We start from the raw sequence: 461373 nt of genomic DNA, 5'->3' as shown, positions 1-461373 counted from the left end.
TCGCCGCCGCTGCCGGTGCCTTTTGCGATGGCTCGATCGATCGCGTCGCGCGTGACACTGGCCTTGCGGGCTTTCTCAAGCACGGCAAAGAGGCGCGCGTTGCCGGCGGGATCACCGCCGCCAAGTTTCGCGGCCACGGTGATTTCTTTCACCAGTTTGCCGACGGTCTGACCTTTCTTGAGGTTAACAATAGCGCGTTTCGCGTGAAGCCACTGACGTCCCATAAGGCGGAAAGGTGTAACGTGTCCCCACTTCGCGCGGCAATTCTTAAAACGCAGGCCCGCGCGCCACTGGTTTCTTGCGTGGATGTTCGCCGGCGGTCACAGCTCAACGTTGCATGCATTGGATCGTCGCCAGTCTGGTTTCTGCGCTATTCCTCGGTTTCTACGAGTTGAACACGAAGCACGCCGTGCGCGACAATGCGGTGTTGCCGGTTTTGTTTTTTGCGAACGTCTGCAGTGCCACCGTGTGGTGCGTGCTCATGGCCGTGGTCGTGGTTTCACCAGGCACGCTACCAACGACGCTGCACGTCGCACCGCTCGCATGGTTTCAACACCTGCAACTGCTCGCCAAGTCCGCGCTCGTGGCGGCCTCGTGGGTGTGCAGTTATTTCGCGATTAAACACATGCCGGTGTCGCTCGCGTCGCCCATCCGTGCGACGGGCCCGATGTGGACGCTCCTCGGCGCGGTGCTCGTGCTCGGCGAACGCCCGTCGTGGCTCGAAGGGGTGGGCATTCTCGTGACGCTCGCGTCATTCGTCGGCTTGTCGCTGGTCGGGCAGCGCGAAGGCATTCATTTTCACCGCAACAAATGGTTCGGCTTTCTGATGGCGGGCACGTTGCTCGGCGCGATGAGCGGGCTCTACGATAAATTCCTGCTCGGGCGTGCAGGGTTCGACGCGGCCACGGTGCAATGTTGGTTCTCCATCTACCTCGCTGCGCTGTTCCTGCCGCTCGCGTTGGGCTGGAAGTTCCGGCTTTGGCCACGGCACGAATTTCACTGGCGCTGGAGTATCCTCGGCGTGTCGTTCGCGCTATTGCTGGCGGACTTCGTTTATTTCGACGCGTTGCGAAACCCCGATGCGCTCGTGTCGATGGTCTCGAGCTTGCGACGCGGCAGCACGCTCGTGGCCTTTGCGGGCGGGTTGCTGTTATTCGGCGAGAAAAACGGCTGGGCAAAATTGCCGGCCGTCATCGGCGTGGTCATCGGAATCGTGCTGACGATTCTCGGGTAAAATAAAAAACAGCGAAACCACAGATGGACACAAATGAACACAGATACTCGGAAAATTGAGTCGCTCGAACCATCTGTGTTAATCCGTGTTTATCTGTGGTTAACTTCCGAAAGAAGGGCCCTACCGCGTCAACCGGTAGATCAGCACGGCGGCGCGTTTGACTAATTCCGGCGCGCTCTCGAGATCGGCGCTTTCGGCCGGTGCGTGCGCGCCGTTGCCGCGCAACCCAAGTCCATCAATCGCAGGCAACGGCGGCGAAATAAACGCCACATCTCCCGCGCCGCGTGACTTCGGATCGTAGGCGGTGATTTCACCGAAACCTAGATCGCGACTCACGGTATCGAGCTGCGCGAGCAATTCACGGTTTGCCGGCGTATCGGGCATTGCGGGATAACCTTCGTTGAAAGTGATTTTGGCCGACGTGCGCGGCAGATTCCGCGCGACGATCTCGCGCATCTTCGCCTGGGCTTGCGCGAGTTGTTCGGCGCTAAGTGTGCGGAGGTCGCCGCGAATGAGCGTGCGCTGCGCCGTGATGTTGGTTTTGCCGGTCGTCGTTCCGCCGGTGCGATCGAGCGCGACCTCGGTGCCACCGACAATGAGCGCCGGATTCGAGGTCAACCCGTCGAACTTGCGCAGCTCTTGATAAAATTCGCTCACGATCCGCGCTGCTTCGTAAACCGAGCCGGCGCCCATCGAGGCGGAAAAAATCCCAGATGAATGCCCCGTCGCGCCCTGCACTTCGATTTCCCACGACATACTTCCGCGGCGCGCGACCGTGGCCGTGTTGCCAATGGCGGTTTCAAACGAGAGCGCCACATCGCTGCGTTTCGCGGCGTCCCAGAGATCCTTGCGCGCGAGTTCTTGTGGCGAGCCCACCGCTTCCTCGTCCCCGGTCATCATCACGATGATTTGGGTGTCGTTCAGCACGCCCGCGCCGTGCAACGCGCGCAACGCATGCGTCAGCACCAGATCGCCGCCTTTGATATCGTTCACACCGGAGCCAAATGCCTTGTTGCCCTCGCGGCGGAAATTTCCACCCGGCAACACCGTGTCGAGGTGACCGATGAGCAACACGCGTTTGCCTTTCATGCCTGTGCGTTCGGCAAAAAGATGCCCGGCACGCCCCGTGGTCGCGCCGAGATCGATAAATTTACTTTTGAAACCCGCCGCCTCGAGCTGCGCGCCGAAAAGTTCACCGACTTTACGCACGCCCACGTGGTTTTCCGTCGCGCTGTCGAGGTTGACCGCCGTTTCGAGATCGCGGGCGAAATCCGCCGCATGCGCGTCGACGTAAGCGACGATTTTTTGTTCTTCCGGGCTCAACGGCGCAGAAAACAGCAGCGCAGGAATGAAAAACAGCGAGGCCAGGCAACGCGAGGGAGGCATCAGCCGGTTCCAACAGAAAGTGCGGGCAACGTCGAGCCGCGCCTCATTTTGCCCACGCTCGCGAACGCAATTAGGGAGGTCGCGCCGCTTTCCTTTTTGTGAAACCCCACTACACTCACCACCAGATGTTCGCCAACACCACCCGTTTTAATCGCGATCCCGAGGACGCCCCGCTGGTCGAGGAAGTTCACGTGACCAAACCGGTGCCGGCGAACCCGCGCGTGGAACGGTTTATTTTGATCGGCTGGATTCTCATCGCGATCAAACACGTCCTCGTGATCTGGGCGGTGCAACGTTACCCGGTGCCGTTTCACCAGCTCTGGATAAATTTTCCGACGTTCCTCCTCGGGCTGATGGCGACCTGGGCTTACTACACGCACGAGTGATTTTCTGCGTCTTGAAAGGTAGGGCCTGACCTCCGGGCAGGCCGTTGCCCAGCGCGCATTTTGCGGCCCGCTGGGAGATCGGGCCCTACCTGAATTCTACCACGAGTTCCTTCTGGATTCTCCGCTGTGAATGCGGAAGTCTTCGCGCACCATGGCTCACGTTCCCGGACTGCGCAGCAATTACGATAAAGTCGGCGGCCTCGTTTATTTCGGGCGCATGCTCGATAAGATCCGCCTGCACGCCGCCGGCACGTTGCCCGCCGACTACCAAAGTAACCTCGGCATCGGTTTTGACGGCCGCATCCTGAGTTTTTTGCGCGTGGATTATGCGGCGTTGCGCGAACGGGTGCTCGCAGGCGGCGGTGATGATGAAGACGTGCTCGCGTGGTGTTACGAAAAAGGCGGCGCGCGCCACGCCGACGAAATCATGTGGTTTAATAATTTCCTCTCGAAACGCGGCTGGCGCGACGAAGCCTCCGAGGTCGTGCAAAAGCGCATCGTGGAGTTCGGGCTCGTCGGCAAACCCATCGAAACCATTTTCGATCTCAACGAATACGACGAAGGCCGCGATCCTGTCGCCGCCCAAGCGTGGACCAAATAACATGAAACCCGCTCTCCGCAAACGCCTCCAATACCTCGCCTCCGCCCTCACTGTCCTGCTCGCGGTCGCGTTACTGGCCGGTGTCTGGATTTGGTGGCAAGTGCGCGGCAGCTTGCCGCAAATCGACGGTTCTCGCGTCCTGGCCGACGTCTCCGCTCCGGTGACAATCGCGCGCGACGCCCTTGGCGTGCCGACGATCATCGGTGAAACGCGCGCGGACGTCGCTCGCGCCACGGGTTTCGTGCACGCGCAGGATCGTTTCTTTCAAATGGATCTGCTGCGGCGTCGCGCGGCGGGCGAGTTGTCGGAGCTGTTTGGGAGAATGGCGCTCGAAGTCGATCAGAGCGCACGGTTACACGGGTTTCGTCGTCTCGCGAAAAAAGTTATCGAACAAGCCACGCCCACCGAACGCGAAATTCTCAAAGCCTACGTCGACGGCGTGAACGCCGGCCTCGATTCGCTCGGCAAAAAGCCGTGGGAATACCTCGCACTGCGCCTCGATCCGCAACCGTGGGCCGAGGAAGATTCCATCCTCTGCATTTATGCGATGTGGTTCGACCTGCAGGATCACCACGCGAAGTTTGAATTGAACCGCGATGCCTTGCGCCGCGCGCTCGGCCAGAGCGCGGTGGATTTTCTCGCGCCGGCCGGCACCTCGTGGGACGCGGCGTTGGACGACAGCACGTTCGCGCCTGCGGCGTTGCCGAAATTTCGCTTCAAGCCCGCGAGCGAAGAAACCAAAGCCGCTTTGGCGTCCGCCCCGGAAGCGCCTTTCAAACGTGTGGTCGGATCCAACGCATTTGCCGTCAGTGGTGCGCACACCGCGACCGGGGCCGCCCTCGTCGCGAACGACATGCACCTCGATTTCAGCGTGCCGCACATCTGGTATCGCGCCTCGCTCCAGTGGAAAGATCACGGCAAGGCGCGCAGCATGACCGGAGTTTCGTTGCCCGGCGTGCCGTTTGTGGTGGTCGGCAGCAACGGGCGCGTCGCGTGGGGCTTCACCGTCGCCTACGTCGACACGACCGACCTCGTGATCACCGAACTCGATACGACCGCGGAGGCTTATTACCGCTCCACCGAAAGCAAGTGGCTCAAAGTCGACGTGCGCAACGAAGAGATTAAAGTGAAAGGCGAGGCACCGGTGCCGTTCGTCGCGCGTTGGACAGAATGGGGCCCGGTGATCGGCAAAGCTGAAGATGGTCGCTTCCACGCGTTGCGCTGGACGGCGCACGACGCCGAAGCGACCAACCTGCACTTGATGGAATTGGAAACCGCCACGACGGTCGCGGAAGGCCTTACCGCGCTGCATCGCTCCGGCATCCCCAATGAAAATGCGATCATCGGCGACGCCGCCGGCGCAGTCGCGTGGACGGTCATTGGAAAAATTCCGCGTCGCGTCGGTTACGATGGCAGCCGCGCCGCGATCTGGTCCTACGGCGACCGCCGCTGGGACGGTTTTTTGAACGCCGACGAAATTCCGGTCGTCACTTCGCAAACCAGCACCAGCACGGTCGTGTTGCCCGCGAAAGACGGCGTGGTCTGGACGGGCAACAATCGTCCGCTGGGTGGCGAGTTTCTCAAAAAACTCGGCGACGGCGGTTACGATGACGGCCAGCGCGGTCGCCAGGTGCGCGACGGTCTGCTCGCGCTCGTCGGCTCGGGTAAAAAATCTGCGCCCGTGGATTTGTTCGCCGTGCAACTCGACGATCGCGCCTTGTTCCTCGAACGCTGGCAGAAATTTTTGCTCGAAGTCCTCACCGACGATGCTGTCGCGCAAAAGAAAAACCGCGCGGAAATCCGCGACCTCGTGCGCCAGTGGAATGGCCATGCCAGCACCGATTCAATCGCGTATCGGCTGGTGCGTGCGTTTCGCGCTCACGTCGCCGAGCGCACGTTTGCGCCGTTCGTCGAACAAGCCAGCGCCTACTACGACAGCTTTAATTTCCGCGAGCTCGCCTACGAAGACGCGCTATGGCAACTCGCGCACGAGCAACCGATCCAGTTGCTGAATCCTGCGCATCGTTCGTGGGAATCGCTGCTGCTCGCCGCCGTCGATGACCTCCAGGCCGACGCCAAGAAAGCAAATCTCCCGTTCGACCGTTTCACGTGGGGCGCGCGCAACACGCTGCGCATGGAACATCCGATCGCGAGCAGCTTACCGGGCCCGCTTGCGAAATTGTTTAACATGCCCGCGCAACCGCTCGCCGGTGATTCGGACATGCCCCGCGTGCAAGGGCCGCTCTTCGGTCAGTCGCAACGCATGGTCGTCTCGCCAGGCCACGAAGCCGAAGGTATCTTCGATATGCCCGGCGGCCAGAGCGGACACCCCTTTTCCAAATTTTACCGCGCCGGCCATGACGCCTGGGTGAAAGCAGAGCCCACCCCGTTTCTCCCCGGCCCGGCACAACACACGCTTACGCTTACGCCAAACTAATCTCGTCCCACACCCACCATGCCACTCCACGTTTTAAATCACCCGCTCGGGGCCCACGTGCTCACGCACCTGCGCGACAAGACCACGAAACCTGCGCTCTTTCGCACATTGAGCTACCAAATCGGTTTGCTGCTCGCACTCGAAGCAACCCGCGACCTCGCCACCGAAGACAAATCAATCGAAACCCCGCTCGAGACGATGACCGGCCGCGTGCTCGCCAAACCCCTCGCCGTGGTGCCGATTTTGCGCGCGGGCTTGGGCATGTTGCAGCCCTTCCACGATATTTTTCCCGATGTCGCCGTGGGTTACGTCGGTCTCGAACGTGACCACACGACCGCGGTCGCGCGCAACTATTACTGCAAACTCCCCCCGCTCGCCGGCACGCGCGTGGTCATCGTCGATCCGATGCTCGCGACTGGTGGATCTGCCGCCCACGCGATCAAAGTGATCAAGGAAGCGGGCGGCACGGAGATTGTTTTCGTTTGCATCGTGGCGTCGCCCGAAGGTGTCGCCGTCGTGCACCAAGAGCACCCCGAGATCGCCATCTACACGGGCTCGCTCGACCGCCAACTGAACGACAAGAAATATATTCTCCCCGGCCTCGGTGATTTCGGCGATCGTCTTTACGGCACGTAAGCCATGGATTTTTCAAAAATTTCCGAGCGTGCCGTCGAAGTGCGCGCAGCGTTTGCGACGGCCGAACGCCGCAAATCCGGCCGCGAATGGACGCGTGAAGAGCTCATGCAAGGCTTCGTCGGCGACGTGGGCGACCTCATGAAACTCGTGATGGCGAAAGCCGGCGCGCGGCACATCGACGACATGGACAAGAAACTCGCCCACGAGCTGAGCGACTGCCTGTGGAGCGTCCTCGTGCTCGCGAAGGCTTACGACATCGACCTCGAAAAAGAATTTCTGAAGACGATGGACGAATTGGAAACGAAACTGCGCTGAGCGGAACGGAGACACGAATTTCACAGATTACACGAATCCGAGATTGGCTAGACGCAGAGTCTGTCCGGAGATCGTTTCCGTCTTCGTGCATTTGTGAAATTCGCGTCTCCGCCTTGATACCATCGTCGTGATTTTTTCGTGTTCATCCCGGAATTTCGTGGGCAAGGTGCGCACTACATGACGACTATTGAACGTCCCGGACTCATTGTTGCTGACGGCTGGAAAGACTACCAGCTGATCGATTGCGGCATGGGCATGAAGCAGGAAAAATGGGGACCTTACGCCTTGGTGCGCCCGGATCCGCAGATCATCTGGCCCCGCACGGGGGGCAACGGGCGTTGGGAAAATTGGGACGGCTTCTACCACCGCAGTGAAACCGGCGGCGGCAAATGGGAATATCGCCAGCAACTCCCCGATCACTGGACGATCAGCTACGGCGAACTGAAATTCAAAATCCATCCCACGAGTTTCAAGCACACCGGTCTTTTCCCCGAGCAGGCGGTAAACTGGGATTGGTTTACGCAGAAGATCAAAGCCGCGCGCGCCTCGGGCCGCGAAGTCAGCGTCCTCAATCTTTTCGGTTATACCGGCGCAGCATCAGTCGCTGCCGCCGCGGCGGGTGCGAGCGTGTGTCACGTCGATGCTTCGGAAGGCATGGTTAAATGGTGCCGTGAAAACGCCGCTCTCTCCGGCTTGGCCGAGGCCCCGATTCGTTACATCACGGACGATTGCTTGAAATTCGTGCGCCGCGAAATCAAACGCGGGCGCAAATACGACGCGATCATCATGGATCCGCCGACTTACGGGCGCGGCAGCACGGGTGAGATGTGGAAACTCGAAGATCACCTCTGGGCCTTGCTCAACGAGTGTAAGCAGATCCTCACCGACCAGCCGGTGTTCGTGCTCATCAACGCCTACACGGCGCGCCTCTCACCGACCGTCGTCGTCAACTTGCTCGCCGGCCTGATGGCAGGCGCGGGCGGACGCATCACCGGTGGCGAAATCGGCCTGCCGATTCAGCGCGACAAAAAAGTGCTCCCCTGCGGCATCTTCGGTCGCTGGGAATCAGGTGCCTGAGGCCGGCGCGAGGTGTTTCGCGAGGAACGTTTCGATTTCGCGAAATAGTTTAACGCGGTTTTTCGCGTGTTTGAAACCGTGGCCTTCGTCTGAGAAATAAAGTGTCTGCGGCGGGCGGCCCGCTTTCTCCAACGCGGCCACCATCTTGCGCGCCTGTTTTGGCGGCACGACGCGATCCTCTTTGCCTTGGATAATGAAAAGCGGCGCTTTGATTTTCTCGGCAAAGTTCACTGGCGAGATCGACGCCAGCATCGCGGCATCATCCTTCGGATCACCGATCCAATCCTGGAAATGCTGGTAGGAGAATTTGTATTCCTCACCTTTGCGGCTCTTGAAAATTTCCGCCCAGTCTGTGACGCCGCAGATCGAAATCCCGCAACGATACAGCGCCGGACTTTGGCCCAACGCGTAGAGCGCCGAGTAGCCGCCGTAACTCCCGCCGAGAATCGCCACGCGTTGCGGATCGGCGTAGCCTTTTTCGATGGCCCACTTGGTGCCGTCGTCGATGTCGGTCTGGATGCCGTGGCCGATCTCGCGTTTTCCTTTGCTGTAAAACTCCGTGCCGTAGCCGGGCGAGCCCCGATAGTTCATCTGCAACACCGCGTAGCCACGGTTCGCGAGAAACTGCACCGTGACATCAAACTCCCACACATCGCGGACATTGGGCCCGCCGTGCGGCATCACGACGAGCGGCAAGTTTTTATCCTTTCCGACCGGTAACGTCAGATAGCCTTCGATGAGTTCGCCATCCCGAGCCTTATATCTGATGGGATAGACCGGGGCCATTTTATCGACGGGGAAGTCCGGCATGCGCGCACCCAAACGCGTCAGCGCCGAACTTTGATCCTTCATATCCAGCAGATAATATTTGCCGGGATCGCGATCGGAGAATGAAAGAATCAGGAAACGTTTCTCGTCGCGCGAACGACTCGTGATTAAGTTCACGGTGTCCGGCAAAAGTTTGTCCACGCCTTCCTGAATCGCGATGAACTTGGAGTTGAACCAGAAGCTTTTCGGTCCCTCGGTCATGAAACGCACTCCGACCAACGTGCCCGTCAATTCCGAACTGATTGGCGCCGCCAGCGACACTCCGTCGACACTGGGCGCACCCATTTCAGGGATAATGTCGTAGTGCGGATGCGACGCGATCACCTCACCCAGCTCGCCTTTTTCCGGATCGTAGTAATGCACCGCGCGACGCTTTGAGTCATTCGTCACGGCCACCACGAGACGTTTTCCATCGGCATCGAAACCGAGTGGTTCGATTCGGCCCAAGGCTTCATTGAAAAGCGACAGCGTGCGCCACGGCGCTTTTTCGTTTTCACGATAAATCGTTCCATAGCGCCGGCCATCGCGCGTGATGCCTAAACGCACGGCCCCGTCGCGATCCACCACCCAACCCACGACGTTGCCGGGATTTTTTGCCGCCGTCGTCACCCGAGCGGTGTGAGTGCTCACTTTGATGACGTCTTGAAAAAGCAGATCGCTCCCGGTGTTCGAGCCGCGATCCAGCATCAGCACATTCGCATCTTCATCCCCGAAACTGTAGATAATCTGCGTCGCGAGCAGCGGATACTCGTTCATCGGGCTCGCGTCCGGACCGGTGAAGGCTTTCCAGCGGCGTCCATCGCGATCGACCGCACTCACGCCGGTGAAATAAGCCCCATCCCACACCGTGGACAAAAACGCGATGCGGCTATCGCTGACCCAGCGATAAGTGCCCACTTCCCGAGAGAAACCAGAATACGTGTGCCCCGGATCGATGCGCGCGGCCTTCTTGGTTTCGAGGTCACGCATCATCAACCACTGCTTGCCCTCGGTCTCGTGGATAAACGCCAACGTTTTCCCGTCCGGCGAGAGCCGGGCGCGCGAAAAGGCGATATCGGCGGCAAATTTTTCAATCGGCACGAGTTCCGTGGCACCTAGCACCGAACGAAGAATGAGAAACACAACTAACAGCCTGCGAACAGACATAAAAGAAGGGAGGAAGTGGGTGGCCCGTCCGCGCGACTACACGAGGTGCTTATATTTTGGTCAACGCGGAAGCCGGCACGAGGGAGCGACTGATATTTGCGCAGCGGCCCTGAGGGATAAACGGCGAGCAGGTCTCGCCGTTTTCAATTTCGTCTCTCCGATTAAGCGGAGCCTTTTCTTCTGCCGCTACTTCGTGTTCTTTGTGCCGTAACCCATGAGCTTTAAAATCGGAGTCGATGGTGGTGGCACGAAGACGGAGTTGATTCTTGTCGATGCCTCGGGCGCGATCGTCGCGCGGCAACTCGCGGCGGGTTGCAACCCAAGCCAACTCGGGCCGGAAAAAGCCCGCGAGATTCTCGAAACGGCCCTGCGCGAAATTACCACGAAGGCGGAAGGCGGCGTTACGCACACGTTGCTCTGCATGGCGGGCAATCGTTCCTTTTGGAAAGAAACCGCCGATGCACTCAGCGGAAGCGATTTCGGCGCGGTGAGTGCCGTCGACGACTCGCGGCCAGTGCTCGAACTCGCGACCGATGGCGCGCCAGGCCTCGTGCTGCATGCGGGCACGGGATCTTTTATAGCGGCGCGGGCACCGGATAATTCGGTGCATTACGCGGGCGGACTCGGTTGGAAACTCGGCGATCCGGGCAGCGGTTTCGATCTGGGCCGTCGTGCGATTGCGGTCGCATTGCTGGAATTACAGGCGGCGATGTGGTCGAAAAACATCGCGCTCTCGCCCTTGGCCAACGCGTTGTGCGCGCACACGGGCATCGCCGATTACACGAATAACTCGCGCTATTTCTACAACGACGCAGCCGCCAACGCGCAAATCGCCGCGTTCGCGCCACGCGTGCTCGAACTCGCCGCGCACGATTGCGGCGCGGCGCAACAAGTCGTCGCGGATTCCATCACAGATTTCGCCCGCCAGGCCGACGCGGTCATTCAGCGCCTTTTCCCGAATCAAACCACGCGGGTGCCGTGCGGAGTCAGCGGGCGCATCCTTAACAGCGAGCCGGCGGCTTTCGTGCTTCGTTCACTCGCGAACAAACTCAAGTGGCCGGTCGTGCTACAGTTTATCGAGACCGCTCCGATCGAAGGCGTGCGTCGGTTGCTGGCGAAAGTGTAAGCAGCGATTATTTGGTTTCGTTAAGCTTTCCAAGTGAACACTAACTTCCCTCGACTCGAAACTGCCTTGCCTGAATCCGTGTGGTTCGCGCGAAGGCAGGCGCATGAGACGCGCGTGCGCGTGTGGACGGATCCGCATCAGGCGCGCACGTCACGCGGGGAAAAACATCCGGTGCTCGATTTCCTTTTTGAATATTACCAGTTCCGCGCGAGCTGGCTGAAACGCTGGCACCCGGGCCCGGATGTGGTGTTGCAAGGTGACGCGGCGCGCGAATTTTTGCGCTGGCCCGAGTATCACGCAGTCGACGGCGGCGTGGCGCTGAATGTCGGCGCACTCGAACCGCGGCGGCGCGAGACCGTCGCGTGGCTGCTCGCGCTCATGCGCCAAACCACGGAGCGAGCGCCGCATTTCGGCTGCTTCGGATTGCATGAGTGGGCGATGGTTTACCGGCAAACGCCCGAGCAAATCCGCCATAACGCGTGGCCGCTGCGGTTTCCGCCGGAGGAACTCGCACGTATTGTCGAGGCGCAACCCGTGCGCTGCACGCATTTCGACGCGTTTCGTTTTTTCACGGAGCCCGCGCGTCCGCTGAATCGCTTGCAACCGACGCGCGCGACGACGCCGGAGTTCGAGCAACGCGGTTGTCTGCACGCGAACATGGATCTCTACAAATGGGCGTTCAAACTCGCGCCGTTCACGCCGAGTGAGTTGATCGCCGATTGTTTCGCTCTCGCGCGCGACATTCGTGAAATCGACATGCGCGCCAGTCCTTACGATTTCGAAAAACTCGGCTTTGCGCCGATCAAAATCGAAACACCTGCCGGACGCCTCGATTACGAAGCTCACCAACGCGACTTCGCCGAACGCAGCCAGCCGTTGCGCGCGCGGCTCGCAGCGCTGTGCGAACGCTTGCTCGCGTCATAGTTGGCGGCGCGCGCAGGCGAAACTTGCGCCAACGCGCACGACCGGCGAATCTCAAAAAAATCCCCATGCTCAAAACCGGCATCCTCAATCCCGCGTTGCTCAACCTCCTCGCACGCGTGCGCCACACGAACACGCTCGTTATTGCTGATCGCGGATTTCCGTTTTGGCCGCAGATCGAAACCGTGGATCTCGCGCTCGTTGATGGTGTGCCGACGGTCGCGCAAGTGCTCGAATCATTGCGTCCGAATTTCGTGATCGGTCGCGTGTGGGCCGCGAATGAATTTAAGAAAGTGAACTCTGCCGCCGTGCAAAACGCGCTCGTCGAGCGCCTCGCCGGCGTGCCGATCGTGTTCGAGCCGCATGTGAAATTTAAATTGCGCGTGCCGCACGCCATCGGGCTCATTCGCACGGGCGACACCACGCAATACGCCAACCTGATTCTCGAGTCCGCTTAATCCGTATGCATTACCGCCAGCTCGGCCGCACCGGCCTGAATGTTTCCGTGATCAGCTACGGCGCGTCGCCGCTCGGCAACGCGTTTCGCACGATCGATGAGGGCGAAGGCATTCGCACGGTGCGCACGGCGCTGGATCTCGGCATCAACTTTATCGACACGTCACCGCACTATGGCGAAACGCGTTCGGAGACGGTGCTCGGCCGCGCATTGCAGGGGGTGCCGCGTGAGAGCTACATTCTCGCCACTAAAGTTGGCCAGTATGGCGAAGGGAAATTTAACTTCTCCGCGGAGCACGTCACCCAAGGTTTCGACGAAAGCTGCCGCCGTCTCGGCACGGAACGCGTCGATGTGCTGCACATCCACGACATCGAATTCGCCGACCTGAATCAGATCGTGAACGAATCGTTGCCCGCGCTCGTGAAACTCAAGGAAGCGGGGCGCGTCGGACACATCGGCATCACGGGTTTGTCGCTAAAAATTTTCCCCGCCGTGCTGGATCGCACCGCGCCGGGCGTGGTGGAAGCGGTGCTGTCGTTTTGCCGGTATTGCCTCAACGACACGGCGCTCGATCCGCTCATCCCTTATTTTGAGCGCAAAGGCGTCGGCGTAATCAACGCGTCGGCGACTGGCATGGGCTTGCTGACGGATCGCGGCGGCCCCGCGTGGCATCCCGCTTCGCCGGAAATCAAGGAAGGCTGCCGTCGCGCGGTTGAACAAGCCAAGGCGATCGGCATCGATATCACGAAGCTCGCAATTCAGTTTGCGGTGCACGATCCGCGCATCGCCACGACGCTCGTCGGCACCGCGAATCCGGAAAACATCCGCAAAAACGTCGAATATGCGGGCGCACCGATCGATTTCGAAGCGATGGCCCGAGTGCTCGAATTCCTGAAACCGATTAAAAACCACAATTTCACGCGCGGTCGTCCCGAGAATCGCGACCCGCTTTATCCCTGAGTGCCTGATTTTTCGGAATTTTTGCCGGTATCCTCGGTTGCGGGTGAGTCGGGCTTTACGCTTCTCGCGCCGAGAGTTTGAACCGTTAGCTGTTACTCTATCCCTGCTTTCCCATGCTGCATATCACCCTCGACGAGCCCGGTAAATTTTCCGCCCGCGAAGGCCCCGCACCGACGCCTGCTCCCGGCGAGGCGCTCGTGCGCGTGCACCGCATCGGCGTGTGCGGCACCGATCTGCACGCGTTCGCCGGCAAACAACCCTTTTTCAACTACCCGCGCATCCTCGGCCATGAACTCGGCGTGGAAGTCGTCGATCCTGGCAGTGAGCCGCACGGGTTGAAAGCCGGCGACCGTTGCTCCGTGGAGCCGTATATGAATTGCGGCAAATGCATCTCGTGCCGCCGCGGCAAACCGAATTGCTGCACGGAACTTCGCGTGCTCGGCGTGCACACGGATGGCGGCATGCGCCCGCTGATTTCCGTCCCGGCGCGCAAGCTGCACAAGTCCGATACCCTTTCCTACGACCAACTCGCACTCGTCGAGACACTCGGCATCGGTGCGCACGCGGTCGAGCGCGCTGACGTGCAGGCGGATGATTTCGTGCTCGTGATCGGCGCCGGGCCCATCGGGTTGAGCGTGATTCAATTTGTCCAGGTGCGCGGCGCGAAACTCGCCGTGATGGACATGAGCGACACCCGCCTGCAGTTCTGCCGCAAACAGCTCGGCGTCGCCCACACGCTCGCACCCGGCGCGGAAGCGGCGGCACAACTCAAGGCGATCGGCGGCGGTGATTTACCGACGGTCGTGATTGATGCGACGGGCAATCCGAAATCGATGGCGGGCACCTTCGACCTACCCGCGCACGGCGGGAAAATCGTTTTCGTGGGACTCTTCCAAGGCGACGTGACGTTCAACGACCCGAATTTCCACCGCCGCGAGCTCACTTTGCTCGCCAGTCGCAACGCCTTGCCCGGCACATTTCGTGAAATCATCAGCCTGATCGAGGCAGGGCGCGTCGACACGACCCCATGGATCACGCACCGGTTTTCGCTTACTGATACGCCGGTGCGCTTTCCGGAATTCGCCGGGAACCCTGCGGTCATCAAAACGCTCATAGAAGTCGCCCATTAACCTCCCTCAAAAGAGGTGTGGCGTCGCGCGTCGCCCGACTCTATCGCTTTAAATCCCCCTCACGCCCCGACCGTTACCCAACTCCCGCTCAATGAAACTGATCTGGCTGAAAATGCTGGTGCTTCTTTCCTCCTTCCTCGCGATGTGCGCGACGGCCGCGGAAAACTACACAATCGCGGTCATCCCGAAGGGCACGACTCACGAATTTTGGAAATCCATCAACGCCGGCGCCGAAAAAGCGAAGCAGGAATTCGCGAAAGAAGGCGTCAACGTGCGCATCATTTGGAAAGGCCCGCTCAAGGAAGATGACCGTGAGCAACAGATGCAGGTCGTGGAGAATTTTGTCGGCCAGCGCGTCAGCGGAATCGTGCTCGCGCCGCTCGATGATCGCGCCCTCGTCGGCCCGGTCGAAACCGCCGCGCGCGGAAAAATTCCCGTCGTCATCATCGACTCGGGGCTGAAAACCGACGCTTACAAGAGTTTCGTCTCCACCGACAATCGCGAAGGCGGTCGCATCGCCGCGCGCAACCTCGGCCAGCTGCTCGGCGGCAAAGGCAATGTTATCATGCTGCGCCTCCACGTGGGCTCGAACAGCACCGAGGAACGCGAAGCCGGTTTCCTCGAAGTCATGCAAAAGGATTTTCCGGCGATCAAACTCGTGTCGACCGACCAGCACGGTGGCGCCAGCCGCGACACCGCCAAGCGCGCGGCGGAAAATTTGCTGAACCGCTACGGACGCAATCTACAGGGCATTTATACTGTAAACGAATCGACCACTGCCGGCATGCTCCTCGCGCTGCGTGACGCCGGACTCGCGGGCAAAGTTAAGTTTATCGGATTCGATTCGGGCGACACGCTCAACGCCGGGCTTAAAGCCGGCGACATCAACGGACTCGTCGTCCAGAATCCGTTCAACATGGGTTACCTCGGCGTGAAGACCGTCGTCGCGGTGCTGCAAGGCAAGTCCGTCCCCGCACGCATCGACACGGGCGTGGGTTTCGTAACCAAGGAAAATTTTAACGATCCGGCCCTCGCCGACATTGTCACCCCGCCTCTCGACAAATACCTCAAATGAAAAAACTAATCGGTTCGCTTCTCCTTACCGCCGCATTCGCCGCGAATAGTTTCGCCGCAGATAGCTACACCATCGCCGTCGTTCCAAAAGGCACGACGCACGAATATTGGAAAGCCGTGCAAGCCGGCACCGTCAAAGCCGAGCGCGAACTCAACGCCGCCGGCGTGAACGTTAAGGTAATCTATAAGGGCCCGCTCAAAGAAGACGACCGCGAGCAGCAAGTGCAGGTCGTGGAAAATTTCATCGGTCGTCGCGTCAACGCGATCGTCATTTCCCCGCTTGATCGCAACGCACTCATCGCCCCGCTGCAGACTGCCGTGCAGGGAAAAATCCCGGTCGTCACCATCGATTCCGCGCTGAACTCGGATTTGCCCGTCAGCTACATCGCCACCGATAACCGCGAAGGCGGCCGCGTTGCGGCCCGCACGCTCGCCGGCCTCGTTGGCCCGAACGGTCGCGTGATCATGCTGCGCTATTCGGTGGGCTCCGCCAGCACCGAGGATCGCGAGGAAGGTTTCATCGAGGTGATGAAAAAAGATTTCCCGGGCATCAAACTCGTGTCCGTCGACCAACATGGCGGCGTCACGCGCGACACTTGCTATCGCACCGCGCAGAATTTGCTGAATCGTTTCGGCAAAAATATTGATGGCGTGTTCGCCTGCAACCAGCCGACGACCGCCGGCATGCTGCTCGCGTTGCGCGATCTCGGTCTCGCGGGTAAAACCAAATTTGTCGGTTTTGATACCGGCACCGAACTCGTCAGCGCACTCCGCGCCGGCGATATCACCGCACTGCTGGTGCAAGATCCGTTTCGCATGGGCTACCAAGGCGTGAAGAATGCCGTCGCCGCCGTGCGCGGGGAAAAGGTTGAGAAGTTCGTCGACACCGGCGTCACCGTCGCGACGAAAGCCAACGTCAATGATCCCGCGGTGAAAGACCTCATCAACCCGCCACTCGACCAGTATTTGAAATAATGTCCGACGTTCGCCTCCGCCTCGCCGGCATTCAAAAAAGTTTCGGTGCGACGCGCGCGCTCAAAAGTGTGTCGCTTAACATCGCGCCCGGCGAGGTGCATGCGCTCATCGGCGAAAACGGCGCCGGTAAAAGCACCTTGATGAAAGTGCTCAGCGGCGCGCACACCGCCGACGCCGGCACGATGGAACTCGGGGGCAAACCGTATCTCCCGGAAAACCCACACGACGCGCGCCTCAAGGGCGTGGCGATGATTTACCAGGAGCTGAATCTCGCGCTGCATTTGAGCGCGCAGGAAAATATTCTGCTCGGCGCGGAATCGGCGAGCGCAGGATGGATTAATCAAAAAAACTCCCGCGAACGCGCGCGCGCCGCCCTCGCGTTGCTCGGGCACGAAAATCTCGACCTCAGCAAGCGCGCCGGAGACTTCTCCATCGCCGAACAGCAAATCATCGAGATCGCGCGCGCACTGCTCATTCAGCCGCAGGTGCTGATCATGGACGAGCCGACGAGCAGTCTCACGCAAGCCGACACAGAAAAATTATTCGGGACCATTGGCCGACTGCGCGCGCAGGGCGTGAGCGTGATCTATATCTCTCATTTTCTCGAAGAGTGCCGCCAGCTTTGCGATCGCTACACTGTTTTGAAAGACGGCGAGACGGTGGGCACCGGCGACATGAAGTCCGTGAGCCTCGATCACATCGTTACCCTCATGACCGGGCGCGAGGTAAAAGACCTTTACCCGCGCACCGAGCACACCCCGGGCGACGTGGTGTTGTCTGTGAAAACCGCGGCCAGCGCCCCGCGCCTCAAACGCGCGAGCCTGGAATTGCGCGCCGGAGAAATTTTTGGCCTCGCCGGATTGATTGGCGCAGGCCGCACGGATTTATTGCGCACGATTTTCAGTCTCGATCCCTGCGATACTGGCGAGGTGTGCATCGTCAGCGCGTCGAACGGCACACACGCGCCACGTGATCGCTGGCAACAAGGCGTCGGCTTCCTGAGCGAGAATCGCAAAGAGGAAGGCCTGATGCTCAACCAGTCCATCGCCGACAACCTCACGCTGACGAAGATGGAAACATTCGGGCGTTTCGGCTGGGTCAACCGCACGCGCCAACTCGCCACGGCGCAACGCTGGGTGGACGATCTGCGCGTGAAATGCCGCGACGCGTCGCAATCCATCGGCCAGCTTTCCGGCGGCAATCAACAGAAAGTTGCGATCGCGCGCCTGCTCGAGCATCCCGCGCGCATTTTTCTTCTCGATGAACCGACGCGCGGCATCGACGTCGGCAGCAAGGCACAGATTTATCAGCTCATCAGCGAACTGGCGGCGTCGGGCAAAGCGGTCGTGGTCGTGAGTTCTTATCTCCCTGAGTTGCTCGGCATGTGCGACACGATCGGCGTGATGTGTCGCGGCGAACTCGCGGCCGTGCGCCCGCGCGCGCAATGGAACGAAGCCGAAATCATGCGCGTGGCGACCGGTAGTGCGTAACCAGAAAATTTCCCGAACTCGAATCAATGGACACGTTTAAAAAAATCCTGGCGAAAGCCGGCCCGTTTATCGGACTTATTCTCGTCATCGTGCTTTTCTCGCTGCCGGCAGAGACGCGCGAATATTTCCTCACCTATAATAATTTCAAAATCATCCTCACGCAGACCGTGATCGTCGCCATCGGCGCGCTCGGCATGACGATGATCATCGTGAGCGGCGGCATCGATTTGTCGGTGGGGTCGAGCATTGCGTTCACGAGCGTGGTCGGCGCGTTGTTGATTCAAAAAGGCTACGGGCCGGTGCCGGCTTTATGCGCCGTGGTGCTGGCGGGTGGATTGATTGGTTTGCTCAACGGCGCGCTCATCGCCGGTCTGCGGGTCGTGCCATTCATCATCACCCTTGGCATGCTTGGGGTGGTGCGCGGCACGGCGAAGTGGCTCGGCGATAATCAAACGGTCAACTACGACGCTTCGCCGATCAACAGCTGGATGACTACGAAAGATCCTTTTAGCTACGCGTTGCCCACGGGCGTGTGGGTGGCGCTCGGACTCGCGATTCTCACTTCGCTGCTCCTGCGCAATACCGTCTTCGGGCGCCACGTGTTCGCGATTGGTTCGAACGAAGCGACCGCTCGCCTGTGCGGTATTCCGACGACGCGCTTGAAAATCCTGATCTACACGATTGCCGGTCTGTTTTTTGGCCTTGCCGGACTTTTCCAACTTTCCCGCCTTCGCCAAGGCGATCCCACGGTCGCCGTTGGTCTCGAACTCGACATCATCGCCGCGGTCATTATCGGCGGCGCGAGTCTGAATGGCGGCGTCGGCACGATTCTCGGATCCATGATCGGCGCGCTGATCATGGCGGTGTTGCGTAACGGTTCGCAGCAGATGGGCTGGCCCACGTATTTTCAGGAAATCATCATTGGCCTCGTGATCATCGTCGCCGTGTTCCTCGACCGCGTGCGGCAGGGCAAAACGGCGGCGTGATTTTTCGACACGGCGCGAGATTGCCAAGCGGCGTCTCGCGCGGTTAGTTTGGTCGCACCAGTGGAAGACAACGATTCCGCGCCCGTGCGCACCAAAAAGAAACCGAGTTATCCCATCGGCGAAAAACTGCGCGGGTATTTGAAAAAATTCCGCCGCGAGCGCGAACTGCCGATCACTTACGAGCGGTTGCGCGGGTTCAATGATTCGGTGCCGCTGATGGATCGCGAGGGCCGCAACACGTTGTGGGAAACCGTCGTTTATCACGCGGAAGAATTGGAAGCGCTGAAGGAAGGCCTGAAACGCATCTACGCGTTGCTCAAGGTCGACGGCGATTCGTCGGTGATGCAGCACTTGTATATCGACCGCGTGGATTTCTGCAGCTTCGGCAACTCCACCCCGTTTCGCATCCGCATCGTCAATGCGATCAACGACAATCCGGACTATTTTTACGTCAAGAAGGCCGACGCGTCGCGCGTGTATGGGCTCGAACTCGAGCATCTGCTTTCCCCGAATCGACTCAATTTTATCACCTATGGGAATACGCTCGTGGAAGAGCATATCGTGGGTTTGCCGGGTGACGTATTTATCAACAGTTGGCTGCACAGCAAAGAACTGCGCCCGATTCGTATCGCGAAGGAGTTGGTGAAGTTCAACGAGCGCTGCTTCGTGCGCCTGCTCGGCGATATGCGCAGCTACAATTTCGTGGTGGTGCTCGCGCCGGATTTCGAGGGCTGGCAGATCCGCATCCGGGCGATGGATTTCGACCAGCAAAGCTACAACGGGCGCCCGCGTTTTTATTTGCCGCAATATTTTAAAGACAACACGCCGCTCGCGCTCTTTTGCGCGCAACATTTGCATTTGAAAACCGCGCGCCAGTATCAGCGCGAAGAGCAGACACTCATTTTGCAACGGGCCGAACTCGCCAGCGTGCGACTATCGCAATTACTCGAAGCCATGGATGGAGACCCGATTGCGCCGCACGAAAATGTCGTGTCTTTGCGCGAAGGCCTCGCGAAACACTTTAGATCCGACACCTATTTGCATTGCGAAAGCATGGGCGCGCTCGTGCGCAAAAACTTAGAATCATTGCGGAAAAATATCGGAAAAGATAACGACCCTTTAACGACGACGCCCTTGATAATGTGAGCCGACCTGCTCTTGTTCAGCAGGCCGTTTACTCACCCCATGTGGCTTTTTCTAAAAAATCTCATCTATAACGCCGTTGTGTTGGGGTTTTTGCTTGGTTGGGTGCCGTGGGCGTTTCTCGTCCGACGGGCAACGATACCCACGGATTGGTCGCTGCAACATTTCGCGGCCGTGCCGTTTGCACTCCTCGGAGCCCTAGTCTACTTAGCCAGCTCGTGGCAAATCATCCGCAAAGGCCGCGGCACGCCGATGCCTTTTGATCCGCCCCAAAAAGTGCTGACGCGCGGGCTGTATGCGTGGCTGCGCAACCCGATGTATGTCGGCGTGCTTTTAATCGTGGTGGCGGAGGCCATTTTTGTCGGCGGGGTCGTGCTCTGGCTTTATTTCGTTTTCCTGGCGTCGGTTTTCCAACTCGTGGTGCGGACGATCGAGGAAAACGAACTGCGCATGCGCTTCGGCGCGCTTTATTCCGATTATTGCAATCAAGTGCAGTCGCGCTGGATTCCCCGCAAACCGAAGCCCCGCAACGAAACCATCGCGCCGTTTGGTTCCGGGAAAAATTGAGCTCGGTCAGTCGATTCGACCTTCGTCGAATTCGATCAGGTCAACCACGCTGGCGATTTGCTCGACGCGGTCCGCGCAACCCATGTTGGTCAGCGCTTCCTTGAGAAAATCACGCCCGCTCGGCGTCATGCCTTTTTGCACGTAATCACGATTCCATTTGGCCACGCGCAAATCCGCCGGAAAAAGGCTTTTTAGCCTGGCGTCGATTTCTTCGTCCGTCGCGGATTCGAACACGATTTTCTCGACTGCGCTTGGATCGATGCCGAGGTGCAGGCTGAGGAATCGATCCATGCCTCGCTTGTAATTCTTCGCGTAACTCGGCGGGAGCGAACCGTGCGTTTTCGTATAATGGCATTTCGCCAGAAACCGCGGCAAATGCAGCAACCCCGTAGCGCCGTGCGGCAAATAAGCCGACGGCAACGTCGTGAGCACATCGCCAGAGGATCCGGGAATGGGTTTCGAAAGCATTGGCGGCAGCGCAACGTAACGTGCGCAAAGTGGCAAGCGCGCTCCTTGGCCAAATCCGGGCGCAAAAAAAGCCGGACTTGTTGAAAGTCCGGCTTCAGGAAACTTGTTTTGCTTCTCTCTTAGAAGAAACGCACCGGCTTGCTGGAAGCGGCGGCTTGCGCGGCTTGGCGCTCGTGCTCTTCGGCAGAGCAGCCGGCGTTGGTGTTCACATCCACGCGCGCGTTGGTCGCTTTGACGAGATTGTTGGCGAGCATGTAGTTTTCGACTTCTTCGCCGGAGATGTCGGCGAGCATCACGCCGTCGATTTCCACGCACGGCGAAAGCGGCTGGCCGGACTTGCGGACCATTTCCTCGTAGTTGGAGCGGTTATTGATGATGTCGATGTCCTCAAACGGGAGGGCGTGCTTGCGCATGATGGCGCGAACGCCGTTGGACCAGCCGCAATGCGGTTTGAGATATGCCTTAATTTTCATTGGTGTGGTTGGAAATCTTGAGTCGGCACAACTTATGCGGCAGGTTCGCTTCTTCAACTGAAACTTTCAGCCGCACGCGCTGAACCACCGTGTCCACCGCTTTCCCCACTCTCTCCCTCGCCCAAGCCTCCGAATTTGCCCGACTTGGCCTTGCCAACGTCCGCCGGGAATATCCGCATCTCCTCCAGCACCAGCTTAACGGCGCTGCCGATGTCCGGGCGCCGCGCGAATTGCATCCGGCGTTTTATGGCAGCTACGACTGGCATTCCTGCGTGCATCAATACTGCATCCTCGCCCGGCTCGCGCGGCTTTTCCCGGATTTGCCAGAGAAGGCGGAAATTGATCGGGCGCTCGCAGAAAACCTCACGCCCGCCAACCTGATCGCGGAAGCGGCTTATTTAAAAGAACCCGGACGCGGATTTTTCGAACGACCCTATGGGTGGGCGTGGTTGTTGAAACTCGCAGAAGAACTCACCCGCTATCAACCGGCGCTCGCGGCCAATCTCGCGCCGCTCGTGGCCGTGGTGCGCTCAGGCCTGCTCGCGTATTTGCCCTCATTGACGCATGCAGTGCGGCACGGCGTGCATAATAACACTGCCTTTGCGGTGAAGCTGGCGATCGATTACACGCGGGTGGTCGACGATCAGGAACTCAAACTCATGTGCACGAGCCGCATGGCGTTTTGGTTCGGGCGTGACGCTAATTATTCCGCGGAATGGGAACCGTCGGGCGAAGATTTTCTTTCGCCCGCGTTGACCGAAGCCGAAGTGATGGCGGCGGTGTTACCCGCGGAAAATTTTAGCCGCTGGCTCAGCCGTTTTTTGCCGAATCTGCACACTGGAGATCCCGAGAAGATTTTCACGCCGGTGCGCGTGAGCAATCCGGCCGATCCGAAAATTGCGCATCTTATCGGGCTGAATTTAAATCGTGCGTGGTGCTGGCGGCGCATCGCTTCCGCCTTGCCGGAATCCGATCCACGGCATGAACGTGCGCGCCGCGCCGCGGTGCGGCACTTGGACGCCGCGATGCCGTTGTTAAGCGCCGAGGATTTTAATCGCGCCCACTGGCTGGCTTCGTTCGCGGTGTATGCGATGACCGAATAATTTTTCGAGTAGCCGGCAACTCGCGTCTGGTCATTCTTACGCCATGGATTGGAAAACCTGGGTCGCGCTCTTTATCATCGTTGGCACGCTGGTCGGCGTCGCGATCGGCCGCTGGCCGTGGTTGCGAATGAATCGCGCGACCATCGCGTTGGTCGGCGCGACGGCGTTGATCGCGCTCGGCACGATTCCACTGGAGAAGGCGTATCACGCCATCGATTGGAACACCATCGTGCTGCTGCTCGCGATGATGGTGCTCAACGTGAATCTGCGCCTCGCGGGTTTCTTTCATTTGGTGACGTCGCAGGTGATCCATTACGCGCGCACGCCGCGACGCTTGCTGGCGTTGATCGTGGTGATCTCTGGCGTGCTTTCGGCGCTGTTTCTTAATGACACGATTGCGCTGATGCTCACGCCGCTGGTGTTGGACGTCACACTATCACTGAAGCGCAACCCCATCCCCTACCTCGTCGCGTTGGTGACCGCGGCCAATGTCGGTTCGGTGGCGACGGTGATGGGCAATCCGCAAAACATGCTCGTCGGCATGGCGTCGGGGATTTCGTTCATCGATTTTTTCGTTTCACTCGCACCAATCGCCGCGATCGGACTCGTGATCATCTGGGTCGTGATTGCGTTGGTGTATCGCCGCGAGTTTGCCGCGACCACTTTTGCCGAAACGTATGCGTTGCCCGGCCGTCAGTATCGGCCGCTCTTAAACAAGTGCCTGGTGGCGACGGTGCTGATGCTCGTCGCCATGGTGATGGGAACGCCCATTCCGCTGGCCGCGTTAATGGCGGCGGCGCTCGTGTTGCTAACGCGCCGCTTGAAACCCGAGCGCGTGTTCAAAGAGATCGATTGGGGCCTGCTCGTGTTTTTCGCGTCGTTGTTTGTGGTGACTGGAGCGATCGAGGTGTCGGGCTTGGGCGCGCATTTGTTTGCGGCGTTGCGCCCGTGGTCGGACGGCGGCCCGGCGAGTTTGACCGGCGTCGCGGTGGTGTTGAGTAATCTCGTTTCGAATGTGCCAGCGGTGATGCTATTCCGTCCGGTAGTGCCGACGCTCGCGGAACCGACGACAGCTTGGCTCACACTTGCGATGGCGACGACTCTCGCCGGCAATCTCACGCTCCTCGGTTCCGTGGCGAATTTGATCGTCGCGGAAATCGCACGGCATCGCGGCGTAAAACTTTCCTTTGTGGAATACCTCAAAGCCGGCACGCCGATCGCCGTGCTGACCCTGCTCACCGGGATTGCGTGGCTGGCGCGGTGACGAACGCGTCCTATTTTCAGGCGCTTTTTTATCCACTCCACACTTGCACGTGCAGACAGCCGGTTAAAAGTCTCCTGACATAACGTTGTCACACCCCGTGATATACTGCCCGCTTTTCCCTTAACACGATATTACAATGTCCAAAGCCGATAAACCCACGAAAGCCGATTCCAAGTCCGCCGCCGTCGCCACGACGACTCACGCGCGCGAAAAAAACATCGATCTCGCTCTCTCGAGCATCACCAAACAATTCGGCGAAGGCTCGATCATGCGCCTCGGCTCGAATGCCAAGATGAAGGTCGAAACGCTTTCGACTGGCTCGCTCGCCATCGATCTCATGCTCGGCGTCGGCGGTTTGCCGAAGGGCCGCATCGTGGAAATCTACGGACCGGAATCGTCCGGTAAAACGACGTTCTGCTTGAGCGTCATCGCCGAAGCGCAACGCCAGGGCGGCCTCGCGGCGTTCATCGACGTCGAGCACGCGCTCGACCCGAAATACGCGAAAGTCGTCGGCGTTAACCTCGACGATCTTCTCGTTTCCCAGCCCGACTCCGGCGAAGACGCGCTGAACATCATGGAGACGCTCATTCGCTCGAACTCCATCGACGTCATCATCCTCGACTCCGTTGCTGCGCTCACCACGAAAGCGGAACTCGATGGCCAGATGGGCGACGCCACCGTCGGCGCGCAAGCCCGCCTCATGTCGCAAGCGATGCGTCGCCTCACCGCCGTCGTCAGCAAGACGAACTGCGTGTGTATCTTCACCAATCAGATTCGTGAAAAAATCGGCGTCATGTTTGGCAGCCCCGAGACGACTTCCGGCGGTCGCGCGCTGAAGTTTTTCGCTTCCATTCGTCTCGATATCCGTCGCAAAGACCAACTCAAGACGCCGGACGGCAAAATCATCGGCAATCGCACGAAGCTCAAAGCCGTTAAAAACAAAGTCGCCCCGCCCTTCACCGAAGTCGAATTCGACATCATGTATGATGAAGGCATTTCTGCGAACGGCTCGCTCATCGATCTCGGTATCGACCACAAAGTGCTCGAAAAGAAAGGCGCTTGGATCGCGTTTAACGGCGATCTCGTCGGCCAAGGTCGCGAAGCCGCCAAGCAAGCGCTCAAGGATAGTCCTGAACTCGCGGCCAAAGTGAAGGCAGGCATCCTCGAGAAAGTCGCCGCCAAAGCCAACGGCACCGACAAAGACGCAGATAAGGAATAAATTTTTTCTGCCTCTCTCGTTAACTTCAGCCCGACGCCACCAGCGCCGGGCTTTTTGTTGGGCTCGAATCGAACTGTAAGCCGGAATCGTCGCGCGCGGCGTGAGTTCGCACAAAAGATCAGCTCTGCTTTCATTTTGCGTTCATGGGGCGCTTTGCTTGCGTGAGGTCGATGTCAGTTTTCACAGACACCATTGCCGCTCTCGCGACGCCCGTTGGCACTTCAGCCATCGCGGTCGTGCGCGCCAGTGGCCCGCAAGTCCCGGAGGTTGTCCGCGCAATTTTTGGTGAACTGCCCTCGCCTCGCCTCGCCCGGCATGCGGATTACCGCGATGTGCGCGGCACGTTGGTCGACGATACCCTTTTCACTTACTTTGCCGCGCCGAGTTCCTTCACGGGCGAAGACACCGTCGAAATCTCATCGCACGGAAATCCCTTCATCGCGCAAAAAATCCTCGAAGACTTGATCGCGCGTGGATGTCGACCGGCTGAAGCCGGCGAATTTAGTAAACGGGCATTTTTAAACGGTCGTTTGGATTTAAGCCAAACTGAGGCGATCATGGACTTGATCCATGCCCGGAGCGAACGGGCTTTGGCTGCTGCTACTCAGCAACTTAAAGGTGCCCTGGGTCGGCACATGGATGAACTCATTTCTTCCCTGCTTAACATCGTCGCTCACATCGAAGCCTACATCGATTTCCCCGAGGAAGACCTACCCCCAGAAAATCGACAAACAATTCTCAGTCAGCTCGATAGCTTGCTCTCCAACACGAGTCGCTTGCTTGCAACCAGTCATTACGGCGCCATTCTTCGTGACGGCATCAAAACAGTCATCGTAGGCGAACCCAACGCGGGCAAAAGCAGTTTACTGAACCGCTTAGTCGGTCACGAACGCGCTTTGGTGAGCCCGGAGCCAGGCACAACTCGCGACTATCTCGAAGAACGCATTGTCATCGGCCCGCACTGGCTGCGGCTGATCGATACCGCTGGATTAAACCCCGCACCCTCTGCCCTCGAAAAGCGCGGGATGGAAAAATCAATCGAGCAAGCGGGCGAAGCCGACCTGTTTCTTTGGGTGCTCGATTCGACCCGCCCAACTCCCGAGTTGCCCACGGAACTCTCCGCCCGCATGACGCCCCAGAACACAGTCGTAGTTTTTAATAAGATCGATCTCGCGGAAGCTCAGTTTGCCCCCCTTTCGCAAAACTTCCCTGACATAAAGATCTCCGCGCTACAGGGCGCTGGATTGGAGGCGTTGAGCGCTGCAGTGACGAAATTAGCCGAAAAGTTCCACGTGGAAGTGGGCAGCGAACTCATCGCGATCAATGCACGACACGCGAGCGCACTTACCGAGGCAGGCGAAGCATTGACTTCGGCCCGCTCAAAGTTAATGAAAAACGACCCTACTGAATTGATGGCCAGCGATTTACGTGGGGCTCTCGATGCTTTTGGCAAAATTTCGGGAAAAATTGATAACGAAAGAATGCTCGATCGGCTCTTTGCTTCGTTCTGCATCGGAAAATAATACGACATCAAAATAATGATTTATCGCGAAGAGCCTTTTGATGTAATCGTGTGCGGCGCAGGCCATGCGGGCGTTGAAGCCTGTCTAGCCGCAGCGCGGATGGGCGCATCCTCCCTACTTCTTTCCGGCAACATCGATACGATTGCCCAGATGAGCTGTAACCCGGCGATCGGTGGCCAAGCCAAAGGCCAAATGGTCCGCGAGATTGACGCGCTTGGCGGCGAAATGGGAATTAACACCGACGTAACGGGAATTCAGTTTCGTTTGCTCAATGAGTCCAAAGGCGCCGCCGTGCAGTCGCCTCGTGCGCAATGCGACAAAAAAGCTTATCAATTCCGACTAAAGCACACCCTCGAGCTGCAACCGAACCTCCAGATATTCCAGGCGACCGTCACGGGCCTGATTTTTAAAGACGGCAAAGTTGTCGGCTGCCGCACGAATCTGGATATCGATTTCTTAGGCCGCAGCGTGATCATCACGACGGGAACTTTTCTCCGCGGCTTGATGCACGTCGGTCAGAATAAGAACGAAGGCGGCCGTCTGGGCGATTTTAGCGCGAAAACACTTTCTAGCAGCCTGTTGGAAGCAGGCATCGAACTCCAGCGGCTAAAAACCGGCACTCCGCCGCGCATCCTTGGCCGAAGCATCAATTTCACCGGACTTCAAGAGCAGCGCGGGGATAGTGAGCCAACCCTGTTTGCCTTTCATGACACTCGCGACGACGGCGACTTGTTCCACGTGGAACAGACTGGCGAAACTCGCATCGGTTGGAAACCCGGCACCGCGCAAGCGTCGTGCTGGATGACTTACACGACGCCCAAGTCTGAGCAGATCGTCCGAGAAAACCTGCACAAGTCCGCAATGTATTCCGGCGAGATCGAAGGCGTCGGCCCGCGCTATTGCCCGAGCATTGAAGATAAATTCGTGCGTTTTGCCGACAAGCCACGTCATTTGCTTTTCCTCGAGCCAGAAGGCCGCAACACCAATGAATACTATATCAACGGCCTCTCCACGAGTCTGCCATTTGATGTGCAACTGGATCTTGTGCATAGTATCCCAGGTCTCGAGCAGGCTCAATTGCTCAGGCCGGCCTACGCCGTAGAATACGATTTTGCGCCACCGACACAGATGCATCCGTCGCTGGAATCTCGGAAGGTCGAAAACCTATTTCTAGCGGGGCAAATTAATGGCACTTCCGGTTACGAAGAAGCAGCCTCCCAAGGTCTCGTCGCAGGGATCAACGCAGTCTTGAAGGTGCGCTCTGAGCCGCCGTTAATCATTAAGCGTCACGAAGGCTATATCGGCGTGCTGATTGATGACTTGGTCACCAAAGGCACAATCGAACCGTATCGCATGTTTACGAGTAGGGCAGAGCACCGGCTTTTCTTTAATCATGGCAGCGCCGAATTGAGATTACTCGAGCATGCATCTAATCATAAATTGCTGTCCAATAATAGATTGGACAATATTCGAGCAAAGCAGAAAACGATTCTGGACTGGATGGAGTTCTTGGAAAAGAACCGCACAACCGGCGGATTTTGGGCCGAAGGAATTCGTCGCCACAAGGAAGCTGCCGCGCTGCCTGAGGCGTTTGCGAAAGAATCCAAAGAAGTCCGCGATGAGGTTCTCTATCGCGTGACCTACCGCGGTTATCTGGAACGCGAACAGCGCCAAATCGACAAGCTCAAGGAAGTGGAAAAAATCCATCTACCACCCGATCTCGACTACTCCAAGATTCTAGGCCTCCGCAAAGAAAGCGCACTGAAGCTCCAGCAATTCCGACCGCACAACTTGGGCCAGGCCAGCCGCATCAGCGGAGTTAACCCGGCGGATATCAGCATTTTAATGGTGCTCATCGAATCACAACGGCGGGCCAAAAACGCCGGTAACAACTCGCCCGCGTAATTCGTCACACGCCGCGCAAAGTTCGTGTAACAATCGCGTGACGCCCTTTAAATCCACTGGAACGCCACCTCTCACCGCTCAAAGTGCCGCCATGGAGAAAAAGAAAATCCTAGTCGTCGATGATGAGCCCGATGTTACCGATTTGGTCGCGTATCATCTCAAAGCAAAGGGCTTCCACGTGGAAACATTGAACGACGCCACGTCCAGCATCGCGAAAGCCCGTAGCTATCAGCCCGATCTGATAATACTGGACATAATGATGCCGCACCTGAGCGGGATCCAGATCTGCCGCATTCTTCGCGCCGACCCTAAACTTGCGAAGGCTCCGATTGTTTTTCTCACCGCAAAAGCTGAACCGCATGATCGCATCGAGGGATTGGAATCGGGTGCAGATGACTACCTGGGAAAGCCGTTCAGTCCGAAGGAACTCGTTTTACGCGTGGAATCGATTTTGCGTCGCATCGCTGCACCGAAGGAACCGACCGCCGCTAAGATCAAGATCGGTGAAATCCTTTTGGACAGCGATACCCACAGCGTGACGGTGCGCGGCAACGTCCTCGATCTCACGGCCACTGAGTTTAAATTACTCCGCTTGATGATGGAGCGCCAGGGCCGCGTGCAAACGCGCGAGCATTTGCTGCTCAACGTGTGGAATTATTCTACGGAGATCGAAACGCGCACGGTCGATACCCACGTGCGTCGCTTGCGCGAAAAGCTCGGCGACGAAGCCGGCTGGGTGGAAACGATTCGCGGAGTAGGGTATCGAATCTCGGATAAGAAAATGCCCGCATGATTGGTCTCATCATTGCCGGTCTCGCGTTCGCGCTGCTTTTTTTATTCCGCATTTTGTGGAAGCAAAATCGCGCGCTCGCCGAACTGCGCGATGCCGTGAAATTAAACCAGCCGTATCTACGCGAAGAAAGCATCGCGAACTATCTTCCGAATTGGAACGGCCTCGTCGAAACGATCAACCTCCAGATCACGGAAAATTCCGCCCTGCAACAGCAGCACTCCGGGCAACTCACGCAGCTCGAAGCCACGCTCGGCAATTTGCGCGAAGCGGTGCTCATCGTTGATCAGGCGAATTATATTCACCTCGCGAATCGTGCGTTGCGCGAAATTTTTCCTGCGTCGCGCAATCTCGTTAACCTCCGCCTCGAACTCATCATTCGCAGCTCCGCGTTCCTCGATTACGTGCGCGCCACGCGCGCGGGCCAGCCGTTGTCGCGGCAGGAATTCGAAATCACCGACGGTGCTCACACCGTGTGGATCGAAGCGTCCGGCGCGCCGATCGCATCGCCCGATGGGAAAAATGCGTGGGCGCTTTTCGTCATCCACAATCTCACCACCGAGCGAAAACTCGAGCGCGTGCGCCGGGATTTCGTCGCGAATGCGTCCCACGAATTACGCACGCCACTCAGCATCATTAAAGGCTACGTCGAAACGCTGGTCGACGGGCACGACACGATGACGTTCGAAGAGCGCGATAAATTTTTAAAAACCATCCAGCGTCACAGCGATCGTTTGAAAGCGATCATCGACGATCTACTTTCGCTTTCGCGCCTCGAGTCCGCCACGCCGCAGCTGAATCTCGAAGCCGTAAACTTCGCAGAATTTTTTGGCGAACTCGCGGATGAATATCGCCATCGTGAAAGTGGCGCGGCTCACACGATCACGGTCGCAGTGCCGGCGGATTTCGGCGCCGTAAATGGCGACCGCGAAAAGTTAACTCACGTCTTCGGCAACTTAATCGAGAACGCGCTCAAATATACGCCGAAAGGTTCGCGGATCGAACTCGGCGCGCGCGCGCTCGGCGGCAACGAAGTGGAATTATGCGTGCGCGATAACGGCGCCGGCATTCCTGCGACAGATCTACCACACATCTTCGAACGTTTTTATCGCGTCGAAAAAGGCCGCTCACGCGAAACTGGCGGCACCGGTCTCGGACTCAGCATTGTGAAACACATCGTGCAGTTGCATCACGGCAAAGTGTGGGCCGAAAGCAGTGAAGGGCAGGGGCTCGCGATTTTTGTGAGCCTGCCGCGTTCGCAGAAAAGCTGACGCTTCGGAGTTGCGCCGCAGCGCACTCTTACGACAAACGAAAGCGTGGGCCTCACACCGGAATTCCTCGCACGCATCAACGACCGCCGCACCGCCTTGCGCGCGGAACTCGCGGCGCTTTTACCGCAAAAACAGGCCATCGTCTGGGAAATCGGCTCAGGCCACGGCCATTTTCTGACGCGTTACGCGCAGGAATTTCCCGAAAAAACGTGCGTAGGCGTCGATATCAACACCCTGCGCATCGGCCGGAGTCGGAAAAAAGCCACGCGCGGCAAGCTCGCAAACTGCCATTTCGTGCTCACGGAAGCGGGCGAATTTCTCCACGCGTTGCCCGACGAGATCACTTTTAGCGAAATCTGGGTGTTGTTTCCGGATCCGTGGCCGAAAAAGCGTCACCACAAAAACCGGATCATGCGCGCGGACTTTCTCGAATCAGCCGCCAGTCGGGTAAAAGAGGGCGGGAAACTGTATTTTCGCACGGATCATGCAGACTATTTTGCCGCCGTTAAGAACCTAATGCCCACCGTAAACACTTGGGCCATAGCCGAAAACGCAGATTGGCCACTGGAACACGAGACGGTTTTTCAAGCCCGCGCGCCCTCGTATCAGTCATTCGTGGCGATCAGGACATCACATCCAGCCACACCAACAGAAACAACTGACTCACGGCTGCCACCCCTAACAGGACCCAGGTAAGCTGCATAAATGGATTCGGATGGAGCGCGCGCTCGCCATTCGAACGCACCTTCGGGGCGGTCCGCGCCAGCAATGCTGAGTTATCGGAATCCATTAATTTTTAAAATGCGGCCTTGCTCACCCTGCGCAAGCTCAGGCTACATTAGATATGACAGTTCGCCGACCCCACGCGGCTAATTCCACCCCTTTCCCCACGACATAGTCATTTCAGGGGTTGACGCTCTGACGGGCCGAAACCTAATTATTAGACCTCTTTCTTCTGATAAAACAGCTTCCGCGCCACCACATGTTCACCACTAAAAAACTACTCGGACTCGCCGCCGGTCTCGGACTGGCCACCAGCGCGTTTGCCGAAGGTGTTGCCGCTCGGGCCTCAGTGCTGATTCCGCTCGGCCACGACAAACACGGCGTTTGGGGCATCACGAACAGCATGCTCACCAGCTGGACGATTTCGACGCTCGTAGTTTTGCTTATCCTGTGGGCCGTCGGTAAACCAAAAATTTTCCCGACCAAGAGTCAGGCCGTATTCGAATCCATCCTCGAAGCGCTCCGTGAACTCTTCGAACCCATCGTCGGTAAAAAAGCGTTCCCCGCTGCGTTCCCGCTGCTGGTCACGTTGTTCATCTTTATTTTAGTGCATAACTGGATGGGCCTGCTCCCAGGCGTCGGCACCTTCGGCTGGGGCCACACCGATGCCGCCGGTCACTTCCATCTGACGAATCCGTGGATTCGTCCGCACAACGCCGATTTCAACGGCACCATCGCGCTCGCGCTCGTTTCCTTCGGCGCGTGGATCATTCTTATCTTAAAATACGCCGGCCCGAAACTGATTCTCTGGGATCTCTTCGGCAACAAAGCTGAAAAGAGCGAAACCCCGGGTTGGCTCTATCCGATCCTCTCTTTGGTTTTCATCATCGTCGGTTTGATCGAAGTGTTCTCGATCGGCATTCGCCCATTCACGCTTTCGGTTCGTCTCTTCGGTAACGTCTTCGGCGGCGAAAACCTCCTGCACGGCACAAGCTTCTTCTTCGTATTCTATTTCATGGAACTGCTCGTCGGCTTGATTCAAGCGACGGTCTTCACGCTTCTCTCGGCCGTTTACCTCGGTTTGATCACGAATCACGGCGATGACCACGATCACGCCGAAGGTCACGGCGCCGGCCACGGTGCGGAGGCGCATCACTAATCCTTTTCTGCCGGGAGCGTGCCTTCAGATGCGCGCACGGCAGCAACCACAACCAACAAGATAAACATCACCATGCTCGACATCATCGCTCAAGTCACCGCTCCCGCCGGCATCACCGGTAACATCACCAGCGCGTTCGGCCTCCTCGGCGCCGCCATCGGCGTAGGCCTCATCGGCACCAAAGCCGCTGAATCCGTCGGTCGCAATCCCGGCGCTTCCGGCAAAATCCTCGTTCAAGCCATCATCGGTATGGCGCTCGCGGAAGGTCTCGGCATTCTCGCGCTGTTCCTCGCTTAATCAGTAAGTAATCCTTTGAACCGGCGGCGCGCCGGCCAACAACGCCCGCGCCGCCATTCCCTTTCCCTCCATGTTGCCTCTCCTGCTCGCAGTCACAGAAGCCGTCGAACACTCCACCGGCCAACCCGGTATGGTCGAAAAATTCGGCATCGAGCCGAAGTATATCGTGATGCAGGTGATCAGCTTCCTGATCCTCTTCGGCGTCCTCTATAAATTCGGCATCAAGCCCACCATCGCCACGATGGAAGAGCGCAACGCCAAGATCGCGACCGGCCTCAAAAACGCCGAAGAAACGCAAGCCCGCCTCGCCGCCGCCGCCGCGGAAAGCGCCGCCATCGTCAAGGCCGCGCAAGCCGAAGCCCAAAAATCCATCGAAGAGGCCCGCAAGGCCGCGAAGGAATTCGGCGACAAACAACAAGCCGAGGCCATCGCTCGCGCCGCCGACACCCTCGCCAAGGCGCAACAAGCCATCGAACTCGAGCACAAAAAAATGCTCGAACAAGCCCGCACCGAAATCGCCCGTCTCGTCGTCACGACCACGGAGCGCGTGCTCGCCAAGAAACTCACCGATGCCGACCGCGCCGCTTACAACGAAGCCGCCGCGAAGGAACTTTCGTTCCTCTAATCGAGTTTCCCGCTTCATCCTTTTTCACTCCTCACGCATCACCCAGTCATGGCCGCCGCCAAAAAAACCAAGCAACTCGCCAAACAGCTTTTCAAGCTGAGCGTGGTCAACGGCCAGGTTTCCGCCGAGCAAGTCAGCGGCGTCTTGGGCTGGGTCGAAAAAACCCGCCCGGCGCAATCACTCACGCTGCTCAAACTGTATCAGCGCCAGATCGCCGCCGAAATCGCGAAATCCGAAGCCGTCGTCACGCACGCCGGTCCGTTGGGTGAAAATGTGCTCGCGCAGGTCACCGCCGCGATGACCAAGAAATACAGTCGCCCCGTCACCGCGAAAGCGCAGCTCGATTCTTCCTTGCTCGCCGGTCTTCGTGTCCGCGTCGGCAACGATATTTACGAATCCTCCGTCGCCGGCCAACTCGCCACCCTTTCCGTCTAACCCCCGTCTTTAACTAAGCGTCCCACGCCATGAGCAACGTCATCGAACAAATCGAACAGCAGATCGCCAAGCTTTCCAGCAAGGCCGTCAAGAAGAACACCGGTCGCATTCGCACGGTCGCCGACGGCGTCGCCAAAATCGATGGCCTCTCCGACGTCATGTATAACGAGATGGTGCAATTCCCCGGTGGCACCATCGGCATCGCGCTCAATCTTGAAGAAGACGAAGTCGGCGTGGTCGTCCTCGGCGACGTCTCCCAACTCAAAGAAGGCGACGAAGTCACCACCACCGGCAAGCTCCTTTCGATTCCCGTCGGCAAGGCTCTCCTCGGTCGCGTCGTCGACGCCCTCGGCCGCCCGGTCGACGGCAAAGGCCCGATCGATTCCAAGGAATCCTATCCGGTCGAGAAAATCGCGCCCGGCATCATGGTGCGCAAATCGGTTAACCAACCGCTCTTCACCGGCATCATGGCGATCGACTCCATGATCCCGATCGGTCGCGGCCAGCGCGAACTCATCATCGGCGATCGCGGCACGGGCAAGACCACGATCTGTATCGACACGATCATCAATCAAGCCCGCATCAACAAAGTCGGCATCGCCTCCGGTAACAAAGATTTCCGTCCGGTTTATTCCATCTACGTCGCCGTCGGTCAGAAACAATCGAACGTCGTTCGCACCATCTCGGCCCTCGAAGCCGCCGGCGCCCTCGAATACACGGTCATCGTCGCCGCGACCGCCGCGGACAATCCGGCCAACCAATACATCGCTCCGTTCTCCGGCGCCGCCGTCGGCGAATGGTTCATGGAAAACGGCATGGATGCGCTCATCGTTTACGACGATCTCTCCAAGCACGCCGTCGCTTACCGCCAAATTTCGCTCATCCTGAAACGTCCGTCCGGTCGCGAAGCGTATCCTGGCGACGTGTTCTACCTCCACAGCCGCCTCCTCGAGCGCGCGGCCCGTCTCGACGGCAAAGGCTCGCTCACCGCGCTGCCGGTCATCGAAACGCAAGCGGGCGACGTGTCCGCTTACATCCCGACGAACGTCATCTCGATCACCGACGGCCAGATCTTCCTCGAAACCGATCTCTTCAATCAAGGCATTCGTCCTGCCGTTTCCGTCGGTCTCTCCGTGTCCCGCGTCGGTTCTTCCGCGCAGATCAAAGTCACAAAGCAAGTCGGTGGTAAGTTGAAGGGCGAGCTCGCGCAGTTCCGCGAACTTGCCGCCTTCGCGCAATTCGGCTCCGACCTCGATGCCAAAACGAAAGCCACGCTCGAACGCGGCGCGCGCATCGTCGAACTCTTCAAGCAAGCCCAACTCAACCCGCTCTCCATCGAAGTCCAGGCCTCGATCCTCTGGGCGTTGCAGAAGGGTTATTTCGACACCGTTGAAGTAAAGAACGTCGTGCAAGCCTCCGGCTCGCTCCGTGACTACCTCACGACCCGTCGTGACGCGCTGCTCACCAACATCCGCTCGAAAGCCGCGCTCTCGCCGGAAATCGAAGCCGACCTCAAGTCCGCGCTCGACGAGTGGAAGTCCACTTTCTCCGCTAAATAATTTTCGCAACCTAGCGCTCATCCGCAATGGCCTCACTCCGCGACATCCGCCGACGCATCAAGTCGGTTAAAAACACCCGCCAGATCACCAAGGCGATGGAGTTGGTCTCTGCGTCGAAAATGAAGAAGGCGCAGCAGTCCGCACTCGCGGGCCGCGCATACGCCAACCTCATGGCCGATATGCTCGCCGCGCTGGCGGGCCGCGTGGAAGACATCTTCGAGCATCCGTTTCTCGCGAAGCGCCCGGTCAACACCCGCGGCATTTTGCTCATCACTTCGGACAAAGGCCTCGCCGGCCCGCTCAACGCCAATCTTTTCAAACTCGTCACCGAGATCAAAGGTCAGGCGAAATACGTGGCCGTTGGTCGCAAGGGTGCGCAGTTCCTCGCCCGCACGAAGCGCGACCTCGTCGCCGATTTCACCGTCTCCGATCGCGTCGTCTTCTCGGAAGTGAAGACCGTCGTCGAGTTCATGGTGAAAATGTATCTCGAAGGCACGATCGACACCATCGAAGTCGTTTATCCGCGTTTCAAAAACACGCTCGTCCAAGAGCCGATGGTGCGTCCGTTGCTGCCGCTCACGAACGTCCGCGAGTTCATCGCCAAAAACCGCACCGGCGGCGACGGCGTAAAGTTCACCGATGATCGCGACATGCTGTTCGAGCCGAGCGTGAAATCCGTGCTCGAAGCGCTGCTGCCGTTCTACATCAACCGCTGGGTTTACCAAATGGTGCTCAGCGCGAAGGCGTCCGAACATTCTGCGCGCATGGTCGCGATGAAGACTGCGAAAGACAACGCCACCAAACTCGTCGGCGAACTCTCCCTCGAATACAACAAGGCCCGCCAAGCCGGCATCACCCAGGAAATCCTGGAAATCGCCGCTGCGTCGTTCGCCACCACTTAATCAATTTAACCAACCCCGCCCTCGTTTCAGTCATGAGCAATCAAGGCAAAATCGTCCAAGTCATCGGCGCCGTCGTCGACGTGCAGTTCTCTGAGAACGCCGTTCCCGCCATCTACCAAGCCCTCACGGTCGACTTCACCGTCGCTGGCCAGAAAGAACACCTGACTCTCGAAGTGCAGCAGCACCTCGGTGGCGGTCTCGTTCGCACCATCGCGATGTCTTCCTCCGAAGGCCTGGTGCGTGGCCACCCGGTGGTCGACACCGGTGCGCCGATTTCGGTGCCGGTCGGCGAAGGCATTCTCGGTCGCATTTTCAACGTCACCGGTGATCCGGTGGACGGCAAAGGCCCGGTTCCGCACACAAAGCGCTATCCGATTCACCGCGCCGCTCCGGCACTCGCGGATCAAGACACGAAGGCCGCGATCCTCGAGACCGGCATCAAGGTCATCGACTTGATCTGCCCGTTCATCAAGGGCGGTAAAGCCGGTGCGTTCGGTGGTGCCGGCGTCGGCAAGACCGTCGTCATTCTCGAGCTCATCAACAACATTGCCAAAGCGCACGGCGGTTACTCCGTGTTCGCCGGCGTCGGTGAACGTTCCCGTGAAGGTAACGATCTTTACCACGAAATGTCCGACGCGGGCGTCATCAAACAAGATGACCTCGGCAAGTCGAAGGTCGCACTCGTTTACGGCCAGATGAACGAACCGCCCGGTGCTCGTATGCGCGTCGCGCTCTCCGCGCTCGCGATGACGGAATATTTCCGCGACGAGAAAAACCAGGACGTGCTGCTCTTCGTCGATAACATCTTCCGTTTCTCGCAAGCCGGTTCCGAAGTGTCCGCGCTCCTCGGTCGCTCGCCGTCCGCGGTCGGTTACCAACCGACGCTCTCGAACGAGATGGGCATTCTTCAGGAACGCATCACGTCGACGAAGAAAGGTTCGATCACGTCCGTGCAGGCCGTTTACGTGCCCGCCGACGATTTGACCGATCCCGCTCCGGCGAACACCTTCGCTCACTTGGATTCCACGATCGTGTTGGAACGCTCCATCGCCGAACTCGGTATTTATCCGGCCGTCGATCCGCTCTCTTCCGTCTCGAAAGCGCTCCAGCCCGACATCGTCGGCGAAGAGCACTACAAGGTCGCCCGTGAAGTGCAGCGCGTTCTCCAACGCTACAAGGATCTCCAGGACATCATCGCGATTCTCGGTCTCGATGAACTTTCCCCGGAAGACAAACTCACCGTTTACCGCGCGCGTAAGATTCAACGTCTCCTTTCGCAACCGTTCGCGGTCGCTGAAGTGTTCACCGGCACACCGGGCAAATACGTCCCGGTTAAGGAAACCGTCCGCGGCTTCAAGATGCTGCTCGATGGCGAACTCGATCACATCGCCGAAACCGACTTCTACATGAAGGGCGGTATCGAAGAAGTCATCGCTGCTTCCAAGAAGGCCTAATCACCATGCCACTCACACTCGAAATCGTCACGCCCGAGGCGAAGGTGTATTCCGACACCATCGACTCCGTCGTCATTCCGACGGTCGAGGGCGAGATCGGCATTCTTCCCGGCCACATCCCGCTGCTCACGCAAATTGAGCACGGCGAACTCCGCGTCACCAAAGGCGCCGCCACCTCGTGGCTCGCCGTCGGTAACGGATTCGCGCAGATCGAAGGCGACACCGTCCGTGTGCTTGCCGAGACCGCAATCGCCGAGGAAAAGATCGACGAAAACGCCGTGGAAGCCGCGATGAAGCGCGCCGAAGCGGAGTTGAAAGAAGCCAAGAACATGGACCCGCAACAATACGAGCACCTGCAAAGTCTCGTGCGTTACAGCGGCGTCCAACTCGCGGTCAAACGTCGCCGCCGTTAATCGGCCTTCGCCAAAAAATTCAGCGCGACTTCGGTCGCGCTTTTTTTGCGCCCAATTTTGCCGCAGAGAACACCGAGTCTTCACCGAGCGCACAGAGAGATTTCTCCGTGAGCTCGGAGCCGGCTCCTTCCGACTCTGTGTCTAAACCTAAAATTCACCGCGTCTCGCGCTCGCGATACTCACTCGGCGTGCATCCCGCAAATTTACGAAACCGTTTCGCGAAATAAAATGGATCCGCAAACCCCGTTTCTCCCGCCACTTCGTTGATCCGCAGACTGCTATGCGCGAGCAATTGCTGCGCCTGTCGCAACCGCAACTCCTCGCTGTAACGCTGCGGCGTTTCACCGGTTTCTTCTTTGAAGAGATGGCTCAGTCGCGACTCCGACAAGCCGCAGTGCTTCGCGAGTGATTCCAAACGAAACGTTTCCGCCGAATGCGTGGCCAGATAGTCCATGGCTTTGCGCACGCGTTCATCCAACCGCGACAGCTGATTGCCTTCGGTCGTTTGTTGCGCCCAGAGCAAAGCTTCCTCCAAGGCGTTCAATGCAAACTCCACGGCATCGCCATGCGGCCTTTTCAGCGTCGCCACCGTGCGATTCAGCGATGCCTCGAAACCTTTTCGAGTTTTCCCCACAGGAAAATTCAAAACACCCGCACCGCTCGCAAATTCCGGCCAGCGAAGCCACGCGCGCCACATCGGACGCGGCTGAAAATGTGCCCACAACAAACGCCAGCGGCCGGCTCCTTCATCCGTGCGATAATCCTGCGGCGTCGACGGTGAATATAAAATTGCCTGCCCGGCCTTCAGCGTGAGCACCCTTTCACCCAGCACGATATGCCCGGCACCACTCACCGTATAAATCAGCAGCCAATCGCCGCTGCCCCGCGGCCGCCAGTTGGTGTAGCTCGACCCCTGGTTAAACTCGCTCGCGATAATGGTTTTTACCGGACGAAAAAGCGTTTCAGCACGACTCATACGCAGCAGGATATTCCAGCCATTTAAACGCGCAACCCATTCCTCATTTCGTATCCCCCGTGCTACATTGTCGGCATGGTCGCCCCTACCACCGCTTCATCTCCGCTCATTTCCCCCGAGCAAGTTGCCCAGTTCCACCGTGACGGCTACTGCGTCGTCGATGCGCTTTTCAGCTCCGAGGAAATCGCCGCCATCGAAGCGTTCTTCGAGGATTTTAAAACGCTCGGTCACAAAATCTACGACGTCGGTTATAATTTCGAAGAGATCGATCCCACAAAAACCCAGCTGCGTGCGGTGCACCCGCATCGCCACAGCGACCGCGTCAAGCAATGGGCGCTTCACCCGCGCGTCGCGAGCGTGCTGGCCACCCTCCTCGGTCACGATCCGTTGCTCGCACAGACGATGTATTATTTTAAACCCCCCGGCGCCAAAGGGCAGGGGATGCATCAGGATAATTTCTATCTCCTCGCCGCACCCGCGACCTGCATCGCGGCGTGGACGGCCATCGACGCCGCGACGATCGACAACGGTTGCCTCTACGTCGTGCCGGGCTCGAATCAAAAAGGCATCCACTGTCCCGCCGAGAGTTCGGAGACGTGGATGAGCTACGGCGACAGCCACATCAAACCGTTCCCGCGCGAAACCAAACCGATTCCCGTCGAAGTCCCGCGCGGCGCCACGATGTTTTTCGGTGGCCACCTGATTCACGGCTCCGGCCCAAATCGCACCAAGGATCGCAGCCGCCGCACGTTTATCGGCCACTACATGGACAGCGCCTCCGATCAGATCGCGACATTCTATCATCCCGTGCTCAACCTGCGCGGCGAAGTCGTCAGCACCATCAAAGCCCCCGAAGGCGGCGGCCCCTGCGGCGACGGCTGGCTCGGTGCAACGCACTGAGTTCAGCTAATTGGGAGGGCCCGACCTCCGGGCGGGCCGAGGGTAGGGACGGTTATTCCTAACCGCCCTGTTCGATGCTTCAAAGCCAAGGGGCCGTAAGAATAACGGCCCCCACCTTAAGGCATCAGCGCGCGACGCCCGCGCCTTTTAATGCCACGCCTGGGGACGCCCCGGTGTGTTCGCCTTCGCGCACCACGACCAGGCCGTTCACCACCACAAACGGAAATCCTTTCGCGTAGTGATGCGGCTCTTTGTAGCTCGCCGGATCGGAAACTTTCTCCGGATCGAACACCGCGATGTCGGCCCAGTTGCCCACCGCGAGTTCGCCCCGTTTTTCGAAACCAAAGGAACGCGCGGGCAAACTCGTCATTTTTCGCACGGCGTCTTCGAGAGTAATCACCTTCAACTCGCGCACGTAACGCGCAAGCACGCGCGCGTTGTTTCCATAGCCACGCGGGTGCGGCACGCCCTGGCCGAAATCGCGAATGCCACTGTCCGACGCAAACATCGTCGAGGAATGTTTCATGAAGCTCTGCAAATCTTCCTCCTGCATCCCGTGAAATACGCCCTGCGCGCCGCCGCGTTTTTCGATTTCCAGAATAACCTCCACTTGGTTCTCGAGTGAGTCTGAGCCGTAGAGTTTTTGCGCCGCCTCAACAATATTCATTCCGTTCAGCGACACATCGCCGCGAAATGACGCGATCACCGCATACGCATAATCGACCCGCCCGCGCGTTTTCACGTAAGCTTTCATCTTCTCCACCAGCTTCGCTTTCGCCACGGGATCATTCAGAATCGAAAGAAATTTTTCGCGGCCGCCATCAAACGCCTCGTCCGGAATCAGCGAGCGGATCGACGTGCTCGACGCCGTGTAGGTGTATTGATCCTGCGTCACGCGCACGCCGCTCGCGCGCGCCTGGTCGAGCATCGCGATTACTTTTGCCGACTGTCCCCACGACGGCTCACCGGACAATTTGATGTGCGACAATTCCGCGCGCACCTTCGCTTCGCGTGCAATCACCAACAGTTCGTCGATCGCCGCAAAAATTTTGCCGCTCTCCGAACGCATGTGGCTCGCGTAGATGCCATCGTAGGGCGTGATGACTTTCGTCAGCTCCACGAGCTCATCCGTCTTCGAATACGCGCCGGGCAGATAAATCAGCCCGGTCGAAAAACCGATCGCTCCCGCTTTCATCGCGGCATCCACCTGCGCTTTCATATCGGCCATCTCTTCTTTAGACGGCACGCGATCGAAAATCCCCTTCATCGCCTTTTCGCGAATCGTGTTGTGCCCGATAAACGTCGCGACGTTCGGCGACACACCTCGCGTTTCGACGTCATGGAAAAACTTCGCGATGTCCGGCTCCGATCCGCCGCAATTCCCGACCACGATGCTAGTCACGCCCATGCGCAGGAAATTTTCCGCTCGTGGTTTTTCCCACACATCGTCCGCATGCGTGTGCACGTCGATAAATCCCGGCGCAATCACCGCGCCTTTCACATCGATGCGTTCTTTCGCCGTGCCGATGACCGTGCCCATCTTGGCAATGCGACCGTCTTTTAGCGCCACATCGCCGACGAACGCCGGCTTGCCGGTGCCATCGACGACGCGTCCATTGGCGAGAATTAGATCATAATCCTCAGCCCATGCGCATGCGATCAACGCCAGCGCGAGACTTGCTCCGAAAATTTTGCGAACGGCTTTCATCGGTTGGATTGTTTCGGGGTGACCCCGTGACCACTCTTGAGGTGGGCGACTGAAAGATTTCCGCCGGTCGCAATGAAGCCGCCCTCAAACGGATTTTCCGACATGAACCACGGCGTATCCAAATCGGCGAACGTGAATCCACCCTGGCCCGCGGCGAGGCACGCCGAAACCGTCATCGCGAGAATCGATTCCACATTACCGCCGATCATCAGGCCGATGTTTCGCTCCTTCGCGACCTTCACAATCTCGAGCGCGGTGGAGAGCCCGGCCTTCATCAATTTGATGTTCACAAAATCCGCCGCGCGCTCGTCGGCGATCCTGGTGACATCAGCACCCGAGCACGCCGTTTCATCGGCTGCGACAGCCCAGCCACTTTCCTCACGTAACTCCCGCGCTCCCGCCAAATCCTCTTTCGCCAGCCACTGCTCGAGCAGCGCCGGTTTGATGCCTGCATCGCGGATTCCTCGCACCAGTTCGCTCGCATGGGCGCGACTGACGCCCGCGTTGCCGTCGAGAATCAGCGGAGAATCCGGCGCGGCAGCGTGAATCGCACGGATGCGCTCCAAGTCGTGGCCAGCGCCTTTCGCGCCGCCGACTTTCACTTTGATCGTGCGAATGCCCCGAGCGCGAATCGCGCGGGCATCTTCCGCGGCTTGCGCGGCGGTGCCGGTGGTCACGGTCATATCGGTTTCGAGTTCGGTGCCGAAGCCGCCGAAAAATTTCCACAACGGCACGCCCTGGCTTTTCGCGAGGGCATCGACGATGGCCATTTCGATCGCGCATTGCGCGGAGCCGCAGGTCGCGCCGCCCCACGCGCGAATTTCTTCGGCGAACGCACGCCAGTCGTTGACCTCGCGGCCGATGAGCTTCGGTTTAAAATTATTCAGCGTGCGCAGCGCGTCGGCTTGAGTCTCGCCATTGTAAGGCGGCAGCGGCGCAGCCTCGCCGTAACCGATTTGCCCGTTCGCCAGCGTGACGCTCACGAGCACGTTGTTCGCCATCGCCTGCGCGCCACCGGAAATTCCAAACGGCGTGTGCAGTGGAATATCGAGCGTGGAAATTTCAACGGCGCGAATCGAAGTCGGGGAGCTCACGCGGTGACTAGAACGAATGCACCCTCTTTAAGCAAGGTGGAGCCCGCGAGATTGCTTTACCGGAAAAATTTCTGCTTAGTCCGCGCGTGCGTTCTGTCATGAAGCTGGGAATTTCTCTGTGCCTGCTCGCGTTGTTTGCTCCAACGACGCGCGCCGCCGAAACGAAACCTGCGTGGTCGGACACTCTCTCGTCATTTTTTGCCGAACCACGTTTCGAAGGCGCGCTCTGGGGCGTGAAAGTTGTTTCGCTGGCCACGGGCGAAACTGTCTTCGAGCACGAACCTAATCTGCGCCTCAGCCCGGCGTCGAACTGCAAGCTCTACGTCGGCGCGCTCGCGCTGGATCGCCTCGGCGGCGATTACCGCATCGAGACGCCCATCCTCGCCACCGCGACGGTCGCGGCCGACGGCCACCTCGCCGGCGATCTCGTGATTGCGGGCCGGGGCGATCCGAGTTGGGCGGCGCGGTTTAAGAAAAAATCGTTCGCCAGCGCGTTCGAGCCGATCATCGCCGCGCTCACGCAAGCCGGCGTGAAACGCATTTCCGGCGACATCGTCGCCGACGCCACGTGGCTGCGCAGCCCGCCCCACGGGCCGGGCTGGGTCGTCGAGGACATGGGGGATTATTACAGTGCGGAAATTTCCGCGATCACGCTCGCCGACAACTACGTGGAATTCAACGTCACGCCGGGCGCCGCCATCGGCGAGCCATGCAAAATCGAATTTGCCGAGCCGCTCAGCGCACTCACTTTCGTGAATCGCACGCAGACGCTCCCGGCCGGAAAAGAAAATACGCTCAACACGCGGCGCCTGCCCGGCTCGCGCGAAGTTGAAATCACGGGCGGCGTCGCCCTCGGCGGAAAAATGGAAACGACGGAAAGCACCGTGCCACGCCCCGCCCAGTGGTTCGCAACGGCATTGCGCGATGCCTTGCAGCAAGCCGGCATCGTCGTCGACGGCACAGCGCGCAGCCTCGTCTGGCCGGAGAAAACGCCGCGCGCCGACGTGAAACTCGGCCGCATCGTTTCGCCACCGCTGCGCGAACTCGTCGCGGATTTCATGCAGCCGTCGCAGAATCTGGAAACGGATTTAATCTTCGCGCACCTCGGCGAAATCAGTCGCACCGCGGCGACACCTCCCGACACGCGCAGCGACGATCTCGCGCTCGATCGGCTCAACGAATTTTTGCGTGAAATCGGCATTCCGAAATCAGCCGTGATTTTCGACGAAGGCTCCGGCCTTTCGCGCAACAACCTCGCCACGGCCGACGCGACCGTGAAATTGCTCCGTCACTTGGCGACACACCGCGAGGCCGACGCGTTTGCGGCCGCGTTGCCGCTCGCGGGTCGCCCCGGCACACTTCGCAATCGCCTCAAAGGCACCCCGCTCGAAGGAAAAATGCAGGCGAAAACCGGCAGTCTCCGGTGGGCGACCGCGCTTTCCGGTTACTTGACCGACGCACACGGGGAGAAACTCGCGTTCAGTCTCATGCTCAACCGCTACGTCGCCCCCGCCGGTCGCAAGGCTTCGCAGGAAATCGACGAAGCCGCGCTGGCGCTCGCAGGCTATGCCGCCGGCAAAAAATAATCGGAGCCTTCGTTTCGTTTGGCTCTTCACCGCGACGCTGTTCGCGCACAGCGCGTTCGGTCAAACTGCAGCCATCGAATCCGGCGTGATCGATGAAACCACCGCCGCCGGCCCGATTCGCGGCCACTGGGCCAAGGTTCATCTCGATCAGCCGCGCGTGCACCTCACCGTGACCGCGCCCCTGGCCACCGAAGTTAAAGCGAAAGATCCCGCGAACACAGAAGCGCATTTGCGCACCGTGCCCGAGTGGGCGGAAAAAAATCAACTCACGCTCGCGGTGAACGCGAATTTCTTCAGCAAAGTAATCCAACGCGCGCCGGACGAAAAAGATCCCGGTTGGATTCCCTACCTGCCGGTGAATCTCAATGGCCTGAGTGTGAGCGACGGCCAGATCGTGTCGCCGGCGAACGATGCGCCATCACGCGAGCCGGCGTTGATGATCTTTCGCGGTGGGCGGGCGGTGATCGATTACGCGCCGGACAAAATTCCGACCGATTTGCTCTGCGCCGTCGCCGGACGCGGGCCCAGTATCGGCCCCAAAGGCCAGCCCGGCACGCTGCTCGTCACCGCCGGCAAAAACACCGGCGCCACGGCGCAAGTTGAGCCCACCGTCCGGCACCCGCGCACCGCGGCCGGCGTCACGGTGGACGGGCACACGTTAATTCTGCTCGTGATCGACGGGCGCCAGCCGGGACACAGTGTGGGGTGCACGTTGCCGGAACTGGCCGACGTGATGATTCGGCTCGGCGCGGAACAAGCGCTCAACCTCGATGGCGGCGGTTCATCGACGTTCTATTACCGTCAGCCCGACGGCACTGTGCTGCACAACAAAACTCCCGGTGGAAACTGGCGGCCGGTCGGCAATCATCTCGGCGTGAGCGTTTCCACCCCGTGACCACGACCACAAATCCGCCGCCCGCACGCCTGGGTTCGCTCGATGCGTTTCGCGGCGCGACGATTGCGGCGATGCTCCTCGTGAACAATCCCGGTTCGTGGAGCGCAATTTATCCGCCGCTCGCGCACGCCCCGTGGCACGGCTGGACGTTTACCGATCTCATTTTCCCCGCATTTCTGTGGATTGTCGGCGTGGCGATCACGCTGTCGTTCGCGAAACGTCAGGAACAAGGCGCCGATCGCGGCGAGTTGTTTCGGCATGTGCTGCGACGCTCGGCGATTATTTTTGCGCTCGGGCTTTTCCTCGCCGCGTTCCCGTTCGGGCTGCTGCCCGCGCATGAATTTTCATTGGCCCGGCTACGTATCCCCGGCGTGTTGCAGCGCATCGCAGTGGGTTACCTCGTGGCGTCGGCGATTTTTCTGCGCACGAGCTGGCGCGGGCAACTCGCGTGGGCACTGGCGTTGCTGACGGGGCATGCGCTCGCGCTGAAATTTATTCCGGTGCCGGGTTTCGGCGCGGGGGTGTTGGAACCGAAAGGCAATCTCGCGTGGTGGATCGATTCGCACCTCCTCGCCGGCCACACGTGGCGGGGCGCGCCGACGCCGGGTTTCGATCCCGAGGGGATTCTCTCCACCGTGCCCGCGATTTCGACCGTGTTGCTCGGAGTTTTGGCGGGCCACTGGCTCCGCAGAGCGAGCAGTGGCGCAAAAATCGCCGGCGGTTTAATCGGCGGCGGGCTCGTTCTGCTGATCGTGGGTGCCGCGCTCGGGCTTTGGTTGCCGATTAACAAGAATCTGTGGACGAGTTCCTACGCGGTTTTCACGGCGGGGTGGGCGCAGCTTTTATTCGGGCTGTTTTACTGGGCGATGGATGTGCGCGGCTGGAAAGGGTGGGCCGCACCGTTCACGTGGTTCGGCGTCAATGCACTCGCGCTCTTCGTGCTCTCCGGCCTGATCGCGCGCCTGCTCGGACTCATCCAGTGGATCGGCGCGGACGGCACGACCAAAGTCACGGCCAAGGGCTGGATCTACGCACACGGCTTCACGCCGTATTTTAGCCCAGTGAACGCGTCGCTCGCGTTCGCGATTTGTTTTGTGCTGCTGCACCTCGCATTAGCGTGGTGGCTTTGTCGTCGACACTATCTTTTCAAGGTCTGACGAAACCTGAGGCCTTTTCACAGACCTCGGGTCGACAGGATCAGACGCTATTCGATCGTGACGTAGAAACTTATGCTTTGGTCCGGATAGCCGGACCACCACATATGGTATTGAATCACCGCCACCAAATAACGACCCGGAGCGAGTCCCGTAGTATCGAAGTCCAAATTGACGCCAAAGGCGTCACCATCAAAACCGCTTAGCTTAATTGACCCGCTGACCCATGCATATTGAGGATAAAAATACACGTCAGTCGCATGCATGCGGCTTTCGATAAAACTATCCTCATTGCAGAATTCGTAACTCCCCGAGTCAGCCGACACGGGGTCGGGATAATCTACATCGTAAGCAAAAGCCGCCGTCGCGATTGCCGATGTAAAAAACAGCCCGAACACAGCTCGAGAAACTTTTCTTCTCAACCCGAAGTAGGCTTCATACAGGCAGCGCGGAACCACCGGCGTCGCGAAGAACAAACCAGAACGAACAGAGGCGAAGATCGCCCCGAGCATGGATAGTTTTGTTGAGTTCATTGGATTATTTTTTGGCCCGTCGAACGACAAATGAACCTCGATATTTTCGAAGTAAATGCCGGCGGTGTTAACAAACCATGAAACCATCCGCGCCCCTCTGCTGCTGAACGGAGTCGCTGCCCGCCCTCGCGCAACCAAGCCGAGCGAGCGCGGGCGGAAATTTCAGCAGCCCGCAAAGTTGGATGTGCAGCATCGACACATGGAACAAAAGCTGCTTTCAAAATCGGCAACAGATTCATCCAAGCATCTGACACTTGACGGGTAAGCGCACAACTTACCGCCAGGCACTACACACCAAACAACACCGGAGCCTTTGCGCGTTCATCGCGTGACGGCTCCAAACCCAGTCCCCAAACCGTATGAACGCACGTTCCCAGTGGAAACGACTGACCCTGCTCGCGTTGCTCACCGCAACCGGAGCAATTCCTGCCGCCGTGGCACAAACCGCCACCGCTTCAACCACCAGCCCGGCTCCGAACGAAGACCCCGTCAAACTCGAGAAATTCGTCGTCACCGGCTCGCTGATCAAGCGCGCTGCTGACGAAGGCGCACTGCCGCTCTCCGTGTTTACTAAGTTCGAAATGGAGCAGGAAGGCATCGCGAGCGCCGAGCAGCTCATCATGAACCTCAACATCAACGGCAACGGTTTCGATAACCTCGCGACCAACACCGATGTCGTTGGCGGTGAGGGCCCCCGCGGCAACAACGGGGCTTCTTCAGCAAATCTGCGCGGTCAGGGCGCCAACGCCACCCTCATCTTGCTCAACGGCCGTCGCATTGCCTCACACGGGCTGAACGGCGGCGTCGTTGACCTGAACTCTATTCCTTTCGCCGCAATTGAACGCGTGGAAGTCCTCAAGGACGGCGCTTCTGCCACCTACGGCACCGATGCGGTCGGCGGCGTGATCAACTTTATCACGAAACGCGATTTTCAAGGCCTCATTGCCAACGCGGCGACCGACATCACCGAGGACGGCGGCGGCAACATCTCCCGTTACTCGCTCGTCGGCGGCTGGGGTGACCTCAATAAAGACAAGTGGAACCTCATGGCCTCTGTGTCCCTCGCTGATCACAAAAAGCTGAACGGCGATCAACGTGACTTCGTTAACACTTTCCAGCCTAAACGTGGCATTTCGCCCGATACCCGTGGCACCCCAATCGCCACTCTCCAAACAATCGCCAACTTGCCGACCGCGCTCGGCTTGAGCACCGCGAATCCGATCGATCCCGCGAATCCCGCAATCCGCGTCAACCAGATCAACATACTGGATCTCCCAACGAACACTGCTGGTTACACAGGCTTCGATGGCATGGGGCCTTACGAAGAGCTGCTTTGGGCTGCCACCTCGGCAACAGGTAACGGTAAATACGGTTCTGCCTGGGATACCGGTCGGGCCGCTGTGCTCCAACAGCCCGTTAAAAACACCAACTTTGTGAGTCGCGGTTCGTTAAAATTGGGCGAGCACATCCTCACCCTTGAAGCCATCGTTGGTCGCTCTGAATCCACCAAGAGCTTCTCCCCCAATCAATGGAGCACCGCAGGCCTCACCGCCACCGGCGCCCAAACCACCACCACTTCCGCAAACGGCACCGTCATTCCCAATCCGCAATCCGGCATGGTTTACCCCAGCACGGGCGCTGACTACAATCGCGTGTTCAATGCGCTCGTCGCCTACTTCCCAGCGCTTGAAGCGAACCGCGGCCTGCCGCTCGGCTTTCGCTGGCGCGCACTGCCCGGCGGCAATCGCGAGATTGCCACCCAAAGCGACACCCGTCGTTTCCTCGTCGGCATGGAAGGACCGCTTCCAATTCCGATAGATTTCTTCTCCGAATGGGAATACCGCACCGGTGTTTCCCAGTCCGAGAGCAAATCGAAATCGAAGCTCTTGAACGGTTATTACTACACCTTGCCCTTCGCCAATTTGATCAAGACCGGTGTGTTGAGTCCATTCTCCTACGAGCAATCTCAAACCGCAATCGATGGCCTCAAGGCGGCGTCCGCCACTGGGGTTGAACTTTATGGCGGCACCTTCACCACGACCGGTGCCGATTTCACCACTTCGGGTCCGCTCTTTAAATTGCCCGCTGGCCAAATTCAGGCGGCCGCCGGTTTCGATTATCGCAAGGAAGAGTATTCCTTTGTTGGCGACACTCGCACCGATCTCAGCACCGTCGAATCGCACATTTTCGGCGCACCGTTTGACAACCTTCTCGCCACAGGCGGCACTCTGAGTCGCGACATCTACGCCTTCTTTGCCGAAGTCGAAATTCCTGTCATCAAAAATCTCGATCTCAACGTCGCTGCACGTCGTGACGACTACACCGGCTTTGGCAGCAGCACTAATCCGAAAGTCACCTTACGCTACGCGCCGATCGAGCAAGTGCTGCTACGTTCTTCCTACAGCACCGGCTTCCGAGTTCCCACCTTCAAACAGCAATTCGATCCGGCGGTCGAATCGATCTTCGCCGGCGCCGACCTTATCGATCCGGCCACAGGCCTCTCGATTCCTGCGAACAGCCTGAACATCATTTCCGGTGGAAAGCCGGACCTGCAGCCTGAGGAAGCTGAGATGAAATCTGTCGGTATTGTTCTCTCACCCGTCAAAAACATTACCTTTGGCGTCGATTGGTGGTCCATCGAACGCACAGGCACCATCCAGTCGCTCGGTGCTTCGGTCATCCTCGCCAACTCTTCGCTTTTTGAAGATCGCATCATCCGCGGCGCCGGCGGCACCGGCCCGATCACCAAGATCGACGTTCGTCCGCTCAATGCAGGCGAAACTCAAACGAAGGGTGTCGAATACACCGGTCGCGGCGAATTCGATCTCTTCGGTGGCAAAATCATCGGCGACGTCAACGTCAGCCAATTGCTCGAGAAGAAGTCCCGCTTGATTGCCAGTGCGCCCTTCGGTCGCAGCGAAGTGGGTCGTTTTACCCGTTATAGCGATATCGGTATCAAGTGGAAGTCCACGGCTTCCGTCTCTTACCGGAAAGGCAAATGGACGGGTCGCCTCAGCCAGCTCTATCGCTGCGGCTACCTGGATTATGTCCCCCCAGGCATCGCCAACGGCACCTTCTTACCGTTCGCTCCGGACTATAACCCGAAGGTCGGCGAATACATTACTTACAACGCCAGCCTGACCTACCGCCTGAACAAAGATCTTACGATCGTCGCCGGCATTAAGAACCTGCTGAACGAAGATCCGCCGTTCTCCATCGCTTACGACACCAACACCGGTGCCGGCAGCTCCTGGGAACCGCGTGTCGCCGATCCGCGTGGTCGCTCGTTCACGCTCTCGGTCGAATACAAGTTCTTCTAAGCGCTCACGGCTTAACCTCTTTCAAGGACGACCCATCGTGGTCGTCCTTTTTTTGGGCCGCCCTCAACGCGCGACTCGCCCCACGCAACGAAAAATCCATGTTCTAATCCAGTGCCCAATCCCGCCACCACGGAACTTCGCCGGCTCGTTGCCAAACTGCCGCAACCGAACTATCAACTGATCGGCCACGCTACCGCACCGCTTCCGTTGCCGACGCATGTGGTGTGCTTCCAACGTCAGACTGCAGACGAACTCAACAAACCCCGCAAAGGCCGCGCGTTTCACCACCGCTTCGTGCTCATCTGCGCGCTGGAAACCGCCGCCACTGTCTGCGTCGATAATCACAACCTCCGCCTCAACGCCGGCGATGCGTTACTGGTTTTTCCGTTTCAATTTCACCACTACATCGGTGCGAAACGCGATGCGATCTCGTGGCTGTTTGTGACCTTTGAGCTCAACGATTCCGAGCCACTTGCCGCGCTTCGTTATCAACCTTTCGCGCTCACCCGCCCGCTCCGCGCCATCGCCACCGACCTCGTCGAAGCCTACGAAACCGAAACCACGGAAGAACTGCCCGCCTTGTTGCTCGCGCTTCTCCTCGCCCGCATTCGCCGGCTGAAACCTAAAGCTCCGCAATTGGCGACGACGGAAACCGAATCTGAACTAGTGCTCAGCATCGATCAAATCGCCCAGCGCCCCGGTGCCCAACCCACCATCCGCGAAATGGCCAAAGCACTCGGCATCAGCTCAAGCCATCTCCGCGCACGCTTTCACGCATCATGTGGAGTGAGCATTGGTCGTCACCTGCGGCGGCTCCGGTTGGAAAAAGCCTGCGGCTTGCTCCGCCTTGGCCCGCAACGCGTCTCCGAAATCGCCGAGCAATGCGGTTTCAGCTCCATTCACAATTTCAGCCGGGCATTTCGTCAGGCGTATAAAATTTCCCCACTTGCTTACCGCCATAGCGGCAAGGCGGCACCAAAACTCCGGCGCAAACGCGCAGCTAAATCCTCGGCTAAAAAATAGCCGCAGCATCTCCCGATGCGCCCGGATGCATCGTTAGTTTTGTTTCGCTGCGGCATTTAATTTCACCACGACCAATTTTCAGGGTGAAAGCCCCATTGTCAGAAATGACGAACTTTTTAACAAAAATGCCAACCTTAGTTCATCGTTTCCCTCTGAGGAACTCACTCAACGCTGCTTCGATGAAATAATTCTGCTTGGAGGTATTCGCGCAGGAGATTAGCGAAAAGGCCACACCGAGCGACACGACCGAGCCATCGGAGTGTTGCTACATAACACCTACACACCGATGAGCATACTGACTGCGATGGTCGCTACGCATGTCCGGCTGTTGCGTTCCGCAATGAGCCTTTTGGTTGTCTTCTCCACCTTGGCCGTTTCCTCCCTCTCGGCCCAAACCGGCCGCATCGAAGGCACGGTAACCAGCCGGGCCACGAGCAACGCCCTACAGGGTGCTCGCGTGACTTTGGCGGACTCGAGCCAGTTCGTTCTGACCGACAGCTCCGGCCGCTTCGTGCTTTTTAACGTGCCCGCCGGCTCTGCGCAGATCACCGCATCCTACTCGGGCTTCGAGGATCTCACCCAAAGCGTCCAAGTCACCTCTGGAGCGCAGGCTGAGGCGTCCTTTATCCTCGCGTCCTCCGACACCCTTCAGCTCGAGAAATTTACCGTCAACAGCGTGAAGGAAGGCCAGGCCCTCGCGGTCACCGAACAACGCAACGCTTCCAACGTGAAGAATGTCGTCGCGATGGACGAGTGGGGCGTCCTTCCGACCCAGAATGTCGCTGAGCTACTGACTCGCATGCCCGGAGTCACTGCGTCGGTGGACGAGGACAACTTGATGAATTATGTCTCCATTCGCGGCCAGCCGAACACCTTCACCACGCTGAACATCGACGGCATGTCCTCGACCGGCGTCAGCGCCTTCGGCCGCGCGCCCTCATTTCACTCCTTCTCCGCTTCGACCATCGAGCAGATCGAACTCATCTTAGGCCAGACACCCGACCGCCGCGCAGACTCCCTCGGCGGCACAGTTAACCTCAAGACCCGCTCGCCGCTCGCCATGAGCGGGAAGCGGCGTATCGACTACACCCTCGCCGGATCGTGGGCGGCCTCCTGGGGCGACCGCAACGTGCCGCTGAAGGATCATCCCTTCGGGCCCGACCTCAGCGTCACTTACACGGAGGTTTTCGACGTGCTCGGCGGCAAGCGCAACCTCGGCATCACGGCCACCGCCTCGTATCAGGAAATCGTGCGCTCCTTCGACTTTGATCGCATGCTCTACGAGAACACGACCAACAGCCTGGCCCAGTTGCGCGATTATACCCGGGTCAGCGGCCTCAACCAGCGGTTCCTCGAAGCCTTCAGCATGCGCGCCGACTATCGCTGGCGCGATCACACCACCGTCTCCGCGCGCTTTCTCTACAACGCCGGCGACGAGCCCAACTTTAACTACACGTGGGTGAATCCATTTTTTGGCACGAACACCACGGTGTATGATCCGGTCACCAACCCCACGGGCGCGGTCATGCCTGGCTACACCACGAACCGCACCGAGGTTCGTCCCAGCGGCAACACGCAGATGCTCCTCACGCCCCAGCATTACGCATTCACCAGCCGCAACCCCACCGGAACTCTTGTGGCTGAACATAAGTTTGGCCGCCTGAAGATCGAAGAGGCCATCCGGTGGTCCAACACAATCTGGAATTCTACCGCTGGACGTGACCAAGAGGGCGGCATCCTCACCCTTCGCACCGCACCACTCGGATCCATCGGCTTCATTTTGGACACCACGGATCTCACCGGACAGGTGTTTACCCAAACCGCCGGCCCCAGCGTCTATAGCGCCGCGAACTACGCCTCGATCCTGTCCGCCGCCGCCAACACCACCACGCAGCCGGTCGCGCAGACCTCGACCAGCCTCGTCAAGCGCGACACCGAGAACCGCACCAACGAAGTCAGCGCCTACGTCAATCTCAGCTACACTTTCGGGACGAAGTTCCCTCTCACGCTGAAGACCGGCTTCGACACGCAGAACAAGCGCGTCAACCTCTTCAACAAGAACCCGCAGCGCTACTACGCCGTGGTTGGCACCGTTCTCTCCGGAGAACTCATGCCGCTCACCGAATTCGAACGGCAGAACGCGCCCGCCGGCTCCCGTCTACCAGTCTTCAATCCTGACAAGATCGATGTGACCAACACCGCCGTGTGGTATGAAGACACGAACTACACCGCCGTGCAGCGTTACACGACCCGCCGCCTCTTCGAGGAGGGCGTGGACGCCGCCTTCCTCATGGGTGATACCAAGCTCGGTCGGCTTCGTGTCGTCGGTGGCGTGCGCAGCGAGTGGGTGAAAACCGAAACCTTCACCTACTTCCGCGCCCGCAGCACCCCAATTGCCGTCGAGCCCGATCACTTTAAGCGCGCCGCCATGGACTTCCAGGCCCAGAGCGCGGATGGCGTCTACGACAAGCTCTTCCCGAGCATCCAATTTGCCTACGATATCTCGCGCAACCTCGTCGCGCGCGCCAGTTGGTCCACCAGCTACGGCCGTCCGACTTACCAGCAGTTGATCCCCGCCGTGACCGTCAACGACACGACGCAAACCGTGACGATCGGCAACGCCTCGATCAAACCGCAGTTCGCCAAGAACATCGACCTCAAGTTGGAATATTACTTCAAGAACACCGGCGCCTTCACTGTCTCTGTTTACCAGAAAGACATCAGCGACTTGATCGGTGGCAACGTGAACTCCGGTGAGACCGTGCCCCTTACGCCCGACAACGGCTTCGATGGCCTCTACGGCGGCTACGCCATTCTCCGTCCGTCCAACATCGGCAGCGCCGAAGTGCAAGGCATTGAATTCGATTACCGCCAGCGCCTCACTTTCCTGCCCGGTGCACTCAAGGGGCTTTCCGTGCGTGCCAACTACGCGAAACTGAAAGCCAAGGGCGTATATAACGGCGCCACTGAACTCACCACGGACCAAGTGGCCGGCTTCGTGCCTGAAAACGCCAACTTCGGGCTCCAATACGCCTACAAAAAACTCGGGCTCAGCTACGATCTCAGCTATCGATCCGGTTATCCCTCGGCCATCAGCCTGACGTCCCCGGGCAACGGCAATCTATTTTATCGCGCGCTCGTCACGCACAACGTCGGGGTTGAATACCGCCTGCGTCCAAACGTGACACTGTTCACCACGGCGAACAATTTCACTGGAAACGGCCCGGAGATCTACACGTATCTCTCCAACCGTCCGCGCCAGCTGTTGATCGCGCCAACGTTCGTTAAGTTTGGCGTGAGGGGCCAATTCTGAGTTAACCAACTTCATCACTTCACGGGGCGTTCCGAGTGGAACGCCCTTTTTCTTCCCGCTATGAAAACTTTTCTTCTCTTCGCCGCACTCGCGACTGCTGCATTGGCCGCATCACCTGCGCCCTCTCCCGACCTCGCCGCACTCCAGGCCAAGCCGCTCTACCAATTCAACGAGAGCGAAGTCGGCACTTACCTTAGCCATCTCCAACTCACCGAGCCCGAACTCCGCGCGCGCATCATCCACCTCGCGCGCAAAAACCTGAAGCAGCCCTACGAACTCTACCTGCTCGGCGAAGCCCCCTTCGAAACCTACGACCCGCAGCCGCTCTACAGTCTCACCAAAAGCGACTGCCTCGTGTTCACCGAACACACCTACGCGATGGCGCTCTCGCGCGACTGGTCGGGCTTCATGCGCCTGCTCCAACGCATCCGCTACCGCGAAGGCCGCATCGGGGTCGTCACGCGCAACCATTTCACCGAAACCGATTGGAATCCCTCCAACCGCTGGCTCGTGCGCGACATCACCACCGAAATCGGCGGCGATAAAATGCGTCGCTTCGACCAAAAAATCGACCGCAGCAAATTCCTCCTCGGTCGCTACAAACTCACCACGCCCATCCCCGTCGAACTGCACCGCGAAACCTACGTGCCCTACGCCGATGTCGACCTCGCCAAAGCGCACCTCACAGACGGCGACTGCATCGAAATCGTCCGTGGCATCGTGAAACCCGGCATGCCCGATAACGAAATCTTCGGCGGCTCCGCGTGGATCGGCCACGTCGGCCTCGCCGCGCGCGGCCCCGCCGGCGAACTCCACCTGATTCACTCCATCGCGCCCGAAGTGCGCGAAGAAACCATCGAACAATTCATCGCCCGCGAAACCGCCCACAACGCCGAAAAAGACGCCGCCGGCAAACCACGCCTCCTCGGTTTCAAATTTCTCCGCCTCGAAGCCGACCCGCTCGCCAAGCTCCGCCAACTCGACGGCCTCGACGCCCCGCGCGTGACACTGCCAAGCGGCGCGGTTCTGCCATAATAATCTTTCTCTTTCCTCTTTCTCTTAATCTTTCTCAAAACCAACGAGAGAAAGAGGAAAGATCCCTTGAAATGATTCCTTCGCGGCCTCCCGCGAAAAATTCCGTGTCTTGTGGCTGCATCCGTGTCATCTATGCAACCCGTGGTTAATTCAGCCAACATCCCCGCTTCCATCGCAGCCCTCCCGTCCCGCACCGCCGAATTCGGCGCGCTGCTCGAACGCTGGGCGAACCTCAATTCCGGCTCCGGCCACGGGGCCGGCCTCGCTCGCATGGCCGCAGTGTTGCGCGCCGAATTCGCTGCAAGTTTCCCGCAAGCCACCTTCGAGCAACTCTCCGCCGACGCGCCCGGCCACAATCCTCCCGGCGCCATCGCACTCCGCTTTCGCCTGCGCCCCGAAGCACCGCTGCAAGTATTTCTCTGCGGTCATTACGACACCGTTTACGAAGCTGCCGACGCCTTCCAAACCTGCCGCTGGCTCGACGCCGACACGCTCAACGGACCCGGCGTCACCGACATGAAAGGCGGCCTCATCACACTGCTCGCCGCGCTTCAAGCCTTCGAACAAACCCCGCACGCCGCCCAAGTTGGCTGGGAAATTCTGCTTACTCCCGACGAAGAAACCGGCACGCACGGCACGCGCGCCCTGTTCGAGGAAGCAGCGAAACGAAACCATTTCGGTTTCGTGTTCGAACCCGCGCGTCCGTCCGGCGATATCATTCACTCACGCAAAGGCACCGGCGGCGCCGTCGCCACCTGCCATGGCCGCGCCGCCCACGCCGCCAAAATTCCCAACGATGGCCGCAACGCCATCCTCGCACTCGCCGCCTTTTCCCTCGCCGCCGCCAAAATTCCCTCCGAGTTGCCCGGCGTGTTGCTCAACGTCGCCAACATCAAAGGCGGCACCCCCGCGACGAATGTCGTGCCCGATTTCGCGCAAGCCGAACTCGATCTGCGCGTCACGAAAATGTCCGACCGCGAACCGCTCTTCGCACGCCTCGAAGCGCTCGCCGCGGAAATCTCTGCATCGCACGACGTGAAGTTCGAACTGAAAATCTGGCTCAATCGTCCGCCCAAAGAAAATCACCCGACCGAAGCCGCGCTTTTCCCTGCGTTTCAAAAAGCCGGCGCCGATGTCGGCGTGAAACCCTTCAACTGGGTGCACGGCGGCGGCGCCTCCGACGGAAATTTCCTCGGGGCGGCTGGTCTGCCGTGTTTCGACGGCATCGGTCCCGAAGGTGATCACCTCCACAGCGCGCGCGAATACTGCCGCGTGCCCACCATCGCTCCGCGCGCCGCCAACGTCGCGCTTTTCCTGCACCGCCTCGCGAGCGGAGAAATTAAGATGCCGAAAGCCTAAATCGGCAGAAATAATCCGCCCAATACCGCGGGCCGCGATGCACCTGTAACCGCTGGCACGTTGCCCGGCGCATTGCGCGTGAACTGACGCGCCAGCCACGCGAATAACATCGCCTCCACCCAGCTGCCATCGACCCCCAGCGCATCGGTTTTATCCACGCGGCAATCCGGCAAACGCTCCGCGAGCATCCGCATCAACGTGGGATTTTTTGCGCCGCCACCGCACACAAAGACCTCTGGATTCTTTAATTTTTTCTGCTGCGTGATCGCGTCCGCGATACTCTGCGCCGTCAACGCACACAGCGTCGCCTGCACGTCAGCGTCAGCGATGCGTCGCTTCGGCAACACGCGCTGCAACCACGCCATCGAAAAATATTCCGGCCCCGTGCTCTTCGGCGCGCGTTGCGCAAAATACCGATCCGCTAACATCGCGGCCAACAAGTCGGCGTGCACCGTGCCTTTCGCCGCGAGTGCGCCGTTGCGATCCATCGGCTTGCCGAGCACGCGACGACACCACGCGTCCATCAACGTATTGCCCGGCCCGGTATCGAAGCCCGCGATCGACGACGCTGAATTTCCCGGTAACACGGTGAGATTCGCAATTCCGCCAATGTTCACGACCACGCGATCCCCCTGCGGCTCGCGAAAAATCGCTTCGTGAAACGCCGGCACGAGCGGCGCGCCTTGCCCGCCGAGCGCCATGTCTTTCCTCCGAAAATCCGCCACGACCGCGATACCCGTTTCCCGTGCGATGACATTCGGATCGCCAATCTGCAAAGTAAACGGCGCCGCCGCGCCCGGCCGATGCCGAATCGTCTGCCCGTGACTGCCAATCGCCCGCACTTGCTCCGGAGCGATCTTGGCTTTCTTCAACAAATCGCGCGCTGCCTTCGCAAACGCCCGGCCAAGCCGGACGTCGGCTTCGCCCAAACGATCAATTTCGTTTTTCCCGGGCACGCACAACGCACGCAGCTCCTGCTGTAACGCCGCTGGAAATTTCAACGTATGCGTCGCGACCAGTTCCACGCGTGGCTCGAAGCGCACCAACGCCGCATCGATCCCATCGACACTCGTGCCTGAAAGCAGACCAATGAAAAATTCCGAGGGCATTGAATCCGTGTTCATGACTTTGAGTAGGCGAAGAATTTATTAACCACGGATAACACGGATTACTACGGATAAATTCGGGATTTCTAATCCGCCTTTATCCGCGAAATCCGTGATAAGGAAAATGCGCGTTGAACCTTTCCCTTCACCCTAAGATTCTCACGTCATGCTGAACACGGAAACGCCCAGCCGCAGCCATCCCGATCTCGATCTCTACGCGCCGCTCGATTTGGTGCGCGCGTTCACGGAAGACCAGGTCACTGCCGCGCAAGTTGTCCACGCCGCCGCGCCGCAAATCGCGCGCGCCGTCGAAGCCGCTGCGCCCCGCATCGCTGCAGGTGGGCGCCTCATCTACGTCGGCGCGGGCACATCGGGTCGGCTCGGTTTGCTGGACAGCGTGGAACTCTGGCCGACGTTTACCTGGCCGAAGGATCGCGCGATCGCGCTCCTCGCCGGCGGGCGCGACGCACTGTTCGTCGCCGTCGAAGGCGCCGAAGACAACCACGCCCAAGGCGCGGCTGATGTGCACGCGGTAAATCCTACGCCGAACGATGTCGTCATCGGCCTCGCCGCGTCCGGTGCGACACCTTATGTGCTCGGCGCGCTGGAAGCCGCCCGCGCCGCCGGCGCTTTGACCATCGGTCAGGCCAACAACCCCAACTCCGCTGTCGCCACCGCGGCGGAAATCGGCGTCACGCTCGACACCGGAAGCGAACTCGTTTCCGGCAGCACGCGGCTCAAAGCCGGCACGTCGCAGAAAATTTTCCTCAACACCCTCTCGAGCGCGATCATGGTCCGGCTGCACAAAGTTTACGGCAACCTGATGGTCGATGTGTTGCCGACCAACGCGAAACTCTTCCGCCGCACCATCGCATTGACCGTGCGTGCGACCGGTGCCGACGAAGCCACCGCTCGCACCGCTCTCGAAACCTGCAACCACCGCGTGAAAGTCGCCATTGTCATGATCCGTCGCAAGCTCGACGCCGCTTCAGCCGAAGCCAAACTCACTGCCGTGCAAGGCAACTTGCGCGCCGCCCTGGGAGAAAACAAATCATGAAGCGGATCGAGGTAGGGCCTGACCTCCGGGCAGGCCGGTTGGATGCGCAAACCCTGACGGCCCGCCCGGAGGTCGGGCCCTACCACCGGAAAATCAGCAGCGTCATTCTTGGCTTAATCTCGCTGTTCATCGCCAGCTGTGCCTCCGACAAAAAACCCGCAACAAAATCCGCGGCCGCCATCGACGCTCCCGTCGCACCCGCCCCGAAAACCATTCCCGCCGTTAGCAACACTCCGCCCGCTGCACCGCGTGAATTTCGCGCGATGTGGATCGCGACGGTGAAGAATATTGATTGGCCAAGCCTGCCCGGCTTGCCCGTCGAACAACAGCGCACGGAAATGAACGCGATTCTGGATCGCGCCGTGGCGTTGAAGTTGAACGCCGTGATTTTCCAAATCCGTCCTTCGGCCGACGCGCTCTACCAATCGAAACTCGAACCGTGGTCCGAATACCTCACGGGCGTGCAAGGCAAGGATCCCGGTTACGATCCGTTGGAAGAGTGGGTGAGTGGCGCGCACCGCCGCGGACTCGAACTCCATGCGTGGTTCAACCCTTACCGCGCGCGCCATGCGGAGGCAAAATCCGCCAACGCCGCCAGTCACATCGCGCGGACGCATCCAAACTCCGTGAAAAGTTACGGCGGCTATCAGTGGATGGATCCCGGCGACGACTTCGCCCGTGAACGCACGCTCGCCGTCGTGCGTGATGTCGTGCAGCGCTACGACCTCGATGGCGTGCACATCGACGATTATTTTTATCCGTATCCCGTCGCGGATCCGAAATCGCCTGCAGGCGTCACGCCCGCGCGCGAACTCGATTTTCCCGACACGCCTTCCTGGAATCGTTACGTCGCCGCGCGTGGAAAATTAAACCGCGCCGACTGGCGCCGGGATAATGTCGACCGCCTCGTCGAGGAGATGAATCGCACCGTCCACAAAACCAAACCGTGGGTAAAGTTCGGCGTGAGCCCGTTCGGTCTCGGTCGCCCCGACCGCCGCCCGCCCGGCATCACCGGTTTCAGCCAATACGACAAACTCTACGCCGACGTGGAGCTTTGGCTCGCGAAAGGCTGGCTGGATTATCTCGTGCCGCAGCTTTACTGGCCGCGTGACCGCAAGGGTCAGGAATACGCCGTGTTGCTCGACTACTGGTTGCGGCAGCCGAATCCCGGCAACCGTTACGTGTGGCCCGGCCTCAACGTGAGCGGCATCAACGACACCGAAAAAAGCTGGCCCGCCGAGGAAATCATCCGCCAGGTCGATCTCACGCGCACCCGCCCCGCGGCCAACGGCCATGTGCATTACAGCGCCATCGCGCTCATGCAGAACCGCAAAGGCGTCACGTCGCGACTGCAGCAGGAAATGTATCTCCAACCCGCGCTCATTCCCGCCATGCCGTGGCTCAGCATTGCCAAACCTGAGGCGCCAAAAATTGCTTCCTCCGAAAGCGTGCTCCAACTCACGCCGGCACGTGACAAAAACCTCGCGCTCCACGCCGTGTGGCGCCGCTACGGCCCGCGCTGGGTCTTTAGCACGCAGCCAGCGAGCTTCAACCGTGTGACGCTCACGCCGCACATCGAATACGGTGCGATCGACGCCGTCGTCATCAGCGCCGTCGATCGTTTCGGGAACGAGAGTGAGCGGGTTACTTGGACGAAATCCAAACGGTGACCTTGATCGAGGTAGGGGCGGTTATCCTTAACCGCCCTTCGAACGTGGCATCATGGTCGCAGCTCAGGGCCGTTAGGGATAACGGCCCCTACCTAAGTAACCGGCTCAGATTTTTCAGTCCGCTTACTTCGCCGACGATGGCTTTGCTCCAACGGCTTCGCTCGCGCCGCCGATTAATTTTCGCACGCCTTTGATCAACTTCTCCCAATCGAACGCCGGGCCGGGGTCGGTTTTGTTGGTTTGGACGTGGTAGTGGCCGAGGACGCCTTGGTAATTCGCGAGTTGGTCGTCGGGGAGCTTGTGCGGGATTTCTTTGCCGGCGGTGTCGCGCGGGTAGTCGGCTTTGATTTGCGGGAAGACGGTGCAGAGCGCCGCAGTGAGTTTGATGAGCGCGGCGTATTGTTGCGGCGTGAGGTCGTATTGCACGAGTTCCTGGCCTTGGATCACCCCGCGCACGGGCTCGTCGCGGGCCGGACGGCCGACGAAATTTTTCGTGTGAATTAGGGGGTCGCCGAGCTTTTCAGGAATTTGGATGACCGGCTTGCCGTTCGCGTCGCGCTGATACCACGTGTCGAGCGTCTTGGTATCGTTGGGGCCGTAAGCGCCCATGTTGGCGATCTCGATGCCGATGGACCGGTGGTTGGAAATCGTGGCGTGATACGCGCGCTCTTTGAGATCGAGCGTCTGGTAAATCGTGCCGTCGAGATCCAACATGAAATGCACGCTGAGGTCGCGGTGGTCGTGCAGGATATTGAAACACTGTTTCGCGATGCCGCAGACATCGTAGTGAATCACGAATTGATCGACGGTGCGCTGGAGCAACGGCAAATCCCAACCGCCGCCGCGCACGCGCTCGATTTCCTCGGGCGAGAGTTTCGCGAAACGCAGCCCGTAACGATTCGGCGCGCCAAACTCAGGCTTCGCTTTGATGGTCTCGGCCCAGCTGCTCTGTTCGTAAGGCACAAAGCGACGCTCCACGCGATACGCGTCGTAACCGCCTGGATCCATCCACGTGACAATCTTCGTGCCCGTATGGAAAAGCTGGCCCGCCACGACGATCTCGTCGCCCTTGCGCGGCACAAATGTGCGCGGCGCGGCGCAGCTGGCGAAGAGGAGCGTGATGGCCGCGAAGAGCAGAAGTGAAATTTTTCTCATAACGATAGGGCTGAAATTTGATTTTCCATCAGTCATTGCGAGGAGCTTTGCTACGCGTTCCTCGCAATGATAAAGCAATTCTTAACCACGAACGGACACGAATTCACACGAATAATTCGTGCCGCGCAGTTTTCCATTCGTGTCCGTTCGTGGTTAACAAAAAAGACCGGATTTTCGTTTCAGCGCGAGCACGCGTTCGCACGAAGCGTCGATGCGTGATTCGGAAATGCGACCACTCTCGACGGCGCGGACGATGATGTCGGCGACACGACCGGAAATATCCGGATGATAACTGAGATTGTTGCCGAAGCAGAGGAGATCGACGCCGGCTTCGATCGCCAGCGGCACAGAGTTTTCCAGGCCGTAGTGGCTCGCGATGGCGCGCATCTCCATGTCGTCGCTGCTGATCACGCCCTGAAACCCGAGACGGTCGCGGAGAATCCCCGTCATCACGGCGCGCGAGAGTGTCGCGGGGTTTTCGGAATCGAGATTTTTGTTGAAGACGTGTGCGGTCATCACGACGTCGGCGAGACCGGCGGCAATAAGTTCTTGAAACGGCATCAATTCCTCCTCGCGCCAGCTTTGCGTGACGTCGACGAGGCCGTAATGGGTATCGCCTTTCGCGCTGCCGTGGCCGGGAAAATGTTTAAGGCAGGTGAGCACACCTTGCGCGCGATGCGCGCGAATGAACTCGGCAGCGTGTTGCGCCGCGATCGCCGGATCGGCGGAAAACGCGCGGCCTTTGCCTTTGATGATCGGATTGTCCGGCCCGAGATCAAGATCGACGACCGGCGCAAGATTCAGGTTCAAACCGACGGAGCGCAGCGTCTGCGCAGTGAGTTCCGCGTGGCGAAATGTTTCGGAAAGTTGGCCAAGTTTGCCGAGTTCTTCGTGCGAGATGCTTTCAGGAAAGCCGTAGGCAGGTTTGAGGCGATTCACGCGTCCGCCTTCCTGGTCGATTGCGGTGAGTAAAGGGATGCGCGCTTGGCTCTGCAGGTGAGCGAGCAGTTCCTTCACCTGTGCCGGCGACTCGATGTTACGGCGGCGATTGGCGGTGTCGACCGAGCCACCCGCCATGTCCTGGTCGAACAGGATGACCGCGCCGATGTGGTGCTCGCGGATGTCGCGCACAATGAGATCGCATTCCGCCGGCCGCGCGCCGCGAAACCCAATGAGCAACATCTGGCCGATTTTTTCGCGGAGAGTGAGAGTTGAAATGGAAACGGGCATCGCTGGGTGATCGGTCGGTTTCTTAACCACGGATTTCACAGATGTCACGGATTAGGAATGCTCTGATTTAAGGTAGGGCCTGACCTCCGGGCAGGCCGCGTGGAGTTTTCCGGCCCGCCCGGAGGTCGGGCCCTACCATCCGTCTATATCCGTGAAATCCGTGGTTAAAAAGCGCCTACGCTGACTCAGCGTTTAGCTGCACCGATTCCCGCTCCGTTCGTCGGAATAATTTTTCCGTCGGTGAATTTAGCGCCATCAAAGGGGTCGTCTTTGATTAACAATGCGCCGTCGAGGTCGGCCCAGTCGACGAGCGGCGAAAGCTGCGCGGCGGCGGAGATCGCGCACGAGGTTTCGGTCATGCAGCCGAGCATCACTTTCAAATTCAGTGCGCGGGCGAGCGTGATCATTTTGTGGGCCTCACGCAGGCCGGTGCATTTCATGAGCTTGAGGTTGATGCCGTCGAACACGCCTTGGAGTTTCGCGACATCGACGAGACGCTGGCAGCTTTCGTCCGCGATCAAGGGCAGGGGACTGCGTTCGCGGAGCCACGCGGTGTCGTCGAGCGCGGCTTTCGGCATCGGTTGCTCGATGAAATTCACGCGGCGCTCCGCGAGCCACTCGATCATTTTCAAGGCCGCTTCGCGATCAGCCCAGCCTTGGTTCGCATCGACGGTGATCGGGGTATCGGTGACTTCGCGAATGGTTTCAATGAGTTGGCGATCGGTTGCGGCGTCGCGGCCAAGTTTCACTTTGATGATGCGATAGATCGACGCGTCGCGCGTTTTCTCGCGCACGATTTCCGGCGTATCGATGCCGATAGTGAACGACGTGAGCGGCGCCTTCGCCACATCGAGGCCCCAAATGCGGTGCCACGGCGCGCCGAGTTTTTTTCCGACCCAATCGTGCAACGCGATATCGACAGCGGCCTTCGCGGCGGTGTTGCCCGGCGCGAGCGCGTCGATGGAGGGCAAAATTTCTTCCAGGCAAAACGGATCGCGAAACTGGCCCAGATTTACTTTCGCGAGAAACGCCGCAGCGGTCTCCTGCGATTCGCCGAGGTAAGGCGGCATCGCGGCTTCGCCATAGCCGGTCACGCCGTCGTGCTCGACTTCGACCAGCATGGCCGGAGTCGACGTGCGGGTGTTCGACGCGATGCCGAAGGCGTGGCGCAGGGCCAAGGTGTGAGGGACGAAACGGAGTTTCATGCGAAGAGTCTTTGAGCGAACTGGAGCAGAACCACGAATGGACACGAATTCACCCGAATAGGCATGCCTGTTTTATCAGTTACTTCACTTGTGGCGTCTTAGGGGTGGCGGCGGTTATCCCTAACCGCCCTTCGAGCGTGAGATCACAATCGCAGCCAAGGGCAGTTAAGGATAACTGCCCCGACCTTTTTTGATCTGATTTGCCCGCACCCATTGACATTGAAACTGAGTCTCATCAAGTTGCGTCTCCTTTCGCATGTCCGACTCGCCGATTCCACTTTCGCCGCTTTGCCAACTGCCTTCAGGCGGCACGGGGCGCGTGTGCAAGCTAACGGGCGACGAGAGTTTTTGCCAACGCGTGCGCGAGATGGGCTTCGGTGAAGCCGCCCTCGTGACCAAGATTTCCGGCACGACCACCAGCCTTTGCCTCGTCAATGGCACCCGGATCGCGCTCAACCACCGCGCCGCCATGAGTATCTTGGTGGAAGCGTTGCCCGCTGGCGCCCGTTGAGTCTCCCGGAGCACATCACTCCGCCGGCGCGCAAACGCGTTGCTCCCGCCTTCGACCGCGCACCGGTTTACGCGATGGTCGGCAATCCGAATTGCGGCAAAACCACCCTGTTTAACGCGCTCACCGGTCTTCGCCAAAAAGTGGGCAACTACCCCGGCGTCACCGTCGAAAAGAAAATCGGCACGACCTTCTCCCAGCACGGCAAGCCGATCCAGATCATCGATCTGCCCGGCGCCTATTCGCTCGCCGCACGTTCACCCGACGAAGCGGTCTTGCGCGACGTGCTCCTCGGCCGCCGCGAAGAAACTGCCGCCCCCGATCGCATCATCTGCGTGGTCGATGCCTCGAACCTCGAGCGCAACCTTTACCTTGTTCACCAAGTCCTCGACCTCGGCCGGCCCGTCATCATCGCACTAAACATGATGGATATGGCCGCCGCCGCCGGCATGAAAGTCGACGCCAACGCGCTCGAACACGCGCTGGGCGTGCCGGTGATTCCGTGCGAAGCCGTGCGCGGCAAAGGCCTCGTCGAACTCAAGCTCGCGCTCAGCCGCGCCGAGTTGCCGCTGGCGCGTCACCGTTGGGATGTGCCCGCGCCGATTGCGCCCGCCGTGGCGGAAATCCAAGCCTCGCTCACCGACAACGACGCGCGCTCGCCGCTCATCGCGCGCGCCGAGGCCTTGTTGCTGCTGACCGATTTCGATACCGTGCGCGTGGCCGGCTCGAAACCGCTCAGCGATCGCACGCACGATATTCTCGATCAATGGCGCCGCCGCTGGACCACCGGCAGCACGGATTGGTCGGCGGAACTGATTCGCAGCCGCTACGCCGCCATCGGCGAATTGTGCGGCAACGTCATCGTGAAGGCCCGTGATCAACGCCCGTCGACTTCCGACCGAATCGACGCCGTGCTCGTGCACTCGGTGTGGGGCTGGGCGGTGTTCGTGGCGATCATGGCGGCGATGTTCTTCTCCATTTTCTCGCTCGCGGAAGCGCCGATGAACTTCATCGACGAACACGTCGCTTCGCTCAGCGACACGGTAAAAGACGCGATGGCGCCGGGCGATCTACGCGACCTGATCACGGACGGTGTGATCGCCGGCGTGGGCGGCGTGGTGATTTTCCTGCCGCAGATTTTGATTCTGTTTTTCTTCGTCGGCCTGCTCGAAAGCACCGGCTACATGGCGCGCGCGGCGTTCATTATGGATCGTCCGATGAGTAAAGTCGGCCTCAACGGCCGCAGCTTTATCCCGTTGCTCAGCGGTTATGCGTGCGCGATTCCCGGCATCATGGCAACGCGCGCGATCGAAAACGCGAAAGACCGTCTCGTCACGATTTTGGTGACGCCGTTCATGAGCTGCTCGGCGCGACTGCCGGTGTATTTGCTCATGATCGCGATGCTTGTGCCCGGCGGCGAAGTGTCGGCGCTCAAAAAATCGGGCATCATGCTCACGATGTATGCGCTCGGCACGATCGGGGCGTTCGGTTTCGCGTGGATTTTCAAGAAGACGCTCTTCAAAGGCGAACAGCAGCACATGATCATGGAGCTGCCCGCGTATCAGCCGCCGCGTTTCCTCTCAATCCTGCGCAACATGCTGGAGCGCGGCTGGCTCTTCCTCAAAAACGCTGGCACGATCATCCTCGCGATCTCGATCATCCTGTGGGCGCTAACGACTTATCCGAAGCATCCGAATCCTGAGGCGACCTCGACCGAGCAAATCGCGCAAAGCTACGCCGGACGCGCCGGCCACGCGCTTGAGCCGCTGATCAAACCGCTCGGCTTCGACTGGCGCATCGGCATCGGCCTCATCACGTCGTTCGCCGCGCGCGAAGTGTTTGTCAGCTCGATGGGCGTCATCTTTGGCGCGGAAAGCGAGGACGAGGAAGACACCACGCCGTTGCGCGAAGCCCTCGGCCAAGCCAAGTGGCAATCGACCGGCGCGCCGCTGTTCACGCCGCTCGTGTGCGTGACGTTAATGGTGTTCTATGTGTTCGCGATGCAATGCATGGCGACGCTCGCCGTGGTGAAACGCGAAACGAATTCGTGGAAATGGCCGCTGTTCCAAGTCGGCTACATGACGGGCTTCGCGTGGCTGGTGTGCCTGATCGTTTATCAAGGCGGGCGGTTGCTCGGTTATTAATTTAACCACAGAGGCACAGAGTCCACTGAGCTAAACCTCGAATTTCTCCGTGTCTCTGTGATTCAAATAAAATGAGCTCTACTCTCCAAACCATCATCGCTCTCGCCATCGTCGCCGTGACCGTGACCGTGCTGCTTTGGTCGGCCTTGAAAAAACGGAAGCAACCTGGTTGTGGCTGCGGAGATGCATGCAGCGCGGTAACGCCTGAAATCAAAAAGCTTCAATCCAAGCGGAAGTCGTAGTTTAGTCCTCAGCATGGAAATTTTGATTCGCGACAACGCCGACGTTGGCTGCGTGCTCGGCGCAAAAATCATCGCCAAGACCATCCGCACCAAACCCAACTCAGTGCTCGGCCTGGCCACCGGCCGCACGCCGCTGCGGCTTTACCAAGAGCTCATTCGCATGCACCGCGAAGAGGGCTTGGATTTTAGCCAGGTCACGACCTTCAATCTCGACGAATACGTCGGCCTGCCCGGCACGCATGAGCAGTCGTATCGCTATTTCATGCAGGAAAATCTTTTCCGGCACATCAACATCGACGTCGCCAACACCCATGTGCCCGATGGCACCGCGGCGGAATTGCACAATGAGTGCCGCGCTTACGAAAAGAAAATTATCGCCGCGGGCGGCATCGACCTGCAACTCCTCGGCCTCGGCCGCAACGGCCACATCGGTTTCAACGAACCCACCGGCTCGCTCCGTTCGCGCACGTGGATTAAAATTCTTTCCGAACAAACGCTCCGCGACAACAGCGCCGTCTTCGGCTCTTTCGCCGACATGCCGAAACACGCGCTCACGATGGGCATCGGCACAATCATGGAAGCCCGCCGCTGCCTCCTCCTCGCCTTCGGGCCCGCCAAAACCCGGGCCGTCGAGCAAATGGTCGAAGGCCCGCTCTCCGCGATTTGCCCGGGCTCGGCCCTGCAGGAACACTTGCGCTGCACCGTGATTCTCGACGACTCCTCCGCCGCAGGCCTGCGCTTCGCCGATCACTACCGCTGGATCGATAAAAACAAACTCCCGTGGCAACGCCACGATTGAGCCCACCCTGATTTACGCGCGAGCGGTCTCGAGAGAGGCCGCTCTTTTTTTCCCGATCGGCAGCACTACGAGCGCGGCGATCACGCACAACGCACCCGCGCTGAAAAATGCCAGCGTGTAACTCCCCGTGACGGTGCGCAGCACGCCGGCCCCATACGCTGCGAATGCGGCCCCGACTTGGTGCGCCGCCACGATCCAGCCGAAGACAATGCTGGCTTTCTCCCGGCCGAACACTTCGCCCGTTAACTTTACGGTCGGCGGCACGGTGGCGATCCAATCGAGCCCATAAAACAGCGCAAAAATCGCGAGCCCCGAAGCCGGTCCAAGCAACGCGCTCGGCAAAAATAGCAGCGATAATCCGCGCAGCCCGTAATAAGCGAAGAGGAGGTAGCGCGAGTTGTAGCGATCACTTAACCAGCCCGACGCCGTCGTGCCGATGAGATCGAAAAGACCCATCGCCGCGAGCAGGCCCGCCGCGCGCACCTCGGGAATGTTGCAATCAAACGCTGCCGAAATCAGATGCGTGCCGATAAGTCCGTTCGTGCTCGCGCCGCACACGAAAAACGAACCCGCCAATAACCAGAAATCCCGCACGCGCATCGCTTCGAACAGGGTCGTGATCGCCCGCATCGCCGGATTTCCCGTGGCAACCGGCACCTTGTCCAACACAGGCCCCGTCTCGCCGTAAGGCCGTTGGCCGACATCGCGCGGATGATCGCGCATCAGCCACCAAATAAACGGAATCGCGAGCGCCGTCGCCGCCGCGACGACCAGGGGCGCGCCCCGCCAGCCATTATCCGTCACCACTCGCGCCAGCGCGGGAAGAAACACCAGTTGCCCGGTCGCGGTGCTCGCCGTGAGCACACCCATCACCAATCCACGCCGCTCGGTGAACCACCGGTTCGCCACCGCAGCACCCAACACCGTCGCCGCCATGCCGGAACCGAGGCCCACCACAAATCCCCACAGCACGATGAACTGCCAATACTGCGTCGCCAGCGTTGAGAGCCCGTAGCCCACGCTCAACAACAGCATCGCCGCGATCATACAGCGCCGCAGTCCGAAGCGTTGATACAACGCCGCTGCGAACGGCCCGACCAGTCCGTAGAGAAAAATATTAATCGAAACGATCGACGACACCGTCGCCCGGCTCCACTGAAACTCATTGCCCAGCGGCAACAGCAACACCCCCGGAGCCGCCCGTGCCCCCGCCGCCGCGAGTAACGCAACAAACGTGACGCCCGCGACAATCCACGCGTAGTGCAGCTTGCGCGAACTGGGTGTGATCGACATGGCGCGTGAGTTTTCTCGGTTTCGCCCAAGCGTCAAACGGCGGTGCGTAGATTTCGCGAATTCGCAGGGCACTGTGCAACTGTGCTGACCGCGCCGCTTGCCTCCCACCGCACGTCAACTACGGTTTCTTTCATGAACGCAGCCGTCTTCGTCGGAGTGAAACAACCGCTGGCTTATCAAACCGTTCCCGATCCGGTCGCCGCCCCCGCACAAGCTGTGGTGCGCCTCAAAGCCGCGGCGCTGAATCACCGCGATCTGTGGATTCAACTGGGGCAATACGCCGGGATTAAATTTCCCATGATCCTCGGCTCCGATGGAGCCGGCGTCGTCGAGTCGGTCGGCAGTGACGCGGACAAGGCGTGGATCGGGCGCGAAGTGATCATCAACGCGTCGCTCGACTGGGGCGACGATTTGCGCGCGCAGGGAAAAAATTTCCGCATCCTCGGTTTGCCCGACCACGGCACATTCGCGGAGAAAGTTGCGGTGCCCGTGGCCAATCTCGCCGCAAAACCCGCGCACCTCACCTGGGAACAGGCGGCCGCCATTCCACTCGCGGGCACGACGGCGTGGAGAACGGTGTTCACGCGGGCCGCGCTGAAATCCGGCGAGCGCGTGCTCATCACTGGCATCGGGGGAGGCGCGGCCTTGTTTGCATTGCAGTTCGCCGTCGCGGCGGGCGCAGACGTGTGGGTGACCTCAAGTTCGCCGGAAAAAATCGCTCGCGCCCGATCGCTCGGCGCAAACGGCGGCGTGAATTACCGCGACGCCGACTGGCCGGCTCAACTCCAGAAGGCCGCGGGCGGTTTATTCGACGTGATCATCGACAGCGCGGGCGGCGAAGGCTTCGCCAAACTCATCGAACTCAGCAAACCCGGCGGACGCATCGCCTTTTTCGGCGCGACGACCGGCAACCCGCCCGGCATCGATCTGCGAAAAATCTTTTTTCGGCAGCTCAACCTCTTCGGCAGCACGATGGGCTCGCCCGTGGATTTTGCGGGCATGGCTGCGATGGTCGAAAAACACCAAATCGTCCCCGTCGTCGAAAAAGTTTTCCCGCTCACTGAAGCCGACGCCGCGCTGCGCCTGATGGAGTCCGCGTCGCAGTTTGGAAAAATCGTCCTAAAGATCTGAGACTGATTTTAAAACCACAGATACACAGAGGACACGGAGAAAACGATCTCTGTGTCTCTGTGGTTTTTAGCCGCGCTCACTGCTTCCACCAATCGATCAGCGATTGCGTCGCTTGGTGCGCGACTTCGCCGAGGAAAACGAAATACAGCACCGCGATCGCCAGCGCCACGTAGCCGAGCACGATGAACAAACCATCGCGTTCCAGCAATCCGCACGCGGTCAAAAAAATCGCCCACGCCGGCAGCACGTTCGAAAACGGAATCGGCAGCGGCAATAGCAACACGAGCGCTGAAACCAGGATCACGATCGCATGCAGTTGATTAAGCAACGACGTCGCGGTCAGCGCCGCGATGCGCGGGCGCAGCACGGATTCCATAAAACGAATCAACCGTTCAGTAAATGTGATCAGCTTACCGAAGAATCCCGCGGGAAGTTTTAAGCGCTGGATTTTCTTCGGCAACCAGGGCCGTTGTCCCAACGACAAACGCAGCGCAATCAACACAATCGCCAGCCCCAGTGGCGTCGACAATCCCGGCAGCGGCACCGGTTGGATAAAAGGCAGCGCGAGCAAAATGATCAGCAGCATGTAGGCGCGCCCGCGCAGAAAATAAATCAGCTCGCGCAACGTCACCGCCCGCTCGCCGGCGCGATGATGCAACGCGGCGAGTTCTTCGGAAAGCTTGCGGGGTTTTACAGCCAGTCGAACCATCTTCTTTGCGACCCTCACGTGCCGCGCTTGTTGCCGTAAAGCTCGACGTGTAAGCGATGCGCGTAGCGGTAGCCGCGCGCTTTGCATAATTCTCCCAACCACGCCGCGCGATCGCGCAGTTTTTCCAGCGAAGTGCCTTCGGGCATGAGCAGCACTTTCGCGCTCGGAATAGGGCGTTCGAGTTCCGCCAACATCCGCTCGATCTCGGCGACGTCCGACTCCTGCGCGACGACAAACTTTAATTGAAAATCCTGCTGGGGCCGGTCAATCCACGCGCGCACGATCGCGGGTTGCCAGCGCAACGCCTCGTGCTTCTCGCGCCACGCGTCGGAAAGACGATCATCCGGCGCGGAATTACTCAGCTTCGGGCTCATCGATGCGAGATCGCACGCGATGCCGTCCGGGGCAATTGTCGCGGCCGTCTCGATGGTGAGGTGATAACCGAGTTTTTTTAATTCGCCCGCGAGCGCGGGCATTTCTTTCGCGAGCATCGGCTCGCCGCCGGTGAGCACGACGTGTTTCGCCGCGCCATACGCCCGCACCGCCGCGACGATTTCCGCCACGGTCATCTGCGTGCCTTCCGGTTTCCACGACGCATACGGCGTGTCGCACCAGTTACAGCGCAGGTTGCACCCGCTCGTGCGCACGAACACCGACGGCACGCCGGTGAGCTCACCTTCGCCTTGCAGCGAATAAAATATTTCCGAGATCAGCATCGCGCTCAGATTTGCGGCTCTTCCGGCAACGGCGGCCTTTCCGCATAAATCGTCGGATCGGGCACACCGGAAAGCTGGAAGGCTTCGCGACGTTCGACGCACGTGCCGCATTTGCCGCAATGGAGCGCGCCGCCTTTGTAGCACGACCACGTTTTTTCGAAATCGACCCCCAGTCGCATGCCTTCCGTCGCAATGTCGGCCTTGCTCATCGTGATGAACGGCCGCAGCAGTTCGATCCGCGCATAAGTGCCAAACTTCATGGCATTGGCCATCGCGCGCATGAAATCCTCACGACAATCCGGGTAAATCGCGTGGTCGCCGCCGTGGGCCGCGATCACCAGGCCTTCCGCTTCGACGCTTTCTGCAAATCCGCACGCGGCCGCCAGCATGATGCCATTACGAAACGGCACGACGGTGCGCTTCATATTTTCGTCGGCGTAATGTCCTTCCGGAATGTCGCCGCCGGATTTCAATAAATCCGAAGCAAAGAGTTTCCCGATAAAATCGAGCGGGATGGTGCGGTGCGGCACCCCGATCTGGGCGGCGTGTTCGATCGCGAGGGGAATTTCGCAATGGTTGTGCTTCGCCCCGTAATCGAAGCTGAGCACGGCATGCACGCTATGATGCGCCCGCGCCCAATGGAGCGCGGTCACCGAATCCATGCCACCGGAGCAAAGGACGACGACTTTCATGCGGGATGAATTGGTCATAAAAAGCGCAAAAAGACACAAAAATAAATACTCAGCGAACCGCTGATTTTTTAACCACGGAGAATACGGATCAGGCCAAACCGATCTCATTCGGGGTTAAACGGCTGGAGCCATCGCGCGGGCTTGGCCTCTGCGGATTTTGCGTTTCTGTCTTTCTTGTGACCAAACCCGTTCCCCAACGCCCCCTCGTCATCGCGCATCGCGGCGCTTCTGCGATCAAACCGGAAAATACGCTCGCCGCGTTTGAGCGCGCGCTGGCGCTTGGCGTCGATGGCATCGAGCTCGATGTCCAAACGACAAGCGACGACGTGCCGGTGGTTTTCCACGATTTCACGCTCCGCCGGCTCACGGGTCAGTCAGGACGTTTGCGCGGCAGCTCGCTCGCGGCACTCAAAACCCTGCGCGTGCGCGGAACGGACGAACCGATTCCCACGTTGAAAGAGGTCCTCGCGCTCGTGCGCGGGCGTTGCGTGGTGCAAATCGAACTCAAACGCGGTGTCGCCGTCGCTCCGGTGGTCAAAGCTGTAATCGCTGCCCGGGCTTCCAAATGGGTGATCCTCGCCTCGTTTGAACTCTCCCTCGTCGCCGAAGCCGCGAAACTCGCGCCCCGCATTCCGCGCATGCTGATCTCGGAAGGGAAGGGCGGCGCGAAAAAATTAATTCCGCAACTGCCCTCGCTCGACGCCGTCGGCCTGAGCGTGAATCACGCAGCGATCCGCGACCGCGCCTTCGTCGCTTCGATCCAAGCCACCGGCGCGACGTTGTGGACGTGGACGGTAAACGACACCGCACGCATGCGCGAACTCGCCCTGCTCGGCGTCGACGCAATTTTATCGGACAATCCAGCGTTGGCGAAGAAGACTCTTTCTCGTTCTCTTAATCGTTCTCGTTCTCTCGAGTCCTGATCGTCGAGAAAGAGTAAGAGAACCAAGAACGAGAACGATTAAAATGCTCATCCTCCACGATCCCCGTTGCGCCGACTACGGCTCGTCCATGCGCCCCGAACAACCGGCGCGCGTCTTGCGCAGCGCAGTTCACCTAAAAACAGCGCATCCCGCGTGGACGTGGCAGGTGCCGGACGCTCCGGTCGCCGAATCCGCGCTGCTCGCCGCGCACACGCCCGCGATGATCAAACGGATGGCCGTCCCACCCGACATCGACGGCGACACGCCGCACTTTCCCCACATCGCCGACCACGCCCGCCGGGGCGTGAGCGCCGCCCTGCAAGCAGCGTCACGCGCACTCGCGGGCCAAAAAGTATTTTCGCTGATGCGTCCGCCCGGCCACCACGCCACGCGCACGCAAGCCATGGGATTTTGTTACCTCAACCAGATCGCCATCGCCGCGCTCGACGCCGCGAAGTCCGGCCGCCGCGTCGCCGTCTGGGATTTCGACGCCCACCACGGCAACGGCACAGAAGATATCCTCGCCGGCCAGCCGAACCTGCTTTTTTCGTCCGTGCACCAGTTTCCCGGCTACCCCGGCACAGGCACGGAGTCCTTCGCGAATTGCCATAATTTCCCTGTCGCCCCGCACACGCCGCGCGCGGCCCACCTGGCAGAATTGGCGGGTTCTTGGGAGGTCGTCGTCGATTTTAAGCCCGACCTCGTGCTGGTTTCGGCCGGTTTCGACGCTTATTCCGGCGATCCGATTACTGCGATGACGCTTGAACGTGAAGACTTTGCCGAACTCGGCCGCTGGCTCCGGCAAGCCGGCTTGCCCGCCGCTGCGATTCTGGAAGGCGGTTATAGCCCCGACCTCGGATGGCTGATTGACGATTTCATTTCTGCGTGGGACAACTAACACCTCTTCCCGATTTGAGTCAGAATTTACATTACCAGTTCATTAACCAGCCCGCGCAACTGCAGCCGCTCTACGCCGCGCTCGACCGCTGCTCGGAAATCGCGCTCGATACCGAGGCGGACAACCTTTTCCGCTACCGGACGCAAGTTTGCCTGCTGCAAATCATGGCGTGCGACGAGATCTACCTTGTCGATCTACTCGCCGATTTGACCCTCGCGCCGCTTTGGGAGCGCCTTTCCGCGAAACCGCTCATCATGCACGGCAGCGATTTCGACCTGCGCCTGCTGTGGGAATTGTGCGAATTCAAGCCTCACAGCATTTTCGACACGATGTTCGCCGCGCAACTCCTCGCGATCCCGCGCTTCGGATTGGCCGCGCTCCTCGAACAAAATTTCGGCGTCAAACTCGACAAGGATCACCAAAAAGCGAACTGGTCCCAGCGTCCGCTCGACAAGGCGATGCTCGATTACGCCGCGATGGACGTCTACTACCTCCCGCGCCTGCGCGACATCCTGCGCGATGAACTCACCCGCCTCGGTCGCGTCGAGTGGATGGCGCAAAAATGTCAGTGGCAGATCGAGGTCGCGCGCGACGGCTTTGCCGAGGCCGACGAAAACGCGTGGCGCATCGGTGGCTCGGAAAAATTACGCGGACGCGGCCTGTCCGTCTTGCACGCACTCTGGTATTGGCGCGAAAGCTGGGCCGAGAAAATCAACACGCCGCCCTTCAAAGTCGTCGGCAACGAAATGTTGATGCGCATGGTCTGGGCCGCCGAAGAGGGCCGCCCGGCCGACGAAGTCCTCCGCATCAACCTCGGACGCCGCCACGATCGCCTTTTCCCGTCGCTCGCCGAGGCGGTCAACCAAGCCTACGGGACCGATCCGCAAACGCTGCCGCGCCGCGAACGTCGCCGTGAATTCAACCCGATGACGCCCGACGAACTCGCGCGCCAGGACCGCATCAAGGCCGACCGCGATCGTCTCGCGCAAACTCTCAAGCTCGACCCGACGCTCATCGCCACACGCTCGCAGCTCGTATTGATCGCCCGCCAGCCCGCCAGTATCGACGACGTCCTGCTCCCGTGGCAGGCGACCCTGTTAAAAGCCGAACCGTCACTGCGCAGTTGAGCCCACCCCGTGGCCGAATCCGCCAACATCGCGCGCCACCTGCCGCTCATGGCCGCGCGCCAGCCGAATACCGCCGCGATTAAAATCGCCCGCGGCCGCACCGACACCGGCGCCATCGATTACCTTACGCTCTCGTTCGCCGAACTCGACCGCGAAGTCGACACGTGGGTCGCAAAACTTTCCGCCAAAAGCGTCCAGCGCGGCGATCGCGTCCTTGTCATGGTGCGCCAAGGCCTGCCGCTCATCGCCGCCGCCTTCGCGCTCTTCAAGCTCGGCGCCGTGCCCGTCATCATCGACCCCGGCATGGGCCGCGAAAATTTTCTCAAGTGCGTCGCGCATTCGAAGCCACGTGCGCTCCTCGGCATCCCTGCCGCGCAATTCGTCAGTTACTTCAAACGCGCCGCGTTTGCCTCGGTTAAAATCCGCGTGTGGGCCAGCGGCCAAACCACCGCGCGCCTCTCCGCCGCTTCGCCGACTCAAAGCTCAGATTCAAAATCTGCAATCGTCGCGAGCGCCGCGACCGACCTCGCCGCGATTCTCTTCACCAGCGGCTCCACCGGCGCGCCGAAAGGCGTGTGCTACGAACACGGCATGTTCGACGCGCAAGTCCGCCTCGTGCGCGACACCTACGGCATCACCCCCGGCGAGATCGACCTGCCGATGCTACCGATCTTCGCGCTCTTCGGTCCCGCACTCGGCATGACGACCATCGTGCCCGAACTCGACCCGACGAAACCCGCTTCGCTCGATCCAGAGAAAATCGTCCGCGCGATTCAGCAGGAAAACGTCACCAACTCGTTCGGCTCACCGACGCTCTGGCGCAAAATCACGAGCCATTGTCTCGCGAATAAAATCACGCTGCCCTCGCTCAAACGCGTGCTCATGGCCGGCGCCCCCGTGCCGCCGGGCCTCTTTGCCGACCTGCAAAAAATTCTCCCCAACGGCACCGCGCACAGCCCATACGGCGCCACGGAATCTCTTCCTGTCGCGAGCATCAGCGCCCGCGAAGTCCTCGACGAAACCGCCGAAGCCACCGCCCGCGGCGCCGGCACCTGCGTGGGCCGCGCTATCTCCGGCATCGAAATCAAAATCATCGCCATCTCCGACGAACCCATCGCCACGCTCGGCGACGCCCGCGAACTCTCTCCCGGCGAAATCGGCGAAATCATCGTGCGCGGCCCTTCCGTCACCCGCGCCTACGATGGACTGCCGGCTGCCACTGCCGCCGCGAAAATCCTTCAACGTTCAGCTTCCAACTCTCCACTCGACGGCGAAGCCGTCGCCTGGCACCGCCTCGGCGACGTCGGTTATCTCGACGCGCAACACCGCCTCTGGTTCTGCGGACGCAAAGCCGAGCGCGTCGAAACCAAACGCGGCCCGCTCTACACCGAACAAGTCGAGCCGATCTACAACGCGCACCCGTCCGTCGCGCGCAGCGCGCTCGTCGGCGTCGGCCACGACGGCCACCGTCCCGCGATCGTCATCGAACCTGTTTCCCCCGAGGTCGTCGCGACGCCGTCCCTCCGTCGCAAACTCGTGCGCGAACTCCGCGCGCTCGGAGCCGTCTATCCGCACACCGATGACATCAGGCTGACTTATCTCCATCCGCGTTTTCCCGTCGACGTCCGCCACAACGCCAAGATTCATCGCCTCAAACTCGCCGAGTGGGCCACCCACGAAAACGGCTACGAATCCGATAAACGCGAAGTTTCCCGCGACGCCCTCAAGCTCTAAGTTATGGCCGATTTCAGCCCCGTCTTCATCACCGGTGCCAGCGGCTTCATCGGCGGAAAACTCGCCGAGCGTTTATTAAAAAACGGCGACCGCCCCGTGCGCCTACTCGCGCGTCGCCCGATGCCCGCGCTCGAACAACTCGGCGCGCAAATCATCCGCGGTGATCTCCACGATCTCGCGGCCCTGCGCCGCGGCTGCGCCGGTGCGGGCACCGTATTTCACGTTGCCGGCCGCGTCGGCGTGTGGGGCCCGGCCAAAGATTTTTTCCGCGTCAACGTGGAGGGCACGCGCCACCTGCTCGCCGCCGCCCGCGCAGCCGGCGTGCCGCGCTTCGTCTTCACGAGTTCGCCGAGCGTGGTCTTCAACGGCGGTGATCTCGCCGGCGTCGATGAATCCGCGCCGCTCTGCACGAGCGCCCCATCGCCGTATCCGGTCACGAAAGCCCAGGCCGAACGCGAAGTGCTCGCCGCCAACGCGCCGAACTTTTCCACTGTCGCACTCCGCCCGCACCTGGTGATCGGCCCGGGCGATCAAAACCTGATCCCCCGCGTCCTCGCCCAAGCCCGCCGTGGAAAACTCAAAATCATCGGCCCCGGAAAAAACCGCGTCGACCTCACGCACATCGACAACGTCGTCGACGCCCACCTCCTCGCCGAACGCGCCCTATCCGTTTGTCATATAATATATGACAAACCTTCGCCGACGCCGCTCGCGCTCTCTGCCGCTGGCAAAGCCTATTTCATTACGAATGGTGAACCCGTCGTGCTCTGGGATTGGATCAACGCACTGCTGCGCGGCATCGGCCTTCCTGAAGTGAAGCAACACGTCTCACTCAACACCGCCCTACTCGCCGGTCGCATTCTCGAAAGTGCGTGGAAAATTCTGCCGCTCACAGGCGAGCCCTCCATGACGCGTTTCGTCGCCAAGGAAATGTCCACCGACCACTGGTTCGACCTCTCCGCCGCCCGCCGCGACCTCGGCTACACGCCTCGCGTCTCCATGGCCGAAGCCACCGCGCAAATCATCGCCGAACAGAAACGCGCGTCGCGTTAACCCCGCTGCCGCACCGCTTCGAACAGCGTGATGATCGTCGCCATCGCGACGTTGAGCGAGTCGGCCTGGCCGGCCATCGGGATGCGCACGAGCACATCGGCGCCCTCCATCCAAAATTTGCTCAGGCCGTATTGTTCGCTGCCCATCACGATGGCGAGCGAGCCGCGTAGATCGGTCTGCGTGTAAAGGTTTGTCGTATGCGGCGTCGTCGCGGCAGTGCGAATGCCTTTTGCCTTCAGCCACGCGTGCACCGTTGCGCTGTCGGACACCACCACCGGCACGGAAAACAACACGCCGGTCGAGGCGCGCACCACGTTGGGATTAAAAATATCCGTCACCGCGTCGCACAAAATCACGCCATCGCAGCCGGCCGCGTCCGCGCTGCGCAGAATCGTGCCGAGGTTGCCCGGCTTCTCGATCGATTCGCACACGAGCAGAAAGGGCTGCGGCTTCAACGCCAGATCCTCGAGGGTGTTTTTCCATTGCGGCGCGACGGCCAGCAAGCCGTCGGGGCGCTCGCGATAAGCGACTTTGCCGAAGGCTTCTTTCGATAGCTCGAAAATCTGCGCGCCCGCCGCCTGGGCTTCGGCAATCAGCGCGGGTTCGTTTTCACCCAAAAACCAATCGCTGGAGAAATAAAGTTCTGCGAACGGGATCTTCTTATCCAGCGCGCGGCGCACTTCGCGGTAGCCCTCGACAAGGAACAAGCCGGCTTCATCGCGCTCACGGCGTTCGCGCAGCTTCACGAGTTGTTTCACACGCGGGTTTTGCAGGCTGGTGATTTTTTCGGCCATGAAAGACACGTCACCACGAAATACACGAAACACACGAAAGAAAATTCATTTCATTCCGTCCATTTCGTGTGTTTCGTATATTTCGTGGTTAAGAAAAAATTCAACGATCAGCCCTTTCCTTATCGCTCCGAAATCGAGCTCGAGATTTCCACGCTCACGAATCTCGGCGTCGGCCTCGGCCGCGTGACCGTGGGCGAGGGCAAGTGGGTCGTCATGGTGCCGTTTACCTTGCCCGGCGAAAAAGTCCGCGCGCGCGTTTACCGCAATCACAAGAATTTTTCCGAAGCCGACCTGCTGGAAATTTTAACGCCTTCACCGCACCGCATCACGCCGAAGTGTCCACTCTTTGGCACCTGCGGCGGCTGCCAATACCAGCATTTCACCTACAGCGAACAACTCATCTGGAAACGCCAGCAAGTCGAAGAGTTGCTCAAATACATGGCCGGCGTCGAATTTCCGGTGCAGCCCGTAATCGGCTCGCCGCGTGAGTTCGGCTACCGCTCGAAAATCACCCCGCATTTCCGCGTCGGCTATCGTCCGTTCGCGCACGCCGCCGATGAAACGGTAGGGCCCGACCTCCGGGCGGGCCGCGAAACGCCCATTGGGTTTCTCAAACAAGGCTCGCGCTTCGACCTCGTCGACGTGCCGCGCTGCGAAATCGCAACCGAGGAAATCAACGCCAAGCTCCCCGAAGTCCGCGCCAAAACCCGCGCGCGCCTCGCCGCTGGCGAATACAAACGCGACGCCACGCTGCTCCTCCGCCACGCGCAGGAAGGCGTCATCACCGACTACGACGCCGTCATCCACGAAAAGGTGGGCGACCTTCGCCTTCACTTCCTCGCGCGCGATTTTTTCCAGAACAACCCGTTCATCCTGCCGCAATTCACGAGCTACGCGCGCGACCAGGCCGCCGCGAGCGGCGCGCGTTTCCTCGTCGATGCTTACTGCGGCAGCGGCCTGTTCGCGCTGTCGTGCGCTTCTGCCTTCGAACGTGTCGCGGGCATCGAGCTCAGCGAAACCTCGATCAAGTTCGCTCGCGAAAATGCCGCGGCGAACGGCATCACCAACGCCACGTTTCAATCAGGAGACGCGTCGCAGATTTTCGCCGGCCTCACGTTCCCGGCGGCCGACACCGCCGTGCTGATCGATCCGCCGCGCAAAGGCTGCGATGAATCCTTCCTGAACCAGCTCTTCGCCTACGGCCCGCGCGCGGTGGTTTACGTGTCGTGCGATCCCGCCACACAAATGCGCGACCTAAAAAGCTTCATCGCCGCCGGTTATAAACTCACCGCCGTGCAACCGTTCGATCTTTTCCCGCAAACGCGCCACCTCGAGTGCGTGATTACGCTGGTGAAAAGCTGAACAACTTCACTCGTAATGACACGTAATACGTGCCATTTTCCGGAGCACATTATTCATACAATTTCGCGGTTGCTCGCACCGCAATGATAACCCGTGCGCGCAATTCTTTCGGCGCCAGCACCTCCACCTGCGCGCCCCAGCCGAGCACCCAACGCGTCACTTCCTCCAGCGAACCGAGTCGCAGGCTCAACTCCACGCTCCCGTCGGCGCGCTCCTTGATTTCCTGGCTCTCGTGCCAGAAGCGTTCGCGCACGCGTGACGCCGCTTCCGCCACGAATCGCAGTCGCACGGCGTGGTCGCCTTCGCCGGCAAACGCGCCGAAGGATTTCTCGAAATATTTTTCCGCGGAAAAATCCGCCGGACGCTCAAATTTTTTTTGCCGCAACTCCACTTTGGCAATGCGGCTCAGCGCGAATTGCCGCAAGCCGCCGCGCTTCGTGTCGTGCGCGAGCAAGTGCCACGAATTCTCGCGATTGCTCAAGTGATACGGCTGCACCACACGATGTTCCTTTTCCTTGTCCTGTGGCTTGCGGTAATCGAATTCCACTTCGCGACTCTCCGCGACGGCGCGACTGAGCACTTCAAACCCTGCCATGTCCGCCTGCGCCGGCCCCATGCTGTGAAACGAAATCTGCTCGGCACTCTGCGTCGGCGAAAAACTCACTTTGTCGCGCACGCCCGAGGCGAGCTTGTCGAACGCCGCGGAAAGTTGCGCGTGATACGGCGTGCCGCGGTATTGCTCGAGCGCCTTTTGCGCCACCACCAACGCGAGCATTTCACCGCCGCTCATCTGCACGGTCGGGAAATTTTCCACCGGATAACTGTAGCGAAACGCATGCAGCCGCCGATCGTAGTCCACGGGCAGCCCGAGCCGTTCGCGCATAAAGCTCACGTCGCGCATGATCGTTTTCGTCGAGACCTCCAGTTCCTCCGCGAGCTTTGTGCAGTTGGTGAATGCGCCGCGCTTCAACTCCCCGTGGATCGCCATCATCCGCTCCATCGGCGGACGCGATAATTGGGCCGGCGCGCGTGATTTCTCAGGCATGGGACACCCTTTGTCCCATGCCCCGTGCATAATGCGAGCGTTAATCAACGTTAACCCTCGACCCACTCTGCTCCATGAACACTGCCGTTTCCGCCCTGCGTTTCCCTTTCGCCGACTGGCTTGCTCCGGTCGAGACCGCGCGCCCGTCCTCGCGCCAGTTGCTCAACACGTTTTCGGCCTACGGCTATCGTTTCACGCCAGAGGGCGAGGAACTGGTGCACCGCGACAACGGGTTTGAGGCGCGCATCGCATTCAGCCCCGGACGCGACCGTCGCACCGTGGTCACGCTCGCGCTCGTCGTGCCGGAAAATCGCCTGCCCGCCGGGGCTTCCGGATTGCTCGACGAGATGATGATGGAAGGCCTGCCGGTCATTGGCATGGGCTACGGTCGCGGCTCGGCCACGTGGGAGTTTCGCTGGAATCACCTCGCCGGCTACTCGTGGCGCGAATCCTCGAATCGCTGCGTCGAACTCATCGACCGCCTCCGCGCGGTGTTAAATTAATTTTCGTCTTCCAGCTCACACCGAAGCTTGGTCCATCACACCTGACGCCGGGAAAATCCCCCGGCGTCAGGTTGTGGCGTTGGCAGGGCCGGTTATCATTAACCGCCCTTCGAACGTGATATTGTGAGCGCACAGGGCGGTTAGGGATAACCGCCCCTACCTTAATGCCTATCACAACAGGCCAATTCGCGATTGTCGCATGAGCCAAACGCGCCACCCTCAGGCGCATGCTCGTTCACTCCGTTTTCTTCTGGCTGAAACCTGAACTCACCGACGCCCAGCGCGCGGAATTTTTGCGTAATCTCGAAACGCTGAAAGGCATTCGCGCGATTAAACAGGCCTACATCGGCACGCCGGCCGACACCGGCAAACGTCCCGTCGTCGACGGCAGTTATTCTTACGCGCTCACGATCATCGTCGACGGCATCGCCGGTCACGACGCCTACCAAGTCGACCCACTGCACACTGCCTTCGTCCAAAACAGCAAACATTTCTGGACGCGCGTGCAAATCTACGACGCGCAGTAATCAGCGGCGTAACATCGCCGGCGTCACGGCGAACACGCGCTTCGGCGAAATCACCCACAACTGCTCGTCGTCGCCGAGCAGTTGATTCCACGGCGCACCGGCCGCCCACGGCGAAAACGCGGGCAAAATAATTTTGCGCGGCCCGAAGACGAGTCCCGGCAACTTCACGCGGCCGCCCGCGCCATCATACCAGCTGAACGCGGGATGATGATGCCCGATTACTTCGATTTGATTTGCCGCCACCTCGGTCACGCGGTCGCCGTGATGAAATAAATAGTCACCCCGCGCCACGCGCATCTCGGGATTTGGGCGCCACTTCCGATCATGGTTTCCCGGTAGCAACACCGTCGGCACCGCGCATTCGCTGAGAAATTTTTCCGCCGGCTCGCGCCCGCTCAACGCATGCAACGAATCGCCGATCCAGATCATTTCCTTCGGCACGTAGTCGGCGATCAGCCCGTTCAAATCACGCGCGATCTCCGCATCGCCCCACATCGGCAGCAAATTTCCCGCCGCCCGATGGCTCTGCGAATACCCCCAGTGCAAATCCGCGACCGCGAGCACACCCAGCATTTCAAAAAAAACCGCGCGCCGCGCATCGAGCCAGAGGCCGGGCTGGATTTGCGTTCGAATCATGACGCGTGAGACCCGAGCTGCACCAATTTCACGAAGCAATCAGGTTGGGTTACGTAACGGGTTCGATTTATTTCAATTCGTGGCATGCGTGAAATTCGTGTCTCAATTTTTAACTAAATCTGCGCCTTCGCCACGCGCACTGCGACCGATTTCTCGAGCGACGAAGCGCCCATTTCCGCCGCGGCGCCATACATGGCGTGATACAGTCGCTCGATCGTCGTCTCAGGATCTTCGAGCGTCATGGTTTCCTTGATCTTGGTGACATACATGCCGAATGAGAACGGGCTCACCTGCTCCTGCGTGAGCAACCTCCACGGCATCGTCGAAACTTTTTCCAAGAATTCCCGCGCCCGCGGCAAATCGAGAAACCGCAACGTCGCCTCCGCATACGCTTCCTCCAGCAACGGATGATCCGGCTCATATTGCCGCAGCACATTGAAAATAATTTCCGAGCTCCACTGTAGCGACCGCTTCCCGCGCTCCGCTCCGTGCACGCGCCGTGGCACCATCAAACCAGTCTGCGCCGCGACGCGAAATTGCCATTTCACCAACGACGCCTCCGTCAGCGCCTGCCGCAACGCTTCGTCCATGCCTTCCGGTGAAAACAGTGCGCGCCACTCCTCCTGCGCCATCTCCTGAAACGCCTGCAGCGTGAACATGAAGCCGTAGTCGTCGATCGTCACGAGCGCGTTGCCGCCTTTCGTCTGCTGCAACCGCTGCGCCACGACGCGCGACAACGCGTCGTTCGCCGAACGCCCGATCAGCGAATGGAAAAAATAATGCCGCAACTCGCCCTCGACCACGCGCTCGATCAGGAAAAAATCTTTCGTCGGAATCGCCGACTCCCGCGCCTGTAATTGGAAATGCCGCGTGATCGCCTCCGCATTGCCCTTCGAGAGCCCGTATTCGCTCTGCAACCACGCCATCGCGACCGCCTCATCCGCGAGTCGCGCCGCCAATTCCGTGCGCAGCCGCACCGTTTCCTCGGCCAGTCCGCTGGCGAGCGGCATCTTGTTCGCGTTCCAGCGCGGCACGGTCGGCAACGTGCTTTTCGCTTCCACCACTTTCGCCGTGAGCAATTCCGTGCTCACGAGCCGCACGCAACGACCGTTCAACACAAACACATCGCCGATGCGCAGGCGTTTCATGAACGACTCTTCCACCTGTCCAAGATTCCGTCGCTTCAATTTCACCTGAATCATCTGATCGGTCGAAATCGTGCCGACGTTTTGATAAAATTCGCGGGCTACTTTCGGCCGCGGCACGCACAGCACGCCGTCGCGCAAGATCACTTTGCCAAAGGTGTCGCGGTAATTGCGTTCGAGCGATTTGCCGCCGCCTTCGAGGTAACGCAGCACGCGATCGAACTTCTCGCGCGGCAAAGCGCGAAACGGGTAACTCCGCCGCACCAACGCAAACGCCTCGTCGGGCGTCACGGACTCAAAAATCGCGAGCCCCACCAAATGTTGTGCGAGCACGTCGAGCGGGTCGTCGTGGATTTTCACCGGCTCCAGCGCTCGCTGATCCATCATGCGCGCGGTCACGGCACACTCCACGAGATCGTTAATGTTGCTCGCCACCATCAGCCCGCGACTCGTCTCGCCCATCGAGTGACCCGAGCGCCCGATGCGTTGCAACGCACGGCTCACGCCTTTCGGCGCCGACACCATCACCACCAGATCGATCGAGCCGATATCGATGCCCATTTCGAGCGACGTCGAACACACCACGGCGCGCAATTCGCCGCGCTTCAACTTATCTTCGACTTCGATCCGCAACGCGCGATCCAACGACGCGTGGTGCACTTCGATCTGCGGCGCGAGGTCCGGCAAAATTTCCTTAAGTCGCAACCCGATCGTCTCCGCGCCGCTGCGGGTGTTGGTAAAAATCAACGTCGTGCGTTTCGTGCGGAGCACTTCACCGAGTTCGCGCAATACGCGCGTCGCCGTGTAGCCGGCGGGCGGATAAGGATTTTTCCGCAATGGCGAAAACACTTCCACGTGCGCCGCCTTGCGCTGGGTGACCTCCGCAATACGACACGCCCGGGTCGGCCCGACGAGAAATTCCGCCACCGTATCAAGCGGCGCAACGGTCGCGGAGAGCCCGATGCGCGTGAGCGGCGCCGGTTGAATTACCTCCTCCAACCGCTCCGCGGACACCATCAACATCGCCCCGCGTTTATTTTCCGCGAGCGCGTGGAGTTCGTCGATGATGAGAAAGCGCGCGGGTTTGAACGCCTGCACCCATGACAACTGGCTCAGCAACAACGTGAGGCTCTCCGGGGTCGTGACCAGGATGTGCGGCGGTTTCCGTTTCTGCGCCGCGCGTTCTTTCATGCTCGTGTCGCCCGAACGCAGCCCGACGCGGATAAAATCCCAACCGAGTTCCGCCAGCGGCGCGTTGAGGTTTTTTTGCAAATCATACGCCAGCGCGCGCAGCGGCGACACATACACCGCAACGATGCCTTTCGGGAGTTCGCCGCGATCGTGCGCCTTTGCGAGGTAATCGAACACGCCGAGAAAAGCCGCGAGCGTCTTGCCGCTGCCGGTCGGCGAAGAAAGCAGGGTAGACCGCTCCGCGAGAATCTCCGGCAACGTCGCTCGCTGCGCTGGCGAAAACGCTTTGAACCGCCCGCGAAACCACGCCGCGAGCTGCGGATGCAGTTCGCCAAACAATGCGGCATCGTTCGCCGCCGGAGGTTCAACGCGGGTAATCACGGAAGCAGCTCACTAGAATCAGGATACTCGTGAGCGCAAACCGGCGAATCCGTTCAAAATGAAGCGACGCAGACCGGTCTTTTATTTTTCAAATTACCCAGATGAGCGTCGACAGGGGCGCGGGCCGCGTCGACGCTCGCCCCGTGCAGAAAACCGGAACGGAGCTCATCCTGGCCACGAAGCCTTACGCGAAAGACAATGCGCTCCACAGCTGGTGGGCGATTATCTCGACGACGCTGCTGCTGCTGGCCGCACTCGGCGGCGCTTTGCTGAACGTGCACTGGCCCGCGCGCCTTGCGTGCAGCATCCTCGCCGGACTGCTCCTATTGCGCTTGTTCGTGATTTATCACGACCAGCAGCATCACGCGATTTTGCCGCGCTCGAAGCTCGCGGAAGGGTTTATGCGCGTGTTCGGCATCTACGCGCTCAGCGCGAGCAGCGTGTGGCGCAGCTCGCACAACCATCACCACCAGCACAACTCGAAGCTCCGCGGCGCGCACATCGGCTCGTTCCCGATCATGACCAAGGACCAATACCGCAAGAGCTCACGCGCAAAACGCTTTGGCTACCTTTTCATCCGCCATCCCGCGACGATTCTCTTCGGTTACTTTTTCATGTTCCTGTTCGGGATGTGCCTGAATCCGTTCCTGAACAATCCGCGCAAACACTACGACTGCCTCATCTCGCTGATCGTGCACGCGGGCATCACGGTCGCACTGTTTTACTTCGGCGGCTGGCAGGCGTGGCTGTTCGCACAGGCGATCCCGCACTTCATCACCTACGCGATCGGCACTTACTTTTTCTACGCGCAGCATAATTTCCCCGGCGTTTCCTTCACCGACAAAGACGGTTGGACCTATGAAAAAGCCGCGCTCGAGTCGTCGAGCTACATGCGGATGGGCCCGATCATGCGCTGGTTCTCGGCCAACATCGGCTACCACCACATTCACCACCTGAATCACAAGATTCCGTTTTATCGCCTGCCCGAAGTGCTCCGCGAGATCCCCGAACTGCAAGCCGCGAAGACCACCTCGCTCTGGCCCGCCGATATTTTCCGCTGCCTCCGCCTGAAAGTCTGGGACGTCGAAACCCAGCGCATGGTCGGCGTCCGCGGTCTGTAAGCCGCCCGCGGCTTTCACGCACTCGCACAATTTTCACCCCACCGGCCGCAATCCCCGCCCCGGTGAGGTCATCGGAGCGTAACCGCACACACCTCCATGACCACGTTTACCGCCGCTGAAATCGCGGCCCACCTCAAAGGCACCGTCATCGGCGACGGCTCTGTCCTCTTAACCGGTTTCACGTGCGCCGATCGCGCGCGCGCCGGCGACCTGACCTTCGCGGAAAAAGACACTTACTTCGCCGCCGCCGAAGCCAGCGCGGCCGCGGCGATTCTCGTGGCCGGCGATTTTCCCTCGGCCACGAAGACGCTTATCCGCGTGCCCAACGCCCGCATCGCCGCGGCGAAAGTATTGCCGCTTTTCTTTCCGTTCGTGCAACCCGTGGCCTGCTTGCACGGCAGCTCGTCCATTGCCGATTCCGCGAAAATCGATCCGACTGCGCACATCGGCCCGCATTGCGTCATCGGCGAGAACGTCGTGATCGGCGCGCGCACCGTGCTCACCGGCGGCAATCACCTCGCCGAAAACTGCCAGCTCGGCGACGACGTTTGCCTCAAACCCAACGTCGTGCTCTACGCCCGCACGCAGCTCGGCCACCGCGTGACGATTCACGCCGGCACCGTCATCGGTTCCGACGGCTACGGTTACGTCTTCGATCAGGGCCGTCACCTCAAGATGAACCAGGTCGGCCAGGTCATCATCCACGACGACGTCGAGATCGGCGCCAACACCGCGATCGACCGCGGCGCGCTCGGCCCGACCATCATCGGCGCCGGCACCAAAATCGACAACCTTGTCCACGTCGCGCACAACGTCGTCATGGGCAAACACTGCCTCGTCATGGGCCAGGTCGGTTTCGCCGGCAGCACCGAGTTAAAAGATTACTGCGTGATCGCCTCACAATCCGGCATCGCCGGCCACTTGAAGCTCGGCCCTCAAGCCACCGTCGGCGCCAAGTCCGGCGTCATGCGCGACGTCGCCCCGAAGGAAACCGTCCTCGGCATGCCCGCCATGCCCGACAAACAAGCGAAACGCCAGTGGATCGCCGTGCAAAAACTCCCCGAGCTCATGATGCGCATGCGCGAACTGGAAAAACAGCTCGCCGAAATCCGCGCCGCCGCCCTGGTTGCCCCAGCCGCAAAATCGTGAGCAAGCAGGGTTCTTTTTTTAAAAGAAGGTAACGAAGGAAACAACGTATCGGCCCGGCTGGATCCTGCCTTTCTTGGTTCTCTTCGTTACCTTCTGTGTAAAACAATTTTGGCAGATCACGGGATGGCTTTATCCGTGCGCATCCGCGCAATCCGTGGTTAAAAAATCACCCGATGCTTCGCCACGTCATCCATCCCGGTTTGGAACTGCGCCAATTGCAGCCCAGCGACGCGCCCGCGCTTTTCGCCGTCGTTGACGCCCACCGCACCAAACTCCGCACGTGGCTCCCGTGGGTCGACGACACGAAAACGCTCACCGACTCGCAGCGCTACATCGCGACGACGCAAAAAGAATTCAAAGCCGACCGTGTGTTCATGTGTGGCATCTGGTCAATGGGCCAACTCGTCGGCTGCATCGGCCACAACCGCATCGACTGGGCAAACCGCGTAGGCTTCCCCGCGTATTGGTTGGCACCCAGCGCCGAAGGACAAGGCCTCATGACCCTCTGCTGCCGCGCCGTAAACGATCACGCCTTCCGCGACCTCAAGCTGAAACGAGTCGTCGTCGCCGTCGCCACGGAGAATCACCGCGCCAAAAAAATCCCCCTCAAACTCGGCTACCAAAAAATCAGCACGCTCAAAAAAGCCGAGTGGCTCTACGACCACTTCGTGGACCATGAGATCTACAGCTTGAGCGCGCCAAATTAGGCCATAGAAAAGTTTTCGAAAATGAAAACTACGACCGCAGGCGTTTGGTGTAGTATTGCCATGCTAATTTCGACTGGCTGCTCACCAAATCAGCCGAGCTTTGCGCACAAGGAAGCCAACCCAACTACATCAAAAATTGGCGTCGCAGAATATTATTGGGGCAACCAGGACCTCCAAAATGAATTTGTCGGGAACTTTAGCGCCCTCCAAGTCGCAGAAATAAAGTCTGCGATTAGCTTAATTCAATTTCCCGTGCGTCAAGAACGTGCGACCTTTCTAAGGCTTATCGCTCCTTCTGTCCGACCCTATGCGATCACGAACTGGGACAATTTCGGCAGGAAACCATCTGAGCCTTTCGGAGGAATAATTGAAGACTACTGGCTTAACAAAAGTGCGGTGTTACGCGTTACCACGACCTATCGAGGAGACGATAAAGCTTACTTTAACATCATCGAATCTGCAGAAATAATTTCTGCAGAGATTGCTTACAGAAAAGGGGTTTCCCTTGGCGGGTTTAAAATTAAGCATCCGCAATAACAAAGGGCGGTTAAGGATAACCGCCCTCCCCTTAGCATTTAGCGAAGATTACTTCGCCGCTTCTGCCGGCGCGTCGAAGTTTGGTTTTTCGAGGACAGGCTTCCCGCCGAGGTAGCGGCTGAGCCAGCTTTGCATTTCCCAGTGCCAGTAGATCGCGTTCTGCGGCGAGAGCACCCAGTGGTTTTCATTGGGGAACACCACGAGGCGCGACGGCACGTTCATCGCTTGCAGCACGCCATAGAGTTCGAGGCCGTTGCCGTAGGGCACGCGGTAGTCGAGTTCGCCGTGGAGGATGAGCATCGGGGTTTTGAAATTCTTCGCGTAGAACATCGGGTTTTGTTTCTGCATGCCTTCGAGATTTTCCCACGGCTTGCCGCCCATGACTTCAGGGAAACCGTGCGGCACGTCGGTCGCATATTGTGCGTAGGAGCTGTTCACGCCGGCGTGGTTGATGATGGTTTTAAAACGATCCGTGTGGCCGAGCACCCACGCGGCCATGTAACCGCCGTAGCTCGCGCCCGCCGCGGCGAGTTTGGTGGGGTCGATCGCAGGCAATTTTTTAATCAGGAAATCAGTGGACTTCATGATGTCTTCGAACGGCATGTCGCCCCACTGGTTGACGATGCTGCTGGCAAATTTCTCGCTGTAACCGGTCGAGCCGTGGCGATCGACCCACGTGACGATGTAGCCGGGCGCGGCGAAGAGCTGCGTGTTCCAGCGGTAGCTCCACGAATCGCGATTCATCGTGTGCGGGCCGCCGTGCATCAGCTGCACGAGCGGATATTTTTTCGCGGTATCGTAGTTCGGCGGATAAACGAGCCAGCCGTGGATTTGCTCGTTGTTCGCGCCGGTGAACCAATAACCCTCGACCTTGCCGAGGTTGAACTGCGCCATGAACTCGTCGTTGAAGTGCGTGAGCTGACGCGCGTGACCGGTCGAAATATCGAGCGCGAAAAGTTCGTTCGGGCGCGAGGTATTGTCGTTGAGAAACACGAGTGTGCCGCTTTTTACGTCGAGGCCGCTCGACGAGCCTTCCTTGTAGACCGCCGTAAGCCCGCTGCCATCCGCGTTCAGTTTAAACACCGGCACCACGCCCTGATTCTCCACGGCCGCCCAGAGGGTTTTGCCGTCGGCGGAGAACTTCACGCTATCGAATGCGTAATCGAGCGACTCGGTGAGGGCCGTGTTCTGGCCAGTCGCGAGGTCGTGTTTCCACAACTTCGCGAACTCGCCGCTGTAAAACGGCACGTCCTGACGCCCAAAGATGATCGTTTTGCCATCCGGTGAAAACGTCGCGCTCGTGTCGTCGCCTTTGTTTTCCGGCGTGATGTTCTGCAACGTGCCGGAACCGTCCGTCGGCAGCAGGTAGATGTCGTGATTCGGATGCGACTGATACGGCGGTTTCACCGTGTTAATCGAAAGCGCGATGGTTTTTCCGTCAGGCGAAAGATCGTAGTTTGCCTCGCCCGCAACGGTGAAAAGACGATCCCACTTCGGCGTGAGGTCTTTGAATTCCTTCGTCGCGGTATTCACCAGCACGAGCCGGTGCGCGGCGCTATCGGTGATGTAATGGTCGAAATAGCGGTATTGGCGGTTCTCAGTGACCTTCGCGGTCATCTTCGATTCCTTGCGGTGCTTCGTTTCTTTTTTGAGCGCGGCAAAATCTTCTTTCTTCAACGACGCGGAAAGCTCCGGAATTACGGTCGTGACCACCACGATGCTCTGCCCGTCCGGCATCCATTTCAGCCCGGAGAGACCGAAGGGAAACTCGATGAGTTTTTCCGGTTCGCCCCCATCGAGTCGCATCACATAGAGCGAGGCATTTTCATCGTCGCCGCGCTTCGACGTAAACGCCAGCCGCGTGCCATCCGGGCTCCAGGTCGGCGCACTGTCGGACGCCTGCGCCGTGGTGAGGCGCTTGACCGCGCCACTCGCGACATCGACGAGCCACAGGTTGCTCGTGCTCTTGTTTTTCTCAATGGACCACTCCTGCAAGACGATGACCGCGGTTTTTCCGTCAGGAGAAAGGGCGGGGGCGCTCACGCGCTTGATGGCCCAGAGATCTTGAGGAGTGAGCACGCGTTTTTCGGCGGCTAAAACCGCGACTGAAAACGCGAGCGAAAGCACGAACGCAACGACGCAACGGAATTTCATAGGACGCGAAATTGCGCGCCCGCCACACCTGAGTCAAAGGCGCAGCGATGAAAGCGCATCGCCACGCGTCAAAGGTAGGGGCGGTTATCCTTAACCGCCCTCACCGGTGATAGTCCAAGGGCCGTTCGGGAAAATGGCCCCTACCTATATTCCACCCATTCCGTCGCGCTGTAGTGTTCAACCAGGCCGCTGAGTTCGTCTTCGTTGAATTCCGGCCAAGGCGTTTCCACCGCATCGGCGCCGAGCGCTTTCGCCAGTGCGTCGACGAAACGCATCTGAAAATCATCCCAAGCCATCGCGCCCAATGCATTCTTTTCAATCGAGCCCTGAAACAGCAGACCATGCTTGTTCCGTTTCTGCGCGGCGCCGGCAATTTTCGCGCCCGTGGCTGAACTAACGACATCGTAAAGTTCCGCGCGTTGAAAGCACACCCCAGCGATTAAGCCGGCTTTGGGTAGGGCTCGATCTCCGAGCGGGCCATCTTCGTTTGCGCGGCCGCCCGCTCGGAGATCGGGCCCTACCGCACACTCGGAATCGCATTTTAATTTCACTTCGACGCGTTGCCCCAACGCCGTCAGCGCGTTGGCGAGGCATTCGTGAATGAGGCGATACGATTGAGGCGCCGGCGCATCGTAAAGCGCATGGCCGCGCGGAATGACCAGCGCGTAAGTCCAGTCATTGCGATGATCCACCACGCCACCGCCCGTGGCGCGCCGCGTAAGATCAAACGTTTCATCCGGCGGCAGCTGGCTGCGCACGAACTCGATTTTCTGGCTGTAGCCAAACGTAAACGCCTGCGTGCGCCACTCGTAATGACGAAACCGTGGCACCGTCGCTTCGGGATACCGCTGCAACAACAGGAAATCCACCGCCATGTTCTCGGCGGCGCCTGCGGTGCGAACGGGTAACACATGCAGTTTCATCGTGCCTTCCACCACTCGGGAATGAGTAATTTAGCCACCGCTTCGTCGACGGTTTCGGGACGCGTTTTCAACTCAAGTTCCAGCGGCGCGAGATTGAGCGTCAGGTCGCGTGGACGGGTGGCAGAAACCTCCGGCGTGTCGGCGCGCGTGATCGGTTCCAACGCCGCATCTACTCCGAAATGCGCGGCTGTTTTTAAACCCAGATCCCAGCGCGAAATCGGTTCAGCGCCCGCCCAGTTAAAGACGCCTCGCAGATCCTCGCGGCCCGCGAGTTCCACGAGCGCCTCCGCCATGTTGTCCGCCGTGCACACCTGGCGAATTTCATCGCGATAAAGTTTCATCTTCTTTCCGGCAGCCAGCGTCTCGAAAAACTTTTCGTGCACGCTGCGGTGTCCGCCCAGGCTGTTGCCCAACAACAGCGGAGACCGCACGGAAGCTGAATTCACGCACGCCGCCGCCACAGCCTGCTCACCCGCGACCTTTTGTCGTCCGTAAAGATTGAGCGGTGCCGGCGCAGCTTTCACCGAAAACGGCGCGTGCTCGCCATCGTAAACTTGTTCGGAGGAAAGGTGAATCATGCGCGCCCCGCGTTGCGCGCAAATCGCGGCGAGTTGCGCAGGCATCTCGACATTGAGGCGCTGGCTGCGCTCGGGCTGTGTGACGCACACGGTCGGTTCCGCCACGGCGGCGCAATTGATCAGCACGTCAAATTCCTCACGTTCCAATGCGCGCGTTGCGTCGGCACTTTCCAAGTTAATTGAGAATGTGCGCGCGGCGTGCGGCACCTCGCCTTTCCAGCCGCCGACGACCGCCAGCACTTCATGACCAACTCTCGCAGCGACCCGCACCACCGCAGCGCCGAGCAATCCGGAAGCACCTGTGACTAAAATTTTCACCGGGATCCGTTATCGAGCAGCGAACGCACCGTGTTGATGAGCGTGCTCAGGGCAAAAGGCTTCGGTAGATGTGCCATCGCGCGCGGGGGAAATTCCGGCAGGGTCTTGCGCGGGGTCTCGGCCGAGGTGCTGATCACGCGCAGCCCGCGATTATTGGCATAGAGCTTACGGGCCAGCGCCGCGCCAGCCTTGGTGCCGCAATGCGCGAGCAGGAGACTTTGCGCGGGGCCGTTTTTCGCGACAAATTCCGCCGCGTCTTCGGGGCCGGAAAAATCCGCCACGCGATAACCATCGGCCGACAAAATTCCCGCGATCATCTTCCGCAAAATTTCATCCTGCTCCAAAATAAGCAGCGTCTCACTGCCGCGCACCGCCGGCAAATTGCCGAGCTTGGTAATCAGCGTCTGCTCGGGCTCGGGCGTTTCCGGGAGATAAATTTCGAACGTCGTGCCTGCCCCGACCTTGCTGTCGACCGACACGAACCCGTCGTTCTGCCGCACGATACCTTGCACGGTGGAAAGGCCCAAGCCCGTGCCATGCGGCTTCGTCGTAAAGAACGGTTCGAAGATGCTGTTCAACACCACCGAATCCATGCCTTGGCCGGTGTCGCTCACGCGCATCACGGCGTAGAGGCCGTCGTGCATACCGGGCGCGCGGCGATCGGCGTCGGAACTGACTTTGTGGTTCGCGGTGCGGATCGTGAGCTTGCCGCCCGCCGTCATCGCATCGCGCGCATTGAAACACAAGTTGAGCAACACCTGCTGAAAATGCGTCGGGTCGATGCGCGCATTGCCGAGGTCGGAAGACAAACGAAGCTCCACGGTAATCTCGTCGCCTGCGACGCGCCGGATGATGTCGGCGATTTCACGGATCAGCGTGTTGAAATTAATCACCTTCACCTCGGTTTCCTGCCGGCGGCTAAATTCGAGGATCTGCCGCGCAATCGCCGACGCTTTCAATCCCGCGCGATGGATCTCCTGTAAATCTTTTTGCGCCGCCGGCACGCCGGCGATTTTCGCGCTCATGATTTCACAGTAACCGTTGATGACCGAAAGCAGGTTGTTGAAATCGTGCGCCACACCGCTCGCGAGCAGGCCGACCGTGTCGAGTTTCTGCGATTGCATCAGCGCATCGCGCAGGCGCTTGAACTCGGACTGATCGCGATAAATCCCCACAAGGCAGGGCTGGTCTGCGCAATGGAGTTCGCTGAAATCCCACTGGGCGAAAAAGGGCGAACCGTCCCGACGCGCGAGCCAGCCTTCACCCTTGCCGACATTCTCCTGCTGATTATCGCGGCGCCCAAGCCGCAACACCGTGAAATCCGTTTTCGTGCCGTGCAGTAAGCGCGTGTTCTTACCCACGAGCTCGTCCGCCGAATAACCGGTCAGCCGGCAGAACGCCGCATTCGCGAACAGGATTTTTGCCCCGCCTTTTTCCCACTTGGTTTCCGTGATGACAGTGGCTTCTCCCAAACCGGCCACCACCGCCTCGCAGGTATTCGCCGCGCCGCAATCCGGCGAGCGCGCCGCCACGGCTGTGGCCGCGACAGGCGCAGCTTTCTTCTTCGCGGGGGATTTTTTGCGAGGCGTCGGCATGAGGTTAAGGCGCCAGTCGTTCGATGATCCAGATCTCGCCGTTACGGCGATACCGCAGTCGATCGTGCAGGCGGCTGCGACGACCCTGCCAGAACTCGACGCACTCCGCTGTCACGCGAAACCCGCCCCAGTGCGGTGGCAACGGAATTTCCCGGCCCTCGTATTTTTTTTCCACCGCGCGAAAACTTTCCTCAAGCACTTCGCGGCCCACGATTGGCGTGCTTTGCGGCGACGCCCACGCGCCGACCTGACTCGCGCGCGGACGGCTGTGAAAATAAACGTCCGCCTCTCCGCGCGACACGCGGGTGACCGCGCCTTCGATAATGATCTGGCGCTCCATCGCCACCCACGGGAACAACAACGTCGCGCGGGGCGCCGCCGTAAGTTCGCGCGCCTTGCGGCTCTCGTAATTCGTATAAAAAACGAAACCACGCGCGTCGCTCCCCTTAAGCAACACCGTCCGCGCAGAGGGACGGCCGTCCGTGCCGACCGTGCACAGCGTCATCGCGTTTGGCTCGGTGATTTTAGCGGATTCCGCTTCCCGAAACCACTGCTCGAACTGGTCAAAGGGGTTGGGCGCGAGGTCTTTTTCAAGCAACCCCGCCATCGCGTAATCCTTGCGCATGTCTGCCAATGCCATTGAACGCGTCATCGTGGGCCCACGCTTCGCGCTGTCAAAATTAACCGCGCCATGCACGCTCACCTCGTCCATGCCGTCCATTCCCGAAATCACGCTGCTCGGTTACGTGCTGTTGTTTGGCGCGGGGCTGGTCGCTGGCACCGTCGATGCCATCGCCGGCGGCGGCGGGTTGATCACGTTGCCCGCGTTGTTGAGCGCAGGGCTGCCGGTGCCATTCGCTCTGGGCAGTAACAAACTCGCGTCCGCTTTCGGCACGGCATCGGCCACGTGGAGCTATGCGCGCCGCGGCGCGTTTAAACTCAGCGAATGCAAACTCGGCATCGCGTGCACCTTTGCCGGTGCCGCCCTCGGCGCGATGACCGTGCGGATGATCGATCCCTCGCTGCTCGCGCGGGTCATCCCGTGGTTGCTCGGCGCGATGGTGATTTACTTCACGCTCAAACCGCAACTGGGCGAAGGCGACCGCCAGCAACGGCTCAGCGAAACGCCGTTCTATTTAATCTTCGGCCTCGCGCTCGGTTTCTACGATGGATTTTTCGGCCCGGGGGCGGGTTCGTTTTGGACGATCGCCTTCATCATGGTGCTCGGGCATAATTTCGTGAAAGCCGCCGGCCACACGAAAGCGATGAACCTTTCCAGCAACCTCGCCGGCGTGCTCGTGTTCGGGCTTGGTGGAAAAATCCTCCTCCTGCCCGCGCTCGCGGTCGGCGCCGGCAACCTGCTCGGCGCGCGTTTCGGCGCCCACCTCGCGATGACGCGTGGCGCCAAATTCGTTCGCCCCGTATTTCTCGTGATGGCGGCCCTCGTCGCCCTCAAACTCATCTACACCAGCTACGTTTCCTAAGAATCTTTCTCGTTCTCTTTCTCTTAATCCTTCTTTCAGCTGCAGGCCTGCTTTCCCGGCGCTTTTGCATCCACGATAACGAGAAAGACTAGGAGGAAAGAGAAAGCCTTAAACCCATGAGCCCCGCACTTTATCTCGACCGTCACTCCGCCGATCTCACGGCTTTTCTACAAACGCTGATCCGCCTGCGCACGGTCAATCCGCCCGGCGAGAACTACGGCGAAATCACTTCGTTGCTCGCGGACACATTGACCGGCCTTGGACTGAAAACGCGCCGCATCGCGATCCCGCGTGCATTGCAAAAAAAGACCCAGCCCACGCAGCTCGATTTTCCGCGCTACAACGTCATCGCGCTGTGGGATGTCGGCGCAAAAAAAACGATTCATTTCAACGCGCACTACGATGTCGTGCCCGTTTCCGGTGAATGGAAACACGCCGACCCGTTCAATCCTGTCGTCGAAAACGGCTGGATCTACGGGCGCGGCACCGCCGACATGAAGGGCGCGATCACGAGCATCATTTACGCGATCAAATCGCTGCGCGAAAGCGGCGTGACGCCGAACTTCAACGTCGAGGTGTCGTTCACCGCCGACGAAGAAACCGACAGCGTGCTCGGCACGGATTGGGTGACTTCACACGGTAAACTGCGCGCGGATTACGCCGTGGTCGGTGAGGGCGGCTCCAACGACGCCGTCTGCTGCGGCCACAACGGCGTCGTCTGGATGAATGTCCACGTGCACGGTAAAGCCGCTCACGGCTCCACTCCTCACAAGGGCATCAACGCACTCGAGAAAATGTCCGCGCTCGTGCTCGCGCTCGACGACTACAAACGCTCGCTCACGCGGAAACAATTTCGCACGCCCGAGGGAAAAACTATGGTGCCCACGCTCAACCTCGGCGGCGTGTTTTCGTCAGGCGAGGGCGGGAAAATCAACACCGTGCCCGCTCGCGCCAGCTTCAGTATCGATCGCCGCGTGCTCCCGACGGAAGATCTCCGCACCGCCGAGCGCGAGCTGCGCGCGTTTCTCAAAACGGCCGCCGCCAAGATCCCGCAATGCCGGATCACGCTTGAAAAGGTGTCGGACAATTTTTCGTGCTACACGCCGCCGACGCATCCGCTGTTCACGGCAATGCAACGCAGCGTCGCGCGCGTGCGCAAACAACCCGCGAAGTTCATGGTCTCGTCCGGCTTCAACGACATGCATTTCTTCGCCCAAGTGTTGAAAATTCCCACCATCGGCTACGGCCCCGGCGGCCTCGACTATCACGCCATCGACGAACGCGCGCGGGTGAAGGATTTGGTGAACTCAGCAAAAATTTACGCCGACTTGCTGACGACGTTCGCAGAGTAAAGTAGATCTGGGGTAGGGCGGTTAGGGATAACCGTCCCTACCGATTCAGCCCTGCCAAAATCCGTTTCGCCAGCGCGGGGATGATCGCACGGTTGCCCGCGTGTTCGCGGCTATCGGTGAAAATCACGAGGATGATTTTTCCGCCGCCCGGAAATTCGATGATCGCCGCGTCATGGCGCACCTGGCTCGTCCAGCCGGCTTTCGACCACAGTTTCATTTCCGACGATAAGGCCGCCCCCATGTAATCCGTGGCCTGACGATCTTCTTCGCCGGCGGCGGTGATGGTTTTTTCGAATGGCTTGCGCGCCATCAACTCCATCATCTGCGCGGAACGCGCGGGCGAAACACTGCGCCCGTTCGCGATTTCATCGAGCAACCGCGCCGTATCATCGGTCGAAAGGAAATTCCGCGCCAGCGCGTTCGTGGCCGCGTCTTGCTTTTCGCGGCCATACGGGCCTTCGCCCCACGGTTTGCGCAAAGCGGCGACATTTTTGTAACCGCGCGTTTCGAAATAGCGCGTCACCGCACCCCGCTTGTCGTGCCACGCCGTTAATTCTGCCGCTGGTAATTCCGGGCCGCTGGTCGTGCCCGTGACGGCATCGACGACGTAACTCGTGGCTTCGTTATAAGAATCGACGATCATGTCGCGCAGGCCGCGCCGCAGTTCCGGGGTGTCCGCGAGTTGTCCTTCTTCCATCCGTTGATGCGCGTATGCTAGAAAAAATAGCTTAATCACGCTCGCCGGATAGATGCGTCGCTCGCCCCGAAAACTTCCGCGCTGCGTCACACCGGCCACGCGTTCGTCGAGCAACGTCACGGCAATTTGCGCCGGCTTCAATCCTTGCACGGAAAATTCGGCGCACGTTTGCTCCACGGCTTTTTCGACGAGCGCGCTTAGCTCCGGTTTTTCCACGGATGCGACCATCACGTCGGTCAGCGCCAGCAGCGCACCCAATCCGAACACGGTCGCGCGCCAGTTCATCCGTTCCAGCCCCGGCGAATCATGCTGACCGCGATGGCCGCCAGCAGCATCGAGATGATTTTTGAAATCGCGCGCATGCCCGTCGCGCCGACTCTACGGCCGAGCCACTCGCTGTAATGCAGCGCGCACACGACGAGAATCAGGTTCACGGCGAGCGCCGCGAGCGTTGCGGACATGCCAACGGTCTGCGCGAGCAACAGCAGCGCGGCAATCGACGCCGGCCCCGCAATCAACGGCATGCCGAGCGGAACCACGCCGAAATCGTCCGGCAATTTTTCCGGTTCCGCGGGCGATTGCACGAGATCCTTGGCCGCGAGGATAAACAGGATGAGGCCACCCGCGATTTGAAAATCGCCCACGGAAATTCCCAGCGCCTTGAAAATGGTCTGTCCGAGAAAAAGAAAACCCAGTGCCACCAAACCGCCCGTCCAGATCGCTTGGTCGGCGATTTTTTGCCGGCGCGCCGGCGCCACGTTTTGCCCGAGCCCGAGGAAAATTGCCGCGAGCCCGATGGGGTCGATCGCGACGAACAACGGAATGAATGCCTGCAAAAATTTTCCTAACCACTCGGTCATGGCCGCAGCGTGGGAGGCGCTTTGGCAAAAGGCAAATCCGCGAACGCTCCAGTCACTTCACCGCGCGCAAACCCAACTCTTTCGCGAGACTGATATGCTCGACTGGGACATGCGCGGGCAGCGAGAGGTGGAAAGTCGTGCCTTTGCCGAGCGTGGACTCGACGCGCATCTGGCCGCGGTGCGCTCGCATGATCGAGTGCGCCGTCGCGAGGCCGAGGCCGGTGCCTTGTTCTTTGGTCGTGAAAAACGGATCGAAAATCTTGGGCAGCAACTCGGGCTTGATGCCGGGACCGTTGTCGGAAATTGAAATATCCACCCAACTCAATCCGGTGTTCGCGCCGTCGTCGCCCGCGATCACATTGTTACGCGCGACAATTTCGACGTGGCCACCGGCGGTCATGGCTTGCGCCGAATTGAGCACGATATTGCTGATGACCTGTTCGATCTGGCTCGCATCGGCTTCGACCTGACACAGGTCCTCCGCAATGTCGTATTTCACGGTGACGTTTTTGCCGAGCAACGCATCCGTGGCGGCTTCGCGCGTCAGCTTGCCCATGGCCATCGGTTTCTTTTTTGGCACGTCGCCTTTCGCAAACGTCTTTAGGTTTTCCGTCAGATCACGCGCGCGCCAGATGACTTGCTCGAGGTCATCCATGCGCGTTGCAGAGGCTTCCGGCACGCCCGGCGTGTGCCGCGCGAGGTGCAGGTTACAAATCATTGTGGTCAACAGGTTGTTGAAATCGTGCGCGATGCCGCCGGCGAGCAGGCCCAGTGATTCGAGGCGTTGCGTGCGCGCGTGTTCGGCGGCGTGTTTTCGCTCGTTGGTGACATCGCGCAGCACCTGCACGAGTCCGGCCACGCCGTGGTCGTTGCCACGGATAAACGACGTGCTCTCCGCGATCGTGCGCTCGGTGCCATCCCGCGAAACCAGCACGTAATCATGGCCAAACGGATCCCCCGTGCCCGCACGCAACATCCGCAAGGCCGGACTCGTAATTGCCTGCCGCGTGGAAATATCGAGCAGCGGCAGCACTTCTTCGAGCGGACGACTCGCCGCATCGGCGCGCGACCAACCCGTGAGACGCTCAGCCACGGTGTTCATTAAAACGATTTCTCCATTCGCATCCGTCGTGATCACGCCGTCGCCGATCGACTCGAGCGTCACCCGCAAACGCGCGCGCTCGGAACGGAGCTGCTGTTGCGCGACTTGGCGTTCCGTGATGTCGGAAAACACGCCAAAGATGCCGACCGCCTTGCCCGTGTGATCGCGAATGACATCCGTGCGCACCGCGACGGGAATCTGGCGTCCATCCTTGGCGACGGCCGTCGTCTCGCCCGCCCACGATTCGCCTGCGCTGATCTTATCGAAGATTTCTTTCGCGACCGCTTTGTCGGCAAACAGCGTGCCCGTTTCCGGAAGTGCATTAATTTCCTGCACGGTGTAGCCAAACATCTCCAGATGCGCGCGATTATGATAAACGGAATTACCGTTCATGTCGCCGATCCCGACAGCATCGCTGGTGCTCTCGACCGCCTGACTGATGCGACGCAACATCGTTTGCGTGCTCGTGAGCCGCTTCAAATCGCGTTCGTGCGCGCGCAGAATTTTCTGATAGCGCCGACGCAGCACCCAGCCCGCGCCGATGAGCACGAAGACGGTGATCCAGGAAATTATCAGAAGTGTGTGCATGCCAACATTTGCAGGCGTGCCTTCTCGTTATCTCTCGAAGCCGCTGGCCCGCCCGCAAGTGCCCGCAAACATCGGGTCGTTTTACAAATGAGCAAGCGCTCAGCCGCTAAAAGAATGTTAGGTTTTTGCCGGCAGTTTAACGGCAATGAATTTTCATTTAACCAGCAGGTTCGCCAGCGCCGATTTTAGCTCTGAAAAACGAAATTCGAACCCTGCTTTCTCGAGCGCGGTCGGCACGCAAAATTGTCCTTCGAGAATCAAACTCGCGTCCGTGTGCATCACGAGCGGCGCGACTGCCTTTAATATCATCGCCGGAGCCGGCGGACTCCACGGGCGCCGCACCACGCCACGCAACGTCTTCATAAATTCCTGATTCGAGACCGGTTCCGGCGCGCACGCGTTAAACGTTCCGCGCATGGCCGCGTCATCGATCGCGCGCCGAAAAATCGCCGTCAGATCCGCGAGGTGAATCCAACTCAGGCCTTGCCGGCCATCACCCGCCCTTCCGCCGAGCCCCAGTCGCGCAACTTTCGCCAGCGGTGGCAACGCGCCGCCTTCACGCCCCAGCACCGTCGCCAGTCGCAGCACCACCGGGCGCACCTTTTGCGGACGCGCTTCGGCAAACGCGTTCTCCCAGCGCCGGCACACGTCCGCGAGAAACGTATTTCCCGCCGCCGCCGTTTCGTCGCACGGCGGCAGACCACGATTCCCGTAATAACCCACCGCGCTGCATTGCACCCAGACCTTCGGCGGCTGCGCACATTTCGCGAGCGCTTCGCCGAGCACACGCACGGAGTCCACGCGGGATTCGAGAATCGCCCGTTTGTTCTCCGCCGTGTGCACGCAGTTCACGCTGCGCCCGGTAAAATTCACGAGCGCATCCGCGCCGTCCAACTCCCGCACCCAATCGGCATCCTTTCCGCCCGCCGTCATCGTCTTACCGTCCCACTTCACCGCGCGCACCAAGGCAGGTTTGTCATATAATATATGACAAACGGTCGGGTCGCGTGTGAGCACCACGATTTCCCAACCGCCCGCACGCATCAGTTCGCGCGCGAGCGCTTCGCCGACAAATCCGCTGCCTCCCGCGAGAATGATTTTTGCCATGCGCAGAGTGATACTGCACAATTCTTCGCTGGCAAACCGTGGCTCGGACTTTACGCCCGACGTTGCTTGCGTCGGAGCCAAACCCCGACCTACAACTCCCATCCTCCGTGTCTCCGACTCCCACCAACTTTTACGACCTCACGCGCGATGCGTTGCTCGCGCTCGTTGCGAGTTGGGATTTCAGCGCGACGCACGGCGCGCGCCTGTGGCGCTATGTTTACCTGGAAGGCGTGACGGATTGGGCCGCGATGCCGGAGTTGCCGGTGCGTTTCCGCGCGAAAGCCGAAACAGAATTTAATTTCGGTCAACTCCCTGTCGCAATCGAGACGCACAGCGCCGACGGCTTCACGCGCAAATACCTGCTCGCACTCAACGACGGTCGCAACATCGAGACCGTGCTGATGCGTTACAAAGGCCGCGTGACCGCATGCATCAGTTCGCAAGCTGGCTGCGCGATGGGCTGCGTGTTTTGCGCGACCGGCCAGATGGGTTTTATCCGTCACCTCACCGCCGGCGAAATCGTCGCGCAAGCCATGCACGTGGATCGCGTGCTGCGCGAAACTCTCGCCGAGGCCACACCCGCGCTCGCTGCGCCGGAGGATAATTCCCCGCACGCGCGCCACGAACGCCTCCGCAACATCGTGCTCATGGGCATGGGCGAACCGTTGCACAACTACGACTCGGTCATGACCGCGATCGACATCCTGCGCGACGGCAGCGGGCTCGGCCTGAGCGGAAAACGCATCACGCTCAGCACCGTGGGGGTCGTGCCGGGGATCATCCGCCTCGCGGACGAAGAGCGTCCGGTGCACCTCGCGGTCTCGCTGCACGGTGCCACGCAGGAAGAACGCGCCGCGCTCGTGCCGGCTGCGAAAAAGTGGCCGCTCGATGTGCTGATGGACGCGTGCCGCTATTACATCGCGAAGCGCGAACGCCGGATTTTCTACGAGTGGACGTTGATCGAAGGAAAGAACGACACCGCCGAAGCCGCGCATGCGGTCGGGCGCTTGCTGCAAGGACAGGAGGCGCAGGTTAATTTAATTCCGCTCAACCCCACCGCCGGTTTCGACGGCGAACCCACGGGCCAAGCCGCCGCGAAAAATTTTCAAGCGATCCTCGCCGAGTATGGTTTGCCGAGCACGGTGCGCCAGCGTCGCGGCATCGACATCGCCGCCGGCTGCGGCCAACTTGCGGTTGCGCGAAAATAGATAGCGCGCCCCGCATGGTTTTACCCCGCAGCATCGGTCAGGTCTTTTTATTTTTGGCGCTGTGGAGTGCGCTGGCTGCACAAGTCGATCCACCGGAAGTCGCCACGCGCGGCACGCCGTTTCTGCGCAATTTCAGCCAGCTCGAAACGCAAGGCTCGCCGGTCAACTGGCAGATTCGCGTCCACCCGAACGGTTTCATCTACGCGGGCAACAACCTGCGCGTGCTCGAATACGATGGCGACACGTGGAATGGTTACCGCATCCCGCGCGCGCTCGCGCCCGATGTCTTTGAAATCGACGCACGCGGCCGCGTCTGGGCGCCGCTCGAAGAGGAGATCAATCGTTTCGAGCCTAACCAAACCGGCGTGCCCACTTCGGTGGATCGCAGCGCGCTGCTGCCGGAAGCGAAGCGACACTTCGGACGCTTCCTGCGCTCCGCCAGTTCGGCGGACGGCGTTTATTTCAGCAGCGAGAAAATGCTCGTGCGGATCGACTCGGCCGATCGCGCGCAGACGTGGGACGCGGTGACGAATTTCGAATCACTCTGGATCGTCGACGGCGTGCTTCACACCACGCAAACCGGGCGCGGCCTCTTCCAGCTCCGTAACGAAAAACTCGTGGAGACGCCGCTCGCTAAACCCTTGCCCGTCGTCTTCGCAGGGAAAAAATCCGGCGCGAGCGATCTGCTTTTGCTCACTGAGCGCGGCCCGATTGTGTTGGCCGACACCGGCGAATGGCGCGCGCTTTCCGTGCAATCCGCCGCGTTGTTTCGCCACGAAGCCGCGTTGAGTGCCTGTGCGCTTTCGGATGGCCGGCTCGCCTTTGGCACCGTGACGCGAGGCGTGTATGTGTTCACCGCCGAAGGAAAACTGGAGCAGCACATCGATGAGACGCGCGGGCTTTCCTCCGATCGCGTCAACGGTCTCGCCGAAGATGCCGAGGGTGGGCTTTGGCTGGCGCTGCATAATGGCATCGCGCGCTTGCAGATCGTTTCGCCTTACGCGACTCACCCCGGTTATCGCGGCAGCGTGCGCGCACTCATTCGGCACGACGGGAAAATTTACATCGGCCACGCGCAAGGCGTGTCCGTGATGGACCCGCACACCGGCGCGCAATCCCTGCTGGCCGGCGCCCCCGCCAATACAAATGGCACCATCTGCTTCGTCGAAGTCGGCGATCGTTTGCTGGCCTCGGTTTCCGGCATCCGCGAAGTCACGCGCGACGGACAACTCAAGCTCATCGCGCCCGTGCAGGCGAATCACTTGATCGCGTCGCGGCGCCACGCCGGCTGGTTTTTCGCGAACACCCCGAGCCGTGGTTTTTGGATATTTGAACCGCAGGCTGATGGCAGCTGGAAGCAAAGTGGCCCCGCGAAAAATATCCCGACCAACCTCGTGCGCCTGCTCGATACCGGCGACGGTTTCATCTGGGGCGCGGCCAACAACGGCGAGCTCTGGCGCGCGGATTTCCGAAATGGCCCGAGTCTCGACGCCACGGTGGAAATCTACGACGTCGAGCGCGGCGTGCCGAAGGCGGAGCGCAACGATTACCGCGAATTATTCGTGCTCGGCGATTCGGTCGTGGCGTCGAACCGCGGAGGCATGCTGCGCTACGATGCCAGCGAAAACCGTTTTGTGCCCGAGGAACGCATTGCGAATTTGCCCGAGAAAAAACCCGACGACATCAGCCCGCTCGACGATGGCTCGTATTGGCTGAAAAGCGGAAACGGTGGCCTGGCCTCCACGGGCGTTTTTGTGCTGCACGCAAAGCCTGATGGCGTCGATCGCTGGAGCACAGAAGCGTTGCCGCTCGGGCCGCTGAATCGCGTGAGCATCAACACCACGTTCGCCGAGCCCGCGCTCTCGACCATTTGGTTCGGCACGCAAGTCGGTGTGTTGTCCGCGCGGATGGACTGGCCGACGTCGCCGCAACTCACGCCCGCGACTGCGAACTGGTCGGCGGTGATCCGGCAAGTGCGCACCAGTTCCGGCAAAGTATTGGCCACGATGCCCGAGCCCGCCCCGCGCGCGCCGCAGTTTAAACCCGCGGAAGACACGCTGCGTTTTAATTTCGCCGCGCCCACTCACCTCACCGACAACGCCGGGCGCACGCACACGGAATACCGCAGCAAGCTCGACGGTTTCGACCGCGACTGGAGCGAGTGGACTTCGGAAACTTACGTGCGCTACACGAATTTGCCCGGGCGCAACTACACCTTCCGCGTGCAAGCGCGTAACTTCGCCGGGCAACAGGGCAGGGAAGCGACCTTCGCCTTCGCCCTGCCACCGCCGTGGTGGTTCGACCCGTGGGCGTGGTTCGCTTACGGCGTGACCCTGTGTTGGCTGGTCATCGGCATCGTGCACCTGCGCACAGCGGTGCTGCGCCGCAAAAACGAGCGGCTCGAAAAAACCGTCGCTGCGCGCACCGAAGATTTGCGCCAGCAAAATTCCGAGCTCGCGCGCCTGCACCAACTCGAACTCAGCGAAAAAATCACCGCGCGTCTCTCCGCGGAAAAATCCCGGCTCGAAGTGCTGCGTTACCAGCTAAATCCCCATTTCCTGTTTAACTCGCTCACGTCGATCCGCAGCCAGATCCCGCCCGCGTTGAGCAACGCCCGCACGACGATCGACCGGCTCGCGGAGTTTTGCCGGCTCACGTTGCACGGCGAACGCCCGAACGATCGCACCGTCGTCGGCGAGGAAATCGCGATGTTGCGTTCATATCTCGACATCGAACAGACGCGGATGGGCGAGCTGCTGCGCGTAGATTTCGAAATCGATCCGACGATCGACCACGACGAGTTGCCGCGCCTGCTCCTGTTGCCGCTCGTCGAGAACGCGCTCAAATACGGCCAGGCCACCAGCGAGGATGTGCTCGCCTTGAAAATCACCGTGCGCCGCGCCGGCAAAGACGGCGTATTCATCGAAATCGGCAACACCGGCTCGTGGGTCGAGCCCGGTTCGCGTCCGGGCATTCCGTCGCTGGGCATCGGCCATCACAATTTGAAGGAGCGCCTCCAACGCCATTATCCCGACGCTCACGAATTTTCTCACGCCGCCGCCGACGGCTGGGTGTTCGTTAGACTACACCTCAAAGGCAAACCCACCGGCGCGACGTGAGGCGCGCATAAAACTTCACGAGCGAGTCAGAAAACCACGAATCCGGCCTCATGCGTTGTGTGCCTTCGCTATTTCCATTCGTGTTCCTTCGTGTCCATTCGTGGTTCAAGTGTGGGTGGTTCGATTTCACACCGGAGCTTTCCCCGTGCATCCACGCCCGCTTGTCACACGTAACACAACCCACTCACTCCACCTCGAACACTTCTCCGCCCACGCGGTCTTAAATCGCCCATGCCCCGCGCTTTGATCATCGATGATGAAGCTTCCGCTCGCACTGACCTTCGCGGAATGCTGGCCGCGCACGCTGAAATCGAGATCATCGGCGAAGCCGCCACGGTGAAAACCGCACGCGCGCTGCTAGCGCGCGATGATTACGAGGTGGTGTTTCTCGACATCCAGATCGTCGGCGGCACCGGCTTCGATCTCGTCGCCAACGTGCGGCCCGGCGCGCGCATTATTTTTGTCACCGCACATAATGACTATGCATTGCGGGCGTTCGAAGTGAACGCGCTCGATTACCTGCTGAAGCCGGTGCAAACCGCGCGTCTCGCCAGCGCCGTCGCGCGCCTCGCGCAACCCCTGCCCTCCGACGACGAAACCCGCAGCCAGTTTCGCGACGATGATCTGGTGCATTTGAACTCAGGCACGCAGGCGCGTTTCGCGCGGCTGGCGGATCTTTGCGCGATCGAATCGCAGGAGAACTACACGCTGGTTCACCTGGCCGATGATTCGCGCGTGCTCGTGCGCCGCAGCTTGAAATCCTGGGAAGAAAACCTCCCTGCCAGCCTGTTTCTCCGCGTGCACCGCACCATGATCGTAAACCTCAAACGCATCACCGGCTTCCACCGCGACGGCCCGAAGTCGGTGCTCCTTAATGTCACCGCCGTCACCGAACCCGTGCCGGTTAGCCGCCAGCTGTGGAGCGAATTGAAAGACCGCCTGCCACCGATCAACGGCCTGGCCGGCCGCGTGCAGGATATTTAACAACCGCCGCACTCATAAGGCCGTCGGTTTAAGAGGGCCGATGACCTCCGGAAAGATTTTCAGGATTCGCGCGTGCTCAAGTCCACCCGGAAGTCGGGCTCTCTTGCGGACACACTCGAAAACATCCGTTCGTCACCACTCAAGGACAGTTGGTCACAGACGACTGGGCATAAACTGGCGGAGAGTTTGAGTAGATTTCATTCCAGCGAAATGGCGGGGCTCATTCCTTGGTTGGTTGGGTTACACCTTCGCTGGAATTTTTTTTATGCCCGCCTCAGTCACTATCATCCTCGGGGATTTATTGCGTGTGCACGCCGAAGGTCGCATGTCGCTCATCCCGATCGCCGAGATCGTCGCGGTTCGCTCGTGCGAAAATTATTCCACGATTCATTTGCAATCGGGCGAGACGATCACGGTGCGCGTCACGCTAAAACTCTGGAAAGACGTGCTCCCGGCGACGACCTTTGCCCAAGTTCACCGCACCGCCATCGTGAACCGGCGCCGCTTCCGTGGTTACACCTGCCTGCGTTCAAAACAGCGTTATTTGATTGTCCAAGACCTTGCCGAACCTGTCGCCATTGGCCGGCTTTTCTGGCCGCAGCTCAAGCAGATCTTGCAGGATGTCACGCCGGTTGAGTCGGCCTTAAGGCAAGCGGTTTGAACGTAGCGCGCGTCGGTCCGGCATTTCCACGCCAAAGGCTGCCCGCGCTCTTGCCACCGCGGATTCGTTGCGCATGAACCTGCTTGTCTGGGCGAAGCTTAGACCCTTCCCCGGAGCCGCCGCATGATTCTCCAACGCCAAAGCAAATCCCGCCGCCGCCGCAATCGACGCACTTTTATCCTGTGCGTGCTGGCCGGTATCGCGGTGATGCTTTACTTGATTCTCGGCCCGGTGGTGAAACGGCGTTTCCAGACCTGGCAATACCAGCGCCAGCTCGCCCAAGCCGCCGACGGCTCCGAAACCAAGGATCCGCAAGCGCCCGCACTTTCCTTGCAAACCTCCCTGCACGCCAACGCCGGCAATCCCGCCGCGTGGCGCATGGCGGCCGACTGGCTCGACTACACCGGCGACCGCACCGCGACTTCCCTGCGCGAACAAATCATCCAGCTCGAACCCACCGTCGCGGAAAATCGTTTCGCGCTCGTGCGCACCGCGCTGCGTTTTCGCGACGCGCCCGCGGCCCACGCCGCGCTCGATGCGCTGCCGGCCGAGGCCCGCGATTCCGCCGAGGGCAAACGCCTCGCCGCCGCCGCCGTGCTCATTGCCGGCCGGTCGACGGACGCCGACGAATTGCTCGGTGCCGCGCTCGCGAGCGAAAAAGATCCCGCCCGCGCCAAGCTCGAGCGCCTGTTCTTCCGCCTGCGCTACGGCAACTTTTCCCAAGCGAGCAACGCCCGCGAAGAGCTGCTCCTTTCCAGCCGCCTCGCCGATTTCCGCCCGGAAATCCTGCGCGAGCTAATCTACGACGATCTCCGCCGCAACGACAGCGCTGCCGCCCGCAGTCGCGTGGAAACCCTGCTCAACCTCCCACAAGCCACCTTTCAAGATCGCCTGCTGCGCGCCGATCTCACCGTCGCGGCCAGCCCCGAAAAAATCCCCCTCGTGCAAGCCGAGCTCACCCCACTCGCCGCGCCCGACGCCACCCATGCCGTCTTACTCGCGGGCTGGCTCGCCAACTACGGCCGCACCGCCTCCGCCACCACGTTTCTCGAAAGTCTCGCCCCCGAAATCCGCGACCAGCCCACCGTCCGCGCGGCGCTCGCCGGCCTCGCTATTGCTAAAGAAAACTGGCCGCTCACCACGCAGCTGATCGCCGCCGGCGCATGGGGCCACATCGAACCCGAGTCCGTGCAACTCGCCCTCAGCGCGCGCCTGCTCGACACCCGCGAACGCCCCGAGCTCCGCCGCGAAGTCTGGAACAGCGCGCTCACCGCCACGGAAAAAGAATTAAGCGGCCTCCAGGTCCTGCGCCGCCTCGCGCTCCTGTGGAAATGGGACGACGAATACGAAATCACGCTCTTCCACATCGCCCGTCGCTTCCCGCAGGAAACCTGGGCGCATCAGCTGCTCGCGGAAAATTATCTCCGCAAAAAACAAACCGCCGGCCTGAAATCGGTTTACGCGCTCTGGCACGAAGCCAACCCGGCCGACGCCCGCGTGGAGATCACGTGGCACTACTTGGAACTGCTTTCCAAACCCGTCACCGCCGAAACTCCCGTTAACCTCCGCGTCCGCCAACTCTACGAAACCGCGCCCACCAGTCCCTTTTTCGCCACCGTGCAGGCGCTTTCCCTCTCGCAACTCGGCGAGAACGACGCCGCGCTCTCCACTCTCGACAAGCTTCCCGCCGCCGAACGCCGCGCCCCGAGCCGCGCCTTTTATTACGCGCTGTATCTCGCCACCGCCAAACGCTTGGAGGAAGCCCGCACCTACCTCGAAGTTTCCTCGGAAACCGCGTTGCTCCCGGAAGAGCGCGCCCTGTTAAACCGCGCCCGTTCGCTGGCCGCCGTCGGGCCGAAATCGTGAGGCATAACCTGATTTTTAGTCTTTGCCTCCGCCCCGTCGCCCTCTAGCTCTCAACCCCTCCATGAAATCAATCCGTCCCCTCGTCCTTTCCCTGTTGGCCGCCGTTATGGTCGCGCCGCTCGCCGCGCAAACCGCTCCCGCGGCCACGGCCCCCGTTAAACCCGCCGCCGCCCCGACCGTCACCAAGGTCGCCCCGGTTTCCATCGCTTACGTCAACAGCGGCGCGTTCGGCGACCCGACCACCGGCCTCAAGCAACTCGTCCGCGTCACCCAAAGCCTCGAACTCGAGTTCAGCAGCCAGCAAAGCGAACTCTCCCTCCTCAACGAGAAACTCAAGACGATCGTCGCCGAACTCCAAAAGCTCGCCGCCGACCAAGTCGCCAACGCCGACGCCATCAAAGCCAAGCAAGTGGAAGGCACCGCGCTCCAGCAGGAGATGCAGGGCAAACAACAAGCCGCCCAACAAGCCTACAACGCCCGCGCCCAGGAAGTCCAAGGCCCGGTTCTCCAACAAATCGGCAAAGCCCTCCGCGAGTTCTCGAAACAACGCGACATCGGCATCCTCCTCGACGTCGCCAAAATCGGCGAAGCCATCCTCGACGCCAAGCCCGAGCTCGACGTGACCGCCGACTTCATCGGCTACTACAACACGCTCAACCCGTAAGCGTCCGCTAAAAATTTAAACCTCAAAGCCCGACGCTAAAAACGTCGGGCTTTTGTTTAGCCTGCTCAGCGAAATTGGCGGCGGGGTCATCAGCCCCGCAAAAGGCATGTCCTGCGCTGCTGGCTCACACCTCCACGGCGCCCAAGCCTGCCGCGCTCGCCGCCTCCGTCGCGAGCCACGCCCGCGCCACCGCGAGCGCCGCGGGCTCATCGGGCAAGCCCAGCTGCTTCGCGCGGAGCAATGCCGACACGAGATTGATCTGCGCGCGCGCGTCGTCCGGATTCGCCTGCGCCGCCTGCAACTGAAAGCCCGCGCCCAACGCGAGCTGCTCAGGCGCGAGCACGCCTTTTTCACCGAAGAATCCTGTCAACGTCGCCGCCAATCCGTGCACGTGCGTCGACGGCGACGCCGGCGAGGAGTAGGGCAGGCCGTGGCCCGCCGGCAGCGCCGTCCACTCCATATAAGTGCGCACGAGGTCGTGGAATTTTTTCAGCTCCTCATCCGCCGAAGCCGGATTCCACCTCGTGGAAAACGCCTTCAGTTCACGAAACTTTTTCACTTCCCAGATGCGCATCGTCAGCTCGAAGTCATCGTTGCGACTCCGCAACGAACCCGTGAGCACGTAATCGAGTCCACCTTGCACGCTCTCGCTGAGCTGGCGGATATTTTCCGCCACCCACTCCGACGGAAACAGCGCGTAATGCTTCGCACTGGAAACACCGACCGCCGCGATCGGCTCGTAAGCGGCCCCGGCCATGAAGGTCTCCGCAAACCACAGCGGCAAACCCCGACACCAACGCCCGAGCGCATCCTCCGGTTGCGTGGCCCGCGCCACCGCGTCCGGCAAGCCCGGCAGCGACAACTGCGCAAACGCCACGCGACGCAACTTGCCTTCCTTGTTCGCCAGCAACCGCGGCGCGTGCGCTTCGAGTCCGTAAAACCAGATCGGCTTGCTGATGCTCGCGATGTCCACTTTCGCCTGTGCCGCCGGCACCGCGGGGGCGTTGACCTCCTCGGTCTCGCTCAAAAACAGTTCCGACACCGCATTGGAAAACCCGACCAGCCGCGCCTCGAGCTCCGGCCGTTGCAACGAAAACAACAGATCCAGCAAATGCTGCGCCGCGTCGGCATTGCGCACCACGATGTAAGCTTGGAGCAAATTCAGGCCCGCCGCCGCGCCGTGTTTTTGCACATCATATCGCGGGGCCAGTAACTCGATGATCTCGCGCACATGGCCATTCGTGCCGAGGTCCGCCGAAATCGTCATCAACACATCCGAGCGATCCGCCGCCGTCGTGAGGATGCTTTCATACGCCGCCAGCGCGCCCGGCAAATCCTTCGCCTTCAACTTCTCGCGCGCCGCCGCCAGCTGCGGCAACACCCCGCCCGCAGAAATCGGCGCAGCTGCAGGTGCAGTTGGCACAGAAGTCACTGGAGCCGCCGGCGTCGGTTGCCCCGCCGGTTTCTTATCCGCAAAACGATCGAAGAATCCCATGCCGTCAGCAAACCGCCGCGCGTGCCGCTGGCCACTCTGTTTTTCATCCTGCCAGCCAGCCTGAATCGTTCTCCTTCTCTTGATCGTTCTCCTTCTCGGGCCTCTCCGCAGGCCGAGAGTGGAATCCACGGATCGCACCGGTGCGCCCTCTTAGATTCCATCCAGCGGCGAACGCACGCGTGAGTTGGAGAATCGAAGGTTGAATCTGAAGAAGTTAACTCACTTTCTTCCGCAGATGACCGCGTCGAAACTTACGCTTTACGCTGAGGCCGAATAATACTGTTGGGCAAAGTTAATAATAATCCAAAGCCATGGGTGAACGGATTTCAGAAATAGACCAACAGCTCCGAGAAACACCTTTCGTGGCTCTGTTACTCGCGCTCGATAAGAATAGGGCGAAGCGCAATGCCTGCATATTTTTCTGCGTAATTTTCGCTGGCTTGGTTTTCTTCCTCTCCTGGAACAAGTGGCTGTATCTTGTTCCAGCATCACTGGGCATCGGTGCTTTTCTGTATCACATGAATATTGTCATTGTATCATCCGAATTGAAGCGCCGCCCGCGAGCGCCTGAAGCTTTGAATGATGTGGATGATAACGGGGAAACATCATGATAGACTTAAAAGAGCCGAACCAAGCGTCTCAGCCAACACCGACAAGTCGGCGTGGCTGAGCTCAAACGATCGGCAAAGAAATGGAGTATCGCATACGCATTGCCGAAGCCGCCACGGGTATCGTCCTACGCCCAGATGGCAGCTATGAAGAGTGTTTTGCAACGCGGGAAGATGCTCTCCGGCGGAAGGATGAGCTACTACGCTTACTCCGCACCGCTGAAGTTTGGCTCTCGTCCTCCGAGAGTAAGCCCGAACGATTTTGTGATGGTGACTATGTGTTGCGGCGCGCGATCGAAAAAAGGGCCGTCTACGAATCGCGCTCTATCAGTCGGCGCATTTTCGACTTATTCCAGCGATGAAGAAGAGGCCTAACCACACGCCAGAGAAAACGCGCGGGAAGTGACCATAACTCGCATGGCCGAGCTCAGCTCCACACTTCCCCTAATTTCAGGTTCACAGCGCGCTCGCCCGCGCGTGTCTCATCGTTAACGTTGGGCAATGAGCGAATCATTCATCTCCGAGTGTCGTCGGATGATCGCAGGTTGGGTTCTCCGACGAATGGTTAAAGCTGAGTTTCTCGGCCAGCTTGCGAAGATGGATGTGCGCGAGGCGGATCTCTGGAAACCAGCGATAAGAACCACCTTGAAGAAAAGAAGGCGGGCAAACCAATCGTCACAGCCAACGCGACGTGGCTGAGCTAAAACGTTCGGCAAAAATGAATGTAATCGGAATTTGCGCTGTCGCGCTTGCCGCACTTGCGGTGCTGTTCGTTTCTTTCAATGGCCCGCGCAAGCCGAGCGCGCATCAACTCGGGGAGGATGCGTTTCAACGCACTTTCGGCGATTTGTCACCCCGGCCAAAATTAAAGACTTCATGGTCTTATTCATTTCCGGTTTTTGAGGTGATGTTTGAATCGAAGGCCGAGAAAGAAAAGGCGGCACTGCTGAATGCAAAGTTCAGCGCTGAACTCGATGAGCTCTTGAAGGACTATGGCTCTGTCGATCGGCGCTTCCGCGCAACGCTTGGGGTGTCCTTTACCTACCCAGGCTACCTCGAAGAAATAGTGACGGCCTACTGCCACAATGCGCCTATCCAACCGCCCGAGCCAACGTCCAAGCTGGCCTCCGGACATGGCTCATCTTGAAACGTTCTCCAAAATCATGAAACCCATCGAAGGCTATCGATTGATCACTCCGAATGAGCTGGCTTGGCGGCCGTCGAATTTAATGCGCATTCCGAATGCGGACTACTTGGAGCGCACAGGCAGCGAGATCCTCGGGGCGCGCCTTTGGCGGCTGCCGCCCCAAAGCGCGAACACGCTTCACAAGCACGTGATCGCCGAGGAATTCTACTTCGTCCTCGAGGGCACCGGTCGCATGCGCGTGGGCGAAGAGACGCTGACCATCCCGCGCTATGGCGGCGTTCTGGTCGGCCCGGCGGCCCTCCGCCAACTCTTCAATGACACCGACGCCGAAGTCCTCTGGCTCATCGTCGGCGCCCCCGACAAAGAGTTTAAGTCCGGCAAAGTTGATTTGAAGCAGCACTATCCGGTCGAGCCCACGCAGCTTCCGCCAGAACTCAAAGGAGTCAAATGGCCGCCAAAAAGCTAAGTCCGCGAAACCCGGAGCGAGGTTCACCACTACGGCTGGCGCAGGTTTAACGGTCGCCGAAGAGAAACAAAATTTACCCGTTTAGCCGGACGCAAAAATCGAAACTCTGCCGTTCCGCGCTCGCTATCTTGCGCGGGGACGTGAGCGTCCGGCCCATGAAAACCCCGTCTGCTTTCGCGCGCCGAGCTTTCGTCGGCCTCAGTGTGTTGCTCCTTGGTCTCACCGGCTGCACTGGCCCGGCGGTGCGCACGCCCGAGCGCGTGGTCACCGCCGAAGCGCCCGTGCCCGATGTCATCGTCGTGGGCGCCGGACTGGCCGGCCTGACGACGGCGAAGGACTTGATCCGCGCAGGAAAAACCGTGCTCGTGCTCGAGGCCACCGATCGCATCGGCGGTCGCGCGCACACCGATAAGACCTTTGGCGCGGGCGTCGAAAATGGTGCCCAGAAATGGCTCCACGGGATCGACCTCGGTGCCGGTTGGATTCACGGCGCCGATCACAATCCGCTCCGCGCGCTCGTCGACGAAATGGGTTTTACGCGCACCCCGAGCAAGCTCGACGGCGCGGTATTCGTCGGCAACCACCGGCTCACGCCCGAGGAGAAAGCCGCGTTTCACGCCGCCCTAGGCCAAACCGAGGAAGCGATGGAAAAAGCGCGCCACGCCGGCCTCGACCTCGCTGCATCGGAATTTCTCCCGAAGAGTTCGGCTTACCGTTACCTCGTCGGCGCCAATATCGGCCCGCTCGAAAGCGGCTCGGATATCGCAAAAACTTCCAGCGTGGATGCCGTCGCCATGGATACCGATCCGGATGATTTCGTCCGCGAAGGCATTGGCAATCTCGTGACGCGCTACGGTCGCGACGTGCCGGTGCAACTCAACTCACCGGTCACCGCGATCCGTTATGGTTCCGCCGCTGCCGGCAGCGAAGTGGTGGTTGAGACGGCCAACGGCAAATACCGCGGTCGCCGCGTCGTGGTGACGGTTTCAACGGGCGTCCTTGCTGCGCGCCGCATCGCGTTTGCGCCTGAGTTGCCCGAGTGGAAATGGGACGCGATCCGCGGCCTGCCGATGGGGCTGCTGAACAAAATTATTTTCCGATTCGACGGCGAAGTTCTCCCGAACGAACCCGTCAGCGAGTGGGTGTTGCACCAGCAATCGCCTCCGCCCGAGACCGGCGAACCCGAGGTGATGGCCTTCGTGGTGAAACCGCTCGGCAGTAATCTCATCGTCGGATTCTTCGGCGGCTCGCAGGCCCACCGTTTCGAAAAGCTCGGCGACAAAGCCGCCGCCGACTACGCCAAGGCCGCGCTCGCCCAGATGTATGGCCCTGAACTGGTCGCCCGCATCCGCAACGACGAGACCAAGGCCACGCATTGGGGGCAAAATCCCTGGACACTCGGCGCGTATTCGGCAGCCCTGCCCGGCGCGTCGAAGATGCACGAGGAACTCGCGAAGCCCGTCGATGGCCTCGTTTTCTTTGCCGGCGAAGCAGCCGGCCCGGTGGAATTTAACGGCAGCCTCGCCGCCGCGTATGTGTCCGGACTGCAAGCGAGCCGCGCCGTGCAACTGTCGCTGGCCGACACTCCCGTCACGACTCCCGCGCCCAAACGCGAACCGGTCGCCGCGAGGCGCTAAGCGTTTTCTCCTCGTTACCAACTGGTCTCATCAAGGGGGCGCTGCGCGGATTTTTCCCGCGCTGGCGCCGCACCGCGTAGCAGCAGGGTTTGAATAGTTAAAATCCGACCACTTTTGGCGAAATCACGGGAAGCATTTTCGCGCGATAATAGTTAGGGTAGGGCAGTCTGAGCGCACCCCCGCTGTCCCCCATGAACCCCGTTACCTCCCGTGTGTTTGGCCATTTGCCGACTGGCGAAGCCGTGCGCGCGTGGACCCTGTCGAACGCCCGCGGCGCTTCGCTCGAAGTGATCGAATACGGCGGCATCGTCACGCGCCTCCTCATGCCGGATCGCCACGGAAAATTGGCCGATGTCGTGCTCGGTTTCGCTTCGCTGCCACCTTACCTCGACGGTCACCCGTATTTCGGCGCGATCGCCGGACGCGTGGCGGGCCGCATCACCGGCGCGGAATTTTCGTTGGCCGGCCAACGCTATCCGCTCGCGCGCAACGATCCGCCGAATCATCTCCACGGCGGCAAAATCGGTTTCGATAAACGCCTGTGGCACGCCGCGCCGCTCTCACGCGCGGATGGCGCCGCGTCGGTGCGGCTCACCCTGCACAGCCCCGACGGAGACGAAGGTTATCCCGGCGCGATCGATGCGACGGTCGATTTCACGCTGACCGCGCGCGACGAATTCATTTTCGAAACCGAAGTGCGCGCCAATCGCGTGACGCCGGCGAACCTCACGCACCATTCGTATTTCAATCTCGCCGGCGAAGCGTCGGGCTCGATGGAAACCCAGACGCTGCAGCTCCACGCCGACACTTATGCGCCATCGGACGAATTCATGACGCTGCTCGGTCGTCGCGAATCGGTGGCGGGGCAGGGAAATGATTTTCGTAACGCCCGCAAAATCGGCGACGCCCTGCCGGAAATTTTCAAGCAGCACGGCGACGTGTATTTCATCAATCGTCCCGCGGATCAGAAACACGCGTTGGTGCCCGCCGCCCGCGCGCATGATGCGGAGAGCGGCCGCATCCTGATCGTTTCGAGCACGGAAGATTGCATCCAATTCTACTCCGGCGCCGGACTCGATGGTTCGTTGCGCGGAAAATCCGGCGCGCCTTACCGCCGTTACCAGGGCTTCTGCCTCGAGTGCGAAGGTTACCCCGACGGCGCGAACCGTCCCGACCTCGGCGACATCATGGTTCGGCCCGATCGTCCGCGTCGCGAGACCACGATCTATGCGTTCTCGACGGACTCCGTTTAAAAAAATTCCTCCATGGATCACGAAACCGTTTCCACGCTCCGACCGCCGACGAAACTCGACTACAGCCTGACGGGGGAAAGCGCCGCGCGGGCGATCGAACGCGGGCTCGCCGAGGCCGAGTGGTATCAAACACCCGTGCCGCGCGCGACGATGCGCAAACTCCTCGAGCGCCGCGACGGCCCCGCGATTCGCGACACGCTCATTTGGTTCGGCCTGATTTTGGGCGCGGCCTACGCGACGTGGGCGCTGTGGGGTTCATGGTGGGCGGCCATTCCGTATCTGATCTACGCGACGCTCTACGCGTCGACGGCGGACTCGCGCTGGCACGAAGCGGGCCACGGCACGGCGTTTAAAACCGATTGGCTGAACAACGCGCTCTACGAAATCGCCTCGTTCATGGTGATGCGCGAATCGACGGTGTGGCGCTGGAGCCACACGCGCCACCACAGCGACACGATCATCGTCGGCCGCGACCCCGAGATCGCCGTGCCGCGTCCGCCGAATCTGTGGGGGTTGATGAAAAGCTTTTTCGCGCTGCCGGTGTATCCCGGCTATTTCAAAGCGATCCTCGCGCACTCGTTCGGGAAAATGAGCGCGCACGAGCGCACGTTTATTCCCGCAAGCGAATTTCCAAAAGTTTTCCGCAAGGCGCGCCTCTATGTGCTGATTTACGCAACCGCCGTCGCGCTCGCGATTGCCACGCGCAGTTTCCTGCCGGTGCTTTACCTCGGGCTCACGCACATTTTCGGGACGTGGCTGATGCTGGTTTACGGACTCACGCAACACACCGGCCTCGCCGAAAACGTCCTCGATCACCGTCTCAACTGCCGCACGGTGCGCATGAATTTCGTGAACCGGTTTCTCTACTGGAACATGAATTATCACGTGGAGCATCACATGTTCCCGCTCGTGCCGTATCACGCACTCCCGCAACTGCACGCCGCCGTGAAACACGACATGCCCGCGCCCTACCCGAGCCTGTGGGATGCGTGGAGCGAGATCATCCCCGCCGTGTTGAAGCAGGTAAAAGATCCTGCGTATCACGTGAAACGCACGCTGCCCGCGAAACACGATCCCGTCGGCGAGGTGCGGCCCGTGTCCGCCGCCGAGCCGACGTCCGACGGCTGGATCGAAGTCTGCGCCGCCGCTGATCTCGGCCAGGAAGACGTAATCCGTTTCGATCACCGCCGGAAAAGTTACGCGCTCATCCGCAACGCCGCGGGCGTGCTGCACGCGACCGACGGTTTTTGCACGCACGGCAACGTCCACCTTTCCGACGGCTGGGTGAAAGGCGATTTCATCGAGTGCCCGAAACACAACGGCCGCTTTTTCCTCGCCGACGGTTCGCCCGCGCGCGCGCCGATTTGCCGCGGCTTGGGCACGTATCCGATCGAAGAACGCGCCGGCCGTCTCTGGCTCAACGTCGCGAAAGTCGGCGGCTCCGGCGCCCGCGCGAGCACACCCATTGCGCTGCGCATCGTGAGCACGCGCAACGTCTCGACGTTCATCCGCGAACTCGAAGTCGAGCCCGTCGACGCGACGCTGCGCGTGAATTTCACGCCGGGCGATTATTTGCAGGTCGAGATTCCGACCTACGAAGAAATCCGTTTTCGCGATTTCGATATTCCCGAGCCCTACGCGTCGGTGTGGCGCACGCAGCACGTGTTCGATCTCGTCGCGCGCAACCGCGAAGCCGGCCGTCGCAACAACTACTCGCTCGCAAGCAACGCGAAACACGAACGCGTGCTCCGCTTCAACGTCCGCCTCGCCACGCCGCCACCCGGTCAGGACTGCCCGCCCGGCGTCGGCTCCGCTTACATGTTCAGCTTAAAAGCGGGCGACACGATTTCCGCGATCGGCCCATTCGGCGATTTTCACCTGAAGCCCACGCAACGCGAAGCCGTTTACATCGGCGGCGGCGCGGGCATGGCGCCGTTGCGCGCCCACCTCTCGCATCTTTTCGAAACCGAGCACACGAAACGCAAAGTCAGCTTCTGGTATGGCGCGCGCTCGAAACAGGAATTGTTTTACGAAGATTATTTCCGCGGCTTGGAAGCGGTGCATCGGAATTTTTCGTTTCACGTCGCGCTCTCGTCGCCGCTCGCGAGCGATGCGTGGACGGGCCCCGCGGGTTTCATTCACGAAATCGTGCTCGAAGACTATCTGCGCGCGCATCCCGAACCGAAAGCGGTCGAATATTACCTCTGCGGCCCGCCGATGATGATCAAGGCCGTCACCAAGATGCTCGCCGACCTCGGCGTGCCCACGCTGCAAATCGCCTTCGACGAATTTTAACCCGCGCCGCTGCGTCCTCATTTTTCCAACACCCCATGGATCTCAAAATCACCCCGCCCGCGCCGCCCAAAAAAGATTACCGCATCGGTATCCTCGGCAGCGGTTTTATCGTCAACGACTGCCACCTGCCAAGTTACCGCAAAGCCGGTTTTAATCCCGTCGCCATCGCGTCGCGCACGCGCGCCGCAGCCGAGAAAGTCGCGGCGAAACACGGTATCGCGAAAGTTTACGACAGCTACGACGCACTCCTCGACGATCCGACGATCGAAGTCCTCGACATCGCCGTGCCGCCGCAAGGCCAACTCGCACTGATCGAAGCCGCCTGCCAGCGCGGCACCGTGAAAGGCATCCTCGCGCAAAAACCGCTCGGCGTGGATTACCGTGAAGCCGTGCGCGCCGTCGAAGCCTGCGAACGCGCCGGCATCGTGTTGGCCGTGAACCAAAATATGCGCTACGACCAATCCGTGCGCGCCGCGAAGACGTTGCTCGACGACGGCAAACTGGGCGCGCCGGTCTTTGCGACCATCGACATGCGCGGCATCCCGCACCTCATGCCGTGGCAGGAAGAACTCGGCTGGGTCACGTTGCGCATCATGTCGATCCACCACATCGACTGTCTGCGTTACTGGTTCGGCGACCCGGCGCGGATTTATTGCAGCACGCGTCCCGACCCGCGCACGCATTTCGCGCACACCGACGGCGTGTGCACTTACATTTTCGAATACGACAACGGCCTGCGCTGCGTCGTAATCGACGACGTGTGGACCGGCCCCGCGCGCGAGGGCTGCCCGGCCGACCTCGCGATTCGCTGGCGCATCGAAGGCACGTCCGGCCTCGCGCAAGGCGACATCGGCTGGGTGAAAAATCCTTACACCACGCCGTCGAGCATCCGCTACGCGCTCACCGGCGACGCCGGTTTTTCCGAGCCGAAGTGGAGCGAGAGTTGGTTTCCCGACGCCTTCGCCGGCACGATGGGCCAGCTCCTCACTGCGCTCGCCACCGGCCAGACGCCGGCGATTTCCGGCCGCGATAATTTGAAAACCATGGCGCTCGTCGAAGCCGCCTACCTCAGCGCGCAAGAACACCGCGCCGTGTCGCTCGACGAAATCCACCACACTTCGTGAGCGGCGCGCCCGCGCGAAATAAATTTAACCCCAACCTCAAAACGAAATCCTCATGAAACTCGGCATCATCAACAGCGCGTTCGGCCAGGCCGGCGTGGACACCGCCACCGGCCTCAGCCACATCGCCCGCATCGGCTTCGACTGCGTGGATATTTTCACGGAGGCGATGACCATCTCGGCCGACGAGAAACGCATCATCGGCAACACCTGCCAAAAGCACAGCCTGCCCATCACGTCGCTCGTCGTGATCGCGGCCGGCCTCACCGATTTCAATGACCCCGTGCGCGACTTCCATGTCGAGCGCGTGAAAAAATTCATCGACCTCGCCGCCGAACTCAAAGCGAAGAACATCCTCCTCGTGCTCGGCGAATACATCTGGCAACGCGAAGTCATCCCGCCGGAGGCGCAATGGGGTTGGGCCGTCGAAACCTGCCGCAAGATCGGCGACTACGGCGACCAGAAGAATGTCGACATCGCGCTCGAGCTCGAACCGTTCCGCCTGAGCCTGCTCAACAGCGTCGAAAAAATGGTGAAGTTCGTCGACGACTGCGCACACCCGCGCGTCCGCGCCAATATCGACATCTCGCACCTCGTCCTCGCCGACACGCTGCCGAGTGATGTGCTTAAATTGAAAAACAAAGCGATCCACGTGCACATCAGCGATTGCAACGGCATGGTGCACGGCGACCTCCCGCCCGGCCGCGGCATCGTGAAATTCGAGCCGTATCTTCACGCCATCAAAGAACTGAAGATCGACGGCACCGTCGCCATCGAACTCGAATATTCACCCGATCCTTCGAAAATCGTCGAATGGGTCGAAGAAGCCTACACCCAAACCGACCGCCTGATGCAGCTCACCGGCCTGCGCGGGTGACGTTTCAAACCATGGCGCCGGCAAATCCCGGCGCCACCGTCAGTCACTGCATGGTAGGGCCCGACCTTCCGCCGACGCAAAAGGCTATGGCTGACAAGCCGGGCGGGCGGCACGAATTTGATTCCAGTGCGGCTTTACGCGGAGCCTACACGCCCGCAAAAAGCCGCACTCAAAATCTGTGCCCTTGCGCTAGAGTGAGTTGGTGCCTGTTCTCCCTGCCATGAACCTCATCCCAGTGCGGCTTTCGAGTGCGGCATAATAACACTGTTAGGGAGAAAGATCATGCAACCGATGCCCGGCGAGATTGAGGAAGCGAAGAAGACTCCGAATGGCTGGGTCTACCGCATCAAAGGGAATTATCGTCCCGAAGAAGCAGTGCCACCACAGGCGATTGTCGGTGCGTGGAAAGTCGGTGCTTCCCGAAAGATTGTCGGAGACTTCATCCCAAATCCGAAGCATCTTCCATCGTTCGAAAAGAAGTAAGACCCTAACCAGCCGCTAGAGCCAACGCTCACCGTCCCGCCTAATTCGCCCATGTCATCCCCGCTCTCGACTCCGTCCTCTTTCCGGGTGAGCGTGGCTCATCTTTAACGTTGGGCAAACATTATGAGGCTCTCCCTGTTTTTGCTGCTGTTGGGTGTGGCGACGGTGACGCATGCCGAGGTCGACCAGCGCGCGCTGCTCGGCACGTGGTTTCGCACGCAAGATCGATCATCGATTGAGATCACATTCGCTCGCGATGGTGCCTTCTCCGAAAATATCACCGTCGGAGCCGAGCGCCGACCAGCCGGCCGAGTCGATGGCCGCTGGGCAGTCGAAGGTGATATGGTGAAAATCACATTGCCTAGCATCGCACCGATGGGCGTTTCTCCGCGTCAGGATCGCGTCGTGACGTGGCGGATCGAGAAAGTGAGCGGCGCCAATCTGTCAGTAGCCGAGAATGGAAGTAAGGAATTTTGGCAGTTCACGAAGAAAAAATGAACCAAGAGCCCAACCAAGCGGCACAGACAACTCCGGGGCTTCGCGCCTCCGTGTCTGACCTTTAACGTTCGGCTGAAGAAAAGATGAACGCCCAATCGAAACCAGTAATCGCAGCTTGGGGCTACATAGCGATGGGCGCCCTTTTCGCCGCTGTTCACCTGCCGCATCTGATCCATTCGATTCCTGAAAAGAAGATATCGGTCGCTGTATTGGCCGCTACCGGGTTCCTGGCATTTGGTTGCTGGAGCATCCTTTTCGGTTTCAGCCGCCTGTTCATGCATGAAGACGATCGCCGGAGGTGGTTCGAGGATTTTAACCGGAACGAAGACAAGATTAGAGGCGGCAGCCGCAGGACAGTTATCATCCTTGGCTGTATCGGCATAGTCACGATTCTGGGCTCCTCATCCTACTTCCTCTGGTTCTATTGAGCAAAAGAAGCCGATCCAGCCGGCCACAGCCAACGCTCACCATCTGTCCTTTTTCGACCATGACGACCCCGCTCCGACGTTCGTCCGCCGCTCTGCTGTTATCCTGAGATCGAGAGTAAGCCCGCTGCTCCACCCATAACGATTGGCTCAGGCGGGGATGTGCAATTCCAGCCAGAAGCGACTGCCGGTTCCGAGTTCAGAATCCACGCCGCACGATCCGCCCATCTGCTGCATGGCGCGCGCGACGATCGCCAGCCCGATGCCGGTGCCTTCGACGTTCGCGGTCGCCGTCACCCGTTCAAAAATCCCGAAGATCCGCGAACGCGCGTGCGGCGGGATGCCGACGCCATTGTCCTCGATCCAAATTCTCAAGCGCTGATCGGATCCCCGCGGCGAAGCAGCGACGTCGCCGTTCGTCGATTCATACACGGCGGGATTAAAAGCCGCGGGCGCCTTCGGTTGTTTCTCTGAATTCACCGTCCTGATTTCAGACCACACCACGATGGTTGGATTGCGCTCAGGTGCGGAGAACTTCATCGCGTTCTCGAAAATATTCACGAAGCACTGCCGCAGTAAAATATCGTGGGCGCGAGCGATTCCCAGCGGCGCCTTCACGGTCACGATCCGCTCCACATCCGGGCTGAATGCCACCACCGCTCGCACCAAGTCAGTGATATCTACCGTCGTCATCTCGATATCCGCACTGGAGATTTTACTGAACTTGAGCAGGTCGCGGGTGAGTGCATCCAGCCGCTTGCTGGAAGTTTTCAAACGCGACACCATCACCTGCGCCTCCGCGGGTAACTGCGCAGAAAATTCGTCCTCAAGCGCCTCACTGTAACCGATCAAAGCGCGGATCGGGGCTCTCAGGTCGTGGGCGATCGTATAGGAAAAGCTCTCCAGCTGCGCGATGGTTTCATTCAACCGGCTGGTGCGTTCGACCACCTTTCCCTCCAGACTGTTGGCGTGCTCCTGCAGCGTGATGCGCGCCGTCGCGAGTTGTTCCTGCCGGCTTACCCGCTCCAGGGAAATCGCGAGGTATTGCACCAAGGTCGCCAGAAATTTCACTTCATCCGCCGGCAGCGTTCCCTCCACGTAGCTGCCCACCGCAAGCGTGCCGAACAGCTGATCGCCCAACACAATCGGGAAACCGGCAAAATGCCTCATCCCGCTGCTTCGCAAGACCGCATAGTGTTCGTCGGCGATCTGCGTCAGATCGGGGAGCACCACGATTTGATGAGTGACCGCGCAAGGCCCCACCGGACCAGCGCCCAACGGAAAACGCTGCAGTTCGTCCTTGAGCCAGGTGAGCAGTCCGCCCGAGGCGCTTAACTTGAGCGCGTCCTCCCGCACCGAGAAGGTGTGGGTGAAAAACACATCCACGCCGAGATGCGGTGAAAATGACGGCAACAGTTCCGCGATGTCCTTCATCGGGTCTTCGGAACGCAGGAGCACGCTCAGCGCACGAGAAAGCATCGAATCGTGTTGCTGCTGGCGTTGCAGGGAGACGGCCTGAATTTCGCGCTCCGTCACATCCTCGATGATCGTGATGGTGCCGACGATTTCCTTGCCCGCCAGCAACGGAGCGATTCGCACCGTTTGCAGCATCGTCTTGATTTCCGATCCGGCCACATCGACCGGAATCGGCAACAAGTGTTTATGCAACGCCGAGGATAACACGCTGATTTCTCCGTTCAGCGCGCGCTGGTAACGTTCCAAAAAGCGCCGCGCGACTAACTCGGGGAAAGTCTCGCCGAGTGGCTGCCCGATAATCTTTTCCGCCACCCACGGGCCGCGGGTGGCGAGCCATTGATTCCAACTGCGAATCTTCAGCGAGGCATCCGTGGTGAAAATCCCATACGGCGCGATGTCCTGAACCCAGTTCGAAACGGCATCGTGCGCGCTGAACGAATCAGGAGTATGGTCTGCGGTGGACATGGCCGTCCTGGGTTTACTCAACCCGTCTGGCGCGTTTCCCAGATCGCGAGTTCACTCAACAATCGATCCAGCGACGTGATGCCCAGGATGATGACGAGATACCCCGACACATCGCTCGAGCGCAGATTGAAACGGGTCTGGATCATCAAGCCGTGCGTGAGCCGGTCCTTCGAATTCACGGTGACCGATTGCAACAGGTTCTTCACCGTTTCCACCTGGAGACGCGGCACCGCAAACGAAACCTGCACGTGCAACAGATTGCCGAAGACGCCCAGGCAGGCGTTGAGCAAAATGTTGCCGATTTCGGTCACGACTTCGCGTGCACTGGAATCAAACCCGCGCGCCGCCGAACGGTCGTCGTCAAACAAGCGACTGAGAATCACCGCCGCATCCTGATCGAGCAGCAGCATCGCGTTGCCGGAAATCGGGCCGGAAAACATCTGGTTTACACTGGCGACTTCGCCTTTGACCACCGCTTCAAGCTGCGGGGCGATTTCTAAAATTTCTTCGATGGCCACTTTGGGCACTTCGAGAGAGACGCGATAACCCGTCAGCTCCGAAAGCGCGCTGGCCGCGCGACCGTAACCGATGTTGATGAGCTCCGTGAGCGCATCGGTTTGTTTGGGATTCAGCTCCATGTGTTGCCCCCGCCCAAAACCACCGCCACTGCATCGGCGAGCTGCTTTTTATTGACCGGCTTGTTCACGAACGCCGAAGCGCCGGCAGTCCGCACTTCCTCGATCGTCGATTTCTGAATGTCGGCGGTGGCCACGATCACTTTGATATCGGGATTCACCTCGCGGAGCTTCGTCAACACTTCGGTGCCATACATTCCCGTCATGACCATGTCCAAAACCACAAGTTCATGCCGGTTTAAAAAATAACGCTCCAACGCCTGCGCACCATCGGACGCTTCCTCCACCGTATGCCCCAGTTCCTCCAAAATCAGCCGGGTCGAACGACGCGCGAAAGAGGAGTCATCAACGATCAAAATTTTAGTCATATGCGGTCGGTAATTGCTTGAGCCATATCAGAAAGCGAAATCGCGGCATCACTCAACCCAGCCTCCACGACAGAACGTGGCATCCCATAGATGACGCAACTCTTTTCAGATTCCGTGATCACCGCGCCGCCCCGCGCTTTCACCCACGCGGCGCCTTCCTTCCCGTCATCACCCATGCCGGTCATGACCACCGCGAGCACCCGCTCGCCAAAAACTTCAGCCGCGGATTTGAAAAGCACATCGGCAGACGGCCGATGCAACTTTTCCAGCGGCTGCATCGGTAATGACGCACGCACCAGTCCGTCCGCCCCGCGCACAAACGTCAGGTGACGCCCGGCTTTCGCCAGCCAGACCACTCCGGGCGTCAACGTGTCGCCCTCGCGCACTTCGCGCACTTCCAACTGCGAAAGTTCATTCAGTTTTTCGGCAAAGAGCGCCGTGTAGCCCACGGGCATGTGCAGCACGATCGCGATGGGCACCGGAAACGTCTGCGGCAAGAGCGGGATCAAGTAGCGCAGCGCCTGCGGACCGCCGGTGGAAATGCCCAAGACCACCACATCCACGGGCGAAGGATGCGCTGCGCCGACTTTCAGCGCGTGTTGGCTGGTCGGCAGCGTGAGCGATTCCGGACGGGTGACACTCGCCAAAGCCAGCACCTGCCCGATCAACCGTTCGCGAATCGAGTGCAATTCGTCATTCGCGAGGGCGGTCGGCTTGCGAATGATCTCGATCGCACCGGCACCCAACGCATCGACGGCTTTTTCCGCGTCCTCCGAAATCGACGAAAGAATCAGAATCGGCAGCGGCCGGGCGGCCATCTGGCGGCGCACAAACCCCACGCCGTCCAGTTTGGGCATGATCAAGTCGCACACTACGACGTCCGGCGCTTCCGCTGCCACCAACTCCAGCGCCTCGAGACCGTCGCGCGCCACCGCCACGACGTTGATCAGCGGACTGCTCATCAACATTTCACGAATCACCTTCCGGGCGAAGGCAGAGTCATCGACCACGAGGACACGGATGGATCGCACCTCGCTCATGACGGCTCCACCTTCACATACACGAACGCCCCGGCGATTTCCTGTAATTCAAACTTGGCCGTGATTTTGAGCAGGGACTCCGAGGCGCCGACAAACAAATAACCGTTGCGCGGCATGCGCGCAGCAAACGATTCCGCCGTTCGTTTGATGGCCGCCGGGGAGAAATAGATAAACACGTTCCGGCAAAAAATGACCTGGGAGTTTGCCAGTCCGTGAAACTCTTCGGCGGCGACGAGATTGGCCCAGTGAAAATTTACCCGCGCGGCGATTTGCGGATCGATCTTCATGCCAGCAGCCGTGGCGGTGAAATATTTCGCGCGCAACCCATCCGGCATAGAACGGAAAGAGCGTTCGCGATAAATTCCGGCCCGCGCCTTGTCCAAAGCCGCCTCGCTGCCGTCGCTCGCGTTGATCTCGATGGGATGATTGCCCCAGCCGCCTTCTTGCAGGGCGATGGCCAAACTTAATGGTTCCTCACCCGTGGCGCACGCGGCGCTCCAGATTCGCAGTGGCGCCGTTTCGTTTTTAAACCACGCCGGCACGACGACGTCGACCAGCGCACGAACCTGATCGAGTTCCCGCCAGAAATAAGTCTCCGGCACGGAAAAGGCATCCATCACGCGCAGCCACTCGCTCTTTCCCTTCTCCTCGTATTTGAGGATGTAATAATAATCGAGGAACGACGCGCATTGGTGCGCGCGCGCCCGGTCAGCCAGTTTCTCCAGCATGGAATCGAGGCGCGAGTCATCGAAGTGCACGCCGGTTTTTTCGTGCACCAAGTCGCGCAGCAACGTCGGCACTGGGGCCGGGGCTTGCAAAATGCCGTCGCGACCGGCGGGGAAAGTCGGAAACATCCGGGCCTAATTAGTTACGGCCAGCCTTCGCGGTTTTCTTGGCCGGCTTATTCGAAACCGTGACCGGGACAGCTTTGGTTTCCGGAGCACTGGTCTCTCCCGATCCACTGCGCAGGCCGCTCATACCTTGGAGAAGCGCCGCGGCGCTGCCGGCGTTTTCGATGTTCGCGGCACTGATCAACTTGATCTGGGTGGTGATATTCTTCGAGCCGACAGTCAGCGACTTCATCGCCTTGGCTTGTTCCTCCATCGCCTTGGCGGTCTGGGCGGATTGCACTTTCAAGTTCTCCGTGCCAGCGCTGACCTGGGCAGTCGCGACGGCCTGCTCCGCCATGGTCTTGGGCAGGGCGGCGGCCATTTTAGCCAGCCGGGTAGCTTCCTTGGAAATTTGATCGGTCGCGGACGCCTGTTCGGCAATGGCCTTCGCCGTGGTGACTCCGCCGCGCCGCAACGACTCAACTGCGGCCACCATCTGCGTGGCGCCGGCGGCTTGCTCGGTCGTCGCTTTTCGTAATTGGCCGGCGATCGAACTGGTCGCTTGCGCCGCTTTCACCACTTCGCGCGCCGCGCGGCCGTGTTCGCCCATCGCTTGGGAAACTTCCTTGGTCGTTTTGCGCATCTGTCCGGTGGCTTGGACGATGCTCGCCGCACCCTTGGCTTGTTCGGCACTGGCGGTCGCGACCTGCCGCGATTGCACTACGGTGGTTGAAGACGCTTCGAGCAAACTCTTGCTCGCGCTCACCTGCTCCTCGGAAGCCCGGCTGATTTCGCCCATCAACGTGGTGGTTTCGGCGATGCCATTCAGAATTTTTTTCAAGCCCTGCAGGCCGTTTTCCGAAAGCCGGTTGGAATCCTCGGCGACCCGGAAACCCTCGTTCGCGGTTTCAGTCGCTTCGCGCGTCACTTGCTCGAGTCCCCGCACGATCTTGGTGATGTCCGCGGTCGCCTTGGCGCAGCGGTCGGCGAGGTTGCGAATCTCCTCTGCGACGACGGCAAATCCACGTCCCGCTTCACCCGCGCGGGCGGCTTCGATCGACGCATTGAGCGAGAGCAAATTGGTGCGCTCGGCGATCACGCTGATCGTGTCGACGATTCCGCTGATCTCGCCGGTTTGCTTGTTGAGTTCCTTCATTACGACGGTCGAGGCGGTCATCGATTTGGAAACCCGGCCGATGCCTTCGATGGATTTCTGAATCGTTTCGCCACCTTCGTTCGCATCGCGGGAAACTTTTTGGGTGATCTCGCGTGTGCGCTTGATCAGTTCGAACGACGAGCGACTCGAGCGATCCATCTGCGTCGCACTCGTGTTGGCGCTGGCGGCCGCTTCGTTGATCCGTTCGCTATTTTGCGCAACCGATTGAATCGAGCGGGCCATTTCCTCGATGGACGTGGACGTTTCTTCAACGGAGGAGGCTAGGCCTTCCGCCATCGCGCCGACTTCCTCGATGGAGGCCGCCATTTCATTCATGGAAGAAAGGGTTTCCTCGGCGGCCGCGGAAAGGCTTTCGGCATTTTGCGCCACGCCTTGGATCGAGCGAGTCATCTCCTCGATCGACGCGCTGGTTTCATTCACCGTGGTGGCCAGTTCCTCCGAATCGCGGCTCACCCGTTTCACCGACGCGGAAACTTCGGTGATGGCCGTCGTCAGTTCTTCCGCCGACGTCGCGAGTTCCTGGCCCGAAGCCAGCACGCTTTCCGTCGCCTTGGTAATCTCTTTCACTGCCGCGCTGGTTTCCGCGGCGCCCGCCGACACGAGAATGGTGCTGGCCGTCACCTGCTCGATCGACGCGGCAACCTCGTTAATGGAGGAAGCGATCTCGTTACTGGAGTCGGTGAGAGAGAGGGCCTGTGACGCGGTGCCTTTGAGCGAGAGCACCAACTTGTCGATTTCCTTTAAGTTTTCCGCCGCCGAAACACTTTGGGCGCGGCCCGGTTGGCTTTTGATGGTTTTCGGCATGGTCGGAGAAACAGTTTTACGGCGCGAAGTTTGCATGGGGAAAGAGAGTTAATTTTTTAAACGGCCGGGGCGCTCGGTGAGCCTTCAGGGAGATTGATTTCCTCGGGATCGAGCACCGCGCCCACGTCCAGCAACAACACCATGCGGTCTTTGACGGTGGCGACCCCTTCGACGTAATTGCCATTCACGCCGTGCAAGGTCTCTTCGATCGGGCGAATGACCGACGCCGGAATCTTGTGAAACTCCCGCGCCGCATCGACGATGAGCGAGACCACGCGTTGCTGCACATTGAGAATGATCACGCGGGTTTTTGGCGTGGCCGCGATGCGCGGCAGGCCGAAGCGGGCGCGGAGATTGAGCGCTGGAATCACTTTACCGCGGGAAAAAATCACGCCGTCGACCGAGGGCGCCGTGTTTGGCACCGGGGTGACGTGCTCGAACATTTCCACGCGCTGCACCTGCTGGCTGCGAATCCCGTAAGTAAAGCCCGCGAGTTCGAAGAGAATGTAGGTGTCGGTTTCGGTCATGCGCGGAAAGGGGCTGAATTAGAAGCAGACTCCGGACGAATAGGCGACATCGGTCGAACCGCGCCTTCCAACAACGCCAGCGCATCGAGGATCAACACCGGGCGGCCGTCGCCCAACTCGGTGGCCCCGGCGATGCCGCGCACGCGAATCAAGGGATCTTCGAGCGGGCGCACCACGACTTCCCGCTGACCAATGATGCGATCGACCACCAGCCCGGCGACACCCACGTCAGAATGCACCACGAGCACCGGTTTCACCCCACCACCGCGGGTGCGGGCGGTGCCGAATAATTTTTCCAGATGCACCACCGGTAACACGCCGTCGCGATAAGGCATGATCTCGGTCTGGTTGATCGTGCGAATCGTCTCATCGGAGACTTCGATGATTTCCTGCACCGCGCTTTGCGGCACTGCGCAGGTTTGGCCAGCCACGGAGAACAGCAGGGCCTCAACGATTGAAAGCGTGAGCGGCAAACGCAGCGTGAATTGCGTGCTGACGCCCAAGGTTGTCTGCAGCGACAAACTCCCGCCGAGTTCGCGCACGACATCGCTGACCACATTCATGCCGACCCCACGGCCGGAAGCGCGATCGACCGCTTCCTGCGTCGAGAATCCGGGCGCGCAAATCACATCCAGCATGGCTTTTTCATCCAGCTGCGCCGGCACAGAAATATTCAGGCGCGCGGCGCGAGCCGCGATGCGCTTGGGATCGAGGCCACGGCCATCGTCGCGGATTTTAATCAGCACAAATCCACCCGACGCGGTCGCCTGCACTTGAATCGTGCCTTCCGCCGGTTTGCCCGCCGCAAGACGCTCGGTCGACGTTTCCAACCCGTGACTCACGGCATTGCGCACGAGGTGCAGCAACGGCTCCTTGAGTCGCTCGACCAGGTATTTGTCGATTTCGGTATTCTTTCCTTCAACCACCAGACGGGCCTGCTTGGCGGTGTGGCGCACCAAATCGCGCACCACAAACGGCAGGCGCGCAAACGCTTCACCCACCGGCACGAGGCGCACGCGCGTGATGGCTTCGCGCAATTCCCGGAGCGAACGCGTGAGCGCCTGATTCACTTCCTTGAGATCGCTTTTATCGGTGGATCCCTGATTCAAACGATCATCCAGCCGCGATCGGTGAATGACCAACTCTCCCGCGATGCGCAGCAAGTCATCCAACTTACCGATGTCCACCCGCACGATGTGCGACGGTGCGAGGAACGCAGAATCGTCTGCGACCTCGGTTTGAGTTGAAGTCAGTCCAGCGAGCTGCGGCGTCGCTTCGACTGCGAGCGCCGTGAACGTGACCCCATCTGCACTCCAATCCTCAGTTCGCGGGGTTTCTGCCAATTCGACGACAAACTCGAATGCGATCGAACGATCCTCTCCGATCAACGGAGCCGAACGCGTGATGGCGCCGAGCGCAGCCAGCCGGCCACGAATTGCCGCGACATTGACGCCGCGCGCATCGAGTTCGCGACTGGGCACAAATTTAAACGTGTAAGCTTTTCCCTGAGGTGCGGCCGGTGTCACCGGTTTGGCGGCAGCAAGCCCTGGCGTTTCGGAGGCCGCGAGTTGTTGCAGCAACCGACTCAGGTCTTCCACCGCGGGAATCGCCACGCGGTGCCGGTGCGCGCTGATCGTCTTTTCCAAACGGTGAACCGCCTGCAACAAGACATCGGCGCCGCGGCCGGTGAAAACCACCTCCTGCCGCGTCAACGCGCGCAGGTAATCTTCGGCCGCATGGGCGAGCGCCTCCGCTTCGCGCAACCCGACGATCGCCGCATTGCCCTTCAAGGAATGCATGTTGCGAAAGAGCGTTTCGACTTCCGCCGGCGAAATTCCGTCACGACTGGTCTCCAGTTCTTCGAGCAGCTGACGCAAGGCGCCCAGCTGTTCGTCGCACTCGGAATAAAAATCATCCAGCAATTCCGGCGCGAACTCCGATGAAGGGTCGCCGGTCATGGGAGGACGGGCTGACTGGGTGCCGGCTCGAGTCCGCAGTTCGCCAGAAGCGCGCGCAGCTGGCCCAACTGCATCGGCTTCGCAAAACAGGCAATGGCCCCCAGGTTTTTCGCTTTGAGGATATCGGTCTCGTCTTCCGACCCGCTCAACACCGCAATTTTCAGTGGCGGCTGAAAGCGCGAGTTTTGCACCCAGGCGAGGACATCGAATCCATCGTAGTCCGGCATTTTCAGATCCAAAAGAACGAGATCCGGACGTTTGTGGGCGTCGCTCGCGAGCACGCCCGGTTTAAGCATTTCGATCGCGGCCAGCCCATTGCTCGCATGGCTCGTTTCTAAATTTAAGCCGCTCTTTTTGATCAGCCGGTGAAAAAAGAAGGCGTCATCCTCCGAGTCTTCAACCAGCAGAATCTTAAGGAGGTGAGCGCCACGAGACATTTACCCCGACCATGTTACGCCATCCAAATCCTGTCGAGCGGCAAGCATTGCACGTGAACTGCTAAACGCCTGCGTCGTTACAACCATGTAGGGGCGGCGATTTTTTCCGGGGCGACGCCGGCGCGGACTTCGATGGTCGCGAGGACTTTCGGGACATACATGCGCGTTTCGGCGGGGAGGGCGGCGGCGATTTCCTCGAAGGTCTTCGCGTTTTCTTTTTTCAACGTGCGGCTGACGCGGCCCTGACCGCCGTTGTAAGCCGCGAGCGCGAGCGGCCAGCTGCCGAAGCGGGTGTGAAGTTTTTTCAAGTATTGCGCGGCCGCGCGGGCGGATTTTTCCGGATGCGCACGCTCGTCGGGCAGGAAGGTTTGCAAGCCAAGGCTCTTCGCGGTTTCGGGCATGAGTTGAAAAAGTCCTTTCGCGCCCACGGGACTGCGCGCGCTGGGATTAAACGTCGATTCCGCTTCCGCCATCCACGCGAGTTCGGCGGGCACGCCTTCGCTCACGAAGACTTCCTGCACGCGCGGTAGTAACTTTTCCGCCGACTCCGGCACACGGCGCGTCTTCATGCGCTCGAGCCACACGGCGTAATTCGGAATTTGCGCCGCCGTGGGCTCAACCGGTTTTGGTTCGACCGGCGGAGTGGGTGTCACCGGCTGATCGGGTTTCGGGGTGGGCGGCGTCGGCGGTTTCACGACGACAGGACGCGTCGGGCGCTCGACCGATTTTTTCGCGGCTTCGATGTAGTCGAGGCGTTCCGCGAGCCAGTTGGCGTAGTCTTCGTATTCGGGAATCGCCCGCAGCGCGAGCAACGCGGCGCGCGCTTCCGGTTCATACGCGGCGAGGCGGCTGAGGTCGTTGCTTTCGAGTGCGGCCTGCAAGCGCGCGGCAAATTCGTCCCAATCTTTCTTCGAAGGAAATTCGTAGTCCTCTTTGATCTCCTCGGGCGCCAGGGCCTCGAACAGTCCTTTGCCAAGCGCATACAAATCGTCGGTGGAAGGCAGGGTCGCTTCGCCGTCAGTGTCTTCTGGAAATGACACCACGCGATCGCGCGCGAGCCGCGCTTTTACGAGCGGTTTCAATTTCAGGTCCGCGCGCTCCGTCCACGTAATCGCGGGATCGCCGAAGTAACGCGCGGTATTTTTCGCGCCCCAATCCGTCGTCGCGATTTTGTATTTCTTTGCGGAATCAATATCCGCCGGGCCGTCGGCGAAGGAAAATTCACCGCCGCGACGCGCTTCGAACGGCGTGTCGGGACTTTGATTTGCCGCGGCGAGCAATTGCGTCAGGCGCGCGCCGTCGACCTCTGCTACCCAAATCGTGCCGTCGAACCGCACGCAGGCATCGAACTCCGCTTGCGACACGTCGCCGCCGGGCAAACCCGCCCCGAACGTCGTGTTGCCGATAAATGCCGCGTCGACCTGCGCGCCTTCGCGCAGGATGCGCGCGACGAATTTCGCGGCGTCGGCGGTGCCGCGCGCGAGTTTCGTCTGGCCGACGATCGCCTTGTCCGCGGGTTCGAGATTTTTTTCGCGCACGTCGCCGATCAGCGCGGCCAGCGCGGCGTCCTTCGGCTCGTCGTCGGGAATTTTAATTTGTTCGACTGCCCAGCGCGTCGAGCCGTCTTCGTTGCGAATCAACCACGCAACCGACGCGTATTCGTTCCACGAACCGGAGTGAACATACATCGTGCCATTCCCCATCGGTTGGATGAAACGCAGATGATCGTGCGCGCCGGCGAATAACGTGCCGTCCGGCACGAGTTTCACTATTTCGCGATCGGCGGAAAGGCCGCTGTGACTGAGGACGATGTTGAGTGAGGAATCCGACGTCAGCTTCGGAAAATTCTCCTTCGCCCACACCACTGGGTTCGCGAGGTCGAGCGATGGCCGCACGGCGACGCGATAGGTATTTAAATTATCGGTCGTCACGCCGACGATCGTGATTTCGATTTTTTCGCCAAACGTAAGCTTCGTCGACGCATGGGTGAACGGCGCATTCGTGGCGCGATTTACGAGATTACTTACGACGACCACGCCGGTGGCTTCGATGCGTTTAATGGTTTCCGCGACATCGTAGAACTCCGGCTCGTGATTGCCGACGTTGAGAATCGTCGGGGCGCGTTTGGCCAGCGCGGTGAACATCGCGAAATCGATCTCCCCGTTGCTGCGGCGCGCGACGATGTTGCCGTGCTCGAGTGTATCGCCGTTGAGCAACACCGCGAGCGGCAGGGCAGGGTGGTCGGCTTTCAATTTATCCACCAACGCCACAAACTGCGCCGTGCGTTCATACGCCGAATGCTGATCGCCCATCACGATGACAAACGCTTCGGCCCCCGGCGGCGCGGCCACAGCCTGAATGCACCCCAAGCTGAGCAGTAGAATCAAAAGTCGCATGAGGAAGTATTTGAATGCGCTTCCTCGACATGCAAGCGGGCAGCGGGTTCGCGCCACAAGCCCCGACCCCCTCGATTTTTAAAACGGACTGCGCGCCACCGCCAGCCGGCTTCGCAGTCCGTGCTCCGCCAGCCGTTTAATTAAACCCGGCAAACCACTTTTCCACCGATAATCAGTTCGCCGATATGCGTTTCGTTCGAAAGCCGAAGCGTCACATACCAAACGGGCGTTACCGTATTTACGTCCAGTTTGAGCCAGCCTTTTGATCCGGACTGGTGCCACTCAAGGATGCGAGCCACTGAATCATAGGTGAAATCGACCGCCGAAACCGATTTAACAGTGGGCTTTGTGCTATTTGCAGAACCACCCGTGCCACGGTCGTTGGCGGCGAGATGGCTCGTGCCAAAGGCCCACGAATCATTAAGAAAAAGGGCGTAGGGAGTATCATACGTAAAGGGCCAGCCAGTTGGCTCGATGGAAATGGACGACACTTGGCCGGTGTCGTTAGGCACGGAAAACCTGAATCGTGCAAGCGGCGGCATGTCGGCTTCAGCTTTGGTTGTTTGATTCAAAAAAACCATCGGGTCGCTGGTTTCTGAGAAACGAATGCTGATGAATTTCACTGGATCAGGGAGGTGTGGCATATTCTGAGTTGTTTGAGTTTGGTTAGCACTTGCGCGGATTGCGCAAAATCAGTTCCACGCGCGCAGGTGCGCCATGCAGGTTGCCGCGACGGCGCGCGTGCGCACCGGATCGCCCTGCAAAGCAGGCTCGGCTAATGCCTGGCACGCCGCAGAAAGTTCGCTCAGCGCGAGCACATCCGCGCTGTTCTTCAGGTAGTGCGCTTTAGCTTGGAGCGTAAGCCAGTCGCTTTCCGACAACGCTCTGGCAAAGGCCGCTTCGAGGTGCGGCGCTTCCGCCTGGAAAGTGACCCGCAAGCGCTCAATCAATTCCTCGAGGTTGGAACGCCCGCGCACGAGCGCGATCGGGGGTTGCTCCACAGCCCGCGCGAGCTGGCGCAAATCCACCGGCTTGATCAGGAATTCGTCCATGCCCGAGGCCATCGCCCTGATCCGCTCGGCTTCGCCCGCGTGCGCGCTCGCCCCGATAATGCGGCTGCGCGCCCCTTTGTTTTGTTCACGGAGCACCTGAGCTATGGCGGCACCGTCCATCCCGGGAAGTTCGTAGTCCAAAATCACTGCGTCAAAAGACTGCCCGGCGGCCCGGGCAATGGCCTCGCCTCCATTGCCGGTAACCTGGCATTGCGCGCCCAACGCGGTCAGGTAAGTGCCAAAAAGATCACGCACCAAAGTATTATCATCCACAATCAGGACGCGTTTTCCCAGGAGCGCCAGTGACCCGCTTGCCACGAGGTCGGAGGGCGGCGGCTGCGCCGGTGCTAATTTAAAGCGGGCCTCAAAACTGGCCCCGGCGGTCGCCTCCCCCAAACTCACGCGTCCCCCCATGGCTTCGCACAAGCCTGCAACCAAGGCGAGTCCGAGGCCGGAACCTTCCTTCGCCCTCGTTTTTTCGAGCCGGGCAAATGGTTTAAAAAGACGCTTGGCCTCTTCCGGGCCGATCCCGGGGCCGCTGTCGCTCACTCTCAGGAGAAAACCCTCGTCCGACTCTGCTTGAAGGCGCACGCGCACTTCTCCGCGATCGGTAAACTTAATGGCATTACCCGTGAGATTAATCAGCACCTGCCGCACGCGCTCACCATCCGCCAAGCACCAACGGTCTGACGGAACCTCGATGCTGACATGAAAAGCCAACCCCTTGGCTTCGGCCTGCGGGCGCAGGCTTTCCGCCGTTTGCCGGATAAGTTCCGCAACCTGCGTCGGACGCGCTGCAATTTGAAAGTTTCCGGTTTGCAGCGCCGGCAGATCGAGCAGGTCGTTAACCAAACGGAGCATGAGTTCGCCATGGTGATGCAAGGTGCGCAGGTGCGATTGCCCTTCCTCTCCCTGAATGGAAGTCTGCAGCACCTCTTTATAACTGAGCACACTCTGGAGCGGCGTGCGCAGCTCGTGGCTCACGCGGGCTAGAAATTCCGTCTTGGTGCGATCCGCATTGCGCGCCGTTTCCGCCGCCCGCAACGCTTCGTCCCGGGCCCACCCTTTCACGCGCTGCACGACACTGAGCAACGCCAGCCCCAGGCCGAGCGCCACAATCACAAACGCCTGCAATCGAGCCTGCGCCTGGCTCGCGAGCCATTGCTCCATATCCCACTCCAACGCCAGCCAACCGCCCAACACTCCCGTGGAAAACTTTAAAGGCGCGCGCGCTTGGATCACCACGCCGTAGGCGGCCTGATAAGGTTCGAGAAACACCGGTGCCCACGAGACGGTTTCTTCACTCGGGCCCAGCACGGTCACAAACTTTGGCGAGTATTTCTTACCTCCGGGAAAAGCCGCGTTGAAATTCCAGCCGTTGCGCGCGACCTGGATTAAAACATTGGGCTCGCCGCTTACCGCCTTCTCGATGGTCGCCATTTGTTCCCGAACCGGCAGCACGGCCGCTTGAAATTCCGGGCTCACCGTGGCCTTGATAAATTTTGAGGTGTCAGACGAGACCACCCTTTGCGGATCAAACAACGTTCCAAAGGCCGCCGTGAAATCCTTGGGATCGATCAGCGAAGCCGCGAGCCGCACCTGCCCCAAGCGAAATTTTTCATCCAACTCACGGGCGTTACTGCCAACCCACGCCGTCAAAAACAATCCCGCCACCAGCCAGAGTGCTGCCAGCGGAAAAATCCTTCTCCACTCACGTTGCTCGCGCGTCACTACCGGACGCCGACGCATCAGCTCGCTTAAAATAACCGCGCCGCCCAGAAACATCCCGAAGGACGCCCATGCGCCCCAGATGCCGGTCGTGGACCAACGCCGCAACCCCGCCGTCCAATAATGCAAGGGACCACTCGGCGGCGCGTTCGCCAATAACGCGGCCGAAAAGACATCGTTGACCACGGTGTGCAGCAACGTCGTGGCCAGGCCGATCGGCGAAAACCAAACGATCGCGGCGAGAATTAACCCGACGCGCCGATCCACCGCTTCTCGCGCGATCATCACGCGCCACGCCAAACCGGCGGTAATCACCACGTTCATCGCCGAAGTTGCCAACCATGGAAAATCCTTGCGCAGCCACGCCAGCAACATGAGCACCGGAAGCATCCACTTACACCAGCGACGATCCGCTGGTAAAACCGCCCACGCTTGTAGCGCGAGAATCACCCCGAAGCACAAATCCACCTCCAGATTCACCGGCGCATACGGATTCATTTTCACCGGTTGCGACAAACGCACCAATTCGATAATCGAAATCAAACACTGCCCGAGCGCGACCCAGCCCAGCCACGCTTGGCGCGGTGAATCATCCCACGGCCGGAACGCCGCGAAGCCCACTCCCGCCATCACCAATGCGGCGAGAAACCAAAAGTAATCCTGCTGAATGATCAGCTGGTTTGTAATCATTGCGATCATGCCAATCCCCGTAACCAGCGTAACGACGGCACCAAAAAAAACGCTCCGCCGAGTGGAGTAACAAACCGACTAAATGACTGGGCGCATTGCGTGTGTTGTGGCCACGCCCATTGCGGACTTTGTTCAGTCGCAAAAAGTGGATCCACACCACCGCCTTTCACGGGAAACTCCTTTTCGGGCGCCCATGCGAGATGCATCTGCATGAACTGGCCACCGAGGCTGGTCATGTAGCCCATAAAAAGCAGCCCCACGCCGTCTGTGGGCGCTGCCTCCGGCGAGGGCCAGTCCACGCGAAGTTTCTCCAACGGGCCAAACACCACGCCACGACGGACAAATTGCGCCTCCTTCTGTTGCTTCCGGCCCGCCATTGGGTGCACGTCGGGATCGCGGCGGTTTTGCCGAGGATTCATTTTGCGAATGTGGGCGTGAAACGGACAGCCCTTGGCCGCCTCGTCTTTGTTAAAATCAAAACGATCCGCCAAGGGCAGTTTGGGATAAAGTGTCGCCGCGCCATTGCGCAGGCGTCCGATGAAAAAAGCGCCTGCTTCAATGCCGTTTAATTCTGGCGGCAAGTGCGGTTGCAACGCGCGTTCCGCCTCCAAAAATGCCCGCACATTCTGTCCTAGTTTACGCAACACCAGGAAACTACTGCCCACGAGCGGCCCCGGGCCTGCATACATCACCTGCTCAATAGGAATTTCAAAAGACCGGGCTTTGCCTGGTTTCAATGACCCGCTACTCGGCTGAACCAGGTGATAGAACGGGGGTTTCTCCTGCACCTTGATCTGCGTGGTCGCGAATCCATCGGCAAAACCAAAGGGTTCGTAGCTAATATTTTTCTGATTTCCGTCCTTATGCGGTTTCCACTGGAAACCGTTTTCCACGCCCACGACTTCCGCTTGATATTCTTCCGTCAACATTCGGCGACAGGCGTCCACCATGTGACCAAGTAATGTCTCGTCTGCATTAGCTAGCAGCCACACCCCATGCGGTCTGCTTTGGTAGGCCTGTTCCCATGGTTCAGGATCCCTCAGGAAGGATTTCAAATCCTTCGATTGAAACGCACTGATTCGCTCGAATTCCATTCCGATCATTTCCCCGGGATTGGCGAGTTCCTTGCCCTTGATCCCACACGCTTCGAGACCGGCGGCCGTCAGGCCCAAGCTGCGAAAAGGCAAAGTGGAGGCCTCTAAAAATTGCGCTGATTTCTCGTCGTATAGCCCGACTAATTTCCTCCGCTTGTCCGCTTGTTGCTCCTGCTCGAACGCCGAGGTGATGCGATGTTCCCAGTGGGGATTAGCTGACTGGACCAGCAGCTCGCGATTTTTTGCCCGATCTCCGCCAAAGCGGAAAATCACCAGAGCAGTAAACTCCCGCCCGTGTCCTTTAAGGATATTACCCTGAATATCCGTAAACTGGAGTTCGTCATTAATCAGCGTCATGGGGTGTGCACGTGGAAGAGAACCTCTCGATGGCGTAAGCCGTCTCGATCCGGGTGTGGTGAATTAATAAAGAGCAGGTTAAATACCGGGTGAACAATTTTCAGAGGTGTGACCGCATGGCAAATGATCCGCGGCCCGGGACCAAATCCTGACAATGCTCGTGACAATTGCCCGAGTGATGCCTGCTATTTTCATCGTGTCGGCATTTTGCCAGTTAGCTATGTCTCGATGTGTAGGCATGGCGGAAATTTATTCGGGAAAATTTCCCGACGTATTTTCTCTGCACCCCGAGCACCCTGTTACAGCTTTGCGCTAAGGTTGAACCATGCCCGTTGAAAAAAAATCCGCCCGCGTCGTGCTCGTCGAAGACCATATCATGGTCCGGCAAATGTTTGCCCATCTCGTGCGCGACGATCTCGGGTTGGATCTCGTGGCCGATTGCACCACGGTGGCCGAAGGCACCGAAGCACTCCTGCGCGAGAAACCGGATCTCGCCATCACGGACTGGATGCTGCCCGATGGCCGCGGCTTCGACCTCATCCGTAACCTCGGCGCAAAGCTCCCGAAAACGCGCTGGCTGCTGATTTCCTCCAACGAACAGGGCCACCTCGTGCGCGAAGCGGTTTCGCTCGGGGTGCAGGGCTTTGTGATGAAGCGCTCGGACCTGGCCACGCTGCGCCAAGCCATCACCAAAGTGCTCGCCGGAGAAACGTATTACTGTCCCGTCAGCGCACGATTGCTCGTGGACAAAATGGTCGTCGAAAGTGCGGCCATCGGCAGCAACCTCACGCCACGCGAACGTGAAGTGCTGCGCCGTTACGCCATGGGCCAAAACCCCAAGCAGACCGCCGACGAACTCAACGTGAGCGCCAAGACGGTTCAAAATCTCCTGACTCTCATCAAAGAAAAACTCGGCCTCCACGAACCCGCCGAGCTCGTCCGTTACGCGATTAAACACGGTTACGTCGAGACGCCCTAAGGCGCCCGTGCGTTAAAAACTATTCGCGGACCCGCGCTGGTTCAGTGCGCGTCGCGCCATCGCCCTCTTTTTTGGCGACCCGATAAAACGCGGATTTTTTCCCGATTTTCCGGATGCCTGTCCCGAGTTTTTACCACGTGGTTTTGTTAAGCTGACCGCGCACACCAAAGCTTTCCGCGCGGACTCAGGCCCGATCCGCGCGAAATCTGGTTCGGAAGCATCTTAAAAGCGGAGTCTATCGGTTGGTCTCCGCTGATGCTTCCGAGCCAGTCCTTAAATCTGCACGCATAAAAAAACTCCGCAGCCATCCCACATCCGTCATCAGCCGAAAGTTCCGAGGATGCGCACATTCGTGGGAGTTCACACCCCGCCGCCGGAAGTAGTTTCGATTTTGATCCCCAGTGGATGAACGCGCGCTCGGCCTCTGTTCGAAACCACACGCCGCCATCGTTATTCTACCCAGCGCCACCACTGCACTGCGGAACAGCTTGAGCGGGCGTCCGCGCTGCACAAGCTGCGAGCCGGTTCATGGAAAACGCTTACTCACCGCAGGTGCCAGACATCTGGCTCGGACGCCTCAGCGTGCACCAGGATTTTTTCTGGTTCGTGTCCCTGCTGGCGTGGAGCCTCGTGTTGATCTTGTGGTGGCGGCATGCCGAGCGCCGCACGACGTGGGCCTGGCTCGCCGCACCGGCCTTTGCGGCCATCGCCACGGCGGTCATCCAATTCGGAATTTTTAATCCGACGCTCGATGTATTCCAAGCGCGGCTCATTCCGGGCACGGTCGCTGACTACCGGCCAGCGGCCATCGATCCGTATTGGCTCGGCGATATATTCCAGGGTTGCACGTGGGCCGCGCTCGCCGGGTGGTGGAGCTGGCAGCAGTTTCGCCTCGGGAAAAAAGTTTTTCTTCAACTGGCGGTTGGCGCGATCGCCTTGTTTGGCGCGGCGCTGCACGTGGCGAATCCGCAGTGGGGCGGTTCGCTGCTCGCTGCAGTAGCGCTGGTGGCCGCGAGTGGATTTATGCGCAACCCGGCGGCATCCCGCGGGTCGCGTGGCTTGCTGGTTTTCTGCGCGCTCATGCCGGTAATTTCCACGGTCGGACCGCTCGCGGCGTGGACAGAAACGATCCAACGCTTCGGCCCGCCCACGATCACCGGATTACTCGCCGGGATATTTCAAATGTCGCTGGGCGGTATCGCGCTCGTCTATCTCGCGCTCCAGGGTTACGCCGCGATGCCGCCGGAAACGCGGGCGACGTTGTGGTCCGACGCACGGGGTTTTGGGTGGGCCGCCGCGGGCATGCTCCTCGCCGGAATTTCCTACGGCGTGATCACCGGGCATGACAACCGCCGCGAGATCCTCGAAAACCGCCTGCGCACCACCGCGGCCCATGCCACGGTGTTCGACCCCGCACTGCTCGCGCCTCTCGAGACGCCGGAATTCTGGGCGATCAACTTGTCGCGAAAAGATGCGTTTCCCGTCGCGAAATTATCCGCGACCGACGGCGCCGATGCCGCGCGCCAGCGGCTAACCGCCGAAGTGGGCGCCACGCCTTTTCTCCTCGAGGCCCGCATCGTCGTGGTGCGCGACGGCTGGCTCCTCGCTGCACTTTCCTCGGAAAAAGGCGCCGCGCTGGAATACCTGCGTCGCGCCACTCCGGCTGACCTCGCGCGTTGGGAAAATCCGAAGCCTTATTACGAAGAATCGCCCGTGCCGGAGATCGGTTACCATTATTACAGCCGCGCGCCCATTCTCGCGGCGGACGGTCACATGCTCGGCTGGCTGGAAGGCGTGCGCAGCGAATTTTTCCTGACGATGGAGCGACGCTGGCGATCCGCGCCGTTTATCATGACCGCGCTCGGCATCGTCGTGCTGGCGCTCAGTTTTGCCCAACGCCGCAGCACGCGCGACCGCGAAGCCGCGCTGCGCGACGCTGCCGTCGCCGCCGAAGCGAGTCGCATTAAAACCACGTTCTTCGCCAACGTCAGCCACGAGCTCCGCACGCCGCTGCAAACGATCCTCGGCTACGGCGAACTCTTACAGCGTGATCTCAGCGGCACCGCGCACCACGCACGACTCGCGGCGTTGCAGCAACAAGGCGAATTGATGAAACGCCTCGTCAACGACCTCATCGACTTGAGCGCGGTGGACGCGGGCGCGTTTCAACTTTCGCCGCGCGCCGTTTCACCGGCGAAACTCATCAGCGACTCGTTCGAATCGCTGCGGGCGCGCGCCGCCGCCAAGCACCTCGCACTCCGCTGCACGATCGAGCCCGGCGTGCCGGACTGGGTGCTTATGGATGGCGAACGCGTCCGGCAGGTGACGCTTAATCTCGTCAGCAACGCCGTGAAATTCACCGAGCGCGGCCACGTGCACGCCACGTTGACCGCTCGCGAAACCGACGCGGGCGAGTGCGCGCTGTGCTTGACCGTCGAAGACACTGGGCCGGGAATTTCCGCGGACCAGCAAACGCGTTTATTCCAGCCGTTTTCCCGGCTCGCGCAGACGGCGCACCAGGAAGGCTCGGGGCTCGGGCTCGCGTTGAGCGCCGCCTTGTGTCGCGCGATGGGTGGCGATCTGCGCGTGGAAAGCGACGGCGCACACGGCAGCCGGTTTATCGCAACGTTCACCTCGCGCCGCGCCACGCCGCCGACGGAAGCCGCGAGACCGTTCGCCGTTGCCGCTACTCGTGACGATAGGGGCGCGCACCTCCGCGTGCTCGTCGTGGATGACAACACCTTGGTGCGAGAACTGTTCGTCAACTTTCTGCGCGAGCAGGGTGCGACCTGCGACAGTGCCGCTAACGGTGTCGAGGCCTTGGCAAAAACGATGACCGCGACGTGGGACGCGATCCTGCTCGATCTCGCGCTGCCCGACGGATCCGGCGCGGAATTGGTTGCGCCCCTGCGCGCCCGGACGCCCGGCGTGCGCATCATCGGTGTGAGCGCCCACGCCGGCCTCGCGGAACGCGACCACGCGCTCGCCGTCGCAGGCATGGACACGTTTCTCGTCAAGCCCGTCGAACTCGACCTGCTGTGGCGCACTCTCCTCAGCCCGCACGCCGCCACCACCGCACCTTCGCCGGCCACCGTTTCGCTCACGGCGTTTCCTCCGGCGAACGGGGCAGTGCGCGCCGCGTTTGCCCAGGAATTACCCGAAAAAAAACGCGCCCTTGCGATCGCCGTTCATGCCACCGACTGGGGAAAAATCCGCGCCCTCGCGCACTACCTGCGCAACAGCGCGCTCGTCGTGCACGCGCCGGCGCTCTACGAAGCGTGCACGGCACTCGAAAGCGCGGCGACGCAACAAGCCCACGACGCACTGCACCGGGGTTGGCTGCAGGTCGAAGCCGAACTTTCAAAAAACCTGTTGGCTCCCACGTGAACACCCCCTTGTTTGAGCACGGTTTGAATGCCCACCCGCCACTTCGCGTCATCGTGATCGACGATCATCCGCTGTTTCGCGCCGGCGTCGTGGCGGCATTAAAAAGTGAATCGGGAATCGACGTCTGCGGCGAAGCGGAAGGCGCGCTCGATGGCCGCGCGCTCGCCGCGAAACTAAAACCGGACGCCGCGGTCGTGGATCTGATGTTGCGCGACGACGACGGGCTGAAACTCGTGCGCGAACTCCGGCAGGATGCACCGGCGCTGCGCATCGTGGTGCTGTCGATGCTCGAGGCGGGCGTCTATACGCCCAAGGCTTTGCACGCCGGCGCAAATTTTTTCGTTTCAAAACTCGAAGGCCCGCCAGCCATTATCGCCGCCTTGCGCCAGCCGATTTCTCTCGAACGCGGCACGCGGGCGCGACCCCTGGATGACGAATTGGAAGCGCTCACCGAGCGGGAATTGCAGGTGTTCACCCAGCTCGGCCAAGGGCGTTCCACGCAGGAAATATCGGGTGTGCTCGGCGTCAGCGTGAAAACGATCGAATCGCACCGCGAAGGCATCAAAGCCAAACTGGCGTTGCCGCACACCAATGCCCTCGTCGCCCGCGCCGCCCTCTGGGCCCGCGCGCAAGGACTTGTGCGCTAAGGCCGGCGGCGACCACCACACTCCCGCGACCTTTTCCCGCGTTGACCCGGCGGGCAGGGGACGTAGTTAAACCCATCCGCCTTCGCCTTTCGGGCCTCGGCGCGACGAGTCCATCACCATGAACCGCGTTTACATCAAAACCTACGGGTGCCAGATGAACGAACGTGACAGCGAAGCTGTCGCGGCGATGTTGCGCGGGCGGGGTTATCGGATCGTGAACGATGAGGACAATTGCGACATTCTCCTCCTCAACACCTGCAGTGTGCGCGATGCCGCTGAACAAAAAGCCATTGGCAAAGCCGCGCACGTCGCGTCGCGGAAGAAAAAGAATCCGGACTTCATCCTCGGGGTGCTCGGTTGCATGGCGCAAAACCGCGGCGCGGCGTTGCTGGATCGTTTGCCCGACGTGGACCTAATCGTCGGCACACAGAAATTTCACCAAGTCCCTGATTACCTCGATAATCTCCGCGCCGCGCAGGCGGCCGGCACGCCGATCGCCACCACGATCGTCGACATCGAGGAGGAAGTCGGTTCGCAAAACACGATCGTCGAGCACGTGCTCGAAGAGAAACAAGTCTCTGCATTCGTCTCGATTCAGCAGGGCTGCAACATGGATTGCGCGTTCTGCATCGTGCCGAAGACGCGCGGCGACGAGCGCTCGCGTCCGATGGACGACATCGTGCGCGAATGCGAACAACTCGCCGAACGCGGCGTGAAAGAAATCACGCTGCTCGGCCAGATCGTCACGAGTTACGGTCGCCGCGATTACGTGCACACCGGCGGCGTCACGCCGTTCGTGCAGCTGCTCGAACGCGTCAACGCCATCCCCGGCATCGCGCGCATCCGTTTCACGTCGCCGCATCCGCGCGGATTCAAAGACGATCTCATCCAAGCCTACGGACGTCTCGAAAAACTCTGCGAATACGTCCACTTGCCGCTGCAATCCGGCAGCGACCGCATCCTGAAAGCGATGAACCGCCCGTATTCGCGCGACCGCTACAAGCAGATCGTCGACGATCTGCGTGCCGTGCGGCCCGACATGTATTTCTCGACCGATGTGATCGTCGGCTTCCCGGGCGAAACCGACGACGATTTCGCGCAAACCCGCGAGCTCTTCGAGGCCTGTAACTACGACATGGCTTACGTTTTCAAATATTCGATTCGCACGGGCACGCCCGCGGAGACGATGGGCGACCAGATCGCCGACGAGGTAAAAGAAGCCCGCAACGCCGAGCTGCTCGCGATCCTTCAAGCCAACTCCAACCGCCGCAACGCGCTGCTCCTCGGCACCACGGAAGAAGTGCTGGTGGAAGGCCGCGACAAGAAAGGCCTGCGTTACATGGGCCGCACGCGCGGCAACCGCATCGTGCATTTCGACGCCAACGACCGCCTCATCGGCCAGCTCGTCCCGGTGAAAATCGAACGCGCCAGCACGGCGGTGCTGTATGGCTCGCTGGCGCTGGCGGGCGTGGAGCAGTAAAATCTTTCTCTTTCTCTTTCTCGTTCTCCATGCTCCCACAATTCGATCACGAGAAACTTCGCGCGTATCAAGAAGCGCTTAAATTTTCTGCATGGGCTGAAACGATAATCAAGTCATTGCCGGCCAAACTCTCAGCTCGCGACCAACTTGACCGCGCCTCGACCAGCGTGGTTTTGAATATCGCAGAAGGAAATGGCAAACGCTCGCACGTGGATCGCTGCCGCTATCTGGACATCGCCCGCGGGTCTGCGACCGAGTGCGCAGCTTGTCTGGATGTGCTCGTCGTTCGCAAGAAACTCGATGCATCAAAAGCCGCTGAAGGAAAAACTATTCTGCTAAGCGTCGTCCCGCTGGTGGCAGGGCTAATCGCCCGTTTTTCGAGCGAAGTTCGCGAAGAACCAGCGGTTTATGGTTCTGAGCTTGTGGAGAAAGAGAACGAGTAAGAGAACGAGAACGATTTTTATATGTCCCTTTTCCTCGCCACGCTTTTGCCCGGACTGTTTATCGCGCTGCTCGGCACCTTGCTGCTGATCAACACGCCCGCCATCAGCTCGACGGCCAAAGCCATTCCGCGCTCGAAGCGCGCCGCGTGGCTTTTCTTCGGGCTCGCCGCGGTCTGGTTTGTCTGGCGCGTGTCCCAACTCGGTGAATCCGATCTCATTTTCGCAAAGTCGCCCAAGCCGCTCATGATCGGTTTCGGCGTGCTCGCGGTGTTGTCGTTTATCTACGCTTCCGAATTTCTCGCCGTGCGCGGACTGAGCGTGTTGATGCTGCTGGCAGCAGAGCCAGTATTGTCGGCGGCCTACATGGAATACCATCACCCGCAACGCCTGCTGATGGTCACGGCGGTTTACCTCGGTGTCGCGCTCGCGATTTATCTCGGTGGCGCGCCGTATCGGTTGCGCGATATTTTTGAATGGTTGTTCCGCCTGCCGTCGCGTCCGCGCCTCGTCGGCGGCATCTTGCTCGCCTACGGCCTCGCCACGACCGCCGCCGCTTTTACTTACTAAGCCATGCCCGACCGCACCGTGCTTCTCATCCTCGCGGGACCAGCCGGCGTCGGCAAAAGCACGTTGTGCGACCGCCTCGTCACGACCGTGCCGAACTTCGAGCGCGTCGTCACCGCCACCACGCGCCCGCCGCGCATCGGCGAGACCCACGCGAAGGATTATCACTTTTTAACGGAATCGGAATTCGACGACAAACTCGCCGCCGGCGATTTCCTCGAATGGGCCACGGTGCATCGCAAGTATCGCTACGGCACCTTGAAGTCCGCCGTGCTCGACCGCCTCGCTCACGTAAACCTCGTGGCCAACGTCGACGTGCAAGGCGTGCGCAGCATCCGCGCCGCCGCGGATACGTTGCCGATGCTCCGCCAGAAGCTCGTCACGATCTTCGTCGCGCCCGATTCGCTCGACGTCCTCAAGGAACGCCTGCAAGGCCGCGGCCCGATCAATGAGGACGAACTCACGCGTCGCCTCCAGAGCGCCGAATTCGAATTAGCTGAGCGCAATAGTTACGACTACGTGATTCACAGCCGCAGCAAGGAACAGGATTTCCGCGCGCTGCTCGATTACTGGGAACAGGCGCGGAAACGACTCTAGGCGTTAACGCATCCGCCGACCGTCGTTGCGCGAGCCGCCACCATTGGCTCCGCGCGCATCGTTGGCGGCGATCATCACGAGGCGGTTCCGATACTCGTCACTGCCGATCAAGACATTGCGCAGGCCTTCTTCGGTCATGCCGCGCGCGATGATTCTGTAGCGGTAGTTTTCCAAACCCGCCGCATCCGGCGCCCGCCCAAGGATGTCGCGATACGCGCGCGTGATGATCGTGTTCACCACGGTGCCGCGAAACTCCGAACTGTCGCGCAACGCCGCGCGCATCCGGTCTTCGGTCCAGCCTTCGTTGAGCAGGCGGTGGCGGTAATTTCGCAGCCCCGCCGCATCCGCGTCGCGCAACAACACTTCGCGAAAGACTGCGTTGATCACGCGATCGACATGTTCGCGACGGAACACAGGCGCAGGGGCCGGGCGGCGATCGTCATTGCGGTCATCGCGCCGATCGTAACCCGAACTCGGATTATTATTCCGGCCATTATCCCCACGATCATCACGACGTTCCCCGCGATACGACGCCGACTCGTCGCGCACCGCACCGGTGTTTTCCGCCGGAGCTGCCAACGCCATGAAGGGCACTAACAACGCTGCCACGCTCAGTAATGTTTTCATATCCCATGAGACGAAGTTCGCGCGGGATTTATTCATTCGCTGCGTAACTGCCGGTTGCCCAGAGATTACGTGACACGTTTCGCCGGCTCTCGACTCGACTTCTCGCGCGCCGCCGCCTTGGATGCCGGCCTCGCTCGGGCCGTCCACTCCCCACACTCCCCATGAAGTCCGCCCTCATCGGTTCGCTGGCCGTTTCCCTGGCTGGCAACGTCGCGCTCTTTGCGCTGTTGCGTCCAACCCACTCCGGTCAACCGGCTAACCGTGAGGAAAACCTTACCGCCCCGCGCACGGCCAACGCCGCCGACCCGACCGCCGCGGCCGCGGTCGAAACCGCTGCCGCGCGCCCCACGGCGAGTCCAGCCGGCACCGCACCCGACACCGCACGACGGCCCATGCGCTGGCGAAACGGCGCGAGCGACGATGCGTTGCGCTCGCTCGCGGACGATTTGCGTGCCGCCGGTTTTCCGCCACGCGCAATTTTCCTGGCGGTGAACAGCGTGTTCGAAGACGCCTCCCGCGCCAGCTCACCGCTGTTTCAGGCGCCGTATTGGCAGAACACCTCGCTCGAACTTCAAAAGGCTGAGTTCGCCCACCAACAACAACGCCGCGAAGTGCTCGACGACATCCTCGGTCCCGACATCAGCCCCGCCGTGCGACTCACCGCCGAGGATCGCCAACGCCGCTTCGGCAACCTCAGCGACGAAAAAATCAACGCGATCACTCGCTTCGGCAACGACTACAGCGAGCTCCATCAAAACGTGAATAGCGAAGTCATGGAGCGCCCTTCTTCGCAGGAAAGCTACAAGACCTACGAGGAGCGCCAGAAGCTGTTACAGCAGGAATTCGCCGCCGACCTCGCCACCGTGCTCACTCCCGCGGAAATCGAGGCCTACGAAATGCGCACCTCCCAATCCGCCTACCGCACCTCATCCCGCGTGCGCGATATCGCGATTTCCGAAGCCGAATATACCGCCCTTTATCAACAGGAGAAAAACTTCGAGGCCGCCTATCCCTCGATCGCGAGCGGCACCACCACCGCGCAAACTTACGCGGAACGCCAAGTCGCTTACGCCGCGACCAACGAGCAGGCGCGCGCCACCCTCGGCGACGAACGTTTTTTCTCCTACCTCAGCGCCAAGGATTCCAATTACCGCGACGTCACCCGCCTGAGCAGCCAATTCCCGCAAGTCACTGCGCAAAGCGCCTACGCCGTGACGCAACTCCAAGTCGAAGCGCAGCAACTGATCGCCTCGCTGCAAAAAGAGCGACCGTCAGGCGAGCAGATCGTAACGCGTTACGCCGAACTCAACGCGCGCCTCGAAGCGCTCATCGGTCGCGACGCTGCCACCGCCATCCGGAAAACCAACACCGGTCGCTACTTCATCGGCCCGACCGGTTCCGCCACCAGCCCGGTGCCGGCGCGCAAATAATTTCCCGCCATGAAACCCTTTCTCTCCCTTGTCCTGGTCGTGTCGCTCGCGGGAAACGTCTGGCTCCTCACCCGCTGGCGGGCCAATTCCGCCGCGTCGTCCGGCAATCCCTCCGCCAACTCGTCCTCCGCAGTTTCCGCCAGCGCGAAAAATAATTCCGCCTCCGCGAAAAAAACTTCCGCCACCAGCCGCCCGGCGACCATCGCGTGGAGCGAGCCTGGCGATACGGTCGCCGAATTGCGCACGTGGGCCGCGCAGTTGCGCGCCGCCGGTTTTCCGCCCCGCGTCGTGAACTCGCTCCTGAGCGACCGCCTGCGAGACCGTAACCACAAGCTCGCCGAGCTGCCGTTCTGGCAACTCATGAACCCGGGCCAGGCCTCACGCGAACTGCGCACCGCTGACGTCAAGGAGCAGCAAACCCTGCGCGAAGAAATCATGGGCACTGAAGGCACGCCGGCCGCGCTCTTCCCGCCCGGCGTCCGCGAGCGCCGCTACGGCGACTTGAGCGACGATCAGGTAAACGCCATCGTCCGGATCGACGCCGAATACTCGGATCTCTCCGCCGGCATTAACAGCAGCTCGGGCGGCATCGTCAGTTCAGCTGACATGCGCGAACGCAACGCGCAGCGCCAGTTGCTCCAAAAGGAAAAACTCGCCGATCTCGCCGCCGTCATGAGCCCCGCGGAACTCCAAGCCTACGAAATGCGCACTTCGGACACCGCCCGTCGCGTGCAAAGCAACCTCCGCACGCTCGACGTTTCCGAGGAAGAATACGCCACGATTTACGCCGCGCAAAAATCGTTCGCCGAAAAAACCGGCGCGGTGACCAGCACCTTTTCCGCGACCTCCGCGGAAGAACGCGCCAGCTACCAAGCCAGCCAATATGCGATGCAGGACCAGCTCCGCGCCGCGTTGCCCGAGGATAAATTTTTCAAATACCTCACCACTTCCGATTTCGCTTACGGTCAAATCGCGCTCTTTGCCGAAAAGCAGCCGTCGATCACGCCCGCGGTCAGTTACCAACTTTACCAGCTGCGCAACGACGCCGCGAATCTTCAGCAAGATCTCAGTCTGCGCCAACGCACTGCCGTCGGCGACCGCGCCGCGCAGACGAAGCTCAACGACGAGCGCAACGCCGCCCAGGCCGCCCTCAACGCCCGCCTCGACGCGCTCCTCCCCGCCGCCGTTGCCGAGGAATTCCGCGCCAGCGAAAGCGGCCGCATGTATTTCCGGAAACCGACGCCGCCCCGGCCACCGCAACCGCCGAAAAGCTGACGCCGCTCTTTTTAGCCGCCATGAAATCATTACTTCCCGTCCTCTTCGGCGTTTCCCTGTTGGGTAACGTCGCGCTCGCGGTCTTCGCCCTGCGCCCGACGCCCGCTGCGTCCTCCACCAACCCCGCCGCGCCCGTCACAAGTTCCGTCGAGGCCGCGAGCACACCGGCCGCCGGGGCCAACTCACCCAGTGAGCGCAATGCAGCCGTCGCCTCCGGCCCCATCCGCACTCCGCGCACCCACGAAGAGGTGCGCGGCATTATCAACGCCCTTCGCGCGGCAGGCTATCCTCCTGCAGTGTTGCGCGCCGTCGCGGATCAGATGCTGCGCGACCTTTATCCCAACCCCAGCGTGCCGCCCGCGGGTCGCTATTGGAAAATGGCCGACCGCACCGCCGAGACCGAACTCGCCCGCCAAGCCCATCGCAAGGAATTCAACGCCGCGCGCGACGCGGTGCTCGGTGCCGACGCTCGTCCTTCCGCCGGCATGGATGCAGCCAGCAAGGCGCGCTCCTTCGGAAATCTATCCGATGAAAAAATCGATGCGCTCGTCAGGCTCGATGAGGAATACAACAACGTGCGCTCGCTTGCTTCCGCCAGCCGCGAAAACGGCACAATGAGCCGCGAACAATTCGAAGCCCTGCAACAGCAGCAACAACTGATCCTGAAAGAAAAAAGCGCCGACCTCGCCTCGCTGCTTACGCCGCAGGAGTTGGAGCAATACGAGATGCGCACCTCGCAGGCCGCAAACCGCGTGCAGAATAACCTCCGCAAAATCGATGTGAGCGAAGAGGAATACGCCGCCCTGTATCAGCTCCAGAAAACGTTCGAAGAAACCACCGGGCAGCGAAACGGCGGATTTTCGCCCGACACCATGAATCAACGGCAGACCGCCCAGCTGGCGATGAACGAACAAACCCGCACCGTCCTCGGCGACGATCGGTTTTTTAAATACCTTGAAAGCTCCGACGGCAACTACGGTCAGGTGGCGCGCTTCGCCGCGACCCAACCCTCGGTCAGCCAGTCGACCGCTTACGAGGTGTATAAACTACAACAAGAAGCGCAGACCGCCATGATGAACGCGACGCGCAACCGCGGAGCCGGCGGCGTCACCGACATTCAGCAAACCCTGCAACCCTACAACGACCGGCTGAATCAACTGCTCACCCCGGAAGTCGCCGAAGCTTACAAAAAGCAAGGCGGCGGCGTCTTTAACGCCGGCCGCAATCTGCCGCGCGGGGCTCCAAGCGGAGCCGTCATGGCCTTTCCGCTGCCGGGCACCAACTGACTGCTTCGCCAAACGCGCGAAGCGGCGCGCGATCACTCCTTCTTCGGCGGTTCGCTGGCCGTCGCGGGCGCAGCGGCTTTCTGGCTCTCGTTGAGCTTCTGGAACTCCTCGTTCATCTTCCGCTCGTGTTCTCCCAAGTGTTGAAACGCTTTGGTGATTTCTCGATTGGCGAGCATCATATCCAGGAGCATCTCATCACGGGAAAGCGGCTGTTTCGGATCCAGTTTCCGCGCGTCGGCATAATCGCTTTTCGCCGCCGCGTCATTCCCGGATCGGAAGTGCGCCTGCGCCCGCGTGCGAAAGAGCAGGGTGCGCATTTCATCCGTCAACCCACTCGCGGCGAGGCCGAGGCCCGCCGTGGCATCGGCGACGGTCGCTGGATAATTTTCTGCGCCCAGGTGCGCGAGCGACCGGTTCACCAAGCTGATCGGGTCCTGCGGATCGAGTTGCAACGCTTCGTCCAGATCCGCGATGGCTGGCTCGAAGTCGGCCAGGCTGTAATACACCGAGCTGCGCTTCTGAAAATTGAGCACCGCGCGCTTCTCCTCGATCGCTTTGGAATAATAATAAAGAGCGTCGTCCGGACGAAAATGCGCCCGCGCCTCGTCGCCCAGTTTCACGTAACCCAAGTCGGCGCGCCGGGTCGCATTCCACGTGCCGACGTCGAAACGTCCGTCCAAGTATCCGCCGTTTAAGTTTCCGGTGAAATTCCGTCCTGCGAATTGAAAATTCAACACCGTGTAAGTGCGCGAGTCGTAAGTGGAATATTGCTTCTGCGTCGTCCACACCGGCACCGAGCCGGCGTTGACCGACAGCGCATCGTAGGTAAGCGCGAAGCCGGAACCGGACTGCGCGAACAGGAAATTCGTTTTCACGGTCTTGCCGTTGCTGAAACGAATCGTGACATCCCACATCGTGCTCACATAGGCGGCAAAATCGTAGCTCTCCGCCGCGAAGCTCACGCGTGGTTCCGCGCGAATCGGCGGCGGCAACCGGCGGGCCGCGCCACGCCACGCGTTCATTCTCGCCGGGCCGCCAGCCGCAACGCCTTTTTCGGCATCTTGGGCGAGTTGGAGCATCGCGGGCGCGTGATGTTTGGTCGCCGCGAAATAAGTCCAGCGCACCGCCAGCACCGGATCCGCCGGGACGCCCTGTCCGTTGCGATAAATTTCCGCGATCAACAGCATCGCTTCGGGCGAACCTTTCGCCGCCGCCGCGCGCAAGCTGGTCAACCGGCCCGCGTGGTCGTTGACCTTCAACTCGCGTTCGGCCTGGTAAAGATCGCTCTTCGCCACCCCCAACCCTTCCGGAAATCCGGCTTGGGTGAGGGCATCCCGGCCTTTCCAAGCCACTTCGTCGAAACGGCTGAACCGCTGGCGCTCGGCTTCCGTGAGCACGTGAGCCCAGTCTTTTCGTTTGGTCGCCGGAAGCGCGGTGCCGACGGCAAAAAAATCCTCAAGCGCGATCTCTTCGATTCGCACGCGCGCCGCGGAGTTTTTCTCCGCCTCGCTCAACGCACTGGCTTTCAGCCCATCAAGGTATTCCTGCAGCGCGATCGCCCGCGCGTAGCCGAGTGAACCTCGCGCGCTGATCGCCGCTGAAATTTTTGCCCGCCACGCACGTTCGAGCGCCATTGGCCCATGTGGTTTCAAGACCGGGAAGGGCAGCTCGGGCTTACCGTCTTTATCCAGCTTCAGTTCCGGCAGCGTCAACTCAGCGAGCGCGGGCACAACCGGAGTCGGCACCGCAGAAGTTTTCGCGGCGGCGACTGCCGCCACTTTCGCCACGGTCGGCGCGGGAGAAACGACCGGAGCAGCCGGGGCGGATTTGCCCAACAATTTCGGTGCCGCCACGGGAATCGCGTTGGCGGCGATAGTGACGCCTTTCAAATCGTTCAGGTCGACGGTGGCGAGTTCGCGCTGGCGACGGTTGGCAGTCGGGAGCGTCGCGGCTTTTTGAAACCAATATTTGGCCTGCGCCTTATCTTGTGGGCCACCGCGTCCATCCAACCACGCCCAGCCCAAGGCGAGCATCGCGTCGACATCGCCCAAGACCGCCCCTCGCGCATACAACTGGCGGGCCTCTTCCTGATCTTTCGGCACTCCGTCCCCGCTGGAGTAAAGGTTTCCGAGCAAACCCAACGCCGCCGGATGATCGAGGCTCGCCGCGCGCGTCAACCGCTCCGCTGCCTCTTTGTAGAGTGAAGTTTCATGATACGAAAAGCCCGCACGGAAATCATCCGCGCCTGGCCGGCGATCATTCTTTAAAAACTCCTCCCGCTCCCGTTCGTCGATCAGCCGGTTTTCCTCCTCTGCCTGGACTTTGAGTGTCTGGATCAGCAGCTGCGCGCGACTCGCCTGCGACGGCCCACCCACCGCCCGCGCCTCATCCAAAAGCTTTCGCGACTGCGCTAAATCCTTCGCACCGCCTTCGCCGAGCATGAGCATCTCCGCGAGATCCATGAGTGAATCCGGATCTTTTTTCTCCGCCCCGAGCGCATATAAACGCCGGGCCTCGGCCGCATCCTGCGCGACGCCCGAGCCCCACCAATACATCTTGCCCAACCCGGCGTAGGCGGACGCTTTTCCCGCCGCCGCTGCTTTGCGCCAGATCGCCTGCGCTTCCGTTTGCCGACCGTCACGAAACGCCAGCCAGCCCGCCTCCACCTCCGGATCGCCGGGCGGATCATCACCTTCTTCGCTGCCCCCAATCGGCACTGTCTCCTGTGCGCGCACGGCCACTTCTGCCGAGGAAAAAACCATCACGCCCAACAGCAGCGCGCGCCAAGTGGTTGCAGATCGCAGGGTCATCCGCGGGACTTTCGCAGATTTCAGGATTTCATCCCATACGTAAAGGTGCGTAGGGTGCGCGCCCGACCCGTTTTCCGCGCGCCCGACTCAACATTCATCTTCCACGGAAACCTGCCGGCTCCGGCTGCGTCATTCTCAATCCCGCCACTCGTGCGGCGCCCACCCCCATGAAATCTTTGCTCATTACCCTGCTGGTCGCCTCGCTCGCCGGCAACGCCGCCCTCGCGATCTACGCTTCCCGCGTCCAAGCCACCGCCGGCAACTCCGTCGCAAGTTCCAGCTCCGGCTCCAGCGCCAGCGCTTCCCTTTCTAAAATCACCGCGAGCTCCGCCAACGGAACTCCCGCCGCGAGCGCCAGCGCAGCCCCACAATGGCGCACCCCGCGCACCGACGCCGACATGCGCAACGTCGTCGCCAGCCTCCGCGCCGCCGGTTATCCGCCATCCATGATTCGCGCCGTCGTAAATCAGATGTTGCAGGAAAAATACCGCCCGGAAAACGACGCCGACCAGGCTTTCTGGAAACGCAATCGCCAGACGCCGGAAGAACGCGCCGCTCGCGAAGAAGCCAACAAAGAAATCGCCGCCACGCGCGAGGAACTCCTTGGCGCCGATGGCACGCCCGCCGCGTTGCTCAGCGCCACGGATCGCTCGCGCCGCTACGGCAACCTCTCCGACGACAAGGTCAACGCACTCCTCAAGCTCGACCAGGAATACAACGAGGTGCGCTCGGCGGCCTTCGCCAATGAACAAGGCGGCCAGAATTTCCGCGACCGCCGCACCCAGCAACAAGCCCTCGAAGCGGAAAAACGCGCCGACCTCGTCAGCATTCTCTCGCCCGCCGAACTCGAGGCCTACGACATGCGCACGTCGCAGGCCGCCCAACGCGTCATCAACAACATCCGCGACATCGACGTCAGCGAAGCCGAATACGCCAAGCTCTACCAAATCCAAAAAGCGCAGGAAGCCGCCAACCCGCAAGCGGGCGAACTCAACGGCGCCGAAGGCATGATCAACCGGCTCGTCGGCCAGACTGAAACCCACGAACAAACCCGCGCCTTGCTCGGCGACGAACGGTTTTTCAAATACCTCGAGAGCGCCGATAACAGTTACGGCCAGATCGCCCAGTTCGCCGCGAAACAGCCCGCGATGAATCAAGCGACCACCTACGCGCTCTATCAGCTCCAAAGTGAAATGATGCTTTCGATGGCCTCCACCCGCGGCACCAGCAATGGCGCTCCCTCGGAACAACAAATCGCCCAATTTCGCGCCACCGCAGAATCCTACAACACCAAGCTCCAGTCACTGCTCGGCGCAGAAACCGCTGAAGCCTACAAAAAACAAGGCATGGGCCGCATGTTCGGCGTCGGCGCGGGCGGTCGCGGCGGCGCAGTCCGCTTCGGCAACGGCGGCGGCCGCAACTAACAGGGAGGTCGGGGGCATCCCCGACACGTCGGACGTAAAGCCCGACCTACGGCGGCATTCTCAATTCGTGGAGCTTCGTGAAATTCGTGTCTCAGAACGGTAGGGCCTGACCTCCGGGCAGGCCGCGCGGTTACAGCGCAACCCCACGACGGCTCCCGTTAACCCCGCAAACTCGTCGCCATTAGCGCGACGAGTGAACACGCGAACGCGCCGACATTTATCCAGCGTGCGGTGCGGCCCAGGATCCGCTGGAATCGAAATGGCGGCAACGACTGCCGCCACTCGCGCCGATCCGCCCAGCGCGCCAGCCCAAAGCCGACCGCGCCCACGAGCCAAGCGACGAGCGCGATCCAGTAAACCCAGACCAGCCCGACCACGAGGGTGAAAAGCCCGCATAGGATCGCCAACACGCGCAGCGTCGTAATCATAATTATCGTTTGTCCGCCGGTGAAGCTTTCTGGGGCGGCGGCGTTTTTCCGCTCAGCTGAATTTGCAGGCGCTGGATTGCCAGGTCGACTTGGGTCACGCCGAGTTTTTTCGCCGCTAAATAATACTCCAATGCCTTGCGCGGATTCACGGGGACGCCCATCCCGCGTTCGTAAATTTCACCGAGGAGCGCCACCGCTTGAGGCAATCGTTGCTGCGCAGCTTTCTCCAAAAACACGACGCCCGTCGCGGGATCAGCCGTCACGCTGCCAGGAATGCCGACCACGAGCACGCGACCGTAGTCGGCTTGGGCTGCGGGAAATCCGCCTTCCGCCGATTCTTTCACGAGCGTGAGCCCGCGCGTGGCATCCTTCGGCATTTCAGTGCCGTTAAAGAGCATCATGCCGAGGCGGTATTTCGCGTCGACGTTACCGGCCGCCGCCGCTTTTTCGATGCCCGTGAGTGCGGCTGGTTTGTCGGTCCCGGCGAGTTCGAGCGCTTGGAGGAGTTGGGCCTGAATGTTGCCTTTGGCCGCGACGATTTTTAACCACGCGGTCGCGTCCTCGCGTTTGGTTTTCGCCAGTTCGTTCGCATACACGCTGGTGGCCAGCGCGTGACCGCTTTCAGCCGCCGTGCGGATCCAGCGCAATGCCTCGTCACGCTTCGTGGCGGAGATTGCCCAGCCATATTGAAACGGCGCTTCGACGTCGCCGGCGTTCGCGCGCTTGCGGAAATACAGCAGCGTGCCCGGTGCGGCATTTTTCTCTTCGTCATATTCGCGGACAAATCCAGCCGCGCGTTTCTGATCCGCGCTCGCGGGGCCGGCGGCGGCTTTGCGATACCAATTTTCCGCGCCAGCGGAATCGCCGGCCTCGCCTAGAAATGCAGCGGTCATCATCTGCGACGCGACCTCGCCTTCGTTCGCCAACTCGAGATGAATCGCCCGCGCCGCTTCTTTTTCTCCGTGGTCGAAGAGCGCAGAGGCCAGTTCGTCACGGAAGTGTTTTTCGCCAGCCGCGACAGCTTTCCGATACCAAAGCACCGTATTTGGTTTATCGCCCTGCTCTTTGTAATAGCGCGCGATGTCCTCGTAACCGCCCGTGTAGCCGACGGCGATGGATCTTTCCATCGCGGCGATAAATTTTGCGCCGTCTTTCGGCACTTCATTCCAGCCATAGCGGTGGGCATTCGCGATGCGCGCGAACGCATCCTTCTCACCCGCGGCAGCCGCTTTTTCGTAAACCGCGAGCATTTCCGCGCCTTTCAAGAGCGTGGCAACTTCCATCAGCGCTTTCGTATCGCCCGCGTCACCGGCCTTGCGCAACCACGCGATGCGCGCGGCATCGTCGGGTTTCACGCCGTAACCCTTTTGATAAATCTCCGAAAGGCGACGCATCGCGACCGCACTGCCTTTGGCGGCGGCTTGCTGAAAATAATCGAGCGCTTTCACATCGTGCTGACGCGTGCCGCGCCCCGTCGCGTAAGCGTCAGCGAGTTTGAGCAGCGCGGACACATCGCCGGCCCGCGCGGCGGTTTCGAGTTTCGTAAGTTCGGCCGCGGGGAAGGGCGGCACTTCAGGCGGGAGCGCGGCGAGGCGGACTTCGAGATCTTTTTTAGCCAATTCCCGACCTTGGTTCGCGAGACTGAGTTTCGCGTGCTCGGCGAATTGGCCGCCGCGGCGGATAAGTTCGCGCGCCCAACGCAGGGCCGCGTCGTCGGTGGACATGCTCAGGCCGCCAAATCCAATCGGCGCGGTGTAGCTGTAGAGCAGGTAAAGTGAAAACTCCGGCTTCATGCCGTAGAAGTCGTCGTCGGTGCCGCGCGCGCCGGCTTCGATATACCACTGCTCGGCTTCGAGGTAATTGCGCGCCACGCCAACTTCACCGGGCGCGAGGTAGGCGGCTGCAAATTTTTCTGCGCCGCGCGCGTCGCCGGCTTCGGCGGAGGCGCGGTAATAGGCCACGGCTTGCGCGACGTTTACCTTGGTCTTGTCGTTGTTGTGGACGAGGCCGTCTTCGAGGAGCCAGTAGGCGGGCTTGAACTGCTGTTGCTGGACGAGCGTTTTGAGTTCGGCGGTTTTCTTCGTGAGCTCGGGCGAGAACGCACCGAGCGGGCGCTTTTCCTCGCGCAGGTAAGTCACGGCGTAGAGCGCGGCGACGTCACCCGCGAGGGCTTTGGCCCGGAGTTCGGCGGAGTCGACGGACGGCGGCGGAAGTTTGCCAAGTTGCGCACGGCGCGCAGCGATGGCGGCCTTGGCGGCGTCGCGCGCCCATTGGCCGGCACCGGGTTTGCGTTGTTCCACCAACACCATGCCGAGGCGATCATAGTCCTCACGGCCACGCATCTCGGGCAGGGCGATCAGCTGCTCGTAATCGCCGTCGTAGAAATCGGTCATCTTGTCCGTGGCGATCGCAACGGCGAGAGCCCGGTGCTTCACACCACGCTTCAATGCCGCCAGCACGTCGGCGGACGTCCACCGAGATTTTTTAATCAGTGCATCGATCTCCGCCTGCGTAGGCGTCGCGGTCGAGAGCGCGGAAAATTTTTCTGTCGCGCTGCCGTCGATGGTGCGCGCGAGGCGCTTCATCTCCTTCTGGCTTTCCATAAACGCGTTCATGGCGTCTCCGGCTTTCAGCGCGTCGAGTTCCATCTCGGCGAAGGGGTCGCCCGTATCGGCCGCGCGCTGATACAATTCCTGCGCCTTTTTTTTGTCGGCGACCACGGTGATGCCGTAGCTGTGAAAATACGCGAGCCGCGTGAGCGCGGAAACGTTGCCGGCGGCAGCAGCTTTTTCGAACCAGCCGCGCGCGGCGACGAGTTCGTTGGCCTGCTCGGCGGCGTCACCTTGTTTGTATTCTTCGATCCCGACGGCGCGGCCCTTGAGGCGTTTGAGGGTGGCCTCGACCGAAGGTTTGTAGCCGGCGGCCACCGCTTTCTCGACCCAGGCGAGCGCGGCGACGGGATCGGCGTCCACGCCCTGCGCCTTCTCATACATCACCGCGAGGTTGAACATCGCCGAGGATTCGCCGGCTTCGGCGGCTTTTTTCCATTCGGCGAGCGCGACGGGATAATTCTCGGCCTTGTAAGCGATCAAGCCGCGTTGAAAAACCAGCTTCGTGCGGTAGGTGGAGAGCATTTGCGGAATCGCGGTCTTCTGCCCGGCGGCCGCAGCCTTTTCGAACCACGCGACCGCTTGCTCGAGATTCTTTTCCGTCGCCTGACCCTGCTCGTGCATGACGCCGAGGTTCAGCATCGCCGTGGAATTGCCCAGCGCGGCGGCTTGCGTGAAAAGTTTAAGCGCCTGCCCGAAATTCTGCGCCTGATATTCCTTAAATCCTTCCGCAAAGAGCCGGTTGCCCTCGGCAACCTGCGGGCTCACGGCGTTGGTGGCCGGCGGCACGGAGCCCTTCGCGGGATCGGCAGCCGGCGGCGTGGGCGCGGGCGCGGGTGGGACTTTCGCGGCCACTTGCGCGGCGCGCTCGCGGGCCGGTTTCGTGGTTTCGAGCAGTTGGGCGACGAAGGCTTGCGCGCCTTCGGCGTTAGCCTTGAGAGCGCGGTTGCCCCATTCGAGGGCTTTAGTGTTGTCCTCGTGATCCCGGTAGAGCCGCGCGAGCACCAGCATTGCGGGAGCATGACCTTGTTCGGCAAGTTGGCTCAGCGTGGTTTCCGCGCGGCCATGATCGAGGAACACGCCGCGACCAGACAACTGGCGTTGGGCGAAATCGAAGCGCGCGGCGCGGTCGCCGGCCTTGGCTTTCGCCGCGAGCGCGCGGGCGTCGGGTGGGCTGTATTTCGCGAGGTAACGGTCACCGAGGTCAGGATGCTGGAACCCGAGTTCGAGCAGCATTTCCCGGACGTAAGCAGACGGCTCGGCGGAATAATTGTTCATCAACCAGCGCGCGGCTTCGAGAGGATCGGCGGTAACGCCTTCGCCATGGGTGTAAGCTTGGCCGAGCGCGAGCTGCGCCTCGCGGTCATTGGCCTCCGCGCGGACGATGAGCGCCTTGATGGCCGGTGAGGTCACCGTGGTGGCAGGCTCGGCGGCACGCAGCACACAAGACACCAGGAAAAGCAAAACGCCGGTGCGTAAAAAACAGGAAGCCATGTCAGAGCATGCCGCAGGCAAGGGGAACCGTCCATACGTAGCGCTACGTAGGCCCGCAACCCGCTCACGTTGACCAAATTTTCGCCGCGCACCTGAAAAGTCAGGACGCGCGCAATCGAAAGTTTATTGCACGAAGCTTCGGTTCTGGCAGCGTTCGTCCGCAATGAATCCTGCTTCGGGCCAGATAGCTCCGGATTTTGCCGCACTTTTCTCTGCGTCGCCTGACCTTTACTTGGTCTTGCAGCCGCCCGATTTCAAAATCGTCGCCGTCAGCGATAATTACCTCAAGGCCACGCTTACGCAGCGCGACGCCATTCTCGGACGCGGACTCTTCGAGGTGTTCCCCGACAACCCAGACGATCCGGCGGCCGACGGCGTGCGCAACCTGAAGGCGTCGCTCGGCCGCGCGCTGAAATTAAAGAAACAGGACGTGATGCCGTTGCAAAAATACGACGTGCAGCGTCCGGACGGCAGCGGCTTCGAGGAAAAATACTGGCTGTGCTCAAATAGTCCCGTGCTGAACGCAGCGGGCGAGATTAGCTACCTCATCCATCGCGCGGAAGATGTCACCGAAACCGTCATTTCAAAACGTAAAGCCGCCGAGAGCGAGCGCCGCTTGCAAACGCTCCTCGCGACGTTGCCGTGCGTGATCTATCGCGCCAAGGCCGTCGCGCCGTGGCCGATCGATTACATCAGCGCGGCCTGCGAGGAAATCACCGGTTATTCCGCGGTGGATTTTTTGTCCGGTCACGTCACGTGGGGCAGTTTGATTGTGCCCGAGGACGCCGCGCGCGTCGCGGCCGCCATGCCGACGGTGGCGGGAGATCACGCGGGGTTTAACAGCATCGAATACCGCATCCGCCACCGCGAAGGCGCCGTGCGCTGGCTCGAGGATCACCGCCGGTTTGTGCCGCTGCCGGGCGGCGGCGCCGTGATCGAAGGCGTGCGCTACGATGTCACCGCGCGCAAAGCCGCGAGCCAGGAATTGAAGGACAGCGAGAATCGTTACCGCATGCTTTCCGAAGCGATGCCGATCCAAGTGTGGACGGCCGATCCGCACGGCGGGATCAATTTCGTCAACGAGGTCGTCGTGCGGTATTTCGGCCTGAGCGAAAAAGCCGTCAAGCAGGACGGGTGGATGGCGGTCGTGCATCCCGACGATCTGGATCGCGTCGCGGCGAACTGGCTGCGCGCGATGACGGCCGGCGTGGATTCGGAGGACGAAGCGCGCTTGCTTCGCCACGACGGGGCGTGGCGCTGGCATATCATCCGCCGGCTGGCATTACGCGCGCCGGACGGCCGCGTGCTGCGTTGGTTCGGCACAAATTTCGACATCGACGAGACCCGGCAGGCGCGCGTCGCCGCCGAAGAAGCCGCAAACGCCAAGGCCGCGTTCCTCTCGAGCATGAGCCACGAAATCCGCACGCCGATGAACGCGATCATCGGCATGACGAGCATTCTCCAAGACACCAAGCTCACGCCGGAACAACAAGATGCCGCCGACGTTATCCGCAACAGCGGCGAACACTTGCTCACGGTCATCAACGACATTCTCGATTACTCGAAGATCGAAGCGGGTAAAATCGAGTTGGAGCACACGTCGTTTTCATTGCGCGATTGCATTGAGTCCGCGACCGACCTCGTAGCCAACCTCGCCGCAAAAAAAGGCGTCGAGATCGGCTACCTCATGCAACCGGGCGTGCCCGAAGGCTTGCTCGGCGACGTCGGTCGCGTGCGCCAAGTGCTCGTCAACCTGCTGTCCAACGCCGTCAAATTCACGCCGGCGGACGGGCAAGTAATCGTCGAAGTCGCCCACCGCGCCCTGCCCGATGCGGAGCACCTCATTGAGATCGCGGTGAAAGACACCGGCATCGGGATCGCGCCAGAGGTGCAGGCACGACTTTTCAAACCCTTCGAGCAAGGCGACGCTTCCACCACGCGCATCCACGGCGGCACCGGGCTCGGACTTTCGATCAGTCGCCGGCTGGTGGAGCTCATGCGCGGCACCATCGGAGTCACCAGCACGCCGGGCGGAGGCTCGACGTTCACGTTTACTTTCAAAGCTCATCTGGCCGGCCTCGCGCAACTGATCACGCCGATGCTGCCCGCGCCCACGCTCAAAGGCCGGCGCGTGCTCGTCGTGGACGACTTGGAAATCAATCGCCGCATCCTCCGCCATTACGCGCAGCTGTGGGAAATGGTCGTGTTCGAAACGGCTTCGCCCGAAGAAGCGCTCAACTGGGTCACCCGCGGCGACCCGTTCGACCTCGCACTCGTCGATTATCACATGCCGGTGATGGACGGGCTCGCGCTCGCACGCGCCATCCGCCGCCAACGCAGTCCCGAAGCACTCCCGATCTTGATCTTGAGCTCGGTTTCGATCGACCAGCACGACCGCCACATCGTCAACGGCACGATGCTCAAACCGCTCAAGCCGTCGCGCTTGCTCGAAGCGATTACCTCCGTGCTGCGTGACGTGCACATCGAGCGGCACGCCCCGGCCGCGCAATTTCAAATCCCCGCCAATCTCGGACTCGAACATCCCCTGCGCATCCTCATCGCCGAGGACAATGCCGTGAACCAAAAAGTCGCGCAGTTGCTGTTTAAGAAAATGCGCTACACGCCCGATTTTGTCAGCGACGGCAAGGAAGCCGTCGATGCGGTCACGCGCCAAGTTTACGATGTGGTCTTCATGGATGTGCGCATGCCGGTGATGGACGGCCTCACCGCCACGCGTGAGATTTGCCGCCGTCAGCTCGCGGGCGAACGTCCTCGCATCATCGGCATGAGTGCCAATGCGATGGAGGAAGACCGCCAAGCCGCTCTCCACGCCGGCATGAACGATTACGTGCCGAAGCCCGTCCAAATCGAACAACTCGCCACCGCGCTGCGCCTCTGCGTGCGCCGCGACACCGAAACCACCGCGCGGAAATCACCCGCGGGAGCTTAGGATGTTAAGACGAGATTTATGTGGAAATCAGGAAGTCAGGAATAAAGGCCTGCCGGTTACTCGTTTTTTTCCTGATTCCATGATTTCCACATTTAAACCTTACCCTATCACGGCGTCGGCTCGGTTTTTCCGGCGACGTGCGTGCGGGCGAGTTTCGAAAGTTCCGCGATGACCGCCGCGTGCTGCGGATCGGCGACGAGGTTTTTCAGTTCGTGCGGGTCGTTGATGGGATCGGTGAGAAACGCGCCGGCGCCCGGGCCGAAGAATTCTGCGTAACGCCATTTTTCGGTGCGCACGACCACGCCGCTGACGCCGCGACTGCGCTCGTTCCACACGGTGTAAGCGGGATGACCCCACTTCGCGTCCGGCTTCGCGAGCAGGGGAGTGAGATCGTGGCCATCAAGCCCCGCCGGTTGCGGCAGGCCGGCCAGCGCGGTGAGCGTCGGATAAAGATCGAGCAACTCCACCACGCGCGGCGAGGCCTGGCCGTTTCCCTTCGCGCGCGGATCGTAAATGATCAGCGGCACGCGCGTGCCTTGCTCCCAGAGCGAACCGGCCTTCGACCATTTGCCTTTTTCGCCGAGCTGATAGCCGTGGTCGCTCCAGAAAACGATGATCGTGTTGTCGCGCAGCTCGGAATTCTCCAACGCCTCCAGCACGCGCCCGACATTTGCGTCCATGTAGGAAACGCACGCGAGATACGCGCGGATCATTTGCTTCGCCTCGTCCTCAGGCGCGAGCCGCCGGATGAATAAATCCGCGTTGATCGCGCGAATCGAACCTTTGGGAAACCCTGCCGGCACCGTCGGCTTGTCTGCGAAATCCACCGGCAATTCGATTTTCGCCAGATCGTAGTTATCGAAAAACTCTTTCGGCGCGATCAGCGGGCTATGCGGCTTCGACAAACCGAACCCGAGAAACAACGGCGCGTCGCCCTTCTTCCATTGTTTCAAATACTCGATCGCCCGATCAGTCGCGCGCGTGTCTCCGAGTTTCGCCAGCTCGTCCGGATCCTCCACCGCGACCCACCGGTCGGAGCCCGGTGCTTGCCGCACATCGGCTTCGATCATGCGGCCGATGCGTTTCGCTTCCTCTTCCTCGGTGATGGGCGTGGCCGCGACCGAACTCGCGGGCTTCGGCGCGTTGAATTTATGCGGCACGCCGCCGATCGTCCACGCCGCGGCATCATCAATGGTGTCGCCGTGAAAGATTTTCCCGGAACGAATCGTCGTGTAACCGTGCTGCTTGAAATACTTCGGCAAACTCACGAGCGACGGATCGAACGCGCCGAACCAATCGCGGTTACCGTAGAGTTCGTTCGTCACCGGGTAACGTCCCGTGAGCAACGACGCGCGCGACGGGTTGCAAAGCGGGTATTGCGTGTAAGCGCGCTCGAACTTCACGCCACGCGCGGCGAGTTTATCGATGTTCGGCGTGATCGCGCGGGTGGCGCCGTAAGCACCGATTTCCGTGCGCAGGTCATCGATCGAAATGAACAAAACATTCATTGGGCGGGCAACCGGCGCCGCGCCCCGCAAATTCGCCGCCGCCAAAATAATCGTACAGGATAGAAGTAAACCAAAACGTAGTTTCATCAGGGTAGTGCGTCCGAAAATCGATTTCTCGAAACGCCGGTTCACGGTGGTTGGATTTAGCGGAGAAGCAAAGCAGGGGATTTTCACAGCGTCAGAAACTAACACTCCGATGTCGCCATTTGACGAACCGCGTTTCCCGCGCAAGCTGTGCGACCAATGTCCGTTCTCCGCTCGCGTTTCAAAAGCATCATCGCGCTCTTTGGATTAGTCGCGGTGTTGCTCGGGGCGTTGGAACATGAAGACCTGATTTTTCAGGACGTGTCGTCAGAGGCGTCAGTGTTCGAACAGGATTCTGTCATCGCCGTTGCCCAGGATTTGCGGGCGGATCGCGGCACGGAAGGCACGTTTCGCTCGGAAAACAATCGCCTGTGGCTCTCGCCCAGACAGGAAGTCACTTATACGCTCGCGCCGGTTTTGCTGGCGGTGCGCGCCCCGCGGAAGATTTCTGCGGATCGGCCGGGCCATAAACGCCTCGCCGGCCTCGGTGGGATTTTAGCGTTACGACTGTAAAGTCGGCGCCGTCCGTCCCTGTTTTTCAGTCGAACCGCGCGCGAGCTTCGCGCGCCAGGTTTCGGCCGATGCCCGCCTTGCTAAATCCACACCCGTTTTGTTGTCCATGCACTACACCTTAGAAATTCTCATCATTTTAATCCTGCTGCTCGCCAACGGCGTTTTCGCCATGGCGGAAATTGCGGTCGTTTCTTCGCGGAAAGGCCGGCTCAAAAAATTCGCCGACGAAGGCTCCCGCAAAGCCGCCGCCGCCCTCGCGCTCGCGCAGGAACCGACCCGCTTCCTTTCGACGGTGCAGATCGGCATCACCCTCGTCGGCGTGCTCGCCGGCGCGTTTGGCGGCGCGACGCTCTCGGCAAAACTGGCGCCCTCCATCGCCCAAATCGCGTTGCTCGCGCCTTATGCCAATGCGCTCGCGATCTTCATCGTCGTCAGTGCCATTACGTATTTCTCGCTTATCATCGGCGAACTCGTGCCGAAGCGCGTCGCGTTGAGCAACCCCGAGGGCCGCGCCATGCTTATCGCAATACCGATGACCGGCCTGTCGCGGGTCGCCGCGCCGGTCGTCTGGTTCCTCACGGCTTCGACCAATGTCGTCTTAAAAGTCTTCGGCCTCGGAGAAGAAAAAGAAGCGCCGCCCTCCGAGGAGGAAATCGATCACCTCATCGAACAAGGCACGACCGCCGGCGTTTTCCACCAAGCTGAACGCGCCATGGTCGAGGGAGTGCTGCACCTGGATAAATTGCCCGTCACCGAGCTGATGACGCGCCGCAGCAAAATCATTTTCCTCAATGCCGCCGATTCCGACGACAGCAACTGGCGCAAGATCGTGAAAAGCGGTCACTCACATTTCCCCGTCTATGAAGGCGCACGCGATCACGTCATCGGCATGGTTTCGGTGAAATCGCTGTGGGCCAATACTGCCGCCGGCGTGCCCAATCACATCCGTCATCACCTCACGCCCGCGCTGGTCGTGCCCGCCAGCATCACCGCGGTGCAAACGCTCGAATCTTTCAAAAAAAGCGGCAAACACCTCGCGCTCATCACGGACGAATTCGGCAGTATCGTCGGACTGGTATCACTCATCGACGTCATGGAAGCCATCGTCGGCGATCTCCCCGAACGCGACGACCACCGCGCGCCCGAAGCCGTGCAAAGCGAAGACGGCTCGTGGCTCATCGACGGCGCGCTGCTCCTCGAAGAATTTCACGAACGCTTCCAACTGCCGCCGTTGCCCGGCGAGGACGACGAGGATTTTGAAACGCTCGGCGGCTTCGTGATCGATTACCTCGGGCACATCCCGAAACCTGGCGCTTCCTTCAAATGGAATAACTACTCCTTCGAGGTCGCCGCGATGGATCGCCACCGCGTCGACAAAATCGTGCTCCGCATTAATCCTCCGGCTGAAACTCCACCCACAGTTGAAACCTCGCCACCGGCGTAAACGGGCGCGCAAGTTGTCCGGAAAAGCGAGATTCATTCGTTGATTAAATAACTCCCATGAAATCCGCCGCTTCCTCGCCCAAAACCATCGACGCCTACATCGCCGACCAGCCCGTCGCAGTGCGGCTGTTACTGCAACAGGTCCGTGCTGCCATTAAAAAAGCCGCGCCCGAAGCGGAAGAAGCGATTCGCTATAATTTGCCGACTTTCCGCCTGCACGGAAAAAACCTGCTGCACTTCGGTGCGTTCAAAGCGCACCTCGGTTTCTACGCGCTACCTTCCGGCACGAGTGCGTTTCAAAAGGAACTCTCGCGCTACAAAAGCGGTAAAGGCTCCGTGCAATTTCCTCTCGATCAGCCGATGCCGCTCAGGTTGATCGCGAAAATCGCAAAGTTTCGCGCGAAAGAAATTAAGACCGGGATTTAACCACGAATGGACACGAATTAAGAAAGCGCTCGTGCGGTCAGCTCAGGCCAATTCTAACCTGTGTGGTCTGATTTCTATTCGTGTGCGCTCGTGTCCATTCGTGTTTAAAAAGCTCTTCGCTCAACTCGCGTCGCTGAGCACCACGATGTCATCCGCGTGCAACGCGCACCACACGGCATCGCCCGCGTGGATCGGCGGGCGCAGCGCGCTTTCGTTCGCCACCACCGCGGTGAGCCGCAGCCCGTGTTCGGTTTCCAGCCACAGGCGGTCGAACACCCCTTGGAAAACCTCCTCCTTCACCGTGGCACGAAACACGTGCTCGGCTTCAATCGGTATTTTTGAAACGCAGATTTTTTCCGGGCGAATCGACACGCGCGCACGCGGTGCCGCGCCCGGCCAGCGTTCGCTGGGCAACACGAGCTCGAAGCCCTGTGCAAGACGCACGCGAACGTTGGCGCCCTCTTTTGCCACGAGCTCTGCGGGCAGCAGATTCGCTTCGCCGATAAAATCCGCCACGAACGCCGTGCGCGGGTGATGATAGATTTCCGACGCCGTGCCGAGTTGCTCAATGCGCCCTTTGCTGAACACCGCGATGCGATCGCTCATCGTCAGCGCTTCTTCCTGGTCGTGCGTGACGAAGACAAACGTGAGCCCGATCTGTTTTTGCAGGTGTTTTAACTCGAGCTGCATCTGGTGCCGCAACTTCGCGTCGAGCGCAGAGAGCGGTTCGTCGAGCAACAACACTTTGGGTCGCGGCACAATCGCCCGCGCGAGCGCGACGCGCTGACGCTGTCCGCCAGAAAGCTGCTGCGGTTTGCGTTGCTCGAAACCTTGCAACGCGACGAGCGCGATGACTTCAGCCACGCGTGCCGCGATCTCTTTCGCCGGCACTTTCTGCATACGCAGGCCAAACGCGATGTTGTCGAACACCGTGAGGTGCGGGAACAGCGCATAGCTTTGGAAAACCTGGTTCACGTTGCGGCGATAAGGCGCGAGGTGCGTGACGTCTTCGCCCGCGATGCGGATCGTGCCCGCATCCGGTTGCTCGAACCCGGACAGCATGCGCAACAGCGTCGTCTTTCCGCAGCCGGACGGCCCGAGCAGCGTGATGAATTCGCCCGCGTTCACCGTCAGCGACACGTCGCTCACCGCCGTGAACGCGCCGAAACGTTTCGTGACGCCGTGAATTTCGATCATGGGGGTTCCGGTCATGGCGTGAGGGTAGGGCCCGATCGCCGAGCGGGCCGATTTGAAATTCGCACGCGCCCACGGCCCGCCCGGAGGTCGGGCCCTACCATTGAACTCCGAATATCCGTCCTCATGCGTTTTTCGACGCGCGTCGCTGCACGAGCACGTAGGCCACGATGAACATCAGCGTGAACACCACGCCGAGCGCCGCGCCGAACGGCCAGTTTCGTGCGCGGAAAAATTGGTTCTGAATCACATTGCCGATCATCGGCACCTGCGCGCCACCCATGAGGTCCGTGATCGCGAACATCCCGATCGCCGGCACGAACACGAGCAGGATGCCGGCGGAAATCCCCGGCCACGTGAGCGGAATAATAACTTTTGAAAAAGCCCGAATCGGACCCGCGCCGAGATCGTAAGCGGCCTCGACGAGCGACTGGTCGAGTTTCTCCGCGCTGCCGTAGATTGGCAGGATCATGAACGGCAGATACGCATACACCAAGCCGATGACGACCGCTGTCGGCGTGTAGAGAATGTCGAGCGGCACCGAGATCACGCGCGCCCATTGCAACAGGCCGTTCATCAGCCCTTCGCTTTTGAGAATCGCAATCCACGCATACGTGCGGATCAGGAAACTCGTCCAGAATGGAATCATCACGAGCAACAGCAGTTTGTTGCGCACGCTCTCTCGCTGCCGCGCCATGAACCACGCGACGGGATAACCGATCGCCACGCAAATGGCCGTCGTGAGCGCCGCGTAACCGACGGAACGACCGAGAATTTTCAGGTAAACCGGATCGAAGACGCGCGCGTAATTTTCCAACGTAAACGAAAACACCACGCGCCCGAGGTCGTCGCGCGTGCAGAAACTATACACGAACAGAATCAGCATCGGCACGATCACGAACGCCGCGAGCCACAGCAGCAGCGGCGCGAGCAGCAACCAACCCACGCGCCCCGCCGGATGCGCATGGGAGTTGGCCGAGGAGGGCAGGGCGACCGCTTGCATCAATGTTTACTCTGCAGCGCCGCAATCGCTTTCCCCCTGTAGGTTGCGCGCTTGCGCGCAACGTAGCCCGCAAGCGGGCTACCTACAAATAGGGACGCGAACTCGCGGGGCGGATGGCCCCGCCTCCACGAATAAATCCCGCTGTTTGAAAACACGCTCACTTCGCGTTCTTCAAATCAGTCACCAACTCGTCGATCACCGCGCCGCTGTCGCCGATGTGGCGGAAGGTATCGAGCTTGCGCTCCGCCTTCGGGTAGCTCGCCGGATTGGCGAGCTGGTCGGCGCTCAGGAGTTTACGCGCCTCGACGTTCGGGTTCGTGTAAGGGAAATCGTCGGAGATGAGTTTGCTGACCTCGGGGCGCAGCAGGTAGTCGATAAACTGGTGCGCGGCGTCGGTGTTTTTCGACGTCTTGGGAATCGCGAGAAGGTCGATGAACCTATGCGCGCCTTCTGCGGGCAGCACGTAGTTAAACTTTTTGTTTTCGTTCCAGAGCAACGCCGCTTCGCCGCTCCACACCAGGCCGATGTCGACGTCGCCGTTGAGCAACGCGGTCTTCGGGCTGTCGGAATCGAAAAGCTTGATCAGCGGAAACCACTGCGTGAGCACCGGGCGCGACTTGGCCACCGTGGCGGGCGTGATGTCGTTGATGGAACCGCCGAGAGTGTAGAGCGCGGCGGTCACAAGTTCGCGACCGTCGTCGAGCACGACGATGCGGCCTTTATTCGCCGGCGCGAAAAGCTCGGCGTAGCCTTTCACGGACGTGGTGATTTTTTCCGTGTTCACCACGATACCGACCGTGCCAGCCATGTAAGGCACGGTGAATGCGTCTTTCGGATCGTGCGGCATGCCGCGATACTCAGGCGCGATGTTTTTGAGATGCGGCAGTTTCGTCGGGTCGAGCGCGACGAGTTGGTTTTCCGCAATGAGCGCTTCGGCGATGTAATCCGGCGGCTGGATGAGGTCGTAGGCCACGGAGCCGGCGAGCAGCTTCGAGAGCATCTCTTCGCCCGACGCGTAAGTTTCGTAGTTCACCTTGATGCCGGTTTCCTTGGTGAAGCCGTCGAGCACGGCTTGCGGCACGTATTCCGACCACGCGAAGAGATTGAGCTGCGGCGCAGGTTCCTTGCGGGAGCAACCGGCCACGACAAGCAGGCCGGCGAGAAGGAGCAGGGTGATTTTTTTCATAAAGGGAGAGGGGCGGGGAAAGCTGGATTCACGCCACGGGCGCTTCGCGATTCGCGAGTTTCCGCAAGTAATCTGAGAAGAGCACGAAGACGATCGTCGTCACGATAAAGACCGCCGAGAGCGCATTGAGCATCGGGTTGAGGCCGACCTTGGCCATGCCGAACACTTTCAACGGCAGCGTCGTCGAGGACGGGCTCGCCGTAAAAAACGTGATGATCAACTCATCCATCGAAAGCGTGAACGCCATCAACGCGCCGGAAAAAATCGCGGGCCGCAAACACGGCACAATCACCAGCCAGAACGCCTGCAACGGCGTCGCGCCGAGATCGAGCGCCGCCTCCTCGAGCGCAGGATCCAGCCCCTGCAACCGCGCCTGCACCGCCACGAGCACAAACGGAAAACAGAACGTCACGTGCGCGATCACCACCGTCGTGTAACCGAGCCCGAGCGACATCACCGTGAAAAACACGAGCAGGCTGATGCCCATGACAATTTCCGGCATGATCATCGGCACGCAAATCAGTGTCTGGATCGCCTGCGAAAATTTATACCGGTAACGGTGCAGCAACCACGCGCCGCCCGTGCCGATAATCACCGACGCCACCGTGGTGAACGACGCGATGATCAGGCTGTTTTTCAGCGTGTCGATAATCGGTCGGTTCGCGAGCAGCTCGCCATACCACTTCAACGTGAAGCCCTCCCACACGATGTTCAGCTTCGACGTGTTGAACGAATACACCACCAACACGACAATCGGCAGGTAGAGAAACAGGAACACCAGCGCCGTCCAACCCGCGAGCCCCCAATTAAGGAGCTTCAACCCTGAAGGCAGCGAACGTCGCGAAGCGGAAATCGGCATGGTCAACGCGCCGAATTTTTCGTCCCACGAGAATCAACGCAAGCGGTTAGTCTCGGCGCGCGTCAGCGCAACCGGGCAATTATTTAACCACGGATTTCACGGATATCACGGAATGGGCCTTGAACCCCTTGCATGCATCATCCGTGCGATCCGTGAAATCCGTGGTTAAAAATTTTCAGCAACTCGCGTCGCCGTCACCCGGTTGAAACAGCGCCGCGATCGCGCCCGCCGGATCTTGAATCACCGCCATCTTACCGCCGCCCATGGCTTGGACGGCGCGCACGATCTTGCCGCCTTTTTTGACACATGTGTTCACGCTCGCTTCGACATCCGGCACAGTGATGTAGACGAGCCACATCGGCGGGAGGTCGGCGTTCGCGCCGCGCGCGTGGCAGATGCCCGCCGCCGGCGCGTCCGACCCAGGCGGCATCATGCAAAAATCCTCATAGCCACCCATGTCGATCGGCATCACGCCCCAGCCCGCGACCGCCGCATAAAAATCTTTCAAGGCCACGGCATTCGGCACCGTGAGGTCAGTCCACGAAATCGTTCCGGCTTTTGGTGTGTCCATGATTCGTGTGGTTCAGATGGAGTTTAAAATCTGAATCGCCTCCGCGTGCAGCTCGGGCGTCGCCGCCGCGAGCGTCGATTCCGCCGGATAAGCCGGGCCGCCGTGCCAGTCCGTAATCACGCCGCCCGCGCCGCGCACCACTGGCACAAGTGCGGCGATGTCCCACGGATTCATGATCGGATCCATGCTGATATCCGCGAAGCCCGACGCCAGCAGCAGGTAACCATAACAATCCGCCCACGTGCGGTAGATGCGCGCTTGTGAAACCAACCGCTCGCTCGCGGCGCCGTTTTGATATCTCGCGAGATTGCGCGTGTCGCTCGTGAGCACCGTGGCGTGGCCGAGCCGCGTCGTCGCGCGCACGCGCACCGGCTGGCCGTTGAGCGTCGTGACCTTGCCGTCGCCAATCATGAGTTGCTTGAGCACGGGCTGGTGAATGCACCCGAGCACCGGCTGCCCGCGATGCAGCAACCCGATCAACGTGCCCCACAATGGCACGCCGCTGATAAATGATTTCGTGCCGTCGATCGGATCGAGCACCCACGTCCATTCCGCGTCGGCGCGCTCGCTGCCGAATTCTTCGCCGATGATGCCGTGCGCGGGAAACTTCGCGTTGATGAGCTCGCGCATGCGTTGCTCCGCGCCGCGATCCGCGACCGTCACCGGCGAATCGTCCGCCTTGATTTCCACCGCCAACTCCGGCCGCCCGTAATGCGGCAAAATCACCGCCGCACTTTCGCGCGCGAGTTCCTGGATGAACGAATGATAAGCGGACAAATCCATGCGCCCAGCGTTGCGAGTCGCCCGCGTGAAGCCACGCGAAACTACGGCACACGGTTGCTTGCCTGGATTGGAACTGAGTGAGCCTCAGCTTGACGGCTGCGCCTTCAGCAGACGCAGGATCTGGCTGCGCAGGGCGGCCACGTCTGCGTCTTGAAGGTTGGAAAGGATCACGATCGCCTCTCCGCGATGAATTTGTCGGACGAAGATGGCCGAATAGCCGCGATAGTTTCCTTGATGCCACGGAAAGTATTGCCCGCCCTGTTCGCTGAGGAACCAGCCGTAGCCGAAACGCCCTTTCACCTGTTGCGTGAGCATTCTCCGTTGCGATTCCTCGGGCAAAATCACCGCCTGACGAAGCGCTTCGTCAAATCGGCGCAGGTCAACCGCCGTCGTGAAAAGAGAGCCGGCGCCATCGAGCGCTTCCGGCACGACGTCCAGTTCCGCGAGAACCGGTTTTGCGCCTTCGAGTTTATAACCGCGCGCCAGCTTCGGCACGCTTTGCCCGGTGCGAAGCAAGCCGGAGTCGCGCATGCCCGCAGGCGTCAGGACCTTTTCCTGCAACAGCGCCTCGTAGGATTTTCCGCAGGCCGCCTCAAGGACGAGTCCGAGGACCACATATCCCGTGTTGGAATAATTGAATTCTCCCGCCCCCGTGATCGTCGCCACTTCGAGGTCGCGAGCAGTGATGCGGCGATCGCGGTGGCTACTGATTACTTCCGATATCCCGGAAGTGTGCGTTAACAATTGTTGCAACGTAGCCGCCCCGGCGGGTTTTCCCCGCAGATTCGGAAAAAACTTTTCGAGCGGGTCAGGGAGGGCGAGTCGAGCCGCGTCGATCTGCTGGAAGACCAACACGGCTGTCATTGGTTTCAGGAGCGAAAAGGCGAGGAAACGGGTGTCCGCCGCGTTGGGCACGTTCCGCTCAAGGTCGGCGAGCCCGAAGCTTTTTTCATACAGAATCCGATTCTTGCGCGTCACGAGCACGCTGCCCGAAAACTTGCCCTCCGCGTGCGCTGAGCTCACCAGCTGGTCGATTCCTTCGGGCAACGGGAGCGCAGCTTCCTTTGCTCCGCAACCGGGCAGGAGAATCAGGAGGAGCGCAGGAACAAGCCAGGCGACCAATTTACGCATGGATCAATAACGCCCACACCAGAGGCGACGCGCCAGCACGAAAGCCCATGGCAGGCCATTTCGAATGCGCGGTGGCGACGCTGGCAATTTGACAGCGCTGCGGATGCACCCACCTGTTTGCCCACCGCACCCATGACCGAAATCACCCAACTTCGCGCCGCTTACGCCGCTTTTAATTCCCGCAACATCGACGCCGCGCTCGCCACGATGACCCCCGATGTGAAATGGCCGAAAGCTTTCAAAGGCGGTTTCGTGCAAGGCCACGCAGCCATCCGCGCCTACTGGACGGAGCAATGGAGCGAGATCAACCCGCACGTCGAGCCCGTGGCCTTCCACGCCGAAGCCAGCGGCACGATCCTCGTCGACGTCCACCAAGTCGTCCGCGACCTCAACGGCACCGTCGTGGCCGACGTGCACACTGGCCACCGCTTCACCTTCGCAAACGGCCTGATCCAAGGGATGGAAATCGCGGAGCTGCCACAGTAAATGCGTGCCGTTGTTCGCAAGATCGAGCAACTCATTCGGCCCGTGCAATCATCCAGTCAAAACGTGGCGTCTTTGATCTAGCCGTGACATCTTAATCGTCACGGTATAAAGCCAATCCTATCTCCGGGACCGGCCTCATTTCCCGCGAACCATTCGTAATGAACCGCGCTAGCGACATTAGGCGGGGGCTCTTTGTTTTCGACGATTAAGATCTGAACATTGTTGGAAATGTTGATAAGCGACTCCCAAAAAGCGGCCTCAACGCCTGGGCTTATCGCCCGCCCCGCCTCGCTGCTGAACCTCTACAATACTAGGCACTTTGTTCGCAAGGTAGTCAGAGGCCCATTCGAGAGTGAAACGTTCAAAATCGGCAGCGCTAAAATTTGCCAGCCTATCAAGCGGCTTAACGGGAAGTCCCTGACCTAAACCCAAAAGGCGAGCATTGGCACCGGGCCACGGTGTAGGCCCTGTTAGGGCTTCGGTTTCTTCGGCAGATTTGTTTCGGTGAACTTTCGCCATGTGCCGCGCTCGGACTTCTGCCGAAATTTGCACCTTTATGCTAGCACTTTTAGCAAACTTGGGTGCAAACGCAGAAGCCAGATCCAGATTCCTGGCTAGCCATGTCGGACTCCAAGTCGGCCCAACGCCGTTTTAATCTCGGCCAAGTAGTTCGGGTGCCAGAGTTCGTGGTCGGCTTCGGGGACGACGGTGTAGGTGTGGTGGTGGTAGAAGTCGCGCACAGCGGTCGCGCGGCGGTGCATTTGGGCGTCTTCCAAAGCGCCCACGAGCACGTCGGCGGGAGTGGCCGCGTTGCCGAGGTGATAGGAAATCTGCCAGCGCTCGGGCTCGTCGTCATCCTCCAGGAAAAACGGTGAGATCGATCCGAGAATCAGGTGCTTCGCGTGCAGTGCGCCCAGATGCGCGAAGAGCGCGCCGAGGGAAAAACCGAACACGATCTTGCCCTCGGTCTGGGCGTCGACCTGCGGGAACAGCGCGTGCGAGCCGAAGTCAGGATGGTGGTCGGTCCAATCGAGGCGGACAAATTCAGTCTCCCAACCGGAAGCGTGCACGAAATCGACAAACGGTTGGAAGCGGCGCTCAGCGCCCGGCATCGGCGGGACAATCGTCAGCAAAGGCATGGAAGAGAGTGACGAGTGATCGGTGACTAGTGACGAGTTGAAAGACGGGGAGAGAACGAGAATGAGTGGAGAACGAAGAATGATTTGGGCGGCTGGATTGCCGCGTCGCGCATTCGCGATCCTCGCAATGACGAAAACACGAACCCAGCCCGCTCGGCGCGTCCTGTCTCTTGGCGGGGCGGATGGTCTTGGAAGCGGCTCACGAAAGGCAGAGCGGGTGGATCGAAATCAGGTAGAAATATAAAAACCTTTATCGAAACCCGCGTTAATGCACATTTCTGGCATGTCACCTTCCTCGATTCGCTGTCTGGCGTCGTGTGTTGTCTGCTTATTCGTGGTGTTTCCGCCTCTGCCGCTCACGGCGGGTATTTCCGCCTCTGGTGTCTATCCACTGCTCCCTAATCCGCCGCCGATGTCTTGGACGCCTTCAATGATTAATGTCTCGGTCGCGGGCGAGCCTGATTCAAGCGGCGGCATCGGCGTGACCGACGGTAGCTCGATCAATGCGAATATTATCGTCGCCGATGGCCCCGGCAGCATCGCCAGCCTAACAGTTCAGGATACCGATTCTGTGATCAACGGTGCCGTCATCATCGGTGATGGAGGCCAGGTCCTGGCGCCCAATGGCATCAGTTACATCGATGTAGGCGGCACCGGCAGTTTGCTGGTTCGCAACGGCGGCCGGATTTCGGGCGACATGGTATTCGCGGCAAAACTGAATAGCGTCGGCACCGGCCTGATAGAAAATGCGGGGACGGTCGTGGCCAGTGAGACCATCCAAGTCGGAAACTACGGTAATGGCAGTCTCACCATCCGGGATAGCGCTGAGGTTACCGGAGTGGTCGATGTCGGACATTTCAGAGCCGGCGTGGGTGAGATCATTGTCACGGGCAGTGGCTCGAAATTGACGTCCGGTTCCTCGATTTATGGCTCTGGAAATGTCTTCTTACTAGGCTCGGCAGGAAAGGGCACGTTGCGCGTGGAAGCGGGTGGCTACGTGAGCGCCATCAACGCCACCTTGGGCGAATTTTATAACTCCGGTAAACCGAGCGGGCAGGCCACAATTACAGGCGCCGGCTCGACGTGGGAAATTTTCGACACATTGGTCGTCGGCGCAGACAGCCATGGAGACAATTCCGTGACGGTTGAAAACGGTGGTTTGCTCCGGACTAGCTCGGCCACGATTTCGTGGGGACGCGCCGCAGCTAACTCCGGCAATGGCCTCAGCCGGGGCCAAGTGACCGTGACGGGCGCGGGTTCGACTTGGATCAACGAAAGCGGCCCGCTGGTAATCGGCGGCGGCGGCCTCGCCACCCTGACGATCGCAAATGGCGGCACTCTCACCAACAGCAGCCTGCAAAGCGCCGTGATCGGTAACGTCGGCGTGGCCACGACGGACGACGAGATTACGGGCAACTCTGTTCTCGTGACGGGAGCGGGCTCGACGTGGACGAATGCCGGCGATTTGAAAATCGGTTATCGCACGCGCGGCACCGTGGAAATCGCTGCGGGCGGAAAAATCACGGCCACCGAAGTGAGCTTGGACGGCTTCAGATACCAATCGCCCAGCTTGCTTATCTTGCGGGGCGATAGTGGTGCGCGCGGCGTGCTGGAAACCGGGATGCTGACGGAAGGCCCCGGCCCGGGTGGCGGCAGTATTGCCGGATCGCTCTTGGATTACGGCGGCGCGGTGCGCTTCGACGGCGGCATCCTGCGCGCCACGCGGCACGAGGCTGATTTCATCCGCAATTTCGAAGACGGGGAAATCACGATCACGTCCAACGGTGCATGGTTAGACACGAACGGATTTAACGTAGGAATCGGCGCGAACCTCAGCGGCACGGGTGGCCTCACCAAGATCGGGGCAGGCACGCTCACGATCACCGGCACCAGCAGCTTTACTGGTCCCACCTCGGTCAACGCTGGTAAGCTGGTGGTGAATGGCTCGCTCACCACTTCCGCCGTAACTGTCGCCAGTGGCGCCAGCCTCGGCGGCGGCGGCACCATCGGCACGCTCACACTCAACTCCGGCAGCACCCTTACCCCGGGAAATTCACCTGGAGAACTCACCGCGGGCAACACAACTTGGGAAGGCGGCGCGAATTATGAATGGGAAATCAACGACGCGGCCTCGCCGGCCACCGGCGCGGGCGCACGTTACGACCTGCTGGCGATTTCCGGCACGCTCACGATTAACGCGACCGCGGAAAATAAATTCACGCTCCTGCTCACCTCGCTTCTCGCCAACAACACCGCGGGCGACGTCATGAATTTCAACTCTGCGCTCAACTCTGCCTACACCATCGCGAGCGCCACCGGCGGCATCTTCGGCTTCGATGCCAACGCGTTCCAGATCAACTCCACTGGCTTCACGAACCAGCTCAACGGCGGCTCGTGGAATCTCAGTCAGGACGGCAACACGATCTCCCTGAACTTTATCGCGGCGAGCGCCATCCCCGAACCTTCGACTTATGCCGCTATCGCGGGCATCGCCGCGCTCGGACTCGCGGCGTGGCGTCGCCGTGCGGTGAAAACTAAAATGTGCGTGAGCTAGGTTTTCGCGAGCGACGCCGGCTCGCCCCTTGGCTGCTTTTGCTCAGCGACATGGTTGGGGCGCGATCGCGTGCGTGGTCACAAATCCGGCTTAATCGAAAACCGAATCCTTACAGAAATAAATGCGCCTATCGTTAAGAGTTTTTGTGCGCACAAAAAAGCCGCGTCGGTTGTGACGCGGCTTGAAAGGAATCGCCTGCGAGCAGGCTCCTACATTTTGGAAGCTTAAGCTTCCAATTGTGGGCGGGTGGGTTCCGGCCAATCGACGTGGAAGAATTTGCCGCGGGGTTTGTCGGTGCGCTCGTAGGTGTGGGCGCCGAAGTAGTCGCGTTGGGCTTGGAGCAAGTTCGCCGGCAAACGGGCGGAACGGTAGGCGTCGTAGTAGCTGAGGGCCGACGCGAACGTCGGCACGCTGATGCCATTCTCGACGGCGAGGCTGATCACTTTGCGCCAGTTGGTCTGCGCTTTCTGGATCGTCTTGTTGAAATATTGATCGAGGAGCAGGTTCGCGAGCTTCGGGTTGCGCGCGTAGGCTTCGGTGATCTTTTGCAGGAACGCCGCGCGGATGATGCAACCGCCGCGGAAGATCTGCGCGATGGCGCCGAAGTTGAGTTTCCAACCGTATTCGCCCTGCGCGGTGCGCATGAGCTGGAAGCCTTGCGCGTAGGAGCAAATCTTCGAGCAGTAGAGGGCGTCGTGGATGGCCTTGATGAGTTCCTTCTTCTTGGCCGGGGAAACCTTCTTGATCTTCGGGCCTTTGAGGACTTTCGACGCGGCGACGCGCTCGTCTTTGATGGCGGAAATGCAGCGCGCGAAGACGGATTCAGCGATCGTCGGAGCCGGCACGCCCATGTCGAGGGCGTTGACGGAGGTCCATTTGCCGGTGCCTTTCTGACCGGCGGTGTCGAGGACGATGTCGACGAAGGGCTTCTTCGTGACCGGATCCTTTTGCTTGAGAATGTCAGCGGTGATTTCGATCAGGAAGCTGTCGAGCGCGCCCTTATTCCACTCGGAAAAAATCGCGCCCATTTCGGCGGGCTTGAGGCCGAGGAGGCCTTTCATGAGTTCGTAGGCCTCACAGATCATCTGCATGTCGCCATACTCGATGCCGTTGTGGACCATCTTCACGTAGTGGCCCGCGCCGTTTTCGCCGATGTAGGTCGTGCAAGGCACGCCGCCCTTCACCGGTTTGCCAGGAGTGGCGCCCATGAGCGGTTTGCCGGTCTTTTTGTCGACCTTGGCCGCGACGGCATTCCAGATCGGTTCGAGTTCCTTGAACGCTTCCTTGTCGCCGCCCGGCATGAGGGACGGGCCGAAACGCGCGCCTTCTTCACCGCCGGACACGCCGGAACCGATGAAGCGGAGGCCTTTTTCCTTCAGCTGCTTTTCGCGGCGGATGGTGTCGGTCCAGAGGGCGTTGCCGCCGTCGATGATGATGTCACCGGCTTCAAACAACGCCGCGAGGCCGTCGATGACAGCGTCGGTGGCTTTGCCGGCTTGGACGAGAATGATGGCCTTGCGGGGCTTCGCGAGGGATTGGACGAATTCTTCGAGCGTCTTCGAACCGACGACACCGCCGGGGGTGTTCGGATTTTCAGCGACGAACTTGTCGGTCTTTTCCGTGGTGCGGTTATAAACCGAAATCTGAAAGCCGTGATCGGCGATGTTGAGGGCGAGATTCTGACCCATGACGGCGAGTCCAATGAGTCCGATGTCAGAGTGCGTTTTGGCCATAAGAGCTTTCATAGCTATAAATCGCTCCGCCAAAGACCAACCCTTTTTCGGGTTTTATGACCTTACCGCCGCGGCGCTGAGTTATTCGTTTTCGCCGAAGGGAAGAATGGCGCGACGCGCTCCACAAACGGCGTCAAAAACGCCGGCTCGTTGCGATTGTAGACCCACGAGAAAAACAAAATCGCCAGCACCACAAACCCGATCAACGAAGCGACCACCTTGTTCGTCTTCATGAGTTTGCGGAAGACGAAAACCGCTACCACGACCGCGAGAACCGCGAGCGCAATTTTTCCCCACGTGGCAACGGGGAGCGTTTTCATTTGTTCAACCGCACTGACCGCAAACAGCAGCATAAGTGAAGAAGGAGACCGCACCTCCGGCCTGACGAGCCATTTTTACCAACAAACTGCGTTTAACCGCGCTTTGACGGCGCGCTCAATACCGCTGCGTGATGCCGAAATAATCGAGCAGCCACGCTTCCTTCCAAATCCGGAAACGGCCGCCGGGCGTGATCTTGCCAAACTCTTCGCGCTCGGAATGCGGCAGCAGATAACCGAGCTCGGTGTTGATCATCTCCATCTGCTGTTGCTGCTGGTTGATGTCGTCGATGGGGCTGATTTCCCACTGCAGCGCGATGGCGTTCGACGTGCTCAGACGGTCGCGGTGACGGGCCACGATTTTCGCGAGGTTGCGGCGCCACGGATTGCGCTCCACGTGCCAGCTCTCCGGATAAAACCCGCCGAACGGAATATACAAATTGTCGGTCACGTAACGGCGCTCGTCGTCGCTTTTCGTGGCGAGGCTGTAGCACACGGTGAGCGCGCCGTTTTCCTGCGGCACGAACAACACATGCAGGCGCAGCGTGCCGTCGTTGCTTTGGTAAACCGAGGTGCGCAGCCAGATGCCGCCGCCGATTTCCGCCTTCAAGGCCTGCACATGCGTGAAGCGATTATCGCGCAGCCAATCGCGCACGCGCAGCAGGCGTTTTTGCGTGGGCCATTCGTCGCCGCCGGTGTTCACGATGTAACGCGGAAACAGCGGCAACGGGCTCAGCGAAATCGCGCTCACTTTCAGCCAGTTGAACATCGACTCGAGCAGGAACCAGAAAAGAAACACCGACGACGCCACGACCCAGAACGGCCGGTCGACGACGAGAAACACTTCGTTCAACACCGCCATCGAGAACGCGAAGAAAATCCAGCGCAGCCAGCGAATCACAATCGCGAGAATCGGCGACGCGAGGCGCAGGTTCAGATAAACCAGCAACATCAGCAGCAAAAGCGATGTGCCTGCCAGCGGCAGCGTGAGGTGTTCTGGCATGGAGTGATTAACGGTGAATGCGCGCCGACCTCGACGCGCAGGGTAAAAGAGGAATCAAGTTGCGCAGCCTGTCTTCAGACCGCGCATCGAATTAGCTCAGACGCACCGGCATGATCACGCACACGAAGCTTTCGAGCGTCTTGAACACGCCGGGGCTGACCTCGTCCTTCACTTCGAAAAACACTTCGTCTTTCGTCAGCGCGCGGAGCGGATCCATCACGAATTGCGGATTGAACGCGACCTGCAGATCCGGGCCGCTGTAGGAAATCGCCATCGATTCGTGTGACTCACCGAAGTCCGGCGAGGACGCCGTGATCTCGAGCAGGTTGGCGGAAAGTTTGATCTTAACCGAATTCGATTTTTCGGACGTCACCAACGCGGCGCGGTGCACGCATTGGAGGAACAGCTCGCGCTCCAGCTTGATGCGCTGGTGCGTCTCTTTCGGGATGACTTGCTGATAGTTCGGGTAGTTGCCCTCAACGACCTTCGAGAAGAGGTAAATGCTGTCCGTCAGGCCACTGTTGTCCTTGCCAGTCTCGATCTGGAACGCCGCACGGCGCTCGTTGAACGCGATCGTGAGTTTGTCACCCTTGCCGAGGAGGCGGAGGAGTTCGCCGACCGTCTTCGCGGGAAGGATGATCGCGCCCGCGCTGGCGGCAGGCACTTCGAGTTCCTTGCTGACGAGAGCGAGGCGACGGCCATCGGTGGCTACGAGCGCGACCTTGCCGTCTTTAAAGTTAAAATAGACGCCGTTGAGGATGTAGCGCGTCTCGTCGCTCGATTGGGCGTAGGAGACGTTGCTGAGCATCGTAGCGAGCTCGCCCTGTTCGAAGGTGAACTTCTTGTCGTCGGCAGAATCCGGCAGCTTCGGGAATTCCTCGGCGCCGATGCCCATGATGCGGAAATTCGAACCGCCGGAAGCAATCTTCACCTGGTGGCTGGCCGTGGAGTCGAAGGAGACGTCGACGTTCGGGAGTTCGCGGACGATGGTCGCGAGGCGTTTGACGGGGAGCGTGACGGAGCCGCCTTCCTTGACCTCGGCCTTGATTTTGCAACGGATGCCCAGGTCGAGATTGGTGGTGGTGAGCGAGATGTGGTCTTTCTCCGCCTCGATGAGCACGTTGCTCAGGATGGGCATGGCGGCCTTGGAGCCAACGACGTTGAGGACCTGAGCTAGGCCGTTGCTGAAGTGGTCGCGGTTGATCTTAAATTTCATGCGAGGGGCGTTAAATGCGTTCGATTAACAAAGGATGATTATAGAGAGATACAATAATGAAAAGTATCAGTATTACTATGGGGTCATTTTATCGGAATAACCTTGGCGTTTCCGAGTGAAAACAGGGCCGGCAAAGTGCTGTGAACCCAATCCGAGTAACCGCCAATAACCGGCAGTTTGTTCACAGCGGAAAGTTATTCAGAAGTTCCTGCGCCCCGGTTCACACCGGTTTTGCGCAGAACTTGTTCCTTCGCGTGCCGGACACCGCGGCGGTAGTGCGCCACGAGCCCGTAACCGATGTAAGCGAGGAAAAGAAAGAAGAACGCCACCTCGCGCAGCTTGATGATGACGCCTGCCGCGATCAGCAGCGCGACAAACGTGCGCACGCGGGTCTTGGTCTCCCAATTGATCTTCTTGAAACTCGGGTAACGAATCGTGCTCACCATCAAAAACGACACGAGGATCAGCAACAACGGCAGCGCGAGCGTCAGCTGGCGGAGCTCCCGGGCGTTGGAAGCGAGGTTAAGGAGAAACAATACGAGCGTCGCCACCGTGCCGGCGGCCGCGGGAATCGGCAGCCCGACGAAGTCGCCATGGCCCTTGTGCTCGGTTTCGTTGCGGTGGAGCAGGGGATTCGTGATCACGTTAAACCGCGCCAACCGAATCGCGCCGCAAAGCAGGTAGATGAAGGCGATGAACCAGCCCAGCTCGCGGAACCACTGGTAATCCTCACGCGGTGCCAGAATCAGGAAGAACACCATCAACGCCGGCGCCATGCCGAACGACACGACGTCGGCCAGCGAATCGAATTCCGCGCCGAACAACGACGTGCGCCCGCCCATGCGCGCCAGCCGGCCATCGAGCGAATCAAACACGACTGCCGCCAGAATCAGCCACACGGCGTGCGTGTAGAGCGTCATCCACGATTGATTCGCGTGCAGCACCGCATACTCGCCGCCATCGGTGATGAGGCGCGCCTGGATGCACTTGATGACCGCCGCGAAACCGCAAAAGAGATTCCCCGCCGTCATCAAGTTCGGCAGGAAATAAATCCGGCTCGCCTGGGTGACGTTGTAAGGGTTGTCGCGCTGTTCCAGATCGTCGGACACGGGTGCGGGCGAAAAAAGTTAAGCTTTCGGCTTGGTGAGACCTTCGAGGTATTTCCAGAATTTCGAATCCTGCTCGAACAACTGTTGCTCCGACACCGGCAGCTTCATGCGGAACAGAAGATCCTCCAGCGACGATTTGTGCAGGATGTAATGCGTGTGCAGCGTGTCGCCTTGCACTTCGAAATAGAAGCGGAAATCGCCTGCGCGCAGTCGGTAAAAGTTTTTGCCGCCGCGGTTGAATTTACCGAGCGGTTCGCGCGGATGTTCCAGATCGGCGGGGCGCACTTTGCTGATCGGATCGATGGCGTCGAGCTGCGCCAGTTTATCGAGGCGATTCAGTTCGCGCATGCTTTGCTCGGAAAAAGTTACCTGATACATAATCGTGTGGCCGTTGATGAAGTGACTGTTGGGTAAGCGAGGCAGGTTGTCTAGGCAACACCTCGTCTAAACTTAAGACGTCACGCGGAGTTGCGAAGTTGCTGTTAGGACAGCACGAACCCGACCAGTTCCCCCGTTCGGACGATTCCCTGCCGGGGCAACTGGGTTATCTGCATCTTTATTGCGCGGAGGAAGTCCACTCCGCTAACTCCCGCGCATGTCTGTTACTCTCGCTGATATCCGCGCCGCGCGCCGCCGCATCGAAGGCGGCGTCATCATGTCGCCGTGCCCCGAATCGATTCCGCTCTCGGAAATCACGGGCGCCCAGATTTTCTGCAAACTCGATAATTTCCAACGCACCGGCTCCTTCAAAGAACGCGGCGCCCGCAACGCGTTGCTCCAGCTCACGCCCGAGCAGAAAAAACGCGGCGTCATCGCCGCTTCCGCCGGCAACCACGCGCTCGGCCTCGCGTATCATGGCAAACTCCTCGGCATTCCCGTCACGGTCGTCATGCCCGATTACGCGCCGCTCATCAAAGTCAGCACCTGCAAAAAACTCGGCGCGCGCGTGCTCGTGCAAGGCCGCGATTTTGCCGAAGCCCGCACGCAGGCCGACAAACTCGTCGACAGCGAGGGCCTCGCTTACATCCACGGCTTCGACAATCCCGCCATCATCGCCGGCCAGGGCACGATGGCCTTGGAAATTTTCGAACAGGTCAAAAACGCCGACGCCATCGTGTGCCCGATCGGCGGCGCGGGTTTGCTCGCCGGAATTGCGGTCGCGACGAAAGCCCTGAAACCAAAAATTAAAATCATCGGCGTCGAATCCGTGGCGACCGCGAGCTTCACCGCCGCGTTGAAAGCAAAGCGCCCCGTCACGATTCCACGCCGCGCCACGCTCGCCGACGGTCTCGCTGTGCTCAAGGTCGGCGGCAATGCGTTCGAACTCGCGCGGTCGCGCGTCGATCAAGTCGTGCGTGTGTCCGAAGATTGGATCGCGCTGGCGATTCTGCGGATGGTCGAACTCGAAAAAACCGTCGTTGAAGGTGCGGCCGCCGCGCCGCTCGCCGCCATGATGGCCGGCCTGCTCCCGAATTTGCGTGGCAAGAAAGTCGTGCTCACTGTCTGCGGCGGCAACATCGACCCCGCGATTCTCAGTCGCGTGATCGAAAAAGGCCTCGTGCATGACGGTCGCCTCACGCGCTTCACCGTCATCATGAGCGATCGCCCCGGCGGCCTCGCCGAACTCGCGCGCGTCCTCGCCGGTTGCGGCGCGAGCGTGAAAGACATCGAACACGACCGCGCCTTCAGCGGCCCCGACGTCTCCGCCGTCAACGCCGTCTGCACTTTGGAAACCCGCGACCACGCGCACATCCGCGAAGTCCACCGCGCGTTAAAGAAGGCAGGATTTCCGGTGGTCACGAGGTAGGGACGGTTATGAAAAGCTCAGAAGGTAGGGCCCGACCTCCGGGCGGGCCGTCGCGCGTCACCCATCAGCACGCACCGCCCGCCTGGGTTAAATCCGGCGCCACTTTCTTTCTTACAATTTGCTGCGAACAACGCGGCACGAACCAACTTTGCCACGCTTCAGTCGCGGATATTTTATTCCGTGCCGCTCGCCATTATCACGACCAACAGGATTGGTTTTTGCGGCAGATGCTTTTGATGCCGGATCATGTGCACGCTTTGATTGCGGCGGCTCCGGATAAAAACATCGAACACCTCGTTTCGAATTGGAAGCGCTACACGGCCCTCAAAACCTCGATTATTTGGCAGAAAAATTTCTTCGATCATCGATTGCGTTCTGACGAAAGTTGGGAAGAAAAGGCGGCTTACATTCGCCAAAATCCGCGCCGTGCTGGCCTGATCGGTGAACACGAAGCATGGCCTTACCAGATCGAATATTAACATCCACGTCGCGGCCCGCCCGGAGGTCGGGCCCTACCTTATTGGCGCTGCTTCTCCTCGCCGGCTGCGCCAGCCAGCCGGTAACCAAACCCACGAAACCAACCGCGCCGCGCACGCCGGACCCCGTAGTTATGACGGAAACCCCTGCGCCCGAACCGGCGCCGCTCCCCGTGCTTCCGCCGCCGAATAAAACGCTGCGCAAACCCGACGAGATGATCGTCGCCGGACAATTTTTCTCCACCGGCACGCGCGTCGTCACGTGGCTCGATGCCGGCGGTTACAACGCTTACGCGCCGCGCCCCGGCGTGCCGCCCGCCGCGGCGCGTTTTCCCGATCACTACGGTGCGCGTCGCCTCGGCACGCCGCCGAAGGAAAAGAATTTTGCCTACTCCGGCGACGGCCCGCGCGACCTCGCCGACCTGCGCAAACACGTCGACCAATTCGTGCTGCATTACGACGAGTGCGGGCTGAGCAAAACGTGCTTCCGCGTCCTGCACATCGAGCGCGGCCTGAGCATCCACTTCATGCTCGATATCGACGGCACCATTTACCAAACCCTCGATCTCCGTGAACGCGCGTTTCACGCGACCACGTCGAACAGCCGTTCCATCGGCATCGAGATCGCCAACATCGGCGCACACTCGCCCGGCGCCGCCGCGGCGCGTTTCAAACTGTGGTATCCGCGCGACGAAAAAGGAAAACCTCGGCTCACCCCCGCCGCGCAGGGCGACCACGGGCTCTTCAACAAAAACTACGCCGGTCGCCCCGTGCGCGACGCACTCGTGAAAGGTGCTGTGCAAGGCCGCGCGCTCGAGCAATACGACCTCACACCCGAGCAATACGAAGCGTTGATCAAACTCACCGCCGCCCTCAGCCGCGTGTTTCCTGAAATCAAACTGGATTACCCGCGCGACGCCGCCGGAAAACTCGTCACGAAAAAACTGCCTGACGCCTCGCTCGAACACTACCACGGCGTGCTCGGCCACTACCATATTCAGGCCAACAAATTGGATCCCGGCCCCGCCATGGATTGGGAAAAAGTCATCACCGGCGCGCGCTCTATTAACGCAGCGCCGCCTCCCGAAAAAAAGTAGGCCGGGCTTTTCGCGCAGGCGAGGAATGCGCCGCGAACGGGTGTTTTTTAACCACGGATTTCACGGATACAAACGGATGGAGCCCGGATAGCGGCTTCAAGTTTATGCCGCTCGTATCGGCGTGATCCGTTCTATCCGTCAAAATCCGTGCAATCCGTGGCCAAGAAATCGCCTGCTCGCGGCATCACCAACACCTCACTTCACCGCAGCTTCCGCTTTCTTCCCGAATGCCGGATCGATTTTCAAAAACGCCGCCGCCACAAACGACGGAATCGTCGCGATCATCACCCACACGAAGAAATTCACGTAACCGACGTGATCTTGAATCCAGCCTGCCGCCATGCCCGGCAACATCATGCCGAGCGCCATGAAGCCGGTGCACAGCGCGTAGTGCGCGGTTTTGTGCTCACCTTGCGCGACCATCATCATGTAAACCATGTAGGCCGTGAACCCGAAGCCGTAGCCGAATTGTTCGACCGCGACGGCGCTACCGATTGCCAAAAGATTTTCCGGCTGCGTCGTCGCGAGGAGGATGAACACCGCATTCGGCACGTGCATGATCACGAGCATGGGCCAGATCATTCGTTTTAACCCAAAGCGTGAAATCACCACGCCGCCCGCCAGCCCGCCGAGCGTCAATGCAATCGGCCCGACCGTGCCGTAAACCACGCCGACGTGTTTAACCGTGAGCCCCAAGCCGCCTTGGTCGCGCGCATCGAGGAGAAACGGATTCACCAGTTTCAACAACTGCGCCTCGGCGAGCCGATAGAGCAGCAAGAACGCGAGGATGCTGAGAATTTCCTTTTTCTTAAAAAACTCCGCGAAAACAGTGAAGTAGCTGGCGAAAAAATTATCTTTTCGCGGCGACGTCACATCGCTGGCCGGCTTGGGCAGCGTGAAGCTGTGCACCGCCGCGATCACCACGAAGAACACCGCGAGCACGCCAAACACGATCGTCCACGCGCGCACAAAATCTCCCGTCCATTCCTGCACCGAGCCCGCGAGATACACCAACCCGCCCTGGCCCGCGATCATCGCCAGCCGGTAAAACGTGCTGCGCACGCCGACGAACGCCGCCTGCTGGTGCTCCGGCAATGCGAGCAGGTAAAATCCGTCCGCCGCAATATCGTGCGTCGCCGAGCTGAACGCCATCAGCCAAAAGATCGCCAGCGTCATCTTGAAAAACATCGGCCCCGGCAGCGTCAGCGCCACGAGCGCCAGCGACCCGCCGACGACAAACTGCAACGCCACGATCCAAAACCGTTTCGTGCGAAACAAATCCACGAGCGGCGACCACAGCGGCTTGATGACCCACGGCAGATACAGCCAGCTCGTGTAGAGCGCGATGTCGGTATTCGAAACCTTCAGGTTTTTATACATCACCACCGACAAAGTCATCACCGCGACATAAGGAATCCCTTGTGCGAAATACAGCGTCGGCACCCAGCTCCACGGATTCGTTGACTTGGCTGCGGGGTTTTCCATGCGCACCTCAACGCATTGCGCCCCGCCGCGCGCGACGCAAGCAACCAAAACAATTGCGAAAGGTAAGGGCCCCGACCTCCGGGCGGGCCGAGAGGATTCTCGCGGTCAACGGCCTGCCCGGAGGTCAGGCCCTACCACAATTCACTTCACAGTTTCGCCAACTCGCGGCCGAGGAACTTCGCGATCGTGCGCATGCCGTATTTGCCGGCTTCAGCTTCGGCGGCGCTGTTGTAATTCGTATTGGTGTTCACGTCGTAGGTGTAGATCTCGCCGTTGACGTCGGTGATGAACTCGATGCCGGCGACTTCGATGCCGTTGTCGGCGAGGAAACGTTGATATGACGGAATCACCGGGTGGTTGAAATCTTTGATGATCTGAAACCGCGGCGCCTTCGTCGAAATCGTCGTGGCAATCGCAGGTGCGGGCGGCGTTTCGCCGACGGGGCAGGCGAGGTCGCCGATTTCACACACGTCCGCCGGGCAAAGCTCGAAGCCGAGCGACGTGTCCACTTGCACGGCGTAAACAAACTCGCCGCCGATGAACTCGACTCGCGTGATAAACGGCTTCGGTGCGCGGATGTATTCCTGGATCAGCGTGATGCCGTCGACGGAGTCGTCGAAGTCTCCGCCGTTCACGTAGTCGGCCAGCGCTTGATGGGTTTGAAACAAGCGCACGCCGAGGCCTTTGCCGGCGCGATTGTGTTTCGTGATGAAGGAGCCGTCGAATTGGCCGGCAGCTTTGATTAAATTTTCCGCCCCGACGGCGGCGAAGGTGCGCGGGGTGCGCACACCGTAATTGCGCAGCGCCGCGTATTGGGCGATTTTATTGATTTCGAGTTGGAGCGCGCGGCTTTTGTTCACCACGCGACGGCCGTGCGATTCGAGCCACGCAAGGACAGTCGACGTGTATTCCGGCGCATAACGGTGACCGCGCGTGTGTGACGACGCGCTCATGCGGTTGTAGAACACGCCTGCCGGCGGCGGGCTCGAGAAATCCAGCACGCCCTGGTCGAGATACCATTCTTCGAACGGCAGATTTTGTTCAGCAAACGCGGTGCGCAGCGGCACGACCCATTCGGAGTTTTCGTGGATAACGTAGATCTTGGCCATGGTGGGAAATGAAATTTTGGTCGGCGGAGAAGTCGGCTAATCAAACCGAGGAAGCGTTCTGATGCCCGCTTTCTTTTCGGCGCGTGAGAAAATAAGGGGATGCCGAAGGCATCCAATGGGTGTCGATCGGTGGTGCGTTGAGCGAACCGGTAAGGTGGCATTGCCGGTTCGTGAAAAAGGAGCCAGTTGCTCCACGTGAAATTCTTACCCCGTTTACGAGCGTTGGCTCGCGTGAGCTTGGCGTTGGCGATTCCTCAAATTGCGCTGTGCGCAGCAAACCCTATCCCGCTGGAGGTGGATTTTTGCGTGTATGGCGGCACTTCCGGTGGCGTGATTGCCGCGGTGCAGGCGGCGCGCTTGGGCAAGCGCGCGGTGGTCGTCGAACCGGGGCAACACCTGGGCGGCATGACCGCGAGCGGTTTGAGTTGGACGGATGTCGGTGACGCCAGCCGCGTGCGGGCCGTGAGCGGCATGGCGCGAGAAGTGTATGAACGCATCGGCGCGCATTACGGTCAGAAACCCGGCTCTGCGTTTGAAGTGCTTTCCGTGGAAGCGCAGAAAAAACTAGGCGTCGATTACGACAAGCCGCCCGCCCTCGCGTTTGAGCCCAAGGTGGCGGAACAAGTGTTTGAAGAAATGGTGCGCGCAGCGGGCGTGACCGTGCTGCGTGGTGCGCAGCTTAAAAGCGTGCTGAAAGAAGGAGCGCAATTGCGAGAGTTGATCACGACCGATGGACGCGTGGTGCGGGCAAAAATGTTTCTCGATGCGACCTACGAGGGCGACTTGATGGAACTCGCCGGCGTCAGCCACACGGTCGGCCGCGAAGCCAACGCGCAGTATGGCGAGACGGTTAATGGCGTGCAGCACCCGGCCACGCGTGCGCCAGCGGGCAAGTTCACCGTGAAGATCGATCCGTATGTCGTGCGCGGCAATCCCGCGAGCGGTGTGCTGCCGTATTTGTTGCAGGACGAGCCGTTGGGCGAAGTCGGCTCGGCGGATGCGCGCGTGCAGAGTTACAACTACCGCGTGTGTCTCACGGACGATCCGGCGAATCGTATTCCGCTGACGGCGCCGGCGAATTACGCCGCGAAAAACTACGAGCTGATCGCGCGCTGGATCGAGTCGCAGTTGGCCAAAGGCGGGAAGCTGACGCTGCGCAGTTTTCTCAAATACGATCCGCTGCAGAATAAAAAATACGATTTCAACAATCGCTGGGCGATCTCCACGGATTTCATCGGCGGCGCGCATGCCTACCCGAAAGCCGATGCGGTGACGCGCGTGAAAATCGCGCAAGCCCATGAAGACTATCAGCGCGGCTTTTTCCATTTTCTTGCGACCGATTCACGCGTGCCAGCAGCGGTGCGCGCAGAGATGGCGCGCTTTGGGTTATGCAAAGATGAGTTCCCTGACCACGGCGGCTGGCCGCATCAGATTTATGTGCGCGAAGGCCGGCGCATGGTGAGCGATTTCGTGATGATTGAGTCGCATTGCACCGGCGCGCGTGTCGCGCCGCAGTCGATCGCACTCGGCGCTTACGGCACAGATATGCACGCGGCGCGGCGGATCGTCGTCGATGGCCAGCCGGTGAACGAGGGCACGAACTCCGTCCCCGTGCCGCAGCCGTATCCCATCGGTTACGGTTCCATCGTGCCGAAAGCAGCCGAGTGCGAAAACCTGTTCGTGACCTTCGGCCTCTCGGCGAGCCACGTGGCGTTCGGTTCCATTCGCATGGAGCCGGTATTCATGGCGCTGAGTCAATCCGCCGCGCACGCCGCCGTTTTGGCGATCGAGAAAAAATCCTCCGTGCAATCCGTCGACTACCCGCAGCTGCGCGCGAAGTTGCTGACGGCCGGGCTGGTCTTGGATTGGCCACCGGCTGCTGTCGTGACACCGTGACCGGCTCCACGACTGGACTGGAGAACAGGCCAGTCGAAGCCATTTGTCCTGAATCTTCCGCTGCGCCTTAAATTTTTCATGCCCCTCCTGATGTCGCTTCGCCGCGCGTTTGCGCTTTGTCGTCCCTTTGTCGCTGTGCTCGGCCTCGCCAGCGCAGTCGTCTCGTCCGCCGCCCTGGAAAAAACGGTGGTGTTCCAATCCGAGACGGAGGGCTACAACACGTTCCGCATCCCGGCGATCGTCAAGGCGCCCAACGGTGACCTCCTCGCGTTTGCTGAGGGCCGCAAGGACTCGCGCTCCGACACGGGTAACATCGATTTGCTGATGAAGCGCTCGAGTGACGGCGGAAAAACCTGGGGCGCAATCCAAGTTATCTGGGACGACGCCGGCAATACGTGCGGCAATCCTTGCCCGGTGATCGATGAGAAAACCGGCGTCATCTGGATGCTCAGCACGCACAATCTCGGCAAAGACAAAGAATCCGCGATCGTCGACGGCACGAGCGATGGTGGCCGCACGGTCTGGGCGTTCTCTTCGAAAGACAACGGTGCGACCTGGAGCCAGCCGCTCGACATCACCAAAACCACCAAGAATCCCGCGTGGACGTGGTATGCGACCGGTCCCGGCATCGGCATCCAAATCAAACACGGCCCGCACGCCGGCCGCCTCGTGATTCCTTCCGATCATAATTTCCGCGACGAAAAAACCAAAAAATCCGTCCACGCGTCGCACGCGATTTATTCCGACGACCACGGCGCGACGTGGCAGCGCGGCGAAGCGATTCATCCCGACATGAACGAGTGTCAGGTCGTCGAACTGTTCGATAACAAAGGCACGCTCTTGATGGACATGCGCTCCTACCGCGGACTTGCGCAACGCGGACAAAGCACCAGCACCGATGGCGGCGCGACGTGGAGCGCCATTACCCACATTCCTGCGCTCGTGGAACCGATCTGCCAGGCGAGCATCGTGCGCTGGGAAAACGCCGGCGGCAAAAAGCCCGGCTGGCTGTTGTTCTCCAATCCCGCCGATCCGAAAAACCGCCGCAACCTTACCGTGCGGGCGAGCGACGATAACGGCGCGACGTGGTCGCGCTCGTTCGTGCTGCACGCCGAAAAAGCAGCTTACTCGAGCCTCGTGGTGCTGAGCGACACCGAGGCTGGCTGCCTTTACGAAATTGCCGAAAAACGTCCGTCCGAAAAAATCGTCTTCGCGCGCTTCGATACGAAAGAACTTTTGGCCAAGTAAAAACTATTTCCATGCACTCCCGTTACCGCGGCCTCGTCGCCGCACCGTTCACTCCCTTCCGTTCCGATTTGTCGGTTAATCTCGACGTCATTCCCGCCTACGCGCGCTTGCTGCGCGACAACGGCGTGAGCGCCGCCTTTGTGTGCGGCACGACGGGCGAAGGCCTTTCCTTGACGCAAGCCGAGCGCATGCAAGTCGCCGAAGCGTGGATGAAAGTCGCCGACGAAAAACTGCGCGTCATCGTGCACGTCGGTCACAATTCGCTTACCGATGCGCAAGAGCTCACGCGGCACGCCGCGAAGATCGGCGCGTCCGCGGTGTCCGCCTTCGCACCCTGTTTTTTCAAACCGCGCGATCACGATGAACTCGTCGATTGGTGTCAGCGCCTCGCGGGAGCCGCGCCGGGTTTGCCGTTTTATTATTACAACATTCCGTCGATGACCGGCGTGAGTTTGAAAGTTGCGCCGTTTTTGGCGAAAGCCGCTTCGGTGATTCCGTCGCTCGTCGGTGTGAAATACACGCATGAAGACATGCCCGACTATCAGGAGTGCGTGAAGTTCGGCGACGGTCGCTACGACATCTTGTTTGGCCGCGATGAACTCTTGCTCGAAGGCTGGCAGGCGCAGGCTTTGGGCGCGGTGGGCAGCACGTATAATTATTCCGCGCCGCTCTATCTCCAGTTGATCGAACACCTGAAAGCCGGCCGCGCCACGGAAGCGCGCGCGCTACAGGACAAGGCGATCAAGATGATTGCGATCTGCAACGGCGTCGGTGTTTCGCATCTCGCGGCGTCGAAAGCGCTCATGGGGTTGCTCGGGGTCGATTGCGGGCCGACGCGTCCGCCGGTGCGCGCGATCAGCGCGGCGCAATTTGCGGATTTGAAACAGAAGCTCGAGCGCATGGGTTTCTTCAGCACCGCGTGCAAAGCGGCGTGACGGATCGCGGGCGCGGGTGATTCCAAATTTCGGGTGTGCTTCGCGACCTCACTTTGCGGTGGCCTGGCGGTTTCGTGACTGGGCGCCGGCCTGAAATTAAAACTCTCAATCCACCCCGCACATGCCCTATGAAAGTCACATGTTGAAATTGCCCCAACGGCAGTCGCTGGAAAAACAAACCGCGACGGTCTTGAAAGAGGAGATCTTGCGCGGCACGTGGCACGACTGGCTGCCGGGCGAGCGCAGTTTGTGCAGCATGCTCCAGGTGAGCCGGCACACGTTGCGCGCCGCAATCGTGCAGCTGCGCAGCGAAGGTGTGATTAGCTCCGAGCAGGGTATCGGCAATCGCATCGTCGCGCGCGAAGGGAAACCGCAGAAGAAACTGAAGTCGCAGGATGTCGGTCTGCTCATTCCCGGCGCGCTCGAACAATTGCGCCAGACCCACATTCTCTGGATCGATGAATTACGGGCGATGCTCGCGGAGCGCGGCTGTCGCCTGCACATGTTTTCCGGTTTGAAATATGCGACGCGCGACCCGGGCCGCGTGTTGCAGCAACTGGTGGCGCGGCACGCGCATGCGGGCTGGGTGCTGTTACTTTCGGGCGAGGGCGTGCAGCGCTGGTTCGAAAAGCAAAAGGTGCCGTGCCTCGTCGCGGGTTCGATTTACGACGGCGTCGATCTGCCCTGGTGCGATGTCGATCACTACGCCGTGTGCCGCCACGCCGCCGGTTTGCTGCTCGGGCGCGGGCATCGTCGCGTGGCGTTGCTCACGCAAAAATCGCAGCGTGCCGGTGACATCGCGAGCGAGAGCGGATTTATCGAGGGCATGAAACAGTCGTCGTATGACGGCGTCGACGTGATGATCGGCTACCATGAGGCGAATGCGCAAAGCATCGCGCTCGCCCTGAAACGCCTGATGCAGCGCCAGCCCGCGCCCACCGCGTTGCTGGTGTTGAATCCAAACCATTATCTGACGGTGCTGAGTTCGCTCGCGCGCCTCGGGTTTCGTGTGCCGGAGGATGTCTCGGTGCTCTCGCGCGACGGCGAACCGTTTTTCTCCTACCTGATGCCGCCGCCGGATCACTATCGGGCCCTGCCGAAGCAGTTCGCGAAAATGCTGCTCATGCCCGTGCTCCAATTATTGGAAGGCGGCACCATCACGAAGCGGAAATTGAATATGATGCCCGATTTCATCGCAGGGCAGTCGGTGTCCACCGTAACCCAGAAGAAAGACGAGCGTTAACAGGTTCGTAGTCCGAACCAGTGAATGTTCGTTGAGCGCGGCCGGTAGAAATAAAATCTCCGTGAAAACCCTGCGACGGCGCAGAGGTCACGACCAACCCCATTCCCCTCATGAAACTGCACCGCATCACTCTTGCGGCGGCGACCACGTTGCTGGTCTCCAGCCTGTCTTTTGCTCAAACGGCTCCGGCCACCGCGCCGGCCAAAACCGCCGAGCCAAAACAAGTGCCGGTCGAAACGACCACCGGCACCGAGCCGAAGGAAAAGGCGCTCGAACTCGACGTCTTCCAAGTCACGACGTCGGCCGACGTCGGCTACACCTCGACGAACGCTGCCGAAGCGGTCCGCATGAACACGCCCATCGAAAACATTCCGATGAATGTCACGGTGTTCAACCAGCAGTTCATGGAAGATTTGATGGCCACGGACACGAACGACGTCCTCGAATTCGACGCCGCCTCCGTCAAGCGCACCGAGAACGATGGTTTCCTTTCTCGCGGCAATTCCAGCGTCAACAGCACGCTCCTCAACGGTCTGCCCCAAACCTCCGGGTTCGGCGCGCAGCCCCTCGCGAACATCGAGCGCGTCGAAGTGCTCCGCGGGCCGGCGGCCATTCTTTTCGGCACGGGTGGCTTCGGTGGCGTTTATAACCGCATCACCAAACGCGCCGGCTTGAAGCAATTCGTCAACACGCGCGGCATCTTCAGCGACGAGGGCGGTTATCGTTACGAAATCGACTACAACGCCGGCGCGATTCCGCACACCGGGAAAAAAGTGCTTTTCCGCCTCAACGGCGTGTATGCCCGCAACACCACTTGGTTCGGCACCCGTAAGATCGAGGAAGCCATCGCTCCGACCATTACGTGGAACATCACCCGCAAGACTTCGCTGACCGTCGATTACATCTACAACTTCGCCGAAACGCAGGCGGTGTGGGAAACCCCGTTGTCGCTCGGCGATCCGCATGGGTTCACTTTTGCAGACGGCACGTATCACTTCACCCCGCGCAAAACCAATTGGGCGGTGCCGGAGGATTTCCGTCGCAACACGCGCACGTCGTCTTCGGCTGATTTCCGCCACGCGTTTACCGACAACCTGCAATTCCGCGGCCAGTTCCAATATGAAACCCGCGAGCAGGATCTCGTGGAAACCGTTTCCAACGGCAGCACCGTTTCCATTCTCCGCGACACGGTCTTGGTCGGTCGTTACTGGCGCATGATCCCGCGCATCACCCGCACTTACCGCACCCGCAACGAACTCGTCTGGAACGTGGAAACCGGCCCGATCAAACACCGCTTGCTCGGCGGCTTTGCGTGGGACGAACAATACGACGACCAAAAGACCTACCAGGCCGCGCAACCGGGCACGACGGTCAACGGCACTTTCAATATCACCTACGCGCAGTTCCTCGCCAATCCCGCGCTCGCCGGTTACACCTCGGCGTGGCTGCTGCCGGTCAACATGTTTGATCGCGATGCCGAACCGGATGTCCCGCCGGTTTCGCAACGCGTCATCGCTCCGCTGACCGCGTATGCGCGCAATCACACCAGTTCCACGGAGTATTACGCCAACGACGTCTTCTCGTTCCTCAACGATCGCGTTTACGTCATGGCGGGTATCCGCCACAGCGAATTCGATCGCGCCACGCAAAACCGTCGCACGGGCGCCGGTAATACGGCCAGCATCGCGACGACGTATCCCACGGTAAACGCCACGGCCGAAGCCGATCCCTACACGCTCGGTGCGGTCTGGCATCTCACGGCCAACAAACAGTTCAGCCTCTACGGAAATATGAACTCTGCGTTCACGCCGGATTTTAACGTCAATCCGGATGGCTCGGGTCGCGAACCCAACACCGGCGACCAGAAAGAAATCGGCCTGAAGTTTAACCTCTTCAGAAACCGGATCCAAGGCACCTTTGCTTATTGGGAATTGCTCTCGAACAGCAACGTGGCCGATCCGGATAATATCGGTTACACCATTCGTGCCGACGGCGCGCGCAGCAAAGGCTACGAACTTAACTTCAGCGCCAACCTGACCAAACAATGGTATTTGATGGGCGGTGCGTCGCAAACCGAGTCCCTCACGGCGCAACTCGTGCCGATCGATTTGCAGCCCAAGTGGCGCTGGATCGCGGTGAGCAGCTACAAATTTGATTCAGGCAAACTCAAGGGCTTGGGGCTCACCGGCACCTACAGCTACACGGGTGAACGCGGGCTGACCAATTCGACTGCGCGTGGCGAAACCAACTGGGGACCGGCCCCGGGCTATGGGCGGGTTGATGCCGTCGTGAGCTACCGTTTCAAAGTGCCGAATATCAAACGCGCCGCCTGGAACGTCTCGTTCAAGGTCGCCAATATTTTCGACGAACAAGACGGCTACTACGTCCTCGCTTATCACCGCTACACCACGAATGCCGGCCGCACCTGGCAGGGCTCCGTGGGCGTGAAGTTCTAACGCGCCCTTGGCTCGATGAATTCTCACACCGCTTCGGAGGTTAACTTCGAAGCGGTGTTTTTGTTTCTGCGAGTCCACTTTGATGACCATTCGTGAATCCACGCTGGCAAAGATGGCTTCTCCCCTTGGCGCTCACCGGGGTTCCTGCGATGGGCACCAGCGTAATCGATATCCTCGTGGGCAAGTCCCAAGTCGAGGTGATCACCTTCACGCAGTTAACTCCGGCCGGTCGCGCGCTGACCGCAGCGACTCCGCAAAACCCCGTTTACTACGTGGCCGCGACGAGCGGGTTCAAAGACCTCGGCGCTTCGAGTGCGGGCGAAGCAGCGCTATCGAACGACGAAGCCATTCGCACAATTTCGAAAGCGCTCGCGGGGCAGGGCTACTTGCCGGCGAGCGGATCGTCACCTGCGCCGAGCCTGTTGCTCGTATTCACGTGGGGCACCTTAAACGTGAACTCGCTCGATGGAGATGAAGCCGCGGATCCAGACCGTCAGCTAAATCGTCAGCAAAGACTCCAGTTTGTCGGGGTGGGAAACATGAAGTTGTTTGGCTGGTCTGCCTATGAGGGGACTGAGTCGTTCGTCAGCCTCGGTCTCTCGATTGCCGACGCCGAAAAGTTTCAGGCGCTGGCCTCGCAAGACCTCTTTATCGCCTGCGTGTCGGCTTATGATTTGGAGTCGGCCAAGCGCAGCGAAAGGAAACGGTTATGGATCACCCGCATCAGTTGTCCTGCATCCGGATTTTCGTTGCACGAGGTGATGTCTACCATGCTGACCGTGGCCGCGCCACACCTCGGCCGCGAAACGAAACCGCCGGTCTGGGTTAACGCGTCCGAGCGAAAGACCGAAGTCAAAATCCGCGACCTGAAGGTGCTGGAATATTTGGAAAACGGAGCGCTGCCGGTGCTCGAAGTGCAGAAAAACAAGCTACCCGCCGCGAAGAAAGCGCCTAAGTAAGCGAGCGAGCGCCCGAAAAACATTCTGCGACGGTAAACCAGTAAGCTTTTCACGCGAGGTCTGGACGGCAGACCAGTGAAACAAATTCGTGTCGTGTCAGGCATGTGCGAGGTTGTTCGCACCCCTTTGTCCAGACCGCGTCGGTTGCTTTCCCCTGTTACGCCTCATGAATAAACTGCTGTTGTGTGCCGTCCTCTTGCTCGGAACCTTGCCGTGGGTGCAGGCGAAAACAGATCCCCGCCTCCTCGCGCCGTTCACAACCCTTGAGATAGAAAAACCCGGCGCGCCCGCGACCTCGATCGTGAAACTGCCCGATGGTTCGCTGATCACCGCCGTGAACAACACCACGCTGACCAGTCGCGACGGCGGCAAAACATGGAGCGACCGCCGACCCATTCTCGCCGAATCCACTGAATCTGCCCCCGCGGGAACGCCGTCGGGCACCATGCGGCTCGTCCTCACGCAGGCGAATACGCTCGTGTTGATCTGGCGCGACAAACGCGTGGACGATTGGGATCAGGAAGGCGTGCTCGGCGCGAAAGCCGCCGGCTCCGTGTGGAGTGTGCGCAGCACCGACGGCGGCAAAACGTGGACGGACAAAACCAAAATTTTCGGCGGCGTGTGCGGACATCCGCCGATCAACCTCATCCAGGTCAGCAACGGCAACCTTGTCGTGCCCGTGCAGTATTACGCATCGCATCCGCTGCGTTGCGTGATCCAGCCCTACGTTTCGAGCGACGACGGCAAGACGTGGCGCGGCAGCAACATCATCGATCTTGGTGGCAAAGGCGACCACGACGGCGCGTTCGAGCCGACGCTGGTGGAACTGCGCGACGGTCGCGTGTGGATGCTGATTCGCACGAACTGGGATAAATATTGGGAAGCGATCTCCGATGACCACGGCGCGTATTGGCGCACGATTCGTCCGACCGCGATCGAAGCGTCGAGCTCACCGCCTTACCTGCAACGCCTCGCGAGCGGCTGCTTGGTGTTGTTCTGGAATCGCCTCTATCCCGAGGGAAAATCCGACTACAAGCGGCGCGGCGGGAAATATTCCGAAGTCGCCGGCAGCTGGCACCGCGAGGAAATTTCCGTCGCCACCTCGAATGACGAAGGCGCCACGTGGAGCCAGCCCGTCATCATGGCGCGCGAAAAAAATGTCTGGCTCTCGTATGTTTACAGCTTCGAGCCGGAGCCGGGAAAACTCTGGATCTTCAGCGGGCAGGGAAAAATTGCCGCGACCGTCCTCGAAGCCGACTTGCCCCGCGCCCGCTAGGGTGAGCTTGAAAATGGCCGTCGACGCACCCGCCCTCAAGTTGCCCCAGCGCCAGTCGTTGGAGCAACAAACCGCGGTCGCGTTACGCGAGGCCATCGCGCGCGGCACGTGGAAAGACTGGCTGCCGGGCGAACGCGGCTTGTGCGACATGTTGCAGATCAGCCGCCACACGCTGCGCGCGGCGCTCGGGCAATTGCGGGAAGACGGCACGGTGTTTTCCGTGCAAGGCGTAGGCCATCGTGTCGCCACCGGCTCGGCCACCACCGGATCCAAGGCATTGGCCGCACAAGAGGTCGGATTGCTGATTCCGGGCGATCTGGAGGAATTGCTCCCGACGCAGGTGATGTGGATCGACCACTTGCGCGCCATGCTCGCCGAGCGCGGCTGCCGGCTGCATTTATTTCACGGACGCAAATTTGCCCAACGCGACCCAGCGCGCGCGTTGCAGCGGTTGCTGGCGCGGCACGATCACCGGTGTTGGATTTTGCTGCTGTCGGGCGAACCGGTGCAGAAATGGTTCGAGCGGCAAAAAGTGCCGTGCCTCGTCGCGGGCAGCATTTATGCGGGCGTGAATTTGCCGTATTGTGATTTGGATCACCACGCGAGTTGCCGGCACGCGGCGGGCGGCTTGCTCGGGCGCGGACATCGCAAAGTGGCGCTCGTGATTCAAAAATCGCGCCGCGCTGGCGACATCGAGAGCGAAGCCGGGTTTACCGAGGGCATTGCGAAATCCTCGCATCCCGACGCGGAGGTGATGATCGCGTATCACGAAGCGACGGCAGCCAGCATCACCAACGCACTCAAGCGCCTCATGCACCGCGCGCCTGCGCCCACGGCGTTGCTCGTCGTGAATCCGTTCCATTACCTCTCGGTCGTGACGAGTCTCGCGAAGATGGGCCTGCGCGTGCCGGACGATATCTCGGTGGTGTCGCGCGACGGCGAACTCTACATGAATTACCTCGTGCCTTCGCCGACGCATTACCGCATCGAGCCGAAAAAATTCGCCAAGGCGCTCCTCGTTCCAGTCCTGCAGTTATTGGCAGGTCGCGCGATCGCGAAGCACGCCACGCACATCATGCCGGAATTCAACGCCGGCCAGTCGGTGGGTTCGCGGACGTAGCGCGTGATCGGGCGAAGCGGTTGCGGTTCGCGCACCAGACCAGTGCTCCTCGCTCGTCGCCTGCGGTTCAAAGGCTGAACCTTGGCAGACCCTAACCCCCGATCGCTTAAACCTGCCGTGCACTGCCGCGGCGTTTTTGACCGTTTTACTACCCATGTCTTCGCATAACCGTCTATCGATTCGTCTGCTCGAGAAAATCTCACGAGCGTTCTCCGTTCTCGCCGTGGTCGTGGCGACTTTTGCCGCCGGTCTGTCTGTCCACGCGCAACAAGCCGCCGCGACTGGCACGGTCGTGGGCCGCGTATTTAACGCCTCCACCAATTCCGCGCTGCGTAATGCCAGCGTCTCTTTCGAAGGCAGTGCCAAAACCGTGCTGACCGAAAGCGATGGTTCCTACGTGTTGGATGACGTTCCCGCCGGCGACGCGAAAATTCGCGTGAGCTACGTCGGGCTTTCATCGACCACGGCGACGGTCACGGTGGCGGCGGGCGGGCGGGCGGAGCGGGATTTCGATCTGCGGGTGGGCGACTCCTCGCGCATCGAGGTCGAGACGGACAGCAAGACGGTCGAACTCGAAAAATTCACCGTAGTCGCCGATCAAGAAATGAGCGCGCAAGCCATCGCGATGAACGAACGTCGCAGCGCGCCGAATATCAAACAGGTGGTCGCTTACGATGAATACGGTGATCGCGCTTCAGAAAATATCGGCGAATTCCTCCGTTATCTCCCCGGCGTCGGCATCGAAGACAGCGGCCAGCAGGCCAGCACCGTGACGCTGCGCGGCTTCCCGAGCGCGAATACCAATATCCAAGTTGACGGCGCCGACATCGCTGGTGCCCGTGGCAACAGCCGCGCCCAATCGTTGCTTGATGTGCCGATGGGCAACATCGAGCGCGTGGAAATCAGCAAGTCCGGCATGCCCGATCTTCCCGCCGCCGGCATGGGTGGCTCGATCAACCTCGTGACGAAAGGCGCCTTCTCGGCCAAGCGTCCGGTGTTTAATTACCGCACCTATTTCCTGATCGATAGCAAAAGCAGCTTCGATTTCGACGCCGGCCCTCGCGGTCTGTCCGACAAACTAAGCCCGAACTACAAGCAGCCGTCGTTCGACTTCAGCTACATTTTGCCGATCAATAAAAAGTTCGGCATCACGGTCGGCGCTTCCCGCACCTGGCGCATCAAGCCCATGGAAAGCGGTGACAACACCGACACTAACGCGGACTGGAATTACACCACCGGCGCATTCCGTCAGGCGACCTGGTTCACCTTGGATCAAATCTTCCAAACGTGGAACGCGCAATTCGGTGCCGATTGGAAAATCTCCAATCGCAGCCAGCTCAGCTTCAGCTTCCAGCAACGCGGGGTTTCCAGTAACATCATGCGCGAAAGCGTGGTCATTAATTTCGCCGCCGGCGCGACGGGTGATCCGACCTTCGTGCAAGGCGCCGCGACCGGCGTGGGTGTGGTGCAATACGCCGCCGGCCCGAATCAGGAAACCGGTTCTGACACTTCGCACGCCACGCTGAAATTTTCGCACAAGGAGCGCGACTGGCGCTTGGATGCGCTCGCGGCCTACTCGTTCTCAACTTCGTTTCTCGACGACATCGACAACGGCCACTTCAACGATGCGCCTTCCAACTTTTCCGGCCTGGTCATTCGCGGCGAAGGCATCGGTGAAGACGAAGCGACCATCCCGGTGCGTTACAGTGCAACTCGCGCGGGCGTGCCGGTTAATATTTTCGATGCCGGCAATGTGACGATCGGCAATCCGACTTCGGCGCAGAATCATATTTACGCTGAAAAATTCACCGGCCGCGCGGACTTCACGCGCACCTTTAATGGGCGGTTCCCGGTCACTTTGAAAACCGGCGTGTTCGGCGAACGTCTGAATCGCGACACCGATTCCGACGCGATCAACTACACGTTCACGCCGAACGGCCTCACGACCGCCGCCGCCAAGCAAGCCAGCCTCTTCCCGGTATTCGACGAAGAATTTCTAGCGACGAATCCCACGGTGTTTGGTGCGCCGATCCGCTACCTCAGCGTGCGCAAACTCTACGAATTGTATCAGGCGAATCCGTCGTGGTTTCCGATCAACCAAGCCACCACGCACAATACGCGCGCCACAGGCAGCCGTGAAATCACGGAGACGGTTTCCGCCGCTTACCTGCGGGCGGACGCGCACTTCTTTGATCGTCGCCTCTGGTTCATCGGCGGCGTGCGTTTCGAAAAGACCACGGACGACGGTTTCGGCGTGTTGACGGATCCGACCGCGATTTATCTGCGCGATGCGGCGGGCAATTTTGTCCCCGGCAGCGCGCCCGGTGGTCGCACGTTGATTTCGACTGATCCGTTGGTGCAGGCGCAGCTGACGAACGTTCGGAAAGGTGCGCACGTGAAGAAAAGTTATGATGACTTCTATCCGAGCGCGAATCTCACGTATCTCATCACCGAAAAACTTTTGGCGCGTGCGGCCTACTACGTGACGATCGGTCGTCCGAATCTTAACTTCATCACGCCAGGCGTCACGATCACCGACTCCACGTCCGCCACGCCGAGCATCACCGTGAATAACACGGCGCTCAAACCGCAGGAGGCCACGAGCTACGAATTTTCACTTGAGTCCTATCAGATCAAGGGCGGCATCGGTTCCATCGGCGTCTTCCAAAAAGACATCAAGGATTTCTTCGGCCAGATCACGCAGGACGCGACGCCCGAGTTGTTGGAGTTCTACAATCTTCCGGCGGAACTGCTGCAGCTGAATCCTAACTACGACATCATCACGCGCATCAACGCCGGCGATGCGAAGGTCACCGGGTTTGAATTCAGCTACAAACAGTCGCTGTTCTTCCTGCCCAACTTCATGCGCGGCATCTCCGTGTTCGGCAACGCGACGAAGCTCGAGCTGTCCGGTAGCAACACCGCTGATTTCACCGGGTTCGTGCCCGAGACGTTCTCCGGCGGGATCGAACTCATCCGCCCGCGCTTCTACGTGAAGTTAAACGTCACTTATCAGGGCGAAACGCGCGGCGCGCTTCAGGCCGTCAGCACCGCCAACGGCATTCCCGCCGGCACCTACGCTTATCAAGGCGAACGCACGCGCGTGTCGCTGAGCGCGTCGTATTCTTTCAGCAAGAAGTTCGCGGTGTATGGTTCGATCTCCGACATCAATGGCCGCTACGATGTGCTCACCCGCCTGTATCCCGACGGTGCTCCTGAATACGTGAAAGACCGCCGTCGTCAGGAACTCGGCGCAATCATCAACGTCGGCGTCAAGGGCACGTTCTAAACCACTCCCCAAAACGCGGAATTCTCCGCGCTCGTTTCACTGCGAACGTTAGCGCAGTCTCAACTCCGCACCACGCCAGACTTTTTCTGACGTGGTGCGCTCATTTTAAAATCATGAGAAAATTCATCACCTTGTTCGGCCTCTTTTGCGGGTTCGCGATCTTCGCCCACGCCGCAGAAGCGAAACGTCCCAATGTGCTCTTCATTGCCGTGGACGATCTCCGCACGAATCTCGGCTGTTACGGCGACGCCGCCGCGATCACGCCCGCGATCGACGCGCTCGCCGCCCGCGGCACGCGCTTCGATGCCGCCTATTGCCAGCAAGCCGTGTGCAACCCGTCGCGCACCTCGCTCATGACTGGACGCCGACCGGATTCGACGCGCGTGTGGGATCTCGTGACGAAATTCCGCGAGACCACGCCCGACGTCGTGACGCTGCCGCAGTATTTCAAGCAACACGGTTACTTCACCGCGATGGTCGGAAAAATTTATCACGACGGCGGAAAAATGGGCGACCCCGCCTCGTGGAGCCAGCCAGCTCAGCACGACGGTATTCCCAAAGAGGCAGACTATCGTTTGCCGAAAAACCAAAAGGGCGGTAAAGCCGCCGCCTACGAATTCGCGGACGCACCGGAAAACGTTTATCCGGATGGCCGCGTCGCCGATGCGGCGATTGCGGAAATCACCAAGCTCGCCGCGCGTGCGAACGATCAACCGTTTTTCTACGCGGTGGGATTTCGCAAGCCGCACCTGCCATTCACCGCGCCGAAAAAATATTGGGATCTGTATGAAGGGAAAAAAATTCCCGCCTTGGAACAGCCGACGGCTCCACGCGGCGCACCGGAGATCGCGTTGCACCACTCCGTCGAATTGCGCGGCTACTCCGATCTGCCGGCCAACGGCGATTTTGCGCCGGCTACCATTGAAAACCTGCGCCGTGCTTATTACGCGGCGACCAGTTTCACCGACGCGCAAATTGGCCGCGTGTTGGCCGCGCTAAAAACTGCGGGCGTGGCCGACAGCACGATTGTCGTGCTGTATTCCGACCACGGATTTCACTTGGGCGAACACGGCTTGTGGGCGAAGACGACCAACTACGAAGTCGATACGCGCGTGCCGCTGATCATCGCGCCGTTGGGAAAATCAAAAGGCGCGGCGACGAGTGCGCTGACCGAGTTGCTCGATCTTTACCCGACGCTCGCGGATTTGTGCGGGCTGCCGGCGCCGGAAAAAACGGAAGGACGCACGCTGCGTCCCTGGTTGGAGAATCCTGCGACGCCGAGCCGCGAGGCGGTGTTCAGCCAGTTCCCGCGCCCGTGGCCGTCCCGCAACGCGCCCAAGACGATGGGCTATGCCGTGCGCACCGCGCAGCAACGCTACGTTGAGTGGCGCGATTTCCAGTCGGGGGAAGTTGCCGCGCGCGAACTGTATGACTACGCAAACCCCGGTGCGTTCGAAGCGGTAAATCTCGCCGACGATCCGAGCCGCGCAGCCGATGTCACCGCGTTAGCCGCGTTGCTACCGCCGCGGAAAGTTGCTGCGAATTCGAACAAGGCTTGGCGCGCGGACGCGCTTAATCGCCCGCGTCGCGTGATTTTCAACAACGACGGCAACGATCCGATTTTAAAAATCAAGCGACCGTCCGTGGAGGACATGCTCGCGGCGCGCACCACGCCGCTGGTTGGCACGCACGTGGACTCGATTTTCTACTGTTCGTTTTCCGCCGGCTTCGGAAATTTTTCGCACCTGACGAAAGTCGGGCAGGTGCATTTCGCGCAGGAAGACATTTTCGTAAACAACCAGCTCCCCGCGCTCGCCACGGCGGGCATCGATCCATTAACGGAGATGGTGAAGTTCGCACACGGCCACGGCATCGAACTGTTCTGGTCGATGCGCATGAACGACACGCACGACGCCGGCAAAAGCGGCCAGGGGCCCGTGTTGTTCAAGCTTAACAAACTCAAGCAAGCGCACCCGGAGTTTTTGCTCGGCGAGCCGTTCGAAAAACTGAAAGCCGGTTCGTGGTCGGGCGTCGATTACGCGCACCCCGAGATTCGCGAACTGGCGTTTCGTTATGTCGAGGAAGTGTGCGCGAATTACGAAGTCGATGGCGTGGAGCTGGATTTCTTCCGACACCCGGTGTTCTTCAAAGGCCCGGCGCGCGGCATCGCAGCGACGGATGCGGAGCGTGCGATGATGACGGATCTGCTGCGCCGCATTCGCGCCATGGCGGAAACGAAGGGCCGCGCGCGCGGGCGGCCGATTTTGATCGCGGTGCGCGTGCCCGATTCGGCGGCGTATTCGCGCGTGATGGGTTTGGACGTCGAGCGCTGGCTCGCGGAAGACTTGGCGGATATCCTGGTCGTCGGCGGATATTTTCAACTGAACGAGTGGAACGAGAGCGTCGCACTCGGTCATCGGTATGGCGTGAAGGTCTATCCGTCGCTCGACGATTCGCGCGTGAAGGGTGAAGGCTCCGCAGAAAAGCGGATGTCGGACGAAGGCTATCGCGGACGCGCCGCCGTGGCGTGGGCTGCGGGCGCGGATGGCGTTTATCTTTTCAACCAGTTCAACCCGAAGCGGAAATTGTGGAACGAGCTCGGTGATCCGCGCGGGCTTGCCAAACTGGATCGCGATTACTTCGCGTCAATTTATGGCGTGGCGCGGGCCGCGGGCGGAAATTTCCCGCACCAAAAATTCCAAACGCTTGAAACACTTAATCCCGGCGATCCGAAGGAATTGCCTGCAGCAAAAGCCGTGATGGCTAAACTGATGCTCGATGCTTCGCCGTCGCAGGCGAAAAGCCGCACGCTGGGACTGCAATTCGATCAGCCGTTTGCCTCGCACCAACTCAGCGTAAAACTCAACGACACCACGCTGGCCGCGAATCGTGAAGCGAACGGCTGGATTTTTTTCCCCGTGAATGCGGCGATGCTCAAAGCCGGTGCAAACACCGTCAGTGTGACGCGCGCCGAAAAATCCTCGGAGTTTAAGTGGCTCGACCTCGTGCTGGAAGTTCGCCCGTAGTCACTGGATCGAAATCGAGGCGGAGTCTTCAGCCCCGCGCGTTGTCTGTGGCAGTTGGATCGGCTCTTTAGACATTTCGGAGGAGTGCAGTGGCAAATGCCGCGATAAAAAGTAACCCGCAGAAAATGACTGCGGCTCTCTTCTGGACTTCCGGCAACCTGGCGAACCAAGGATTATAACCGATGGCCGAAATAAGCCCGAGGCAGATGACGCCAATACCAATGCAGATGGCGTCGAATCCTGTGTAAGTGAAACGCTTGAAGGTCGCTTCGCCGGAAATGATTTCTTTTAGGCCTACTGACACGAGCAGCGCAGGGAAAATGAAACCCCGGAGAAATCTCCCAAACGGGTTGTCGAGAAGGTCACGTGTCCAGATGCTTTCTTTCATCTTTCTGCCGATCATTTCAGCTCAGCCACGCCGCTTTGACGGCGTTGGCTGTGGCGTTTGGTTGGGCGTCTTTCTTCTTCATGAACTAGGTATCGGTCGAAATTTCATCCCATGGCTGTCCGAAATATCCAATGAGCCAATTGAAGCTCCAGTGCCGCTCGAAAATCGCACCGGCATCTAATCCGGCCGGGATGGGTAATCCTTTCAGCTCGGCGTCCCGGACTCGCCAATGTGCCTCATAAATCCTCTCATATTCTTGATCGATCTCACCGTCCGAACGAAGGACGGCTTTATCGATGAATGACCGCGTGGTCGCAGGGGGCCAAACAATCGCACTCTTCATTGAATCCGTGTCGCACTGAGACGCGAGCGGCGGCATAGAGGCAATCTTCTGAGTGGCCCAAAGTAACGGAACAAGCCGTTCCGTGTGCCAACTGAAAGCAATGATTTCCTTTCTTTCAGGTGTCCGATTCGCAAAGAAAGCCCGCTCTCTGGGAGAAAGGTCCGACCAGAGTGACTCCCGCTTCAACCACTGACTCACCGTGTCACGATCATCTCCATACGAGATCGAAATCACCGCCGAAAGCGCAAGACAGCGCCGGGCAACCTCGGGCGCTGAACGTCGAACATCGACTGGCACTTCTTCGTCCATTTTGCTTAACCAGTGTATTCACCTCAACTGAGTTGAGCTTTGTAAGGTTTGTAATTTGCGGCCCGCGGGCCTGACGAAGCATGACAACTCTTTTGAAATCAACATTCGAGTTTGCGTTGAGCTTTATGCAGGTGATGGCAGTTCCGCGAAAAGCTCGACTGGAGCAACCGCGCGTTGCCCACCGCGACTCCATCCGAGCGATGAGGATTTCGCCTTTTTCGAAACGGTGAAGGGTTTCCATGAAGCGGAGGGTGACAGAAGGATGGGACTTTGCCGCTTACCTTGAGGTCGCCTTAGCCCATGCGATCTATGCCCAGAACCGGGCACTCACAAAAAAGCCCGCCTGGTTGCGGCGGGCTTTGCGGGGTGTAATTAAACTACCGGTTCACGGATCGCCGGCGCCGTTGGTGATCCAGTCGAGGTTGAATTTATGAAAGTCGATCGACTGGTAATCGGGGCCGCCGACTTCGATGCCTTCGTTCATCTCAACCAAAGCCGCGATATGGAAATCGTTCGTCTTGATCATCGAGCTGTAGCCGCCTTTGCCGGCATCAACGGCGGCGGTGACGTTGGCGTGGTTGTCGGGTGGCGTGCCGACGTAGAGCCAGCGTTCGCGCGGCCAGGTGATGCCGTCGTCGTAACTGATGCGCACTTTCATGTGACGGCGATCGACGGTGCTGTCGGAGTTGAGAAACATGAGGCGATCGGGCGCGTTCATGTTGTAACGGACAAGAGAGCCGGCGACTTTCGGATCGAGGAGATTGTTTTGCGGCGTGGGGGTCGGGAAGCTGCCGATCTGGCCGTAGCTAACCCAACGCCGCTTGGCGGTTTCCCAGGTGGACGCGGTGGCGCGGTCGTTGCGATACAGGGCGCCGTCAACGCATTCCACGATGGCGCTTTCGCCAGTGAGGTTGCCCGTGGCGCTTGTCGGCATGTAAGTGTAGCTCCACGTCGCGCCGTGATTGTCGCTGTGGAAATTCCGTTTCGTGGCGGGCACGATTAAGCGTCCGATGTTGGGAGCGACCACTTTTTGAATGCCGATGCCCGGCCCGACGGCGTCCCACGCCCAACTCGCTGGTTTCAAGGTCGCGGTAAGATCCTGCTTCGCGGCCCAAGTGACGCCGTCGTCGTCCGAGTAAGTGTAGTAAGTTTTGCGATCGCCCGGGGTGATCGTGCCCATGCCGGTTTCGTCGCCGCTGTGCCAGTTGAAGAACAAGTGCACGCGACCGAGCGGTTTGCCCGACCACGGGGCTTCATACACGGCGGTGGGATTTGTCCACGAACCCGGGCCGGTGCCCTCGATTTCAAGCAAGCTCGACCAAGTGGCGCCGTTGTTCACGGAGCGTTTGTAGACGAGGTTGATGTTGCCGAAATCGCTGTCGCTGTCGACGCGACCTTCGCAGAACGCGATCAACACATTGCCCGACGCCTTCACGATCGAAGGGATGCGGAACGAATGATAAATGGTGGAGCCGGAGCCGCCGCCATTGGTGTTGCCGTTGAAAAGCTTGTTGATGCGCGAGTAACTTTGCGCGGCGTGCGCGGGAACGAGGGGCAGAAGCGCGAGGGCCGCGACGGAAGCAGTGGCAAAGGCGCGTTTCACGTGAAACGCCGCCCGTAGCGAAGAACCAAACATGCGATGAGACATGGGTTAACGGGATTGAATTTACCGGTGCGGGGTAGGTTGGAGAAGACGCAGCACCAGCCGATGCGTCGTGGAAAACAAACGGGGCAACTCAGCGCGGTCGCAAACGCCATGCGCTGGTTGGGTGCGGGCACCAGCTGTGCGCGGGTTCCCTTTTTTCGTGCGTAACCGAAAATCACTGCGTTGCTCGATTTAGAAAATAGCCCAACACTCTCGATCACCAATGGAAACTTGGCTCATCGGCTCATGGCGCTCGGTGGAATCGAACATTCCGGATTATCATCCGGGGTGTGAGCGATTAATTATTTCACCAGAAGGAGCGCAGGTGTTTGAAATCACTCATTCCGATGGGGGAAAACCGAGACGCTACAAAATCCAGCTCAACGGACACGGAGCGGATTACTCCATCACTTGGTGGAAACAAGATTCCGGCGAGCCGCATTTCACGGTGCCGCTAAAAATTCAGCGCGTTAGCGAAAACGAAATCATGCTCACGCCCGCAGTGCACGGCCACGTGACGAAGTTTCGCCGCGAGCCATTCGCGTAGCTCTAGCGCTGCCTCTTCTGTTGACTTACAACACGAGCTTGTGTTGAAAGCCAACATGAGCGACGAAAAGAGACTCGATTTGATGCAAGGAACGCTGGATTTGCTGGTGTTGAAAACCCTGGCGACCCTCGGGGCGCAGCATGGTTTCGGCATTGCGCGGCGGATCGAGCAGATCTCGGGCGACAGCGTGATGCTGAATCAGGGCACGATTTATCCGGCGCTGGTGCGACTCGAAGACCAACGCTGGATTTCGTCCGAGTGGGGCGTGAGCGACAACAATCGCCGCGCGCGCTTTTATTCCATCACGACGGCGGGGCGGAAGCAGTTGCGCGAGGAAGTCGTCAACTGGCAGCGCGTGGCTGCACTCGTTAACGCGGTGCTGGCTACGGAGGCATCATGAAAACCGTGTGGGCCAAGCTAAAACAACTCGTCGGTCGGCGCGCGCGGGTGCAGCGGCTGGAAGAGGAAGTGGCGGGGCACATCGAGTTGCTCGTGGAGGAAAATGTGCGTCAGGGACTCGATCGTGTCGAAGCGCGGCGGCAGGCGCATCTGGCGTTTGGCAATGTGCTCGCGACCCGCGAGGAGAGCGTCGACGCGATGGGCTGGCCGCAGTTGGAATCGTGGTGGCAGGATGGAAAAATCGCGGTGCGCACGCTGCTGCGTCGACCGGCGTTCGCGTTGAGTTTGATTGCGATTCTCGCGCTGGGCATCGGCGTCACGACGGCGATTTTTACGCTGTTGCGCGGTGTCATGTGGCAATCGCTGCCGGTGCCGCGCCCGCACGAGCTTTATCTCGCGACTGAATTGCCGGAGCAGGCGACATTTCGCCTGAGTGCGCCGACGGTGCGGCGTTTGGAGAACCAGCCTGAATTGAGCGGCCGCGTCGCCGCTTACACGAGCTCCGGTCGCTTGATGCTGCGTCGCGGCGAAGCGCCGGCGGAACCGATGGACGGACAATTTGTAGCGGGCGGATTTTTCCGCGCGTTGGAAATCGCGCCCGCTTACGGGCGCTTGTTGGAACCGGCCGATGATGAAATTGATCACCCGCGTCCCGTCGCGGTATTGTCGTGGCATTGGTGGCAGCAAAATCTCGGCGGCGATCCGGCGGTGGTGGGCACTGAACTGCGCTTGAATGGCCAGCTCGTGACCGTGGTAGGGATTGCGCCGAAAACATTCACGGGAATTTCGTTGGGTGAAAATATCGCGGCGTGGCTGCCGCTGGGCATGCATGTGGCGATGCGGGTTTCGCCGTCGGCATGGATTATCACGACGGGTGAGACGGTGCCGCTCGCCGACTGGATGCGCTCGGACAATGTGGCATGCTTGAATGTGCTCGTCCGGCGTCCGGCCAGGGGTGCCGTGGCGATGCAGGGCGCGATGGAAGCCGCGTGGCGTCCGCAACGCGATTCCGCGATCAGCGCGTTCACCGATCCGCAGGAAAAAGAACAATTCATGCGCCGCGTGCCGCAACTCGTGGCAAGTCCGCAGGGATTTTCGTCGACGCGTGATGGTTTCAAAAAAACCGGTGTGACGCTGTCGTTGCTCGTCGGCGCGGTCGTGCTCGTGACGCTGGCCAACACGTCCACGTTGCTGTTGTTGCGCGTGCTCGCGCGCGGTCGCGAGATCGGCGTGCGGCTGGCGTTGGGCGCTGGACGCTGGCGGCTCGCGCGGGCGGCGTTGATGGAAGGGCTCGTGCTTTCGCTGGCCGGCGCATTCGCGGGCCTGTTGATCGGAATGTGGTTAACGCCGGTGCTGGCGGACTGGCTTGTGCCGTCGACGCGCAATGCGTTGCCGGGTGTCGACGCACCGATGCTGGCGTCGCTCACGGCGCTCGCCATTTTCTGCGGGTTGGCGCTGGGTGCTTTGCCCGCGTGGTTGAGCGCACATTTTTCGCCACAGACGATTTTGCGGCGCGGCGGCGTGGGCCAGGGAACTTCCTTGCTCGCGGGGCGTGCGCTCATCGTGGTGCAACTGGCGTTGTCGGTGTTGCTCGTGTCGGTGGCGATCTCGCTCGCGCTCGATTTGCGCCAGGCGCTGCGCGCCAACCTCGGTTACGCGCGCGAAAGCGTGGTCTCGACCTTCTTCCATCTGGCCGCGGCGGGCATCGCGCCCGAACAACAAGCCGCGACGCTGCAACGTTTGCGGCACGCTGCGCAATCATTACCGCAAGTAAAGGCGGTCGGCTTTGCTTCGAGTGGCGTCTTGAGCGGCAGCCGCACCTCCAGCGGGCTGTATTTCCGCGGTGACGATGCGCGTAAACCACCCGGCAATAATATCCAACATGAGAGCACCGACGAAAATTATCTCTCCGCGATGGGCATCATGTTGCAGCGTGGCCGCGTATTCACCGCTGAGGACATTGAAGGAAAACCACGCGTCGCGCTCGTCAGTCAAAAACTCGCGCAACAAGTCTACGGTGAGACCAATCCGATTGGCCGGCGTTTCGGATTCGATGAAACACCCTCCGAAAACGATTGGGAAATCGTCGGCGTGGTGAACGACATCAAGGTCAACGGAGCACGCAGCGAAGCTTCGCCGATTATTTACACGCCCCTATCCCAATGGCGCAGCACGGCGACCTGTCTCGCCATCCGCGTCGAGGGTGATGCGGCGTCGCTGCGTGAGTTTTTGAAAAAGAAAATCTCCGAAGCCGAACCCGGCCTGATGTTCACGCGGTGGATGACCATCGAAGAACGCGTGCAACTCTGGGTGCGCAACGATCTCGCCGCCGTGCGATTGACGACTGGTTTTGGGGCGCTCGCGATCTTGCTCGCGATGGTGGGCGTGCTCGGTGCGCTCGGTTATCTGGTGGCGAATCGCTCGCGCGAAATCGCGGTGCGTCTCGCGATTGGCGCTGAACCCTCGCGCGTCTGGCGGGGCATCGTGCGCGAGGCGCTGTGGCTTGGCGTGATTGGCTCGGCACTGGGACTGACACTCGCGATCCTGCTCCCGCGCGTGCTCGGCTCCTGGATGATGACGGGCCTGCGGGCCGATGTGACCGCCGTGATTGCCGCGGGATTAATCGGCGTGCTCGCGGCAGTAGTCGGGGGACTGTTGCCTGCCCGCCGCGCGGCGAAGGTCGATCCGCTGACACTGCTAAGATCGGAGTGAGTTCGAGCAGGTAGGGGCGGTTATCCTTAACCGCCCTGTTTGAGCGAACGCGTCTTCCCAAGGGCCGTTAGGGATAACGGCCTCTACCTCAAGACAGCGTAACTCAAAACGGAAACCCAACCGAGATCTGCACCGTGCCGTTGGGATCGAGTGGACGTGGATTCAAGTTATGGCCGTATTCGACGCGAATTGGGCCGATGATCGTGTTGTAGCGAATGCCGAGGCCCACGGAGTAAAGGCGTTCGTCGAACGGATAGTCTGCGAGTTGCGCCGCCGTGCCGAGTGCATCGGCGAAAGCCACGATCGAAAATTTGCGCGTGATCGCTTGCTCGAGTTCAAGATTGAGCTGGAGGTAAGTTTTCGCGCCGATGAATTTTCCATCGGCGGCGCGGGGCGCCGCTTCGCCACGACGATATCCGCGGATCGAACCGTCGCCGCCGGGGAAGTAGCGCACGTTGACCGGCAGCTCGGAGTCGTTTTCCGCGCCGAAGGTCGTGATGATGCCGTGTGTGAAGCCGGCGTGGATCCAGCGTGTGCGACCCCAACTCGTGTGATACGACGCGTCGAGCAGCAGTCGTTGATAGTCCACTTCACCGCCGAGCCAGCGGCTCGCTTCCTCGATGTGAATCGCGGCCTTGTAACCCTTGCGCGGCGTCAACGGATTGTCGCGCCGGTCGCGCACGAGGCCGAGGTCGATGCTCGCGGCGTTGATTTGGGTCTGATCGGTGTTGCTGGTGGCGAGCTCGTTGTCGGCGCTGCGCAACTGGCGGAAACTATAGCCCGTGGTCAGGTTCGTCGAGCGGACGAGCGGCCAGAGCAACGAGACCGTCGCGCCGTATTCTTCGCGCAAAAATGAGAGCTCTTCGCGGCGCAGGCCGAAAATGCGCGTGCTGCCATCGACGGAGCTGCCGAATAATTCCGGAATCGTGTAAAGGTGTTCGCCCTGCGAACTCTTCATCGACTGCACAAGTTTCAGGCTGCTCGTGTGCGCGCGGCCGAAGACGTTGTAGTTGTTAAATTCCACGCCACCGCGCAGCTGATCATAAGTGCCGTAACCGAAAAGCAGGTTCACATCCTTGCGGCGGCCCTCGGTTAAATCGAAGACCACATCGCGCACGGGGCCGTCCTCGGGTTCGTAGTTGGCCTCGATGTTACGAAACACGCCGAGCCGGCCGAGTCGCGATTGCGCATTGTCGACGCGGATGGGATCGAGCGGCGTGCCTTCGTCGAGACGCGTCAACCGGCGCAGGTTTTTTTCGCGCGTGTGGTCGTTGCCATAGAAACGCACTTTGCCAAACACCACTTTCTGGCCGGGAGTGATTTCCGCCGTGACGTTGACCGCACGCTCGCCATTGGCGGGTTTCCCCGTGTTCGCGGTCAGTTTCACCTGCACGTCCGGATAACCGTCGCGATAGTATCGGCGTCGAATTGCGGTGCTGGTGTTTTGCCGCCAGAGCGAATTCCACGCTTCGTCGGCGGTTACCGCCGTGAGTTCGGAAAGCACCGGTTGGCCGTCGGTGGATTCATACGCGAGCGATTTCACGCGCCACGGAAGGCCTTCCTCGATTTTTACGCGCACGCGCACGTCGCCTTTTTCGTGGTCGATGGCTTCGTCTTCCACGAGCGAAACTTTCGCATCTGCGTAGCCGCGCTGGCGCAGCTCTTCCTGCAAATTACCGAGCGAGCGTTGGAGCCGTCCCGGCGCGTAGATGCGCGTGGCTGGCAAGGCGATCAACACGCCTTCGCCGAGGAAAAATTCCCGCGCTTCCGCTTCGGTCAATACGGTGAGGCCGGTGAATTCGACTTCGCGCAACGTGTAACGCTGGCCGCGCGCGACTTGGAGCTCGACTTTTTCGGCCGCGAGTGGACGCGGCAGCGGTTTGTCGAGACGCGCGTTGAGTTCGTGGGAAATTTGCTGGCCGTCACTCGTGGAGATAAGCGCGGTCACGGTCGGGCGTTGATAGCCTTCCATGTCGAGTTCGGAGAACAGGATTAAAGAAGCGTCTTCGATGGCGCTCGCATTGAGCGCCGCGTCGCGCTGCTCGCCCAACAGAAGTTCGAGCGTGTTTTTTGCCTGCCGGTTGCCGAGGAAGCCAAGGCCCGAAACGGAAATCTCGGAGGCGTGAGCGAAGGCCGTGATTGTTGAGAAGATAAGTGCGGCCAAACGTAATTTAAAGCCGCGTGGTAGAGGCCGATCTCCGAGCGGCCCGTCAAGATGTGCGCACGCGTTCGGCCCGCCCGGAGGTCGGGCCCTACCGCCGAGACAGATCGCGCGCAGGAAGTTACTTCTTCTCACGAGCGCCCTCCTGCGTGTAAACGCGCCACTTCAGGCCCGCGTTGTAGGTGTCGAACTCGTCGTATTCACCCACGAGCGTCCATTTTTCGCCGAGCTTGTAGGCGACTTCATAAGTCTCGCGACCCTGCCGCGAGATCTGTTCGCCGGAAACGATCTCAAGCCGGTTTTCGCCGGAACCACCGAGGCCGCGATAAATTCCCTGACCGAGATACGCCCCGATTTGCCCGAGGCGCACGCCGCCGGTGGCCGTCGTGCCAGCGTTTTCATCGGCAGGTATCTGGCCGGCCATCACCATCAACAGCACTTCGCTGGCCTCCATCGGTGGATTCGAGGTGAATACGAGCGCCGGCGCTTCCGGCGAGCCGCTCACTTCCAGGCGGATCTCGTAATTATGTCGGCGCGAGATCGCATTGACGTTGAGCTGCGGAGTGAACGGATCCGCCGCGCGCAACCGCACGGCGCCGCTTTGCACGGTGAACGTCGCGAACGGGAAAAAGAGCATGCCTTGATCGATTGTCATTTCGCCGACGGCGCGCGGCTCGCCGAGCGTCCCGCTCAAATCGAAATGCGCCGAAGCCGTTCCGGTAAAGACCGGCGTGCGCACGCGCACCGCATTCTTGCCACGCACTTCCACGGCAAGCAGCCAGCGATTGAACGGTGATTTCTCGATCGCGAAATACGGTGGGCGGCGCGTCACGCCGCGGGTGCCGCTCGGTAACAAGGCACTGAGATCGGAAAGCACGAGTCCGTCGCGCAACGTGACTAATCCCGCCACGCGCGTGGTGCCGCTTTCGGCGGTGGTGGCGCGCAGATCGAGATCGCTGCGGAGCAACAATCCCGCGCGGCGCACGAGCGGCAGATTTCGCCCGCTCAAGTGCAACGCATAGTGCGGTTGCGCGCGCAGCGGGAAACGCACGTGGCCTTCGAGTTTCACGGCCTCGCCGCCAATCTTGGCATTGAAAGCCTCGATCTTCGCCTCGCGTCCGGCAAAGGCGAGAGTGGCGTTGATTTCCTGCACGGTGCCGAGCGCGGGAATCGGGCGCGTGGCCGCATCGCTGAGTTGGAGCGAGCCGGTGAGTTCGCCGCCGCGCGATAATTCCAAGCGGGCTTTTAATCGGCCTTGTGCGGCGACAAAATCGGGCAAGCGGCGCGCGAGCGGTGCCAGATCCGCGTCGGGGATTTCAACCACGCCCTCCGCGTCGTCCCAGTCGAACTTGCTCGGGTCTTTAAAGAGCTGGCGCCAGCGCCCGTCGTCCATTGGCAAACGCGCGGTGGCTTGCAGCGTCTGGCCTTCAAGCTTCGCGGAGAGCGCGTCGATTTTAACCGTGTCGCGATCCGCACTGGCTTGCAGGGAAAACTCTTCGATGTCCGGCAGGCGATCTTTGAAGCGGCCCGTCTTAGTGACCTTCACACTCGCGACGTCGATTTTTAGCTCACCTTGCGGACGCTTCAGCGTGCCGCCGAGTTTGGCGTGGGCCGACGCACTCGTGAGCAACAAACCCACCGGCTCGGTGGCCGCCGCCCACAACGGTGAATCAGGCAACACCTCCGCGTTTAATTCGAGCGGAGCGCTTTCATCGACGCGCAAGTGTGGCGTTTCGCGCGAGTGCCAGAAAAACGGCAGGCGACCAGTCGCTTGCGTGAGCATACGTTCACCGTCGGCGAATTTGAGCTCTTTGATGGTGACACCTTTCGCGTCGCCGGTGGCTTGTAGCGAAACTTTCGCGCGTTGCTGCGGTGCGCTGATTTCTCCGGCCGTGGTGAGGGAGAAATTTAAAATGTCGTCCACCGTTTTGGCGGAAGCGCTGAGGCGCTCCACGATCCAGGTCGGGCCGGGAATATCGAGCCACTGGCCGAGCCATTCTTTGTCGAAATTCGCGGCGTTCAGTGCGAAGGCCATCTGCGACCCAGCGGTAAAATCCGCTGCGAAGGAGGAGCGCGAGTTCTTCAAAACAAGTCCGGAGATTTTGAAACCTGAGCCCCAGTCAATGCGCGCGGGTTGCGCGAGCGTGAGCGCTTCTGCGTTGATGGGGGCGAGGTGGAACTCGCGCACATCAAAACCGTTTTCGTCGCCTGCGCCGCTGAAGGTGACCTTCGTCGTGCCAGCTTGGGTTTGCGCGGAGAAATTTTCCAATGCCTTGCCGGTGCCTCGCCATGTGCTGGTGGCGTCGAAGACTTTGAGCGCCTTCGTCTTGATCTGCATGATGGTGACTTCGCCCGTATGATGCGGTGCGTCGAGCGAACCGTCGAGGGTCGCGGTGGCGGCCATGGTTTGCCAGGTCGTTTCCGTTTTTAACCAGCGCGCAAACCAAGCGCGACCGAGCGTGGCTTGAAGTTTCACGCCGGCGAGTTCGCGCGCCTGCCAGTCGATGTTGCCCGACGCGCTGAGTTTGCTGGCGGCGTCGAGCTGCGCGTCGAGTTGAGAGATTTCCAGTTTGGGCCAGAGCCAGCGACCACGGGTGGTGGCATTTTTAATCGAGAAATCTGCGAACGTAAGGTCGCGCAGCTCCGCTTGGAATTCCATCGGCGCGTCAACGCGACTCACGGAGGCGTTGCCTTTCAATGTGCCGCTGGCCTCGAACCACGGTTGCTTGGCGAGGTCGGCGGTGACGGAGAGCTTGGCCGGTTCGCTCTGCGTCTGGCCGTTGAATCCGATCGCGACGGGCGCGCTCAATCGCGCCTGCGCGAACGGTGCGTCGATTTTTAAGGCGGTTAAGGTGAGCTCAGTGCGGTCGCCGCTCGCTTCGATGTTGGCGGAGAGATCGGATGCTTTGACGCCGTCTTTCGGAATGGCTTTCGCGTCGGCGGAAAGTGTGAAGGCGTTTTGTTGCCACGTGAACACGGCGCCGCCGGTGATGCGCGCGTATTGCGCGCCGAGCTTGAGGCGTTCGGCGGGCAGGTTCCAGTTGACCGCGCTGGCACCGGCTTCGGTAGGCACCCAGTCGACGTCGGGAAATTTTGCGCGCAGCGCGAGGGGCTGAGCCCAGAGCGTGCCTTCGCCGGTGATCTCAGCGCCGATCCACGCGAGGTGCGCGCGGGCAGCTTCATCGGCGAAGGTGGTTTCCGCCGTGATGGAGTTTTCGGTTTGCGAAGTTGTGATGGTAAGTTCGCCGGTTTGTTTGAGAAAGTTAACGCCGCTCGCGTTGAGCGTGCGATTTTTCCAAAAGGCTTTTTCCAAAGTCAGTCCGCCGTTCGGCCAACGCACTTCGCCGGGGCCGATTTCCACGTGGTGCAACCAACGATCGAGGTGGCGGGCGACCTTCATCAAAAGCGGATGGAGCGACGGCATGCCGGTGATTTTGCCCGGCGTGGTGGAGGGCGTGGTCGAGCGTTTCACGTCAACGCGCCAGGTTTTTACCGTGGCGTCGCGCGAGCCGGGATTCAACCAGCGGAGTGGGGCGTTGGCTTCGATCCCGGTGGCGACGACGGTCGTGTTGTTGCGCGAGAACGTGAGCTCATCGATGCGGAAGCGACTGTAGCCGACGCGTTCATAATTTTTAAAGGTGATGTCCCATTGTTTTAGCACCGGGCGCGCGGCAAGACCGGCCCACCACGGTAAAGTCGCCACGGCAAGTGCGAGCACAGCGAACAAACCGAGGATAATCTTAAACCAGCGGGGCATGAGGAACAATGGCAGACCGACGCGAGGGGAATAGGTTGCGGGAAATTGAGAATCAGAAAGGGAGGGGCGTTCTCCTTAAACGCCCTGCGTGGGTGCTATCATGTTCAAAGGGCGGTTAAAGATAACCGCTCCTCCCTAGGTCAGGTCAACCTGCGGGTGCGGGCAGCGCCTTCATGCTGGAGATAAAGGTGTCGGCTTCGCGGATGGATTTATCCATGTCGGCGAGAAGGCGGGAGATGTCTTGCTGGAGTTCGCGCGAGGTGCCGTCGAGCGCAGCGATGGCTTGGGCGTTGAGGTTGTGCTTGAGGAAAAGCACTTGGTCGCGGAAGGCGTCGAGCACGGGGTTCATGCGCGCAGAGGCGGTTTCCATCACGCGCATTAAAGCGGCGTAACGATCCCGCGTGGCGCGGAGCTGGCGTTCGCTCTGGGAGCGCAGGGTGGCGTTGGAGTATTGGCCGAGCTCATCGCCCCATTCGCGAAAGAGCGCCTGCGCGACATCGTCGATGGCAGCAATCCGGTCGCGCACGGCTTGGGCGCGGGTTTCGCTTTGTTTAAACTCGTCGTTGAGCTGCTTGTAGGCCGCTTGGAGTTGCGTGGGCGGAACCTTGCTGACCGCGAGAAAATGCTGGAGCGCGTCGGCGAACTGGGCTTTCGCCTCGGTTTGCGCATCGCGCGCGGCATCGACGCGGTCGACGAGAATCTCGCGTTTATGCACGCCGACTTTTTCCATCGCACCGTAATACGCAGAAGAACAACCGGTGAAGAAAACTACGGACAGGACCAGTAGGGACGCGAAACGCATGCCTGCAACCAATGCAAAAACCGGTGCGGTGCAAGCGCGTGCCGCGTGCGCATTGCCCGTTTGGAATCTAGGGAAATTACTCCGCGTGAGTGGCGGTGTGGCCGGCGGTGGTAAGCGGGTTGCCGGGATTGTTTTTTGCGGAGGTGACGGCCGACTGCGGCGTCAGCAAGGAGAGTAGCAAGGCGGCGATCATCGCGATGGCGACGACCGGGAAGTAAGGATCATTTTTCAGTTTCATAATTTGTAGGAAGTAACCGGCTAGACGGGACGACTCGCGCAACGGTTTCGAGTTGAGCGGAATTAAACTCGGCAAAATTTCCGGGCATCACGTAACCGGTTTTACTGAAGTGCGTCCTGCCGCAGCGTGAGTGTGGTGCAAATTGATCTAGTTGCGTATGCAACAAAAGTGTCCAAGCTGCCTGCCATGAAGCCGACATTGCCTGAAGGACAACTCGAAGCATGGCGGAGCTACTATGTCTCGTTTTGGCGGGTGTATGCGGCCATCGAAGCCGATTTGGACGCGGCCGGGCTGCCGTCACTGAGCTGGTATGATGCGCTCTACGAACTCTATCTCGCGCCGGATCATCACCTGCGCATGAGCGAACTCGCGCGGAGCGCCTTGCTGAGTCGTAGCGGACTCACGCGACTCGTGGATAAGTTGGAGAAAGAAAAACTCATCGAGCGCAAATCGTGTCCGAGTGACGGCCGCGTGCAGCACGCGCAACTTACCGAGAAAGGCATCGCGACGCTGCGCAAAATCTGGCCGGTTTACCGCGCGGGCATCGCCAATTATTTCGCCCAACATGTGAGCGATGACGAAGCGCGCGCGATTGCGGGGGTATTTTCGAACGTTACGGCCGCGCGGGAAAAAGCCGGCGTGAATGCCACCGCGGCCGCTGATTAGTTTCCCGCGAGCTCGTCGCTCAAGGCTTCCGCCCACGCGATGAGTTGCTCGATTTCGTCGGGAGTGAGCCGCGCCTCGGGGTGCATCGGCAGGTAGGATTTGAGCGGCATGGTGCCACCCTCGACTTCGTCGATCAGCGAACTGAGTTTGCTGGCGGCGCGGGTTTTTGAGTAAGTGCCGAACTCTGAGAAATTGAGGTGCCGCTTGCCCTCGCGCACGTGCGAGTCGAGCCACCACGTGACCGGCTGAATGCTCGCATACCACGGATATTTAGTGGTGTTCGAGTGACAGTCGTAACACGCGCGTTGCAGCAACGCGTGCACATCGTTCGGCACTTTGTGGACTGTAGCGACGTCAGCCGGCGAAGGCGTGACGGAAATATTTTTTTCCGGTCGCACAAATTGGATGGCCACGAATCCGGCGAGAAGAGCGAGTAGGATGCGCTGAATGATTTTTTTCATGCGCCGAGAAAATTCACGCAGCGCCGAGCGCGGCTTTCACGAGCGCGCCGATGGTCGGTGGCAGATCGAGACCTAGCGCGAGTTCGTGCGCACGCGGGCTCATTTTGCGCCAGGTCTTTTGGATGATATCGATGAATTTTTCGCGCGGGTAGTCGGCGTGTTGCGCGGCGAAGGCTTCGATCTCATTTTCCAGAAACACGAGGCAGGCGGCGTCTTCGAGGGCTTGCGTGCCAGGGTTGGTTTTGAGGCCGCTCTTCGAAACCCACACGGCGATCTCGTCGGCTTCGATCGCGGGCACACCGGCTTGCAGTAAAAGTTCATGCGCGCGGTCGGCTTGTTTTTTATAAAGCGATTTCCGCCAGGTGAGGTAACCGACTTTGCCGTCGGGAAACGTGGTGCGGGGCACGCTCCAGCGCTCGAGATGCTGGCAACGCGCGGCGAGACAGAGTTGCGGCGAAGCATCAGTCACCACGCGATCGACCCACGATTCCATGCGATCCGCATAGATGAGTTCCGCGGCTACGCCTTCCGGCGTGCGTTTGGGATCGGCCGCGTGAGCGTGGTCGATGAGTTCGCGAGCGATGGCGTAGACATCCGGCATGCACGCAGTCGAAGCGGCTGGTTCAAAAACGGCAAGCGGCACTTTGGTTTCGACAGCGGCGCGGCCAGCGGCAAGCGTCAGCGCACAATGAACCGGCGCGGCTTCCTACGGGCCGTGGGCGCTGCCGGGTTCGCGCTGATGATGTTGCGCGGCCCGGTGGTGGGAGCGGAGGCATCGGTGCCCGCAGACGAAAAGACCGCCAAGACGGAAACATTAATCCAACAAGCCATCTGCGAACAACGCGTGCTGCAGTTTCGCTATCACGGATTTTCCAGAAAGGTGGAGCCGCATGCGCTGGGCCTGATCGGTGAAACCCGGATCGCTTTGCTGGCGTGGCAATCCGAAGGCGGCAGCCAAAGCGAACCACCGCCCGGTTGGCGCACGTTTATCACCGCGGAGATCGAAAAACCAAAGCTCTCAAAAAAGAAATTTTCAGCGCGACCGGGTTTTGACCCGAAGAAAACCAAGTTGAAGGAAATTACTTACGCGGTGGCAGTGAAGAAATGAGCCGGATTGTTGTGCCGGAGGGGCTTTAGGCCCACCCGGACAAAAACTAACCCAACTCCAGCTGCGACGTCGCGTCATTGTGCAAATGCCAGTCAATCGGCGTGCGTCCATGCGTGACGAGCAGCTTGTTCGCTTCAGTGAAGTGTCCGTTGACCGCGAATTTTTTTTCCGGCGGCAGACGATTCTGCGCGAGCCGCGAAGGATGTTGATCGCGCAATGCCGCGTGCTTCGTGAGATCGATCACCGGATCGGCAATCGTGGCCGCTTTGCCGCCCCAGAGGAGAAACACGATAAACGGCGACTTTGCCTGTGCGTGCTCCAGCACCGCGCGCGTGAATTTCTCCCAACCAAGCTTCGCGTGACTGAGCGGTTCACCGCTGCGCACGGTGAGAATCGCGTTGAGCAGCAACACGCCTTGCGCCGCCCAGCGTTGCAGGTCGCCGCTCGCGGGCGGTTGCCAATCGGCGTGGCTATGCGCGAGCGATTGAAAAATGGCTTTTAGCGAGCCGGGAATCTTCGCCGACGCGTCGACCGAAAACGAAAGCCCGTGCGCGTTGCCCGGCGTCGGATAGGGATCCTGGCCGACGATGATCACCTTCACCTCTTCCGGACGAACCAGGTGAAGCGCGCGAAACACATTTTCCTTGGAAGGAAACACCGCCTCTGTCGCGTAGCGCCGATCGATCTCCGTGATCAATGAGTCGAATTGTTCGCGCGTATAGTCTCCGGAAAAGACACCTGACCAAGCCGGCGGCAACGTGAGGGGCGAGAGCGACATTAAGCCGCCACGATGCTGGTCTCGCGCCGGCATTCAACCGCGATGTCGAAAATTCAGGATTGACGCACAATATTTCTGAATTTACAGAAATGATAATGAAACTCACGCCTGCCACCGAAAAATTTATCCTGCATTGGGGTGAAATGGGCTGGCGTTGGGGCATTAACCGCGCCGTGGCCCAAGTGCACGCGTTGCTCATGTTGAGCCCAAAACCGATCCCGGCGGATGAAATCGCGGAAACGCTCAATGTCGCGCGCTCGAATGTGAGCACGAGCATCAAAGAACTCCAAGGGTGGGGTCTAATTCGCGTGGTGCATATCTTTGGAGATCGCCGCGAGCATTTTGAAACGCTCAAAGATGTGTGGGAGATGTTCCTTATCATCATGCGTGAGCGCAAGAAGCGTGAACTTGACCCGACACTCGCGGCGCTGCGTGAATGCGAAGCCAGTGTTGCTTCCAAGGACGAGAATGCGGCTTACACCCTGCAACGGCTCAAAGAATTGACGGAGTTTCTGGAGTTGGCGGCGAGTTGGGCTGATAAAGGCCAGGCGCTTTCTCCGACAGCCGCCAAACGCCTTTTTCAAGCAGGCGATAAAGTTTTCCGTCTGATCGGGTAGTGGTTTGGCCTTAATTTTCTAAATATTTAGAAATAACAAAAATAATAAAATGAATCACACGATTATTGCTTACATCGCTTATATTCCGGTCGCCCTCGGGATGACTGTGTGGGTGGCACGCACGCTCCATAAAAATGGACGTGTGTTTTTGGTGCAGGCGTTTCATGGGCGGACTGATATGGCTGATTCGGTCAACCATCTGCTCGTTGTCGGTTTTTACCTCATCAATTTCGGATTCATTGCGGCGACGCTGCAGTGGGGTGCGAAGCCGGTGACACCTCAAGCGACGATCGAGTTTGTGAGCACGAAACTTGGGGTCACGCTGCTCGTGCTCGGCGCGATGCATTTCTTCAATATGTTCAACTTTGACAAAATGCGCCGCAAAGGAACGCGGGGAGAACTCGCGACGGAGCCGCTGCGCGCGCCATAATCCTCAATCGAAACCGTCACTCCATGAGTGCCCACCCTCGCATGCAACCCGCTGACGCGCTCACCAATCCGGTCGAGGGGGTTGTTTATTGGAAAGCGAGTAAATCGCTTTGGTGGACGGTAATGTTGCTGGCGACGGCGATTGCTGCGCCGATGACTTTCAGTGGCGGCGCGGCGCTTGTGGCTCTTGGGTTGACGGTGATCACGCTTTGTCTCGGGCACACGCTGGGGATGCATCGCCTGCTCGTGCATCGCAGCTACGAGTGTCCGCGGTGGCTGGAGCGCACCTTTGTGTATCTCGGTGTGCTGGTCGGAATCGCGGGGCCGTTTCGCATCCTTTACATGCACGACATCCGTGACTGGGCGCAACGGCACCCGCGTTGCCATGCATTTTTTATGCACTCACGGGGATGGTGGCGCGATTTCCTTGAGCAACAACACTGCGATCTCCGGCAGGCGCATCCGCCGAGGTTTGTGATCGAACCCCGAGTGGCCGACGATCGTTTCTACCAATGGCTCCAACGCACGTGGAGGTGGCAACAACTGCCCTTGGCACTCGTGCTTTATGCCATCGGCGGGCTGGGCTGGGTGGTGTGGGGCATCGGCGTGCGGGTGTGCGTATCGCTGACCGGACACTGGCTCGTGGGTTATCTGGCGCACAATCAAGGCCGGCGCACGTGGCACATCGAACGCGCCGCCGTGCAAGGCTACAACGTGCGCGGCTTCGCACTGCTTACGATGGGCGAGAACTGGCACAATAATCACCACGCGTATCCTGAATCGGCGCGCCTCGGACTTAAACACGGTGAACTCGATGTCGGGTGGCTCGTGCTGCGCGCGCTGCAGAGAATCGGTTTGGTGCGAAACCTGGCCACGCCGGAAACGCTGCCGCCGCGTGCGGAGCGCGTGGAAATCAATCCTTGATCCGCGAACTCGAGCCAGCGCGCGTTGAAATCGTTTTGGTCTATCCGATCGCCACGACCATTGATTGCTGCGTCCACGACGAGCGGAGTTTGTGGTCGAGGGCTTGCCGTCGGGCGGTGGTCTGGTAGCGAACCGGAGTGAAAGTGACCGCCAAGGATATCGATACGCTCGTGGCCAGCGCGCCACCCCGGCGGGTGCCGGCGCAGGTGCGAGCGGAAGCGTGGGGCGGCAGCCGAAGCTGGGTCGTGCCGCTGTTCGGCTTAACTGTAGGGGCGTTTGGGCTACCGTTTGTGTGGCTGTTTTTCCCGTGGGGATTTTGGAATGATTGGCGCCTGAGTCTGGGTGAAAGCGTCGAAGTCTCCGGCGTGGTGCGGTCTGTCGAGGAGACAGGGTTGCGGCACGGCGGATCGAGCGATCATCGGGGCAAGAATCGTTCGGCGGAGGGCACACCGATCTATGCGTTTGATTTTGAGTTTAAGGATCACGGCGGGGCGCGCATGGCGGGTCGCTGTTACGCGAACGGCGTGCGCTGGCGTGAAGGTGACTCGGTTCGCGTGGAATATCTCGCGACGGATGCGACACGCGCGCGCATTGTCGGTGGACGGTTGAGCCGGACGCCCGGGACTTCTGCGTTGGTGTTGGTAATCCCGTTGGTCGGCTTCGCAGTCGTGGCGTGGACGCTGAAATTTCGGTGGAGCCTGCGGGCGTTGTTGGAGCGCGGCCAAGTTGCGCAGGTGAAAGTGATTTCCGTGGGCGGCGAGGATGCTCGTGGGCGGCCGAAATTTGAGGTGGTGCTGGCGGGCCCGCGTTTGAATCGAGGCGAGCCGCTGGTCGTGACTGGATTGGCGATACGAGAAATCGATGTCGCGCGGGGCTGCCTGTTGGAGGGGCGGTCGCTCACGATCATTTTCGATCCACAAAAAGAAACCCGGATGCTTTTTCCCGACGCGCTGAGGCGTCAATCGGGGTGAAATAATATCACGCGAAACGCCGCGGCCGAGGGCTTACAGCCAACGCGCGTTGAAATCTTTTCGATCCACTGGCCACGTTTTCCATTTGTGGCCGCCGCGTGATGCTTCAGCGAGGTTGTGACACACGACACGCAGGTCATCGACGCACCAAAGATCGCGCGCGGCGTTGGCGTCGTGTTGCGCGGCAATGAGGGCGGCACGGGAAATCACGAGTCCACTCATCGACGGAATCGCGCAGCCGAGGGTGAGGAGCACGCCTTGCAGTCGCGACAACACGCCTTTACCGCCGACGGCGTGTTCGCTCACGACCGCGGCGGCGGGTTTACCGAGCCACAGTTTCGTGCCTTCCGAGGGCGTCGCGTCTTCGAGAAATTTCTGAAGAACGCTGCTCCACGAATCCCAATGCGTGCCCGTGCCAAAGAAAAAGCCGTCGGCGGTTTCGAGTTTCGAGCGAATGGCTTGAAAGTCCGGTGTCGCCGCGAGCGTGAGGCTTTCGACGGTGGCTTTGCGCGCGAGCAAACGCCGGGCGTGGGCCATGAGCACGGCGGTGTTGCCGTCGTCGCCGGCGAGCGAAGCGTTGATGAGGAGAATGGTCGGGCGGCGGGCTTTCACGCAGCGCGATTACTCCAAAATTTTGCGCAGGCTGTCGAGGTCGAGGACTTGGGCGAGGCTCTCTTCCTGCACGACGGCGGCGGCGAGGGCGGCTTTTTCCTTCTGCAGGCTGCGGATCTTTTCCTCGACGGTGCCTTCCGCGAGCAGGCGGTAGGCGACGACGGGTTGCGTCTGGCCGATGCGGTGCGTGCGGTCGATGGCTTGCGCTTCGGCGGCGGGATTCCACCACGGGTCGTAGAGAATCGCGTAGCTGGCGGCGGTGAGGTTAAGACCGAAGCCGGCGGCTTTGAGCGAGAGCAGGAAAACGGTTTTCGTTTTGTCGGTCTGGAACGTGTTCACGAGTTCCGCGCGATTCTCCGTGGCGCCGGTGAGGATGAGGTAATCGATGCGCGCTTTGATGAGGCGATCGCGGATGATTTCCAACATGCCAACGAACTGGCTGAACACCAACACCTGGTGGCCTTCCTCCTGAAGTTCTTCGAGGCGTTCCATGAGCGCATCGAGTTTCGCGCTGGGCAAATCACGGTGCGCGGGATCGACGAGCGCCGGGTGACAGCAAATCTGGCGCAGGCGCAGGAGACTCGCGAGGACGTTGAAGCGCACCGAGGCGAGTTGCGCGCTGGTCTGCACGCCGAGCAATTGCGCGCGCGCGCGTTTGAGTTCGGCATCGTAGAGCGCGCGTTGCTCGCCTTCGAGTTCCACGATCAAGTCGTCCTCGGTGCGCGAGGGGAGATCGGGCGCGGCTTCAGCTTTGGTGCGGCGCAAAAGGAAGTGGCGCACGCGGCGGTGCAGGCGCGTGAGTGCGGCGGCATCAACCTGATCGTGCTGACGCTTAAACGACGCCTGCGTGCCGAGTAATCCGGGCTGGGCAAACGCAAATAAGCTCCACAGATCGGTGAGGCGGTTTTCGATCGGCGTGCCGGTGAGCACAAGCCGGTGTTTGCTGAGCAATGAGCGCGCGGTGATCGCGACTTGGCTGCCGGGATTTTTGATGAACTGGCCTTCGTCGAGCACGACCGCGTCCCAATGCTGGCTCTTAAACCACGAGGCGTTGATGCGCAGTTGCGAGTAGTTGGTGACAACGATGGCCGCTGACGCGACTTCCGACTCCGCGCCGGTGCGCATCGGGTTAAACGAAACTGCGGTCAACGACGGCGTGAAGCGCGCGCTTTCCGCGAGCCAGCCGTGCGTGACGCTCTTTGGACACACCACGAGCGCGCGGAAAGTTTTTCCATCGGTGCGCGGCGCGTGTGCGAGATTCAGCAACCACGCGAGGGTCTGCACGGTTTTGCCGAGACCCATGTCGTCGGCGAGAATGCCACCGAGGCCGAGCGTGGAAAGGTGCGTGAGAAAATGAAACCCTTCCTGCTGATACGGCCGCAGCGTCGCGCGCAGGCCTTCCGGCAGGGCCGGAGCCGGCAGCGCTTTGATCGACGAAACGCGTTCACGCAAGGAGTGGGCGAGCGCGGCGTCGCGGGCTTCGAGCAGGTCGGCTTCGGCGGCGAGTTGCAGCGCGTGGATGCGATGCGTGACCGGTTTGCCGTCTTCGAGCACGTCGATCGCGTCGAGTCCGAGCCGGTGCAACGCCGCAAGCGCGGGATCGTGGGGATTGGTCTGCGCGACATCGAGGCGACGCCAGCCGTGCTTGCCGAGATTCACCCACTTGCCGCGCGCCTTGAGCAGCAGCGCGATTTCGTCCTGCGTGAGCTCGGTGTCGCCCACGCGGAGTTTCACCGTGAGGTTAAACCAGTCGCGTGCGCCCGCTCCGCCGGTGGGCGTGGCGGAAAATTCCACGTGCGCTTGCAGCGGTGGCCCGAGCAAATTGGCGAGGCCGGGGGACGCTTCGACTTTCAGGCCGGGCGGCAACGACTCATTCCAGTCAATGAACTCCTCGGGAAATTCGTCGCCAACTGACCGCGTCCAATCGCCTGCCCAATCCTGCCAGGTGAGATAAAAATCCGGCAACCGCGTGGACGCCGCTTGCGCCGCGCTAAAATCGAATTCCAGAAATGGATCGCCCGGTTTGCGATTCGGCGGGGTGCCGCGCGACGTCCACTGCCAGCCGTTTTTGCGGTATTCCTGTTCGTAAGGGAAATCGTCGGCGCGCGCCACGAGCTGCGCATGAAATGTCGATTCGTCTTCGTCGTCTGGTGAGGGCGCGAGCCAGCATTTCAAAACGGGGCGCAACGCGACGCGGCGAAAATCTTTTTCCAACGCCTTCGGCAAACGCAGCCCGAGCGTGCGCAGGCGCGACATCAGGCGCGTGTCCACGAGCGCGGCAGTTGGCAGCGGCGTGGTTGGGATCGGCGGCGGACCTGACCACACGCGGTTGTCGAAATAATACAATGGCGACGGGCGCAGCGTGATCAACGTGGCGTGCGTGGCGTTTTGCCCGTCGGGTGTGACGAGGTGCAGATCGAGGCGCTCGGCGGAACCGCGTGAGGGCTTGGCTTCGAGCACGAGCGGTTCGGTTTCGATGCTAAATGGATTCCCGTCGGGCAACACGATCGCATCGCGCGCGGCTTTGGTGCGAAAAATATTCGCCGTCGCTTCCGCCGCGAGTGGCTGGCGCACCGCCGGCGCGAGTAAGCCGGCTCGTGTTTCCGCCGCGAGCGCGGCGGCGAGGGCGGACTCGGGCGGCGTGAGGTAATCGAAATCGATCGGGCGGGCCGTCGCGAGGGCCGCATACCATTTTTGCGGCGGCGAGCGCCAGGCTTTCGCCGGGCTCGGACGCGCTTCGATCACGATGCTGCCTTCGGGATGAATGCGCGCGCGCAATGCCGCAATCTCCGCCGTGGCGGGATGCGTGCGCGGTTTGTCCGTGAGATCTTCCGTCGAGGCGAGCGCGCGCGACCACGTGGCGAGATCGTGCGAAAGCAGGTGGGACTCGATCTTCACCCGAATCGCATCGAGATCGGTTTTCGGCTCGAAGACTTCAGGGATGAGGCGGTCGTTCTCGGAGTAATCGTGGGCGATGTATTGCCAGAGTTCCCACGGGTCGTTTGGCGCGGTGTGGTCGTCCCACCAGCCGCGAAAGGCCGGCGTGTAGAGGGGTGTGCCCGGCGGCTGGGAATGCTCGAAGCCGTGGCGCAACAACACGCCGGGATACAGCACGCGATGCGCTTGCGTAAACTCCGCGAACAATTCGGCGAGACGCTCGAGCTGCTGCCCTTCTTCGCGCGTAAGTTGACGCCCGAGTTTCTCCGCGAGAACTGGCGCCCACTTGGCACGGAAGGAAATTTTTTCCGGCACGCTCGGCGCGGCCGGGGTGGCAACGGCGGGTGCGTCCGATTTTGATTCGGTTGTGCCTGCGGATTTTGCGCTGCCTTCTTCCTTTTCTACTTCCGATTGCCACGCGGCGCCGGCGGCGTAGGCGTGCTCGCAGTTCACGCGGCGATGGCAGTCACACGACGAAGTCCAGCGGCCCCGCGTGAGAAAAAGTTTAACGAGATACTTTTCTTCCGCCGTGATTTCCGCCTCGAAAAAGTGATCCGCGGTGCCGCGCAACGCGGTGACCTGGCCGGCGTCGATGATGCGACGTCCGCGCTCGCGCACGGCGGAGTCGAGGGCAGCCATCCACGCGCGCAACGCGAAGAGCGCTTGCGGCGTCTTCACGCTTCGAATGGTCGGCTGACGGGATTTGTAGGACATGGATAAAATGCGGACTGAGGAACCTGCCCTCTTACACGAATTCGCGCAGAGAGCAAATGACGGGAGCAGAATTTAAGACAGGGCGGTTAAGGATAATCGCCCCTACCCAACGGCATCGGGTCTTAAAATCGTTCTCTTTCTCGTTCTCTCGCTCTGGTTCGGACCGGCCGAGCCGAGAGAACGAGAAAGAGTAAGAGAATGAGAACGAGTGGGCCGAGGTCCGGCCCACCCCTTAATACACGTGCTCGGCGAGGAGCGCGAAGAGGCCGGCTTCGGTCACGCGCTTTTGCGACATCGAGTCGCGTTCGCGGAGCGTGAACGTGTCGCCTTCTTTCTCGATCGTGTCGAAATCGATGGTGACGCACCACGGCGTGCCGGCTTCGTCCTGGCGACGATAACGTTTACCGATGGCGCCGCCGTCGTCGTATTGCACGGCGTAGTTGCGCTTGAGTTTCGTGTAGAGGGCTTTCGCGCGATTCGTGAGCGCTTCCTTGTTTTTGAGGAGCGGAAGCACGGCGACTTTCACCGGCGCGATGCGCGGCGAGAGGCGGAGCACGGTGCGTTTTTCGACGTTACCTTTTTCGTCGGTGACATCTTCCTCGGCATACGCGGAGGCGAGCACAGCGAGGAAAATGCGGTCGGTGCCGACGGCGGGCTCGATGACGTGCGGGACGAATTTCTTTTTGGTCGTCTCGTCGAACATCTCCTGCGGTTTGCCGGAGGCGTTGGCGTGTTGCGTGAGATCGTAATTACCGCGCGCGGCGATGCCCCAGAGTTCCTGCACGCCGAACGGGTATTTGAACATGATGTCCACGGTGCCGCGGGAGTAGAACGCGAGTTTCTCCTTCGGATGTGCGTAACGCGAGAGGTGCGACTCGGGCAGGCCGATGCTCTTGAGCCAGTTTTCGCACCAGGTGATCCATTCCTCGTGGCAGGTCGCCCAATCGGCGTCCTCGTGGATGAAATATTCCATTTCCATCTGCTCGAATTCGCGGGAGCGGAAGATGAAGTTTCGCGGCGTGATTTCGTTGCGGAACGACTTACCGATTTGCGCGATGCCGAACGGCAGTTTCACGCGCGTGGTGTCGATGACGTTCTTGAAATCCACGAACATGCCTTGCGCGGTTTCCGGGCGCAGGTAGGCGACGGATGAAGCGTCGGTCATCGCGCCGACATTCGTCTGGAACATCATGTTGAACGCGCGCGGCGCGGTCAGGGAGCCAGGCTCGCCGGTGGCGGGCGATGGGATGAGCGGGATCTCTTCGACGGAAGCTTCGGTGAAATCTTTGGCGACGACCGGCGCCAGCGTGCCGACGATGGCTTTCTTGCGCTTAAAGGATTCGGCGGCTGCTTGGAGATCTTCGGTCGTTTTCTCGCTTTCGAGGGCGGAGACGTAGCTGACCGTTTTGCCGTCGACGACGACGGGCGACCAGAAGAGCTGATCCGCGCGGTAACGTTGTTTCGAAGCTTTACAGTCCACGAGCGGATCGGAAAAGCCGGCGACGTGGCCGGAGGCTTCCCAGACTTTCGGGTGCATGATGATGGAGGTTTCGATGCCGACGACGTCGTCGCGACGGTGCACCATGTCGCGCCACCAGGCATCACGGATATTGCGCTTCAATTCGACGCCGAGCGGACCGTAGTCGAAGAATCCGTTGAGGCCGCCGTAAATTTCGGACGAGGCATAGATGAAGCCGCGGCGCTTCGCGAGCGACACAAGGGCTTCCATGAGGTTGGAGGAATCGGCGGGAGTGGACATGGCTGGAAAAGTGAGTGGCTGTATTCGTCCCGGCCCAAAGCAGCAAGCCCTGAGCCGGACCCGCCACTCAACAGGCTCAAGCGTGCGGGTCAATGGCTAGGTTAGTTCGAAGGTATGCTGATTTTCAGGTGAGCGTTTGCGGCAAGCCAGCTTGCCAAGCTGCGGGCGTGTGGCAGGCTGCGGCGAAAAGCATACTCTCGATGCAGATATACCAACGATGCGTGAAAACTGTTCTCGTGGCGCTGCTTCTGGTCGGCACTTTTCGAGGCGAGGAGACTAAATCGGCGAGCGCGCTTATTAAATTTGATGACCTTAAGGCACACGGCACGCCGCCAAAAATACTGAAGCAGGCCCACCCGAGATATCCGTCTAGCCTTTCCCGCAATGGCACGTCGGGCAGCGTGGTTGTCGCGTTCGTCATCGACACGCAAGGCGATGTGGCGAAAGCGGAAGTCGTCCGGTCAACCAATCCCGGTTTTAATCAGTCCGCGCTCGATGCGGTTAAACAATGGAAGTTCAAACCGGGTGAGATCAAAGGCGTGAAGGTTAACACGCTCGTGACGCAGCGGCTTGATTTTAACCTGCAGGATCGCCGATGAACGAAGTGCGGGCGGCAACGCTTGCGCAACCTGCCTCAGTTGCGCGGAAGCTGCATTCGGGGCGTGGCTGAGACGTTAGTGCTGGAAGAATAGCGCAGGATGGGATCCGCCGTGCGCACGCGGCCGGTGGCGAGTTCTGAGATCCACGCCACGGTGCGCGGTGGGAGATTGGCCTGCACGCCGGTGGGAATGAGCGCGTTTACTTGTTGCTGGGCAGTCGCGGAGAGCGCGATCAGGGCGGTGAGTTTTTCGGCGCTGGAAAGCGATTGGCGGGTAATCTCCATGCCTTGCGCGCCGATGGCTTCGCGTAGTCTCATCATGTTCAAGGCGGTGTCGCTCGGCAACGCAGCGCTCTGGCTGATTTGTTTCAGGTTCTGGTAATCTTGATCGGAAAACCAAATGTAGTCGCCGCCGCGTTCGGCGCCCAGTTGCGCGACGATGTCTGCTTGGAGGCGTGCGCTGGCGGCAGTCGCTGCGGCGTGCTGGTCGGGCGTGCGCAAGGTGCGGTTATCGTAGGAGGCTTCGAACGGCTGATGGAGTTTGAAGAGCGCGCGGTATTCGGCCTCGGAGGCTTCGATGGTGGAAACGCGGGAGCGCATTTGCTCGGCGGTGCGCGAGAAACGGAGTTCGTATTCGGCGAGCTCGTGCGGGGTGAGCACGGTGGCGATGTCGGCCAGTTTTTCGGATTCGATGAGCTGGCGATTCTCACGATCCATGCCGGCGAACTTGGGATTGTTGGCGGAAAGCGTCTGGTAGTCTTTTTCGATCTGCTTGATCGCGGCGATTTTTTCCGCGCTGAGAAATGCGTAACGCGGGTCGCCGGAATTGGCGGGAGCGGCGGCGGTGCCCAGCAGGGCGCTGGCGTCTTTGCGGATATCGTCTTCGAGGGCTTGGCGCTGTTCGGCGCGCGCCTTTTTCTCCGGCGTGTTGTTGCTTGGGGTGCGCCACCAGGTCGCACGATCTTTGGCGCTGTCATCGAGGCTCGCCAACTGGCTGCCGCGGTCTGAGCGGAGTCGCGCCAGTAAGATGGTTTTAATCAGGGCTTCGTCCACGCCGGCGGCGCGGAGTTGGGCGACGAGTTCCGCGGGCGTAGCGGTGCGAAGGGCGGCGAGGGAGGCGACGTCAGTGGATTTTAGCTTGGGTGAATGGGGGTCTCGCGAGCGCTCGGGGTTCGCCGTCTCCGCGGACAAAGCAGCCGACTGTGATTGGGAGTCGGCCAGTTTCCAAACCAGCGCGGCGTTCGCCACCAGAGACAAGCCGAGGAGTAGAATCGGCAGACGTTGCATGCGGCGAAGCAAATCGCCGGCCCGCATTCACGTCAATGATGGCCGCGCGCGCCGTGTCTCGAATCACGGGCGTGTTTGCGAAACCAGACGGCTTGCCTCGATGGTGGCTTTAGCGTGTGGTGACGCGGCACACTTTTATTACCCCATGAAGTTTCCGATGCGGCTGGTTTTTCGCGTGGCGTTGTTAATTGGCTCCCTGACCTTGGCGGCTGCGGCCAGCGCGCAGGTGGAAGAGCGTATTTACGACATGAACGAGGTGAAGCGAGAGGGACAGGGGCCGATCGCGCGTGTGCAGGCCGCACCCCAATTTCCGTTCGAGATGTCGCGCGAGGGAATTTCGGGCGAGGTGATCGTGGAGTTTATCATCGATAAAACCGGCAAGGTGAGGACTTCCCGGGTGGTGCGTGCGTCGAACCCGGCGTTTGGCCCGAATGCATTGCTGGCGGTCAATAAATGGATGTTCAAACCCGGCCTGATCGACGGAAAGCGGGTGGAAGTGCGGGCGAACCAATTGCTGGAATTTAATCTGGAAGGCCGCATGGCGCCGGGGACGACTGCCCGGCGCAAGGAGGAGGAGCCCGGCTCGATCACCTTGCCGCCGCCTTCACCGGAAAGTTTGGCGGCGGAATTATTAAATCTGACGAAGGACCCCGTGGACAAAAAGCCCAAGGCTCTGTCCCAGGACGCGCCGTGGTATCCGACGCAAATGGCGCGGGCAGGTTTGATCGGCGAGGTCACGGTGGAATTCGTGATCGATACCGATGGTTATGTGAGAAACCCCGTGGTGGTGGAGTCGAACAACCCTTGGTTCGAGCGCCCGGCGATCGACGCGATGCTGACGTGGCGTTTTTCACCGGGAGAAAAGAATGGCCGGAAAGTCAACGTGCGGGCGCAGCAAAAACTCCGTTTCAATATTCCCGGTGGCCGGAGTGTGGATGTGTGGCGGGTTACGAAGGGAAAAGATCACGACAAGCAGCCGCCGGAATCGCGTTGGGAAAAACCGCCGGTGCCGAGGCTGACCTTGTTTCCCGTCTATCCAAAGGAACTGCTTGAGAAAAAAACGAAGGGCAAGGTTCGCGTGAGCTATGTCATCGGGCCAAAGGGCGCGGTGGTGATGTCGAAAATTATCGAGGCCACCACACCGGAGATGGGGCAGGCGGTGCTGGCCACGATGGATGCGTGGCGTTTCCGGCCGGCTACGGATGTGAACGGCAAACCGGTTTATGTGCCGCTGGGCACGGAGTATGAATTTCTCCCGTCGGGCCAGGGTGACGTGCCTGTGTCGATCGGCACCGAGCAAGTGTTGAAAGCCCTGAAGAAGTCGCCCGAAAGCATCGTGGCGGCAAACCAGTTGGATAAAGCGCTCGCCGCCACGTCGCGGCGCGCGCCGGTTTACCCCACGGCGTGCTTGCGCGAGGGCAAAGCCGGCGAGGCGTTGATTGAGTTTTTCATCGATAAGAACGGCGACGCCCAGCTCCCGAGTATCGTGTCGAGCACCACGCCGGAGTTTGGTTATGCGGCTGCGCAAGCGGTGGCGACGTGGCGATTCGAACCGCCGCTGCAAAACGGCAAACGCGTGATCGTGAAAGCACGGATCCCGGTAAATTTCACGACTCCGGAAAAACTGCCCGCCGATGCGGTGATGCCAGCCCGGCTTGAGCCGGCGATTCCAGGATCGCCGCCAAGGCTTTTCGAAGTGGCGCTCACGGACAAGGCTCCCGTGAGAAAGCCCGGTGCGGGTGATGATCTCGTTGAGGCTGCGCGCAAAACCTACGCGGGCACTTCGGCCGTGGTGGAGATACTCTATATTGTGAGCACGGATGGAGAGGTGAAGCAGTCCAAAGTGAAACAGTCGTCCATTCCCAAGGAATCTGCAGTGAAATTGCAGGAGGTAGAACGCGCGCTTGTGGCGGCCGTGCGGGGGTGGGCGTTTACGCCAGGCGAACGCGCGGGCGAAGCCGTGAATGTGCAAATGACGGAAGTGTTCGATTTCCGTCCGGAGAAAAAGAAGTAGTTCCCGCTGCCGGCAACGTTTGGGCGGAATTTGCGGAGTCGGCGCGGTCGGCATGACGCGCCGCGGGCCACTTGTCGCTTGCTGGCTCCGGGCGTTGTGCATGCTCGCACGCAGACGGGCCCCATTTTTCAAATTCATGAATTATCGTCTCTGCTTGGGTGTGATCGGTTTAATGTTCGGTTTAGCTGCGCCGCTGGCGTTGCGAGCCCAGGAAGTCACGGTCGGGCCACCTTCGTTATTTGAAGGTCACCCGGCGGTGGACGTGATGCCCGCGTTCGGAAAAAAACTTTCCCCGAAGTTTCCGCGCGAAGTGCGCAAGAGCGACGAACCGGGCTACGTGATCGTCGCCGTCTATGTGGACGAAGCGGGCAAGCACCGCGCCCGTTTCGTGGTCGGCACCGTGTATCCTTACGAGGAATCGGTGGAGGACGAGTTGCTGAATTACAAAGTGGTGTCCGCGAAACGTGACGCCAAAGCGGTGCCCTCGTGGTTTTGGGTGCCCGTAATTTTTAACCCGTTGGCAACGCCGGAAAAATCCGCCGACGCCGCGCCGCGTTTGTTGGAAGTCACGCCAATCTTCGCACCGAAAAATACGTTGGATAAAAACCAGTATTCACTGGTCATGCCAGTGAAGCTGGTGATTGCCGCATCCGGTGAAGTAACCAAGTTTGAAATCGATCCTCGCTTCGGTCGCCTTCAGGCGGTGGTCGAACCAGTGGTGAAACAATGGAAGTTTTCGCCGGCGTTGAAAGCCGGCGTGTCGGTCGAGGCGGCGATGACGATGTCGGTCGTGATGCAAAACCCGGTGACCCCCAAAGCGGCGACGGCGATTCCACCGAAACCCCTTAAACAAACGCCGCCGAAGTATCCTTACGGCATGGCAAAAAGCGGATTTGTCGGGGAAGTGGTGGTGCAGTTCACCATCGATGTCCAAGGCGACGTGCAGAACGTGACCATCGCGGAATCGAATCATCCCGGCTTCAATGAAGCGGCGGTTGAAAGCGTGCGTGAATGGAAATTTCAGCCCGCGTCGGTGAACGGTAAAACGATCCGGACGCGCGTGAGCCAGAAATTGCAGTTCGAGCTTCCCGGTGGCGGCGTGGATGGATACGAGATTTCCAAGGGCAAAAAGAAGCCCGGTGCCGCTGCGAGCGTGGCCCCCGATGTGGCGCCGAAACCGCGCGCCACCGTCGTGCCGGTTTTCCCCTACGAACTGCTGCGCGCCGAGACCGAGGGATCGGCCCGCATCCGCATGCTGATCGATGAACGCGGGCGCATTGTCGGGGTCGTGGTGGACAACGCCACGCACCCGGAATTCGGCCTCGCGCTGACGGCGGCGGCGGAGGCGTTTGCCTTCGATCCCGCGCTCAAGGCAGGCAAAGCCGTGTCGAGCGCGTTGGGCATGGAGCAGAAATTCAAGCGCTTCGGCGAATCACTCGTGACCAGCGACGATCTGGATCTGCTTCGTCGCGAAACCAAGAAACCCGAAAGCATCGTGAGCCCCGGCAAACTGGATAAAGCCCTGAAGCCGGTGGTCACGCAGGCGCCGAAATATCCGCCTTCGCTCAACGACGAGAGCGCGCCCGGAAGTGCGTTGATCGAGTTTTTAATCGATGAAAAAGGCCGCGCGCGTCTCCCGCGGATCGTCCAGGCCTCGCATCCCGCCTTTGGTTATGCAGCCGCCCAAGCCGTGGTGGGTTGGCGATTTGAACCACCGGAGATAAAAGGAAAACCGGTCGTGGTGCGCGTGCGGCTGCCGTTCGATTTTAAATTCGATGCCGGGGAGGATAAAAAATGAACACGCCTCAACGATGGCGGCAGTGGTTCCTGCTGGGCCTGGCGGCGACTGCGCTGGCGGTGGCTCAAACTGAGAATGCGCTCACGGGCATATTTTCCGAGCCGTCGCCACGGAGTTGGCCGGCGCCCGCTTACCCGGCGGATGCGCTCAAAGACGGCGTGGAAGGCGTCGTTAAACTCCAGTTTATCGTCGATGCGGAAGGCAAGATCACCGAGCTCACCGTGATCGAACGCGGAGCCGACGAGCCTGCGGTCGACGAGCGGTTGCAATCCGCCGCCTTGGCCGCCGCCCAGCAATGGGTTTTTGCAGCGGCCCTGAACGACGGCAAACCGGAGCCTCGCGCCCTGACCACGCAAGTTCGATTCACCCTTAAAGACCGTAGTGGGAAGCCGGCGGTGACGTTGCCGTTAGACTCAAACCGAGTGCTCGCCATTAAACCCCAACCGGTGCGCTCCGCGCGCGCGAAAAACATGCCGGATCCGAATTACCCGGACGAGATGTTGCCGCGAAAATTACCGGGCAGTGTGCAGTTTCGTTTTGTCGTCGGCGTGACGGGTGACGTGGAAAACATCGTGATCGCGCATGTGAGTGACGCGGGGTTTGTCGGTTCCGCGCTGGCGACGTTGAACCGGTGGAAGTTTGAACCCGCGATGCAGGGCCCGCTCGCGGTGGTTTCGGAAAAAGTTGCGCCGATGGAATTTGAAGTGGTCGGCGACGACATTTCTCCCGAGGCGGTTTTGAAGGCCAACGGGATTGCTGGACTCGACGGCAACACGTTCGACAAGCCGCCCGCGCCGCTCAGCTTGCCGGCGCCGATCTATCCGCGCGCGCATCTCGTGTCCGGGCAGACCGGTGCGGCCGAGGCGGAATTCACGATCAACGAAAAAGGCTTCACGGAGAATATTCTGGTGACCCAGGCCGAGCAGCCCGAGTTCGGCGCGGCGCTCGCAGCGGCAGTGGAGTTATGGGTGTTCAAACCGGCGCTGCGTGATCGTGAACGCACGCGGATGAATTTGCGCGTGAAACATCAGTTTGCCGCACCGGAAGGCAGCCCGGACGCGCGCCTGGCGAGCTTGTTGAAAACCGGCATCGAAGGCGCGAAAGGCCTCGACCAGCGCCTCACGCCAGTGTGGCGGATCTCGCCGGGTTACCCGCAAAGCTTGCTCGCGGAAAAACCGACGGGCAGTGCGACGATCGAGTTCGTCATCGATCGCGAAGGCCGGTGTCGTGCGCCGCGCGTGGTCTCGGCGACGCACGACGCGTTCGGCTGGGCCGCCGCCACCGCGATCAGTCAATGGGTCTTCGTGCAGCCCACCAAGCAAGGCCAACCGGTGGACGTGCGCGTCAGCATTCCCGTGGAATTCACGCCGCCGGAAGCGTGATTCAAAGCGCAATTATTGGAAATCAAGCGGAGTTTTATTGATATGAGAAAGCTACTGTTGCTGATAGCAGGATTGGTTTTGCCGGTCGCGGCATGGGCTCAGCCCTTTCGCCCGCCGCAACCGATCAAGATGGATCCGCCGGTTTATCCGTTTGAATTATCCCAAAAAAGCATCGGCGGTCAGGTTGAAGTCGAGTTTGTGATTACCAGCGCTGGAACGACGGTAAATCATCGCGTGCTGCGTTCGACGCATTCCGGGTTTAATGCTGCGGCATTGGAAGCGGTTCGTAAATGGACATATCGGCCCGGAAGCAATGAGGGGCGTTTGGTGAATGTGAAGGTTTCGCAGCGGCTGGAATTTTTCTTGGAGGCGGATCAGGTGTATCCTTTCGAATTGTTGCTGAGTCGGGTTAACGGCCAGGCGACGGTCGATTATGTCGTGGATGAATTGGGGCGCGCGTGGGATATTCGGGTGATCGAAGCCACGCGTCCCGAGTTTGGCCTGGCGCTTTCGGCAAATGTCACCGGCACGAACCATGCGCCTGATTTCGATAAATCAGAAACCACCGGAGTTCGGCGCAAGGTCACGCGGCGGTTTGTCGCCGAAGGCAAAGAAAGCCCCATCGGGCCGGCCGCGCAGACCTTGCTCAAGGCCTTGCGGGCGGGTGGCGCTCAATTTAACGACAAGGAATTTTCCACCGTGGTGAAGGGTGCGTTCGATGAGACCTACCCGTTTCCGACGGGAACTGGCGTGGCCCTGGGAACTGAAGGCTGGGCACGGGTGGAATTCTATTTGGACAGCAAAGGAAAATGCTGGTTTCCGCACGTCCTGGCGGAAAGTCACCCGGGGTTGGGCTATATGGCCGTGCAAGCGGTTCAGTCGAAAAATTTTCATCCGCAGAAACTGAAGGGAGCGGTCGCGATCCGCAGTCAGGTTACCATTAAATTCTCCGCGATGACGCGTTAAGCGCCGCACTTCGCGCTTGCGGGCGGAGCGGGGCGGGCGAATTTGAGCGGTTATGAAAGTGTCGTTTACCGCCAAGGAATACCGCCAGCTCCTCGAACTCGTGCACCTCGGCATGTGGTCGGTCACCGGCTACCAAGGCGACGATACCGCGGCCGCCAAACGCTTTTTCGACATCGACCAAAAATTATTGGGTCTTGCGACGGAGTTTGGCTGCGCCGATTTGGTGGAGGAATTCAAGGATGGCACGCTGCAGCCGGCGCCGAAACTCGCCGAAGACGACCGCGTGCGCGAAATCCAGAGCGAATTCCAAAACGATGTTTTCTGGCATGAGCTCGTCACGCGCATGGCCGACCGCGATGTCGCTGGCGAGCAAGCGAAGCGCGCCCTCGACACGCCAGGCATTGACCCTGCGCCGTCCCGCGACGAGCAACTCAAGAAGATCGAGGAACGTTACTGGGCTGAGTTCGAGAAGAACGATCTCGCGAGCGTGGTCGTCTTGCGCGGCGGCCGCGGTTGAGGCGAATCGGCGTTGCCCGGTGCGGTTGATTGCACGACTCTGGCGAAGTGAAAGCGCATCTCTTCACCTACGGCCTTTTTTTGTTTTTATGGAACGCGATCGGTTTGCGCGGCGCGGTCGACGTGTTGCCGCAACCAATCCTTCAACCGGCGCCGGAGCATCCGTCCGCGCTGAAGCAACAGCGGGTGGTGGGTTCGGCGAATTTAAGTTTTTTGATCGATATAAACGGCGAGGTGAAAGACATCCGGGTCGACTACACCAATAACGACGAATTTGGCCGCGCCGCCACGGCGGCGGTAGCGCAGTGGAAATATCGGCCTGCGATGAAAGGCGGGGAAGCGGTGCCGTTGCGGGTGGCTTTGCCTTTTTCATTTATGTTCTCACCGGCCGAGTTGGCGGAATTGGACAAGATGCGGGTGAAAGAAGTGCTGCCGCCCGGCCCGCCAGTGCAGGGAATTGACGCTGTGGAGAAATGGCCGGAGTTAAAAAAGCAGATCCGGCCGAAGCTGCCGCCAAGCCTGCAGAAGAAAAAACAACTGGGACAGGCGGTGATCGCCCTAGTCGTGGACGAACAAGGTGTGCCGCGGGATATCCACCCGGTGATGATGACGCATCCCGAGTGCGGCGTAGAAGCCATGGCCGCGGTTTCGAAATGGCGTTTCGAACCGGGGATGGTGGCAGACAAAGCGGCGCGCGTGGCAATGGAAGTGACTTTAGTGTTTTTTCCGGAAGCGCCGTCCGCGTCGGGGTTACGCTTGCGCGCGGGAGTCCAATCCAAGCTGCCTGAAATAGAAACGACGCCTCCAGACGAAAACGGGGCTTTGCAGATCATGCCCAAGCCGGTGAAACAAACCCCGCCGGAGTATCCTGCAGAAATGCTGAATCGTTACCAAGGCGGCCAAGTGCGGGTGGACTTCATCATCGATCAGCGTGGCGAAGTGACGCATGTCGCTTCGACGGGCGACGCCAACCTGTTCTTTGCAATCATGGCGGAGCGCGCGGTGAGTGAATGGAAATTCAGGCCGGGGCTCGTGGAGGGAAAACCCGTCAACATCCGCGCGAATCAGTTGTTTCAATTTGGCGTGCCTTGACGCGGGCGTGTAACGCCAGCGGCGAGCCAGCCGTCTTTGGCACCAGAAGAAGGGTTTGCTGTCCACCTGGGCGCACCCACCATCTCCCTTGTTATGAAAATTCCCCGTTGTTTGAACGTCCTCGTGCTCGCGCTTCCGCTGATCGGCTTCGCCGCCGGCCCAGGCGTATTGAAAGTCGATCGCTCGCGCTCTTTCATCGAAGTCGACGTGGATGCGACGAAAGATTTCACAGCGCGGCTTGATCACTACGATCTCGCAGTGACGTTTGATGCCGCGAACAAAGTGAAGAGCGCGGTGCTGACGTTTAAATTTACCGATCTCAAAACCAGCGACAGCAAGCGCGACGCCGACATGATTGCGTGGCTTGGCGGCGGTTCGCCGGAAGGAAAATTTGATTTGGGCAACATCGCCCAAGTGCCCAACGGGCAGGGCCAGGTTTCCGGTCGGCTCAGTTTTCATGGTGCGGTGGAGCGCGTGGAGATCCCCATCAGTTTTGCTCGCGAAGGAAATGATTTCACTATTACCGGCGAAACCGTAATCGACTACCGCAACTGGAATCTGCCGAAGATCCGCAAGGCGATGCTCTTCACGGTCGATCCCGATGTTAAAGTGCGTTTCAAGATCAGCGGCACCGTGGTCGAAGCGCCGCCGGAGCCGAAGAAATAAGCGGCTGCCATCCGGGCGGCGTAACTCAATTGGCCGCCATGCGTTTTCTCTCGCTCGTCTTCGTCAACCTGCGCCGGCACAAGTTGCGCGGGTTGATCGGCGTGGCGGGAATCAGTTTTGGCGTGGCGGCGATGTTAACGATTCTTTCGATCGTGAATGGTGCGATCGGAATGTTTGAGCGCATCCTCGCGGTCGATTCGCACTACCTCGTTTTCGAGAAGAACGTTTCCGATCTCTTCTTCAGCAGCGTGCCTGATGAAAAACTCACCGCGATTCGTGCGATGGAAAATGTCGAGTCCGCCGAGCCATTGCTTTTTGGCCTCGTGACCTCCGGCGACAATCCGATCATCACCTGCTTCGGACTTGAAGCGACCAATCCTCGTCTGACTAAAGCCAAGTGGATTGCCGGTGCGCAACGGGATTTCGGCCAAATAAAAGACGGGATCTGGCTCGGCGCACGCGCAGCGGAATTTCTGGAAGCGAAACACGGACAAAAGATCGAGGTAGGTAAAGGGGAGTTTGTCGTCGCGGGAATTTTTTCGACGGAAAACGCTTTCGAAGATGGCGGCGTATTTCTCCCACTGAAGGATGCGCAGGAATTTTTCAGCCGCGAAGGAGTGTCGTCGATCATCGCGATCAAGCTGCGTGATCAGGCACGCGGGGCGGAATTCAAACGCACCGTTGAGTCGGCAAACGTGGACCTCATGGCGCTCGAGAACCGCGAATTCAACCAGAGCTATACGCAGTTTAAAATTCTACACTTCACTGCGTGGGCGGTCGGCATTTGCGCTTTTCTGCTCGGCGGACTCGGCGTGGCCAACACGATGTTGCTTTCAGTGTTCAGTCGCATCCGGGAAATCGCGGTGTTGCGCGTCTGCGGTTTTTCGAAGGGGCAGGTAGCGGCGTTGATCTTTAGCGAAGCAACCGCGATCGCGCTGGCTGGCGTGGTGATCGGTTTTGTTTTGGGTTACACCGCGCTGTTCGCGCTCAAACACGCGCCGCAGTTTAACGGTTATATCCAGCCCGTCGCGAAAGGAGAAATGCTCATCGGCGTCGTGGTAACCGCGTTGTTTACCGCCGTGGCCGGCGCGATTTATCCCGCGCGGTTCGCTTCGAAAATCCAGCCCGCGGAGGCGTTGCGTTATGAATGAACCTATTTCTCGCCCAAACCAGTTTGTCATATATTATATGACAAACGTTGAGAAGGTGCGCCCACGCATGGCGGAGGTGAACGACAGATGAGCATACCTTCCACGGGCGAAATCCTCGTCGCTGGTCGCGACCTTAAAAAATCCTACGATCGCGGACGCGTGCCGGTGCTGGCGGGCGTGAGCCTCGACGTGCAAGCAGGCGAAATGGTGGCGCTGTGGGGCGCGTCGGGCTCCGGCAAAAGCACGCTGCTGCACCTCCTCGGTGGACTTGATGTGGCGGACTCGGGCGAGTTGACGGTGTGCGGACTAAATCCACACAACGAAACCGACCGTTTGACGCTGAGACGGCGCCATCTCGGTTTTGTATTTCAGCTGCATAATCTGATCCCGGATTTAACGGTGGAAGAAAATCTCCGCGTGCCCGCACTGGCCGCAGGCATGTCGAATCAAACGATGCGGGCGCGCACCCGTGAACTCGCTGAAGCGGTCGGCATCGCACACCGGCTCGATCACCGTGTGCAGGACGTTTCCGGCGGCGAACGTCAGCGCACGGCGATCTGCCGCGCGTTGATGAATTCACCGCGGTTGCTTCTCGCGGATGAGCCCACCGGCTCGCTCGACGAAGAAACCGGCGACACGGTTTTTAGCCTGCTACGCCACCTCGTGAATGAGCGCGGAATCGCGGTGATCTTGGCGACGCATGAGCGCCGTTACGCAGAGCAATGTGACCGCGTGCTGCGTGTGCGCGCGGGAAAAATCGTGGCGTGATCCGGTGTTGGTGGAGGCGGGGCGATTGGCCCCGCCTCCACGAAGAAGAATTGCGGGTAGGACGAGATCGTTGGCCCGCCTAAGCGTCATCGCGTGTGTTCACGGCTCGCCCGGAGGTCGGGCCCTACCGCCTTCAAAAAAATTACTTCTTCGGCGCGTGGCGCTTCTGGAGCACAGCGATGGCGTCGTGGAGCGAAAGTTTTTTCACGCGGAGCAACACGATGAGGTGATACAACAAGTCGGCGGCTTCGCCGGTGAACTCTTTCGAGTTTGCGGTGACAGCCGCAAGTGCGGTCTCGACGCCTTCTTCACCGACTTTCTGCGCGACGCGCGTGACGCCTTCCTTGGCGAGACGCACGGTGTAGCTCGACGTGTCGCCGCTTTTGATGCGAGCACCGATGACTTGCTCCAGGTGCGCGAGAAAACCGACGCCGCTGGCACCTTCGTCGCCGAAGCAACTCGTCGTGCCGTTGTGGCAGGTCGGGCCGTCGGGCCGCGCGGTGACGAGCAGGGTATCGTTGTCGCAATCCACCTTGATGTCGACGAGGTGCAGGAAATTTTTCGACGACTCGCCTTTCGTCCAGAGGCGATTTTTTGTGCGACTGAAGAACGTCACTTTTTTTGACGACAGCGTTTTCTTCAGTGCCTCGGCGTTCATGTAGCCGAGCATGAGGACTTGCAGCGTGGCGGCGTCCTGCACGACGGCGGGCACAAGGCCGCCAGTTTTTTTCCAGTCAATTTTAAGATTTTTCATAGGAGGCTTAACCACGAATGGACACGAACAGACACGAATTCTGAACATGCTTTTCCGGCCATTCGTGTGAATTTGTGTCCATTCGTGGTTAAAAATTAGGTTCGGACGATCACGCCGTCGGCAGTCAGTTGTTGTTTAAGGTCGGGGATTTTGATCGTGCCTTTGTGAAACACGGAGGCGGCGAGTGCGCCGTCGACGCCGGCTAACGCGAAGGCGTCGCGGAAATGTTCGGGCGTGCCCGCGCCGCCGGACGCCACGAGCGGAATATGGAGGACGGCGCGCACGCGTTTGAGTTGCTCCAGATCGTAGCCGCGTTTCATGCCGTCCTGGTTCATGCAGTTAAGCACGACTTCGCCGGCGCCGAGGCGTTGCGCTTCCGCGGCCCACGCGATGGTGCCCCAGCGGGTCGCGCGCGTCTTGGTCGGATCGCCGGTGTATTGTTTGACGAAGTAGCCGCCGTCTTCCTGACGGCTATCGATGCCGACGACGACGCATTGTGAACCAAACTCGTTGGCGAGTTCGGAAATAAGCGCGGGATTTTCGAGCGCGGGTGAGTTGATGGAGATCTTGTCGGCGCCGCCGTGCAAAATGGCGCGTGCGCCGTCGAGTGTGCGGATCCCGCCGGCAACGCAGAACGGAATGTCGATCACGCGAGCAACGCGTGTCACCCATTCCGTGGACACGGTGCGACCGTCGCTGCTGGCGGTGATGTCGTAGAAAACGAGTTCATCGGCGCCTTCGTCGCGGTAGCGCTGCGAAAGCTCGATAATATCGCCGACGATTTCGTGATCGCGGAATTGCGTGCCTTTGACGACCTGGCCGTCGCGCACGTCGAGACACGGAATGATGCGGCGGGCTAGCATGCGAGCGCCTCCTGCAGCGTGAATTTCTTTTCGTAGAGTGCGCGGCCGACGATTGCGCCGGTGCTGCCGGTGGTTTTGAGGACGCGCAAATCCTCGAGCGACGACACGCCGCCGGAAGCCTGGATTTGCAGCGTTGGAAATTTTTTCACGAGCTGCGCGTAGAGTGCGCTGTTTGGTCCGGTGAGTTTGCCGTCGCGACTGATGTCGGTGCAAAGAATGTGGGCGAGACCGGCGGCAACGTAGTCGTTGAGAAAATCGTCGAGCGCGACGCCGGTGCTTTCCTGCCAGCCGACCGCCGCGATCCGCGGGATGCCATCGGCATCGAGGCGCACATCCGGCGAAAGGATGATGCGCTCGGGGCCGAACTTAACCAGCCAGCCCTTGACGAGTGCCGGATTTTTAACGGCGAGGCTGCCGACGATGACGCGTTCCGCGCCGGCCGCGATCAGCGTGGAGACTTGGGCTTCGTCGCGGATGCCGCCGCCGGTCTGCATGCGCAGGCCGCTGCCACGGGCGATTTGCTCCACGAGTTCGATCTGGCGTTTGAGTGGATCCTTGGCGCCGTCGAGATCGACGACGTGCAGCCATTCGGCGCCGGCAGCTTTGAATTCGCGCGCCACGGCGAGCGGATCGGTGCCGTAGGATTTCTCCTGGTCGAATTTGCCCTCAGTCAGGCGAACCACGCGGCCACCGCGAAGATCGATTGCGGGATAAATGATCATACGGAAATCTCCAAAAAGTTTTTCAACAACTGTGCGCCCGCGGTGCCCGAGCGTTCCGGGTGAAATTGCACGCCGTAGAAATTTTTACGCTGCACCACCGCAGCAAATGGCACGCCGTGCGTAGCCGTCGCGAGGGTGAACTCATTCACCGGGCCGGCGAAACTGTGCACGAAATAGAATCGCGCATCTTTCGCGATGCCTTTGAGCAACGGAGTGTCGCGCAACACTTCGAGCGTGTTCCAACCCATGTGTGGCACCGTGATGCCGACGCCGTCAGGGATGCGCGCCACGCGACCAGGAATTATGCCGAGCGACGGCGTGTCGCCTTCTTCGGAGGAATCGAACAGCAATTGTTCACCGAGGCAGAAACCGATTACGGGTTGCGTGAGCGAGCGCACGCACTCGATGAGATTTTTTGCGCGTAACTTTTTCATGCCTTCCTGCGCGGCGCCGACACCGGGCAGGATTACGCGTTCGGCGTTGCGAATGACGGTAGGATCAGCCGTGAGTTCGCTGGCAATGCCAAGTCGCTCAAGCGCGAAACGCACCGAGGCGATGTTAGCGCCGCCGCTGTCGACGATGGCTAGGGAAATAGACACAAGGAGAGAACGAGAAAGATTAAGAGAAAGAGAACGAGGTTAGAGCACGCCCTTTGAACTCGGGATTTCCGTGCCGGCGCCGCGCGCGAGCGCGGGACGCAACGCGCGGCCGAAGCCTTTGAACAAGGCCTCGATCATGTGATGCGTGTTGTCGCCGGTGACGCTCATGTTCATCGTGAGCGCGAGATTGTCGCAGACGGATTTGAAGAAATGGGAAACCATCTCGGTCGGCATCTCGCCGACGTTCTCGCGTGGAAATTTTGCGTCGAAGGTGAGCCACGCGCGCCCGCTGAGATCGAGCGCGACTTGCGCGAGGGCTTCGTCCATCGGCATCACGAATCCGTAACGACCGATGCCGCGTTTATCGCCAAGTGCCTGACGCAACGCGGTCCCAAGCGCGAGGCCGGTATCTTCAATGGTGTGGTGTTCGTCGATGTGGAGATCACCTTCGCACGTGATGACGAGACTGATGCCAGCGTTGCGGGCGATCTGTTCGAGCATGTGGTCGAAGAAACCGAGGCCGGTGGAAAGTTGGATCGGCGCAGGCGCGTCGAGATCGACGGTGACGCTGATTTTCGTTTCCTTGGTGTTGCGCACGATGGTGGCGCGTCGCGGGGCGTCGACGAGCTGGCGGGCGATTTCCGTCCAGCCGAGCTTCTTGCGGTCGTAACGGATGCCTTTCACGCCGAGGTTTTGAGCGAGCGTGATGTCGGTTTCGCGGTCGCCGATGACTGCGGAGTTTTCACGCGACCACGTCGTGTCCTTCAAATAATCGAGCAGCAGACCAACCTTGGGTTTGCGGCAATCGCAACGGTCGGCGGGCGTGTGCGGGCAGACGCGGATGGCTTCGAACTCGATGCCTTGAGACGAAAGAATATCGAGCAGCAGTTTTTGCGGCGGACGAAATTCCTCCTCGCGAAAACTCGGCGTGCCGAGGCCGTCCTGGTTCGTGACCATCACGAACGTGTAGCCGGCGTCGCGGCAGCGCAGTAGTGCGGGGATGGTGTCGGGCTCGAGCACGAACTTGTCGAGGCGGTCGACTTGCTGGTCGAAAGGCTCGGCGATGAGCGTGCCGTCGCGGTCGATGAAAAGAATTTTTTTAGACATGGCGCAAAGCGGGGTAGGGCCTGACCTCCGGGCAGGCTGGTTGTCGGCGTGCATCATTGCGGCCCGCCCGGAGGTCGGGCCCTGCCTCGAACGGAGAAAGTGAAAGATTAAGAGAACGAGAAAGATTTGGATTAGACACGGGCGAGAACCTCCAGCGTGGCGTTGTTTTCGTCGGGCGAACCGACGGTGATGCGGATGGTGTTCGGAACGTCTTTCTGGCGATCGCGCCAGATCACGCCGGCGGCACGACCGGCAGCCATCGTTTTGGCGGCGTCAGCGACTTCGAGGAGCAGGTAATTCGTATCGCTTGGCCAAAGTTCTTTCACGGCTGCCAATTTCGGCAGTGCCGCGGCCAGTCGGACGCGCTCGGAAATCAACAACGCCACCGAAGCGCTCGCCGCGGCGAGGCCGTCGGCGGAAAGTGCGGCGAGAGCGGCTTGCACCACGGGCGCGGGAATCGGGTAGGGCGCGATGACTTTTTGCAGCACCGCGATGACGGCGGGATCGGCAATCGTCGTGCCCACCCGCGCACCGGCGAGGCCGAAGGCTTTCGAGAGCGTGCGGAGAACGACGAGATTGGGATTCGCGCCGATTTCGGAAGCGAGACTCGGCTGGCCGGAAAAATCGACGTAAGCTTCGTCCGCCACGACGACGGCGCGACCGGCAAGCGCACGCGTGACTTTCAACACATCCGCGCGATTGAGCAGATTGCCTGTTGGGTTGTTCGGCGTGCAGAGGAAAACGAGTTTCACCGCCGCGTTGGCGAGTGCGGCTGCGATGACAGCTTCGGCATCGAGCGCGAAATTTTTTGCCTGCACGAGTGGGACTTTAACGACGCTCGCGCCTTGGATGCCGGCGGCGACAACATACATGCCGTAGGTCGGCGGTGTAATCAGGATCGCGTCTTGGCCGGCGCGGCAAAATGTGCGCAGGAGCAAATCGATGCCTTCGTCGGAACCACGCGTGACGAGCGCCTGCGTCGGCGACACGCCGTAGAGCGTCGCGAGTTTCGCGAGGAGATCGGACGGTTGTGGCTCCGGGTAACGGTTGAGCAGTTGCTGGTGTGCAGAGGGAGTTTCAGGATTTTCGTTCGCGTCGAGCCACACGCGGCCGCCTTTTGATTCTTTGCGCGCGGAGCTGTAGGCGGTCAGCGCGAGGATGTCGGGACGGACGAGGGCGAGAACGGAGTCGACGGACGAATTCATGGCGTTTGAGGGTAGGGACCGTTATCCTTAACGGTCATCTCAGGATTTTCGGACGCGCTGAAAGGGCGGTTAGGGATAACCGCCCCTACCTCGAATCGGCCCGCCCGGAGGTCGGTCCCTACCGTTTTGCGTGCGGTGTTCATCCGTTCAGTGAATCGAGGCGCACGCGGACGGCGCGTTGATGGGCGGCGAGGCCTTCGGCGAGCGCGAGGCGTTCGACAACGGGGCCGAGTTTTTTCAAGCCGGAGCGCGCGGCGGTTTGCACGGTCATCGTGCGTTGGAAATCGACGAGACCGAGGCCGCTGCAGACGCGCGCCCAGCCGTAGGTCGGCAACACGTGATTCGTGCCGCTCGCGTAATCGCCGAGCGATTCAGGCGTCCAGTCGCCGAGGAACACGGAGCCGGCGGTCGTGATGTCCGCGAGCAACGCACGCGGGTTGGCGACTTGAAGAATCAAGTGTTCGGGCGCGTAGGCGTTGGCGATCGTGACGGCTTCGGCGAGGTGGGTAGCCACGAAACAGCGGCTGCGTTCGAGCGCTTTGCGCGCGGTCGCGGCGCGCGGGAGATCGGCGAGCTGTTTTTCCAACTCGGCGGAAACGAGCGCGGCAAATTTTGCGGAGAGTGTGACGAGGATGACTTGGGAATCCGCGCCGTGCTCGGCTTGCGAAAGCAAATCCGCGGCGACGAAGGCGGGCGTGGCGCGGTCGTCGGCAATGACGAGCACTTCGGACGGACCGGCGGGCAGATCGAACGCGGCGCCGTCGGCGTTGCGCGACACTTGCAACTTTGCCTCGGTGACAAACGCGTTGCCGGGGCCGAAGAGTTTATCGCATTTCGGAATCGTCGTGGTGCCGTAAGCCATCGCGGCGATCGCCTGCGCGCCGCCGACTTTGTAGATTTCGGTGACACCGCAAAGTTTGGCGGCGAAAAGAATCCACGCGTTGACGGTGCCATCTTTCGCGGGCGGCGTGCAGAGCACGCGCACGGGATTGGCGGCGAGTTGCGACGGCACGCCGAGCATCAGCGCGGTCGAGGGCAATGTGGCGCTGCCGCCGGGCACATAGAGGCCGACGCGGCCGATGGGGCGGGAAACTTTTTCACACACGATGCCGGGCATCGTTTCCACGCGGAGCGCGGCGGGCTTTTGCGCGGCGTGGAAGGTGCGGATATTGGCGTAGGCGCGGCGCAGCGCGGATCTATCGGCGGTGGACAGTGATTTTTCCGCGAATGCGAATTCCGCGGGCGTGACGCGCGGCGACCGCAGTTTAACGCCGTCAAATTTTTCCGTGAGCGAGCGCAGCGCGGCGTCGCCGTTGCGGCGCACCTCGGCGATGATCGCCGTGACCGTCGCGGCGATTTGTGGCTGCGCGGTTTGGGCCGGCCGGCGGAGGGCGTCGGCACGAGCGCGGGCGGAGAGGGTTTTCCAGAGGAGGGGTTTCACGAAAATCGTTCTCTTACTCTTTATCTTAATCTTGAATCGGAGCGGTGGCGGTGGGCTTTCGAGAGAAAGAGAAAGATTAAGAGGAAAGAGTAAGATTATTTAGAGCATCATCTTTTCGATCGGGAGCACGAGGATGCTGGAGGCGCCGGCTTGTTTGAGCGACTCCATGGTTTCCCAGAAAACGTCTTCGGAGCACACGGCGTGGACGGCGACTTTGGTGTCGTCGCCGGCGAGCGGGAGGACGGTCGGGTTTTCGGAGCCGGGCAGGAATTTTTTGATCTGCTCAAGCGACGCTTTGGGGGCGTGGAGCATGATGTATTTGGTGCCGGCGGCTTTTTGCACGCCGTCGAGGCGGCGGAGCACGATCTCAAGTGCGTGGGCTTTCTCGGGGTTGAGTGGCCGCTGGTTGCGGATCAGCGCGGCGGTGCTTTTGAAGATGGTTTCGACGGCGCGGAGTTTGTTCGCTTCGAGCGTGGAGCCGCTGGAAACGAGATCGCAAATCACGTCGGCGAGGCCGAGGCGCGGGGCGATTTCCACAGAGCCGCTGAGTTGGACAACCTCGGCTTTCACACCTTTTTGTTCGAGGTAGCGTTTCGTGATTTGCGGATAAGACGTGGCGACGCGCTGACCGGCGAGGTCCTGGACGCTGGTGTAAGCACGTTCTTCGGGCAGTGCGATGCAGAGGCGGCAGCTGCCAAAATCGAGTGAGCGTTCCACTTCGTAACCCCCGGCGGTGCCGGCGCTGCGGCGCTCGAGCGCGGCTTCTTCGAGGACGTTTTGGCCGACGATGCCGAGATCGCACACGCCATCCATGACGAGTTGCGGGATGTCGTCGTCACGCACGAACAGAATATCGATGGGGAAGTTGTCGGCGTGGAGGAGGAGTTTTTCCTTGGCCGATTTGACCTTGATGCCGCAGGCCTTGAGGAGGTCGAGCGAGTCGGTGGAAAGGCGGCCGCTCTTTTGGATGGCGAGGCGGAGACGGTCTTTGGGTAGCGTGAAGGTCATGGCGGGAAGGAAAAAGAGTTAAGAGTGGATAGCTGAGCGAGGAGCGAGGAAAGGAAGAAACTTGAGCGGAGTTTGGTGAATAAAAAAGCAGAACCCCCGGAGGTTTATACCTGCCGGGGGCTCGGAAATTAATTTCCATCATCCACGGGCAAGGCGCTTCAAGCCTTCCCGGGTGGGGAGGCTAGCTCGTGTGATGGTGGTGATGGTTGAAAACCATGGGTTGAGGCTGGACTGATGTAGCGGGTGGCGTGTTCCGGCAAGAATTTTCTCCGAGCGAGCGTGTCACATGAACCACGTGGCGGGCGGGCGGTTTAGCCGGGGTTTCAGGTCGGCGGATAAAATTTTACCCACTAAAAATAGGCGTTTGGGGAGATGTGCCTTGTGCGACGAGCCGGGCAACGCACTGTCCGACGCACGTGATATTTGAAGAGAAATTCAAGCTAAAGCGCGACGTGGTGATTGCGGCGACGGCATCGGTGACACTGACGTATGTTTACTTTTTGGTGTTCGCCCAGTTTGGCTTTTTAAAAGCGGTGACTGAAGCCGGCACGACTGCGGCGTCGATGAAAGTCATCATGGCATGCATGGGATTGGCCGGCATGGGCGGAAGCGCGCTCGCGGCGAAAGGGTATTCGGTGCAAAAAGCGGTGTCGCGATTGATCACGGGTTACGCGATCTGCGCGGCGGCTGCGGCGGTGTCGCTCGCGCCGCAGTCGTTCGCGCTTTTTTTGGTGGTGGCCGTGCTCGTCGGGCTCGGGCTGGGACTGACGACGGTGACGCTGGCGTGCATGCTGCGACGTGTGCTCGGCGGCGAGCAACTCGGCACGTTAATCGGCCTCGGCACCGGACTGGCGTATGCGACGTGTAATTTGCCGCAGGTGTTTAATGCCACCGCGAAAATCCAAGCGATCACGGCGTTGATGGCGGCGTTGGCGGGAATCGTGGCGGCGAAGAAGCTCACCTTAAATGCGCCCCCAGACAAACCAGCGGGATATGATTATACGCGGCCGGGCATGGTGGTGTGGGTGGCGTTGTTCCTCGCGTTGGTGTGCCTGGACTCGGCGGCGTTTTACCTGATCCAGCATGTGCCGTCGTTGCGGCAGGAAGTCTGGGCGGAAAACGCGGGGCTTATGGTGAACGCGGGCGTTCATTTGCTCGCGGCCTTGCTCGCCGGCTACGCGCTGGATCGTCGCTGGATGAGCGGCGTGGTGGCGTGCGCAGCGGTCGCGTTGATGGCGGCGTGTTATCTTTTGGACTCGGGCAGTCATGCCTTCGCGCAAGGGGCGATCCTCTACACGGCGGCAGTGTCGGCGTATTCGGCGGCGCTGGTGTTTTATCCGGCGCGCGGCATGCGACCGTGGTTGGCGGCGGCGATTTATAGCATCGCGGGTTGGGGCGGGTCGGCGATCGGCATCGGCTTCGCGCAGGGCGTCAGCAAATTGCCGTGGTGGTTCGTAGCTGTCGGTGCCGTGATTATTTTTGGCGCACTGCACATTCGCCAGCAGGGAGTCGACCGGCTGGCGCGGCAGGGAATTAATTAAAACGGCAGCGCTTCTTCGTCGGACGGATGCGACGATGAGGATGACGGCGATTCTGAGAAATCGTCGCCCGAAGATGAAGACTTGGCCGCGGGCGCGGCACCGAGCGTGCCTTTGTTTTGGTGCCAGAGGGTGCGCGCAGCGTTGCGCAAGGTGGTTTCCTGCGGGCGCGGCGGGTAAGGGTTACCGCTGCTGTCGAGGCGCGGGGCTTGTTCCTGCGCATACCACGAGAGCGAACGCTCGCCGAGTTTCGAGAGGGCGACGCCATTGTTTTTGCCGAAGTGCACCTGCACGTCACCCGCGTTAGCGATGACTTCGCTCGGCTGCGGGACTTCTTCGCTGCCGCGCGAACTCGATGAGGAAGCGTAGCTTGAAGACGAAGAACTCGAACGCGCCGGCGTGCTGTTGCGGGCCTGGCTGGATTGACCGCTCGCGAGCAGCTGGCGGATTTGGACGAGTTCTTGGTGAATGGCTTTGAGAAGGTCTTCGCTCATAAAAGTGGCCACACCCAAGACACACGCGGCGCGCACCGAAAGCAAAAACGGGCGGGCTGTTAAAACATCTCCAGCTGCGAGCTGGTGGGACGGGGCACTGCTTTCAACCGGTGAAGAGAGAGAGGAATATCGACGGAACGCGGCTGGGCTGCGCGGACCGTCGGGGCGGCGTGTTGGTCCTGTCGACCTGCCGCCGTCTTCAAACAAAATGGCTCACCCGAACAGGGGATAGTGGAATCAGGGTGGTTTGACTAGTATCCGCTCATCTCCGCGAGCCTGCCTCACGATCCGAGCCCCGTTTCACTGCGATGGCTTGGACTGTTCTGGCTCGCTTTTAAACCCCAACACCTCTGGCCCCGCCCCCGGCTCGCTCCAAGCGACACCGCTTTCGATTTGAGCACCTGCTCCGAAACGGCTTGCTGGTTCGGCGTTACCTTAGGCTAACACAAACTCGGCCTGTCTGCTTCGACCCCACCATGTTATCCTGCGTCATTAACACCCTCTCACTACGAGAACCCGATCGCCTTCGCGGGAGACGCCGCGGCGCGATCCTAGCCATCGCCACCTTTGCCGCGGCTTGGGCCATGCCTGCGGTGCAGGCCCAGACCACCCCAGCTAGCGACGAAAAGAAAAAATCTGAGGAAAAAAAATCCGAGGAAAAGGCTCATGGAGAGGTCCTCCAACTCGCTCCGTTTCAGGTCTCCACGAGTAAGGACGTGGGCTACGCGGCGACTTCGTCGCTCGCCGGTTCGCGCCTGAATACGGAACTAAAAGACGTAGCCTCGGCCATCCAGGTGGTCACCGCAGAGTTCATGAAGGACACGGGATCCTCCAACCTCCAGGACATCCTCGTCTATACGACAAGCACTGAGGTTGCGGGCATCGGCGGCAACTACTACGGCGGCAACGCCGAAGACGGCAGCTATCGCGCCCGGATGCTGGTCAACCCCCAGAGCGGCACCCGTGTGCGCGGTCTCGATACCGCGGATCTGACGCGCAATTTCTACAGCACGGGCATTCCGATGGACTCGTATAACACTTCGCGCGTCGATATCCAGCGCGGCCCCAATTCCATCCTCTTTGGTCTCGGCAGCCCAGCGGGCATCATCAACAACACACTCAAAGAGCCGGACTTGGACAAGTTCGGCGGCGAGGCGCAGTTCCGCATCGGCAGCTACGGCTCATACCGGCAGGTGCTGGACGTGGACGTGCCGCTGGTCAAAAACCAGCTCGGCCTACGCATCAGCGGTCTGAACGACCAGGAAAAATTCCGGCAGGACTTCACCTTTAACAAGGATCGGCGCCTCTACGGTGCGCTCCGCTGGCAGCCAAAGCTCGCCCAAGGCGTGTTCACCCAGATCGACATCAAGGGCGAGACCGGCCGGATTAACGCCAACCGCCCGGTCCCAGTCACCGCTGCCGACTTCATCTCGAACTGGTTCGGCCCGCTCAACAAATACCTGATGTATAATCCGCTGACGAACAATGGCACGCCTCAGGAGCCGAACGGCACGTCGCATCCCGAATTGAGGCACTATTTCGCCGGCGCCCCGGCGCGAGACTGGTGGAACGATTCCCCGGGCACGATTTATCAGAATCCCACCACCGGTGCCATCGGCAACGGTCGCATGGATGCCTACCGTCAGCGCGACGGCGACCCTTGGGGCGGTCTCAGCGGCGTGACGAATCCCAATCTGGACGAAGGCGGCCCGGGTGCGTGGAACAAGGACACTGCGGCTTACTTCGCTAACAACGCGGCCATCACGAAAATCATCAACGATTACCAGAAGGCGACCGGCAAGACCTTCACCGGTTTCGGCACCAGCGTTTGGCCCCAGCAGATGATCCTCTCCGGCCCCCTGGCCTTCATCGACCAGACGATGTCGGGCCCGAACAAGAAGGAATGGAACAACTTCGACTCGATCGACCTGTCGGGTTCACAAACCTATTTCAGCGACCGCCTCGGATTCAATGTCGGCTATTACAAGGAAAGCTACCGTTCCGGATACGCCAATTTGATCGACTCGCCCCGTGTGACTGTGGATGTCAACGCCACCCTCCGCGACGATGGCCCCAATCCCGACGTCGGCCGGCCCTATATCGTTAGTCCGTCCAGCGGCAACATGAAGCGCGAGGACCGCGAGGCTTGGCGCGCCACTGCCTACTACAAGCTTGATGCCGCCGACTACCTCGCCCGCGACAGCTGGCTTGCCCGCATCCTCGGCAATCATACGTTCACCGGCGTCGTTACCAACCAGCGCTACGACAACCTCGACCGTTCGTTCAACCTCTATGCTTGGGATGCGGCCACATTGGGCACTCCCTTCTTGAATTCCGTTAGCCATACTCAGTGGTGGGGCGTCCATTATATCGGCGAAAACCTGCAGAAATATCCGAGTTTCAACGCCATCCCCTCCTCGGCGATTCACGGCATCTCGGCGAGCCACACGCCCCCCGCAGCCGGCAAAGCCCTGATCTTCGACAACAACACGAAGACCTGGCACACTGCCAACCTCAAGCTCCTCAGTTGGGAAACGATCTCGACAAGCTCTACACGGGCATTGGCCAGGGTTACGACAACACGAGGTCCAACTCCGTGGTCTGGCAGGGCAAGATGTTGGACGGTGCTATCGTCCCGCTCCTGGGCTGGCGCAAGGACAAGTTTGAGCGTCAGGAGAAGACGAATATCTACATCCGGGATGCCAACAACGTTCCCATGCCCTTCAGCCCGAAATGGGACTACACTGGCACCACCCCCCTCATGGCGAACGAGCAACGCCGCAGTTGGGGCGCGGTGCTGCACACGGAGCCGATCCTCGCGATGTTCAAGCAGAAGCTGCCGAAGGGCATCACCCTCAGCCTGAACTACAACGACTCCAATAGCTTCCGTCCCTCCCAAGTCGGCACCGATATCTATGGCAAACAACTGCCTTCACCCTCCGGCAAAACCAAAGACTACGGATTCCTCGTGACTGCGCTCGACAACAAAGTATCCCTCCGCATGACGTGGTATAAGACCAGTCAGGCCACTACCACGCTGAGCGATCCTTTCGGCATGAAAGGCTGGGTCGCCGGTGGGGTGGTTCGCACCATGAACGCCCTCATGCAGGAGACCCAGAATGGATGGAACGACAGCCAAACCACCCGCGAGTTGCTGGTGAATAAGTGGTTTTTCGGCAGCACTTACGATCAGGCCATCGCCAACCAGGCGCTGCCGGCGGACTGGCGCAACCAGCTTAGCACCTTGGTCAACCAACCCCTTCGCATCCGCCATGCAGCCGTGGATGGGGATCCCACCTACACTCCCGAAGGCGCGATCAATCCCTCTACCATGCAGCCCTATCTGGCGCCGCCGCTCACCGCCGACGAGATCGAATACCGTCGCGCTTGGTTCGCCGCCCGCACCGATGCCCAGTGGTTCCGCCCACTCGATCAGGCTTGGGCTCCTTTGCAGGGATTTAACAAAGTCCAGGACGGCAACAGGTTTTACTGGAACGGCAGTTCGCCGGGCACCCTGACGCTGTCCAACGATCTCGTCTCCAAGGGCACCGAGATCGAGCTGACCGCCAATCCGACTCGGAACTGGCGCATGACCTTCAACGCCGCCCAAGTCTCGGCCGTGCGCGACAATATTCTCCCTGACTGGACGGCGTTCATCGCGAAGAACAAGGATTTCTGGTTGGAAGGCTTCAACAACAACGCCGGCGGCACTGACCAGCTCAACTACTGGAAACAGGACGGGATTGCCGACGTCCGCCACTGGGGTGGAACCATCAACTATTCGCCCGAAATTGACACTTTCGGCGGGCGCATGCTGGCAAGCGTGTATGGACCCTACGTGAACGCGCTCGCCGGCACCGGCCGGGCCGTCAGCGAACTCCGCAAATGGCGCTACAACTTCGTGACCAACTACAGCTTCAGCGAAGGGCGTTTCAAGAACGTCAATGTCGGCGGCGCCGTCCGCTGGCAGGACAAGACCGCCATCGGCTACCTGCCGAAATATAACTCCGACGCCGGCATCTGGGCGACGGATGTGGACAACCCGATCTATGGCCCGTCCGAGGCCAATTACGACGTCTGGATCGGCTATCGCCACAAGCTCAATAATCGCGTCACCTGGGAGATCCAGCTCAACGTGCGCGACCTGTTCTCGAGCGACGAGCTGATCCCGATCTCGGCCAACCCAGACGGCACAGTCGCGCAGGTGCGCATCCCGAGCCAGACGACTTGGCAGCTCACCAACACCTTCAAGTTCTGATCGGGTTTGTGGTTCTTATCACAGGGCGGGGCATCCGTGGGGGATGTCCCGCCTTCGTTTTGTCAGCTCGGAGGCAGGGCACCCCGGCCGCTCCACCGAGATTTATCCCGGCTTCCTAGCCATCGCGCTTTCGTTCATTACTCAACACGTTTTCTCACCCCAATAATCCCATGACCTCGCTCGCTCGTCTGATGTTCTCTGTGGTTCTCCCGCCGGCCATATTCTGGAACTGCGGATTGCTGCTCTTGCTGGGCGCGCTGACCTCGACTGCTGCCGAGCCCCGTCGTGTGAACCTGCCTCGACCGGATGCGGGGCCAGCATTCGACGGCTGGGGCACGTCGCTCTGCTGGTTTGCCAATGCCGTCGGCCGCTGGCCCGAACCGCAGCGGAGCCAGATCGCCGACGCGCTCTTCTCGGCCGACGGACTCGGCCTGACCGTCGTGCGCTATAACATCGGGGGCGGGGATCACCCGGAGCATCGCCACCTGTCGTGGTTTCGCCAGATTGACGGCTTCGCGCCGAAAGCGGGCACGTGGGACTGGGCCGCCGATCCGGGCCAGCGCTGGATGCTCAATGCCGCGATAAAACGGGGCGCGAAACGGCTGGAGGCATTTTCGAATTCGCCGCCCTACTGGATGACACTGAGCCAGTGCGCGTCTGGCGGCGCCGATCCTAACATTGACAACCTCGACCCGCGGCACGAGGCAGCGTTCGCCGAATACCTGGCCGAGGTCGTGGAACATTTCCGCGACGCTTGGGGCGTCCGTTTCGACACGCTTGCTCCGCTCAACGAACCTTTCACGGACTACTGGCGCGCTAACGGCAACCAAGAGGGCTGCCATTTCGAGCGGCCCACCCAGGCCCGCCTGATCCGGCACCTGCGCTCCGTCCTCGACCAGCGCGGACTGAACTCCGTCAAGATTAGCGCGGCCGACGAGAATAACTACGACCGCGCGATTGAGACCTGGAAATCCTACGACGCGGCCACCCGTGACTGCGTCGCGCAGATCAACGCCCATGCCTACGCGATAGAACGGCGCTCCGAGCTGCGCGACCTAGCCGGCGCCGCCGGCAAACCGCTCGTCATGTCGGAAGTCGATGGTGGTGGCGGTCAATCCCACGACCACGCCGCCATGGGGCCCGCGCTTGCGCTAGCCGGGCAGATCATCGACGACCTGCGCGACCTGCAACCGCTGCGTTGGGTATTCTGGCAAGCGGTCGAGGACGAAGCCGGCGCAGCGAAGTCCAGCCATAACTGGGGACTGATCCATGCTGATCTGGGCGGCGACTCCCATGTCTGGACCGCGACGAAGAAATACCATGCCATGGGCCACTTCTCGAAATTCATCCGGCCCGGGGCCGTGCTCGTCAAAAGCGACGCCCCCGGGACGGCCGCGGCTTGGGATGATGGAAGGAAGGAGCTCGTCATCGTAGCGAGCAACCCTAGCCCGGTCGCGCTCGTGAGCGACTATGACTGCGCCGCTTTCGGCGAGGGCTCTTTGCGCGTGGAGACCTATCAGACCTCGGCACGGGAGGATCTGGCTCCGCAGGTTAAGGTCACCGGTGCCAACGGCCGGTTTTCCGTGACGACCCCCGCCCAATCGATCACGACCTACGTGGTGCGTTGGGGCGAAACCGCCCCGCGTCCCTGATCGCGCGTGACGGGTAACCTTGAATTCCGCAATGCAGGTGTAGCTCGCTACGGGAGCAGCGAGACAAGCTGATGACCAAGCGATTTCCGGGTTCTGAGCTCCCGCGTAGGGACACAAAGCTCATGCTCAACCTCGGAAGCCCAAAGGTCTCTTTGACGGAACGCGGGCGCGATATGCAGGAGGCCCGGCCCGGGGCGCAGGCTTCACCAGAGTATTGCCATTCGCTGCTCCACTCCCATCGTCGCGCGCGTTCCCGTTTCTTGGAAATGAATGCTCGCTTCCGAATTCGCTCCTGCTGCCGGCTCGCTGCCGCCGTGGTGGTTTGCTTCTCGATGAATGCTTGGAGCTTCGCGGCTGCGCCTGAGTCCGCCGCGCTGACGACGGCGACCCAGGTGCGCGCGTTAGCCGTCGACGAAGCGCGGCGCGCCTTGCCTGTTAGACTGCGCGGCATTTTTATGGGCGCGGCCGATCCGGAGGGCATCGCGTTTGTCGTGCAGGATGAGACCGAAGGGATCTACGTCCAAGGTCCTGGCGAACAGGTCGCTGGACTGGTGCGGGGCGATCTGCTGGAGATTGTCGGCGTCACCGACCCCGGCGGCTACGCGCCCTATGTCGTCGCGCACACCGTGCGCAAGGTCGGGCACGGGCGCATCCCCGATCCGATTCAGGTGACGCTCGATGACCTGAACACGGGCCAACTCGACGCTCGGTGGGTCGAGTTCACCGGCATTGTCCGCAGCGTCGAACTCAAGGCTCCCGGCGATCTCCCGCCGCCGCCCCCGGGCACGCGTTACGCGCCAGCGGAGGGCCCGGCTCGCACCGGCGGACAGAAGTTTAAGATGACGCTCGCTGTCGGCGGTGCGCGCGTGGTCGTGCAGATCGACCAGGACATCTCGCCTGCTGATCACATCGGCACCGAGGTGCGCGTGCGCGGATTGTGTTTCAATCTGCACAATTCCAACCGCCAGTTCGTGCGGCCCTTCGTCCAAATTCCCCGCGGCGTGGACATCGTCGTGGAAAAACCGTCGCCCGAGATGTCGTTCGACGGAGAACCGCAGCCGGTGGCCAGCCTCCTTCAGTTTGCGCAGCTCTCCGGCGATCGCGGGCAGCGCGTGCATGTGCGTGGCACCGTCGTCCACCACGAACTTGGCACGGCTCTCTGGATTCGCGATCACGATCGTGGCTTGCGGGTGGAGACCACGCAACGCCATCCGCTACATCCCGGCGATGAGGTGGATGTGGTCGGTTTTCCCGCGCTCGGCGAGTATAGCCCCATCATTGAGGATGCGGTCTTCCGACGGCGCGGGGCTGGCCCCGCGCCGGCTCCGCAGCAATTGGACAAAGCTGCGCGCGTGCCGCAACACGATGCCGACCTCGTCCAGTTGCAGGCCCGACTGAACGACGTCCGCCTCTTTGCCGACAGCGTAGCCCTCGTCTTGGACTGGCAGGGGACATCTGTGCGGGTGCGGATGCATCTGGCAGAAAAAGATTCCGTCCCGCTGGCGTGGCAGCCCGGCAGCATCGTCCAGGTGTCCGGTATTTGCACAGTCGTGGCCGACACGGGCAGCCCTCTCGGTGGATTGTGGGATCCGCGCTCGTTCCAGCTGCTTTTGCGGTCACCGGCGGATCTGGCTGTGATTCAGCCGCCGCCGTGGTGGAGCCCCTCGCGGATCGTTTACGTGCTCTCCGGGTTTCTGGCCCTCGCGATCGGCGCGGCGGCTGTCGTCATGTTCGTCTCCCGCCGGCGGCTGCGTGAGCAGGAGCATCGCCGCGCGATGGCGGAGACGGAATTCACCGCGATCCTCAGCGAGCGCAACCGGCTCGCGCGCGAGATCCACGATACGCTTTCCCAAAGCCTAGGTGCCATCTCGGTGCAACTCGAACTCACGCGCGCGCACGCTGACGGGATCAGCCCGCCCGCCCGCCAGCTCCTCGCCTCCGCGCACAAGCTCACCCGCGCCGCGCTCACCGAGGCGCGCGACTCGATTTGGAACATGCGTTCCCATGTGCTCGAAAAAGGCGACCTCGCCGAGGCGTTGCGCGGCATCCTGCAGCAATTGACAGACGGCACGGGGGTGACGCCTCGCTTTCAAACCGAGGGCCTGCGCCGCCGTCTCCCGCCCACGATCGAGAACAACCTCCTGCGCATCGGTCAGGAAGCGATCACGAACGCCTGTAAACATGCCCGGCCTTCATGCATCGAAGTCAAGCTGGCCTTCGAGGCCCGGAGTGCGCACCTGATGGTCAAGGACGATGGCGTTGGTTTCGTGCGCGAGGTGCGGACAAACGCCAGCCAGCGCAGCTTTGGCCTCGTTGGTATCGTAGAGCGCGCCGAACTGCTGGGCGGCACCGCGGCCATCACCAGCGTCCCCGGCGAAGGCACGCGTGTCGTCGTAAACGTCCCTGCGTGACCATCGCGCGACTGGCGGGTGCCCGCGGTCGGAAGAGCGTGGTGGGCCGGCGTCAGTCTCCGCATTGGCAATACTCTTTCGTCCATGGTCAGGGATCACTCGAATGGGTGAGAGGCAGGATCATGCTGACCTGTTAAATTGATCGGACGGAAATGGTGCTGCCCAGGACTTGCCCCTTGCCCATCCCCCATCATCATGAGTTCTCAACCCGATTTTACCCCGCCAGTCATGGGAGACGCTTCGCCCCGAACCGCAATTCGTATCCTTGTCGTGGACGACCATCCGCCCATGCGGATGGGCTTGGTCGCGTTGATTCGCAGCCAGCCTGGTATGGAGGTGATCGCGGAGGCGTCGGACGGTGAGGAGGCGATCGAGGTTTACGATGACGTCCTGCCTGACGTCGTGCTGATGGATCTTCGCATGCCCGGCGTCGGCGGCGTCGAGGCCATCCTTGCCATCCGAAAAAAGCACCCCGAGGCACGGGTGATCGTGCTCTCCACCTACGATGCAGACGAGGACATCTTCCGTGCGATCCAGTCGGGCGCAAAATCCTATCTCCTCAAAGACATGTCCACTGAGGAAATCGTGAGCACCATCTGTGAAGTGTGCGCAGGCGAGACCACGCTCCCGCGGCAAGTGGCGGAGCAGTTGAACCGGAGTGTGGAACGCCCTCCGCTGACCGCTCGCGAGCGCGATGTGCTGGAAGCGTTGGTGAAAGGGCGCAGCAACAAGGAAATCGCCTCCAGCTTGGAAATTTCCGAGGACACGGTGAAAACGCACCTCAAGGCGCTCTTTTTGAAATTGCGCGTTCGCGACAGGACCGGCGCCGCGGTCGAAGCCATCCGCCACGGCATCATCCATATCAAATAAATCAGGAGTCGAAAGGCCCGGCATGTTGCCGGGCGCAGAGGCGTTTTTCTGATATTCCTGCCTTTGTTCAGTTAATGTCTTCTCGGTGGTTTTTGAATGTTTCGGTAGCGTTCGTTTCCGACTGCTCACCTGAATAGGGGAGCGCGGCCAAGCCGTTCGATTTGCTAGGATGACGTCTTCCCCAAGCGGTGCCGATGCGCGCCGTCTACCTCAACCCCATCGTCGTGAACTCCTTTTTATTGCTCCTCCTGTCCCGGTGCGTGTGGCCGCTCGCCCTGCTGTTTTCCCTCGGTATGATGCCAGCTGCGTTTGCGGCGGCACCCGCACCCGCGCATCGCTTCGAAATCGGCGCGAATGAATTCCTGCTCGACGGGAAGCCGTTTCAGATTCGCTGCGGCGAATTGCACGCACCGCGGGTGGCTCAGGAATACTGGCAGCACCGCCTGCGCATGGTGAAGGCCATGGGCCTTAATATCGTCTGCGCTTACCTCTTCTGGAACATGCACGAGCCCCGGCCCGGCGAGTTCAACTGGTCAGGCCAGGCCGATGCAGCGGCTTTTTGCCGCGCGGCCCAAGCGGAGGGATTGTGGGTGATCCTTCGGCCCGGACCGTATGCGTGCGCGGAATGGGAGATGGGCGGTTTGCCGTGGTGGTTGCTCAAGCACGACGACGTCAAGCTGCGCACGCGCGACCCGCGTTATCTAGAGGCCACGAAACGCTACCTGAAGGAAGTGGGCCGCGAACTTGGTCCGCTGCAAGTCACTCGCGGCGGGCCAATCCTCATGGTGCAGGTGGAAAACGAATATGGATTCTACGGCAAGGACTCCGACTACATGGGCGAACTTCGCGGGGCCTTGCTCGACGCGGGCTTCGACGTGCCGTTGTTCGCATGCAATCCGAAGCAGCACCTCAAGGACGGTTACCGTGCGGACCTGTTTCCCGTCGTGAACTTCGGCACCGACCCAGAGGGCGCGTTCAAGGCTTTGCGTGAAATCCTGCCGACCGGACCGCTGATGTGCGGAGAGTTTTATCCCGGCTGGTTCGACACTTGGGGCGCGCCGCATCACACCGGCAATCCGACGCGCTACCTCACCGATCTCGGTTACATGCTAAAAGCGGGAGCGTCATTCAGTATCTACATGGCGCACGGCGGCACGACGTTCGGTTTCTTCACCGGTGCCGACCGGCCGTTCAAGCCCGACACCTCGAGCTACGATTACGACGCACCGATCAGCGAGGCGGGTTGGGTGACGCCTCAGTTCGAGCAGACACGCGCGCTGTTCGCGCAACACTTGCTGCCCGGCGAGACGATTCCCCAGCCGCCACCGCGCAATCCCGTTATCTCCATCGCTCCGGTCGCGGCGACCAGCTTGGCCCGCGTATTTTGCAATTTGCCCGCACCGCTTACCGAAGAGCGTCCGCGCACCATGGAAGCCTACGACCAGGACTACGGCTGTATTCTTTATCGCACGCAGCTTCCGCCCGGGCCCGCGGCGACACTCGAAGCCGCGGCGATTCATGATGTCGGCCAGGTGTTTCTCGACGGACAACGCATCGGGTTCACCGATCGTCGCTCCCGGAATTTCCGCGTCCAACTGCCCGAGCGCACGCACCCCGTCACACTCGACATTCTCGTCGAGGCGATGGGCCGCGTGAACTTCGGCGTAGAGGTGCATGACCGCAAAGGCATCCACGCCCCGATCACGCTGGCCGTTGCCGATCAGGCGCCCGCGGAATTGCGGGACTGGGAAATTTTTCGTCTGCCCTTCGACAGCGCGATGCTCGATGCACTGCGTTTCGAAGCAGTGCAACCTGCCGGGGCTGCCGTCGGCGTCCCGGCCTTCTGGCGTGCGACCGTGAAGATCGAGCAGCCAGGCGATTGTTTTCTCGATATGCGTCCGTGGGGTAAAGGCTTCGTGTGGGTCAATGGCCATAACCTCGGTCGCTACTGGAACATTGGCCCGCAGCAAACCATGTATGTGCCGGGTCCGTGGTTGAAGGCGGGCGACAATGAGATCGTCGTCCTCGATTTGCTCGGCCCCGAGCAGCCGGTGATCGCCGCGCTGGCGAAACCCATCCTCGACCAGTTGCGCCCGCAACTTGATTTCGCCCGCGCCAAGCGCCGCGAAGTGAAATTGCGCACGGATTTCGGTCCGCCCGCGCACGCGGACAGTTTTGCGGCGGGCTCGAACTTGCAGGAGGTGCGGTTCGGCGCACCGGCGCGCGGTCGGTATTTCTGCCTCGAAGCGCTCACGGCCCACGATGGAGGACCGTTGGCGTCGATCGCGGAGATTGCGCTGCTCGACGCCAACGGCCAGCCATTGAGCACCGAAGGGTGGACGATCGGCTATGTCGACAGCGAGGAACGCGAACGCGAGGACGGCACGGCAGAAAACGCGATCGATGGTCAGACGGCCAACTTCTGGCGCACGCAATGGGGCGAGGCGCAACCGGGCTTTCCGCATCGCTTGATTCTCGATCTCGGACAGTCGCGCGTGGTCGGCGGCTTTCGCTACGTTCCGCGCCAAGGCGCGGCCGACGTCCCCGGTCGCATCAAAGAATATCGCATCTTCGTCGCCGATGATCTGATCGACCCTTGAGTCGTCCGGCAGACGGTTTAAGTTTGCGCGGTTGCCGCGAGCGAATCAGGAAAGCGTTTTCACCTCCGGATCGAAACCCGATCCGCGCACGATATGACGAACCCAGCTCGTTTCATTTTTGCGGTCGCTCTCTTTCTGATCGTGTTGCGGCTGGGCGCGGCCACACCGGTCGAGCAACGCCCATTCGGAAAACTAGCTGACGGTCGCGCCGTCACGCTCTATACGCTCACATCCTCGCGCGGGCTGGTCGTCGAAGTGATGGATTACGGCGCCACGCTCGTCAGTATCCGCACTCCGGATCGCACCGGTAAAATCGGCGATGTGGCGCTGGGCTTTTCCGACGTCGGCGGTTATGTCCGCTCGTCCGCGTATTTCGGTTCCGTCGTCGGTCGCGTCGCCAACCGCATCGCCGACGCGCGATTCACCCTCGACGGCAAACCCCATGTGCTAGCCGCCAACAACTCGCCCGGTGGCGTGCCGTGTTCTTTGCACGGCGGGAATGTCGGTTTCGACAAGGTGTTGTGGAAAGCCGAACCGTGCGAGGTCGCTGGCCGGCCCGCGCTGCGTCTCTCTTATTTGAGCAAGGACGGGGAGGAAGGTTATCCGGGCAACCTGCAGGTGCACGTGACTTACTCGCTGACGCCGGATCACGGCCTGCGCATCGATTACGAGGCGACCACCGACCGCGCGACGCCGGTCAACCTCAGCAACCACAGTTATTTCAACCTCAAGGAAGAAGGCGCGGGTGACATTCTCGGGCACGAACTTACGATCCACGCACGCCGTTACACGCCGGTGAATCAGGGGCTTATCCCAACCGGTGAGATCGCTCCGGTCGCGGCAACGCCGTTCGATTTCACGACACCGCGCCGCATCGGCGAACGGCTGGGAGAGGCTCACGCTCAACTGAAACTCGGAGGCGGCTACGATCACAACTGGGTGCTGGATCGGAAAGGCGCTGGTCTCGAACTCGCCGCGACGGTTTATGAACCGGCCTCCGGGCGCGTGTTGGAGGTCTTCACGACCGAGCCGGGCCTCCAATTTTATTGCGGCAATTTTCTCGACGGCTCTTTCCGGGGCAAGGCCGGCACCCCCTACGTTTATCGCGGCGCGATCGTGCTCGAACCCCAGCATTTCCCCGACTCGGTGAACCAGCCCGCTTTCCCAAGCATCCTCCTCCGTCCCGGCAAACGTTACGCCAGCAGCACAGTCTTCCGCTTTTCGACGCGCTGAAAGCATCGATGGCCCGGGCCCCGTCATCGAGATCGACGCCTCAATCGACAAGCTGCTCTTGCCCCCGGGCACAAGGCGCAGGCGAACTTTGAGCGACAGGCCAATTAGAAAGATGAGCAGTGCTCGCCGCCTGAGATTTGTCCGCAGTTATCGGGAGCGAAACTGTGATGCAAAAATAACAAAGCCGTCCCTCGCTTGCGCGAAGGACGGCTTTGGTGGTTTTCAGTTTACTGGTTAGTTAGCCGCGAGGCGGGTCGCATCGGCGAAGGAATCGACGATGGTCACCGGCAACACGACTTTGCGAGGCACCGCGACACCGGCTTCGAGGGCAGGGGAGAATTTCCACTGCGCCACGGCGGCGACGACGGCTTCGACGAGTTCGGCATCTGCTTTGGGCGTGCGCGACGTGATAAGCGTCGGCTTGCCCGTCGCATCAACGACGAACTCAAGCGCAACCTGGGCGCCGGCGTATTCAGGAGCGACCGATGGGGTGACCACCGAGATCGGCACCGGAATATCCGTGCGGCCGCGATATGCATCGACATAGGCCTTTTCGGGCGAGCTCGCGAGAAGGGCGAGCGGCGCAGCAAGAAGACCGAGGCTGAGGGCTAGTTTGGACTTTGTGTTCATGTTCATAATCCCAACCCGGAGGTTGGGTTTTAGTTTTTCTGTTTTTTAGGAGCAGGGTGGCACCACCGGCCACGAGGACCGCAGGCAAACACCCAGTTTCGCCACCAGCCGGCCGTTTTAGCGGCGACTGGCGGCAAAAGTGTGAGTTTTGGGGCTCATCTCCGGTAAAGCGCGCACAAGCAGGCCGCAATCCGGTGTCCCTAAAAATCAAACACTTACACAGTATCCGACCGTCACACTGCGAGCTCGCGCAGGGATCCGGCCATAGTCAAAGAACGCACTACTTGGGGAGGGTTCTTTGAAAGCAATATCGGTTAAGACAGACCTACAATAGCACGCGCGGTGCCATTTGTCCTGCGACAATCGTGTCACACTTGCATTTAGAGCGCTATTACTGCGAACCGTGCGGGGTATTAGTTCGAACGGACGTGGGATTGTGGAGGAATCCATTGTGTCCGGTCTGTGGATGGGCGGGTTTGGCGCCCGCGGACGATACGGAGTTCGTCCCGCCAGAGAGTGCGGTGACAAGAACGCTAAAGCCTTGAACGATTAGGCGGGGTGCTTGTCGTAGCCGCATGCGATTTATTGCGACCCCTCTGCGCCGTGCGGTGCTTTGCTTGAGTTTGTTTGTCGGGATCTCCGGCGTATTGTCGGCGGAAACGTCTTCGGAAAAGACCCTCAAGGAAATCGTCTCGCGGCAAAAAGACATTCTCTCCCGCGCGCAGAAAGAAGGCGAGCACCTCGACGAAGCGTGGCTGCGCGGCGAGTTGCAGGCGGTGATCAACAGCTACGACGTGCTTATCCAGAAAGCGCCGGACTTTGCGCCGGGTTACGTCGCTTACGGGATGTTGCTCGGTCAGGTCGGCATGACCAAGGCGGCGGTCGGCATGCTCCTCAAAGCCAACCAACTCGATTCCGACATCCCGGTCGTGAAAAACCAAATGGCCAAACATCTCGCCGAAGACGGCAAGCCTGCCGAAGCGTTGCCGTGGATCATGTCGGCCATCGATCTTGAGCCGAAGGAACCGCTTTATCACTTCCATCTCGGAATGCTCCTGAACGAAGGTCGCGACGATTTTCTCAAAGCCGGCACGTTTACGCGGCCCGCGCTCGACAAGGCGATGCTCGAAGCCTTCGCGCGCGCCGTAGAACTCGCGCCAGATAATTTCGCCTACGCGTATCGGCGCGCCGAGGCCTACTACGATCTCGAAACGCCGCAATGGGACGAGGCCATGAAACAATGGAAAGCGCTCGAAGGTCGCGCCAAGCCCGGCATTGAGCAGGAGACGATTGCGCTGCACGTGGCGAACGTCCTTATCAAGCAAGGCAAGCTCGAGAGCGCTCGCCTCATCATCGCCACCGTGAAGGAAACGGTCCTCCAGAAACAGAAACAAACTTTGCTCGACCAGTTGGACGCGAAGACTGAGAAATAAGCCCGCATGTCGTTTCTCAATCGCATCGAGCGGGCCCTCGGCCGCTTCGCCATCCCCAATATCTCACTCTACCTCGTCATTGGACAGGTCCTGTTCTGGTCGGTTGGGTTTCTCGGACAATTTAATCTCGAGCTGATCAAACTCGTGCCGGCAGCCGTGCTCGCGGGCGAAGCGTGGCGGGTGATCACGTTTCTGTTTTACCCGCCGAGTTCGCATCCCGTATTTATCGCGTTTGCGTGGTATCTGTTTTGGATGATGGGCAGCTCGCTGGAAAGCTACTGGGGCGTGTTTCGTTATAACCTGTTTTTGTTCGTCGGCTGGGCCCTGACCGTCGGCGTGGCGTTTCTGTTTCCTTACAATGCCACGACCAATCTCTTCCTCGCGGGCAGCGTGTTTCTGGCGTTCGCGTTTTTGAACCCGGATTTCGAGATGATGCTCTTTTTCATTCTCCCCGTGAAAATCAAGTGGCTCGCGCTGATCCAGTGGGCGGGCTACGGCTACATTCTGGCGGTCGGCTCGAATCCAGAACGTCTCGCGGTGCTCGCGGCGATCGGCAATTTCTTCCTCTTTTTCTCCGGCGAAATCTTTCAACGGATCAAGACCGGCAGGCGTCGCATGGAGCACCAGTCCAAAGTGACCGCCGCGCGTGCCGCTTCCGAAAACGAGCCACGCCACCGTTGCGTGGTGTGCGGCAAGACCGACCTCACGCACCCGCGCGAAGAATTTCGCTACAGCGACGACGACCAGTGCTATTGTTCGGAACACCGCTCTGGCGCGAAAAAAGCGTAAGCCATGGCCGCGCGCGCCAAATCTCCCGCGACGCTTGGCGAATGGCTCGCGCACGCGATCAAGCTCTACGCGAAACACGACAGCGCGCTCGGCCAAGTCGCCACGAGCGCACACGACGAAGCGCTCTACCTTTTGCTGCATACGCTCGGCCTACCGATGGACAGCAAACCGGTGGTGCTGAAAAAGAAATTAACCGCGGAAGAAACCGCGCGCGTCGCGGAAGTCTTTCGCCTTCGCCTCGAGGAACATGTGCCCGCTGCCTACCTCACGCGCGAAGCGTGGCTCGGCGAACATCGGTTCTACGTCGACGAACGCGTGATTATCCCACGCTCGTATTTTCTGGAGCTGCTCCCCGAGCAGATTCCGCAGTGGCTGCCTGCGAACAAACCCGTGAAGCGCGTCGTGGATGTCTGCACCGGCTCGGGCTGTCTCGCGATTTTGTTGGCTCATCAATTTCCCGACGCGAAAGTCGATGCGGTCGAACTTTCGACCGACGCTCTTGCTGTGGCGAAGTTTAACGTCGCCGAGCACGGCCTCGCGAAACGCGTGAAGCTGTTTCACTCCGATGTGCTCGAAGCGGTGCCGGTTGCGAAATACGATCTCATCCTGAGCAACCCGCCCTACGTGCCCACGCGCGAACTGCGCGATTTACCGGAGGAGTTTAAAAACGAACCGCAGATGGCGCTCGATGGCGGCAAGGACGGCCTCGACATCGTGCGCCGACTTTTGCGCCAGTCGCGCGAACGACTCCAACCGCACGGCATCGTCGCTCTCGAAGTGGGTCAGGCAAAGCCAGCGTTGGACCAAGCCTTTCCCGAACTCGACCCGCACTGGTTACACACTGAAGACGGCGAAGACTGCGTGTGCGTGATCCAAGCCGCGCGATTGGTGAACTGGAAAGGGTAATAAAAAAAGCGCATCGCTGGATAGCGATGCGCTCGACGCACACGGTAATCTTACTTCGCGGGCTCGGCGGCTTTGCGCGTGGGCAGGCCCGCGTCCTGCCAGTCCTTTAGCGAACCAGCGACAGCGGTTTTGTAGCCTTTCTTTTCCAACTCAGTGGCGACTGCAGTCGCGCGTCCGCCGCGACGGCAATAGGTGATGATTTGCTTGTCCTTATTTTTTTCGAGGAAGGGTTTCCATTCGCCGATGAGGCCTTCGTCAAATTCGCTCTTCGCGAGCAACACCGCGGGCGCGGCGACGCCGCTCTCAGCCCATTCGTCGGACTCGCGCACATCGACGATGACCGCTTTGCCTTCAGCAACGAGTTTGGCGGCTTCGGCGGGAGTAACTTTTGGAACGTCAGCGGCGAACATAGATGCGGTGAGGGCTACGAATAGAACGAGGAGGCGTTTCATGCGAGCGACGTTAACGCCCCTATGTTGAAGCGCAAGGGAGTGTTCGGTCGAGTCAGGCCAATGCGATCCGCGATCCGTTTGTCATATATTATATGACAAACGGATTGGGCACGCGGGTTACTTGGATTACGATGCGGGCACTTTTTGCGGAAAAGCAGGAAACGATTTGCGGGGGTGCGACGTATCCGCGGGGAGGTCTGCGCGTCTCCGTGGTTTCACCCCAAACTCCGAAACCCTGCTTGTTATGAAAACCTCACGATTCGTTTTGCTCGCGTCGCTCGCTGCGGCGTTGGGCGCGCAAAGTTTTGCTCAACCCGAAGTCGCGCAAATCCCCTCGCTGCCGCCGAACTTGCCGAGTGGCGTGCCGGCGTTTCCGGGCGCTTGGGGCGGCGGGATGTTCACCACCGGCGGGCGCGGCGGGCGGGTTATCGCAGTCACGAATCTCGACGACAGCGGCCCGGGAAGTTTTCGTGCCGCGCTTGAAGCAGAAGGCGCGCGCATCGTGGTGTTTCGCGTGGCGGGGACGATCTATCTGAAATCGAAAATCGATATCGTGCACCCCGACATCACGATCGCGGGACAAAGTGCGCCGGGCGACGGCATCTGCGTCGCGCACGATTCCATTAACATCAATACGCGCAACGTGATCATCCGGCACCTCCGCGTGCGCCGCGGGCTGCCGGGCGGTCAGGGTTCGGACAACATCGGCGGTTATCCGCTCGGCCAGGTGATTGTCGATCACTGCTCGGTGAGTTGGGGCCGCGACGAAAATATCTCGCTCTATCGCTACATCCAAAACCGCACGTCCGACGGCGCGTATGAAAAATGGCCGGTGAAGAATCTCACGATTCAGTGGGTCGTTTCGAGTGAAGCGCTCGGGCCGGGCCACGAATTCGGCGGCACGTGGGGCGGTGAGGATGCGACGTTCCACCACAATCTTTTTGCCAACAACACCGGGCGCAATCCGTCCATTGGCATGGGTGGCGAGTTCGACTATCGGAACAACGTGCTCTTCAATTGGGGTCATCGCACGATGGATGGCGGCGACGAAGGCTCGATGGTTAATGTAATCAGTAATTACTATAAACCCGGTCCTGCGACCAAAGATGACATGGTCAGCACGATTGTGCGCATGGAAGAGCGTAACCAGAACTCGCCGATGAAATTCCTCGAAGCCGGCAACTGGTTTCCGAAAGCCGAGAAGCGTCCCGGCAAATGGTATGTCGCGGGTAATATTGTGGAAGGCCACGACACCGTAACGAGCGACAATTGGAAAGGCGTGCGCGGAAACGAAAAGCTGGCGCGCGTGAATACACCCTTCGAAGGCTGGCCGGTCGCGCAGCAGACCGCGCAAGACGCCTACGCCGCCGTGCTCGCCAAAGGTGGTGCCACGCTTCCGAAGCGTGATGTGGTCGATACTCGCGTGCTGGAAATGGTGCGCACTGGCAATGTCCTGGCCGGTAGAGGCGGCATCATTCGCGATCCGAAAGAAGTTGGTGGGTATCCGGAATTGAAATTCGATGCGGCGCAAGTGCCGGTCGACAGCGATGGTGACGGCCTGCCGGATGCGTGGGAAACCCAGCACGGGCTCGATCCAAAAAACGTAGCCGATGGCGCGCAAGATGCCGACGGCGACGGCTACACGAACATCGAAGAATTTCTCAACGGCACGAACCCGCGCGAAAAGATCGATTACCGCAACTTCGCGAACAACGTGGATACGATCAGCTGAAGCGTGGCCCGCCTCATTTGACACCTATTAAGTGTCAAATCAAGGCGTGCAGATTTCAATATTCGGACAAGCCATTGGGATTTCCGCGAAGATCCGCCCAGAGCAAAAGCAATTACCGAGATAAAATTTGCGGAGGATACTCTCGGCTAATTGACACTTAATAAGTGTCAATTGGCCGCCGCCTGCAGCGGGTTTAAGAGAACAATGGCGCTAGCTGAGGTCTTCGTTTGAGAAGACTGCTTGCACGTCGTCGAGGGATTCGAGGGCGTCGTGCAGTTGTTCGATCAGTGCGGCACCCGCTGTGTCGATGGGCACGGTGGTCGTGGGGATGTAAGCGATTTCCGAACTCGCGGGCTTGATGCTGGCTTGTTCGAGTGCGTGGGAAATTCTGTCGAAGGCGTGGATGTTGCAGCGCACTTCATAACCGTGCTCGGTCGTGAGCACGTCGTCCGCGCCGGCTTCGAGCGCGACTTCCATCAACTTATCTTCAGCGACGGCGTCTTTCGTGATGAGGAACTGACCGGCGTGGAGAAACTGAAATGAAACCGAGCCGGTCTGCGCGAGATTTCCGCCGAGGCCGTTGAACGCGGCGCGCACGTCTTTGGCGGCGCGCGTTTTGTTGTCGGTCGTAGTTTGCACGACGAACGCGATGCCGCCCGGGCCGTAGCCTTCGTAAGTCATCTCTTCAAACACGACGCCGGGCAACTCGCCGGTGCCTTTCTTGATCGCGCGGTCGACGTTTTCGACCGGCATGTTGGCCTCGCGCGCTTTCAGCAGCAACGTGCGCAGGCGCGCATTGGCGTCGGGATCGCCCCCACCGGTTTTGGCGGCCATGGTGATGTCGCGGGAGAGGCGTGAAAACACTTTGCCGCGGCGCGAATCAGTGACGGCTTTGAGGCGCTTAACTTTGGACCATTTATTATGGCCGGCCATGGGGGAGCTGACGGGCGAAAATTTAAAACGGCGGTTAAGATAACCGCCCCTACCTTACTTTTTCTTCTTCGGCGTGACGTTCTTCATCGGCGCTTTGCCGGCGACCGTCGTGGTGCCGGCCGTGGCGGGTAGTTCGGGCTCCGGCATGCGGTTGATGATCATTTGTTGGCCGATCGTGAACAGGCCGTTGATCGTCGAGTAGAGCGCGAGACCGGAGGCGAACGTATAACAGAAGATCGTGAAGATCCACGGCATGATTTTCATCATCGTGGCTTGCGCGTTATCGACGGTCGGCGTCGGCGTGAGTCGCATTTGGATGATCATCGTGGCGCCCATGAGAAGCGGCATGATGTTGAGCGGGAAACCCCAGATGCGGGCGACGGTGTCGGGCGCAGAAAGATCGTGCACCCAGAGGAACGACGCGAAGCGGAGATCAGACGCGCTTTGCAGCATCGTGAAAAACGCGATGAAGAACGGAATCGTGATGAGAATCGGAATACAGCCGCCGACCGGGTTCACTTTGTTTTCCTTAAACAGGCGCAAGGTCTCGGCCTGAATTTTTTGCGGATTGTCCTTATGCTTCTCGCGCATGGCAGCCATGAGCGGTTGGAGTTTCGCCATGCGCTTCGCGGATTTGGACGCGGCGAGCGTGAGCGGAAGAAAGACGATTTTTAGCAACAGCGTGGTGATGACGATGGCCCAGCCCCAGTTGGGCACGATCGAATGCACCCATGTCATGATCGTCATGAGCAACGGCGCGAAGAAACCGGAGAAAAAGATTTTTCCGAAGCCGGAGGAGAACTGCATGACTTTCTCTTCGCGGTGTTTGAAGACCACGGGATTCGAAAGGCGTTTGTATTCTTTCGGGCCGGCGAAGTAGTTCGCGCCGAACGTCGTCGAAGCACCGGCGGCGAGCGGCTTGAGTTCGTAGGTCGCGTAGCCGGTCACGCCGTAGGCGCGGCGGTCTTCAGTCGGCAGCAACGTGGCGAGCTTTACGCGTTCGATGCGGATGCCGGTGCCGGGTTGGTCCGACGTCAGGATCATGGTGAAAAATTGGTTCTTCACGGAAACCCACTGCGTGGTCGCGACCTGATCGATGAAGGGCAGATCGTGTTTGTTGCCGAGTCCGAAGCTGCTGAAAAAACCGCCGCCTTCGAGCGAGCCGCGTTCCGTGTGCTCGAAGTTATCGCCGTCGTAATAACCGACGTTCAAATACTGGCCAATGTCATGTTCGTTGAGCGGCAGCGCGGTGCCGACGTTGAGGATGGCGCGCGGGAGCACGACGGCTTTGTCGGTGAGATTGCGGAAGGTGGTTTCGTGGCGGATTTGGTAATCGTCACGGTTCGGGGCTTTCGCGATCGAGTAGGTGCGCGTGATTTCGAGCTGGTCGGTCGTCGCGCGATAAACGACGTCGGTGGCGCTTTTGGAAACGAGCGAATACGCGACCGTGCGATCAGCGCCCGGGAAATCGCGGAAGCTCAGCGCGGGCGCGGCTTGCTGGGCATTGAGCGTGTAGAGCGCGGGTTTGCCTTGTTCAGCTTGGTGTTTTTTCAGGCCGACGGTGTCGATCGCGCCGCCGTGATTGGTGAATTTAACTTCGATGAAGTCGTTCGAGAGGGTGACGTATTCCGCGGGAACCGCAGCGGCGGCGGGCGACGTGCCCGGAGCGGTGGTGACGGCGGCGGTGCCAGCCGAGGGCGCTTCGACCGGCGCGGTGGCCGTCGGCAAGATGGGATTTTCAACCGGCTTGCCGGGTGCGGGAGACGGAGCCAGGCGCGAGCTTAAGACGAAACTCGCCATCGCCGCGACGAGCAGCACGACACCGATTACTGTATTCTTTTTATCCATGAGAGAGGGCTGTGAGCGGTCGGCAATCAGCTTTGAGCCGGAGTGGCTTTGCTGACGCGAACGCAGGAAAATTTACGCGCGGGCACGGGATCTTCGCCGCCCGGATGCCACGGGCCGCACTTCGCGAGTCGGCACACGGTGAGGAAAAGTCCGACCAACAAACCCTGTTCGCGCAGCGCTTCGCGCGCATAGTGCGAACACGTCGGCGCAAACCGGCAGCCGCAAGTCGGGTTGAGCGCGGCCAGCGCAGGCGACACCGCTTGTTGATAAATCCAAATAATTCCGCCGAGGGCCAGCGCGGGCCAACGGACGATGCGCGCGAAAACAGAAAGACGTGGGCGGGACTCAGGCATCGGCACGTGGTTTCGCGGGGAGGGCGGAGAGCTTGCTGCAGGCGTGGGCAAAACGCTGCGCGATTTCGGAGTAATCCATCTTCAACAGCGCAGGCCGCGCCGTGAGCACCAAATCAAAGCCAGCAGGCACGAGGGCGTGATGCTGGCGGTAAAGGGAACGGAGGCGGCGCTTGGCGAGGTTGCGATGCACGGCATTGCCAACCGAAGCACGGGAAGCGACTACGCCAATGCGCGAAGCGCCGACGGACGACGCTGCGGGATCAACCGGACGATGGCACCATGTTAAAAGAAAGGCGCCGCATTCCATGCGGCGGCCCTGCTCTCGAACGGCGCGGAAGTCGTCGTTGCGCCGCAGCCGTTGGCCGGCGCCGAAACGCATCTTAGACGACCGTGAGGCGCTTGCGGCCCTTGCGGCGGCGGTTGGCGAGGACTTTGCGACCACCAACGGTGGCTTTGCGGGCGCGGTAGCCGATCTTGCGGGCGCGTTTCTTGCGGTGCGGACGGAATGTAGGTTGCATGATGTTATCGGAAAAAGAGGGTCAAATTCGCCTAAGCGGGGGCCAAGTGTCAAGCGAGAGGTTTTCCCTTATCCGGCGTCGCGCAAGCCTCAGGTCGTTACTTTTGGGCATCCCTTTTCAAGTGTGAACAGGGTGGGGACAAATAGTTTTTGCTTTCGGGGGCGCCGGTCGTGAAGTGTGGGGCGTGGCGGACTCATGCAGCAAAAAGACCCGTTCTCCGGACAACCCTCCCAAATCCTCGGCTCCCTCCTCCCCGGCGCGGAAGGGTGGGCCGTTATTCTGGACGGTCACGGGCGACGACTTCGGGCGCTCGATCAAATGGGCGAAAAAGCAGCCCAATGTGCTATCGGAACAGATCAAGACCGCACGCTCGTCCTCGCCCAAGGAGACGAAGTAGGCCTGCTGGAGTTTGCCGAGTCGCGTTGGGCGGAGTTTGGGCAGGCGGTGCGGGATTTTCGCAAGACGCTGCCCTTGATTCGTTTGGAGGATTTTGGTTTTGATTCGGAGTCGGATGATCCATTCGAGGCGAATAGCGCTCACCTGCGGCGCATCGGTGGTGGCGTGGAGGCGCTGGCGTTCGTCGACGGACAGAACTCGGTCTACAAATTCTTCCTGTTTCGCGAGGGCGGGGACTTAGGGGCGACGTTTGAGTTTTCGCGGGGAGAAGGAGAACTTTTACAAGCCACCGCGATTCCGGGGAATTATCGCCGCTTGTTCGAAAAACTGCGCCTGACCCACGTTTTGGGCATGCCGACCGAGATTATCGGCCTGACGCCGGAAGGCATTTTGGTGGCAAAACAGACCTTGGGCCGGGCTTTGCCAGAAAAAGCGGACGTCTCGGGGCTGATTCCGGAGAAGCTGATTCCGATTCCGTCGCGTTTCCTGCGGGCCGACCGCGATCACGCCCGGTTGATGTTTTTGGACAACGAACCGTGGTTGGTCGGCGACACCCATGATCGCAACGTAGTCATCGATGAAACCGGCGAACGACGCGTGATCGATGTCGTCGCGGCGCCGTTGACGCGGGACTTGCTCGCGGACGCGCCGGGATTTGCCGGTTGGATTGAGCGTGCGCGGCATGATCCGCGCGCGGAAGCACTGGCATCGGTCCATGACGATGAATTGTGAGGCAATTGAACCACAGAGGCCCCGAGTCGGATGCAGGTTCTGAATTTTTCTCCGTGTCTCTGTGCCTCTGTGGTTAAATTAAAATGACGCAAAATCGAGCAACCGAACCCGCCAAAAAACTTCCGGTGCCGTGGTGGCGCACGCATGGATTTATTCTCGGGCTGGTCGGCGCGGTCGTGCTGGCGTTTTTGTTTCCGGAGCCGGGATCGCGAGGCGGATCGTTGCACGCTGATGTGCTCAACAACGCCGGCATCGCACTGATTCTTTTCCTGCAAGGATTGTCGCTCGCGCTCGAACAAGTGAAACGCGGCGCGGGCAACTGGCGGCTCCACGCGATCATTCAGGCGTTCACGTTCGTAATTTTTCCAGTCGTCGGACTGCTGTTTAATTTTGTCGGGCCGCTGATTTGGGCGAGCGAGCCGGAGGCGATTCGCAACGGGTTTTTGTATCTCTGCGTTTTGCCTTCGACGATTTCGACGTCGGTCGTGCTCACGGCGGTCGCGCGAGGCAACACGGCGGGTGCATTATTTAACGCGGCGCTCTCAAACATCGTCGGCGTCATCGCGACGCCGCTGCTCGTGCAGTTGTTGATGAACAAAACCGGTGCGCACGGTGATTTCGGGCCGCTGTTGTTAAAGATCACGCTACTGACGTTGCTGCCGTTTGCACTCGGGATGATTTTGCGACGCTGGTTGCACGCGGCGGTGGATCGTCGCAAAATCTGGGTCACGCGGATCAGCAACGCGGTGATTTTGTTTATCGTTTACGCGGCGTTCTGTGATTCGGTGCAGCAGCGCATTTGGCAACAACATGGCGCCGCGCTCACGGTCAAAGTTGCGCTGCTGGTGGCGTCACTTTTCGTCGTGATGTCGGCGCTGGTTTATGCGGCGTGCCGGAGTTTCCGGCTGGGGCGCGAGGATTTAATCGCGGCGTATTTTTGCTCGGTGAAGAAAACGCTCGCGATGGGCGTGCCGCTGGCGGTGTTGATTTTCGGCGAGCGGGCCGACCTGCCGCTGATTTTACTGCCGATCATGTTCTATCATCCGCTGCAGTTGTTCGTGAACGGCCTGATGGCGAATCGCTGGGCGAAGCAGGCGGGGTAATTATTTTTCCTCGAGCCGGCCGTATTTTTTCAGCACGGCGCGCAACTGGTCGTGAGGCAGCCCGACGACGAGGTGATCGTCGCGGCCTTTCATGGTGCGAGCGGCGACGAGTGCGTTGACGATCGCTTCCTCGGTGGCTTGCACGACGGCGGTGAAGAGCGGGCTCAGGTCTTCGGTGGCGAGGAGTTGCACCGCGCCGGGTTTGCCGCGTTCGGGCACGGGGTTCGCAGTGGAGAACGCTAAAAATAAATCGCCCGAGCCGTCGCCGGAAGTGCTGCCCATGCGACCGAGCGCGAGCGTGGGGCGGCGCGCAAGGCGTTTGAGTTGATGCGGCATGAGCGGCGCATCGGTCGCGACAATAATTAAAATTGAACCGACTTCTTCGCCGCGAATTTTTCCTTCCTGAATTTCTTTGCCGACCGGCACGCCGGCGATGTGGAGCTGATCGCGCAATCCGTAGTTCGCCTGCACGAGCACGCCGACGGTGTGGCCGGCTTTCGTGATGCGCGAGGCGGTGCCGATGCCGCCTTTAAACTCGTGGCAAATCATTCCCGTGCCGCCGCCGACGGAGCCTTCCGCGACCGCGCCACTGGCGGCGGACTCGATGGCGTTAAACACATGTGCGGGCTTCACGTGAAAGCCGTTCAAATCGCTCAGCCAGCCATCCCACGTTTCGGCGACAACGGGGAGCGACCACGAGATTTCATTTCGCACCGCACCGCTGTGCTTCACTTGCCATTCGATCACGGCGTCGTGCACCACGCCGACGCTGTGCGTGTTCGTGAGCATCACCGGCCCGGCTAAAATTCCCGATTCGTCGATCCACGCGGTGCCGGTCATCTCGCCGTTGCCGTTGAGGGAAAACCAGCCGGCGAACACCGGCGCGTGATTATTTTTTCCACGCGGGAGAATCGCCGTGACGCCGGTGCGCACCGGGCCTGCGCCGACCACGAGTTTGCTCTCGCCGGAGATGAGCGTGGTGTGGCCGACTTCCACGCCGGTGACATCGGTGATGGCGTTGAGCGCGCCGGGTTTGCCTTCGAAAGGAATGCCGAGATCACGCGCGCGCGGCTCGGCCGAAAGACTTCCGATCAAAAAATAAAAAACAAAAGCGATACGGAGCGCAGCGGTGGGCATGCGCGGGAGTTAAGCAACGAAATGCGGGGACGCAATCGGACACAAAAAAGCGATCGGGGCCTGAGCCGCCGATCGCGAGAAATTCCGATGAATGCGAGCGCCGGAGCGCTGAGCGCTTACTTCGCGGCGTTGAGGAAGTTCAGGACGTTTTCCGCCTGCTTGTCGGTCTGCTTTTCGTCGTGGTAAACCACGTTGCCTTTTTGATCGATGAGGTAGGCTTCGCGCGACGCGAACCCGAGCGTGCCGGATTGGCCGAAGGCTTTGATCACGGCTTTGTCCGTGTCGGCGAGCAGCGGGAACGGAAAATGGTTCACATCTTTGAACTCTTTTTGTTTTTCGACCGTGTCGGTGCTGACGCCGATGACGGCGACGCCCTTGGCCTTTAAATCAGCAGCCGCGTCGCGCAACGAGCAGCCTTGCTTCGTGCAACCGCCGGTCAGCGCCTTCGGGTAGAACCAGACGAGCGTGTATTTATTTTTGGCATAGACCTCGCCGAGGTTGAGCGTCGAGCCTTCATCCGTGGTGGCGGTGAGAGTTGGGGCGGCCGCGCCGACTTTGAGTGGTTCGGCGAAAAGACTGGTGAAGAACATAAGGGAGGCGGTGAGAAGGAGAGCGAAGCGCTTGAGGTTCATGCGAGCGACACTACCCAAGGCAAAACGTCTGGCAAGTGTCGGGCCGGTGACAATCTGCGCAACACGCGGAACCCACGAGGTCAGAAGAATGTTAATGTGCAGCTAAGGTGTCTGCCTCATTGACCTTGGGGTCGATTCACCTAAACCAAACCAACCTAACCCGATGAATAAAAACACTATTCTAAAGTCACTTGTTACTGCGGCCGCATTGTCCCTGACGATGGTCGCGTCTGCGCAGTCGCAACGTGCCGCTGAAGCCGCTCCGTCGATCACGAGCGATGGTCAAGGCCTGATTGGCCAGACCTACGCAGGAGTTACGTATTCCTATATCAATATTGAAGATAGCTCGGTCCACGCCGACAGCTACGGCTTCCAGTATAACCAAGGGCTGAGCAGTGGCCTCGATGGCCGGCTCACCTACGATTACACGCAAAGCGGAAAAATTTCGGGCACGCGCATCAAGGAGCAAACCTTCGGCGCGGCGCTGAGGGCTTTCAGCAACGCTTACTCATGGGGTAAGCCCTACATCGAGGGCGGTGCGGGCTACATCTGGCAAAAATATGCCAACGTGAAAGATGACTCGTTTTACTGGCAGGTGTCGGGTGGCGTGGAGCTGCAACTCGCTCCCGCTTTTACGCTTACGCCATTCGTGCAATATGCGGACGCTCCGGATCTGGGCAGCGAAGGCGTGTGGAATTTTGGCGCCAAGGCGAATTACTGGGTAAATAGCGAATGGGCCGTCACGGCGGGCATCGTTCGCGACGACGACAAAAATACTACGTATACCTTGGGAACGAATTTCCGTTTCTAAACACTAACTAGGCATATCTGCCGCAGGGCAGAGTGTGTGCATAAGCCGCAGCGCAGGGGTGCGCTGCGGCTTTTCTTTTTTGCCTCGGTTTCGCGAAGCGAGAACCGAGGACAAACACCGGGCGGCGAGCACGCCGCAACGGTGTGCCGGGATTTGGATTTTCGTTTTTGGTGTAGGAACCGGAGCCCCGACAGGGAGTTTTTAATCGGGGCATAAAGCCCCTCCTACCACTCGCGATCAAACCACCGGATGAAACCCCGCGCTCGCGCCCACCCACGTGCGGCCTTTGTTGAAATCCACGCCGTGCATCGCACCTTTGGTGAGACGCACGAGTTGATTCACCAGTTTTGGCATTCTGCTGCCGTCGCCGACAAAAATTAAACGCACTTCGGCCTTCGCCGGCCCGTCCGGCGTTTCCATCACCGGCGCGTAAGTGACTTTGCGCTGCAGCAGCCATTCGTGCGGGTTCGTGATGGCGGCAATTTTTTCTTTTGTCGGTGCGATATCCACGCCGAGTCCGGCGAAAGAATACAGCGGCTTGCAGACGTAGTTTTCCAAATCAGCCGACACGTGTCCGCCGAGTTCGCTGACAAAACGGCAATCCGGCACGAACGGGCTCCGCAGAAAAGGCAGTGTGTGCTTGCTGATGCGATAATACCAGTTCGGGTGCCCGGCCCACTCGACGTCCAGCTCTTCGAAGAAACTGAATTTCATCGGCGGATTCTTGCGCAACAGTTCGTCGAAAATCACGCGATTGAAAATCCGATGGATCGGCACTTCGCGTCCGCCCGAGAAATAGAAAAGTTTTTTCCCGCGCTTCACTACCTTCGTGACGCACACTGGCTTGATGCCGAGGAACGCATGCGTCGCCGCAAAATCCACACGCGTCTTCTGCTGCTCGGGCGTGATTTCCAGCAGCACGACATTTTCCGCGAGGTGATTGCCGAGAATGGCGCGGCGGAATTCATCGAGATAGCCGTCCTCGTCCAAGCCGCCGAAATAAGAACTAAACTCCGCGGGGATTTCCGGGAAATGCTTTTTGTAAGTCCGCGCGAGCAACGCCTGCCAGCACGCGACCGTGGGAAAACCCTGTAATTCGATCAACTGCGGCAACACCGCGCCGTCCGCGTCGCGACAGAGCGCGAAATCCACGGCGAGAAAATGTGGCCACGCGGTTTCGTTGGGCACTTCGAGTCCGGCGGGGATAGCGGTCTTTGCGTGCTCGCGAAACTCCGGCATCGCAAGTTGTCCGATGATATCATCCGCCGCGCTGACGAGCGCCCGTGTGGTGTTCTCGTCGAAAAACAACGGCGACTCCGCCACGCGAAAATCCACCGGCCAATACACCGCCGTGTTCAATTCCTTCACGAGTGCCTCGTAGCGCTCGGCGGTGAAGGCGTTGTTGTAGCGGCGACGGAGTTCAGGGATCATAGTGGCGGCAGGATGCGGAAGCTTTATTTGACCACGGATTTCACGGATAGAAACGGATAAGCACGGATTATTTTTAACGCACGATTCGTTTCCAGCGTAGATCGACGAATTTGAAATTAATGAGCAGGGCCAAGCGGAGATTTGTGATGTTCAGATAGACCTGCATTTGCGCTTCGTGGGTGGGGCTGAAGGCTTCCACAACTTTCGGATCTACGATTACGAGATCATTCACGACCATATCTGGCACCAAGACGTCCACGAGTTCGCCCTCGTAACGGACATCGAAGCGTTTCTGCTGATCAACTTTGACGCCTTGTTTCCGAAGCTCGATCACCAACGCATTTTCATAAGCCTTTTCGTCAAGTCCGGGCTTTAAGGTGTTTAACACCTTCATCGCGGCTCCGATAACGGCCGAGCTTAGTTCCGAATGAATCAATTTCTCTGAATTCATCCGTTCTTATCCGTATTCATCCGTGAAATCCGTGGTTAAAAAATTTCACGTGCGAGACATCACCCCGCGAACTCAGATCAAAAATTTCCCCTTCGCCATCACTTGTTCGTCGTCGAGCCAGATGTCGAAGTTGCGGCCGACGCAGTCGATGTGCGTGGTGCTTTTCCAGGCCTGGCCGGTGTGTTCGCTATACGGGTGGCCGAAAGCGATGTGGATGCCGGGAAGTTTTTCGTCCTGCAAAATGTGGCCGATGATGTGCGTGCACGCGAGGTTGGTGCCGATAGCGAATTCGCCGACGCGATTCGAGTTTTCGTCGGTGTGACAATATTTGTCGAATTCCGCGAGCAGCTCTTTGTTTTTGCAGGCGAGCTTGGCGATGCGGTTGTCTTTGATGTCGATCGTCAACGGCGTTGCGGCGATGTCGCCGTATTTTTGGCAAAGATAATCGCCCACGACGCCGTCGACGACGAAGCGACCGTGGGAGTTAAACGGTGACGTGAAAATCTCGCCGCCGGGCAGATTGCCCCATTTTGCGGGCGAGATGAGACCGGAGGTTTTGACCCAGTTTAATTTCGGCGAAAGTTCGGCGATGTAGTCGGTGCCGGCGGCGGTCTTGCAAGTGACGCGGCTGGCGCGGCGGCATTTCTCGATGAGTTTTTGCGAGAGCTTGTCCACTTCGAGGAAGTCCGCGCGCATGCCCTCGACCATGATCTGCTTGTTGATGTTCACCATGTGGCCGTGGCGAATGCGGCGCGGGTTGATGACGTCCATCATCTGCATGCGCGTGCGGAGTTCGCCGGTTTGCGTGATGCAGGCGTAGATCGAAACTTGAGACTGTGCTAAATCAGAAAGCACGGCGGCGGGCATATCGCGATGCGGACGTTGGCCGTATTCTTCGAGGACGAAAACGTTGTAAGAGGCACCGGTCTTCTCGATTTCCACGACGAGCGCGGCGGCGATTTCGGCGCTGGCTTGGTCGGTGATAAGCGTCATCCGCTCGTTAGCCTGCAGCTTGAGGCAAATGTGAATGGCGTTGTGCGCTCCGAGGGAAAGTTCGGAATCGAAACGAGTGGGCAGCGAAGTCGTGTGAGGCATGGAGCCGGGCGAGAGCGGGTCGGAGATCAAGGTGAAGTGCTTTGGTTTGGAATCTTTCTCGTTCTCTTACTCTTTCTCTTAATCTCGGCCGTCGAACGAACCAAAACCGAGAGAAAGAGAACGAGAAAGATTAAGAGAAAGAGTTGGGCCGGTTAAACATCAAGGCCGTGGTGCGTTTCGGAGATGATGTAATCAACGACCGACTTGAGGTCTTTAGTTTCGTTAAACACTGCGACCTGGCGGTCGGCCCCGGTGCCGTTGGCGAGGATCTGCTGCACGTAATTGACCTCGTTGCGCGAGCCGAGTTCGTCGACCACATCATCAATGAACTCCAGCAGTTCGTTCACGAGGTCACGCGTCGGCACTTCCTCCTGCGTGCCGAAGTCGATCATCTTGCCCTTGATGCCGTAACGCGAAGCGCGCCAGCGGTTTTCGTTGATGAGCCGCGCGCGATAGGTGCGGAAGCCCATATTTTTGCTGTGCAGTTTGTAGAGTTTGACGACGACGGCCTGAATGATGGCCGCGAGGCAGATCGTTTCGTCCACGCGCATCGGGATGTCGCACACGCGGACTTCGAGCGTGTTGAAAATCGGGTGCAGGCGGATGTCCCACCAAATCTTTTTCGCGTTATCGATGCAGCCGGTCTTGATGAGCAGGTTCACGTAACCGTCGAATTCTTCGACCGACTCGAACAAATCCGGGATGCCGGTGCGCGGGAAGCGTTGGAACACTTGCAGGCGATACGACGAATAACCGGTGTTGCGGCCGACCCAGAATGGCGAGTTGGTCGACAGCGCAAAAATGTGCGGAAGAAAATAGCGCGCGGTGTTCTGTAGTTGAATCGCCGTCTCGCGATCCGGCATGCCGACGTGGACGTGCAGGCCGAAGATCAGGTTGGCGCGGGCGATCTGCTGAAGATCGTTGAGCACGCCCTGGTAGCGTTCGCCGGCGGAAATTTTCTGGTCGTGCCAGTGGGAAAACGGATGCGTGCCGGCGGCGGCGATGCGGAGATTGGTTTTCTTGGCGAGGCCAGCGAGGTCGCGGCGCAAGCCCGTGACGCTGCGGCGCGCGTCGGCGATGTCCTGGCAAATGTCGGTGCCGACTTCGACGACCGACTGGTGCAACTCGGGACGAACACGTTCCTTGAGGATGATTTTTCCGCCTTCGATAATTTCCTCGATGTGCGATTTGAGTTCACGCGTGTCGGGATCGACGATCTGGAATTCTTCTTCGATCCCGAGGGTGAATTTATGTTTTTTCTTGGCGCACATGGAGAGTAAGCGGCGGAGTTATTTCTTCTTCGGCAACGCGGCGGGCTGGCCGGTTTTGACGGCACCTTGGACGTAGCTGCCCCAGATCGTGTTGTTTTGGGCGGGATTGTGCGCCTTGGCTTTGCGCACGAGCATCTTCGTGGCGGCGGCGACGACCCACTTGAAGTTTTCCTCGCCGACGGAATTGCGGTCGGCGTCGGGCGCGGGATTACAGAAATCGATCGCGTAAGGCACGCCGCCGCTCACGCCGAATTCCACGGTGTTGAATTCATAGCCGAGCGCGTGATTGAGCGTGAGCACGTCGCGTTCGATGCGCGCGAGCAACTCCGGCGAACCCGGTGGGCGATCCACGACGTAGCGCAGGTGCGGCGCGTTGCGCGGCTCGTATTGCATGATCTTCACGTCGGTGCCGCCGATGCAGTAGCAGCGGTAGTAATCTTCGAAATGAACCTCCGACTGCAGCAACATCACAAGCTGGCCGGTTTCGGAGTATGCTTTGAAAAACTCATCGGGATTGCGGACTTTGTAGACGCTCTTCCAGCCGCCGCCGGCATGTGGTTTGAAATACGCGGGCCAGCCGATGTAATTGAAAATGCCGTCCCAATCCAAGGGGAACGCGAGATTCGAAAACGACTCCGCGCTGCAATCCGCCGGCATGTCTTTCGAGGGAAGGATCACGGTTTTCGGCACGGCGACGCCGAGTTTGGTGGCGAGGCAGTTGTTGAAAAATTTTTCGTCGGCCGACCACCAAAACGGATTGTTCACGACGGAAGTGCCGTTGAGCGCGGCGTTCTTTAAATAGGCGCGGTAAAACGGCACATCTTGAGAGATGCGGTCGAGGATGACCGCGTAAGGCGTCGCCTCGCCTTGCGTGACCTGGTTGATCAGCACTTCCTCGGCGACGACCGCCGGATCCTTGAGGGCGTTAATACTTTCGATGAGGGCTTGGGGGAAGCTGCGTTCTTTGCCGTGGAGAATGCCGATTTTTTTCATGGGAAGTGCTAGGTGTGAATGAGCGAGAGATAATGCGGAAACATGTCGCGCCAGTAGTTCCAGTCATGCCCGCACCATTTCCGGTCGTCGAGGAAATGCGGGATGCCTTTGGCGTCGAGCAGATGCGAAAGGTGCAGGTTGCGGTCGCGGCACAAATCCCAGTCGCCCGTTCCGAGCACGATGCCCATGTGGCGCAGCCGATTTAGAAACCACGGGTCGCTGAGATTGGGCAGGTAGTCGACGGGGTTGTTGAAGTAGCAATTCTCATCGAAGTAACCGTCGAGCAACGAGCGGATGTTGAACGATCCGCTCAAGCTGATGCAGTAGCTCACGAGATCAGGATGCCGCAGCGCGAAATTCATCGCGTGATAGCCGCCGAAACTCGCGCCGGCGACGCACACGCGTTCGTGGCCGGTTTCGCGCTGCACGTGCGGGACGAGGTCGTGCAGAATCACGTTCTCATACGCCATGTGCGTCTTTACGCGGTCGGCCGGATGGATGGATTTGTTATACCAACTCTGCTCGTCGAGGCCGTCGGGACAGTAGATTTTAACTTTCCCCGCGTTCACGTAGCCCGCGACCGAATCAATGAGGCCGAAGTCTTTGTTTTGAGAATAACGGCCGAGCGAAGTCGGAAACAGGATCACCGGCACTCCGGCATGACCAAAAACGAGCATCTCGAAATCGCGACCCAGATGGCGGGTGTGCCAGCGGACATGTTGCTCGTTCATAAAGAAAACTACAGCAGGCGTTGTGCCCTTTAGGAAACACACGCGCACGGATCGCGCAAGCCGCGTAATCTGACGTTACGGATGATTCGGGGCGGAGTGCGGGGATTTCCAACTCGTGCCCAGAGGGACAAACGGCCAGTGTGCTGCGCGTGTTACCCCGCACTCTCTGCCTTGCCCTGCTGAGTTTGGTTTTAACATCTGCCGCGTTCGCGACGCCCAGGCCGTGGCCGCACGAAGCGAGTGATCTCGCTCCCGATCCCGCCGTGAAGTGGGGCCGCCTCGAAAACGGGCTGCGTTACGCAATCCTGCCTAACGCCGAGCCGAAAACGCGCGCGAGTCTGCGGCTCATGGTGTTCGCCGGTTCGTTGCACGAGGCCGACGACCAGCAAGGTCTCGCGCACTTCGTCGAGCACATGGCGTTTAACGGCACCCGCCTTTATCCGAAGGAAACGATCCGGGGCGTGCTGCAAAAATTCGGCATGGCCTCCGGCGCAGACTCCAACGCGTTCACGTCGCTTAACGCGACCTTCTATAAGCTGGAAATGCCGACGAACGAGCCCGGCCGTTTGTTCGAGGGTTTGCAGGTGCTGCGCGAGTTTGCCGACGGCGTCACGTTCGATCCCGAGGAAGTGGAGCGCGAGAAAGGCGTGATCGAAAGCGAGCGCGTCGCGCGCAATGATTCCCGGGCGCGGACAGGTGAGGCGTTTCGAAAATTCGTGTTTAAAGACACGTTGCTCGAAAATCGCTCGCCGATCGGCCAAAGCGAAATGATCACGAGCGCCGCTCCCGCGAAACTAAGTGCGTTCTACAAAAAATGGTATCGCGCGGACAACATGCTGCTGGTGCTGGTGGGCGATTTCGACCCCGGCGAAGCGGAAAAAGGGGTGAGCGAGAAATTCGCTTCGCTCGAAACCCCCACCACCCCGCTGCCCGCCGTGGCGTTCACCGTGCCGGCGGGCCCGGCGGAGTTTGTCGCGGAATTTTTTCCCAGCGGAGTGAAAGACGGCGCGGTCAGCATCCAACTCATTAACGTGTGGCCTTATCAACTCCGCGACACCCGCGAGACGCGGCGACAGACTTCGATCATGAACATGGCTTTCGCCGCGCTCGGTGTGCGGCTGAAATCAGCCCAACTCCGCGAAGGAAAAAATTTTGGCGTGATGAATGCCGGCGTGTCCGCCCAAGCGGCCTTGTTTCACCAGGCGGTAGTGCGCTTCGATGCCAATGGCCGGAACTGGCGCAAAGCTGTTACTCGCGCCGAACAAGAACTGCGCCGCGCGCTCACGCACGGTTTCGCGGAAAGCGAAATCCAGGAAGTTTCCGCGAGCATGCTCGTCGCGTTCGAGCATCAGGTGCGCACGGTGGAAACCCGCACCTCGGCGGGCCTGGCGGATCGATTGATGAACAGCGTGGCCAACCAGCGGGTGTTCACCAAGCCCGAGACTGATTTGGAAATTGTCCGCGCCGCACTCGCGGAGCTTAACGGGGACGAATTGCTCAAGGCGTTTCGCCACGCGTGGGGCTCCGGCAAGCCGCGCATCTTCGCCAGCGAATCGCTGCCGGCAGGAATCGGCGCGGCGCAAATTGTGAAAGTGGCGCAGGAAAGTGCGCGCAAACGCGTCGCAGCCGCCAAAGCGACCAACACGGGTGAATTCGCCTACACGAATTTCGGCCCGCCGGGCGCCATCGCGAAGCGCACGCACGTCGAGGATCTGGACATTCACTGCGTGGAATTTGCCAACGGCGTGAAGCTCAACCTCAAGTCCACCGACTACATGGCTGACGCGATGGTTTTTTCCGCGCGATTCGGCAGCGGCACTGCCGGCGAGCCCGTGAAAAAGCCGGGCCTGCGTTACGTGATGGGCCACGGGTTTACCACCCTGGGACTGGGCAAACACTCGCACGACGACTTGAATCATCTGTCGGCGGGATTGGTCTTTAGCTTTGGCGTGCGGATCGAAGACGACGCGTTCGTCGCCGAAGGTTCCACCGATACGACCAACGCCGAGCGCTGGCTGCGAATTTTCACCGCGAGTTTAGTCGATCCGGGCTGGCGCAAAGAAGCGCTGCCGGGCGTGCAAAAACGCATCCTGCACACGTTAAACACCACAAAGGACGAGGCGATGTCAGCGCTGACGGCGAGTCGCTCCGCCCAACTCACCCGCCATGACTCACGGTTTGTTTTGCCCGCGTATAAAACCATCGAGGATCATTCCGTCGCCGATTTGCGTGCGTGGGTGGAGCCTCAATTGAAAACTGCTCCAATCGAAGTCGGCATCGTCGGCGATTTCGATGTCGACGAAATGATCGAGCTGGCGGCGAACACGCTCGGCAGCCTGCCCAAACGCGGCGCGGTCGGCCCGTCCCGACCGATCAAATTTGCGCCGGTGGTGAAGCCCGCGCCTTTGATTGTCCCCAACACCGAACGCCGTGGCGCCGTGCAGGTGGCCTGGCCGCTGCCCGCAAAACATGATCACGCCAACGTGCGGCTGGAAAATCTGCTGGCGACTGTGCTGAAGAACCGGTTGGTCGAAAACGTCCGCGAAAAAATGGGCGCGACTTACTCGCCCACCTGCGGGGTCTGGCGCAGTGAACTGCAGCGCGAGAACGGTTATCTCATCGCATTACTCACATGCGCGCCAGGTGACACGCACCGCATCGCGGAAGTCGTGCGCGACGTCGCCGCCGAACTCGCGCGCAGCGGCGCGACCGACGAAGAACTCGCGCGCGCGCGTGAGCCGATGATTCAATCGGTGCCCGCGCAACTGCGGAGCAATAATTACTGGCTGAACGCCGCCGTAGCCGAAGCGCAAAGCCGGGCGGAAGTCTTGGAATTTCCACGCACGCGCATCTCCGATCTCGAAAAAATAAAAACCACCGACGTGACTACGCTGGCGGCCCAAGTGCTCGTGGCGGAAAAAGCCTCTCTATTCACCGCCTATCCCGCCGCGTCAAAAACCAAGTAACTCACCTCCGCAGGCCGTGTCTGGCCTCGAAATAACCCGCGAAGCATCAATCCCATTTGTCATATATTATATGACAAATGGGATTGGCTCCCGCGGGTGTGTCGCGTGCCACGCGGTGCGGGCTGCATGTAGAAGGGGGAGATTTGGTCCCGTCAGGATTGCGGGATCGACTCGGCCAGCCAGCCGGGAAGGCAGGCGCTAAAATAGGCACCCGGGGCGGCGACTGATGACATGATGCCCAGTTGGGAATACCCTTTTTTACCGGGAGATGCGATGCGCTGGGGGTCTTCGATGGCGCCAAACAACATATACCAATGGGCACGGTGTTTCACAAAGGTGCCGTCGAAATGCGCGGGCAGATACATCAAGATTGACCACGCGGGCCATTTGGTCGGATCAGCCCAGATAGCTTCGGCGTCGGCGGTGCAGGTCACCAATCCTTTGAAAATTTCCCCATCCACCGGAATCGCGCGGCTGGCGTCATTTTCGTAGTGGTAAGGACGGGAGGCCGCGATCCAAGTGAGGTGGCCCTGATTATAAAGAATCGTGCTGGAATTTTCGCCGATGGTCTTCCCGGAAAAATGCGGGCCGTCCCAGTCCACGAGATTGGTCGAGCGATAAACCGGATTTTCTCCCCGCGACCGGCGACAGATCATGATCCAGCGATCCGTCTCGCCGAGTCGCACTACGGAGACTTCTCCTCCTAGATTGTCGAAGAGTTTCCGGTCAGTCCACGTGAGGCCGTTGTCCTTGGTATAAACTCCATTCATGCCCGAGCCGCTGCAAAACACGGCGAATCCCTCCGTATCGTGGCCGCCGACCGACGCGGGAAATTCATTGAACGTGAAGCTCGGCGACATCGCGGCCCGGAGGTGGTTCAACACCTGGGTCTGCCACGTCCGCCCGCGATCGTCTGAAAACATGAAGAATGGTTTCAGGGTGATGCCTTTGATCCGATCCGATGAATCACGACGTGAGCCGAAAATCCCGATGCGGCCGTTGCCCATTAAACGGGCGCGGATATCGGTGCCCGTGATGCCGGATTTTTCGCGATAAATCGTGCGGACGTTGTCAAGCGTCTGGCCGCCGTTGCGCGATTCCGCCATTTTGACGACAGAGTCCGGATCGCTGGCACCGTGAATGTTGGCTTCGCGCCAGAAAAACAGCCAGCGGTCCTCGATGATCACCAACCCGCTGCCCCGGCTCCGGTGTTTTTTGTGATCGGTGATCAACGTCACGCGCGGTGAGGGCCAGAAAGGATGCGCCCCCGGGAGCAGACCGTCATCGACGTCATCGACTCGTGAGGCGGGGGAGGTCGCAAGAGGCGCCGCTTGCGTCGGGCTGCGCTCGTTGGCGAGTGCGGCCGAGGCTCCCGTCAGGCCGGCGACGACGGAGGAATACAGAAACTGCCGGCGGCTCACCGGCGGCGGAGCCGGCGATTCCGTGGAAGCGGGGACAAGGGAGGCCATGGGGGTAAATCGAGGGGAGGTGGACAGAAGTAAAAAGAGCGCAGCGTAGATGGGCGGGCTTCGGTCAGGCTGGTCCTGGCCGCACGATCACGTGCGTTCGGCGGGGCGCGTCAGGACGTTTTTCTCCGGGGAATCGCGTCGCTGGATCATGAGCGCGCCGGTTTCTTTGTCTTCTACGACGATTAACACCGTGTCGGCGGTCATCTGCTCGATGGCTTCCCGCGCATTGAAGCTGCCCTGAACCGGTTTGGTTTTGATGCCGCGCACCTGGTTTTCGAGGTAGATGATTTGTTCGCCCGATTGCTCGACGAATTTCCTCAAGGCCACGGAGGCGTCGTCTGCGGGCAGCACGTAATTTTTTTTACGACCATCGGTGGTGTTGAGTGCGGTCACCGCAGTCGCTGTGACCAGACACGCCATGAAAATCGCGCAGAGAGACCACCACGGAAAATAAATCCTGGTCGGAGTTGGGGATAAAATAGTCATGGGCGAGGCGCGGGATGCGCTCGGCAGGCCGCGGTCCTCCCCATGAAGACGGATAACTTGGCGCGGCGAACTACGCGCCGCGGCGTTTTTATGCCGGCTCCGCTGGGCTACGGGTTTTTCTGACTGCGCAAGATCACCTGGTTGGGTTCCACGCGTTCCACGGTGATTTCGTTGGTGGAAGCGAGGAGCCGGAGAAACGCGTCGACGTTGCCCGAGCGGAAACTGCCGCCGATGGGAATCGTGGCGATTGCCGGATCGGCGATTGTGATGCGGGTGTTGCTGCGTTGGTTGAATTGCTGCACTGCTTCACCCAAGGTGGTGTTGACGAAGCGAAGTCGTGGATTTTGCCAGGCGAGCGCGGCGCGTTCTTCCGCTGGGGAGACGGCACTGATCGAAAGAGTTTGCCGAAGATTTTCGAAGTGCGTGGCGTCCGGCACCAGGACGCGCTGACCGGCATCCAAGGTCGGCGCGTCGGCGCCGGGCTCGAGGCTTGCGTCGGAGGCAGCAAGTTTGACCCGCCCGTGGGTGACGAGCACTTCCACGCTTTGCTTCTCCATGCGCACGTTAAACTCCGTGCCCACAGCCCGCACTTGCAGGCCGTTCGTTTCCACGATGAACGGCCGGTCCGCGTCTTTGGCCACGATGAAATACGCTTCGCCACTCAGCAAACGCACCCGGCGTTCATTGCGCAGAAATTTCACGCGCACCTCGGTGTGCGAATTCAGTTCCATCGTCGATCCGTCCGGCAGGATCATCCGGTAATACTCCTCGTTCTCCGTAACATAGTGAACCGTGTCGGTCCAGGGAAGCGCGGGGAGTCCAGAGGAGTAGGTGAGCACTCCCACGGTCAGGAGAATCGCTGCTGCGGCCGCCCAGGCGAGTCGCACGACAGCAGGTTTGCCTCGGCGGCGGCGCGGGGCGAGCAAGTCGGGATCGGGATGCAACTTCGCGCCCGGCCGGTAATCGCGCAGGGCTTGCAGCGCCGTCCACGCGCCGCGCAGTCGCTCGGTGGCCTGATGATTGCGCACGTCGGCGAGCTGCCATTGTTCGAAAGCGGCCGATTGTTCGGGAGTGAGGCCGGCTTCTTCCTCGACCAGCCAGGCGGCGGCGCGGGCTTCGCGCTCAACGTCATCGATTTTGGAGTTTTTATTGAATGGCTTCATTGGCTTCCCCCCGCAGGTGATTTGAGGCCGCGTTCTTCAAAATAAGCGGCGCACCGTCGCATGCCTTTGGCGAGTTGGGCTTTGGCGGTAAACTCCGAGATGCCCAGCCGCGTGGCGATTTCCTTGGCCGGGAGTCCGTAGAGCAAGCGGAGCGTCAGGGTCTGCCGGCAGCGGGTGGGCAACGTCTGGATGGCCTCGGCGAGAATCCCCAACTCTTGCTGACGATTCAGCGCTTCGCTGGCGTCCGGGGTGTCGTCGGCGAGAAACCCTTCCGTGATGTCGTCGACGGGTTCGAACGAAACGACCTTGCGTCGGCGAAAAATATCCAGGGCGGCGTTGCGCGCGGTCGTGAAAAGAAAGGCCTTCGCATAGTTGATCCGCCCGGATTCCTTGGCCCGGATCAGGCGCAAGTAGGTTTCCTGAACCAAGTCGTCCAAATCCAGCACGGACGGAAACAACGAGCGCAGGTAGGAACGGAGGGAAGGTTCGTGCGGCTGCACTTCTTCCTCGAACCACTGCACTTGTTTTTTTCTATCGATGCTCAACGGCAGATCGGGTGGGGCGCCCATTGTTGGCCTGCATGGATGCGGGGCAGAAATTCCGTTACGAATCATTTAATCACATTTTTTGTCAGGCCGGCGTAATCCTTTTCGCGGATTGGTTCGTCTGGGGCGGATCCGGCGCGCGGGGAATACAGCCATTGATCGAAAAAAATCGCGCGGCGTTTTCGCCGGCGGCGAAAAAAACCAGGCGGGCGTAGTTCCTTTCGCGGACAGCTTCGTCTGAACTCGTGCAGCTTAATCCCCAAGCTTCCGTTTTGCGGGAGCGTGCGCGATTTTCATCACCCCTTGCGAAGTTTTACCCCAGTTCGAAATTTCCGGCCGTGTGCATTGCTCAAAGCAGTGTCTGCGGCGCTGTGTCTTTTCATCGCCGTGGTCGGTCGAGCTGAGGAAGCCCGGCGTTTTGATATTCCCGGCAGCGACGCCGTGACCGCTCTGGAAAAATTCGTCGATCAATCCGGATTTGATGTCGTCTACACCATCGCGGATCTCGGCAAGGTTCAGACCCGGCCGGTGGTGGGAGCGTTGCTCGCGCGTGAAGCCTTGGGCCGGATGCTCGCGGGCACGGCGCTCACGATTCTCCAGGATGAAGTGAGCGGGGCTTTCATGATCAGAAAGGCCTCCGCGCCTTCCCGCGCGTCTCAAGCGCCTGACGCGCAATCCAATTTACCCCCCATGGATACCAAAAAAACAATCGGCGGACTGCTCGGCTCCCTTTTAATCGGAGTCACGTCACTGGACGCGCAAGTCCCGCCTTCACCGCCCACGCAACCTGACGACGAGGTGATCGCCCTCTCGGTTTTCAAGGTCACAACGAATCCGACCAACGAATACCTGGCAGCCGATTCGATCACCGGCACGCGCGTGGCCAGTAAGTTGAACGAACTGCCGTTCGCGGTGACGGCGATCACCAGCGAGTTCATGAACGATTTCGTGTTGCTGGAGTTGAGCGATCAACTCGCGACGGTGAGCGGTTTCTCGCCGAACGAAAACGAGAACAGCTACCAACTGCGCGGCTTCGCTTCGAGCACGACGCTGGTGGACGGGTTTCGCTGGATCGGCGCGAGCTCCGCTTCGTTTGGCGCGAACACGGATCGCATCGAAGTCATCAAAGGCTCGGTGGCGTCCATCTACGGACAGATCAGTCCGGGCGGCGTGGTCAACACCATCACGCGCAAGCCACAGGCGCGCCCCGAGTCGGGCGTGAGCGTGCTGGCGGGCTCATTGAATAATCTGCGCACGTCCATTTATTCGACGGGACGCGTCGGCAACAGCGATAAATTTTTCTACCGTGCGGATGTTTCCTACCAGCAGCGTGATTATGTGCCGCGGTTCGCCGACTTCACCCAGTATTACGGCAGTCTGCAGTTCGCTTACCGGCAGAGCAAGGACACCAACATCAACGTGTCGGCGTCGATCGTCTCCTCCCACAAGCACACCTTTGTCGGTTTGCCGCTGCTCGGCGTGGTCGTGCAGGACCCTTACCGCCCGATCGGCAGAACCTACACGCACATCACCGGACTGGCGTATGATTTGTTCGATTTCAGCTACCAAGGGCCGGATTCATACCAGGATTCCCGCACGAAAAATGTGCGCGCGTTGATCGAGCACCAGTTCAACCGAGTGTTCTCGTTGCGCGCGGCTTTCAGTGGATTGGAGACGGAGCGCGAAGTGAATCGGCTGGGCAGCAACACCTACGCGGTGGCTACCAAGTCGATTCAGTTGACTCCGCTCTGGCAGGATCGCGAGCAGACCGGAGTGGCCGGTCAAGTCGACACCCTCGCGGTGTTTTCCACCGGGAAGATCGATCACAAGCTCTTGTTCACGCTCGATTATAATCAGGAGCAACAGCGCGATTACGACCTGCAGATGTCCGCGGCGAACGCCCAGTTGTTCATGCGCCAGCGGCCGCTTTTGCCGGCCAATCCGATTTATGGTTACGCCATGTATCGCGACAATCCGGCGGCCTACAACACCGTGACCGCGGATGAAGATGTCGGCTACTCGGTGTTCGGCGCATTTTTAAGCGAGCGCGCCTCCTTGTTTAAAAACCGACTGATCGTGATGCTCGGGGGCCGCTACGACAAGGTCTACACCGACCCGGTCACCGCGGGTGTAACCGGCAAAAATTACTCGGTCTCGGATTTCACCTATCAAGCGGGAGCCACGTTTCGGCTGACCTCGGGGATCAGTTTGTATTTGAACCGGAGCACGTCGTTCAACCCGCAGGCCGTGTTGGATCTCAGCGGCAATCCGCTGCCGAATGAACAGGGCAGCGGCCACGAGTTTGGCGTGAAGATGACATTGATCAAAGACCGCTTGAACCTGTCGTTAAACCGATTCCAGGTTGACCGCAAAAACATCGCGCAGCTGTTGGTGAACCCCGACACGTTGATCGAAGATTTTGTGCTTACCACGCACGAACGTTCGAACGGCTACGAGGCGGACATCAATTGGCAGGTCAGCGATTCGTTTCAGCTTTTGGGCGGCTACGGCTTCACGGAAGCGCGCGCGCTCAACAACGCGTCGGCGGCTTACCTCACGGGGTTGAATGTCCTGAAGCGCGTGCCGAAGCACAACCTCGGCCTGGCGGCGCGCTATAAATTTCCCGGCGCGTTCAAAGGCCTCATCGCGACGGCCAACGTGCGCTGGCTAAGCGAATCGATTCTCAACGTGGGCGGCCGCACGATCACGCCGACCGCGGCGAATCCGATTAACAACATTCGTTTCGCCAACGGGCTGCTGCCTTACCCGAATTCTCCCGAGGGCGCGTTGGTTTATTCCGGCGTGCCGATCCGGGTGTCCGACGGGCGCGACTCGGTTTACAACGGCGCTTCAGTCGTTTGGGATTTCGGCCTGGGCTACACCTTTAAAGCCAAGAAACGTTTCACGCACAAAGTCCGCGTCAACGTGAAGAACGCGTTCGATGAACGCTACGTCTATGGCGCGGGCAACGCGGGAGACCCGCGCGGCCTCTTCGGCGAATACAGCCTGAAGTTCTGATCGTCGGTCGTTTCGATTCCTTTTCATCAACCCGGCCTTCGCGCCGCAGACCACACTTATTATGTCTCTCTCCTTCCGTTTCATCGCGGCCACATTCGTGACCGGCCTCCTGGCCATTTCCGCCGTTGCCACCGCGCCCACCGGGGCATTTGCGCTCAATCTTCCGTCGGATCCGGTTCCGGATCGCATCAGCCTGAAGCGCAACATCGCGGCCAACGCCACCGAAACCTACGCCGACCTCGATGGCCCGGGTTGCATCCGCCACATCTGGATCACGCTCAAACGCCCGGGCCGCACGCCGATGATCAATCGGCAGTTGATCATCCGCATTTATTTCGACGATGCCACGGTGCCCAACGTGGAAGCCCCGGTGGGTGATTTCTTTGGCGTGATGCACGGCGTGGATTTCTACGAGATCAACACCGAGTTTATTTCGGTGAAACCGTATAGCGGCTATAACGCGTATTTCCAAATGCCGTTCGCCAAAAAGGCGCGCATCGAATTTGTGAACGGACCGGAGAACAGTTCGATTTACCTGCAAGTCGACTGGCACCGTTATCCGGGAAAAAAGATGGAAGAGGAACGTCGCTTCAGCGCCGCGTGGCGTCGCGAGATGCCGACGCAGCGTTACGGCAGCGGCTTCCAGATGCTCGATGCCGACGGCCCGGGCGACTTGATCGGCTTTTTCTACGGCGTCCGCCTCATCGACAATGTCGATCGCTGGAGCCACGGCGGCGCGGAAAATATCTATATCGACGGCAAAGGTGCCGAACCGGCGTTCGTTCGCGGCATCGGCGGCGAAGACACTTTCGGCACTTCTTATGGCGGCGTGATTCATCCGCCGGAAACGCATCTCCACGCGGGCATGCCTTACTACACGTATGAAGACACGGGCGAAGCGCGCGGAGCGCAGCGCATTGTCGGCTACCGGTTTTTCGCGGCTGATCCCATTGCGTTTAAGGAATCGATCCACATGCGCTTCGGCACGATGGAGAATGATATCTGTGCGATGGTCTATTGGTATCAAAAAGGCGCGCCGCGGCCTTTCGTGAAAATGCCGGGCTGGAAAAAAATCCTGCCTGCCGTCGAGTTGCCTGCGGGTTCGGTGGATCTGCCGCTGCCGGAAAATGGCGCGTGGCGCATCGGACCGTTGCACGACAACAAAGGCGGCGTTGCGATTAATTCGGCCCTGGAAAAAAAGCCGGCCGCCGATCGCTCGACGGAACTCAAGGAATGGAAAACGCAGCGCACGATGCATGGCTTCGTTGATTTTGGTTACATCCACCGACCCGAGGTCAAAGGCGTGGGCACGCACCACAGCGGCAAAGCGGCTGAAGCAGTCGCAATCGTGGACGCGCCGCAAGCGGGCGTCGCCAAGGTGCGACTCGCGTGGGACGATCAACTGATCTTGCGGGTGAACGACGAGGCGCCCGTCGATCTGGGGACGAACGCGCATTTCCGCAGTCGCACGGTGGAAGTTCCCGTCAAACAAGGGCGCAACCTGATTTCCGTGACGCTCAGCAACACCACGGGCACGAATCACGGCGGCTGGGCCTTTGCGTTCCGCGCGGAGATGGCCGATGGCGCGCTGCTGGTGCCGCAACCGGTTCAATAACCCCGAACTCTATTCTGTTTCCCCGCACCAGGCGCGCTGGCGTTGAGCCAGTCGCCTCGGTTCGTCACGTGCCTGGTCAGTCCTCCTCCCATGAAATACCGTTACCGGGTTCTCGTTTTCCTGTTCTTTCTTTCGATCATCACGTTCGTCGATCGAGTCGCCATTTCCGTCGTTGGAAATTCGATGCAAAAAGACCTGGGCCTTTCGCCCAATCAATGGGGCTGGATGCTCGGCGTTTTCTCGCTCGCGTATGGGCTTTTCGAGATGCCCGCAGGCATGATGGGCGATCGCGTCGGGCCACGCGGCGTGCTGGCGCGCATCGTGACGTGCTGGTCGGTCTTCACCGCGTTGACGGGAGCGGTCACAAATTACACGCAGCTGCTGATCGTGCGGTTTCTATTCGGCGTCGGCGAAGCGGGCGCGTTTCCGAATAGTTCGGCGACGATCTCACGCTGGTTTCCCGTCGTGGAACGCGCACGCGCGCAAGGCGTCGTTTTCATGGCGAGCCGGATCGGTGGGGCGCTGACTCCGCTGTTGGTGATTCCGATTCTGCAAGCTTACGGCTGGCGCGCGTGTTTTTATATTTTCGGTGCGGTCAGTTTGATCTGGCCGCTGGTGTGGTATTGGTGGTTCCGCGATAACCCGGCAGATAAGAAAGGTGTCACGGCGGCGGAGTTGGCAGAAATCGGAACGCCCGCGCACGCGGAGGCACACGCGCGGCTGCCGTGGCGCACGCTGCTCACGCGGCCCGGCCTGTGGTGGATAATGCTGATGTATTACGCCTGTTGTTGGACTTCTTTTTTTTATCTCGGATGGATGCACACGTTTCTTGAGCGCAGCCGCGGGTTCAGCCGCGACGACCTCGCGTCGCTTTCGTGGCTGCCCTTCGTCTTTGGCGCGTGCGCCAATATTCTCGGCGGGTTTACCAGCGACTGTCTGGTGAAACGCATCGGGTTAAAATGGGGCCGGCGCGCGGTCGGACTTTGCGGGCTGGGTTTGTCGGCGGTGTTTGTCACCGCCACCATGCTCACGCAGGACAAGGTGTGGACCATCGTGTGGCTGTCACTCGGCTATGCCGGCTCCGACTTCATGCTACCGGTGGCGTGGGCGGTGTGCCTCGATATCGGCGGGCGCCAGGCGGGTGCCGTGAGCGGCGCGATGAACATGGCCGGACAAATGGGCGCGTTTTCCACGAGCGTAGCTTTCGGTTATATCGTGACGAAAACAGGCAACTACGATCTGCCGTTGATCCCGATGGCCGTCATGACCGTGGTCGCCGCGTTGATGTGGTTGAAGATCGATGCCACGAAGCCTTTGAATTTTGGAATGCAGTCCGCAACTCCAAGCACCGCCTGAAACAAAGGATGAACGCGCGCTTCAAAGGTTTGACGCTGGCTTTGCTATTGGTCGCCACGCTCGCGGCGTCGGCGCAAACGGGAAAATCTGCGAAGCCCAACATCGTGATCATCCTCGCGGATGATCTCGGTTACGGCGACCTCGGTTGTTACGGGGCCACGAAAGTCAGCACGCCGAAAATCGATCAGCTCGCCAAAGCCGGCCTGCGTTTTACCGACGCCCATAGTCCGTCGGCGGTCTGTTCGCCCACACGTTACGGTCTGCTCACTGGCTTGTATCCGATGCGGAGTCCGCGCTTCGCGGGAGGCGGCGTGATCTTTCACCTAGATTCACTCGCGATTGAGACGCAGCAATTGACGCTGCCGAAATTACTCAAAGCCGCCGGCTACGCGACTGCGGCCGTGGGTAAATGGCATTTGGGCTTCGGTCGCGACGAACCGGATTGGAATGGTGAACTCAAACCCGGCCCGCTCGAAATCGGTTTCGATTACTACTTTGGCGTGCCGACGGTGAACAGCGCGCAGCCGGAAGTCTTTGTCGAAAATCACCGCGTCGTCGGACTCGATTCGCAAGATCCGCTCAGTTTTAAATCGAAGCGCGAACTCGTCGGCGGCACGGCGGCGCGTTACACGCACGGCCACATTGATGAGCAGCATGCACAGAAAGCCACCGAGTGGCTGGCGAAGCATCACGCGGCCCATCCGGGGCAGCCCTTCTTTTTGTATTTCACACCGATCTCGATTCACAGCCCGATCGTTGCACATCCGAAGTTTAGAAAAACCAGCCGGGCCGGCGCGCGCGGGGATTTTATTCAAGAACATGACTGGGTGGTGGGCGAGGTGCTCGACCAGCTGGAGCAACTCGGAGTCGCCGATAACACGCTGGTGATTTACGCTTCGGACAACGGCGGTTCCGATGGCGGGCGCAACGCGTCGAAGTTCGGCCACAAAATGAATGGAATCCTGCGCGGGGAAAAAGCGGATGTGTTCGAAGGCGGACAGCGGGTGCCGATGATTGTCCGCTGGCCGGGCGTGACTCCGGCCGGAACGAAATCGGATCAGCTTTTTAGTCTCACCGATTGGCTGGCGACGGTGGCTGACATCACGGCGCAAAAACTGCCGGAGAAGAAACACTTCGATAGCGTGAGTTTCAGCGCGTTGTTGTGCGGCGAAACGATCGAGCGACCGATCCGCCAGGATTTGGTCGTGCAAGGATTGCGTTTCAAGACCGTCGCGGTGCGGCAGGGCGATTGGAAACTGATTCCGTCCCAGTATGTCGGTGGATATTTAATGATCGATGGCCGCCGGGGAGAGCCCGCCGAATATCCGGAGCGTGACCCGACCCAACCGGCGGGACATCTCTACAATCTGCGCACCGATCTTGGCGAAACGCAGAACCTCTATGCGCAAAATCCGGAGAAAGTGAAAGAACTGGCAAACCTGCTAGAAGCGATTCGCGCGCAGGCACCGACCTACTGAGCCGAAGCGGCAGTGGGTTGATCGACGGTGCGGCGGAGTGAACTTTGGTTTGTCGCTTGCCACGCGTCGCGGGCTGCGTGCACTCACGCGCTTAATTCTACATGCCGACGCCTCGCAAAGAACCCACGAGCCGCCTCCGCCTTCACCGGCGGTTTCGTTCCCCCACGTTGCGGAACCTGCGCGACGTCGTGGTGTGGCTGCCGCCGGGCTACGGGAAGATTCGCGGGCGACGCCACCCGGTGATTTATTTTCAAGACGGTCAAAATATTTTCGATCCGCTCACCGCGTTTCTCGGCAATGCCTGGCACGCGGGCGATCGGGCGCTGGAGTTGATTCGCGCGCACGAGATCGCGGCGCCAATCATGGTCGGCATTTACAACACCGGGTTCAACCGGATGAACGAATACGCGCCCACGCCTTCGGAATTTGCAGGCTGGGGCGGCGAGAAAAGCCACAGCACCGGCGACGCGAAACGTTATGCGAAGTTCGTCGCGCAAGAACTGAAGCCGTTCATCGATTCGCACTACCTCACGCTTACAGCCGCAAAACATAACACGGTCGTCGGTTCTTCGATGGGCGGGCTTGTGTCGCTGTATTTCGCGCTGTGGCATCCGCGCACGTTCGGCCACATCGTGGCGATGTCGCCGTCGATCTGGTGGGACGACCGCGTGGCCATCCGCGATTTTGAGAAACTTCGCAAGAAACCGGCGGTGCGCCTGTGGCTCGACATGGGCACGCACGAACCCGGTTGGGAAGTGATCCGCGCGATGCGCGACACGCTCATCGCGAAAGGCTGGGTGCAAGGCGACGATCTCGCGTATCATGAAATCCCCGGCGCCGAACACAGCGAGCACGCGTGGGGCGCGCGCATCGGCGACGTGTTGAAGTGGGTGCTGGCCCTGGAGAAGCGCGACAAGGGTAAATAATCTTCGCACCAACGTGCAGTTCGCTCTGTCCGCATACTTTCTTCGCGCAAAATAAACGAACCGCCAACGCGCTGCGGTCAGGGCGTTTCCGGTGCGGACTTGACGTCCTCAGATGTGATACATTTCCGCCGGGCGCTGGGTGGCGAATTGCGCGAGCGTATATTCCTGCGTTTTTTCGATGAAAGATTCGCGCACCTCTTCCCAAATTTGCTTCAGGCGCGGGCCGGTGCGGCCTTGGAAATTTCCGCTGAGGCCGAGGGCTTCGCCTTCGGCGGCGATCATGATGTCGTAGAGCGTTATTTCCTCTGGCGGTCGCGCGAGCACGTAGCCGCCGAGATTGCCACGGCGGCTGACAATTAAGTTTGCCGCGCGCAACTTGCCGAGAATCTGCGCAAGAAATGTCGCGGGCACGGCTTCGATGCGCGCGAGCCGTTCGATTTGCGCGAGTTCGCCACTGCCATGAAGCCGCGCGAGCTCCGCCATGACGCGGCACGCATAATCGATTTTCACGGAGATCTTCATGGCGGAAAAGGAAGCTAGATCGCGTAGTCGCCCAGGTCGGGTTTAATCAACTCGCTCGGTGAGTGCAGCATACCGGCGGCGACAGTGGCGTTGGTGCCTTGTTCGATCAGGATGAAGGACCCGGTCAGGCGGTTTCTTTCGTAGCCGTCAAACACGAGCGGTGAAGATGCGCGCAAACGAATTTCGCCGATGTCGTTCATCGTGAGTTCGCGCGGATCGGGTTCGTAATCGAGCGAGTCGAGATTGAGTTTGCTCGTCACGGCGGTGACGGCGACCTGCACGGTGTGCGTCGTGTGCTTCAGATAATATTTTTTTCCAGCCTGCAGCGGCTTCGAATGCATCCAGCAAATTTCCGCGGACAATTCGCTCGCCGAACCGGGCAAATGATCCGTGCCGATAATCATGCTGCCGCGGCTCACGTCGATATCGTGAGCGAGCACGAGGGTGACGGATTGCGGGCAGAAGGCTTCGTTGATTGGGCCGTCGAAGGTGTGAATTTCTTTAACCGTCGAAGCGACGCCGGCGGGGAGCACGATGACTTTCTGGCCCTTGCGGACGATGCCGCCGGCGATTTGTCCGCTGAAGCCGCGGAAGTCGTGCACGGATTCGTCGGTCGGATCGTTCGGGCGATTGACCCATTGCACGGGCAGACGGAAGCCGTTGAGATTCCAATCGCTCGCGATGTGCACGTTCTCGAGGTGACCGAGCAACGTCGGGCCGGCATACCACGGCGTGTGCGGCGAAGGCGTGACGACGTTGTCACCGTTCAGCGCGCTCATCGGAATGAACTTCACGTCCTTGATGTCGAAGCGCGGAAGAAATTCTTCGAACTGCGCGCGGATTTCCAGGAAGCGCTCCTGGCTCCAGCCGACGAGATCCATTTTGTTAATCGCGACGACCAAATGCGGAATGCGCAGCAGCGCGGCGATGGCGGTGTGGCGACGGCTTTGCTCGATCACGCCGAGGCGCGCGTCGACGAGCACGATGGACAAGTTGGCCGACGATGCGCCGGTCACCATGTTGCGCGTGTATTGGATGTGGCCGGGAGTGTCCGCGATGATGAACTTACGGCGCGGCGTGGCGAAGTAGCGGTAGGCGACGTCGATCGTGATGCCTTGTTCGCGCTCGGCGCGGAGGCCGTCGGTGAGATTCGCTAAATTAATTTGTCCGCCGCCGGTGATATCGGCCGAGCGTTCGAGTGCTTCGATCTGATCTTCCATCAACGATTTTGAATCGTAGAGCAAGCGGCCGATGAGCGTGGACTTGCCGTCATCGACGGAGCCGCAGGTGTTGAAACGCAGGATGTCGATCACCGGTTGCGACGAAATCGGCGCGACGGGCACGGAAGCAGGCGAGGAGGAAGGAGTGGAAAGAGGAGCGACCACGGATGGAGAACTTGGTTGTTGGTTGGCGCTCATCAGAAATATCCGGCTTTCTTCCGGTCTTCCATGGCGGCTTCGGAGGCTTTGTCGTCGGCGCGGGAACCGCGTTCGGTCACGCGCGCGGCGGCGACTTCGGCGATGATGTCGTCGATGGTTTCAGCGGGCGATTCGACCATGCCGGTCGTAATGATGTCGCCGATGGTGCGCACGCGGACGATCATTTCGCGGACTTCTTCACGCGGCTTCGGTGGCAACAGATCGTTCACCGGCAACCACTGGCCGCCGCGGCGCACGCAGCGACGCTTGTGGCTGAAATAAATGGAAGGCACTTCGAGTTTCTCGCGCTTGATGTATTCCCACACGTCCATCTCGGTCCAGTTCGAGAGCGGAAACACGCGCATGTTCTCACCGGTGTTGAGGCGGCCGTTGTAGAGATTCCAGATTTCCGGGCGCTGGTTTTTCGGATCCCATTGGCCGAACGCGTCGCGGAAACTGAAGAAACGTTCCTTCGCGCGCGCTTTCTCTTCGTCGCGACGCGCGCCACCGATGGCGCAGTCGAAACGAAATTCCTCAATTGCGCCGAGCAGCACGGGAATTTGCAATTTGTTGCGCGACACTTCGCCAGGCGCCTGGACCGCGGTGCCATTGGCGAGGGCCTGGTCGACGGTGCGGACGATTAACTTCGCGCCGAGTTGGGCGGCGCGACGGTCGCGAAACGAGATGAGTTCGGGAAATTCGTGGCCAGTTTCGACGTTGAGAAACGGCATCGGGATGTCCGACGGACGAAAGGCTTTTTCGGCGAGGCGGAGCAAACAGATGGAATCCTTGCCGCCGGAAAAGAGGAGCGCAGGGCGCTCGAATTCGCCGGCGACTTCACGCATGATGTGAATCGCCTCGGTTTCGAGATGCTGCAGGTGGTCGAGTTGGAAATTACTCACGAGGTTCGTAATTTGGGAGATGGAGGATGGGAGATAGGGGTGTGCCGGCGCGGTTCTGGCGATAGGTCGGTGGGTTATTCCCATCTCCTATCTCCCAGCTCCAATTTCCGCCGCGCCCGCGGCTGCCTTCCCGCCCCAGGCGGCGTGGAGGCCGCATTCGCGTTTTTCGTCGGCTTTGGCCGGGTCGAAATAATCCCACTCGTTCGGCAAGTGGTGCTTCGCGAGATACGAGTCGAGTTCGGGGTCGGTGGCGTAAAAGAACGGGCTCACTTTCAACGCGCCGAAATTTCCGTCGAGCGACACGATGTCGAGGCCGGCGCGGTTCGGGTTTTGCACTTTGCGCAACGCGGTGATCCACACGGTCGGCGCGAGTTCGCGCATGCCGCGTTGGAAGGGCTCGAGTTTCATCACGGCACTGAATTGCTTCAGTCCGGCTTCATCTTCCGTCGTCGGAATCGGGCCGTGGATCGCGTCGCGATGCGCAGGCGTCACGCGCGGGAGAAACGGTTTAATGTTTAACCCGAGTTGCGCGCGCAGGGCTTCGGCGTGTTTGTAAGTCGCGGGGCGATTGTAGCCGTGGTCGACCCACAGCACCGGAATGTCGGGCAACGCTTGCGTGGCGACGTGCAGGATCGCGGCTTCGTAAGGACGAAAATTGGTCGAGACGAGCGCGCGGCCGGGAGCTTGGGCGAGCGCCCAGCGGACGATTTCGAGCGGCGATTGGCTGCGGAGTTCGGAGTTCCAGCGGGCGAGGTCGGCAGAAGTGGGCGTGGCCATGACTTAGTTTGAAGCGGGCGGAGTGGCGGTGGCATCGCTCGCCGGCTTGGCGGCCGCAGCAGCGGCTTGTGCGGCGATGGCTTCGGGTAAGACGACGCGCGTGCAAAAATCGCCAAAGCGTTCGCCGGTGGCGCGTTCGTTTTTCCAACGGAGCAACACGGGGCGCAGTTCGTTCTCGATGTCGGCGTCCTTCACGGTGTCGCGATAAACTTTGTTGAGGCGCGTGCCGGACGCGTTGCCGCCGAGCCAAAGTTGGTAGCGGCCGGGCGCTTTGCCGACGAAGGCGATTTCCGCCATGTAAGGACGCGCGCAACCGTTCGGGCAACCCGTGGAACGGACGATGATTTCTTCACCGCCGAGGCCAAGTTCGCCGCCGAGTTTCTCAAGACGGGAAATCATGCCTGGGAGCCAGCGCTCGGATTCAGCGAGACCGAGACCGCACGTCGGCATCGACGGGCAGGCCATCGACGCGGCGAGCAGGATCGAGGCTTGGTTGTCGACCTTTACGCCGTGCGAAGCGAGCAACTGCGAAATCGCGGCGCGGTCGCTTTCGGGAATGTTCGCGAGGATAACGTTCTGGTTGGCGGAGAGGCGGAATTCGACGTGCGGGAATTTTTCCGCGACCTGGCGCAGCGCGGTTTTTTGCGCGTGGCCGGCGACGTCTTTGATGCGGCCCATCTCGACGAAGAGCGTAAGGAAGAGTTTTCCGTAAACGTCGCGGTTCCAGCCATAGACATCGCCCGTGGTGGTGAATTCGTAGCGGCGCACGCCGGTGAGCGGTTTACTGATCCGGCGGTTAACTTCCTCGAGCATCCACGCGGCGCCTTTTTCTTCGACGACGTATTTGAGGCGCGCGTGTTTCCGGTTCGTGCGGTCGCCGAAATCACGGTGAATCGTGAGCACGGCTTTCGACACTTCGACGACTTGGTCGGGCGTGAGGAAACCAATGACGTCGGCGACGCGCGGATACGTTTGCACGTTGCCGTGCGAGCGGCCGAGGCCGCCACCGACGGCGAGGTTATAGCCGAGGAGCGTGTCGCCTTCGACGACGGCGATGAAACCGAGATCGTTGGTGAAGACGTCCATGTCGTTCACCGGTGGGATGACGAATGAGGCTTTAAATTTACGCGGCAGGTAAGTCTGGCCGTAAAGAGGATCGACAAAGTTTTTCACCGCGGGCTCGTCGAGCTTGAGCTGTGTGCCGTCGATCCAGATGGAGTGATACGACGGGGTTTGCGGCGCGAGCGCTTCACAGACTTTCAAGCTGTCCGCAAAAACGGCTTCGCGGGCCTTCGTGTAAGCCGGCGTGGGCGAGACGGTGATATTGCGATTCACGTCGCCGCACGCCGCGAGCGTGGAGAGGAGCGATTCGTTGATCTTCGCGACAAGCGGGCGCAGGCCGGAAATCACGACGCCGTGGAACTGGATGCTCTGGCGCGTGGTGACGCGGAGCGTGTTGTTGCCGTATTGCGTGGCGAGGTCGTCGAAGGTGATCCACTGTGACGAGGTCATGACGCCGCCCGGGATGCGCCCGCGGATCATCATGATGTATTTTTTGCCTGTCTTGCGCAGATCGCGGTCGTCCTGTTGATAGGAGCCGTGGAATTTCAGGAACTGCTCATCGTCGGCGGAAAAGTGATCCAGCGTCGGATCGGCCAGCGTGGCCGCGATGGCGCCACTCAACGTGGGATCGTTCTGCTTGAGGATTTCGTTTTTGGAGACCGTGGGGACGGCGGCGGTGAGTGCTGGGGATTCGGACATGACGCGGAGAACTGTTGCACAAAGAGCGCTTTGGGTAAAATTTAAAAAATGTCATACTGACTAAAGAAGTCATGTATAAATTAAATAACTCATCATCAACAGGTTTTGTATGGCTCGTTGGAGCAGGGCCTGGAGCGGCGGACTTAATTACGGTCCGTGGGCTGCGGCTTTTGGAGCGCGCGGAGGTGGTGGTGCATGACGATCTGGCGGGCCGCGACTTGCTCAAATTTTGCCCTGCAGGCTGCGAATTCCATTCCGTGGGCAAGCGTGCCGGCAGCCACAGTGCGTCGCAGCCCGAGATCAACGAGTTGCTGGTAAAACTCGGCCAAGCTGGACGCAAAGTCGTGCGATTAAAGGGTGGCGACCCGATGATTTTTGGTCGCGCCGGCGAAGAAATCGAAGCGCTGCGAGAAGCGGGCATTCCGTTTGAAATTGTGCCGGGCGTCACCGCCGCGACTGCGTCGAGTGCTGTCGCGGAATTGCCGCTGACGCATCGCGATTACTCATCGGCGGTCGTTTTTGTGACGGGCCACCAATGTGCGGCGAACACCTCCGCGCTCGATTGGGGCGCTCTGGCGAAACTGCGGGCGACGTTGTGCTTCTATATGGGTGTGCGTCGGCTGCCGGAGATCGCGGGTAACCTGATCGGCCACGGTTTGAGTGCCGAGACGCCACTCGCGCTGGTGTGCGAAGCGACGTTGCCCACGCAAAAAGTGCTGATCGGAACGCTGGCTAACGCTGAAAAGCTCGCGGCGCAGATTACTGGCCAGGCCGCGCTGGTCGTCGTCGGCGAGGTGGTGCGGCTGTCGAGCTTCGCGAGTGAACTGCCGAGGTTGGTCGCGCAGGCGGCAACGTCGAATGACACGTAATACGTGTCATCGGGTTTAGCGCGCTGCGCCCCAACGATCCGCGAGGATCTGGATGAGCAGCGGGTGCTCCGCGACCAGACGTGTCATTTGAGTGCGCAGTTGCGCGTGCTTGATCTCGGCGGCGCGGCAGATTTCCGCGACGTCGCCTTCGCGGCCAGCGTGACGGCCGGGCAACAAAAACTGCATCGCGACGATCACGCGGCTTTCGTTCCACGGCGCCGTTGCGAGCAGATCCGTAAGCAGCGGTTTGCAGAAATCGTATTCGGGCGCGGGGCGGCGTTCCATGCTGCATGGGGCGATCGCAGCGACTGTGTTGCCAAGTAACGCGGCGACTTGTTGCGCGAGTGCGTTGCGCACTTCCGTGACTGCGGCGACTGGACTGCCGTGGTCGACGAGCGCCACGCGATCGTTGGGCGAAACGATTTCCGCGCGCACATGATCGGCGATGATGCGAGCAAGACGGTTGTCGTCTGCGCGATGCAAGTGCGGCGCGAGGCGGACATTCAAGGCCGGATGTTTCGCTTTCAGGCGCGCGAGATTTTCCGGCAAGTAACCCGTCAACGCACCGCTGGGCCCGAAGAAAAGCGGGAGCACGAGAAAATCGTGGATGCCCGTTGCGACACGTTTTTCGAGCGCGGGAAAAAGAATCTCCGCAGGCGTGCCGCCGATCCGTTCCGGTGCGATTGCCGAAGAGTGCAGCAGTGAAACGGGTTCGACCGGCTCGCCAAGTTTGGCCGCGAGCTGCGACGCTAATTCGCGCAACCCAAGCGTCGCCGCCGGTTCAAGGGAACCGTTGTCGACGAGGAGGGTGAGCGGTGCAGGCATGGGTCGGGGCAAACGAGCGTTTGAGTTGACCACGGATTTCACGGATAAACACGGATAAAGAAAATCAGTTTCTCGCTGGCGGCTTCGGTGAACCTTCGGCGAGACTCATGTCATGCGGCAAATTTCCGGGCAGGTCGTCATTATTACAGGCGCTTCGGCGGGGATCGGCGAGGCGACCGCGCGGCGGTTGGCGCGGGCAGGCGCGCAGGTGGTGATCGCCGGACGGCGCCTGGATCGTCTGGAAACGTTGGCGCGCGAACTCGATGCCACGGGCGCACGGGCGTTGGCGGTGGCGGGCGACGTGACGAGTGACGCGGATCGGCGAGCGCTGGTCGCGGCGACGTTGGAGAAATTTGGCCGCATCGACGTGCTGGTGAACAATGCCGGTTACGGCACGCGCGGGCCGGTGGAGTTGGTGTCCGTCGAGGCGATTCGAAAAAATTACGAAACGAACATTTTCTCGCTCATCGCGCTGACGCAACTCGTGATTCCGCGCATGCGCGAGCGCCGTGCAGGTTGCATCATCAACATCGGTTCGGTCGCGGGAAAAATCGCGCGCCCGATGTCGTCGATCTACGACTCGACCAAGCACGCACTCGAAGCGATCACGGATGGATTGCGCGGTGAAATGAAACCATTTGGCGTGCGCGTGGCGTTAATTCGGCCCGGGCTGATTTCTACGGAGTTCATCGATGTGGCGAATCAAGTGTCGAGCGACTTCACGACGGATACCGGACCTTATGCGCCGTATGTCGCGGGGTTTCGCACGGAATATTTGAAAGTGCGCAAACTGGCTGGTTTGCCCGACGACATCGCGAAGCTCGTCGAAAAAGCGCTTTCCGCCGACAACCCCGCCCCGCGCTACAGCGGCCCGATGCACGCTAAAGTATTTTTATTTATTCGTTGGTTACTGCCGGAACGCTGGTTCGCGTCGTTCGTCAGATTGAAAAGCTGACGCATTTTAAGTTTTATGAAAACAACACAGTCGAAACGCGGGTGGGGCATGCTGGTTATTTTCATCGGTGCGGCCTTGATCTCTGGCGCGATCGGTTCGTGGGCGACTTTTCCCAGCGTGCGCGCATGGTATCCGACCTTAAATAAACCGACGTGGAATCCGCCCAATTGGATTTTCGGCCCAATGTGGACCACGCTCTACGTGTTAATGGGTATTGCCGTGTGGCGGGCGTGGCGGCGGTGTCTTGAACCGGGCGTAACCGGTGTGCGCACGCTGTTGAAAGTGTATTTCGTTCACCTGATTTTCAATGCACTGTGGTCGGTGTTGTTCTTCGGGCTCAAGCAACCGACGTGGGCGCTCGTTGATATCGTTGTGCTCTGGCTGATGCTCGTCTGGTTGCAATGCGCACTCTGGAAAACTGATCGGGTCGCGGGCGTGTTGTGGCTACCTTATTTACTATGGGTGAGTTTCGCGACGGCGTTGAATGCAGCGATCGTGCGGTTGAACTAAAGCCGTGGGCTGCGTGGTAGGGCCCGACCTCCAGGCAGGCCGCAGGAAATGAGTTCGCGTTCGAACATCGGCCCGCTCGGAGGTCGGGTCCTACCGTTTGTATCGAGGTAGGGGCCGTTATCTTTAACGGCCCTTGGGGATGCGGGCGTCTAGCAGGGCGGTTAGGGATAACCGCCTCTACCTCAAGGCGTGCTCGGCGGGCGTTCTGAATCCGGCTGCGCCACAGGAGCATCGTTTGTTTTCGCACCGTGGAGGAAGGCGTGCAGATCGGCGGCAATTTTTCCGCCGAAGCCGGAGACTTGCGCGATCTCATCGATGCTGGCGGCGCGCAAGCGTTCGATGGAGCCGAATTGGTCGAGCAGTAGTTTTTTGCGTTTTGGGCCGAGGCCGAGAAAATCGTCGAGGATACTTTCCTTGATTTTTTTCGAGCGGAGGTCGGCGTTGTAGGTGTTCGCGAAGCGATGCGCTTCGTCGCGCAGGCGTTGCAGCAAGTTCAACGCGGGGTCGTTGAGCGGGAGATTCAACGGCGGGCGCTCGTCGTGGAAAATGATCGTTTCCATTTTCTTCGCGAGGCCGATCATCGGAGGCGGCGGGCAATCGAGCGCGAGAAATGCTTTCAACGCGGCCGCAATCTGGCCGCGTCCGCCGTCGATGACGACGAGATCGGGAAATGTTTTTTGTTCTTCGATCAGGCGGCGATAACGGCGGCCAACGACTTCTTCCATCGCGCGGAAGTCGTCGTTGCCGACGAAACTTTTGATCGAGAAACGGCGGTAATTATTTTTATCGGGCCGGCCGTTCGTGAAGTGCACCATCGACGCGACGACGAACGTGCCGGAGATGTGCGAGATGTCGAAACACTCCAGATGCACCGGCAGCGTGGGCAGGTTGAGCGCGACTTGCAGGGCGTGGAGCGCGGTTTGATCGGGCTGCAGCTGCACGACTTCGCGGCTGAATTTGCGCGTCGGCGCGAGCGTGCGTTCGAGCGCGAGCACGATGTCGCGGAGTTCGGCGGCTTTCTCGAACTCCTGTTTTCCGGCGCGCACGACCATTTCGGCCCGGAGGCTGGAAAGCCATTCACGGCTTTTGCCATCGAGGAAATCCGCGGCGAGCGTGATGCGTTCGCGATACTCGGCAGTCGTGACGGTGTTGGGCCAGCCGTAGAGTTCGCTGCGGACGTCGTCGTAAAGCTGCCAGGTGTCGTCGGAGATTTTTTTCGGCGAAGAATCGCCAAGCAACACGCCGAATTTCGCGCGCATCGTTGCGAGGGTTTTTCTCAACAACCCCGAATGCGCGAACGGTCCGAAATAGCGCGAGCGGGTGTCCTTCTTAAAGCGCGTCAGCACGAAACGCGGGAGCGCGGCGTCCATGTCGAGGCGGACGAGCAGGAAGCGTTTGTCGTCGGTGAAGTCGGTGTTGTAGCGCGGGCGCCACTGTTTGATGAGTTTGCCTTCGAGCAGCAAAGCTTCGGGCTCGGATTTGACCTCGATGGTTTCGAGGTCGGCGATCATCTCGATCAGTGTCCGGATTTTCGGCTGATGGCGCAGCGCGCGCGTGCGACCGGCTTGGAAGTAGGAAGAGACGCGTTTTTTTAAGCTGTTAGCCTTGCCGACGTAGATGATGCGACCAAGGCGGTCTTTCATCATGTAAACGCCCGGCTTGTCCGGCAGGGCGCGGACTTTTTCGAGGAGACTGTCGGGGTGAAGGGCCACGGAGAGGCCCGAAAATGCACAATAAAATCAAAGCGTCGAATCCGTCGTGAGGGTTTTTCAACGGTTCTGAAATGCGGGAAGCGACACGAATTTCACGAATGTGCACGAATTTCCAACTCCGGGATTCGTGACAATTGGTGAAATTCGTGTCTCGCCGACTTGGTGGCTTTAAAGCGGCGACATTTCCAGCGGCTGGCATTTTCGAAAAAACAAGGTAGGGTCGGAAGGCACACCCTGATATGGCCAATCACGACACGTCCACCACGCGCGCGCCCGCTGCCGCCCCCCGCTACGAACTGCTCACGCTCGGCGATGAGTTGTTGCTCGGCTTAACGGCGAACGGTCACCTCACCTGGATCGGCTCCGAACTCGGGCGCCGCGGCGTGTTGCTCCAGCGCAATGTCACGATCACCGACGAGGCCGACGCCATTGCCGAACAGTTTCGCGAGAGCTGGAACAAGGCCGACATCATTATTACGACGGGCGGACTCGGGCCGACGTGCGACGACCGCACCCGCGAAGTGTTGGCGACGATTTTGGGGCAACGCCTGGTCTTCGATGAGACGATTGAGGCGGCGATCACGGCACGATTTGCGCGTTCCAACCGCAAACCGACCGCGAATAATTTAAAGCAGGCCTACCGCTTCGAACATGGCGAAGTGCTGCCCAACGCCAACGGCACCGCGCCGGGCTTGTGGGTGGAACAGGAAGGCCGCGTGCTCATCATGTTGCCGGGACCGCCGAATGAATTGCGGCCGATGTTTACGGAGCAAGTGATCCCGCGCCTCGCAAAACTCGGGCTGCTTTCGGAAAGCGAAGCTTACATCCAGATTCGCACGGCGGGCGTGGGCGAGTCGGCGCTCGAGACGAAATTCCAGCCGCTGTTCGATCGTTTTCCGGGGCTCGGCATCGCGTTTTGCGCGCACCTCGGGCAGGTGGATTGCCGCATCAGCTCGCCGGACAAACGCTACGACATGGTCGCCTTGCGCGCACTGGCGGATGAATGCGTCACGATGCTGGGTGAGGATTTTGTGTGTTTCGGGCACGACAAAATGGTGAAGGTGGTCGGTGACATGTTGCGCGTCCAAGGCCGTTCGCTCGCCGTCGCGGAATCGTGCACGGGCGGACTGCTCGCGAACTCGTTTACGGATGTGTGCGGGGCCTCGAAGTTTTTCCAGGGCGGCATCGTGAGCTACAGCAACGACTCCAAGATGCTGCTGCTCGATTGCCCCGAGTGCCTGCTGGCGCAACACGGCGCGGTCAGCGAAGAGTGCGCGGTCGCGATGGCGGCGGGCGTGGCCGAACGACTGAGTTCCGATTACGGCATCGCGATCACCGGATTCGCCGGCCCGACGAATGGCGGCCCGGGCGAAAATCCCGTCGGCACGATTTTTATCGGCATGCATGCGCCCGGTGGCGACTGGTCAAAAAAACTCAGCATCCCCGGCCCGCGTTGCGCCGTGAAGGAACGCGCGGTCACCGCCGCGATCGACTGGCTCCGCCGCGAAGTGGTGAAGGATTCGATCCGCGCGGCGACTTCGATTGTGAATTGAGTTGGATGCGGCGTTGTTAAAATTGAGTGGCGGCTGGAATTGAAATCGAGTTTCTCGCTGCGTGCACCACGCGCATTTTAGCGAGAAGCAGCGAGAGTTATGGGCTAAACTCGTTACTTTCGAATTAGACGACCCTGCGTCTGTCTTGAAATTTAGTCACCGGCTTGCGCGGGAAAATGGCTGGAGTCATCGCCACGCGCTGCGCGCAATCGACGAATATAAGCGCTTCGTTTTTCTGGCGATTGAGGCTGGCCACCCCGTTTCTCCTTCCGAAAGTGTAGATCAAGTCTGGCATCTGCACCTCACTTACACGGAATCTTATTGGCAGGAGCTCTGCGGCCGGGTGTTGGAAAGAAGACTGCACCATCGACCCACCAAAGGAGGACGCGAGGAAACCCAACGGTTCGCGGCCATGTATGCTCGCACGCTGGCGAGTTATGAAAAGTTCTTCGGCGCAACGCCGCCCGTGGACATCTGGCCCTCGGCAGAGAACCAGCCGGCGGCCCGGCTGATCAGCCAGCGTTGGGTAGATCTTTCCGCTTACTGGGTTTTCCCCAAAAAACTGGCCGGGCTTGCGGCAGCCTTCGCCGTGTTGGGCGCCGGTGCTCTGGGGTTGGCGGGCTGCCAGCCGGGTCAGGTTAATATTTTCGAGTTAACCGGGACGGGATTTTTGCACCTGTATTTGTGGATGCTGGTGGGCGGGCTGGTCGGCTCGGTGACGTTGCGGTATTATCTCTGTGGACCGCATGGAGACGCTGATAATACGGACCTTCAGGATATTTATGAGATCGCTTATCTGGCTGGGGGAGGTCCGCGGGTGATTCACACGGCGCTGGTCATGCTGTATGATAAAAACGCCGTGGTGCTGAATGCGCGAGATTCGCTGCAGATCAAACGTTCGCCCACGCCGCCTCCGCCAAGTTCTCATGATGTGGAATTATTGGTGTGGGATAGCGTGCCTGAAAACGACGGCTACGCCTCGTTCGATTCCGTGCGCGAAACCATGCAACCCGTGTTCGAACGCATCGCGACCCGGCTGCTGGAAAAGGGCTTGTTTTCTCCAGACACGGATTTTGCGAACAAGGTGGCGATCGCGATTCTCGGGTTGGTCTCCGTGGTGGGGTCGATCAAAGTCGCCGTTGGAATTGTGCGAGACCGACCGGTGGCGCTTTTGGTCATCCTTACGGTGATTGCGTGGATTGTAACCACGTTGCTCTTCCTCTCTTGGAAAAACTCCCGGCGCAGTGGCCGCGGCGGGGCCACCTTGCGTGCACTGCGCAAAAATTTCGCTGCGCGGAGACCGGACTCCCGCCAGCGAACAGGAGCACCGTTGCCGCTGGGTTCTGCCATCAGCCTGTATGGTCTGAGCATTCTTCCGCTTTATCAATTGGGGCACTTGCAAACCTATCTCGGCCCGACTGCTTCTGCCGCGACTTTTGGGGTTGAATCGAGTTGTGGCAGTAGTTGCGGCGGTGGCGGATGTGGAAGCGGCTGTGGCGGGTGCGGTGGCGATTAAGCCCGCGCTTGCCAGCGCGGCGCGATGGGTGCTCAGTTTCGACGGAACATGCCTGCGGCCACCAAATCCTTCACGTTCATCTGCGGACCGGACGACTTCATCGTCAACCGGATCGGCAAGGAACGGTTTGAGGAATTGGCGAAGGAAGCGGGTGCGGACGAATACTCGCGCGAGATCATCAACGGCTTCGCGGCGAACGTGGACGAAGTGGAAACGGCAGTAAATCGTTTCCGCGATTCCGTGCAGACCGTGGCGATGTTTGGCGGCAAACGCGTGGTGTGGTTCAAGGATATCAATTTTCTCGCGGACACCGTGACGGGTCGTTCGGAAGGTGCGCTCAAGCAGGTCGCGGCGCTGCAGGAGCTGCTCGAAAAAGTGAACAGCGACGAAGTCTCGGTGGTCATCACGGCGGCACCGGTGGATCGTCGGCGCGCCTTTGCGAAATGGTGTGAAGCCCACGGCGATTTCACGCTGGCGGGCGGCGATGGTGAATCGGCCGGCGAGGCGTTGGCAGGAGTCGCCCTGGCCGAAGCGAAGGCGATGGGTGTTTCGTTCGAAGCGGGTGCGGTGGAAGTGTTGCTCCAAAAAATCGGGCCCAACACGCGGCTGCTCACCGAGGAGGTGCGCAAACTCGCCACCTATGCGGGCGAGGGCGGCACGATCAAGGAATCCAACGTGGCTGAGCTCACGCCTAATTTTGCCGAGGGCGATTTTTTCGAATCGGCGGAACGGTTTTTTGCGGGCGATTTGCATGGCACGCTCGGCGCGTTGCAGCGGCATTTTTTTGCGGGCGGCGATGCGCGTCCGATCATCAGCGCGTTGCAGAATCGCAACCGCATCCTGATTCAAGTCCGCGTGTTGATCGACAGCGGCGAGTTGCGCGCGCCGGGCCCGTATGGATTCGACAAGGCGGCGTGGGCGAAAGCGCAGGCGGCTTACACGAAACACTTCGGCGGCGATTCCGAGAAGAGCGCGTATAATCTTTTCACGCAAAACCAGTGGTATGTCGGCAAACTCGTCGGCACCGGCAAATTGCCAACGCTGCGCCGGTTGATCGACAACCAGCAGGAATTTCTCGGCGTGTTCGAAGAAATCATCCGCCGTCCGAACGAACAGGAAGTCGTCCTGCGCGACATGGCGGTGCGGTGTCTAACGACGTGAGGTGAGGAATGGGTGAGCGTGCTTGCCGAGAAAGGCGGAGACACGAATTTCACTCATTTCACGAATGAGGGAAAGGCCGCGGGTGGGGCGGTTATCCTTAACGGCTCGGATGTATCAGTGCCGTGAGCGGCCCGCCCGGAGGTCGGGCCCTACCACGAGACGATTTCTCAATTCGTGGGAATTTGTGTAATTCGTGTCTCTTAAGAGAGCGGTTAGCGCCGTTCCGGCCTGCTGGCCGCCGGTGTTTGCCCTAGCCGTCGCTGGGCAAAGGATAGCCGCCCCTACCTTCACTTCACGCCGCCAAAGATCGCATCGGGGAGTTGGCGCCAGAAAACTTCGGGGGCGGCGAAACCGGCTTTTGCGACTAACTCCAATTCGGTGAAAAGCGGTGGGTAATAATCTTCGTGCGCCCAACTCGCGATGTGGGCGTTGGCTTGAGGTTCGTCGATGCCGTGGGTGCCCATGGCGTCGACCCATTGTTGATACGAGAAGTCGCGGAGTTTCCCGTCGGCGGCGATGGCGACGTCGGCGTTGGCGAAAATGCCATCGGGTTTGAGCGCGGCGAAAACGTTTTTATAGATCGCGGCTTTGACCGTGAGGTCTTTCACGTGATGCAACGCGATGCAGGCAACGATGGCGTCGCAGGGCGTGAGCGGATTCGTGAACGATTGCTCGACGTAGCGCACCCGGTCGCCGAAACGCGCGCAGCGTTCGCGGGCGACGCCGAGCATGGCGCGGTCGATGTCCCAGATTTCCACGTCGGCCAACGGCAGGGTTTCTGCGACGGCTTCGGCCAGCGCGCCCGTGCCGCCGCCGAGATCGAGCACGGTGACGCGACGATCGGTGGGCAGGAATTTTTTTAACAATTCCATGTGCGCTGCCCGCATCGCTGCGTAGCCGGGCACGAGTTGACGGATGAGTTTATCGTAGTCGGCGACGTTGAGCTTGAGGTGGCCTTCGACGGAGTGGGACTCGGACATGGGACAAGACAGAGACACGAATTCCACAAATTCCACTAATTTTCTCAAAGGTGACGAGATTCGGAGAATAAGGGAAATTCGTGTCGCCGCGGTTTGACGCGATTTTCCGTTGGCAACACTTCGCGTGGGCTCAAACGTTCGGCGCTGTGAGCCAAACCGCCTCCTCTTCCGAAACGATCCCCAACGTCCTCGCTGACCGCTACGCCTCCGCGGCGATGAAAGCCACGTGGTCGGCCCATGGCCGCATTCTATTGGAACGCGATTTCTGGATCGCGGTGATGAAAGCGCAACGCGATCTCGGGGTCGCGATTCCGGCGGAGGCAATCAAGGATTACGAACGCGTCCGCGATGACGTGAATCTCGCGCGCATCTCCGAACGCGAACGCACTACGCTCCACGACGTGAAGGCGCGCCTTGAGGAATTTTCCGAGCTCGCGAAACACCAGTTCATCCATCTCGGGCTCACGAGTCGCGACCTGACGGAGAATGTCGAACAACTCCAAGTGGCTCGCTCGCTTGAACTCGTGCGGTTCAAGATTGCGGCGGCGTTGAACTTGCTGGCCGGTCGCGCCCGGGAATTTCGCGACGTCATGCTCACGGGCCGCACGCACAACGTTCCCGCGCAACCCACGACCCTCGGCAAACGTTTCGCGATGTTCGGCCAGGAATTGCTCATCGCTCACGCGCGCGTGGACGAACTGATCGCACGTTATCCCGTGCGCGGGCTCAAGGGCGCAGTCGGCACGCAGCTCGACCAACTCACACTGCTGGGTAGCGACGCGACGAAAGTTGAAAAACTTGAAACGCGCATCGTGAAAAACCTCGGCTTCAAGGCGAAGTTCAACGCGGTCGGGCAGGTGTATCCGCGCTCGCTCGATTTCGACACGGTCAGCGCACTGCACCAGGTCGGCGGCGCGGCCGCGAGTTTCGCGACCACGTTGCGTTTGATGGCAGGCACGGGATTGCTCACGGAAGGATTTCAAGAAGGCCAGGTCGGCTCGTCTGCGATGCCGCACAAGGTTAACGCGCGGAATTGCGAGCGCATCTGCGGTTTCTCGACGATCCTCGCGGGCTACGTGACGATGACCGCGAATCTCGCCGGCCACCAATGGAACGAAGGCGATGTGTCGTGCTCGGTCGTGCGCCGCGTGGCGTTGCCGGATGCGTTTTTCGCGATCGATGGCTTGCTCGAGACGTTTCTCACCGTGCTGCGCCAGATGGAAGTGTTCACTGCGGTCATTGCGGCGGAAAACGAGCGCAACCTGCCGTTCCTCGCCACGACCACGATTCTCATGGAAGCGGTGAGAGCCGGCGCCGGCCGCGAGACCGCTCACGAGGCGATCAAGCTCCACGCGCTGGCGGCGGCGAAAGCGATCCGCGGCGGCGGCGAAGCGGATATGATCAACCGCCTCGGAGGCGACAAGCGCGTCGGTCTCAGCAAAAAGAAGCTCCAGGAAATCCTCGCGCAAACCGAGCGCTTCGTCGGTGCCGCGCCGCAACAAGTGGATGCGTTCGTCGCCTCGGTCGCACCGATCGTAAAAAAACAGAAAGGCGCCGCGGAGTATCGTCCGGGAAAGCTGCTTTAAGCTAAATCGCTTTTCAGTTCATTGACGGTAGCGCCCGATCTCCGAGCGGGCCGTTCGCTTGAAATTGTCGGCGGGTAGGGACGGTTATCCTTAACCGCCCTTCGCATCTTTTCAGTTTTCGTAACTTCTTCGGCCTGCCCGGAGGGCAGGCCCTGCCTCACTTGCGTAGGCTAAACTCGGTTACGCATCGGGCCTTTTCCCGCATTTATTCACATGGGGAGAATTGGGTTGCATACCCCTAGGGCGAGGCCTTTCGTTGCCGGTTCTGTTCGTTTCTTTCCCAGCTTTTTAAACCACATCACATCATGGCAGAAGAACTCGTAGGTAATTGTCTCATTAGCCAATCCGGCGGCCCGACCGCGGTCATTAACGCGAGCGTCGCTGGCGTTGTGAATGAAGCGCTCAACAACGAGTGCATCGAAGAAGTCTACGGTTCGCTTAACGGCGTCGTCGGCCTTCTGAACGAAGACTTTGTCGACCTCGCTTCCGAGTCCCAGCAAGCCATTCGTGGCCTCCGCTACACGCCTGGCGCCGCTCTCGGCACCTGCCGCACGAAACTCAAAAAAGACTCCGATACCGCCCGCGTGATCGAAGTCCTCAAGGCGCACAATATCCGCTACTATTTCCATATCGGTGACGCCGACTCGCAAGAGACCGCCGTCAAGATCAGCGAAGCCGCGGCCGCCGCCGGCTACGAACTCCGCGTCATCGGTATTCCGAAGACTGTTGAGAACGATCTTCCCGCGACCGATCACTGCCCCGGTTATGGCAGCGCAGTGAAATTCATCGCGTCCACCGTGAAAGAACTCTCGCTCGACGCTGAGTCCGCCGGCCAGGGCGACATCGTTACCATCATCGAAGTCATGGGCCGCAACACGGGCTGGCTCGCTGCCGGCGCCTCGCTGGCGAAACGCCGCGACATGCCGAACGATCCGCCGCACCTCACCTATCTCCCGGAAGTCCCGTTCACGAATGAAAAGTTCGTCGAAGACGTCCGCCGCATCTTGAAGCGCGAGAAACACTGCGTCGTCGTCGCGGGCGAAGGCCTCGTCGACAAAGACGGCAACTACGTCTCCGTCGAAGGCGCCAACGAAACCCAATTGGGCGGCGTCGGCGAATTCATGAAAGACCTCGTCGAGTCCCAGATCGGTGCGAAAGCCCGCGTGGCCCGCTTCGGTGTCGCCCAGCGCGCCGCCGCTCATCTGTCCTCGAAGACGGACTCCGACGAAGCCTACCTCGTCGGCCAAGCTGCGGTGAAAGCCGCCGTCAACGGCGAGACCGATGTCCTCGTGACGCTCGTGCGTGGCGATGGCGACAACTACACCTGCGAGACCGGTCTTACCGCGCTCGCCGAAGTCGTCGGTAACTTGAAGAAGCTCCCGGCGGAATGGGTGAACGAAGACGGCGTCAGCCTCAACTTCCAGTTCTTCCGCTACGCGACCCCGCTCATCCAGGGCGAAGTCACGATTCCTTACGACAACGGCCTCCCGTCATTCGCGCGACTCGGCAAACAGCCCGTCGACCGCACGCTCGGCGCTTACCAAGCCTGAGTTCGCGAAACAGTTTAAATTCAAAAGCCGATCCGCAAGGGTCGGCTTTTTTTGCGTTAATTTGAGGTAGGGGCGGTTATCTCTAACCGCCCTTATAGTGTGGAGCATTTCGAGCGTGGAGCGATTGACCCGAGGCGCTTTGTTCAATGTGAAAATCAGGAAACACGAACGATCCGAATACTCGCACGTGTTAGCCAACTGGTTCGCCCCACCAACCACTCATGCGCACTGGCACGGTGCTGTGCTGAAATCACATCGTGGTTTGCGTTGTTAACGGCATTACCTACGGTGTCGTTGTCAGCTTACCTCGCGGCGTTTCTCCTTCCCCCAGAAATTCCGTTCATCGTCAGTCCTTACCCTTACTTTCTATGATTAAGCGTTCCTGCCTGTTGTTGCTGCTCACGACTTCACTTTTCGCCGGCGATGCCGCGCTCAACACGCTGACGCCGCAGGAAAAAGCGGCCGGTTGGAAACTGCTCTGGGACGGCCATTCGTCCGCCGGCTGGCGCAGCGCGAAAGGCCCGGCGTTTCCGAAAGGCGGCTGGACGATGAAAGACGGCCTCCTGACCGTCGAAGCTGCGACCGGCAAGGAAAGCGGCAACGGTGGCGATATCATCACTACGGAAAAATATTCAGCGTTCGAGATGACATGGGATTTCCGGCTCACGCCCGGCGCGAACAGCGGCGTGAAATATTACGTCGATCCTGAGATCAACAAAGGCGAGGGCTCCGCGATCGGTCTCGAATACCAACTCCTCGACGACGTGTTGCACCCTGACGCGAAACTTGGCCGCGACGGCAACCGCACGCTCGCGTCGCTTTACGATCTCATCACCGCTTCGAAAGATAAAAAGCCGAACGCGATCGGTGAATGGAATTCCGCGCGGCTTGTTTCCGACGGCAAAAACATCGAGCACTGGCTCAACGGCAAACTCGTGTTGAGCTACACGCGCGGCACGCCGGAATTCCGCGCGCTGGTCGCCGCGAGCAAATACAAAATTTGGCCCAACTTCGGCGAACTGCCCCAAGGCCATATCCTGCTCCAAGACCACGGCAACGAAGTCCAATTTCGGAACATCAAACTGCGTAACCTCAAATAATCCCAGGATCTACCCCATGAACCGCCGCGATTTTCTCCAAAACGTTTCCCTCGCCAGTGCCGGTGTCGCGCTCGGCTCCATTCTTTTGCCCACGCGTTCTTACGCCCGCGTCGTTGGCGCCAATGACAAATTGCGCGTCGGCCTTGTCGGCTTCGCGGATCGCGCGAAGGACACGCTCATCCCTGCGTTCCAGCGCCACGCCGCGCAGTATAACGCCGAGATCGTCGCAGTCTCCGATTTGTGGAATGTGCGTCGCGACGAAGCGGTGGCGTTTTTCAAAAAAGAATACGGCCAGGACATCACCGTGTATCGCAACAATGAGGAGATGTATGAGAAGGCGAAGCTCGATGCCGTCATCGTCGCGACCGCCGATTTCCAGCACGCCAACCATTGCATCGAAGCGATCAAGGCCGGTTGCGATGCCTACATCGAAAAACCGTTTGCCGAGACGATGGTCGACGCACGCGCCGCGTTGAAAGCCGTGCGTGGTTCCGACCGCATCGTGCAAGTCGGCTCGCAACGCCGCAGCGGAAAAAATTACCACGCGGCCCACGATTACCTGCGCTCTGGAAAGTTCGGCGACATCGTATCCGTCGAGATGAGTTGGAATGTGAATCAACCCGGCCGCTGGCGCCGTCCGGCGCTCGTCGCGGGCCTCAAAGAATCCGACGTCGATTGGAAACGTTACCTCATCGGCCGCCCGAGCGATGCGTGGGATCCGCGCAAGTATCTCGAATACCGTTTATTCTGGCCGTATTCGTCCGGTATTCCTGGCCAGTGGATGTGCCACCAGATCGACACCGTGCACTGGTTCACTGGCCTGAAATACCCGCGCAGTGTCACCGCCAACGGCGGCATTTATCAGTGGCAGGACGGCCGCACGAATTTCGACACGCTCACGGCGGTGTTCGATTACGCGCCAGCCCCGACTGCGAAAAAAGGTTTCCAGGTCGTCTACTCGTCGCGCTTCAGCAACTCCGCCGGTGGCATCAAGGAGATCTATTATTCCAACGCGGGCGAACTCAACCTCGACACCAACAAGATCACGCCGAACGGCGGCCTGCGTGCGAAGGAAGCCGAGGCAATGAACATGAAAGCCAATTTGCTCGCGCCGCAAAATCTCGAAGGCGACGCCGGCCCGGCCGCGACGAGCGCCAACACGGGCGTCGACAGCATGACCCTCGCGCACATGGGCAACTGGCTGGACTGCGTCCGCAGCCGCAAAGAGCCCAACGCGCCCGTCGAAGCCGGCTACCAACATTCTGTCGCGTGCATCATGGCCAACGCCGCTACGCGCACCGGCCAGCGCGTGACCTTCGACGAAACCAGCCAGGAAGTCATGGCCGGCGGCAAAGTGTTTCACCTCTGATTCGGCATAGGCACTTGGGGTTTTTATCTGGAAATCAGGAAAGCAGGAACGAACCGATCGTAAGGGAGGGCCCGATCTCCGGGCGGGCCGGGTAGGGGCGGTTTCCATAAGCGCCCTTCATTCGAGAACGGAGGAAGCTCGAACCCACGCGCTGAAGTCAGCGCGCCCGGGTTTCGTGAAAGCCGTGCAATTCGTGTCTCTTGGTTCGTGCCTTCACACTCGACTCTTCCGCGGCCGCATCGCTTCATCGGCGCAATCCCACTTCTCCTCTCCGTTATGAAGACGCTGCTTGGTTTGCTTTTCGTGTCGCTGGTTTGCCTCGCTCCCGCTGCGGAGTTGAAGCCACAGAAAAATATCGCCGCCGGGCGCATCACGCATGACAACGGCCAACCCATCACGGTCGACGTCGACGATTACCTCCTCAGCATCTACGGCGTCAGCGAAGCGGGCGAACGCCTCAGCTATTCACCCGCGGTGAAAAACGGCGCGTTCAAACAGAAGCTCGCGCCCGGTCACTACGCCTTCAACCCCGCGAAGATCAAAGTGCGTTTCGGCGACGCCGTGTTCACATTGCCGCTCCGACCCGTCGGTAAACTCTGGAATAAAAACCAGGACGCCGAGGACGGCATCGTCCAGGACTTCGTGTGGAAAGTCACCGGTGCCGCCGAGACCTATGGCCAACCGCCCAATCCCAACAACGCGACGCACTGGCACGGCCTGAGTCTCGGGATGACGTTTCAAACATGGCGGTCCGACACCAACCAAGCACCGACGGTATTGCCTGAAGGCACGAAATTGATTTTCACGCTTACGCCACTGAGCAAATGCATCGATGGCCGTGAACTCGCGCCGGTTAGTATCGAGCGCGAATGGAAACCGAAAGCGACGTATCCCAACGATCATTTAAACGACCTGCCGCCCGCCAACTACGAGATCACCGGCATCGCCAAACTCCCCGATGGCAGCACGCGCCCCATTCTTTTCCAAGGCCGCGGTCATTACCCGAAGTTCGTAGAAAAAGCTTCCGTCCCGCTGGAGGTGGACAATACCGCGAGCGGCTACTGGACTCAGCTCATGGGCTGGGTAACGAATTGAGCGAACCGTTCTGTGAGGGTGCACTGCACTTCACTAAAACGAATAAACAGCTTCGTCACGCCGCCGTCTTGGCTTGGTTAGCGCCGTCGTTCAACGGCGTGGATTGAAGCGAATGGACGCCATGATGGCTTCGATCTCTGCCTGCGAGACATCGTCGCCAGACTGAGGCGTGAGCGCGAGAATGCTGACTGCCGAGAGTGGCAGGGAATAAAACCAAGCACGCTGATCGAAATTAAACGGCGGCAATTTTTCCACGCCGAGAGTGTAAGCGACCCGATAGTAGCCGAATTTCTTGCCATCGATTTCGGTCAGGACAGGCAATTGCTTCACTTCGATCTCACCTCGCAGAAATTGCCGCATGTTCGTGTAGTGAAGTTCGGAAACCCGCAGGCTGTCGCTCAAACGTTCCTCGCCCAGTGGCAGCAGGTCGATGATGACGGTGGGATTTTGCCCACGATAGGGTTCGGGATATTTGGAAATGACGATGCTCGACGAGCGTGCGTAACGCTTCAAATACATGTCCAAAACCTTGTTTTCATATTCAACGGCGTGACGAGACGCGCGCTGTTGCTTGCCGCTGAGAAAATGCCACTCCGTCGGCTTGGTTACGGCAATGCGCAAGGTCCGATCGTAACGCGTGTGCTCGGAATTTTCCGGAGCCGGTGGCGTCTCAGAACCACGAGTGAAGGGAGTAAGCAGAGAGAACAGAAAGAGCGTCGAGAGAATGTGGGAGGCTAGGCGCATAGAATGAGGCAGAATTCTAACTGAAGTCAGCGTTTCCGGCGAATGAGATCCACGCGTTACTCAGAGTTAGGTTTTCCGGGGAGACGTGTTTTCGATGAAAAAATCCCGGCGGTCTTCCGCCGGGATTGAAATCAATTCGCCGGTTACTCGCTCTCGCTGGCTGACAAGGCTTCTTCGTTAACGATGTCGGATAGTTCGGTGAGCTTTTTGTCGGTGGCGCCTTCTTCGTCGAGGGTTTGCTGGAGGAGTTTCACGACTTTGTCTTCACCCAGTTTTTCGGCGAAGGCGCGGACGGTGCCATAAGCGGCGATTTCGTAATGCTCCACGCGCTGCGCGGAGCCGATGAGAAGCGCGTCACGCAACGCGGACGGCTCGTTTTCCTCAATGCCTTCGCTACCTTCCTCGATGAGTCCTTTCATCGCGGGACAGAGTTTACCTTTGGCTGGCTCACCGAGGAGTTTGAAAACTTGTTCGAGGCGGACGACATGGCCGCGCGTTTCTTCAAGGTGTTTGAGAAAGCCGGCTTTGAGGTCGGGATTCACGGCGGCTTTCGCCATTTTCGGCAGCGCTTTGATGAGCTGCCCTTCGGCATTGTAGAGGTCTTTGATTTCTTCGACGAGGAGTTCTTTGAGTGAGGAGACAGACATGGGAGGGAGGGATGAGGGTTGGCCGACGCGACTGGCGACGGAGGACACACTCTAGCTTATCGCGGTGGGAAAAAAATCCGGCCATTCGCTCATTGGCAGAACGGTAAACGACGCGGGTTACGCGCGGTGATTTCGGAGCGGGCAAATAATTCCCCGATGCGCGCGAGGGAGGAAGTCGTTGCGTGCGTTTCCTTGGGGCGCAAAAAAACGCACCTCCTGCGAGGTGCGTTGAAAAATGTAATCACACGCGACCGTGCGTGATTCGTGATAAGTTAGAGAACAACGGTGCGTTCTTCGCAGCGACGCGCGCATTTCGCACCGTGGCAACCACCGCAACTGGCGGCGATCGCACCAAGCACGAACGCGGCGAAGGCGCAGAAGGAGAAAATCGCGAGCGCATCCGCAGCTTTTTCAGCGGCGACGCGCGCTTTGGCTTCGGCTTGTTCCTTGGCCGCGTTGAGTTCGGCTTTCACGCGGTCGTAGGAGGCGATCCAACCATCCACGGTGCGAGTGGCTTCCGCTTCGCTCGCGCTCGTGTATTCATCGAGCGCCTTGATGGCGGCGGTGCGCTTTTCGGCGCGGCTGGTTTCGTTGATTGGGTTGAACAGGCTGGCGAGGGCGAAACTGATTTCGCGTTTGGCGCGGATGTTCTCATCACGCGGCGCGGTGAGTGCGCGGGTGCCGAGCGCTTCGTCCACGAAACTCGAAACGGTGTCGCCGGATTGTTTCACCGCATCCTTGGCCATGTCGGTTGCACCGCTGGTCATGGCCGCGAGCGGTTTGCCCGTTGCGGAGAGACCGCCGCCGACGATTTTGGAGATGTCGCCCATGATCCAACCGGCGCCTAATGCCACGACCACAATGCCGGCGACCGTGGCGGTGGTCCAAACGAGGAAACCGTGCAGCCACGCGGAAGCGCGAATGCCCGCCGGGGTGAAACGCCCGGCGACCCAGCCGCCGAACCACAACGATAGGACCGCGCTGATGCCGTGGATGATGACGGCGCCCTTGCCGAGATCAGCGACGGGATTTTCATCCGTGATGGGATTGTAGAGCGCGAAGCCGAGGCCCGCCCCGAGGAGAGTGAAGAGAAGTTGCAGCGCAATCGCGGCGCTGATGCCCGCAAAAATTGCCGGCCACGAAACTGAGCGGCAAAAGCGATGGGAGAGATACGTGGGCTTGTCGTAGTCAGGTGAGAGCGGATCAGAGACGTTCATGGGAGTAGTGTTGGTTGGCATGCGAGGTGTGCCGCGAGAGCGGATGATCGTGCCGGACGGAAGGTAGTGATTTACGCGATGCGTGGGCATCAGGCGTTATACCGCGGCATGGGCCAGAGGAGTGGGCTCTTTGTGTTGGGAGAAGTGCGGGCGTGCGCACAGAAAAACGGCGCGATGCCTTCGTCGGCTCGGCCTGATCGGCATGAACGAACGTCTCGCTATGGTCGGCGGCGAACGGACGAGCTAGTCCGTGCCCGGCCGAGGCACCCCGCGCGCGCAGGACTGCGCGCGCTCCTCAACGCCGAAGACACTTTACCATCGTCGGCGAAGCCAAGACCGGACGCGAAGCCGTCGAGATGGAGCGAACAGTCGCTTCCGACGTCGTGTTGATGTATATCGCCATGCCCGTGCTCAACGGCCTGGAGGCCACACGCCAGATCCTCGCAGCCAATCCGAACGAACGGGTCGATGAAAAGTCGGCACTTGCTGCAACCAATTGAAACGCTAACAACAACGCGTGTTCTTTGATGGGGGCCTATAGCTCAACGGTTAGAGCAGAGGACTGGATGTTAATCGGGTCGGCGATCGGGAAACCGGTCGTTAGTCAGGTGTAAATTCGGTGAACGGCCTGCATTCGAGAGAATGCGACCCAACGCCGAGCCAAGCCCGCGTGAAAACGCGGTAAGGTGTAGAGGCCATAATCACCCACCTTCTCCGGCAACGGAATGGTGAAGGCATGGTCCAGACCACGCACGAAATGGTTCGGCGGCGAAAGCCGAAGTGGTATGCATAATCCTTTGGTTCAGGGTTCAAATCCCTGTGGGCCCACCACTAAATTAAGGGGAAACTTTCCTGTGTCTCCCTCGCTTCATGCGACCACTCAACCGGCGTTAAAAAAAATTCTCAAAGGCACATGAGCCCAAGGAAAGACGGAGACCCGCTACGCGGCCACCTTTCATTCCATGACCGGTTATACACTGCAAAGACTTGCCTTAAGAATCCGCCCCGAGCCGTTTGTCATATAATATATGACAAACGCGTTTGATGCTGATTCACTTCAAGAATGAAAAACACCATCCGGAGTGCGGATCTGGCGGGATTTGCTGACCATCTGATCGAAGTGGCTTGGGAAAATTTGCGCAAAGTCGCGCACACGAAAAAGCCTGAGAAGAAACGCAAACCCAGCCTCACGCTTCAACCCGGACCGGACACACCGGTGTGGAACGAACTCGTGAAAAGCGCCGCGCCTTACCTGGCAAAACGTGGACAAAAAGTAAAACTGGCGCGCCTGCTCGGATTGCCGCGTCAGCGCATTCACCAATTGCTCGTTGAAGGGAGCGCCTGCGCCGACGCGGAACGAACGCTGCTGTTGCTGGCGTGGGTTTATGCCCAGCAGACAGGCCAGGAGTGGAGTTGAGGGCCGTGTTTGCCAAACGCGGTTTGTCATATAATATATGACAAACGGTTTGGGTGCGGATTACTCTTCCACGACGTCCAGGGTTTCGATTTCGCCGTCGTCGTTGACTTGAATGGTGACGTTCATGGGGCGGCAGCAGACTTCGCAATCGATGACGAATTCCGCGCTGCCTTCGCTCGCGTCAAACGCGAGGGAGAAGGATTCCCCACAGTGTGGGCAGGAGATGGCGAGGGCGTCTTGCATCACCTGCCGCGATTTAAGTAAACCGGCTGCGAGTTATTTGACTTCGAGCAATTCGACTTCGAAAACCAGCACCGAGTTCGGTGGGATGTCCGCACCCGCGCCGCGCGGGCCGTAGGCGAGGGCGGAAGGAATCGTGAGCTTCCATTTGTCGCCGACGGACATGAGTTGCAGCGCTTCGGTCCAGCCAGGGATGACGCCTTGCACGGCGAATTCGATCGGCTCGTTACGCTCGACGGAGCTGTCGAATACTTTGCCGTCGATCAACGTGCCATGATAGTGGACGCGGACGGTGTTCTCGGCCTTGGGCTTGGCGCCGGTGCCGGCTTTGATGACTTCGTATTGCAGGCCGGAAGCGGTCGTCTTCACGCCGGGTTTGGCTTTGTTCTTGGCGAGGTAAGCCTCGCCGAGCGCGATGTTGGCTTTGCCAGCTTCAGCGGCGGCGGCTTCGGCGCGCTGTTGCATTTCCATGAAGGCGGCCTGGATGTCTTTTTCCTCAAGGCGGAGTTTGCCGCCGGCAAGGGCGTCGTCGATGCCAGCGATGAGGGCGGCGCGATCGACTTTGAAATCTTTTTGTTGGGCAATGCCGGAAGCCATTTTGAAACCCACGCCGTAGCTCACGCGTTGTTCGAGGGATTCAAAGCCAGCGGGCAGGGTGGCAGGAGTTGTGGACGTTGTCGGTGCAGCCGTAGGAGCGGGAGCGGCCGGTTTGTTGGAGGCGGTTTCCATGGATTTTTCTTTTTTGCCGCAAGCGGTTAGGAGCAACGCAGCCGCGATGAGCGCGGTGCCAGCGGTGAGATTACGCGTGAACGAAAGGGAATGGATTGAACGGGTAGTCATGGGTTGAAGTCCACGAACCAAACGCACGAAACGCCGGCTTACAAGAGCGGGATTGCGCGCTTTTGGCTTACTTCGCCGTCGGCGGCGGAGAGAACATCTCGTGGGAAATGGCCATGATCGAGGGAAGCGGGGCTTTGATCCACACGATGAGCAGGCCATTGGCATCGTCGACGATGGCGGTTTCGTTTTCGCCGCAGGTAAAATTGCGGTTCGCGAACGTATATTTTTCTCCCGGCGCGATCTCGCGCAACGTTTTCGAGCCGGCGTAGGGCCGCGTCTGGGTGGCAATAAAATCCTGGGCGAGGTCGGGCGTGAACCGCGCGCGCTTCACCGGCTTGATGCCTTCGGCGATGGATTTGTCCGCGGCATTAAACGTCACGGTGTAGGTGAGCTGGCCGTCGATGGCTTCAATAAACCAGACGCGCACATTCTTGCGGGCGGTGGGCGTGGCGCTGCCGAGGCGTTCTTTCAGCGCCGCGAAACTTTCACCGATCGTGGCATGCGCGATGACGGGCAAGAGGAGGCCCCAAGCAATGACACTGACGAACCGGCGAAATTTGGTTTGGGCCGACATGAACTTGTTAACCGATTAAATTTTTCAGCGCCGCGAGGTATTTGTCGCGCGTGCGTGAAATGACGTCGGCCGGCAAACGTGGCGCGGGGGGCGTCTGGTTCCACTGCAAGGCGAGCAGGTGGTCGCGCACGAATTGTTTGTCGTAGCTCGGCGGCGAGCAGTCGGGACGATATTCGTTAGCCGGCCAGTAACGCGACGAGTCCGGCGTGAGCACTTCGTCGATCAGGAAAAGATTTCCGGCGGCGTCGGTGCCGAACTCGAATTTCGTGTCGGCGAGAATCATGCCGGCTTGTTTCGCACGGTCGTGGCCGAAGCGGTAGAGATCGAGGCTAAGCGCTTTTACTTTTTCGTAGAGCACGGGGCCGATGATGGCGGCTCCCTGAGCGTCGTTGATCGGCTCGTCGTGCTGGCCTTTGGGGGCTTTCGTCGTCGGGGTGAAAATCGGTTCGGGAAGCTTGTCGGCCTGGCGGAGACCGGCGGGGAGTTTAATGCCGCACACTTCGCCGGTCTTTTGATAGGAACTCCAGCCGCTGCCGATGAGGTAGCCGCGGGCCACGCACTCGATGGCGAGCGGTTTGAGTTTTTTCACTACCATGCTACGGAGTTGCAAATCGCGATCCGTAATCCCGCGGCGCGCAAACTCACCGGCTTGATCGGGCAACAAATGATTTGGGATCAGCGGTGCGGTTTGCGCGAACCACCAGTGGCTCATCTGCGTGAGAATCGCGCCTTTGCCGGGAATGCCGTCAGGCAAAATCACGTCGAACGCCGAGAGGCGATCGGTCGCCACGAGCAGCAACGCGTCTCCCAAGTCGAAAATCTCGCGGACTTTTCCGGAGGCGATGCGCGGATACGGAAGGCCGTCGATGGTGGTGACGGCGTGAACGGGCAGTGAATTCTGGATGTCAGCGAAATTCATGGCAGGGAGAACGCGAGGAAACGGCTTGGGACTGAAAAAGTAAAGCTGTGGTCGTGGCACGTCTTTTTCCGCGGGAAGTTGACACCCATAGGGAAGTCTCCCGCTCCGACGCAGGTAGGAATTCGGGCGGATGCGGCCTAGCTTCTTCGCCGCAGAACCTCGCGACAAGGTGGAGCTTTTGAGTCAAGTTGATGACCAAGTTAAGACCACCACACACATGGCTTCCTTCACGTCAGTCACTTCTAAAAAACGCGCCGCGACCCGCCGTCGCACGCTCAAGCCCGCGGCGTTGAGCGTCGCGCGCAAGCGCACGCCGCAAAAGCGTTGGTTCATCCAGCACTGGCGCGCGCTCGCGGCGGTCGTGCTCGTGGCGCTGGGCGTTTCGATTTTCTGGGGGCGCGTAGATTTCGAAACCATTCACGCTAATATTAAAAGCATTCCCGGCGGCTGGGCGTTTTTGGCGATGGTGATTTTGCCGCTCGTCGGTTGTCCGGCCACAGTGGTGAACATCGGAGCGGGCCTGCGTTTCGGGATCGCGGGTGGCTTGCCCCTCGTGGTGCTCGCGATCGTGTTGCACCAATTTCTGGCGTTCGGCCTCGTGCGCTTGATGCCGGGTGTCTTCACCAAACTGGTGGCGCCGATTCGCAAGCGCCTGCCGCAAGCCTCGCACACGTCGCTGACGATTTTTTCGGCCCTGTTGCCGGGCGTCCCTTATTGGATGCAAGTTTATGCGCTGCCGCTGATCGGGGTGCCGTTGCGGACGATTCTGTTGTGCTCGGTGCCGTTTCACACGGTGCGCTCGTTGCTGGCGCTCGTCGGTGCCGGCGTCAGCGATCATCTGAATGCGTGGTGGATCGCGGGTCTGGTGGTTTACGCGGCGGTGTTGCTGACCGCGTGCGCGTGGGCTGGCCGTCGCGTGCAGCAGCAAGTGGCTGAAGCGTCGCGTCGTCGTCGCACCACGAGCAAGGCCACGCGGGAAGTCGCGCTGAGCGGCGCGGGCAAGTAAAGGTGAGGTTTAACGCCGCTCTGCTGGTGCGGTTGAAAAGCGGCGCGCCCTGACGCGTGGCGATCCCGTAGTTTGTTGGGCGGCTGCGTTACAATCTCGCGCCGGAGGCTAAAAGGCCTTGGCTTGTTTCAAGGCAGCGCTCACCGCTGCTAAGAACGCATCTTCTCATGATTTTTCCCAAGATTTTTCTTCGCGCGTGGTTTGGTGGCATTGGATTCGCAATGGGCGCCTTGACCGGGATCAGCGCCGACTCCGCGCCCAAGCCGTCGCTCGTCGTGGCGATCAGCATTGATCAGTTTCGCGCCGATTACCTCACGCGTTTTGGCCAGCACTTCGGGACGGACGGCTTCAATCTGTTTTTGAAACACGGTGCGAATTTCTGCGAGACGCGCTATCGCCACGCGCATACGAAGACTGCGTGCGGTCACTCCGTGATGCTCACGGGCGTGCATGCGGATGTGCATGGCGTCATCGCCAACGACTGGGTGGATCGCCACACGTTCGAAGCCGTCTCGAATGTCGGCGATGCCAGCGTGCGCATCATCGGATTGCCCGCCGCCTCCGGGGTTAAGCCGTATGCGGCGCTCGGCGAGGCCGCGCAGGGACGTTCGCCGAAACGCCTGCTGGCGCCGACCATCGGTGACGAACTCAAAGCCGTGAGCGCGCAGTCGAAGGTCATCGGTATTTCCAACAAAGACCGGGCCGCGATCCTCATGACAGGTGCGCGCGCGGATGCCGCCTACTTCATGGAGAAAGGCCACATGGTGAGCTCGACGTATTACTTTCCCGAGCTTCCCGCGTGGGTGAAGCAATGGAACGCGGCGGAGAAACTGGCGGCGTATTACGGCAAGGTCTGGGATCGCCTCCTCCCGATCGAAGCTTACGCGGTGCAGGGACCTGACGCCGCCGCCGGCGAAGACACCAAGAGTGGCGAGCTCGGCAACACGCTGCCAAAGACGATTACCGGCGGCGAAAGCAGCGCGGGCGATCGCTTCGATGAAGCGCTGAAAAACACCCCGTTTATGAACGACTTGCTTGTCGATTTTGCGAAGAGCGCGATTGAAAGTGAAAAACTCGGGAAGCGTGGCGTGACGGATATTTTATGCGTCAGCTTCTCGGCTAATGATTACATCGGGCATCTTTACGGCCCCGACAGCCACGAGATCATGGACAATGTGGTGCGCATGGATCGCACGCTGGCGGAGTTTTTCAAATACCTCGACGACACGATCGGTCTGAAAAACTGCACGTTGGTGCTCACGGCGGATCACGGAGTCGCCCCGATGCCTGAGCGCCTCGCGGTGAACCAACCTGGCGTGCCTTCGGGACGCAGCTTCGGCAAGGAAACCACGGCCGCTGCCGAGGCCGCCCTGAATAAAACTTACGGCCCGCTCGCCGATGGCAGTAACTGGCTGGTGCGCGACGACGCGTATTTCATCGTTCATCCGAGCGCGCTGCGGGAAAAGAAAGTCGACTCCGCCGCCGCGCAGATCGTCGTGCGCGATGCGTTGCTCACAGTCGAGATGGTGGCGCGCGCTTACACGCGGGCTCAACTCGAAGCCGGTGAGGCGACCGATGAAATCGACCGCATGGCGCTGCGCAGTTTCAACCGCGAGCGCAGCGGCGACGTTTATTTAATCACGAAGCCTTACTACTTCAATAAAGCGACGGGCTCCACGCATGGTTCACCTTACGATTATGATACGCACGTGCCGTTGCTTTGGTATGGCGTCGGCGTGAAGCCGGGCGAGTCACGCGAACGCACGGGCGTCGACGATCTCGCGCCGACGCTCGCGCACATCCTTGGTTTGCCGAAACCGCCGAAGAGCGAAGGTAAAAACCTTTTCTAATTCAGGCGCGCTTCCAGGCTTTCGCGAGTTCGTCGCGTAGCACAATCGCGTCGGGCCACGCGGGAGGCAGGCCGGAGATATTGTAGCCACTGCCGCCGGTGCTGTAAGGCCCGAGCTCGGGGCAGGCGAACATGGTCTTGTCGCGATTGGCTTTGGCGTTTTTCCACAACTTCATCACCGCTTCGACAAACACGAGGTAGGATTTTACCTCGGGCGAGAGCTGCTTTTTATAGGTAACCGGCACCTGACAGTGGTGACCGTTGAACGGCCGGAAGTGGACTTGCTCGCTGTGTTGCAGGAGTTCCGGGTGGTCGAGCAGGCGTTCGGCGTAATTTTTTGGATTGAGGTGCTTGACGACCGAGAGGTGTGAGAAATCAAAATTCATTTTGATCAGGCGCCCAGTCGCAGCGTGATAACGGTCGGCGATCTCGTAGGTTTTTTCCGGCGTCTCGGTGCAAGTATCGCGATGCACTTCGAGCGAAACGACGACTCCGCCGATTTTTTCCGCTTCGCGTTCCATGCGGAGCCAGTGTTTCGCAGCGAGCGCGGGCGGCGTGTCGTGGTCGTCCATCTGGACGTTGATGTGCACCGCGCCGCCTTCCTTTTGATCGCGGATGAGTTTCGCGAAATCATCGGGATTGTCCGACGAAATGAAACCGAGGATGTGCGCCAGGCCGTGTTTCTCCGCGAGGCGGCGATGCTCGGGCGTGACGGCAGTCGTGATGCCGTCGAAGCCGGCGTCGGCGACCGCTTTAATTTTTTTATCGAGCGACCATTCTTTTTTGAGCGAAGGATGACCGACGAGTGTCCAGAGATTGGCGATGTGAGCGATGTGGGGCATGGAGCGAATTAGCTAGCGCGCAAAATCGTCCAAGAGAAGCCGCAAAAATTATTTCAGACGGTCTGCCAGCTGTTTGAAATACAAGCTCTCGGGTTCGACGTGCTGGCCGTGTGATTCCCAATGGCTGTCTGCTCGCGGATGCGCGCCGCCGCTTTTCGGGCCGACGTGACCAACGGCAAAATTTTGCGCGGTGGGCGGCTGCTGGCTGATCAGGGTGCCCCGGGTGTTCCACGCGACGTAATTTGCGCCGGCCCAGCCGTGCCCGCTGCCCATCCATTGCCGGTCCTGAAAAGCGATATCGGATTCGACGTTGTCGTAGAGCCCACCCACTGACCAACGATGATGTGGTTCGCTGGTCGCGTGTTCATCGCGGGAGATTCCATAGACAAATGCGTTCGGCCCGCTGACGCGCGCACCGAGCACGAACGCGTGGCGCGCGCCCTCAGAAACGCAGCGCAGGATCAAGCTGAGTTGGCCTTCAATATAGAACGGATAGCGTCGCCCGCCGTCGATTTTGGAAACTGGCGAGAGACTCGTGGAATCCTGCACCGTGATCCATTTCGCATGTTGGGCGATGATCGCGAGGCCGTGGTAGAAATGCACCGCCGTCACGTCGCGCGCCCAGCAATTTTTCGCGTTATCAAAACTTACCAGGTAAAGCGCATGCGCTTCGTCGGCGGGATACACGCGGCCTTGGCTGTCCTTCCCGGTGATCGTGAAGTCGAATTCGGAATCGCCGCGGAGATTCTCGACTCCAGAGCGCTCGATGCGATTTTCGTCCGTGTAGGGAACGACGCTGCCGCCGCCCCAGCGCTCGTCGAGGGCGCACGGAATCGGCGCATCCACCGTGATACGCTTGCCGTCGATCGCGGTGATGATGCGGTCATAGTTCAAGGTGAATGCAGTCCATTGCTTCGTGGAGGATTCGTTGCCCGGACGACCCGCAATGCGATCCATGCCGATCTCCGAAATCCACGCGCGGTTGCCGACGCGGTCCACATACACGCGGTCGCCAACGCGCAACGCGGAAGCCTCTTCGACCGTAAAACTGCGCGTGCCCACCGGCACGTAACGATCGGTGATCTTGATCGCGTGGCGGGCGGCTCGCTTCGGTTCAGCTGAACCGTGGATCTCGATGAGCGAGCGCTGCTTTTTGCCGGTGGCGAGGAGCACGGTGTCGGTTTCGCGCTGGCCTTCGCCGCGCAACACGACGCCATTCGCGGAGATTTTGAGCGTGCCCGAAACACGAAAGGTGCCTCGCGACAGCACCACCGCGCCGCGGAATCCGTCCGCGTCCAGGGGAAGCTGCGCGACTTCGTCCAATGCGGATTGAATGCGCTTAGTGTCGTCGTCGTTGGCGGAGGAAGCGGTCAGGCGGATTTTTTCCTCCGCGCGCGGCAGCGGCACGCCGCCGCCCCCGTAGCCGCAGTTTGAAAAATCGAGCACCGTGTCGCCGGCTTCGTTGTAGGGAACGTAAACGAGCTTTCCGCTTGGGCCGGCATGCACGAGTTTGCTTTGACTACCCGCTGAAACGAGCGGGAGAAATGCGAGCGCGGCAGCCGTGAGAGGGGCGATAAAATTCATGGTGAGCAAAAAGGGAAAAGAAGGGAACGGCTGGGCCTGCGCTCTGATTATACCGAAACCAAGTGAGCGGCGAGAATGGAGAAACTTGGCGGCGTAATGGACAATCGTCCGACGGGCTTGCGATTTGACCGTGAACGACCCACGAAACGTTACCCCATGAATACGGTCTTTGGTTCTTCCTTGGTTTGCGTGACGGTGCTTTCGCTCGCGGTGATTTCGGTGGCGTGGGCAGGTTTGCCGACGCCGTTGCCTTCGACGGAATTGCCGGCGCAGGACAGTCCCGAAGCGGCGTGGTGGCGCGAGTCGATGCAGACACGCGATGAGCGGCTCGCGTGGTGGCGCGACGCGCGCTTCGGCATGTTTATCCACTGGGGCGTGTATTCCGAACTCGGTAATGAATACCAAGGCAAGCGCGGGGGCGGTTACGCTGAGCACATCCAGCGTGTGCTCAAGATTCCAATTCCCGAATACCGCTCCGAGATCGCCGCGAAATTTAATCCGGCGAAATTCGACGCGGACGCGTGGGTGCGCAGCGCGCGTGACGCGGGCATGGGCTATTTCGTCATCACGGCAAAACACCATGACGGCTTCGCGATGTGGCCGTCGAAAGTGAACGCCTACAATCTTACCGACGCGACGCCGTTTAAGCGCGACCCGATGGCCGAGTTGCGCGAGGCGTGCAAAAAATACGGCCTGAAATTTGGATTCTATTATTCGCACGCGTTCGACTGGGGCGAGAAAGACGGGCCGGGCAACGATTGGGATTATCAAAATCCGGGCGGCGATAAACTGCTCGGTGGACGTGAGTGGTGGCAATCCAGCGGCGGGAGTGCCCGCGTCGACGCCACCGAAGCCGATGCCAACACCGTGGGCGAAAAATCCGCAACGACAGCGGGACGCGCGGATTTTTTGCCGTCGGCGCATCGTTACGTGAACGAGAAAGCCATTCCGCAATTGCAGGAACTCATCGCGATGTATCACCCGGACATCATCTGGTTCGACACGCCACACAAGCTGCCGCCCTCGGAAAACTATCGGATTTTAAAAGCGGTGCGCGCGGCCGGGCCTGACGTCGTCGTCAACGGCCGCCTCGTGCGCGGTTGGGGCGATTATGAATCGACTGCGGATCGGCCCGCGGAATTTTCGCCGCACCCGGGCGACTGGGAAGGCATTCCCACGACCAACGAATCGTATGGTTGGAGTAAATTCGATCTGTCGCACAAATCCGTCGCGCACTTTGTGCAGACGATTGCAAAGGCCTCCGCGCGCGGCGGCAACATGCTCGTCAACATCGGCCCGAGAGGCGATGGCACGTTCGATCCGAAGGACGCGGCGATTCTCCGTGGCATCGGCGCATGGTGGCAGGTGAACGGTGAATCCATTCGCGGAACCACGCGCACGCCGTTGCCTGTGCAGGCGTGGGGTGAATCCACGGTGAGAGGAAGCCAACTTTACCTGCATGTGTTTCGCTGGCCCGTGAACGGTCGGCTCGTGGTGGGCGGGCTGACCAGCACGGTGAAATCCGCGGAGTTGCTGACGAATGCGGGCCGGAAAAAACTGACGGTTGCGCGAATCGATCGGCTAGATGTGAGCATCGAATTGCCAACGGTCGCGCCCAATGAAATCGATTCGGTCATCCTGTTGACCTGCGCGGACGCGCTGCAGGTGGATCACGCGCGCCTGTTGCAACCCGCCTTTGCCTCGGAGGTCTTGCGAGCGTTCGACGGGAATCCGACGGGTGACGTGCGATTTGGGCCGGGCAAAAAAACCGACGATTACGCGATGAACTGGGGTCGACCTGACGGCGCGGTCACCTGGCCGGTGCGGCTGAAGGAAGCTGCGACGTTCGAAGTCTTCGTGAACTACGATGCGCCGACAAGTTCGGTGGGCGGACGCTTTGTCGTTAGCTTTGAGGGCCAAGAATTGCGCGGCGTCGTGCGAGAGGGTGTGCGCCAAACCGTTTCCCTGGGTCGCGTCACGCTCGCACCGGGCAAATTCGATATCCAAGTCGTTGGCGAAGAGATCAAGGGCAGTGAGCTGTTTCGCTTACGTCATGTCGAGCTGCACGCCGTCACGGATAAAAATTAAAACTTGGATCCTTAAGCTTCGATTTGCTTCGGCCTCGTTTCCGAGGCGGAAAGGTCGCAGATCGATGATCGTAGTTCAAAGGAAGCCGAACCCTCGCCGCAGGCAGGAAAAACCGTTTGTCATATATTATATGACAAACGGTTTGGACAAGAAGCGGCGCGATTTTTTGCGAATCGCGGCGTGAATAGGCCGGGCGACGCAAGGTTCAGCCCCGGCTGAAAACTCACTTCTCAAGGGTGTCGCCTTCGTATTCGATGACGACGACGCGGCCCGGGCCGTCGTTGATGAAGCGGGTGGGGTTGATCGAGCGAATGCCGTTCTTCTCCGTCACTTTGAGCGCGGTGCGTTTGCCGCCTTCTTCAAGGAGCGCGGCGGACTTGATCTTGTTTTTAAACTTCGGGAGCGCGAAGTAACCTTCCTGGCCGACGCGTTCCACGCGGAAGAGCGTGAAGTAAAGTTTGCCGGGCTTGGCGGTGCAGCGCCATTCGGTGAGATCGCCCCACACGGGATTCCCTTTCGCATCCTTGCGGCCCTCGAGGTAGCCGCCGAGTTCTTCGCCGAAGGGCGTGCGCGTGGTGCCGTAGATTGCTTCGCCGTAGGTCTTCAACCATGCGCCGACGACCCGGAGATTTTCGCCAGACGGGCTCGGGATGGTGCCGTCGGCTTTTGGCCCGATGTTGAGAAGGTAGTTGCCGCCCTTGGAAACGATATCCACGAGCTTGAAGATAATTTCGCCCGGGCGTTTCCAATCGTGGTCGTCGCTGCGGTAGCCCCACGTGTGATTGAGGGTGGCGGGAACCTCGAAGGCATCGTCGGTGAAATTTTTCGGGATGACGTTGTCGCCGGTGCTTTGATAATCGCCGACGGCGCCGAGGCGGCCGTCGATGAGCGTGTCGGGCTGCGTGGTGCGCACGATGTCGGTGAGACGCTTCGGGCGATCGCCGGTCATTATTTGCGGCGTATCGAACCACACGAGGCAGATCGGGCCGTAATTCGTGAGAAGTTCGCGCACCTGGGGCTCGGCTTTTTCGCGGAGGTAGTTGTCGTAGGCGCCGCTCTGGTCTTTCTCTTCGTTGCTCGGGAAGTCCCAGTTATTGTTGGTGCCGCCCGGCTCATACCAGTCCTGCGATTGCGAGTAATACACCCCGAAACGCAGGCCGCGCTTCGCGCAGGCGTCGGCGAGTTCTTTGATGATGTCGCGCTTGAACGGCGTGGCATCGACGACGTTATATTTACTCACTGCGGATTTAAAGAGCGCAAAGCCGTCGTGGTGCTTCGAGGTGATGACGACGTATTTCATGCCCGCGTCGGCGGCGAGTTGCGCGTAAGCGTCGGCGTCGAAATGGATCGGATTAAATTGTTTCGCGAGCTGCGCGTATTCGACGGCGGGGATGCGCATGCGGTTCATGATCCACTCGCCGATGCCGGGCGCGCGCTCGCCTTTCCAATAGCCCGCGGGAATCGAGTAGAGGCCCCAGTGGATGAACATGCCGTATTTGTCGTGCTTGAACCACTCGAGGCGCTTCGCCTTTGCCTCTGGACTTTCCGAATCAACCGCGGGAGCGGCAGGCAAATGCGATGCGAAGACGAAGAAAGATAACGCCGACAGCAGGAGTTTTTTCATAAAAGGGTCAGGGTGCGAGCGAGGTGAGAGGCGATGTTACCGGCTTTTTGTGACCGGCGAAATGGACATCGGTGCGAGAGGCAGGGAGATTGTGGAAACAACTAGGCAAAACGGACGCAGAATTTACCGGGCTGGGGTGGAAAATTCTTTCATCCACGCCAGTTCGAGCCAGTCGTTGCCGCCGGTGTTGGGTTGCGGCGCGCCCGGGGTGCTGCGGCCGGCGAGCACATGTTGTTTTAATTTCGCGTCGAGTGCGCGGACGATTTCCGGATGTTGCGCGAAGAGATTCGTGGTTTCAGCGGGATCTTTTTCCAGATCGAATAATTGAAACGGTGGCGATCCCGCTGGTGCCTTGCCTGGACGCGGATCGCTCCAACCGCCCAAATCCGGAGCGAGGCAAAGTTTCCATTTGCCCGAGCGAATCGCGAAAGAGCCGTTGATTGAATGATGCACGAGCGAGTCGCGGACTTGCGAGTGGGCGGCGGGATTTTTTAACACCGGAAGGAAACTCGCGCTGTCTTCGCCGGCGGTTGCGGGCAGCAATTGCGCCACAAGTTCGGCGCACGTCGCCATGAAGTCCACCTGGCAGACCAACGCGTCGCTGCGCGCGCCGGCGGGAATCTTTGCGGGCCAGCGGGCGATAAACGGCACGCGATGACCACCTTCGTAGAGATCGGCCTTGTGCCCGCGCGACCCGACTTGCGGATCATGTTTGAATTTCGCAAGGTCGGCGAGATTGGCTGCCGGGCTGCAGCCATTATCTGCGGTGAAAATAATCAGGGTGTTTTCGTCGAGACCAGCGGCTTTGAGTGCGCTGACGATCGCTCCCATGTCGTGATCGACTTGCACGCAAAAGTCTCCGTAAGGCGTCGTTTGAGTTTGGCCGGCAAATTTGCCGGTCGGCAGAATCGGCGTGTGCGGTGAGGCGAGCGCGAGGTAGATGAAGAATGGTTTTTGTTTGTTCTGCCGCGCGATGAACTCGGTCGCTGCGCGAATCAGGCGCGGCTGGACGTCGGCGTGCGCGAAGTCTTCGCTGATCGGGCCGGCGCGCCACATGGTCAGGCCTTGGTTGCCGGGCGCGGTGGTGTTGGGCGCGGCGACGACGCGATTGTCGCGCAGCCAGACGTAAGGCGGCATGTCGAGCGATGCACTGATGCCGAAAAAGTGATCGAACCCGCGCGCGGTCGGGCCGCCATCGAAGGGTTGGCGGTAGTCCACATCCTGATCGTTAGTGGCGTCGGCTTTTTTTGCCCACGCGAGACCGAGATGCCATTTGCCGAACATCGCGGTCGTGTAGCCTTTTCCCTTAAGCAGGGTGGCCACGCACAAGCGGTCGTCTTCGATCACCGGTGGAGAGAAACCATTGGCAACGCCTTTCTTTAATTCACTGCGCCACGCGTAGCGCCCAGTCATCACACTGTAACGCGATGGGGTGCACACGGCGGAGCTGCTGTGCGCGTCGGTGAAGAGCACCCCTTCCGCGGCGAGCTGATCGAGATGCGGAGTTTTCCAGGCCGCGTTCGGGTTGTAGGCGGAGACGTCGCCGCGGCCCATGTCGTCGGCGAGGATGAAAATAATGTTGGGACGCTCATCCGCAGTTTCCGCCGCGCAAATTGGAAACGTAGCGACGATGAAACCAACCAGAGCGGGCAGAAAATTTTTCATCTAACGGGGTATGATTCTCGCAAGCATACCATGCAGCAAGCACGGGCAGAATGGATAAAACTGGCAGAAGCTTGGATTATCTTAGCTAGGGGAGCGGGCATAAAGCTGAACATTCTTGCTTAACGAATATAGCGCGCGGCCCGTTGACGCTGGATCGTCGCGTCCGCAGCGATGAAGCGATGCGTTCGCTTTACCCCCAGGTGTTCGTGGCCTGCATGCTTTCAGTGACAGCGTTTGCGGCGACGACGTTTCATGTGGCGGTGGAAGGCAGCGATCACAACGACGGCGGAGTCAAAACGCCTTTCGCAACTTTGGCCCGCGCGCGGGGCGCGGTGCGGGACTCGCCGGCGCGAGGCAAGGAACCGATCACGGTCATCGTGGGCCGCGGCACTTATTATCTTTCGGAGCCATTGGTCTTTTCGCCGGAAGACTCGGGCACGGCAGTGGCGTCCGTGAGCTACGTGGCGGCTGAAGAAAACGCCGTCGTGCTGAGTGGAGGAGAACCGCTTTCGCTCGCGTGGGAAAAAAGCCCCGAGGGTGTATGGACAGCCGAGACGCCCGCTGGATTAAAAATCGATCAACTCTTTTTAAACGACACGCCGCTGCGGATGGCACGGTTTCCGAATTACGATGCGTCAATCGCAGTCTATAATGGTTACTCGAAAGATGCGTGGAGCGAGGCGCGTATCGCGCGCTGGGCGAATCCTGCGGGCGGCTTCATGCACGCAATTCACAAGGCGCGTTGGGGCGGATACCATTATCGAATCACGGGTAAAGATGCGACCGGCGGGTTAACTTATGAAGGCGGCTGGCAGAACAACCGCCAGATGGGAATGCACCCGGAATTTCGTTACGTGGAGGATATCCGCGAGGAACTCGATGCGCCCGGTGAGTGGTATCACGACGAAGCGGCGCGCCGGCTCTCTTTGATTCCGCCGGCGGGCGTCGATGTGACCACCGGAAAATGTGTGAGCGTGGCGTTGCGTGAACTGGTTTCATTTCGTGGTGAAGCCGGCGCGCCGGTGCGCGCGATTACGTTGCGGGGTTTTAAACTGAAGCACGTGGCGCGCACGTTCATGGACACGAGGGAGCCGTTGTTGCGCAGCGACTGGACGTTTTATCGCGGCGGCGCGGTGTTTCTTACGGGCGTGGAAGATTGCGGGTTGGAGGATCTGACGCTGGAGAGCGTCGGTGGGAACGGAATCGTCGTGAGCGGTTACGCGCGCGGCGTGGTCATCCGTGGCGCGCACATCGTCGAACCGGGCGCGAGCGGAGTGGCGTTTGTCGGTTGGTCGACGGCGGTGCGTGATCCGCTTTTCGAATACAAGGAGCGCACGAATTACTCCACGGTCGACCTGCGGCCCGGTCCGAAAACGGAAGACTATCCGCGTGACTGCGTGATCGAAGACAGTTTGATTCATGGCGTCGGTCGCGTGGAAAAGCAGGCCGCCGGCGTCGAGATCGCGATGGCGAGCCGCATCACGGTGCGCAGCTGTTCAATTTACGACACTTCCCGTGCGGGCATCAACATTGGCGACGGCACGTGGGGCGGGCACGTGATCGAGGGCTGCGATGTGTTCGACACGGTGCGCGAAACGAATGACCACGGAAGTTTCAACAGCTGGGGGCGCGACCGGTTTTGGGATTTTGATCCCGCGGTGATCAACGCGGAGGTCGCGCGTCGCCCCGAGTTGCCGACGTTGGATGCGAGGGAGAAAACGGTCATCCGCTCCTCGCGCTGGCGTTGCGATCACGGTTGGGACATCGATCTCGATGACGGGTCGAGTAACTACGAAATCTACAACAATCTCTGCCTGCGCGGCGGCATCAAGTTGCGCGAAGGCTACCACCGCGTGGTTGAAAATAATGTCCTGCTGAACTCCGGCCTGCATCCGCACGTGTGGCTGGAGCCGCCGAGCGATGTGTTTCGCCACAACATCGTGATGGCTCCGTATAAACCGGCGCGGATGAAAGCCGCGGCGTGGGGCCGCGACCTCGACCACAATTGGCTACACGTCGCGGGCGCGACGGAGGAATCGCCGGCGGTGGCGTTGCAAGAACAAGGAGGCCGTGATGCGCACTCGCGGGCAGGCGATGCGCGATTTGTGGATGCGGCGGCGGGAGATTTTCGAGTGCAGGACGGTTCCGGTGCGCGGGCGTTGGGCTTTAAAAATTTTCCGATGGATCAATTTGGCGTGCGCAAACCAAGTTTGCGGAAAATTGCGCGCCAACCGCAGATCCCGGCGATTGTTTCGCATGAGCCGGCAGACAATTTGGCCGCGGGACGTTTCGCGTGGCGTGGGGCCACAGTGCGCCCGGTGAGCGGCCTAACCGATATTTCCGCGCTCGGACTTTCGGCGGAAGCAGGCGCGGTTCTCGTCGAGGTGCCGACAAAGAGTGAAGCCGCCGCGGCGGGTCTGCGCGCAGGCGATGTGGTGGCGTCGGTGGACGGCCAGCTGGTGAAATCCGCGACGGATTTGCCGCGACTGGCACATGGAGCGTCGCACCGGCTCCGTGTAGTTCGCAACCAACAGGACTTGGAAATTATTTTCACCGCGCGCTAAGCAGACAATTTTCACCCCATGGTCTCACTCAATCGTTCCGCGCGCGCCGCCGATGTTCCGCTGCTGATTTCGCCGCAAGTCAGCGGCTCACGTTATGTTTTTACCGGCCTGAAAAAGCCGGCTGCGGGTTCCTATGCGCTCAGTTACGCGGGATTTGAAAAGTGCAATTCCGACTACTTGATCCAGCGAAACGGGTTTTCGTTTCACGTGCTCGAGCTGGTCACGAGCGGGCAGGGCAGTGTGACGATGAACGGCAAGACGTTCCCGTTGCGACCGGGCGTGGCGTATCTCTACACGACGGAAACGCAGCTCGAAATCAGCACGGATCCCAAACAGCCGATCACGAAATACTTTTTATGCTTCAGCGGGTCGGAGGTGTTGGCGCGATTTAAAAAAGCGGGAATTTTGCCCAATCAGACTCGTCAGCTCGCGCTATTTCCCGAGGTGCAAACGATCTTGGAAGACTTGCTCCGCGAGGGGCAGCACCAGCGCTGGATGATGCCATCAATCTGCGAGGCGCTGACCGAAGTCATGCTGCTCAAGATCGAGGATCTCACCCACCTCACGGCGAAAAGCAGTGACGAGGCCGAGCAGCAGTTTCTCCGCTGCAAAGGAATTATCGATAATCGCTGCGAGAATCTGGCGAACCTCGGTGAGATCGTGCAGGCGGCGCGCGTGGATGTCTCGCAATTGTGCCGGTTGTTCCGGCGCTATCAAGGTTCGAGCCCGTATCAGTATCTCCTGCGTCGCAAGATGACGTTGGCGGCGGAATACCTCATCGACTCGAACTGCCTGGTGAAGGAAGCCGCGCAACGCGTGGGCTTTGACGACCCGTATCATTTCTCGCGTTGCTTTAAAAAAATCCACGGCCTCGCGCCACGCGAGTTCCAGTCGTCGCTGCAGCGGGTGTGAAAGTATCTGAAGGTGGAACCCGAACTCCGGGCGGGTTTAAAGGAATTCGAATGCGTTAAAGTGGGCGGGATTCCTACAGCACTTGGCCAAAAAAAGAAGCCGGGCGCTTTGGCCCGGCTTCGTGAAACCAACGTAATCTTACGCGATCAAAATTGCAGCGTGTAGTTGCCGAAGATGCTGCGGCGATCGGCCTGCAGGCGGTTCGGGTTGAGATAATTTTCGTCGAACAAGTTGTTCACGTTCACGCCGATGCCGTGCTTGAAGCGACCGGTGTTTTGCAGCGCGTAGCGGACACCGATGTTGACCGTGGTGAATGCGGGCACTTTGACCATCCATTGATCGGTGGAGCGCAGGAATGTGCCGGCGGTGCCGGCCGTCGTGCTGTAAGTGTCGCCGGCGTTTGGCGCTTCGGTCGGCGTTTCGTCCTGATAGACGATACCGAGATTGGCGGAGAGGCCTTTCAACGCGCCGTTGCGGAAGGTGTATTTCGCAGTGAAACCACCGTTTTGCGGCGAGACGCGCGCGGCGGAGCGGCCGACCGATTGCGTCTGCGTGCCGAAGTCCGTGATCTGCGAATCCACATAACCGTAGCTGAGGGTGAAGCTGAGGTTGGCGGAAGCGTTGTAGGTCACGTCGACTTCGGCGCCTTGCACGAGCTGCGCGCCTTCGGGGCGGGATTCGAGCAGGCCAGTCGTCAAATTCAACTCCTGCGTAATGACGTTCTGGCGGTTGATGCGGAAACCACCGAGCGTGAAGTTGATTTTGCCATCCAGCAGCGTGCCTTTGATGCCATAGTCGATGCCGTCAGCGGTTTCACTCTTGTAGAGCGGGTTGATGAGCGCAGCGGTGATGAATTGTTGGTTTGGGAAAAACGATTCGCTGTAGTTGCCGTAAACGCGGAAGTTTTTCGCGCGGTCAAGGGCCCAGCTCGCACCGAAATTCGGTTTGAAGGCGTCGGTTTCAAATTCGTTGGTGGCGTTCGCGACGAAATCATGCAGGTCGTAATTTACTTTGTCGAAACGCGCGCCGGCAAACGTGAGCAGGCGGCCGTCGATGAAGCTCATCTGGTGGCGAAGCAACAGGCCGACGTTGATCGTGCGGTTCTTGTTTTTGCGCGATTGCGTGGAGCGGTTGAAATCGAACGGCGTGGAGAGATACGAAAGCGGAGCGGCGACGCCATCGAGTTCCGGCGTGACGGAAAAGCTGCGGAGCGGTGTCCAACCGGCAAGGTCGGTGCCGTTGATGCCCCAGGTCGGATCGTAGCGGTAGTAAGTGTTATAGTCGAACGTGAGGAGCGTCTTCACTTCGATGCGGCGATTCGCGAGGAAGTATTGCGCGAGCAAATCGGCTTGCGCGCCGCCGCCGTCTTCGAAAATGAAGCCGCGATTCGGAGTGGCACCGCGTTGCATGACGAGCGTGCGTTGATTCACCTGCGTGGCGGCGGTGTTCTGGTTAAACTCCCAGCGGCGGGCACGGTAGTAGTTACCGGAGACGCGGCTGCTGAAAATGGAGCTGAGCTTTTTCGAATACGTGCCGGTGAACGACGTGTTACCGCGGACGAGTTCGCTGATCGGGCCGAACTGCTGGATGTTCGCGAGGCCTTTGGCGAGGCCGACGATCTTGTCGTCGGTCGTGGCGGTCGTGTTCTGGTCGTTCAGGATGTAAGGCGCGACCGATTGCGGCGAGTTGGTGCGGCGGTTGAAGGTCTCCGCTTGGACGAGCAGCGTGCTGTCGTCGGCGAACGTGTGCTCGACGGCGACGTAGGACTCTTTGTTGCGGAGGCGCGTCATCGGAGTCTCGTAACCGCGTTCATAGAAGCCGAGCGTGGCGATGTAGGCGGTGTTGCCGAGGAAACCGATCGTGCCGTTGGCTTCGAAAGTCTCGCGGTTGGTGTCGTAGTCGCCGGCGCTGACGGAAAGTTTATAGCCTTCCTTCTTCTTCGGCTTTTTCGAAATCATGTTGAGCATGCCGCCCGGGGAAGTCTGGCCGTAGATCGCCGCGTTCGGGCCTTTGATGACCTCAATGCGGTCAACGTTCGAAGAACCATAGCGGCCGAGGCGGAAGAAGCCATCGCGGAGCTGATTGGTAGCGTTGAAACCGCGGAGATTGAAACCGCCGCCTTGATCGAGGCCGGTGAAGGAACCTATGTAAGCGACGTTGTCGTTGAGTTCGAAAAACGCGAAGTCTTCGAACATCTCGCTCGTGAGGACGTTCACGGAGTAGGGAAGATCTTTGATCTGCGTCGCGACACGCGAGCCGGTCATCGTTTCGGAGGCGATGTAACCGCGATTGGTTTCAGAGCGGACTTCGAACGGAGTCAGTTCGACGACGTCCTGTTTGTTGGTGGAAGCTGGAGCAGGGTCAGGCGCGGCAGTTTGAGCCAGGGCGCTCGAAGTGCCGAGCGCTGCGCACCACGCGAGTAAGCCGAGTTTACGGCGATTCATTGCGATCATAGTTACGGGGGGTTGAGGTGACTGTCCGCGCACGCTGCGCGCAGTCTGTTAGGGTGGCGACATATTGTGCTTGGCCCTTTTTGGCAGAAGTCTCCTGATACTTATATCCTTAATCAAATCCATGACTAGTCCGGTGACGATGAAGACCATCGCGGCGCAAGCGGGGGTCACGCAGGCCACGGTTTCGATGTGTCTCGCGAACAATCCCCGCATCCCCGCAGCCACGCGCGAACGCATTCATGGGATCGCGAAGGAACTCGGCTACCGGCCCAACCCATATGTGTCCGCGTTGATGCGCGTGCGCCGGCAGGGTCGCACGGTGACCGAGAAGCCGGTGATCGCGCTCGTGAATGGACTCGATCATCCGAACGGCTGGCGCGAGAGCGCGGCCCCGACGGTGCGGTTGATGTTAAAGGGCGCGCTGGAGCGGGCGGAATTGCGCGGCTATCGCGCGAAGGAATTCTGGCTGCATCAAAACGAGATGTCAGCGGAACGCTTCAGCGGGATGCTGTATGCGCGCGGGATTCATGGCCTCGTGCTCGGACCGCTCGCGGTGAACGCCGCGCTGCCGAATCTGAAATGGGAACACTTCGCCGCTGTCCGTCTGGCCGTTCCGCACACGGCGTTGACGATCACCACCGTGTGCAACGATCACTTTTTCTCCGCACTGCAAGTCGTGCGCGAGTGCCACAAGCTCGGCTACCGGCGTCCCGGGCTCGTGATCCTGAAGAATCACCGCGAGCGTTTTCTCGGACGCTGGGATGGCGGCGTGTATGCCGGCAGTGAATTGTTTCCGGGATTAAAACCAGTGCCGACGCTTCTGTTGGAAAATTGGGAAAGCCTGGAGCCGGTCGAAGGGTGGTTAAAACGCCACACGCCTGACGTGCTCATCACGCCGTCTGGCGAAGCGGTTTTGGCGCACGTCAAAAAACTCGGCTGCCGCGTGCCGCGCGACTTGGGCGTCGCGACGCTGGCGTGTTCGCAGCAGAACGGCGCCGTGAGCGGCATCTGGCAAAACGGCGCCTTAATCGGGGCGACCGCCGTCGACACGCTCATCAGCATGTTGGAACGCCACGAGCGCGGCCTCCCCGAACAAGCGCAAACCTTCATGATCGAAGGCGTCTGGAACGCCGGCAAAACGTTGCGCGCGGCGCCTTAAACCGCGCCTGACATCCTCGGTTTTCAAACCGAACATTAGCGCGGTGCGTTATAGGCGTGATCGCTCGCAGTCGGTCACGCCTCAATGCAGTCACGGGAAGCGACTGCTCACTTTTTTTCGCTAACACGCTTCGAGTTGCGTGAGAAAATGCCTCCGTCAATGCTCGGGTTTTATGCATCGGGCCGCATTTCTCCTGTTGGTGTTGGCGTTCACGGGTTGTGCCTCCGTGAGCCAGCGGGGCCTTGAGAATCCGCATATCGAAACGTCGTCGTTCTCTTATGATGCCGGCACCTACCGAGGCGAAGCGGAAGTTTACGTAGTCGCGGTGGTGAACGCACAGGGACAACTCGGAGACTGGCTGATCGCGGGCTCGAGCGACCCGGCAGCCGAGCCAGTCGCGGAACAGGTGTTGCGCATGCTCTATTTTCATCCGGCCCGCTGGCAGGGTGGGCGGCAGGCCGGTCCGCTGGGAATTTTGCTTTACCTTGCGGGCGGCCAGGGAGTGGCGGCCTCCACGGTGGCGGACGCTCTGAGTGTTTCGATGACGCCGCGCCCGACGGATCGGATGGTGCGAATTTTTCAGCTGGAACAGTTGGATGCGACGCCGGTTTTGCTTAAACACGTGCCCCCCGCGCGCGTGGAAGGACGCGGGGCGGTGACCCTGCAATTTTGGGTCGATGAGTCGGGTGCGGTGCGGCTCCCTTCTGTGGTTGCCGGGTTCGATGACGGGCTCTCACGCGCGGCACTTGATGCCGTGAGCCAGTGGAAATTTTCCGCGCCGCTGAAAGCTGGCCGGCCGGTGACGGCGTTATTTCGACAACAGTTCGAATTTCGGTAGCACTGGATTCACCAAGCCGGTGGCGCTGGGCAAAATTAACCAAATGCGCGGGTCGTAGCGCAACGCGGATGGCGCACGGTCTGCTCATTCTCTTCTGTGATCTCGCCCTCTGCCAACGAAGCTTCTGCGGAAGTTGATACCAGCCACACCAAGTGGTTTGAGCAGGAGGTGCACCTTCACGATAACCAGCTGAAGGCTTACTTGCGTGGCGCGTTTCCGTCCGTGCGCGATGTCGAGGACGTTGTGCAGGAGTCGTATCTGCGCATCTGGAAGGCCAAGCTCGACCGCCCGATTGCTTCGACCAAATCGTTTCTCTTTCAAGTCGCGCGGCATCTCGCGCTCGATTTGCTGCGTCGAAATCGCGTGGTGACGGTGGAGGATTTGCGGGATTTGCCGGCCGAGTCAGTCATGGAAGATAGACCCGATGCGGCTCAGATTCTTAGTTACCATGAAAAAATTTCCTTCGTCGCCGCCGCACTGGCCGAGTTGCCGCCGCGCTGTCGCGAGATTTTTGTGCTGCGAAAATTCAAAGGCGTTTCCCAAAAGGAACTGGCGGCGCAGTTTTCCATTTCCGAACGCACCGTGGAGAGTCAGATTACCCGCGGCATGAGACTGCTTGATAAAAAACTCCGCCAGCGCGGGCTCGATGGATTCTCCGTGGATGAACGCTGAATCTTCACGTGCAGGGCGCGGCCCGGCCACCGTCCATCCAGCCGACTGGGTCACTCAATCCGGCGCGGTGGACGATGTGCTGCGCGCGCTGGACGCTGATCTGGCGACTCGCCGACGTCGCCGGAAATCGATCGCGATTACCGGCGTGGCAATGGTTGCACTGGTGGCAGGCCTTTTCGTCGGCGTGCCTTACGTGCAGGATACGTCGGTGAGGACCACGCAAGTGGCGCGCCGGGAAAGTGTGGAGCTGGCCGACGGTTCGCGCGCGGAGTTGAACGCCCGCACGATTGCGCGCACCGATTTTCGTTATGGGCGCCGGGTGGTGCGGCTTGAGCAGGGCGAGGCTTTTTTCTCCGTGGTCAAGGACAGCGCGCATCCCTTCATCGTCGGCACTCCGCACGGCGAGGTGCGGGTGACCGGCACGCAGTTTAACGTGCGGCTGACGGCCGAGCAAGGGGTGGAAGTCACGTTGTTCGAGGGCGCGGTGACCTTTGCGGCGAAAGCGAGCGAGACGTCCGGCCCGGTGTCCACTGCGTTGCAACCCGGACAACAGGTCGCGATTGAGGGCGGGCGTGTAATCGTGCGCACCTTACCGGATGATCGGCTCGACAGCACGCAAGCGTGGCGCAACGGCCGGGCGGTGTTTAATGGCGAGACGCTGAAGCAGGCGGCGCAACGTTTTGCCGAGTATCACGGCGTCGTGATCGAAGTTTCTTCGGAAGTCGCGGCGTTGCGGCTCGGCGGGAGTTATCCGCTCGACGAGTTGAGCGGGTTTCTCGATGCGATCACGCGGACGCAGCCGGTGCGTTTGTTCAAGCAGGCGGAAAACGCTTATCGGTTCGGGCCGCGCTAGAGCCGTTTAAGTTGACCATGGCTGTTCGGGACTGCGTGCGGCTTTGCGTGAAGTGGCAGGTTTTCTGCAAGGCGTGGCTCATGCAGCGTCGCACAAAAATAAAATTGCAGATCGGTTTGCGGGATTCGGTGCGTGATCCCGTCCAGTTAGCATGACCTTTCGCTTTCGTAGTCTTTTCAAGAGCCCGCGTGGACTGTCGCTGGTCGCGCTTTTGTCGGCCTCATTATGGACGCCGCCGCGAGTTGTGGCTGCGCCGATGCCGTTCGACATTCCGGCTCAACCCGCGCCCGCGGCGTTGCAGTTGTTCATCAAGCAATCCGGCCAGGAAGTTTTATTTTCTTATGATGAACTGAAATCAGCCACCAGCTATCCGGTGAAAGGCGAACATGAGCCCCTGGCCGCGCTGAGCGTGCTGCTGAGAGACACCGGCTGTGCCGCCAGCGCGCAGACTGACGGCCGCTTTCTTGTGACCCGCTCGGCGGCGGTATCCACAGGTTCCGTAAAAGGCACGGTGGTTAAACCGGAACTCGGCTCCTCGGCCGGCATTAGGATTCTCCTGCGCGAGACCGGCCAGCAAGCAATCACGGATCGCCGTGGAGATTTCGTGTTCACAAAAATCGACGCCGGCACCTATACGCTGATCGCAACCGCGGAGGGCTTGCAGCCGATGCACATCACCGAGGTGCGGGTGCGAGCGGGGCGCGAACTGACGCTCAGTCGCGAATCGATGAGAGTCGCAGGAAACGTGACCGAACTCGAACCTTTCGTCGTGCGCGGCCGCGCCGATGAAGTGACGGAACTCGACAAATACGTCGTCGAGGGAAAGAAGCAAAAACCGTTTGTCGGCGGCAACGTGGATCTCCCGCGCACGGTCAACGACGTGCAGCCCTATTATGTGTTCGATGCGCAGATGATCGATCGCTCGGCCGCGCTCAACGTGGAGGATTTTCTCAAACAGCGGCTGACGATGAACACCACCATGCGCACCGGTGCCGAAACCGTTTCCAGCGGTATTAATGTTAATAGCGCGATCAATCTTCGAGGCTTGGGCGCAGACCGGACGCTGGTGATGGTGAATGGCCGCCGCCTGGCGACTCGGGCCGCCAATTCGCAAACGGATATCAACGGGATTCCTTTGAGTGCCATCGACCGGATCGAAGTGCTGCCGTCGTCTTCATCGGGCATTTACGGCGGCAGCGCGATCGGCGGGGTGATTAACATCATTCTGAAAAAGAACTATAGCGGGGGTGAGATTCGAGCCTCGTATGACAACACGTGGGATACCGACAGTCCTCGCCGCACGTTGTCGCTGACGTGGGGCCAGACATTGGGCGATGGAAAAACGCATGTGATGTTCACCGCCAGTGCATCTGACACGCAGCCGCTGCTGTTTCAGGATCGCATCGGGCTCAGGGATCGTTGGCAGGATACTATTCAGGCTAACGTCCCGGATTATTATCTGAACGATTCGTTTGCTCCGCTGGCTTCCACGCCGAATATCAAGGCGCAAGGGGCGGGTCCGCTGGTGCTGCTTGATGGGCGTTCATTGGGATCAACCATCACCCATGTTTCCGCAGGGCTCTCTCCAACCGCCAGCCTGGCTGAAGTCACCGCGGATCTGCTTAAGAACGCCGGCTCTTATAATTTGCAACGTGCGGATACTGCGCAATGGGACGCCTTGAAACAGCGCTGGGGCTCCAATCCTGAATCAAAGGCGATCCAAGGTTCCATTCGCCGGCAAATGTTGCCCAGCGTAGAAATATTCTCGGATTTCTCTTACAGCAACTATTCGGCAGAATCGGTCTACAATCCCTTTGGCAATCTGCAGACCCAGGTCCCCGCCGGAGCGCCCGGCAATCCCTTTCGGCAATCCATTTCGATTCGTTTGCCGAATCCCGTGGTGGCCACGCAAGTCAGCCAGTCACTTAGCCGGGCATTTACTATCGGCGCGCTGGTGCAGTTGCCCGGCGACTGGATCGCGGAGTTCGATTATACCTGGTCAGACAATCGTTACCGCACCCGCAGCTTCACTTACGATAGCACCGCTTTGAGCGACCACATTCGTAATGGGGTCATCAACGTGATCAGTGACACGGTGCTTTATCCTTATTCTTCCGATCCGTATTTCGCGCCCTCGATTGCCGAAGGTTCTTCTCAGCTCGATGATTTTTCGCTGCGAAGCTCAGGCTCGTTACCGGTGCTTCCTTGGGGCAGTCCGACGCTGACAGTTATCGGGCAACACCGCATCAGCACGTTCCCTGATCGGGTTTCTTCGACAATTTATCCCACCACCAAGTCCAGCGATACCATCACCAATACCTTCAGGCGTGAGCAGGCCACGGACAGCGCCGCGGCGGAATCACTCATCCCACTTTTAAAGCGTGAAAAATGGCCGCTGTTGCACTCACTGGATTTGCAGTTGGCCGGGCGGATGGAGCGTTACGAGGTGGATACGGGCACGCCGAGTTCCACGTTTCGTCCTTCTACGGGGGTGACCACCTACGGTGCACCGAATATCAACGGACAACCGTTCAAGGCACGCACGAGTTATCAGTCACGTAACGGCACGATTGGATTGCGATATCAACCGATCGAAAGTGTGACCTTCCGCACGTCCGTCGCGACGGCCTTTCTGCCCCCGACTCCCGCACAACTTCTCCGCAATCCTGAACAATCGGTGACGCCAACGACGATCGATGATCGTGTCACCGGGGGTCGCTACGGCGTGTTCACCATCGGCGGTGGCAACCCAGACCTCAAGCCGGAGAACTCGAAAAGTTGGAATGCCGGCGTGATCTGGCAACCGCGCAAGCGCCTTGATGGCATGCGCGCCAATCTCGAATATTATAAGATCACGCAGTTTGATAAAATCAGCACGCTGACGGTCCAGCAGGTGATCGACTCGGAAGATATTTACGGTGACCGGGTGACGCGCGATGCCAGCGGATTGGTCACGTTGGTGGATATCAGCTCCGTCAATCTCTTCAAATATGAGACGGATGGATTCGATCTAAGTGTAGATTATCGCCGCAACACTCCTTTGGGTATTTTAAATGTTCGAGTGGCTCACACCTATGTGCTGAACGAAGAACGCCAGTTGGTCTATAACGGGCCCAGTTACGATTACGCCGGTTACGTGGGTGAGGGCGGTCCCTCGAAACATAAGGGGAATGCCTCCGTCGTCTGGGAGCGCCGCGGCCTCAGTGCGGGATGGACCACCACGTATTTCGGGAGCTACAAGATCTCGGGAGCTGCGGGCGGTCCCACCGCGCTGCGCAGCGGCGTGCAAACGGCCAATATCATTCGGCAGGGCGGAGACACCATTCCGACCCAAGTCGTCCACGATCTGTTCTTCGGCTACCGCTTTGACGGTAATGTCTCTCCGGGAAATACCCTGGCGAAAAAAGTGAAAGCCGGGCTTTTTCGAAACCTCACCGTGCAGGCCGGCGTGAAAAACGTGTTTAATGCCTGGCCGGAATACGATGCCTCGTCCTACCAGAGTCCTTACATCGATGTCCGTCTGCGCAGTTACTGGGTGAGTGTGCGCAAGCAGTTTTGATCGCAGACCCAGTTTATGAATCTCCGCACGTTGGCGGCTCTCGCTTTGCTTGGCTGCCTGGCGATGATCGGCCAGGCCGCCCCGGTTTCTCCACCGGTCACCACGTCGCTGCGCGAGCGGCAGGCAGTGGAAATGCAGTGGGAAAGGCTGGACGCGTTGATGAAGTCGATCCCGCAAGAACCGGGGGCGACGTGGTCCGCGTCGCCTGATTATCGCTTCTGGTTGGAATACACCCAGCGGCTGGTTTTCAGCGAGGGCGTGCAGCTCTGGGATCAGATTTCGAAAGACGACGGGCGGCGCTGGCAGTGGCTTGAATTCGTAAGCGCTTATCCAAATCGCCCGCAGTTTTCTTCCCTCGACTCGCTCTGGCGCGCTCGCGCGGGTGAAAAAGGAAATTCGATGGCGGACCAAGCCGGGCGGCTCGACTGGGAACGTCAACTGGCTGCGTTCAAAGCGGAGTGCATTGCCAGTGCGATCGCGCCGGGCGAATTGCGGGCGCAGTTGCGCTGTGAGGCTTTGAACGAGCGGATTCGCCCGTATTATCAGGGAGCGAAGCCGGCGGCGGAGTGCGATTGGGTCGCTGTCGGCCGCGAAGCCGCGGCGATCGCCGCGGATTTCCCGGAGTATGCGGAGAACGAATTGCGCAACCTGATCACGATTACGTTGCGCGCGTCGAAACGTCATGGGCCGAAGGATCAGCCGGCGACGCTCCTCGCGCTCTGGGCAGCGAGTCCCAATGCGATGGTGCGCAAGGTGGCGTCGAGCGAACATCACCTCGCGGATGCGCGCGTGAATCCGCTCACAATGAGTTTCACGGCGGTGGATGGCCGCGAGGTCGATCTCGCGAAATTGCGCGGCAAAGTAGTCTTGATCGTTTTCTGGGCCGCGACGTGGTGCGGTGCGTGCAAAGTGCAGGAACCGTTGATGAAGGAGGTTTATTCGAAATATCACGCGCAAGGTTTCGAAATCATCGGCATCGCCTGTGAAATGAAAGAGAAGGACCGGCAATATCTCATCGATTACGTGAAAGAACACGCGATGCCGTGGCCGCAATTTTTCGACGGGCGCGGAATGAAAAACGAATTCACGCAGCGCTACGGTTTCTCGAGTATCCCGCAGTATTTCCTGCTGGGCCCGGACGGTTTGATGATCGCGCACACCGGTGGCAGCGGCGGCTTGAAGCACCTCGAAGCCGTAGTGCGAAAACACCTGGGCCTCGCACCCGCGGCATCCGGCGATGAAAGCAAAGTGCTGGGCGTGCCGTAACGGAGCGCCGCTCCCGTCCGTGTTAGCCGTGCAATCCGTGGTTAAAAAAATCCGCGCGACTTCTTCCTGACGAAAGAGAACGAGAAAGAATATTCTTTTGGAATGCGGCGCCGTAGCGCCCTGCGTTGGGCAAAATTCATCAAAGGCAGTTTTCGCTTTGGCGGGAGGTGGCTTCAATCGTGCTGGCGCATCTGCCGCGGTGAGCATTCCATCTTCTAATCAAGCGTCCACGGTCGTGGAGTCGGGCGGCCAGCAATGGTTCGCGCAGGAAGTGCAGCCGCACGAGGGTCAGCTAAAATCCTATTTGCGCAACTCGTTCGGCGCGGCCGGCGATATCGACGATATCGTGCAGGAATCCTACCTGCGTCTGTGGAAGGCGCGCGCGGAGCAGCCGATTCATTATGCGAAGGCGTTTCTCTTCCAGGTGGCCCGCCGGGTGGCGCTGGACATTCTGCGCCGAGGCCGCTCGACCCCGATAAATTCCGTAGGGGATTTGTCGAGGTTGCCCGTCATGGATGACAGGCCCGGGGTGGCCGAGACCGTCAGCACAAAAGAAAAAATTGCGCTGGTGGTCGCGGCACTGGACGGGCTTCCTCCGCGTTGCCGCCAAGTCGTCATGTTGCGTAAACTCAAAGGTCTTTCGCAAAAAGAAGTCGCGAGCCGGCTTGGCATCGCGGAGAAAACCGTGGATGAACAACTCGCGCGCGGCGTCCGCCGATTGGAGGAACAGTTGCGGCGGCGCGGCGTGAGCGGTTATTACGAACCATGAATGCGCGTCGCGATCATGCTCAAGCCAATCGCCTGGAGGCTGAATCGGCAGCGCTCGACTGGGTCGTGCGCAGTGGTGCGGTGGACGAGGTGTTCGCGCAAGTCGCGGCGCGTGACAAACACCGCCGAAAAAAGCGCGGAGTCGTGAGCGGCGTGGTAGCGGCGCTTGCGCTCGCCTGGGCTGCATGGTGGGGCGTGCCGTATTTGCGAGACACCGGCTCGCTGGCGACGGTCGCCGCGCAACGCGAGCAGGTTGCGCTCGCGGATGGGAGTCAGCTGGTGTTGAACGCGCGCACGCGGGTGCGCACGGATTTTCGCGGAGAGCGCCGCACGGTGACGCTGGAGCGCGGCGAGGCTTTTTTTGCCGTCGCGCGCGATGCGTCGCGGCCGTTTCTCGTGCAAACCCCCGTCGGGGTGGTGCGTGTGACGGGCACGCAGTTTAATGTGCGCATCCTGCCGGACGCGTCGCTGGCAGTCACGCTGCTGGAAGGAAGTGTGGAAGTGCAGCTGCCGTCCAAGGATGCGGGTGCGCGTGCAGCGCAGGGTGAAATCGTGCGCTTGCGGCCTGGGCAACAGCTTCGCGTGAGCGCTGCCGGGCACGGAATAAGTGATCTCGTGGAAACAGAACTCGATGCCGCGATCGCGTGGCGCGAAGGAAAATTACTGTTTGCGGATGTTTCGTTGAGTGAAGCGGTGGCGGCGGTGGCGGATTATCATGAGAGGAAAATTCGGGTGAGCCCGTCCGTGGCGGGCCTGCGCATTGCCGGCAGCTACTCGCTGGATAATGTGGAGAAATTTCTCGGCGCGGTGGAGGCGGCGTTGGCTGTGCGCGTGATCACGGAAAGTGACGGCACGTTGCAGCTGGTCGCGCGTTGAGTGTTTTTTTGGCTCAACGGTAGGCGCGGCTTCATGCCGCGATTGCGTGAACGTAGCGCGGCGTGAAGCGTCTCTTCCGTTCCGGAGGTTACGTTTTTTGTTTAAATCTTGTAGGGGATTCCTTCCGGCCAAGCGTCAGCGTTGGCACCATGCACCTGATTTTATTTCGTCGGTTCGGAGAATTTTTTTCCACGGCTTTGTGCCGGCGGATTTTATTCGGCGCGATTTTATGGGCGTCGCTGTCGGACGGCGGGCGCGCCGCGCCGGTGGAATTTTCCATTCCCGTTCAAAAAGCGCCGGAATCACTCCAGCAGTTTATCAAACAATCCGGCAACGAGGTGTTGTTTCCCGTCGCGGAGTTGCGCGAGGTGACGGCGAATGCGGTGACGGGTGCTTTCGAAGCGGAGGAAGCGCTGCGGGTGTTGTTGAAGCACACCGGATTCTCCGCGACTACGCGGGAGGCGGGCAGATTCGTGGTGGTGCGCGACCCGTTGATCAACGGCACCGTGCGCGGCACCGTGGTGAAACCGGAGCTCGGCTCGTCGGCGGGCATTCGTATTCTCGTGCGCGAGACGGGGCAGCAGACGGTGACGGATCGACGCGGGGATTTCGTTTTCATGAATGTGGCGGCCGGCGCCTACACGCTGGTCGCGACGGCGGAAGGTTTGCAGCCGATGCATATCACCGACGTGACCGTGCGTGCAGGGCGCGAGCTGATCTTGAGCCGCGAGACGATGCGTGCGGCCGGCGACGTCACGGAATTGGAACCCTTCATCGTGCGCGGCCGCGTGGATGAAGTGACCGAACTCGACAAATATGTGGTCGAAGGTCAGCGACAAAAACCGATGGTCGCTGGCAATATCGATTTGCCGCGCTCGGAGAACGACGCCCTGCCGTATCAGGTGTTCACGCGCTCGGATATCCAGCGCAGCGGATTGCTGGATTTGAATGAATTCATGCAGCGAGAGTTGCTGGAGACGAATCCGACAACGCTTAACGCCGATCAGCAATCAACCTCGGCCATGGGAACGTCGGCCGCAGCGGCCAGCGGCAATTTGGCGATGCGCGGTTATTCTACTTCGCAAACCATCGTCTTGGTCAACGGGCGGCGGATGATCGGATCGGTTATAGGATCGACTTCGGGCCCTGCAGATATCAGCGCAATTCCCCTGGCGATGATCGAGCGAGTGGAAGTATTGCCGGCTTCAGCCTCTGCAATTTATGGTGCCGGCGCGGTCGCTGGCGTGATCAATATTGTCCTGCGCGCGAATTTCCAAGCGACGGAAATCACGACGAGCTACAATAATGCGTTTAGCTTCGATGCTCCGCAGAAGGCGGTGTCGCTGGTGCATGGCCAGACGTTGCTGGACGGAAAAATCGACGTGAAACTAGCGGCAAGTTTTCGGGAAATTAGGCCACCGCTGGAGTCCGACCTGAATTACATCAAGAACGCCTTGGCGCGTGATCGTGCAGTGACGCCACTCTTGCCGACGGCAGATGTTTATGCGGCCACGCCTCATATTCGCAGCACGGACGGGTCGCCACTGTTCGGTCTGGGCACGCCTGCTTTTACCTCTGTCGCACCCGGCGCGGATGGCCGGGGTGGCTTGGCCGCTTTCGTTGGGCGGCAAGGGGTGCGCAATCTCGATTTCTACGCGCCGGCGGCCGGATACGGTCATGCCAGCGGCGTGGGGACGGGCTCCCTCATGCAGAACGACGGCAATGTTTACGGAAGACGTTCGGAGCAGGTCAATCTCAGCGGTAACCTGCTTTACCGGGTGCTCCCTTGGTTGGAGGTTGCGGTGGATCTGGCGCATTCCCGCTCAGATTATTACTTGGGCACGTCGATCCTTCGGCAGTCGTTGACGGTTCCAGCCAACTCGCCGTTCAACCCTTTTGGCAAGGCCGTGGTCGTCACGTTACTGGATTCACTGTCGGCGTTTGGCAGCAAGCACAGTCGAGCCGAGCGCGAATCCAATTCCGCGACCTTGGGATTTCTCGTGAAGATGCCCAGAAACTGGCAGCTCTCCGTGGATGCTCAGGCGGCGATCAGCGAATCAGAATACACTTACGCGGGGGTGAATTCCACCCGGCTGAACGAACTGGTCGCGAGCGGCGCATATAATCCATTCCGGGACACCCGGGCCTATGCCATCCCGCAAGCCGTGTATGATTACGCCGCTTTCGTCAGCACATTCGACCGACCGTATAAAGGCACTTCCTGGCAGACGAACGCGCGTTTGAGCAATCACCGCTTGCCTCTGCCGACTGGCGAAGGCGTGCTGGTGGTGGGTGGAGATTTTCTGCGGACGGAAGGCAACGGCTACGCTTACGTGAGCCGTTTCGCTGACGGCTCGCGCAACTCTGGTTTCGACGCCGGGGCCAACGCTGGTCGCCAGAGGGATGATTGGGGGATTTTTGCCGAGTTGCAGGCTCCGCTCGTGCCGAAGGCGTGGCTTCCGCGGGCCATCGAACGGGTCTCTGGCGACCTGGCCTGGCGCTACGCCGGTTCGAACACCTTTAAGAGTTCCAGCAATCCGCCGACCCTTGGATTCAAACTGGATTTGAAAGGAGGGTTTTCGTTGCGCACCACTTACACGACGGCCTACGTGCCGCCGACGCCCGACATGAGTGTGCCCACCGAAGAAGGCGTGCCGTCGGCCAGCAACATCACCGATCCGCGCAGAAACAATGAAATCTACACCGCGCAGGCGCTGTCCTCGCCGAATCCGGATCTCCTGCCGGAAGACGCGACAACCCGCACCTACGGCTTGATTTTCCAGCGCGGTCAACGGCATCGGATTCGGATGTCGGTGGACTATGTGGATACCGTGAAGGTGAACGAATTGACCACGCTGTCGGCGAACAACCTCTTGTTGCTCGAGGGTGATTTTCCCGAGCGAATTGTGCGCGGGCCATTGGCACCGGGCGATACGGCCTCCGTGGGACGCGTGACGTTTCTGCGCACGGGATACATTAATGTCGCCGGGCGCAGTTCGAAGAATTGGAGCGGGGATGTTCGCTATTCCATGACTGATTTTTTTGGCGGCGCATTGCAGATGAGCGCGCGTGGCGCGTGGTTCCAGAGCTACAAGACGCAAACTTTGCCGACCTCTCCGGTGATCGAGAACATCGATAATCCTGACGCGTCGTTTTCTTTCTTGAAATATCGCGCGTCGTTTAACGCTGGCTGGTCCAAGCCTCAGTATGGATTCGGCCTGGATGGGCGTTACTATCATTCGAGCATGCTTCCCATCAGCCAGCACCTCACACAAGGGTCGGATCGATTGGATCGGTATTGGGAATTCGATGCTTATGTGAACGGCGATCTGGCGCGTTTTATGCCGTGGAAAAATCCGCGCTACGGCGTGCGCGGCCAGCTGCGGGTTAACAATGTCTTCGGGGCGGAGTTTCCGTTCTACAATAGTTCCGCTTACGACGTGCAGCCTTACGGCGACTGGCGCGGGCGCATGTATTCTGCGTCGCTCACGGTGTCGTTCTGAGCGAACGCGACAGGTCATCGGCGGTCAGCGCCGAGCCCCTTCCGAGCGGCGCTCGCCGCCTGATGCTGAAAGCGATCCCGCAGATCTTCATCTGTCCTGCGGGCCAGCAGGAATTGCGCATCGATCTGAAATTACCCGCAGGCGTGGAGGCATTGAGCGATTGGAGCTGGCCGGAGCCGGAGACTGTTTGGGATGGAGGCGAGATTCAGATCTACTCCGGAAAACAGATTTTCCGTCGCAAGCTCAAGATCGCTGGCGCGTCCGGCGACATCACACTGGTGGCGGCGGTGTCCTATCAAGCCTGCACCGCTACGATGTGCGCGCCGCCTCAGACGGTCGAGGTGACGACGACCCTGAAGCCGGTGCGGAAATGAGTCGCGCCTGCGTAAAGTTTTTTTGTGAAGACGATCGCTTCGGGTGGTAGGGCACTTTGCACCGCGCCAAATTTCTCGTTGGGCTAATTTCACCAAATGGTCGCGTGGTGGATAGAGGGGGGGAGTGCGTCTTAATAAGCACAGACTTGCTTATGATTTATTCACCATTTCTCTTCCCGCGGGTTCGCTCGGTTTTCCTGGCCGCGCTCGTTGCGCCTGCGTTTGTTTTCGCCGAGGAACCCAAACCGGCATCACCCGGCGAGATTGCCGCCGGCCAGGCGGTCGCTTCTGGTTTCAGTCTTTCTCCCGACGGCCGCTGGCTGCTGTTCAGCACCTCCAAAGGGCAGGGCAATATCGACCTGACCTCGGGCAAGATGGCCAACGTCAAAACCGGTTGGTCGATGAGCGCCGCCACCCCGCGCGCGAGTTGGTCGCCGCTCGATCCCACTCTCGCGCTGAGCGTGCGGCGCGAAGGCAAGGGTGCGCTGACGCTCTGGCCCGCCGGCGAAAAACCGGATTCCGAAAAAGTGCGCGAGTTACTGGTGTTCCCACGCAAGCTCTACCCGAAGATGCCAGTGCTGTGGTCGCCGGACGCGAAGACGGTTTACCTCGCCATCAATCAAAACCTGCCCTGGCCGAAGTCTCATCCGTCGGACGACAATCCTCCGACGCGCGATAACAACGTGAACCTTGAACTCGCCGGCAGCTACAAACCGGACAACGAGCGTCGTCGGTTCGAAAAGGAATACGAGGGAGCCTACGCCGAGTCGAATCGCAGCCTGATCATGGCCCTCGATGTGGCCACGGGAAAACTCGGCCTGCTCGCCAAAGGCAACGACATCGACTCGCTCACGCTTTCACCGGACGGAAAGCGTCTCGCGATTATGCAGGTGAAGCATAATTCCAGCAAAGCGCTATCGGGCTCGTGGGCGAAACAGTATCTCGGGGATGTTTATTTGATCGATGTGAACGCCACCCCGGTTGCGGACCTGCCGGTGCTGGATCTCGAAAAAATGGAAGACCGCAAAGCCGGCTGGTCCGATCACCTCGGCCAGCGGCTCGAGCCCGTCATGAAAGACGTCGGCACGAATGACACCGGCACATTTAATCCTCCGTTTCAGCAATACGGCACAAACGGCAATCCCACGCTGGTGTGGTCGCCGGACAGCACGCAGATCCTCTACGCGACGGTGGGCCGCCAGTCGACGGGTGACATTTATGTCTACGACGTGGCCACTAAACAAACGCGCAACCTCACTGAAAAACTGAGCCTGCAAAAACCTGCGAAGCTCCTCGGCTACGGCGAAAATCTCACGCACGTTTATGACAGCCAGAAATTTGGCTTCCTCTTCAACCCGCTGTGGCTGGCTGATTCGAAAACGCTGGTGGCAGTCGGCAGGGGTGATGTCTGGCGCCTGTCCGTCGACGGCACGCAACCGCCCAAAAATCTCACGGCGAAACTCGACCAGGAAATCGTGCGCATCGTCCCGGCTCCTGGATTACAGACGGCCGCCATCGATGCGTCGGGCCAGCTCACGCTGGTCGGCAAGGACCGCCTGTCGCGCCTGGATGCACTGTGGAAACTCGACCCGCACTCGGGCACCGCCATGCGTTTTGCCCAGACCGGAGTCTGGACGGATTTGACGATCGCCACGGACGTGCGCGGTGAGTCGCTCGTCTATTCCGGACAAGCCGCCACGTCCTCAAAAAATCTCCAACGCATCACGTTGAAGCCGGGCGCGACGCCGGAGTTCGTCACAAAATTTAAGCTGGGGCTCGCGGAGCGCGTTTATCCGCAATCGCGACTGCTCTCGTGGAAGACGCCGGATGGTTATCTGGGCTTCGGTTTACTTTATCTCCCGGCGGGTGCGAGCGCGACCAACCAGGTGCCGCTGATCTTCAATGGTTATCCGTCCGAGGATGATTCGCGGGTAGATGTGCGTGCGAAGAATGGTGCGGGTTTCTACAACGACTCCCTGCACGGGCTGCTCGCGGAAGGTTTTGCTGTGCTCTTCGCCGACATCCCGATGTCTGACACCGGCGTTTATGAAAAACCCACGCAGCAGATTGTCGCGGGAGTAAATGCCGCGATCGACGCGGTGGTCGCGACGGGCCTGATCGACGAAAAACGCATGGGCATCATGGGCACCAGCTACGGCTCCATCATGGTGAATGCCGTCGTCACACAGACCAACCGCTTCAAGGCCGCGGCCAGCATCTCGGGACTCTCCAACTGGGTCGCCGACTACATGGGCGGTGGCGACGTCAGCGGGCTTTACCACGAATATGGCCAGGGCCGTTTTGTGAAACAACTCTGGCAGGACCCGCAACGTTACGTCGAGGCCTCGCCGATCATGTCGTTCGACAAGATCGAGACGCCGCTCTTGTTGGTGCACGGCGACGGTGACTACCGCGTGCCGGTGCGCCACGCCTGGGAAACATTCAAGGCGCTCAATCACCTGAAAAAGAATGTGATCTTCGCGCGCTATCCGCGCATGGGCCACGGCGCCAACGCCGAGGCGAGCCGTCGCATCCAAGGCTGGTTCCGTGAGCATTTGCTGGGTGGCAAAGCCATCACGCACCTCGCCGACCAGGGCAGCTTTATGTTCGGCGCCAGCGAAGGCACTGACGACGCGAGTTCTCCGGACAATCCCGCGCCGACGCCGACTCCTCCGGGCGTCCCGCCGCCACCGCCGAATACACCGCCGGTCCCGACCGAAACCCAGCCCAAGAGCAGCTAACGCTCGAAAACCATTAACCACGGATCAACCCGATGAATATCGACACCTTTAAACTCTCCCGCGTGATGCCCTTGCGCGTCCTCTGCCTGCTCTCGCTGCTCACCGTGAGCGTTCATCTCGGAGCTCAGGAAAAAACCACCATCGCCGATGACGCCGAAGCCAAGGCGAAGGAAGAGAAAGAAACGCTCGCGCGCCAGGATCCGCAAGCCCGGGCCTTGCTCGACGCAGCGAAAGCGAAATTGAAAAGCCTCAAATCGCTCGTCGCGGATTATGAGTCCACACGCGGTGCTTCGACGAAAAATTTCGATAAGCAAGGCGAGGTTTCGCTCGAGCGTCCCAACAAATTCCGCATCGAGGCGGTCGGCGGGGCTGTGGTCGAAGAACGAACGTTGCGCGCGGTGAGCGATGGCCAGCTCGTGACAACAATTAACGAATACAATTTCGCCGCCTTCGAAAAACCGGTGCGCGCGGAGAATTTTTTTCTCGGACAAAATTTCCTCGTGCAGTTCTTCTTCGACCCACGCGGCATCGCCTTCGATCCGACGGATGGTTTGTGGGGCCGCGCCATCAGCATGTTCGACACGAACATGTCGGCTTACGACAAGGACACGAAGTTGATCCTGCTCGGCGACCGCACGCTGGAAGGCCGCAAATATCAGGTCGTGGAAATCAAATACAACACCGCGCGGACTGACATCCGTCAGCAGATCTACATCGGCGAAGACAAACTCGTTTACCAAGTGGATACGTATTTCGACGGGATGATCTACTCCCAGAAATACCGCAACTTTCGCGTCGACGGTGCGATCACGGCCGAAACGTGGAAGCGCGAGAAACCGGAAAAAATGCCGATGATCGCGACTGACCCGGTGCGCATGGGCGCGGAAGCGCCGGACTTTGCGCTGCCCGGCCACGACGGCGGCGAGTTCACCCTCAAGGGTCTGCTCGAAGGCAAGAAAGGTCTCTATGTCTGCGTGCTCGATGGCGAAGCCGCGAAAGCCGCCGGCAATGCCGATGTGCACCTGCCGCAGATGCGCGTGTTGCAGGAGATGAAAGACAAATATGAAAAACAGGGCCTCGCGATCGTCTGCATCGTCGGCGGCACCGGCATCACCCCCGATCTGAAAGACGAGATGATGCTCAACTGGATGCCCGACGTGACGCGTTTTAATTATCCGATCGCGATCGATATCGATTTGGAAAAAGGCATTCAGGGCAGCGCGTTTCACAACTTCCAGTTGAACGGTCGCAACAACCTGCTGCTCGATGGCAAGGGCCGCGTCGTTTTCGCCGCGAGCAATTTCACCAACAAGGTCAACCAACTGGCCTTCTACCAGGCGCTCGCGCAGATCGGGTTTACCGTTTCCGCCGCCGAGTTGGAAAGCGCCGCCCGCTGATTTCAGCCGATCATGAACACTCTTCTCAATCCGCGTGCCGGCGCGCCTTCCCGGACCAAATCATCCGCCATGCATGTTCCCTCCGAAGCGATCACCCATGAAATCAACCGAGCGGTGGAAAAAATCCATCGTGTCCGCGCGGAGATGGGCAAGGTGCTCGTCGGCCAGCCGCATCTCGTCGAGCGCCTGCTCATCGGTTTGCTGACCAATGGGCACGTGTTGCTCGAAGGCGTGCCCGGCCTCGCGAAAACCACGGCCGTCAAGGCGCTTGCCGCCACCATGAAGGCGAAGTTCCAGCGCATCCAGTTTACGCCGGATCTGCTGCCGGCCGATCTTATCGGCAACCTCATCTACAATCCGCAGAAAGCCGACTACACGACGAAGCTCGGGCCACTGTTCGCGAACATCGTGCTCGCCGACGAAATCAACCGTGCCCCCGCGAAAGTGCAGAGCGCGCTGCTCGAAGCGATGCAGGAGCATCAGGTGACGATCGGTGAAAAAACCTATCGCCTGCCTGAACCGTTCCTGGTGCTCGCGACGGAAAACCCGGTGGACCAAGAAGGCACCTACCCGCTGCCGGAGGCGCAGGTGGATCGCTTCATGTTGAAAGTGCTCGTGGATTATCCCACCGCCGAAGAAGAGAAAATCATCCTTCGCCGCATGGCGCGGAGTCATCCGAAAACCGATTTGGACGCCATCATGACCGCCGACGAAGTCCTCGCGATGCGAGAGCTGATGGACTCGGTCTACCTCGATGAAGAAGTTGAAGACTACATCGTGCGCCTCGTCATGGCCACGCGATCGTTGGCGAAACACGTGCCGGAACTCGACGGCATGGTGCGCTTCGGCGCCTCGCCGCGCGCGACCATCAATCTCGCGCTCGCCGCGAAAGGCTTCGCGTTCATGCAGGGCCGCGCGTTCGTCACCCCCAATGATGTGAAGAGCATCGCGCCGGATGTGTTGCGCCACCGCATCATCACGACGTTCGAAGCCGAGGCGGAGGAAGTCACCTCCGATGCGATCATCAAAAAACTCCTCGCGACAATCACGGTGCCGTAACCCCGGCACCAGGTAGGGGCGGTTATCCGTCACCGCCCGACCGCAACTCATGATTCCCAAAAAATATCTGCAAAACATCCGTCGCTTGGAAATCCGCACCAAGCGCCTCGCCGAGGATTATCTCTCGGGCGCCTACCGGTCTGTGTTCAAGGGGCGCGGTTTGGATTTCGAGGATGTGCGCGCGTATTCAGCCGGCGACGATGTGCGGTTCATCGATTGGAATGTCACGGCGCGCATGCAGACGCCCTACGTGCGAGAGTTTCAAGAAGAGCGCGAACTCAGCGTAGTGATTGCGGTGGATATCAGCGCGTCGGGGAAAATGAACACCGCAGCGCAAACCAAGCGCGAACTCGCCGCGGAGGTCGCGGCCTGTCTCGCCTTCAGTGCCACGAGCAATGGCGACAAGGTGGGCCTGCTGCTTTTCAGCGACCGGGTGGAAACTTATTTGCCGCCGGCGAAGGGCCGGATGCAGGCGCTGCGCATCATTCGTGACGTGCTGTATCAGCCGGCGAAAAGTCCGCGCACGTCGCTGCGCCACGCGTTGGGGTTTCTCAGTCATGTGCAGACGAAGCGCGCAATCGTGTTTCTGATCTCGGATTTTTTGGATGAAGGGTTTGATCGCATCCTGAAGGCGACCGCGCACCGACATGATCTCATTCCGATTTTGGTGGCGGATCCTCGGGAGCAAACGCTGCCCGATGCGGGATGGATTATCGTGCGGGATGTCGAGACCAGCGAATTAGTCGAGGTCGACACCGGCAATCCCACGATTCGCACCGCGTTCGCCGAAGCCGCGCGCGCGCGGGTGGATGCCTTGCGCCATGGATTCCGGCGCAGCGGCACCGACCTGATCGAGTTGAAAACCGGCGAACCGTATTTGAAGCCGTTGCAACATTACATGGAGAAACGTTTGAGCCAGCCGTTGTCCGCATGAACCCACCGGCATCAGTCAAATTGCAGGAAGACCTGACGTTGCTCTCGCGAATCGACGCCGGGGCCGCGGAGGCGGCGGCTTTTCCCTGGGGCTATGCAGTCGCTGGAGCGGCGGTTCTCCTGCTCGTGGTTGCGTGGGCTTGGTGGCGACGGGCGAAGGTCGGGGTGAATCGCGAACTGGTGACGCGGCGCGCGGCGGATGTGGCCGTGGAGGAGATCAAGCGCTGGTTGACCTTGCCGGACGGCGTGGAAGTGCGGCGCGCCGTGGGTGAAGTGTCCGCGGCCCTGCGCCGTTACCTCGAAGCGCGTTATGCGATTCACGCGCCCACGCTGACGACGGAGGAATTCTGGCGCGAGCAAGCGGCGCGGGCTGCGCTGGCGGTGGAGCACGCGGCGCCGCTGGCCGGATTTACGGCGACCTCGGATCTGATCAAATACGCGGGCGCAGTGCCGACGCGCGAGCAATTCGAAGCGCTGGCGCAGTCTGCGCTGGGCTTTGTGCGGGAGACGCGTTTGCCATGAGCGATCTGTTTTCCCGGGTGGGCACGTTTGAATTCGCAGAGCCGTGGTGGTTGGGGCTGTTGCCGCTGCTGTGGTTGCTCAAACGGCCGGTTCAAGAACACCCGCGGACAGCGCTGGAATATTCCTCGGTGGCATTGTTGAAAAATTGCGGCGCCGCCGTGCCGGTCGCGCCAAGGCGCTCGCTGTGGTGGTTGCGCGTGCTGGCGACGGCGCTGATCGTTTTCGCACTGGCTCGACCAAGAATCGAAAAGGGCGCGGATGAACAGAAGACGGAAGGCATCGACGTCATGCTCGTGCTTGATGCGTCGCGCTCGATGGATTCGAAGGATTTCGATTTCGAAGGGAAAAAAGTGAGCCGTCGCGATGCGCTGTTTACGGTGCTGGAGCAGTTCATTGCCAAGCGCACCCAGGATCGCATCGGCGTGATCGGGTTTGCGGAGAAGCCATTTCTCGTGAGCCCGTTGACCATCGATCATTCATGGATGATCGGGGCGATGGCGGAGATGAAAACTTCGCTCGGCACCGCGATCGGCTCCGGCGTGGAAGCGGCGGTGGATTTGCTGCGGCGGAGTGAAAGCACCAACAATGTCATCATCGTTGTCACGGATGGTTTAAATACGAGTGGCACGGATCCGCTTGAAAGCGCGCGGCTGGCGCGGCGTTTCGGCATGCGGCTTTATACCATCGGGGTCGTCAGCTATCAGGAAATGAAGAGCGGCGGACTCGACGCCGTGACGTTGCACCAGATGGCGCGGTTAACCGGCGGGCAATTTTTCCAGGCGGCCGATGGTGCGGCGCTCGAGGCAATTTATCAACAGATCGACCAGATCGAAAGGCAGGCTTTTCGGCAGCCCAAGCTGCAATTGTTTTCGGAACTGTTCGCGTGGTTTGCGCTGCCCGCGTTCGGACTCGTGCTGGTCGACACGGTGCTACGCGGGGGAAGAAGGACACGTTTGCCATGAGATTTTTAATTCCAGGCTGGTTGTGGTTGGTGCCGGTCATCCTGCTAGCGGCTTCGGCGGCATGGCTGTGGACGGCCCGTGATTTGCGGCGCCGCCTGGCGCTGTTTGGGGAGAGTGCGATCCGCGTGCGCACGCACGGGGCGCAGGGACAAATTCTCGCTGCCACGTTATTGTTGCTCGCGTTGACCCTCGCGCTGGCGCGGCCACTGGGCTCGCTGTCACCGCAGGCGGCGCAACGCCAGGGCGTGAATCTGTTGATCGCGCTCGATGGCTCACGCAGCATGCTGGCTGAGGACGTAAAGCCCAACCGGTTTGCTTTCGCGCAGGCGGGCATCGACGACTTACTTCAAAGACTCTCGGGCGATCGCGCGGGATTGTTGTTGTTTGCGGGGCAGGCCACCGTGGTGTCGCCGCTGACATTCGACACGATTTCGCTGAAGCTGATCAACCGTTCGCTCGATCCCGAGTGGGTGGGCAAGGGCGGATCGTCGTTGAGCGAAGTCATCGCACGTGCCTCGGAATTTTTTCGCAACCGGCCCGCGCAATCCCGGGTGCTGGTAATTTTCAGCGACGGCGAGGAAACGGACGGCGACGCCGTGATCGCGGCGCAGCAAGCTTTCCGGCGCGACGGGCTGCGGGTGTTCACGGTGGGCGTAGGCTCGCCGGAGGGCGCGCCAATTCCCCGCGTGGAGCGCAACCTCCGGCGCGAGCCCGTGCGGATGGGCCTGGTGCGCGATGCGCAGGGCGAAGAAGTGCGCACGCGGATCGAGGAATCGGTGCTACGCGCCATCGCCGAGAATGCGGGCGGTGTGTATGTGAATTTGCAGCAGACCGCCGGCAGCCTGGAGCAACTCGTGCAGGTCTCGCTGCAACCGCTCGCTGCGCCGATGGAGGACGCGCCGCTCACCGACTACCGTGAATGGTTTCAACTGCCGCTAGCGTTGGCGCTGGCGGGATTGCTGGGCGGTGCGCTTTGGACCGGCGCGGCTCGCAGGCGAGTTTCCGCGAATGCCGCAATGATGGTGGTTGGGGTGCTGGGAATTTTTTCCGCGCCGCGTGCGCAGGCGGACGTGACGGAAGCGCAGCGTCTGATTGAGCGCGGCGATGGCGCCGGCGCGTTTGCGGTGTTACAGGCCGAATTGTTGAAAACACCCGACGATTTGCTGGCGCGTTATAACTACGCGCTGGGTGCTTATGTCGCCGGGAAGTTCACGACGGCGGCGGAGGCGTTCGAGAAATTGGCGACCTCGGCCGAACCCGAAGTGGAAGTGCGCAGCCGCGTGCAGTGGGGCAACAGCCTTTACCGGCTTGGCCTGGAGATGCAGGCCACCAATCCGGAGGGCGCGTCGGCCAATTGGGAAAAAGCGCTCGACGCTTACCGCAAGGCCGCGGAGAGCCCGCTGGCCAACGCCAACTACGCAAAAACGCGGGTCGACTTGCTCTCGTTGTTGAATCGGCTCGCTACGGAAAAAATGACCGAGGGCGACGCGGCGGCGCGGATGTCGCGCGACAAAGGTGTGCCCGCGTGGCGCGAGGCGATCCGGCATCTCGACAAGGCGTTGAAGATTGCGGAGAGCGAGACCGAGGCCACGGCGTTTGCGCGGGACCGTCTCGCCACCGTCGACCGGATTTATCAGGCGTATTTCCTGGGCGCCGCCGACAAGCAACGCCGGGCGGAATTGCAAAAAGAGTCCGCGCTGGAGCGGGCCATCGAATTGTTGGGTGAAGCGGTGGATGAATACACCGAGGCGATCGCGGTGCGGCCGAATGACGACGCTGCGCTGTCGGCGCAGGCGGCGGCCAAGGCGTTGCTCAATCCGTGGCGCGTCGAGTTTGGCGATCGTTTGCACGAGGAAGGAAACCAAGTGGCGGCAGTGTCGCTGGCCGATGCCATTTCAGTTTGGGGCAAAGCGGACCAGCAATACGGCAAGGTGCTGGCCGAAGTGCCGGGAGATCCCGGTGCCTTGGCGGGACAAAAGAAAAACCATCGCGCGTTGCATGCCGGTTATGTGGCCCTTGGCGATCAACAGGTGACGCGAGCGCGTGAACCGGGATTGTCGGCGGAGGATCGCGATGCACTGCTCGAACAAGCCTTGGGCAGCTATCAGGCCGCGCTGGCGTTTGAGCCAGCGGATGAAGCCACGCGCGAAAAATTGATGACGGTCGGACGTGATCTCGCCGGAGTGTTCGTGGCGCGCGGTCAACAGGAGTTGGCCGACGCGAAGACGCGGGCGGAGAAAAACATCCCCGAGGCCATCGCGGGACTGGAACGTGCCATCCAGAGTTTTGGCAAAGCCCTGCGTTTCGTGCCGGACCATGCCGAGGCAAAACTCGGCAAGAAAGAGGCTGAGGATCTTTTGAAGAAGCTCCGCGATCTCGATGCACGTGAGCAACGCAAGGTGTTGGGCGAGGGCAAAGACATGAAGGATCCGAAGGAAATGGAAGACCCCGGCGACCTCGCGCTTAAACTGCTCGATTTCGACAACCAACAACTCGCATCGAAGAAACAGCAAAACTTCACGGCACCGGAAAACAAACCGGTGAAGGATTGGTGAGCCCATGAAACCTGCATTTTTGATCGATGGAAAAATCCCGGTGGGAGAATCGACACGCTTGAGCGCACCGTCGGCGGGTTTCGACAAAGTCCAGCTTGCTGGCGAGGAAAGCCACGGTGGACGAGAGGCGTCATCGCCGAAAGCTCCCTGGACGCCACCGCAATCCGGTGGGACGGACATCACTTTCGTGACGCTGGATTACTTCGTCGCGCTGAGCATGCCGCGCGACGACGGCCTCGTGGCTGCTTTTTTTCCTGATCTGGGATTCACGACAGCTTCACAAAATCATTTTCAAACACACTTATGAAATCATCGTTGATTGCTTTCTTGTTTGGGTTCGTTTGCTCAACCGTCGGAGGATTTGCCCAAGGCGCAGAATCCCCGACCGCGCCCGTCGGTGCTGATCCGGCGTGGGAAGAAATCCAGCGACTGCTGGAACCGCTCCCCAATCCCCGCCCGAAGACCCAGGCAGAATACCTGAAATGGAATGAGACGCGCCTGCGCAGTTTGCACACGGCGGCGCTCGGTTACTACACGACCGAGCAGGGCGCACGGCGGTGGGAGGCGGCTACGGTGGCCTTGCGTTATCAACCGGCGTTTATCGCGAGCTACGCGCCCGCGTTCGATCAACAGCCGATTGCCGAAAACATGGCGGTTGACGTCAGCGCGCGTCAGGAATGGGAGGCCGCGCGCCGTCGTTTGATTACGGAAATTTTCGCCGCGGAGGATGCATCGATCGCCGCGAAAGAGCAGGCGGCGGTGACGGAACTCAAGACTCGCCTAGAAGGCACGCCGCCGCCGTCGATCGAGGAAGTCGGCACCGAAGTGTTGCGGCTTGCCGCCACTTATCCCGAAGGCGAACAGGTGTATTATCAGGTGCTTTCGGTTTTGCGCCGGATGGAGCGCATGAAACCAGAGTCGGCGCTCGGTATCTGGCAGGAATTGCTCTCGAGCAAACATGAACGGCTTCGTCAGAATGCCGAAGGCGTGATGCGAGTAAATGTCGGCCGCACGCAGCCGGTGGATCTGAAGTTTACGGCGCTGGATGGCACTGTGGTCGACCTCGAGCAACTGCGCGGGAAAGTGGTGTTGATCGATTTCTGGGCAATGTGGTGCGGGCCGTGTATCGCAGAACTGCCTAATATCAAAAAAGTCTACGCGGACTATCATGCGCGCGGGTTTGAGATCGTCGGCATATCGCTCGACGGCCCGACGGACGGGGAGCGGTTAAAAAAATTCCTGGAGAAAAACGAGATGCCTTGGCCGCAACATTTCGACGGGAAAAACTGGAAGACGCCGTTGGCGATCCATTACGCGGTGAACTCGATTCCCTCGATGCTGCTGCTCAACAAGGAAGGTCTGATCGTCTCGACGAGTGCCCGGGGCCCGGCGCTCGAAACCTTGGTGAAGCAGCATCTCGGGTTGTGAGCGCAGCGGTGCGCTCGCTGGCACCACGGATCCATTTCCTGCGTTCGGCAGGTCATAGTAGAATACAGTGTGTCGTGTTGACCGGGCGGCGCTTTCGAGTGCCGCCCGGTTTCGTCATGGGCAAAATTCATCAAAGAGCCGGATGGCGGCGAAGGAAACTGGCCTGTCGGCTGCTACCAGCGCCTTTTCCGCTTTGAGCTCGTCTTCCGCCCAGCCCATTCCCGTATCCGATGCCGCGATCGCGCCTGCAAAGGGACGGGAGTTTTCACTCCAAAACCGCACGCGCTGGTTTACCGAAAATGTCCATGCGCACGACGGCCAGCTGAAGGCCTGGTTGACCGGCACGTTTCCCGCCGCGCGACCCGAGGTGGACGACATGGTGCAGGAATCCTACTTGCGGATTTGGAAAGTGCGGGCGGCCCGCCCGATCGAGTCGGCGAAATCATTTTTGTTCACCGTCGCCCGGCATCTGGTGCTCGATCACTTGCGCCGGCAGCGGGTGAGTCCGGTGGTGGCGGTCGAAAATCTCGAACTACTGGCGGTCGCATCCGACCGGCCGTTGATCGCGGATGTCCTCTCGCGCGAGGAGAAACTGCGGCTGCTCGCGGCGGCGATCGTCGAATTGCCGGCCCGCACCCGCGAAGTGATTATCCTGCATAAAATCGAAGCGCTGTCGCAAGCCGCGGTGGCGACGCGCCTGGAATTAAGTCCCAAGACCGTGGAGAATCTGGTCGGACGCGGCGTGCAGCGCTGCCGTGAATACCTGCGGCGAAATGGCATTGAACATTTCTAAGCGACGCGCGTGAAAACATCCTCGGTCATTTCCACGAAAATTCCTGTCGGACGCCACGACCCGCTGGAATGGGCGCATCGAACGGGCGAGTCGGCCGCGTTGTTGAAGGAAATCAAAGCGCAATTGCGCGTGAAAAAACGCCAACGCGTTCGCGTTGTGACTAGCGCCGCCGCGGCTGCGTGCCTGGCGTTTGTGTTGTTATGGGTGGTGCCGTGGTGGCGGCACACGGCGGTGATGGCTACGGTCGCGGGTCAGCGCGAGCACGTGATGTTGGCCGATGGTTCCCAGGTGGAACTCAACGCGCAGACGGAATTGCACGCCGATTTACGTTATGGCCGGCGCACCGTGCGACTGGTGCGAGGTGAAGCCTTTTTCAGTGTGGCGACCGATGCCGCGCATCCGTTTCTCGTCGAGACTCCGCACGGAACCGTGCGCGTGACGGGCACGCGGTTCAATGTGCGCTTGGGCGCCGGACAGTTGCCGGAAGTCAGTTTGCTGGAAGGCGCGGTGGAGATTCAGCGCGCGAAAGAAAGCGATCAGCGATCGGAAGAGGTTGCACCAAGCGTCGTGCGCCTGACTCCGGGAGAACAGTTTTCGACGGTTGCGGGGAGCGGCGAAGTGCGGACGCTTTCGCCGCTCGAAATCGAAAGACTGACCGCCTGGCGGCAGGGCAGGATTGTGCTCGAGGGCAGAACGCTCGGCGACGCGCTGGCGGCGTTTGCCGCTCATCATGGAACGTCAATCGACGTTTCGCCTGTGGTGGCCAACTTGAAGATGGGCGGGGTTTATCCGCTGGACGACTTGAACGACTTCCTTGGTTCGCTCGAAGAAGCCCTGCCGGTGAAAGTGTGGCGCGACGGACAAAGTGGATTCCGCGTGGCGCCGCGCTGAGACCGACAGATAAATTTACAGCAGAAAACCAAGGCAACGAACACGCGGTGGACGAAGATCGGGTTGGAAAAAAACTCTTTGCGCGCCGTTCGAAAATTCACGTCGATTTTTGTGAGGGGTTGAGCAACTGAGTTCGTTACGATGGCATGACCACACTGCGCACTCTTCTCAGTTCGTTTGATTTTTTCATGGCCGGCCGCCGCGCGCCCGGCTTCGCCTTGGGCTTTTTTTTGGCGATGACGGCAGTGCTCGCGGCGGCGCCGATGAATTTCGATATCGCGGCCCAGCCTGCGACGAGTGCGCTGCCGTTGTTCATCACGCAATCGGGCGCGCAGGTGATGTATGGCCATGAGGAAGTCGCGAAAGTGCCGACCCACGCTGTCACGGGCGTTTACGAACCGAAGGCCGCGTTGGCACTATTGTTAAAGAATACCGGCCTCCGTTTTACCGAACGCGGCGACGGCCTGTTCGTCGTCAAGCACGTCGGAGCCGAGGAGAATGCACGCGGCACCGTGCGTGGCACAGTGGTGAGACCGGAGCTCGGTTCCTCCGGAAACATTCGGATTCTCGTGCGCGAGACCGGCCAGCAAGTGGTGACGGATCGCCGCGGGGATTTTGTTTTGGCGAATGTCGACGCCGGCATCTACACACTGATCGCGAGCGCGGAAGGGTTACAGACGATGCACATCACCGATGTTATCGTGCGCGCCGGTCGCGAATTGGTGCTCAGTCGCGAAACGATGCGCAAAGCCAGCGACGTGACCGAACTCGAACCCTTCATCGTGCGCGGTCGCGCGGATGAAGTCACCGAACTCGATAAATACATCGTCGAAGGCCGGAGGGAAAAACCATTCACCGCTGGCAACATGGACATCCCACGCACGATCAACGATGCGCAGCCGTATTATATTTTCGATGCAAAGACGATCGATCAAAGCGGCGCGGCGAACGTGGAAGATTTTTTGAAGCAGCGGCTAACGATGAATACGCTGGCGGATACAAACAGTCAGGGCTCCTCCAATTTCCGGGGAAATACTAGCTCGGTGAACTTGCGGGGCTTGGGCACTGACAAGACGCTGATTCTCGTCAACGGGCGGCGCGTGGCGGGCGTGAATGTCGAAGGCACCGATTTTCAAGCGGACCTTAACGGTGTTCCGCTGAGTGCCATCGAGCGCATTGAAGTGCTGCCGACCTCGGCCTCGGGGATCTATGGCGGCGGCGCGATCGGCGGGGTGGTGAATGTGATTTTGAAAAATAATTACGCGGGCGGAGAGCTCCAGTTGGGCTACGACAATACGTGGGACACAGATTCTCCGCGGCGGACGGCGTCGTTGCTTTACGGTTTCGCGCTGGAAGGTGGCCGGACGCAGGTGATGCTCAACGCGAGTTATTCGGACACCGCTGCGTTGTTGAAAGGCGACCGTCGCGAGTTGTATGCGCGCGGCCTGGCGCGGATTATGAAAAACGATCCGACAGCGATTTACTCCGCGACAAGTCCCTTCATGGGCGCGGTGCCCAATATCGCCGCCGTAAGTTCGACGCGAGTAACTAACCTTCAATTCAAAGACGGCAGTTATCTGGGCGCGGCCATCACCTATGTGCCGGCGGGAACCCGCCCAGACCTGACGGCAGCCGAATTGAAAGCCGCTCTGTTGAAGAATGCCGGAACTTACAATTTGGAGCCAGCCGACACGACGCAGTCGTATGGATTGCGCACCATCTACGGTTCTGTGCCGACCACGCGCGCCTTCAGCGCTTCGATTCGTCGAGAGATGACGAAGACCTTGGAATTGACTCTCGGCCTGGGGCGCAACGAGAACGAGTCGACCCGCATTTATAATCCGATCAGCGGATTTACGGTGGCGGCCGACCATCCCTATAATCCGTTTACCACGGCGGTGTCGGTGCGCGTCCCCAATCGTCAGGACTCCACCTGGACCACCCAATCGACCACGCAGAGCGTGAATCTTGGGGCCTTGCTCAAGCTGCCGCATGATTGGATGGGGCAGGTCGACTACGCCTGGTCGCGTAACGACTATGACTACCTCTATAATGTGGGGGGGACGATGACGACCCAGGCCTTGGCGGGATTAAATCCGTTTATGGATACGAATCTCTATCCGCTGAATTTCAGTGCCTTCCTCTCGCCTTACATCTGGGACGGGCAGTCGACGCTGAGAGATTTTTCTTTGCGCGGATCGGGTCCGCTTCCGAGTCTGCCGTGGGGGCGGCCTCGTCTGACGTTTGGCCTTGAGCATCGGGTTTCATCGACCCCGGATAGCGTGCGCCACTTGCACGCGGGCACAGGTTCGAATTCAGAAACCAAGCTAACCTATTTTGGCCGAAAAGCGCAGACCGATAGCGTCTATGCCGAGTTGTCGGTGCCACTCCTGAAAGAAAAATACCTCCCGGGTGTGCACTCGTTGGAATTGCAGGTATCCGGCCGCACTGAGCAATTCCGCGTCGATACCGGGACGACCTACCGACAGGATCGCATTGACGGCTCCGTTTTATGGGACGGCCCCACGCTCAATGGCGGGCGCTACCTGTCCAAGGCGACTTACGGATCGGACAACGCTACGGTCGGTTTAAAATATCAACCGGTCGAGGACGTGATTATCCGAGCTTCTTTGAGCAACGCGTTTGTGCCCCCCACGCCGTTTCAGTTAACCGACAATCCATTCGTTAACCCAAATCAGACGCAATACCTCGATCCCAAGCTTAACGAGCGCTACCTCATGTCCACGATCTCGGGCGGGAATCCGAATCTGCGTCCGCAAAATTCGGAGAGCGTCAACGTCGGTGCCATTTGGACTCCAAGCTGGGAAAAATTGAAAGGCCTTCGTTTCAACGCGGAGTATTACAAGATCGAGCAGTTCGACAAAATCGCGACACTTGGCGCCCAAGATATTCTCAATGATGAAAATATTTATCCTGATCGCGTCACGCGCGGAGCGGATGGGCGGGTCACGCTGGTGAATGTCAGCAGTGTTAACTTGTTCAAGTTGGAGACAGAGGGCGTGGATCTGAGCGCGAGCTATCATTGGAAAACCTCGAGAGGCACCTTCGATCTTCAAGGATTGGGAACGGTTATCCTGCACGAGAAGCGCAAGGATGCTTTGACTACTCCGGTTCTCGATTATGTCGGACACGTGGCCAACGGCGGTCCGGGGAAAATCAAAGCGAATGCGACGCTTAATTGGGAACACCGCGGATGGTCGCTTTCATGGAGCAGCCAATATTACGATTCCTACGCGCAGTATGGCATCGCGGGCGGTCCTTATTCCACGCGTTATCAAGGTGGGTTGATTTACGACTACTACATCAAGCAGCAGGGCGCAGAGACGATTCCATCCCAAACTTATCATACCTTCGTGGCCGGGTATAATTTTGGCCACCAGAAGGTGGCCTCCGGTTCGCGACTCGCGTCGATGGCTTCCTGGTTGCTGAACGATTTGAAAGTGCAGGTCGGTGTCCGCAACGTCTTCAACACCTTGCCGCACATCGACATCTATTACACCAATTCCTACACCAGCCCGTATGGCGATCCCCGTTTGCGCACTTACTGGATTAATCTCAAGAAAGCGTTCTGAACCCGCGCACAGGCGGGCGGAGATCGGAGTCGAGTGATTTAGAGCTGGGCCGGAGGGGAACGGTCTCTTTTGGGGAGCGTCGGTCTTCCTGCTGCGGTTCGTGTCTCTGTGGCTCGCGCTGATGGCGTTGGGCAAATTTAACCAAGGCGGGTGCTTGTGCGGAGTTGCCGGCGGGACAGATTCCGCGCGGCGGCGGTTGGCGCGTTTCTCCGGCGATGAAAATTTCCAGGGGAGAAAAGGTGGACCGCTGACGCAACATCCCGGCAGAACCGGCTCCGATGGTATCACCACCAGAATTTTCATGCTCTCAATTGACCGGAAGCCGCCGCGCTACCATTCGTTTCTAATGACCGCGGGCATCAGCATCGTTCTCATCGAGGATCACGCCATCGTGCGTGGGCTCATCGAGCGCGTGGCGGAAGACGCATTTCCCGGAGCGACGGTCAGCGCGGCCCGCGACGGCAAAACCGGCCTCGAACTCTGCCAGCAACACAAACCGCGCCTGGTGTTGCTCGATCTGGAACTGCCCGATGCCGACGGTTTCGAGTTGGTCAGTGAGATCCGCAAAGTTTCGCCGGGAGCACGCATTCTCATTCTGTCTTCGCACACGGAAGATTACATCCTGCACCGCGTGCACCAGGTGGCCGTCGAAGGGTTCATGGATAAAAATGATCCTTCGCCGGAGATGTTGACGGAAGCGCTGCAAGCGGTGGCCTCGGGCGGTCGCTATTTTAGCGCGACGGTCGAAAATGCCTTCGCGCGGTTCCGGGAGGATCCGCTGGCGTTTTCCAAACTGCTTTCCGAGCGCGAACAGGAATTACTGCGTTTACTGGGACAGGGATTGTCGGACGAAAAAATCTCCGAAAAAGTCGGGCTTCGCGAAATCACGGTGCGCAACCATCGGCGAAATATCATGGCCCGCCTCGGCATCCACAGCACGCCGGAGTTGATTCGTTACGCGCTGGAACACGGGTTCGCACGCGCCCGCCTCGGGCCAGGGCGGTAAGGAAAGGGAATTCGCGGCCCGCGCGCGCGCGTTGGACACGGCGCGGCCGCTGAGTTTATTTCGCCGCGAGGTGACGGTGTAAAAGTTCGCGCAGGATGGCAGCTTGCTGGAGCACATCAGCGATCTCGCGTTGGAGCGTGTCCGGAGATTGCCGGGAGACGCGTTCCTGCAGGATTTTGGTGGCTTCGCGCAAAGCATGAAAATGCACGACCGCCGCGTGGGCGCGTAGACGGTGTGTGAAGGCGGCAATTTGCGTGGCATCCTGGTCTTTGATGGCGTGATCCAGCGCTGCGAGTTCGGCGTCGAGCTGCTCCACGTAATCCGTGGCGGCGGCGCGGGCTTGGGTGTCATCGCCGCGACCGAGGTAAGAGAAGATGCTGAAATCCGGTTTGGTCTGATCGACGCTGGCCGCGGGTTTGCCCGTGGTCTGGCGGCGTTCGCGGAGAGAGCGCAACGTGTGCAGGAGCAGTTCTTCGTCGAGTGGTTTGACGAGAAATCCATCCATGCCGGAGGCGAGACAACGTTCGCGAATCTCCTCGGCGTCGTGCGCGGTGACAGCCAGCACGGTCACGGCCGCGCCTTCCGGCTGCGCGCGAATCAGCGGCGCGAGTTCGTCGCCCTTGGCGCCGGGCACATCCCAATCGACGAGCGCGAGATCATAACCGCCGGCTTCAATCGCCACCCGTGCCTCGGAGGCATTCGCGGCTACTTCCACCGTATAATTGAGCCGCTCAAGGATGCTGCGGGCGACGAGTTGATTGTATTGATGATCTTCGATGACGAGCGCGCGCCTGACGACGGGCGAGGCGAGTTCCGGTTCGCCCACGGGTGAGTTTTCGTGGCCGGGCGCAGCCGGTTCCTCTGTCGCGAGCCGCAGGGTGAGTTGTAGGTAGAAGGTGGAACCCTGGCCAGATTTGCTCTCCACGCCCACGCCGCCGCCCATGAGCTTGGCGAGAGCCTGGCAGGTCGCGAGGCCGAGGCCGGCTCCGGGTTCGCGATGAAGTTCGGCGCCGCTGCCCCGGACGAATTTCCGAAAAATTAATTCCTGCTCTTCAGGAGGAATGCCTGGGCCGTGGTCGTGCACTTGAATGGTGAGTTCGGCGTGCTGCGTGGCCGTTTGTTCGACGGTGGCTTCGATTTCGATGGGGGCGCCCGGCGCATATTTAAGCGCGTTGGCGGCGAAATTGGAAACGATCGTGCGGATTTTTTCGGCATCGCCTTGCAGGGCGGGAATTTTTTCCGCGAGTTTGACCGAGATGGAGCAGTGGCGTTGGGCGGCTTCGGCGGCGAAGACTTTGGCAACATCGTCGAGCAGCGGGTGCAGGTGAAAAGCGATTTCGTGGACCGAAATGCGCCCTTCCTCGAGCCGGGCGAAGCCCAGCACTTCGTCGAAGACGCGGCGCAGGCTGCGCGAACACGCGGCCAGCGAGCGGGCGAGATCGCGTTCGCGTGGCGCGAGGTGGGCGTCATTAAGCAGCGTGACGAGGCCGGTGATGCCGTTGAGCGGGTTGCGGATCTCGTGGCTGATGCTCGCGAGGAATTCCATTTTCGCGGAGTTGGCCATGGCGAGTTCGCGCGTGCGTGCGCTGACCATGTGATTCAGCCGCTCGTTTTGGCGACTGAGGTTGCGCAACCGCCATCTCATTCCGAAAGCGATCAGTCCAATCAGCATCAGGCTGTAAGCGAGCCAAGCCGGCCAGCGTAGATACCACGCGTATTCACGACTGAAGGCGTAGGCGATGGTCGGGCCGACATTGCCCATGCGATCCACCGTCCTCACGCGAAATTCATATTGGCCGGCGGCGAGTCCGGCGAAATCCTTGAGGTAATACGTGGAGGCCTGCGACCAGCCCGATTCCAGGCCGACCAGTTGCGTTTGGAAATAAGCCTCGGTGTTGGTCGCCACGCCCAATTCGAAACGCAGGCGCTGCAAATTTGAAGGCAGGGCTTTGCGGGGGGCGTGTAGTGGAAGCCGTTCGGTAATGGAGTTGTCCTCGCCGGTGTTGCTTTTCTTTTTCGCCGCGGGGTTCTTGGTGGGTTTTTCCTTTCCGGGGAGGGTCATGACGATCCCGGAAAGCGTTGGCGTCGGGGGTTTGGCCGCGGGCATGAAGATTTCCGGGCCATATCGACTGAGGATGCGCGTGGATGCGGTCCAGATGGCTGGGTCGGAGGCGCGTTCGGAAGCCAGGAGGAAATCGATCCGCCCGAGGTAATTGGTGCCGTCGTGATTGAGCGGAGTGATTTTCCAGTTTCCGTCGGGATCGAGCGCAATGTCGGCGAGAAAGGCCTGGCGGATCACGGGAGCCTCCATGCGTTCCAGAGACCACACGCAACGCCCGTCCAACATCGGGGCGCTGGCGGCGATCCCGCGAAAATTTTCGAACGCCGGCACGTGCTCGAAGGCGTTGCGGGCCCGATTGAATTGGAGGATATCAACGTCCGTGAATAAAATTACCCGGTCGCCGATTCGGGTGAGAAAGGGGCGTTTGAGTTCCTCCGGGAGTCCGCTGGTGGCGGGAGCGAAAGTTGCGTCCGCGGTCAAACCGCCCGGCGTGACCACAAAGTGACGGAGGCCTTTTTGAGCGGTCGATACCCAGACGGAACCTTCAGTGTCCTCCAGCAGGAAGGCGGGTGAATCGTCGAGCGGCAGGCCCGGCGGCGAAACCGCGTTCTCGTCCAGCACGTAAAGGTTTTTGCCGATGGTGTAGTAAATGCGACCGGGATAAATTCTCGAGGCGAGGGTGTTCATGACATCCCCTTTGACGGTCCGAAGGGTGCGCCAGACGTTTCCGTTCCATTCCCAAATCCCCTCCACGCCACCGGCAACCAGTAGTCCATTGCGCGTGGCGAGCGACCAAACTGGCCCGGGGGTCGTCGGCAACGGCGCCAGGCGCGCGCCACCTTCGGGGCCCATGCCCGGCTGCACCATGAATACACCGCGGCCGGTCGCGATGTAGGTGCTTTCGTTGAGTCGCACGAGTCCGCGAATATTGTTCGCCACTCCGACTTTGCCGTCGGCGGGAGGCACGGTGGTGTAGCGCTGCGGGGGCACGACGCGCGCCCAGCCGATCGCGGTGCCGACCCATAAATCTCCGCGTGGATCTGCCCACATGGAAAACACCTGGTTGTCGCCGAGGGTATTGTCGCCATCGAGACGGGAAATGACCCGCCCTTCGCGCGAAGCGACCAGCACGCCTTTATTCTGGGTGCCGATGGCGAGGTAGCCGTCCGATAAGGCGGTCGCCGTGGTGGGCCGTGAGCCTTTTAGCTCACGTGAAATCTCGGGCAATTGCTGCCATTCGCCGCGATAGCGGATAAACACGGCGCTGCTCGTGCCGACGAGCCAGCCGTCCTGCGAGAGCGAGTAATCGACCTCATTGGGAGTAGCCGGTGGCAACACCCAGATGATCGGTCCCGGCAAAGCCTCGTCAGCCAGGAGCAGGCGCGGCCCATTCCGCGTCACGGAAAAAATTCCCGCGCTTCTTTGATAATACCACAAGCGACCCGGCGAAGGCTGGAGCGGCTGCAGCGCTGAGCGCGTCACGATCGACCAGGTCTGAAACGTTTTTCCGTCCCAGAAATGAACGGCTTTTTCGCCGAGAAAAAACGCGCCTTCGGTTCCGTGGGCGAGCACTGCCTGGATTTCGCCGGGCGAGGGGCGGGCGGGGTTGGCGGTTTTGAAGGCGGCGAGGAGCGAGGAATAAATATACTCACCGGTGTCGTTCTGTGTCAGGTAACCGAGTTCGTTGACGGCCCCGACCCAGATTTTGTTTTCAGAAGCCGCCGACAGCGCACGAAAGCCGCTGGTGACCGGCGCACTCATGATGGGGGCGCGATACACCGATTCTTTGTTAAGGTAGAGCCGGTCTGCCCCGACAATCACTTCCCCGTTGGGCAATCCGCAGAAAGCGAAAACCGCACCATTTCCACCGAGGTCGTTAGTCTGACCGCGTCGCACCACCAATTGGCCTTCATCCTTGTGATCCCAAGCTGGCCCCGGAATGGCGGTGGCCAAACACAAGAGAGCGAGGATGAGCCGTGAGTAACGCATGGGAGTGAAAAGGCGAACGACCGCAGGCAATGAGCGGCTCATTTCAAATCTGATTCCGCCGGACTGCAACCCGTGTGCCAAGGAAAGGAATCAGCTGTGCCGCGACTTGGAAAAGACCCTCCCGTGGGCAAATTTAACCAAGCCCGTCCATGGCCTCCGCGGCGACTGGCGTCTTTTTTTGCTCAGCGTGCTGCGCGCGTGAGTCTGGAGGTTAAGCGCTCGTTGGCTTCAACCATGCGGCGCGAAGCCGTGGCCGAGAACTTCGGTGGCGTCGCTGAGGATGAGAAAAGCGTGGGGATCGATCTCGCGGACGAGCGCTTTCAAACGCACTGACTCTGCGGGGTTCATCACCACCATGAGCAATTCGCGGGGATCACCCGTGTAACCACCGCGGGCTTCGAGGCTCGTGAGTCCGAGCGGGATATCGTGCAACACCGCGGTTCTGATCGCCGCCGCGTGGCTCGACACGATCATCGCGACGCGTGAACGATTCAGCCCGGTCATGACGGAGCGCGCCACCCGGCCGGTGAGAAATGCGCCCACCAAGGCGCAGAGCACTTGATCGGCTGCGAATAGAAAAAATGCCGCGGCGACGACGGTGGCGTCCAGGCAGATCAGGATGTGATCGACGCTCGCGCCGAATTTCCGATGGGCCGTGAGGGCGAGGGCGCTGAATCCACCCACCGAAGCGCCAGCGCGAAGCACCAGCCCAAGGCCGGCGCCAACTCCCGCGGAACCGCACACGGTGGCGAGCAGTATGTTCTGAGTGGGCGAAGTGAAGTCGCGGGTCAGCCACACGAACAGGGGAATCAGCAGGGAGGCGAGGGCGCTTTTCACCACGAAACCCCGGCCCAGCATCCGCCCGCAGAAAAACAGGATCACGGCGTTGACACTCCACTGCGTGAAAGCTGGTTCGAAGTGGAGACTCTTTTCCAGAAGCAAGGAAGCGCCCACGATGCCGCCAGAGGCGATGCCTTGCGGGCGGAGAAATAAATTAAAACTCACGGCGCCGAGCACGGATCCGGCAATCACGAGCAGCAGGGCGGGCAACCCGCGTTGGGTTTGGAGCGCCGCTTTGCGGGCGGCAGGTTTCGGTTTTGGGGAAACGTGGGCGTGCCCGGGAAAATTTTTCATGGGCGAGACGAAACAGTTTCCCGGCCCGAGCAAAAAAGCAGGGTTTGGGCTAAATTCATCAAACGCGGGCGTGGCCGAGGCGCAGTGAATGCAGCGAAGGTGACTCTGCTTTTCACTATGAAACGATCTTTCTGTGCGTGCTTGCTCGGATTTCCAACGTGCTGCGGTTCGATGCGCAGGGTAAATTGCTGCGCGCCGAGCCCACTGCCGATGCTGCTGAACGGGCAGAACTCATCCGCCCAGAAATAAAAGCGGTGACGGTTGCCACGAAGTCCGCAACGCCCGCGAAATCCGCGCCATGAAAATTTGCCGATCTTCCGAAGCTGTGGAGGTTTCAATCACGAGCCGTCAGATACCTGAGAGCATTTTTGAAAACAGAGTCCCGCTTTTGTCTGAACTGAGCGTGGCGGAGCGCCTGGTAGCGGCGCATTTGCTTAATGGGCTTTCGGCCAAGGAAATTGCGACGTCACTTGGTAAATCCATTTCAACCATCAAAAATCAAACCAGCGCCATTTTTCGCAAGACCGGCACCAGCAGTCGCGCACGGTTCACCGCGCTTTATTACCTGCAATGCCATGCGCGCTCCACTGTTTCATCGAGGTTCGGCCCGTCAGCGAGCGTATCGGCGACGTCGAGATAACCTTGGAGTGTTCAGTGCCGGGGAGCCAGGCGGCTTGCATCAAGACCAGTTCGCGTTGCAGAAACTAAAAGCGTTTCAAGATCGCGGCGCTCTCTTTCACCATCAGGCGCGCGCGCGCGTCTGCGCGTAAGTCAGTTGCCGGATAAAAAGTGAGCTGAACCGTTCGTCAGTGCGCGAAGGCGAACGAAGAAACGCCGGTCACGCCGGGATCGAGCGCGAAGAGGGCACCGGCGAGTGGTTCGGCGGCGAGTTGCTCCGCGCTAAGATCGGCGCGCGCCGAGGTGACGAATAGCGTGTCGAGTTTGCTGCCGCCAAATGCGCAGGACGTGATCTGCGACGCGGGCAGCGGGTGCGTGGCGAGCAGGCGACCGTTGATGGGGTTCCACCGGGTGACGGCGGAGCCACCCCACAATGCGATCCACAACATTCCCTCGGCATCGATCGTCATGCCGTCGGGATAGCCGAGCGCGGCGGGGACTTCGATGGCGACGCGTCGGTGGTGCAGCGTGCCGTGGGCCAAATCGTAGTCGAAAGCCGCCACGCAGCGCGTGGGCGTGTCGATGTAATATAAAATGCTGCCGTCCCAGCTCCAAGCGAGGCCGTTGGAAATGGAAACGCCGGTGAGCAACGTCCGCGCATGCCCGCCGGCCTCGAGCGCATACAGCGCTCCGGCGTGGGGCGCGCCGACGAGCGACATCGTGCCGGCGAGGAAACGTCCGGCGGGGTCGCATTTGCCGTCGTTGAAGCGCATCGTGACTGCGTCGTGTCCGGCGGGCGTGACGAGTTCGGAGAGCGCACCGTTCACGGGATCGGAGCGTGCGAAGCCTTCGCGCACGGCGACTTGAAAATCGCCATCGGTGCGCGGCACCGCGGTGCCGACGAGCGAGGGCAGGGTGTGCGCACGATTTTTTCCCGTGGCGGGATCGAAGCGGTTGAGCGTGCCTCCGAGGATATCGACCCAGATCAATTCCTGTTCGCGCCACGACCAAAGCGCGCCTTCGGCGAGGGTGGGCGTGCCAGCAAGGGCGATATCGATATTCATGCGGTTGGAGGAAAACGAAGTGATGAAGAGACCGGGATGAAAAGTAAACGGCGGGGCCCGAAGACCCCGCCGTGAATTCTAGCTACTGCCAAAATGCTTAACTGCCCACGGGTGCCGTGACGGTCACGGTTTGGGTTCTTGCGTTGTTCGCATCGTCGCGGGTTTCCACGGTGATGGTATAAACGCGGCCCGTGCCGTAGTTCGAGCGTTCGGCGCGCAGGTTCACAGTGAGTGCGCCGGTGATTTCCCAGTCGGGGCCGACGTCGCCATCGCCGGTGCCGGTGGTGGCTTCGTTGCTTGTGACGGAGATGATCTGCGTCGTGGGCGTCGAATCGACCGCGTCGCTCACGCTCGCGGAAACGGTGACGGCGACCATGCTGTGATTCGGCGTGCTGAGCACGTTGGGCGAAGCGCTCAGGCTGCTGAACGTCGGCGCGATGCTGTCGACGACCGTCACGTTGAAGGTGCCGCGGACGACGTTACCGTTCGCGTCGAATGCGGTGGCGGTCACCAATGTCGTGCCGAACGGGAAGGCCGATCCTGAGGCGTTGCTCAAAGCCACCGGCACCGAGCCATCGGTGGCGTCGGAGGCCGAGGCGCTGAACGTGACATTGGCACCGGAGGCAGACGAGGCTTCCGCCAAAATCGGCGAAGGCAGCGTCAACGCGGCGGGGGTGGAATCGACGACATTTTCCAGGTTCGGGTCGGTGCCGTTGATGAACTCTTCGATGTTCGTGTAACCGTCGCCGTCAGGATCGCCTTGCGGGTCGGAGACGCTGTGCATCGTTTCCCACGTGTCGGCCATACCATCGTCGTCCGCGTCCGTGTAAGCGGTGCCGGCGGCGATCGTCGGATAACCGCCGATCGCGGGGCCGGAGGTGCCGCTCTGCGGAGTGGTGTCGTTCTCGGTCACGGGAACGTAGCCGGTGCTTTCGAGGAAGTTTAACACGACACGTTCGTCGGTGGTGTCGCGGTTTTCGACCCACGCGCCGTATTCGTCGAGGCGTTGGGACGCGCCGACGGTCATGAGCAGTTGCATCGGAAGCGAGAGTGCGTCGTAGGGCACGAACGGATAACCGGTCACGTCACGCGGCGCCGCCGGAGAACGTTTCCAGATGGTGCTCAGGGTGGATTCGCCGCTGCCGACCGGGCCGCCGCGTTGGAGCGGGTCGGGATCATCCGCGGCGGGATCGAGCGGATCATACGGGAGCGTGCTTTCGAGGTTCTGCTCGTTGATGCGGCGCACCATGCTCGTCCAGTTATCGAGCGTGCCATCGGGGTTGTGCTGACCGACGTTGCCCACGACGTAATACGACGCGGCGCCCGAGGTATGCTGCGCCCAGTTGCCGAGGGAATACGCATCGGGATCCGGCCAGAAATCGAATTCGTGCGTGTTTGTCAGCGGATTGTAGGACGGCTGTTTGTAGTAGTTGTTGATCACGTCCAGGATCGCGCCGGTGCCGGCCTGCATCTGATAACGACGCGCGTTATACATGAGGTTGCTCACGTAGCTGCCCGACTTGCCTTTGAACTGCGGATTCCGGTGATTGGAGTTCGCCATGTAGTTTTTCACGACGCTGATGTTCGTCATGCGATCCGCGTTCGCGGTGGCGTTGGCGCCGACGAGATTGTTCGTGCTGTGCACGCGGAGTTGCTCGGCGACAATCGACCACGAGAGCGTGATGTTGTGCGGCGGCAGGCCGGGCGCGGAAGTTTCCGACCAGATGCCCAACCCTTCGTCCATGCTCCACATGATGGTGTTGTGATCGAGCATGATGTTGTAACCGCCGTTCGCGATCGTGATGCATTGGTGACGGCTCGCGCTCGCGTCGGGAAAATATCCGCGGCGGAACTTCGTGTAGCGCCAGATGACATCGTGCGTCACGATGGTGAGCACGGTGTCTTTCGTGACCGTCGAACACTTGAGTTGGATGCCGCCGCCCGGCGCAGTTTGTCCGGCAACCGTGAGGTAAGGTTGATCCACGATGAGGCCGCGCTTGAGCTGGATCGTGCCGCCGACGGCGAACACGACGATCTTGGGGCCCGTGTGGGTTTCGGTGGAGGAAATCAAACCCGCGAGCGCCGCGCGCAAGCTGCCGTAGATGACGGCTTCGCTGGCGGAATAGTCGTCGAGCGTCGTGACTTTGATGATGCGACCGCCGCGACCACCGACGGAGAGTGCGCCCGCCCCTTCAGCACCGGGGAACGACGGCGGAGGATTTCCGACGCTCAGTGCGACGGTGTTGCTTTGCACGCTGCCGACAGAATTGCTCAGCACGACGTAGTAGTCGGCGTCGTCGGGAAGTTCGGCGTCGAGAATTTTAAAAGTGGCCGCCGTCGCGCCAGAGATCGCGTTCCCGTCTTTATACCATTGATAACCCAACGCGCCTCCCGTGCCGGCAACAGTGAAAGTGATTTCCGCGCCCGGCCCGGTGGACTGGCTTTGCGGTTGCACCGTGATCGCGGGTTGCGAGAGCACTGGCGCGGCGATCGTGAGCGTGCCGGAACCGGTGACTGAGCCTGCGCCCCACAGCGTATTCAGATCGCTCACGGTGTAAGTGCCGGACGTCGGCTTGATGCCGTTGCGGCTAACCATTTCGTCCGAGAATTTGACGTTGGCCGCCAGGTCGAGGAACGACGCCGAGGAGAGCGTGAGCGCCGCGTTGGGGTTGGTGGTGGAAAAATCGATCGCCGAGGAAAACGAGATCGTGTTTTTGCCGGTGACATTGATGGATGAACCCGTCCAACCGCCTAGGCTGCTGAAGACCCATTTGAGCGAGCCCGCGACGATCGCGCCGCCGGAAGAGCCGCCGGTGATGGTGATGTTGCCCGCGCCGGTCACCGTGGACGCGACGGTGAACGTCATGCTTGTGGTGCTGCTGTTGGTCGGCAGGAGTTGCAGGTCGCCGTCGAGCAGGAGTGTGCCTTGCAACGTGGTCTGGCCGGTGTCGGCGCGGATGTTGCGCAGCACGCCGGGCGCGGTGGTGGCGACGACGATGTTGGCCTGATACGTTGCTTGATTCGCGGCGTTCGCGGTGGAGTTCAGGTTAAAATAAATCTCGGAGCCCGCGGTGGAGTTTGTGCTGCTGACCGTCGACGCGGCGTCGTAACTGTCGATGATGAGCTTCGCCCCGGTGAAGATGTAGGGATTGGGGCTGCCACCGGAGGTGTTGCCGATGCGGCCCGCGCGCAGCGAAAATCCGTTCGTGTGGTAATGATTGCCCGAACTTGCGGACGTATAGGTCGTCGGCGCGGCGGCGGTGACCCACTTTTTCGTGAGCACGCTGCTGTTGTTTACCGGAGCGTTCCAATTTTCCACGCCAAACGCGCTGGGCGATGTCGTGGTATTTAGCGTGTTGTAATAGTCCGTTTGCGCGCGGCCCGTGACGGGCTGCAGCAACAAGGCGGCGGTCAAAGCGGGCAACGTAATAGCCAGCGTGCGCAGAAGCGACTGGGCGGATTTTGCGAAGCACGTGCTCCGAAAATTCGATCCGTCGCGAGGAGGAGGATTCGCGATCATGGGAATCAAGGGTGGGTTGGGTTTTGATCGATCCGGACAGTCGGTAGGGAGCCGGCCGTCCGCGTGCTTGGTGCGGAAAGCCACCGGAAAAGCACGCGCTCACGCAGTCGGCGCGCGCAGGGCGTGTCAACGAACGCCACCCCGCAGAACGCCACAATCAGCCAGCATATTACATCATTCGAATATTTCGGCTGGGGAAACCGGGTTGTGCGTTGTAGTTCGCCTTGCGTGACTGACGCCGCGACTCGCTCCATTGCGGAACGAGCGCGTAAAATTCAGTTTCGATAAAACGTGAAGCCCCTGAACTTTTTTCTGACTCAACGCCGCAGCCAGCGCGGACTATTCGGTTTTTTCGCAAGTGTGGTGACGCTCGCGCTTTCGCCAGCGAACGCGCTCGCGCAAAATCCCGCGCTCGCCAAAGACGCCGAGGTTGCGCTGAAAAAAGCCGCAACCTATTTCCACGACCAAGTCGCGTCGCGCGGCGGCTATGTGTATTACGTATCGACCGATTTGAAAGAGCACTGGGGCGAAGGCGTCGCGACCGGCGACCAAATCTTTACCGAGCCGCCCGGCACGCCGGCGGTGGGGCGCGCGTATTTGCAGGCTTATGCTGCGACGGGAGACGCCTTTTACCTGAAAGCGGCGACCGACACGGGGCGCGCGTTGGTTCACGGACAACTTGAATCGGGCGGCTGGACGCAGCGCATCGATTTCAATCCCGCGGGCACGCACGCGTCGCGTTATCGCAACGGGAAAGGTAAGGCCGACGGCTTCAATCACAGTTCGCTCGACGACAACCAGAGCCAGTCGAGCATCCAGTTTCTTGCGCGCCTCGATGCAGCGCTGGAATTCAAAGATGCGCAGATCCACGACGCTGCGATTTACGCGCTCGATGGCTTGCTCAAAGCGCAGTTTCCCAATGGCGCATTTCCGCAGGGCTGGCGCGCGCCGGTGGAGCCGCATCCCGTGATGAAAGCCAGTTATCCTACCGAATGGCCGCGCATCTGGCCGCACGAAGCCTACCACGTCTATTACACATTGAACGACGGCCTCGCGGGCACCGTTTCGGATACGCTGCTCACGGCCCACGAAGTTTATGGAGGCACGCGTTACCGTGACGCGCTGCAGAAATTGGGCGACTTTCTGATCATTGCGCAAATGCCCGCGCCGCAGCCTGCGTGGTGCCAACAGTATAATTTCGAAATGCAACCGACGTGGGCGCGCAAGTTCGAGCCGCCGGCCATCTGCGGTTTGGAATCCGAGGATGCGATCAAGACGCTGATGAAAATTTACCGGCTCACCGGCGATAAAAAATACCTCGAACCCATTCCGCCCGCGCTCGCGTATCTGCGCACGTGCGTGCTCCCTGACGGCCTGATGCCGCGCTACCGCGAACTCAAAACGAACAAACCGCTCTACATGAAGCAGCCGCCGGGCGTGAGCGGAAATTCCAAATCGCCCGGTCTCTACGAATTCACCGACGACGTTGCCAAGGCGGCGAAACATTACGGCTGGAAACAGCCGACCAAGCTCGACGAAATCGCGAAAGAGTTCGGCGAATTGCAAAGCGGGCAGAAGCACGCCGCCACCGTGCGGCAACGCAGCACCGCTGACGGAAAATTAGTCGCGATCGAACCTTCGGAGCGCAACGCAGCTTCGAACGTGAAATCGCTCGAAGCCGAAGTGAAACGCATCGTGAAGGAACTCGATGCCGAGGGCCGCTGGGTCACGGAATACGACGGAAAATCGCGGCTCGTCGGCCAGCCGAAGTTCGCGAAAGGTTTCCGCTTCCTCGCGAGTAATACCTTTAATTACAACGTGGAAATCCTGAGTGCCTACCTGGCGGGGGCTCGCGCAAAGTGAGTATGACGGCAAACCTTGAAATTGATTCGCCGCGTCGTCGCAGTTTTTTCGCGCAAGGCCGGGGCGCACGCGTGGGAGTGGGCGTGTTTGCTTTAATTACGCTGACGACGTGGGGATTCGCTTCGCAAAAGCCCGCTCCGGTGATCGAAGGGCGTAACAATCCCGTGCTGCCGACCGCGCCCGCGCAGCATCCCGATGCCGCGCAAAAAAGCGCGACGAAGGATGGTGCGCCCGTGCGCGACGCGTTGCTGGAGGAAGCGAAACTACCAGCGAAAGAATCGTGGCGGCCAATGCTGCGCTATCTTGCCGAATTGCACGGGCGCAGCGTGTTGCCCGCAACGGGATATTTTCCTTATCCTTACCAAACGATTGGCCCGGGTTATCAAGACGGGCGCGTGTTTGGACACATCGATCTCACCCATGTGCGTCTCGATACGTTGCGGGCCTCGCCCACGCATGTGCGCAACCAACTGCGCAACGAATTCGCGGGCCAACAGGCGGATGGCTTGATTCCCGGCATCGTGTGGTTCGATGACAAAGGTCAGCCTACGTGGAAAAATTTTAAAGGGTTCCCGCCCATCTGGGTGGTGTCAGCGGAGGCTTACGTTGACCACGCGGGCGACCTTTCATTTTTGCGTGAAGCGCTCGGCGTGCTCGTGCGCCAGATCGGCTGGTTCGAAGCGAAACGCGCGATTCCTTCGGGCGGATTCTATTATCTCGATCAAGTCGAAGACACGTGGGAAAGCGGCATGGACGAAGGCATCCGCTACGATGTTCGTCCTCCTGAGCGGTCGGCGGCGGTCGATGCGTGTGCACATCTCTACATGCTCTACGATGCCGCGACGCGATGGAGTCAGCGGCTCGGCGAACCGACTGCGAATTGGGAAAAGAAAGCCGCGACGCTCAAGCAGTTCATCCAGGAAAAACTCTGGGACGAGAAAACCGGTTTTTTCTACGACGCGTGGGTGATCGACGATCCCGCGAAACGCCACCTCGCATTCGAAGGCATCTGGCCGGTCGTCGTGGGCGCAGCGTCGCCCGCGCAGGCGAAGCGCGTGATCGATGAGCATCTGCTTAACCCAAAAGAATTCTACACGCCGCACCCGATCGCGACCGTCGCGCTGAGCGATGCGAAATTCGAACTGCGCATGTGGCGGGGCCCGGCGTGGAATTGTATGACCTACTGGGCGGCGCGCGGACTCGTTCGCCACGGGCGCACCGCCGAGGCCCATCGCTTGATCGAAATGGCGCTGGATGCGACCGCCGCGCAGTTCGAGAAAACGGGATCGATCTGGGAGTTTTATCACCCGCTGCTGGGCGAACAGGGGCTTTTGCGTCGCAAAGTATCGCGCAATTATCCGAACCGCGAATACCTCGGCCACAATCCGCTGTTCGCGATGGCGGATGTGTGGCGCAACACGGCTCCGAAAAAATAACGCGTGCAACCAGCCGCCTGCACGCGGCGTCGTTAAGATTCATTCCGTTATCTCTTCCGCATGAAAATTTCCAACTTCGCGGCATTCTCCGTCTTGCTCGCTTTGTTTTCGGTTTCGCGTTCGGTTGCGGCCGAGGAGCCGCGCGTGGATTTAAAAGTGGCCGCGGGCGAATTGGTGGTCGTGCCGAGTTTCGAGGCGTGTAGTTATTATTTTCGTCCCGCGACCCCCGATGGAATTTCGTATGCGGTCGATTTTCGCCGGGTCGGTGAACGCCACTGGCAACGGGGCTTCGCGCCCGTGTCCGATAACCCACCCGGAATTCGGAAGGGCAGCCTTTTTAACCTTTCCGAAGCGACTGAATGGGAGGTGCGGGTGGTGACTGCGCAAGGCGTGGAGGTCATCGCACCGGTTTCGTTTCGCACGTGGAGCAGCCAGCCCACCATCGCGAAAATAATCGATCTCAGTCAGGTGCCGGGGGCGGAAAAAGGAATCGTCATCACGGATCAAGGCACGGCCGAGGGGTGGATCAAATACACCGCGCCGCGCGGCTGGAAAATTTCTCGCACCAACAATCTCAACGATCCGCAGTCCGGCGCGATTACGGTGCGCGGCGCGCGTTATGTCATCCTCGAAAATCTCACGGTGGTCGGCGGCGCGCGTCACGGCATCGCTATCGAAGATTCGGAAAACGTGCGCGTGTTGAATTGCGACATCTCGGGCTGGGGCCGCGTCGGCACACAGCACTACACCAACGACGAAAAGCGCGGAAAATACGCCGACGCCAACGGCCAGCTCATCAATCTCGACGGCGGCGTGGCCATCACCCGCAGCCTGAATACCGTCGTGGAACGCAACTACCTTCACGATCCACGCGGCCGGGCGAACTCCTGGCAATATTCGCACCCGACCGGCCCGACGGCGGTGTTCGCCAACTTCACGCGCGGCGGTTCGGTCGTGCGCTGGAATGATTTCGTCGGCAGCGACGAGCACCGGTGGAACGACGTGATCGAAAGCGCAAGCAACCGCTCACCCGCCGGCGGATTTTATCGCGACAGCGACATCAGCGGCAACTTCCTCGCGTTCGGCAACGACGATGGCGTGGAACTCGAGGGCGGCGGCATGAACGTGCGTTTTTATCGCAACAAAATCGAAGGCACGCTGTGCGGCGTGAGCACGGGAGCATCGTTACTCGGACCGCAGTTTATTTTCGAAAACTTGATCGTAAATCCCGGCGATGAAACCGGGCTCGCACTGATGGCGTTTAAAAACAGCCACGGCCTGCCGCAGAGTGGAAAACGTCATCACATCAACAATACGATCTACGGCCCGACGATCAGCGCTTACGGTGGCTACGGCAAACCCTTGGGCGATGAGCGGCTCGGCTACATGCGGAATAATATTTTCGTGGTGAACAGCGCGCGGCTGCCCGGTGAGACGTCGCGCCGTGATAATTTCGACGGCGATCAATTCTGGATCGACGGCAACGCCGGGGCGTCGTCGGCTTTTCTCGAAGGCTTGAGAAAAATCGGCCAGGAAAAATACGGGGTGGCTGCGGAGCCGCGCTTCGTGTCGCCTTCAGAGGGCGATTTCAGTTTGGCGCCGGACAGCGTCGCACGGGAAAACGCATTCGCGGTGGCTAACCTCGTGTTCGACGGCGCGCATCGCGGTGCGTTGATCGAGGACACGTCGGAGGTGCCGTTTCGCCCGCTCGCGTTGCGTGCGATCCCGCGCCAGCTCGTGTTTACCACGGCGGATTCGAATGCGCCGCGGCAAGTGCGGGTGAGTTTGCCGGCATCGGCGAATGGCGCGGTGAGTTTTGAAATTCGCCAGAACGCGGTGTCCGATTGGTTTCGCGTGCAGCCGGCAAGCGGCACAGTCGCGCCCGGCCAGACGCTGACGCTCACGGTCACGGTCGATGCAGCGAAGTTGAAAGGGAGACCGAATTTCAAAGGCGCGTTCCTCGTGCGAACACCGGAAGGACTGTCGCGGCCGGTGACGATTTACGCCGCGGCGAACTACACGGAAGACCTGCGCCCCGCGGCCGCGCCACACAGCGCCTACATCGAAGCCGCCGCCGTGCCAGCGCTCGCATCGCTCGTGCGCGCCACCGATGCGGCGGGCGTGTTTGGTGGAAGCTACGTCGCGTTCTCCGGTGTGGCCGGCGAGCCCGAGTTGCAAGCGAGCTTCGAGGTGCCACGCGCGGGGCGTTATGCGGTGATGCTGCGGGCGAGCATCGACGATAACGTGATGAAGCGGCGTTCGCTCGAACTTGCGATCGACGGCGGCAAAGCGGAAGCGGTCGGCATCGACGCCGACTACCAGTGGAACACCGGCGCGTCGCATTTCCGTGCGGTGTTTTTGCACGCGCTCGGCGAGTTGCAGCCCGGGCGGCACACGTTGCGGCTCGCCGTGAAAGGCGCGCTGAATCTCAACGAGGTGATCATCACGGAAACCCCGTCGCCGTTCCTCGCGGAAGGCCGGCACGAAGCGAAACGTTAAAGGAAATTTTATGAAACGGACGCTGATTTGTTTAACGCTCACGCTGTTGCTTGTTGGGAGCACGATCGCGCTAGCCGCCTTGCCGGTGCCGCGCGCGGAAGCGCGCAATGGCGAATTTCAGTTTAGCGTCACGTTCGATAATCGCGGCGTGGACGGAAAACCGGCGCACGCGTCGACGGCGTATCTGTGGATTCCGCCGAGCGCTAAAAAAGTGCGTGGGTTGATTGTCACGCAGCAAAATGTGGGTGAACAACGGTTCACGGAAAACGCCGCGGTGCGCGAGGCCTGCGCGAAAAACGATCTGGCGATCGTGTGGTGTCACCCGGCGATCGACATCCGTTTCGAGCACGAGCGGGACGAAGCGGTCGCGCTGCTCGAAGAGGTGCTGGCGCAGCTCGGTAAGCTTTCCGGCTACCCAGAAATTGCGACCGCGCCGTGGATTACGTTCGGGCATTCCACGACCGCGACGTTTGCGCGCACGCTCGCGGAATCGCGCCCGGCGCGAACGATCGCGATTTTGTCCGCGAAGGGCGGCATTATGCTGCCGGTCACCGGCTCGTATCCCGGGGTTTATTCCGGCGGCCATTTCCCGGAGTGGCGCCAGCCGACGCACGATTGGACCAAGCAGGGGCAGTCGCTGCCCAATTTGATGAAAATTCGCGAAGAGCTCCGCGCGCGCTGGCGACCGGTGTCGTATGTGGAGGAATTCGGCGGCGGGCATTTCGATTACACGCCGCGCTACCTTGAGTTTCTCGCACTCTACATTGACAAGGCCCTGGCGGCGCGGCTCAACGCGGACGGCACACTGCGCGAAATCCGCGATGACGAGGGCTTCGTGGTCGATGTGCGCCCGCCATTGCCGACGGGGCCGTTGACGATCACGCCGCTGGCGAGCGCGACTGGCGAATTGCGTAACGCGCCGTGGTTTTTCGACCGCGAACTGGCCGAGGCGGCCGTGGCGTTGTGGGACAATGGCGAGTGGAGCCGCAAAAACCAGATTGTCGCCTTCGCGAACCTCGACGGAACACCGGCGGCTTTCGCTAAATCGGGCATCGTCGATCCCGTGCCTTACGAACTGGCCGCCGATGGCGTCACGATCACGCGCATCGAAACGACGTTCCTCGATCGTTTGCCGGACAATTTTACCCAAGCTGGGATGCGCCTCACTCACGCCACGACGGGCGAGCGCACAATCGAAGCAGTTTCCGGAATTCTCGCGTTTCGCGACGGCGTGAAACGCATCGAATTGAACCGCGGCTATCCGGACACACCCAACTTCATCGCCGTGCGTCACCCGGGCGACGCCGAGCACCGTCCGTCGTTGCAGCCGGGCCGTTTCGTGCCTCCCGCTTTCAAGGGGCAGGCGCAGCACATAGTTTTCGAGTCGATCGGCGACCTCGCCCCAGGCGCCAAAACGGTGCCGCTACGAGCGAGTTCTGACGCCGGGTTGAAAGTTTATTTTTTTGTGAAGCATGGCCCGGCTAAAGTGGTGGGCGACACGCTGGAAATCCTCGCGTTGCCATCGCGCACCCGCGGGCCGGTGCCGGTCACCGTGGTGGCGTGGCAGCTGGGTCGCGGCGGTGAAGCCCCGGTGCAGGCGGCACCGCTCGTCGAACAGACTTTCTGGATAGGTCGCTAGTTGGCGCGTCCGCAAATCTTCCTCTTTAAAACCATTTAAATGAAACTCATTTACCGACTGTTACTCTTGGCTCCGCTCGCGTGTTTCGCTCAGCCCGCCACGCGCGACCTGCCTGCGTCCGCTCCCGAGGCGACCCAGGGAAATGCAATTCCGCGCGACCCTACGCTTCCAACTATCTTCATCGCCAGCGACTCTACTGCTGCGAAGAGCGATAAGGCCACCCAGCAAGGGTGGGGCGAGCCCTTCGCGCAATATTTCGAATCTACCAAAATGAATGTCGTCAATCGCGCCCGCGGTGGACGCTCCAGCCGCACCTTCATCACCGAGGGCTTGTGGGACAAGTTACTCGCTGAGGTCAAAGCTGGCGATTTTGTGATTATCCAGTTCGGGCATAACGACGCCAGCCCTGTGAATGAGGATCTCTCGGTTCCGCGTGAAAAGATGCGCTCGCGTGGATCCCTGCCCGGTTTGGGCAACGAATCGCAAGAAATTGAAAACGTTATCACCGGGAAACATGAAGTCGTGCATACGTTCGGTTGGTATATCCGCCGAATGATCGCCGACGTAAAAGCCAGGCAGGCTACACCGATCATCGCATCGCTCACGGTTCGGAACCTATGGGAAGACGGGAAAGTCGAGCGCGGCTCCAGTGACTATCGAAAATGGAGTGAAGCACTCGCGCGTGAGCACAACCTCAGGTTCGTCGACCTCACTCGCATCGTGGCGGACCGCTACCAAGCGTTCGGCCCCGAAAAGGTAAAATCGTTTTTCGGTTCGGATTATGTGCATACCAATCCAGAGGGGGCTGAGTTCAATGCCGCCGCCATGATCGCCGGCTTAAAAGGCCTGATCGATAGCCCATTTCCGAAATTCCTTTCCGAAAAAGGCAAGACCATCGAGGCCGACCGATAAAGCGGGCCGGTCTCGTCCTCGTTTCACGGAATTCCAATTTTCCCAGCGCACTGCGTTCTCCAGCGTAGGATCGCGCGCCTTCTCGATGGTTTGGCGCGGCCTAGCCTCACTGGAAGTGTATTTTTACTGGTCGGCTTATTTTGTTTGACGAAACAATAAGTTCACATTGTGAAACGTATGACCGGTTTGCCGCGTCACCTTGCCCATGTCGTTCACACCTTTAGAAAACAGGATCGACTCGTCGTCCAAGGCTGCGACGTCCGGCAGCTTTCTCCAGCATCTCACCTGGAGTGCGCGCAGTGAGACCGCTCCTGCTTTCTCCAAGCGCGGGAGTTGGAACTATGTCGTGATCGAGTCTGGCTCTGTGCAGATCGTGCGGGGGGCATCCAGCCAGTTGATCGCGGTTCCGGCGCTCGTGGTGATCGGGCCGGATTGTGCGGTGACGTGGCGGCATGAGCCGATGGATCCGGTTAAACACCTGGGTTGGATATGGGCGCGACCGGCCCATCCGGCGCTCGGCCCGCTGCGGCGCGACATGTGCGCGCATTACGGGTTGGCCGGCGAGGATTTGGCGGAGTTGCGTCAATTGCATGCGTCGAGCCGTAGCGAGGTGCATCGCGGCGATCTGCATTCCGGGCAGGCGCTGACTGGCTTGCAGTTTTTGTTGGAGACGAGAATCGCGCGCATTGTCGAAAGCGGCGGCGGCGACCGGAGCAACGAGGTGGTCGAGCGGGCGCTGGGCTGGATTCAATCGCATGTCGCCACGCGACAGCCGCTCGCGCGGCTCGCGGATTTTCTCGGCGTGTCGCCGGCGACCGTGCAACGCATGTTTCGGCAGCGACTCGGCACGACGGTGATGAAGAGCGTGGCGGAAACTCGTCTGCGCGAAGCCGAACGGATGCTGGGCCTCGACGGGGTGAGTATCAAGGAAGTCGCTTATCATCTCGGTTACCGCCACCCGCACGATTTCAGCCGCGCGTTCCGCAACTACACTGGCCAACTGCCGTCGCGTTGGGAAGGAACCGCAGAAACCGCCGGGTCCGCTCGAAAACGGGGCGCGGCGTGCGTCGAGCTGATGGCGGGCCATTCCTGACGATGCCGTCGCCGCTCAACATCGGTTTTGTCGGACTTGGTTTCGGCGTCGCGGTGGCGCAACGGCTCATGGCTGGCCCGGCGCGCGAACTGTTTCGCGTGGCAGCGGCGTGCGATACCGACGCGGCGAAGCTGGCGGAGTTTTGCGGGAAGCACGGCGTAAAGGGTTACGCGACGCTGGAGGCGTTGCTGGCGGACGAATCGATAGCGGTCATCGGACTTTTCAGCGGGCCGGCGGGCCGGGCAGAATTGCTCCGGCGCATTATTCGAGCCGGCAAGGACGTGATGACGACGAAGCCCTTTGAAATCGATCCCGCGGCGGCGCGCGCCGTCTTGGAGGAAGCGGCCGGTTTGGGGCGCACGATTCATCTCAATTCGCCGAGCGCCGAGCCGCCGGCGTATGTGCGGCAGATGCTCGCGTGGCAGCAGGAATACGCGCTGGGCCAACCCATCAGTTGCCACGCCGAGATGTTAATTTCTTATCGCGAGAAAGCCGACGGACGCTGGCTCGACGACCCGCAGCTTTGCCCGGCAGCACCGGTATTTCGGATCGGCGTGTATTCGTTGAACGACCTCAGGCGTCTCTTCGGTCGCGTGCACAGCGTCCAAGTCATGAGCAGCCGGATTTTTACGGAGCGGCCCACCGCGGACAACGCGCAGCTCAGTTTGCGTTTTGAAAACGGCGCGCTCGGCACTATCCACGCGAGCTTCTGCGTCGATAACGGCCAGCACTACGCCAACGCGCTGACGTTGAACTACGAGCGCGGCACAATTCACCGGAACGTATTCCCCGTCGCCTACGGAAAATCGGAGCACACCTCGCGACTGCGGCTCACGGCGATGCGGGCGGCGGGCGAATTGGTGACGCGCGAGTGGGAATCGAACGAAGTCACGGGCGAGTATCCGTGGGCCGCGTTTTACGATGCGGTCACGCAGCGTCGTGCAGTGCCCGCGCCCATTGACGAAATCGTGAGCGCGGTGCAAGTCGTCGCCGCGATGGGCCGCGCCGAGCGCTCCGGTCAAACCGAGTTGGTCTAAATTTTTTATGATGATGAAAACGTTACTCCGTCTCCCCCTGTTGATCCTCTCGCTCTCGCTTGCGGCGCACGCCGCCAGTCCCACTGGCTATGACTTCGGCCCCTGGCCGGAAGGCTCGGATCCTAAGCAGGTCGGCAAACTCGTCGCGGAGCGTTTCCTGTCGAAAGACTACCGGCTGATGCGCACCAACGTGTTTCATTATGTCGAGACGTGCACGTGGTATGGCGCATTGTCCTTCGCGCGCCTCACGCAGGACAAGGCGATGAACCAGCGTTTGATCGAGCGTTTCCAGCCGCTGTTCGGCGAGCGCGCGAAACTTATCCCGCCGGTCGAAAACGTCGACTTCGCCGTCTTCGGCGCGTTGCCGCTTGAGCTCTACATGCGCACGAAAGACGAGCGTTACCTGAAACTCGGCCTGCGGATCGCCAACGAGCAGTGGACGACACCGACTGACGAGAGCAAACTCGACGCCGAGGCGCGCGAAGCCGTCGCGAAAGGGCTGAGCTGGCACACCCGTTTCTGGATCGATGACATGTATATGATCACGATGCTGCAAACGCAGGCGTATCGCGCAACCGGCGACGCCAAATACCTCGACCGCGCCGCCGAGGAAGCCGTCGCTTATCTCGAAAAATTGCAGCAGCCGAACGGTTTGTTTTACCACGCACCGGATGTCCCGTTTTTCTGGGGCCGCGGTGACGGCTGGTTCGCCGCGGGCATGTCGGAAATGCTCCGCGCGATGCCGGAAAATCACCCGCGCCGCGCCCGCATCATGGAGAGCTATCAAAAGATGATGGCGACGCTCCTCAAACATCAGGACGAAAATGGCATGTGGCGCCAGTTGATCGACGATCCGCAATCGTGGCCGGAGACGTCCTGCACGGGCATGTTCACCTTCGCGTTTATCACTGGTGTGAAATACGGCTGGCTCGACGCGAAGACTTACGGTCCGGCCGCGCGCAAAGGCTGGCTCGCGCTCGTGAACTACATCGAGCCCAACGGCGATCTCCGCGAAGTCTGCGAAGGCACGAACAAACTGAACAGCCGCCAATACTACCTCGATCGCGGACGTTACACGGGCGACCTGCACGGTCAGGCCCCGTTGCTCTGGTGCAGCTCGGCTTTTCTCGGGCTGTAACGTTCCGCCGGTAACTTTGAAAAGCTCATGCGTTTTCTTTCTCCGCTGATTTCCCGCGCGCTGCGGTGTGCCGGGTTAAGTTGCCTGGTGCTGGTGCGTGCGGTGGCAGCGGGGGAGCCCCTGGCGCTGGTGGAAACGCCGTCCGAGTTCCGCTTCGCCAACGCGGGTGCAACGTTCGTGATCGAGCGCGCCGCGTGGAAAGTGCGCGTGCGCAATGCGGCGGGCACCGAGCATTTTTCGGAAGCCACCGCACCGGCGTTTCAGGTGAAAGGCGAGTGGCGCGCGGTGGCTAAAATCACCGGTGCGCAGGGAGGGGCCGACGGCGTCAGTTTAAACCTCACCTTGAGCGATGGCACCGCCGCGGAAGGCCGCGTGCAGAAATTCGGCGAACACGGATTCAAACTTTTACTGCGCGCGCCGGCGTCAAAAGTGACTGCGGTGCGGGGCGCGACGCTGCTGCAACCTGTGGAGGAAATCTACGGCTTCGGCGAAATGTGGAATGGCAGGGTCGCACAGCGCGGGGCGGCTTTTGATTTGTGGGATCGCGGCGGCACGCCCGACGAGTGCGCTTACATGCCGTATTACGTGTCGACGCAGAACTACGCGTTTTTTTTCAACTACGGCGGACGCGTGCGTTTCGACGTGGGCCAACGCCGCGCGGATCAACTCACCTTCGAGGCATCGACTAGCGAACTCGACCTGACGTTCGTGATCGGTGCGAGCATCCCGGCCACCGTGCAGCATTTTCTTCAGCAGGTCGGCTTGCCGCAACGGCCGCCGCGCTGGTCGTTCAAGCCGTGGTTTTGGCTGATGGCTGATCCCGATCAACCTGGCGGAAAAATCACGACGCTGAAGGGCGAACATTTCCCCGCGATGGTGCGCCGCCTGCATTCGATGAGTATTCCCGTGGGCGTGACGTGGTTTGAACCGCCGTGGCAGACCGCGCGCAATTCGTTTATTCCGAATCCCGCGTTTCATCTGGATCAGCAAGCGCTCGTGCAGGAATTGCGCGATCTCGGGGTGCGCACGCTCGCGTGGAGCGTGCCTTACACGACGCCGGAATCGGAAAACTGGCGCGAAGCCGTCGAGCGCGGCTATATGGTGCGCAAGCCCGGCACGGAGGCCGATGAGGCGATGGTGAAAATTTCCTCCACGGGCGAGCTCACGGGAAAATATTACAACGCGATCGACTACTTTAATCCCGAAGCGTTCGCATGGTGGCGTCAGCAAATCGAAAAGAGCCTCGATATCGGCATTGCCGGTTACAAACCTGACGCGGGTCAAGACCTGCCGGAAGACGCGATCGTGCACGGCGGCCGCATCGGGCGCGATGTGCACAATTCCTACGCGCTGGAATATAACCGCGTTTTTTTCGAAGCGTTGAAAAACCGCCTCGGTGACGACTTTCTCATGATTCCCCGCGCAGCGTGGGTCGGTTCTTCCGCCGTGACCAATTTCAAATGGCCGGGAGATCTCGCCGGCACGTTTGGCGACAACGGTCTGTCATCGTCGGTTTACTCGTCGCTCTCGCTGGCATTCTGCGGGCTGCCGTTTGTGTCGTCCGACATCGGCGGCTTCGACGACCAGCCCGCGCCCGAGCACGTGTGGATTCGTTGGGCGCAATTCGGCGCGATGCTTCCCGGCATGCAAACGTTGCACATGCCGTGGTGGTATTCGCAGAAATCGGTGGACCATTTCCGTTACCTCACGTGGCTGCACACTGATCTCACGCCGTTGTGGAACACGCTCGCGCGCGAAGCAGCGGCGACGGGCGCTCCGGTCATCCGCCCGCTCGTGTGGACGGCGCAGGCCGACCTCGATGGCTGGCGCGTCGACGACCAGTTTACCGTTGGCCGTGACCTGATGGTCGCGCCGATCATGAATTCGAATTACGAACGCCAGGTCTATCTGCCGCCGGGACTGTGGTATGATTTTTGGGACAACAGTGCGGAAACGTTCCGCGGTCCGACGCGCTTTTGGTGGACGAAGGGTTGGTTCCGCAACGACCGCTTTCCGCTCTTCATTCGCGAAGGCGCGATTATTCCACTCGAAATCACCAATGCCGAGAGCGGCTTCGGTTGGGCGGAATCGGCCGGTTACCTGACGCTCGCGATGTGGCCGAAAGTGCGCGGCGCGAGCGAATTCACGCTCGACGATCTCGCGGGGCCCGTGCGCATCGCGGCGGAATGGAGTAGCGACGATCGCCTCGTGATTTCATGGGGCGCGACGAAACAAAATCACCTGCTGCGCTTGCACCTAAACACACAATTGAAACCCGCGACGGTATCGTCGAACGGGGCTGCGCTCACGCGCTTCGCCTCGCTCGACGCCTTTCGCGCCGGCGGGGAAGGGTGGTTTCATGACGCCGCGACGGCGAAGCTCTGGGTGAGAAAATTCAACGATAGCATGGCGGGTCGCGTGGAAGTCACGCTTGGCCAGTGAGCGTATAATTTCATGACCAATTTTTCTGTAATTTTTCTTCGCCTGGGCGTTTTCCTTGTCGGAGCAACGCTAGCATCCGCTGCGGGCATTGAGGTGGTGCGCGACGGTCACGCTCACGCGGTGATCGTGACCTCCGCCCAGCCCACGCGGGTCGCGGCTTACGCGGCGAGCGAGATTGTTTATCACGTGGAAAAAGCCACCGGGGTGAAGCTCGCTGTCGTGAAGGAAAACGCGGTGCCGACGGACGCGGCGGCCTTCATTTACGTGGGTGACACGAAAGCCGCGCGCCCGGCCGGTATCGCAGTGGAGCAACTCGCGCCAGAGACCTTTAGGCTGCTCACGGCAAAAAACGCGTTGATCATCGCAGGTCACGACGGCGCGGGCGACCCGCTCGACAATAACACGTCCGCCGGCACGCTGTTCGGCGTTTACGAGTGGCTCGAACGCGACCTCGGCGTGCGCTGGGCGTGGCCGGGCGAACTCGGGACGTTTGTCCCGAAAACGAAGACGCTCACGATTTCCGCTTTCGACGAGACCACGGCGCCGCGTTTTCTCCAGCGGAACGTCCGACCGGGCCTCGCGTTCGAAAGCGCGCACCCCGCGCTCGGGTTTACGCCAGCGGCCGCGAAAGGCTACGCGGAGGCGCAGACGATTTTCCTGCGCCGTAATCGCATGGGCCGGAGTTATCCGCTGAGTTACCGGCATGCGTTCACCGACTGGTGGGAGAAATACGGCGCGACGCACCCGGAGTGGTTTCAACTGGTGAATGGCCGACGCGGGCCGACCACGCCCAAGGCGCGTTTCTCGATGTGCGTGTCGAATCCCGGGCTGCACCAAAAAATTGTCGACCTCTGGCTCGAGCAGGGGGGAGCGACCGTCAAGGGTCGCCCGAACCTGATCAACATTGTTGAAAACGATTTCCTCGGCTCGTGCGAATGCGAGGAGTGTCGCGCGTGGGATGGGGCGCAGCAGCCTCCCGATCGCGATAAATTTTATGCGCCGAACTTCAAAGTTTACGGCGCGCGTTACATGTCGAATCGCTACGCGCGTTTTTCCGCGGCGGTGCTGGCGCTGGCGAAACCGCACAATGCGAACGTCACGGTCGTGAGTTATTCCTACTTCAATTATTTCCAGGCGCCGAACGAGGACATCCCGCTCGGCGCGAATGCGTGGGTCGGTTACTGCCCGTCCGCCGGTTGGTATCCGCGCGGCACCGAGGAAAATCAGTGGTATCAGGATCAGTGGCTCGGCTGGGAAAAAACCGGCGCGCGGCAATTCGTGCGCACCAACTATTTTCTCGATGGCTACAGCATGCCGTTCATTTTCGCGCGGCAATTCGCGCAGGACTTTCAGTTTCAGGCGAAGCACGGCATGTTCGGCACGGATTTCGATTCGTTGACCGGCCAGTGGAGCACGCAGGGCCCGAGCCTCTATTTGCTCATGCGCCTGCACACGCGACCGACCGCGAACGTGGATGATTTGCTCAACGAATATTATTCCGTGTTCGGCCCGGCCACCACTCAGGTGAAGGCGTATTTCGATTACTGGGAAAATTACACGATGGGAAATCGCGAGAGGATCAACGCGATCTTTGAAGACCGCGTAGCCATCCGCTGGCGCACGTGGGCGAAGGCCGCACACCGCGTATTTCCACCGGAAGCGTTGGTGGCGGGCGAAGCCTTGCTGGCGAAGGCGCTCGCGGCCGCGCAGGGCAATGCTGAGGCCACTGCGCGGGTTAACTTTCTCGCGACCGGGCTGGCGCACGCGAAACTATGTGGCCAAGTCGCGGCGTTGCTCACGACCGCCGATCCCGCGTCCACGGCGGAGCGCGGGAATGCGGCGCTGACGGAGCTGCTGCGTTTCCGTCGCGCGCACGAAAAGGAATGGTTCGCCAACTTGAATCACAACGCTTGGGTCGAGGACATCAGTTGGCAGCTCTCGGCCGAAACCAAACAGGAACCGGAATATTACCCGTAAATTTATGACGACACCGCTCTCCCTTTTCCGCCGCGTAATCTCGCCGCTGGCCGCGCTGCTCGCTCTGGCGGGCCCGACACTTTCGGCCAAGCCGGCGGGCTTTGAAATTGTGCTGAATCGCACCGCGAGCGCGGTCGTCGTGATTCCCGACCAACCCAAGGCGACCGTGAAATACGCCGCCGCCGAATTGGTTTACCACGTCGAGAAAGCGACCGGCGCGAAACTCCCCATCGTTGCGGAAAGCGCCGTCAAGACAACCGACACGACGCGCATTTACCTCGGCGAAACGCGCGCGGCGCGCGCGGCCAATCTTATCCCGAGCCAGCTGCCGGACGAGACATTCGCGCTCCGCACACTGGCGAATACGTTGTTCATCGTGGGCAAAGACGCGGCGGACGAACCGTTGGTGACGGAGCCGCCGTTCGGCACGTTCAATAATTCTGCTGGCACGTTGTTTGGTGTTTACGAATGGCTCGAGCGCGACCTCGGCGTGCGCTGGGTGTGGCCGGGCGAGCTCGGCACCTTCGTGCCGAAACGCAGCCTCATCGCGGTGAGTGAATTCGACGAAGTGGTGAAGCCGCGCTTTTTCCAGCGCAACGTCCGCCCCGGCAGTTACCCGAATCCCTCGCCCGCGCTCGGTTTTACGCCGAAGGCGAAGGAAGATTATTACCGCGAGCAATCCGTGTTTTTGCGCCGCAACCGCATGGGCCGGAGTAAAAAAATGTTTTACGGCCACGCTTACGTCGATTGGTGGGACAAATACGGCAAGCAAAACCCCGAGTGGTTTCAACTCGTGGGCGGTAAGCGCGGCCCGACGAAGGAAGGCGCGCGTTTCGGCATGTGCGTTTCCAATCCCGGCCTGCACCAGAAGATCGTCGATCTCTGGCTCGCTCAAGGGAAGGGCACGCCGGAAAGTTTGCCGGAGTTTATCAACGTCGTGGAAAACGATTTCATCGGCGCGTGCGAGTGCGCCGAATGCAAAAAGTGGGACGGCCCGGAACCGGCGGACTCGATGAAATACTACGCGCCAAACATCTCGCTCTATGGTCAGGGCTTTATGTCGGACCGTTACGCGCATTTCGCGCTCGAGGTGCAAAAGCTCGCTTCGAAACACCGCGCAGACGTTTCGATCGTCAGCTATATTTATTTCAACTACTTCCAGGCGCCGACGTCGGGCGTGAAATTAAACTCGAACATCGTGCTCGGATTCTGCCCGGCCGCCGGTTGGTATCCGCGCTCCGCTGACGAGGATCAGTGGTATAAGGATCAGTGGAAAGGCTGGCAGGACACGGGCGCGACGATCTTTGCGCGCACGAATTATTTTCTCGATGGCTACACGATGCCGTTCGTGTTCGCGCGCCACTTCGCGCAGGATTTCCAATACCAGGTCGCGCACGGCATGGCGGGCACGGACTTCGATTCGCTCACCGGCCAGTGGGCCACGCAAGGCCCGAGCCTCTACCTGCTCATGCGCCTGCACACGCGACCGACCGCGGACGTGGATGAATTGCTCAACGAATATTATTCCGCGTTCGGCCCGGCGGCGAAGGCGGTGAAGGCGTATTTCGATTACTGGGAAAATTACACGATGAGCAACCGCGCGCTGATCATGGACACGTTTTACGACCGCGTCGCGATTCGTTACCGCAGCTGGGCGAAGGTCACGCACAAGGTGTTCCCGGTCGACTGTTTCGCGCCCGGCGAGGCATTGCTGGCCTCGGCGTTGCACGCTGCCGGCGGTGACGCTGACGCGACCGCGCGCGTTAAATTTCTCCAAACCGGTTTGGCGCACGCGAAACTGTGCGTCGAAACCGCGGCGCTACTCACGACCGCCGATCCCGCCACGACGCCTCAAGGGGGCAAAGCGAAACTGGAGGAGCTGCTGCGTTTCCGCCGCGCGCACGAACGCGAATGGTTTTCCAACTTGAGCAACGCCGCGTGGATTGAAGACATCAGCTGGAAACTCACGAGCGACGCCAAGCAGGAGCCCGAGTATTATCCGTAAGCCCTCGCCTTTTTAAATTCATGAAACTTCGTTTTTCTTTCATCGCCGCGTGGGTGGCCAGTAGCCTCGGCGTATTCGCGCTCACCGCGGCTGAATCCACGCCGACGCGTGACCTCCGCGCCGAAGCGCTGGCCGGCTTAAAAAAAGCCGCGCGCTTCTACACCGAGAAAGTGTCCTCGCATGGAGGTTACACGTATTACTACGGCATCGATCTTAAGCAGGCGTGGGGCGAAGGCGTCGCGACCAAGGATCAGATTTGGACTGAGCCGCCGGGCACGCCGTCGGTCGGCATTGCGTTTCTCCAAGCCTACGACGCGACCGGCGATCAGGAATACCTCGTCGCCGCGATCAACGCCGGCATGGCGCTCGTGTATGGGCAGCTGCAATCCGGCGGTTGGGCGCAGACGATTGATTTTAATCCGCAAGGCACGCGCCTGAACCAATACCGCAATGGTCGCGGCACGGGCTCGAATCATTCCTCGCTCGACGACAACCAGACCCAGTCCGCGATCGAATTTCTCGCGCAGCTCGATCAAGCGTTGAATTTTAAAAACCCGGTCGTGCACGAAGCCGTGCAGTATGCGCTCGACGGCTTGCTGGGCGCGCAGTTTCCGAACGGGGCGTTTCCGCAGGGTTGGAAAACTGCCGCGCCGAATCTCCCGGTGCTGAAAGCCAGTTACGCGAAGGAATGGCTGCGCGTGTGGCCCAACGAGGACTACTCGAAATACTACACGCTCAACGACGGCCTGCCCGATTCGATTTCGAACACGTTACTTATGGTGCACCAAATCTACGGCGACCAGCGCTCGCGTGACGCGCTGGTGCGTTTCGCGGATTTCCTGCTGCTCGCGCAAATGCCCACGCCGCAGCCCGCGTGGAGCCAGCAATACGATTTCGACATGCACCCGGCGTGGGCGCGTAAGTTCGAGCCACCGGCGATTTGTTCGATGGAATCCGAGGATGCCATCAAAGCGCTGATGCGGGTTTTCCGCCTCACCGGTGACCGCAAGTATCTCGAAGCCGTCCGCCCGGCGCTGCCGTTTTTGAAAAGCCTCCAACTTCCGGATGGCCGCGTGGCGCGTTACTACGAGCTGCACACGAGCAAACCGCTCTACATGAATCGTCCGCCGGGCGTGGGCAGCCGTTCGTCCGCTCCGGGATATTATTTTTTCACTTACGACGACACCAACCTGCCGTCCCATTACGGTTGGAAACAACCCACGGAGATCGACGAGCTGATGAAGGAATTCGCCTACCTCGACCGCGACGCCGCCCCGCCGCCGCCCGCGCAGATGCACCGTTTCACGCGGGGCGGAAAATTGGAATCGGTGGCGCAGGCCCAACCCCCTGGCGTGGGCACGAAGGCGTTTACCGCGCTCGAAAAACAAGTCGGCGAAATTCTCGCGGTGCTCGATGCACACGGCCGCTGGGTCGAAGTGGTCGATCCCTCACGCCGCCTCGTCGGCCAGCCGGATATGCCGCCAGGCTTCCGCTACATCGGCAGCGACACGTTCAACTGGAACGTGCAAGCGTTGAGCGACTACCTGCTCGCGACGCGGAAGGACTGAGTGGTATGGGCAAGTTTCCCTTGCTCCGAACCGTCGCACTAAGCGGGCTGATGCTCGCGTTTGGCTTCTTAGGGAGCAGGGCGGACATAACGGCTGAGGCCGGTGTAGTGATCGCCACCGACGGCCAGCCGGCTGCCGTGATCGTCCTCGCGGATCAGCCGACCGCCGTCGCGCGCTACGCGGCGGAGGAACTGGTGTATCATGTCGAAAAAGCGACGGGCGCGAAACTGGCGATCGTCAGCGAAGCGGGCCCGCGTCCGGCGGGCTTGGCGCCCATTTATCTCGGCGACACCCGCGCCGCGCGCTCAGCGGGCCTCGAGGTGAAAAAACTCGCGCCGGAAATTTTTGTGTATCGCACGGTGGAGAACGCGCTGTTTATCGCGGGCAACGATGCCGTCGGCGATCCGCTCGAGCCTGCGACGTTCGCGGGCACGTTGCTCGGGGTGTATGAATTGCTCGAACGCGAACTCGGGGTGCGCTGGCTTTGGCCGGGCGAACTCGGCACCTTCGTGCCGAAGCGCCGCACGCTGGCCATCAGCGCGCACAACGAGACCATCGTGCCACATTTCTTTCAGCGCAACGTGCGCGGCGGACTCACGTTCACGGGCAAAACTGCCGCGCTCGGATTTTCGCCCGCGGCGGCGGCAGACTATGCGCAGGCGCAGACCGTTTTCATCCGACGTCATCGCATGGGGCGGTCGGAACGGCTTTTCTACCGGCACGCATTTACTGATTGGTGGGAAAAATATGGGCAGGATCATCCCGAGTGGTTTCAGCTCTATAAGGGCAAGCGCGGGCCGCCCAAGCCCGGTGACCACTATTCGATGTGCGTTTCCAACCCGGAGTTTCACCGCGAGATCGTCGCGCAGTGGCAACGCCGCCGCGAATCCGATCCGCAAAACGCGCCGCGTTATCTCAACATCGCGGAGAATGGTATCGTGGGTTTTTGCGAATGTGAGCCGTGTCGCGCGTGGGACGGCCCGACGCCGCCCGACTATTTGGATTTCTATGCACCGAAATCGAAAATGGCGCTGACGGGAAAACGTTTTGTCACGGATCGCTACGCGCGCTTCTGGCTGGCGGTGCAAAGATTGGCGGAGGAAATCGACCCGCAGGTGGTGATCGTCGCCTACAATTACTTTAACTATTTTTATTACCCATCGCCGGAAATTAAGCTCAACGACCGCATCTTGATCGGTGCGTATCCCTCGTCGGGCTGGTATCCGCGTTCGCCCGAGGAAAACGCGTGGTTCCGCAAACAATGGGCCGGCTGGCAGGCGACGGGCGCGCAGCTGTTTTCGCGCGGGAATTACTGTCTCGATGGCTACACGATGCCGCATGGCTACGCGCACCAGTTTACCGACGAATTCAAGGATCAGGTAAAACGCGGCATGGTCGCCACCGACTACGATGCGCTCACGGGCCAGTGGGCGGCGCAGGGTCCGAATATTTATTTGCTGATGCGTTTGCACACGCGACCCGACGCCACCGCGGATGAGTTGCTCGCGGAGTATTACGCCGCCTTCGGGGCCGCCGCGCCGCAGGTGAAGGCGTATTTCGATTATTGGGAGCGTTACGCAGTGGCGCAAATTCCCCTGATGCAGGAACTCTTTGCGGACAACACGACGCGTTGGCGCACGCCGGCGAAAGTATCGCACCATATTTATCCTGAAGCGGCTTTCGTGGCAGCGGAAAAATTTCTCGCGGAGGCCGCCGCCGCCGTGGCCGGTGATTCCGAAGCCCGCGCGCGCGTGCAGTTTATCCAAAACGGGCTTACTCACGCCAAGCTCTGCGTGCGCGCCGCAAGCCTGCTGTCGTTGTCGGAGCTCGCCGCCGATCCTGCGCGCAGTGCGGAGGCGTTGCGCGAACTCATCGCCTTCCGCCGCGCGCACGAACGCGAGTGGATCGCGAACTTCAATCACAGTGCGTGGACGGAAGAGGCGAGCTGGCGTTTGCCGGCGGAACAACTTTCAACTACCCCATGATCTTTCGCAGTTTTTCCGGTTTTTGCGCACTTGCCCTGACGTTCGCGACACTGACGTTCGCGGCGGAGCGTGCCGTCGATAGGCCAAACATCGTTTTGATTATTTCCGATGACCATGGACGCGATGCGCTAGGCTGCTACGGCAACCCGGTGGTGAAAACGCCCAACCTCGATGCGCTCGCGGCGGCGGGCACACGATTCACGAATGCGTTTTGCACCACCTCGAGTTGTAGTCCTTCGCGCGCGGTGCTGCTGTCCGGGCAACAAAGTCACCGCAACGGCATGTATGGGCTCCAGCATGACGAGCATCATTTTCAATCCTTCGATCGCGTGAAAAGCCTGCCGGTGAGGCTGGCGGAAGCGGGTTATCACACCGTGCGCATCGGTAAATATCACCTCGCGCCGGAATCCGTGTATGCGTTCGAAACCGTGTTGTCCGGCGGTGCCGCTAACGATCCGGCGAGCATTGGGCGCAGCCCGGTCGAAATGGCCGAAGGCACGCGCAAAGTGATCGAAGCGACGGACGAGCGGCCGTTCTTTCTGTATTTTGCGACTGACGATCCGCACCGTTCGAACGGATTTACCCCGCAAGGTGTCCCGACGTTCGACACGTATCCGCGACCAAATCCGTTTGGAAATCGCCCTGCCGGTTATCCCGGCATCACGCCACAAACTTTTCGCCCGGAAGACGTGATCGTCCCCGCGTATCTGCCCGACACGCCCGCGACGCGCGCTGAACTCGCGGAATATTATCAATCGATCGCACGGCTCGACCAAGGCATCGGCCGCCTGGTGGAAGTGTTGAAGGCCGCCGGAAAATACGAGAACACGCTGATTGTTTATCTCTCGGATAATGGTGAAGCGTTCCCGGGCGCGAAGACCACGCTCTACGAGCCAGGGATTCGCTTGCCGTTCATCGTGAAGCCGGCGGGCCCGGCACGCGCGGGCGTGGTGCAACCGGCCATGATTTCGTGGGCGGATCTCACGCCGACGTTGCTCGAAGCGGCGGGAGTGAAAGTGGATCCGGCGCAGTTCGACGGGCGTTCTTTTGTGGCCGGGCTTGATGGCCGCCCGCTCACGAAATTCGACGAGGTGTATGCGTCGCACACGTTTCATGAGATCACGATGTATTATCCGATGCGCATGGTGCGCACGGCGCGCTACAAACTCATTCACAACCTCGCGCACGAGTTGACCTTTCCGGCCTCCCGCGATCTCGGGCAGTCGCCCGCGTGGCGCAGCGTGCAAGCTGCGGATGGAAAAACTTTCGGCCGCCGCACGATTGAGGCTTACCTGCATCGCGCAGAATTCGAACTCTACGACCTCGAAAAAGATCCTGATGAAATCGTGAACCTCGCCGCTGATCCGGCGCAGCAAGGGGTGTTCGCTGAATTGCGCGGCAAGCTCGCGGCGTTTCAGAAATCCACGCAGGATCCGTTCACCAAAGGGGCTTCGTATGTGGCCCCCACGACGGCCGCAAAGCCGAGGCAGACGGTGTTCATGGCGAACGGCGCGAAGGCGGGCGAAATCACGCACGACTCCGCGATTGTGTGGACGCGTCTGACGCGAAACGCCGAACGCAACCTGGGTGGAGCCGCCTTTGCCAAGGTGAAAGGGCAGCTGCCGCCTGAGGTGGAGAACGATTCGAAACTGACGTCGTATGAATTGAACGCGCTGCGTGTCAGCGCTCCGGTGTCGGCGGAGGCGCAACTCGCGGGACGCTCGCTCGACGACATGGAAGGGGCGGTGCCAGGCGCGGCGGGCGAAGTGCGCGTGACGTATTGGCCGGAGTCGGCGGGCATGGAAAAAGCTGTTGCCACCGAGCGGGTGGCAGTGTCGGCGGCGACGGATTTTATCCACCAATTCACGCTGCGCGGGCTGCAACCAGGGACGTGTTACGAATTTCATGCGGAAGGATTTTCCGTTGGCGAGCAGGCGGTCGCGGTGACCGCCACCGGCAGCTTCATGACCGCGCCAGCGGCGACGGCGGCGAGGCGCGTGAGTTTTGTCGTGGCGAATTGTCAGGACTACGGCCGTCGCGATGATCCGCAGAATGGGCATCGCATCTATCCGCTGATGGGGGCGCTGCGTCCTGATTTTTTCGTGCACACCGGCGATCTCGAATACTTCGACAAGCCCACGCCGCTCGCGACGAACCTGCCGCTGGCGCGGTTTAAATTTAACCGGATCTTCGCGCTGCCGTTCCAACGGGCGTTTCACAGCCAGGTCGCAAATTATTTCATGAAGGACGACCACGATACGTTGAAAGACGATGCGTGGGTGGGGCAGACTTACGGAGACCTCACCTGGGAACAGGGGCTCGCGCTCTTTCGCGAGCAGGTGCCGATGGGTGAAAAAACCTATCGCACGATTCGCTGGGGGCGCGATTTGCAGGTGTGGCTCGTCGAGGGGCGCGACTTTCGTTCGCCCAACACCGATCCCGATGGTCCGGCAAAAACGATTTGGGGCGAAGAGCAGAAGAAATGGTTTTTCGATACCGTGCGGGCATCGGACGCGACGTTCCGCGTATTGATCAGTCCGACGCCGTTGCTCGGGCCGGATCGCGCGGCCAAGTCGGACAATCACGCCAACGAAACCTTTACGCACGAAGGCGACGAGCTGCGCGCGTTTATCGCGGCGCAGAAAAACATGGTCGTGATCTGCGGCGACCGGCACTGGCAATATGTTTCCCAGGATCTAAAAAGCGGTCTGCGCGAATACAGCACCGGCCCCAGCTCGGATTCGCACGCCGGCGGATTTTCAGAGGCAGATCGGTCGGAGATGCATCGTTTCCTGCGGATCAAAGGCGGCTTTCTCGCGGGGGAAGTCGATCACACCGCAGCCGGCGCGCGGCTCATGATTCGTCATTACGGAACGGACGGGGTGATTTATTATGAAGACGCGCTCACCGTCGGCCCGGCGGGACTGATTTCTTCCGGGGATAAGAAACTATGACGCGGGTGCGGGCGCGTTTCTGGTGGGCGCTCGTAGTGGGGTTGCGCGTGTCCGTCGTCAGCTTCGCGGCAGAAAATACTCCGCATCAAACCGTGGGTGTGGTCGAGAATTTGCCAGTGTTTCAAATCCAGGCGATGGCGCGGGTGAGTTACCCGATGGCCTGGAATGCGAACCGGGGGGAGGACTTCGCAGCGTGGCGCGCGCGAGTTCGTGAACGCGTGAAGCTGCGGCTGCTCGCCCCGCCGCCCTCGGCGCCGTGGGACGCGGTGATCGTCGGCGAGGAAGATCGCGGCAATTACGTGGCGCGGAAAATTGTGTTTAACCTCACCGGCGACAGCCGCGTGTTCGCCTATTATCTCGTGCCGAAGCGGGCGGGGCGCTCGCCGGCCGTGTTAATCCAACACTCGCACAGCGGTCGATTTGAAGTAGGCAAAGAAAAAGTCGTGCGGCCGTTTGGCGTGCCGCCGGAGAAACTCGCGGCGGCGGAAGCGCTGGTGGCGCGCGAGTATGAGGGCCGTTTCTACGGCGACGAACTCGCGAAACGCGGCTACGTGTGCCTGGTGATCGATGCCCTGAATTTTTCCGATCGCGGCGGCGCGGGTGGGAGCGGTCAAGCAGCGCTCGCGAGCAACCTGATGCACGCGGGCATGTCGCTTGCCGGGCTGATGGCATGGGAAGATTTGCGCGCGGCGGAATTTCTCGCCCAGCAGCCCGAGGTGGATCCTGCGCGCATCGGCGCGATGGGGATGTCGATGGGCGCGCTGCGCACGTGGCAACTGGCCGCGTTGAGCGATCGCATTCAGGCGGCGGCGGCGATTTGTTGGATGACGACGGCGAAGAGTTTGATGCAGGCGGGCAACAACCAGACGGTCACACAGTCGGCTTACACGACGTTGCATCCGGGGCTGCTCGGCGAATTGGATTACGCGGACTTCGCTAGTCTCGCGTGCCCAAAACCGATGCTTTTTTTCAATGGACGTGAAGATCCGTTGTTCCCGCAGGCCGGCGTCGAGGAGGCGTATGCGAAGTTGCGTGCGGTGTGGGATTCGCAGGGCGCGGGCGGGCAACTGGTGACGCGCACCTGGCCGGGGCCTCATGTGTTTACGATTGCGATGCAAGAAGCGACGTTTGCGTGGTTGGATGAAGCGCTGGCTTCGCGTGCGCCTTGATTGATGAAGCTCCGGATTTTTTTCCTGTTTCTGGCGGTGACGACGGTCTCGTTGGCGGCTACGCAAAGTCGTCGACCAAACATCATCTTTATCCTCGCGGACGATCTCGGCTACGGCGAGTTGTCGTGTTACGGCCAGCGTCGCTACGAGACGCCGAACATCGACCGGCTGGCGCGCGAAGGATTGCGGTTCACCGATCACTATGCGGGCGCGCCGGTGTGCGCGCCTTCGCGCAATGCGCTCATGACGGGCCAGCACGCGGGACATTTGACGGTGCGCAACAACCTCGCATTCGGCCGCGAGGACGGCGGGCGTGTGCCGTTGAAACCAACCGATGTGACTATCGCGGAGCGTCTGCGCACGGCGGGCTACGTGACAGCGTTGATTGGCAAATGGGGCTTGGGCGAAGAGGGCAGCGGCGCAGAGCCGTGGCGGAAAGGGTGGGATGAATTTTACGGGTTCATCAACCAGCAGCACGCGCACAATCAGTTTCCAGAGTTCCTCTATCGCAACGCCGACAAGGAGGCGCTCGTGCCGAACTATGCACACGTCGAGCGCGTGTTTGCGAATGACCGCTTCACGGACGAGGCGCTGCAATTCGTGGAAAGAAAGGCTGGAGGCGAACAGCCGTTTTTTCTCTACCTCGCTTACACGACGCCGCACGCGATGTTGAAGTGTCCGCCCGATTCGCTGGCGGAGGCGAAGCGACGCTGTCCGGAACTCGCCGCGCCCGATGCCCCGCCCAAGGCGCTGGCGTTTGCGGCGATGATGCTGCGGCTGGATCGCGATGTGGGTAGCGTCTTGGAAAAACTCAAGGCGCTCGGCCTCGAGGAAAACACGCTGGTGCTTTTCAGCAGCGATAACGGCGCGCACATTGAGGACGGAAAGCCGCAGGCGTATTTTCAAGGCAGCGGTGCGCTGCGCGGGGTGAAGCGCGACGTCTATGAAGGCGGCGTGCGTGTGCCGTTGATTGCGCGCTGGCCCGGCAAAATCGCGGCGGGCGGGACGACGGCGCACGTGTCGGCGTTCTGGGATTTCGCGGCGACAGCGCTGGAGGTGGCAGACGTGAAATCAGCCGAATTGCCGTTGGAGGGAATTTCGTATGCGCCGACGTTGTTCGGGCGCAGCGAACACCAGCGAGAGCACGAGGCGTTGTATTGGGAATTTTTAGTCGGCGGGAAAACGCGGCAGGCGATCCGATTGGGTGATTGGAAAGGCGTGCGGATGGCACCGACGCTGCCGTTGGAACTCTACGATCTATCGACCGATCTCGGCGAACAGCACGACGTGGCCGCTGCCCAGGCGGATGTAGTGAAACGCATGACGGAGTTGTTGCGCACGATGCGCACAGACGATCCTAAGTTTCCGTTGGAATAAATCGGGTCAGTCCGAAACGTCGGCGACCGCCACGTGGTGAATCCACGGATAGTGCGCGCCGAGTTTTTGGATGCGAACGGTGACGATTGCGGCGTCTGAGGCCCCGTTGAGCGTGAACACGAAGCGGCCGTCTTTGTCGTAGAGCGCTTCGATGCGTTGACCGTCGACGGTCAGGAGAAACCCCGGCGATTGGGCGCGGTGGCCGCTGATGATGATTTGAAATTTACTCAGTGCGGGCGTCGCGAGGTGGCACTCGAAAAAACCGTTGGGGAACACGCGATTGCCGGCGGCGCGGGCGAGACGGCCTTCGACGATGAAGGCGTGGCTGGCATGCATGTAGCGCAGGGCGCGGGCGTCGTGGGCGATGCCGCCGCAAACCACGAAATCGGTGATACCCGGGAGCGCGGCGCAGGTGGTGCGTTCTTTTTGCTCGGCGAGGAATTCAGGGATGAGCGAGGTGATGATTTTCCAGAGCGGGCGCGCATAGGCGCTCTCGATGCAATCCTCGCTTTCAGTGTCGTGGTCGTATGCGTGGCCCGCGACGGGTGCGTGAGTGGCACGAGGCGAGACATCGAGGGGAAGCGACGTTTGGAGGAACTGCTCGAACACCACTTGCGCGGCGCGGATAGCCGCAGTGAGCGTCGGGTGGCCGGGTCGCTCGGCTTCAATGTCGGCGAGGTAAGCGCAGACACAGCGGCACCATTCGCGGATGAGGCGGCTGACAACGGTCGCGTTACGCCACGCGGTTTCGGCAACGGTAAACTCAGCGGGAGAGAGGCGATCTTTCAACGCGAGCAGGCGTTGCAGGCACTCGTCGGCGAGGCGCACAGCGGCGTCTTTTTCTTCGAGAATAAATTCGCGCGACGGCGTGTGTTTCGCCGGGAGGATGCCCCACATGCCTTGATGTTTCGCGAGGCTGAGGCCGGGTTGGAAGAGGGAAAGGATGCCGCTGGCCTTCACCCATTTTTGCGAAGCGTCCAAGGGGAAGGCGTGAAAAATGACGTGGCCGTCGATGAAGTGCGTCTTTTTAACGACCTCGATGCCGCGCTGCATGATCGAGGTCATCTCGTCGGCGCAGCCCGGCCAGTGAGTGGCGGCCCATTCGCTCCAGATCGATTCGGCGGCGACGCGCGGGTTTTGAATCGCGCGGTCATATGCGAGCAGGTTGATCGCTTGCGTGGAGGCGAAGGTCGCGTGGCCGATGCGGTCGACGCGGATGGCATGGCGGTCGACGCCGATGTGCGCGGCGTGCGCGACGCATTCGATGACGCGGGCCGGGTCGGGCGCCGGGAGGTAGCCCGCGCCGAGAAACTCGCCGATGGAATCGTGTTCGGCGGAGAGCGTGAAGGCGTTGCTTTTACGGAGGAACGGATTCAGCGGCATAAACGGGCTGAAGTCGTAGGGCGTGATTTTGGTTTCGATTTCGAACGCGAATTTCGGGTTCACGCGCTCGGCGCCGGCGAGGATGTCTTCGTAATCCTGCGCGATGGAACCGAAGCTGCGAAGAATGAAACGTTTTCCGCGGGCCTTGAGTTCTTCCGCGAACGTCGTGACGACGCGCTCTATTACGAGCGCGGGCGGGTAACGTTCCGGGTTGGAATTGTGGATCACAGAGTAATCGGACTCAGTGACCGTGAGCACGAGGCCGTCCATGGCGGGCACGTTGGCAAAAAATTCGCGGAGTTTGGAGCGGATGAGCTCGTGGTAAGCGGCGCCGAGGAGGTTGAACTCGCCGTCCTCGTCGAGGAGGCCGGGCACGGTTTCGACGACGGCGCGGGGAACCATGACTTCGCGATGCCAGTAATAAATCGGGCGGTCGGATTGGTGGGCGAGGGCGACGACTTCGTTGAGCGTCGCGATGGTCGTGGTGACGGCGTTGCGATTGATGCGCGCGGCCGCAGCGGGGTAATCGTGGAAAAAAATCGCGCCGTCCAAGCTTCCGGTAGACGAATGCACGTCGCCGCAGACTTCGAAACTGTCGACGCAATAAACCCGGGCGGCGGCGATGACCTCGCGCATGTAAGCCGCGGTGGGCTTCACCGGATGCATGATTGACCAACTGATTTCAGGGCGGGAGTGGGCAGCGCTCATGAAACGAATTTGGGGCAGCGAAAACCGAGCGGCAGCAACGCGCTTTACGGAGCGACCGCTTGCAGCAACGCCCACAGGAGCCCGATGATCCCGAGCGTCACCGCGCAGCTGATGAGGAAACCGAGGGTGTCCACGCGATCCCAGCGGGTGAATTCCCACGAGGAATTCGTGCTGAGCAGTTTGGTTTGGTTGAAGCGACCCGGATGGCGGACGGTCTCGTCCATCGCGGCGGCTTCAAGTTCCGGCGTCGCGCCGACGGGAGTTTTCATTTTTCCGAAGAATTGATCGATGCGTTCGCGGCTTGGTGCGCGGGTGAACAGGCTCACGAGGATGATGAGCGCGAGCGGCAGCAGCGCGTCGACGAAGAACCGGCCGGCGAGACGACCGCTGGAGGAAAGCGCCACGGTGTCGACGCCGATGGATTGGAGCACGAGGAGTTCGGTGTGCAGGCGACCGCGACCTTCGAGCGCGCTTGCGTTGTCCTCGGGATTTACGCGGACGACGGATTCGAAAAACACGGCGGTGGGTCGGCCGACGGAGTCGCTTGTGCGCGTCGTGAGGTAGGAGTTGTTCGCGAGGGCTGGAATTTTTTCCGCGACGAGGGGAAAAATGATATTCAGAAACGCCGAGCCGAGCACGGCGGTCCACACGGCGGCGACAGTGACGCGGCGCCAGATAAACATGAGCAGGAGCGACGCGCCGAAAGGCACGTTGATGGTCATCGCGAATTGCAGGACGGTGTAGACGTTGGTCATCTGCGTGGAGACGACGACACCGACGAGCAACACCACCACGAGCGTCCAGCGACCGGCGGTCACGAGGTTGCGATCCGTGGCCTGCGGGCGGAAGCCTTTGTAGATGTTGTGGGCGAAGAGCGCAGAGACCGACATGGCCTTGGCCGCGATGGTGGACATGTTGGAAGCGATGATGCCGGCGAACATCAGGCCGAGCAGGCCGGGCCCGAGGAGCTGGCGCGACATCGTCCCCCAGACCATGTCGGCGTCGGCGAGCGTGTTGGCTCCCGAGTAGAGCGCCATCGCGATGAGTCCGCAAAACGCCCAGGTGATCGTGACGAGGCGTTTGCCGAACGTGCCGGAGACGGCGCCGAAGCGCGCGGCGAATTCGTTTTTAGCGGAGCTGGCGATCGACATGTTGCCCGGCATCGCATGTGCCTGCATCAGGGTGGCGAGGAAGATCGCGCTGATCGTCCAGACCGTGAACTGCGACGTGCCGCTGCCGGTGCCGAAAAGTTGAAACGCCTCCGCCGGCAATACCCGGCCGAGTTCATCCCAGCTGCCGACGGCAGCGATGCCGGCGGGAATCAGAATCACGGAGAATACGATGATGAGGACGCCTTGGAAGGCTTCGTTGAGGGCCGTCGCCGCCATGCCGCCCATCACGATGTAGGCGCCAATGGTGATCGTGTAGATAAGGTAGAACGACCACGGCTCCAGCGCGGTGATGAAGTTGCGCAGTTCGCCGCGCGCCTGGCGTTCGCGGAGCACGCCGAGGCGATCACGCTCGGTGGCGGGGAGTTCATTTTTCTTCGAGAGGCCCTCCATCGTCATGAGTTCGCGATAATCTTCGACCGAAGCACGCTCGGCGGGGCTCCACGAAGTTTCGGTCTTGGTCACGAGCGCGGAGGAAATTTTATACGAGACGAGATTGCCGAATGCCATCGTGACCGCGACGGCGGAGATGATCGTGAAGGTCGCGTAGAATACGGAAAGGCCGCTGCTGCCGAGACGGTCTTTGAAGATGTCCGCGGTGGTCGTGAGGCGAACGCGGCGATACCACGGATACATAAACCAGTAATACGGATTCAGGAAAATCATCTGAAATCCCAGCCAGATGCCCGAGATGCCTTGTTGATAGACCACGCTGGCGGTGCTGACGGCGTCGCTCGCGGCGGCGGAGTTGCCGAAGTTGAGGAAAAATTGGGAAACTTTACCGAGTTTGCGGCCTGCGAGAAAAAATCCTTCGCCGGTGGTCGCGCCTTTTGCGGCGATTTTGCCGAGCGTGAGCACGACGATGAAGTAAGCGGCGATGACGGCGTAATCGAGGAGGTGCAGGCCGGACATGGTGGTAGATTAAATGGAGAGGGTGGGCGTGGTGGAACGATTCAACCTTTGCGCATGGCGGATTTGCGAGGCCCCGAAGCGCGGTCGGCCACGCCGCGGAGACAAAGCGTTTGGAGAAATCAGGTCAATAAAAGTATTTTGATTGACGAAACAATCAGTTCGTATTGTGAAACAGTGTGTCGGGCGTTTGCGGTCGTGAAAACAACGCTTGTTTGGTTTCAGGATCTCCGCGCCCCAGGTCACGTCTTCGTTTCCGGCACTTCACTCCTTGCCTCATTGCACCGCATGAACTCACGCAAAAGCAAACCCAACACCCTTCACTGGCTCCTCTTCGTGCCAGTTTGCGCCTTAGTCCTCACCCCTGCCTCCGCCCAGACCGCCGCGCCCGCCCCGGATGCAGCCGCCCTCGCGAAATACGACCAAAACAAAGACGGTCGCCTCGACGCAAATGAGTCCGCCGCGATGGAAGCGAAGCAAAATGTCGTAGTCACTCCCAAGGCCGACACCGATTCCGATGAAGTGGTTGAGCTTTCGCCGTTCGAAGTGCGCGACGACACCAAGGGTTATTATGCCGCGAACACGATGTCCGGCACGCGCCTCAATTCCAAGGTCGAGGATCTCGGCGCTTCCATCTCGGTCGTGACGAAGGAGCAGATGGCAGATTTGGCCATGCTCGATATCAACGACATCTTTATGTATGAAGCCGGCACGGAAGGCGCGGCCACCTACACCGATTTCGCGTTCAACCAAAGCGCTCAGCCGAACGACAACCTTTCCGCCGCGCCAAATACGGCCAATCGCGTGCGCGGCCTTAACAGCGCCAACATCGCTTACGCCGGTTTCGAAACCAGCCGCCGCGCACCGGTCGATCCGATCTCGGTTGATTCCATCGAAGTGAGCCGCGGACCCAACTCCACGCTCTTCGGTCTGGGCAATGCGTCCGGCACCGTGAATTCCGTGCCCGCCTCGGCGAATCTGCGCAAGAATCGCACGCGTCTCCAATTCCGCGCCGATGTGTTCAACGATCGCATCGGCGAGGCCGGCCACCGCGCCAGCTTGGATACCAATCATGTCCTTTTGAAGGACAAGCTGGCCGTCCGTTTCAGCACCGTGCAGCAGAATACGGAATACAATCTCCAGCCCGCCGGCGTGGAATCCGAGCGCTACAACGGCATGATCAAATACCGTCCGTTCAAGAACACCACGATCAGCGGCTCTTACCAATATTTCCATCAATACGGCAGCCGCCCCAACAGCATCACGCCGCGTGACGCCATCGGACCGTGGAAAGCCGCCGGTTCGCCCACGTGGGATCCGGTCACGAATACCGCTTACATCAACGGCTCGCCGGTTGATCGCTTCGGCGTAGCGACGACCGCGCTCGGCGGCGGCATCCCGACGATTAACGGTGCGCCGGTGTTCGCCAGCGGCTACCAAACGACCGGCCGCGGCTCCTCGCTGCAGTTCATCGGTCAGAATGGCATTGAATTCTGGACGGCCCCGCGCGGCACGACCACGCAGGATGCGCTGCTGACCACCACGGCTTCGAATAATCAGGCCGGCTTCAACTACATGTTCCTGAATCCGCGCACGCTGCGCGCCACGCAACCGCTGTGGGCATCCGACGGCGCGGTGAGCGACAAGGCCATCTACGATTGGAGCTCGATCAACATCGCTTCCATGAACCGGCTCGACGAAGTCGTAAAGACGAGCCTCGTCTCCCTCGACCAGGTCATCATCAACACCGCGCGTCAGAACCTCACCGCGCAAGTCGCTTGGTTCCGCGAAGACTCGCCGATCTACCGCCAGGATTTCCCGACCGGCAGCTCGGGCTCCACGACGTTGGGCCTCGATCCGAATATGCGTCGCCTCGACGGCTCCCCGAACCCGAATTTTCTGCGCCCGAATGTGGCCATCACCGAGGTTAACATCATCGAGCGCCCGCTCGTGAATGACACGTTTCGTGCCCAGCTGGCCTATCAAATCGACATGACGCAAGAGAAGGGCTGGAAGCGCTGGCTCGGTGCCCACTCGGCGGCGGGATTTGGCGAATACAAACGCAACGAACTGCGCTCCTATTTCTATCAACTCGCGATGACCGATGACCACTCGTGGTTGACCGCCGGCACGCCTCGCGCGACGTCGTCGCGCATCCCGGGCAGCACTTCCGTTCAAGACGGTGCGTCACCGACCGGTTCCCGCAGCTATCGCTTCTACTTCGTGGGCGACAACCAAGGTTCGAATGTCGACTACGCTCCCTACACCGGAACGCTTGAAGGCACTTATCCCTACACGTGGGGTAACTTCGCGGCGCGCACCGCCATCAACGAGCCGACCCAGCAAGGCCTCGCCGCTTCCGGCGGTGGCACGGCGGGTGCGAACAACTCATTGAAGATCCAGAAAACCCAAGGCGTCGTGCTGCAAAGCCATCTTTTGGCCGACCGTCTCGTGACCACCTTCGGTTGGCGCAAGGATCAAGTCTTCACGAAGCAGGGCGTGCAACCGCGCTTGCTCGCGGACGGCAAGACGCACGATGTCGCTTGGGACGAGCAATGGGCCGAAGGCGGCTACCGCGCGAACGAAGGCGTCACCCGCACCGCCGGCGCTGTGTTGAAAGTCTTCAGCTGGCTCAACATCCACGGCAATAAATCCGACAGCTTCATTCCCGCCGACCAAGCCATCAACTTGCACGGCGAATTCCTTCCGAATCCGCAAGGCAAGGGTGAGGACTACGGTTTCTCGCTGAAACTCTTCAAAAACAAACTCCACATCCGCGCGAACCAGTTCACCACCCGCACCGAAGGCGACCGTAGCGGCACTTCCACGACGCTGGCGATCCGCGCCGTGAAGATGGACGTGTTCGACGGCCAGCTCGCGCGTAACTTCTCGCTCGATGCTCGCGCCCGTCAATGGCTGCAGGCGACGCAGCCCGGCCTCACCGGTGCCGCTCTCGACAATGCTGTCGCGGCGGAAATCGGGATGGATCGCACCATTCTCACTCAGCTGCAGGACAGCGTGAACTTCGGTGGCCTCCCGATCGCACAAGGTCAGGATGCGTTGAGCAAAGGCCGGGAAGTGGAAATCAATTACAACCCGACGCCTTACTGGACGCTCCGCGCCAACGTCACCGATACGGAAACGATCCAAGCCGCCATCGCGCAAGATCTGCTCGATTACCTCTCCGAGCGCGGCAAGGTCTGGGAAACCATCATCGATAAACAGACGGGTCTCCGCTGGTATACCAGTAGCTACGACGGCCAGCAAACGCCGATGAATTACATGCCCGGTCAAGTGACCACGGCGCTCGGCATCGCGCAACAAACGGTCGGCAAGAGCCTCCCGCAAGTGCGTCGCTACAAAGCCGGCTTCAGCACCAAGCTCGATCTGCGCGGCATCACGGAGCACCGCGTCCTCAGCAAGTTTAACGTCGGCGGCGCCGTGCGCTGGGAAGACAAGGGCGCGATTGGTTACTACGGCGTCCAACAACTCCCCGCGATCATCACCCAGCTCGATAAAGATAATCCCATCTACGACAAGGGCCACACCTACGTCGACCTGTTCACGGGCTATCGCACGAAGATCTATAACAATAAAGTGCCGATGACCATCCAGCTGAACGTGCGCAACGTCGCTGAAAACGGTCGCCTGCAGCCCATCGCCGCGTTCCCGAGCGGTGAACCGAGCGCTTACCGCATCGTCGATCCCCGCCAGTTTATCCTGACGGTGAGCTTCGATCTGTAATTCGGCGGATCCATGCCGCTGCGTTCCGGACTTCCACGGAACAAACGAGAAGGGGCGACGGGGGTCGTCCCTTCTTTTTTATTTTAACGGTGAGCGCGGGAATGAACACCGCAGCTTTGTCTCTCCTGCATCCGATCTGCTAAAGAATTCCTGTAGGTTGCGAGCTTGCTCGCACCTTGGCGGGCGAGCGCCCTACCTGCACCAATCCGCACTTAGGGAGTAGCCGGGGTATTCTTTCGACGCACCGCGCCTTCCTTGCGGAACTCCAGCAGCACTTGTCGCAAATCTTCGCGACGCGCCGGTGGGAAACGATGCACCGGCACCGAGACGGAAATTGCCGCGAGCGGCTCGCCGAGTTCGATCAACGGAATCGCCATGCACGTGACGCCGGAAACGGTTTCTTCCTCTTCCAATGCCCAGCCGCGGGCACGCGTGGCGGCGAGTTCTGTTTCCAGGCGCTCTTTCAGCGCGCGCCGTTTCGCCGCCGGCTCGAGCGCCACGGCTTTCGCCACGAGGCGCTCTTGCTGCGTTTCCGGCAGATAAGCCGCGACCGCGCGCCCAAGCGCCGTGGTGTGAAAGGCATCGCGCGCACCGGGCTTTACGATCGAACGCAGCGCCTGCGTGGTTTCGAGCACGTGCGCGTAGCGAACATAGAGGCCTTCGAGCACACCGAGGTTGATCGTCTCGTCGAATTTTTCCTGAAGCTGTTCCATCAATGGCAAGGCCTTCGCGCGCAGGACTTCGTCGCGCCCGTATTCGCGCAGGGAATTCAGGCGTTCGGAAAGACTATAGGTGCCGCGTTCCTCGGCTTGATCGACGTAGCCTAGATCGCGCAAGCTCCGCAGAATGCGAAACGTGCTCGGCTTGGGCTGACGCGTTTCCTCGGAAAGCTCGGCCAAGCTGAGCGGTCGCCCCGTGCGCGCGAGCACTTCGAGGATCGAAAACGCTTTGTCGAGAACAGCGATTGCCATGGTGATTTTTCGAGGGGAAACAAACGTTTCGTCAAACGAAATATCCACGGGCGCTTATCCGAGCCGAATTCCGCCTCTCCCTGCGCTTTCGCACGTCACAGTTATTCAGATAGCCGAAGCCGCGACCATTCGTCGCGCTGATGGAAAGCCGGGGCCGACAGGGGCGCGGTGGACGAAAGCAGCGGGCGAGGCGCTGTGGCCGCGCAATCGTAACGGCACACGGCGGTGCGCAGAACCGAGTCTGACGCGAAATGCGGAATCCCCAATACCGTCGCTGGAATGGCGGCACGGACGTGCAACTGGTGTTCGCTCAAGTGCGTCGCGCTCCGCACCCACGCGGAGTCGTTTACCATAAACTCCGACAGTTTCCGGTTACCGGCGCGGACTTCGGCGATCCCGTCGGGCGGGAAACGCAATTGGAGCCGTTGATTCTCGGGCGTGATGTGGATCTCGACGTAGTGCCCGGCCTCGGGTGCTTCCGCGAAAATTTCGCAGACGTCGCCCAGTTCCCAGGTGAGCTCGTTGAGTCGGCGTGCGGTATTGCGAAACGTGCGGCCTGACAGCACGACATCGTAAACGAGCGCATCATGGCTCCACGCCACGCGCGCCCAACCGGGTTGGAATGCCGCATTCGCGGCGCCTGAGATCCAGTGTTGGCGGAGCGGTTTCCACGTCGTGTCAGGCGTGAACGAATCCCCCGCCGGGCGGCGGGCTTCTGCGGCGGCGATCGAGAGCGCGTCCCAAGAGTCTTGTCCGCTTGAAAAACTCATTGCGTCCGGCCGCGCGCGTCCACGCGCCAGGTGGCGCTGATCGCTCCGTCGCCCGCATGCACGGCGATCTGATCGGTCAAATTGACGACGGTGCACACGTGCGCTGGCGTGAACAACACGCGTTCGCCAATCTTGAGCGCATCGACGGCGGCGCCGCGCACGTAGCCGTGCTCTTCGTTTACCCGCACGACGGAAAGGTCGCGGCCATCAGCGGCCTGCGCGAAAATCGTGTCCAGCGTGCGGTCGGATGAAAACGTTTTCGAACCCGCGTCGATCAACGCCAGTCCCGGTTCGGGTTTGTCCACAACTGTCACGAGCACCTGCAAGGCAATCGACTCGGCTGACATCACTTTGCTCACGGTCGAGAGCGCGAGGTCGCCGAACACGTATGCGCCGGGGCGCACCGCCTGCACACGGCCTGCACCGATCGCGAGGATGGCCTCGGCGGTCACGCTGCAACCTGGCCAGACCACCAGTCCGGCGTCGATGGAGTCGCGCGTGGTGCACAGTTGCTCGACCAGCTCGCGGACTTTTTGCGGACGGTCGGCGGCGGGCGTCGTGTAGAAATGGCCTTCGTGCGTATAGAAACCGCGCAGCTCGAGCGACGAACTGCGGGCGATCTTTCCGGCAAGCCGGTGCGCGGCATCGCGACTGCGCGTGCCTTCGCGACCGAGCCCGGTGTCCAGCGCCATCATCACGGAAAGTGTTTTCCCGGTGGCTTGAGCGAGTGCGTTCAGCGCGTCGGCATGCGCTTCGCTGGTCACCGCGACGCGCAAATCGTCGAGCTGCTCGCTGAGTTCCGCGATGCGGCGAGCCTGGCGCGGATCGACGAGCGAGTGGGCGACAAAAATACTCCGCACGCCCGACGGCAACATGGCCTCGGCTTCGCCGAGTTTTGCACACGTCAATCCCTTCGCTCCCGCTGCGAGCTGCATTTTCGCCACCGGCACCAGCTTGTGCGTCTTGATATGCGGACGCAGCTCGATGCCGGTTGCGTCGCACGCTGCCTGCATCGCGTGGATGTTTTTGGAGAGCCGCGTGTGGTCGATCAGAACCGACGGCGTGGCCAGATCATGCACCGTTTGCGCGTTTGTCATGACGTCACAGTTTGCCGATTTGGCCAACGGTGAGGCCGCCATCGACGACAATACTTTGCCCGGTAATGTAAGCGGCCGCCGGTGAAAGCAGGAAGGTCGCGGTGCCGGCGCAATCCTCAGGTTCGCCGAGGCGTTCGAGGAGGATCTTCTTTTCGTAGTGACGCTGACGCTCGGGGTGCGTTTCGAAAAACGGGGTGGTCAGCGGCGTGCGAATGAGTCCCGGCGCGATGCCGTTGACGCGAATCCGGTGCGGCGCTAACTCGAGCGCAAGCGCACGCGTCATCATCACCAACGCGCCTTTCGACGTGTCGTAAACCGAGCAACCGGGCTCAGGTTGGAAGCCATTCGTCGAGGAAATGATCACGATCGCACCGGGCCGCTTGTGAGCCACCAGCTCACGCGCAAAAGCCTGCGCAACAAAATAGGTGGCCCGCACATTGAGATTCATCGTGCGATCCCACAGCGCGGGTTCCGTTTCGAGAAAGGGTGCATCGGCCGCGACGCCGGCGTTGCAGACGAGCAGGTCGAGGGCGGGATGTGCGGCGAACGCGTCGGCGATGAGTTTCGCGGGCGTTGCGGCGTCGAACAGATCGCCCTGCAGGTAAGTTGCCCCGACCGGCAAATCGGCGGGCGCGGCCCCTTCGCCGTGAGAAATCACCGTGGCGCCCGCGGCTCGCAGGCCGGTGGCGATGGCGTGGCCGATGCCGCGGCTGGAGCCGGTGACGAGCGCGGTGTTAGGCGCGAGTGAGAACGGATTCATCTTTCAGTTTGAGCAAGGCGAGCAAGTTGTCGTGGGCGATGGCGTTCGGCGCAGACTCGGGCAGCGCGCGAAGGCACGCGACTTCTTCTTCATACGTGCAACGCAGCGAAATCAACCCGTTTTCCCCTTTGCCCACGAAGCTTTCGAACGGCGTGTCGGAGCCCCAGATCAATTTTTTCGGATAAGCCTCCGCGAGCGCGCGCAGCACTTTTTTCGGGTCGTGGTAGTCCGCGACGAAGCGACGCGGCAGCTCAGCGACGAAGCCGAGTTCCTGTGCCGCGCCCTGACAGTGGATGACGTGGGCAGAGCAATCGAACCACGCATTCGGCAGCTCGGCGATGCGGTCGAGGTAAACGCGGTCAAAGCGGCAGGAGTGCGCGAGGCAGAACCGGTTGCGCGGGGCGCTTTCGACGATGCGCAGCAGCATGCCGGCATCCGACCAAGGGTCGTTGGCGACCACGCTGGAGTGAATGATGAACGGCAGGTCGAGCTCCTCGGCGAGTTCGAGAAACTCACGCCCGGTGGTGAGCAATGCGCCCGCGTCGGCTTTGATCATCGTGGCCTGGATCTTTAGGCCGTAGAACGGAAACTCGCGGTGGAGTTCGCGTAATTTTTTCACCTGCGCGCGCGGCTCGCGCTCGGGGTCGAGAATCACGAAGGGCAGCGTCAACCGGCCCAAGTCGGGAAACTGTTCGTAGATTTCGCGCAGCATGCGCTCGTTTTCGAAGGCGTAGGGGACTTTTTCCGGGCCGCCCGGCACCAGTTGGCCCGCGCGCATCGCGGCCGGGTCGAACCACGCATTGCTCACCATCGGAAACACGACCCAGCGGGCGATGCCATGGCGGCGGCCTTCGGTTACGAGGGCGTTTAAATCCTGCGCGTAGGGATAAAATCCATTTAGGTAAAAAAACAGGTCGGTCCCGAGGTGGTTGTGGCAGTCGATCAGCACGGCGGAGGGAAGAAAGGGGAAGTGGGCCAGAGACGCCAGCGATCCGTTTCGGGGCGCGATTTCCGCCTCTGTGCGGGCGACGTTTGGGTGAATATTATCGGCTTACAAGTATTTTGTTTGACGAAATCTGTAGTTCGCATTGTGAAACGGTAGCAAACGCGAAATCTTCAACTAGGGCTACGTTGTCCAGAGGGTTTGGCGGCTGTTTTTCTCATGGCTTATACTTTCTCCCGGTCGGCAGAACTCTTCCAGCGCGCGCAAAAAAGCATCGCGGCGGGTGTTAACAGTGGCATTCGCAAAATGGAGGCCCCGGTGCCCCTCTACTTTTCGCACGGCAGCGGCCCGAACCTGTGGGACGTCGATGGCAATCACTACCTCGATTTCCAGCTCGGCCAGGGCGCGCTCCTCTATGGCCACGCGCCCGCTGAGATGGCGGCGGCGATCGCCGCGCAGGCAAAACTCGGCACGCACTGGGCTGCACAAAGCGAACTCGAAATCGAAGTCTCCGAACGCGTGCAGGCCATGATGCCGGCGGCGGAGTTGGTGCGCTTCAACAATTCCGCCACGGAGGTCGTAATGTCCGCGTTTCGCGTCGCGCGGGCGCATACGGGGCGTCCGCTGATTTTGCGCTTCGAAGGGCATTACCACGGCTGGAGCGACGAAGGGTTGCCCGGCTTTGCGAATGCGGTGAACGCGTGGGGCGATGACGAAGCGCCGTCGAACCGGCATCCGAGTAAAGGCGTAATTCCTGAAGTGCCGGAGAAATTCGTCGTCGCGCGCTGGAACGACGTCGAGCACCTCCGCCGTCGCGTGGACGAATTCCGCGGTCAGATCGCCGCCATCGTGTTCGAGCCCGTGTTGTGCAACACGTGCTGCATCGAGCCGGTGCAGCATTTGATGAGCACGATTCGCGAACTCTGTAATCGTGACGGCATGCTCATGATTTCCGATGAGACGATTACGGGCTTTCGCTTCGGTGCCGGTGGCGCGCAAGGCTACTACGGCTTCAGTCCCGACCTGACGATCCTCGGCAAAGCCATCGGCGGTGGCACGCCTTTCGCGGCGCTGGCCGGCACGCGCGCAGCGATGCGCACGATCCTCTCTGGCGAAGTGATCCACGCGGGCACGTTGAACGCCAACCCGCTTTGCCTCGTCGCGAGCAAATGGAGTCTCGATCAGATTCTCGACCAGGGATCGAAACACCCGGCGAGTATTCAAAAACTTGGCAAACAACTCATGGAGGGCCTCGTGGAGTTGGCGAACGAGCATGGAATTCCGTTGCGTCCGCAAGGACCGGGATTGGTTTTTCACACCGTGATGCTCCAGCCCGACGCCACCGAAGGCCCGATTTCCGATTACCGCGATTACGTGCGGCGCCACGACGCGCCGCGCTGGGCGCACCTCCGCCGCTGCCTGCTCGAAGAAGGCGTGCGCGCCATCGAGCGCGGCTTGTGGTCGATCAGTCTCGCGCACACCAAACCCGATATCGACGAGGCCCTGCGCCGCGTCGCCGTCGGCATGCGCCGGCACGCCAAACTCTGGCCCGCGCCCATGCCGGTTCCGGTGTAAAGTGAACGCGCCCGCGCATGACCACGACGCAGCCGAGAGTCTTGATGGCGGGCCTGTTTCAGGAAACCAACGGATTTATCGAGCAGACGACGTCGTGGAGTGACTTTAAAGTGTTTCGCGGCGCGGAAATATTTTCGCGTGGCGGTGACGGCTCGGTGACCGATGGATTTTTGGGTGAAGCGGCCCGAGCGGGTTTCGCGGTGATTCCGACGCTCGACGCGTGGGCGCTGCCGGGCGGCCTCGTCGAAGATACCGCGTTCGAACAATTTTGGTGCGAATTCGCGCAGGCTGCGCGCCTCGCTCTCGCGACCGGCATCGACGCAATTTTTCTGGTGCTCCACGGCGCGATGGCGACGACCTCGTTCGATGATGCCGAGGGCGAACTGCTCCGCCGCATCCGCGCAATGCCCGGCGCGGAGACGCTGCCGATCTTTGGCGTGCTCGATCTCCACGCAAACGTGACGCCCGCGATGTGTCGCCACGCCAACGGTTTGGTCGCCTACCGCGAAAACCCGCACATCGACGCCAAGCAAACGGGCGAGCGCGCGACGGCGTTGTTGGCGCGATGCTTGAAAGAAAAACGCGTGCCGCACATGACATGGTGCCGTCCGCCGTTGGTGTGGGCGCCACCCGCGACCGGCACGCAGGCAGATCCAATGTGCGCGCTGAGAAAATACGCGCAACACATCGAAGACACGCACGCCGAAATCTGGGCATGCAACCTCATCGCGGGATTTTCATTTACCGACCTGGCGGAGACCGGCGTTTCCCTGAGCGTCGTTTCAACCGCATTGAAAGAGGTCGATCATCGCGTGCTCGAAGCGGGCGCGCGACTGGCGTGGGAGCTGCGCGAATTAGGCCGCGTTACATATCCGCCGGCCGATGAGATGGTGGCATCGCTCGTGAAAACCAAGCGCGGGCCCGGCGAGCCGCCGGTGTTGCTCGTGGAGCCGGCGGACAACGTCGGCGCGGGTGCGCCCGGCGACGGCACGGGAATCTTGCGGGCGTTTGTGCAGCATCGAGTCGAACGCGCGCTCGTGGTGATCAACGATCCGCTCACCGTGAGCGCGTTGGCCGCACTCGCGGTCGGGGCCGAGCAACGCGTCGCCATCGGCGGTCGGGGCTCTTCGTTAGACGCCGGCCCCGTGGAGTTGGCGGTCACGTTGGTGTCGCGCAGCGACGGGCGTTTTGAATTGGAAGATGCGCAAAGCCACCTCGCGGCGATGAGCGGCACGCGTTACGACATGGGCCCGTGCGCCGTGGTGCGCGCGGGTGGAGTCACGATTCTCCTCACGAGTCGCAAGACGCCGCCATTCGATCTCGGGCAGCTGCGCAGCCAGGGGATCGAGCCGACGGAGTTTGCGTTTATCGGGGTGAAAGCCGCCGTCGCGCACAAGCGAGCTTACGACCGAATCTCCCGCGAAACGCATTACGTGGACACGCCCGGCCCGTGTTCGGGCAACCTGGCCGCGCTCCCGTGGAAAAAATTACGCCGGCCCGTCTGGCCGATCGATCCCGTCGAAAATTTCACCTGCCAAATTTTATGAAAACCTCCGTCACGTATCCCAAGGACAGTAACACCCCGACGTCGCACTTGCCATTCAGCCCGGCGGTGCGCGTGGGCGATTTGATTTTTGTTTCCGGCCAGGCGTCGGTCGACGCGACCGGCAAGATCGTCGCGGACACCTTCGAGGGCGAGTTTCGCCGCTCCGTGGAAAATCTGCGCAAGGTGCTGGAGTCCGCCGGCAGTGATTTGCAACACGTCGTGCAGACGAGGAATTACCTCCGCGACGATGCTAATCTCGGACGCTACAACGAGCTGTATCGCGAGTATTTTTCCCAGCCGCTGCCCGCGCGCACCACGATCACGAATTGCCTGCCGATCGCGCTGCACTACGAGATCGAGTGTGTCGCCGTCGCGAAAGATAACGTCACGGTGTCGTGAACACGTTCGCGAAAATTACGACGCTGGCGGCGTTGCTGGCGACCAGCGTGGGTTTCGGCGTCACCACCGCGGTCGATGAATTTTCGACGTGGAATAAAACCGGTCGCGAGGTTTACGAAACCGGTTTCGCGCGGCGCTTGCAGGTTGAAGGCAAAGCCGGCGTAAAATTGTTCGAGCACGTGCTGATCGAAAACGACGCTGCGGGCGGTGGACGCAGCGACAGGGGCCCGTCCGCGTCGGTGGTGTGGGGCGAGTGGCGGGCACGAAAGCTCCTCACGCTTGACGACCCACGTGCGCACGGCGCGGAACTTTACGTTTTTCCGCAGGCGAAACTGGCCCGTGCGTTGGAGGTGTCGATCAACGGGCACGCGACGCGCATTGAAGCCACGCCGCGTAAAGGCAACGAAACCATTCGCTGGATTCAGTTTCCGGTCGAGTGGCTCAGGGCCGGCGAAAATGTGATCGAGCTTTCCAGTCCCGATGCGAAATCCGAAACCGAGGGTTGGCGGCTGAATGTGGCGCGCGCGGACGAATATGTTACCGGCGGCGGCGATCCGGCGCCGGTGGGAAAAACGTCATTTCACTCGCGGGATGGCGGAAAGTCATGGCTCGCCGGTTGCGGTTTAGCCGATGGCACGGCCGCGGAGTTTTCCGTGCGGATCGGACTGAAGCGTCAGGTCACTGCGGGGATGTTGGAAACGCCGGTGATCGATTTGTGGAAAGGCGATGCGGATACGGTGATCGCCCGCCAGCGCGCGGTGCGGAAATTCACGGTCACGGCCCAAGGCGCGATGCCGGCGGGGACGTCGTTGGTGTATTCGCTGCGTAAAGGAAGTCACCCGAGTCCGTTCGCAAAAGGCTGGGAGCCGTATGAAAAAATTGGCGAAGGTGCGACGCTGGACGCAGCCATGACCGGTGCGGTCTCGAGTCGCCGATACGTGCAACTCAAAGTGGAATTCGCGACGGCAAACCCGTTGGTGTCGCCGTCCCTCGCGGCACTCGGGGTGCGTGCGGAATTCCGCGAAGATTTTCCGATTCCCTCGCACCAAAATTTACGCGTGGTCGAACTGGACAATGCACCGGTGTGGTATTCGTCGCTCGATTGGAAGTGGGAATCTCCGAATCGCCCGGAGTTCGCAGCGCTGCGTTTGCAGGAGAATCTTGATGAGGTCGTGCGCGGCGCGCGCACAGAGTTCGAGGCGATGGTGCGGTTGCGTGATTACGCGAAAAAACGCTGGGAGTGGACGCACCCGGCCGGGGATTTCCCGGCGTGGGACGCGTTGTCGATTGTCGAGCGTGTGAGTCGCGGCGGCGGCGGCATGTGCATCCAGCAGAATTTGTTTCTCGTCGGCCTGTGTCAGGCCATGGGCTGGCAGGGCCGGTTGGTCGCGATCGATTCGCACGAGGTGGCGGAAATCTGGAGCAACGACTACGGCAAATGGGTTTATTTCGACGCGTATTTTCCAAATCACAATTTATGCGATCCGGAAACGGGTGTGCCGTTGAGCATGTTGGAAATCCACGAACGCTACCTGGAGTTTTTCCATCCGGATGGCCCGATCGATTGGGTGAAGGATGCGCGCCCCGATCACGCCACGGTCGATGCGCGCGCCGACACGCCGCGCCTGGTGAGTAGCTCGCTCGACTACGCGAATCATGAAAATTACCGCTACACCGGCTTCGTGGAATCGCGGATGGTGCGCATGGTGCCGCGTTCGAACTTCATCGAGCAGCCGTTGCCGCGTCCGCTTAACCACGCGGCGGGCGGTTATTATTGGAACGGTTACGTCAGCTGGTATGACGGCCGCACGCCGATCAAGGGTCAATATGCGGACTACACGGACCGCGCGCGCGACTTGTGGCCGGATCTGAACACCGTGCATATCACCGCCTCGCAAGGGCCGGGCAACGACCGCGTGTTTCTTGAGTTCGAAACTTACACGCCAGGCTTCAGTCATTTCGAAGTGCTCGAAGATTCCGGCGCGTGGCGAAAGAGCGCGGATCGCTGGACGTGGTTGTTGGCGCCGGGAAAAAATTCCCTGCAAGTTCGCGCCGTGAACGAAAAAGGGGTCGGCGGAAAACCCGCGCGCGTCGTGATCAACCGGCTGTTAATGCCGGAAACCGGTTGGAAAAAGCCCGTGAATACCCGCTCGAAATAATTCCCCTCCATGCGTTACCCCCTGCGTTGGTTGAACTGCTTTTGTGCTCTCTTACTCGCGTCGGGACTGACCGCGCGCGCGGCATTGCCAGCGCCGGAAAAAGAATTTCGCACGCCGGAAGGCGCGGCGCTGCACGCGGCTTTGGCGAAGGAAGTCGCGACCGCCGGCAAGCCGGCATGGCAGCCGATGCTTAATTATCTCGCCCGGTTGCATGGCCAAAGCGTGAGCCCGGCGACGGGATTTTTTAAATACGCTTATGAATCGCTCGGGCCCGGTTACATGCGCGGTCGCGCATTCGGACATTGGGACCTCACGCATGAACGCCTCGATACGTTGCGGGCCTCGCCGGAACACGTGCGGAACCAGATTCACAACGAACTCGCGGGCCAGCAGCCTGACGGCTTGATTCCCGGCCTCGTGACGTTTGGCATCAGCGGGCACCCGGGGTTTGAAACCATTATCGAAACGGATCAGCCCACGTTTAAACCGTTCAAGGGATTTCCTCCGCTGTGTGGGTGATCGCGGTGGAAGCTTACGTTGAAAAAACCGGCGATGTGGGCGTGCTCGGCGAAGCGCTCGTCGCGTTGAAAAAACAAATCGGGTGGTTTGAGGCGAAGCGGGCTGTGCCAAGCGGTGGCTTTTATTACCTCGATGTGGTGAGCGACGTGTGGGAAAGCGGCGTCGACGAAGGCATCCGCTTTCTTAACCGCCCTGCCGGACCGGCGGCGTGTGTGGATGCCACGGCGCACGTTTACCTGATGTATGACCACGCCGCGCGCTGGAGCGAACAACTGAGGCAACCGGCGGATGAATGGAGAACCCGCGCCGTGGCGTTGCAGCGTTTCATCCAAAAAGAACTGTGGGACGAGCAAAGCGGATTTTTCTACGACCACTGGTCGGTGCGCGATCCCGCGAAGCGTCATTTGACCTTCGAAGGCATGTGGCCAGTCGTCGTAGGTGCGGCGAGCCCGGAGCAGGCGCGACGCGTGATCACCGAGCACTTGATGAATCCACGGGAGTTTTTCACGCCGCATCCGCTGACGACGGTGGCGCTGTCCGATCCTAAATTCGAACTCCGCATGTGGCGCGGCCCAGTGTGGAATTGCATGACGTATTGGGCCGCGCGCGGGTGTGTGCGTTACGGCCATCGTGAGGCCGCGCGCAAGCTGCTGGAAAATGCGCTCGATGCCACCGCGGCGGAGTTTGCCCGGAGCGGAACGATCTGGGAATTCTATCATCCGATGCTCGGCGAGCCGTCAGCTTTAAAACGAAAAACTTCCGGCCGCGATGAGCCGTGCCGCGACTACGTGGGCCACAATCCATTGTTCGCGATGGCCGCACTCCAGCGCGAGATCGCCGGTAAAAATTGATCCACCACGCCCAGGGTGACGGTCGCTCGATCTCCGAGGATTTCCGTGGAAGCTTCCGCATCACCCAACGCGTCGTTGCGGTCGGATTCCGGCAGGGGATGATGTTCACTGGACTGGAGGAGCTTCCTCTGGGCCTGATACGGCCCCGTGGCGCGGAAAGGAAATAGGAATCTATGGAGTGTGTGGCGGTCCCATTCGCACGGATTTTATACAACCGGCATAGAAATGGTCTATTGGTTGGCCTTTTAACGAAAAAGGAGATACCTCTGAAGTAGAGGTATCTCCTTTAAATCGCGCTGCTTGCACATCTTTTAAAGATGGCGTCCCCACGGGGATTCGAACCCCGGTTCTCACCGTGAAAGGGTGGTGTCCTAACCGGGCTAGACGATGGGGACCCAGCACGGAATTGGGGAAGCTACGGTGCGAGCCGGCCTGCGCAAGGATTTTCTCGATTCCTTTTTTAACTGCGAAAATGGCTCCGACTCACTGTTTCGACCTCGCTTTGAAGCGAACTCGCGACCGCTTTTGTATGTCGCGGGCACGCGGGGCGCGAGGTTGACGGAGGTGGGACGGCAACTAGTTTGCGTCTCCTGTGAACCCGACCGAGACCGCTTCCCTCATTCAAGAATTCAAACAGACCTATGGCCATGCGCCGGTGGTGATTGCGCGCGCGCCAGGACGGGTGGAATTCATCGGCAATCACACTGACTACAACGGCGGCGCGGTGCTCGGGGCGGCCATCGACCGCTACGTTTGGGTCGCCGCCTCGCCGAATCCGCAAGGACGGCTGCGCCTGTTTAGCGCCAACGGCCCGGCCGTGCTCGAATTGCCGGCTGATCCGGGCACGAAGGTCACTGGGTCGGATGCGTGGGCGAATTATCCGCTCGGCGTTTGGCGCAGTTTAAAGGATTTCGGGCTGCCGCGTCCGGAGGGCTTCGATCTTTTTGTAAGTTCAAATCTGCCCGCCGGGGCCGGTTTGAGCAGCAGCGCGGCGTTGGAACTCGCGGTGGCGTTGGCGCTGCTCGCGGTCGCAGGACAAGACGGCCTGGCGCCCGACCAACTCGCCAAACTCGGCCGCCATGCGGAGAACCACTACGTCGGCGTGCCGTGCGGCATCCTCGATCAGGGCACGAGCGCCCACGGCAAACTCGGGCATCTCGTGCACATCGATTGTCGCGGGCCGGTGTTTTCCGTGGTGCCGTTTCCAAGCAGCGCGCATCTGTGGATTTTCAACACCCGCGAAAAACACGCGCTTATCGATGGCATGTATGCGACGCGCAACCGCGAGTGTCTCGATGCCGCCAAAACGCTCGGCGTCGCGTTGCTGGCCGATCTCACGCCGGCGCAACTCGCGCCGCTCGAGTCGAAGCTCGCACCCGAGGTCGCGCAGCGGGCCAAACACATCGTGGGTGAACACGCGCGCGTGCATGAAACCGCGAGCGCGTTGGAAAAAGGCGATCTTTCCGCCGTCGGTAAATTGCTCACGGCGTCGCACCGCAGCTCGCAGCATCTGTTCGAAAACAGCACGCGCGCGCTCGATGATCTCGTCGATCTGCTCGAAAAACATCCAAAGGTTTACGGCGCACGGCTCACCGGCGGCGGATTTGGCGGCGCGGTGATGGCGCTGACGCAGGATGATTTTTCGGAGAAAGACGCGGCGGAAATTTCGCAAAATTATTCCGCACATCATGGTGGCGCGCCCGAAGTGATCCATTTGCAGAGCGCCGACGGGGCGCAGATTATTTGGCGTGGCTGATTTCGTTTTCCCGCTGCATCTTTTCGTATGAGCCAAAAATCCGACGGCATGAATTACGCACCGCAGGGCAAACCGCGCCCGGTGGTGAAGTCTGGCGAATTTGTATTCGCGGCGGCGTTTCTCGAGCACGGCCACATCTACGGCCAGTGCAACGGCCTCATCGAGGCTGGCGCGGAACTCAAATGGGTTTACGAAGCCGATGCGAAAAAAGTGGAGGCGTTTCGCGCAAAATTTCCGTCGGTGCAGGTCGCCCGTTCGCTCGACGAAATTCTCGCTGACCCTGCCGTAAAACTCGTCGCGGCGGCGGCCATTCCGAGTGAGCGCGGCGCGATCGGTTGCCGGGTGATGCAAGCGGGCAAAGATTATTTCACCGACAAAACGCCTTTCACGACGCTCGATCAACTTGCGCAAGCGCGCGAGGTCGTGGCGAAAACCGGCCGTAAATACATGGTGTATTACAGCGAGCGCCTCCACGTGGAGTGTGCGATGTATGCGGGCGATCTCGTCCACGGCGGCGCGATTGGCCGCGTGATCCAAGTGCTCGGGCTTGGGCCGCATCGGCTCGGCACGGGCCGGCCGGCGTGGTTTTTCGAAAAAGAAAAATACGGCGGCATCCTCTGTGACATCGGCAGCCACCAGTTTGAACAATTTCTATTCTACAGCGGCGCGACGGATGCGACGGTCACGCAGGCGGCGATCGCGAACTACGCAAATCCCGACACGCCCGAGTTCGAGGATTTCGGCGAGGCGTCGCTCATTGGCGACAACGGAGCGAGCAATTATGTGCGCGTGGATTGGTTCACGCCACCGGGGCTGGGCACGTGGGGCGACGGCCGCACGGTGATTCTCGGCACGAAGGGCTACATCGAGTTGCGCAAATATATCGATGTCGCACGCGATAAACAGGGCGACCAACTCTACCTCGTGGATGACAAGGGCGAACAGCGCCTCAATGTCACGGGACAGGTCGGCTTTCGTTTCTTCGGCGATTTCATTCTTGATTGTTTGAATCGCACTGAGACCGCGATGAGCCAGGCGCACGCATTCAAGGCCGCCGAGTTGTGCCTGAAAGCGCAGGCCGCCGCGCGACGGTTGACGTAACTGCTCTTTCAGTTGGAGGTGGGGCAATCAGCCCCGCGAGTTTACGCTAGCGATCGTGATGCGTCGCGGGGCTGATGGCCCCGCCTCCAATGAGGCTGTGTAGGTGGCGTGCTCGTGCGCCACGTTGCTCGCAAGCGAGCAACCTCCATTACTGTGTCTGAGGTCGGGCTCCACTTTGGGCTGCGGTGAAATTTCACTCGCGCGTGTGACTGAGTTTGCCGTTGCGGCGGGTGGGGGACGGCGCTGGCATCGCCGCACCTTTACCCCTGTATGAAGTTACCCCTTTGGTTGAAGATCGTCGTGTGGAGTCTTGTCGTGGCGCTTGGTGTCGGCTCGGTGGCCGTGCTGGCGTGGTCGCGTGGCGAGCAAGTCAGCGCGCTCTGGATGGTCGTGGCGGCGCTGTGCGTGTTTGCGGTTTCGTATCGGTTTCACTCGGCGTGGCTGATGGCAAAGGTGCTCACGCTCGACGAATTGCGGGCGACGCCCGCCGTCGTGCACGAGGACGGCAAAGATTTTGTGAAGACGAACAAGTGGGTCGTGTTCGGTCACCACTTCGCCGCGATCGCGGGACCGGGGCCGCTCGTCGGGCCGGTGCTGGCGGCGCAGTTCGGATTTCTTCCCGGCATGTTGTGGATGTTGGTCGGAGCCACGCTCGGCGGGGCGGTGCATGATTGCGTGATTATGTTTTGCTCGGTGCGCCGCCGTGGAAAATCGCTCGCGCAAATGGTGCGCGAGGAAGTGGGCTCGTTTGCGGGCATCGCTGCGCTGGTGAGCATCATCGCGATCATGATCATTCTGCTCGCGGTGCTGGCGTTGGTCGTGGTCAACGCGCTCGCGGAAAGTCCGTGGGGCCTGTTTACCATCGCGGCGACGATGCCGATTGCGATCATCATGGGCTGCTGGATGCGTTACGGCAAAGGCGGCGCGGCCTCGCTCGTGGCGGTGAGTGTGTTTGGGGTCGTCGCGTTGCTTACCGCGGTGTGGGGCGGGCAATTTGTGCACGGCACGGCCTGGGAAAAATGGTTCATGCTGCGCGGGACGACGATCGCGTGGTGGATCATGGGCTACGGGTTGCTCGCTTCGATTTTGCCTGTGTGGCTGCTGCTCGCGCCGCGCGATTACCTGAGCACATTTATGAAAATCGGGACGGTGATCGCGCTCGGGCTCGCGATTGTGGTGATCGGGCCGATGTTGAAAATGCCGGCGTTGACGAAGTTTATCGACGGCACCGGTCCGGTCGTGGCCGGGCCGTGGTTTCCCTTTGTATTCATCACGATCGCGTGCGCGGCGGTGTCGGGTTTCCACGCACTGATTTCCTCGGGCACGACGCCGAAATTGCTCACGCGTGAGAGTCACATCCGCGTGGTCGGTTACGGCGCGATGGTGACGGAAATGGTCGTCGGCATCATGGCGTTGATCGCCGCGTGCGCGATGGAGCCGGGCGAATATTTCGCGATCAACATGAAGGGCGAAGCCGCCGTGGTGACGGCAAAAGTCACCGCGCTGGGCTTTCCCGTGACCGAGGCGCAAATGGCAACGCTCGCAGCCGACATGGGCGAGAAGACGATGATTGGCCGCACGGGCGGCGCGCCGACGTTCGCGGTCGGCATGGCGCAGATGTTTGCGAGTGTGGTCGGCAGCAAGGGCGCGCTCGCGCTGTGGTATCACTTCGCTATCATGTTCGAGGCGTTGTTCATCCTCACGACGATCGATGCCGGCACGCGCGTGGGGCGGTTTCTCGTGCAGGATTTGCTAGGGCTGTTTTCAAAAAAACTGGGCGATACCAAATCGTTTGCCGGCAACACGCTCGCGACGGCGCTGTTTGTCGGAGCGTGGGGCTGGTTTCTTTATCAAGGCGTGATCGATCCTCTCGGGGGCATCAATTCGCTTTGGCCGATCTTCGGCGTGGCGAACCAGTTGCTCGCGGTCATCGCGTTTACGCTCGGCACAACAGTGCTTATCAAAATGGGCCGCGCGCGCTACGCGTGGGTGACGCTCGCGCCACTCGCGTGGTTGATGGCGGTGACGATGACGGCGGGCTGGATGAAAATTTTTAGTCCTGCTCCAGTCGGGTTCCTCGCAATTGCCCGCGCAGCCGAGTCTAAAATTGCGGGAGGCGGCACCGCGGCGGAGCTGAAGCTGTGGAACGCGCAAGTGTTCAATAATTACGTCGATGTCGCCGTGACGGGCACATTCATGGTGCTCGTATTGATCGTGGTCGCGGCGAGCGCGCGCGTGTGGTGGCAACTGCTCGCAGGTAAGACGGTGGCTCCGTTGCGCGAAGATCCTTACGTGCCACTCGGCGAAGTCACTGCGGAGAAAGCGACCGTCGCTTGACGCGCTGCGTAGTTGCAGCCGAGGCGGAAATTCCCACGCTGCCACGCCATGCACTTTTCTGTTCTCGCGGCGTTTACGGTCGCCCTCGCCATTGCGGTGGCTTTGCCCGGCCCGGGAATTTTCGCGGTGGTGTCGTGCGCGATCGGGCGCGGATTTCGCGAGGCGCTGGCGATGATTGGTGGGCTCATCCTGGGCGACTTGATTTATTTCACGCTCGCGGTGCTGGGCATGGCGGCGCTGGCGCGTTCGATGGGAGAGCTTTTTATCGCCGTCAAACTGACCGGCGCGGCGTATTTGATTTGGCTCGGCGTGAAACTGTGGCGCGAGAGGCCGGCGGCGCTGGTCTCTTCCGAAACGGCCGGGCCGGGGAAACGCGGGTATCGCCGGAGCTTCGTCGGGGGATTCTTGGTGACGATCAGTAACCCGAAGACGATCGCGTTTTACGCGGGCTTGCTCCCGACTTTTATCGATCTTGGAAAAATTTCCGCAAGCGACGCCGTGGCGATGGCCGGCATCGTGGTGCTGACGGTCGGGGCGATTCCGGCGGTATATGCGTATGCGGCGGCCAGCAGCCGGCGATTTTTTAACAGTCCCTCGCGACTGCGCCTGTTGAATCGCACGGCGGGCACGATGTTGATCGGCTCGGGTGTAACGGTGGCGACCCGCTAACCATGCGCATCGCAGTTATCTCCGACACCCACGACGTTTACCCGCCGCGCTTTCCGCAGCGCTTAAAAGGTGCGGACGAAATCTGGCACTTGGGCGATGTGTGCGAGCCGAGCACGCTCGTGGAATTTCAAAACCTCGATATCCCGATGCAAATCGTGCTCGGTAATAACGAGGCGCACGAACTTTGGCCGCTGGAACTCCAGCTGGAGCGCGGTGGGTTGAAATTTTTCCTGACGCATGTGCCGCCGCGCCGCATTCCGTCCGATGTGCGCGTGGTGTTGCACGGCCACACGCATGTGCCGCGCGATGAAACCGATGAACGCGGCGTGCGCTGGTTGAACCCGGGCTGCATCACGCGGCCGAATCGCGGCGCGCCGGCGAGTTGGGCGTGGTTGACGATTGAAGCAGGTAAGCCGCTGCGCTGGCAGATTGTGCGGGTGTAAAGGTGGTCGCCGGTGCGGAGACCGGCGACCACCCTAATGCAGCCACCGTGCATGCTTTAATTTAGTGGCTGGCATTGTGCAGCGGTCGCGCTTACCCAGTGTGCTCGTGAGCGTCGAACAGCAGGAATTTTTCCAGACCAGCCCGCAGGCGAATCCCGAACTGCTGTTTGTGCGGAGCGCGCGCGCGAATAGTTACCGGCTGACCTTGCGACGCGACGGCGTGGCGATGGTCACGATTCCCGCGCGCGGTTCGGAACGCGAGGCGCGTCGTTTTTTCGACCAGCATCAAGATTGGCTGGAGCGCGCGCGGGCGCGGCAGGCGCAAAAGCCGCGCGCCGCGAGCGTGTGGACGGTGGGCGCGCACGTGTTGTGGCGCGGGGAAATGCATGAGGTGCGCATCGCCGCGCAGGGCGAGAAGCCCCAAGTGTGCCTCGCGGCGGATGTGTTTCGCGTGGCGTCGATCGAAGGCGATCTGCGGCCGACGCTGGAGGCGCATTTCGCGCGGCGCGCTAAAATCGAACTGCCCGGACGCACGTGGGAGCTTTCCGCCGAAACCGGCGTTGATGTGAAACAAGTCACCGTGCGGAACCAACGCTCGCGTTGGGGCTCATGCTCGGCGGGTGGCACGATTTCGCTCAACTGGCGGCTGGTGCAGACACCGGACTCGGTGCGCGATTACATTATTTTCCACGAGCTGATGCACTTGAAGGAAATGAATCACTCCGAGCGTTTCTGGACGCGCGTCGAGGAAGTCTGCCCGTGGTGGCGCGACGCCGAGAAATGGCTGAAGCGCAACGGAAGTTTGCTGGGACTGTGAATGCCGCCAATTGAATTGCGGAGTTGATGGCGCGCCCTGAAGTCGCGCCACCTTCGCTCAGCGCCGGATTTCCAATAATTCGACTTCGAACACCATGGTCGCTTTGCCGGGGATCGGGCCTTTGCCGGACTCGCCGTAACCGAGCCACCACGGAATGATGAGCGTGCGTTTTTCGCCCTGTTTCATCGTGGCGAAGGCTTCGTCCCAGCCTTTGATGACGGCGCCGGTGCCGACGCGGAACGTGTAAGGCCGGCCGCGATCATGTGAACTGTCGAACTTGGTGCCGTCGAGCAAACGGCCTTCGTAATGCACCACGACTTCGTCGCCGACGCGCGGGGTCGGGCCGGTGCCGGGATTGCTGACGAGATAGCGCAGTCCTGACTCGGCCGTGTGCGCAGTGTGATAGCGCGTGCGGAGAATCGCGGCGTCTTCCGTGGTGAGCTGCGGGTTTTCCATGACCTGCCGCATGTATTTATTCGCGGGCTGGTCGGTGGGGCTGTGCCGGCGAAAAATGCCCGTGCGCGCCTGCCACGCGATGAGTCCGAGCACGACGCCGAGAATGAGAAGGATGCCGAATTGACGCATACGAGGTGGCCTTCACTGCATCCGGCCCGCTGCGAAAGGGAAGGCAATTTGCCGGATATTCGCGCGCGTAATTGGCGCGATTACTTCTCAGCGCTCGACGTGTGATCGCTGGTGACGCGCCAGCCTTCCGCCGTCTTCTTCATCGTGAGCGTGAAAAGGCCCCACGGCTTGTCGTTGGCGCGCGTGAGTTCCCATTTGCCAAACACGAGCGCGGTGTCCGGCGCGAGCAGCGTCACCTCGTGCAAAGCGAAGGTGAGCGTGCCCATCGCGGTTTTGTCGGGATAACCTTTGAGGTATTTGTCGCGCGTGGCTGTCCAGCCGTGCGTGATCGTGCCGCCCGACGCGAAGCGCAGTTCGTCCGATTTCCAATAACCTTCCATGAACGCGGGAATGTCGCCGCGGTTCCACGCGTCTTGTTGCTTCGACAACACCGCGCGAACTTCCGCTGCGTCATTGGTCGCGGCGGTGAGTTGAAGACTAAAAGTGAACAAAACAACGAAGAGCGCGAAGCGTTTCATGGCGGGGTGGAGCGCGGTGGCTATTTTTTCGCGAGCAGGTCGAGCACGCAGGCGACGGCGGCGGTGACGCCGGTTTTGATCGTGGGCTCGGGGAGCGGCGCAAATTTACTCGAGTGCAGCGACGGCAACGGCGTGCCATTTTTCACCGATTCCGCGTAGAGCTTCGGATCAACGGCGCCGAGGCGGAACATCGTCGCGGGGACTTTTTCCCTCGTCGTGCTGTAGAGGCTGAAATCCTCGCCGCCCATCTCGGGGTCGATGTTGCGGACGTTGTCCGCGCCGATCCAGCTGGCGATCGTGTTCTTGGTGCGACGGGTGAGCTCGGGGTTGTTGTAAGTCGCGGGGGTAAACTGACCGCCCGCGAGTTCGACGACGGGCATGAGCTCTTCCGGCACGCCGGCAGCGATCGCTTCGCCGCGGCAGATGCGTTTGATCGTGGCGATGGTGCGCTGGCGGACTTCCTCCGTGTAGGAGCGGAGCGTGAGCTGTAGTTTCACTTCGTTGGGGATGATGTTGTGCTTCGTGCCGCCGTGAATGGAGCCGACGGTGACGACGGCGGGATCGAGCGGGCGCGTCTCGCGACTGACGACAGTTTGCAGCGTCGTGACGATGCGCGCGGCGAGCACGATGGGATCGATCGTGGTGTGCGGGTAAGCTCCGTGGCCGCCGCGGCCCCGCACGGTGATGTCCATCGAATCGACGTTGGCCCACGCGGCGCCTTCGATGAAACCCACGGTGCCGGCGGGCAGCGTAGCGCTGTCGTGCGCGGCGAGGACGAAGTCCGGTTTCGGGAATTTCGCGTAGAGGCCGTCGGCGAGCATCGCGCGGGCGCCTGCGCCGACTTCTTCGGCGGGCTGGCCGATAAATACGAGCGTGCCGCTCCACTGATCTTTCAGTGCGGCGAGCGCGCGCGCGGTGCCGGTGAACACCGTCATGTGGATGTCGTGGCCGCACCCGTGCATGGTCGCGACCTCGCTGCCGGAGAGATCTTTCACCCGCGTTTTGCTGGCGTAAGGCAGGCCGGTCTCCTCGAGAATCGGCAGTCCGTCGAGATCAGTGCGGTAATAGAGCACGGGGCCGGGACCGTTTTTCAACACGCCGACGATGCCGTGGCCGCCGACTTTTTCGGTGACCTCAAAGCCAACGCTACGGAGTTCGGCGGCGATTTTCGCCGCAGTTTTTTCCTCCATCAACGAAAGCTCGGGCGAGCGATGGAGATCCGTGTAAAGTGATTCCAGGTGCGCGTAGTCCGAGTCGATTTTTTTCACGACGCTGTCGCGCAGCGGATTCGCGGCGAGTTGCGAAGCGGCGAGCAGGCTGGCGGTCAGGAGGAGCGGGGAGAATTTCATTTGGGTTCGAGAATGGAGATGAGGGTGTCGACGACGGCGTCGGTCTGGAGTTTGAGGCGCTGGGCGGGCAACGGGGGTTTGTCGGCAGGGGCGGCGGCTTTTTGTTTTTCAAATGCGGCGTCGCCTTCGGCGCGGGTGGCGGCGAGGAATTTCTCCTTCACGTCGTGAAAGGCTGCGCCTTCGCCGAGGTCGGCGCGGCGGGCCTTTTTGCCGAAGAAGGCGGCGGTGGATTTGTCGCCGATCCAGACGCGCCAGTCGTCTTCGTCGGCGAAATACACGGCGAGCGCGCCTTGGTTCGCGGTGCCCAGTTGGGTGGCGAGCGCTTTCATGAAAGCACCGGCGACGGCATCTTGCTCGGCGGTCGGCGATTTGCTGAACAGCCGAGCGACAATGCGCACGCCGGTCGTGCGCTCGAAGTTGGCGAGCTTGTAGTTGAAATTCGCGGCGCGCGGAGGTTGCAGCGGAATCAACAGATCGGGATCGTCGAAGTGCGCCGTGGGACCGGGATCTTTTTCGCCGACGTATTTCGGCGCCTTGGCTGAGAGCGCTTTGAAAGTGGTTTCGTCGGCCTTGAACGCCTTCGCCGCCGCGCCGACGCGGAGGATTTTTACCGAGAACGCGTCGTTGGCTTTGATTTTCGGGAGCACGTCGACCCCGCGCACGGTGCGACCGAAAACGCTGTGCAGGTAGTTCAGGCGCGTGCAGTCGCCGAGGGTGACGAAGAATTCCGCGCTGTTTGTGTCAGGGCCGCCGTTGGCCATCGAGAGCGTGCCGATCTCGTGGTGATTGAGGCCGGGTGCAAATTCGTCGGAAAAACTGTAGCCCGGCTCGCTTTCTTCGGGTGCTTTCGGATTCCCGCTCTGGATGACGAAGCCCGGCACGACGCGATACCATTTCAACCCCGTGTAGTAAGGCTGGGTGCTGTCGCCGGATTTCGGCCCGATCGTGCCTTCAGTGAGGCCGACGAAATTCGCGACGGTCAGCGGCACCTTTTGATAAAATAATTCCGCGGTGAACACACCGTGCGGCGTCGTGAATTCCGCGTAGAGCCCGTTAGGCAGTTTATCTTTCGCTGCAAAAAGCGAACTGGTCAGCGCCAGCATCGCGAGCAAAGCAATCTTCCATAAACGCATGGGGCCGAAGATAGCCCTACGTAGTAGTCGCGCGAGCTTGTTTGCGACCAGATGCAGTCTGTTTAGCTCTCATCAAGCCAGTGACCGCAGCCGGCCGTCATTGGCATCTTCGAGGGTGGCCAATACGCCACAAGACTTCCGGCGACGTAAGTATGAATGACACCATCGTTGTTCTGAATTGCAGAAACGAGAGCCGCTGTGACGCGATTTAACGTATCGATTAAATCGAGGGGTGAGACCAGCTTACTAGTTGCGGCTATGCCGCGCGAATTTGCCAGAAGTATGGCACTGCATCCTGAGAAACTGCGTGGCGTGAGCTGTCGTGTTACCATCTTATCCAGCGTGCAGGCACACTGATTATCGGCGTTACAAAAACGAGCAGATGTATTCGGCGATGCCGGATTTTACTTCGATCGTGAAACCGCTGTTGCCGGCTACGTCGAAATGGGTGCCGGCGGCGTAGTCTTTCTTCTCGGTTTGACCGTCGAGGGTCACGGTGCTCGCACCGGCGACGATTTCCATGCGCTCGGGGGCGCCGGTGCCGAAGTGGTAGCTGCCGGGATAGATCAGCCCGAGGGTTTTCTTGGCGCCATCGGGCATCAGCACGGTGTGGCTGATGACTTTGCCGTCGAAGTAAACGTTGGCCTTGGTATGGACGGTGACTCCGGAGAATTGGGTGGGAAGAGACATGGTTCAAATATTCGTGCCGCGCTGAATTAATGAGTCAACGCACGGGCGCGGACATGACAGGATTTGTGGGTCGGTCTAATTCTCCGGAAAACTACGAATGAACACGAAGTGACACGAACTCGAAGAAGGGGGCATTTTAGTTGGACGCAGATTATTCGGGACGTTTTTTTATTCGGGTGTCTTCGAGTTCATTCGTGGTTAAACCAAATTGTTGGCGTAAAACCCGATCGATCAGGCTGCGTTGATAAAATCGACCAACGAGACTCAGCGTGCGATCAACGGCGCGAATCTGCGGTGAATGCGTCTTTTTTGGCTGTCGTGAGGGTTGCGTGCGACGGTCGGGCGCTTGCGTTTGCTCAGGCGGGAGGCTTAACCGTCCGCATGCCAGAAAACCGCCGGCTTGCCTGGCGCTTCCTGTTCGGGGTGTGGAGCGCGTTGGGCTTATTGCTCATCTTGCAGTCGTATGTCGCGACGGCCGGGGACGGTCGCGATTTCACTTTTACCCAACACGTGATGACGGTGGCGTCGCAGTTTTACCGGGCGTGGATTTGGGCGGGGCTGACGCCGGTGATTTTCTGGCTGCGTCGGGAGTTGAACCGCCGGCACTCGAATCTCGTCGTGGTGATCGCGCTGCATTTTCTCGCGGCCGTGACGTGCTTCGCCATGGGCAACGTCGTGCGCATCTGGATTATCGAAATCACCTTCGGCTATTGGGAGCTGCGGTTCTATGCGTTGAGCGCCGTTTATACCCAGCTGGGTGCCTACAGCTTGATCGATTTCTATATTTATTGGGCGATTTTGCTCGTGGCGTATGTGACTGATGTGAACTGGCAGCGTCGCCAGACCGAACTCCGCGAAGAGCAGCTGCGCACCCAACTCTCGCAGGCCGAACTCGCCGCGCTCAAGCAGCAGGTGCAGCCGCATTTTCTGTTTAACTCGCTCAACGCGATCGCGTCGCTCGTGCGCGAAGGTCAGCCGACCAAATCCATCGAGGCGCTCGCGAAGCTCTCGTCGTTGCTGCGGCAACTTATGAACTACTCCGGGCGGCCAGAGATCGAGTTGTGGCGCGAGTATGACTACGCGCAATGTTACCTTGCGGTGGAGCAGGTGCGTTTCGAGGAGCGACTCGTGACGAAATTCGACGCGGACGAAGAATGCCTGCAGGCGCTCGTGCCGACGTTGATCCTGCAACCGCTCGTGGAAAACGCCGTGAAGCACGGCATCGCGCAGCGTCGCAACCCCGGTCGCGTCACGGTGACGGCGCGGCGCCTCGGCGACCGCCTCCAATTACAAGTCGCGAACGATCCGGCCGAGGGCGGCCGGCACGCCAGCGAAGCCGAAAACCACGGCATCGGCCTCAGTTCCACGCGCACGCGCTTGGAGCTGACGTATGGCCAGCACCAAAAACTCGAAGCCGTGCTCAACGGCCCCGCAGGCTCGATCATCACGATCGAAATTCCGCTGCGTTTCCCCGAAGCCGCAGAGAAAGTTGAACCGATTTCCCCATGAACCGCATAAAAACCCTCATCATTGACGATGAAAAACCTGCGCGCCGGGCGCTGCGCGGTTTGCTCGCGAAAGATCCTGAAATTGAAGTCGTCGGTGAAGCGATGGACGGCGAAGAGGCGCTGGAACTCATCCGTGCGCTCCAGCCGCAGCTGCTGTTTCTCGATGTGCAGATGCCGATGATGACGGGATTGGAGATGATCGAGCGCCTGCCTGCCACCGCGCGGCCCGCAGTCGTCTTTGTCACGGCTTACGACCAGCACGCGCTCACGGCGTTTAATCATCACGCGGTCGATTATCTCGTGAAACCGTTTAGCGATTCGCGTTTCGATGCCGCGGTGGAGCGGGCGAAACAACGCTTGCGCAGCGGCGCGCTCGCCGCGACGGAGCAGACCTTACGCACGTTGCTCGCGCACCTCCAGCAAAACGGCGGCGTCGGCGCGCCCGTGACGCCGGTAAACGAACACGCGCGCATTGTCGTGAAGGCGGACGGCCAGCTGCATTTCATCAACCAGCGCGACATCCGCTGGGTCGAAGGGCAGGGCGACTTCGCCAAAATCCACCTCAAGGATAACCACCGCTTGCTCGTGCGCATGACGATGACGCGTTTCGAGTCGTCGCTCGATCCCGCGCAGTTTGTGCGCATCCACAAATCCACCATCGTGAATCTCGCGAGCGTGCGTCGCGTCGTGCCGATGATGGCGCGCAGTCGCGGCATGGAACTCGACGACGGCGCGCAACTCCCTATCGGCCCAAGCTACCGCTCGGTGCTGGATCGGCTGAAGTGATGCGAAACTCTTTCGATGAACCATGTTGGCCGCAAAAACCGCCGTGCTGATCGATAGCAGGTTGCGAACAAGGACTTCGAAAAACTAACCCATAATTGTGAACATGACTGCCACGGCCACGGAATCGGCTTTCCGCCCAGAGAATCAAGGCGCGCGCCCAGCGATCGTCGCCGCTGGGCTACTTTGCGGCGTGCTGGATATTTGTGCTGCATTTACTCACGCCTACTTCGCCAGCGGCGCGACGCCCGGCCGGATTCTGCAGGCTGTCGCGAGCGGATTGTTGGGCAAACAAAGCTTCGAACTCGGCGCGGCGTCGATGGCGTTTGGCCTCGCGCTCCACTTCGCCGTGGCGTTTTCGTGGGCGGTGATTTTTTACGCGCTAAGCCGGAAGCTTTCCGTGCTCACGCGACGCGCGGTGGTCAGTGGAATAATTTACGGAGCGGTCGTGTATGGGCTGATGAATTCGGCCGTGCTCCCGTTCGCGTCGTGGTTCCGCAGTTTTTATCTGCATACGCCCGTGGTGTTCGCGCCGAAATTCCCGTGGCCGCAGTTGCTGATTCACATCACCTGCGTGGGTCTGCCGATTGCGTTGATGGTGAAAAAGTATTCGCGCGCAGCTGGCTGAGACACGAATTGCACCAATTGAAGGAATTTGTGTAGTTGGTGAAATTCGTGGCTCGGAATTCTGTGCGAGGCTCATCCGCGATTCGTTTCGCCCGACTTTGAAACCGATCTGACCGACGGCGTTATGACGCCGCTGCGAACTAACGCGCAGTTGAGTGATCTCGTCGCGGCAATCGCATCGCTTCGTCGAAAACTAAAAACTTTGGAGCAGCCGGTGCGATTCTCGAAGGAGCATGTGGTTGCGTGGACTACTCCTTGGATTGGGTTTTGCGCTGGCGTTCGTTTCGCTGCGGGCGAACGAGCGCGCGGCCGCGTTTCAAGCGCAGGCGCTGCTGGGCTCCGGGGTTTGGTCGGAGGTCGTGAAGATCAAAAACACGCGCCCGAACGCCGCTTTTCCCGCGGTGGTGTATGCGCTCGTGTTTGAACTCGAGGGCCGGCTCTGGTTATACGCCGCGAACACGGGCACCGAAAGTCTTTCACTTCAGCGCGGCCGGCTCGCGCAGGACAAGGCGAACTATGGCCCGCTGTTGCGTGAAATTAGTAGAGGCTTCGAGCGCTACACGATTGTCGAGCCCCGCGAGTCCGACGACATCGAGCCCCTGCGCCCCTTGCCGCACGGATGTTTTATTCAGTCGATCGCGTATCTACGGCGATTGACCGGGGCCGGGGTCGATTTAGGTGAAGCGCGGTTGCTGGCGTATTATGTTACCAGTGGTGCCGGGCAACGCGGTCACACCGTGCTTTATTTCGAGCGAGACGGTCGGCGTTATTATTTCGATCCTGAAATCCCGGCGACCGCGCGACCGATTCCCGACGATGTGGCGACGCGCGCCATCGACATCGCGCGCGCGACGGTGCCGAAAAGCGGCTTTGCGCTGCCGGATCGCGCCGTATTTTTTCCGCTGAAAGTGCCGGTGACGGGCGCCGTCCACAAAGCGATCGCCCGACCATCTTTGGAGTGAGCGTCGGTGTTGGTGGCAAAAAATGCGGCGTTGACCGCGAGAACCGTGGGCTAAATCGACGGCGCGTTGTGTTGCGAATGTGTGGTGCAAAAACCGGCGCGTTAACACCACACCATGAACACACCACACAACCCTGTGCGGCAGGCCGGAGCGCGTGCGATCGCGTTTACCGTCTTGTCGCTACTCGCGGCCAACGCCGCTTTGGCTCAGACCAATGCCCCCACTTCCGCGCCGGCGGAGCAAACGGTGAGCCTCGAAAAATTCGAGGTCACCGGCTCCCGCATCAAGCGCATCGATTCCGAAGGCCCGCAACCGATCGTGCAAATCACGCGCGAGGAACTCGACCTCTCTGGCTACACGTCGGTCGGTGATGCGATTCGCAATCTGCCGTTCAACACCGGCGGCTCCATCGACCCGCAGCGCACGAGCACGTTTGCCAGTTCGGCGCGCACGCTGAATCTGCGCGGCCTCGGTTCGCAAAACACGCTCGTGTTAATCAACGGTCGCCGCGCCGCGCCATTCGGTCTCCCGGGCAACAACGGGTTCAACGCCGTGTTCGATCTCAATTCACTCCCGCCGGCGGCAATCAATTCGCTTGAAGTGCTTAAGGATGGCGCGTCGGCGATCTACGGTTCCGACGCGGTGTCGGGCGTGATCAACATCAAGTTGCGCGAAAATTACTCGGGTTTCACGACGACCACGACGCTCGGCAACACGACCGACAGCGATTCGTTCTACAAACAATTCACGGTGGTCACTGGTGCGTCCACGGCGAAGACGAGCCTCGTGTTCGCGGCGGACTACGCGCATCGCAATGCGCTGAAGTTGAGCGACCGGGATTTCTCCGCGACCGCCGACTTGCGTTATTACGGGGGTGTAAACGCACGCTCCAGCCTCACGTATCCCGGCCGCGTGACGGTGCCCGGTCTCGGCACGGTCACCTATTCCGCGCCGACCGCCACGCCGACTGCGGCAGCCGCGGTGACTTACAATGCCGCGTTGCATGCGTATAATTTCAACGAGGTCACCGACCTTATGCCGCTCAACGAAACCTACGGCTTCTACGTGCGCGGCAAACACGAACTGACCGACAAAGTCTATGCGTTCACCGAGCTCTCGTGGCATCGTAACGACGGGCTCAGTATCGCGGCGGCGGCGCCGATCTCAGGCGGTTCGGAGCAAGGCACTTCGCCGGCGGGACAGTTGATTTTCCCGGCGACAAATCCGTTCAACCCATTCGGCGTCGACATCAGCGGCAACAACCTGGTGTTCCGCCTCGTCGAACTCGGGGGCCGCACGACGCATAATGTTTCCGACACGCCGCGCATGCTCGTGGGTCTCGGCGGCACGTTGTTCAGCGATTGGACGTGGGAAGCGTCGGCGATGACTTCGCACAGTGATGTCAGCACGACCAACACCAACCAGGCGCTCGATCGCCAGGTGCAAGCGGCGCTCAGCGGTGTGCGCGGCCCGCAATCCGGCCGCACGCTGTATTTGAATCCCTTCGGACCGAACGATCCCGAGCTCATTAATTTTCTGCGGGCTAATTTCAACCGCAGCGACAGACAACGCATGCGCCTTTACGACGCGACGGCGGGAGGCTCGGTCTTTGCTTTGCCCGCTGGCGACGTGGGCGTGGCGGTCGGCATTGAAAGTCGTGACGAAAAACTTTCACAGTTTCGCTCGGCCGATGAACAGGCCGGCCAGATCATCGGCGGCAGTGAAGGCCAGAACACACAGGGTGATCGCAAAGTGCAATCGGCCTACGCCGAAGTGCGTGTGCCTATTGTGAAAGGCACGGAGATTCAAGTCGCCGGCCGTTTCGAAAATTACAGCGACTTCGGCGAGACCGCGAAACCGAAGATCGGCGTGAGCACGAAAGTGCTGCCGTGGCTGTTGTTGCGCGGTTCGTTTTCGAAAGCGTTCAAGGCGCCCGATCTGCCGCAGCTTTTTAACGGCGGCACGGTATCGTTCAGCTCGGGCAGCGTGGTTGACCCGCGCCGGCCGGCGGATGCGCCGCGGCAACTGCGGATTGTCACCATCGGCAATTCCACCCTCACACCGGAAACGACCGACGTGTATTACGGCGGCTTCCTGTTTGAGCCGCAGAAAAACGGCGCGCTCGGTTTCCTCCACGGCTTCACGTTCGCCGTCGATTACTTCCAATTTGAAGGCACCAACGTCATCGCGAACTTTGGCGCAGGCGTCATCCTGAACAATGAGCTCGCCAGCCCGATCTTCGGCAACCGCGTGATTCGCGCCGCGCAAACTCCGGCCGATATCGCCGCCGGTTTGCCGGGTTCGCTGCTTTTCGTAAACGACAGTTTTCAAAACACCGCGCGCCAGAGCTACCGTGGCTGGGATTTTAGCGCGCGTTATGAATGGAAAACCGCGTCGTTCGGTCGCTTCTTCGCGAGCGCGACGATGACTTACCTCAACGAATTGTCTTTCGACACGTTTGAAAGCGTGGGGACATTCGCCACGCCGCGCGTGCGTGGAAATCTTTCCCTCAGCTGGAAGAAAGACGCGTTGAGCGCGTCCGTGTTCGCAAACTACATCGGCGCTTACGACGACATCGGCGTGGCGTCCACGGCGCTCGGCGGCAACGGCCTGTTGAACGAGATCGAAGATCTCTGGCTCTTCAACCCGCAGGTCACGTATCGGCTGTCGGAGCGCTATGCGTTTACGCTCGGTGCGAACAACGTCCTCGATACGGATCCGCCCCGCGCCTACACCTCGACCACTTCGACCGGCTACGACAACCTCACGCACTCCGGCGAAGGCCGCTTCGTGTTCGTGAAAGTGACGCTGGATTTCTGATGCTGACGTAAATAGCGCCGATTGGCCCAAGCCCGCTCGCGAGAGCGGGCTTTCTTTTTGAATGCGTTGGGCGCAGCGATGCAGGATTGGCGGCCGGAAAAAAAGTGTCAGCGTCACGGCGCTCATGAAAATTATTATTCGCAACTGCCTCGCCTTGCTCGCCGGACTCGTGCTCGGTGTTGTGGCAATTTCCGTATCGCAGATGGTTAGTATGAAACTGCATCCTGCGCCGGCGGGATTCGATCCCAACAATCAGGAGATGATGAAGGCCTACATCGCCGCGTTGCCCGCCAGTGCATTTATCGGCGTGTTGATTGGTTACCTGATCGGATTTATCGCCGCCGTGTATGTGGCCACGCGGTTTTCGCTGACGTCGCATTTCCGCCAAGGCGTGTTGGTGGCCGCATTTTTTGGCGCAGCGAGTTTGATGAACCTCCGCGCGTTTCCGCATCCGTGGTGGTTCTGGCTGGGGAACGTGCTCGCGCTCTTCGCCGCGGTCTGGTTCGGCGTCCGCTGGGGCACGCCGAAGACTAAGGTATGAACCCGCTCGGTGCTGATTTGTTGGCTGTTACGGGCTAGGCTTGGTGCCGATAAAATCTTCTTCACGGAAGCGCATGGTGTTTCCAGTGGTGTGATGGACGGTGACCCAAATTTCACCCGGACGGCGTTCGATGGCGGAAGGATAAGCCACGCGTTTCGAATCGTGGGCGATGATCACGGGTGCCGACCACGATTTACCGTCGTCTTCGGAAAAGGCTAACGAGAGTTCATCGCGATACCAACTCGCGGGCTTCGCGGAGGTGCCTTTGCCGGAGCGGCGCGGGTAGTCGGGCTGGCCGGCCGGATGGAGTTGATTCCAGAGCAGCATCAACCGGCCGCTTTTTAAGCGCAAAAGATACCCGGGAGAACTGCTCGCGGCAATCGAGGTCGGCGCGGCGGGCGACCAAGTCAGGCCGGAATCCGCGGAGAATGATTCGTAGAATTTATCGAGATTCGTGCGGATCAACATCCAGAGTCGGCCATCACGCAGCGCCACGAGGGTGGGTTCGAGCAACCCGTCGTGGATGCCCGCGCCACCGACATCGAGCGTGCTCTTGCCCGGCAACCAAGTTTTGCCGTCGTCGCGCGAAATCACGGTGGTGATCACGCTGCGGTTTTTGTTTCCGACGCGGAGTTGCATCGGCACGACGACGGTGCCGTCGGCGGCTTCGGTAATTTTGATCAGGCTGAGGCAGTAGGGAGAAACCGATTCGAGGAGCGTCGAAATTTCCTGACGATCCGTCCACGTTTTGCCGCCGTCTTCGCTGCGGATCATCCACACGTCTGCGCGCATGTCGGATTTCGGCTCACCAGTTGCGCGATCCCAACTCAGTTTGCGGGTCTTGGGGTCGCCATAAACGAGGATGAGCGTTCCCTTGCTCGTGCGAAGCGTGCGCCCGTCGATCGGGCGGCCGGTGGCGACTTTTTTGGGGTGGAGTGGCGTGCCTTTCGTGAACGTTTTGCCGTCGTTGTTCGAGAGCTTCACGCGATTTTCGTCGATGGTGAGAAGCCTGCCGTTGGCGGTCACCAGCGCGGACCACGGGAGTTGCAACGGCAGGATTTCCACCTTGGGGTGCACCGTGAGTGAAAGCGCGGCGGGCTTGCTTGGAGTGACCGGAGCGTCCTCTGGTTCGGCCGCGTAGATTGCCAAAGGCGAGTGAGCGAAGACGCACGTGAGGGAAAAAAGCAGACGGCGAGCGAAGCGCGTCCATGCCGGCGAAAAGAAGCGGGGGAGTAAGGACATATTTTTGAGGTGAACAAACGTGAGTGGCGCGGCGGTGCCGCAAGGGGTGCCGGTCAGGCTGATTTTCGGAAGCGAGTCGCCGAGGATTATTCCGTGGTTTCTTTCGGAGACCGGCTTAGTCAACTTGGTCCCGACGCGCGGGGCCGATACGAGTTGCGCAACTCTTGCAACCATCCCCAGGGCTGCCGCGTCATCTTCCCCTCATGACTTCGTCTCTCGGTAATTTTTCTACACTACCCCACCAAGTCGCCGCGGCGTTGCGCGCGGAAATTGACCGGGGTGCGTGGCCCGAATGGTTGCCGGGTGAGCGTCCTTTGACCGAGTCGCTGCGGGTCAGCCGGAAGACGCTGCGCAAGGCGCTCGCGCAACTCCAGCACGAGGGAGTCATCGTGGCGAAGCAGGGTCTCGGTCATCGTGTGGTGACGCCGTCGGCCCGACCGAAAATGCCGGCCGCGAATGTTTCCGTGGGATTGTTGACTCCGGAGTCGATCGAAAATCTCCGCCCCTACACCGCGTTGTGGGTGGATGAGTTGCGCGCGCTGCTGTTTGAAAGCGGCATCCGCCTCGCGATTTTTTCCGGCCACCGTTTTTTTAATGCGAAACCGGAAAGCGCGCTACGCCAGCTCGTGCGCCAGAATCTGCAATCCGCCTGGGTGTTGGCGCACACCAATCATCCGATCCAACGTTGGTTTCACGAGCAGCGGATTCCCAGTGTGATCGCCGGCTCGTGTCACCTCGGGCAGGAAATTCCCAGTGTGGACAAAGATAATTTTGCCTGCTGCCGGCATGCCGCCGGCGCGTTGCTTCGCGCGGGACACACCCGACTGGCTTACCTGACGCGACAGTCGCAGCGCGCGGGAGATATTGAGAGTGAGTCGGGATTTATCGATGGCGTGAAACGTTCGACGAACCACGTGCCCGACCCGATCATCGCCCGGCACGATGGCACGGTGGCCGGCGTCAATCGGGCGCTCGCGCGGTTGTTCAAAAGCGCGGTCCCGCCCACGGGAATTCTCGTGGCCAACCCGGTTTATTATCTCAGCGCGATTACGTTTCTAGCGCAGCGAGGGTTGCGTGTGCCGCAGGATATCTCGCTCGTGTCGCGCGATGACGACTCCTTCCTCGGCTACCTCAGTCCGGAGCCGGCGCGCTACACCTTGAACGCGAAAGTTCATGCCAAGCGCATTTTTACTCCGCTCAAGTCGCTGCTCCGAGGCGAGCCGGTGGCAAACCCCGTGCATCGTATCGAGCCAACCTTCATTTCCGGTGCTTCCATTGCCTCACCCGGAGGAAATGCACTGCGCGGCGCACTTTGATTTCGTGTTGTCACGCTGGCCTCCGAGGTAGACCAGTGCGCGGCGATTGAAATGTGGCCCCGCCTCAGTCGAATCCGGATTCCCCTCCACCCCTTATGAAGCATTTGATTCTGCTGTCAGCGTTCTTGGTTTTTGCTCCTGCTTTTTTTGCTCAGGAATTGGTCCCTTCCGGGCCGGGCAAACGCGCGCAACTCCCGTTTCCTCCGACGGTCGATCTGTCGGCTGACACAGCGCGGCAGGTTGTCGTCGCGCAAGGTGATGACGAGATCTACCAAGGCCATCCAACGACCTTGCTGATGCCGAATGGAAAAACGGTTTTTTGCGTGTGGTCGATCGACCACGGCGGGGCGTGCGGGCCACTCAAGCGAAGCGACGATGGCGGGCGCACGTGGAGCGAACTCCTGCCAGTGCCGGCGAGTTGGAAAGCGGTGAAAAATTGCCCGACAATCTGGCGGCTGACGGATCCGGCCGGCGTATCGCGGCTCGTCGTATATGCCGGCCAGGGCGCTGATGGTAAAATGCAGCGGAGTGTTTCCCTCGACGAAGGGAAGACGTGGTCGGAAATGGAGAGCATCGGTTTGGAATGCGTGATGCCTTTCTGCACCATCGTGCCGATCGACGGTGGGAAAAAACTGTTGGGCCTGACCAATATTCGTCGACCGGGAGAAACGAAGGATCCGCGCACCAATATCATCGTTCAAAGTATTTCCTCCGACGGCGGCCTGACGTGGGCGCCTTGGCAGGTGGTTCTCGATTTGCCTGACCTTAAACCGTGTGAGCCGTGGATGGTGCGTTCTCCCGATGGCCGGCAGTTGCTCGCGCTGATCCGCGAGAACACCAAACGTGAAGCGCTCTACCTCACGAGCGACGACGAAGGGCTCACGTGGTCAAAAGAGCGCAAGTTGCCGCCTGGACTTTATGGGGATCGGCACGTGGCGCGCTATGCATCGGACGGGCGTTTGGTGGTGGCGATGCGCGATACCGGCAAGGCTTACGGCAGTCCCACGGGCACGCATTTTATCGCGTGGGTCGGACGTTACGAAGATATCGTGAACGGTCGCGACGGCGACTATCGGGTCAAACTGCTGCACAGCTTCAAGGGCACGGACAACGGTTATCCCGGCCTCGAGTTTTTGCCGGATGGCACCTTCCTTGCCACGACCTACATCAAGTATCGCGAAGGCTCGGAAAAAAATTCCGTGGTCAGCACGCGCTTCACGTTGGACGAAACTGATCGGCTGATTGCGAGCCAGCAACCAAAGTCTAAATCTGGAAAAGCGGCGTTGAAGAAATCGGATAAACGTCCCTGAAGATTTTGATCAACGCTGCAGACCGCCTTTATTCGTTCGGCCGGATCGTCGGCGGCATCTCACTGGGCGTATGCCTCATGAGCATGAGCGTTCTCCAGGCCGCTGCGGCCGACCAAGAAATTATCTGGAGACAGTGGAAAGATATTCCCAATGCGGATGGTTTGAAGGGCATGTATGCTGGAACCAGCCGCGGCCACGTGATCCTCGCGGGTGGTTCGAATTTTCCCGGTGGTCGGAGCGCGGGCCGGATTAAACAATTCCACGATGAGATTTTTGTTTGCGATCTCACGGTGGAGGGAAGGCCTTGGCGCATGACGGGCGGCAAACTGCCAATGGCGTCCGGTGAAGGAGCGGCGGTTTCGACCTCGTTCGGTATCGTCGGCGTGGGCGGACGGAATGCCCAGGGGAGCCTGAGGGAAGTTTTCCTGCTCTCGTGGAATCGTGAAAGCAGTGACGTCGAGCGCACTGCGCTGCCCGATTTGCCCGAGGCGGTCGCGACGCCTGCGATCGCGGTGATCGACGATATGCTTTATGTGGCCGGCGGTGAAGGCGCGAAAGGCGCGGTC

At 60.2% G+C, this 461373-nt stretch carries 375 protein-coding genes and 1 tRNA gene (2 of these 376 running past the window's edge); 231 read left to right on the top strand and 145 right to left on the bottom strand.

What is annotated here, in order from left to right; translation table 11 throughout:
* Positions 1-224, bottom strand: the 5' portion of a protein-coding gene (locus tag ACRRQW_RS08210; RefSeq protein WP_438480796.1) for a YebC/PmpR family DNA-binding transcriptional regulator. 511 nt of this gene lie to the left of the window's left edge; the window shows 224 of its 735 coding nt (coding positions 1-224); the start codon lies at positions 222-224; its stop codon lies beyond the left edge, outside the window.
* Between the two features lie 113 nt (positions 225-337).
* Here ACRRQW_RS08210 and ACRRQW_RS08205 point away from each other — a divergent pair, with 113 nt between their 5' ends.
* Positions 338-1234: an EamA family transporter gene (locus ACRRQW_RS08205; protein WP_438480795.1), complete on the top strand. Its 897-nt coding sequence runs from the start codon at positions 338-340 to the stop codon at positions 1232-1234.
* A gap of 120 nt (positions 1235-1354) precedes the next feature.
* On the opposite strand, the gene ACRRQW_RS08200 is transcribed toward ACRRQW_RS08205, so the two are convergent.
* Positions 1355-2620, bottom strand: a complete 1266-nt coding sequence (locus ACRRQW_RS08200; RefSeq protein WP_438480794.1) for a M20/M25/M40 family metallo-hydrolase — start codon at positions 2618-2620, stop codon at positions 1355-1357.
* Positions 2621-2718: 98 nt separating this feature from the next.
* Here ACRRQW_RS08200 and ACRRQW_RS08195 point away from each other — a divergent pair, with 98 nt between their 5' ends.
* The 6 genes from ACRRQW_RS08195 (at position 2719) to ACRRQW_RS08170 (ending at position 8072) form a co-directional block, all read left to right on the top strand.
* Positions 2719-3006, top strand: coding sequence for a hypothetical protein (locus ACRRQW_RS08195; protein ID WP_438480793.1), 288 nt, complete (start codon positions 2719-2721; stop codon positions 3004-3006).
* A 151-nt stretch (positions 3007-3157) separates the two neighbouring features.
* Positions 3158-3607, top strand: a complete 450-nt coding sequence (locus tag ACRRQW_RS08190; RefSeq protein WP_438480792.1) for a DUF5069 domain-containing protein — start codon at positions 3158-3160, stop codon at positions 3605-3607.
* A gap of 1 nt (position 3608) precedes the next feature.
* On the top strand, positions 3609-6044 hold the full coding sequence (locus ACRRQW_RS08185) for a penicillin acylase family protein (protein WP_438480791.1): 2436 nt from the start codon (positions 3609-3611) through the stop codon (positions 6042-6044).
* Between the two features lie 18 nt (positions 6045-6062).
* The gene (upp, locus tag ACRRQW_RS08180; protein ID WP_438480790.1) at positions 6063-6680 is read left to right on the top strand and encodes a uracil phosphoribosyltransferase; all 618 of its coding nucleotides are present in this window, start codon (positions 6063-6065) and stop codon (positions 6678-6680) included.
* A 3-nt stretch (positions 6681-6683) separates the two neighbouring features.
* The gene (locus tag ACRRQW_RS08175; protein WP_438480789.1) at positions 6684-6995 is read left to right on the top strand and encodes a MazG nucleotide pyrophosphohydrolase domain-containing protein; all 312 of its coding nucleotides are present in this window, start codon (positions 6684-6686) and stop codon (positions 6993-6995) included.
* Positions 6996-7172: 177 nt separating this feature from the next.
* A complete protein-coding gene (locus ACRRQW_RS08170) occupies positions 7173-8072 on the top strand; it encodes a class I SAM-dependent methyltransferase (RefSeq protein WP_438482346.1) in 900 nt (299 codons plus the stop codon).
* Here the strand turns inward: ACRRQW_RS08170 and ACRRQW_RS08165 are convergent.
* The gene (locus tag ACRRQW_RS08165; RefSeq protein ID WP_438480788.1) at positions 8061-10046 is read right to left on the bottom strand and encodes an alpha/beta fold hydrolase; all 1986 of its coding nucleotides are present in this window, start codon (positions 10044-10046) and stop codon (positions 8061-8063) included. The two genes, ACRRQW_RS08170 and ACRRQW_RS08165, sit on opposite strands and share 12 nt — an antisense overlap.
* A gap of 214 nt (positions 10047-10260) precedes the next feature.
* Here ACRRQW_RS08165 and ACRRQW_RS08160 point away from each other — a divergent pair, with 214 nt between their 5' ends.
* The 11 genes from ACRRQW_RS08160 to ACRRQW_RS08110 all read left to right on the top strand — a co-directional run bounded on the left by ACRRQW_RS08160 (position 10261) and on the right by ACRRQW_RS08110 (position 20875).
* On the top strand, positions 10261-11172 hold the full coding sequence (locus ACRRQW_RS08160; protein ID WP_438480787.1) for an N-acetylglucosamine kinase: 912 nt from the start codon (positions 10261-10263) through the stop codon (positions 11170-11172).
* A gap of 33 nt (positions 11173-11205) precedes the next feature.
* Positions 11206-12096 (top strand): 3-methyladenine DNA glycosylase, encoded by an 891-nt coding sequence (locus ACRRQW_RS08155; RefSeq protein ID WP_438480786.1) that lies wholly within the window; start codon positions 11206-11208, stop codon positions 12094-12096.
* A gap of 65 nt (positions 12097-12161) precedes the next feature.
* Complete coding sequence (gene rbsD, locus ACRRQW_RS08150; protein WP_438480785.1) at positions 12162-12551, top strand: D-ribose pyranase; 390 nt, start codon at positions 12162-12164, stop codon at positions 12549-12551.
* 5 nt (positions 12552-12556) lie between these two features.
* Positions 12557-13510, top strand: coding sequence for an aldo/keto reductase (locus ACRRQW_RS08145; RefSeq protein WP_438480784.1), 954 nt, complete (start codon positions 12557-12559; stop codon positions 13508-13510).
* Between the two features lie 113 nt (positions 13511-13623).
* On the top strand, positions 13624-14640 hold the full coding sequence (locus ACRRQW_RS08140) for a zinc-binding alcohol dehydrogenase family protein (protein ID WP_438480783.1): 1017 nt from the start codon (positions 13624-13626) through the stop codon (positions 14638-14640).
* 91 nt (positions 14641-14731) lie between these two features.
* Positions 14732-15715: an ABC transporter substrate-binding protein gene (locus tag ACRRQW_RS08135; RefSeq protein WP_438480782.1), complete on the top strand. Its 984-nt coding sequence runs from the start codon at positions 14732-14734 to the stop codon at positions 15713-15715.
* On the top strand, positions 15712-16689 hold the full coding sequence (locus ACRRQW_RS08130) for an ABC transporter substrate-binding protein (protein WP_438480781.1): 978 nt from the start codon (positions 15712-15714) through the stop codon (positions 16687-16689). The genes ACRRQW_RS08135 and ACRRQW_RS08130 overlap by 4 nt, the downstream gene beginning before the upstream one ends.
* Positions 16689-18179 (top strand): sugar ABC transporter ATP-binding protein, encoded by a 1491-nt coding sequence (locus tag ACRRQW_RS08125; protein ID WP_438480780.1) that lies wholly within the window; start codon positions 16689-16691, stop codon positions 18177-18179. Before ACRRQW_RS08130 ends, ACRRQW_RS08125 begins: the two co-directional genes overlap by 1 nt.
* A gap of 26 nt (positions 18180-18205) precedes the next feature.
* Positions 18206-19165, top strand: coding sequence for an ABC transporter permease (locus ACRRQW_RS08120; protein WP_438480779.1), 960 nt, complete (start codon positions 18206-18208; stop codon positions 19163-19165).
* An 84-nt stretch (positions 19166-19249) separates the two neighbouring features.
* Positions 19250-20311: a hypothetical protein gene (locus ACRRQW_RS08115; RefSeq protein ID WP_438480778.1), complete on the top strand. Its 1062-nt coding sequence runs from the start codon at positions 19250-19252 to the stop codon at positions 20309-20311.
* Between the two features lie 39 nt (positions 20312-20350).
* Entirely contained in the window at positions 20351-20875 is a 525-nt protein-coding gene (locus tag ACRRQW_RS08110) for a methyltransferase family protein (protein WP_438480777.1), read from the top strand.
* A 6-nt stretch (positions 20876-20881) separates the two neighbouring features.
* Here ACRRQW_RS08110 and ACRRQW_RS08105 read toward each other — a convergent pair whose 3' ends face one another.
* Positions 20882-21343 carry a DUF5069 domain-containing protein gene (locus tag ACRRQW_RS08105; protein ID WP_438480776.1) on the bottom strand — a complete coding sequence of 154 codons (462 nt, stop codon included), beginning with the start codon at positions 21341-21343 and terminating at the stop codon, positions 20882-20884.
* Between the two features lie 119 nt (positions 21344-21462).
* Positions 21463-21816 carry a glutaredoxin family protein gene (locus tag ACRRQW_RS08100; protein ID WP_438480775.1) on the bottom strand — a complete coding sequence of 118 codons (354 nt, stop codon included), beginning with the start codon at positions 21814-21816 and terminating at the stop codon, positions 21463-21465.
* An 89-nt stretch (positions 21817-21905) separates the two neighbouring features.
* Between ACRRQW_RS08100 and ACRRQW_RS08095 the strand changes: the two genes are divergently transcribed.
* The 16 genes from ACRRQW_RS08095 to atpC all read left to right on the top strand — a co-directional run bounded on the left by ACRRQW_RS08095 (position 21906) and on the right by atpC (position 38458).
* Positions 21906-22919, top strand: coding sequence for a DUF2891 domain-containing protein (locus tag ACRRQW_RS08095; protein WP_438480774.1), 1014 nt, complete (start codon positions 21906-21908; stop codon positions 22917-22919).
* Between the two features lie 43 nt (positions 22920-22962).
* Positions 22963-24183: an anion transporter gene (locus tag ACRRQW_RS08090; RefSeq protein ID WP_438480773.1), complete on the top strand. Its 1221-nt coding sequence runs from the start codon at positions 22963-22965 to the stop codon at positions 24181-24183.
* A 136-nt stretch (positions 24184-24319) separates the two neighbouring features.
* Positions 24320-25402: a recombinase RecA gene (recA, locus tag ACRRQW_RS08085; protein ID WP_438480772.1), complete on the top strand. Its 1083-nt coding sequence runs from the start codon at positions 24320-24322 to the stop codon at positions 25400-25402.
* Positions 25403-25545: 143 nt separating this feature from the next.
* The gene (gene mnmE / locus ACRRQW_RS08080; protein ID WP_438480771.1) at positions 25546-26925 is read left to right on the top strand and encodes a tRNA uridine-5-carboxymethylaminomethyl(34) synthesis GTPase MnmE; all 1380 of its coding nucleotides are present in this window, start codon (positions 25546-25548) and stop codon (positions 26923-26925) included.
* Between the two features lie 15 nt (positions 26926-26940).
* Positions 26941-28830, top strand: a complete 1890-nt coding sequence (mnmG, locus tag ACRRQW_RS08075; RefSeq protein ID WP_438480770.1) for a tRNA uridine-5-carboxymethylaminomethyl(34) synthesis enzyme MnmG — start codon at positions 26941-26943, stop codon at positions 28828-28830.
* A gap of 91 nt (positions 28831-28921) precedes the next feature.
* Positions 28922-29623: a response regulator gene (locus ACRRQW_RS08070; protein ID WP_438480769.1), complete on the top strand. Its 702-nt coding sequence runs from the start codon at positions 28922-28924 to the stop codon at positions 29621-29623.
* Positions 29620-30891 carry a sensor histidine kinase gene (locus tag ACRRQW_RS08065; RefSeq protein WP_438480768.1) on the top strand — a complete coding sequence of 424 codons (1272 nt, stop codon included), beginning with the start codon at positions 29620-29622 and terminating at the stop codon, positions 30889-30891. Before ACRRQW_RS08070 ends, ACRRQW_RS08065 begins: the two co-directional genes overlap by 4 nt.
* 45 nt (positions 30892-30936) lie before the next feature.
* The gene (trmB, locus tag ACRRQW_RS08060) at positions 30937-31587 is read left to right on the top strand and encodes a tRNA (guanosine(46)-N7)-methyltransferase TrmB (RefSeq protein ID WP_438480767.1); all 651 of its coding nucleotides are present in this window, start codon (positions 30937-30939) and stop codon (positions 31585-31587) included.
* 286 nt (positions 31588-31873) lie between these two features.
* Entirely contained in the window at positions 31874-32773 is a 900-nt protein-coding gene (locus tag ACRRQW_RS08055) for a F0F1 ATP synthase subunit A (RefSeq protein WP_438480766.1), read from the top strand.
* 72 nt (positions 32774-32845) lie between these two features.
* A complete protein-coding gene (locus ACRRQW_RS08050; RefSeq protein WP_438480765.1) occupies positions 32846-33070 on the top strand; it encodes an ATP synthase F0 subunit C in 225 nt (74 codons plus the stop codon).
* 70 nt (positions 33071-33140) lie between these two features.
* Positions 33141-33695, top strand: a complete 555-nt coding sequence (gene atpF, locus ACRRQW_RS08045) for a F0F1 ATP synthase subunit B (RefSeq protein ID WP_438480764.1) — start codon at positions 33141-33143, stop codon at positions 33693-33695.
* Positions 33696-33743: 48 nt separating this feature from the next.
* Positions 33744-34130 (top strand): F0F1 ATP synthase subunit delta, encoded by a 387-nt coding sequence (locus tag ACRRQW_RS08040; protein WP_438480763.1) that lies wholly within the window; start codon positions 33744-33746, stop codon positions 34128-34130.
* Between the two features lie 29 nt (positions 34131-34159).
* Positions 34160-35689, top strand: coding sequence for a F0F1 ATP synthase subunit alpha (atpA, locus tag ACRRQW_RS08035; protein ID WP_438480762.1), 1530 nt, complete (start codon positions 34160-34162; stop codon positions 35687-35689).
* Between the two features lie 26 nt (positions 35690-35715).
* The gene (gene atpG, locus ACRRQW_RS08030) at positions 35716-36591 is read left to right on the top strand and encodes an ATP synthase F1 subunit gamma (RefSeq protein WP_438480761.1); all 876 of its coding nucleotides are present in this window, start codon (positions 35716-35718) and stop codon (positions 36589-36591) included.
* Between the two features lie 32 nt (positions 36592-36623).
* Positions 36624-38045 (top strand): F0F1 ATP synthase subunit beta, encoded by a 1422-nt coding sequence (gene atpD / locus ACRRQW_RS08025; protein ID WP_438480760.1) that lies wholly within the window; start codon positions 36624-36626, stop codon positions 38043-38045.
* A 5-nt stretch (positions 38046-38050) separates the two neighbouring features.
* On the top strand, positions 38051-38458 hold the full coding sequence (gene atpC / locus ACRRQW_RS08020; protein ID WP_438480759.1) for an ATP synthase F1 subunit epsilon: 408 nt from the start codon (positions 38051-38053) through the stop codon (positions 38456-38458).
* A 154-nt stretch (positions 38459-38612) separates the two neighbouring features.
* Here the strand turns inward: atpC and ACRRQW_RS08015 are convergent, their stop codons facing one another.
* Positions 38613-39434, bottom strand: coding sequence for a helix-turn-helix domain-containing protein (locus tag ACRRQW_RS08015; RefSeq protein ID WP_438480758.1), 822 nt, complete (start codon positions 39432-39434; stop codon positions 38613-38615).
* Between the two features lie 75 nt (positions 39435-39509).
* On the opposite strand from ACRRQW_RS08015, the gene ACRRQW_RS08010 reads away from it, so the two are divergent.
* Positions 39510-40334: a phytanoyl-CoA dioxygenase family protein gene (locus ACRRQW_RS08010; protein ID WP_438480757.1), complete on the top strand. Its 825-nt coding sequence runs from the start codon at positions 39510-39512 to the stop codon at positions 40332-40334.
* A 124-nt stretch (positions 40335-40458) separates the two neighbouring features.
* Here ACRRQW_RS08010 and ACRRQW_RS08005 read toward each other — a convergent pair whose 3' ends face one another.
* Complete coding sequence (locus ACRRQW_RS08005; protein ID WP_438480756.1) at positions 40459-42042, bottom strand: N-acyl-D-amino-acid deacylase family protein; 1584 nt, start codon at positions 42040-42042, stop codon at positions 40459-40461.
* Positions 42039-43136 (bottom strand): dipeptide epimerase, encoded by a 1098-nt coding sequence (locus ACRRQW_RS08000; protein WP_438480755.1) that lies wholly within the window; start codon positions 43134-43136, stop codon positions 42039-42041. The genes ACRRQW_RS08005 and ACRRQW_RS08000 overlap by 4 nt, the downstream gene beginning before the upstream one ends.
* Positions 43137-43234: 98 nt before the next feature.
* Here ACRRQW_RS08000 and dacB point away from each other — a divergent pair, with 98 nt between their 5' ends.
* Genes dacB through ACRRQW_RS07985 form a run of 3 tightly spaced genes read left to right on the top strand, consistent with a single transcriptional unit; the run spans position 43235 to position 46774 of the window.
* Positions 43235-44722, top strand: coding sequence for a D-alanyl-D-alanine carboxypeptidase/D-alanyl-D-alanine endopeptidase (gene dacB / locus ACRRQW_RS07995; protein ID WP_438480754.1), 1488 nt, complete (start codon positions 43235-43237; stop codon positions 44720-44722).
* On the top strand, positions 44703-45617 hold the full coding sequence (locus tag ACRRQW_RS07990) for a phosphodiester glycosidase family protein (protein WP_438480753.1): 915 nt from the start codon (positions 44703-44705) through the stop codon (positions 45615-45617). Before dacB ends, ACRRQW_RS07990 begins: the two co-directional genes overlap by 20 nt.
* Complete coding sequence (locus tag ACRRQW_RS07985; RefSeq protein ID WP_438480752.1) at positions 45614-46774, top strand: acyltransferase family protein; 1161 nt, start codon at positions 45614-45616, stop codon at positions 46772-46774. Before ACRRQW_RS07990 ends, ACRRQW_RS07985 begins: the two co-directional genes overlap by 4 nt.
* A gap of 47 nt (positions 46775-46821) precedes the next feature.
* Here ACRRQW_RS07985 and ACRRQW_RS07980 read toward each other — a convergent pair whose 3' ends face one another.
* The gene (locus ACRRQW_RS07980; protein WP_438480751.1) at positions 46822-47304 is read right to left on the bottom strand and encodes a hypothetical protein; all 483 of its coding nucleotides are present in this window, start codon (positions 47302-47304) and stop codon (positions 46822-46824) included.
* A gap of 359 nt (positions 47305-47663) precedes the next feature.
* On the opposite strand from ACRRQW_RS07980, the gene ACRRQW_RS07975 reads away from it, so the two are divergent.
* The 5 genes from ACRRQW_RS07975 (at position 47664) to ACRRQW_RS07955 (ending at position 57354) form a co-directional block, all read left to right on the top strand.
* Complete coding sequence (locus ACRRQW_RS07975) at positions 47664-50624, top strand: TonB-dependent receptor domain-containing protein (RefSeq protein WP_438480750.1); 2961 nt, start codon at positions 47664-47666, stop codon at positions 50622-50624.
* A 111-nt stretch (positions 50625-50735) separates the two neighbouring features.
* Entirely contained in the window at positions 50736-51647 is a 912-nt protein-coding gene (locus ACRRQW_RS07970) for a helix-turn-helix transcriptional regulator (RefSeq protein WP_438480749.1), read from the top strand.
* Positions 51648-52014: 367 nt separating this feature from the next.
* Entirely contained in the window at positions 52015-54960 is a 2946-nt protein-coding gene (locus tag ACRRQW_RS07965) for a TonB-dependent receptor domain-containing protein (RefSeq protein ID WP_438480748.1), read from the top strand.
* 60 nt (positions 54961-55020) lie between these two features.
* Positions 55021-55995, top strand: a complete 975-nt coding sequence (locus ACRRQW_RS07960; RefSeq protein WP_438480747.1) for an N-acetylmuramoyl-L-alanine amidase-like domain-containing protein — start codon at positions 55021-55023, stop codon at positions 55993-55995.
* 132 nt (positions 55996-56127) lie between these two features.
* Positions 56128-57354 carry a hydrolase gene (locus ACRRQW_RS07955; protein WP_438480746.1) on the top strand — a complete coding sequence of 409 codons (1227 nt, stop codon included), beginning with the start codon at positions 56128-56130 and terminating at the stop codon, positions 57352-57354.
* Here ACRRQW_RS07955 and ACRRQW_RS07950 read toward each other — a convergent pair.
* Entirely contained in the window at positions 57351-58463 is a 1113-nt protein-coding gene (locus ACRRQW_RS07950) for an anhydro-N-acetylmuramic acid kinase (protein WP_438482345.1), read from the bottom strand. The genes ACRRQW_RS07955 and ACRRQW_RS07950 overlap by 4 nt on opposite strands.
* Positions 58464-58626: 163 nt before the next feature.
* Here ACRRQW_RS07950 and murQ point away from each other — a divergent pair, with 163 nt between their 5' ends.
* The gene (gene murQ / locus ACRRQW_RS07945; protein WP_438480745.1) at positions 58627-59517 is read left to right on the top strand and encodes an N-acetylmuramic acid 6-phosphate etherase; all 891 of its coding nucleotides are present in this window, start codon (positions 58627-58629) and stop codon (positions 59515-59517) included.
* Positions 59514-61187: a glycoside hydrolase family 10 protein gene (locus tag ACRRQW_RS07940; RefSeq protein WP_438480744.1), complete on the top strand. Its 1674-nt coding sequence runs from the start codon at positions 59514-59516 to the stop codon at positions 61185-61187. The genes murQ and ACRRQW_RS07940 overlap by 4 nt, the downstream gene beginning before the upstream one ends.
* A gap of 123 nt (positions 61188-61310) precedes the next feature.
* Here the strand turns inward: ACRRQW_RS07940 and ACRRQW_RS07935 are convergent, their stop codons facing one another.
* The 3 genes from ACRRQW_RS07935 to ACRRQW_RS07925 form a co-directional block, all read right to left on the bottom strand.
* A complete protein-coding gene (locus ACRRQW_RS07935) occupies positions 61311-62342 on the bottom strand; it encodes an N-acetylmuramoyl-L-alanine amidase (protein WP_438480743.1) in 1032 nt (343 codons plus the stop codon).
* A gap of 153 nt (positions 62343-62495) precedes the next feature.
* Positions 62496-63572, bottom strand: a complete 1077-nt coding sequence (locus ACRRQW_RS07930; protein ID WP_438480742.1) for a glycoside hydrolase family 3 protein — start codon at positions 63570-63572, stop codon at positions 62496-62498.
* A 185-nt stretch (positions 63573-63757) separates the two neighbouring features.
* Positions 63758-64822 carry a dipeptide epimerase gene (locus ACRRQW_RS07925; protein WP_438480741.1) on the bottom strand — a complete coding sequence of 355 codons (1065 nt, stop codon included), beginning with the start codon at positions 64820-64822 and terminating at the stop codon, positions 63758-63760.
* A 211-nt stretch (positions 64823-65033) separates the two neighbouring features.
* Between ACRRQW_RS07925 and ACRRQW_RS07920 the strand changes: the two genes are divergently transcribed.
* From ACRRQW_RS07920 to nagB, 4 genes are all read left to right on the top strand, one after another.
* On the top strand, positions 65034-65288 hold the full coding sequence (locus ACRRQW_RS07920) for a FeoA family protein (protein ID WP_438480740.1): 255 nt from the start codon (positions 65034-65036) through the stop codon (positions 65286-65288).
* The gene (gene feoB / locus ACRRQW_RS07915; RefSeq protein ID WP_438480739.1) at positions 65285-67429 is read left to right on the top strand and encodes a ferrous iron transport protein B; all 2145 of its coding nucleotides are present in this window, start codon (positions 65285-65287) and stop codon (positions 67427-67429) included. The genes ACRRQW_RS07920 and feoB overlap by 4 nt, the downstream gene beginning before the upstream one ends.
* Positions 67430-67500: 71 nt before the next feature.
* Complete coding sequence (locus ACRRQW_RS07910) at positions 67501-67671, top strand: FeoB-associated Cys-rich membrane protein (protein ID WP_438480738.1); 171 nt, start codon at positions 67501-67503, stop codon at positions 67669-67671.
* Positions 67672-67684: 13 nt separating this feature from the next.
* The gene (nagB, locus tag ACRRQW_RS07905) at positions 67685-68470 is read left to right on the top strand and encodes a glucosamine-6-phosphate deaminase (protein ID WP_438480737.1); all 786 of its coding nucleotides are present in this window, start codon (positions 67685-67687) and stop codon (positions 68468-68470) included.
* Positions 68471-68482: 12 nt separating this feature from the next.
* Here the strand turns inward: nagB and ACRRQW_RS07900 are convergent, their stop codons facing one another.
* Entirely contained in the window at positions 68483-69763 is a 1281-nt protein-coding gene (locus ACRRQW_RS07900; RefSeq protein WP_438480736.1) for an MFS transporter, read from the bottom strand.
* A 132-nt stretch (positions 69764-69895) separates the two neighbouring features.
* Between ACRRQW_RS07900 and ACRRQW_RS07895 the strand changes: the two genes are divergently transcribed.
* Positions 69896-70894: a zinc-binding dehydrogenase gene (locus tag ACRRQW_RS07895; protein WP_438480735.1), complete on the top strand. Its 999-nt coding sequence runs from the start codon at positions 69896-69898 to the stop codon at positions 70892-70894.
* 76 nt (positions 70895-70970) lie between these two features.
* On the opposite strand, the gene ACRRQW_RS07890 is transcribed toward ACRRQW_RS07895, so the two are convergent.
* Genes ACRRQW_RS07890 through queC form a run of 3 tightly spaced genes read right to left on the bottom strand, consistent with a single transcriptional unit; the run spans position 70971 to position 73029 of the window.
* Entirely contained in the window at positions 70971-71603 is a 633-nt protein-coding gene (locus tag ACRRQW_RS07890; RefSeq protein WP_438480734.1) for an exopolysaccharide biosynthesis protein, read from the bottom strand.
* 14 nt (positions 71604-71617) lie between these two features.
* Positions 71618-72319: a 7-carboxy-7-deazaguanine synthase QueE gene (locus tag ACRRQW_RS07885; protein WP_438480733.1), complete on the bottom strand. Its 702-nt coding sequence runs from the start codon at positions 72317-72319 to the stop codon at positions 71618-71620.
* Between the two features lie 5 nt (positions 72320-72324).
* Positions 72325-73029 (bottom strand): 7-cyano-7-deazaguanine synthase QueC, encoded by a 705-nt coding sequence (queC, locus tag ACRRQW_RS07880; protein WP_438480732.1) that lies wholly within the window; start codon positions 73027-73029, stop codon positions 72325-72327.
* Positions 73030-73187: 158 nt separating this feature from the next.
* Between queC and ACRRQW_RS07875 the strand changes: the two genes are divergently transcribed.
* The 5 genes from ACRRQW_RS07875 to ACRRQW_RS07855 are packed head-to-tail and all read left to right on the top strand — an operon-like array spanning position 73188 to position 78746.
* Positions 73188-73934 (top strand): glycerophosphodiester phosphodiesterase, encoded by a 747-nt coding sequence (locus ACRRQW_RS07875; protein ID WP_438480731.1) that lies wholly within the window; start codon positions 73188-73190, stop codon positions 73932-73934.
* A gap of 43 nt (positions 73935-73977) precedes the next feature.
* A complete protein-coding gene (locus ACRRQW_RS07870; protein WP_438480730.1) occupies positions 73978-74832 on the top strand; it encodes a histone deacetylase family protein in 855 nt (284 codons plus the stop codon).
* A gap of 14 nt (positions 74833-74846) precedes the next feature.
* On the top strand, positions 74847-75959 hold the full coding sequence (locus ACRRQW_RS07865; protein WP_438480729.1) for a ribonuclease D: 1113 nt from the start codon (positions 74847-74849) through the stop codon (positions 75957-75959).
* Between the two features lie 9 nt (positions 75960-75968).
* Complete coding sequence (locus ACRRQW_RS07860) at positions 75969-77693, top strand: fatty acid CoA ligase family protein (protein WP_438480728.1); 1725 nt, start codon at positions 75969-75971, stop codon at positions 77691-77693.
* A gap of 3 nt (positions 77694-77696) precedes the next feature.
* Positions 77697-78746, top strand: a complete 1050-nt coding sequence (locus ACRRQW_RS07855; protein ID WP_438480727.1) for an NAD-dependent epimerase/dehydratase family protein — start codon at positions 77697-77699, stop codon at positions 78744-78746.
* Here ACRRQW_RS07855 and ACRRQW_RS07850 read toward each other — a convergent pair.
* Positions 78743-79540, bottom strand: coding sequence for a TrmH family RNA methyltransferase (locus ACRRQW_RS07850; RefSeq protein WP_438480726.1), 798 nt, complete (start codon positions 79538-79540; stop codon positions 78743-78745). The genes ACRRQW_RS07855 and ACRRQW_RS07850 overlap by 4 nt on opposite strands.
* 84 nt (positions 79541-79624) lie before the next feature.
* On the opposite strand from ACRRQW_RS07850, the gene ACRRQW_RS07845 reads away from it, so the two are divergent.
* On the top strand, positions 79625-80902 hold the full coding sequence (locus tag ACRRQW_RS07845) for a class I SAM-dependent RNA methyltransferase (protein WP_438480725.1): 1278 nt from the start codon (positions 79625-79627) through the stop codon (positions 80900-80902).
* Between the two features lie 49 nt (positions 80903-80951).
* Here the strand turns inward: ACRRQW_RS07845 and ACRRQW_RS07840 are convergent, their stop codons facing one another.
* A complete protein-coding gene (locus ACRRQW_RS07840; protein ID WP_438480724.1) occupies positions 80952-81947 on the bottom strand; it encodes a helix-turn-helix transcriptional regulator in 996 nt (331 codons plus the stop codon).
* Positions 81948-82021: 74 nt separating this feature from the next.
* Here ACRRQW_RS07840 and ACRRQW_RS07835 point away from each other — a divergent pair, with 74 nt between their 5' ends.
* Both ACRRQW_RS07835 and ACRRQW_RS07830 read left to right on the top strand, forming a co-directional pair.
* A complete protein-coding gene (locus tag ACRRQW_RS07835) occupies positions 82022-82450 on the top strand; it encodes a hypothetical protein (protein WP_438480723.1) in 429 nt (142 codons plus the stop codon).
* A gap of 227 nt (positions 82451-82677) precedes the next feature.
* On the top strand, positions 82678-82977 hold the full coding sequence (locus ACRRQW_RS07830; RefSeq protein ID WP_438480722.1) for a Dabb family protein: 300 nt from the start codon (positions 82678-82680) through the stop codon (positions 82975-82977).
* Here the strand turns inward: ACRRQW_RS07830 and ACRRQW_RS07825 are convergent, their stop codons facing one another.
* The gene (locus tag ACRRQW_RS07825) at positions 82978-83613 is read right to left on the bottom strand and encodes a metallophosphoesterase (RefSeq protein WP_438480721.1); all 636 of its coding nucleotides are present in this window, start codon (positions 83611-83613) and stop codon (positions 82978-82980) included.
* A gap of 113 nt (positions 83614-83726) precedes the next feature.
* Positions 83727-86330 carry a DEAD/DEAH box helicase gene (locus ACRRQW_RS07820; RefSeq protein WP_438480720.1) on the bottom strand — a complete coding sequence of 868 codons (2604 nt, stop codon included), beginning with the start codon at positions 86328-86330 and terminating at the stop codon, positions 83727-83729.
* A 101-nt stretch (positions 86331-86431) separates the two neighbouring features.
* On the opposite strand from ACRRQW_RS07820, the gene ACRRQW_RS07815 reads away from it, so the two are divergent.
* The 4 genes from ACRRQW_RS07815 to ACRRQW_RS07800 all read left to right on the top strand — a co-directional run bounded on the left by ACRRQW_RS07815 (position 86432) and on the right by ACRRQW_RS07800 (position 89844).
* Positions 86432-87451 carry a fatty acid desaturase family protein gene (locus ACRRQW_RS07815; RefSeq protein WP_438480719.1) on the top strand — a complete coding sequence of 340 codons (1020 nt, stop codon included), beginning with the start codon at positions 86432-86434 and terminating at the stop codon, positions 87449-87451.
* A 96-nt stretch (positions 87452-87547) separates the two neighbouring features.
* Positions 87548-88600: a UDP-3-O-(3-hydroxymyristoyl)glucosamine N-acyltransferase gene (lpxD, locus tag ACRRQW_RS07810; RefSeq protein WP_438480718.1), complete on the top strand. Its 1053-nt coding sequence runs from the start codon at positions 87548-87550 to the stop codon at positions 88598-88600.
* A gap of 173 nt (positions 88601-88773) precedes the next feature.
* Positions 88774-89307, top strand: coding sequence for a GNAT family N-acetyltransferase (locus ACRRQW_RS07805; protein WP_438480717.1), 534 nt, complete (start codon positions 88774-88776; stop codon positions 89305-89307).
* 21 nt (positions 89308-89328) lie between these two features.
* Positions 89329-89844 (top strand): hypothetical protein, encoded by a 516-nt coding sequence (locus ACRRQW_RS07800; protein WP_438480716.1) that lies wholly within the window; start codon positions 89329-89331, stop codon positions 89842-89844.
* A 48-nt stretch (positions 89845-89892) separates the two neighbouring features.
* Here the strand turns inward: ACRRQW_RS07800 and ACRRQW_RS07795 are convergent, their stop codons facing one another.
* The 5 genes from ACRRQW_RS07795 to pdxH form a co-directional block, all read right to left on the bottom strand.
* Positions 89893-91998 (bottom strand): S9 family peptidase, encoded by a 2106-nt coding sequence (locus ACRRQW_RS07795; RefSeq protein WP_438480715.1) that lies wholly within the window; start codon positions 91996-91998, stop codon positions 89893-89895.
* Positions 91999-92138: 140 nt separating this feature from the next.
* Positions 92139-92921 (bottom strand): lipoyl protein ligase domain-containing protein, encoded by a 783-nt coding sequence (locus tag ACRRQW_RS07790; RefSeq protein ID WP_438480714.1) that lies wholly within the window; start codon positions 92919-92921, stop codon positions 92139-92141.
* Positions 92918-93817, bottom strand: a complete 900-nt coding sequence (locus ACRRQW_RS07785) for an SDR family oxidoreductase (protein ID WP_438480713.1) — start codon at positions 93815-93817, stop codon at positions 92918-92920. The genes ACRRQW_RS07790 and ACRRQW_RS07785 overlap by 4 nt, the downstream gene beginning before the upstream one ends.
* A complete protein-coding gene (locus ACRRQW_RS07780; protein WP_438480712.1) occupies positions 93814-95412 on the bottom strand; it encodes an ATP-binding protein in 1599 nt (532 codons plus the stop codon). Before ACRRQW_RS07780 ends, ACRRQW_RS07785 begins: the two co-directional genes overlap by 4 nt.
* A gap of 4 nt (positions 95413-95416) precedes the next feature.
* Positions 95417-96064, bottom strand: a complete 648-nt coding sequence (gene pdxH, locus ACRRQW_RS07775; RefSeq protein WP_438480711.1) for a pyridoxamine 5'-phosphate oxidase — start codon at positions 96062-96064, stop codon at positions 95417-95419.
* A gap of 58 nt (positions 96065-96122) precedes the next feature.
* Between pdxH and ACRRQW_RS07770 the strand changes: the two genes are divergently transcribed.
* Positions 96123-96896 (top strand): TSUP family transporter, encoded by a 774-nt coding sequence (locus ACRRQW_RS07770; protein ID WP_438480710.1) that lies wholly within the window; start codon positions 96123-96125, stop codon positions 96894-96896.
* A 116-nt stretch (positions 96897-97012) separates the two neighbouring features.
* Positions 97013-98248, top strand: coding sequence for a M20 family metallopeptidase (locus ACRRQW_RS07765; RefSeq protein ID WP_438480709.1), 1236 nt, complete (start codon positions 97013-97015; stop codon positions 98246-98248).
* Positions 98249-98285: 37 nt separating this feature from the next.
* Here ACRRQW_RS07765 and ACRRQW_RS07760 read toward each other — a convergent pair whose 3' ends face one another.
* From ACRRQW_RS07760 to ACRRQW_RS07745, 4 genes are all read right to left on the bottom strand, one after another.
* Positions 98286-99230: a serine hydrolase gene (locus tag ACRRQW_RS07760; protein ID WP_438480708.1), complete on the bottom strand. Its 945-nt coding sequence runs from the start codon at positions 99228-99230 to the stop codon at positions 98286-98288.
* Positions 99227-99805: a MarC family protein gene (locus tag ACRRQW_RS07755; protein WP_438480707.1), complete on the bottom strand. Its 579-nt coding sequence runs from the start codon at positions 99803-99805 to the stop codon at positions 99227-99229. Before ACRRQW_RS07755 ends, ACRRQW_RS07760 begins: the two co-directional genes overlap by 4 nt.
* Before the next feature lie 52 nt (positions 99806-99857).
* On the bottom strand, positions 99858-101495 hold the full coding sequence (locus ACRRQW_RS07750) for a PAS domain S-box protein (protein ID WP_438480706.1): 1638 nt from the start codon (positions 101493-101495) through the stop codon (positions 99858-99860).
* 153 nt (positions 101496-101648) lie between these two features.
* Complete coding sequence (locus ACRRQW_RS07745) at positions 101649-102602, bottom strand: TIGR01777 family oxidoreductase (RefSeq protein ID WP_438480705.1); 954 nt, start codon at positions 102600-102602, stop codon at positions 101649-101651.
* A 107-nt stretch (positions 102603-102709) separates the two neighbouring features.
* Between ACRRQW_RS07745 and rlmN the strand changes: the two genes are divergently transcribed.
* From rlmN to ACRRQW_RS07715, 6 genes are all read left to right on the top strand, one after another.
* The gene (gene rlmN, locus ACRRQW_RS07740; protein ID WP_438480704.1) at positions 102710-103810 is read left to right on the top strand and encodes a 23S rRNA (adenine(2503)-C(2))-methyltransferase RlmN; all 1101 of its coding nucleotides are present in this window, start codon (positions 102710-102712) and stop codon (positions 103808-103810) included.
* Between the two features lie 14 nt (positions 103811-103824).
* Complete coding sequence (locus ACRRQW_RS07735; RefSeq protein WP_438480703.1) at positions 103825-106929, top strand: histidine kinase; 3105 nt, start codon at positions 103825-103827, stop codon at positions 106927-106929.
* A 231-nt stretch (positions 106930-107160) separates the two neighbouring features.
* Positions 107161-107913 carry a LytR/AlgR family response regulator transcription factor gene (locus ACRRQW_RS07730; protein WP_438480702.1) on the top strand — a complete coding sequence of 251 codons (753 nt, stop codon included), beginning with the start codon at positions 107161-107163 and terminating at the stop codon, positions 107911-107913.
* Positions 107914-108178: 265 nt separating this feature from the next.
* The gene (locus ACRRQW_RS07725) at positions 108179-108574 is read left to right on the top strand and encodes a LytTR family DNA-binding domain-containing protein (RefSeq protein ID WP_438480701.1); all 396 of its coding nucleotides are present in this window, start codon (positions 108179-108181) and stop codon (positions 108572-108574) included.
* Between the two features lie 123 nt (positions 108575-108697).
* Positions 108698-110440: a hypothetical protein gene (locus tag ACRRQW_RS07720; RefSeq protein WP_438480700.1), complete on the top strand. Its 1743-nt coding sequence runs from the start codon at positions 108698-108700 to the stop codon at positions 110438-110440.
* Positions 110441-110501: 61 nt separating this feature from the next.
* Entirely contained in the window at positions 110502-111104 is a 603-nt protein-coding gene (locus tag ACRRQW_RS07715) for an OmpH family outer membrane protein (RefSeq protein ID WP_438480699.1), read from the top strand.
* 124 nt (positions 111105-111228) lie between these two features.
* On the opposite strand, the gene ACRRQW_RS07710 is transcribed toward ACRRQW_RS07715, so the two are convergent.
* A complete protein-coding gene (locus ACRRQW_RS07710) occupies positions 111229-112599 on the bottom strand; it encodes a hypothetical protein (protein ID WP_438480698.1) in 1371 nt (456 codons plus the stop codon).
* A 311-nt stretch (positions 112600-112910) separates the two neighbouring features.
* Here ACRRQW_RS07710 and ACRRQW_RS07705 point away from each other — a divergent pair, with 311 nt between their 5' ends.
* The 11 genes from ACRRQW_RS07705 (at position 112911) to ACRRQW_RS07655 (ending at position 123412) form a co-directional block, all read left to right on the top strand.
* Positions 112911-113210 (top strand): hypothetical protein, encoded by a 300-nt coding sequence (locus tag ACRRQW_RS07705; RefSeq protein WP_438480697.1) that lies wholly within the window; start codon positions 112911-112913, stop codon positions 113208-113210.
* 688 nt (positions 113211-113898) lie between these two features.
* Complete coding sequence (locus tag ACRRQW_RS07700) at positions 113899-114354, top strand: hypothetical protein (protein ID WP_438480696.1); 456 nt, start codon at positions 113899-113901, stop codon at positions 114352-114354.
* A gap of 16 nt (positions 114355-114370) precedes the next feature.
* On the top strand, positions 114371-114820 hold the full coding sequence (locus ACRRQW_RS07695; RefSeq protein ID WP_438480695.1) for a cupin domain-containing protein: 450 nt from the start codon (positions 114371-114373) through the stop codon (positions 114818-114820).
* Positions 114821-114975: 155 nt separating this feature from the next.
* Positions 114976-116457, top strand: coding sequence for a flavin monoamine oxidase family protein (locus ACRRQW_RS07690; RefSeq protein WP_438480694.1), 1482 nt, complete (start codon positions 114976-114978; stop codon positions 116455-116457).
* A gap of 191 nt (positions 116458-116648) precedes the next feature.
* Entirely contained in the window at positions 116649-117710 is a 1062-nt protein-coding gene (locus tag ACRRQW_RS07685) for an aldose epimerase family protein (RefSeq protein WP_438480693.1), read from the top strand.
* Between the two features lie 12 nt (positions 117711-117722).
* Positions 117723-120005, top strand: coding sequence for an NADH:ubiquinone reductase (Na(+)-transporting) subunit F (gene nqrF / locus ACRRQW_RS07680; RefSeq protein WP_438480692.1), 2283 nt, complete (start codon positions 117723-117725; stop codon positions 120003-120005).
* Positions 120006-120040: 35 nt separating this feature from the next.
* Positions 120041-121129: a Gfo/Idh/MocA family protein gene (locus tag ACRRQW_RS07675; protein WP_438480691.1), complete on the top strand. Its 1089-nt coding sequence runs from the start codon at positions 120041-120043 to the stop codon at positions 121127-121129.
* A gap of 52 nt (positions 121130-121181) precedes the next feature.
* On the top strand, positions 121182-122003 hold the full coding sequence (locus ACRRQW_RS07670; protein ID WP_438480690.1) for a sugar phosphate isomerase/epimerase family protein: 822 nt from the start codon (positions 121182-121184) through the stop codon (positions 122001-122003).
* 282 nt (positions 122004-122285) lie between these two features.
* A complete protein-coding gene (locus tag ACRRQW_RS07665; protein ID WP_438480689.1) occupies positions 122286-122486 on the top strand; it encodes a hypothetical protein in 201 nt (66 codons plus the stop codon).
* Positions 122487-122609: 123 nt separating this feature from the next.
* On the top strand, positions 122610-122984 hold the full coding sequence (locus tag ACRRQW_RS07660) for a hypothetical protein (protein WP_438480688.1): 375 nt from the start codon (positions 122610-122612) through the stop codon (positions 122982-122984).
* 83 nt (positions 122985-123067) lie between these two features.
* Positions 123068-123412 carry a hypothetical protein gene (locus ACRRQW_RS07655; RefSeq protein ID WP_438480687.1) on the top strand — a complete coding sequence of 115 codons (345 nt, stop codon included), beginning with the start codon at positions 123068-123070 and terminating at the stop codon, positions 123410-123412.
* A 147-nt stretch (positions 123413-123559) separates the two neighbouring features.
* Here the strand turns inward: ACRRQW_RS07655 and ACRRQW_RS07650 are convergent, their stop codons facing one another.
* The 13 genes from ACRRQW_RS07650 to ACRRQW_RS07590 form a co-directional block, all read right to left on the bottom strand.
* Positions 123560-125350 (bottom strand): sensor histidine kinase, encoded by a 1791-nt coding sequence (locus ACRRQW_RS07650; protein WP_438480686.1) that lies wholly within the window; start codon positions 125348-125350, stop codon positions 123560-123562.
* Between the two features lie 17 nt (positions 125351-125367).
* Positions 125368-125988: a chemotaxis protein CheC gene (locus ACRRQW_RS07645; RefSeq protein ID WP_438480685.1), complete on the bottom strand. Its 621-nt coding sequence runs from the start codon at positions 125986-125988 to the stop codon at positions 125368-125370.
* On the bottom strand, positions 125979-126353 hold the full coding sequence (locus ACRRQW_RS07640) for a response regulator (protein WP_438480684.1): 375 nt from the start codon (positions 126351-126353) through the stop codon (positions 125979-125981). The genes ACRRQW_RS07645 and ACRRQW_RS07640 overlap by 10 nt, the downstream gene beginning before the upstream one ends.
* Entirely contained in the window at positions 126350-127393 is a 1044-nt protein-coding gene (gene cheB, locus ACRRQW_RS07635; protein WP_438480683.1) for a chemotaxis-specific protein-glutamate methyltransferase CheB, read from the bottom strand. Before cheB ends, ACRRQW_RS07640 begins: the two co-directional genes overlap by 4 nt.
* Entirely contained in the window at positions 127390-128247 is an 858-nt protein-coding gene (locus ACRRQW_RS07630) for a CheR family methyltransferase (RefSeq protein WP_438480682.1), read from the bottom strand. Before ACRRQW_RS07630 ends, cheB begins: the two co-directional genes overlap by 4 nt.
* A gap of 10 nt (positions 128248-128257) precedes the next feature.
* Positions 128258-130240 carry a methyl-accepting chemotaxis protein gene (locus tag ACRRQW_RS07625; protein WP_438480681.1) on the bottom strand — a complete coding sequence of 661 codons (1983 nt, stop codon included), beginning with the start codon at positions 130238-130240 and terminating at the stop codon, positions 128258-128260.
* Positions 130241-130260: 20 nt separating this feature from the next.
* A complete protein-coding gene (locus ACRRQW_RS07620; RefSeq protein WP_438480680.1) occupies positions 130261-130731 on the bottom strand; it encodes a chemotaxis protein CheW in 471 nt (156 codons plus the stop codon).
* Positions 130728-132689 (bottom strand): chemotaxis protein CheA, encoded by a 1962-nt coding sequence (locus ACRRQW_RS07615; protein ID WP_438480679.1) that lies wholly within the window; start codon positions 132687-132689, stop codon positions 130728-130730. The genes ACRRQW_RS07620 and ACRRQW_RS07615 overlap by 4 nt, the downstream gene beginning before the upstream one ends.
* The gene (locus tag ACRRQW_RS07610; protein WP_438480678.1) at positions 132686-133126 is read right to left on the bottom strand and encodes a response regulator; all 441 of its coding nucleotides are present in this window, start codon (positions 133124-133126) and stop codon (positions 132686-132688) included. Before ACRRQW_RS07610 ends, ACRRQW_RS07615 begins: the two co-directional genes overlap by 4 nt.
* Before the next feature lie 77 nt (positions 133127-133203).
* The gene (locus ACRRQW_RS07605; protein ID WP_438480677.1) at positions 133204-135522 is read right to left on the bottom strand and encodes a transglycosylase SLT domain-containing protein; all 2319 of its coding nucleotides are present in this window, start codon (positions 135520-135522) and stop codon (positions 133204-133206) included.
* A 140-nt stretch (positions 135523-135662) separates the two neighbouring features.
* Positions 135663-136145 carry a hypothetical protein gene (locus tag ACRRQW_RS07600; RefSeq protein WP_438480676.1) on the bottom strand — a complete coding sequence of 161 codons (483 nt, stop codon included), beginning with the start codon at positions 136143-136145 and terminating at the stop codon, positions 135663-135665.
* A 69-nt stretch (positions 136146-136214) separates the two neighbouring features.
* Positions 136215-139001: an ATP-binding protein gene (locus ACRRQW_RS07595; RefSeq protein ID WP_438480675.1), complete on the bottom strand. Its 2787-nt coding sequence runs from the start codon at positions 138999-139001 to the stop codon at positions 136215-136217.
* A complete protein-coding gene (locus tag ACRRQW_RS07590; protein WP_438480674.1) occupies positions 138998-140443 on the bottom strand; it encodes a Dyp-type peroxidase in 1446 nt (481 codons plus the stop codon). Before ACRRQW_RS07590 ends, ACRRQW_RS07595 begins: the two co-directional genes overlap by 4 nt.
* A 325-nt stretch (positions 140444-140768) precedes the next feature.
* Here ACRRQW_RS07590 and ACRRQW_RS07585 point away from each other — a divergent pair, with 325 nt between their 5' ends.
* From ACRRQW_RS07585 to ACRRQW_RS07555, 7 genes are all read left to right on the top strand, one after another.
* Positions 140769-141422 carry a response regulator transcription factor gene (locus tag ACRRQW_RS07585; RefSeq protein ID WP_438480673.1) on the top strand — a complete coding sequence of 218 codons (654 nt, stop codon included), beginning with the start codon at positions 140769-140771 and terminating at the stop codon, positions 141420-141422.
* Between the two features lie 528 nt (positions 141423-141950).
* Positions 141951-144809, top strand: coding sequence for an ATP-binding protein (locus tag ACRRQW_RS07580; protein WP_438480672.1), 2859 nt, complete (start codon positions 141951-141953; stop codon positions 144807-144809).
* Positions 144806-145456 (top strand): response regulator transcription factor, encoded by a 651-nt coding sequence (locus ACRRQW_RS07575; protein ID WP_438480671.1) that lies wholly within the window; start codon positions 144806-144808, stop codon positions 145454-145456. The genes ACRRQW_RS07580 and ACRRQW_RS07575 overlap by 4 nt, the downstream gene beginning before the upstream one ends.
* A 118-nt stretch (positions 145457-145574) precedes the next feature.
* Complete coding sequence (gene miaB, locus ACRRQW_RS07570; RefSeq protein WP_438480670.1) at positions 145575-146936, top strand: tRNA (N6-isopentenyl adenosine(37)-C2)-methylthiotransferase MiaB; 1362 nt, start codon at positions 145575-145577, stop codon at positions 146934-146936.
* Positions 146937-146965: 29 nt separating this feature from the next.
* Positions 146966-147379 carry a four helix bundle protein gene (locus ACRRQW_RS07565; RefSeq protein WP_438480669.1) on the top strand — a complete coding sequence of 138 codons (414 nt, stop codon included), beginning with the start codon at positions 146966-146968 and terminating at the stop codon, positions 147377-147379.
* Between the two features lie 21 nt (positions 147380-147400).
* Entirely contained in the window at positions 147401-147946 is a 546-nt protein-coding gene (locus ACRRQW_RS07560) for a hypothetical protein (protein ID WP_438480668.1), read from the top strand.
* 3 nt (positions 147947-147949) lie between these two features.
* Positions 147950-148540 carry a guanylate kinase gene (locus tag ACRRQW_RS07555; RefSeq protein ID WP_438480667.1) on the top strand — a complete coding sequence of 197 codons (591 nt, stop codon included), beginning with the start codon at positions 147950-147952 and terminating at the stop codon, positions 148538-148540.
* A 3-nt stretch (positions 148541-148543) separates the two neighbouring features.
* Here the strand turns inward: ACRRQW_RS07555 and ACRRQW_RS07550 are convergent, their stop codons facing one another.
* On the bottom strand, positions 148544-149167 hold the full coding sequence (locus ACRRQW_RS07550; RefSeq protein WP_438480666.1) for a hypothetical protein: 624 nt from the start codon (positions 149165-149167) through the stop codon (positions 148544-148546).
* Between the two features lie 161 nt (positions 149168-149328).
* On the opposite strand from ACRRQW_RS07550, the gene ACRRQW_RS07545 reads away from it, so the two are divergent.
* From ACRRQW_RS07545 to ACRRQW_RS07535, 3 genes are read left to right on the top strand one after another with little or no spacing between them, the layout of a single operon-like run.
* Positions 149329-150597: a hypothetical protein gene (locus ACRRQW_RS07545; RefSeq protein ID WP_438480665.1), complete on the top strand. Its 1269-nt coding sequence runs from the start codon at positions 149329-149331 to the stop codon at positions 150595-150597.
* Between the two features lie 9 nt (positions 150598-150606).
* Entirely contained in the window at positions 150607-151872 is a 1266-nt protein-coding gene (locus ACRRQW_RS07540; protein WP_438480664.1) for a hypothetical protein, read from the top strand.
* 20 nt (positions 151873-151892) lie between these two features.
* Positions 151893-153158 (top strand): hypothetical protein, encoded by a 1266-nt coding sequence (locus ACRRQW_RS07535; RefSeq protein WP_438480663.1) that lies wholly within the window; start codon positions 151893-151895, stop codon positions 153156-153158.
* Between the two features lie 32 nt (positions 153159-153190).
* Here ACRRQW_RS07535 and ACRRQW_RS07530 read toward each other — a convergent pair whose 3' ends face one another.
* The gene (locus ACRRQW_RS07530; protein WP_438480662.1) at positions 153191-155968 is read right to left on the bottom strand and encodes a hypothetical protein; all 2778 of its coding nucleotides are present in this window, start codon (positions 155966-155968) and stop codon (positions 153191-153193) included.
* 167 nt (positions 155969-156135) lie between these two features.
* Between ACRRQW_RS07530 and ACRRQW_RS07525 the strand changes: the two genes are divergently transcribed.
* Complete coding sequence (locus ACRRQW_RS07525) at positions 156136-157392, top strand: hypothetical protein (RefSeq protein WP_438480661.1); 1257 nt, start codon at positions 156136-156138, stop codon at positions 157390-157392.
* A 158-nt stretch (positions 157393-157550) separates the two neighbouring features.
* Here the strand turns inward: ACRRQW_RS07525 and ACRRQW_RS07520 are convergent, their stop codons facing one another.
* On the bottom strand, positions 157551-157820 hold the full coding sequence (locus ACRRQW_RS07520) for a hypothetical protein (RefSeq protein ID WP_438480660.1): 270 nt from the start codon (positions 157818-157820) through the stop codon (positions 157551-157553).
* 2 nt (positions 157821-157822) lie between these two features.
* Positions 157823-161923: a tetratricopeptide repeat protein gene (locus ACRRQW_RS07515; protein ID WP_438480659.1), complete on the bottom strand. Its 4101-nt coding sequence runs from the start codon at positions 161921-161923 to the stop codon at positions 157823-157825.
* Positions 161924-162086: 163 nt separating this feature from the next.
* On the opposite strand from ACRRQW_RS07515, the gene ACRRQW_RS07510 reads away from it, so the two are divergent.
* The gene (locus ACRRQW_RS07510; protein ID WP_438480658.1) at positions 162087-164873 is read left to right on the top strand and encodes a response regulator; all 2787 of its coding nucleotides are present in this window, start codon (positions 162087-162089) and stop codon (positions 164871-164873) included.
* Positions 164874-164980: 107 nt separating this feature from the next.
* Here ACRRQW_RS07510 and ACRRQW_RS07505 read toward each other — a convergent pair whose 3' ends face one another.
* The gene (locus ACRRQW_RS07505; protein WP_438480657.1) at positions 164981-166381 is read right to left on the bottom strand and encodes a sulfatase; all 1401 of its coding nucleotides are present in this window, start codon (positions 166379-166381) and stop codon (positions 164981-164983) included.
* Positions 166382-166624: 243 nt separating this feature from the next.
* Here ACRRQW_RS07505 and ACRRQW_RS07500 point away from each other — a divergent pair, with 243 nt between their 5' ends.
* The 3 genes from ACRRQW_RS07500 (at position 166625) to ACRRQW_RS07490 (ending at position 168847) form a co-directional block, all read left to right on the top strand.
* Positions 166625-166978 (top strand): hypothetical protein, encoded by a 354-nt coding sequence (locus ACRRQW_RS07500; RefSeq protein ID WP_438480656.1) that lies wholly within the window; start codon positions 166625-166627, stop codon positions 166976-166978.
* A gap of 106 nt (positions 166979-167084) precedes the next feature.
* Complete coding sequence (locus tag ACRRQW_RS07495; protein ID WP_438480655.1) at positions 167085-168422, top strand: hemolysin family protein; 1338 nt, start codon at positions 167085-167087, stop codon at positions 168420-168422.
* Between the two features lie 56 nt (positions 168423-168478).
* Positions 168479-168847 carry an iron chaperone gene (locus tag ACRRQW_RS07490; RefSeq protein ID WP_438480654.1) on the top strand — a complete coding sequence of 123 codons (369 nt, stop codon included), beginning with the start codon at positions 168479-168481 and terminating at the stop codon, positions 168845-168847.
* A 120-nt stretch (positions 168848-168967) separates the two neighbouring features.
* On the opposite strand, the gene ACRRQW_RS07485 is transcribed toward ACRRQW_RS07490, so the two are convergent.
* The 7 genes from ACRRQW_RS07485 to ACRRQW_RS07455 form a co-directional block, all read right to left on the bottom strand.
* The gene (locus tag ACRRQW_RS07485; protein WP_438480653.1) at positions 168968-170059 is read right to left on the bottom strand and encodes an ABC transporter ATP-binding protein; all 1092 of its coding nucleotides are present in this window, start codon (positions 170057-170059) and stop codon (positions 168968-168970) included.
* A 106-nt stretch (positions 170060-170165) separates the two neighbouring features.
* Positions 170166-171044, bottom strand: a complete 879-nt coding sequence (locus ACRRQW_RS07480) for an ABC transporter permease (RefSeq protein ID WP_438480652.1) — start codon at positions 171042-171044, stop codon at positions 170166-170168.
* A 157-nt stretch (positions 171045-171201) separates the two neighbouring features.
* Positions 171202-172230: a polyamine ABC transporter substrate-binding protein gene (locus ACRRQW_RS07475; protein WP_438480651.1), complete on the bottom strand. Its 1029-nt coding sequence runs from the start codon at positions 172228-172230 to the stop codon at positions 171202-171204.
* 28 nt (positions 172231-172258) lie between these two features.
* The gene (locus ACRRQW_RS07470) at positions 172259-173089 is read right to left on the bottom strand and encodes an ABC transporter permease (protein WP_438480650.1); all 831 of its coding nucleotides are present in this window, start codon (positions 173087-173089) and stop codon (positions 172259-172261) included.
* 175 nt (positions 173090-173264) lie between these two features.
* Positions 173265-173660, bottom strand: coding sequence for a VOC family protein (locus ACRRQW_RS07465; RefSeq protein ID WP_438480649.1), 396 nt, complete (start codon positions 173658-173660; stop codon positions 173265-173267).
* A 12-nt stretch (positions 173661-173672) separates the two neighbouring features.
* Positions 173673-174443 carry a histidinol-phosphatase gene (gene hisN / locus ACRRQW_RS07460; protein WP_438480648.1) on the bottom strand — a complete coding sequence of 257 codons (771 nt, stop codon included), beginning with the start codon at positions 174441-174443 and terminating at the stop codon, positions 173673-173675.
* Between the two features lie 84 nt (positions 174444-174527).
* Complete coding sequence (locus tag ACRRQW_RS07455; RefSeq protein WP_438480647.1) at positions 174528-175574, bottom strand: serine hydrolase domain-containing protein; 1047 nt, start codon at positions 175572-175574, stop codon at positions 174528-174530.
* Positions 175575-175706: 132 nt separating this feature from the next.
* On the opposite strand from ACRRQW_RS07455, the gene ACRRQW_RS07450 reads away from it, so the two are divergent.
* Entirely contained in the window at positions 175707-176060 is a 354-nt protein-coding gene (locus ACRRQW_RS07450; protein WP_438480646.1) for a nuclear transport factor 2 family protein, read from the top strand.
* Positions 176061-176674: 614 nt separating this feature from the next.
* Here the strand turns inward: ACRRQW_RS07450 and ACRRQW_RS07445 are convergent.
* Entirely contained in the window at positions 176675-177199 is a 525-nt protein-coding gene (locus ACRRQW_RS07445) for a hypothetical protein (RefSeq protein ID WP_438480645.1), read from the bottom strand.
* 334 nt (positions 177200-177533) lie between these two features.
* Between ACRRQW_RS07445 and ACRRQW_RS07440 the strand changes: the two genes are divergently transcribed.
* Complete coding sequence (locus ACRRQW_RS07440; RefSeq protein WP_438480644.1) at positions 177534-179753, top strand: beta strand repeat-containing protein; 2220 nt, start codon at positions 177534-177536, stop codon at positions 179751-179753.
* A 224-nt stretch (positions 179754-179977) separates the two neighbouring features.
* Here ACRRQW_RS07440 and gndA read toward each other — a convergent pair whose 3' ends face one another.
* The 6 genes from gndA to ACRRQW_RS07410 form a co-directional block, all read right to left on the bottom strand.
* Entirely contained in the window at positions 179978-181486 is a 1509-nt protein-coding gene (gndA, locus tag ACRRQW_RS07435; RefSeq protein WP_438482344.1) for an NADP-dependent phosphogluconate dehydrogenase, read from the bottom strand.
* 62 nt (positions 181487-181548) lie between these two features.
* Positions 181549-181806 carry a hypothetical protein gene (locus tag ACRRQW_RS07430; RefSeq protein WP_438480643.1) on the bottom strand — a complete coding sequence of 86 codons (258 nt, stop codon included), beginning with the start codon at positions 181804-181806 and terminating at the stop codon, positions 181549-181551.
* A gap of 115 nt (positions 181807-181921) precedes the next feature.
* The gene (locus ACRRQW_RS07425) at positions 181922-182806 is read right to left on the bottom strand and encodes a hypothetical protein (RefSeq protein ID WP_438480642.1); all 885 of its coding nucleotides are present in this window, start codon (positions 182804-182806) and stop codon (positions 181922-181924) included.
* A gap of 91 nt (positions 182807-182897) precedes the next feature.
* Positions 182898-184022, bottom strand: coding sequence for a DNA polymerase III subunit beta (gene dnaN / locus ACRRQW_RS07420; protein ID WP_438480641.1), 1125 nt, complete (start codon positions 184020-184022; stop codon positions 182898-182900).
* Between the two features lie 194 nt (positions 184023-184216).
* Entirely contained in the window at positions 184217-185131 is a 915-nt protein-coding gene (pssA, locus tag ACRRQW_RS07415) for a CDP-diacylglycerol--serine O-phosphatidyltransferase (RefSeq protein ID WP_438480640.1), read from the bottom strand.
* An 18-nt stretch (positions 185132-185149) separates the two neighbouring features.
* The gene (locus ACRRQW_RS07410) at positions 185150-185509 is read right to left on the bottom strand and encodes a type II toxin-antitoxin system RelE family toxin (protein WP_438480639.1); all 360 of its coding nucleotides are present in this window, start codon (positions 185507-185509) and stop codon (positions 185150-185152) included.
* 217 nt (positions 185510-185726) lie between these two features.
* Here ACRRQW_RS07410 and ilvA point away from each other — a divergent pair, with 217 nt between their 5' ends.
* The 3 genes from ilvA to ACRRQW_RS07395 all read left to right on the top strand — a co-directional run bounded on the left by ilvA (position 185727) and on the right by ACRRQW_RS07395 (position 188511).
* Positions 185727-186938 (top strand): threonine ammonia-lyase, encoded by a 1212-nt coding sequence (ilvA, locus tag ACRRQW_RS07405; RefSeq protein ID WP_438480638.1) that lies wholly within the window; start codon positions 185727-185729, stop codon positions 186936-186938.
* A gap of 8 nt (positions 186939-186946) precedes the next feature.
* On the top strand, positions 186947-187417 hold the full coding sequence (locus tag ACRRQW_RS07400; protein WP_438480637.1) for an REP-associated tyrosine transposase: 471 nt from the start codon (positions 186947-186949) through the stop codon (positions 187415-187417).
* 131 nt (positions 187418-187548) lie between these two features.
* Positions 187549-188511 carry an N-acetylmuramoyl-L-alanine amidase gene (locus ACRRQW_RS07395; RefSeq protein WP_438480636.1) on the top strand — a complete coding sequence of 321 codons (963 nt, stop codon included), beginning with the start codon at positions 187549-187551 and terminating at the stop codon, positions 188509-188511.
* Positions 188512-188706: 195 nt separating this feature from the next.
* Here the strand turns inward: ACRRQW_RS07395 and ACRRQW_RS07390 are convergent, their stop codons facing one another.
* Both ACRRQW_RS07390 and ACRRQW_RS07385 read right to left on the bottom strand, forming a co-directional pair.
* Positions 188707-189996, bottom strand: a complete 1290-nt coding sequence (locus tag ACRRQW_RS07390; protein ID WP_438480635.1) for an AmpG family muropeptide MFS transporter — start codon at positions 189994-189996, stop codon at positions 188707-188709.
* A 146-nt stretch (positions 189997-190142) separates the two neighbouring features.
* On the bottom strand, positions 190143-191105 hold the full coding sequence (locus ACRRQW_RS07385; protein WP_438480634.1) for an ATP-grasp domain-containing protein: 963 nt from the start codon (positions 191103-191105) through the stop codon (positions 190143-190145).
* A gap of 195 nt (positions 191106-191300) precedes the next feature.
* On the opposite strand from ACRRQW_RS07385, the gene ACRRQW_RS07380 reads away from it, so the two are divergent.
* From ACRRQW_RS07380 to ACRRQW_RS07335, 10 genes are all read left to right on the top strand, one after another.
* A complete protein-coding gene (locus ACRRQW_RS07380; protein ID WP_438480633.1) occupies positions 191301-193001 on the top strand; it encodes an FAD-dependent oxidoreductase in 1701 nt (566 codons plus the stop codon).
* A 78-nt stretch (positions 193002-193079) separates the two neighbouring features.
* A complete protein-coding gene (locus ACRRQW_RS07375; RefSeq protein ID WP_438480632.1) occupies positions 193080-194249 on the top strand; it encodes a sialidase family protein in 1170 nt (389 codons plus the stop codon).
* A gap of 11 nt (positions 194250-194260) precedes the next feature.
* Positions 194261-195184: a dihydrodipicolinate synthase family protein gene (locus ACRRQW_RS07370; RefSeq protein WP_438480631.1), complete on the top strand. Its 924-nt coding sequence runs from the start codon at positions 194261-194263 to the stop codon at positions 195182-195184.
* Positions 195185-195305: 121 nt separating this feature from the next.
* Positions 195306-196427, top strand: a complete 1122-nt coding sequence (locus ACRRQW_RS07365; protein ID WP_438480630.1) for a substrate-binding domain-containing protein — start codon at positions 195306-195308, stop codon at positions 196425-196427.
* Positions 196428-196537: 110 nt separating this feature from the next.
* Complete coding sequence (locus ACRRQW_RS07360; RefSeq protein ID WP_438480629.1) at positions 196538-198883, top strand: TonB-dependent siderophore receptor; 2346 nt, start codon at positions 196538-196540, stop codon at positions 198881-198883.
* Positions 198884-199008: 125 nt separating this feature from the next.
* Positions 199009-199842 carry a hypothetical protein gene (locus ACRRQW_RS07355; protein ID WP_438480628.1) on the top strand — a complete coding sequence of 278 codons (834 nt, stop codon included), beginning with the start codon at positions 199009-199011 and terminating at the stop codon, positions 199840-199842.
* A 166-nt stretch (positions 199843-200008) separates the two neighbouring features.
* Positions 200009-201118, top strand: coding sequence for a sialidase family protein (locus ACRRQW_RS07350; RefSeq protein WP_438480627.1), 1110 nt, complete (start codon positions 200009-200011; stop codon positions 201116-201118).
* 13 nt (positions 201119-201131) lie between these two features.
* Positions 201132-202238 (top strand): substrate-binding domain-containing protein, encoded by a 1107-nt coding sequence (locus tag ACRRQW_RS07345; RefSeq protein WP_438480626.1) that lies wholly within the window; start codon positions 201132-201134, stop codon positions 202236-202238.
* 154 nt (positions 202239-202392) lie between these two features.
* Positions 202393-205527, top strand: coding sequence for a TonB-dependent receptor domain-containing protein (locus tag ACRRQW_RS07340; protein WP_438480625.1), 3135 nt, complete (start codon positions 202393-202395; stop codon positions 205525-205527).
* A 113-nt stretch (positions 205528-205640) separates the two neighbouring features.
* Complete coding sequence (locus ACRRQW_RS07335; protein ID WP_438480624.1) at positions 205641-208553, top strand: sulfatase-like hydrolase/transferase; 2913 nt, start codon at positions 205641-205643, stop codon at positions 208551-208553.
* Between the two features lie 67 nt (positions 208554-208620).
* Here the strand turns inward: ACRRQW_RS07335 and ACRRQW_RS07330 are convergent, their stop codons facing one another.
* The 3 genes from ACRRQW_RS07330 to ACRRQW_RS07320 form a co-directional block, all read right to left on the bottom strand.
* A complete protein-coding gene (locus ACRRQW_RS07330; RefSeq protein ID WP_438480623.1) occupies positions 208621-208941 on the bottom strand; it encodes a hypothetical protein in 321 nt (106 codons plus the stop codon).
* 85 nt (positions 208942-209026) lie between these two features.
* Positions 209027-209593: a DUF4272 domain-containing protein gene (locus tag ACRRQW_RS07325; protein WP_438480622.1), complete on the bottom strand. Its 567-nt coding sequence runs from the start codon at positions 209591-209593 to the stop codon at positions 209027-209029.
* Positions 209594-209978: 385 nt separating this feature from the next.
* On the bottom strand, positions 209979-211241 hold the full coding sequence (locus ACRRQW_RS07320; RefSeq protein ID WP_438480621.1) for a sialidase family protein: 1263 nt from the start codon (positions 211239-211241) through the stop codon (positions 209979-209981).
* Positions 211242-211461: 220 nt separating this feature from the next.
* On the opposite strand from ACRRQW_RS07320, the gene ACRRQW_RS07315 reads away from it, so the two are divergent.
* Genes ACRRQW_RS07315 through ACRRQW_RS07305 form a run of 3 tightly spaced genes read left to right on the top strand, consistent with a single transcriptional unit; the run spans position 211462 to position 214896 of the window.
* Positions 211462-211785, top strand: coding sequence for a hypothetical protein (locus tag ACRRQW_RS07315; RefSeq protein WP_438480620.1), 324 nt, complete (start codon positions 211462-211464; stop codon positions 211783-211785).
* Between the two features lie 55 nt (positions 211786-211840).
* Entirely contained in the window at positions 211841-212185 is a 345-nt protein-coding gene (locus ACRRQW_RS07310; protein WP_438480619.1) for a PadR family transcriptional regulator, read from the top strand.
* The gene (locus ACRRQW_RS07305) at positions 212182-214896 is read left to right on the top strand and encodes an ABC transporter permease (protein WP_438480618.1); all 2715 of its coding nucleotides are present in this window, start codon (positions 212182-212184) and stop codon (positions 214894-214896) included. The genes ACRRQW_RS07310 and ACRRQW_RS07305 overlap by 4 nt, the downstream gene beginning before the upstream one ends.
* Before the next feature lie 103 nt (positions 214897-214999).
* On the opposite strand, the gene ACRRQW_RS07300 is transcribed toward ACRRQW_RS07305, so the two are convergent.
* The 4 genes from ACRRQW_RS07300 to ACRRQW_RS07285 form a co-directional block, all read right to left on the bottom strand.
* A complete protein-coding gene (locus ACRRQW_RS07300) occupies positions 215000-217060 on the bottom strand; it encodes a BamA/OMP85 family outer membrane protein (protein ID WP_438480617.1) in 2061 nt (686 codons plus the stop codon).
* 118 nt (positions 217061-217178) lie between these two features.
* Entirely contained in the window at positions 217179-220814 is a 3636-nt protein-coding gene (locus tag ACRRQW_RS07295) for a translocation/assembly module TamB domain-containing protein (protein ID WP_438480616.1), read from the bottom strand.
* A gap of 145 nt (positions 220815-220959) precedes the next feature.
* The gene (locus ACRRQW_RS07290; RefSeq protein ID WP_438480615.1) at positions 220960-221616 is read right to left on the bottom strand and encodes a DUF2959 domain-containing protein; all 657 of its coding nucleotides are present in this window, start codon (positions 221614-221616) and stop codon (positions 220960-220962) included.
* A gap of 76 nt (positions 221617-221692) precedes the next feature.
* Complete coding sequence (locus tag ACRRQW_RS07285; RefSeq protein ID WP_438480614.1) at positions 221693-221854, bottom strand: hypothetical protein; 162 nt, start codon at positions 221852-221854, stop codon at positions 221693-221695.
* Positions 221855-222040: 186 nt separating this feature from the next.
* Between ACRRQW_RS07285 and ACRRQW_RS07280 the strand changes: the two genes are divergently transcribed.
* A complete protein-coding gene (locus ACRRQW_RS07280) occupies positions 222041-222520 on the top strand; it encodes a MarR family winged helix-turn-helix transcriptional regulator (RefSeq protein WP_438480613.1) in 480 nt (159 codons plus the stop codon).
* Here the strand turns inward: ACRRQW_RS07280 and ACRRQW_RS07275 are convergent.
* Positions 222517-222981 carry a heme-binding domain-containing protein gene (locus ACRRQW_RS07275; RefSeq protein WP_438480612.1) on the bottom strand — a complete coding sequence of 155 codons (465 nt, stop codon included), beginning with the start codon at positions 222979-222981 and terminating at the stop codon, positions 222517-222519. The genes ACRRQW_RS07280 and ACRRQW_RS07275 overlap by 4 nt on opposite strands.
* 13 nt (positions 222982-222994) lie before the next feature.
* The gene (locus ACRRQW_RS07270; protein ID WP_438480611.1) at positions 222995-223582 is read right to left on the bottom strand and encodes a DUF4202 domain-containing protein; all 588 of its coding nucleotides are present in this window, start codon (positions 223580-223582) and stop codon (positions 222995-222997) included.
* A gap of 114 nt (positions 223583-223696) precedes the next feature.
* Here ACRRQW_RS07270 and ACRRQW_RS07265 point away from each other — a divergent pair, with 114 nt between their 5' ends.
* The gene (locus ACRRQW_RS07265) at positions 223697-224089 is read left to right on the top strand and encodes a WYL domain-containing protein (protein ID WP_438480610.1); all 393 of its coding nucleotides are present in this window, start codon (positions 223697-223699) and stop codon (positions 224087-224089) included.
* A 46-nt stretch (positions 224090-224135) separates the two neighbouring features.
* Here ACRRQW_RS07265 and ung read toward each other — a convergent pair whose 3' ends face one another.
* Complete coding sequence (gene ung / locus ACRRQW_RS07260; RefSeq protein ID WP_438480609.1) at positions 224136-224867, bottom strand: uracil-DNA glycosylase; 732 nt, start codon at positions 224865-224867, stop codon at positions 224136-224138.
* Positions 224868-224962: 95 nt separating this feature from the next.
* On the opposite strand from ung, the gene ACRRQW_RS07255 reads away from it, so the two are divergent.
* The 4 genes from ACRRQW_RS07255 to ACRRQW_RS07240 all read left to right on the top strand — a co-directional run bounded on the left by ACRRQW_RS07255 (position 224963) and on the right by ACRRQW_RS07240 (position 227808).
* Positions 224963-225484, top strand: coding sequence for a GbsR/MarR family transcriptional regulator (locus ACRRQW_RS07255; RefSeq protein ID WP_438480608.1), 522 nt, complete (start codon positions 224963-224965; stop codon positions 225482-225484).
* A gap of 49 nt (positions 225485-225533) precedes the next feature.
* Complete coding sequence (locus ACRRQW_RS07250; RefSeq protein WP_438480607.1) at positions 225534-225914, top strand: hypothetical protein; 381 nt, start codon at positions 225534-225536, stop codon at positions 225912-225914.
* Positions 225915-225937: 23 nt separating this feature from the next.
* Positions 225938-226837: an acyl-CoA desaturase gene (locus tag ACRRQW_RS07245; protein WP_438480606.1), complete on the top strand. Its 900-nt coding sequence runs from the start codon at positions 225938-225940 to the stop codon at positions 226835-226837.
* Positions 226838-226974: 137 nt separating this feature from the next.
* Complete coding sequence (locus ACRRQW_RS07240; RefSeq protein WP_438480605.1) at positions 226975-227808, top strand: hypothetical protein; 834 nt, start codon at positions 226975-226977, stop codon at positions 227806-227808.
* Positions 227809-227841: 33 nt separating this feature from the next.
* Here the strand turns inward: ACRRQW_RS07240 and ACRRQW_RS07235 are convergent, their stop codons facing one another.
* The 3 genes from ACRRQW_RS07235 to ACRRQW_RS07225 form a co-directional block, all read right to left on the bottom strand.
* The gene (locus ACRRQW_RS07235; protein WP_438480604.1) at positions 227842-228420 is read right to left on the bottom strand and encodes a flavodoxin family protein; all 579 of its coding nucleotides are present in this window, start codon (positions 228418-228420) and stop codon (positions 227842-227844) included.
* Positions 228421-228429: 9 nt separating this feature from the next.
* Entirely contained in the window at positions 228430-232071 is a 3642-nt protein-coding gene (locus ACRRQW_RS07230; RefSeq protein WP_438480603.1) for a DEAD/DEAH box helicase, read from the bottom strand.
* Between the two features lie 232 nt (positions 232072-232303).
* Positions 232304-233830, bottom strand: coding sequence for a glycine--tRNA ligase (locus tag ACRRQW_RS07225; protein ID WP_438480602.1), 1527 nt, complete (start codon positions 233828-233830; stop codon positions 232304-232306).
* A 236-nt stretch (positions 233831-234066) separates the two neighbouring features.
* Between ACRRQW_RS07225 and ACRRQW_RS07220 the strand changes: the two genes are divergently transcribed.
* Positions 234067-234429, top strand: coding sequence for an energy transducer TonB (locus tag ACRRQW_RS07220; protein WP_438480601.1), 363 nt, complete (start codon positions 234067-234069; stop codon positions 234427-234429).
* Between the two features lie 35 nt (positions 234430-234464).
* Here ACRRQW_RS07220 and ACRRQW_RS07215 read toward each other — a convergent pair whose 3' ends face one another.
* Positions 234465-235715, bottom strand: coding sequence for a hypothetical protein (locus ACRRQW_RS07215; protein WP_438480600.1), 1251 nt, complete (start codon positions 235713-235715; stop codon positions 234465-234467).
* Positions 235716-235860: 145 nt separating this feature from the next.
* Here ACRRQW_RS07215 and ACRRQW_RS07210 point away from each other — a divergent pair, with 145 nt between their 5' ends.
* The 9 genes from ACRRQW_RS07210 (at position 235861) to ACRRQW_RS07170 (ending at position 246068) form a co-directional block, all read left to right on the top strand.
* Complete coding sequence (locus ACRRQW_RS07210; protein ID WP_438480599.1) at positions 235861-237729, top strand: TonB family protein; 1869 nt, start codon at positions 235861-235863, stop codon at positions 237727-237729.
* Positions 237730-237865: 136 nt separating this feature from the next.
* Positions 237866-239527 (top strand): energy transducer TonB, encoded by a 1662-nt coding sequence (locus ACRRQW_RS07205; RefSeq protein WP_438480598.1) that lies wholly within the window; start codon positions 237866-237868, stop codon positions 239525-239527.
* Positions 239524-240909 carry a TonB family protein gene (locus ACRRQW_RS07200; RefSeq protein ID WP_438480597.1) on the top strand — a complete coding sequence of 462 codons (1386 nt, stop codon included), beginning with the start codon at positions 239524-239526 and terminating at the stop codon, positions 240907-240909. Before ACRRQW_RS07205 ends, ACRRQW_RS07200 begins: the two co-directional genes overlap by 4 nt.
* Before the next feature lie 42 nt (positions 240910-240951).
* Entirely contained in the window at positions 240952-241875 is a 924-nt protein-coding gene (locus ACRRQW_RS07195) for an energy transducer TonB (protein WP_438480596.1), read from the top strand.
* A gap of 52 nt (positions 241876-241927) precedes the next feature.
* Positions 241928-242392, top strand: a complete 465-nt coding sequence (locus ACRRQW_RS07190) for a hypothetical protein (protein WP_438480595.1) — start codon at positions 241928-241930, stop codon at positions 242390-242392.
* A gap of 47 nt (positions 242393-242439) precedes the next feature.
* Positions 242440-243483, top strand: a complete 1044-nt coding sequence (locus ACRRQW_RS07185) for a TonB family protein (RefSeq protein ID WP_438480594.1) — start codon at positions 242440-242442, stop codon at positions 243481-243483.
* A gap of 93 nt (positions 243484-243576) precedes the next feature.
* Positions 243577-244149, top strand: coding sequence for a YceI family protein (locus tag ACRRQW_RS07180; RefSeq protein WP_438480593.1), 573 nt, complete (start codon positions 243577-243579; stop codon positions 244147-244149).
* A gap of 38 nt (positions 244150-244187) precedes the next feature.
* Positions 244188-245300, top strand: a complete 1113-nt coding sequence (locus ACRRQW_RS07175) for an ABC transporter permease (RefSeq protein WP_438480592.1) — start codon at positions 244188-244190, stop codon at positions 245298-245300.
* Between the two features lie 87 nt (positions 245301-245387).
* On the top strand, positions 245388-246068 hold the full coding sequence (locus tag ACRRQW_RS07170; RefSeq protein WP_438480591.1) for an ABC transporter ATP-binding protein: 681 nt from the start codon (positions 245388-245390) through the stop codon (positions 246066-246068).
* Positions 246069-246210: 142 nt separating this feature from the next.
* On the opposite strand, the gene hisIE is transcribed toward ACRRQW_RS07170, so the two are convergent.
* The 8 genes from hisIE to hisG all read right to left on the bottom strand — a co-directional run bounded on the left by hisIE (position 246211) and on the right by hisG (position 253767).
* Positions 246211-246822, bottom strand: coding sequence for a bifunctional phosphoribosyl-AMP cyclohydrolase/phosphoribosyl-ATP diphosphatase HisIE (gene hisIE, locus ACRRQW_RS07165; protein WP_438480590.1), 612 nt, complete (start codon positions 246820-246822; stop codon positions 246211-246213).
* Between the two features lie 95 nt (positions 246823-246917).
* Positions 246918-247685 carry an imidazole glycerol phosphate synthase subunit HisF gene (gene hisF, locus ACRRQW_RS07160; protein ID WP_438480589.1) on the bottom strand — a complete coding sequence of 256 codons (768 nt, stop codon included), beginning with the start codon at positions 247683-247685 and terminating at the stop codon, positions 246918-246920.
* On the bottom strand, positions 247679-248407 hold the full coding sequence (gene hisA / locus ACRRQW_RS07155; RefSeq protein WP_438480588.1) for a 1-(5-phosphoribosyl)-5-[(5-phosphoribosylamino)methylideneamino]imidazole-4-carboxamide isomerase: 729 nt from the start codon (positions 248405-248407) through the stop codon (positions 247679-247681). The genes hisF and hisA overlap by 7 nt, the downstream gene beginning before the upstream one ends.
* Complete coding sequence (gene hisH / locus ACRRQW_RS07150) at positions 248404-249006, bottom strand: imidazole glycerol phosphate synthase subunit HisH (RefSeq protein ID WP_438480587.1); 603 nt, start codon at positions 249004-249006, stop codon at positions 248404-248406. Before hisH ends, hisA begins: the two co-directional genes overlap by 4 nt.
* A gap of 39 nt (positions 249007-249045) precedes the next feature.
* On the bottom strand, positions 249046-250113 hold the full coding sequence (hisB, locus tag ACRRQW_RS07145) for a bifunctional histidinol-phosphatase/imidazoleglycerol-phosphate dehydratase HisB (protein ID WP_438480586.1): 1068 nt from the start codon (positions 250111-250113) through the stop codon (positions 249046-249048).
* Between the two features lie 131 nt (positions 250114-250244).
* A complete protein-coding gene (hisC, locus tag ACRRQW_RS07140) occupies positions 250245-251318 on the bottom strand; it encodes a histidinol-phosphate transaminase (RefSeq protein ID WP_438480585.1) in 1074 nt (357 codons plus the stop codon).
* 139 nt (positions 251319-251457) lie between these two features.
* A complete protein-coding gene (gene hisD, locus ACRRQW_RS07135) occupies positions 251458-252759 on the bottom strand; it encodes a histidinol dehydrogenase (protein ID WP_438480584.1) in 1302 nt (433 codons plus the stop codon).
* A 99-nt stretch (positions 252760-252858) separates the two neighbouring features.
* The gene (gene hisG, locus ACRRQW_RS07130) at positions 252859-253767 is read right to left on the bottom strand and encodes an ATP phosphoribosyltransferase (protein WP_438480583.1); all 909 of its coding nucleotides are present in this window, start codon (positions 253765-253767) and stop codon (positions 252859-252861) included.
* A 416-nt stretch (positions 253768-254183) separates the two neighbouring features.
* On the opposite strand from hisG, the gene ACRRQW_RS07125 reads away from it, so the two are divergent.
* A complete protein-coding gene (locus ACRRQW_RS07125; protein WP_438480582.1) occupies positions 254184-255308 on the top strand; it encodes a hypothetical protein in 1125 nt (374 codons plus the stop codon).
* Here ACRRQW_RS07125 and ACRRQW_RS07120 read toward each other — a convergent pair.
* Positions 255305-255799 (bottom strand): hypothetical protein, encoded by a 495-nt coding sequence (locus ACRRQW_RS07120; protein ID WP_438480581.1) that lies wholly within the window; start codon positions 255797-255799, stop codon positions 255305-255307. The genes ACRRQW_RS07125 and ACRRQW_RS07120 overlap by 4 nt on opposite strands.
* 476 nt (positions 255800-256275) lie before the next feature.
* Between ACRRQW_RS07120 and ACRRQW_RS07115 the strand changes: the two genes are divergently transcribed.
* From ACRRQW_RS07115 to ACRRQW_RS07085, 7 genes are all read left to right on the top strand, one after another.
* Positions 256276-258663: a TonB-dependent receptor plug domain-containing protein gene (locus ACRRQW_RS07115; RefSeq protein WP_438480580.1), complete on the top strand. Its 2388-nt coding sequence runs from the start codon at positions 256276-256278 to the stop codon at positions 258661-258663.
* Complete coding sequence (locus ACRRQW_RS07110; protein WP_438480579.1) at positions 258561-260057, top strand: hypothetical protein; 1497 nt, start codon at positions 258561-258563, stop codon at positions 260055-260057. The genes ACRRQW_RS07115 and ACRRQW_RS07110 overlap by 103 nt, the downstream gene beginning before the upstream one ends.
* 170 nt (positions 260058-260227) lie before the next feature.
* Positions 260228-261709 (top strand): glycoside hydrolase family 30 protein, encoded by a 1482-nt coding sequence (locus tag ACRRQW_RS07105; protein WP_438480578.1) that lies wholly within the window; start codon positions 260228-260230, stop codon positions 261707-261709.
* Positions 261710-262041: 332 nt separating this feature from the next.
* Positions 262042-264120, top strand: a complete 2079-nt coding sequence (locus tag ACRRQW_RS07100; RefSeq protein ID WP_438480577.1) for a sensor histidine kinase — start codon at positions 262042-262044, stop codon at positions 264118-264120.
* Between the two features lie 228 nt (positions 264121-264348).
* Entirely contained in the window at positions 264349-264990 is a 642-nt protein-coding gene (locus tag ACRRQW_RS07095) for a response regulator (RefSeq protein ID WP_438480576.1), read from the top strand.
* Between the two features lie 194 nt (positions 264991-265184).
* Positions 265185-267590 (top strand): beta-galactosidase, encoded by a 2406-nt coding sequence (locus ACRRQW_RS07090; RefSeq protein WP_438480575.1) that lies wholly within the window; start codon positions 265185-265187, stop codon positions 267588-267590.
* A 93-nt stretch (positions 267591-267683) separates the two neighbouring features.
* Positions 267684-268823, top strand: coding sequence for an aldose epimerase family protein (locus ACRRQW_RS07085; RefSeq protein ID WP_438480574.1), 1140 nt, complete (start codon positions 267684-267686; stop codon positions 268821-268823).
* Positions 268824-269057: 234 nt separating this feature from the next.
* Here the strand turns inward: ACRRQW_RS07085 and ACRRQW_RS07080 are convergent, their stop codons facing one another.
* Positions 269058-269453 carry a TonB family protein gene (locus ACRRQW_RS07080; protein WP_438480573.1) on the bottom strand — a complete coding sequence of 132 codons (396 nt, stop codon included), beginning with the start codon at positions 269451-269453 and terminating at the stop codon, positions 269058-269060.
* A 575-nt stretch (positions 269454-270028) separates the two neighbouring features.
* Here ACRRQW_RS07080 and ACRRQW_RS07075 point away from each other — a divergent pair.
* The 3 genes from ACRRQW_RS07075 to prmB are packed head-to-tail and all read left to right on the top strand — an operon-like array spanning position 270029 to position 272581.
* The gene (locus ACRRQW_RS07075; protein ID WP_438480572.1) at positions 270029-270886 is read left to right on the top strand and encodes a hypothetical protein; all 858 of its coding nucleotides are present in this window, start codon (positions 270029-270031) and stop codon (positions 270884-270886) included.
* Between the two features lie 6 nt (positions 270887-270892).
* A complete protein-coding gene (locus ACRRQW_RS07070) occupies positions 270893-271675 on the top strand; it encodes a hypothetical protein (RefSeq protein ID WP_438480571.1) in 783 nt (260 codons plus the stop codon).
* Between the two features lie 3 nt (positions 271676-271678).
* Positions 271679-272581, top strand: coding sequence for a 50S ribosomal protein L3 N(5)-glutamine methyltransferase (prmB, locus tag ACRRQW_RS07065; RefSeq protein ID WP_438480570.1), 903 nt, complete (start codon positions 271679-271681; stop codon positions 272579-272581).
* A gap of 50 nt (positions 272582-272631) precedes the next feature.
* On the opposite strand, the gene ACRRQW_RS07060 is transcribed toward prmB, so the two are convergent.
* Complete coding sequence (locus ACRRQW_RS07060; protein ID WP_438480569.1) at positions 272632-273033, bottom strand: rhodanese-like domain-containing protein; 402 nt, start codon at positions 273031-273033, stop codon at positions 272632-272634.
* A gap of 244 nt (positions 273034-273277) precedes the next feature.
* Here ACRRQW_RS07060 and ACRRQW_RS07055 point away from each other — a divergent pair, with 244 nt between their 5' ends.
* A complete protein-coding gene (locus tag ACRRQW_RS07055) occupies positions 273278-274765 on the top strand; it encodes a polysaccharide lyase (protein ID WP_438480568.1) in 1488 nt (495 codons plus the stop codon).
* A 210-nt stretch (positions 274766-274975) separates the two neighbouring features.
* On the opposite strand, the gene ACRRQW_RS07050 is transcribed toward ACRRQW_RS07055, so the two are convergent.
* From ACRRQW_RS07050 to rpmH, 5 genes are read right to left on the bottom strand one after another with little or no spacing between them, the layout of a single operon-like run.
* Complete coding sequence (locus ACRRQW_RS07050; RefSeq protein ID WP_438480567.1) at positions 274976-275698, bottom strand: YebC/PmpR family DNA-binding transcriptional regulator; 723 nt, start codon at positions 275696-275698, stop codon at positions 274976-274978.
* 54 nt (positions 275699-275752) lie between these two features.
* The gene (yidC, locus tag ACRRQW_RS07045; RefSeq protein ID WP_438480566.1) at positions 275753-277546 is read right to left on the bottom strand and encodes a membrane protein insertase YidC; all 1794 of its coding nucleotides are present in this window, start codon (positions 277544-277546) and stop codon (positions 275753-275755) included.
* Between the two features lie 26 nt (positions 277547-277572).
* Complete coding sequence (yidD, locus tag ACRRQW_RS07040; protein WP_438480565.1) at positions 277573-277899, bottom strand: membrane protein insertion efficiency factor YidD; 327 nt, start codon at positions 277897-277899, stop codon at positions 277573-277575.
* Positions 277892-278278, bottom strand: a complete 387-nt coding sequence (gene rnpA / locus ACRRQW_RS07035) for a ribonuclease P protein component (protein WP_438480564.1) — start codon at positions 278276-278278, stop codon at positions 277892-277894. The genes yidD and rnpA overlap by 8 nt, the downstream gene beginning before the upstream one ends.
* Before the next feature lies 1 nt (position 278279).
* Entirely contained in the window at positions 278280-278417 is a 138-nt protein-coding gene (rpmH, locus tag ACRRQW_RS07030; RefSeq protein ID WP_438480563.1) for a 50S ribosomal protein L34, read from the bottom strand.
* 195 nt (positions 278418-278612) lie between these two features.
* Between rpmH and ACRRQW_RS07025 the strand changes: the two genes are divergently transcribed.
* Positions 278613-279545 (top strand): hypothetical protein, encoded by a 933-nt coding sequence (locus tag ACRRQW_RS07025; RefSeq protein ID WP_438480562.1) that lies wholly within the window; start codon positions 278613-278615, stop codon positions 279543-279545.
* A gap of 83 nt (positions 279546-279628) precedes the next feature.
* The gene (locus ACRRQW_RS07020) at positions 279629-280648 is read left to right on the top strand and encodes a bile acid:sodium symporter family protein (RefSeq protein WP_438480561.1); all 1020 of its coding nucleotides are present in this window, start codon (positions 279629-279631) and stop codon (positions 280646-280648) included.
* Here the strand turns inward: ACRRQW_RS07020 and ACRRQW_RS07015 are convergent, their stop codons facing one another.
* Together ACRRQW_RS07015 and ACRRQW_RS07010 are read right to left on the bottom strand one after the other, a co-directional pair.
* Entirely contained in the window at positions 280649-281785 is a 1137-nt protein-coding gene (locus ACRRQW_RS07015) for a DmpA family aminopeptidase (RefSeq protein ID WP_438480560.1), read from the bottom strand.
* A 116-nt stretch (positions 281786-281901) separates the two neighbouring features.
* Positions 281902-282375 (bottom strand): peroxiredoxin, encoded by a 474-nt coding sequence (locus ACRRQW_RS07010; protein ID WP_438480559.1) that lies wholly within the window; start codon positions 282373-282375, stop codon positions 281902-281904.
* A gap of 205 nt (positions 282376-282580) precedes the next feature.
* On the opposite strand from ACRRQW_RS07010, the gene ACRRQW_RS07005 reads away from it, so the two are divergent.
* The gene (locus ACRRQW_RS07005; protein WP_438480558.1) at positions 282581-283228 is read left to right on the top strand and encodes a hypothetical protein; all 648 of its coding nucleotides are present in this window, start codon (positions 282581-282583) and stop codon (positions 283226-283228) included.
* Between the two features lie 237 nt (positions 283229-283465).
* Here ACRRQW_RS07005 and ACRRQW_RS07000 read toward each other — a convergent pair whose 3' ends face one another.
* From ACRRQW_RS07000 to ACRRQW_RS06975, 6 genes are all read right to left on the bottom strand, one after another.
* On the bottom strand, positions 283466-284659 hold the full coding sequence (locus ACRRQW_RS07000) for a hypothetical protein (RefSeq protein WP_438480557.1): 1194 nt from the start codon (positions 284657-284659) through the stop codon (positions 283466-283468).
* A 73-nt stretch (positions 284660-284732) separates the two neighbouring features.
* Positions 284733-285110, bottom strand: a complete 378-nt coding sequence (locus tag ACRRQW_RS06995; protein ID WP_438480556.1) for a GxxExxY protein — start codon at positions 285108-285110, stop codon at positions 284733-284735.
* Positions 285111-285182: 72 nt separating this feature from the next.
* Positions 285183-286235 (bottom strand): aminopeptidase, encoded by a 1053-nt coding sequence (locus ACRRQW_RS06990; protein WP_438480555.1) that lies wholly within the window; start codon positions 286233-286235, stop codon positions 285183-285185.
* A 122-nt stretch (positions 286236-286357) separates the two neighbouring features.
* A complete protein-coding gene (locus ACRRQW_RS06985) occupies positions 286358-287476 on the bottom strand; it encodes a carboxylate-amine ligase (RefSeq protein ID WP_438480554.1) in 1119 nt (372 codons plus the stop codon).
* An 18-nt stretch (positions 287477-287494) separates the two neighbouring features.
* Positions 287495-288469 (bottom strand): ATP-grasp domain-containing protein, encoded by a 975-nt coding sequence (locus ACRRQW_RS06980; RefSeq protein WP_438480553.1) that lies wholly within the window; start codon positions 288467-288469, stop codon positions 287495-287497.
* Between the two features lie 8 nt (positions 288470-288477).
* A complete protein-coding gene (locus ACRRQW_RS06975; RefSeq protein ID WP_438480552.1) occupies positions 288478-289200 on the bottom strand; it encodes an esterase family protein in 723 nt (240 codons plus the stop codon).
* Positions 289201-289463: 263 nt separating this feature from the next.
* Here ACRRQW_RS06975 and ACRRQW_RS06970 point away from each other — a divergent pair, with 263 nt between their 5' ends.
* Complete coding sequence (locus tag ACRRQW_RS06970; RefSeq protein WP_438480551.1) at positions 289464-292166, top strand: M16 family metallopeptidase; 2703 nt, start codon at positions 289464-289466, stop codon at positions 292164-292166.
* 152 nt (positions 292167-292318) lie between these two features.
* On the opposite strand, the gene ACRRQW_RS06965 is transcribed toward ACRRQW_RS06970, so the two are convergent.
* From ACRRQW_RS06965 to ACRRQW_RS06950, 4 genes are all read right to left on the bottom strand, one after another.
* The gene (locus ACRRQW_RS06965) at positions 292319-293635 is read right to left on the bottom strand and encodes a hypothetical protein (RefSeq protein ID WP_438480550.1); all 1317 of its coding nucleotides are present in this window, start codon (positions 293633-293635) and stop codon (positions 292319-292321) included.
* Positions 293636-293722: 87 nt separating this feature from the next.
* On the bottom strand, positions 293723-294121 hold the full coding sequence (locus ACRRQW_RS06960) for a hypothetical protein (protein ID WP_438480549.1): 399 nt from the start codon (positions 294119-294121) through the stop codon (positions 293723-293725).
* 107 nt (positions 294122-294228) lie between these two features.
* Positions 294229-295284 (bottom strand): FecR family protein, encoded by a 1056-nt coding sequence (locus ACRRQW_RS06955; protein ID WP_438480548.1) that lies wholly within the window; start codon positions 295282-295284, stop codon positions 294229-294231.
* The gene (locus ACRRQW_RS06950; RefSeq protein ID WP_438480547.1) at positions 295281-295853 is read right to left on the bottom strand and encodes an RNA polymerase sigma factor; all 573 of its coding nucleotides are present in this window, start codon (positions 295851-295853) and stop codon (positions 295281-295283) included. The genes ACRRQW_RS06955 and ACRRQW_RS06950 overlap by 4 nt, the downstream gene beginning before the upstream one ends.
* A 333-nt stretch (positions 295854-296186) precedes the next feature.
* Between ACRRQW_RS06950 and ACRRQW_RS06945 the strand changes: the two genes are divergently transcribed.
* The 5 genes from ACRRQW_RS06945 (at position 296187) to ACRRQW_RS06925 (ending at position 304222) form a co-directional block, all read left to right on the top strand.
* The gene (locus ACRRQW_RS06945) at positions 296187-298847 is read left to right on the top strand and encodes a TonB-dependent siderophore receptor (RefSeq protein WP_438480546.1); all 2661 of its coding nucleotides are present in this window, start codon (positions 296187-296189) and stop codon (positions 298845-298847) included.
* A 61-nt stretch (positions 298848-298908) separates the two neighbouring features.
* On the top strand, positions 298909-300462 hold the full coding sequence (locus ACRRQW_RS06940; protein ID WP_438480545.1) for a DUF2961 domain-containing protein: 1554 nt from the start codon (positions 298909-298911) through the stop codon (positions 300460-300462).
* Between the two features lie 90 nt (positions 300463-300552).
* Complete coding sequence (locus tag ACRRQW_RS06935) at positions 300553-301818, top strand: MFS transporter (protein WP_438480544.1); 1266 nt, start codon at positions 300553-300555, stop codon at positions 301816-301818.
* A gap of 8 nt (positions 301819-301826) precedes the next feature.
* Positions 301827-303296: a sulfatase family protein gene (locus ACRRQW_RS06930; protein WP_438480543.1), complete on the top strand. Its 1470-nt coding sequence runs from the start codon at positions 301827-301829 to the stop codon at positions 303294-303296.
* Positions 303297-303397: 101 nt separating this feature from the next.
* Positions 303398-304222, top strand: a complete 825-nt coding sequence (locus tag ACRRQW_RS06925) for an alpha/beta hydrolase (protein WP_438480542.1) — start codon at positions 303398-303400, stop codon at positions 304220-304222.
* A gap of 108 nt (positions 304223-304330) precedes the next feature.
* Here ACRRQW_RS06925 and ACRRQW_RS06920 read toward each other — a convergent pair whose 3' ends face one another.
* The 5 genes from ACRRQW_RS06920 to ACRRQW_RS06900 all read right to left on the bottom strand — a co-directional run bounded on the left by ACRRQW_RS06920 (position 304331) and on the right by ACRRQW_RS06900 (position 309602).
* Positions 304331-304744, bottom strand: a complete 414-nt coding sequence (locus ACRRQW_RS06920; protein ID WP_438480541.1) for an RrF2 family transcriptional regulator — start codon at positions 304742-304744, stop codon at positions 304331-304333.
* Positions 304745-304758: 14 nt separating this feature from the next.
* Positions 304759-306129: a sulfate adenylyltransferase subunit 1 gene (locus ACRRQW_RS06915; RefSeq protein WP_438480540.1), complete on the bottom strand. Its 1371-nt coding sequence runs from the start codon at positions 306127-306129 to the stop codon at positions 304759-304761.
* A 32-nt stretch (positions 306130-306161) separates the two neighbouring features.
* Complete coding sequence (gene cysD / locus ACRRQW_RS06910; RefSeq protein ID WP_438480539.1) at positions 306162-307064, bottom strand: sulfate adenylyltransferase subunit CysD; 903 nt, start codon at positions 307062-307064, stop codon at positions 306162-306164.
* A gap of 87 nt (positions 307065-307151) precedes the next feature.
* Complete coding sequence (locus tag ACRRQW_RS06905; protein ID WP_438480538.1) at positions 307152-307841, bottom strand: phosphoadenosine phosphosulfate reductase domain-containing protein; 690 nt, start codon at positions 307839-307841, stop codon at positions 307152-307154.
* A gap of 3 nt (positions 307842-307844) precedes the next feature.
* Positions 307845-309602 (bottom strand): NADPH-dependent assimilatory sulfite reductase hemoprotein subunit, encoded by a 1758-nt coding sequence (locus ACRRQW_RS06900; protein WP_438480537.1) that lies wholly within the window; start codon positions 309600-309602, stop codon positions 307845-307847.
* A 71-nt stretch (positions 309603-309673) separates the two neighbouring features.
* On the opposite strand from ACRRQW_RS06900, the gene cobA reads away from it, so the two are divergent.
* Positions 309674-310471, top strand: a complete 798-nt coding sequence (gene cobA, locus ACRRQW_RS06895) for a uroporphyrinogen-III C-methyltransferase (protein WP_438480536.1) — start codon at positions 309674-309676, stop codon at positions 310469-310471.
* A 15-nt stretch (positions 310472-310486) separates the two neighbouring features.
* Here the strand turns inward: cobA and ACRRQW_RS06890 are convergent, their stop codons facing one another.
* On the bottom strand, positions 310487-311296 hold the full coding sequence (locus tag ACRRQW_RS06890) for a sirohydrochlorin chelatase (protein ID WP_438480535.1): 810 nt from the start codon (positions 311294-311296) through the stop codon (positions 310487-310489).
* Between the two features lie 112 nt (positions 311297-311408).
* Here ACRRQW_RS06890 and ACRRQW_RS06885 point away from each other — a divergent pair, with 112 nt between their 5' ends.
* Positions 311409-312251, top strand: coding sequence for an SDR family NAD(P)-dependent oxidoreductase (locus ACRRQW_RS06885; protein WP_438480534.1), 843 nt, complete (start codon positions 311409-311411; stop codon positions 312249-312251).
* A 15-nt stretch (positions 312252-312266) separates the two neighbouring features.
* A complete protein-coding gene (locus tag ACRRQW_RS06880; protein ID WP_438480533.1) occupies positions 312267-312761 on the top strand; it encodes a TspO/MBR family protein in 495 nt (164 codons plus the stop codon).
* Between the two features lie 182 nt (positions 312762-312943).
* On the opposite strand, the gene ACRRQW_RS06875 is transcribed toward ACRRQW_RS06880, so the two are convergent.
* Positions 312944-314473, bottom strand: coding sequence for an excinuclease ABC subunit UvrC (locus ACRRQW_RS06875; protein ID WP_438480532.1), 1530 nt, complete (start codon positions 314471-314473; stop codon positions 312944-312946).
* A 239-nt stretch (positions 314474-314712) separates the two neighbouring features.
* On the opposite strand from ACRRQW_RS06875, the gene ACRRQW_RS06870 reads away from it, so the two are divergent.
* From ACRRQW_RS06870 to holA, 3 genes are all read left to right on the top strand, one after another.
* A complete protein-coding gene (locus ACRRQW_RS06870; RefSeq protein WP_438480531.1) occupies positions 314713-316026 on the top strand; it encodes a CinA family nicotinamide mononucleotide deamidase-related protein in 1314 nt (437 codons plus the stop codon).
* 145 nt (positions 316027-316171) lie between these two features.
* Positions 316172-317542 carry a TIGR04222 domain-containing membrane protein gene (locus ACRRQW_RS06865; protein WP_438480530.1) on the top strand — a complete coding sequence of 457 codons (1371 nt, stop codon included), beginning with the start codon at positions 316172-316174 and terminating at the stop codon, positions 317540-317542.
* A gap of 48 nt (positions 317543-317590) precedes the next feature.
* A complete protein-coding gene (gene holA / locus ACRRQW_RS06860; protein WP_438480529.1) occupies positions 317591-318703 on the top strand; it encodes a DNA polymerase III subunit delta in 1113 nt (370 codons plus the stop codon).
* Positions 318704-318990: 287 nt separating this feature from the next.
* Here holA and ACRRQW_RS06855 read toward each other — a convergent pair whose 3' ends face one another.
* Positions 318991-319683 (bottom strand): class I SAM-dependent methyltransferase, encoded by a 693-nt coding sequence (locus ACRRQW_RS06855; protein ID WP_438480528.1) that lies wholly within the window; start codon positions 319681-319683, stop codon positions 318991-318993.
* A 146-nt stretch (positions 319684-319829) separates the two neighbouring features.
* On the opposite strand from ACRRQW_RS06855, the gene purB reads away from it, so the two are divergent.
* The 5 genes from purB (at position 319830) to ACRRQW_RS06830 (ending at position 326383) form a co-directional block, all read left to right on the top strand.
* Complete coding sequence (gene purB, locus ACRRQW_RS06850; RefSeq protein WP_438480527.1) at positions 319830-321269, top strand: adenylosuccinate lyase; 1440 nt, start codon at positions 319830-319832, stop codon at positions 321267-321269.
* A 305-nt stretch (positions 321270-321574) separates the two neighbouring features.
* Positions 321575-322819, top strand: coding sequence for a 6-phosphofructokinase (locus ACRRQW_RS06845; protein ID WP_438480526.1), 1245 nt, complete (start codon positions 321575-321577; stop codon positions 322817-322819).
* Between the two features lie 368 nt (positions 322820-323187).
* Positions 323188-323919, top strand: coding sequence for a 3-keto-disaccharide hydrolase (locus tag ACRRQW_RS06840; RefSeq protein ID WP_438480525.1), 732 nt, complete (start codon positions 323188-323190; stop codon positions 323917-323919).
* A gap of 16 nt (positions 323920-323935) precedes the next feature.
* Complete coding sequence (locus ACRRQW_RS06835; protein WP_438480524.1) at positions 323936-325288, top strand: Gfo/Idh/MocA family protein; 1353 nt, start codon at positions 323936-323938, stop codon at positions 325286-325288.
* Positions 325289-325564: 276 nt separating this feature from the next.
* Positions 325565-326383 (top strand): hypothetical protein, encoded by an 819-nt coding sequence (locus tag ACRRQW_RS06830; protein WP_438480523.1) that lies wholly within the window; start codon positions 325565-325567, stop codon positions 326381-326383.
* 90 nt (positions 326384-326473) lie between these two features.
* Here ACRRQW_RS06830 and ACRRQW_RS06825 read toward each other — a convergent pair whose 3' ends face one another.
* The 3 genes from ACRRQW_RS06825 to ACRRQW_RS06815 form a co-directional block, all read right to left on the bottom strand.
* Positions 326474-327127 carry a hypothetical protein gene (locus tag ACRRQW_RS06825; RefSeq protein WP_438480522.1) on the bottom strand — a complete coding sequence of 218 codons (654 nt, stop codon included), beginning with the start codon at positions 327125-327127 and terminating at the stop codon, positions 326474-326476.
* A 143-nt stretch (positions 327128-327270) separates the two neighbouring features.
* On the bottom strand, positions 327271-327774 hold the full coding sequence (locus tag ACRRQW_RS06820; protein ID WP_438480521.1) for a YciE/YciF ferroxidase family protein: 504 nt from the start codon (positions 327772-327774) through the stop codon (positions 327271-327273).
* A gap of 272 nt (positions 327775-328046) precedes the next feature.
* Positions 328047-328991, bottom strand: coding sequence for a hypothetical protein (locus ACRRQW_RS06815; protein WP_438480520.1), 945 nt, complete (start codon positions 328989-328991; stop codon positions 328047-328049).
* Positions 328992-330054: 1063 nt separating this feature from the next.
* Between ACRRQW_RS06815 and ACRRQW_RS06810 the strand changes: the two genes are divergently transcribed.
* The gene (locus tag ACRRQW_RS06810; RefSeq protein WP_438480519.1) at positions 330055-330408 is read left to right on the top strand and encodes a hypothetical protein; all 354 of its coding nucleotides are present in this window, start codon (positions 330055-330057) and stop codon (positions 330406-330408) included.
* 60 nt (positions 330409-330468) lie between these two features.
* On the opposite strand, the gene ACRRQW_RS06805 is transcribed toward ACRRQW_RS06810, so the two are convergent.
* The 4 genes from ACRRQW_RS06805 to ACRRQW_RS06790 all read right to left on the bottom strand — a co-directional run bounded on the left by ACRRQW_RS06805 (position 330469) and on the right by ACRRQW_RS06790 (position 332981).
* On the bottom strand, positions 330469-330651 hold the full coding sequence (locus ACRRQW_RS06805) for a CPXCG motif-containing cysteine-rich protein (protein WP_438480518.1): 183 nt from the start codon (positions 330649-330651) through the stop codon (positions 330469-330471).
* A 33-nt stretch (positions 330652-330684) separates the two neighbouring features.
* The gene (locus ACRRQW_RS06800) at positions 330685-331488 is read right to left on the bottom strand and encodes an FKBP-type peptidyl-prolyl cis-trans isomerase (protein WP_438480517.1); all 804 of its coding nucleotides are present in this window, start codon (positions 331486-331488) and stop codon (positions 330685-330687) included.
* A gap of 67 nt (positions 331489-331555) precedes the next feature.
* On the bottom strand, positions 331556-332062 hold the full coding sequence (locus ACRRQW_RS06795) for a hypothetical protein (protein WP_438480516.1): 507 nt from the start codon (positions 332060-332062) through the stop codon (positions 331556-331558).
* Positions 332063-332069: 7 nt separating this feature from the next.
* Entirely contained in the window at positions 332070-332981 is a 912-nt protein-coding gene (locus tag ACRRQW_RS06790) for a phosphoribosylaminoimidazolesuccinocarboxamide synthase (RefSeq protein WP_438480515.1), read from the bottom strand.
* Between the two features lie 217 nt (positions 332982-333198).
* Here ACRRQW_RS06790 and ACRRQW_RS06785 point away from each other — a divergent pair, with 217 nt between their 5' ends.
* Both ACRRQW_RS06785 and ACRRQW_RS06780 read left to right on the top strand, forming a co-directional pair.
* Positions 333199-333987: a hypothetical protein gene (locus tag ACRRQW_RS06785; protein ID WP_438480514.1), complete on the top strand. Its 789-nt coding sequence runs from the start codon at positions 333199-333201 to the stop codon at positions 333985-333987.
* Between the two features lie 167 nt (positions 333988-334154).
* The gene (locus tag ACRRQW_RS06780; protein ID WP_438480513.1) at positions 334155-335837 is read left to right on the top strand and encodes an alkaline phosphatase family protein; all 1683 of its coding nucleotides are present in this window, start codon (positions 334155-334157) and stop codon (positions 335835-335837) included.
* 1 nt (position 335838) lies between these two features.
* Here ACRRQW_RS06780 and ACRRQW_RS06775 read toward each other — a convergent pair whose 3' ends face one another.
* Both ACRRQW_RS06775 and ACRRQW_RS06770 read right to left on the bottom strand, forming a co-directional pair.
* Positions 335839-336678, bottom strand: a complete 840-nt coding sequence (locus tag ACRRQW_RS06775; RefSeq protein WP_438480512.1) for a sugar phosphate isomerase/epimerase family protein — start codon at positions 336676-336678, stop codon at positions 335839-335841.
* Positions 336679-336726: 48 nt separating this feature from the next.
* Positions 336727-338262: a hypothetical protein gene (locus tag ACRRQW_RS06770; RefSeq protein ID WP_438480511.1), complete on the bottom strand. Its 1536-nt coding sequence runs from the start codon at positions 338260-338262 to the stop codon at positions 336727-336729.
* A 156-nt stretch (positions 338263-338418) separates the two neighbouring features.
* Here ACRRQW_RS06770 and ACRRQW_RS06765 point away from each other — a divergent pair, with 156 nt between their 5' ends.
* Positions 338419-340350 (top strand): alpha-L-fucosidase, encoded by a 1932-nt coding sequence (locus tag ACRRQW_RS06765; RefSeq protein WP_438480510.1) that lies wholly within the window; start codon positions 338419-338421, stop codon positions 340348-340350.
* 223 nt (positions 340351-340573) lie between these two features.
* Here the strand turns inward: ACRRQW_RS06765 and ACRRQW_RS06760 are convergent, their stop codons facing one another.
* Positions 340574-341974, bottom strand: coding sequence for an alpha-L-fucosidase (locus tag ACRRQW_RS06760; RefSeq protein ID WP_438480509.1), 1401 nt, complete (start codon positions 341972-341974; stop codon positions 340574-340576).
* A gap of 123 nt (positions 341975-342097) precedes the next feature.
* On the bottom strand, positions 342098-343639 hold the full coding sequence (locus ACRRQW_RS06755) for a sulfatase family protein (RefSeq protein WP_438480508.1): 1542 nt from the start codon (positions 343637-343639) through the stop codon (positions 342098-342100).
* Between the two features lie 179 nt (positions 343640-343818).
* On the opposite strand from ACRRQW_RS06755, the gene ACRRQW_RS06750 reads away from it, so the two are divergent.
* Entirely contained in the window at positions 343819-346203 is a 2385-nt protein-coding gene (locus tag ACRRQW_RS06750; protein ID WP_438480507.1) for a right-handed parallel beta-helix repeat-containing protein, read from the top strand.
* Positions 346204-346221: 18 nt separating this feature from the next.
* Entirely contained in the window at positions 346222-347115 is an 894-nt protein-coding gene (locus tag ACRRQW_RS06745) for an AraC family transcriptional regulator (RefSeq protein WP_438480506.1), read from the top strand.
* Positions 347116-347261: 146 nt separating this feature from the next.
* Here the strand turns inward: ACRRQW_RS06745 and ACRRQW_RS06740 are convergent, their stop codons facing one another.
* Complete coding sequence (locus ACRRQW_RS06740; protein ID WP_438480505.1) at positions 347262-349568, bottom strand: TonB-dependent siderophore receptor; 2307 nt, start codon at positions 349566-349568, stop codon at positions 347262-347264.
* Positions 349569-349689: 121 nt separating this feature from the next.
* Between ACRRQW_RS06740 and ACRRQW_RS06735 the strand changes: the two genes are divergently transcribed.
* The 23 genes from ACRRQW_RS06735 (at position 349690) to ACRRQW_RS06625 (ending at position 381316) form a co-directional block, all read left to right on the top strand.
* On the top strand, positions 349690-350727 hold the full coding sequence (locus ACRRQW_RS06735) for a LacI family DNA-binding transcriptional regulator (protein ID WP_438480504.1): 1038 nt from the start codon (positions 349690-349692) through the stop codon (positions 350725-350727).
* Between the two features lie 172 nt (positions 350728-350899).
* The gene (locus ACRRQW_RS06730; protein WP_438480503.1) at positions 350900-351565 is read left to right on the top strand and encodes a TonB family protein; all 666 of its coding nucleotides are present in this window, start codon (positions 350900-350902) and stop codon (positions 351563-351565) included.
* Between the two features lie 96 nt (positions 351566-351661).
* The gene (locus tag ACRRQW_RS06725) at positions 351662-352237 is read left to right on the top strand and encodes an RNA polymerase sigma factor (RefSeq protein ID WP_438480502.1); all 576 of its coding nucleotides are present in this window, start codon (positions 351662-351664) and stop codon (positions 352235-352237) included.
* Positions 352227-353090 carry a FecR family protein gene (locus tag ACRRQW_RS06720; protein ID WP_438480501.1) on the top strand — a complete coding sequence of 288 codons (864 nt, stop codon included), beginning with the start codon at positions 352227-352229 and terminating at the stop codon, positions 353088-353090. The genes ACRRQW_RS06725 and ACRRQW_RS06720 overlap by 11 nt, the downstream gene beginning before the upstream one ends.
* Positions 353091-353241: 151 nt before the next feature.
* On the top strand, positions 353242-356649 hold the full coding sequence (locus tag ACRRQW_RS06715; RefSeq protein ID WP_438480500.1) for a TonB-dependent receptor: 3408 nt from the start codon (positions 353242-353244) through the stop codon (positions 356647-356649).
* Between the two features lie 15 nt (positions 356650-356664).
* Positions 356665-357915 (top strand): TlpA family protein disulfide reductase, encoded by a 1251-nt coding sequence (locus ACRRQW_RS06710; protein ID WP_438480499.1) that lies wholly within the window; start codon positions 356665-356667, stop codon positions 357913-357915.
* A gap of 235 nt (positions 357916-358150) precedes the next feature.
* On the top strand, positions 358151-358684 hold the full coding sequence (locus ACRRQW_RS06705; RefSeq protein ID WP_438480498.1) for an RNA polymerase sigma factor: 534 nt from the start codon (positions 358151-358153) through the stop codon (positions 358682-358684).
* Complete coding sequence (locus ACRRQW_RS06700) at positions 358681-359559, top strand: FecR family protein (protein WP_438480497.1); 879 nt, start codon at positions 358681-358683, stop codon at positions 359557-359559. Before ACRRQW_RS06705 ends, ACRRQW_RS06700 begins: the two co-directional genes overlap by 4 nt.
* A 149-nt stretch (positions 359560-359708) precedes the next feature.
* A complete protein-coding gene (locus ACRRQW_RS06695) occupies positions 359709-363062 on the top strand; it encodes a TonB-dependent receptor plug domain-containing protein (protein ID WP_438480496.1) in 3354 nt (1117 codons plus the stop codon).
* 62 nt (positions 363063-363124) lie between these two features.
* On the top strand, positions 363125-363436 hold the full coding sequence (locus tag ACRRQW_RS06690) for a protein-disulfide reductase DsbD domain-containing protein (RefSeq protein ID WP_438480495.1): 312 nt from the start codon (positions 363125-363127) through the stop codon (positions 363434-363436).
* 152 nt (positions 363437-363588) lie between these two features.
* On the top strand, positions 363589-366177 hold the full coding sequence (locus ACRRQW_RS06685) for a S9 family peptidase (protein WP_438480494.1): 2589 nt from the start codon (positions 363589-363591) through the stop codon (positions 366175-366177).
* A 32-nt stretch (positions 366178-366209) separates the two neighbouring features.
* On the top strand, positions 366210-367574 hold the full coding sequence (locus ACRRQW_RS06680; RefSeq protein WP_438480493.1) for a DUF2092 domain-containing protein: 1365 nt from the start codon (positions 366210-366212) through the stop codon (positions 367572-367574).
* Positions 367575-367643: 69 nt separating this feature from the next.
* Positions 367644-368633, top strand: coding sequence for an AAA family ATPase (locus ACRRQW_RS06675; protein ID WP_438480492.1), 990 nt, complete (start codon positions 367644-367646; stop codon positions 368631-368633).
* Between the two features lie 49 nt (positions 368634-368682).
* Positions 368683-369567, top strand: a complete 885-nt coding sequence (locus ACRRQW_RS06670) for a DUF58 domain-containing protein (RefSeq protein WP_438480491.1) — start codon at positions 368683-368685, stop codon at positions 369565-369567.
* Positions 369564-370088, top strand: a complete 525-nt coding sequence (locus ACRRQW_RS06665; RefSeq protein ID WP_438480490.1) for a hypothetical protein — start codon at positions 369564-369566, stop codon at positions 370086-370088. Before ACRRQW_RS06670 ends, ACRRQW_RS06665 begins: the two co-directional genes overlap by 4 nt.
* Positions 370085-371050 (top strand): vWA domain-containing protein, encoded by a 966-nt coding sequence (locus tag ACRRQW_RS06660; RefSeq protein ID WP_438480489.1) that lies wholly within the window; start codon positions 370085-370087, stop codon positions 371048-371050. Before ACRRQW_RS06665 ends, ACRRQW_RS06660 begins: the two co-directional genes overlap by 4 nt.
* Positions 371047-373605, top strand: a complete 2559-nt coding sequence (locus ACRRQW_RS06655) for a VWA domain-containing protein (RefSeq protein WP_438480488.1) — start codon at positions 371047-371049, stop codon at positions 373603-373605. The genes ACRRQW_RS06660 and ACRRQW_RS06655 overlap by 4 nt, the downstream gene beginning before the upstream one ends.
* A gap of 4 nt (positions 373606-373609) precedes the next feature.
* Positions 373610-373912: a hypothetical protein gene (locus tag ACRRQW_RS06650; RefSeq protein ID WP_438480487.1), complete on the top strand. Its 303-nt coding sequence runs from the start codon at positions 373610-373612 to the stop codon at positions 373910-373912.
* Positions 373909-375033 carry a TlpA family protein disulfide reductase gene (locus ACRRQW_RS06645; protein WP_438480486.1) on the top strand — a complete coding sequence of 375 codons (1125 nt, stop codon included), beginning with the start codon at positions 373909-373911 and terminating at the stop codon, positions 375031-375033. Before ACRRQW_RS06650 ends, ACRRQW_RS06645 begins: the two co-directional genes overlap by 4 nt.
* Before the next feature lie 193 nt (positions 375034-375226).
* Complete coding sequence (locus ACRRQW_RS06640) at positions 375227-375826, top strand: RNA polymerase sigma factor (RefSeq protein WP_438480485.1); 600 nt, start codon at positions 375227-375229, stop codon at positions 375824-375826.
* A gap of 9 nt (positions 375827-375835) precedes the next feature.
* On the top strand, positions 375836-376717 hold the full coding sequence (locus ACRRQW_RS06635; RefSeq protein WP_438480484.1) for a FecR family protein: 882 nt from the start codon (positions 375836-375838) through the stop codon (positions 376715-376717).
* 146 nt (positions 376718-376863) lie between these two features.
* Positions 376864-380310 carry a TonB-dependent receptor domain-containing protein gene (locus ACRRQW_RS06630; RefSeq protein WP_438480483.1) on the top strand — a complete coding sequence of 1149 codons (3447 nt, stop codon included), beginning with the start codon at positions 376864-376866 and terminating at the stop codon, positions 380308-380310.
* Between the two features lie 301 nt (positions 380311-380611).
* Complete coding sequence (locus ACRRQW_RS06625) at positions 380612-381316, top strand: response regulator (RefSeq protein WP_438480482.1); 705 nt, start codon at positions 380612-380614, stop codon at positions 381314-381316.
* A 55-nt stretch (positions 381317-381371) separates the two neighbouring features.
* Here the strand turns inward: ACRRQW_RS06625 and ACRRQW_RS06620 are convergent, their stop codons facing one another.
* Both ACRRQW_RS06620 and ACRRQW_RS06615 read right to left on the bottom strand, forming a co-directional pair.
* Positions 381372-385367: an ATP-binding protein gene (locus tag ACRRQW_RS06620; protein WP_438480481.1), complete on the bottom strand. Its 3996-nt coding sequence runs from the start codon at positions 385365-385367 to the stop codon at positions 381372-381374.
* Between the two features lie 228 nt (positions 385368-385595).
* Positions 385596-386501, bottom strand: a complete 906-nt coding sequence (locus ACRRQW_RS06615) for a YitT family protein (protein ID WP_438480480.1) — start codon at positions 386499-386501, stop codon at positions 385596-385598.
* A gap of 137 nt (positions 386502-386638) precedes the next feature.
* Here ACRRQW_RS06615 and ACRRQW_RS06610 point away from each other — a divergent pair, with 137 nt between their 5' ends.
* The gene (locus ACRRQW_RS06610) at positions 386639-386803 is read left to right on the top strand and encodes a hypothetical protein (protein ID WP_438480479.1); all 165 of its coding nucleotides are present in this window, start codon (positions 386639-386641) and stop codon (positions 386801-386803) included.
* Complete coding sequence (locus ACRRQW_RS06605; RefSeq protein WP_438480478.1) at positions 386800-387141, top strand: helix-turn-helix transcriptional regulator; 342 nt, start codon at positions 386800-386802, stop codon at positions 387139-387141. Before ACRRQW_RS06610 ends, ACRRQW_RS06605 begins: the two co-directional genes overlap by 4 nt.
* A gap of 166 nt (positions 387142-387307) precedes the next feature.
* On the opposite strand, the gene ACRRQW_RS06600 is transcribed toward ACRRQW_RS06605, so the two are convergent.
* Together ACRRQW_RS06600 and ACRRQW_RS06595 are read right to left on the bottom strand one after the other, a co-directional pair.
* The gene (locus tag ACRRQW_RS06600; protein ID WP_438480477.1) at positions 387308-388183 is read right to left on the bottom strand and encodes an SMP-30/gluconolactonase/LRE family protein; all 876 of its coding nucleotides are present in this window, start codon (positions 388181-388183) and stop codon (positions 387308-387310) included.
* Positions 388184-388280: 97 nt separating this feature from the next.
* Entirely contained in the window at positions 388281-391703 is a 3423-nt protein-coding gene (locus tag ACRRQW_RS06595) for an HYR domain-containing protein (protein ID WP_438480476.1), read from the bottom strand.
* A 291-nt stretch (positions 391704-391994) separates the two neighbouring features.
* On the opposite strand from ACRRQW_RS06595, the gene ACRRQW_RS06590 reads away from it, so the two are divergent.
* The 16 genes from ACRRQW_RS06590 to ACRRQW_RS06515 all read left to right on the top strand — a co-directional run bounded on the left by ACRRQW_RS06590 (position 391995) and on the right by ACRRQW_RS06515 (position 418797).
* Positions 391995-393566, top strand: a complete 1572-nt coding sequence (locus tag ACRRQW_RS06590) for a pectate lyase (RefSeq protein WP_438480475.1) — start codon at positions 391995-391997, stop codon at positions 393564-393566.
* A 2-nt stretch (positions 393567-393568) separates the two neighbouring features.
* Positions 393569-395002: an amylo-alpha-1,6-glucosidase gene (locus ACRRQW_RS06585; RefSeq protein ID WP_438480474.1), complete on the top strand. Its 1434-nt coding sequence runs from the start codon at positions 393569-393571 to the stop codon at positions 395000-395002.
* 60 nt (positions 395003-395062) lie between these two features.
* Entirely contained in the window at positions 395063-397501 is a 2439-nt protein-coding gene (locus ACRRQW_RS06580; protein WP_438480473.1) for a BACON domain-containing protein, read from the top strand.
* Between the two features lie 10 nt (positions 397502-397511).
* Positions 397512-399140 (top strand): hypothetical protein, encoded by a 1629-nt coding sequence (locus ACRRQW_RS06575; protein WP_438480472.1) that lies wholly within the window; start codon positions 397512-397514, stop codon positions 399138-399140.
* A 66-nt stretch (positions 399141-399206) separates the two neighbouring features.
* The gene (locus tag ACRRQW_RS06570) at positions 399207-400052 is read left to right on the top strand and encodes a rhamnogalacturonan acetylesterase (protein ID WP_438480471.1); all 846 of its coding nucleotides are present in this window, start codon (positions 399207-399209) and stop codon (positions 400050-400052) included.
* A gap of 205 nt (positions 400053-400257) precedes the next feature.
* On the top strand, positions 400258-401145 hold the full coding sequence (locus ACRRQW_RS06565) for a helix-turn-helix transcriptional regulator (RefSeq protein ID WP_438480470.1): 888 nt from the start codon (positions 400258-400260) through the stop codon (positions 401143-401145).
* A complete protein-coding gene (locus ACRRQW_RS06560; protein ID WP_438480469.1) occupies positions 401115-402182 on the top strand; it encodes a Gfo/Idh/MocA family protein in 1068 nt (355 codons plus the stop codon). Before ACRRQW_RS06565 ends, ACRRQW_RS06560 begins: the two co-directional genes overlap by 31 nt.
* Positions 402183-402195: 13 nt before the next feature.
* The gene (locus ACRRQW_RS06555; protein ID WP_438480468.1) at positions 402196-403320 is read left to right on the top strand and encodes a glycoside hydrolase family 88/105 protein; all 1125 of its coding nucleotides are present in this window, start codon (positions 402196-402198) and stop codon (positions 403318-403320) included.
* A 27-nt stretch (positions 403321-403347) separates the two neighbouring features.
* Positions 403348-405762, top strand: a complete 2415-nt coding sequence (locus ACRRQW_RS06550) for a TIM-barrel domain-containing protein (RefSeq protein ID WP_438480467.1) — start codon at positions 403348-403350, stop codon at positions 405760-405762.
* A gap of 12 nt (positions 405763-405774) precedes the next feature.
* A complete protein-coding gene (locus tag ACRRQW_RS06545) occupies positions 405775-407739 on the top strand; it encodes a DUF4838 domain-containing protein (protein WP_438480466.1) in 1965 nt (654 codons plus the stop codon).
* A 4-nt stretch (positions 407740-407743) separates the two neighbouring features.
* Positions 407744-409744 carry a DUF4838 domain-containing protein gene (locus ACRRQW_RS06540; protein ID WP_438480465.1) on the top strand — a complete coding sequence of 667 codons (2001 nt, stop codon included), beginning with the start codon at positions 407744-407746 and terminating at the stop codon, positions 409742-409744.
* A gap of 20 nt (positions 409745-409764) precedes the next feature.
* Positions 409765-411312 (top strand): pectate lyase, encoded by a 1548-nt coding sequence (locus ACRRQW_RS06535; protein ID WP_438480464.1) that lies wholly within the window; start codon positions 409765-409767, stop codon positions 411310-411312.
* Positions 411313-411419: 107 nt separating this feature from the next.
* A complete protein-coding gene (locus ACRRQW_RS06530; protein ID WP_438480463.1) occupies positions 411420-413297 on the top strand; it encodes a DUF4838 domain-containing protein in 1878 nt (625 codons plus the stop codon).
* Entirely contained in the window at positions 413294-416251 is a 2958-nt protein-coding gene (locus tag ACRRQW_RS06525) for a sulfatase-like hydrolase/transferase (protein ID WP_438480462.1), read from the top strand. The genes ACRRQW_RS06530 and ACRRQW_RS06525 overlap by 4 nt, the downstream gene beginning before the upstream one ends.
* Complete coding sequence (locus ACRRQW_RS06520; protein ID WP_438480461.1) at positions 416248-417420, top strand: dienelactone hydrolase family protein; 1173 nt, start codon at positions 416248-416250, stop codon at positions 417418-417420. The genes ACRRQW_RS06525 and ACRRQW_RS06520 overlap by 4 nt, the downstream gene beginning before the upstream one ends.
* 3 nt (positions 417421-417423) lie before the next feature.
* Positions 417424-418797, top strand: coding sequence for an arylsulfatase (locus tag ACRRQW_RS06515; protein WP_438480460.1), 1374 nt, complete (start codon positions 417424-417426; stop codon positions 418795-418797).
* Positions 418798-418803: 6 nt separating this feature from the next.
* Here ACRRQW_RS06515 and ACRRQW_RS06510 read toward each other — a convergent pair whose 3' ends face one another.
* Both ACRRQW_RS06510 and ACRRQW_RS06505 read right to left on the bottom strand, forming a co-directional pair.
* Complete coding sequence (locus ACRRQW_RS06510; RefSeq protein ID WP_438480459.1) at positions 418804-420888, bottom strand: hypothetical protein; 2085 nt, start codon at positions 420886-420888, stop codon at positions 418804-418806.
* A gap of 44 nt (positions 420889-420932) precedes the next feature.
* Positions 420933-422969: a sodium:solute symporter family protein gene (locus ACRRQW_RS06505; RefSeq protein WP_438480458.1), complete on the bottom strand. Its 2037-nt coding sequence runs from the start codon at positions 422967-422969 to the stop codon at positions 420933-420935.
* Positions 422970-423254: 285 nt separating this feature from the next.
* Here ACRRQW_RS06505 and ACRRQW_RS06500 point away from each other — a divergent pair, with 285 nt between their 5' ends.
* Positions 423255-426710 carry a TonB-dependent receptor plug domain-containing protein gene (locus tag ACRRQW_RS06500; protein ID WP_438480457.1) on the top strand — a complete coding sequence of 1152 codons (3456 nt, stop codon included), beginning with the start codon at positions 423255-423257 and terminating at the stop codon, positions 426708-426710.
* A gap of 212 nt (positions 426711-426922) precedes the next feature.
* Here ACRRQW_RS06500 and ACRRQW_RS06495 read toward each other — a convergent pair whose 3' ends face one another.
* The 5 genes from ACRRQW_RS06495 to ACRRQW_RS06475 form a co-directional block, all read right to left on the bottom strand.
* Positions 426923-427681: an IclR family transcriptional regulator gene (locus ACRRQW_RS06495; RefSeq protein ID WP_438480456.1), complete on the bottom strand. Its 759-nt coding sequence runs from the start codon at positions 427679-427681 to the stop codon at positions 426923-426925.
* Between the two features lie 101 nt (positions 427682-427782).
* Positions 427783-428451: a hypothetical protein gene (locus ACRRQW_RS06490; protein WP_438480455.1), complete on the bottom strand. Its 669-nt coding sequence runs from the start codon at positions 428449-428451 to the stop codon at positions 427783-427785.
* Entirely contained in the window at positions 428448-429548 is a 1101-nt protein-coding gene (locus ACRRQW_RS06485) for an alanine racemase (protein ID WP_438480454.1), read from the bottom strand. Before ACRRQW_RS06485 ends, ACRRQW_RS06490 begins: the two co-directional genes overlap by 4 nt.
* A 4-nt stretch (positions 429549-429552) precedes the next feature.
* Positions 429553-430308: an SDR family NAD(P)-dependent oxidoreductase gene (locus ACRRQW_RS06480; RefSeq protein ID WP_438480453.1), complete on the bottom strand. Its 756-nt coding sequence runs from the start codon at positions 430306-430308 to the stop codon at positions 429553-429555.
* Complete coding sequence (locus ACRRQW_RS06475) at positions 430283-431257, bottom strand: amidohydrolase family protein (protein WP_438480452.1); 975 nt, start codon at positions 431255-431257, stop codon at positions 430283-430285. The genes ACRRQW_RS06480 and ACRRQW_RS06475 overlap by 26 nt, the downstream gene beginning before the upstream one ends.
* Positions 431258-431470: 213 nt before the next feature.
* Between ACRRQW_RS06475 and ACRRQW_RS06470 the strand changes: the two genes are divergently transcribed.
* The 6 genes from ACRRQW_RS06470 to ACRRQW_RS06445 are packed head-to-tail and all read left to right on the top strand — an operon-like array spanning position 431471 to position 438300.
* Positions 431471-432826 carry an aspartate aminotransferase family protein gene (locus ACRRQW_RS06470; RefSeq protein ID WP_438480451.1) on the top strand — a complete coding sequence of 452 codons (1356 nt, stop codon included), beginning with the start codon at positions 431471-431473 and terminating at the stop codon, positions 432824-432826.
* Between the two features lie 17 nt (positions 432827-432843).
* The gene (locus ACRRQW_RS06465) at positions 432844-434373 is read left to right on the top strand and encodes a M81 family metallopeptidase (protein WP_438480450.1); all 1530 of its coding nucleotides are present in this window, start codon (positions 432844-432846) and stop codon (positions 434371-434373) included.
* A complete protein-coding gene (locus tag ACRRQW_RS06460; protein ID WP_438480449.1) occupies positions 434370-434771 on the top strand; it encodes a RidA family protein in 402 nt (133 codons plus the stop codon). Before ACRRQW_RS06465 ends, ACRRQW_RS06460 begins: the two co-directional genes overlap by 4 nt.
* Complete coding sequence (locus ACRRQW_RS06455) at positions 434768-436930, top strand: transglutaminase-like domain-containing protein (protein ID WP_438480448.1); 2163 nt, start codon at positions 434768-434770, stop codon at positions 436928-436930. Before ACRRQW_RS06460 ends, ACRRQW_RS06455 begins: the two co-directional genes overlap by 4 nt.
* A gap of 9 nt (positions 436931-436939) precedes the next feature.
* The gene (locus ACRRQW_RS06450) at positions 436940-437449 is read left to right on the top strand and encodes a hypothetical protein (RefSeq protein WP_438480447.1); all 510 of its coding nucleotides are present in this window, start codon (positions 436940-436942) and stop codon (positions 437447-437449) included.
* Between the two features lie 5 nt (positions 437450-437454).
* Positions 437455-438300, top strand: a complete 846-nt coding sequence (locus ACRRQW_RS06445) for an amylo-alpha-1,6-glucosidase (protein WP_438480446.1) — start codon at positions 437455-437457, stop codon at positions 438298-438300.
* 318 nt (positions 438301-438618) lie between these two features.
* Here ACRRQW_RS06445 and ACRRQW_RS06440 read toward each other — a convergent pair.
* Positions 438619-438695: transfer RNA gene (locus tag ACRRQW_RS06440), tRNA-Glu, on the bottom strand.
* 197 nt (positions 438696-438892) lie between these two features.
* Here ACRRQW_RS06440 and galK point away from each other — a divergent pair.
* The 6 genes from galK (at position 438893) to ACRRQW_RS06410 (ending at position 445423) form a co-directional block, all read left to right on the top strand.
* Entirely contained in the window at positions 438893-440056 is a 1164-nt protein-coding gene (galK, locus tag ACRRQW_RS06435) for a galactokinase (RefSeq protein WP_438480445.1), read from the top strand.
* 27 nt (positions 440057-440083) lie between these two features.
* Entirely contained in the window at positions 440084-441157 is a 1074-nt protein-coding gene (locus ACRRQW_RS06430; protein WP_438480444.1) for a Gfo/Idh/MocA family protein, read from the top strand.
* A gap of 270 nt (positions 441158-441427) precedes the next feature.
* Positions 441428-443494, top strand: coding sequence for a carbon starvation CstA family protein (locus tag ACRRQW_RS06425; protein ID WP_438480443.1), 2067 nt, complete (start codon positions 441428-441430; stop codon positions 443492-443494).
* Between the two features lie 48 nt (positions 443495-443542).
* A complete protein-coding gene (locus ACRRQW_RS06420) occupies positions 443543-444163 on the top strand; it encodes a LysE family translocator (RefSeq protein WP_438480442.1) in 621 nt (206 codons plus the stop codon).
* Positions 444164-444165: 2 nt separating this feature from the next.
* Positions 444166-444606: a metallophosphoesterase family protein gene (locus ACRRQW_RS06415; protein WP_438480441.1), complete on the top strand. Its 441-nt coding sequence runs from the start codon at positions 444166-444168 to the stop codon at positions 444604-444606.
* 106 nt (positions 444607-444712) lie between these two features.
* On the top strand, positions 444713-445423 hold the full coding sequence (locus tag ACRRQW_RS06410; RefSeq protein WP_438480440.1) for a M48 family metallopeptidase: 711 nt from the start codon (positions 444713-444715) through the stop codon (positions 445421-445423).
* Positions 445424-445480: 57 nt separating this feature from the next.
* Here the strand turns inward: ACRRQW_RS06410 and ACRRQW_RS06405 are convergent, their stop codons facing one another.
* From ACRRQW_RS06405 to ACRRQW_RS06385, 5 genes are all read right to left on the bottom strand, one after another.
* Complete coding sequence (locus tag ACRRQW_RS06405) at positions 445481-446008, bottom strand: FKBP-type peptidyl-prolyl cis-trans isomerase (RefSeq protein ID WP_438480439.1); 528 nt, start codon at positions 446006-446008, stop codon at positions 445481-445483.
* Positions 446009-446088: 80 nt separating this feature from the next.
* Positions 446089-446526 (bottom strand): YybH family protein, encoded by a 438-nt coding sequence (locus ACRRQW_RS06400; protein WP_438480438.1) that lies wholly within the window; start codon positions 446524-446526, stop codon positions 446089-446091.
* Between the two features lie 20 nt (positions 446527-446546).
* Positions 446547-447875, bottom strand: coding sequence for an amidohydrolase (locus ACRRQW_RS06395; protein ID WP_438480437.1), 1329 nt, complete (start codon positions 447873-447875; stop codon positions 446547-446549).
* Positions 447872-449008 carry a peptidylprolyl isomerase gene (locus tag ACRRQW_RS06390; protein WP_438480436.1) on the bottom strand — a complete coding sequence of 379 codons (1137 nt, stop codon included), beginning with the start codon at positions 449006-449008 and terminating at the stop codon, positions 447872-447874. The genes ACRRQW_RS06395 and ACRRQW_RS06390 overlap by 4 nt, the downstream gene beginning before the upstream one ends.
* A 366-nt stretch (positions 449009-449374) precedes the next feature.
* Entirely contained in the window at positions 449375-449698 is a 324-nt protein-coding gene (locus ACRRQW_RS06385) for a pyrimidine/purine nucleoside phosphorylase (RefSeq protein ID WP_438480435.1), read from the bottom strand.
* 381 nt (positions 449699-450079) lie between these two features.
* Here ACRRQW_RS06385 and ACRRQW_RS06380 point away from each other — a divergent pair, with 381 nt between their 5' ends.
* From ACRRQW_RS06380 to ACRRQW_RS06355, 6 genes are all read left to right on the top strand, one after another.
* On the top strand, positions 450080-451207 hold the full coding sequence (locus ACRRQW_RS06380; RefSeq protein WP_438480434.1) for a sensor histidine kinase: 1128 nt from the start codon (positions 450080-450082) through the stop codon (positions 451205-451207).
* Positions 451204-451992, top strand: a complete 789-nt coding sequence (locus ACRRQW_RS06375) for a LytR/AlgR family response regulator transcription factor (protein WP_438480433.1) — start codon at positions 451204-451206, stop codon at positions 451990-451992. The genes ACRRQW_RS06380 and ACRRQW_RS06375 overlap by 4 nt, the downstream gene beginning before the upstream one ends.
* Positions 451993-452095: 103 nt before the next feature.
* Positions 452096-452617, top strand: a complete 522-nt coding sequence (locus tag ACRRQW_RS06370; RefSeq protein WP_438480432.1) for a hypothetical protein — start codon at positions 452096-452098, stop codon at positions 452615-452617.
* Between the two features lie 232 nt (positions 452618-452849).
* Positions 452850-453578 carry a hypothetical protein gene (locus ACRRQW_RS06365; protein ID WP_438480431.1) on the top strand — a complete coding sequence of 243 codons (729 nt, stop codon included), beginning with the start codon at positions 452850-452852 and terminating at the stop codon, positions 453576-453578.
* Between the two features lie 114 nt (positions 453579-453692).
* Complete coding sequence (locus ACRRQW_RS06360) at positions 453693-456398, top strand: TonB-dependent receptor domain-containing protein (protein ID WP_438480430.1); 2706 nt, start codon at positions 453693-453695, stop codon at positions 456396-456398.
* Positions 456399-456522: 124 nt separating this feature from the next.
* Positions 456523-456939, top strand: a complete 417-nt coding sequence (locus ACRRQW_RS06355; RefSeq protein WP_438480429.1) for a hypothetical protein — start codon at positions 456523-456525, stop codon at positions 456937-456939.
* A gap of 27 nt (positions 456940-456966) precedes the next feature.
* On the opposite strand, the gene ACRRQW_RS06350 is transcribed toward ACRRQW_RS06355, so the two are convergent.
* Positions 456967-458181, bottom strand: a complete 1215-nt coding sequence (locus tag ACRRQW_RS06350) for a sialidase family protein (RefSeq protein ID WP_438480428.1) — start codon at positions 458179-458181, stop codon at positions 456967-456969.
* 203 nt (positions 458182-458384) lie between these two features.
* Here ACRRQW_RS06350 and ACRRQW_RS06345 point away from each other — a divergent pair, with 203 nt between their 5' ends.
* The 3 genes from ACRRQW_RS06345 to ACRRQW_RS06335 form a co-directional block, all read left to right on the top strand.
* Positions 458385-459497, top strand: coding sequence for a substrate-binding domain-containing protein (locus ACRRQW_RS06345; protein ID WP_438480427.1), 1113 nt, complete (start codon positions 458385-458387; stop codon positions 459495-459497).
* Between the two features lie 95 nt (positions 459498-459592).
* Positions 459593-460807 carry a sialidase family protein gene (locus tag ACRRQW_RS06340; protein ID WP_438480426.1) on the top strand — a complete coding sequence of 405 codons (1215 nt, stop codon included), beginning with the start codon at positions 459593-459595 and terminating at the stop codon, positions 460805-460807.
* Between the two features lie 83 nt (positions 460808-460890).
* Positions 460891-461373: the beginning of a hypothetical protein gene (locus ACRRQW_RS06335; RefSeq protein WP_438480425.1), read on the top strand. It continues 573 nt past the right edge of the window; 483 of the gene's 1056 nt are visible here — the first part of the coding sequence; its start codon is at positions 460891-460893; its stop codon lies beyond the right edge, outside the window.

Origin of the sequence: Oleiharenicola lentus (assembly GCF_051660365.1) — a bacterium.
GTDB lineage: Bacteria > Verrucomicrobiota > Verrucomicrobiia > Opitutales > Opitutaceae > Lacunisphaera > Lacunisphaera lenta_A.
This window is presented reverse-complemented; position numbering and strand designations above follow the sequence as displayed.

Coding starts and splice junctions, on each gene's coding strand:
- ACRRQW_RS07060 (WP_438480569.1), bottom strand. CDS start 273,033: ATGAAACGCCTCCTCGTTCTATTCGTAGCCCTCACCGCATCTATGTTC.
- ACRRQW_RS07755 (WP_438480707.1), bottom strand. CDS start 99,805: ATGACCGAGTGGTTAGGAAAATTTTTGCAGGCATTCATTCCGTTGTTC.
- ACRRQW_RS06555 (WP_438480468.1), top strand. CDS start 402,196: ATGAAAACGTTACTCCGTCTCCCCCTGTTGATCCTCTCGCTCTCGCTT.
- ACRRQW_RS06675 (WP_438480492.1), top strand. CDS start 367,644: ATGCATGTTCCCTCCGAAGCGATCACCCATGAAATCAACCGAGCGGTG.
- ACRRQW_RS07080 (WP_438480573.1), bottom strand. CDS start 269,453: ATGAACACAAAGTCCAAACTAGCCCTCAGCCTCGGTCTTCTTGCTGCG.
- ung (WP_438480609.1), bottom strand. CDS start 224,867: ATGTCGCTCTCGCCCCTCACGTTGCCGCCGGCTTGGTCAGGTGTCTTT.
- ACRRQW_RS07750 (WP_438480706.1), bottom strand. CDS start 101,495: ATGCACACACTTCTGATAATTTCCTGGATCACCGTCTTCGTGCTCATC.
- ACRRQW_RS07090 (WP_438480575.1), top strand. CDS start 265,185: ATGCGCGCCGTCTACCTCAACCCCATCGTCGTGAACTCCTTTTTATTG.
- ACRRQW_RS08100 (WP_438480775.1), bottom strand. CDS start 21,816: ATGAAAATTAAGGCATATCTCAAACCGCATTGCGGCTGGTCCAACGGC.
- ACRRQW_RS07525 (WP_438480661.1), top strand. CDS start 156,136: ATGAAATCTTTGCTCATTACCCTGCTGGTCGCCTCGCTCGCCGGCAAC.
- ACRRQW_RS07350 (WP_438480627.1), top strand. CDS start 200,009: ATGAATAAACTGCTGTTGTGTGCCGTCCTCTTGCTCGGAACCTTGCCG.
- ACRRQW_RS06520 (WP_438480461.1), top strand. CDS start 416,248: ATGACGCGGGTGCGGGCGCGTTTCTGGTGGGCGCTCGTAGTGGGGTTG.
- miaB (WP_438480670.1), top strand. CDS start 145,575: ATGAACCGCGTTTACATCAAAACCTACGGGTGCCAGATGAACGAACGT.
- ACRRQW_RS06940 (WP_438480545.1), top strand. CDS start 298,909: ATGTCTCTCTCCTTCCGTTTCATCGCGGCCACATTCGTGACCGGCCTC.
- ACRRQW_RS07175 (WP_438480592.1), top strand. CDS start 244,188: ATGCGTTTTCTCTCGCTCGTCTTCGTCAACCTGCGCCGGCACAAGTTG.
- ACRRQW_RS07285 (WP_438480614.1), bottom strand. CDS start 221,854: ATGAAACTGAAAAATGATCCTTACTTCCCGGTCGTCGCCATCGCGATG.
- ACRRQW_RS07095 (WP_438480576.1), top strand. CDS start 264,349: ATGGGAGACGCTTCGCCCCGAACCGCAATTCGTATCCTTGTCGTGGAC.
- ACRRQW_RS06480 (WP_438480453.1), bottom strand. CDS start 430,308: ATGAATCCGTTCTCACTCGCGCCTAACACCGCGCTCGTCACCGGCTCC.
- ACRRQW_RS06340 (WP_438480426.1), top strand. CDS start 459,593: ATGAAGCATTTGATTCTGCTGTCAGCGTTCTTGGTTTTTGCTCCTGCT.
- ACRRQW_RS08200 (WP_438480794.1), bottom strand. CDS start 2,620: ATGCCTCCCTCGCGTTGCCTGGCCTCGCTGTTTTTCATTCCTGCGCTG.
- ACRRQW_RS07255 (WP_438480608.1), top strand. CDS start 224,963: ATGAAACTCACGCCTGCCACCGAAAAATTTATCCTGCATTGGGGTGAA.
- ACRRQW_RS06380 (WP_438480434.1), top strand. CDS start 450,080: ATGCCAGAAAACCGCCGGCTTGCCTGGCGCTTCCTGTTCGGGGTGTGG.
- ACRRQW_RS07690 (WP_438480694.1), top strand. CDS start 114,976: ATGAAAACCCCGTCTGCTTTCGCGCGCCGAGCTTTCGTCGGCCTCAGT.
- ACRRQW_RS06935 (WP_438480544.1), top strand. CDS start 300,553: ATGAAATACCGTTACCGGGTTCTCGTTTTCCTGTTCTTTCTTTCGATC.
- ACRRQW_RS07475 (WP_438480651.1), bottom strand. CDS start 172,230: ATGAAAAAAATCACCCTGCTCCTTCTCGCCGGCCTGCTTGTCGTGGCC.
- ACRRQW_RS08185 (WP_438480791.1), top strand. CDS start 3,609: ATGAAACCCGCTCTCCGCAAACGCCTCCAATACCTCGCCTCCGCCCTC.
- ACRRQW_RS06855 (WP_438480528.1), bottom strand. CDS start 319,683: ATGTCCGAGTCCCACTCCGTCGAAGGCCACCTCAAGCTCAACGTCGCC.
- ACRRQW_RS06765 (WP_438480510.1), top strand. CDS start 338,419: ATGAATACGGTCTTTGGTTCTTCCTTGGTTTGCGTGACGGTGCTTTCG.
- ACRRQW_RS07325 (WP_438480622.1), bottom strand. CDS start 209,593: ATGGACGAAGAAGTGCCAGTCGATGTTCGACGTTCAGCGCCCGAGGTT.
- ACRRQW_RS08050 (WP_438480765.1), top strand. CDS start 32,846: ATGCTCGACATCATCGCTCAAGTCACCGCTCCCGCCGGCATCACCGGT.
- ACRRQW_RS06715 (WP_438480500.1), top strand. CDS start 353,242: ATGACCTTTCGCTTTCGTAGTCTTTTCAAGAGCCCGCGTGGACTGTCG.
- ACRRQW_RS06485 (WP_438480454.1), bottom strand. CDS start 429,548: ATGACAAACGCGCAAACGGTGCATGATCTGGCCACGCCGTCGGTTCTG.
- ACRRQW_RS07400 (WP_438480637.1), top strand. CDS start 186,947: ATGAAAAGCTCAGAAGGTAGGGCCCGACCTCCGGGCGGGCCGTCGCGC.
- ACRRQW_RS06460 (WP_438480449.1), top strand. CDS start 434,370: ATGAAAACCTCCGTCACGTATCCCAAGGACAGTAACACCCCGACGTCG.
- ACRRQW_RS06650 (WP_438480487.1), top strand. CDS start 373,610: ATGAAACCTGCATTTTTGATCGATGGAAAAATCCCGGTGGGAGAATCG.
- ACRRQW_RS07735 (WP_438480703.1), top strand. CDS start 103,825: ATGGTTTTACCCCGCAGCATCGGTCAGGTCTTTTTATTTTTGGCGCTG.
- ACRRQW_RS06615 (WP_438480480.1), bottom strand. CDS start 386,501: ATGAAAAATTTTCCCGGGCACGCCCACGTTTCCCCAAAACCGAAACCT.
- ACRRQW_RS06815 (WP_438480520.1), bottom strand. CDS start 328,991: ATGAACGTCTCTGATCCGCTCTCACCTGACTACGACAAGCCCACGTAT.
- hisF (WP_438480589.1), bottom strand. CDS start 247,685: ATGCTAGCCCGCCGCATCATTCCGTGTCTCGACGTGCGCGACGGCCAG.
- ACRRQW_RS07545 (WP_438480665.1), top strand. CDS start 149,329: ATGAAGTCCGCCCTCATCGGTTCGCTGGCCGTTTCCCTGGCTGGCAAC.
- ACRRQW_RS06720 (WP_438480501.1), top strand. CDS start 352,227: ATGAACGCTGAATCTTCACGTGCAGGGCGCGGCCCGGCCACCGTCCAT.
- ACRRQW_RS07790 (WP_438480714.1), bottom strand. CDS start 92,921: ATGAAACTGCATGTGTTACCCGTTCGCACCGCAGGCGCCGCCGAGAAC.
- hisIE (WP_438480590.1), bottom strand. CDS start 246,822: ATGAAAAATCTTAAAATTGACTGGAAAAAAACTGGCGGCCTTGTGCCC.
- ACRRQW_RS07890 (WP_438480734.1), bottom strand. CDS start 71,603: ATGGTTCGACTGGCTGTAAAACCCCGCAAGCTTTCCGAAGAACTCGCC.
- ACRRQW_RS07055 (WP_438480568.1), top strand. CDS start 273,278: ATGAAAACCTCACGATTCGTTTTGCTCGCGTCGCTCGCTGCGGCGTTG.
- ACRRQW_RS07840 (WP_438480724.1), bottom strand. CDS start 81,947: ATGCCTGAGAAATCACGCGCGCCGGCCCAATTATCGCGTCCGCCGATG.
- ACRRQW_RS06830 (WP_438480523.1), top strand. CDS start 325,565: ATGAAGACGCTGCTTGGTTTGCTTTTCGTGTCGCTGGTTTGCCTCGCT.
- ACRRQW_RS06740 (WP_438480505.1), bottom strand. CDS start 349,568: ATGATCGCAATGAATCGCCGTAAACTCGGCTTACTCGCGTGGTGCGCA.
- ACRRQW_RS06825 (WP_438480522.1), bottom strand. CDS start 327,127: ATGCGCCTAGCCTCCCACATTCTCTCGACGCTCTTTCTGTTCTCTCTG.
- ACRRQW_RS07730 (WP_438480702.1), top strand. CDS start 107,161: ATGCCCCGCGCTTTGATCATCGATGATGAAGCTTCCGCTCGCACTGAC.
- ACRRQW_RS07715 (WP_438480699.1), top strand. CDS start 110,502: ATGAAATCAATCCGTCCCCTCGTCCTTTCCCTGTTGGCCGCCGTTATG.
- ACRRQW_RS07385 (WP_438480634.1), bottom strand. CDS start 191,105: ATGGCCAAGATCTACGTTATCCACGAAAACTCCGAATGGGTCGTGCCG.
- ACRRQW_RS08015 (WP_438480758.1), bottom strand. CDS start 39,434: ATGAGTCGTGCTGAAACGCTTTTTCGTCCGGTAAAAACCATTATCGCG.
- nqrF (WP_438480692.1), top strand. CDS start 117,723: ATGGATCACGAAACCGTTTCCACGCTCCGACCGCCGACGAAACTCGAC.
- ACRRQW_RS06515 (WP_438480460.1), top strand. CDS start 417,424: ATGAAGCTCCGGATTTTTTTCCTGTTTCTGGCGGTGACGACGGTCTCG.
- ACRRQW_RS08105 (WP_438480776.1), bottom strand. CDS start 21,343: ATGCTTTCGAAACCCATTCCCGGATCCTCTGGCGATGTGCTCACGACG.
- ACRRQW_RS07015 (WP_438480560.1), bottom strand. CDS start 281,785: ATGCCCACCGCTGCGCTCCGTATCGCTTTTGTTTTTTATTTTTTGATC.
- ACRRQW_RS07100 (WP_438480577.1), top strand. CDS start 262,042: ATGAATGCTTGGAGCTTCGCGGCTGCGCCTGAGTCCGCCGCGCTGACG.
- hisC (WP_438480585.1), bottom strand. CDS start 251,318: ATGAATTCGTCCGTCGACTCCGTTCTCGCCCTCGTCCGTCCCGACATC.
- ACRRQW_RS07725 (WP_438480701.1), top strand. CDS start 108,179: ATGCCCGCCTCAGTCACTATCATCCTCGGGGATTTATTGCGTGTGCAC.
- ACRRQW_RS07895 (WP_438480735.1), top strand. CDS start 69,896: ATGAACGCAGCCGTCTTCGTCGGAGTGAAACAACCGCTGGCTTATCAA.
- ACRRQW_RS07085 (WP_438480574.1), top strand. CDS start 267,684: ATGACGAACCCAGCTCGTTTCATTTTTGCGGTCGCTCTCTTTCTGATC.
- ACRRQW_RS07200 (WP_438480597.1), top strand. CDS start 239,524: ATGAACACGCCTCAACGATGGCGGCAGTGGTTCCTGCTGGGCCTGGCG.
- ACRRQW_RS07450 (WP_438480646.1), top strand. CDS start 175,707: ATGACCGAAATCACCCAACTTCGCGCCGCTTACGCCGCTTTTAATTCC.
- ACRRQW_RS07270 (WP_438480611.1), bottom strand. CDS start 223,582: ATGCCGGATGTCTACGCCATCGCTCGCGAACTCATCGACCACGCTCAC.
- ACRRQW_RS06790 (WP_438480515.1), bottom strand. CDS start 332,981: ATGAATTTCGCTGACATCCAGAATTCACTGCCCGTTCACGCCGTCACC.
- ACRRQW_RS06985 (WP_438480554.1), bottom strand. CDS start 287,476: ATGTGCGCCAAGAAAAAACATAAATTCACCCTCGGGATCGAAGAAGAA.
- ACRRQW_RS07215 (WP_438480600.1), bottom strand. CDS start 235,715: ATGCAACGTCTGCCGATTCTACTCCTCGGCTTGTCTCTGGTGGCGAAC.
- ACRRQW_RS08055 (WP_438480766.1), top strand. CDS start 31,874: ATGTTCACCACTAAAAAACTACTCGGACTCGCCGCCGGTCTCGGACTG.
- ACRRQW_RS07170 (WP_438480591.1), top strand. CDS start 245,388: ATGAGCATACCTTCCACGGGCGAAATCCTCGTCGCTGGTCGCGACCTT.
- ACRRQW_RS07315 (WP_438480620.1), top strand. CDS start 211,462: ATGGAAACTTGGCTCATCGGCTCATGGCGCTCGGTGGAATCGAACATT.
- ACRRQW_RS06845 (WP_438480526.1), top strand. CDS start 321,575: ATGGCAGAAGAACTCGTAGGTAATTGTCTCATTAGCCAATCCGGCGGC.
- ACRRQW_RS06835 (WP_438480524.1), top strand. CDS start 323,936: ATGAACCGCCGCGATTTTCTCCAAAACGTTTCCCTCGCCAGTGCCGGT.
- ACRRQW_RS07335 (WP_438480624.1), top strand. CDS start 205,641: ATGAGAAAATTCATCACCTTGTTCGGCCTCTTTTGCGGGTTCGCGATC.
- ACRRQW_RS06885 (WP_438480534.1), top strand. CDS start 311,409: ATGCGGCAAATTTCCGGGCAGGTCGTCATTATTACAGGCGCTTCGGCG.
- ACRRQW_RS07850 (WP_438480726.1), bottom strand. CDS start 79,540: ATGGCCGAAAAAATCACCAGCCTGCAAAACCCGCGTGTGAAACAACTC.
- ACRRQW_RS08010 (WP_438480757.1), top strand. CDS start 39,510: ATGGTCGCCCCTACCACCGCTTCATCTCCGCTCATTTCCCCCGAGCAA.
- ACRRQW_RS07275 (WP_438480612.1), bottom strand. CDS start 222,981: ATGAAAAAAATCATTCAGCGCATCCTACTCGCTCTTCTCGCCGGATTC.
- ACRRQW_RS08140 (WP_438480783.1), top strand. CDS start 13,624: ATGCTGCATATCACCCTCGACGAGCCCGGTAAATTTTCCGCCCGCGAA.
- ACRRQW_RS07855 (WP_438480727.1), top strand. CDS start 77,697: ATGGCCGATTTCAGCCCCGTCTTCATCACCGGTGCCAGCGGCTTCATC.
- upp (WP_438480790.1), top strand. CDS start 6,063: ATGCCACTCCACGTTTTAAATCACCCGCTCGGGGCCCACGTGCTCACG.
- ACRRQW_RS07520 (WP_438480660.1), bottom strand. CDS start 157,820: ATGATTACGACGCTGCGCGTGTTGGCGATCCTATGCGGGCTTTTCACC.
- ACRRQW_RS06365 (WP_438480431.1), top strand. CDS start 452,850: ATGTGGTTGCGTGGACTACTCCTTGGATTGGGTTTTGCGCTGGCGTTC.
- ACRRQW_RS06780 (WP_438480513.1), top strand. CDS start 334,155: ATGATTTTTCCCAAGATTTTTCTTCGCGCGTGGTTTGGTGGCATTGGA.
- ACRRQW_RS06490 (WP_438480455.1), bottom strand. CDS start 428,451: ATGAGTTTTTCAAGCGGACAAGACTCTTGGGACGCGCTCTCGATCGCC.
- ACRRQW_RS06730 (WP_438480503.1), top strand. CDS start 350,900: ATGCATCGGGCCGCATTTCTCCTGTTGGTGTTGGCGTTCACGGGTTGT.
- hisA (WP_438480588.1), bottom strand. CDS start 248,407: ATGATCATTTATCCCGCAATCGATCTTCGCGGTGGCCGCGTGGTTCGC.
- ACRRQW_RS06745 (WP_438480506.1), top strand. CDS start 346,222: ATGGTCTCACTCAATCGTTCCGCGCGCGCCGCCGATGTTCCGCTGCTG.
- ACRRQW_RS07290 (WP_438480615.1), bottom strand. CDS start 221,616: ATGCGTTTCGCGTCCCTACTGGTCCTGTCCGTAGTTTTCTTCACCGGT.
- ACRRQW_RS06345 (WP_438480427.1), top strand. CDS start 458,385: ATGACTTCGTCTCTCGGTAATTTTTCTACACTACCCCACCAAGTCGCC.
- ACRRQW_RS08125 (WP_438480780.1), top strand. CDS start 16,689: ATGTCCGACGTTCGCCTCCGCCTCGCCGGCATTCAAAAAAGTTTCGGT.
- ACRRQW_RS07050 (WP_438480567.1), bottom strand. CDS start 275,698: ATGGCCGGCCATAATAAATGGTCCAAAGTTAAGCGCCTCAAAGCCGTC.
- ACRRQW_RS07530 (WP_438480662.1), bottom strand. CDS start 155,968: ATGACCCTGCGATCTGCAACCACTTGGCGCGCGCTGCTGTTGGGCGTG.
- ACRRQW_RS07510 (WP_438480658.1), top strand. CDS start 162,087: ATGAATCCTGCTTCGGGCCAGATAGCTCCGGATTTTGCCGCACTTTTC.
- ACRRQW_RS07210 (WP_438480599.1), top strand. CDS start 235,861: ATGAAGTTTCCGATGCGGCTGGTTTTTCGCGTGGCGTTGTTAATTGGC.
- ACRRQW_RS07910 (WP_438480738.1), top strand. CDS start 67,501: ATGAGCTCTACTCTCCAAACCATCATCGCTCTCGCCATCGTCGCCGTG.
- ACRRQW_RS07745 (WP_438480705.1), bottom strand. CDS start 102,602: ATGGCAAAAATCATTCTCGCGGGAGGCAGCGGATTTGTCGGCGAAGCG.
- rbsD (WP_438480785.1), top strand. CDS start 12,162: ATGCTCAAAACCGGCATCCTCAATCCCGCGTTGCTCAACCTCCTCGCA.
- ACRRQW_RS07070 (WP_438480571.1), top strand. CDS start 270,893: ATGTCGTTTCTCAATCGCATCGAGCGGGCCCTCGGCCGCTTCGCCATC.
- ACRRQW_RS06375 (WP_438480433.1), top strand. CDS start 451,204: ATGAACCGCATAAAAACCCTCATCATTGACGATGAAAAACCTGCGCGC.
- ACRRQW_RS06655 (WP_438480488.1), top strand. CDS start 371,047: ATGAGATTTTTAATTCCAGGCTGGTTGTGGTTGGTGCCGGTCATCCTG.
- ACRRQW_RS07320 (WP_438480621.1), bottom strand. CDS start 211,241: ATGTCTCATCGCATGTTTGGTTCTTCGCTACGGGCGGCGTTTCACGTG.
- ACRRQW_RS07795 (WP_438480715.1), bottom strand. CDS start 91,998: ATGAAATTCCGTTGCGTCGTTGCGTTCGTGCTTTCGCTCGCGTTTTCA.
- dnaN (WP_438480641.1), bottom strand. CDS start 184,022: ATGAAATTTAAGATCAACCGCGACCACTTCAGCAACGGCCTAGCTCAG.
- ACRRQW_RS06795 (WP_438480516.1), bottom strand. CDS start 332,062: ATGTCGGCCCAAACCAAATTTCGCCGGTTCGTCAGTGTCATTGCTTGG.
- ACRRQW_RS07550 (WP_438480666.1), bottom strand. CDS start 149,167: ATGAAAACATTACTGAGCGTGGCAGCGTTGTTAGTGCCCTTCATGGCG.
- ACRRQW_RS06805 (WP_438480518.1), bottom strand. CDS start 330,651: ATGCAAGACGCCCTCGCCATCTCCTGCCCACACTGTGGGGAATCCTTC.
- ACRRQW_RS07975 (WP_438480750.1), top strand. CDS start 47,664: ATGAACGCACGTTCCCAGTGGAAACGACTGACCCTGCTCGCGTTGCTC.
- hisG (WP_438480583.1), bottom strand. CDS start 253,767: ATGACCTTCACGCTACCCAAAGACCGTCTCCGCCTCGCCATCCAAAAG.
- lpxD (WP_438480718.1), top strand. CDS start 87,548: ATGACCACGTTTACCGCCGCTGAAATCGCGGCCCACCTCAAAGGCACC.
- ACRRQW_RS06950 (WP_438480547.1), bottom strand. CDS start 295,853: ATGGGCGCCCCACCCGATCTGCCGTTGAGCATCGATAGAAAAAAACAA.
- ACRRQW_RS07565 (WP_438480669.1), top strand. CDS start 146,966: ATGCTCCCACAATTCGATCACGAGAAACTTCGCGCGTATCAAGAAGCG.
- ACRRQW_RS07955 (WP_438480746.1), top strand. CDS start 56,128: ATGCAACCCGTGGTTAATTCAGCCAACATCCCCGCTTCCATCGCAGCC.
- ACRRQW_RS08005 (WP_438480756.1), bottom strand. CDS start 42,042: ATGAAAGCCGTTCGCAAAATTTTCGGAGCAAGTCTCGCGCTGGCGTTG.
- pdxH (WP_438480711.1), bottom strand. CDS start 96,064: ATGACGCGTTCAATGGCATTGGCAGACATGCGCAAGGATTACGCGATG.
- ACRRQW_RS07535 (WP_438480663.1), top strand. CDS start 151,893: ATGAAATCATTACTTCCCGTCCTCTTCGGCGTTTCCCTGTTGGGTAAC.
- ACRRQW_RS07330 (WP_438480623.1), bottom strand. CDS start 208,941: ATGAAAGAAAGCATCTGGACACGTGACCTTCTCGACAACCCGTTTGGG.
- ACRRQW_RS07250 (WP_438480607.1), top strand. CDS start 225,534: ATGAATCACACGATTATTGCTTACATCGCTTATATTCCGGTCGCCCTC.
- ACRRQW_RS07390 (WP_438480635.1), bottom strand. CDS start 189,996: ATGGAAAACCCCGCAGCCAAGTCAACGAATCCGTGGAGCTGGGTGCCG.
- gndA (WP_438482344.1), bottom strand. CDS start 181,486: ATGGCCAAAACGCACTCTGACATCGGACTCATTGGACTCGCCGTCATG.
- ACRRQW_RS07540 (WP_438480664.1), top strand. CDS start 150,607: ATGAAACCCTTTCTCTCCCTTGTCCTGGTCGTGTCGCTCGCGGGAAAC.
- ACRRQW_RS06500 (WP_438480457.1), top strand. CDS start 423,255: ATGAACTCACGCAAAAGCAAACCCAACACCCTTCACTGGCTCCTCTTC.
- ACRRQW_RS07765 (WP_438480709.1), top strand. CDS start 97,013: ATGAGCCCCGCACTTTATCTCGACCGTCACTCCGCCGATCTCACGGCT.
- ACRRQW_RS08175 (WP_438480789.1), top strand. CDS start 6,684: ATGGATTTTTCAAAAATTTCCGAGCGTGCCGTCGAAGTGCGCGCAGCG.
- ACRRQW_RS07610 (WP_438480678.1), bottom strand. CDS start 133,126: ATGTCTCGTGGCGCTCACCTCCTTAAGATTCTGCTGGTTGAAGACTCG.
- ACRRQW_RS07195 (WP_438480596.1), top strand. CDS start 240,952: ATGAGAAAGCTACTGTTGCTGATAGCAGGATTGGTTTTGCCGGTCGCG.
- nagB (WP_438480737.1), top strand. CDS start 67,685: ATGGAAATTTTGATTCGCGACAACGCCGACGTTGGCTGCGTGCTCGGC.
- ACRRQW_RS08170 (WP_438482346.1), top strand. CDS start 7,173: ATGACGACTATTGAACGTCCCGGACTCATTGTTGCTGACGGCTGGAAA.
- ACRRQW_RS07205 (WP_438480598.1), top strand. CDS start 237,866: ATGAATTATCGTCTCTGCTTGGGTGTGATCGGTTTAATGTTCGGTTTA.
- ACRRQW_RS06595 (WP_438480476.1), bottom strand. CDS start 391,703: ATGATCGCGAATCCTCCTCCTCGCGACGGATCGAATTTTCGGAGCACG.
- ACRRQW_RS07495 (WP_438480655.1), top strand. CDS start 167,085: ATGCACTACACCTTAGAAATTCTCATCATTTTAATCCTGCTGCTCGCC.
- ACRRQW_RS07305 (WP_438480618.1), top strand. CDS start 212,182: ATGAAAACCGTGTGGGCCAAGCTAAAACAACTCGTCGGTCGGCGCGCG.
- ACRRQW_RS07005 (WP_438480558.1), top strand. CDS start 282,581: ATGAATAAAAACACTATTCTAAAGTCACTTGTTACTGCGGCCGCATTG.
- ACRRQW_RS06775 (WP_438480512.1), bottom strand. CDS start 336,678: ATGCCCCACATCGCTCACATCGCCAATCTCTGGACACTCGTCGGTCAT.
- ACRRQW_RS07950 (WP_438482345.1), bottom strand. CDS start 58,463: ATGCCCTCGGAATTTTTCATTGGTCTGCTTTCAGGCACGAGTGTCGAT.
- ACRRQW_RS07815 (WP_438480719.1), top strand. CDS start 86,432: ATGAGCGTCGACAGGGGCGCGGGCCGCGTCGACGCTCGCCCCGTGCAG.
- ACRRQW_RS07110 (WP_438480579.1), top strand. CDS start 258,561: ATGGCGAACGAGCAACGCCGCAGTTGGGGCGCGGTGCTGCACACGGAG.
- ACRRQW_RS07375 (WP_438480632.1), top strand. CDS start 193,080: ATGCCCCTCCTGATGTCGCTTCGCCGCGCGTTTGCGCTTTGTCGTCCC.
- ACRRQW_RS06385 (WP_438480435.1), bottom strand. CDS start 449,698: ATGTCTCTTCCCACCCAATTCTCCGGAGTCACCGTCCATACCAAGGCC.
- ACRRQW_RS07020 (WP_438480561.1), top strand. CDS start 279,629: ATGACGCAAAATCGAGCAACCGAACCCGCCAAAAAACTTCCGGTGCCG.
- mnmE (WP_438480771.1), top strand. CDS start 25,546: ATGGGGCGCTTTGCTTGCGTGAGGTCGATGTCAGTTTTCACAGACACC.
- ACRRQW_RS07365 (WP_438480630.1), top strand. CDS start 195,306: ATGCCCTATGAAAGTCACATGTTGAAATTGCCCCAACGGCAGTCGCTG.
- ACRRQW_RS06680 (WP_438480493.1), top strand. CDS start 366,210: ATGAATATCGACACCTTTAAACTCTCCCGCGTGATGCCCTTGCGCGTC.
- dacB (WP_438480754.1), top strand. CDS start 43,235: ATGAAGCTGGGAATTTCTCTGTGCCTGCTCGCGTTGTTTGCTCCAACG.
- ACRRQW_RS07490 (WP_438480654.1), top strand. CDS start 168,479: ATGAAATCCGCCGCTTCCTCGCCCAAAACCATCGACGCCTACATCGCC.
- ACRRQW_RS07980 (WP_438480751.1), bottom strand. CDS start 47,304: ATGAACTCAACAAAACTATCCATGCTCGGGGCGATCTTCGCCTCTGTT.
- ACRRQW_RS07580 (WP_438480672.1), top strand. CDS start 141,951: ATGGAAAACGCTTACTCACCGCAGGTGCCAGACATCTGGCTCGGACGC.
- ACRRQW_RS07425 (WP_438480642.1), bottom strand. CDS start 182,806: ATGCCAGAACACCTCACGCTGCCGCTGGCAGGCACATCGCTTTTGCTG.
- ACRRQW_RS08120 (WP_438480779.1), top strand. CDS start 18,206: ATGGACACGTTTAAAAAAATCCTGGCGAAAGCCGGCCCGTTTATCGGA.
- ACRRQW_RS07410 (WP_438480639.1), bottom strand. CDS start 185,509: ATGTATCAGGTAACTTTTTCCGAGCAAAGCATGCGCGAACTGAATCGC.
- ACRRQW_RS06580 (WP_438480473.1), top strand. CDS start 395,063: ATGAAAATTTCCAACTTCGCGGCATTCTCCGTCTTGCTCGCTTTGTTT.
- ACRRQW_RS08090 (WP_438480773.1), top strand. CDS start 22,963: ATGGATTGGAAAACCTGGGTCGCGCTCTTTATCATCGTTGGCACGCTG.
- ACRRQW_RS07245 (WP_438480606.1), top strand. CDS start 225,938: ATGAGTGCCCACCCTCGCATGCAACCCGCTGACGCGCTCACCAATCCG.
- ACRRQW_RS07800 (WP_438480716.1), top strand. CDS start 89,329: ATGAAAACTACGACCGCAGGCGTTTGGTGTAGTATTGCCATGCTAATT.
- ACRRQW_RS06505 (WP_438480458.1), bottom strand. CDS start 422,969: ATGTCCGGCCTGCACCTCCTCGATTACGCCGTCATCGCCGCTTACTTC.
- ACRRQW_RS06670 (WP_438480491.1), top strand. CDS start 368,683: ATGATTCCCAAAAAATATCTGCAAAACATCCGTCGCTTGGAAATCCGC.
- ACRRQW_RS06350 (WP_438480428.1), bottom strand. CDS start 458,181: ATGTCCTTACTCCCCCGCTTCTTTTCGCCGGCATGGACGCGCTTCGCT.
- ACRRQW_RS06665 (WP_438480490.1), top strand. CDS start 369,564: ATGAACCCACCGGCATCAGTCAAATTGCAGGAAGACCTGACGTTGCTC.
- ACRRQW_RS07835 (WP_438480723.1), top strand. CDS start 82,022: ATGAACACTGCCGTTTCCGCCCTGCGTTTCCCTTTCGCCGACTGGCTT.
- ACRRQW_RS06710 (WP_438480499.1), top strand. CDS start 356,665: ATGAATCTCCGCACGTTGGCGGCTCTCGCTTTGCTTGGCTGCCTGGCG.
- ACRRQW_RS08110 (WP_438480777.1), top strand. CDS start 20,351: ATGTGGCTTTTTCTAAAAAATCTCATCTATAACGCCGTTGTGTTGGGG.
- ACRRQW_RS07710 (WP_438480698.1), bottom strand. CDS start 112,599: ATGGGATTCTTCGATCGTTTTGCGGATAAGAAACCGGCGGGGCAACCG.
- ACRRQW_RS06465 (WP_438480450.1), top strand. CDS start 432,844: ATGACCACGACGCAGCCGAGAGTCTTGATGGCGGGCCTGTTTCAGGAA.
- ACRRQW_RS06965 (WP_438480550.1), bottom strand. CDS start 293,635: ATGGCCTCCCTTGTCCCCGCTTCCACGGAATCGCCGGCTCCGCCGCCG.
- yidC (WP_438480566.1), bottom strand. CDS start 277,546: ATGGATAAAAAGAATACAGTAATCGGTGTCGTGCTGCTCGTCGCGGCG.
- ilvA (WP_438480638.1), top strand. CDS start 185,727: ATGTCTGTTACTCTCGCTGATATCCGCGCCGCGCGCCGCCGCATCGAA.
- ACRRQW_RS07585 (WP_438480673.1), top strand. CDS start 140,769: ATGCCCGTTGAAAAAAAATCCGCCCGCGTCGTGCTCGTCGAAGACCAT.
- ACRRQW_RS07805 (WP_438480717.1), top strand. CDS start 88,774: ATGCTTCGCCACGTCATCCATCCCGGTTTGGAACTGCGCCAATTGCAG.
- ACRRQW_RS07485 (WP_438480653.1), bottom strand. CDS start 170,059: ATGACCGGAACCCCCATGATCGAAATTCACGGCGTCACGAAACGTTTC.
- ACRRQW_RS07345 (WP_438480626.1), top strand. CDS start 201,132: ATGGCCGTCGACGCACCCGCCCTCAAGTTGCCCCAGCGCCAGTCGTTG.
- ACRRQW_RS07430 (WP_438480643.1), bottom strand. CDS start 181,806: ATGAAAACGCTCCCCGTTGCCACGTGGGGAAAAATTGCGCTCGCGGTT.
- ACRRQW_RS06390 (WP_438480436.1), bottom strand. CDS start 449,008: ATGCGTTTATGGAAGATTGCTTTGCTCGCGATGCTGGCGCTGACCAGT.
- ACRRQW_RS06770 (WP_438480511.1), bottom strand. CDS start 338,262: ATGAATTTTATCGCCCCTCTCACGGCTGCCGCGCTCGCATTTCTCCCG.
- ACRRQW_RS08130 (WP_438480781.1), top strand. CDS start 15,712: ATGAAAAAACTAATCGGTTCGCTTCTCCTTACCGCCGCATTCGCCGCG.
- ACRRQW_RS07115 (WP_438480580.1), top strand. CDS start 256,276: ATGTTATCCTGCGTCATTAACACCCTCTCACTACGAGAACCCGATCGC.
- ACRRQW_RS06575 (WP_438480472.1), top strand. CDS start 397,512: ATGAAACGGACGCTGATTTGTTTAACGCTCACGCTGTTGCTTGTTGGG.
- ACRRQW_RS08040 (WP_438480763.1), top strand. CDS start 33,744: ATGGCCGCCGCCAAAAAAACCAAGCAACTCGCCAAACAGCTTTTCAAG.
- ACRRQW_RS06700 (WP_438480497.1), top strand. CDS start 358,681: ATGAATGCGCGTCGCGATCATGCTCAAGCCAATCGCCTGGAGGCTGAA.
- ACRRQW_RS06605 (WP_438480478.1), top strand. CDS start 386,800: ATGAAAATTTGCCGATCTTCCGAAGCTGTGGAGGTTTCAATCACGAGC.
- ACRRQW_RS07720 (WP_438480700.1), top strand. CDS start 108,698: ATGATTCTCCAACGCCAAAGCAAATCCCGCCGCCGCCGCAATCGACGC.
- ACRRQW_RS07025 (WP_438480562.1), top strand. CDS start 278,613: ATGCAGCAAAAAGACCCGTTCTCCGGACAACCCTCCCAAATCCTCGGC.
- ACRRQW_RS07990 (WP_438480753.1), top strand. CDS start 44,703: ATGCCGCCGGCAAAAAATAATCGGAGCCTTCGTTTCGTTTGGCTCTTC.
- ACRRQW_RS07940 (WP_438480744.1), top strand. CDS start 59,514: ATGAAGCGGATCGAGGTAGGGCCTGACCTCCGGGCAGGCCGGTTGGAT.
- ACRRQW_RS07455 (WP_438480647.1), bottom strand. CDS start 175,574: ATGCGTAAATTGGTCGCCTGGCTTGTTCCTGCGCTCCTCCTGATTCTC.
- hisB (WP_438480586.1), bottom strand. CDS start 250,113: ATGTCTAAAAAAATTCTTTTCATCGACCGCGACGGCACGCTCATCGCC.
- hisN (WP_438480648.1), bottom strand. CDS start 174,443: ATGGATTTGTCCGCTTATCATTCGTTCATCCAGGAACTCGCGCGCGAA.
- ACRRQW_RS07660 (WP_438480688.1), top strand. CDS start 122,610: ATGAGGCTCTCCCTGTTTTTGCTGCTGTTGGGTGTGGCGACGGTGACG.
- ACRRQW_RS07640 (WP_438480684.1), bottom strand. CDS start 126,353: ATGACTAAAATTTTGATCGTTGATGACTCCTCTTTCGCGCGTCGTTCG.
- ACRRQW_RS07595 (WP_438480675.1), bottom strand. CDS start 139,001: ATGATCGCAATGATTACAAACCAGCTGATCATTCAGCAGGATTACTTT.
- ACRRQW_RS07505 (WP_438480657.1), bottom strand. CDS start 166,381: ATGAATGTTTTGTTCATTTCGATCGATGACCTGCGCACGGAAATCGGT.
- ACRRQW_RS06525 (WP_438480462.1), top strand. CDS start 413,294: ATGATCTTTCGCAGTTTTTCCGGTTTTTGCGCACTTGCCCTGACGTTC.
- ACRRQW_RS06760 (WP_438480509.1), bottom strand. CDS start 341,974: ATGAAAAAACTCCTGCTGTCGGCGTTATCTTTCTTCGTCTTCGCATCG.
- atpC (WP_438480759.1), top strand. CDS start 38,051: ATGCCACTCACACTCGAAATCGTCACGCCCGAGGCGAAGGTGTATTCC.
- ACRRQW_RS07630 (WP_438480682.1), bottom strand. CDS start 128,247: ATGTTTCCGACTTTCCCCGCCGGTCGCGACGGCATTTTGCAAGCCCCG.
- ACRRQW_RS07225 (WP_438480602.1), bottom strand. CDS start 233,830: ATGTCCACTCCCGCCGATTCCTCCAACCTCATGGAAGCCCTTGTGTCG.
- ACRRQW_RS07670 (WP_438480690.1), top strand. CDS start 121,182: ATGAAACTCGGCATCATCAACAGCGCGTTCGGCCAGGCCGGCGTGGAC.
- ACRRQW_RS06870 (WP_438480531.1), top strand. CDS start 314,713: ATGGCCAATCACGACACGTCCACCACGCGCGCGCCCGCTGCCGCCCCC.
- ACRRQW_RS07830 (WP_438480722.1), top strand. CDS start 82,678: ATGCTCGTTCACTCCGTTTTCTTCTGGCTGAAACCTGAACTCACCGAC.
- ACRRQW_RS06995 (WP_438480556.1), bottom strand. CDS start 285,110: ATGAATTCAGAGAAATTGATTCATTCGGAACTAAGCTCGGCCGTTATC.
- ACRRQW_RS07645 (WP_438480685.1), bottom strand. CDS start 125,988: ATGGAGCTGAATCCCAAACAAACCGATGCGCTCACGGAGCTCATCAAC.
- prmB (WP_438480570.1), top strand. CDS start 271,679: ATGGCCGCGCGCGCCAAATCTCCCGCGACGCTTGGCGAATGGCTCGCG.
- ACRRQW_RS06425 (WP_438480443.1), top strand. CDS start 441,428: ATGAAGTTACCCCTTTGGTTGAAGATCGTCGTGTGGAGTCTTGTCGTG.
- ACRRQW_RS07370 (WP_438480631.1), top strand. CDS start 194,261: ATGCACTCCCGTTACCGCGGCCTCGTCGCCGCACCGTTCACTCCCTTC.
- ACRRQW_RS06585 (WP_438480474.1), top strand. CDS start 393,569: ATGACGGCAAACCTTGAAATTGATTCGCCGCGTCGTCGCAGTTTTTTC.
- ACRRQW_RS07590 (WP_438480674.1), bottom strand. CDS start 140,443: ATGACGCTGATTAATGACGAACTCCAGTTTACGGATATTCAGGGTAAT.
- ACRRQW_RS07960 (WP_438480747.1), top strand. CDS start 55,021: ATGAAAACTTTTCTTCTCTTCGCCGCACTCGCGACTGCTGCATTGGCC.
- ACRRQW_RS06395 (WP_438480437.1), bottom strand. CDS start 447,875: ATGAAATTCTCCCCGCTCCTCCTGACCGCCAGCCTGCTCGCCGCTTCG.
- ACRRQW_RS08160 (WP_438480787.1), top strand. CDS start 10,261: ATGAGCTTTAAAATCGGAGTCGATGGTGGTGGCACGAAGACGGAGTTG.
- ACRRQW_RS06545 (WP_438480466.1), top strand. CDS start 405,775: ATGACCAATTTTTCTGTAATTTTTCTTCGCCTGGGCGTTTTCCTTGTC.
- ACRRQW_RS07935 (WP_438480743.1), bottom strand. CDS start 62,342: ATGAGAAAAATTTCACTTCTGCTCTTCGCGGCCATCACGCTCCTCTTC.
- ACRRQW_RS06430 (WP_438480444.1), top strand. CDS start 440,084: ATGAGCCAAAAATCCGACGGCATGAATTACGCACCGCAGGGCAAACCG.
- ACRRQW_RS07705 (WP_438480697.1), top strand. CDS start 112,911: ATGGGTGAACGGATTTCAGAAATAGACCAACAGCTCCGAGAAACACCT.
- ACRRQW_RS07620 (WP_438480680.1), bottom strand. CDS start 130,731: ATGACCGAAACCGACACCTACATTCTCTTCGAACTCGCGGGCTTTACT.
- ACRRQW_RS07010 (WP_438480559.1), bottom strand. CDS start 282,375: ATGTTCTTCACCAGTCTTTTCGCCGAACCACTCAAAGTCGGCGCGGCC.
- ACRRQW_RS07885 (WP_438480733.1), bottom strand. CDS start 72,319: ATGCTGATCTCGGAAATATTTTATTCGCTGCAAGGCGAAGGTGAGCTC.
- ACRRQW_RS07605 (WP_438480677.1), bottom strand. CDS start 135,522: ATGCGACTTTTGATTCTACTGCTCAGCTTGGGGTGCATTCAGGCTGTG.
- ACRRQW_RS06975 (WP_438480552.1), bottom strand. CDS start 289,200: ATGAACGAGCAACATGTCCGCTGGCACACCCGCCATCTGGGTCGCGAT.
- ACRRQW_RS07870 (WP_438480730.1), top strand. CDS start 73,978: ATGCTCATCCTCCACGATCCCCGTTGCGCCGACTACGGCTCGTCCATG.
- ACRRQW_RS06415 (WP_438480441.1), top strand. CDS start 444,166: ATGCGCATCGCAGTTATCTCCGACACCCACGACGTTTACCCGCCGCGC.
- ACRRQW_RS07470 (WP_438480650.1), bottom strand. CDS start 173,089: ATGCCGATTTCCGCTTCGCGACGTTCGCTGCCTTCAGGGTTGAAGCTC.
- ACRRQW_RS07120 (WP_438480581.1), bottom strand. CDS start 255,799: ATGAGCGAAGACCTTCTCAAAGCCATTCACCAAGAACTCGTCCAAATC.
- ACRRQW_RS07230 (WP_438480603.1), bottom strand. CDS start 232,071: ATGTCCTACAAATCCCGTCAGCCGACCATTCGAAGCGTGAAGACGCCG.
- ACRRQW_RS06810 (WP_438480519.1), top strand. CDS start 330,055: ATGAAAAACACCATCCGGAGTGCGGATCTGGCGGGATTTGCTGACCAT.
- ACRRQW_RS06690 (WP_438480495.1), top strand. CDS start 363,125: ATGCTGAAAGCGATCCCGCAGATCTTCATCTGTCCTGCGGGCCAGCAG.
- yidD (WP_438480565.1), bottom strand. CDS start 277,899: ATGCCTGAGTCCCGCCCACGTCTTTCTGTTTTCGCGCGCATCGTCCGT.
- ACRRQW_RS06420 (WP_438480442.1), top strand. CDS start 443,543: ATGCACTTTTCTGTTCTCGCGGCGTTTACGGTCGCCCTCGCCATTGCG.
- ACRRQW_RS07280 (WP_438480613.1), top strand. CDS start 222,041: ATGAAGCCGACATTGCCTGAAGGACAACTCGAAGCATGGCGGAGCTAC.
- ACRRQW_RS07650 (WP_438480686.1), bottom strand. CDS start 125,350: ATGTCCACCGCAGACCATACTCCTGATTCGTTCAGCGCGCACGATGCC.
- ACRRQW_RS06620 (WP_438480481.1), bottom strand. CDS start 385,367: ATGCGTTACTCACGGCTCATCCTCGCTCTCTTGTGTTTGGCCACCGCC.
- ACRRQW_RS08070 (WP_438480769.1), top strand. CDS start 28,922: ATGGAGAAAAAGAAAATCCTAGTCGTCGATGATGAGCCCGATGTTACC.
- cobA (WP_438480536.1), top strand. CDS start 309,674: ATGTATAAATTAAATAACTCATCATCAACAGGTTTTGTATGGCTCGTT.
- ACRRQW_RS07395 (WP_438480636.1), top strand. CDS start 187,549: ATGACGGAAACCCCTGCGCCCGAACCGGCGCCGCTCCCCGTGCTTCCG.
- ACRRQW_RS07675 (WP_438480691.1), top strand. CDS start 120,041: ATGGATCTCAAAATCACCCCGCCCGCGCCGCCCAAAAAAGATTACCGC.
- queC (WP_438480732.1), bottom strand. CDS start 73,029: ATGACCAATTCATCCCGCATGAAAGTCGTCGTCCTTTGCTCCGGTGGC.
- recA (WP_438480772.1), top strand. CDS start 24,320: ATGTCCAAAGCCGATAAACCCACGAAAGCCGATTCCAAGTCCGCCGCC.
- ACRRQW_RS06540 (WP_438480465.1), top strand. CDS start 407,744: ATGACGACACCGCTCTCCCTTTTCCGCCGCGTAATCTCGCCGCTGGCC.
- ACRRQW_RS07685 (WP_438480693.1), top strand. CDS start 116,649: ATGAACCCCGTTACCTCCCGTGTGTTTGGCCATTTGCCGACTGGCGAA.
- ACRRQW_RS06370 (WP_438480432.1), top strand. CDS start 452,096: ATGACTGCCACGGCCACGGAATCGGCTTTCCGCCCAGAGAATCAAGGC.
- ACRRQW_RS08205 (WP_438480795.1), top strand. CDS start 338: ATGCATTGGATCGTCGCCAGTCTGGTTTCTGCGCTATTCCTCGGTTTC.
- mnmG (WP_438480770.1), top strand. CDS start 26,941: ATGATTTATCGCGAAGAGCCTTTTGATGTAATCGTGTGCGGCGCAGGC.
- ACRRQW_RS06495 (WP_438480456.1), bottom strand. CDS start 427,681: ATGGCAATCGCTGTTCTCGACAAAGCGTTTTCGATCCTCGAAGTGCTC.
- ACRRQW_RS07930 (WP_438480742.1), bottom strand. CDS start 63,572: ATGCCCGTTTCCATTTCAACTCTCACTCTCCGCGAAAAAATCGGCCAG.
- rpmH (WP_438480563.1), bottom strand. CDS start 278,417: ATGCAACCTACATTCCGTCCGCACCGCAAGAAACGCGCCCGCAAGATC.
- ACRRQW_RS07445 (WP_438480645.1), bottom strand. CDS start 177,199: ATGCCTTTGCTGACGATTGTCCCGCCGATGCCGGGCGCTGAGCGCCGC.
- ACRRQW_RS07465 (WP_438480649.1), bottom strand. CDS start 173,660: ATGGACACACCAAAAGCCGGAACGATTTCGTGGACTGACCTCACGGTG.
- ACRRQW_RS08065 (WP_438480768.1), top strand. CDS start 29,620: ATGATTGGTCTCATCATTGCCGGTCTCGCGTTCGCGCTGCTTTTTTTA.
- ACRRQW_RS06960 (WP_438480549.1), bottom strand. CDS start 294,121: ATGACTATTTTATCCCCAACTCCGACCAGGATTTATTTTCCGTGGTGG.
- ACRRQW_RS06660 (WP_438480489.1), top strand. CDS start 370,085: ATGAGCGATCTGTTTTCCCGGGTGGGCACGTTTGAATTCGCAGAGCCG.
- ACRRQW_RS07190 (WP_438480595.1), top strand. CDS start 241,928: ATGAAAGTGTCGTTTACCGCCAAGGAATACCGCCAGCTCCTCGAACTC.
- ACRRQW_RS06905 (WP_438480538.1), bottom strand. CDS start 307,841: ATGGCCACGCCCACTTCTGCCGACCTCGCCCGCTGGAACTCCGAACTC.
- ACRRQW_RS06630 (WP_438480483.1), top strand. CDS start 376,864: ATGACCACACTGCGCACTCTTCTCAGTTCGTTTGATTTTTTCATGGCC.
- ACRRQW_RS07340 (WP_438480625.1), top strand. CDS start 202,393: ATGTCTTCGCATAACCGTCTATCGATTCGTCTGCTCGAGAAAATCTCA.
- ACRRQW_RS06535 (WP_438480464.1), top strand. CDS start 409,765: ATGAAACTTCGTTTTTCTTTCATCGCCGCGTGGGTGGCCAGTAGCCTC.
- ACRRQW_RS06355 (WP_438480429.1), top strand. CDS start 456,523: ATGAAAATTATTATTCGCAACTGCCTCGCCTTGCTCGCCGGACTCGTG.
- atpG (WP_438480761.1), top strand. CDS start 35,716: ATGGCCTCACTCCGCGACATCCGCCGACGCATCAAGTCGGTTAAAAAC.
- ACRRQW_RS07780 (WP_438480712.1), bottom strand. CDS start 95,412: ATGCCGACGCCTCGCAAAAAATCCCCCGCGAAGAAGAAAGCTGCGCCT.
- ACRRQW_RS07480 (WP_438480652.1), bottom strand. CDS start 171,044: ATGCAAGCGGTCGCCCTGCCCTCCTCGGCCAACTCCCATGCGCATCCG.
- ACRRQW_RS06930 (WP_438480543.1), top strand. CDS start 301,827: ATGAACGCGCGCTTCAAAGGTTTGACGCTGGCTTTGCTATTGGTCGCC.
- ACRRQW_RS06890 (WP_438480535.1), bottom strand. CDS start 311,296: ATGCCTGCACCGCTCACCCTCCTCGTCGACAACGGTTCCCTTGAACCG.
- ACRRQW_RS06600 (WP_438480477.1), bottom strand. CDS start 388,183: ATGAATATCGATATCGCCCTTGCTGGCACGCCCACCCTCGCCGAAGGC.
- holA (WP_438480529.1), top strand. CDS start 317,591: ATGCCTGCGGCCACCAAATCCTTCACGTTCATCTGCGGACCGGACGAC.
- rnpA (WP_438480564.1), bottom strand. CDS start 278,278: ATGCGTTTCGGCGCCGGCCAACGGCTGCGGCGCAACGACGACTTCCGC.
- ACRRQW_RS06400 (WP_438480438.1), bottom strand. CDS start 446,526: ATGAAACGCTTCGCGCTCTTCGTTGTTTTGTTCACTTTTAGTCTTCAA.
- ACRRQW_RS08145 (WP_438480784.1), top strand. CDS start 12,557: ATGCATTACCGCCAGCTCGGCCGCACCGGCCTGAATGTTTCCGTGATC.
- ACRRQW_RS06755 (WP_438480508.1), bottom strand. CDS start 343,639: ATGAAAAATTTTCTGCCCGCTCTGGTTGGTTTCATCGTCGCTACGTTT.
- ACRRQW_RS07615 (WP_438480679.1), bottom strand. CDS start 132,689: ATGACCGGCGACCCTTCATCGGAGTTCGCGCCGGAATTGCTGGATGAT.
- ACRRQW_RS07295 (WP_438480616.1), bottom strand. CDS start 220,814: ATGCCCCGCTGGTTTAAGATTATCCTCGGTTTGTTCGCTGTGCTCGCA.
- ACRRQW_RS06840 (WP_438480525.1), top strand. CDS start 323,188: ATGATTAAGCGTTCCTGCCTGTTGTTGCTGCTCACGACTTCACTTTTC.
- ACRRQW_RS07770 (WP_438480710.1), top strand. CDS start 96,123: ATGCCGTCCATTCCCGAAATCACGCTGCTCGGTTACGTGCTGTTGTTT.
- ACRRQW_RS07560 (WP_438480668.1), top strand. CDS start 147,401: ATGTCCCTTTTCCTCGCCACGCTTTTGCCCGGACTGTTTATCGCGCTG.
- ACRRQW_RS06955 (WP_438480548.1), bottom strand. CDS start 295,284: ATGAAGCCATTCAATAAAAACTCCAAAATCGATGACGTTGAGCGCGAA.
- ACRRQW_RS07515 (WP_438480659.1), bottom strand. CDS start 161,923: ATGGCTTCCTGTTTTTTACGCACCGGCGTTTTGCTTTTCCTGGTGTCT.
- ACRRQW_RS07310 (WP_438480619.1), top strand. CDS start 211,841: ATGAGCGACGAAAAGAGACTCGATTTGATGCAAGGAACGCTGGATTTG.
- ACRRQW_RS07655 (WP_438480687.1), top strand. CDS start 123,068: ATGAACGCCCAATCGAAACCAGTAATCGCAGCTTGGGGCTACATAGCG.
- ACRRQW_RS08165 (WP_438480788.1), bottom strand. CDS start 10,046: ATGTCTGTTCGCAGGCTGTTAGTTGTGTTTCTCATTCTTCGTTCGGTG.
- ACRRQW_RS06360 (WP_438480430.1), top strand. CDS start 453,693: ATGAACACACCACACAACCCTGTGCGGCAGGCCGGAGCGCGTGCGATC.
- ACRRQW_RS06925 (WP_438480542.1), top strand. CDS start 303,398: ATGCCGACGCCTCGCAAAGAACCCACGAGCCGCCTCCGCCTTCACCGG.
- ACRRQW_RS06450 (WP_438480447.1), top strand. CDS start 436,940: ATGCGTTACCCCCTGCGTTGGTTGAACTGCTTTTGTGCTCTCTTACTC.
- ACRRQW_RS07500 (WP_438480656.1), top strand. CDS start 166,625: ATGTCCGTTCTCCGCTCGCGTTTCAAAAGCATCATCGCGCTCTTTGGA.
- ACRRQW_RS06735 (WP_438480504.1), top strand. CDS start 349,690: ATGACTAGTCCGGTGACGATGAAGACCATCGCGGCGCAAGCGGGGGTC.
- ACRRQW_RS06565 (WP_438480470.1), top strand. CDS start 400,258: ATGTCGTTCACACCTTTAGAAAACAGGATCGACTCGTCGTCCAAGGCT.
- ACRRQW_RS07695 (WP_438480695.1), top strand. CDS start 114,371: ATGAAACCCATCGAAGGCTATCGATTGATCACTCCGAATGAGCTGGCT.
- ACRRQW_RS07180 (WP_438480593.1), top strand. CDS start 243,577: ATGAAAATTCCCCGTTGTTTGAACGTCCTCGTGCTCGCGCTTCCGCTG.
- ACRRQW_RS07360 (WP_438480629.1), top strand. CDS start 196,538: ATGAAACTGCACCGCATCACTCTTGCGGCGGCGACCACGTTGCTGGTC.
- ACRRQW_RS07760 (WP_438480708.1), bottom strand. CDS start 99,230: ATGAACTGGCGCGCGACCGTGTTCGGATTGGGTGCGCTGCTGGCGCTG.
- ACRRQW_RS07000 (WP_438480557.1), bottom strand. CDS start 284,659: ATGATCCCTGAACTCCGTCGCCGCTACAACAACGCCTTCACCGCCGAG.
- murQ (WP_438480745.1), top strand. CDS start 58,627: ATGCTGAACACGGAAACGCCCAGCCGCAGCCATCCCGATCTCGATCTC.
- ACRRQW_RS06820 (WP_438480521.1), bottom strand. CDS start 327,774: ATGTCTGTCTCCTCACTCAAAGAACTCCTCGTCGAAGAAATCAAAGAC.
- ACRRQW_RS07900 (WP_438480736.1), bottom strand. CDS start 69,763: ATGTCGATCACACCCAGTTCGCGCAAGCTGCACTACGCGTGGATTGTC.
- atpF (WP_438480764.1), top strand. CDS start 33,141: ATGTTGCCTCTCCTGCTCGCAGTCACAGAAGCCGTCGAACACTCCACC.
- ACRRQW_RS06880 (WP_438480533.1), top strand. CDS start 312,267: ATGAAAACAACACAGTCGAAACGCGGGTGGGGCATGCTGGTTATTTTC.
- ACRRQW_RS06695 (WP_438480496.1), top strand. CDS start 359,709: ATGCACCTGATTTTATTTCGTCGGTTCGGAGAATTTTTTTCCACGGCT.
- ACRRQW_RS08190 (WP_438480792.1), top strand. CDS start 3,158: ATGGCTCACGTTCCCGGACTGCGCAGCAATTACGATAAAGTCGGCGGC.
- ACRRQW_RS06625 (WP_438480482.1), top strand. CDS start 380,612: ATGCTCTCAATTGACCGGAAGCCGCCGCGCTACCATTCGTTTCTAATG.
- ACRRQW_RS06405 (WP_438480439.1), bottom strand. CDS start 446,008: ATGCGTCAATTCGGCATCCTTCTCATTCTCGGCGTCGTGCTCGGACTC.
- ACRRQW_RS06645 (WP_438480486.1), top strand. CDS start 373,909: ATGAAATCATCGTTGATTGCTTTCTTGTTTGGGTTCGTTTGCTCAACC.
- ACRRQW_RS07625 (WP_438480681.1), bottom strand. CDS start 130,240: ATGCAAACTTCGCGCCGTAAAACTGTTTCTCCGACCATGCCGAAAACC.
- ACRRQW_RS06470 (WP_438480451.1), top strand. CDS start 431,471: ATGGCTTATACTTTCTCCCGGTCGGCAGAACTCTTCCAGCGCGCGCAA.
- ACRRQW_RS06900 (WP_438480537.1), bottom strand. CDS start 309,602: ATGTCCGAATCCCCAGCACTCACCGCCGCCGTCCCCACGGTCTCCAAA.
- ACRRQW_RS07105 (WP_438480578.1), top strand. CDS start 260,228: ATGACCTCGCTCGCTCGTCTGATGTTCTCTGTGGTTCTCCCGCCGGCC.
- cheB (WP_438480683.1), bottom strand. CDS start 127,393: ATGAGCGAGGTGCGATCCATCCGTGTCCTCGTGGTCGATGACTCTGCC.
- atpA (WP_438480762.1), top strand. CDS start 34,160: ATGAGCAACGTCATCGAACAAATCGAACAGCAGATCGCCAAGCTTTCC.
- ACRRQW_RS07665 (WP_438480689.1), top strand. CDS start 122,286: ATGCAACCGATGCCCGGCGAGATTGAGGAAGCGAAGAAGACTCCGAAT.
- ACRRQW_RS06550 (WP_438480467.1), top strand. CDS start 403,348: ATGCGTTTTCTTTCTCCGCTGATTTCCCGCGCGCTGCGGTGTGCCGGG.
- ACRRQW_RS07555 (WP_438480667.1), top strand. CDS start 147,950: ATGCCCGACCGCACCGTGCTTCTCATCCTCGCGGGACCAGCCGGCGTC.
- ACRRQW_RS06510 (WP_438480459.1), bottom strand. CDS start 420,888: ATGAGCGCTGCCCACTCCCGCCCTGAAATCAGTTGGTCAATCATGCAT.
- ACRRQW_RS08135 (WP_438480782.1), top strand. CDS start 14,732: ATGAAACTGATCTGGCTGAAAATGCTGGTGCTTCTTTCCTCCTTCCTC.
- ACRRQW_RS06750 (WP_438480507.1), top strand. CDS start 343,819: ATGCGTTCGCTTTACCCCCAGGTGTTCGTGGCCTGCATGCTTTCAGTG.
- ACRRQW_RS06800 (WP_438480517.1), bottom strand. CDS start 331,488: ATGACTACCCGTTCAATCCATTCCCTTTCGTTCACGCGTAATCTCACC.
- ACRRQW_RS06785 (WP_438480514.1), top strand. CDS start 333,199: ATGGCTTCCTTCACGTCAGTCACTTCTAAAAAACGCGCCGCGACCCGC.
- ACRRQW_RS06920 (WP_438480541.1), bottom strand. CDS start 304,744: ATGAAGATCTCCGTGAAAATCGATTATGCGTGCCGCGTCATGGCGGAG.
- atpD (WP_438480760.1), top strand. CDS start 36,624: ATGAGCAATCAAGGCAAAATCGTCCAAGTCATCGGCGCCGTCGTCGAC.
- ACRRQW_RS07825 (WP_438480721.1), bottom strand. CDS start 83,613: ATGATTCGAACGCAAATCCAGCCCGGCCTCTGGCTCGATGCGCGGCGC.
- ACRRQW_RS07920 (WP_438480740.1), top strand. CDS start 65,034: ATGTCCGACTCGCCGATTCCACTTTCGCCGCTTTGCCAACTGCCTTCA.
- ACRRQW_RS06980 (WP_438480553.1), bottom strand. CDS start 288,469: ATGAAAAAAATCGGCATTCTCCACGGCAAAGAACGCAGCTTCCCCCAA.
- ACRRQW_RS06685 (WP_438480494.1), top strand. CDS start 363,589: ATGATTTATTCACCATTTCTCTTCCCGCGGGTTCGCTCGGTTTTCCTG.
- ACRRQW_RS07075 (WP_438480572.1), top strand. CDS start 270,029: ATGCGATTTATTGCGACCCCTCTGCGCCGTGCGGTGCTTTGCTTGAGT.